Annotated in this window: 411 protein-coding genes, 8 tRNA genes, 17 pseudogenes and 1 riboswitch (1 of these 437 cut by a window edge); of the genes and pseudogenes, 223 read left to right on the top strand and 213 right to left on the bottom strand. The window is 70.1% G+C overall.

All coding sequences use genetic code 11. The features are described from left to right. Positions 1 to 228: 228 nt before the first annotated feature. Positions 229 to 765, top strand: a complete 537-nt coding sequence (locus ACIQM0_RS02740) for an HNH endonuclease (RefSeq protein WP_123471109.1) — start codon at positions 229 to 231, stop codon at positions 763 to 765. A gap of 136 nt (positions 766 to 901) precedes the next feature. Here the strand turns inward: ACIQM0_RS02740 and ACIQM0_RS02735 are convergent, their stop codons facing one another. After that, entirely contained in the window at positions 902 to 3901 is a 3000-nt protein-coding gene (locus tag ACIQM0_RS02735; RefSeq protein ID WP_401282806.1) for a beta-N-acetylglucosaminidase domain-containing protein, read from the bottom strand. A 310-nt stretch (positions 3902 to 4211) separates the two neighbouring features. On the opposite strand from ACIQM0_RS02735, the gene ACIQM0_RS02730 reads away from it, so the two are divergent. From ACIQM0_RS02730 to ACIQM0_RS02705, 6 genes and pseudogenes are all read left to right on the top strand, one after another. Then, complete coding sequence (locus tag ACIQM0_RS02730; protein WP_401282803.1) at positions 4212 to 4478, top strand: hypothetical protein; 267 nt, start codon at positions 4212 to 4214, stop codon at positions 4476 to 4478. Next, positions 4479 to 6703: pseudogene (gene malQ, locus ACIQM0_RS02725) on the top strand (4-alpha-glucanotransferase). A gap of 38 nt (positions 6704 to 6741) precedes the next feature. Beyond that, positions 6742 to 6954, top strand: coding sequence for a hypothetical protein (locus tag ACIQM0_RS02720; protein ID WP_363029758.1), 213 nt, complete (start codon positions 6742 to 6744; stop codon positions 6952 to 6954). A gap of 237 nt (positions 6955 to 7191) precedes the next feature. Then, entirely contained in the window at positions 7192 to 8112 is a 921-nt protein-coding gene (locus ACIQM0_RS02715) for a LysR substrate-binding domain-containing protein (protein ID WP_401282800.1), read from the top strand. A gap of 65 nt (positions 8113 to 8177) precedes the next feature. Continuing rightward, positions 8178 to 9338: an allantoicase gene (gene alc, locus ACIQM0_RS02710; protein ID WP_401282797.1), complete on the top strand. Its 1161-nt coding sequence runs from the start codon at positions 8178 to 8180 to the stop codon at positions 9336 to 9338. A gap of 89 nt (positions 9339 to 9427) precedes the next feature. Continuing rightward, the gene (locus ACIQM0_RS02705) at positions 9428 to 9889 is read left to right on the top strand and encodes a hypothetical protein (RefSeq protein WP_401282794.1); all 462 of its coding nucleotides are present in this window, start codon (positions 9428 to 9430) and stop codon (positions 9887 to 9889) included. A gap of 81 nt (positions 9890 to 9970) precedes the next feature. Here ACIQM0_RS02705 and pepN (ACIQM0_RS02700) read toward each other — a convergent pair whose 3' ends face one another. Further along, the gene (gene pepN, locus ACIQM0_RS02700; RefSeq protein WP_401282791.1) at positions 9971 to 12547 is read right to left on the bottom strand and encodes an aminopeptidase N; all 2577 of its coding nucleotides are present in this window, start codon (positions 12545 to 12547) and stop codon (positions 9971 to 9973) included. A gap of 113 nt (positions 12548 to 12660) precedes the next feature. Between pepN (ACIQM0_RS02700) and ACIQM0_RS02695 the strand changes: the two genes are divergently transcribed. Further along, the gene (locus ACIQM0_RS02695; RefSeq protein WP_401282788.1) at positions 12661 to 13164 is read left to right on the top strand and encodes a DUF1203 domain-containing protein; all 504 of its coding nucleotides are present in this window, start codon (positions 12661 to 12663) and stop codon (positions 13162 to 13164) included. Positions 13165 to 13236: 72 nt separating this feature from the next. Here ACIQM0_RS02695 and ACIQM0_RS02690 read toward each other — a convergent pair whose 3' ends face one another. Beyond that, positions 13237 to 14265, bottom strand: a complete 1029-nt coding sequence (locus ACIQM0_RS02690) for an aspartate-semialdehyde dehydrogenase (protein WP_401282785.1) — start codon at positions 14263 to 14265, stop codon at positions 13237 to 13239. 167 nt (positions 14266 to 14432) lie between these two features. On the opposite strand from ACIQM0_RS02690, the gene ACIQM0_RS02685 reads away from it, so the two are divergent. From ACIQM0_RS02685 to ACIQM0_RS02675, 3 genes are all read left to right on the top strand, one after another. After that, positions 14433 to 14951, top strand: coding sequence for an RNA polymerase sigma factor (locus ACIQM0_RS02685; protein ID WP_401283384.1), 519 nt, complete (start codon positions 14433 to 14435; stop codon positions 14949 to 14951). Between the two features lie 2 nt (positions 14952 to 14953). Beyond that, positions 14954 to 15583, top strand: a complete 630-nt coding sequence (locus tag ACIQM0_RS02680) for a hypothetical protein (RefSeq protein ID WP_401282782.1) — start codon at positions 14954 to 14956, stop codon at positions 15581 to 15583. 501 nt (positions 15584 to 16084) lie between these two features. Further along, the gene (locus ACIQM0_RS02675; protein WP_401282779.1) at positions 16085 to 16465 is read left to right on the top strand and encodes a hypothetical protein; all 381 of its coding nucleotides are present in this window, start codon (positions 16085 to 16087) and stop codon (positions 16463 to 16465) included. Positions 16466 to 16550: 85 nt separating this feature from the next. Here ACIQM0_RS02675 and ACIQM0_RS02670 read toward each other — a convergent pair whose 3' ends face one another. From ACIQM0_RS02670 to pepN (ACIQM0_RS02660), 3 genes are all read right to left on the bottom strand, one after another. Further along, positions 16551 to 19862: a S8 family serine peptidase gene (locus ACIQM0_RS02670; RefSeq protein WP_401282776.1), complete on the bottom strand. Its 3312-nt coding sequence runs from the start codon at positions 19860 to 19862 to the stop codon at positions 16551 to 16553. Between the two features lie 183 nt (positions 19863 to 20045). Next, positions 20046 to 21113: a hypothetical protein gene (locus tag ACIQM0_RS02665; protein ID WP_401282773.1), complete on the bottom strand. Its 1068-nt coding sequence runs from the start codon at positions 21111 to 21113 to the stop codon at positions 20046 to 20048. 235 nt (positions 21114 to 21348) lie between these two features. After that, positions 21349 to 23946 carry an aminopeptidase N gene (pepN, locus tag ACIQM0_RS02660; protein WP_401282771.1) on the bottom strand — a complete coding sequence of 866 codons (2598 nt, stop codon included), beginning with the start codon at positions 23944 to 23946 and terminating at the stop codon, positions 21349 to 21351. A gap of 134 nt (positions 23947 to 24080) precedes the next feature. On the opposite strand from pepN (ACIQM0_RS02660), the gene ACIQM0_RS02655 reads away from it, so the two are divergent. After that, entirely contained in the window at positions 24081 to 24731 is a 651-nt protein-coding gene (locus tag ACIQM0_RS02655; RefSeq protein ID WP_401282768.1) for a DsbA family protein, read from the top strand. A 67-nt stretch (positions 24732 to 24798) separates the two neighbouring features. Here the strand turns inward: ACIQM0_RS02655 and ACIQM0_RS02650 are convergent, their stop codons facing one another. Continuing rightward, positions 24799 to 25332: a DUF4240 domain-containing protein gene (locus ACIQM0_RS02650; RefSeq protein WP_401282765.1), complete on the bottom strand. Its 534-nt coding sequence runs from the start codon at positions 25330 to 25332 to the stop codon at positions 24799 to 24801. 59 nt (positions 25333 to 25391) lie between these two features. Here ACIQM0_RS02650 and ACIQM0_RS02645 point away from each other — a divergent pair, with 59 nt between their 5' ends. Together ACIQM0_RS02645 and ACIQM0_RS02640 are read left to right on the top strand one after the other, a co-directional pair. Beyond that, complete coding sequence (locus tag ACIQM0_RS02645; protein ID WP_401282762.1) at positions 25392 to 25850, top strand: GNAT family N-acetyltransferase; 459 nt, start codon at positions 25392 to 25394, stop codon at positions 25848 to 25850. A 116-nt stretch (positions 25851 to 25966) separates the two neighbouring features. Then, on the top strand, positions 25967 to 27430 hold the full coding sequence (locus ACIQM0_RS02640; protein ID WP_401282759.1) for a pyridoxal phosphate-dependent decarboxylase family protein: 1464 nt from the start codon (positions 25967 to 25969) through the stop codon (positions 27428 to 27430). A 36-nt stretch (positions 27431 to 27466) separates the two neighbouring features. Here the strand turns inward: ACIQM0_RS02640 and ACIQM0_RS02635 are convergent, their stop codons facing one another. Next, complete coding sequence (locus ACIQM0_RS02635) at positions 27467 to 28432, bottom strand: aldo/keto reductase (RefSeq protein WP_401282755.1); 966 nt, start codon at positions 28430 to 28432, stop codon at positions 27467 to 27469. Between the two features lie 132 nt (positions 28433 to 28564). Continuing rightward, on the bottom strand, positions 28565 to 29404 hold the full coding sequence (locus ACIQM0_RS02630; RefSeq protein ID WP_401282752.1) for an MOSC domain-containing protein: 840 nt from the start codon (positions 29402 to 29404) through the stop codon (positions 28565 to 28567). A 102-nt stretch (positions 29405 to 29506) separates the two neighbouring features. Between ACIQM0_RS02630 and ACIQM0_RS02625 the strand changes: the two genes are divergently transcribed. Continuing rightward, positions 29507 to 30175: an O-methyltransferase gene (locus ACIQM0_RS02625; protein ID WP_401282750.1), complete on the top strand. Its 669-nt coding sequence runs from the start codon at positions 29507 to 29509 to the stop codon at positions 30173 to 30175. Positions 30176 to 30309: 134 nt separating this feature from the next. Here ACIQM0_RS02625 and ACIQM0_RS02620 read toward each other — a convergent pair whose 3' ends face one another. Continuing rightward, positions 30310 to 30951, bottom strand: coding sequence for a superoxide dismutase (locus ACIQM0_RS02620; RefSeq protein WP_401282747.1), 642 nt, complete (start codon positions 30949 to 30951; stop codon positions 30310 to 30312). Positions 30952 to 31156: 205 nt separating this feature from the next. Further along, a complete protein-coding gene (locus tag ACIQM0_RS02615) occupies positions 31157 to 32590 on the bottom strand; it encodes an amino acid permease (RefSeq protein WP_401282744.1) in 1434 nt (477 codons plus the stop codon). 389 nt (positions 32591 to 32979) lie between these two features. On the opposite strand from ACIQM0_RS02615, the gene ACIQM0_RS02610 reads away from it, so the two are divergent. Beyond that, entirely contained in the window at positions 32980 to 33576 is a 597-nt protein-coding gene (locus tag ACIQM0_RS02610) for a biotin transporter BioY (RefSeq protein ID WP_385037854.1), read from the top strand. Here the strand turns inward: ACIQM0_RS02610 and ACIQM0_RS02605 are convergent. Both ACIQM0_RS02605 and ACIQM0_RS02600 read right to left on the bottom strand, forming a co-directional pair. Beyond that, positions 33557 to 34879 carry an FAD-binding oxidoreductase gene (locus ACIQM0_RS02605; protein ID WP_401282741.1) on the bottom strand — a complete coding sequence of 441 codons (1323 nt, stop codon included), beginning with the start codon at positions 34877 to 34879 and terminating at the stop codon, positions 33557 to 33559. The genes ACIQM0_RS02610 and ACIQM0_RS02605 overlap by 20 nt on opposite strands. A gap of 87 nt (positions 34880 to 34966) precedes the next feature. Beyond that, on the bottom strand, positions 34967 to 36427 hold the full coding sequence (locus ACIQM0_RS02600; protein ID WP_401282738.1) for an amino acid permease: 1461 nt from the start codon (positions 36425 to 36427) through the stop codon (positions 34967 to 34969). Between the two features lie 229 nt (positions 36428 to 36656). Between ACIQM0_RS02600 and ACIQM0_RS02595 the strand changes: the two genes are divergently transcribed. Together ACIQM0_RS02595 and ACIQM0_RS02590 are read left to right on the top strand one after the other, a co-directional pair. Next, positions 36657 to 37145 carry a ribose-5-phosphate isomerase gene (locus ACIQM0_RS02595; RefSeq protein ID WP_401282735.1) on the top strand — a complete coding sequence of 163 codons (489 nt, stop codon included), beginning with the start codon at positions 36657 to 36659 and terminating at the stop codon, positions 37143 to 37145. A gap of 81 nt (positions 37146 to 37226) precedes the next feature. Next, positions 37227 to 38036, top strand: a complete 810-nt coding sequence (locus ACIQM0_RS02590; protein WP_401282732.1) for an Fpg/Nei family DNA glycosylase — start codon at positions 37227 to 37229, stop codon at positions 38034 to 38036. A 65-nt stretch (positions 38037 to 38101) separates the two neighbouring features. On the opposite strand, the gene ACIQM0_RS02585 is transcribed toward ACIQM0_RS02590, so the two are convergent. Further along, positions 38102 to 39334, bottom strand: coding sequence for a GNAT family N-acetyltransferase (locus tag ACIQM0_RS02585; protein WP_401282730.1), 1233 nt, complete (start codon positions 39332 to 39334; stop codon positions 38102 to 38104). 106 nt (positions 39335 to 39440) lie between these two features. On the opposite strand from ACIQM0_RS02585, the gene ACIQM0_RS02580 reads away from it, so the two are divergent. Then, on the top strand, positions 39441 to 40586 hold the full coding sequence (locus ACIQM0_RS02580; RefSeq protein WP_401282727.1) for a PP2C family protein-serine/threonine phosphatase: 1146 nt from the start codon (positions 39441 to 39443) through the stop codon (positions 40584 to 40586). Positions 40587 to 40636: 50 nt separating this feature from the next. Here the strand turns inward: ACIQM0_RS02580 and ACIQM0_RS02575 are convergent, their stop codons facing one another. Further along, positions 40637 to 41800 (bottom strand): cation:proton antiporter, encoded by a 1164-nt coding sequence (locus ACIQM0_RS02575; protein ID WP_401282724.1) that lies wholly within the window; start codon positions 41798 to 41800, stop codon positions 40637 to 40639. Between the two features lie 307 nt (positions 41801 to 42107). On the opposite strand from ACIQM0_RS02575, the gene ACIQM0_RS02570 reads away from it, so the two are divergent. Genes ACIQM0_RS02570 through ACIQM0_RS02560 form a run of 3 tightly spaced genes read left to right on the top strand, consistent with a single transcriptional unit; the run spans position 42108 to position 45937 of the window. Continuing rightward, a complete protein-coding gene (locus ACIQM0_RS02570) occupies positions 42108 to 42962 on the top strand; it encodes an ABC transporter ATP-binding protein (protein ID WP_401282721.1) in 855 nt (284 codons plus the stop codon). Continuing rightward, positions 42962 to 45442, top strand: a complete 2481-nt coding sequence (locus tag ACIQM0_RS02565) for an FtsX-like permease family protein (RefSeq protein ID WP_401282718.1) — start codon at positions 42962 to 42964, stop codon at positions 45440 to 45442. Before ACIQM0_RS02570 ends, ACIQM0_RS02565 begins: the two co-directional genes overlap by 1 nt. 9 nt (positions 45443 to 45451) lie before the next feature. Beyond that, entirely contained in the window at positions 45452 to 45937 is a 486-nt protein-coding gene (locus tag ACIQM0_RS02560) for an HD domain-containing protein (protein WP_363030860.1), read from the top strand. Between the two features lie 48 nt (positions 45938 to 45985). On the opposite strand, the gene ACIQM0_RS02555 is transcribed toward ACIQM0_RS02560, so the two are convergent. Further along, positions 45986 to 47143 (bottom strand): acyltransferase family protein, encoded by a 1158-nt coding sequence (locus ACIQM0_RS02555; protein WP_401282714.1) that lies wholly within the window; start codon positions 47141 to 47143, stop codon positions 45986 to 45988. Positions 47144 to 47622: 479 nt separating this feature from the next. Between ACIQM0_RS02555 and ACIQM0_RS02550 the strand changes: the two genes are divergently transcribed. Beyond that, positions 47623 to 47817, top strand: a complete 195-nt coding sequence (locus ACIQM0_RS02550; protein ID WP_123471025.1) for a hypothetical protein — start codon at positions 47623 to 47625, stop codon at positions 47815 to 47817. A gap of 277 nt (positions 47818 to 48094) precedes the next feature. Here ACIQM0_RS02550 and ACIQM0_RS02545 read toward each other — a convergent pair whose 3' ends face one another. From ACIQM0_RS02545 to ACIQM0_RS02535, 3 genes are all read right to left on the bottom strand, one after another. After that, positions 48095 to 48247 carry a hypothetical protein gene (locus ACIQM0_RS02545; RefSeq protein ID WP_401282711.1) on the bottom strand — a complete coding sequence of 51 codons (153 nt, stop codon included), beginning with the start codon at positions 48245 to 48247 and terminating at the stop codon, positions 48095 to 48097. Between the two features lie 649 nt (positions 48248 to 48896). Next, positions 48897 to 49460: a GNAT family N-acetyltransferase gene (locus tag ACIQM0_RS02540; RefSeq protein ID WP_401282708.1), complete on the bottom strand. Its 564-nt coding sequence runs from the start codon at positions 49458 to 49460 to the stop codon at positions 48897 to 48899. Beyond that, positions 49457 to 50230, bottom strand: coding sequence for a GntR family transcriptional regulator (locus ACIQM0_RS02535; protein WP_401282705.1), 774 nt, complete (start codon positions 50228 to 50230; stop codon positions 49457 to 49459). The genes ACIQM0_RS02540 and ACIQM0_RS02535 overlap by 4 nt, the downstream gene beginning before the upstream one ends. Positions 50231 to 50524: 294 nt before the next feature. On the opposite strand from ACIQM0_RS02535, the gene ACIQM0_RS02530 reads away from it, so the two are divergent. Genes ACIQM0_RS02530 through ACIQM0_RS02515 form a run of 4 tightly spaced genes read left to right on the top strand, consistent with a single transcriptional unit; the run spans position 50525 to position 53515 of the window. Then, positions 50525 to 50737 (top strand): hypothetical protein, encoded by a 213-nt coding sequence (locus ACIQM0_RS02530; protein ID WP_401282702.1) that lies wholly within the window; start codon positions 50525 to 50527, stop codon positions 50735 to 50737. 26 nt (positions 50738 to 50763) lie between these two features. Next, positions 50764 to 52164, top strand: a complete 1401-nt coding sequence (repSA, locus tag ACIQM0_RS02525; protein WP_401282699.1) for a replication initiator protein RepSA — start codon at positions 50764 to 50766, stop codon at positions 52162 to 52164. Positions 52165 to 52166: 2 nt separating this feature from the next. Then, complete coding sequence (locus ACIQM0_RS02520; protein ID WP_401282696.1) at positions 52167 to 52376, top strand: excisionase family DNA-binding protein; 210 nt, start codon at positions 52167 to 52169, stop codon at positions 52374 to 52376. After that, a complete protein-coding gene (locus ACIQM0_RS02515; protein WP_401282693.1) occupies positions 52376 to 53515 on the top strand; it encodes a tyrosine-type recombinase/integrase in 1140 nt (379 codons plus the stop codon). Before ACIQM0_RS02520 ends, ACIQM0_RS02515 begins: the two co-directional genes overlap by 1 nt. 71 nt (positions 53516 to 53586) lie before the next feature. Here the strand turns inward: ACIQM0_RS02515 and ACIQM0_RS02510 are convergent. After that, positions 53587 to 53660, bottom strand: a tRNA-Gly gene (locus ACIQM0_RS02510). A 166-nt stretch (positions 53661 to 53826) separates the two neighbouring features. Here ACIQM0_RS02510 and ACIQM0_RS02505 point away from each other — a divergent pair. The 5 genes from ACIQM0_RS02505 (at position 53827) to clpX (ending at position 58621) form a co-directional block, all read left to right on the top strand. Continuing rightward, a tRNA-Pro gene (locus ACIQM0_RS02505) sits at positions 53827 to 53903 on the top strand. A gap of 150 nt (positions 53904 to 54053) precedes the next feature. After that, a complete protein-coding gene (tig, locus tag ACIQM0_RS02500) occupies positions 54054 to 55451 on the top strand; it encodes a trigger factor (protein ID WP_401282690.1) in 1398 nt (465 codons plus the stop codon). Positions 55452 to 55717: 266 nt separating this feature from the next. Continuing rightward, complete coding sequence (locus tag ACIQM0_RS02495) at positions 55718 to 56323, top strand: ATP-dependent Clp protease proteolytic subunit (RefSeq protein ID WP_362964028.1); 606 nt, start codon at positions 55718 to 55720, stop codon at positions 56321 to 56323. A gap of 158 nt (positions 56324 to 56481) precedes the next feature. Next, positions 56482 to 57165, top strand: a complete 684-nt coding sequence (locus tag ACIQM0_RS02490) for an ATP-dependent Clp protease proteolytic subunit (RefSeq protein ID WP_363030857.1) — start codon at positions 56482 to 56484, stop codon at positions 57163 to 57165. 157 nt (positions 57166 to 57322) lie between these two features. Further along, entirely contained in the window at positions 57323 to 58621 is a 1299-nt protein-coding gene (clpX, locus tag ACIQM0_RS02485) for an ATP-dependent Clp protease ATP-binding subunit ClpX (RefSeq protein ID WP_362963982.1), read from the top strand. 75 nt (positions 58622 to 58696) lie between these two features. Here the strand turns inward: clpX and ACIQM0_RS02480 are convergent, their stop codons facing one another. Further along, positions 58697 to 59674, bottom strand: coding sequence for a hypothetical protein (locus ACIQM0_RS02480; protein ID WP_401282686.1), 978 nt, complete (start codon positions 59672 to 59674; stop codon positions 58697 to 58699). Between the two features lie 140 nt (positions 59675 to 59814). Here ACIQM0_RS02480 and ACIQM0_RS02475 point away from each other — a divergent pair, with 140 nt between their 5' ends. From ACIQM0_RS02475 to obgE, 19 genes are all read left to right on the top strand, one after another. Beyond that, positions 59815 to 62436, top strand: coding sequence for a valine--tRNA ligase (locus ACIQM0_RS02475; protein ID WP_401282683.1), 2622 nt, complete (start codon positions 59815 to 59817; stop codon positions 62434 to 62436). Positions 62437 to 62551: 115 nt separating this feature from the next. Then, positions 62552 to 64075 carry a bifunctional folylpolyglutamate synthase/dihydrofolate synthase gene (locus ACIQM0_RS02470; protein ID WP_401282680.1) on the top strand — a complete coding sequence of 508 codons (1524 nt, stop codon included), beginning with the start codon at positions 62552 to 62554 and terminating at the stop codon, positions 64073 to 64075. A 5-nt stretch (positions 64076 to 64080) separates the two neighbouring features. Then, the gene (locus ACIQM0_RS02465) at positions 64081 to 64437 is read left to right on the top strand and encodes a DUF4233 domain-containing protein (protein ID WP_385038568.1); all 357 of its coding nucleotides are present in this window, start codon (positions 64081 to 64083) and stop codon (positions 64435 to 64437) included. A gap of 116 nt (positions 64438 to 64553) precedes the next feature. Then, entirely contained in the window at positions 64554 to 64967 is a 414-nt protein-coding gene (gene ndk, locus ACIQM0_RS02460) for a nucleoside-diphosphate kinase (RefSeq protein ID WP_363030852.1), read from the top strand. Between the two features lie 293 nt (positions 64968 to 65260). Further along, entirely contained in the window at positions 65261 to 66280 is a 1020-nt protein-coding gene (locus tag ACIQM0_RS02455; protein ID WP_024492993.1) for a rod shape-determining protein, read from the top strand. A gap of 99 nt (positions 66281 to 66379) precedes the next feature. After that, positions 66380 to 67426, top strand: coding sequence for a rod shape-determining protein MreC (mreC, locus tag ACIQM0_RS02450; protein WP_401282675.1), 1047 nt, complete (start codon positions 66380 to 66382; stop codon positions 67424 to 67426). Positions 67427 to 67437: 11 nt separating this feature from the next. Beyond that, the gene (mreD, locus tag ACIQM0_RS02445; RefSeq protein WP_363030850.1) at positions 67438 to 68103 is read left to right on the top strand and encodes a rod shape-determining protein MreD; all 666 of its coding nucleotides are present in this window, start codon (positions 67438 to 67440) and stop codon (positions 68101 to 68103) included. Positions 68104 to 68164: 61 nt separating this feature from the next. Next, positions 68165 to 70330 carry a penicillin-binding protein 2 gene (gene mrdA, locus ACIQM0_RS02440; protein ID WP_401282668.1) on the top strand — a complete coding sequence of 722 codons (2166 nt, stop codon included), beginning with the start codon at positions 68165 to 68167 and terminating at the stop codon, positions 70328 to 70330. Beyond that, positions 70330 to 71520, top strand: coding sequence for a rod shape-determining protein RodA (gene rodA / locus ACIQM0_RS02435; RefSeq protein ID WP_401282665.1), 1191 nt, complete (start codon positions 70330 to 70332; stop codon positions 71518 to 71520). The genes mrdA and rodA overlap by 1 nt, the downstream gene beginning before the upstream one ends. A gap of 185 nt (positions 71521 to 71705) precedes the next feature. Continuing rightward, positions 71706 to 73631 carry a TIGR03960 family B12-binding radical SAM protein gene (locus tag ACIQM0_RS02430; protein ID WP_401282662.1) on the top strand — a complete coding sequence of 642 codons (1926 nt, stop codon included), beginning with the start codon at positions 71706 to 71708 and terminating at the stop codon, positions 73629 to 73631. A gap of 120 nt (positions 73632 to 73751) precedes the next feature. Further along, positions 73752 to 74777, top strand: a complete 1026-nt coding sequence (locus tag ACIQM0_RS02425) for a hypothetical protein (RefSeq protein WP_401282659.1) — start codon at positions 73752 to 73754, stop codon at positions 74775 to 74777. Between the two features lie 124 nt (positions 74778 to 74901). After that, positions 74902 to 75684 (top strand): TIGR03936 family radical SAM-associated protein, encoded by a 783-nt coding sequence (locus ACIQM0_RS02420; RefSeq protein ID WP_401282656.1) that lies wholly within the window; start codon positions 74902 to 74904, stop codon positions 75682 to 75684. A gap of 232 nt (positions 75685 to 75916) precedes the next feature. After that, positions 75917 to 80041 carry an Rne/Rng family ribonuclease gene (locus ACIQM0_RS02415; protein ID WP_401282653.1) on the top strand — a complete coding sequence of 1375 codons (4125 nt, stop codon included), beginning with the start codon at positions 75917 to 75919 and terminating at the stop codon, positions 80039 to 80041. Positions 80042 to 80162: 121 nt separating this feature from the next. Continuing rightward, positions 80163 to 81053 carry a UTP--glucose-1-phosphate uridylyltransferase GalU gene (galU, locus tag ACIQM0_RS02410; protein ID WP_401282650.1) on the top strand — a complete coding sequence of 297 codons (891 nt, stop codon included), beginning with the start codon at positions 80163 to 80165 and terminating at the stop codon, positions 81051 to 81053. Positions 81054 to 81124: 71 nt separating this feature from the next. Continuing rightward, positions 81125 to 81877: a phosphocholine cytidylyltransferase family protein gene (locus ACIQM0_RS02405; RefSeq protein WP_363030842.1), complete on the top strand. Its 753-nt coding sequence runs from the start codon at positions 81125 to 81127 to the stop codon at positions 81875 to 81877. Beyond that, positions 81865 to 82926 (top strand): iron-containing alcohol dehydrogenase family protein, encoded by a 1062-nt coding sequence (locus ACIQM0_RS02400; RefSeq protein WP_363030841.1) that lies wholly within the window; start codon positions 81865 to 81867, stop codon positions 82924 to 82926. Before ACIQM0_RS02405 ends, ACIQM0_RS02400 begins: the two co-directional genes overlap by 13 nt. 198 nt (positions 82927 to 83124) lie before the next feature. Continuing rightward, positions 83125 to 83445 (top strand): 50S ribosomal protein L21, encoded by a 321-nt coding sequence (gene rplU, locus ACIQM0_RS02395; RefSeq protein WP_024494442.1) that lies wholly within the window; start codon positions 83125 to 83127, stop codon positions 83443 to 83445. A 14-nt stretch (positions 83446 to 83459) separates the two neighbouring features. Then, positions 83460 to 83717: a 50S ribosomal protein L27 gene (gene rpmA, locus ACIQM0_RS02390; RefSeq protein WP_018103204.1), complete on the top strand. Its 258-nt coding sequence runs from the start codon at positions 83460 to 83462 to the stop codon at positions 83715 to 83717. Between the two features lie 139 nt (positions 83718 to 83856). Next, positions 83857 to 85296 (top strand): GTPase ObgE, encoded by a 1440-nt coding sequence (obgE, locus tag ACIQM0_RS02385; protein WP_363030840.1) that lies wholly within the window; start codon positions 83857 to 83859, stop codon positions 85294 to 85296. Between the two features lie 86 nt (positions 85297 to 85382). Here the strand turns inward: obgE and ACIQM0_RS02380 are convergent, their stop codons facing one another. After that, positions 85383 to 87614 carry a CDP-glycerol glycerophosphotransferase family protein gene (locus tag ACIQM0_RS02380; RefSeq protein WP_401282644.1) on the bottom strand — a complete coding sequence of 744 codons (2232 nt, stop codon included), beginning with the start codon at positions 87612 to 87614 and terminating at the stop codon, positions 85383 to 85385. Positions 87615 to 87820: 206 nt separating this feature from the next. Between ACIQM0_RS02380 and galE the strand changes: the two genes are divergently transcribed. After that, the gene (gene galE / locus ACIQM0_RS02375) at positions 87821 to 88792 is read left to right on the top strand and encodes a UDP-glucose 4-epimerase GalE (protein ID WP_401282641.1); all 972 of its coding nucleotides are present in this window, start codon (positions 87821 to 87823) and stop codon (positions 88790 to 88792) included. 71 nt (positions 88793 to 88863) lie between these two features. On the opposite strand, the gene ACIQM0_RS02370 is transcribed toward galE, so the two are convergent. Next, entirely contained in the window at positions 88864 to 90936 is a 2073-nt protein-coding gene (locus tag ACIQM0_RS02370) for a hypothetical protein (RefSeq protein ID WP_401282638.1), read from the bottom strand. 518 nt (positions 90937 to 91454) lie between these two features. Between ACIQM0_RS02370 and ACIQM0_RS02365 the strand changes: the two genes are divergently transcribed. Genes ACIQM0_RS02365 through rfbD form a run of 3 tightly spaced genes read left to right on the top strand, consistent with a single transcriptional unit; the run spans position 91455 to position 94389 of the window. Then, entirely contained in the window at positions 91455 to 92525 is a 1071-nt protein-coding gene (locus ACIQM0_RS02365; protein WP_363031428.1) for a glucose-1-phosphate thymidylyltransferase, read from the top strand. Further along, a complete protein-coding gene (gene rfbB / locus ACIQM0_RS02360) occupies positions 92522 to 93508 on the top strand; it encodes a dTDP-glucose 4,6-dehydratase (protein ID WP_401282635.1) in 987 nt (328 codons plus the stop codon). The genes ACIQM0_RS02365 and rfbB overlap by 4 nt, the downstream gene beginning before the upstream one ends. A 32-nt stretch (positions 93509 to 93540) precedes the next feature. Then, positions 93541 to 94389: a dTDP-4-dehydrorhamnose reductase gene (gene rfbD / locus ACIQM0_RS02355; protein ID WP_401283382.1), complete on the top strand. Its 849-nt coding sequence runs from the start codon at positions 93541 to 93543 to the stop codon at positions 94387 to 94389. Here rfbD and ACIQM0_RS02350 read toward each other — a convergent pair whose 3' ends face one another. Then, positions 94390 to 95043: a dTDP-4-dehydrorhamnose 3,5-epimerase family protein gene (locus ACIQM0_RS02350; RefSeq protein WP_401282632.1), complete on the bottom strand. Its 654-nt coding sequence runs from the start codon at positions 95041 to 95043 to the stop codon at positions 94390 to 94392. 245 nt (positions 95044 to 95288) lie between these two features. Here ACIQM0_RS02350 and proB point away from each other — a divergent pair, with 245 nt between their 5' ends. The 5 genes from proB (at position 95289) to ACIQM0_RS02325 (ending at position 100525) form a co-directional block, all read left to right on the top strand. Then, the gene (gene proB / locus ACIQM0_RS02345) at positions 95289 to 96374 is read left to right on the top strand and encodes a glutamate 5-kinase (RefSeq protein WP_363031432.1); all 1086 of its coding nucleotides are present in this window, start codon (positions 95289 to 95291) and stop codon (positions 96372 to 96374) included. Between the two features lie 144 nt (positions 96375 to 96518). Beyond that, a complete protein-coding gene (locus ACIQM0_RS02340) occupies positions 96519 to 97019 on the top strand; it encodes a hypothetical protein (RefSeq protein WP_401282629.1) in 501 nt (166 codons plus the stop codon). A gap of 84 nt (positions 97020 to 97103) precedes the next feature. Continuing rightward, a complete protein-coding gene (locus tag ACIQM0_RS02335; protein WP_363031424.1) occupies positions 97104 to 98387 on the top strand; it encodes a glutamate-5-semialdehyde dehydrogenase in 1284 nt (427 codons plus the stop codon). Between the two features lie 65 nt (positions 98388 to 98452). Continuing rightward, the gene (locus tag ACIQM0_RS02330; protein ID WP_401282626.1) at positions 98453 to 99052 is read left to right on the top strand and encodes a hypothetical protein; all 600 of its coding nucleotides are present in this window, start codon (positions 98453 to 98455) and stop codon (positions 99050 to 99052) included. Between the two features lie 345 nt (positions 99053 to 99397). Beyond that, positions 99398 to 100525 carry a hypothetical protein gene (locus ACIQM0_RS02325; protein WP_401282624.1) on the top strand — a complete coding sequence of 376 codons (1128 nt, stop codon included), beginning with the start codon at positions 99398 to 99400 and terminating at the stop codon, positions 100523 to 100525. On the opposite strand, the gene ACIQM0_RS02320 is transcribed toward ACIQM0_RS02325, so the two are convergent. Further along, positions 100449 to 101585 (bottom strand): M48 family metallopeptidase, encoded by a 1137-nt coding sequence (locus ACIQM0_RS02320; protein WP_401282621.1) that lies wholly within the window; start codon positions 101583 to 101585, stop codon positions 100449 to 100451. The genes ACIQM0_RS02325 and ACIQM0_RS02320 overlap by 77 nt on opposite strands. A gap of 110 nt (positions 101586 to 101695) precedes the next feature. Here ACIQM0_RS02320 and ACIQM0_RS02315 point away from each other — a divergent pair, with 110 nt between their 5' ends. The 7 genes from ACIQM0_RS02315 (at position 101696) to ACIQM0_RS02285 (ending at position 106100) form a co-directional block, all read left to right on the top strand. Then, a complete protein-coding gene (locus tag ACIQM0_RS02315; RefSeq protein WP_401282618.1) occupies positions 101696 to 101848 on the top strand; it encodes a hypothetical protein in 153 nt (50 codons plus the stop codon). A gap of 84 nt (positions 101849 to 101932) precedes the next feature. Continuing rightward, the gene (locus ACIQM0_RS02310; RefSeq protein ID WP_363031420.1) at positions 101933 to 102097 is read left to right on the top strand and encodes a hypothetical protein; all 165 of its coding nucleotides are present in this window, start codon (positions 101933 to 101935) and stop codon (positions 102095 to 102097) included. Positions 102098 to 102135: 38 nt separating this feature from the next. Beyond that, positions 102136 to 102753: a nicotinate-nucleotide adenylyltransferase gene (nadD, locus tag ACIQM0_RS02305; RefSeq protein WP_363031419.1), complete on the top strand. Its 618-nt coding sequence runs from the start codon at positions 102136 to 102138 to the stop codon at positions 102751 to 102753. A 19-nt stretch (positions 102754 to 102772) separates the two neighbouring features. Continuing rightward, positions 102773 to 104575, top strand: coding sequence for an LCP family protein (locus ACIQM0_RS02300; protein WP_401282614.1), 1803 nt, complete (start codon positions 102773 to 102775; stop codon positions 104573 to 104575). A 242-nt stretch (positions 104576 to 104817) separates the two neighbouring features. Continuing rightward, positions 104818 to 105249, top strand: coding sequence for a ribosome silencing factor (gene rsfS, locus ACIQM0_RS02295; RefSeq protein WP_024494266.1), 432 nt, complete (start codon positions 104818 to 104820; stop codon positions 105247 to 105249). Beyond that, entirely contained in the window at positions 105246 to 105899 is a 654-nt protein-coding gene (locus tag ACIQM0_RS02290; protein WP_401283380.1) for a histidine phosphatase family protein, read from the top strand. The genes rsfS and ACIQM0_RS02290 overlap by 4 nt, the downstream gene beginning before the upstream one ends. A 128-nt stretch (positions 105900 to 106027) precedes the next feature. Next, positions 106028 to 106100, top strand: a tRNA-Ala gene (locus ACIQM0_RS02285). Between the two features lie 20 nt (positions 106101 to 106120). Here the strand turns inward: ACIQM0_RS02285 and ACIQM0_RS02280 are convergent. Then, positions 106121 to 106987, bottom strand: a complete 867-nt coding sequence (locus ACIQM0_RS02280) for a helix-turn-helix transcriptional regulator (protein WP_401283378.1) — start codon at positions 106985 to 106987, stop codon at positions 106121 to 106123. 310 nt (positions 106988 to 107297) lie between these two features. On the opposite strand from ACIQM0_RS02280, the gene ACIQM0_RS02275 reads away from it, so the two are divergent. The 8 genes from ACIQM0_RS02275 to ACIQM0_RS02240 all read left to right on the top strand — a co-directional run bounded on the left by ACIQM0_RS02275 (position 107298) and on the right by ACIQM0_RS02240 (position 118496). Next, positions 107298 to 108797, top strand: a complete 1500-nt coding sequence (locus ACIQM0_RS02275; RefSeq protein ID WP_401282610.1) for an MFS transporter — start codon at positions 107298 to 107300, stop codon at positions 108795 to 108797. A 235-nt stretch (positions 108798 to 109032) separates the two neighbouring features. Then, entirely contained in the window at positions 109033 to 109266 is a 234-nt protein-coding gene (locus ACIQM0_RS02270; RefSeq protein ID WP_362962580.1) for a hypothetical protein, read from the top strand. A 111-nt stretch (positions 109267 to 109377) separates the two neighbouring features. Next, positions 109378 to 109450, top strand: a tRNA-Ala gene (locus tag ACIQM0_RS02265). A gap of 320 nt (positions 109451 to 109770) precedes the next feature. After that, positions 109771 to 112644, top strand: coding sequence for a leucine--tRNA ligase (gene leuS / locus ACIQM0_RS02260; RefSeq protein ID WP_401282607.1), 2874 nt, complete (start codon positions 109771 to 109773; stop codon positions 112642 to 112644). 147 nt (positions 112645 to 112791) lie between these two features. Then, a complete protein-coding gene (locus tag ACIQM0_RS02255) occupies positions 112792 to 113544 on the top strand; it encodes a hypothetical protein (RefSeq protein ID WP_401282604.1) in 753 nt (250 codons plus the stop codon). Positions 113545 to 113715: 171 nt separating this feature from the next. After that, entirely contained in the window at positions 113716 to 114561 is an 846-nt protein-coding gene (locus tag ACIQM0_RS02250; RefSeq protein WP_401282602.1) for a DegV family protein, read from the top strand. Positions 114562 to 115065: 504 nt separating this feature from the next. Continuing rightward, positions 115066 to 115848: a helix-hairpin-helix domain-containing protein gene (locus ACIQM0_RS02245; protein WP_401282599.1), complete on the top strand. Its 783-nt coding sequence runs from the start codon at positions 115066 to 115068 to the stop codon at positions 115846 to 115848. After that, entirely contained in the window at positions 115845 to 118496 is a 2652-nt protein-coding gene (locus ACIQM0_RS02240; protein WP_401282596.1) for a ComEC/Rec2 family competence protein, read from the top strand. The genes ACIQM0_RS02245 and ACIQM0_RS02240 overlap by 4 nt, the downstream gene beginning before the upstream one ends. Before the next feature lie 194 nt (positions 118497 to 118690). On the opposite strand, the gene ACIQM0_RS02235 is transcribed toward ACIQM0_RS02240, so the two are convergent. Further along, entirely contained in the window at positions 118691 to 119146 is a 456-nt protein-coding gene (locus ACIQM0_RS02235) for a pyridoxamine 5'-phosphate oxidase family protein (RefSeq protein WP_401282593.1), read from the bottom strand. A 101-nt stretch (positions 119147 to 119247) separates the two neighbouring features. On the opposite strand from ACIQM0_RS02235, the gene ACIQM0_RS02230 reads away from it, so the two are divergent. Together ACIQM0_RS02230 and ACIQM0_RS02225 are read left to right on the top strand one after the other, a co-directional pair. After that, positions 119248 to 120084 carry an arylamine N-acetyltransferase gene (locus ACIQM0_RS02230; protein ID WP_401282590.1) on the top strand — a complete coding sequence of 279 codons (837 nt, stop codon included), beginning with the start codon at positions 119248 to 119250 and terminating at the stop codon, positions 120082 to 120084. Positions 120085 to 120289: 205 nt separating this feature from the next. Beyond that, on the top strand, positions 120290 to 121183 hold the full coding sequence (locus ACIQM0_RS02225; protein WP_401283376.1) for a YceI family protein: 894 nt from the start codon (positions 120290 to 120292) through the stop codon (positions 121181 to 121183). A 75-nt stretch (positions 121184 to 121258) separates the two neighbouring features. Here ACIQM0_RS02225 and ACIQM0_RS02220 read toward each other — a convergent pair whose 3' ends face one another. Beyond that, complete coding sequence (locus ACIQM0_RS02220; protein WP_401282587.1) at positions 121259 to 121504, bottom strand: hypothetical protein; 246 nt, start codon at positions 121502 to 121504, stop codon at positions 121259 to 121261. A 111-nt stretch (positions 121505 to 121615) separates the two neighbouring features. Between ACIQM0_RS02220 and holA the strand changes: the two genes are divergently transcribed. After that, positions 121616 to 122608, top strand: a complete 993-nt coding sequence (gene holA, locus ACIQM0_RS02215) for a DNA polymerase III subunit delta (RefSeq protein ID WP_401282584.1) — start codon at positions 121616 to 121618, stop codon at positions 122606 to 122608. A 486-nt stretch (positions 122609 to 123094) separates the two neighbouring features. Here the strand turns inward: holA and rpsT are convergent, their stop codons facing one another. After that, positions 123095 to 123361, bottom strand: coding sequence for a 30S ribosomal protein S20 (gene rpsT, locus ACIQM0_RS02210; protein WP_207319643.1), 267 nt, complete (start codon positions 123359 to 123361; stop codon positions 123095 to 123097). Between the two features lie 225 nt (positions 123362 to 123586). On the opposite strand from rpsT, the gene lepA reads away from it, so the two are divergent. The 4 genes from lepA (at position 123587) to hemW (ending at position 131058) form a co-directional block, all read left to right on the top strand. After that, positions 123587 to 125461, top strand: coding sequence for a translation elongation factor 4 (gene lepA, locus ACIQM0_RS02205; RefSeq protein ID WP_401282581.1), 1875 nt, complete (start codon positions 123587 to 123589; stop codon positions 125459 to 125461). A gap of 262 nt (positions 125462 to 125723) precedes the next feature. Then, a complete protein-coding gene (locus tag ACIQM0_RS02200) occupies positions 125724 to 127613 on the top strand; it encodes an AMP-dependent synthetase/ligase (RefSeq protein WP_401282578.1) in 1890 nt (629 codons plus the stop codon). A 235-nt stretch (positions 127614 to 127848) separates the two neighbouring features. Continuing rightward, positions 127849 to 129756, top strand: a complete 1908-nt coding sequence (locus ACIQM0_RS02195) for a SpoIIE family protein phosphatase (RefSeq protein WP_401283374.1) — start codon at positions 127849 to 127851, stop codon at positions 129754 to 129756. A 60-nt stretch (positions 129757 to 129816) separates the two neighbouring features. Beyond that, on the top strand, positions 129817 to 131058 hold the full coding sequence (gene hemW, locus ACIQM0_RS02190; protein WP_401282575.1) for a radical SAM family heme chaperone HemW: 1242 nt from the start codon (positions 129817 to 129819) through the stop codon (positions 131056 to 131058). An 18-nt stretch (positions 131059 to 131076) separates the two neighbouring features. Here hemW and ACIQM0_RS02185 read toward each other — a convergent pair whose 3' ends face one another. From ACIQM0_RS02185 to ACIQM0_RS02175, 3 genes are all read right to left on the bottom strand, one after another. Further along, the gene (locus ACIQM0_RS02185) at positions 131077 to 133941 is read right to left on the bottom strand and encodes a hypothetical protein (protein ID WP_401282572.1); all 2865 of its coding nucleotides are present in this window, start codon (positions 133939 to 133941) and stop codon (positions 131077 to 131079) included. A gap of 116 nt (positions 133942 to 134057) precedes the next feature. Next, the gene (locus ACIQM0_RS02180) at positions 134058 to 134876 is read right to left on the bottom strand and encodes a DUF3097 domain-containing protein (RefSeq protein ID WP_363030976.1); all 819 of its coding nucleotides are present in this window, start codon (positions 134874 to 134876) and stop codon (positions 134058 to 134060) included. A gap of 25 nt (positions 134877 to 134901) precedes the next feature. Next, positions 134902 to 135621: an MBL fold metallo-hydrolase gene (locus tag ACIQM0_RS02175; RefSeq protein ID WP_401282569.1), complete on the bottom strand. Its 720-nt coding sequence runs from the start codon at positions 135619 to 135621 to the stop codon at positions 134902 to 134904. A gap of 185 nt (positions 135622 to 135806) precedes the next feature. Here ACIQM0_RS02175 and hrcA point away from each other — a divergent pair, with 185 nt between their 5' ends. The 9 genes from hrcA (at position 135807) to ACIQM0_RS02130 (ending at position 146362) form a co-directional block, all read left to right on the top strand. After that, entirely contained in the window at positions 135807 to 136823 is a 1017-nt protein-coding gene (gene hrcA / locus ACIQM0_RS02170; RefSeq protein WP_401282566.1) for a heat-inducible transcriptional repressor HrcA, read from the top strand. After that, positions 136824 to 137960 carry a molecular chaperone DnaJ gene (gene dnaJ, locus ACIQM0_RS02165; RefSeq protein WP_363030978.1) on the top strand — a complete coding sequence of 379 codons (1137 nt, stop codon included), beginning with the start codon at positions 136824 to 136826 and terminating at the stop codon, positions 137958 to 137960. A 114-nt stretch (positions 137961 to 138074) separates the two neighbouring features. After that, positions 138075 to 139148, top strand: a complete 1074-nt coding sequence (locus ACIQM0_RS02160) for a nitronate monooxygenase (protein WP_401282563.1) — start codon at positions 138075 to 138077, stop codon at positions 139146 to 139148. After that, complete coding sequence (locus ACIQM0_RS02155; protein WP_401282560.1) at positions 139145 to 139891, top strand: 16S rRNA (uracil(1498)-N(3))-methyltransferase; 747 nt, start codon at positions 139145 to 139147, stop codon at positions 139889 to 139891. Before ACIQM0_RS02160 ends, ACIQM0_RS02155 begins: the two co-directional genes overlap by 4 nt. Positions 139892 to 140024: 133 nt before the next feature. Then, positions 140025 to 140522, top strand: a complete 498-nt coding sequence (locus ACIQM0_RS02150; protein ID WP_401282558.1) for a hypothetical protein — start codon at positions 140025 to 140027, stop codon at positions 140520 to 140522. Between the two features lie 105 nt (positions 140523 to 140627). Next, positions 140628 to 143888 carry a S41 family peptidase gene (locus tag ACIQM0_RS02145; protein ID WP_401282556.1) on the top strand — a complete coding sequence of 1087 codons (3261 nt, stop codon included), beginning with the start codon at positions 140628 to 140630 and terminating at the stop codon, positions 143886 to 143888. Positions 143889 to 144051: 163 nt separating this feature from the next. Then, positions 144052 to 144411, top strand: coding sequence for a histidine triad nucleotide-binding protein (locus ACIQM0_RS02140; RefSeq protein ID WP_401282553.1), 360 nt, complete (start codon positions 144052 to 144054; stop codon positions 144409 to 144411). Positions 144412 to 144426: 15 nt separating this feature from the next. After that, positions 144427 to 145335 (top strand): ribonuclease Z, encoded by a 909-nt coding sequence (locus ACIQM0_RS02135; protein WP_401282551.1) that lies wholly within the window; start codon positions 144427 to 144429, stop codon positions 145333 to 145335. A gap of 34 nt (positions 145336 to 145369) precedes the next feature. Then, entirely contained in the window at positions 145370 to 146362 is a 993-nt protein-coding gene (locus tag ACIQM0_RS02130) for an adenosine deaminase (protein WP_401282549.1), read from the top strand. Here ACIQM0_RS02130 and ACIQM0_RS02125 read toward each other — a convergent pair. Beyond that, complete coding sequence (locus ACIQM0_RS02125) at positions 146326 to 147675, bottom strand: MFS transporter (RefSeq protein ID WP_401282546.1); 1350 nt, start codon at positions 147673 to 147675, stop codon at positions 146326 to 146328. The genes ACIQM0_RS02130 and ACIQM0_RS02125 overlap by 37 nt on opposite strands. Positions 147676 to 148032: 357 nt before the next feature. On the opposite strand from ACIQM0_RS02125, the gene ACIQM0_RS02120 reads away from it, so the two are divergent. From ACIQM0_RS02120 to ACIQM0_RS02095, 6 genes are all read left to right on the top strand, one after another. Continuing rightward, on the top strand, positions 148033 to 149136 hold the full coding sequence (locus ACIQM0_RS02120; RefSeq protein ID WP_401282543.1) for a carbohydrate kinase family protein: 1104 nt from the start codon (positions 148033 to 148035) through the stop codon (positions 149134 to 149136). Positions 149137 to 149268: 132 nt separating this feature from the next. Further along, positions 149269 to 150318, top strand: coding sequence for a PhoH family protein (locus tag ACIQM0_RS02115; RefSeq protein WP_401282540.1), 1050 nt, complete (start codon positions 149269 to 149271; stop codon positions 150316 to 150318). A gap of 9 nt (positions 150319 to 150327) precedes the next feature. Beyond that, positions 150328 to 150825: an rRNA maturation RNase YbeY gene (ybeY, locus tag ACIQM0_RS02110; RefSeq protein ID WP_363030989.1), complete on the top strand. Its 498-nt coding sequence runs from the start codon at positions 150328 to 150330 to the stop codon at positions 150823 to 150825. After that, positions 150822 to 152114: a hemolysin family protein gene (locus ACIQM0_RS02105; RefSeq protein WP_385033775.1), complete on the top strand. Its 1293-nt coding sequence runs from the start codon at positions 150822 to 150824 to the stop codon at positions 152112 to 152114. The genes ybeY and ACIQM0_RS02105 overlap by 4 nt, the downstream gene beginning before the upstream one ends. After that, positions 152111 to 152464, top strand: a complete 354-nt coding sequence (locus ACIQM0_RS02100) for an MmcQ/YjbR family DNA-binding protein (RefSeq protein WP_401282536.1) — start codon at positions 152111 to 152113, stop codon at positions 152462 to 152464. Before ACIQM0_RS02105 ends, ACIQM0_RS02100 begins: the two co-directional genes overlap by 4 nt. 294 nt (positions 152465 to 152758) lie before the next feature. After that, positions 152759 to 153496, top strand: coding sequence for a dienelactone hydrolase family protein (locus ACIQM0_RS02095; RefSeq protein ID WP_401282534.1), 738 nt, complete (start codon positions 152759 to 152761; stop codon positions 153494 to 153496). Positions 153497 to 153898: 402 nt separating this feature from the next. Here the strand turns inward: ACIQM0_RS02095 and ACIQM0_RS02090 are convergent, their stop codons facing one another. The 12 genes from ACIQM0_RS02090 to ACIQM0_RS02035 form a co-directional block, all read right to left on the bottom strand. Continuing rightward, entirely contained in the window at positions 153899 to 154372 is a 474-nt protein-coding gene (locus ACIQM0_RS02090; protein ID WP_401282531.1) for a hypothetical protein, read from the bottom strand. Then, positions 154369 to 154944 carry a hypothetical protein gene (locus ACIQM0_RS02085; protein WP_401282528.1) on the bottom strand — a complete coding sequence of 192 codons (576 nt, stop codon included), beginning with the start codon at positions 154942 to 154944 and terminating at the stop codon, positions 154369 to 154371. The genes ACIQM0_RS02090 and ACIQM0_RS02085 overlap by 4 nt, the downstream gene beginning before the upstream one ends. Further along, complete coding sequence (locus ACIQM0_RS02080; RefSeq protein WP_401282526.1) at positions 154937 to 155515, bottom strand: hypothetical protein; 579 nt, start codon at positions 155513 to 155515, stop codon at positions 154937 to 154939. Before ACIQM0_RS02080 ends, ACIQM0_RS02085 begins: the two co-directional genes overlap by 8 nt. Beyond that, a complete protein-coding gene (locus ACIQM0_RS02075; RefSeq protein WP_401282523.1) occupies positions 155512 to 156192 on the bottom strand; it encodes a hypothetical protein in 681 nt (226 codons plus the stop codon). The genes ACIQM0_RS02080 and ACIQM0_RS02075 overlap by 4 nt, the downstream gene beginning before the upstream one ends. Continuing rightward, positions 156189 to 158603 carry a site-specific integrase gene (locus ACIQM0_RS02070; RefSeq protein WP_401282521.1) on the bottom strand — a complete coding sequence of 805 codons (2415 nt, stop codon included), beginning with the start codon at positions 158601 to 158603 and terminating at the stop codon, positions 156189 to 156191. Before ACIQM0_RS02070 ends, ACIQM0_RS02075 begins: the two co-directional genes overlap by 4 nt. Then, positions 158600 to 158941 (bottom strand): helix-turn-helix domain-containing protein, encoded by a 342-nt coding sequence (locus ACIQM0_RS02065; protein WP_401282518.1) that lies wholly within the window; start codon positions 158939 to 158941, stop codon positions 158600 to 158602. Before ACIQM0_RS02065 ends, ACIQM0_RS02070 begins: the two co-directional genes overlap by 4 nt. Further along, the gene (locus ACIQM0_RS02060) at positions 158941 to 160059 is read right to left on the bottom strand and encodes a tyrosine-type recombinase/integrase (protein WP_401282515.1); all 1119 of its coding nucleotides are present in this window, start codon (positions 160057 to 160059) and stop codon (positions 158941 to 158943) included. The genes ACIQM0_RS02065 and ACIQM0_RS02060 overlap by 1 nt, the downstream gene beginning before the upstream one ends. Before the next feature lie 67 nt (positions 160060 to 160126). Then, positions 160127 to 161683 (bottom strand): hypothetical protein, encoded by a 1557-nt coding sequence (locus ACIQM0_RS02055; protein WP_401282513.1) that lies wholly within the window; start codon positions 161681 to 161683, stop codon positions 160127 to 160129. A 547-nt stretch (positions 161684 to 162230) separates the two neighbouring features. Then, positions 162231 to 163820: a hypothetical protein gene (locus tag ACIQM0_RS02050; RefSeq protein WP_401282510.1), complete on the bottom strand. Its 1590-nt coding sequence runs from the start codon at positions 163818 to 163820 to the stop codon at positions 162231 to 162233. 53 nt (positions 163821 to 163873) lie between these two features. Further along, positions 163874 to 165346: a tyrosine-type recombinase/integrase gene (locus ACIQM0_RS02045; RefSeq protein WP_401282507.1), complete on the bottom strand. Its 1473-nt coding sequence runs from the start codon at positions 165344 to 165346 to the stop codon at positions 163874 to 163876. A 63-nt stretch (positions 165347 to 165409) separates the two neighbouring features. Continuing rightward, a complete protein-coding gene (locus tag ACIQM0_RS02040) occupies positions 165410 to 165787 on the bottom strand; it encodes an SgcJ/EcaC family oxidoreductase (RefSeq protein WP_401282504.1) in 378 nt (125 codons plus the stop codon). A gap of 78 nt (positions 165788 to 165865) precedes the next feature. Next, positions 165866 to 167275: an MFS transporter gene (locus ACIQM0_RS02035; protein ID WP_401282501.1), complete on the bottom strand. Its 1410-nt coding sequence runs from the start codon at positions 167273 to 167275 to the stop codon at positions 165866 to 165868. 101 nt (positions 167276 to 167376) lie between these two features. Between ACIQM0_RS02035 and ACIQM0_RS02030 the strand changes: the two genes are divergently transcribed. The 5 genes from ACIQM0_RS02030 (at position 167377) to era (ending at position 172343) form a co-directional block, all read left to right on the top strand. Continuing rightward, complete coding sequence (locus tag ACIQM0_RS02030) at positions 167377 to 168270, top strand: helix-turn-helix transcriptional regulator (RefSeq protein ID WP_401283372.1); 894 nt, start codon at positions 167377 to 167379, stop codon at positions 168268 to 168270. A 54-nt stretch (positions 168271 to 168324) separates the two neighbouring features. After that, positions 168325 to 168678 carry a cytidine deaminase gene (locus ACIQM0_RS02025; RefSeq protein ID WP_401282498.1) on the top strand — a complete coding sequence of 118 codons (354 nt, stop codon included), beginning with the start codon at positions 168325 to 168327 and terminating at the stop codon, positions 168676 to 168678. A 216-nt stretch (positions 168679 to 168894) separates the two neighbouring features. Next, positions 168895 to 170262 carry a beta-xylosidase gene (locus tag ACIQM0_RS02020; RefSeq protein WP_401282495.1) on the top strand — a complete coding sequence of 456 codons (1368 nt, stop codon included), beginning with the start codon at positions 168895 to 168897 and terminating at the stop codon, positions 170260 to 170262. 89 nt (positions 170263 to 170351) lie between these two features. Then, positions 170352 to 171305, top strand: coding sequence for a WxL protein peptidoglycan domain-containing protein (locus tag ACIQM0_RS02015; RefSeq protein WP_401283370.1), 954 nt, complete (start codon positions 170352 to 170354; stop codon positions 171303 to 171305). A gap of 63 nt (positions 171306 to 171368) precedes the next feature. Beyond that, positions 171369 to 172343 carry a GTPase Era gene (era, locus tag ACIQM0_RS02010; protein WP_352121480.1) on the top strand — a complete coding sequence of 325 codons (975 nt, stop codon included), beginning with the start codon at positions 171369 to 171371 and terminating at the stop codon, positions 172341 to 172343. Between the two features lie 161 nt (positions 172344 to 172504). Here the strand turns inward: era and ACIQM0_RS02005 are convergent, their stop codons facing one another. Then, entirely contained in the window at positions 172505 to 172771 is a 267-nt protein-coding gene (locus ACIQM0_RS02005; RefSeq protein WP_385040657.1) for a protealysin inhibitor emfourin, read from the bottom strand. 33 nt (positions 172772 to 172804) lie between these two features. After that, positions 172805 to 173881 (bottom strand): M4 family metallopeptidase, encoded by a 1077-nt coding sequence (locus ACIQM0_RS02000; protein WP_401282492.1) that lies wholly within the window; start codon positions 173879 to 173881, stop codon positions 172805 to 172807. Positions 173882 to 174209: 328 nt separating this feature from the next. On the opposite strand from ACIQM0_RS02000, the gene leuA reads away from it, so the two are divergent. The 5 genes and pseudogenes from leuA to ACIQM0_RS01975 all read left to right on the top strand — a co-directional run bounded on the left by leuA (position 174210) and on the right by ACIQM0_RS01975 (position 178760). Beyond that, positions 174210 to 176006, top strand: a complete 1797-nt coding sequence (leuA, locus tag ACIQM0_RS01995) for a 2-isopropylmalate synthase (RefSeq protein WP_401282489.1) — start codon at positions 174210 to 174212, stop codon at positions 176004 to 176006. A 213-nt stretch (positions 176007 to 176219) separates the two neighbouring features. Continuing rightward, positions 176220 to 176924: a TerB family tellurite resistance protein gene (locus tag ACIQM0_RS01990; RefSeq protein ID WP_401282486.1), complete on the top strand. Its 705-nt coding sequence runs from the start codon at positions 176220 to 176222 to the stop codon at positions 176922 to 176924. Between the two features lie 15 nt (positions 176925 to 176939). Further along, positions 176940 to 177080 (top strand): annotated as a pseudogene (locus ACIQM0_RS01985) (MMPL family transporter); the annotation flags it as partial. 80 nt (positions 177081 to 177160) lie between these two features. Further along, the gene (gene recO / locus ACIQM0_RS01980; RefSeq protein ID WP_363030826.1) at positions 177161 to 177907 is read left to right on the top strand and encodes a DNA repair protein RecO; all 747 of its coding nucleotides are present in this window, start codon (positions 177161 to 177163) and stop codon (positions 177905 to 177907) included. Positions 177908 to 177941: 34 nt separating this feature from the next. After that, positions 177942 to 178760: an isoprenyl transferase gene (locus ACIQM0_RS01975; protein ID WP_401282483.1), complete on the top strand. Its 819-nt coding sequence runs from the start codon at positions 177942 to 177944 to the stop codon at positions 178758 to 178760. A 40-nt stretch (positions 178761 to 178800) separates the two neighbouring features. Here ACIQM0_RS01975 and ACIQM0_RS01970 read toward each other — a convergent pair whose 3' ends face one another. From ACIQM0_RS01970 to ACIQM0_RS01955, 4 genes are all read right to left on the bottom strand, one after another. Then, entirely contained in the window at positions 178801 to 179235 is a 435-nt protein-coding gene (locus ACIQM0_RS01970; RefSeq protein ID WP_362962667.1) for a Fur family transcriptional regulator, read from the bottom strand. Between the two features lie 65 nt (positions 179236 to 179300). Further along, on the bottom strand, positions 179301 to 180194 hold the full coding sequence (locus ACIQM0_RS01965; RefSeq protein ID WP_385035842.1) for a metal ABC transporter permease: 894 nt from the start codon (positions 180192 to 180194) through the stop codon (positions 179301 to 179303). A 2-nt stretch (positions 180195 to 180196) separates the two neighbouring features. Next, a complete protein-coding gene (locus ACIQM0_RS01960; RefSeq protein ID WP_401283368.1) occupies positions 180197 to 180979 on the bottom strand; it encodes a metal ABC transporter ATP-binding protein in 783 nt (260 codons plus the stop codon). A gap of 80 nt (positions 180980 to 181059) precedes the next feature. After that, positions 181060 to 182013 (bottom strand): metal ABC transporter substrate-binding protein, encoded by a 954-nt coding sequence (locus ACIQM0_RS01955; RefSeq protein ID WP_401282478.1) that lies wholly within the window; start codon positions 182011 to 182013, stop codon positions 181060 to 181062. 208 nt (positions 182014 to 182221) lie between these two features. Between ACIQM0_RS01955 and ACIQM0_RS01950 the strand changes: the two genes are divergently transcribed. Next, positions 182222 to 183604, top strand: a complete 1383-nt coding sequence (locus ACIQM0_RS01950; protein ID WP_363030822.1) for a glycine--tRNA ligase — start codon at positions 182222 to 182224, stop codon at positions 183602 to 183604. 91 nt (positions 183605 to 183695) lie between these two features. Further along, entirely contained in the window at positions 183696 to 183902 is a 207-nt protein-coding gene (locus tag ACIQM0_RS01945) for a hypothetical protein (RefSeq protein WP_123470842.1), read from the top strand. Between the two features lie 78 nt (positions 183903 to 183980). On the opposite strand, the gene ACIQM0_RS01940 is transcribed toward ACIQM0_RS01945, so the two are convergent. Together ACIQM0_RS01940 and ACIQM0_RS01935 are read right to left on the bottom strand one after the other, a co-directional pair. Then, positions 183981 to 184565 carry a TetR/AcrR family transcriptional regulator gene (locus ACIQM0_RS01940; protein WP_401282474.1) on the bottom strand — a complete coding sequence of 195 codons (585 nt, stop codon included), beginning with the start codon at positions 184563 to 184565 and terminating at the stop codon, positions 183981 to 183983. Positions 184566 to 184711: 146 nt separating this feature from the next. After that, the gene (locus ACIQM0_RS01935) at positions 184712 to 185725 is read right to left on the bottom strand and encodes an aldo/keto reductase (RefSeq protein ID WP_401282471.1); all 1014 of its coding nucleotides are present in this window, start codon (positions 185723 to 185725) and stop codon (positions 184712 to 184714) included. A gap of 335 nt (positions 185726 to 186060) precedes the next feature. On the opposite strand from ACIQM0_RS01935, the gene ACIQM0_RS01930 reads away from it, so the two are divergent. Next, complete coding sequence (locus tag ACIQM0_RS01930) at positions 186061 to 186303, top strand: DUF6243 family protein (protein ID WP_401282468.1); 243 nt, start codon at positions 186061 to 186063, stop codon at positions 186301 to 186303. A gap of 137 nt (positions 186304 to 186440) precedes the next feature. Here ACIQM0_RS01930 and ACIQM0_RS01925 read toward each other — a convergent pair whose 3' ends face one another. Both ACIQM0_RS01925 and ACIQM0_RS01920 read right to left on the bottom strand, forming a co-directional pair. Further along, complete coding sequence (locus tag ACIQM0_RS01925; protein ID WP_401282465.1) at positions 186441 to 186668, bottom strand: hypothetical protein; 228 nt, start codon at positions 186666 to 186668, stop codon at positions 186441 to 186443. A gap of 78 nt (positions 186669 to 186746) precedes the next feature. Further along, complete coding sequence (locus tag ACIQM0_RS01920; protein WP_401282462.1) at positions 186747 to 188315, bottom strand: MFS transporter; 1569 nt, start codon at positions 188313 to 188315, stop codon at positions 186747 to 186749. Between the two features lie 88 nt (positions 188316 to 188403). On the opposite strand from ACIQM0_RS01920, the gene dusB reads away from it, so the two are divergent. Further along, on the top strand, positions 188404 to 189552 hold the full coding sequence (dusB, locus tag ACIQM0_RS01915; RefSeq protein ID WP_401282460.1) for a tRNA dihydrouridine synthase DusB: 1149 nt from the start codon (positions 188404 to 188406) through the stop codon (positions 189550 to 189552). Between the two features lie 69 nt (positions 189553 to 189621). Here the strand turns inward: dusB and ACIQM0_RS01910 are convergent. After that, positions 189622 to 190119, bottom strand: a pseudogene (locus ACIQM0_RS01910) (GntR family transcriptional regulator); the annotation flags it as partial. On the opposite strand from ACIQM0_RS01910, the pseudogene ACIQM0_RS01905 reads away from it, so the two are divergent. The 5 genes and pseudogenes from ACIQM0_RS01905 to ACIQM0_RS01885 form a co-directional block, all read left to right on the top strand. Beyond that, positions 190116 to 190388, top strand: a pseudogene (locus ACIQM0_RS01905) (ABC transporter permease); the annotation flags it as partial. The pseudogenes ACIQM0_RS01910 and ACIQM0_RS01905 sit on opposite strands and share 4 nt — an antisense overlap. Before the next feature lie 103 nt (positions 190389 to 190491). Then, entirely contained in the window at positions 190492 to 191274 is a 783-nt protein-coding gene (locus ACIQM0_RS01900) for an HAD family hydrolase (protein ID WP_401282457.1), read from the top strand. Positions 191275 to 191614: 340 nt separating this feature from the next. Beyond that, complete coding sequence (gene ppdK / locus ACIQM0_RS01895; protein WP_401282454.1) at positions 191615 to 194362, top strand: pyruvate, phosphate dikinase; 2748 nt, start codon at positions 191615 to 191617, stop codon at positions 194360 to 194362. Positions 194363 to 194814: 452 nt separating this feature from the next. Further along, complete coding sequence (locus ACIQM0_RS01890) at positions 194815 to 195834, top strand: ArsR/SmtB family transcription factor (protein WP_401282451.1); 1020 nt, start codon at positions 194815 to 194817, stop codon at positions 195832 to 195834. A 183-nt stretch (positions 195835 to 196017) separates the two neighbouring features. Further along, complete coding sequence (locus ACIQM0_RS01885; RefSeq protein WP_401282448.1) at positions 196018 to 196428, top strand: VOC family protein; 411 nt, start codon at positions 196018 to 196020, stop codon at positions 196426 to 196428. Positions 196429 to 196486: 58 nt separating this feature from the next. On the opposite strand, the gene ACIQM0_RS01880 is transcribed toward ACIQM0_RS01885, so the two are convergent. Then, positions 196487 to 197416 carry an oxidoreductase gene (locus ACIQM0_RS01880; protein ID WP_401282446.1) on the bottom strand — a complete coding sequence of 310 codons (930 nt, stop codon included), beginning with the start codon at positions 197414 to 197416 and terminating at the stop codon, positions 196487 to 196489. Between the two features lie 332 nt (positions 197417 to 197748). Between ACIQM0_RS01880 and ACIQM0_RS01875 the strand changes: the two genes are divergently transcribed. After that, a complete protein-coding gene (locus ACIQM0_RS01875; protein ID WP_401282443.1) occupies positions 197749 to 198537 on the top strand; it encodes a sulfite exporter TauE/SafE family protein in 789 nt (262 codons plus the stop codon). Positions 198538 to 198586: 49 nt separating this feature from the next. Here ACIQM0_RS01875 and ACIQM0_RS01870 read toward each other — a convergent pair whose 3' ends face one another. From ACIQM0_RS01870 to ACIQM0_RS01855, 4 genes are all read right to left on the bottom strand, one after another. Further along, positions 198587 to 199210 carry a class F sortase gene (locus ACIQM0_RS01870; RefSeq protein ID WP_401282440.1) on the bottom strand — a complete coding sequence of 208 codons (624 nt, stop codon included), beginning with the start codon at positions 199208 to 199210 and terminating at the stop codon, positions 198587 to 198589. A 100-nt stretch (positions 199211 to 199310) separates the two neighbouring features. Beyond that, positions 199311 to 200201 carry a hypothetical protein gene (locus ACIQM0_RS01865; protein ID WP_401282437.1) on the bottom strand — a complete coding sequence of 297 codons (891 nt, stop codon included), beginning with the start codon at positions 200199 to 200201 and terminating at the stop codon, positions 199311 to 199313. 557 nt (positions 200202 to 200758) lie between these two features. After that, the gene (locus tag ACIQM0_RS01860; protein ID WP_401283366.1) at positions 200759 to 201244 is read right to left on the bottom strand and encodes a DUF5990 family protein; all 486 of its coding nucleotides are present in this window, start codon (positions 201242 to 201244) and stop codon (positions 200759 to 200761) included. Between the two features lie 116 nt (positions 201245 to 201360). Beyond that, positions 201361 to 202161: an aminotransferase class IV gene (locus ACIQM0_RS01855; protein ID WP_401282434.1), complete on the bottom strand. Its 801-nt coding sequence runs from the start codon at positions 202159 to 202161 to the stop codon at positions 201361 to 201363. Positions 202162 to 202248: 87 nt separating this feature from the next. Between ACIQM0_RS01855 and ACIQM0_RS01850 the strand changes: the two genes are divergently transcribed. Together ACIQM0_RS01850 and cutA are read left to right on the top strand one after the other, a co-directional pair. Beyond that, the gene (locus ACIQM0_RS01850; protein ID WP_401282431.1) at positions 202249 to 202893 is read left to right on the top strand and encodes an NADPH-dependent FMN reductase; all 645 of its coding nucleotides are present in this window, start codon (positions 202249 to 202251) and stop codon (positions 202891 to 202893) included. A gap of 27 nt (positions 202894 to 202920) precedes the next feature. Next, positions 202921 to 203334 carry a divalent-cation tolerance protein CutA gene (gene cutA / locus ACIQM0_RS01845; RefSeq protein ID WP_401282428.1) on the top strand — a complete coding sequence of 138 codons (414 nt, stop codon included), beginning with the start codon at positions 202921 to 202923 and terminating at the stop codon, positions 203332 to 203334. A gap of 10 nt (positions 203335 to 203344) precedes the next feature. Here cutA and ACIQM0_RS01840 read toward each other — a convergent pair whose 3' ends face one another. Next, positions 203345 to 204079 (bottom strand): vancomycin high temperature exclusion protein, encoded by a 735-nt coding sequence (locus tag ACIQM0_RS01840; RefSeq protein ID WP_401282426.1) that lies wholly within the window; start codon positions 204077 to 204079, stop codon positions 203345 to 203347. 423 nt (positions 204080 to 204502) lie between these two features. Between ACIQM0_RS01840 and ACIQM0_RS01835 the strand changes: the two are divergent. The 5 genes and pseudogenes from ACIQM0_RS01835 to ACIQM0_RS01815 form a co-directional block, all read left to right on the top strand. Beyond that, positions 204503 to 204790: pseudogene (locus ACIQM0_RS01835) on the top strand (CbiX/SirB N-terminal domain-containing protein); the annotation flags it as partial. Between the two features lie 36 nt (positions 204791 to 204826). After that, the gene (locus ACIQM0_RS01830) at positions 204827 to 206137 is read left to right on the top strand and encodes a deoxyguanosinetriphosphate triphosphohydrolase (RefSeq protein ID WP_401282423.1); all 1311 of its coding nucleotides are present in this window, start codon (positions 204827 to 204829) and stop codon (positions 206135 to 206137) included. Between the two features lie 335 nt (positions 206138 to 206472). After that, a complete protein-coding gene (locus ACIQM0_RS01825) occupies positions 206473 to 207732 on the top strand; it encodes an NAD(P)/FAD-dependent oxidoreductase (protein ID WP_401282420.1) in 1260 nt (419 codons plus the stop codon). A 126-nt stretch (positions 207733 to 207858) separates the two neighbouring features. Then, the gene (dnaG, locus tag ACIQM0_RS01820; protein WP_401282418.1) at positions 207859 to 209778 is read left to right on the top strand and encodes a DNA primase; all 1920 of its coding nucleotides are present in this window, start codon (positions 207859 to 207861) and stop codon (positions 209776 to 209778) included. A gap of 193 nt (positions 209779 to 209971) precedes the next feature. Further along, positions 209972 to 211117, top strand: a complete 1146-nt coding sequence (locus ACIQM0_RS01815; protein WP_401282415.1) for an RNA polymerase sigma factor — start codon at positions 209972 to 209974, stop codon at positions 211115 to 211117. 61 nt (positions 211118 to 211178) lie between these two features. On the opposite strand, the gene ACIQM0_RS01810 is transcribed toward ACIQM0_RS01815, so the two are convergent. The 4 genes from ACIQM0_RS01810 to ACIQM0_RS01795 all read right to left on the bottom strand — a co-directional run bounded on the left by ACIQM0_RS01810 (position 211179) and on the right by ACIQM0_RS01795 (position 216868). Next, complete coding sequence (locus ACIQM0_RS01810; protein ID WP_401282412.1) at positions 211179 to 213110, bottom strand: ABC transporter ATP-binding protein; 1932 nt, start codon at positions 213108 to 213110, stop codon at positions 211179 to 211181. Further along, entirely contained in the window at positions 213110 to 214843 is a 1734-nt protein-coding gene (locus tag ACIQM0_RS01805; protein ID WP_401282409.1) for an ABC transporter ATP-binding protein, read from the bottom strand. The genes ACIQM0_RS01810 and ACIQM0_RS01805 overlap by 1 nt, the downstream gene beginning before the upstream one ends. A 212-nt stretch (positions 214844 to 215055) precedes the next feature. Continuing rightward, the gene (locus ACIQM0_RS01800) at positions 215056 to 216501 is read right to left on the bottom strand and encodes an FGGY family carbohydrate kinase (RefSeq protein WP_401282406.1); all 1446 of its coding nucleotides are present in this window, start codon (positions 216499 to 216501) and stop codon (positions 215056 to 215058) included. Positions 216502 to 216568: 67 nt separating this feature from the next. Further along, positions 216569 to 216868 carry a YtxH domain-containing protein gene (locus tag ACIQM0_RS01795; RefSeq protein WP_401283364.1) on the bottom strand — a complete coding sequence of 100 codons (300 nt, stop codon included), beginning with the start codon at positions 216866 to 216868 and terminating at the stop codon, positions 216569 to 216571. Positions 216869 to 217049: 181 nt separating this feature from the next. On the opposite strand from ACIQM0_RS01795, the gene ACIQM0_RS01790 reads away from it, so the two are divergent. From ACIQM0_RS01790 to ACIQM0_RS01770, 5 genes and pseudogenes are all read left to right on the top strand, one after another. Further along, positions 217050 to 217122, top strand: a tRNA-Asn gene (locus ACIQM0_RS01790). A gap of 5 nt (positions 217123 to 217127) precedes the next feature. After that, positions 217128 to 217200 (top strand) — tRNA-Asn (locus tag ACIQM0_RS01785). A gap of 246 nt (positions 217201 to 217446) precedes the next feature. Then, positions 217447 to 217523, top strand: a tRNA-Ile gene (locus tag ACIQM0_RS01780). A gap of 936 nt (positions 217524 to 218459) precedes the next feature. Then, a pseudogene (locus ACIQM0_RS01775) lies at positions 218460 to 218840 on the top strand (tyrosine-type recombinase/integrase); the annotation flags it as partial. A gap of 135 nt (positions 218841 to 218975) precedes the next feature. Then, positions 218976 to 219296: a hypothetical protein gene (locus tag ACIQM0_RS01770; protein WP_401282404.1), complete on the top strand. Its 321-nt coding sequence runs from the start codon at positions 218976 to 218978 to the stop codon at positions 219294 to 219296. Between the two features lie 29 nt (positions 219297 to 219325). Here the strand turns inward: ACIQM0_RS01770 and ACIQM0_RS01765 are convergent, their stop codons facing one another. From ACIQM0_RS01765 to ACIQM0_RS01745, 5 genes are all read right to left on the bottom strand, one after another. Continuing rightward, positions 219326 to 219871 carry a hypothetical protein gene (locus tag ACIQM0_RS01765; protein WP_401282402.1) on the bottom strand — a complete coding sequence of 182 codons (546 nt, stop codon included), beginning with the start codon at positions 219869 to 219871 and terminating at the stop codon, positions 219326 to 219328. Between the two features lie 95 nt (positions 219872 to 219966). Beyond that, complete coding sequence (locus tag ACIQM0_RS01760; RefSeq protein WP_401282399.1) at positions 219967 to 220362, bottom strand: hypothetical protein; 396 nt, start codon at positions 220360 to 220362, stop codon at positions 219967 to 219969. Between the two features lie 224 nt (positions 220363 to 220586). Beyond that, the gene (locus tag ACIQM0_RS01755; RefSeq protein ID WP_397812250.1) at positions 220587 to 221135 is read right to left on the bottom strand and encodes a GNAT family N-acetyltransferase; all 549 of its coding nucleotides are present in this window, start codon (positions 221133 to 221135) and stop codon (positions 220587 to 220589) included. 20 nt (positions 221136 to 221155) lie between these two features. Continuing rightward, a complete protein-coding gene (locus ACIQM0_RS01750; protein ID WP_401282395.1) occupies positions 221156 to 222151 on the bottom strand; it encodes a hypothetical protein in 996 nt (331 codons plus the stop codon). A gap of 780 nt (positions 222152 to 222931) precedes the next feature. After that, a complete protein-coding gene (locus tag ACIQM0_RS01745) occupies positions 222932 to 223231 on the bottom strand; it encodes a hypothetical protein (protein ID WP_365019806.1) in 300 nt (99 codons plus the stop codon). Between the two features lie 47 nt (positions 223232 to 223278). Between ACIQM0_RS01745 and ACIQM0_RS01740 the strand changes: the two genes are divergently transcribed. The 4 genes from ACIQM0_RS01740 to ACIQM0_RS01725 all read left to right on the top strand — a co-directional run bounded on the left by ACIQM0_RS01740 (position 223279) and on the right by ACIQM0_RS01725 (position 227043). Next, entirely contained in the window at positions 223279 to 223821 is a 543-nt protein-coding gene (locus tag ACIQM0_RS01740) for a hypothetical protein (RefSeq protein ID WP_351002220.1), read from the top strand. Positions 223822 to 223946: 125 nt separating this feature from the next. Continuing rightward, positions 223947 to 224453, top strand: a complete 507-nt coding sequence (locus ACIQM0_RS01735) for a hypothetical protein (RefSeq protein ID WP_351002222.1) — start codon at positions 223947 to 223949, stop codon at positions 224451 to 224453. Beyond that, a complete protein-coding gene (locus ACIQM0_RS01730; protein WP_365019804.1) occupies positions 224431 to 225177 on the top strand; it encodes a hypothetical protein in 747 nt (248 codons plus the stop codon). Before ACIQM0_RS01735 ends, ACIQM0_RS01730 begins: the two co-directional genes overlap by 23 nt. A 123-nt stretch (positions 225178 to 225300) precedes the next feature. After that, the gene (locus tag ACIQM0_RS01725; protein ID WP_401282390.1) at positions 225301 to 227043 is read left to right on the top strand and encodes a hypothetical protein; all 1743 of its coding nucleotides are present in this window, start codon (positions 225301 to 225303) and stop codon (positions 227041 to 227043) included. Here ACIQM0_RS01725 and ACIQM0_RS01720 read toward each other — a convergent pair. Beyond that, positions 227038 to 227466 (bottom strand): NUDIX hydrolase, encoded by a 429-nt coding sequence (locus ACIQM0_RS01720; protein WP_351002226.1) that lies wholly within the window; start codon positions 227464 to 227466, stop codon positions 227038 to 227040. The two genes, ACIQM0_RS01725 and ACIQM0_RS01720, sit on opposite strands and share 6 nt — an antisense overlap. Before the next feature lie 187 nt (positions 227467 to 227653). On the opposite strand from ACIQM0_RS01720, the gene ACIQM0_RS01715 reads away from it, so the two are divergent. The 5 genes from ACIQM0_RS01715 to ACIQM0_RS01695 all read left to right on the top strand — a co-directional run bounded on the left by ACIQM0_RS01715 (position 227654) and on the right by ACIQM0_RS01695 (position 231875). Beyond that, complete coding sequence (locus ACIQM0_RS01715) at positions 227654 to 228334, top strand: hypothetical protein (RefSeq protein ID WP_401282387.1); 681 nt, start codon at positions 227654 to 227656, stop codon at positions 228332 to 228334. A gap of 114 nt (positions 228335 to 228448) precedes the next feature. Further along, a complete protein-coding gene (locus ACIQM0_RS01710; RefSeq protein WP_401282384.1) occupies positions 228449 to 229228 on the top strand; it encodes a hypothetical protein in 780 nt (259 codons plus the stop codon). 72 nt (positions 229229 to 229300) lie between these two features. Beyond that, complete coding sequence (locus ACIQM0_RS01705) at positions 229301 to 230782, top strand: B12-binding domain-containing radical SAM protein (protein ID WP_401282381.1); 1482 nt, start codon at positions 229301 to 229303, stop codon at positions 230780 to 230782. Further along, positions 230782 to 231432: a dTMP kinase gene (gene tmk / locus ACIQM0_RS01700; protein WP_401283362.1), complete on the top strand. Its 651-nt coding sequence runs from the start codon at positions 230782 to 230784 to the stop codon at positions 231430 to 231432. Before ACIQM0_RS01705 ends, tmk begins: the two co-directional genes overlap by 1 nt. Next, positions 231429 to 231875, top strand: coding sequence for an NUDIX domain-containing protein (locus ACIQM0_RS01695; RefSeq protein ID WP_103759879.1), 447 nt, complete (start codon positions 231429 to 231431; stop codon positions 231873 to 231875). Before tmk ends, ACIQM0_RS01695 begins: the two co-directional genes overlap by 4 nt. A 650-nt stretch (positions 231876 to 232525) precedes the next feature. On the opposite strand, the gene ACIQM0_RS01690 is transcribed toward ACIQM0_RS01695, so the two are convergent. From ACIQM0_RS01690 to ACIQM0_RS01640, 11 genes are all read right to left on the bottom strand, one after another. Beyond that, a complete protein-coding gene (locus ACIQM0_RS01690; protein ID WP_401282378.1) occupies positions 232526 to 233029 on the bottom strand; it encodes a hypothetical protein in 504 nt (167 codons plus the stop codon). After that, positions 233026 to 234474 carry a type IV secretory system conjugative DNA transfer family protein gene (locus ACIQM0_RS01685; protein WP_401282375.1) on the bottom strand — a complete coding sequence of 483 codons (1449 nt, stop codon included), beginning with the start codon at positions 234472 to 234474 and terminating at the stop codon, positions 233026 to 233028. Before ACIQM0_RS01685 ends, ACIQM0_RS01690 begins: the two co-directional genes overlap by 4 nt. A gap of 39 nt (positions 234475 to 234513) precedes the next feature. After that, positions 234514 to 234777, bottom strand: a complete 264-nt coding sequence (locus ACIQM0_RS01680; RefSeq protein WP_401282373.1) for a hypothetical protein — start codon at positions 234775 to 234777, stop codon at positions 234514 to 234516. Then, positions 234777 to 235097, bottom strand: coding sequence for a DUF6238 family protein (locus tag ACIQM0_RS01675; protein ID WP_401282370.1), 321 nt, complete (start codon positions 235095 to 235097; stop codon positions 234777 to 234779). The genes ACIQM0_RS01680 and ACIQM0_RS01675 overlap by 1 nt, the downstream gene beginning before the upstream one ends. Positions 235098 to 235159: 62 nt before the next feature. Further along, positions 235160 to 236596, bottom strand: a complete 1437-nt coding sequence (locus ACIQM0_RS01670; RefSeq protein ID WP_401282367.1) for an ATP/GTP-binding protein — start codon at positions 236594 to 236596, stop codon at positions 235160 to 235162. After that, positions 236593 to 238119, bottom strand: a complete 1527-nt coding sequence (locus tag ACIQM0_RS01665; RefSeq protein WP_401282364.1) for an SCO6880 family protein — start codon at positions 238117 to 238119, stop codon at positions 236593 to 236595. The genes ACIQM0_RS01670 and ACIQM0_RS01665 overlap by 4 nt, the downstream gene beginning before the upstream one ends. Before the next feature lie 6 nt (positions 238120 to 238125). Further along, positions 238126 to 239757 carry a hypothetical protein gene (locus tag ACIQM0_RS01660; RefSeq protein WP_401282361.1) on the bottom strand — a complete coding sequence of 544 codons (1632 nt, stop codon included), beginning with the start codon at positions 239755 to 239757 and terminating at the stop codon, positions 238126 to 238128. After that, on the bottom strand, positions 239738 to 241048 hold the full coding sequence (locus ACIQM0_RS01655) for a hypothetical protein (RefSeq protein WP_401282358.1): 1311 nt from the start codon (positions 241046 to 241048) through the stop codon (positions 239738 to 239740). The genes ACIQM0_RS01660 and ACIQM0_RS01655 overlap by 20 nt, the downstream gene beginning before the upstream one ends. 3 nt (positions 241049 to 241051) lie before the next feature. Then, positions 241052 to 241390 (bottom strand): hypothetical protein, encoded by a 339-nt coding sequence (locus ACIQM0_RS01650; protein WP_007447287.1) that lies wholly within the window; start codon positions 241388 to 241390, stop codon positions 241052 to 241054. 50 nt (positions 241391 to 241440) lie between these two features. Then, positions 241441 to 242418: an NlpC/P60 family protein gene (locus ACIQM0_RS01645; RefSeq protein WP_401282355.1), complete on the bottom strand. Its 978-nt coding sequence runs from the start codon at positions 242416 to 242418 to the stop codon at positions 241441 to 241443. A 10-nt stretch (positions 242419 to 242428) separates the two neighbouring features. Continuing rightward, on the bottom strand, positions 242429 to 243037 hold the full coding sequence (locus tag ACIQM0_RS01640; protein WP_401282352.1) for a hypothetical protein: 609 nt from the start codon (positions 243035 to 243037) through the stop codon (positions 242429 to 242431). A gap of 733 nt (positions 243038 to 243770) precedes the next feature. Between ACIQM0_RS01640 and ACIQM0_RS01635 the strand changes: the two are divergent. From ACIQM0_RS01635 to ACIQM0_RS01625, 3 genes and pseudogenes are all read left to right on the top strand, one after another. Then, positions 243771 to 244731, top strand: a pseudogene (locus ACIQM0_RS01635) (replication initiator); the annotation flags it as partial. Next, positions 244731 to 244955: a helix-turn-helix domain-containing protein gene (locus ACIQM0_RS01630; RefSeq protein ID WP_401282349.1), complete on the top strand. Its 225-nt coding sequence runs from the start codon at positions 244731 to 244733 to the stop codon at positions 244953 to 244955. The pseudogene ACIQM0_RS01635 and the gene ACIQM0_RS01630, both read left to right, overlap by 1 nt. Then, complete coding sequence (locus tag ACIQM0_RS01625; protein WP_401282346.1) at positions 244955 to 246238, top strand: tyrosine-type recombinase/integrase; 1284 nt, start codon at positions 244955 to 244957, stop codon at positions 246236 to 246238. The genes ACIQM0_RS01630 and ACIQM0_RS01625 overlap by 1 nt, the downstream gene beginning before the upstream one ends. Before the next feature lie 202 nt (positions 246239 to 246440). Here ACIQM0_RS01625 and ACIQM0_RS01620 read toward each other — a convergent pair whose 3' ends face one another. The 7 genes from ACIQM0_RS01620 to ACIQM0_RS01590 all read right to left on the bottom strand — a co-directional run bounded on the left by ACIQM0_RS01620 (position 246441) and on the right by ACIQM0_RS01590 (position 261567). Further along, entirely contained in the window at positions 246441 to 246899 is a 459-nt protein-coding gene (locus ACIQM0_RS01620) for a hypothetical protein (protein WP_401282344.1), read from the bottom strand. 519 nt (positions 246900 to 247418) lie between these two features. Continuing rightward, positions 247419 to 247706 (bottom strand): hypothetical protein, encoded by a 288-nt coding sequence (locus ACIQM0_RS01615; RefSeq protein ID WP_401282341.1) that lies wholly within the window; start codon positions 247704 to 247706, stop codon positions 247419 to 247421. Continuing rightward, the gene (locus tag ACIQM0_RS01610; RefSeq protein ID WP_401282338.1) at positions 247699 to 248067 is read right to left on the bottom strand and encodes a hypothetical protein; all 369 of its coding nucleotides are present in this window, start codon (positions 248065 to 248067) and stop codon (positions 247699 to 247701) included. Before ACIQM0_RS01610 ends, ACIQM0_RS01615 begins: the two co-directional genes overlap by 8 nt. A gap of 128 nt (positions 248068 to 248195) precedes the next feature. Continuing rightward, complete coding sequence (locus ACIQM0_RS01605) at positions 248196 to 249443, bottom strand: helix-turn-helix domain-containing protein (RefSeq protein WP_401282335.1); 1248 nt, start codon at positions 249441 to 249443, stop codon at positions 248196 to 248198. A gap of 729 nt (positions 249444 to 250172) precedes the next feature. Continuing rightward, complete coding sequence (locus tag ACIQM0_RS01600) at positions 250173 to 250436, bottom strand: hypothetical protein (protein ID WP_401282332.1); 264 nt, start codon at positions 250434 to 250436, stop codon at positions 250173 to 250175. A gap of 76 nt (positions 250437 to 250512) precedes the next feature. Continuing rightward, the gene (locus ACIQM0_RS01595; RefSeq protein WP_401282329.1) at positions 250513 to 257343 is read right to left on the bottom strand and encodes a polymorphic toxin-type HINT domain-containing protein; all 6831 of its coding nucleotides are present in this window, start codon (positions 257341 to 257343) and stop codon (positions 250513 to 250515) included. 138 nt (positions 257344 to 257481) lie between these two features. Further along, positions 257482 to 261567, bottom strand: a complete 4086-nt coding sequence (locus ACIQM0_RS01590; protein ID WP_401282326.1) for a LamG-like jellyroll fold domain-containing protein — start codon at positions 261565 to 261567, stop codon at positions 257482 to 257484. A 440-nt stretch (positions 261568 to 262007) separates the two neighbouring features. Here ACIQM0_RS01590 and ACIQM0_RS01585 point away from each other — a divergent pair. Further along, positions 262008 to 262350: pseudogene (locus ACIQM0_RS01585) on the top strand (ISAzo13 family transposase); the annotation flags it as partial. 39 nt (positions 262351 to 262389) lie between these two features. Beyond that, positions 262390 to 263435: pseudogene (locus tag ACIQM0_RS01580) on the top strand (IS630 family transposase). Positions 263436 to 263452: 17 nt separating this feature from the next. On the opposite strand, the gene ACIQM0_RS01575 reads toward ACIQM0_RS01580, so the two are convergent. The 10 genes from ACIQM0_RS01575 to ACIQM0_RS01530 form a co-directional block, all read right to left on the bottom strand. Next, complete coding sequence (locus ACIQM0_RS01575) at positions 263453 to 263875, bottom strand: hypothetical protein (protein WP_401282323.1); 423 nt, start codon at positions 263873 to 263875, stop codon at positions 263453 to 263455. A 215-nt stretch (positions 263876 to 264090) separates the two neighbouring features. Next, entirely contained in the window at positions 264091 to 265209 is a 1119-nt protein-coding gene (locus ACIQM0_RS01570; protein ID WP_401282320.1) for a DUF2637 domain-containing protein, read from the bottom strand. Continuing rightward, positions 265209 to 265628 carry a DUF6195 family protein gene (locus tag ACIQM0_RS01565; protein WP_401282318.1) on the bottom strand — a complete coding sequence of 140 codons (420 nt, stop codon included), beginning with the start codon at positions 265626 to 265628 and terminating at the stop codon, positions 265209 to 265211. Before ACIQM0_RS01565 ends, ACIQM0_RS01570 begins: the two co-directional genes overlap by 1 nt. Then, a complete protein-coding gene (locus ACIQM0_RS01560; RefSeq protein WP_401282315.1) occupies positions 265625 to 265975 on the bottom strand; it encodes a DUF4326 domain-containing protein in 351 nt (116 codons plus the stop codon). Before ACIQM0_RS01560 ends, ACIQM0_RS01565 begins: the two co-directional genes overlap by 4 nt. Further along, entirely contained in the window at positions 265975 to 266703 is a 729-nt protein-coding gene (locus ACIQM0_RS01555) for an ATP-binding protein (RefSeq protein WP_401282312.1), read from the bottom strand. Before ACIQM0_RS01555 ends, ACIQM0_RS01560 begins: the two co-directional genes overlap by 1 nt. An 8-nt stretch (positions 266704 to 266711) precedes the next feature. Beyond that, positions 266712 to 267572: a hypothetical protein gene (locus ACIQM0_RS01550; RefSeq protein ID WP_401282310.1), complete on the bottom strand. Its 861-nt coding sequence runs from the start codon at positions 267570 to 267572 to the stop codon at positions 266712 to 266714. Further along, the gene (locus ACIQM0_RS01545) at positions 267572 to 267931 is read right to left on the bottom strand and encodes a hypothetical protein (protein ID WP_401282307.1); all 360 of its coding nucleotides are present in this window, start codon (positions 267929 to 267931) and stop codon (positions 267572 to 267574) included. Before ACIQM0_RS01545 ends, ACIQM0_RS01550 begins: the two co-directional genes overlap by 1 nt. A 62-nt stretch (positions 267932 to 267993) precedes the next feature. Beyond that, on the bottom strand, positions 267994 to 268575 hold the full coding sequence (locus ACIQM0_RS01540; protein WP_401282305.1) for a WhiB family transcriptional regulator: 582 nt from the start codon (positions 268573 to 268575) through the stop codon (positions 267994 to 267996). A gap of 57 nt (positions 268576 to 268632) precedes the next feature. Beyond that, positions 268633 to 269007, bottom strand: coding sequence for a hypothetical protein (locus tag ACIQM0_RS01535; protein ID WP_401282302.1), 375 nt, complete (start codon positions 269005 to 269007; stop codon positions 268633 to 268635). Next, entirely contained in the window at positions 269007 to 269321 is a 315-nt protein-coding gene (locus ACIQM0_RS01530; protein WP_401282299.1) for a transcriptional regulator, read from the bottom strand. The genes ACIQM0_RS01535 and ACIQM0_RS01530 overlap by 1 nt, the downstream gene beginning before the upstream one ends. Before the next feature lie 375 nt (positions 269322 to 269696). Here ACIQM0_RS01530 and ACIQM0_RS01525 point away from each other — a divergent pair, with 375 nt between their 5' ends. Together ACIQM0_RS01525 and ACIQM0_RS01520 are read left to right on the top strand one after the other, a co-directional pair. Then, positions 269697 to 270533: a helix-turn-helix transcriptional regulator gene (locus ACIQM0_RS01525; RefSeq protein ID WP_248585368.1), complete on the top strand. Its 837-nt coding sequence runs from the start codon at positions 269697 to 269699 to the stop codon at positions 270531 to 270533. A gap of 57 nt (positions 270534 to 270590) precedes the next feature. Then, complete coding sequence (locus ACIQM0_RS01520; protein ID WP_401282296.1) at positions 270591 to 270968, top strand: signal peptidase I; 378 nt, start codon at positions 270591 to 270593, stop codon at positions 270966 to 270968. Between the two features lie 28 nt (positions 270969 to 270996). Here ACIQM0_RS01520 and ACIQM0_RS01515 read toward each other — a convergent pair whose 3' ends face one another. The 5 genes from ACIQM0_RS01515 to ACIQM0_RS01495 form a co-directional block, all read right to left on the bottom strand. Next, positions 270997 to 271872: an IS5 family transposase gene (locus ACIQM0_RS01515; protein WP_401282293.1), complete on the bottom strand. Its 876-nt coding sequence runs from the start codon at positions 271870 to 271872 to the stop codon at positions 270997 to 270999. A gap of 89 nt (positions 271873 to 271961) precedes the next feature. Further along, positions 271962 to 272516, bottom strand: a complete 555-nt coding sequence (locus tag ACIQM0_RS01510) for a hypothetical protein (protein WP_401282290.1) — start codon at positions 272514 to 272516, stop codon at positions 271962 to 271964. Between the two features lie 120 nt (positions 272517 to 272636). After that, positions 272637 to 273824: an amidohydrolase family protein gene (locus ACIQM0_RS01505; protein ID WP_401283360.1), complete on the bottom strand. Its 1188-nt coding sequence runs from the start codon at positions 273822 to 273824 to the stop codon at positions 272637 to 272639. 23 nt (positions 273825 to 273847) lie between these two features. Next, positions 273848 to 274963: an MAB_1171c family putative transporter gene (locus ACIQM0_RS01500; RefSeq protein ID WP_401282287.1), complete on the bottom strand. Its 1116-nt coding sequence runs from the start codon at positions 274961 to 274963 to the stop codon at positions 273848 to 273850. Positions 274964 to 274966: 3 nt separating this feature from the next. After that, entirely contained in the window at positions 274967 to 275545 is a 579-nt protein-coding gene (locus tag ACIQM0_RS01495) for a hypothetical protein (protein WP_401282285.1), read from the bottom strand. 677 nt (positions 275546 to 276222) lie between these two features. Between ACIQM0_RS01495 and ACIQM0_RS01490 the strand changes: the two genes are divergently transcribed. Next, positions 276223 to 276660 (top strand): pyridoxamine 5'-phosphate oxidase family protein, encoded by a 438-nt coding sequence (locus ACIQM0_RS01490; protein ID WP_401282282.1) that lies wholly within the window; start codon positions 276223 to 276225, stop codon positions 276658 to 276660. A 512-nt stretch (positions 276661 to 277172) separates the two neighbouring features. Here the strand turns inward: ACIQM0_RS01490 and ACIQM0_RS01485 are convergent. Further along, positions 277173 to 278216 carry an IS4 family transposase gene (locus tag ACIQM0_RS01485; protein WP_401282279.1) on the bottom strand — a complete coding sequence of 348 codons (1044 nt, stop codon included), beginning with the start codon at positions 278214 to 278216 and terminating at the stop codon, positions 277173 to 277175. A 217-nt stretch (positions 278217 to 278433) separates the two neighbouring features. On the opposite strand from ACIQM0_RS01485, the gene ACIQM0_RS01480 reads away from it, so the two are divergent. Then, entirely contained in the window at positions 278434 to 279279 is an 846-nt protein-coding gene (locus ACIQM0_RS01480) for an IS5 family transposase (RefSeq protein WP_401282277.1), read from the top strand. Between the two features lies 1 nt (position 279280). Here ACIQM0_RS01480 and ACIQM0_RS01475 read toward each other — a convergent pair whose 3' ends face one another. Continuing rightward, complete coding sequence (locus ACIQM0_RS01475) at positions 279281 to 279421, bottom strand: DUF6791 domain-containing protein (RefSeq protein WP_401282275.1); 141 nt, start codon at positions 279419 to 279421, stop codon at positions 279281 to 279283. 575 nt (positions 279422 to 279996) lie between these two features. On the opposite strand from ACIQM0_RS01475, the gene ACIQM0_RS01470 reads away from it, so the two are divergent. From ACIQM0_RS01470 to ACIQM0_RS01460, 3 genes and pseudogenes are all read left to right on the top strand, one after another. Next, entirely contained in the window at positions 279997 to 281136 is a 1140-nt protein-coding gene (locus ACIQM0_RS01470; RefSeq protein ID WP_401282273.1) for a hypothetical protein, read from the top strand. A gap of 6 nt (positions 281137 to 281142) precedes the next feature. Then, complete coding sequence (locus ACIQM0_RS01465) at positions 281143 to 282780, top strand: ATP-binding protein (RefSeq protein ID WP_401282270.1); 1638 nt, start codon at positions 281143 to 281145, stop codon at positions 282778 to 282780. 44 nt (positions 282781 to 282824) lie between these two features. After that, positions 282825 to 283022 (top strand): annotated as a pseudogene (locus ACIQM0_RS01460) (helix-turn-helix domain-containing protein); the annotation flags it as partial. Between the two features lie 172 nt (positions 283023 to 283194). Here ACIQM0_RS01460 and ACIQM0_RS01455 read toward each other — a convergent pair. The 5 genes and pseudogenes from ACIQM0_RS01455 to ACIQM0_RS01435 all read right to left on the bottom strand — a co-directional run bounded on the left by ACIQM0_RS01455 (position 283195) and on the right by ACIQM0_RS01435 (position 287982). Beyond that, the gene (locus ACIQM0_RS01455; protein WP_401283426.1) at positions 283195 to 283464 is read right to left on the bottom strand and encodes a hypothetical protein; all 270 of its coding nucleotides are present in this window, start codon (positions 283462 to 283464) and stop codon (positions 283195 to 283197) included. An 864-nt stretch (positions 283465 to 284328) separates the two neighbouring features. Further along, positions 284329 to 284460 (bottom strand): annotated as a pseudogene (locus ACIQM0_RS01450) (IS30 family transposase); the annotation flags it as partial. Positions 284461 to 284581: 121 nt separating this feature from the next. Further along, on the bottom strand, positions 284582 to 286006 hold the full coding sequence (zwf, locus tag ACIQM0_RS01445) for a glucose-6-phosphate dehydrogenase (protein WP_401282267.1): 1425 nt from the start codon (positions 286004 to 286006) through the stop codon (positions 284582 to 284584). 58 nt (positions 286007 to 286064) lie between these two features. Further along, complete coding sequence (locus tag ACIQM0_RS01440; RefSeq protein WP_401282264.1) at positions 286065 to 287504, bottom strand: sugar porter family MFS transporter; 1440 nt, start codon at positions 287502 to 287504, stop codon at positions 286065 to 286067. A 61-nt stretch (positions 287505 to 287565) separates the two neighbouring features. Then, the gene (locus tag ACIQM0_RS01435; protein ID WP_401282261.1) at positions 287566 to 287982 is read right to left on the bottom strand and encodes an aldo/keto reductase; all 417 of its coding nucleotides are present in this window, start codon (positions 287980 to 287982) and stop codon (positions 287566 to 287568) included. A 266-nt stretch (positions 287983 to 288248) separates the two neighbouring features. Between ACIQM0_RS01435 and ACIQM0_RS01430 the strand changes: the two genes are divergently transcribed. From ACIQM0_RS01430 to ACIQM0_RS01420, 3 genes are all read left to right on the top strand, one after another. Further along, on the top strand, positions 288249 to 288620 hold the full coding sequence (locus ACIQM0_RS01430) for a DUF2255 family protein (RefSeq protein ID WP_401282258.1): 372 nt from the start codon (positions 288249 to 288251) through the stop codon (positions 288618 to 288620). A 510-nt stretch (positions 288621 to 289130) separates the two neighbouring features. Further along, positions 289131 to 290168 (top strand): alcohol dehydrogenase catalytic domain-containing protein, encoded by a 1038-nt coding sequence (locus tag ACIQM0_RS01425; RefSeq protein WP_401282255.1) that lies wholly within the window; start codon positions 289131 to 289133, stop codon positions 290166 to 290168. Next, a complete protein-coding gene (locus tag ACIQM0_RS01420) occupies positions 290165 to 290431 on the top strand; it encodes a hypothetical protein (protein ID WP_401282252.1) in 267 nt (88 codons plus the stop codon). The genes ACIQM0_RS01425 and ACIQM0_RS01420 overlap by 4 nt, the downstream gene beginning before the upstream one ends. Positions 290432 to 290518: 87 nt before the next feature. Here the strand turns inward: ACIQM0_RS01420 and ACIQM0_RS01415 are convergent, their stop codons facing one another. Next, the gene (locus tag ACIQM0_RS01415; RefSeq protein WP_401282249.1) at positions 290519 to 291730 is read right to left on the bottom strand and encodes a hypothetical protein; all 1212 of its coding nucleotides are present in this window, start codon (positions 291728 to 291730) and stop codon (positions 290519 to 290521) included. A gap of 826 nt (positions 291731 to 292556) precedes the next feature. Here ACIQM0_RS01415 and ACIQM0_RS01410 point away from each other — a divergent pair. The 9 genes and pseudogenes from ACIQM0_RS01410 to ACIQM0_RS01370 form a co-directional block, all read left to right on the top strand. Then, positions 292557 to 293009: pseudogene (locus tag ACIQM0_RS01410) on the top strand (TfuA-like protein); the annotation flags it as partial. Positions 293010 to 293445: 436 nt separating this feature from the next. Further along, complete coding sequence (locus ACIQM0_RS01405; RefSeq protein ID WP_401283424.1) at positions 293446 to 293760, top strand: hypothetical protein; 315 nt, start codon at positions 293446 to 293448, stop codon at positions 293758 to 293760. 1 nt (position 293761) lies between these two features. Next, positions 293762 to 294202, top strand: coding sequence for a GNAT family N-acetyltransferase (locus tag ACIQM0_RS01400; protein ID WP_401283422.1), 441 nt, complete (start codon positions 293762 to 293764; stop codon positions 294200 to 294202). Further along, a complete protein-coding gene (locus tag ACIQM0_RS01395; protein WP_401282246.1) occupies positions 294199 to 295323 on the top strand; it encodes an acyl-CoA dehydrogenase family protein in 1125 nt (374 codons plus the stop codon). The genes ACIQM0_RS01400 and ACIQM0_RS01395 overlap by 4 nt, the downstream gene beginning before the upstream one ends. Beyond that, positions 295323 to 295565, top strand: a complete 243-nt coding sequence (locus ACIQM0_RS01390; protein ID WP_401282243.1) for a phosphopantetheine-binding protein — start codon at positions 295323 to 295325, stop codon at positions 295563 to 295565. Before ACIQM0_RS01395 ends, ACIQM0_RS01390 begins: the two co-directional genes overlap by 1 nt. Further along, complete coding sequence (locus ACIQM0_RS01385; protein WP_401282240.1) at positions 295565 to 297124, top strand: amino acid adenylation domain-containing protein; 1560 nt, start codon at positions 295565 to 295567, stop codon at positions 297122 to 297124. Before ACIQM0_RS01390 ends, ACIQM0_RS01385 begins: the two co-directional genes overlap by 1 nt. Before the next feature lie 14 nt (positions 297125 to 297138). Further along, positions 297139 to 298416, top strand: a complete 1278-nt coding sequence (locus ACIQM0_RS01380; protein ID WP_401282237.1) for an MFS transporter — start codon at positions 297139 to 297141, stop codon at positions 298414 to 298416. A gap of 60 nt (positions 298417 to 298476) precedes the next feature. Beyond that, the gene (locus ACIQM0_RS01375; protein WP_401282234.1) at positions 298477 to 299370 is read left to right on the top strand and encodes a phytanoyl-CoA dioxygenase family protein; all 894 of its coding nucleotides are present in this window, start codon (positions 298477 to 298479) and stop codon (positions 299368 to 299370) included. A 495-nt stretch (positions 299371 to 299865) separates the two neighbouring features. Continuing rightward, positions 299866 to 301149 carry an MFS transporter gene (locus ACIQM0_RS01370; protein ID WP_401282231.1) on the top strand — a complete coding sequence of 428 codons (1284 nt, stop codon included), beginning with the start codon at positions 299866 to 299868 and terminating at the stop codon, positions 301147 to 301149. A gap of 57 nt (positions 301150 to 301206) precedes the next feature. On the opposite strand, the gene ACIQM0_RS01365 is transcribed toward ACIQM0_RS01370, so the two are convergent. From ACIQM0_RS01365 to ACIQM0_RS01355, 3 genes are read right to left on the bottom strand one after another with little or no spacing between them, the layout of a single operon-like run. After that, positions 301207 to 302004: a VOC family protein gene (locus ACIQM0_RS01365; RefSeq protein WP_401282228.1), complete on the bottom strand. Its 798-nt coding sequence runs from the start codon at positions 302002 to 302004 to the stop codon at positions 301207 to 301209. A gap of 41 nt (positions 302005 to 302045) precedes the next feature. Then, a complete protein-coding gene (locus tag ACIQM0_RS01360; protein ID WP_401282225.1) occupies positions 302046 to 303437 on the bottom strand; it encodes a carboxyl transferase domain-containing protein in 1392 nt (463 codons plus the stop codon). Further along, positions 303430 to 304908 carry an acyl-CoA synthetase gene (locus tag ACIQM0_RS01355; protein ID WP_401282222.1) on the bottom strand — a complete coding sequence of 493 codons (1479 nt, stop codon included), beginning with the start codon at positions 304906 to 304908 and terminating at the stop codon, positions 303430 to 303432. The genes ACIQM0_RS01360 and ACIQM0_RS01355 overlap by 8 nt, the downstream gene beginning before the upstream one ends. 85 nt (positions 304909 to 304993) lie before the next feature. Between ACIQM0_RS01355 and ACIQM0_RS01350 the strand changes: the two are divergent. Continuing rightward, positions 304994 to 306503: pseudogene (locus ACIQM0_RS01350) on the top strand (carbohydrate-binding protein); the annotation flags it as partial. Between the two features lie 27 nt (positions 306504 to 306530). On the opposite strand, the pseudogene ACIQM0_RS01345 reads toward ACIQM0_RS01350, so the two are convergent. Next, positions 306531 to 306935, bottom strand: a pseudogene (locus ACIQM0_RS01345) (hypothetical protein); the annotation flags it as partial. A 102-nt stretch (positions 306936 to 307037) separates the two neighbouring features. On the opposite strand from ACIQM0_RS01345, the gene ACIQM0_RS01340 reads away from it, so the two are divergent. After that, positions 307038 to 307469 (top strand): Lrp/AsnC family transcriptional regulator, encoded by a 432-nt coding sequence (locus ACIQM0_RS01340; RefSeq protein ID WP_401282219.1) that lies wholly within the window; start codon positions 307038 to 307040, stop codon positions 307467 to 307469. Here the strand turns inward: ACIQM0_RS01340 and ACIQM0_RS01335 are convergent. From ACIQM0_RS01335 to ACIQM0_RS01315, 5 genes are all read right to left on the bottom strand, one after another. Next, positions 307447 to 309030, bottom strand: coding sequence for a GAF domain-containing protein (locus ACIQM0_RS01335; protein ID WP_401282216.1), 1584 nt, complete (start codon positions 309028 to 309030; stop codon positions 307447 to 307449). The genes ACIQM0_RS01340 and ACIQM0_RS01335 overlap by 23 nt on opposite strands. 21 nt (positions 309031 to 309051) lie before the next feature. Beyond that, positions 309052 to 310089: a rod shape-determining protein gene (locus tag ACIQM0_RS01330; RefSeq protein WP_401282213.1), complete on the bottom strand. Its 1038-nt coding sequence runs from the start codon at positions 310087 to 310089 to the stop codon at positions 309052 to 309054. A gap of 148 nt (positions 310090 to 310237) precedes the next feature. Then, positions 310238 to 310804, bottom strand: a complete 567-nt coding sequence (locus ACIQM0_RS01325) for a hypothetical protein (RefSeq protein WP_401282210.1) — start codon at positions 310802 to 310804, stop codon at positions 310238 to 310240. A gap of 455 nt (positions 310805 to 311259) precedes the next feature. After that, positions 311260 to 311628, bottom strand: coding sequence for a hypothetical protein (locus ACIQM0_RS01320; RefSeq protein WP_401282207.1), 369 nt, complete (start codon positions 311626 to 311628; stop codon positions 311260 to 311262). Positions 311629 to 311698: 70 nt separating this feature from the next. Beyond that, positions 311699 to 312157, bottom strand: a complete 459-nt coding sequence (locus ACIQM0_RS01315) for a MarR family winged helix-turn-helix transcriptional regulator (RefSeq protein WP_401282205.1) — start codon at positions 312155 to 312157, stop codon at positions 311699 to 311701. Between the two features lie 144 nt (positions 312158 to 312301). Here ACIQM0_RS01315 and ACIQM0_RS01310 point away from each other — a divergent pair, with 144 nt between their 5' ends. The 3 genes from ACIQM0_RS01310 (at position 312302) to ACIQM0_RS01300 (ending at position 314854) form a co-directional block, all read left to right on the top strand. Beyond that, entirely contained in the window at positions 312302 to 313321 is a 1020-nt protein-coding gene (locus ACIQM0_RS01310) for an NADP-dependent oxidoreductase (RefSeq protein WP_401282202.1), read from the top strand. 90 nt (positions 313322 to 313411) lie between these two features. Beyond that, positions 313412 to 313840, top strand: coding sequence for an organic hydroperoxide resistance protein (locus ACIQM0_RS01305; RefSeq protein WP_401282199.1), 429 nt, complete (start codon positions 313412 to 313414; stop codon positions 313838 to 313840). 171 nt (positions 313841 to 314011) lie between these two features. Next, a complete protein-coding gene (locus ACIQM0_RS01300) occupies positions 314012 to 314854 on the top strand; it encodes an EI24 domain-containing protein (RefSeq protein WP_401282196.1) in 843 nt (280 codons plus the stop codon). A gap of 3 nt (positions 314855 to 314857) precedes the next feature. On the opposite strand, the gene ACIQM0_RS01295 is transcribed toward ACIQM0_RS01300, so the two are convergent. Beyond that, positions 314858 to 316801: a flavin monoamine oxidase family protein gene (locus ACIQM0_RS01295; protein ID WP_401282193.1), complete on the bottom strand. Its 1944-nt coding sequence runs from the start codon at positions 316799 to 316801 to the stop codon at positions 314858 to 314860. Between the two features lie 125 nt (positions 316802 to 316926). Next, the gene (locus tag ACIQM0_RS01290; protein WP_401283358.1) at positions 316927 to 317577 is read right to left on the bottom strand and encodes a TetR/AcrR family transcriptional regulator; all 651 of its coding nucleotides are present in this window, start codon (positions 317575 to 317577) and stop codon (positions 316927 to 316929) included. 161 nt (positions 317578 to 317738) lie between these two features. Here ACIQM0_RS01290 and ACIQM0_RS01285 point away from each other — a divergent pair, with 161 nt between their 5' ends. Then, positions 317739 to 320225 carry a beta-glucosidase gene (locus ACIQM0_RS01285; protein ID WP_401282191.1) on the top strand — a complete coding sequence of 829 codons (2487 nt, stop codon included), beginning with the start codon at positions 317739 to 317741 and terminating at the stop codon, positions 320223 to 320225. Between the two features lie 76 nt (positions 320226 to 320301). Here the strand turns inward: ACIQM0_RS01285 and ACIQM0_RS01280 are convergent, their stop codons facing one another. After that, positions 320302 to 321303, bottom strand: coding sequence for an aldose epimerase family protein (locus ACIQM0_RS01280; RefSeq protein ID WP_401282188.1), 1002 nt, complete (start codon positions 321301 to 321303; stop codon positions 320302 to 320304). Between the two features lie 27 nt (positions 321304 to 321330). Next, positions 321331 to 322242, bottom strand: a complete 912-nt coding sequence (locus ACIQM0_RS01275; protein WP_401282185.1) for an SGNH/GDSL hydrolase family protein — start codon at positions 322240 to 322242, stop codon at positions 321331 to 321333. A gap of 352 nt (positions 322243 to 322594) precedes the next feature. Between ACIQM0_RS01275 and ACIQM0_RS01270 the strand changes: the two genes are divergently transcribed. Continuing rightward, positions 322595 to 323089, top strand: coding sequence for a DUF3145 domain-containing protein (locus tag ACIQM0_RS01270; protein ID WP_401282182.1), 495 nt, complete (start codon positions 322595 to 322597; stop codon positions 323087 to 323089). Between the two features lie 141 nt (positions 323090 to 323230). On the opposite strand, the gene fabF is transcribed toward ACIQM0_RS01270, so the two are convergent. The 5 genes from fabF to ACIQM0_RS01245 form a co-directional block, all read right to left on the bottom strand. Then, positions 323231 to 324493: a beta-ketoacyl-ACP synthase II gene (fabF, locus tag ACIQM0_RS01265; protein ID WP_363030768.1), complete on the bottom strand. Its 1263-nt coding sequence runs from the start codon at positions 324491 to 324493 to the stop codon at positions 323231 to 323233. A 73-nt stretch (positions 324494 to 324566) separates the two neighbouring features. After that, complete coding sequence (locus ACIQM0_RS01260; protein WP_362958562.1) at positions 324567 to 324815, bottom strand: acyl carrier protein; 249 nt, start codon at positions 324813 to 324815, stop codon at positions 324567 to 324569. 64 nt (positions 324816 to 324879) lie between these two features. Beyond that, a complete protein-coding gene (locus ACIQM0_RS01255; RefSeq protein ID WP_401282179.1) occupies positions 324880 to 325881 on the bottom strand; it encodes a ketoacyl-ACP synthase III in 1002 nt (333 codons plus the stop codon). 13 nt (positions 325882 to 325894) lie between these two features. Beyond that, the gene (locus tag ACIQM0_RS01250; protein WP_401282176.1) at positions 325895 to 326809 is read right to left on the bottom strand and encodes an ACP S-malonyltransferase; all 915 of its coding nucleotides are present in this window, start codon (positions 326807 to 326809) and stop codon (positions 325895 to 325897) included. Between the two features lie 89 nt (positions 326810 to 326898). Further along, positions 326899 to 328098, bottom strand: a complete 1200-nt coding sequence (locus tag ACIQM0_RS01245) for a helix-turn-helix domain-containing protein (protein WP_363030765.1) — start codon at positions 328096 to 328098, stop codon at positions 326899 to 326901. A gap of 122 nt (positions 328099 to 328220) precedes the next feature. Here ACIQM0_RS01245 and ACIQM0_RS01240 point away from each other — a divergent pair, with 122 nt between their 5' ends. After that, entirely contained in the window at positions 328221 to 328883 is a 663-nt protein-coding gene (locus ACIQM0_RS01240; RefSeq protein ID WP_401282173.1) for a pirin family protein, read from the top strand. A gap of 54 nt (positions 328884 to 328937) precedes the next feature. Here the strand turns inward: ACIQM0_RS01240 and ACIQM0_RS01235 are convergent, their stop codons facing one another. Next, on the bottom strand, positions 328938 to 330023 hold the full coding sequence (locus tag ACIQM0_RS01235; protein ID WP_401282170.1) for an SUKH-4 family immunity protein: 1086 nt from the start codon (positions 330021 to 330023) through the stop codon (positions 328938 to 328940). A gap of 271 nt (positions 330024 to 330294) precedes the next feature. Beyond that, positions 330295 to 330885, bottom strand: a complete 591-nt coding sequence (locus ACIQM0_RS01230; RefSeq protein ID WP_401282167.1) for a GNAT family N-acetyltransferase — start codon at positions 330883 to 330885, stop codon at positions 330295 to 330297. 232 nt (positions 330886 to 331117) lie between these two features. Here ACIQM0_RS01230 and ACIQM0_RS01225 point away from each other — a divergent pair, with 232 nt between their 5' ends. Beyond that, positions 331118 to 333160 (top strand): alkaline phosphatase family protein, encoded by a 2043-nt coding sequence (locus ACIQM0_RS01225; protein WP_401282164.1) that lies wholly within the window; start codon positions 331118 to 331120, stop codon positions 333158 to 333160. Positions 333161 to 333229: 69 nt separating this feature from the next. Here ACIQM0_RS01225 and ACIQM0_RS01220 read toward each other — a convergent pair whose 3' ends face one another. Continuing rightward, positions 333230 to 333493 carry a DUF397 domain-containing protein gene (locus ACIQM0_RS01220; protein ID WP_401282161.1) on the bottom strand — a complete coding sequence of 88 codons (264 nt, stop codon included), beginning with the start codon at positions 333491 to 333493 and terminating at the stop codon, positions 333230 to 333232. Continuing rightward, positions 333453 to 334301 carry a helix-turn-helix transcriptional regulator gene (locus ACIQM0_RS01215; protein ID WP_401282158.1) on the bottom strand — a complete coding sequence of 283 codons (849 nt, stop codon included), beginning with the start codon at positions 334299 to 334301 and terminating at the stop codon, positions 333453 to 333455. The genes ACIQM0_RS01220 and ACIQM0_RS01215 overlap by 41 nt, the downstream gene beginning before the upstream one ends. Positions 334302 to 334399: 98 nt before the next feature. On the opposite strand from ACIQM0_RS01215, the gene ACIQM0_RS01210 reads away from it, so the two are divergent. Then, positions 334400 to 334879: an ATP-binding protein gene (locus ACIQM0_RS01210; RefSeq protein WP_401282155.1), complete on the top strand. Its 480-nt coding sequence runs from the start codon at positions 334400 to 334402 to the stop codon at positions 334877 to 334879. Here ACIQM0_RS01210 and ACIQM0_RS01205 read toward each other — a convergent pair. The 3 genes from ACIQM0_RS01205 to ACIQM0_RS01195 are packed head-to-tail and all read right to left on the bottom strand — an operon-like array spanning position 334845 to position 337098. Next, complete coding sequence (locus ACIQM0_RS01205; RefSeq protein WP_401282153.1) at positions 334845 to 335660, bottom strand: serine hydrolase domain-containing protein; 816 nt, start codon at positions 335658 to 335660, stop codon at positions 334845 to 334847. The genes ACIQM0_RS01210 and ACIQM0_RS01205 overlap by 35 nt on opposite strands. A 45-nt stretch (positions 335661 to 335705) precedes the next feature. Further along, positions 335706 to 336239, bottom strand: a complete 534-nt coding sequence (locus ACIQM0_RS01200; RefSeq protein ID WP_401283356.1) for a TetR/AcrR family transcriptional regulator — start codon at positions 336237 to 336239, stop codon at positions 335706 to 335708. Between the two features lie 22 nt (positions 336240 to 336261). Continuing rightward, the gene (locus tag ACIQM0_RS01195) at positions 336262 to 337098 is read right to left on the bottom strand and encodes an alpha/beta fold hydrolase (protein WP_401282150.1); all 837 of its coding nucleotides are present in this window, start codon (positions 337096 to 337098) and stop codon (positions 336262 to 336264) included. Between the two features lie 172 nt (positions 337099 to 337270). On the opposite strand from ACIQM0_RS01195, the gene ACIQM0_RS01190 reads away from it, so the two are divergent. Continuing rightward, positions 337271 to 337738 (top strand): MerR family transcriptional regulator, encoded by a 468-nt coding sequence (locus tag ACIQM0_RS01190; RefSeq protein ID WP_363030756.1) that lies wholly within the window; start codon positions 337271 to 337273, stop codon positions 337736 to 337738. Beyond that, positions 337738 to 338754 carry an aldo/keto reductase gene (locus tag ACIQM0_RS01185; RefSeq protein WP_401282147.1) on the top strand — a complete coding sequence of 339 codons (1017 nt, stop codon included), beginning with the start codon at positions 337738 to 337740 and terminating at the stop codon, positions 338752 to 338754. The genes ACIQM0_RS01190 and ACIQM0_RS01185 overlap by 1 nt, the downstream gene beginning before the upstream one ends. 66 nt (positions 338755 to 338820) lie before the next feature. Here ACIQM0_RS01185 and ACIQM0_RS01180 read toward each other — a convergent pair whose 3' ends face one another. Together ACIQM0_RS01180 and ACIQM0_RS01175 are read right to left on the bottom strand one after the other, a co-directional pair. After that, the gene (locus ACIQM0_RS01180) at positions 338821 to 340029 is read right to left on the bottom strand and encodes an esterase/lipase family protein (RefSeq protein WP_401282144.1); all 1209 of its coding nucleotides are present in this window, start codon (positions 340027 to 340029) and stop codon (positions 338821 to 338823) included. A gap of 155 nt (positions 340030 to 340184) precedes the next feature. Further along, positions 340185 to 340928 (bottom strand): annotated as a pseudogene (locus tag ACIQM0_RS01175) (acyltransferase); the annotation flags it as partial. Positions 340929 to 341201: 273 nt separating this feature from the next. Here ACIQM0_RS01175 and ACIQM0_RS01170 point away from each other — a divergent pair. The 4 genes from ACIQM0_RS01170 (at position 341202) to ACIQM0_RS01155 (ending at position 344337) form a co-directional block, all read left to right on the top strand. Further along, positions 341202 to 341786, top strand: a complete 585-nt coding sequence (locus tag ACIQM0_RS01170) for a TetR/AcrR family transcriptional regulator (protein WP_401282141.1) — start codon at positions 341202 to 341204, stop codon at positions 341784 to 341786. 79 nt (positions 341787 to 341865) lie between these two features. Then, positions 341866 to 343212 carry an MFS transporter gene (locus ACIQM0_RS01165; protein ID WP_401282138.1) on the top strand — a complete coding sequence of 449 codons (1347 nt, stop codon included), beginning with the start codon at positions 341866 to 341868 and terminating at the stop codon, positions 343210 to 343212. A gap of 25 nt (positions 343213 to 343237) precedes the next feature. After that, positions 343238 to 343996: an SDR family NAD(P)-dependent oxidoreductase gene (locus tag ACIQM0_RS01160; protein ID WP_401282135.1), complete on the top strand. Its 759-nt coding sequence runs from the start codon at positions 343238 to 343240 to the stop codon at positions 343994 to 343996. 158 nt (positions 343997 to 344154) lie between these two features. Then, on the top strand, positions 344155 to 344337 hold the full coding sequence (locus ACIQM0_RS01155) for a hypothetical protein (protein WP_401282132.1): 183 nt from the start codon (positions 344155 to 344157) through the stop codon (positions 344335 to 344337). Positions 344338 to 344347: 10 nt separating this feature from the next. Here ACIQM0_RS01155 and ACIQM0_RS01150 read toward each other — a convergent pair whose 3' ends face one another. The 3 genes and pseudogenes from ACIQM0_RS01150 to ACIQM0_RS01140 form a co-directional block, all read right to left on the bottom strand. Next, positions 344348 to 344926, bottom strand: a complete 579-nt coding sequence (locus ACIQM0_RS01150) for a hypothetical protein (RefSeq protein WP_401282129.1) — start codon at positions 344924 to 344926, stop codon at positions 344348 to 344350. A 497-nt stretch (positions 344927 to 345423) separates the two neighbouring features. Continuing rightward, positions 345424 to 345705: pseudogene (locus ACIQM0_RS01145) on the bottom strand (acyltransferase family protein); the annotation flags it as partial. 21 nt (positions 345706 to 345726) lie between these two features. Continuing rightward, positions 345727 to 346691 (bottom strand): annotated as a pseudogene (locus tag ACIQM0_RS01140) (alpha/beta hydrolase). Here ACIQM0_RS01140 and ACIQM0_RS01135 point away from each other — a divergent pair. Then, complete coding sequence (locus tag ACIQM0_RS01135) at positions 346609 to 346779, top strand: hypothetical protein (RefSeq protein ID WP_401283420.1); 171 nt, start codon at positions 346609 to 346611, stop codon at positions 346777 to 346779. The pseudogene ACIQM0_RS01140 and the gene ACIQM0_RS01135 sit on opposite strands and share 83 nt — an antisense overlap. Positions 346780 to 346961: 182 nt before the next feature. Here ACIQM0_RS01135 and ACIQM0_RS01130 read toward each other — a convergent pair whose 3' ends face one another. From ACIQM0_RS01130 to ACIQM0_RS01110, 5 genes are all read right to left on the bottom strand, one after another. Next, complete coding sequence (locus ACIQM0_RS01130; RefSeq protein WP_401282126.1) at positions 346962 to 347648, bottom strand: response regulator; 687 nt, start codon at positions 347646 to 347648, stop codon at positions 346962 to 346964. Beyond that, positions 347645 to 349027, bottom strand: a complete 1383-nt coding sequence (locus ACIQM0_RS01125) for a sensor histidine kinase (RefSeq protein WP_401282123.1) — start codon at positions 349025 to 349027, stop codon at positions 347645 to 347647. The genes ACIQM0_RS01130 and ACIQM0_RS01125 overlap by 4 nt, the downstream gene beginning before the upstream one ends. Before the next feature lie 99 nt (positions 349028 to 349126). Next, positions 349127 to 350086 carry a DUF4429 domain-containing protein gene (locus ACIQM0_RS01120; protein ID WP_401282120.1) on the bottom strand — a complete coding sequence of 320 codons (960 nt, stop codon included), beginning with the start codon at positions 350084 to 350086 and terminating at the stop codon, positions 349127 to 349129. Between the two features lie 85 nt (positions 350087 to 350171). Then, positions 350172 to 351383 (bottom strand): alpha/beta hydrolase, encoded by a 1212-nt coding sequence (locus ACIQM0_RS01115; protein WP_401282117.1) that lies wholly within the window; start codon positions 351381 to 351383, stop codon positions 350172 to 350174. Between the two features lie 135 nt (positions 351384 to 351518). Continuing rightward, on the bottom strand, positions 351519 to 352259 hold the full coding sequence (locus ACIQM0_RS01110) for a TetR/AcrR family transcriptional regulator (RefSeq protein WP_401282114.1): 741 nt from the start codon (positions 352257 to 352259) through the stop codon (positions 351519 to 351521). A 238-nt stretch (positions 352260 to 352497) separates the two neighbouring features. Here ACIQM0_RS01110 and ACIQM0_RS01105 point away from each other — a divergent pair, with 238 nt between their 5' ends. Further along, entirely contained in the window at positions 352498 to 353985 is a 1488-nt protein-coding gene (locus ACIQM0_RS01105; RefSeq protein ID WP_401283354.1) for an MFS transporter, read from the top strand. 179 nt (positions 353986 to 354164) lie between these two features. Next, complete coding sequence (locus tag ACIQM0_RS01100) at positions 354165 to 354527, top strand: peptidase inhibitor family I36 protein (RefSeq protein WP_401282112.1); 363 nt, start codon at positions 354165 to 354167, stop codon at positions 354525 to 354527. Positions 354528 to 354597: 70 nt separating this feature from the next. On the opposite strand, the gene aceE is transcribed toward ACIQM0_RS01100, so the two are convergent. Next, positions 354598 to 357339 (bottom strand): pyruvate dehydrogenase (acetyl-transferring), homodimeric type, encoded by a 2742-nt coding sequence (aceE, locus tag ACIQM0_RS01095; RefSeq protein WP_363030744.1) that lies wholly within the window; start codon positions 357337 to 357339, stop codon positions 354598 to 354600. Positions 357340 to 357869: 530 nt separating this feature from the next. On the opposite strand from aceE, the gene ACIQM0_RS01090 reads away from it, so the two are divergent. The 6 genes from ACIQM0_RS01090 (at position 357870) to ACIQM0_RS01065 (ending at position 362516) form a co-directional block, all read left to right on the top strand. Further along, positions 357870 to 358310, top strand: a complete 441-nt coding sequence (locus ACIQM0_RS01090; RefSeq protein WP_073735865.1) for a DUF3052 domain-containing protein — start codon at positions 357870 to 357872, stop codon at positions 358308 to 358310. Between the two features lie 196 nt (positions 358311 to 358506). Further along, positions 358507 to 358965: a peroxiredoxin gene (locus tag ACIQM0_RS01085; RefSeq protein ID WP_401282108.1), complete on the top strand. Its 459-nt coding sequence runs from the start codon at positions 358507 to 358509 to the stop codon at positions 358963 to 358965. Between the two features lie 150 nt (positions 358966 to 359115). Then, entirely contained in the window at positions 359116 to 359691 is a 576-nt protein-coding gene (locus tag ACIQM0_RS01080) for a TerD family protein (RefSeq protein WP_363030743.1), read from the top strand. Positions 359692 to 359812: 121 nt separating this feature from the next. Then, complete coding sequence (locus ACIQM0_RS01075) at positions 359813 to 360388, top strand: TerD family protein (RefSeq protein ID WP_363027201.1); 576 nt, start codon at positions 359813 to 359815, stop codon at positions 360386 to 360388. Positions 360389 to 360458: 70 nt separating this feature from the next. Further along, a complete protein-coding gene (locus ACIQM0_RS01070) occupies positions 360459 to 361613 on the top strand; it encodes a DUF475 domain-containing protein (protein ID WP_401282105.1) in 1155 nt (384 codons plus the stop codon). A 168-nt stretch (positions 361614 to 361781) separates the two neighbouring features. Then, positions 361782 to 362516 carry a Tellurium resistance gene (locus ACIQM0_RS01065; protein ID WP_401282102.1) on the top strand — a complete coding sequence of 245 codons (735 nt, stop codon included), beginning with the start codon at positions 361782 to 361784 and terminating at the stop codon, positions 362514 to 362516. A gap of 63 nt (positions 362517 to 362579) precedes the next feature. On the opposite strand, the gene ACIQM0_RS01060 is transcribed toward ACIQM0_RS01065, so the two are convergent. Next, positions 362580 to 363419: a TerD family protein gene (locus ACIQM0_RS01060; RefSeq protein ID WP_401282099.1), complete on the bottom strand. Its 840-nt coding sequence runs from the start codon at positions 363417 to 363419 to the stop codon at positions 362580 to 362582. 221 nt (positions 363420 to 363640) lie between these two features. Here ACIQM0_RS01060 and ACIQM0_RS01055 point away from each other — a divergent pair, with 221 nt between their 5' ends. The 4 genes from ACIQM0_RS01055 to ACIQM0_RS01040 all read left to right on the top strand — a co-directional run bounded on the left by ACIQM0_RS01055 (position 363641) and on the right by ACIQM0_RS01040 (position 369289). Further along, positions 363641 to 364804 carry an HpcH/HpaI aldolase/citrate lyase family protein gene (locus ACIQM0_RS01055; RefSeq protein WP_401282097.1) on the top strand — a complete coding sequence of 388 codons (1164 nt, stop codon included), beginning with the start codon at positions 363641 to 363643 and terminating at the stop codon, positions 364802 to 364804. A gap of 170 nt (positions 364805 to 364974) precedes the next feature. Further along, positions 364975 to 367635: a phosphoribosyltransferase gene (locus ACIQM0_RS01050; protein WP_401282094.1), complete on the top strand. Its 2661-nt coding sequence runs from the start codon at positions 364975 to 364977 to the stop codon at positions 367633 to 367635. Next, positions 367632 to 368489, top strand: a complete 858-nt coding sequence (locus ACIQM0_RS01045) for an HAD family hydrolase (protein WP_401282091.1) — start codon at positions 367632 to 367634, stop codon at positions 368487 to 368489. The genes ACIQM0_RS01050 and ACIQM0_RS01045 overlap by 4 nt, the downstream gene beginning before the upstream one ends. A gap of 140 nt (positions 368490 to 368629) precedes the next feature. After that, positions 368630 to 369289, top strand: coding sequence for an O-methyltransferase (locus tag ACIQM0_RS01040; protein WP_363027190.1), 660 nt, complete (start codon positions 368630 to 368632; stop codon positions 369287 to 369289). A 53-nt stretch (positions 369290 to 369342) separates the two neighbouring features. On the opposite strand, the gene ACIQM0_RS01035 is transcribed toward ACIQM0_RS01040, so the two are convergent. The 4 genes from ACIQM0_RS01035 to ACIQM0_RS01020 all read right to left on the bottom strand — a co-directional run bounded on the left by ACIQM0_RS01035 (position 369343) and on the right by ACIQM0_RS01020 (position 372719). Beyond that, positions 369343 to 369561, bottom strand: coding sequence for a zinc ribbon domain-containing protein (locus ACIQM0_RS01035; protein ID WP_306090845.1), 219 nt, complete (start codon positions 369559 to 369561; stop codon positions 369343 to 369345). 107 nt (positions 369562 to 369668) lie between these two features. Continuing rightward, positions 369669 to 370271, bottom strand: coding sequence for a DUF4383 domain-containing protein (locus ACIQM0_RS01030; protein ID WP_401282087.1), 603 nt, complete (start codon positions 370269 to 370271; stop codon positions 369669 to 369671). A gap of 184 nt (positions 370272 to 370455) precedes the next feature. Continuing rightward, complete coding sequence (locus ACIQM0_RS01025; protein ID WP_401282084.1) at positions 370456 to 371859, bottom strand: hypothetical protein; 1404 nt, start codon at positions 371857 to 371859, stop codon at positions 370456 to 370458. A 71-nt stretch (positions 371860 to 371930) separates the two neighbouring features. Beyond that, positions 371931 to 372719, bottom strand: coding sequence for a DUF4097 family beta strand repeat-containing protein (locus tag ACIQM0_RS01020; protein ID WP_401282081.1), 789 nt, complete (start codon positions 372717 to 372719; stop codon positions 371931 to 371933). Between the two features lie 237 nt (positions 372720 to 372956). On the opposite strand from ACIQM0_RS01020, the gene ACIQM0_RS01015 reads away from it, so the two are divergent. After that, a tRNA-Val gene (locus tag ACIQM0_RS01015) sits at positions 372957 to 373031 on the top strand. 68 nt (positions 373032 to 373099) lie between these two features. Here the strand turns inward: ACIQM0_RS01015 and ACIQM0_RS01010 are convergent. The 13 genes from ACIQM0_RS01010 to ACIQM0_RS00950 form a co-directional block, all read right to left on the bottom strand. After that, entirely contained in the window at positions 373100 to 374257 is a 1158-nt protein-coding gene (locus tag ACIQM0_RS01010; protein ID WP_401282078.1) for a tyrosine-type recombinase/integrase, read from the bottom strand. Beyond that, on the bottom strand, positions 374257 to 374445 hold the full coding sequence (locus ACIQM0_RS01005) for a helix-turn-helix domain-containing protein (protein WP_030075792.1): 189 nt from the start codon (positions 374443 to 374445) through the stop codon (positions 374257 to 374259). Before ACIQM0_RS01005 ends, ACIQM0_RS01010 begins: the two co-directional genes overlap by 1 nt. Then, positions 374442 to 375854: a replication initiator protein RepSA gene (repSA, locus tag ACIQM0_RS01000; RefSeq protein WP_401282075.1), complete on the bottom strand. Its 1413-nt coding sequence runs from the start codon at positions 375852 to 375854 to the stop codon at positions 374442 to 374444. Before repSA (ACIQM0_RS01000) ends, ACIQM0_RS01005 begins: the two co-directional genes overlap by 4 nt. Further along, positions 375851 to 376516: a DNA cytosine methyltransferase gene (locus ACIQM0_RS00995; RefSeq protein WP_401282072.1), complete on the bottom strand. Its 666-nt coding sequence runs from the start codon at positions 376514 to 376516 to the stop codon at positions 375851 to 375853. The genes repSA (ACIQM0_RS01000) and ACIQM0_RS00995 overlap by 4 nt, the downstream gene beginning before the upstream one ends. Then, positions 376513 to 376683 (bottom strand): hypothetical protein, encoded by a 171-nt coding sequence (locus tag ACIQM0_RS00990; protein WP_401282069.1) that lies wholly within the window; start codon positions 376681 to 376683, stop codon positions 376513 to 376515. The genes ACIQM0_RS00995 and ACIQM0_RS00990 overlap by 4 nt, the downstream gene beginning before the upstream one ends. Positions 376684 to 376688: 5 nt before the next feature. Beyond that, positions 376689 to 376871: a hypothetical protein gene (locus tag ACIQM0_RS00985; protein ID WP_401282066.1), complete on the bottom strand. Its 183-nt coding sequence runs from the start codon at positions 376869 to 376871 to the stop codon at positions 376689 to 376691. A 93-nt stretch (positions 376872 to 376964) separates the two neighbouring features. Continuing rightward, positions 376965 to 377300 (bottom strand): SpdD protein, encoded by a 336-nt coding sequence (locus tag ACIQM0_RS00980; RefSeq protein WP_401282063.1) that lies wholly within the window; start codon positions 377298 to 377300, stop codon positions 376965 to 376967. A 12-nt stretch (positions 377301 to 377312) separates the two neighbouring features. Further along, on the bottom strand, positions 377313 to 377501 hold the full coding sequence (locus tag ACIQM0_RS00975) for a mobile element transfer protein (protein WP_401282061.1): 189 nt from the start codon (positions 377499 to 377501) through the stop codon (positions 377313 to 377315). A gap of 2 nt (positions 377502 to 377503) precedes the next feature. Then, a complete protein-coding gene (locus ACIQM0_RS00970; protein WP_401282058.1) occupies positions 377504 to 377689 on the bottom strand; it encodes a hypothetical protein in 186 nt (61 codons plus the stop codon). Positions 377690 to 377708: 19 nt separating this feature from the next. Then, on the bottom strand, positions 377709 to 378362 hold the full coding sequence (locus ACIQM0_RS00965; RefSeq protein WP_401282056.1) for a DUF2637 domain-containing protein: 654 nt from the start codon (positions 378360 to 378362) through the stop codon (positions 377709 to 377711). A gap of 83 nt (positions 378363 to 378445) precedes the next feature. Then, positions 378446 to 378634 (bottom strand): hypothetical protein, encoded by a 189-nt coding sequence (locus ACIQM0_RS00960; RefSeq protein ID WP_401282053.1) that lies wholly within the window; start codon positions 378632 to 378634, stop codon positions 378446 to 378448. Positions 378635 to 378719: 85 nt separating this feature from the next. Continuing rightward, complete coding sequence (locus ACIQM0_RS00955; RefSeq protein ID WP_401282050.1) at positions 378720 to 380069, bottom strand: FtsK/SpoIIIE domain-containing protein; 1350 nt, start codon at positions 380067 to 380069, stop codon at positions 378720 to 378722. A gap of 2 nt (positions 380070 to 380071) precedes the next feature. After that, a complete protein-coding gene (locus tag ACIQM0_RS00950) occupies positions 380072 to 380401 on the bottom strand; it encodes a hypothetical protein (protein ID WP_037696826.1) in 330 nt (109 codons plus the stop codon). A 128-nt stretch (positions 380402 to 380529) separates the two neighbouring features. Here ACIQM0_RS00950 and ACIQM0_RS00945 point away from each other — a divergent pair, with 128 nt between their 5' ends. After that, positions 380530 to 381396, top strand: coding sequence for a GntR family transcriptional regulator (locus tag ACIQM0_RS00945; RefSeq protein ID WP_401282047.1), 867 nt, complete (start codon positions 380530 to 380532; stop codon positions 381394 to 381396). After that, positions 381386 to 382084 (top strand): HAD family hydrolase, encoded by a 699-nt coding sequence (locus ACIQM0_RS00940; RefSeq protein WP_401282044.1) that lies wholly within the window; start codon positions 381386 to 381388, stop codon positions 382082 to 382084. The genes ACIQM0_RS00945 and ACIQM0_RS00940 overlap by 11 nt, the downstream gene beginning before the upstream one ends. Before the next feature lie 481 nt (positions 382085 to 382565). On the opposite strand, the gene ACIQM0_RS00935 is transcribed toward ACIQM0_RS00940, so the two are convergent. Continuing rightward, positions 382566 to 383570 carry a hypothetical protein gene (locus tag ACIQM0_RS00935; RefSeq protein ID WP_401282042.1) on the bottom strand — a complete coding sequence of 335 codons (1005 nt, stop codon included), beginning with the start codon at positions 383568 to 383570 and terminating at the stop codon, positions 382566 to 382568. 298 nt (positions 383571 to 383868) lie between these two features. Between ACIQM0_RS00935 and ACIQM0_RS00930 the strand changes: the two genes are divergently transcribed. Beyond that, positions 383869 to 384933, top strand: a complete 1065-nt coding sequence (locus ACIQM0_RS00930; protein ID WP_401282039.1) for an HNH endonuclease — start codon at positions 383869 to 383871, stop codon at positions 384931 to 384933. Positions 384934 to 385529: 596 nt separating this feature from the next. On the opposite strand, the gene ACIQM0_RS00925 is transcribed toward ACIQM0_RS00930, so the two are convergent. Then, positions 385530 to 385691, bottom strand: coding sequence for a hypothetical protein (locus ACIQM0_RS00925; RefSeq protein ID WP_401282036.1), 162 nt, complete (start codon positions 385689 to 385691; stop codon positions 385530 to 385532). Then, complete coding sequence (locus tag ACIQM0_RS00920) at positions 385688 to 385927, bottom strand: hypothetical protein (protein ID WP_401282033.1); 240 nt, start codon at positions 385925 to 385927, stop codon at positions 385688 to 385690. The genes ACIQM0_RS00925 and ACIQM0_RS00920 overlap by 4 nt, the downstream gene beginning before the upstream one ends. Positions 385928 to 386369: 442 nt before the next feature. On the opposite strand from ACIQM0_RS00920, the gene ACIQM0_RS00915 reads away from it, so the two are divergent. From ACIQM0_RS00915 to ACIQM0_RS00900, 4 genes are all read left to right on the top strand, one after another. After that, the gene (locus ACIQM0_RS00915; RefSeq protein WP_401282030.1) at positions 386370 to 387614 is read left to right on the top strand and encodes a Twin-arginine translocation pathway signal; all 1245 of its coding nucleotides are present in this window, start codon (positions 386370 to 386372) and stop codon (positions 387612 to 387614) included. 2 nt (positions 387615 to 387616) lie between these two features. After that, positions 387617 to 387937 (top strand): 4a-hydroxytetrahydrobiopterin dehydratase, encoded by a 321-nt coding sequence (locus ACIQM0_RS00910; protein ID WP_401282027.1) that lies wholly within the window; start codon positions 387617 to 387619, stop codon positions 387935 to 387937. 570 nt (positions 387938 to 388507) lie between these two features. Further along, entirely contained in the window at positions 388508 to 389047 is a 540-nt protein-coding gene (locus ACIQM0_RS00905) for an ArsR/SmtB family transcription factor (RefSeq protein WP_401282024.1), read from the top strand. Beyond that, the gene (locus ACIQM0_RS00900) at positions 389044 to 390339 is read left to right on the top strand and encodes an MFS transporter (RefSeq protein WP_401282021.1); all 1296 of its coding nucleotides are present in this window, start codon (positions 389044 to 389046) and stop codon (positions 390337 to 390339) included. The genes ACIQM0_RS00905 and ACIQM0_RS00900 overlap by 4 nt, the downstream gene beginning before the upstream one ends. Positions 390340 to 390538: 199 nt before the next feature. Here ACIQM0_RS00900 and ACIQM0_RS00895 read toward each other — a convergent pair whose 3' ends face one another. Both ACIQM0_RS00895 and ACIQM0_RS00890 read right to left on the bottom strand, forming a co-directional pair. Further along, positions 390539 to 390949, bottom strand: a complete 411-nt coding sequence (locus ACIQM0_RS00895; protein WP_401282018.1) for a RidA family protein — start codon at positions 390947 to 390949, stop codon at positions 390539 to 390541. A gap of 614 nt (positions 390950 to 391563) precedes the next feature. Further along, a complete protein-coding gene (locus tag ACIQM0_RS00890) occupies positions 391564 to 392196 on the bottom strand; it encodes an HAD family hydrolase (RefSeq protein WP_401282015.1) in 633 nt (210 codons plus the stop codon). 201 nt (positions 392197 to 392397) lie between these two features. On the opposite strand from ACIQM0_RS00890, the gene ACIQM0_RS00885 reads away from it, so the two are divergent. From ACIQM0_RS00885 to ACIQM0_RS00875, 3 genes are all read left to right on the top strand, one after another. Then, a complete protein-coding gene (locus ACIQM0_RS00885; protein WP_401282012.1) occupies positions 392398 to 392763 on the top strand; it encodes a signal peptidase I in 366 nt (121 codons plus the stop codon). 304 nt (positions 392764 to 393067) lie between these two features. Next, a complete protein-coding gene (locus tag ACIQM0_RS00880; RefSeq protein WP_401282009.1) occupies positions 393068 to 393490 on the top strand; it encodes an SRPBCC family protein in 423 nt (140 codons plus the stop codon). A 202-nt stretch (positions 393491 to 393692) separates the two neighbouring features. Further along, positions 393693 to 393839 carry a hypothetical protein gene (locus ACIQM0_RS00875; protein WP_363027168.1) on the top strand — a complete coding sequence of 49 codons (147 nt, stop codon included), beginning with the start codon at positions 393693 to 393695 and terminating at the stop codon, positions 393837 to 393839. 118 nt (positions 393840 to 393957) lie between these two features. Here ACIQM0_RS00875 and ACIQM0_RS00870 read toward each other — a convergent pair whose 3' ends face one another. Continuing rightward, positions 393958 to 394635, bottom strand: a complete 678-nt coding sequence (locus ACIQM0_RS00870) for a phosphotransferase family protein (RefSeq protein ID WP_401282006.1) — start codon at positions 394633 to 394635, stop codon at positions 393958 to 393960. Positions 394636 to 394923: 288 nt separating this feature from the next. Here ACIQM0_RS00870 and ACIQM0_RS00865 point away from each other — a divergent pair, with 288 nt between their 5' ends. After that, on the top strand, positions 394924 to 396153 hold the full coding sequence (locus ACIQM0_RS00865) for an MFS transporter (protein WP_401282003.1): 1230 nt from the start codon (positions 394924 to 394926) through the stop codon (positions 396151 to 396153). A 183-nt stretch (positions 396154 to 396336) separates the two neighbouring features. Continuing rightward, on the top strand, positions 396337 to 397113 hold the full coding sequence (locus ACIQM0_RS00860) for a class I SAM-dependent methyltransferase (RefSeq protein WP_401282000.1): 777 nt from the start codon (positions 396337 to 396339) through the stop codon (positions 397111 to 397113). A 39-nt stretch (positions 397114 to 397152) separates the two neighbouring features. On the opposite strand, the gene ACIQM0_RS00855 is transcribed toward ACIQM0_RS00860, so the two are convergent. The 3 genes from ACIQM0_RS00855 to ACIQM0_RS00845 all read right to left on the bottom strand — a co-directional run bounded on the left by ACIQM0_RS00855 (position 397153) and on the right by ACIQM0_RS00845 (position 399823). Next, positions 397153 to 398052 (bottom strand): hypothetical protein, encoded by a 900-nt coding sequence (locus tag ACIQM0_RS00855; RefSeq protein ID WP_401281997.1) that lies wholly within the window; start codon positions 398050 to 398052, stop codon positions 397153 to 397155. Beyond that, positions 398049 to 398387 (bottom strand): PadR family transcriptional regulator, encoded by a 339-nt coding sequence (locus tag ACIQM0_RS00850; RefSeq protein WP_363027159.1) that lies wholly within the window; start codon positions 398385 to 398387, stop codon positions 398049 to 398051. Before ACIQM0_RS00850 ends, ACIQM0_RS00855 begins: the two co-directional genes overlap by 4 nt. Before the next feature lie 116 nt (positions 398388 to 398503). Then, positions 398504 to 399823, bottom strand: coding sequence for an MFS transporter (locus tag ACIQM0_RS00845; protein ID WP_401281994.1), 1320 nt, complete (start codon positions 399821 to 399823; stop codon positions 398504 to 398506). A 14-nt stretch (positions 399824 to 399837) separates the two neighbouring features. Between ACIQM0_RS00845 and ACIQM0_RS00840 the strand changes: the two genes are divergently transcribed. Beyond that, positions 399838 to 400320 carry a winged helix-turn-helix transcriptional regulator gene (locus ACIQM0_RS00840; protein ID WP_401283352.1) on the top strand — a complete coding sequence of 161 codons (483 nt, stop codon included), beginning with the start codon at positions 399838 to 399840 and terminating at the stop codon, positions 400318 to 400320. On the opposite strand, the gene ACIQM0_RS00835 is transcribed toward ACIQM0_RS00840, so the two are convergent. Further along, positions 400317 to 400877 carry a GNAT family N-acetyltransferase gene (locus tag ACIQM0_RS00835; protein ID WP_401281991.1) on the bottom strand — a complete coding sequence of 187 codons (561 nt, stop codon included), beginning with the start codon at positions 400875 to 400877 and terminating at the stop codon, positions 400317 to 400319. The genes ACIQM0_RS00840 and ACIQM0_RS00835 overlap by 4 nt on opposite strands. A 192-nt stretch (positions 400878 to 401069) precedes the next feature. Between ACIQM0_RS00835 and ACIQM0_RS00830 the strand changes: the two genes are divergently transcribed. Together ACIQM0_RS00830 and ACIQM0_RS00825 are read left to right on the top strand one after the other, a co-directional pair. Beyond that, on the top strand, positions 401070 to 401510 hold the full coding sequence (locus tag ACIQM0_RS00830; protein WP_401281988.1) for a hypothetical protein: 441 nt from the start codon (positions 401070 to 401072) through the stop codon (positions 401508 to 401510). 165 nt (positions 401511 to 401675) lie between these two features. Next, entirely contained in the window at positions 401676 to 401900 is a 225-nt protein-coding gene (locus ACIQM0_RS00825; protein ID WP_123470583.1) for a DUF2277 domain-containing protein, read from the top strand. On the opposite strand, the gene ACIQM0_RS00820 is transcribed toward ACIQM0_RS00825, so the two are convergent. From ACIQM0_RS00820 to ACIQM0_RS00805, 4 genes are all read right to left on the bottom strand, one after another. Then, positions 401887 to 402573: a DedA family protein gene (locus tag ACIQM0_RS00820; protein WP_401281985.1), complete on the bottom strand. Its 687-nt coding sequence runs from the start codon at positions 402571 to 402573 to the stop codon at positions 401887 to 401889. The genes ACIQM0_RS00825 and ACIQM0_RS00820 overlap by 14 nt on opposite strands. A 288-nt stretch (positions 402574 to 402861) precedes the next feature. Then, on the bottom strand, positions 402862 to 403329 hold the full coding sequence (locus ACIQM0_RS00815; RefSeq protein ID WP_401281982.1) for a DoxX family protein: 468 nt from the start codon (positions 403327 to 403329) through the stop codon (positions 402862 to 402864). Between the two features lie 82 nt (positions 403330 to 403411). Next, the gene (locus ACIQM0_RS00810) at positions 403412 to 405196 is read right to left on the bottom strand and encodes an alkaline phosphatase D family protein (protein WP_401281979.1); all 1785 of its coding nucleotides are present in this window, start codon (positions 405194 to 405196) and stop codon (positions 403412 to 403414) included. 140 nt (positions 405197 to 405336) lie between these two features. After that, positions 405337 to 405981, bottom strand: coding sequence for an HNH endonuclease family protein (locus tag ACIQM0_RS00805; RefSeq protein WP_401281976.1), 645 nt, complete (start codon positions 405979 to 405981; stop codon positions 405337 to 405339). A gap of 303 nt (positions 405982 to 406284) precedes the next feature. Between ACIQM0_RS00805 and ACIQM0_RS00800 the strand changes: the two genes are divergently transcribed. Then, positions 406285 to 407046: an ABC transporter permease gene (locus ACIQM0_RS00800; RefSeq protein WP_401281973.1), complete on the top strand. Its 762-nt coding sequence runs from the start codon at positions 406285 to 406287 to the stop codon at positions 407044 to 407046. On the opposite strand, the gene ACIQM0_RS00795 is transcribed toward ACIQM0_RS00800, so the two are convergent. Together ACIQM0_RS00795 and ACIQM0_RS00790 are read right to left on the bottom strand one after the other, a co-directional pair. Then, positions 407033 to 407695 (bottom strand): HAD-IA family hydrolase, encoded by a 663-nt coding sequence (locus ACIQM0_RS00795; RefSeq protein WP_401281971.1) that lies wholly within the window; start codon positions 407693 to 407695, stop codon positions 407033 to 407035. The genes ACIQM0_RS00800 and ACIQM0_RS00795 overlap by 14 nt on opposite strands. A 174-nt stretch (positions 407696 to 407869) precedes the next feature. Continuing rightward, the gene (locus tag ACIQM0_RS00790) at positions 407870 to 408952 is read right to left on the bottom strand and encodes a peptidoglycan-binding domain-containing protein (protein ID WP_401281968.1); all 1083 of its coding nucleotides are present in this window, start codon (positions 408950 to 408952) and stop codon (positions 407870 to 407872) included. A gap of 135 nt (positions 408953 to 409087) precedes the next feature. Here ACIQM0_RS00790 and ACIQM0_RS00785 point away from each other — a divergent pair, with 135 nt between their 5' ends. Then, positions 409088 to 411133 (top strand): DHA2 family efflux MFS transporter permease subunit, encoded by a 2046-nt coding sequence (locus ACIQM0_RS00785; RefSeq protein ID WP_401281965.1) that lies wholly within the window; start codon positions 409088 to 409090, stop codon positions 411131 to 411133. Between the two features lie 20 nt (positions 411134 to 411153). On the opposite strand, the gene ACIQM0_RS00780 is transcribed toward ACIQM0_RS00785, so the two are convergent. Then, complete coding sequence (locus ACIQM0_RS00780; protein ID WP_401281962.1) at positions 411154 to 411645, bottom strand: GNAT family N-acetyltransferase; 492 nt, start codon at positions 411643 to 411645, stop codon at positions 411154 to 411156. Between the two features lie 60 nt (positions 411646 to 411705). Between ACIQM0_RS00780 and ACIQM0_RS00775 the strand changes: the two genes are divergently transcribed. Further along, positions 411706 to 412806, top strand: coding sequence for a serpin family protein (locus ACIQM0_RS00775; RefSeq protein WP_401281960.1), 1101 nt, complete (start codon positions 411706 to 411708; stop codon positions 412804 to 412806). A 9-nt stretch (positions 412807 to 412815) separates the two neighbouring features. On the opposite strand, the gene ACIQM0_RS00770 is transcribed toward ACIQM0_RS00775, so the two are convergent. Beyond that, positions 412816 to 413907 carry a DUF2330 domain-containing protein gene (locus tag ACIQM0_RS00770; protein WP_401283350.1) on the bottom strand — a complete coding sequence of 364 codons (1092 nt, stop codon included), beginning with the start codon at positions 413905 to 413907 and terminating at the stop codon, positions 412816 to 412818. A gap of 274 nt (positions 413908 to 414181) precedes the next feature. On the opposite strand from ACIQM0_RS00770, the gene ACIQM0_RS00765 reads away from it, so the two are divergent. Beyond that, positions 414182 to 416314, top strand: coding sequence for a bifunctional glycosyltransferase 87/phosphatase PAP2 family protein (locus ACIQM0_RS00765; RefSeq protein WP_401281957.1), 2133 nt, complete (start codon positions 414182 to 414184; stop codon positions 416312 to 416314). Between the two features lie 23 nt (positions 416315 to 416337). Here ACIQM0_RS00765 and ACIQM0_RS00760 read toward each other — a convergent pair whose 3' ends face one another. After that, on the bottom strand, positions 416338 to 417309 hold the full coding sequence (locus ACIQM0_RS00760; protein WP_401281954.1) for an AEC family transporter: 972 nt from the start codon (positions 417307 to 417309) through the stop codon (positions 416338 to 416340). Positions 417310 to 417406: 97 nt separating this feature from the next. Then, the gene (locus ACIQM0_RS00755; protein WP_401281951.1) at positions 417407 to 418657 is read right to left on the bottom strand and encodes a cytochrome P450; all 1251 of its coding nucleotides are present in this window, start codon (positions 418655 to 418657) and stop codon (positions 417407 to 417409) included. Positions 418658 to 418960: 303 nt separating this feature from the next. Between ACIQM0_RS00755 and ACIQM0_RS00750 the strand changes: the two genes are divergently transcribed. Next, entirely contained in the window at positions 418961 to 420130 is a 1170-nt protein-coding gene (locus ACIQM0_RS00750) for a steroid 3-ketoacyl-CoA thiolase (protein WP_401281948.1), read from the top strand. A 7-nt stretch (positions 420131 to 420137) separates the two neighbouring features. Beyond that, the gene (locus tag ACIQM0_RS00745) at positions 420138 to 420296 is read left to right on the top strand and encodes a hypothetical protein (protein WP_401281945.1); all 159 of its coding nucleotides are present in this window, start codon (positions 420138 to 420140) and stop codon (positions 420294 to 420296) included. A 79-nt stretch (positions 420297 to 420375) separates the two neighbouring features. Here ACIQM0_RS00745 and ACIQM0_RS00740 read toward each other — a convergent pair whose 3' ends face one another. The 9 genes from ACIQM0_RS00740 to ACIQM0_RS00700 form a co-directional block, all read right to left on the bottom strand. Continuing rightward, positions 420376 to 420804: a transglycosylase SLT domain-containing protein gene (locus ACIQM0_RS00740; RefSeq protein WP_401281942.1), complete on the bottom strand. Its 429-nt coding sequence runs from the start codon at positions 420802 to 420804 to the stop codon at positions 420376 to 420378. 302 nt (positions 420805 to 421106) lie between these two features. Next, on the bottom strand, positions 421107 to 421934 hold the full coding sequence (locus tag ACIQM0_RS00735) for an ECF transporter S component (RefSeq protein ID WP_401281939.1): 828 nt from the start codon (positions 421932 to 421934) through the stop codon (positions 421107 to 421109). Further along, positions 421931 to 423655 carry an ABC transporter ATP-binding protein gene (locus tag ACIQM0_RS00730; RefSeq protein ID WP_401281936.1) on the bottom strand — a complete coding sequence of 575 codons (1725 nt, stop codon included), beginning with the start codon at positions 423653 to 423655 and terminating at the stop codon, positions 421931 to 421933. The genes ACIQM0_RS00735 and ACIQM0_RS00730 overlap by 4 nt, the downstream gene beginning before the upstream one ends. Then, complete coding sequence (locus ACIQM0_RS00725) at positions 423652 to 424845, bottom strand: energy-coupling factor transporter transmembrane component T (protein ID WP_401281933.1); 1194 nt, start codon at positions 424843 to 424845, stop codon at positions 423652 to 423654. The genes ACIQM0_RS00730 and ACIQM0_RS00725 overlap by 4 nt, the downstream gene beginning before the upstream one ends. Next, positions 424842 to 425534: an SCO2322 family protein gene (locus tag ACIQM0_RS00720; protein ID WP_401281930.1), complete on the bottom strand. Its 693-nt coding sequence runs from the start codon at positions 425532 to 425534 to the stop codon at positions 424842 to 424844. The genes ACIQM0_RS00725 and ACIQM0_RS00720 overlap by 4 nt, the downstream gene beginning before the upstream one ends. Then, entirely contained in the window at positions 425531 to 426793 is a 1263-nt protein-coding gene (locus ACIQM0_RS00715) for a prenyltransferase/squalene oxidase repeat-containing protein (protein WP_401281927.1), read from the bottom strand. The genes ACIQM0_RS00720 and ACIQM0_RS00715 overlap by 4 nt, the downstream gene beginning before the upstream one ends. A gap of 127 nt (positions 426794 to 426920) precedes the next feature. Beyond that, positions 426921 to 426996: riboswitch (cobalamin riboswitch) on the bottom strand. A 92-nt stretch (positions 426997 to 427088) separates the two neighbouring features. Beyond that, positions 427089 to 427673, bottom strand: a complete 585-nt coding sequence (locus ACIQM0_RS00710; protein ID WP_401281924.1) for a hypothetical protein — start codon at positions 427671 to 427673, stop codon at positions 427089 to 427091. Positions 427674 to 427782: 109 nt separating this feature from the next. After that, a complete protein-coding gene (locus tag ACIQM0_RS00705) occupies positions 427783 to 428823 on the bottom strand; it encodes an MBL fold metallo-hydrolase (RefSeq protein WP_401281921.1) in 1041 nt (346 codons plus the stop codon). Between the two features lie 199 nt (positions 428824 to 429022). After that, positions 429023 to 429343: a hypothetical protein gene (locus tag ACIQM0_RS00700; RefSeq protein ID WP_401281918.1), complete on the bottom strand. Its 321-nt coding sequence runs from the start codon at positions 429341 to 429343 to the stop codon at positions 429023 to 429025. Positions 429344 to 429797: 454 nt separating this feature from the next. On the opposite strand from ACIQM0_RS00700, the gene ACIQM0_RS00695 reads away from it, so the two are divergent. The 3 genes from ACIQM0_RS00695 to ACIQM0_RS00685 all read left to right on the top strand — a co-directional run bounded on the left by ACIQM0_RS00695 (position 429798) and on the right by ACIQM0_RS00685 (position 432486). Next, positions 429798 to 431261 (top strand): aldehyde dehydrogenase, encoded by a 1464-nt coding sequence (locus ACIQM0_RS00695; RefSeq protein WP_401281915.1) that lies wholly within the window; start codon positions 429798 to 429800, stop codon positions 431259 to 431261. Then, positions 431261 to 431494, top strand: coding sequence for a ferredoxin (locus ACIQM0_RS00690; protein ID WP_123526301.1), 234 nt, complete (start codon positions 431261 to 431263; stop codon positions 431492 to 431494). Before ACIQM0_RS00695 ends, ACIQM0_RS00690 begins: the two co-directional genes overlap by 1 nt. A 107-nt stretch (positions 431495 to 431601) precedes the next feature. Continuing rightward, on the top strand, positions 431602 to 432486 hold the full coding sequence (locus ACIQM0_RS00685) for a hypothetical protein (protein WP_401281913.1): 885 nt from the start codon (positions 431602 to 431604) through the stop codon (positions 432484 to 432486). An 11-nt stretch (positions 432487 to 432497) separates the two neighbouring features. Here the strand turns inward: ACIQM0_RS00685 and ACIQM0_RS00680 are convergent, their stop codons facing one another. The 4 genes from ACIQM0_RS00680 to ACIQM0_RS00665 all read right to left on the bottom strand — a co-directional run bounded on the left by ACIQM0_RS00680 (position 432498) and on the right by ACIQM0_RS00665 (position 437453). Next, the gene (locus ACIQM0_RS00680; protein WP_401283348.1) at positions 432498 to 433142 is read right to left on the bottom strand and encodes a response regulator; all 645 of its coding nucleotides are present in this window, start codon (positions 433140 to 433142) and stop codon (positions 432498 to 432500) included. A 56-nt stretch (positions 433143 to 433198) separates the two neighbouring features. Then, positions 433199 to 434536, bottom strand: coding sequence for a sensor domain-containing protein (locus ACIQM0_RS00675; protein ID WP_401281910.1), 1338 nt, complete (start codon positions 434534 to 434536; stop codon positions 433199 to 433201). 81 nt (positions 434537 to 434617) lie between these two features. After that, entirely contained in the window at positions 434618 to 436594 is a 1977-nt protein-coding gene (locus ACIQM0_RS00670; RefSeq protein WP_401281907.1) for a helix-turn-helix domain-containing protein, read from the bottom strand. 37 nt (positions 436595 to 436631) lie between these two features. Next, a complete protein-coding gene (locus ACIQM0_RS00665) occupies positions 436632 to 437453 on the bottom strand; it encodes a 3-hydroxybutyrate dehydrogenase (RefSeq protein WP_401281904.1) in 822 nt (273 codons plus the stop codon). Positions 437454 to 437709: 256 nt separating this feature from the next. On the opposite strand from ACIQM0_RS00665, the gene ACIQM0_RS00660 reads away from it, so the two are divergent. After that, on the top strand, positions 437710 to 439176 hold the full coding sequence (locus ACIQM0_RS00660; protein WP_401281901.1) for a PHB depolymerase family esterase: 1467 nt from the start codon (positions 437710 to 437712) through the stop codon (positions 439174 to 439176). Positions 439177 to 439229: 53 nt separating this feature from the next. Here ACIQM0_RS00660 and ACIQM0_RS00655 read toward each other — a convergent pair whose 3' ends face one another. From ACIQM0_RS00655 to ACIQM0_RS00625, 7 genes are all read right to left on the bottom strand, one after another. After that, positions 439230 to 440120, bottom strand: a complete 891-nt coding sequence (locus tag ACIQM0_RS00655; RefSeq protein ID WP_401281898.1) for an alpha/beta fold hydrolase — start codon at positions 440118 to 440120, stop codon at positions 439230 to 439232. Continuing rightward, entirely contained in the window at positions 440117 to 441259 is a 1143-nt protein-coding gene (locus tag ACIQM0_RS00650) for a branched-chain amino acid ABC transporter permease (protein ID WP_401281895.1), read from the bottom strand. Before ACIQM0_RS00650 ends, ACIQM0_RS00655 begins: the two co-directional genes overlap by 4 nt. Then, entirely contained in the window at positions 441256 to 442143 is an 888-nt protein-coding gene (locus tag ACIQM0_RS00645; RefSeq protein WP_401281892.1) for a branched-chain amino acid ABC transporter permease, read from the bottom strand. The genes ACIQM0_RS00650 and ACIQM0_RS00645 overlap by 4 nt, the downstream gene beginning before the upstream one ends. Further along, positions 442143 to 442889, bottom strand: coding sequence for an ABC transporter ATP-binding protein (locus ACIQM0_RS00640; protein ID WP_401281889.1), 747 nt, complete (start codon positions 442887 to 442889; stop codon positions 442143 to 442145). The genes ACIQM0_RS00645 and ACIQM0_RS00640 overlap by 1 nt, the downstream gene beginning before the upstream one ends. Beyond that, on the bottom strand, positions 442886 to 443677 hold the full coding sequence (locus tag ACIQM0_RS00635; RefSeq protein WP_401281887.1) for an ABC transporter ATP-binding protein: 792 nt from the start codon (positions 443675 to 443677) through the stop codon (positions 442886 to 442888). The genes ACIQM0_RS00640 and ACIQM0_RS00635 overlap by 4 nt, the downstream gene beginning before the upstream one ends. A 3-nt stretch (positions 443678 to 443680) precedes the next feature. Continuing rightward, positions 443681 to 444970 carry a substrate-binding domain-containing protein gene (locus tag ACIQM0_RS00630; protein ID WP_401281885.1) on the bottom strand — a complete coding sequence of 430 codons (1290 nt, stop codon included), beginning with the start codon at positions 444968 to 444970 and terminating at the stop codon, positions 443681 to 443683. Between the two features lie 153 nt (positions 444971 to 445123). Beyond that, a complete protein-coding gene (locus tag ACIQM0_RS00625; RefSeq protein WP_362958820.1) occupies positions 445124 to 445735 on the bottom strand; it encodes a TetR family transcriptional regulator in 612 nt (203 codons plus the stop codon). A gap of 230 nt (positions 445736 to 445965) precedes the next feature. On the opposite strand from ACIQM0_RS00625, the gene ACIQM0_RS00620 reads away from it, so the two are divergent. The 3 genes from ACIQM0_RS00620 to ACIQM0_RS00610 all read left to right on the top strand — a co-directional run bounded on the left by ACIQM0_RS00620 (position 445966) and on the right by ACIQM0_RS00610 (position 449219). After that, positions 445966 to 447306 (top strand): glycosyltransferase family 4 protein, encoded by a 1341-nt coding sequence (locus ACIQM0_RS00620; RefSeq protein ID WP_401281882.1) that lies wholly within the window; start codon positions 445966 to 445968, stop codon positions 447304 to 447306. 69 nt (positions 447307 to 447375) lie between these two features. Further along, positions 447376 to 448152 (top strand): class I SAM-dependent methyltransferase, encoded by a 777-nt coding sequence (locus ACIQM0_RS00615; RefSeq protein ID WP_401281879.1) that lies wholly within the window; start codon positions 447376 to 447378, stop codon positions 448150 to 448152. Then, positions 448149 to 449219, top strand: a complete 1071-nt coding sequence (locus tag ACIQM0_RS00610; RefSeq protein WP_401281876.1) for a prenyltransferase — start codon at positions 448149 to 448151, stop codon at positions 449217 to 449219. The genes ACIQM0_RS00615 and ACIQM0_RS00610 overlap by 4 nt, the downstream gene beginning before the upstream one ends. 18 nt (positions 449220 to 449237) lie before the next feature. On the opposite strand, the gene ACIQM0_RS00605 is transcribed toward ACIQM0_RS00610, so the two are convergent. Beyond that, positions 449238 to 449528: a hypothetical protein gene (locus ACIQM0_RS00605; protein WP_401281873.1), complete on the bottom strand. Its 291-nt coding sequence runs from the start codon at positions 449526 to 449528 to the stop codon at positions 449238 to 449240. Between the two features lie 140 nt (positions 449529 to 449668). Here ACIQM0_RS00605 and ACIQM0_RS00600 point away from each other — a divergent pair, with 140 nt between their 5' ends. The 3 genes from ACIQM0_RS00600 (at position 449669) to ACIQM0_RS00590 (ending at position 452147) form a co-directional block, all read left to right on the top strand. Next, a complete protein-coding gene (locus tag ACIQM0_RS00600) occupies positions 449669 to 450220 on the top strand; it encodes a hypothetical protein (protein ID WP_401281872.1) in 552 nt (183 codons plus the stop codon). A gap of 40 nt (positions 450221 to 450260) precedes the next feature. Further along, positions 450261 to 451040 carry a maleylpyruvate isomerase family mycothiol-dependent enzyme gene (locus ACIQM0_RS00595; RefSeq protein ID WP_401281869.1) on the top strand — a complete coding sequence of 260 codons (780 nt, stop codon included), beginning with the start codon at positions 450261 to 450263 and terminating at the stop codon, positions 451038 to 451040. A 96-nt stretch (positions 451041 to 451136) separates the two neighbouring features. Further along, on the top strand, positions 451137 to 452147 hold the full coding sequence (locus ACIQM0_RS00590) for a PHP domain-containing protein (RefSeq protein ID WP_401281867.1): 1011 nt from the start codon (positions 451137 to 451139) through the stop codon (positions 452145 to 452147). A gap of 183 nt (positions 452148 to 452330) precedes the next feature. On the opposite strand, the gene ACIQM0_RS00585 is transcribed toward ACIQM0_RS00590, so the two are convergent. The 5 genes from ACIQM0_RS00585 to ACIQM0_RS00565 all read right to left on the bottom strand — a co-directional run. After that, entirely contained in the window at positions 452331 to 453341 is a 1011-nt protein-coding gene (locus tag ACIQM0_RS00585) for an LLM class F420-dependent oxidoreductase (protein WP_401281864.1), read from the bottom strand. Between the two features lie 114 nt (positions 453342 to 453455). Beyond that, positions 453456 to 454268: a hypothetical protein gene (locus ACIQM0_RS00580; protein WP_401281862.1), complete on the bottom strand. Its 813-nt coding sequence runs from the start codon at positions 454266 to 454268 to the stop codon at positions 453456 to 453458. 220 nt (positions 454269 to 454488) lie between these two features. Next, complete coding sequence (locus tag ACIQM0_RS00575) at positions 454489 to 455433, bottom strand: N-acetylmuramoyl-L-alanine amidase (protein WP_401281859.1); 945 nt, start codon at positions 455431 to 455433, stop codon at positions 454489 to 454491. Between the two features lie 41 nt (positions 455434 to 455474). Beyond that, positions 455475 to 456119 carry a class I SAM-dependent methyltransferase gene (locus ACIQM0_RS00570; RefSeq protein WP_401281856.1) on the bottom strand — a complete coding sequence of 215 codons (645 nt, stop codon included), beginning with the start codon at positions 456117 to 456119 and terminating at the stop codon, positions 455475 to 455477. 201 nt (positions 456120 to 456320) lie between these two features. Further along, positions 456321 to 457250, bottom strand: the 3' portion of a protein-coding gene (locus ACIQM0_RS00565; protein WP_363027072.1) for a M20/M25/M40 family metallo-hydrolase. 399 nt of this gene lie beyond the right edge of the window; 930 of the gene's 1329 nt are visible here — the last part of the coding sequence; its start codon lies off the right edge, out of view; the stop codon is at positions 456321 to 456323.

The raw sequence follows: 457250 nt of genomic DNA, 5'->3' as shown, positions 1-457250 counted from the left end.
GCAGCCCCGCGTGTGGCCGATCGCACATCGGGCGCGGGGCCACGGCGGCAGGGTCCCCGAAGGGCCTGTTCCGGCCCGTTCCCGTCGTACGGACGGCACGGGCCGGAGGAAAATCCTCCCGGCCCGTTACCCGGACGTGGTGGCGCTTCGACCAGGCCAGAGGGGAGACTGAAATCAGATCGTCCCGGCGCGAGCCACGCGCCGCCGGCGTACAAGGAGGCATCAACCGTGCCGCATGTCCTGGTTCTCAATGCGTCGTACGAGCCGCTCGGCGTCGTACCGCTCCGCCGCGCGCTCGTCCTCGTCCTGGAGAACAAGGCCATCTGCCTCGAGGAGTCCGGCGCCTTCATGCACAGTGCCACCCGTGCCGTCCCGGCCCCCAGCGTCGTCCGCCTGAAGCGGTTCGTGCGCGTTCCCTACCGGGGCCCCGTCCCGCTGACCCGCCGGGCGCTCTTCGCCAGGGACGGCGGTCGCTGCATGTACTGCGGCGCCGCCGCGACCAGCGTCGACCACGTCATTCCGCGCAGCCGCGGCGGACAGCACGCCTGGGAGAACGTGGTGGCGGCCTGCCGCCGCTGCAACCACGTCAAGGCCGACCGGCACCTGCCCGAGCTCGGCTGGCGGCTCCACCAGCCGCCCGCCCCGCCGACCGGACTCGCCTGGCGGATCATCGGCACGGGCCACCGCGACCCGCGCTGGCTGCCCTATCTGCAACCGTTCGGAGCGGACGACGCGATGGCCCGGATCGATGGCATCTCCGCCTGAGCCCCCGGCGCCTCGCCGTTCGGGAGGGCGCCTTCGCGCACCACCGCGCGGCCCTACGTGAAGCGCGGCTCCGCGGGGTGCGCCATGCGCTCCCTCATTTCTGGGGGCCTACGGAAGCGGCGCCTGGCCGGTGTCGCTACTCCGCCACGGCGTACGCCTGGACCGACCAGAGCGAGTAGCCGTACTCGGTGGCCCGCCCGTCGCCCTGGACCCTGATGAACCGGGTGTCCTTCGCGTCCATCCGGACCGACTCATGTCCGCCCCTGCCCTCCCGGACGGTGGCCGCCGTGCGCCAGGTGCGGCCGTCCGCGGAGACCTGTACGCGGTAGCGGGAGGCGTACGCGTCCTGCCAGTCCAGCACCACCTGCCCGAGCCGGACCGGGGCGGGCAGTTCGGCCTGCCACCAGGCGCCGTCCTCGGCCGGTGAGGACCAGCGGGTCTCCGGGTCGCCGTCCGACGCGGCGGACGCGGGGAAGTCCGCCGTCTCGTCGCCCGACGAGGACGCGGCGGCCGTGCGCAGCAGATCGGGGCCCGCGGTGCGCGGGAAGGCCCGGACGGTGAGGGTGGTCTCCTCCGCGCCGAAGGAGAACGGCACCTCGTACTCGCCCGCCGGGGTGTCCGCGGGGACGGTGATCTCCACGGGCACGTCGGTACGGGAGCCGCGCTGGACGGTCGTCTCCTTGGGCACCCGCACCTTGATGCCCTTGGGGGCCTTCGCGGTGAGCGCGCCCCGCACCTCGGCCGGACGGCCGGCGGAGAGCCGGGCCTCGACCCGCTGCGGCTCGCCGCCGATCTCGGCGTCCGTCTCCCCGTGCGCGAGGTCGAGCCGGGCGGCGGGCTCGTCGCCGAACCACGGCACCAGTGAGCGCACCCGGGGCGCCGTTCCGGCGGACGGGGCCGCGCCCGCGAGCGGCGGGATGATCAGGGGCGGCGCACCGGTGACCGACGGGACGGCGGTCGGCCAGCTGATCCGGACCGCGTCGGCCCGCAGGCCCCGCCCTCCCGTCTGGGTCCAGCCGCTCGCGGACAGGGCGCCGAGGCTGTGCCAGCCCTCACCGGGGACATGGGCCTGGACCGTCGCGTCCGCCGCGGTGGCGCCGTCGCCCGGGACGGCCGTCGCGGTGACGGCCTCCAGCGGACGCGCCCGGTTCAGCCGCACCGTGTAGCTGCCCTGCGCCTCGGTCACCGTGCCGTTGTCGCGGTCCGTCCCGGTCCAGGTGTCGGCCTCCTTGCGCGCCCGGTCCAGGAACGGGCCGAGCACCCCCTTGCCGACCGTCGCGCCGCCCGCCTTCACGGCCCTGCGCACCGGCTCCAGGGCCAGCGACGCCTGCCAGGCGGCCGACCCGTCGCCGCGCGCCTGGGCCTGGAGCAGATCGACGGCCAGCTCACCCGCCCTGCCGTACCGGGACAACTGCTCGGTCCACGGGCGCACTTCGTCGTCGAGCCGCCCGTCCGCCAGTCCGGCCAGCCGCTGCGGGGTCTCGCGCATCACGGTGAACGCGGACCGCAGCCGGTCCGCCGCCTTGTCGCGCGCCGCGGCGTCCGTCCCCGCCCGGGACTTCCAGAACGAGTCGAGCAGCGGCCGCAGATACGCCGATTCGGCACCGCCCAGCACGGAGGCCGCGCTGTTGCCGGCCAGGGCGCGCAGCGCGTCCCGGCTGCCGGTGTCCCCGTCCGCGAGGTCGTCGATGGCCGCCTGCCAGGACTCCTGCGGCCGGTACCCCTTCGGGTTCCAGGCGAAGTCGGCGGCGGTGAACAGCGGGATCCGGGAGGCGGACGGCTGCTCCATCGCGTTGGCCAGCAGCGCCGCGGAACCGATGGCGACCGCCGGATCGCGGCCGGTGTACGGACCGAGGAAGATCCGGTCCTGCGCGTAGTCGTTGACCGGGTAGTTGTCCATCGTGACCAGCGGATGGCGGAACGTGGCGCGCGCACCGGCCAGCTCGCCGCCGGTGATGGTCCTCGGCACGACCCCGACGCCGGTCCAGGCGACCTGCACCCGGTCGTCGAGCTCCTTGGCGAGCGCCGTGCGGTAGGCGGTCGCCCCGTCCTGGTAGAACTCCGTCGGCATCATCGACAGCGGCTGCGCGCCCGGGTGGCGGTCCGCGAGGTGCTGGGCCACGCTGCTCACGACGCGGGCCTGCGCCCTGGCCGCCGCCTCCGGACCGTCACCGAAGGTGCCGGCGTCGGCCGAGCAGTGCCATTCGCTGTAGCTGACGTCCTGGAACTGCACCTGGAAGACCCGCACCCCCAGCGCCCACATCGCGTCGATCTTCTTCGTCAGCGCCTTCACGTCGCGGTCGGAGGACAGGCACATCGACTGGCCGGGTGCCACGGCCCAGCCGAGCGTCACGTGCTCCGCGGCGGCCCGCTCGGCCAGCGCGCGGAAGTCGGCGCGGCGCTCCGCGGGGTACGGATCGCGCCAGCGGGTCGTCCGGTAGGGGTCGTCGCCCGCCGCGTACAGATACCGGTTCTGCTTGGTGCGTCCCATGAAGCCGAGCTGGGAGAGCCGTTCCTCCTGCGTCCAGGGCTGCCCGTAGAACCCCTCGGTCATCCCGCGCACGCCGCTGGACGGCCAGTCCCGGACGGTGACCCCGGCGACGCTGCCGCCGCGGATCAGCTGACGCAGGGTCTGCACCGCGTGGAACAGCCCGTCGTCGCCGAGGCCGTCCACGGCGACGGTGTCCCGGCCCGCGACCGGGCCGGCCGCGATCCGGTAGCCGCCGGCCGGGAGATCGTCACGGTCGGGGGCGCGCAGCGTGCGCAGCGCGTCCAGGGCCCCGTCGCCGCCGAGCCGGATGACGGGCCCGCGGCCGGGCAGGGCTTCGTGGACGGTCCGCACTCCCGCGGCGCGCAGGACCTCACGGAGCGCGGTGACGGCGTACGGGTCGGCCTGCGCGTCGACGAGGAGGGTGACCTCGCCGGAGAGGGGGACCGGGGCGCCGGACGCCTTGATGCTCTGTGGCCGGGGCCACACGGTGGGCAGTGCGCCGTCGTCCGTGCGGTCGGGGGTGCTGGCGGCCGGGTTACCGGGTACCTGAGGGGCGGCGAGGGCGGCCGGGGCTCCCGCGGAGAGCAGCCCGCCGAGCACGGCCACGGCGACCGCTGCCGCCTGCTTCCTGCGCCTGAGCTGCATGCCCGTACTCCCTCGCTCCCACCGGTGGGCTCCGAGCCCACCACCCGCGCGCGAGAGTGTCAATGCGCGTGGTCGTTGTGGTGTAAATGCCCGATGTGGCGGATGGGGTGGAACGGGTGCGACTGACGTCGCGTCACGCGAAAGATGACGCCGAATGGCCTAAAGCAGCGGACGTCTTACGGGGAACCGGCCCCCGGGGAACGGATTGTGACCCAGAGCACGTTGAACTCGTTGTCATAACGTCTACGTCTGCGGACGCGTCCGCTGGGTAGGCCTGCTGTGTCCTGCTCTCGACGGCCAGGAGGCCACCATGCCCGCTGCCGCGCAGCTCCTGCTCTCCGCCCTGACCAAACCGGTGCCGGGGCCCGCCCCGATGATCAGCGCGTGCCCCGCGACCGCCCCCGGCCCGCTCACCAGCGAGGCGCCGCTGGCCGACGCCATACCCCTCACCAGTGAGCCCCCGCTCGCTGACGCCACGCCACTGACCAGCGAGCCCCCGCTCGCCGTTCTCGCCCCGCTGACCAGCGAGCCGGCCACCTCCGGCAGCGCTTGGGGCATGGAGTCCCCAGGAGTCTGAATGGGCTTGTCCCGGCTCGCCGCACTGCACGGCGTCGCCACCTCCTACTCCCCGTCCGCCGACGCCACGGTGTCCGTCCCCGACGGCACGGTCGTCGCGGTGCTCGCCGCGCTCGGTGTCGACGCCGCCACGCCGGAGGCGGTACGGGAGGCGCTCGCCGCCGCCGAGTCCGCGGCCGGCTCCCGGCTGCTCCCGCCCACCGTGGTCGTGTGGACCGGGGAGCCACTGCCCGCGGCCCTGACCGCGCTGCCGCCCGGCACGGAGCTGACCGTCCGGCCCGAGGAGGCCGGTTCACCGCCGCCGCCGATGCGAACCCCCGACGGGGATACGGATCCAGCCGTTTCCCGCCCAGCGGGCGGCTCGGTAACGGATGCAGCACCCGGCCGCGTGCCCGGCTCGGCGCCCGGTGCGGTGGACCCCGCGCCCGTGCCCGGCTGGTGGGCCGAACCCCCGCTCGGCGTGCACCGGCTGACCGTCCGGGCACCGGAGCGGCCGGCCGAGTCCTGCACGCTCGTCGTCGCCCCGGCCCGCGTCCCGCAGCCGCCTGCCCGCAGCCACGGCTTCCTCGTGCAGCTCTACTCGCTGCTCTCCGCCCGCTCCTGGGGCATGGGCGACCTCGGTGACCTCGCCGATCTCGCCTCCTGGTCCGGGCGGTGCCTCGGCGCCGGCTTCGTCCAGGTCAACCCGCTGCACGCGGCGGTCCTGGGCAGCCCCACCGACCCGTCGCCCTACCGTCCGTCCTCACGGCGCTTCCCCGACCCCGTGCACCTGCGCGTCGAGTCCGTCCCCGAGTACGGGCACGCGCCCGAGCGGACCGCACTCGACGACCTGCGCCGCAGGGCCGGAGAGCTCAGCGACGGAGTCCTGAACAAGGGCGCCCTCATCGACCGCGACGCCGTCTGGGAGCTCAAGCGGCAGGCCCTCGCCCTCCTCGTCGACGTCCCCCTCACGCCCGGCCGCCGCGCCGCCTACTGCGACTTCCTCGCGGAACAGGGACAGGCCCTGGAGGACCACGCCCTGTGGTGCGCCCTCGCGGAGGTGCACGGCTCCGACTGGCACACCTGGCCGGCGGGACTGCGCGACCCCCGCTCCCGGGAGACCGCCCGCGCCCGCGGCGAGCTGCTCGACCGGGTCGACTTCCACTGCCGGCTCGCCTGGCTGACCGACACTCAGCTCGCCGACGCCCAGCGGGCCGCCCGGGACGCCGGGATGGCCGTCGGGATCGTCCACGACCTCGCCGTCGGCGTGCACCCCGGCGGCGCCGACACCTGGGCCCAGCAGGACGCCTTCGCGCACGGCATGTCCGTCGGCGCGCCCCCGGACGCCTTCAACGCACGCGGCCAGGACTGGGGGCTGCCGCCCTGGCGCCCCGACGCCCTCGCCGCTTCCGGCTACGCCCCGTTCCGCGGTCTGCTGCGCGGGATCCTCGGCCGGGCCGGTGCCCTGCGCATCGACCACGTCATGGGCCTCTTCCGGCTCTGGTGGGTGCCGCAGGGGCGCCCGCCCACCGAGGGCACCTACGTCAGCCAGGACGCGGAGGCGATGCTCGCCGTCCTCGTCCTGGAGGCCCACCGCGCGGGCGCCGTCGTCATGGGAGAGGACCTCGGCACCGTCGAACCCGGCGTCCGCGAGGCACTCGCCCGCCGCGGCGTCCTCGGCACCTCCGTGCTCTGGTTCGAGCGGGACTGGTCGGGCACCGGCCGTCCGCTGGCCCCCGAGAAGTGGCGCGAGGACTGCCTGGCGACCGCCACCACCCACGATCTGCCCTCCACCGCGGCCCGGCTGACCGGCGACCATGTGACGCTGCGCCACCGCCTCGGCCTGCTGACCCGCCCGCTCGACCAGGAGCGCACCGAGGACGGCGCCGACACCGCGGAGTGGCTCGGCCTGCTCTCCCGGCTCGGCCTGCTCCCGGAGGGCGGCGGTGACGAGGAGGCGGCCGTCCGCGCCGTCCACCGCTTCCTGCTGCGCACCCCCGCCCGGATGGCCGGGGTCTGGCTGCCCGACACGATCGGCGACCGCCGCCCGCAGAACCTGCCGGGCACCTGGGAACCTGGGACGAGTACCCCAACTGGCGGCTGCCCATCGCCGACGCGGAGGGCCACCCGGTCACCCTGGAGGAGCTTGCCGCCTCACCTCGGCTGCACAGGCTGATGGAGGTCCTCCACCCCCGCCAGGAGCCCCCGGGGGCCCGTACGGCACCCCCGGGCGCGCGGCCCTCGTAGCCGTTCGCTACGTTTGCACCGTGGACAAGAAGAACGCTATGCGCGCCGGCGCGGTCGCCGCCGGAACGACGCTGATGATGCTGCTCATGACGTCCCCCGCGCTCGCGCTCACCCGCGACGACGGCGACGACCCCGGTCCGGGCCTGAGCGTGATCGACACGATCGGCCTGTTCGTCGTGGCCCCCCTGGTGCTGTTCGGGGTCATCGCCGGCCTGGTCATGGTCCTCGACAAGTCCAAGAAGCAGGCCTGACACCCGGCTGCGCGGCGCACAGGGCCGCGCAGCTCCCAGTCCGTCCCAGGGCGTCCCGATGTGCGCGAGTACATCGGGACGCCCTGTCTGCGTCGGTGCGTCGGCCCCCCCACCCATCGTTGACTTCTGCTTCAGGAAATCATCAGAAGTATTCGATGGACCTGAACGCTCTCCCGGCGTGACGCGACGGGTCCCCGGCGCCGCACTTCGCGCCCGGACGGCGGCTAATGTGCGGACATGACCGAGTGGGACATCAAGAAGCTCCGGATCCTGCGGGTGCTGAGCGAGCGCGGGACCGTCACGGCGACGGCCGAGGCGCTGCTGATGACCCCCTCCGCGGTGTCCCAGCAGCTGTCGAACCTGGGCCGGCAGCTCGGTGTGCCGCTGCTGGAGGCGCAGGGCAGGCGGGTCCGGCTCACCGACGCCGCCCACCTCGTACTCCGCCACGCGGAAGTGGTCTTCGCCCAGCTCGAACGCGCCGAGGCCGAGTTGACCGGCTATCTGCGCGGTGAGGCGGGGGAGGTGCGGGTCGGGGCGTTCTCGACCGCCGTGCCCGCCCTCGTCGTACCGGCGGTCCAACTGCTGCGCGCCGACGGCCGGCCGGGGCCCGAGGTGCGGGTGCGGGAGGCGGAGGCCGCGGAGGCGTACGAACTCCTCGCGGCCGGTGACGTCGACCTCGCGCTCTCGCTCGCCGCGCACGCCCCGACGGTGCGCGACACCCGGTTCGCCCTGCGGCCGCTGCTCGCCGACCCGCTCGACGTCGCCCTCCCCGTCGGGCACCGGCTCGCCGGCGCCCCCGGGCTCCGGCTGGCCGACCTCGCCGCGGAGCCCTGGATCTTCGGCGGTTCCGGACCGTGGTCGGAGATCACCACCGCCGCCTGCGAGGCCGCCGGGTTCGTCCCCGAGCAGGCCCACAGCGCCTCCGGATGGACCGCGATCCTGGCCATGGTGGAGGCCGGCATGGGCGTCGCGCTGATCCCCCGGATGGCGTCGGCGGAACGCCGCGAGGGTGTGGTCCTGCGGGTTCTCGACGCCGACCTGCCCCGGCGCCATGTCGTGGCGGCGGTGCGGCAGGGGGCCGAGGCGGGCCCGGCGGTGGCCCGGGTGCTGGCCGCGCTCAAGGAGGTCAGCGCCGTACGCGAGAAATCGTTCAGCTGAGCTGAACGAAATGTGCGAAAACTTTCGATGGACCTGATGGATGAGTCTGTACGACAGTGGGGCACATGACCTTCGACGCGAGCGAGACCCCCGCCCTGGACAACGACCCCCATGCCTACGACCCCCATGCCAACGACGCGGCCCCGTACGGCGGCGGCGACCCGTACGCCGACTACCGCACCACAGAGCTCCCCTTCACCGAACTGGTCGACCTCGCCGACCGGCGCCTCGGCGCGGGCGTGATCGCCGCCAACGACGAGTTCTTCGCCCAGCGCGAGAACCTCCTGCTCAGGGAGCGCGCGGTCTTCGACCCCGAGCACTTCGGCCACAAGGGCAAGATCATGGACGGCTGGGAGACCCGCCGCCGCCGCGGCGCGGACGCCGCCCATCCCTTCCCGGCCCCCGACGAGCACGACTGGGCGCTGATCCGCCTCGGTGCCCCCGGCATCATCCGCGGCCTCGTCGTCGACACCGCCCACTTCCGCGGCAACTACCCGCAGCGCGTCTCGGTCCAGGCCACCTCGGTCCAGGGCTCACCCGGCCCCGAGGCGCTCCTCGCCGACGACGTCACGTGGGACGAGATCGTCCCGCCGACCCCCGTACGCGGCCACGCCGCCAACGGCTTCGAGATCACCTGCGGCCGCCGCTACACCCACCTCCGCCTCTGCCAGCACCCCGACGGTGGCATCGCCCGCCTCCGCGTGCACGGCGAGGTCGTCCCGGACCCGTCCTGGCTCGCGGCACTCGGCACCTTCGACCTGATCTCGGTCCTGAACGGCGGCAGCTACGAGGACGCCTCCGACCGCTTCTACTCCTCGCCGACCCAGATCATCCTGCCCGGCACCTCCCGCAAGATGGACGACGGCTGGGAGAACCGCCGCCGCCGGGTCCGTGACACCAACGACTGGGTGCGCTTCCGGCTGCCCGCCCAGGGCGCGGTCCGCGCCATCGAGATCGACACGGCCTACCTCAAGGGGAACGCGGCCGGCTGGATCGCCCTCCAGGGCCGCGACGGCGAGACGGGCGAGTGGTTCGAGATCATCCCCCGCACCCGGCTCCAGCCCGACACCCTGCACCGCTTCCCGCTCCGCGCCCAGGCGGTGGTCACCCACGTCCGCCTCGACGCCTTCCCCGACGGCGGTGTGGCGCGGATGCGCCTGCACGGCTCGCTGACGGAGTCCGGCACGGCCGAACTGGCGGCCCGCTACGAGGCGTCGGGCGTCTAGCTCCGCCCGGCACCCCCGGGGACGGCCTCGGAGGACGGACTGGTCTGCCCACGATCGGTCCCGTTGCTTCGCTCCCGTGGGGATGGCAGATGGCAGAGCTCGTACTGTGCGCCGGACTGGATCCGGACGATCCGGACTCCGTGACGCCCGTTGTGATCGTCGCCGAGGGAAGGGCCGAGGAGGAGGACGCCGTCGCGCGGCTCGGACTGAACGGGTACGAGGGCGACGGCTGCCTCTACTTCGTACAGACGGACGGCTGGGCCGAGCGCCGGCTGGAGGGCGGGCTGCTGACCGTGGACATCGTCGCGTACCCCGTCGTGCTGAAGGGGCTGGACGCTGCCGCGGACCGGTTCCCCGAACGGTCGGCGGCCGACCCGGAGGCGCTGCGGCTCCTGCGCGTGAGCGCACAGGTCAGCCCCGGTACGTACGCACGGGCCACGGACATCACCGCCGTACTGACGGCACCCGCCGGGATACCGGCCGAACAGGCCGTGGCGGAAGCCCGGTCGGGCGGGAGCCTGCCGCTCATCCTGGCGCCGCGGCCGGAGTGACCCGGCACCCGGCCTGCACCGGGGCCCGAACGCGAAGGGGCGCCTCCCGAAGGAGGCGCCCCTCACGTGTCCGGCGGGCAGTTACGCGGTGGCCGCCGCCGCGTCGGCCGCGCGGGCCTTCAGCGCCCGCTCCACACCGGAACGGGACTCCGACATCAGCCGGCGCAGGGCCGCGCTCGGCTCGGCGGAGGCCAGCCAGGCGTCCGTGGCGTCCAGGGTCTCCTGCGAGACCTGGAACGACGGGTACAGACCGACGGCGATCTGCTGGGCCATCTCGTGGCTGCGCGAGCCCCAGACGTCCTTCACCGCGGTGAAGAACCTCTCCGCGTACGGTGCCAGCAGCTCGTGCTGGTCGGACTGCACGAAGCCGCTGATGACCGCCTCCTGGAGGGAGTTCGGCAGCTTGTCGGACTCGACGACCGAGGCCCACGCCTCCGCCTTCGCCTCCTCGGAGGGACGCGCCGCACGGGCGGACGCCGCGTGGCGCTCGCCCGCCGCCGTCCGGTCGCGCTCGTACTCGGCGGCGATCTCGTCCTCGTCGAGCAGCCCCGTCGCGGCCAGCCGCTGGACGAAGGCCCAGCGCAGCTCGGTGTCGACGGCCAGGCCCTCGATCGATTCGGTGCCGTCGAGCAGCGACTGGAGCAGATCGAGCTGCTGGGGGTTGCGGGCCGTGGCCGCGAAGGCACGGGCCCAGGCCAGCTGGTGGTCGCTGCCCGGCTCCGCCGCGCGCAGGTGCGCGAGCGTCGCCTCGGTCCACCGGGTCAGCCCCGCCTCGCGCCACTCCGGCGCCGCGTACATGTCGAGCGCCATCTTCGCCTGGCGGTGCAGCGACTGGACGACGCCGATGTCCGACTCCTTGCTGACACCGGACAGCACGAGCGACAGGTAGTCCCGGGTCGCCAGCTCGCCGTCCCGGGTCATGTCCCAGGCGGACGCCCAGCACAGGGCGCGCGGCAGCGACTCGGTGAAGTCGCCCAGGTGCTCGGTGACGACCCGCAGCGACTCCTCGTCGAGCCGGACCTTCGCGTACGAGAGGTCGTCGTCGTTGAGCAGGATCACGGCGGGACGGGCGGCGCCGGCCGGGAACGGCACGGTGGTGCGCTCGCCGTCGACGTCCAGCTCGATCCGGTCCGTCCGGACCAGCTTCCCGGCCTCGTCCAGGTCGTAGCACCCGATGGCGATCCGGTGAGGCCGCAGCGTCGGCTCGCCCTTCGCCCCCGCGGGCAGGGCGGGCGCCTCCTGGAGCACGGTGAACGAGGTGACACGGCCGTCGCCGTCCGTCTCGATCTCCGGGCGCAGGATGTTGATGCCGGCCGTCTCCAGCCACGCCGTGGACCAGGCCCGCAGATCGCGGCCGGAGGTCTTCTCCAGTGCGCCCAGCAGGTCGGAGAGCTGAGTGTTGCCGAAGGCGTGCGCCTTGAAGTACGCCTGGACGCCCTTGAAGAACTCGTCCTGGCCGACGTACGCCACCAGCTGCTTAAGGACCGAGGCGCCCTTGGCGTACGTGATGCCGTCGAAGTTGACCAGGACGTCGTCCAGGTCACGGATGTCGGCCATGATCGGGTGCGTCGAGGGCAGCTGGTCCTGGCGGTACGCCCAGGTCTTCATGGTGTTGGCGAAGGTGGTCCAGGAGTGCGGCCACGCGGAGCCCTCGGCGTACGCCAGGCAGGCGACCGAGGTGTAGGTGGCGAACGACTCGTTCAGCCACAGGTCGTTCCACCACTCCATGGTGACGAGGTCGCCGAACCACATGTGGGCCAGCTCGTGCAGGATCGTCTCGGCCCGCGTCTCGTACGCCGCGTCCGTCACCTTGGAGCGGAACACGTACTGGTCGCGGATGGTGACCGCGCCCGCGTTCTCCATCGCGCCCGCGTTGAACTCCGGGACGAACAGCTGGTCGTACTTGGCGAAGGGGTACGCGTAGTCGAACTTCTCCTGGAACCAGTCGAAGCCCATCCGGGTCACGTCGAAGATCGCGTCCGCGTCGAGGTACTCCGCGAGCGACGGGCGGCAGTAGATGCCCAGCGGGACGGACTGGCCGTCCTTCTCGTAGCTGCTGTGCACCGAGTGGTACGGGCCGGCGATCAGCGCGGTGATGTACGTGGAGACACGCGGCGTCGGCTCGAAGGACCAGACGTCGTCCCTGGGCTCCGGCGTCGGGGAGTTGGAGATCACGGTCCAGCCGGACGGGGCCTTCACGGTGAACCGGAACGTCGCCTTCAGGTCGGGCTGTTCGAAGCTCGCGAAGACCCGGCGCGCGTCCGGCACCTCGAACTGGGTGTAGAGGTACGCCTGCTGGTCGACCGGGTCGACGAACCGGTGCAGTCCCTCGCCCGTGTTGGTGTACGAGCAGTCGGCGACGACCCGCAGCTCGTTGGAGCCCGCCGCCAGGTGCGGCAGGGTGATCCGCGAATCGCGGAACACGGCCGCGACATCCAGGGCCTTACCGTTCAGCTCGACCTCGTGCACGGCCGGGGCGACCAGATCGATGAAGGTCTCCGCACCGGCTTCGGCGGAGTCGAAGCGCACGGTGGTGACGGACCTGTAGGTCCCGCCCTCCTGCGCTCCGGAGAGGTCGAGATCGATCTCGTACGCGTCCACGGTCAGCAGGCGCGCCCGCTCCTGTGCCTCTTCGCGGGTCAGATTCGTGCCAGGCACGCGGTCATCTCCTTGATATGTGATGTTTCCGGTCATCCTTCCACGTGACCCGCATCCAGGGCGATGTCCATTTTCCGCCGGACCGCGTCGGAGGGGCGGGCCATTCTCGTCATATGACCAGTTACGAGGCACGCGCGATCGACCCGGCCGCGCTCAAGGAACTCCGGGAGACCGACGACGCGGGACGCCCCTGCGTCCCGTACACCGCCACGGACGCGGGCAGCCCGCTGCGCTGCTGTCTGCGGGGCAACGAGGTGGGGGAGAGGATCGCCCTCGTCTCGTACGCGCCGCTGCGGCGCTGGGCGGCCGCCGGCCGGGCGGAGCCGGGGGCGTACGACGAGCAGGGCCCGGTCTTCGTCCACGCCGAGGAGTGCGCGGGGCCGGACGCCGGCCGCACCGGCTACCCGTTCTCACGGGCGGGGGCGCTGCGGACGGTGCGGCGCTACGACGGGGACGGGCACATCACCGGCGGTCGGCTGCTGGAGATCCCGGCGGACGAGGAGCGGGGCTTCGACGAGGCCTTCGCGGCGGCGTTCGCCGATCCTGAGGTGGCGTTGGTGCACGTCAGGGCGGTGGAGTACGGCTGCTGGCACTTCGAGGTACGCCGGGCGAATTGAAGCCCCTCCGGCGATTGGGGAGCGGGGGCCCGGGGCGGAGCCCCCGAACCCCCGCGGCGGGCCTGAACGCGGTCAGCCCGCGAGCTCCGCCGCGACCAGCTCCGCGATCTGCACCGCGTTCAGCGCGGCGCCCTTGCGCAGGTTGTCGTTGGAGACGAAGAGCGCGAGACCGTGCTCCACGGTCTCGTCGGCCCTGATCCGCCCGACGAACGACGCGTCCTGCCCGGCGGCCTGGAGCGGGGTGGGGATCTCGGAGAGCTCCACGCCCGGCGCGTCCTTCAGCAGCTCGTACGCGCGCTCCACGCCGATCGGACGCGCGAACCGGGCGTTGATCTGGAGGGAGTGGCCGGAGAAGACCGGGACCCGGACACAGGTGCCGGACACCTTCAGCTCCGGGATCTCCAGGATCTTGCGGGACTCGTTACGGAGCTTCTGCTCCTCGTCCGTCTCGAAGGACCCGTCGTCGACGATGGCACCGGCCAGCGGCAGCACGTTGAACGCGATGGGGCGCTTGTAGACGGCCGGCTCGGGGAAGTCGACCGCTCCGCCGTCGTGGGTCAGCTTGTCGGCGTCGGCGACGACCTTGGACGCCTGGCCGTGCAGCTCGGCGACACCGGCCACGCCGGAGCCGGACACCGCCTGGTACGTGGCGACGGTCAGCGTCTGGAGGCCGGCCTCGTCGTGCAGCGGGCGCAGCACGGGCATGGCGGCCATCGTGGTGCAGTTCGGGTTGGCGATGATGCCCTTGGGGCGGTTCGCGATCGCGTGCGGGTTGACCTCGGAGACGACCAGCGGGACCTCGGGGTCCTTGCGCCAGGCGGAGGAGTTGTCGATCACGACGGCGCCCTGGGCGGCGACCTTCTCGGCGAGCGCCTTCGATGTCGAGCCGCCGGCCGAGAAGAGCACGATGTCCAGGCCCGTGTAATCGGCCGTGGAGGCGTCCTCGACGGTGATGTCGGTGCCCTCGTAGGCGATCGTGGAGCCCGCGGAGCGCGCGGAGGCGAAGAGCCGCAGTTCGGCGACGGGGAACTTCCGCTCGGCCAGGATGCTGCGCATGACTGTGCCGACCTGACCGGTGGCGCCGACGATTCCGACCTTCACGGGGACTCCTTCAACGTACGAATGGCACGGTTGCCACTCCATGATGCGTATGTCCACGGCTTTCTTGTCCAATCCATTGTCCGGCAGGCGGACCGCCGGCCAGGAACGAACGTTCCGGGGTGCTCCCGCGTCAGAGGTGAAACACAGTGCAGGGGAGGCAGCGGGTGTTGAGAAGGAGAACGGCGGGTGCGGGCGTGGACCCACTTGGTCCGGCACAGGTGAGCCGGGTCCGCGCGGTGCTGTCGCTCGGCGGGGTTCCGGCGTCCGACCTGCAGGACGGTGTGCAGCAGGTGCGGCTGAGGCTGCTGGAGCGCACCGCGGGCGGCCTGGGCGCCCCGCGGGAGGTGGGGGCATGGGCCGCGGTCGTCGCCTCACGCCTGGCCGCGGACTGGCACCGGACGCGGAACCGGCAGGAGCGCATCGGGGCGAGGCTCGCCTCTCTGCTTCCGCCGGACCACGGCACCGAGGGGGGACAGGAGGCCCGGCTGGTGGCCCTGGCGGTCGCGGAGGGACTGGACTCGCTGCCCGACCGGCAGCGCCAGGTGCTGATCCTCCGCTTCTACGCGGATCTTTCCGTCCCCCAGATCGCCGCTGAGCTGGAAGTACCCGAAGGAACGGTCAAGAGCCGACTGCACGCGGCGGCGAAGTCGCTGCGCGAGCGACTTCACGTGAACGAGGTGGTGTGAAGGTGGATACGGAAGCGTCCGACGAACTGATGGCCGTACTCATGGGTGAGCCGTCCCCCGCGAGCGGTCCGGCGGCGGCTCGGCACGCGGCTGCCGCCCAGGACATGCGGGTACTCGGTGAGCACCTGCGGATGATCGGGGACCGACTGGCGATGGAGGCAGGCGGGGAGACCGTCCCCACTCCCGTCCGGTGGACCCGGGGCCGGAAGATCGCGTCGGCCGCGGGAGTGGTCCTCGCGGCCTGTCTGGCCGGGATCGCCCTGCAGTGGCAGATCGCCCATCCGTCGGCCGACAGTGATGCCAAGCTCACGAGGGAGGGCATCGTGGCCTGCTCGCTCGTGGTGGCGGAAGGCTCGGTGATCCGTACAGAACCCGCGGGGGAGAACGCGCGGGTGGTGCTGGAGGTCGACCGGTACCTGAAACCCGACGACGGGCCGAGGGAGACCGAGTTCACCGTCCCGAAGGGTGAGAGCGGAATGTTCGACCGGGGTACTGCGGTCGTGGTGGCTGTTTCAACCTTTCAGGGCGAGCCTCCTCTCTATTTCCTCGGTAAAGAACGGGCAGAGGCATGGGAATGGCTGACGGCGGCCCGCGAGGGATCCAGAGACCTTACGTGTGACGGACCCGGCTGACGACTGTTTCTGGTCGCTCTCTCCGAGAGCGAGGCCCTCGATAAAAATTCTTGTTGACCGATACACGTCACCACCCGCTGAATCAGCCCCGCGATATTCCGAGCACGGATGTGCTCGGCGCATAGGGTGGGGAGTTCTTCATGAGTGGAAGACGGATGACCGCTCCGGCCGTAGCGGGCGTCTACTCGGAAGTCGGTACGAGGTCTACGACGGTGCCTACGGGGATACGGGATGGCACGGCCGGACCGACTGCACCGGCTGGAACGCGCTGTGGACCTCGTGCGACGTCATCCGAGTGCGCCTGAACACGACGTATTCCAAGAGCGCGTCCCAGTGGCGCGGTCTCGGGTGCCACGAGTTCGGGCACACGGGGGATCTCGGACACCGTTCCGCGGGCGCCGACACCGACAACAACTCCTGCATGCGCGTGAGCATCTGGCCCACGCACTTCGATCAGCACGACCTGAACGCGATCAGGGCGGGGACCTGATGAGGAAGCCGATGAGCGGCGGCAGAGGGCGCGTGGCGGTGGTGGCGGCCACGGTCGTGGTGGCGGCGTGCGCGGTCACGGGATTCCTGGTCACCAGGGAATCCGAGGAGGAGAGGTTCAGGTCCTCGGCCGGTCACGCGGAGTTCTGTGAGACGGCTGCGCCTCTGGACTTCGGACGGACCGGCGAGCTCACCCCGCACACGCGGCACCACATCATCGAGGACCTGGAGGGGGCCGCCCCGGAGGGCGTCTCGGCCGGCTTCGGCCGGTTGCTCAGCTGGTACGACCACCCGGAGCCGGAGGCCGAGGAGGCGGCACGCGCGTCCAGCTACGCCGTGGGCGAGTTCATCGAGCGGGTCTGCGACATCAACATCGGAGGAATCCGCAGCTGATCCGGGCCATGAACGACGCAGGGCGGGTGCTCGGTCCGAGCACCCGCCCCGTGTCGTCACCGGGCCGTGGACCGGCCCGGTCGTGCTACGGCGCGACCTTCTCGATCACGACGCTGCCGGTGCCCGCGGCGGTGCCCCGTGCGTTCACCAGCTGGACCTCGCCGAAGAACTGCCGGCCCTCGGGGGCCGCCCCGGCGACCGCGACCTCGGCACCGACCTGCGCGGATGCGCCGGCGGCCAGGTTCACGGCCTTCGACTCGTCGACGGAGATCCTGCCGAGCGACGGCGAGTAGTACACGTCGCGGTAGTCGAACTGCGTGGTCCCGGCGGGGACGTCGTAGCCCTCGACGACCACCGTGTACGTGCCGGCCGCTGGCTTCACCAGACTGACCGACTCCTCGGAGCCGGCCGTGGTGGAGGAGCCCACCTGGGCGGCACCCTTGTAGACGTACAGGTCGAGGTCGGCGTTGGCGTCCGTGGTGGAGCCGATGGCGACGTCCAGCTTCTCGACGCCCTCACCGATGGTGACCTCCTGGGTGTACTCGCCACCCGTGGAGATCGACGGACGCTGGACATCGGCCGAGCCCAGCGAGCCGCCCTTGAGCTTGCCCGCCAGGTCACCCGCGTTGTTGGTGACCGTCCAGTCCACCGCGGCCGGGGTGCCGATCTTCGCCTCGGCGATGGTCTGTACCGCCGGGTCGAAGGTCGCGCCGAGCAGCGAGACATCCAGCTTGTACGGGTTGTCCAGCAGCGGCGACGTACGCCGGGCCTCGACCTCGATCTCCCAGACACCGGCCTGCGGGTCGGCGTACGAGCGCACGTCGGGGCGGCAGGTGTTGGCCGGGTTCTCGTAGTTCGGGTAGCAGAACGGCGTCCCGCTGTCCTCCACCGCGACCCCGTACGGGTGGATGGAGATGAAGCGGGTCTGGCTGCCCGAGCGCAGGGCGCTCATCGCGACCTCAAGGGTCTTGGCGCCCTCCGGCACGTTCACGAAGTACGACGTGGTGCTGTTGCGCTGCACCGAACCGGACGCCTTGAACGCGTAACCCGGCTTCACCAGGTCCTTGGCGACGACGACCGTGGTGAGGATCTGCTGGTCCACCCCGGAGGTCTTCGCGTCGTCGAGCTCGAGGATCGCGCTGTGCACGCCCGCGCTGCCCGGCTTCGCCTGGACCTTGACCGTCACCGGCTTGCCGAGCGGCAGTGAGACGTTCTTGTCGCCGGTCAGCTTGAAGGTGCCGTCGTTGTACTTCCACGACAGCTTGTGCTTGACGTTCTTGTCCGGGCCCGTGGTGCGGGTGACCGTGACGTCGTACGACTTCTTCTGGCCGGCCTTGAGGCCGCCCTCGCGGTCGTACAGACCGGTGCCGAAGCCCGGGGTCTTCAGCGCGAAGTCGATCGCGGTGTCGACCGGCGCCTTGACCGTGTACTCGTGCGCCGGGGCGCCCTTCTTCTGGATCTGCTTCCAGGCGGCGATGATGTCGATCAGACCGGCACCCTGGGCGTGCGCGGGCACTCCCTTGATCTGGGTGGCGGTGCTGGTCAGCGCCGTGCGCAGATCGGCCGGGGGCAGCTCGATGTGCTTCTGCTTCGCGGCGGACAGCAGCAGCGCCGTCGCGCCGGCGGCCTGCGGGGAGGCCATCGACGTGCCCTGGAGCATGGAGTAACCGGCCGGAAGCGAGTAGCCCGCCTCGGCGACCGGCGAACCGGGCAGCCAGGTCTGCGTCGAGTTGATCGACGCACCGGGCGCCGTCAGCGTCGGCGTGAAGCCGCCGTCCTCACGCGGACCGCGCGAGGAGAACGGCATCATGTCGTACTTCTTGGTGACGCCGGAGCCGTAGTTGGCGGCCCAGGTCTCCTTGGAGATGGACGCGCCGACCGAGATGACGTGGTCGGCCAGACCGGGGTCACCGATGGTGTTGACGCCCGGACCGTCGTTGCCGGCCGAGATGACCAGCTGGACGCCGTAGATGTCGATGAGCCGCTTGTACAGCTCCGCGCGGGCGTTGTTGCCGTCGTTCAGCGGCGGCAGGCCGCCGATCGACATGTTGACGACATCGACACCGCGGTTCACGACGAGGTCGATCATGCCCTCGGTCAGCGCGATGTTGGTGCAGCCGCCGGACCAGGTGCAGGCGCGCGAGGAGACGATCTTCGCGCCGGGCGCGGCACCGTTCATCTTGCCGCCGAACAGGCCGTTCGCGGCGGTGATGCCCGCGACGTGCGTGCCGTGCTCGGACTCGATGACACCGATGCTGACGTAGTCGGAGGTGTCCCCGGCGGCGTTGTACACGACGCTCTTACGGGTCTCGACGACGAACGGGATGCGCTCGACGACATCGGTGCGCGGGTCGTCCTTGCCGAAGTAGGAGACCTGGTGCTTCTCCTTGTACGGCTTCAGGACGGCGTCGTCGCTGAAGTCGGCGTTGTTGTTCAGGTCCACCCGGGTGCTGCCGGTGACCGGGTCGTACAGCACGGCCCACACGTCGGTGGTGTCACCGTCGCGGTTCAGGTCGCCCGCCATGTCGCCACCCTTGGTGGCGGCCTCGGCGAACAGGCTGATCCGGTACGAGCCCTTGGGCGCGGAGTAGGTGCGGCCCTTGTAGGTGAACGTCGGGCCGGACACGGCGTCCGTCATCCGCAGCCAGGTGCCGTCGCCGTCACTGACCGGGTCGGTGGCCGTCACCCAGTCGGTGACCTTGCGCTCGCCGGTGGTGGTCTTCTGCAGCGCGGGGTGACCGAGGTCCACACCCGCGTCCAGGACGCCGATGGTGATCCCGCGGCCGTCGGCCTTCGGGTGCTGCTTGACGAAGTCGACCGCACCCGTCTCGAACGACGGGTTGTACGGGTTCTTCGCCGGAGTCTTCTTGTTCGGGGCCGCGTAGCTGCCCGTCGACTTCGCCTTGGCCTTGGTGCCGGTCGCCCGGTCGGCCGCGGGGGTCGGGTCGTCCAGCATGATCTCCTGCTTGAGATCGATGCCGTGGACGGAGCTGAGCTTCGACGCCGCCTTGATGGTGGCCTCGGCGCTCGCGGTCGGCACGGTCACCCGTACGTACCCGAGCTTGTCGTACGCACGTCCCAGCACGGAGCCCTTGACGGCGTCCAGTTGCTTGGTGACCTGCTCGGTCGCACCGGGGGCGGTGGCGACCATCATCGTGATGTTCTTCTCGCCCTTGGCCCGCGCCTTGGCGAGCACGGCGGCGTCGGCGGTGCCGAGCTTGTCCGCCGTGGCGTTGCCCGCGGCGGCCTTGACGGGGGCGGTGGCCGGGTCGTCGGCGGCGAAGACGGGGGCGACACCGGTGGCGGCCAGTGCGGCCACCAGACCGGCGGCGGCCGCTACTCGGGCCGCGCGTCTCGCTCCGGGTATGTAACCGGGGGATTCGGAGGTCATCAGCATCCCTGTATGTGAAAGTGAAAGTCCGGAAATCGGTACCGGATGACCGCTCACCCTTTCGTAAATGACAGGGGTTTGTGGAGAGTTGTGGTGCGCAAGTTGTGAACATGGCGGACTTCCGCCACCGGTGCCGAAGTGCCACACGGGACGAAGCGGTGGTTACGTGGCGATCCCGCACCGCGAACCTCACCGGGGCAGGATCACCACGTGCGCGGCCGGCTCGCGGGCGGCCGCCGCCATCAGCGCCGTCCGCACCACGACCGCCTGCTGCTCCAGGGCGTCGCGCAGCTTCCTCGGGGAGAGGTGGACGACGGTGACCCCGAGCCGTTCCAGGTGCTCGCGCCGGGCGGCGTACCCGGCCCACTCCGCGTCGTGCTCCTCCTGCCGGCGGTCCTCGCCGATCCGGCCGTACCGCGGGGCCCTGGTGTCCAGTTCGAGGGCGACGGCCTCCTCGGGCCAGTAGGCGTCGACCCCGCCCAGATGCGGGCCGCCGGGCAGGCGCAGGTCCACGTTCCACAGCGGTTCCGGGAGCTCGTACCCCCGCACCAGGTCGTACAGCCGGCCCTCCGCCAGGGCCCGGCTCTCGGCGAGCAGCGACTCCACCGCGTTCACCACCTGGGGGCGGCCGAGGACCTTGGCCCGGTTCAGCTCACCCACCACGACGGCCGGTTCGCAGTGACCGTCGCGGACCGCCTCGGTGAGCAGCCGGCGCACGACGAAGGCGTCGGCGAGCCCGGCGACCGCATCCGCCAGCGCGCGGGCCACCGGGGCCACCGGCAGCCCGTCCAGCAGCTCGGGCTCCGGCAGCTCGGACGTCCGCACCAGGCGGACGTACCGGACCGACCGCAGCCGCCGGACCCGCGGCACCAGTACGTCGATCCGGTCCAGCGAGACGGCGGGCGGCGCCGCGGCGAACCCGTGCAGCGAGAGCGCGGCGAGCCCGGTGACCATCGCCTCGCCGTACGCGGGATCGCTGCCGTCGGTCCGCTCCGGCACGGCCCGCCGGCCGGAGACCGCCGGGCGTCCCGCGTGCAGCAGCGCGGACCGCAGCCGCTCCGGGCCGGTGAGCGGCCCCGGGTGCAGCACATAGACACCGGGCAGCGGCTGCTGCCACGGGCCACCGGCACGGCACTGCCCGGCGGCCTGTGCGGCGGAGACGCCGCGGTCCCTCAACTGGGCGGCGGACAGTACGCGTTGCCGCACATCGGCGGTGGTACGGAGGTGGCGGGGAGGGAGCGGGGTGTTCTGGGTCATGCTCCGGGGTATCCCGCGCGCCGCCGGGGCCGTAACCCCTGTTACAGGCCCGTCGACATTCCAGGACAACGCCGTCCAGAAGTACGGCCGTTCGACAGTCGAAAAGGCCCGTCCCGCCAGGGATTGCGAACCGTCCGCAGGGGCGCGCCCGCCCCCGCCGGGCGCCCCTCCCGCGCTCCCGCGACCCGTCCGGCGGCCGGGGCGCGAACCCCTCGCCGGACGGGCCGGGAAACCGTCAGGCCGTCGCGGCGTCGCACTCCTGCGCCCGCAGCCCGCGGGCGAGGTCGTCCCGGGCCTCCAGCACCAGCCGCCGCAGCGCGGGCGCCGCGTCCGCGTGCGCCGCCAGCCACGCGTCCGTCGCGTCCAGCGTCGAGGGATCATCCTGAAGCGCCGGGAACAGGCCCTTCACCACGGCCATCCCGATCTGGATCGACCGCTCGGCCCACACCCGCTCGATCACCTCGAAGTACCGGGCCGCGTAAGGCGCCAGCAGCTCTCGCTGCGACGGCTGCGCGAAGCCCGCGATGGTGGCCTCCACCAGCGCGTTGGACAGCGCGTCCGACTCCACGACACCCGCCCAGGCCTGCGCCTTGACCGCGGCCGACGGCCGCGAGGCCAGGCACCGCACCTGGTGGCGCTTGCCGGACGCCGTGTCGTCGCGGGCCAGCTCGGCACCGATCACCGACTCGTCGGCCGGCCCGTGCGAGGCCAGCGGGGAGAGGAACGCCCAGCGGAGCTCCTGGTCGACGTCGAGCCCGTCGATCCGGGCCGTCCCGCCGAGCAGCCCGGACAGCAGCTGGAAGTCCGTGTCCGACGCGGCGACCGCCGCGAAGAACCGGGCCCAGGCCAGCTGGTGCTCACTGCCCGGCACCGCGAGCCGCAGCTCGCGCAGCGCGCCCTCGGCCAGCGCCCGGCCGCCCTCCTCGCGCCACCCGGGCGCCGCGTAGTGCACCAGCGCGGTCCGGGTCCAGGCGTGCAGCATCTGCAGGACGCCGATGTCCGTCTCGCGGCCGGAGAAGTCCAGCACCAGCGAGATGAAGTCACGGGCCGGCATCAGGCCGTCCCGGGTCAGGTTCCACAGCGCCGACCAGCACAGCGCCCGCGCGAGCGGGTCCGTGATGTCACCGAGGTGCGAGCGGAGCGTGGTCAGCGACACCTCGTCGAAGCGGACCTTGCAGTACGTCAGGTCGTCGTCGTTGACGAGGATCAGCTCGGGCCGCTCGGCCCCGGCCAGCTCCCCGATCACGGTGCGCGGCCCCGCCACGTCGACCTCGGCCCGTGCGTAACGCACCAGGGCGCCGTCGGTGTCGCGCCGGTACAGACCGACCGCGACGCGGTGCGGGCGCAGCTCCGGGTGCGAGTCGGCCGCCTCCTGGAGGACGGCGAGCTCGGTGATCCGGTCCGCGGCGTCGTACGTCACCAGCGGGGTGAGCGAGTTGACGCCCGCGGTCTGCAGCCAGGAGCGCGACCAGCCGGTCATGTCCCGCCCGGACGTCTCGGCGAGCACCGACAGCAGGTCGCCCAGCTGGGTGTTGCCGTACGCGTGCTTCTTGAAGTAGCGCCGGGCGCCCTCCAGGAACGCGTCCCGTCCGACGTAGGCCACCAGCTGCTTGAGCACCGAGGCGCCCTTGGCGTAGGTGATGCCGTCGAAGTTCAGCTTGGCGTCCTCCAGGTCACGGATGTCGGCCGTGACCGGGTGGGTGGACGGCAGCTGGTCGGCGCGGTAGGCCCAGGCCTTGCGGTTGTTCGCGAAGGTGATCCAGCCGTCCTTGAACCGGGTCGACTCCACCATGGCGAAGACCCCCATGAAGTCGGCGAACGACTCCTTGAGCCACAGGTCGTCCCACCACTGCATGGTGACGAGGTCGCCGAACCACATGTGCGCCATCTCGTGCAGGATGACGTTGGCCCGGCCCTCGTACGCCGCCTGCGTCACCTTCCCGCGGAAGATGTACTCCTCGCGGAACGTGACACAGCCCGGGTTCTCCATCGCGCCGAGGTTGTACTCGGGCACGAACGCCTGGTCGTACTTCCCGAACGGGTACGGGTAGTCGAAGTTGTCGTGGAAGAAGTCCAGGCCCTGCTTGGTGATCAGGAAGACGTCGTCGGCGTCGAAGTGCCGGGCGAGCCCCTTGCGGCACAGCGCGCCGAGCGGGATCTCCAGCTTCGTGCCGTCGTCGAAGGTACGGGTGTAGGAGTCGGTCACGTAGTGGTACGGGCCGGCCACGACCGCCGTGATGTACGTGGAGATCGGCTTCGTCTCGGCGAACCGCCAGACCCCGCCCTCCCGCGACTCCTCGGCCCCGTTGCTCCAGACCGTCCACGCCTCCGGCGCCGTCACCCGAAAGCGGAAGGGGGCCTTGAGGTCGGGCTGCTCGAAGTTGGCGAAGACGCGCCGCGAGTCCGCCGGCTCGTACTGCGTGTAGAGGTAGACCTCGCCGTCCTCCGGGTCGACGAAGCGGTGCATCCCCTCGCCGGTCCGGCTGTACGCGCACCGCGCGTCCACCACCAGGACGTGGTCGCCCTCCGGCAGGTCCGTCAGCGCCACCCGGTTCCCGTCGAAGACGGCCGCCGGGTCCAGCGCCGTGCCGTTCAGCGTCACCGCGTCCACGGCCGGCGCGATCAGGTCGGCGAAGGTCGACGCACCGGCGCGCGCCGTGCGGAACCGGATCGTGGTCACCGAGCGGAATGTCCGCGGACCGGAGTCCGGTCCGCCGTCCCCGTCGGGCTCACCGACGGCGGACCGGACGTCGAGCTCGACGTCGTAACCGTCGACGGTCAGCAGCTCGGCCCGCTCGCGGGCCTCGTCGCGGGACAGGTTTTCACCTGGCACGAGCACACTCCTTTGTGTCACGTTCGAATACTTTGATCCTCCCATGCCGCTTCCCGCCCCGGCATGCGGGAATGGCCGGAGCGTCCCGCGGTGTTCTCGCGCACAGATGGAGATCGGTCCGCCTGAGGAGAGACATGTCTGAGAACAGCACGGCAACCCGCAAGATCCCCGCCGATTTCTGGTTCGACCCGCTCTGCCCCTGGGCCTGGATGACCTCCCGCTGGATGCTGGAGGTGGAGAAGGTCCGCGACGTCGAGGTCCGCTGGCACGTGATGAGCCTCGCGGTACTCAACGAGGACCGGATCGACGAACTGCCCGAGGAGTACCGCGACCTCCTGGAGAACAAGGCCTGGGGCCCGGTCCGCGTGGTGATCGCCGCCCAGCAGAAGCACGGCGACGACGTCGTCGGCCCCCTCTACACGGCGCTCGGCACCCGCTTCCACAACCAGGGCGAGGGCCCGACCCGCGAGGCGATCGTGGGCGCCCTGGAAGACGTCGGCCTGCCGGCCGAGCTCGCGGAGTACGCGGACTCCGACGCCTACGACGCCGAGCTGCGCGCCTCCCACAAGGAGGGCATCGACAAGGTCGGCCAGGACGTCGGCACCCCGGTCATCGCCGTGCCCGGCTCCGACGGCGAGCAGATCGCCTTCTTCGGCCCGGTCGTCACCCCCGCCCCGAAGGGCGAGGAGGCGGCGAAGCTGTGGGACGGCACGCTGCTGGTCGCGTCGATCCCCGGCTTCTACGAGATCAAGCGGACCCGGACGGCCGGGCCCGACTTCAGCTGATCCCCGGGGTGCGGGCACCGTGCGTCGCGGAGCCCGCACCCCGCAGTCCCACCCGTACGGCGTGTCCTCATCCGTACAGCGCGTCCAGCTTCGGCAGCCGCCCCGCCATCTCCTCCTCGTCGTCGAAGTCGAAGTCCCACTCCGGGTCCAGGGCGGGGAACTCGACGGTGAACGAGCCCGGGGGCAGCTCCTCGCCCGTCACCCGGCGGTACGCGGCCCACGCGACCCCGAGCATCCGCTCGCACTCCAGCTCCTCGTAATCGGCCGCGACCTCCTTCACCTCGGGCAGCTCCGCCAGCGTGTCCGGATCCGCGACCACCCGCTCGAACACGTCACGGCCCTGGCCGATCAGCCAGCCCCGGAAGTAGTCGAACCCGTCGTCGGAGCATCCGCCGTTTATCGTGTACGCCGCGGCCCAGAGCGGGGCCCGGTAGGAGGCGGCCATCAGACCCCACAGCAGTTGCTGAGCGGCGACGATGTCGTGCGCCGGCCGTTGGGCGAGCAGATCCGCGATCCGGTCGGCCACGGCCTCCGTGTCCGCCGGGTCCGTGACCAGGGCGCGGGCGTCGTCGATCAGCTTCCAGAAGTCCTTGGTGTCCATGGAGGTGAAGCATGCCGGAGGGGTCTGACAGCGCACCGGCCGAGCGAACGGAGAACCGTATGAGAGTCCGTCCCGGACGCCCGTCCGAAGCCGCGGAACTGACCGCGCTCGCCCTGCGCTCCAAGGCGCACTGGGGTTACGACGAGGCGTTCATCGCCGCCTGCCGCGACGAACTGACCATGGCCCCGGCCGACATCGGCCCCCGCCGGACCGCGGTCGCCGAGGAGGACGGCCGGGTCCTCGGCTTCACCACGCTGGAGGGGAAGCCGCCCGTCGGCGTGCTCGGCATGATGTTCGCCGAACCGGACGCGCTGGGGCGCGGCGTGGGCCGCCTGCTCTTCGGACACGTCGTCGAGGAGGCCGGGCGGATCGGCCTCGCACGCTTCACGATCGACGCCGATCCGAACGCGGAGGGGTTCTACCTCGGCATGGGCGCGGTCCGCATCGGAGTGACACCGTCCGGCTCGGTCCCGGGCCGCGAGCTGCCGCTGCTGGAGTTCACCCTCACGTCACGCTGAACCCTTGCCGCGGGCTCGAACCCTCCTTCATGATCGGCGGCATGGCAGCCGACGTCCGTACGGACGTGACTCCGGAACCGGACTGACCCCGCTCCACCTCCCAGGAAGAGCCCGCCATGCCGACCGATCCCGCACCCGCCGTCCCCGTCGCCGACGTACTCGCGGAACTCGGCGCCCTGCGCGGCGCCGACGCCCCCACCCGGGGCGGCCGGACCTTCGCCTACGTCTACGACGCGGGCCTGGAGGGCCTCGACGAGCTGGCGGCCGCCGCGTACTCGGCGTACGCGACCGTCAACGGCCTGGACCCCACGGTCTTCCCGAGCGTCGCCCGGCTGGAGAACGACGTGGTGGGCGCAGCGGCCGCGCTGCTGGGCGGGTCCGGCGCGCAGGGCACGTTCACCAGCGGCGGTACGGAGTCGATCCTGCTGGCGGTGAAGACCGCCCGCGACCACGCCAAGGCCGAACGCGGCGTGACCGAACCCCAGTTGCTCCTGCCCTCCACCGCCCACGCGGCCTTCCACAAGGCCGCCGCCTACCTGGGTCTGGAACCCGTCGTGGTGCCCGTGGACCGCTCGACGTACCGGGCCGACGCCGCCGCCGTGGCCGCCGCGATCACCCCGCGCACCGCCCTCGTGGTCGCCTCGGCACCCTCGTACGCCCACGGCGTGATCGACCCGGTCCCCGAGATCGCCGCGGCCGCCGCGGAACGGGGCGTCCTGTGCCATGTGGACGCCTGCATCGGCGGCTGGCTGCTGCCCCATCTGCGGCGCGCGGGACAGGAGATACCGCCGTTCGACCTCTCCGTCCCCGGCGTCACCTCGCTCTCCGTGGACCTGCACAAGTACGGCTACGCGGACAAGGGCGCCTCCGTGGTGCTCTACCGGGACGCCGGACTCCGCCGCCACCAGTACTTCGCCCACGCGGGCTGGCCCGGCTACCCGGTCGTCAACCCGACCGTCCAGGGCACCAAGTCGGCGGGGCTGCTGGCCCAGGCGTGGGCGGTGCTCCGGTACGTCGGCGAGGACGGCTACACCGCACTGGCCGCCCGGGTCGCCGAGGCGTCGGGCCGGCTGCTCGCGGGGCTGCGCGCGACGGCGGACGTACGGGTGCTCGGCGACCCCTCGGTGGGGCTCGTCGCCTTCACGGTCGTGGACGGGCCGGACGGCGAGCCCGGACTGAGCCTGCTGCTGCACCTCGCGGACGAGATGCGCGAGCGCGGCTGGTACCTCCAGCCGCAGCTCTCCTTCGACGGGCTGCCGCCCAACCTCCACCTCACCCTGACCCCGGCCACGGTCGGCCAGGTGGACGCCCTGCTCACCGACCTCCACGCGGCACTGCGCGCGGCCCGCGCCCTGCCCCCGGTCGAGGTGGACCCCGCCCTCGCCGGACTGGCCGCCGGGCTCGACCCGTCGAAGCTCGGCCCGGACGAGATCGAAGCGGTCCTGGCCTTCGCGGGCCTCACCGGCGACGGCGGCCTGCCCGCCCGGATGGCCCCGGTCCTGATCCTGCTGGACGCCCTGCCCGGCCCGCTGAAGGAACGGCTGCTCGCGGAGTTCGTGGGGTCGGTCTTCCGGATCTGACGGGCGGATCCGGAAGACCGGGCCCGGCCGGACGGCTCAGGCGTAGAAGTTCCGCTCCCACCGGTGCCCGGCCAGCACGCCGAGCTGGTCCGGGGTGAGCGGGTGCCCGTCGCTCAGCGCGGTGTTCCGCTCCACGTTGCGCACGCTGCGCATTCCGGGGATGACGGTGGAGACCGCGGGCGAACTCAGTACGAACCGCAGCGCGTGCTCCGCGACGGCGTCCGGCTCGATGCCCAGGTCCGCGACGATCGCCGCCACCCGCCGCTCGATCTGGGCCGGGCGGTCGTCACGGAAGTAGCGGTTGCGCCAGTCGCCCTCGGGGAACGTCGTGCCGGCGGTGATCCGGCCGGTCAGCCCGCCCTCGTCCAGGGCGACCCGGACGATGACCCCGACACCGTGCTCCTCGCAGGCCGGCAGCAGCTCGTCGGCCGGTGACTGGTCGAACACGTTGTAGATGACCTGGACGCTGTCCACCGCGCCGCTGCGGACCAGCGCGAGCGCGCTCTCGGGCCGGTGGTCGTTGACCGAGACCCCGAACAGGCGGATCTTCCCCTCCCGCTTCAGCTCGGCGACCGTCTCCAGCCAGTCCCCGCGCCCCACCCACTCGTCGTGCCAGACGTGGAACTGCAGCACGTCGAAGTGGTCCAGGCCGGAGGCGCGCAGACTGGTCTCCAGGCTCGTCCGGATGTACTCGCCCGGGAACGCCGCCGCCGGGTCCGTGCCGTCCGCCGGGGGCCAGACCCCGTTCTTCGGCGGCACCTTGGTCGCGACCAGTACGTCGTCACCGGTCCGCTCCCGCACGACCTGACCGACGATGCGCTCGCTCTCGCCGTAGCCGCGTGCCGTGTCGATGAAGTTCACGCCGAGGTCGACGGCCCGGTGGAGGGCGCGCACGGATTCGTCCTCCGTCGCGCCCACCCAGCTGGACTCGCCGATGCCCCACGCGCCGTAGCCGATCTCGGACACCCGCAGTCCACTGCGTCCCAGCTCGCGATAGCGCACGATCAACCTCCACGTCATCGTCCCTGGCCGGCGGCGCAGCAGGCTCCGCACCGGCAAATGACGTCGACGATAGGTGACGCGCGCGCCGGGGTCAGGTGGTTTTCGGCGCGCCGGCCGAAGGGACGGGTGCGCTCACCGGCCGACGAGGCCCTGGACCGTGACCGGATCGCCGACGCTCACCACGCCCTCGCGGACCACCGCGTTCTTCACGCCGAAACTGACCCGGTTCCCGTACTCCGCCTCGCGCCGGTACGTCGCCAGGGTCCTGACCGGTTCCGGACCCCTGCGGAGGCCGGTGAGCTGGTCGACGAGCGGGACGCTGCACCGCGTCGCCCGTACCGAGTGGGCGAGCTCGACGGAGCCCAGGGTCATCCGCCGCACCCGGTCCTCGAAGTGCGGTTCGTCCTTGCCGGTCAGGACGATGTTGGGGCGGAAGCGGTCCATCGGGACGGCGTCGGCGTCGCCCCGTGCGGCGATCCGGGCGTTCAGGTCGTCCAGGGAGGCCGTCGAGGTCACCAGCACCGCGTGCGCGTCCGCGAAGTTGACCTTGCCGGGGGTGTCGCCCCAGCCGTCCCGGTCGAAGCCGGGGGCGGCCCGCACCAGGCGGGACTTGGCTCCCAGCACGTCGGAGAACCATTCGGCGACCGTGTCCCCCTGGTCGATGGCCGCGCCGAGGGGGCGGTCGAACATGCTGACGTCGCGGCGCGGGCCGTCCGGGACGACGTCCAGGCGCAGGGGTTCGACGCCCTCGGCGGCGAGCGCCAGCACCGCCCCGGACCGCAGGATCCCGACCTTGATCGCGGCCATCGCGGGGTGCGTGCGCTGACTGCGGAAGGCGCCCTCTGCGGCGTCCACCACCATGAAGGTCCGGTCGTGTTCGAGGCCGGTCCCGATGACCCGCGCGGAGTCGGCGGAGGTCCCCGCGCAGCCCTTGACCGGGTAGTACACCAGCTCCCGCACGGTGATCGTCATGATGTCCTCTCCGGAAAACACACTGAGCCGCCATCATCCCATTCACCTCGCATGAGGTAAGTTCCTTTAAGGAACTTACCAGTGCCGAGAGGGGAACATGCCATGACGCAGGCGCGGTGGGCCGAGGTCGACGACTACTTCAACGCTCTGCTGCTGGGCCCGGACGAGGCTCTGGAAGCGGCCGTGGAGGCCAGTGACAGGGCCGGGCTGCCGGCGATCCAGGTCGCGGCCAACCAGGGGAAGCTGCTGCACCTGCTGGCCCGGCTCCAGGGGGCGCGCACAGTTCTGGAGATCGGCACCCTGGGCGGATACAGCACCATCTGGCTGGCCCGCGCGCTGCCCGCGGGCGGCAGGGTCGTCACGCTCGAAGCCGATCCGGAGTGCGCCGAGGTGGCGCGCCGGAACATCGAGCGCGCCGGCCTGGCGGATGTCGTGGAGATCCGGGTCGGCCCGGCCCTCGACACGCTGCCGGAGCTCGCGGAGCAGGGGTACGGGCCGTTCGACGTCGTCTTCATCGACGCCGACAAGCCGAGCAACCCCGACTACCTGGCCTGGTCGCTGAAGCTGACCCGGCCCGGCAGCCTGATCGTCGCCGACAACGTCGTACGCGACGGAGAGGTGGTCGACGCCGGGAGCCAGGACCCGAAGGTGCGGGGGGTGCGCCGGTTCACCGAACGCGTCGCGGCCGAGCCGACCCTGACCGCGACCGCTCTGCAGACCGTCGGCGGCAAGGGGTACGACGGGCTGCTGATGGCCCTGGTCACCGAGTAGGCGGCGCCGGCCCGGTGTGCGGGCATGGAAGGGCCCCCGCGAGTCATGTCCTCGCGGGGGCCCTTCGTTCATCCGCCTGCCCGGTGAAGGTTGAGAAGACGATCACGAGGCAGGACGTTCACGGCGCTCCTCGGTCAGGGGGCGAGCAGCAGTACGTTCGCGCGCTCCTTGGCGGCCGCGTACCGCTTCGCCACGTCCTGCCAGTTGACGACGCGCCACATCGCCTCGATGAAGTCGACCTTCTGGTTCTTGTACTGCAGGTAGAAGGCGTGCTCCCAGGCGTCGAAGACGAGGACCGGGACCGAGCCCTGGCCCACGTTGCCCTGGTGGTCGTAGACCTGCTCGACGATCAGCTTGCCGCTGACCGGCTCGTACGCGAGGACGCCCCAGCCGGAGCCCTGCGTGGTGGCCGCGGCCTTCGTCAGCTGGGACTTGAAGCCCGCGAAGGAGCCGAAGGACTCGGTGATCGCGTCCGCGAGGCCGCCGACACCGTCCGCGGCCAGCGGCTCGCCGCCGCCGTCACCGGTCATGTTGTGCCAGTAGATCGAGTGCAGGATGTGGCCGGAGAGGTGGAACGCGAGGTTTTTCTGGAGCCCGTTGACCGCTCCCCAGGCCTCCTTGTCGCGCGCCTCCTCCAGCTGCTCCAGGGTGTCGTTCGCGCCCTTCACGTACGCGGCGTGGTGCTTGTCGTGGTGGAGCTCGATGATCTGCGGATTGATGACCGGTTCGAGCGCCGCGTAGTCGTACGGGAGTTCCGGGAGCGTGTACGTGGCCATGGTTCGAACCCTCCAGCTGCTGTCCTGTTGTTATTGCAACCTATATGCAAGAGCAGGCTAACAGCAGCAGTGGCTGAGGGGAGGTCAGCCCTTCGGCGTAGGACCCGGGTCTCCCATGGACGATTCCGGCGCACGCTCCGGCATACGGAAAACACCGGGCGGGCCGGATCACTCCGGCCCGCCCGGCGTTTTCCGTATGCCGGGGTTACGCGTCCGTCGCTCCCGGGGGCGGCGTCGCGGAGCGCCGCTGCCGTAGGACGCCGATGGCGATCAGGACCGCCGTCAGCGCACCCGTCGCCAGCAGCTGGTCGCGGGTGTCGGGCTGGCGGAGCATCAGGAAGAAGATGCCGGCCATGCCCGCCAGGGCCACCACCGTCAGGCCCGGGAACAGCCACATCCGGACCACCAGCTTCTGCGGCTCCTCGCGCTCCAGCCGGGCGCGCAGGATCAGCTGGGAGACGGCGATGAAGATCCAGACGACCAGGATCACCGCGCCGGTCATGTTGAGCAGCCAGGGGAAGACGTCGTCCGGGCGCCAGTAGCTCAGCAGCACGCACAGGAAGCCGAACACCGACGAGACCAGGACCGCGCGGCGCGGCACGCCGGACGAGACCCTGCCGAGCCGCTTCGGGCCCTGGCCGCGGGCGACCAGGGAGCAGGCCATGCGCGAGGCGCCGTAGATGTTGGCGTTCATCGCGGAGAGCAGCGCCACCAGGATGACCACGTTCATGATCTCGGCGGCGCCGCTGATCCCGAGGTGGTCCAGGGCCGCGTAGAAGGGGCCGACCCCCACGACCTCCGGGTCGTCCCACGGGACCAGCGTGACGATGACCGCCATCGAGCCGACGTAGAAGAGCGCGATCCGCCACATCGCCGTCCGCACGGCCTTCGCGACACCCCGCACCGGGTTCTCGGACTCGGCCGCGGCGATGGTCACGGTCTCCAGACCGCCGTACGCGAAGACGGAGGCGAGCAGCCCGATGACCAGCCCCTCGGAGCCGTTCGGCATGAACCCGCCCTCGCCGCTGAGGTTGGCGGTGCCGGGGGCGTCCGTGTCCGGGAGGACGCCGAGGATCGCCAGCACGCCCAGCACCAGGAACAGTGTGATCGCGACGACCTTGAGCGCGGCGAACCAGAACTCGAACTCGCCGAACTTCGTCACAGAGGCCAGGTTCGCCCCCAGGAACACCACCATGAACAGCGCCACCCAGGCCCACTCCGGAGTTCCGGGCAGCCAGCCGGTGACGATCTTCGCCGCGCCGATCCCTTCGAGACCCACGGCGACACAGAGCAGCACCCAGAACGCCCAGCCCGCCGTGAACCCCGCCCACGGCCCGATCGCCCGCTCGGCGTGCACGGAGAAGGAGCCGGACGCCGGATTGGCCGCCGACATCTCGCCGAGCATCCGCATCACGAGCATGACCAGCAGCCCGGAGCAGGCGTACGCGATGACGATCGAGGGGCCGGCCGCCGCGATTCCCGCGCCGGAGCCGACGAACAGCCCGGCACCGATGACGCCGCCGAGGGCGATCATCGAGAGATGGCGCTGCTTGAGTCCGTGGGTGAGGGCCGAGTCGGTCCCGTGGTCGGAGGTGGTGGCCGGGGTGCCGGTGGGGGGAGGCACGGAGGTCCGAGGCATGGACGAACTCTGTTCGTTCGGTGAGGTGGGGGGACGTGTTCCAGTCTGGACGCGGGCACCGTTCAGGTGGAACGGATGTCCGCAATACGGGCACCATGCTCACACAAGGCACACACCCCGCTCCGTGGAGCGGGGCTCGGGCAACGGTCGGCCGTTTGGAGGGAGTCAACAGTCGACTCCCCACGCCCTTCCCGGTCCACGGGGAGTTGATCCACTCCCACCGCAGTGATGAGCATCACGTCCAGGGATGATTGTGTGCCGTACTTTGTGCGAATCCCACCAATCCCTCAACCACCCCTTTGTGGGCCGCTGATGGTGATCGGGCATGGCCCGTCGGATAGCGTCGGGCTCAGCCCTGTCCCCACCTGCCCTCACCTCGCGGAGTCCCGATGAGCATTGCTGCCGCCGCCCCCGTCCGCACCGGAGCGGTCCTCGCCGACCTGCTGCCCGCCGCCCGGCACCGTTATGCCGTGGACACCGCCCTGGTGCTCGGTGGCGCCGCGCTCACCGGCATAGCCGCCCAGATCGCCGTGCCGGTCCCCGGCTCCCCGGTCCCGGTCACCGGCCAGACCTTCGCCGCGCTCCTGGTCGGCACCGCGCTCGGCGCCCGCCGCGGCTTCCTCGCCCTCGCCGTGTACGCGCTCGTCGGTATGGCGGGCATGCCGTGGTTCTCGGCCGGCAGCTCCGGTCCGGGCGGTGCCTCGTTCGGCTACGTGCTCGGGATGCTGCTCGCCGCGACCGTGGTCGGCGGCCTCGCCCGCCGCGGCGGCGACCGCTCCGTGCTGCGCACGGCGGGCACCATGGTGCTCGGTTCCGCGCTCATCTACGCGGTCGGTGTGCCCTATCTGGCGCTGTCCACCGGGATGTCGGCGAGCGCCGCGATCGCGGCCGGCCTGACGCCGTTCCTCCTCGGCGACGCGCTCAAGGCGGCGCTCGCGATGGGCGCGCTGCCCGCGTCCTGGAAGCTCATCGGCCGTCGCGGCTGATGCCGTAACTCCCTCCGAAGAGGCTCGCCGGGTCGTACCGCGACACCAGACCGGCGAGCCTCTTCTGTGTCCTCGCGTCGTGGAAGCCCCCGGTGCGGTCCCCGCCGCCGAAGGAGAAGTTCAGCGAACGGCCCAGGGCGAGCGGCGCGACGGTGGCGCTCACCTCCTCGTACAGGGCCCGGACGGAGGCCACGTCCGTACCGTCGAGCGGTGACAGCAGCCGCAGCAGGAATCCGGCCTCGCGGAACGGCACCGCGTTCTCCGCCGCCGGGCCGGTGGCCGGCGCACCGCCCAGGTGGTTGAGCTGGACCACGGTCATCATCGGGGCCTTCCGGCCGGTCAGCTCCAGCACCCGCACCGCGCGTTCGGGGTCCAGCCCGCTCAGCATCAGCCCGTCCCCGTAGTACGCGTGCGGGAACGGCGGATCGTTGTGGATGGTGTGGCTGTCGGCGTACGGCATCTCCCGCAGCGAGTCCGCCGCTGCGGGCCCGATCTCCCGCAGCGGCGCGACGAGGCGTTCGCCCTCGGCCGCACTGCCGGTGTACGCGACGCGTACGGAGACGACGTAGCGGCCCCGCATCGCCTCCGGCATCTGCGGCGCGTCCGGGTACACGAGCGCGGAGAGCGACGACGTCAGCGTGTCGGGCACGGTCCGGGTCCACTCCAGAAAGCGCCGGAGCACCCGCGCACCGGCCTCCCCGTCCCCGTCGAAGGCGAGCGAACCGCCGTACAGCCGGGCCACCGGGACGAGGCCGGTCTCCAGCCCCGTCACCACGCCCAGCCGGTGCCCGCCGCCGCGCAGCCCCCAGAACAGCTCGGGCTCGTCCTCCGGGGTGACATGACGCAGCACCCCGTCGCCCGTCACCACGTCGAGCGAGCGCACATGGTCGGCGGCGTACCCGAACTCCCGGGCCAGGATGCCCAGCCCGCCGCCCAGCGTGTAGGAGACGGCGCCCACTCCGGGGGCGGAGCCGTTCAGCGGGGCGAGCCCGTGCGGCGCCGCCGCCTCGATCACCTGCCCCCAGGTGGTGCCCGCCCCGACGGTGGCGGTGCGACGCACCGGGTCGATCCGTACGGAGTCCATCCGGGCGGTACTGATCAGGACCCCGCCCTCGACGGCGCCCGGCAGCCCGTGCCCGGTGGCGTGGACGGCGACCCGGAGCCCGTCCGCGGCGGCGCGTGCCACGGCGTCACGTACGTCGTCGGGCCCGGCGGCCTCGACGACGAGGTCCGGGCGGATCGGGAAGCCGGTCTGGAAGCCGGCCGGGAAGTCGTTCCGGGATCCGGCGGGGTCGGCAGTCATGGGGGAGGCTCTCCAGTCGCTCGCTCGATGGGCTGACGAAGGAGAGCCTCCCCGGTATACCTGACAGGGGCCGTCAGGTATGGGTGATCAGTTGTCGACGCTCTCCGCCGGGGCCTCCGCGCGGCGCCGGCGCGCCTCACGCACCAGCGAGAAGGTCACCACCAGGACCGCGACCAGCAGCGAGAGCAGCACCTGCTCGCGTCCCGCGTCATCGGTCAGCATGTAGACCAGCACGAACGAGATCATCGCGATGGTCGCCCAGGTCAGGTACGGGAAGAGCCACATCCGTACGACCAGCTTCTCCGGCGACTCGCGCAGGATGATGCCGCGCATCCGCAGCTGGGTGAAGCAGATGACCAGCCAGACGAACAGGGCGACCGCGCCGGAGGAGTTCAGCAGGAACGCGAAGACGGTGTCCGGCCACTGGTAGTTGAAGAAGACGGCGACGAACCCGAAGACGACCGAGGACAGGATGGCCGCCTGCGGCACGCCCCGCTTGTTGGTCCGGGCGAACGCCTTCGGGGCGTCACCGCGGCCGCCGAGCGAGAAGGCCATCCGGGAGGCCGTGTAGAGGCCGGAGTTGAGGCAGGACAGCACGGCCGTCAGCACGATGACGTCCATCACCTGGCCGGCGTGCGGGATGCCGATCGAGTCGAGCGCGGCGACGTAGCTGCCCTTCTCCATGATCGAGGCGTCGTTCCACGGCAGCAGGGTCAGCACGACGAAGATCGAGCCCAGGTAGAAGACCGCGATCCGCCAGATCACGCTGTTGGTGGCCTTCTGGACGGCGCGCTGCGGGTTCTCCGACTCGCCGGCCGCCAGCGTCACGATCTCACTGCCCATGAAGGAGAAGACCACCATCAGCACCCCGGTGAGGATGGCGCCCGGCCCCTTGGGGAAGAAGCCGCCGGTGTCGGTGAGATGGGCCAGCCCCGAGCCGGCGTTGTCCGACCCAGGCAGCACGCCGAAGACGGCGAGCAGGCCGACGATCACGAAGGCGCCGATCGCCACCACCTTGATCCCGGCGAACCAGAACTCGAACTCGCCGTACGAACCGACCGAGACCAGGTTCGTCGCGGTCAGCACCAGCATCACGATCAGCGCCCAGGCCCACTGCGGGACACCCGGCACCCAGTTCTCCAGGATCTTGGCACCCGCCGTGGCCTCGACGGCGAGCACCACGACCCAGAAGAACCAGTAGAGCCAGCCGATCGAGAAACCGGCCCAGCGGCCCAGCGCCTGGTCGGCGTAGGCGGAGAAGGAGCCCGACGCCGGACGGGCGGCGGCCATCTCGCCGAGCATCCGCATCACGAAGACGACCATCAGGCCGACCAGCGCGTACGACAGCAGGATGGCCGGTCCGGCGGCGGCGATGCCCGCGCTCGAACCCACGAAGAGGCCCGCGCCGATCACACCGCCGATCGCGATCATCGAGAGGTGACGGTTCTTGAGACCGGCCTGGAGCCCGCCCTCGGGGCCCTTGCCGTCCGAGGGGTCCGGCCCCTCGGGCTGCTGGCCCGGTCCGGCCAGAGTCGTCTGCGACGTCATGGATCGAATCCTTACGTTTTCGGATCACTCGGTTGCGCGTCCGCCGCGGCACGGTGGTGAGCGGCGAGCGTTGCATTGAAGCCCGGCGAACCCTGAAAGCGGAACCCCTACATCCGCATCGTTGACACGATCATCGCTTCAGCGGCTTCGCGCACACGGGGTCCGCACATCAGGGCCACACCGCACCCCGTCGTCGGTTACCCGGCGAAGCTCGTGTCACACTCCTCCCATGCGCGTGTACCTCGGCTCCGACCATGCCGGTTTCGAACTCAAGAACCACCTCGTCGAGTGGCTCAAGGCCCAAGGCCACGAGGCCGTCGACTGTGGTCCCCACATCTACGACGCCCAGGACGACTATCCGCCGTTCTGCCTGCGTGCCGCCGAGAAGACGGCCGCGGACCCGGACAGCCTCGGGATCGTCATCGGCGGCTCCGGCAACGGCGAGCAGATGGCCGCGAACAAGGTCAAGGGCGTCCGCGCCGCACTCGCCTGGAGCGAGCAGACCGCCGCGCTGGGCCGCGAGCACAACGACGCCAACGTGATCTCCATCGGTGGCCGGATGCACACCGAGGAGGAGTGCACGAAGTTCGTCGAGATCTTCCTCACCACGCCGTACTCCGGCGAGGAGCGGCACAGCCGCCGCATCGCGATGCTCACGGCGTACGAGAACACCGGCGAGCTCCCCCCGGTCCCGGCCCACCACCCGCGGCAGGGCTGACCGGCTCACGACCTCCCGCTGTGCCGCCGGCGCCCCCGGCGGCACAGCCATGTCCGCACCCCACCGCCCAGGAGAGCCGCCGTGCCCGAGGGACACACGATCCACCGCCTCGCGGCGGACCACCGGGACAGGTTCGCCGGCCGGCCGGTGCGGGTGAGCAGCCCGCAGGGCAAGTTCTCCGACAGTGCCGCCCTGCTCGACGGCCGGGCGCTCGGCGAGGTGGACGCGCACGGCAAGCACCTCTTCCTCGGCTTCGAGGGAACCGGCTGGGTCCATATCCACCTCGGCCTGTTCGGCAAGCTCGGATTCGGTACGGCCCCGGCCCCGCCGCCCACCGACACGGTCCGGCTCCGCCTGCTGACCGACGAGCACCACGCGGATCTTCGCGGCCCCACCACCTGCGCCCTGATCACCGACGCGGAGAAGCAGGCGATACACGACCGCCTCGGCCCCGACCCACTGCGCGCCGACGAGGACGGCGAGCGCGCGTGGCTGCGGATCTCCCGGAGCCGGATCACCGTGGCCGCCCTGCTGCTGGACCAGAAGGTCGTCGCGGGCGTGGGCAACGTGTACCGCGCGGAGGTGCTCTTCCGGCACGGCATCGACCCGTACCGGCCCGGCAGGGACCTCACGCGCCGCGAGTGGGACGCGATCTGGGCGGACCTGGGCGAGCTGATGCGCGAGGGCGTACGCAACAACCGCATCGACACGGTCCGCCCCGCGCACCTGCCCGAGGCCATGGGACGCCCGCCGCGGGTGGACGACCACGGCGGCGAGGTGTACGTCTACCGGCGTGCCCGTCAGGCGTGCCACATCTGCGGCACGGAGATCCGCACGGCGGACCTGTCCGCCCGGAACCTCTTCTGGTGCCCGGGATGCCAGTCCCGCTGACCCATCAAGCCCGTCCGGCGATCGAGGACAAGGCCCGTCGCCGGACGGGACTTTGAGGACCCGGCCTAGAACCCCCGGGGCAGCCACGGCGCCACGTCGGACAGGAACGCCGACGACACCTCCGCCACCGCCCCCGCCCGCAACTCCCGTACCCGCCCGGCCAGGGCCAGCGACCCCAGCGACTCGCCGCCCAGGTACACCGTCCCCAACTCCCGTACCGACAGCTCCAGATCCGCCGCGTCATCCGTGCGCTTGCACGACGCGCCCCCCTTCGCGTCGGCCGTCAGCCGCCAACGCCCCGCGTTCCAGGGGCAGAACGCGTCCTCGACCTCGAACACCACGTCCACCGGCGCCCGGTAGCTCCGCGCCTCCAGCGCCGCGCCCACGTCCACCAGCCGCACATGGAGCGAATCGCGGATCCGGACCTCGCACCGCCGCACGTCCGACACCAGATGCAGCACCGCGTCGTCCACCGGCCGGTTCCGCGCCTCGACCGTCGACGTCAGGTCGATCCCGAAGAGGAACCGCCACAGCGCCGCGTACGCCGCCGGGTCCAGCGCCGCCAGATCGCTCACCGAGACCCGGCCCCTGGGTCCCGACATGGTCCAGTCCGGCTTGATGTAGTACGTCGTGTAACCCACCACCTCGCCGTCCCGCTCGGCCAGCAGGCACTGCAGCGCCGAACCGCCCTGCCGCGCACTCGCCGGATCGGTGAGCGACTTGCGCTCCCAGCCCGGACCGTGGGCCGGAGTGCCGGGCCGGCCCGCCACCAGGCGCGCGTACACGCTCTCGCAGGCCGCGACCGCCTCGTCCCCCTTCGCGTACCGCAGCCGGATCGCGTCCGTGCCCTCGGGGACGTGCAGCCGCACCCGGTCCGTGTCGATCTCCAGGGACATCTGGCGGGTCGCCGCCCCGTACCCGTACCGGCCGTAGATCACCGGCTCCGACGCCGTGAGCACGGCGATCGGCTCACCCAGTGCGCGTACGTCGTCGAGCTGGCGGCGCATCATCGAGGTCAGCAGCCCACGCCTGCGGTGGGTGGCCGCGACGCTCACCATCGTCACACCCGCGGCCGGCACCAGCGCCCCGCCGGGAACGGCCAGCCGGAAGCTGAACGCCCCTGCCGTGGCGACCACATCGCTGCCGTCCCAGATCCCGACCGAACGCTCGTACTCGGTCAGCGCCTCCTCCAGCTCGCGCTGCTCGGGCGACTCGGGGACTCCTCCGAAGGCGAGCTCCAGGCACTCGAACCATTCGTTCCATTCCGACGGCCGCAATACGCGGAGCTCTGTAGTCATATGCCATGACTACCAGGGGGGACGGCGGACGGGCGACCCGATTTCGAACGCATTGTCACAGGGGTCCCCCTGCACCGGAGGCCGTCGGGTGGATAAGGTCCCCGCAATGGCCCGACGCGCAGGAGCAGAGACCTACCCGGCCCGATTGAGGAAATCGGCGCACCGGGTACGCAGCACGCTGCGCAGATCCGGCGTCGACTACTTCCGCGGTGACGGCTCCGACTGGATCGCCCTGGCCGCCCTGCTGCTGGTCATCCCGGCCATCACCTGCGGCACCCTCCTGAACCCCGTGTGGTGCTCACCGACCGCCCTCGTCCTGCCGATCGTCGCGGGCGGCCTGGTGCTGCGGCCCGCCAGCCTGCTCGGCCTGTACGCGGCGGCCGCCGCCGCCCTGATCGTCGAGTCCATCTGGCTCGGCCCGTTCAAGGACGGCACGATCGGGGTCACCCCCGGAACCGTGCTGACGGTCGCGGCCTGCGGTTTCTTCGGGCTGGTGCTCGCCCAGTTCCGGGCCAGGGTCGGCGTGCCGTGGCGGCGCGGCGGCACCATGCTCTTCGACCTGCGCGAACGCATCCGGGTCCAGAGCGCGCTGCCCCGCCTCCCGCAGGGCTGGCACCGGGAGATGTCGCTGCGCCCGGCGGGCGGGCAGTCCTTCTCCGGTGACTTCGTCGTCGCGGCCCGCACCAACGGCGGCCGCACCCTGGAGGCCGTCCTCACCGACGTCTCCGGCAAGGGCATGGACGCGGGCTCCCGCGCCCTGCTGCTGTCCGGCGCGTTCGGCGGGCTGCTCGGGTCGCTGCCTCCGCACGGCTTCCTGCCCGCCGCCAACGGCTATCTGCTGCGCCAGGACTGGGACGAGGGCTTCGCGACGTCGATCCATCTGGTCCTGGACCTGGAATCGGGCGACTACGAACTCCTCTCGGCGGGCCATCCGCCCGCCCTCCAGCTCCACGCCGGCAGCGGCCGGTGGGAGGAGAAGGCCGCGGAGGGCCCCCTGCTCGGGGTGTACGACGGGGCGGAGTTCGACGCCGTGAAGGGCTCGCTGGCCCCCGGGGACGTACTGATGCTGTTCACCGACGGACTGGTGGAGACGTCCGAACGGGACATGGCGGAGGGCATCGACCGGCTGACCGGCGAGGCCGACCGCTATGTCTCGACGGGCTTCGAGGGCGCGGCCTGGCACCTCATCGAGGCGTGCGCCAAGGACGTCAACGACGACCGGGCGCTGCTGCTTCTCTCACGTAAATCCTGAACCGTACGCAACCGTCCTGAACCGGGCATACGTCAACGGCTTTCCGCCCATCACTGGATCGGGGCGAGTGTGCCGCCGCGTCCGCCCGGAAGGATCCGGGCCAGCCAGTGCGAGCGTCCGGCCACCAGGGGCGCCAGGACCGCGAGGACGAGTACGTATCCGGCGATGAACGGCGCCAGCCGCTCGTCGAGTCCCGCGCCCGCCGCCATGGTGGCGAGGATGAGCGCGAACTCGCCGCGCGCCACCAGGGTGGTGGAGATGTTCGCCGTGGCCTGCGGGCCGAACCCGTACAGCTTGGCGGTGGCTATCCCCGCGAGGACGTTCATGGCGAGCGTCACCGCGACGGCGGCCAGTACCGCCCACAGTACGACCGGCAGATCGCCGGGGTTGATGGAGAGACCGAAGGCGAAGAAGAAGATCGCGCCGAAGGCGTCGCGCAGCGGGTGGACCAGCTTGAGGATGCGCGGCCCCGAGGTGGTGCTGCCGAGCATCAGGCCCACCATGAAGGCGCCGATGGCGTCCGCGACCCCGAACCACTCCGAGATGCCGGCCACCAGGACCGCGGCACCGAGGAAGGAGATGACGAGCAGTTCGTCGTCCCGGGTGTTGATCAGCTTGCTGATGAGCCTGGTGCCGAACCGGGCGGCCAGGGCCAGCAAGAGCAGGAAGCCGAAGGCCTTGCCGCCGTCGACCGCCGCCGCCGCGAGGCTGTCGGCGCCCGAGAGGATCGGCTGGAGGGCGGCCAGGTACAGCGCGAGGAACACGTCCTCGACGACGATGATGCCCAGGATCGGCTTGGTCTCCGGATTGCCGATCCGCCCCAGGTCGACCAGGACCTTGGTGACGATGGCCGACGACGAGATGCCGAGCACCCCGGCGAGCACCAGCGCCTCCGACGTGCCCCAGCCCAGCGCGAAGCCGAATCCGAGCCCGGCGCCGACGTTCAGGACGAGATAGGCGCCCCCGGCGAGCGCCATCTTGCGCCCGCCCGCCTTGAGGTCGTCGAGGTGGAACTCCAGGCCGAGGTAGAAGAGCAGCAGCACCAGGCCGAGCGCGGAGAGCATCTCCAGGTCGTGCGGGTCGGCGACGAGGACGATGCCGGGGGTGTGCGGGCCGAGCAGGATTCCGGCCAGGATGAACAGGGGGATGGTCGGCAGTCCGATACGGCTGCCGACGCGGGCGAGAACGGCGGCGGCGAGGAAGGCGCCGCCCATCGCGATGAGCGTGTCTGCGTGTCCGATGAGCCCAGTCCTTCGTTTGGTCAAGATAGCGTCAAGAAATCGTCAGTAATTAGTTTACCGAATGATTGACGTTGCAAGTATCGCCGCCCCCGCGAGCCCACCGGAGAGCCCGCGGCTGCACCCTGATCGGCAGCCCCGGCGGGCGCTCCCGCAGGGCACCCCCGCGAGCACCCTGGGGTTTCCCCCACCCCCGATCCGCCAGCAGCCGCCATGGCCCCGGACCAGGGCCGATCCGTACGTTCGGGGTATCGATCACGGATGGCTACGGAAGGCGGACACCATGGGGCTTCGGCGCACCGGAAAAGGCGCGCGGGAGAGCGTGCGGACAGCGCGTGAGGCCCGGACGGCGCAAACCTACGGAGGGCCCGCCTCCGCGGTCCCGGCCGTCGAACTGCGCGGTGTCCGCAGGCAGTACGGCCGAGGCGGCTCCGCCGTCCACGCCCTGCGCGGCATCGACCTCACCCTGCCGCGCGGCAGCTTCACCGCCGTGATGGGCCCCTCCGGCTCCGGCAAGTCGACCTTCCTCCAGTGCGCGGCCGGACTCGACCGGCCCACCGCGGGATCGGTCGGCCTCGGCGGCACGGAGATCACCGGCATGAGCGAGAACAAGCTCACGGAACTCCGCCGGACCAGGCTCGGCTTCGTCTTCCAGGCGTTCAACCTGCTCCCGTCCCTCACGGTCGAGCAGAACGTCGTGCTGCCCATGCGCCTGGCCGGACAGCGCACCGGCTCCGCCCGCAGCCGCCGCGAGGCCGCCGAGATGCTCGACCGGGTCGGCCTCGGCGACAAGGGAAAGCGGCGCCCCGGCGAGCTCTCCGGCGGACAGCAGCAACGCGTCGCCGTCGCCCGAGCCCTGGTCACCCGGCCCGACGTGATCTTCGCCGACGAACCGACCGGCGCCCTCGACACCACCACCGCCGGCGAGATCCTCCACCTGCTCCGGCACGCGGTCGACACCCTCGGCGCGACCGTCGTGATGGTCACCCACGACCCGGCGGCCGCCGCCTACGCGGACAACGTGCTCTTCCTCGCCGACGGTGAGATCGCGGACAGCCTGCCCCGGGCCGGCGCCGACCGGATCGCCGCCCGGATGACCGCCCTGACCTCTCCCGCCCGTGCGAGGGCCGCCGCCTGATGTTCACGCCACACCTGCCGAACGGCCTCGCCCGCGCGGCCGTCCGCTTCAAACCCTCCTCGTTCGTGGGCACCTTCGTCGCCCTCCTGCTCGCCGCGGCCATCGTCTCCGCCTGCGGCATCCTGCTGGAGACCGGCCTGCGCGCGTCCGTACCGCCCGACCGCTACGCGAAGGCGCCGGTGATCGTCGCCGCCGACCAGCAGGCCCGTCTGACCGTCGGCAGCGGGGAGGACCGGCACGAGGAGGCCAGTGCGCTGCCGGACACCGCCCGGCTCTCCGCCGCACTGGTCGCGAAGGCCGCCGCCGCCCCCGGCGCCGCGGCCGCGATCGGTGACGTCGGCTACCCCGTGCACCAGGGCTCCGCCCCGCTCACCGCGCACGGCTGGGGCTCCACCGCCCTCACCGGCACCCGGCTCGCGTCCGGCCACGCACCGCGCACCGGCGAGGTCGTCGTCCCGGCCGGCGACCGGGCCAGGACCGGTGACCGCGTCACCCTGGACACCCCGGCGGGCGCGAAGGAGTTCCGGGTCTCCGGCACCACCGACACCGACGCCACCGTCTGGTTCACCGACCGCCAGGCCGTGGCGTTCTCCGGCCACCCCGGCCGGGTCGACGCCATCGCCGTACTCGCCGCCGACGGCACCGCCACGGACACCCTCGCCCGTCAGGTCACCGACGCCGTCGGCCACCCCTCCGGCATCAGGGTCAGCACCGGGAACGACCGCGGCGCGGTCGAGGACCCGGGCCTCGCGGAAGCCAGGGAACTCCTGACCGGACTCGGCGGCTCCTTCGGCGGAGTCGCCACGATGGTCGCCGTCTTCACCGCCGCCGGTACCGTCGCACTCTCCGTCGGCCAGCGCAGCCGCGAGTTCGCGCTGCTGCGCGCGATCGGCGCCACCCCGCGCCAACTGCGCCGCACCATCGCCACCGAGTCCCTGCTCGTCGCACCGCTCGCCGGGGCGATCGGCTGCCTGCCCGGAATCGCCCTGGCCTCCTGGTGGTTCGGGCAGCTCAAGGAGAAGGGCGCCGTCCCCGAGGCCGTGGCGCTGCGGGTCTCCTGGCTGCCGCTGACGATCGCCGTCGCCGCCACGATGCTCACCGCGCTGGCCGCCGGCTACACCGCCGCGCGCCGCCCGGCGAGGACGAAGCCGGGCCTCGCCCTCGCCCAGTCCGCCGTGGAACGCCCCCCGTTCGGCTGGATCCGTACGCCGCTGGGAATCGCCGCACTGGCCGGCGGCGGCGTGTTCGCGGGCGTCGCCGCCTCGCAGACCGGCGAGGACGCGGCCAACGCCGCACTCGGTGTCGTCATGCTCTTCATGCTCGCGGTCGGCCTGCTCGGCCCGCTCATCGCCCGGATCTGCGCCTCGGTCCTCGGACTCCCGCTGCGGGCCGGCGGCGCGTCGGCCTCACTGGCCGCGGCCAACTCCCGCGCCAACTCCCGGCGGATGGCCTCCGCGATCACGCCGATCGTCCTCGCGATGGCCTTCTCCTCGACCCTCGTCTTCATGCACACCAGCGAGGACCGGGCGATCGAGCACCAGCAGCGCGACGGCATCACCGCCGACCACATCGTCTCCGCGCCGGCCGGTCTCGCCTCCGACGCCACCGAGCGCGCCGCCGCGACCCCCGGCGTCTCCACCGCCGTCGGCCTGCTCCGCACCTCCGTCCTGGTGCCCGCCGGATCGGGCGGCGGCAGGTGGCTGGAGAACGCCCCCGCGCAGGGAGTCATCGGCTCCGGCCGTGAACTCGCCGAGGTCCAGGACCTCGACGTGCGCACGGGATCGCTCGACGCCCTCGCCCCCGGCACCGTCGCGATCGACACCACGCTCGCCGACTCGGTGGGGCTGCGCACCGGCGACCGCCTCGCGCTGCACCTGCCGGACGGCACAGAGGCGTCCCCGAGGATCGTCGCGGTCTACGGCCGGGGCCTGGGCACCGGACTCGTCACCCTGCCCGCCACCGATCTGCGGGGCCACGTCACCTCGCCGTACGCCTCCGACGTGCTCGTACGGGCCACCCCGGCGGGCGCGGAACGGCTCGCCGCACTCGGCACCGTCACCGACGCATCCGGCTACGCCACCGCGCAGAGCCGGGACCGCGAGCTGAACGCCTGGGCCAACACCGTCATGGCCGCGGTCCTCGGCGGATTCGCCGCGGTCGCGGCGGTCAACACGCTGGTGATGACCGTCCTGGACCGGCGCAGGGAACTGACCATGCTCCGGCTCGTCGGCTCCACCCGCCGCCAGGTCATGGGCATGATCCGCTGGGAGGCCCTGCTGGTCACCGTGGCCGGGGCCGCGCTCGGCACGGCCATCGCGCTGGCCACCCTCACCCCGATGATGCGGGGCCTGACCGGCGAATCCCCGTACATCCCTCCGGTGCTGTACGGATCGTTCCTGGCCGCGACCGTGGGCCTCGGCCTCACCGCCGCCCTCGTGCCGGCCCGCGCCGCCCTGAGCCGGGCCGCGGCCCGTCCGTAGAGTCGGCCCATGACAGCACCCCGCGCACAGCTGACCCTGGCCGAAGTCGAGCGCATCGCCCGCGAGGCCCACGCGGGCCAACGGGACAAGGCGGGCCGGCCGTACGCCGAACATCTCGCGGCCGTCGCGGAGGGCGTACGGGCCAGGGGCGGCAGCGACGACCAGATCGCCGCGGCCTGGCTGCACGACGCGGTCGAGGACGACGCGCTGTCGGCGCGGTGGCTGGCCGGGGCCGCGCTGCCGCAGCGGGTCAAGGACATGGTCCTCGCCGTCAGCAAGCGGGACGGCGAGGACCTGCCGGCGTACACCCGCCGCATCCTGGCGACCCCGGGCGCGCTGCTGATCAAGGAGGCCGATCTCGCGCACAACGCGGACCCGGCCCGCCTCGCGGTGCTGGAACCGGCCACCCGTACCCGGCTGGCCGAGAAGTATGCGCAGGTACGGAGCCTGCTCGGGATCACCGCACCGAAATCGCCCACCGAACAGCAGAATTGAGCCAACACGGCGAGGCCCGGCCCGAACCCGGGCCGGGCCTCGCCGGATTCAGATCTTGGCGGCGTCCCGTCGGAACGCCCAGTTCATGTCCGGCTCGGTCACACAGCGCATGACCCGCCGCACCGGAGGCGTGCACAGCAGGCTCACGCCGGCCGCGGCGGCCAGGGTGACGAGCACCAGACCGGTCGGCGAGACCAGCCAGTCGTAGCGGTCGAAGAGGCCCGCGTAGCTGGCGCCCTTCACCAGGAACCCGTGCAGCAGATAGCCGCAGATCGTCCCGGCGCCCAGCACCGTGAACCACATGTGGCGGCGCGGGACCAACGCCAGGAACCCGATGGTGAGCAGCGTCGCGCAGCCGAACAGCGCGAGGGTCATCACCGCGCCGGACCACCACGGGGCGTTCATGTCCTGGGCGCTGGAGTCCCGCAGGAACCAGCCCAGCTGCATCCGGGGCGCCGCCCAGTAGGCGAAGACGGCCGCGCCGGCGAAGAGCGGCAGGGTCAGCAGCTGCACCTCACGGCGCTTGACCATCCGGAAGTGCTCGGGCCTGAGCTGGAGCCCGAGCACGAAGAACGGCAGGAACTGCAGGACGCGCGGCAGGTCGAGGTCGTCGCCGATGCTGGGGGCGAACGAGGCGAGGACGGCGATCACGAGCGAGACCGCCAGCGGATGCCGCAGGTTCTGCCAGATCGGTGTGGTGAGCCGCCAGATGAACAGGGCGGCCAGGAACCAGGTGAGGTACCAGGGCTCCAGCAGGCTGATCGCCGCATCGGGCGAGTCGTTCGCGTACCGCCGGAACAGCGAGTACGCCGTCTCGAACACCACATACGGCACAGCGACCCCCGTGACCAGGCGCTTCACCTTGGCGGGGGTCATGCTGAACGAACGTGAGAAATAGCCGGAAATGATGATGAAGGCCGGCATGTGGAACGTGTACGTGACCATGTACAGCGCGCGGGCCGCCCGGCTTCCCTCCATGACCGGCACCCATGAGTGCGCCACCGCGACCAGCACGATGGCGAGGTACTTGGCGTTGTCGAAGTAGGCGTCACGTTTCTTCGCGGGTGCGTTCTGCGCGGGCCGTTCGGCCACCGCCACCGCGGAGGGGGAGTCCGGGGTCCGCGCGGGCGTTTGAGGTCTGGGCTCCGACTCCCGGGTCGCCGGGGGTAGCGGGGCCCTCTGGAATACGTTCGGAGCGTGGAACATCTCAAGCACCCTAGACGTCTCGATTGCATTTCGTAAAACCGCCATCGGATATCGCGTGTGCCCGATCGATCAAAAGTCAAACCTTCGATTTTTGACCGGTATGGGAGTGTTAATCCTCCTTAAATGGCGCATAACGGGCGGCAGTTGGGGAGGGTGAATTACGTCGCATTCGGCCCGGGGAATTCCATGTGAATAAAGTGTGTGGGTAAGGAAACGATCACCGTTGCAGATCATTCCCGGCCATCGTTCATTGCCACCCGCACCTCCCCGCGGCCGCCGTGCGGCTGCTGGGCCGGCGGCCCAGCCCGGCTGTCGGGCACCGGCGCGCGACCGGCGCAAGATGGCGCGATACCGACCGGTCCAAGCGTCACCTGGCAGCGACCACAGGGGAGTTGGTGGCACGATGGACGCCAGCGGAGGTGTGCGCGGACGCACACTTCCGGGCCGGCAAGGCGGACCGACCGAGGGTGTGATCAGTCGTGGCCATTTCACTGTCTGTGGTGCTTCTTTTGGCGATCATCCTGGTGGTCCTGATCCGAGGCGGCTCCATCAAAGCCGGACCCGCGATCGTCGCGGTGCTCTTCGGCTTCTTCCTGGCATCGACCGGCATGGCGCCGTCGATCCAGAAGTTCATGGACTCCATAGCGCAGAGCATCAATCAGATCAGCTTCTGACCGGGGGCCGCGGATGAGCAGTTGATCCGCGGCCGCTCCGTGCCCCGGGAACGCGGAAGGCCCGGTCCGGCAGTCATCCCAGAAGGATGTCGCCGGGCCGGGCCCGAGGCATGGAGCGGGCGACGGGAATCGAACCCGCGTAGCTAGTTTGGAAGACCTCGTATGCGGATGGGGTCTGACCTGTGCATACTCTGACCTGCGGTCGAGTCGGCAAGGTCCTGTCTGCTCCTGTGGTTCCCCGCTGCTTCCCCCTGTGTCGGGCACGCAGCGGGCACGCCTACAGCAGCTTGGTCATCAGCGGGGCAACGGCCGCAATCGCGCTGGCTAGTGAGGTGACCAGCTTGATGATGTCGCCGACGACTTGACGCCGGCTGGCCTTGTTCGTGGCGCAGGGGTTGATTCGAGACGTTCCTTGCGTGTAGCGTCCCACCCATAACCCATTGTGTAGACAATGGGTTATGGGTGACTGGCCTTCGGGGTTCATTCGGAGTCCTTGTCACTTGAAGCCGTGGGGCATTGAATCTCTTGCCGGAGATGCCGCACGGCTGCTTGTCGTTCAAGCAGGCTAAACATTAACGCACTTGGGTCCCGAGCGGCGGGCACTCCGGGATACGGTCGCGCGTTGGCGGTGCTGGACACACTTCAACCCACCACTCGCCCAGCTTCCATCCCGTCCGCCTTCGACCCACACACCGTGGAGCGGGCGTGGTTCAGGGCGTCAAGGTGGAGCGCGCCACTGTACGAACGACCTTGACGCCCTGGGCCGCGACTGCTCGGCTCTGCCTGGGTCGAAGGTGGTCGGGATGGGAGCCCACAACGCTCACCACGAATCCGCCGGCACCCGCGAACGGCGCCCCCACCATCCCGGAGTCTGAGCGCCCCCGCCGGAGGCATGTCTTTGGCCCGCGGATCGGTCTCGACTCATGCCCTTGGGCCTATCCACTGCGGGCGCGCGTCGGCGGCGGCAGCGACGAGCGGGCCGAAGGCAGGAGCGCGGGAGCGGCCAGAGCCGGGAAGCGCGCCCGGCGGAGCGGAGCGCAGCCGGGTGCCTTGATGAGGTAGAGAAACCTGTAACGGCATCAGGCTTGCACGGGCTCGGGTCTGGGCGTCTCGTCGGTGAATCCGTGGACCGCGGGGCGCGCGGAGCGCTGAGCTAGCCAACCGGAAACACGGGGCCCGCCGTTGATGGCGCCGCCTTCCAGAACAGTCCGAACGTGCTCGAAGTTCTGGCGGGTGTAGTAGCGCTGAAGTGCGACATTGCTCGTCCACGCGTCCAAGCGGAGCCATTTGGCCGAAGCCTGATAGGCCCGGTCGCCTGCCCAGTCGAGGATTCTTCCCCCGAGGTTCCTACCAGCGTAGTCACGGGAGACCGTCAGCTTGTTGACGAACAGGGACGGCTCCCTCAACTCCTCAGCTGACCACAGCCCTTCTTCCGCCTCGGGAGTGAGTGTGATCGTCGCTGCCGTTCGGCCCTCCTCACGCACCATGAACACCGTTCCGGCCTCGATGGTCGCCAGAAGACGATCCGCTGGGTATGGGCGACTCCATTGATCGCTTCCCAGCCTGCTGATCCAGGACGCTGCTTCTTCTCGAAACGCCAGGAGCTGATCCAGGTCTTCCGCGACGGCGGTGGCGATTTTCACTGAGGATCGTTCTCACTTCGGGCAGACAGGTCGCCGATCTCGTAGTTCATCCGGTTCAGGTCGCCCCGGAAGGTCGTGATCGTGCATCGAATGGGGCGCTCACTGGAGTAGCCGGTTCGCGTCCAGAGCAAGACGGGAACGCCCGCCCCAATCTCAAGCAGACGGGCCTCTTCCGGAGTGGGCATGCGGGTGGCGATCTCGTCGGCGTAGCCGATCTGCTCGATGCCAAGGCTTGCCAGGTAGCGGGTGGTTCCCTCTGCTATGTCTCCAGGTTCGGTCAGCCGGGGGCCCTTCTTGACTAGCCACTCGGGGTAGTGAGTGGCTTGGGTCGACCACGGGACGTCGTCTACGAATCGGTGGCAGAACCGAAGTACGGCTGTAGCTCCTGACTCGATGTCTAGCCTCTTCGCCACGTACTCGGGTGCGGTGGTCAGCTCAACCCGGAAGGTCTGGTGCGGCCGGCGCCCCGCGTTCGTCACATCTGTGGAGTAGGCGTCGCCGTTCTGCGGAAAGGTCAGGTTCTCAAAGCGGGAGGCATTCAGCTTGAACACCTCGTGCTTCCGCACCTCGTAGCCGAGCCCTTGGCTGGATGAGATCAGACCTTCGCTGACAAGCAGGCTCAACCCGGACCGAACAGTGTTCCGGGAGGCATCGAAGCGGGCTGACAGCTCACTTTCCGATGGGAGCCTTGCTCCTGGCGAGTAGGCCCCGCTGTCGATCTCGCGACGCAACGCGTCGGCCACTTGTCGATACTTCGGCTGCTTGCTCATTCCCCCATCATGACGCACTCGCGCAACTTGTTGGTACATGTGCGCCCAAGTCTCTTGACGTGACTCGCTCCAGCGGGCAGCATCAAGGCATCAGCTTGTACCAACAAGTTGAGCAAGCGGGCCAACTAGGTCTGTGAGCAAGTAACAGGGAGCGGCCACCTACCGCCAAGCAGTCAGCCGCTCCCAGACCCACGAAGGGGCCTCTTCATCATGCCTGCAACTCTCATTGCTCCGCAGTCTGCTTCCATCGGCGCGTTAGTCCGTGATGTGTGTCAGGACTGCTTCGGCACGGGTGTGGACACCGACGCGGACGGATCGATCACCGGGACGGCTGGGACGCTGGTCCTTTGCGGGTGCTCGGGCGGTCTTGAACTGCGGACCAACGTTGCGGTCTTCGGCGCCTGCGACGACTGTGACGGCACGGGCGTGGACGTGGACACGGACGGATCGCTGAGCGGAACGGTCGGGACCGTCGTCGTGTGCTGGTGCTCGGGTGGCCTCCAGTGACCCGATTCCCTGTCGCCCCTGCGGCCGTGGCGAACACCGCTGCGGCCGTGGGCACCGACCCGCTGACCCTGGCCGACCTGTTACGGGTGGCCAACGCCCCCGGCTTCGACCGGTGGCAGGAACAGGTACGCCGCACCGGTGGCTGCTCGGACCCGATCCACCTCGAAGGCATGACCACCACCCGCGATGCGAAGTCGGGGCAGGTGCTCTACTCCTACAGCACCCAGGGCGAACCCGGTGGACGGCTGCGAGTGGCCTGCGGGAACCGGCGTGCCTCCCGGTGCCCCTCCTGCGCCTGGACCTACGCCGGAGACACCTTCCACCTGATCCGTGCCGGACTCACCGGCGACACCAGCAAGGGCACCCCGGTCACGGTGCGCACGCACCCGAAGGTGTTCGCCACCCTCACCGCCCCCTCGTTCGGCCCGGTCCACAACCGGCCCACCAAGGGTGTCTGCCGCTGCGGCACTGACCACCCGGAGAGCTCCCCGCTCCTGGGCTCGGCGCTGAACCCGGCCACCTACGACTACGCCGGGGCGGTGCTGTGGAACAACCACGCCGGGGACCTCTGGCGCAGGTTCACCATCTACCTCCGCCGCGAGATCGCCCACCGCGCCGGACTCTCCCAGAAAGCCGCGGCCGACGCCTGCCGGGTCTCCTTCGGGAAGGTCGCCGAGTTCCAGAAGCGCGGCGCCGTCCACTTCCACGCGATCGTGCGTCTCGACGGCCCGGACGGGCCCGACACCGCCCCGCCGTCCTGGGCGGGCGTGGCCCTGCTGTCGGATGCGATCCAGGCGGCTGCTGCCCGCGTGAGCGTGCCCGTCCCGCCCTCGGGCGACCAACCGGCCCGGACCCTGCGATGGGGCGCCCAAGTGGACGTGCGGCCGATCGGCGCGGACAGCGCGAACGACGACCTGACCGAACAAGCCGTGGCCGCGTACGTCGCGAAGTACGCCACCAAGGCGGCCGAGACCACCGGAACCGTGGACCGCCGCGTCGGGGAGCTGGCCGAACTCGACAAGCTCACGGACCTGCCCGGCCATGCCCGGCGCCTGATCGAAGCGTGCTTCGACCTTGACGACGCCTACCCGGACCGCAGGCTCTGGCAGTGGGCCCACATGCTCGGCTTCCGCGGCCACTTCTCCACCAAGTCCCGCCGCTACTCGACCACCCTCGGCGCACTCCGCCAGGTCCGGGCCGACTTCCGCGCCCGACAGGAACGCCGCGAACGGGGCCTGCCCGACCCGGACGACTCCCCGGAGGGCTCCACACTCACCCTCGCCCACTGGGCCTACGCCGGACACGGCCACACCCCCGGCGAATCCTGGCTCGCCGCCAACATCCACCGCGACATCCAACACAACCGCGACACCGCCCGCGAAGCACGCACCGAACTCGAAGCACTCGACACAACGGGGGAGTGGTGAGCATGGAACGGCTGCTCAGTGTTGATCAGGTCGCCGAACTTCTCGGCACCACTGTCCGGTTCCCCCGGCGGCTTATTGAGGAACGCCGGATCACCTTCGTCAAGGTCGGCCGACACGTCCGCATCCCCGAGAGCGCCGTAGCGGCCTTCATCGCTGCCAACACTGTGGAGCCCGTGTTGGTGCGCCGGGCTGTCCTGAGGAGGGCTGCCTGATGGCGGGCAAGAAGCGTTCCTTCGGGCGGGTGCGGAAGCTGCCTTCCGGCCGCTATCAGGCTCGGTACCTCGGTGCCGATGGCATCGACCGGCCCGCGCCTGAGACCTTCCGGACCAAGCGGGATGCCGATGACTGGTTGGCGGAGCGGCAGGCGGAACTGCGGTCGGGCGACTGGTCTGACCCGGATGCGGGCCGGATCGACTTCGGTTTCTACGCGGCCACTTGGATCAGCGAGCGCGGCATTGGGGCCTCGACCGCCGACCTGTACCGCTCCCTGCTCCGCAATCACCTGGTCCCCACCTTCGGCAACGTCGCGGTAGCGGACATCACCTCGGCCATGGTCCGTGCCTGGCGGGTCGCCCGGCTGGAGAGCGGGACCGGCCCGTCAACGGTTGCGAAGTCGTACGCCCTCCTTCGGGCAGTGCTGATGACCGCAGTGGATGACCGGTTGATCCGGCGAAACCCCTGCCGGGTCAAGGGTGCCAGCACCGCACCGACCCCTGAGCGGCCCACAGCGACCGTTCAGGAGGTCTACGCGCTCGCGGAGGCCATTCAGCCTCGGTATCGCGCTCTTGTCCTCCTGGCGGCCTTCTCCGGACTTCGCTGGGGGGAGTTGGTCGGGCTCCGTCGTCGGGACTTGGACCTGTCGGCCGGCGCTTTGCGGGTGCGTCGGAATATCGCCGAACTCCACAACGGCACGCGTCTGGTGAAGGAGCCCAAGAGTGCTGCCGGGAAGCGCACCGTGGCGATCCCAGCGGTGATCCATGAGGAGCTGGCCACACATCTGACGGTCTATGCGGAGCCCGGTGCGGAGGGCCGCGTCTTCGTTGGCGCCAAGGGGGCGACGCCTCGGCGGAATCACTTCAACCGGCTGTGGCGCAAGGCGTGCGATCTCGCTGGGATCAAGGGGCTGCACTTCCATGATCTTCGCCATACGGGCAACACCCTGGCAGCGGCGACCGGTGCCAGCACGCGCGAGTTGATGACGAGAATGGGCCACAGTACGGCCCGTGCGGCGCTGATCTACCAGCACGCGACCGCCGAGCGAGAGCGGCTGATCGGCAATGCCGTGAGCGCGGCCGTTGAGCAGGCCCGGAAGCAAGATCCCGATCCGAACGGGCATGCAGCGGGCACGTAGGGCCGAATGAAGATCGGCAACGCACAAGGGCCAGGCTGGAGAATGACTCTCCGACCTGGCCCTTAAGCATCTGGAGCGGGCGACGGGAATCGAACCCGCGTAGCTAGTTTGGAAGACTAGTGCTCTACCATTGAGCTACGCCCGCATGCAACGCACCGCAGGTCACGGGGACCGCGGCACGAGAAGCATCGTAGCGGGTCGCGGGCGCTGTCCGCACACCCGATCGCCGCACCCGGTGTCGCGTTGCGCGACGCCGGAGCAAAAGCGGCTGATGTACCGCCGCTGTGCATGTACCCTACGTGTCGCACCGACGGGGTGTGGCGCAGCTTGGTAGCGCGTCCGCTTTGGGAGCGGAAGGTCGTCGGTTCGAATCCGGCCACCCCGACCACCGGCAGGCTCGCATTGTGGGAGTTCTACCCCTTGCCGTTACTATGCAAAATGCGTGCCCGTGTGTCTGATGTACCGGGCTCGGTCCGCGAAGCCGCCACGTGTGCGGTGGAGCAGAACCCCAAGAAGTCAGCCACAAGGAGACCGAACCGTGAAGAGCGCCGTGGAGACCCTGAACCCGACCCGGGTTCGGCTCAGCATTGAGGTGCCCTTCGAGGAGCTCAAGGACAGCCTCGACGCGGCGTACAAGAAGATCAACCAGCAGGTCACGGTGAAGGGGTTCCGCAAGGGCAAGATCCCCAACCGGGTCATCGACCAGCGGTTCGGCCGTGGTGCTGTGCTGGAGGAGGCCGTCAACGACGCGCTCCCGAAGTTCTACACCGAGGCCGTCAACGAGGGAGAGCTCAACGTCCTCGGACAGCCTGAGGTCGACATCACGGAGCTGAAGGACGGCGAACTGCTGGCCTTCACCGCCGAGGTTGACGTACGCCCCGAGATCGAGATCCCGGACTACTCCGGCATCGAGGTCACCGTCGACGCCCTCGAGGTCAGCGACGAGGACGTCGAGAAGGCCGTGGAGCAGCTCCGCGAGCGCTTCGCCTCGACCAACCCGGTCGAGCGCGCCGCCGCCGACGGCGACGTCGTGACGATCGACCTGACCGCCAAGGTCGAGGGCGAGGTCCTGGAGGACGGCGTGGCCGAGGGTGTCTCGTACACCATCGGTTCCGGCGAACTCCTCGAAGGCATCGACGACGCCGTCACCGGCCTGGAGGCGGGTGGCGAGACCACCTTCACCTCCGAGCTGAAGGGCGGCTCCGCCGAGGGCAAGGAGGCCGAGGTCACCGTCAAGGTCACCGCGGTCGCCGCCCGTGAGCTTCCCGAGCTGGACGACGAGTTCGCCCAGATGGCGAGCGAGTTCGACACGCTCGACGAGCTCAAGGCCGACAGCCGCAAGCGGCTGGAGAGCACCAAGCAGTACGACCAGGCCACCCAGGCCCAGGAGCGGGTCCTGGAGGAGCTGCTCAAGCTCGCCGAGGTCCCGATCCCCGAGAAGCTGCTCGCGGACGAGGTCCAGACCCGCAAGCACAACCTGGAGCACCACCAGCTCGGCCAGATGGGTCTCGACCTGGAGAAGTACCTGGAGATCCAGGGCAAGACCCTTGAGGAGTTCGAGGCGGAGACGTCCGAGCAGGCCGTCAAGGGCATCAAGACCCAGTTCATCCTTGACGAGCTCGTCAACAAGGAGAAGCTGAACGTCAACCAGGAGGAGCTCACCGAGCACCTCATGCGGCGCGCGCAGTCCTCCGGCATGAGCCCCGACCAGTTCGCCCAGGCCGTCGTCGAGGGTGGCCAGGTGCCGATGCTCGTCGGCGAGGTCGCCCGCGGCAAGGCGCTGGCCGTGGTCGTCGAGGCCGCCAAGGTCGTCGACACCAACGGTGAGGTCGTCGACCTGGAGGACGACGAGGACGTGGCGGAGGAGGCCACCGAGGCGGTCGAGTCCGCCGAGGGCACCACCGACGCCGTGGCCGAGGAGAAGACCGAGGCCTGAGCCCCGCTCTGATACCCGTACGACGGGCTCCGGACGCAACCGCGTCCGGAGCCCGTCGTCGTATCCGCCGGCGTCCCCCACAACCCGTGTGCGGACTGCGGAGCTTGCGCTCCCAGCGAACAGTTGCGGAAGCGGGATGGCGTTGTCCCACCTGCGCGTTAGGGTCCATGAATAGGAAGGGTCGGGGAGTCCCGGCCCACCCGGTACGAAGACGCTGAGACGGCCGGAGCCGTCAGAGACGAGCAGGTGGATACGTGACGAATCTGATGCCCTACGCCGCCGGAGAGCCGTCCCTCGGTGGAGGCCTCGGTGACCAGGTCTACAGCCGACTGCTCGGCGAGCGCATCATCTTCCTCGGTCAGCAGGTCGACGATGACATCGCCAACAAGATCACCGCGCAGCTGCTTCTCCTTGCCGCCGACCCGGACAAGGACATCTACCTCTACATCAACAGCCCCGGCGGTTCGGTGACGGCGGGCATGGCGGTCTACGACACCATGCAGTACATCCCGAACGACGTGGTCACCATCGGTATGGGCATGGCGGCCTCGATGGGCCAGTTCCTGCTCACCGGCGGCAGCGCCGGCAAGCGCTTCGCGCTCCCGAACACCGACATTCTCATGCACCAGGGTTCGGCCGGCATCGGCGGTACGGCCTCGGACATCAAGATCCAGGCCCAGTACCTGCTGCGCACCAAGCAGCGGATGGCGGAGATCACCGCCCGCCACTCCGGCCAGACCGTGGAGACGATCATCCGCGACGGCGACCGCGACCGCTGGTACACCGCGGAGGAGGCCAAGGACTACGGCCTCATCGACGAGATCATCACGATCGCGTCGGGCGTTCCGGGCGGCGGCGGCACCGGCGCCTGATCCGGTACCCACCGGACCGCGTCGCACCGCATCTCTCGTACGCCGAGACACCCAGGGCCTGCTCCGAGCCGGCCCGCGGCGTCGCGGCGCCCGGCACGCACGCTCCTTCTTCCACGGGCCGACTCAGAACAGGCCCTGGCCCACAGAACGCCACCAGGATGGTGAACACCCACATGAACAACTTCCCCGGCGCCTCCGCGAGCGGCCTCTACACCGGCCCGCAGGTGGACAACCGCTACATCGTGCCGCGCTTCGTGGAGCGCACCTCGCAGGGCGTGCGCGAGTACGACCCGTACGCGAAGCTCTTCGAGGAGCGCGTGATCTTCCTCGGGGTGCAGATCGACGACGCCTCCGCCAACGACGTCATGGCACAGCTGCTGTGCCTGGAGTCGATGGACCCGGACCGGGACATCTCGATCTACATCAACAGCCCCGGCGGCTCGTTCACCGCGCTCACCGCGATCTACGACACGATGCAGTTCGTGAAGCCGGACATCCAGACGGTCTGCATGGGCCAGGCGGCCTCCGCCGCGGCCGTGCTGCTCGCCGCGGGCACGCCGGGCAAGCGCCTGGCGCTGCCGAACGCGCGTATCCTGATCCACCAGCCGTCCTCGCAGACCGGCCGTGAGCAGCTCTCCGACCTGGAGATCGCGGCCAACGAGATCCTGCGGATGCGGAGTCAGCTGGAGGAGCTGCTGGCCAAGCACTCCACCACGCCGATCGAGAAGATCCGTGACGACATCGAGCGGGACAAGATCCTGACCGCCGATGACGCCCTGGCCTACGGCCTGGTCGACCAGATCGTCGCGACCCGCAAGACCGCGGCAGGAGCGGCCGCCTGACGTCGGCCTTTACCCCTTGGTACGGCAGGGTCACCCGGCCCCGGCCGTGTGAACCGTGCCAAGGGGGGCCCGAACGGGGGGCCAGGCAAGGTACCGTCGGATAGAGGCACCAGGAGCCGCTGAACCAGGCGTCTCCCAGGCGAAGGGGAAGCACCTCGTGGCACGCATCGGTGATGGCGGCGACCTGCTCAAGTGCTCGTTCTGCGGAAAGAGCCAGAAGCAGGTGAAGAAGCTCATTGCGGGACCCGGTGTGTACATCTGCGACGAGTGCATCGATCTCTGCAACGAGATCATCGAGGAGGAGCTCGCGGAGACCTCCGAGGTGCGGTGGGAGGAACTTCCCAAGCCGCGCGAGATCTACGAGTTCCTCGAGGGGTACGTCGTAGGGCAGGAGCCCGCGAAGAAGGCTCTCTCGGTCGCTGTGTACAACCACTACAAGCGGGTCCAGGCCGGGGAGAACGGCGGCGGTACGAGCCGTGACGACGCGATCGAGCTCGCCAAGTCGAACATCCTGCTGCTGGGCCCCACGGGCTCGGGCAAGACCCTCCTCGCGCAGACACTGGCCCGCATGCTCAACGTCCCGTTCGCCATCGCCGACGCGACGGCGCTGACGGAGGCCGGCTATGTCGGCGAGGACGTCGAGAACATCCTGCTGAAGCTGATCCAGGCCGCTGACTACGACGTCAAGAAGGCCGAGACCGGGATCATCTACATCGACGAGATCGACAAGGTCGCCCGCAAGAGCGAGAACCCGTCGATCACCCGCGATGTCTCCGGTGAGGGCGTCCAGCAGGCCCTGCTGAAGATCCTGGAGGGCACCACCGCCTCCGTACCGCCGCAGGGCGGCCGGAAGCACCCGCACCAGGAGTTCATCCAGATCGACACGACGAACGTGCTGTTCATCGTGGGCGGCGCGTTCTCCGGTCTCGAGAAGATCATCGAGTCCCGGGCCGGCGCGAAGGGCATCGGCTTCGGCGCCACGATCCGCTCCAAGCTGGAGATCCAGGCGAGCGACCAGTTCCAGGAGGTCATGCCGGAGGACCTGGTGAAGTTCGGGATGATCCCCGAGTTCATCGGCCGCCTCCCGGTCCTGACCTCGGTCCACAACCTGGACCGCGAGGCCCTGCTCCAGATCCTCATCGAGCCGCGCAACGCCCTGGTGAAGCAGTACCAGCGGCTGTTCGAACTCGACGGTGTGGAGCTGGACTTCGAGCGCGAGGCACTGGAGGCCATCGCCGACCAGGCGATCCTGCGCCAGACCGGTGCGCGTGGTCTGCGCGCGATCATGGAAGAGGTCCTCCAGTCGGTGATGTACGAGGTGCCGTCCCGCAAGGACGTCGCCCGGGTCGTCATCACCTCGGACGTGGTCCGCAACAACGTCAACCCGACCCTGGTCCCGCGCGAGCCGCGGACGATCGGGAAGAACGACGACGGCCGCCACGAGAAGTCCGCGTAGCGGTGGCGTAGAGACGTACGCGAAGGGGCGCCCGGCCAGGTCAACTGGCTGGGCGCCCCTTCGCGTTGACGCGAGTTACTTGACCTCGACGCGGACGTCGTTGCGCAGCTTTGCCGCGTTATCCGCGGCGGTCTCCAGTGAGATGCCCTTGCCCGCGAGCAGGGAGGCCGTGTCCATGCTGAGGACGTAGGCCACCGTGCTGTGGTCGCCCCAAATGCATGTGGGGATGGTCATGGACTTGCTGGCTCCACCGCTGGAATTTGTGACCTTGGCTTCCTGGCACTTCAGGACGCCGTTCTCGAACCCGGCCGGGGTGAAGGCCTTCGGGCTGCCGACAAGTTCGCCCTCCGACTTGTCTTCCCCCGCCCCCTCCTTCATCTTGGCGAACATGGCGTCGATGACCTTCTCGGGGTCATCGATGTCGCCGTAGACTCCGCTGAACTGAAGGATCTTCTGGCTTGCTGCCTCGCCAGAGGTGTACTGCGAGCTGACGTTCTTGGCATTCTTGACGCCCCAGCCCTCAGCCTCCTTGATGTCCTCGTCCGTCATCTTCTCTTCATCGGACTTGGCGGCTGACTTCTTGTACTCCCCGCCGAGTACCGTTGCCGGCGTCGTCAGCTTGTACGTCTTGCCGTCGTCCGCGACGGAGCCGCTGCCCCCGCCCGACGTCAGCGCGTACACCCCGCCGCCGATGACCACCAGCGCCACGATCACGCCGCCGATGATCAGGCCGGTCTTCTTCCTTTTCGGCTCGCCGGCCGGGGGGAACGGGGGCTGCTGGCCGTAGGCCGGCTGGCCGCCGTACGGGGGAGTGGGGGGCTGCTGTCCGTACGGGCCGGGCTGCTGGGCCTGCGGGTAGCCGTAGTCCGGCTGCGGGGGCTGCTGCTGCGGCGGGACGCCCTGGGGGGCCTGCTGCGGGTACCCGTAACCGGGCTGGCCCTGCGGCTGGCCCTGCGGCGGCGGGCCGCCGTAGGGGCCCGGCTGCTGTCCGTACGGTCCGGGCTGGCCCTGGGGCTGCTGTCCGTCGTACGGGCCCGGCTGGTTGAAGCTCATCTGCGGTTTCCCCTGTTCGTCATACTTACGCGTTCCGAACATCCTGACGGAAGGCCCGCGGGGGTGGGGCACCGGGAGCCACACCGTTACTCAACAAACCGGTTTCAGTGCATGACTGTGACGGCCCTAAACTGTGGGGCGTGACCGAGAAAGCAGCGCAGCAGCCAGCCAGCAACCCCGAACTGCCGACCCAGTACACGCCGGCCGAGGTAGAGGGGAAGCTGTACGAGCGCTGGGTGGAGCGCGGCTACTTCGAGGCCGACGAGCACAGCGAGAAGCCCCCGTACTCCATCGTCATCCCGCCGCCCAACGTCACCGGCTCCCTGCACCTCGGGCACGCCTTCGAGCACACGCTGATCGACGCGCTGGTCCGCCGCAAGCGGATGCAGGGCTTCGAGGCGCTGTACCAGCCCGGTATGGACCACGCCGGCATCGCCACCCAGAACGTCGTCGAGCGCGAGCTCGCCAAGGAGGGCAAGTCCCGCCACGACCTGGGCCGCGAGGCCTTCGTCGAGCGTGTCTGGCAGTGGAAGAACGAGTCGGGTGGCCAGATCTCCGGCCAGATGCGCCGCCTCGGCGAGGGCGTCGACTGGTCCCGTGAGCGGTTCACCATGGACGAGGGCCTGTCCAAGGCCGTCCAGACCGTCTTCAAGCGGATGTACGACGACGGGCTGATCTACCGCGCCGAGCGCATCATCAACTGGTGCCCGCGCTGTCTCACCGCGATCTCCGACATCGAGGTCGAGTACCAGGAGGACGACGGCGAGCTCGTCTCCATGACGTACGGGGAGGGCGACGAGACCATCGTCGTCGCCACCACCCGCGCCGAGACGATGCTCGGTGACACCGCCGTCGCCGTCCACCCCGACGACGAGCGCTACCGGCACCTGGTCGGCAAGCAGATCAAGCTGCCGCTGACCGACCGCACGATCCCGGTCGTCGCCGACCACCACGTCGACCCCGAGTTCGGCACCGGCGCCGTCAAGGTGACCCCGGCGCACGACCCGAACGACTTCGAGATCGGCAAGCGCCACGACCTGCCCTTCCTCACCGTCCTGGACGAGCGGGCCGTCATCACCGTCCCCGGCCCCTTCCAGGGCCTGGACCGGCTGGAGGCCCGCTCCGCGATCGTCGCCGCCCTGCGCGCCGAGGGCCGGATCGTGGCCGAGAAGCGTCCTTACGTCCACTCCGTCGGGCACTGCTCGCGCTGCAAGACCACCATCGAGCCGCGCCTCTCCCTCCAGTGGTGGGTCAAGGTCGAGCCGCTCGCCAAGGCGGCCGGTGACGCCGTCCGCGACGGCAAGGTCAAGATCCATCCGCAGGAGATGGAGAAGCGGTACTTCGACTGGGTCGACAACCTCCACGACTGGACGATCTCGCGCCAGCTCTGGTGGGGCCACCGCATCCCCGTCTGGTACGGCCCGAACGGCGAGGTCGTCTGCGTCGGACCGGACGACGAGGCGCCCACCGGCGAGGGCTGGACGCAGGACAGCGATGTCCTGGACACCTGGTTCTCCTCCGGCCTGTGGCCCTTCTCCACGCTCGGCTGGCCCGAACAGACCGACAGCCTCGCGAAGTTCTACCCGAACTCCGTCCTGGTCACCGGCTACGACATCCTCTTCTTCTGGGTCGCCCGGATGATGATGTTCGGCCTGTACGTCAACGACGGCGTCCCGCCGTTCGAGACGATCGTGCTGCACGGCATGGTCCGCGACGAGCACGGCAAGAAGATGTCGAAGTCCTTCGGGAACGTGGTCAACCCGCTGGACTGGATGGACAAGTACGGCTCCGACGCGCTCCGTTTCACCCTGGCGCGCGGCGCCAACCCCGGTGTCGACGTCCCGATCGGCGAGGAGTGGGTCCAGGGTTCCGCCAAGTTCTCCAACAAGATCTGGAACGCCACCCGCTTCGCCCTGATGAACGGCGCCACCATCGAGGGCGAGCTGCCGGCCGCCGACGAGATGTCGGTGACCGACCGCTGGATCCTGTCCCGGCTGGGCAGGACCGTCGCCGAAGTCGACGCGTACTACGACGACTTCCAGTTCTCCAAGCTCAGTGAGGCGCTCCGGCACTTCGCCTGGGACGAGGTCTTCGACTGGTACGTCGAGCTGTCCAAGACCACGTTCTTCGGCGGCGGCCGGCCGGCCGAGGTCTCGGGCCGGGTCCTGGGCGAGGTCCTCGACGTGATGCTGCGCCTCCTGCACCCGGTCGTCCCGTTCGTCACGGAGACGCTGTGGACCGCGCTCACCGGCCGCGAGTCCGTCGTCATCGCGGACTGGCCGCAGGACAGCGGCTTCCGGGACGACGCGGCCGAGAAGGAGATCGAGCTCGTCCAGCAGGTCGTCACCGAGGTCCGCCGCTTCCGCTCCGACCAGGGCCTCCAGCCCGGCCAGAAGGTCCCGGCCGAGCTGGACCTGACCGGTACGCCGCTCGCCGCGCACGAGGCGGCCATCCGCCAGCTGCTGCGCCTGCAGCCCGCCGGTGACGGCTTCCACGCCACCGCGTCGCTGCCGGTCGCGGGCGCCACGGTCGCGCTCGACCTGTCCGGCACGATCGACATCGAGGCCGAGCGCAAGCGCCTGACGAAGGACCTGGGCGCCGCCGAGAAGGAGAAGGCGCAGGCCAACGGCAAGCTGAACAACGAGGCGTTCCTCGGCAAGGCCCCGGACAACGTGGTCGACAAGATCCGTGGCCGGCTCGCCAAGGCCGAGACCGACATCGAGCGCATCACCAGCCAGCTGGCGGCCCTGCCGCAGGCCTGACCCGGCCCGCCGCCCGGAGCCCCCGTACCCCTCGGCCAAGGGGTACGGGGGCTCCGTCGTACCCCTGCCGCCGGGCGCTGCGCGCGATGTCGGTGCTCATCCGTAGACTGGTCCTGTGAGTGAGCCCCGCCCTTCCGACCGGCACGACGCGTCCGACTCCGACGAGACCTTCGCGGAGATCGTCGACGAAGCGACCCAGCGCGACCCCGACCTGGCGGTGATCGAGGCCGGGAGCCGGACGCTGCGCGCCGCCTCCGGGCGCCCCCAGGCCGACGAGGTCCCCGCCCGCCCCGCCGACCCGGAGGTGGACAGGGCCCTGCGCGCGGTGGAGCGCGAGCTCGCCGGGCGCTGGGGGGAGACCAAGCTGGAGCCGTCCGTGGCGCGCATCGCCGCGCTGATGGACGTCCTCGGCGACCCGCAGCGCGCGTACCCCTCCATCCACATCACCGGTACCAACGGCAAGACGAGCACGGCCCGCATGATCGAGGGCCTGCTCGGCGCGTTCGACCTGCGTACCGGCCGCTACACCTCGCCGCACGTCCAGTCGATCACCGAGCGGATCAGCCTGGACGGCGCCCCGATGGACGCCGAGCGGTTCGTCGAGGCGTACCAGGACATCAAGCCGTACATCGAGATGGTCGACGAGCAGCAGCCCTACCGGCTCTCCTTCTTCGAGGTGCTCACCGGCATGGCGTACGCGGCGTTCGCCGACGCGCCGGTCGATGTCGCCGTCGTCGAGGTCGGCATGGGCGGCAGCTGGGACGCGACCAACGTCATCGACTCCACGGTCGCGGTCGTCACCCCGATCTCCCTGGACCACACCGACCGGCTGGGCTCCACGCCCGGCGAGATCGCGGTGGAGAAGGCCGGGATCATCAAGCAGGGTGCGACGGTCATCCTGGCCCAGCAGCCGGTCGACGCGGCCCAGGTGATGCTGAAGAAGGCCGTCGCGGCCGACGCGACGGTGGCCCGTGAGGGCATGGAGTTCGGTGTCGTCTCCCGGGAGGTCGCGGTCGGCGGGCAGTTGCTGACGCTGCGCGGTCTCGGCGGCGAGTACGACAACATCTTCCTTCCGCTGTACGGCGCCCACCAGGCGCACAACGCCGTGGTGGCGCTCTGTGCCGTGGAGGCGTTCTTCGGGATCGGCGCCGAGCAGGCCGGATCGCTCGACGCCGACATCGTCCGCAAGGCCTTCGCCGCGGTCCTCTCGCCCGGCCGTCTCGAAGTCGTCCGCTCCAGCCCGACCGTCGTCCTGGACGCCGCCCACAACCCGGCCGGCGCCCGCGCCGCCTCCGAGGGGATCTCCGAGGCGTTCGGCTTCTCCCGGCTGATCGGTGTGGTCGGTGCCAGCGCCGACAAGGACGTCCGGGGGCTCCTGGATGCCTTCGAGCCGATCTTCGCCGAGGTCGTCATCACCCAGAACTCCAGCGGCCGCGCGATGGACGCGGACGCCCTGGCGACCGTCGCCGTCGAGGTCTTCGGCAACGAGCGGGTCCAGGTCGAACCCCGTCTCGACGACGCGCTGGAGGCGGCGATCACCCTCGCCGAGGAAGAGGACGAGTACGCGGGCGCCGGGGTACTGGTGACCGGATCCGTGATCACGGTCGGCGAGGCCCGGCTGCTGCTGGGAAGGAGCTGACCCACGTGCGTACGCTCTGTGCATCGACCCTGATCGGTGAGTTCTTCGTGATCGGCTTCGCCGGACTCGTCGCGATGAAGTCCGACGACCTGTCGTCCGCGACGGTGTGGACGGTCTGCGGCATCGGCATGCTGCTCTCCGTGCTGCTCTGCGGGGTGATCACCCGCCCCGGTGGCGTGCAGCTCGGCTGGGCGCTCCAGGTCGTGCTGGTCGCCAGTGGCTTCGTGGTGCCGACGATGTTCATCCTCGGTCTGGTCTTCGGTGGCCTGTGGTGGGCCTCGGTGCACTACGGCCGCAAGATCGACGAGGCGAAGGCCCGCTGGGCCGCGCAGGAGGCAGCACAGGCCCCCGCCGCGGGCTGACCCGGCGCGCGGCCCGTGCACGCCCCCTTGCCCGGCGGGCAAACCCGGCCGCCGGGCCGTCAGGGCACCCCTGTAATCTCGCTTCACCGCACCCGTATGCCTGCAAGGAGCCGCACATGACTCAGCGCACCCTCGTTCTTCTCAAGCCCGACGCCGTCCGTCGCGGTCTGGTCGGCGAGATCGTCGGCCGCATCGAGCGCAAGGCCGGCTGGAAGATCACCGCGCTGGAGCTGCGTACCCTCGACCGGGCGACGCTGGAGCAGCACTACGCCGAGCACGTCGGCCGCCCGTTCTACGAGCCGCTCGTCGAGTTCATGCTGTCCGGTCCGATCGTCGCACTGGTGGCCGAGGGCGAGCGGGTGATCGAGGGCGTCCGTGCCCTGGCCGGCCCCACCGACCCGATCGCCGCCGCGCCCGGATCGATCCGTGGCGACCTCGGCACGATCACCCGGGAGAACCTCATCCACGCCTCGGACTCCGAGGAGTCCGCAGAGCGAGAAATGAAGCTGTTCTTTCCGGGACTTTCCTGACCTCCGCTCCGCCAAACAGCGCTCATGACCTGGGGCGACCGAAGTAATTCGGTCGCCCTTCGGCATAGGGTCACCGATCGCGGGAACGCATCCCTCCGACGTAACGTCACCATGAGTGGGACGGCCACCCGTTCTGCTCAACAAGGCGAAGGACCCTCGCGCTGTGTCGGTGTATCCGGCACTACGATGGAAGCTTCCACGCCCGCAGCGCTCATCTCGCCTACCAAATCAAGCCATCACCGCTTTCGCTTGGGAAGGCCCGACGCATCCTCATGGGGAACAAGGGGAACTCAATGTCGTTCATCGGCCGTGACATGGCTATCGACCTCGGGACTGCCAACACGCTGGTGTACGTCAGGGGGCGCGGCATCGTTCTGAACGAGCCGTCCGTCGTGGCCATCAACACCAACACCGGCGGCATCCTGGCGGTCGGCGCCGAGGCCAAGAAGATGATCGGCCGTACACCGGGCAACATCGTTGCCGTACGGCCACTGAAGGACGGCGTGATCGCCGACTTCGAGATCACGGAGCGGATGCTCCGCTACTTCATCCTGAAGATCCACAAGCGCCGCTACCTGGCCCGCCCGCGGGTCGTCGTCTGCGTGCCCTCCGGCATCACGGGGGTCGAGCGACGCGCCGTCATCGAGGCGTCGACGCAGGCCGGCGCGCGCCAGGTGCACATCATCGAGGAGCCCATGGCGGCGGCCATCGGCTCGGGTCTGCCGGTCCACGAGGCCACCGGCAACATGGTCGTCGACATCGGTGGCGGCACCACCGAGGTCGCGGTCATCTCGCTCGGTGGCATCGTCACCGCCCAGTCGATCCGGGTCGCCGGTGACGAGCTGGACAACGCGATCATCCAGCACATCAAGAAGGAGTACTCGCTCCTCCTCGGTGAGCGCACCGCCGAACAGATCAAGATCACCATCGGCTCGGCGTTCGAGCTGGAGAAGGACGAGCACACCGAGATCCGTGGCCGCGACCTCGTCTCGGGCCTGCCCAAGACCGTGGTCATCTCCGCGACCGAGGTCCGCAAGGCGATCGAGGAGCCGGTCAACGCGATCGTCGACGCGGTCAAGACGACCCTCGACAAGTGCCCGCCGGAGCTCTCCGGCGATGTCATGGACCGGGGCATCGTCCTCACCGGCGGCGGCGCGCTGCTGCGCGGACTGGACGAGCGGCTCCGTCACGAGACGGGCATGCCGATCCACATCGCGGAGGACCCGCTGGACTCCGTCGCGCTCGGATCCGGCAAGTGCGTCGAGGAGTTCGAGGCGCTCCAGCAGGTGCTGGACGCCCAGCCCCGACGGTAGGAACTCACGCGAGCCTCCGCGCGGACGCTGCCGCTCCGCGCGGAGGATCGTTGATATACAGGCACGAACATTCTTACGAGGAAGGCACGGCCGCCGCACGTGAGGGACACACGAGAGAGCCGGCTGCTCCTGGTGCTGCTGATCGCCATCGCATTCGCACTGATCACGGTGGATATCCGCGGTGGGGAGGAGTCGCCGGTGGACGGCGCCCGGCAGGCCGCCTCCACGGTCTTCGGACCCGTTGAGAACGGCGTCGCGGCCGCCGTCGACCCGGTGGGCAACGCCATAGGGGCGGTGCGCGCCTCCGGGGCACGGCACGACAAGATCTCCGCACTGGAGCAGCAGAACGCCGCGCTGAAGGCCAAGCTCGGCAGCGACGACCAGAACCGCAGCCGGGTCCGCGAGCTCGACAAGATGCTGAAGAAGTCGGCCGCCGGACAGTACGGCATCAAGGCCGCCGAGGTCATCGCCATAGGAGCGGCCCAGGGCTTCTCCTGGACGGTCACCATCGACGCCGGCTCCAAGGACGGTCTCAAGCGCGACATGACCGTCCTCAACGGCGACGGACTCGTCGGCAGGGTCACCACCGTCGGCCCGGACACCGCGACGGTGCTCCTCGCCAACGACCCCGACTTCACCGTCGGCACCCGGATGGAGTCCACCGACGAACTCGGCTTCGCCACCGGCCAGGGCTCACGCCCGCTGGCCGTCCAGTTCCTGAACGGCAAGGCCAAGGTCAAGAAGGGCGACCGGCTCGTCACGTTCGGGTCCAGCAAGGACAAGCCGTTCGTGCCCGGGGTCCCGGTCGGCGAGGTCGTCCGCGTCGACCCGTCCGGCGGCGACCTGACCCGTACGGTCTACGTCCGTCCGTACGTCGGCTTCACCAAGCTCGACATCGTCGGCATCGTCGTCCAGGCCCCGCGCGAGGACCCCCGCGACATGGTCCTGCCGAAGAAGCCGGCCAAGCCCGCCAAGCCGAAGCCCACCCCGACCGTCACGGTCACCATCTCGCCCAACGGCGACATCGTGGACACCGGCGGCAAGGTCGTCGGGAACATCCACGAGAGCGCGGACCCCAGCGGCGGCCCGAGCCCCAGCGGGAACGCCACACCCAACGCCGACAACGCGGTAAACGAACAGAGGTAGAGCTGATCCCCATGCGCGTCAACCGGACTCTGCTCTCCATCGCCCTGGTCGTGATCGCACTCGTCGTCCAGGTCTCCGTACTCGCCCGGCTCCAGCTGCCCGGCGCGGTGCCCGATCTGCTCCTCATGGTCGTCGTCGGACTGGCCTTCGTCTACGGGCACGTCAGCGGCGCCCTCATCGGCTTCGGTGCGGGGCTGCTGGCGGACCTGGCACCGCCGGCGGACCACGCGGCCGGCCGGTACGCGCTGGTCCTCTGCGTCATCGGATACCTCGCCGGACTGGCCAAGCCGGAGAACGGCCAGCTCAAGTCGGCCTTCATGCCGATGGCCGTGGTCGTCGCGGCGGCGATCGGGTCGACCCTGCTGTACGCGGGTGTCGGCGCGCTCGTCGGCGACACGGCAGCCCGCCACGTGGGCCTGGGCAGCCTGCTGTTCACCGCGGCCGTCTACGACCTGCTTCTCGCCCCGTTCACCGTGCCCCTGATCATGGCGATGGCCAGACGCACGGTGAACGACCCGCTCACCGAGTCCTCCTCCGGCGGCAAGGACGCCACGGCGGGCTGGCTCGCGGCGGGCACCGGTCTGCGGATCGGCAGCCAGCGCGGCGGACTGCGCGTCAAGGCCGCCCGGAACCGGGCAGCACGCGCCGGACGGATCAAGGGAGTCAAGCGACTGTGAGCCCGCATTCCCCGGGGGCCGCCCACCGGGCCCCCTGCCCGACCACCACCGGGGGCGCCCCGTGACCAACATCCCCGAGACGGGCCGGACGCAGCGGGTGCAGATCCGCCTCGTCGTCATCCAGGTCCTCGTCTTCTCCCTGCTGCTCACCCTCGGCGGCCGCCTCTGGTACCTCCAGATCCGCAACGGCCAGGAGTACTCCGACGAGGCGAAGAACAACCACGTCCAGCAGGTCGTCCAGCCGGCCGCCCGCGGCTCCATCCTCGACGCCCGGGGCGTGCCCCTCGCCGACAACGAGACCCGGCTCGTCGTCTCCGCCAGCCGCACCGAGCTGCTGAAGACGGACGACGACGGCAAGGGCGTGCTGACCCGGCTCGCCGACGTGCTGGGCATGAAGCCCAAGGACGTCATCGACAAGGTCCGGCTCTGCGACGCGAAGACCCCGCAGCCCTGCTGGAACGGTTCGCCCTACCAGCCGATCCCGGTCACCGACGAGGCCACCACCCAGCAGGCCCTCCAGATCCGCGAACGCGCCGAGGACTTCCCCGGCATCACCGCGGAACCCACCGCCGTACGCCGCTACGCCGCACCCGGCAAGGCCAACAGCGCCCAGGTCCTCGGCTACCTCTCGCCCGTCACCGACGACGAGATCACCAAGGCCCAGGACACCGACTCGCCGTACCTGCGCTCCGACCAGGTCGGCCGGTCCGGCCTGGAGCGCACGTACGACAAGGAGCTGCGCGGCAAGGCGGGCGTCACCCGCTACGAGGTCGACAACCTCGGCCGGGTCATCGGCCAGGCGAAGAACGACAAGGCGGAGCCCGGCTCCAGCGTCGTCACCTCCATCGACGCCCGGGTCCAGGCCGTCGCCGAGTACGAGCTCAACCAGGCCATGAAGACGGCCCGCACCGAGTTCGACACCAACACCGGCGAGAACTACAAGGCCGACTCCGGTGCCGTCGTCGTCATGGAGGCCAAGACCGGCCGGGTCGTCTCGATGGCCTCGCTGCCCAACTACGACCCCAACGCCTGGGTCGGCGGCATCTCCGGCAAGGACTACGCCAAGCTCACCGGCAAGAACTCCAACTTCCCGCTGCTGAACCGGGCCATCCAGGGCCAGGCCGCCCCCGGCTCCATCTTCAAGGTCATCTCCTCGACCGCCGCGGTCAACGCCGGATACCCCTTCGACGGCAACTACCCCTGCCCGAGCTCGTACTCCATCGGCGGCCAGACCTTCAAGAACTTCGAGTCCCAGGGCTACGGCGACATCACCATCGGGCGCGCCCTCGAAGTCTCCTGCGACACCGTGTACTACGGCATCGCGCACAAGGAGTGGCAGAAGGACGGCGGCAACAGCCCCAAGAAGAAGCCCAACGACTGGTTCTACAAGACCGCCCACCAGTTCGGCCTGGGCAAGGAGACCGGCATCGACCTCCCCAACGAGGTCAGCGGCCGCGTCCCCGACCGCGAGTGGAAGAAGAACTTCGCCAAGGCCAACCACGACGCCTGGTGCAAGCAGGGCAAGAAGGACGGCACGTACGTCGAGAAGATCGCCTACGAGAACTGCCTCGAAGGCGACAAGATGCGTGCCGGTGACTCCGTCAACTACTCGATCGGCCAGGGCGACACCCTCGTCACCCCGATACAGATGGCGACGATCTACGCGGCCATCTCCAACGGCGGCACGCTCTACGACCCCACCGTCGGCAAGGCGATCGTCAGCGGCGACGGCAAGACCGTCCAGGCGATCAAGCCCAAGTCGCACGGCAAGCTGCCCTTCACCCAGAAGACGCGCAACGAGATCGACGGAGCCCTCGCGGGTGTCGCGACCCGCGGCTCCGCCGCCTGGCGCTTCGGCGGCTGGCCGCAGGACAAGATCCCGATGCACGCCAAGACGGGTACCGCAGAGGTCTACGGCAAGCAGACGACCTCATGGTTCGCCACGTACACCAAGGACTACACGGTCGTCATGACGATCTCCCAGGGCGGTACGGGCTCCGGCGCCTCCGGGCCCGCCGTGCGCAACATCTACAACGCGATCTACGGGCTCGACGCCACGGGCAAGCAGGACCTCAAGAAGGCCCTGCTGCCGACGCCGCAGAAGTCCCTGCCGAAGATCCAGCAGGACGGCACCATCGAGACCCCGAAGATCAAGCCGTACGACCCGGACGCGGGTAAGCCGCCGGCCGAGCAGACGCTCGCCGCGATCCTGGGGAGGCGCGACTGATGGCCGGTTTCTCCGTCCAGCGGTACGCCCCCGAGCGCTCGGCCTGGGGCCGGTTCACCGCCCGGGACTCGGTGGTCCGCCGGCTCGACTGGCCGCTGCTCGGCTCGGCCGTCGCGCTCTCCCTCATCGGCTCGATGCTGGTCTACTCGGCGACCAGGGGACGGGACTCGCTCACCCACGGCGACCCGTACTACTTCCTCTTCAGGCACGCCCTCAACACCGGCATCGGCTTCGCCCTGATGGTCGGCACGATCTGGCTCGGCCACCGCACCCTGCGCGGCGCGGTGCCGATCCTGTACGGCCTGTCCGTGCTCCTCGTGATGGCGGTCCTCACCCCGCTCGGCGCCACCGTCAACGGCGCCCACGCCTGGATCCTGCTGCCCGGCGGCTTCTCGCTCCAGCCCTCCGAGTTCACCAAGATCACGATCATCCTCGGCATGGCGATGCTGCTCGCCGCCCGGGTCGACGCGGGCGACCAGCCGCACCCCGACCACCGCACCGTCGCCAAGGCCCTCGGCCTGGCGGCGGTCCCGATGATCGTCGTCATGGGCATGCCGGACCTCGGTTCCGTGATGGTCATGGTCGTCATCGTGCTCGGTGTGCTGCTGGCCTCCGGGGCGTCGAACCGATGGATCTTCGGACTCCTCGGCGCGGGCACCGCGGGCGCCGTCGCCATCTGGCAGCTCGGGCTCCTCGACGACTACCAGATCGCCCGGTTCGCGGCCTTCGCCAACCCGGCGCTCGACCCGGCAGGCGTCGGCTACAACACCAACCAGGCCCGTATCGCGATCGGCTCCGGCGGCCTCTCCGGCACCGGCCTCTTCCAGGGCACCCAGACCACCGGCCAGTTCGTCCCCGAGCAGCAGACCGACTTCGTCTTCACCGTCGCGGGAGAGGAACTCGGCTTCCTCGGCGCCGGACTGATCCTCGTCCTGCTCGGCGTCATCCTGTGGCGCGCCTGCCGCATCGCCCGGGAGACCACCGAGCTGTACGGCACGATCGTCGCCGCCGGGATCATCGCCTGGTTCGCCTTCCAGGCCTTCGAGAACATCGGCATGACGCTCGGCATCATGCCGGTCGCCGGGCTGCCGCTGCCGTTCGTCTCCTACGGAGGGTCCTCGATGTTCGCCATCTGGGTCGCCATCGGACTGCTCCAGTCGATCAGGGTGCAACGGCCGATAACGGCCTGAGCCGTGCGGGTGCCCTTCCCGGAAAGCCTCGCTTGCCGGGAAGGGCACCGGATTCGACTCATGGCGGGCCCGGTACGCGGCGGAGGTCGCCCGCGCCGCGCCCCGGCGGAGATCCGGACGGCACGCGGAGGCTGAGCGTCGCGGTACGCTGGATGGTCATCCTTGCCGGCTCTCGAAAGTTCGCGATGTCTGTCGATTCGGTCTTCCCACAGCTCGAAGCTCTGCTCCCGCATGTGCAGAAGCCCATCCAGTACGTCGGCGGTGAGCTGAACTCCACCGTCAAGCCGTGGGACGAGTGCGACGTCCGCTGGGCCCTCATGTACCCGGACGCGTACGAAGTGGGGCTCCCCAACCAGGGCGTCATGATCCTCTACGAGGTGCTCAACGAGCGCCAGGGCGTCCTCGCCGAGCGCACCTACAGCGTCTGGCCGGACCTGGAGGAGCTGATGCGCGAGCACAAGGTGCCCCAGTTCACGGTGGACGGACACCGCCCGGTCAAGGCGTTCGACGTCTTCGGGCTGAGCTTCTCCACCGAGCTCGGCTACACCAACATGCTCACCGCCCTGGACCTGGCCGGCATCCCGCTGGCCGCCAAGGACCGCGGCCTCGACGACCCGATCGTGCTCGCGGGCGGCCACGCCGCGTTCAACCCCGAGCCGATCGCGGAGTTCATCGACTGCGCGGTCATCGGCGACGGCGAGCAGGCCGTCCTGGAGATCACCGAGATCGTCCGCGCCTGGAAGGCCGAGGGCCGCCCCGGCGGCCGCGAGGAGGTGCTCTTCCGGCTCGCGAGGACCGGCGGCGTCTACGTCCCCGGCTTCTACGACGTCGAGTACCTCCCGGACGGCCGCATCGGCCGGGTCGTGCCCAACAAGTCCGGCGTGCCGTGGCGGGTGTCCAAGCACACCGTGATGGACCTCGACGAGTGGCCCTACCCGAAGCAGCCGCTGGTCCCGCTCGCGGAGACCGTCCACGAGCGGATGTCCGTGGAGATCTTCCGCGGCTGCACCCGCGGCTGCCGCTTCTGCCAGGCCGGCATGATCACGCGCCCCGTGCGGGAGCGAAGCATCACCGGCATCGGCGAGATGGTGGAGAAGGGCCTCAAGGCGACCGGCTTCGAGGAGGTCGGTCTGCTCTCGCTCTCCTCCGCGGACCACTCCGAGATCGGCGACATCGCCAAGGGCCTCGCGGACCGCTACACGGACGACAAGATCGGGCTCTCGCTGCCCTCCACCCGCGTCGACGCGTTCAACGTGGACCTGGCCAACGAGCTGACCCGCAACGGCCGTCGCTCCGGTCTCACCTTCGCCCCCGAGGGCGGCTCCGAGCGGATGCGCAAGGTCATCAACAAGATGGTCTCGGAGGAGGACCTGATCCGGACCGTCTCCACCGCGTACGGCAACGGCTGGCGTCAGGTGAAGCTGTACTTCATGTGCGGTCTGCCCACCGAGACCGACGAGGACGTCCTGCAGATCGGTGACATGGCGGTCAACGTCATCGCCAAGGGCCGCGAGGTCTCCGGGCAGAACGACATCCGCTGCACCGTCTCCATCGGCGGCTTCGTGCCCAAGCCGCACACCCCGTTCCAGTGGGCCCCGCAGCTCGGCGTCGAGGAGACCGACGCCCGGCTGGCCAAGCTCCGGGACAAGATCCGCGGCGACAAGAAGTACGGCCGCTCGATCGGCTTCCGCTACCACGACGGCAAGCCCGGCATCGTCGAGGGCCTGCTCTCCCGCGGTGACCGCCGGGTCGGCTCCGTCATCCGCGCCGTCTACGAGGCCGGCGGCCGCTTCGACGGCTGGCGCGAGTACTTCAGCTACGACCTGTGGATGAAGAGCGCCGAGAAGACGCTGCCCGGCTTCGGCGTGGACGTCGACTGGTACACCACCCGGGAGCGGACGTACGAGGAGGTTCTGCCCTGGGACCACCTGGACTCCGGCCTCGACAAGGACTGGCTCTGGGAGGACTGGCAGGACTCGCTCGACGAGACCGAGGTCGAGGACTGCCGCTGGACCCCGTGCTTCGACTGCGGGGTGTGCCCGCAGCTGGACCTCGACATCCAGATCGGCCCGACGGGCAAGAAGCTCCTCCCGCTGACGGTCGTGAAGTGACGTCGTGAACGTCGTGAAGTGACGTCGTGAAGTGACACCGCCCGGCTCCGGCCGGGTGACAGCTCGATGACGATGGCCCGGCCGGGAAACCTCCGGCCGGGCCATCGCGTCATGCACCGCATGGACAACGCGAAGCACCAGGCGCCCGCGCGGTACGAGAGCGGTGACGGCTGTCTGACCACCCTCGTCAGGATTCCGGTGCGGATCGTGGTCCTCGTCCTGGTCCTGCCGGTCCGGATGGTGTGGGACGCCCTCGTCGCCTGCGCCCGCGCCGCCGACCGCACCGTGCTCCGGCCGCTCGGGCGGGCGCTCTCCTGGCTGTTCCAGGTCCTCGTGGTGGCCCCGGCCCGCCTGCTGTGGCAGTGGGTGCTGACCCCGGTGGGGCACGCGCTGCGGTGGGTGTACCTGACACTGCTCGCCCCCGCCGGGCGCGGAATCCGCACGGGGACCGGATGGCTGCTCAAGGTCGTCCTCGTGCTGCCGGTGGTGGGCGTGTGGCGGTACGTCCTGGTGCCGCTGGGGCCGGCCGCCGCCCGGCTGGCGCGGTGTCTGGTCGTCCTGCCGGCGGGGTGGACGTACCGGGAACTGCTCACCCCGCTGGGCCACGGCATCGCCGCCGGCCTCCGGGCACTGCGGGCCGGTCTCGACCTGCTCGTCCCGGTGCTTCTCGTCACTCCGCTCGCCTGGACGTACCGGCGGGTGCTGGCCCCCGTGGGCCGGGAGATCGCCGCCGCGATCGGCGTCGCCTGGCGGATCGCCGGATTCGTCTCACGGGCCGTCGGCCGGGTGCTGGCACGGCTGGCGTGGCGCCTGGTCGGGGCGCCGGTGTCCTGGGCCTACCGCACGGTGTTCACTCCGATGGGTCACCTCGTGCGCGACGCCGTCTGGGCGCCGGTGAGGCGGGCGGCCGTCGCGGCGGGCCTGACCGCCCTGGACGCGATGTGCACGGCCCGCGCAACCGTCCGGCAGGCCCGCCGCGACGCATGGCGGGCACTGGTCGGCGGGCCGCCCATGACCGAGCCCCGGGAACCGGGGAGCCCCCTTGCGCGTACCCTGGGTACTGCGCACCATGCAACGACTGTGCCCAGCGCGGCGTCCGAACCAGAGATCTCCCTGCCCGGCGAGCATTCCGTCCAGCAGGGGTGAGCCGGAACGGACACCCCGGGGCCACCCGTATTTCGAGGGCGGCGTGTCACCCGCGTCCGTCCCGCACCTAGGAGAAGAACCACTGGGCAAGCGACAGCCCGAAGGCCCGCCGCCCGCACCGGCAGTGCAGCGCATTCGTCTGCGCTACACCAAGCGCGGCCGCCTCCGGTTCACCAGTCACCGTGACTTCCAGCGTGCCTTCGAGCGGGCGCTGCGCCGCTCCCAGGTGCCCATGGCCTACTCGGCGGGCTTCACCCCGCACCCCAAGGTGTCCTACGCCAATGCCGCCCCCACCGGCACGGGCAGCGAGGCCGAGTTCCTGGAGATCGCCCTCACCGAGGCGCGTGACCCCGACGTCCTGCGCGAGCTGCTCGACAACTCGCTGCCGGACGGTCTCGACATCACGGACGCCGTGGAGGCCCGCACCTCGGGTCTCGCCGACCGGCTGACCGCCTCCATCTGGGAGATGCGGCTGGACGGGGTCTCCGTCGAGGAGGCGGAGAAGGCCGTGGCCGCCTTCAACGGGGCCGAGACCGTCGAGGTCCAGCGCCGTACGAAGAACGGCGTGCGCAGCTTCGACGCCCGGTCCGCCGTGGTGGACCTGCAGGCCCTTGATCAACAGTCTGATAGGCCCGGGGTCAAGGCCTGTGCGATACTGCGGCTGGTTGTTCGGCACGTGACACCTGCCGTACGACCTGACGACGTCCTGTCCGGTCTTCGCGTTGTGGCCGACCTGGCGCCGCCGGTCCCCGCAGCGGTGACCAGGCTGGCGCAGGGGCTCTTCGACGAGGAGTCCGGCACGGTGACCGACCCGCTCGCGCCTGACCGCGAGGCAGCCCCGGCCGCTCTACCCACGGCCACCGGGACCGCCGTCGCGACGGCGCCGGAAGGTGCAGGCACCGCGTAAGGCGGTCGTTGTAGCGCAGCCCTCGGACTCGGGAGCCACCTGGGCCGGGCCGCGCGCTGACCCATAAGACTTTCGCCAGGCCGTACGCAGACCGCGTACGGAACCGGCGAGCCAGACATTCAGCCCCCGTGCGGCGCCCGCGCCCCGGACGGCGGTACCGCGTACATCATGCGGACCGTGCCGGACCGGAATCAGGCGCGGCGCCCGGGAGCGCGACGGGAGAACCGCCCGCATGCTCGAGCCCACCGAACCCGGCACGACCGGGAACGCAGAAGACAGCAACACCCCCGGGGACAAGCTGCCGCCGCGCCGCAGGCGCCGCGCGGCGTCCCGCCCGGCCGGCCCCCCCTCGGGCGGCGCGCCGGCCATACCGGCCGTTGACGCCGGAGAGTCGGACCCCAGCACGGAGAACACCACCGAGGCCGAGGCGGCCCCGCCCGTCCGCGCGCGTCGTCGCGCGGTCCGCAAGGCGACTGCCCCGGCGGGTGCTCCGCAGGCCGCTGAGGCTGTGGAGATCGTTGAGGACACGGCGGTCGTGGAGAGCCCTGAGCCCGTAGCCGTAGAGCCTGCTGCCGAGGCCGTTGCCGAGGCGCCGCGTGCGCGTCGTCGGGCGTCGCGTAAGGCGACTGCCCCGGCGGGTGCTCCGCAGGCCGCTGAGGCTGTGGAGATCGTTGAGGACACGGCGGTCGTGGAGAGCCCTGAGCCCGTAGCCGTAGAGCCTGCTGCCGAGGCCGTTGCCGAGGCGCCGCGTGCGCGTCGTCGGGCGTCGCGTAAGGCGACTGCCCCGGCGGGTGCTCCGCAGGCCGCTGAGGCTGTGGAGATCGTTGAGGAAACCGCGGTCGTGGAGAGCCCCGAGCCCGTCGCGGTCGAGCCCGCCGCCGAGGCGCCGCGCGGCCGTGCCCGGCGCAGGGCTTCCGCCCCGGCCGGTGCCCCGCAGGCCACCCGGACCGAGCCCGCCGAGCCCGCAGCGGCAGCAGAGCCCGCGGAGGTCACCGAAGCGGCCGAGCCCGCCGAGCCCGTGGAGGCCCCGCGCGGCCGCCGCCGTGCGGTCCGCAAGGCCACCGCTCCGGCCGGCGCCCCGCAGGCCGCCGAGGAGCGCGGCGAGGTCCAGACCGGCGAGAGCCTGCCCGAGACCGCCGTCGAGGAGCTGGCCGCCGAGACCGCGGAGGTCGAGGAGGCCGCCCCGCGCGGCCGCCAGCGCCGCCGGGCCACCGCCGCGGCGGGCCGGCCCGAGTTCACCGGCAAGGTCGAGGAGCCCGCGCGCAGGAGCCGTGGCGCGGCGCGCCCCGCCGTCGCCGTGTTCCAGGCCCCGGTCTTCGCCGAGCCGATGTTCCAGACCCCGGAGACCGCCGCTGCCGCGGCCGCCGCCGCGGTCCCCGCCTCGCCGGACGAGGAGCCCGAGGACGAGATCGCGACGGCCGAGGAGCAGACCCCGGTCGCCGAGACGCCCGCCCCCGCAGAGGCCGCGCCGCAGGGTGGTTCGCGCCGCCGTCGCCGCCGTCGCGGTGAGGCAGCCGAGCCCGAGCCCGCCGCCGCACCCGCTCCGGCCGCCGCCCCGGTGGAGGAGCAGGCCGAGGAGGAGCACGAGCCGGAGAACGAGCAGGACGCCGAGCACGACGGCGAGGACACCGACGAGTACGGTGACCGGCCCTCGCGCCGCCGCCGTCGCGGTGGCCGTCGCCGCCGCCGCGGTGAGGCCGCCGACGACGAGGCCGGCGAGCAGCACAACGACGACGCCTCCGACCGCTCCGGCGACGAGCACGAGCACGAGCGCGCCCACGAGTCCGAGGACGAGGGCGACGACGACAGCGACAACGACGACGACTCCGGTGCCTCGGGATCGAGCAGCAGCCGGCGCCGCCGTCGCCGTCGCCGTCGCAGCGGTGACTCCTCTTCCGACGCCGAGAACGGCACGGACGACCCGGAGCGCACGGTCGTCAAGGTCCGCGAGCCCCGTAAGAAGGAAGCCGAGCGCGAGCCCGGCACCGGCTTCGACGAGGTCCAGTCCATCAAGGGCTCGACCCGTATGGAGGCCAAGAAGCAGCGCCGCCGCGAGGGCCGCGAGCAGGGCCGCCGCCGGGTCCCGATCATCACGGAGGCGGAGTTCCTCGCCCGCCGCGAGGCCGTCGAGCGCGTCATGGTCGTCCGCCAGAACGGCGAGCGCACCCAGATCGGTGTGCTCGAGGACAACGTGCTCGTCGAGCACTACGTCAACAAGGAGCAGGCCACCAGCTACGTCGGCAACGTCTACCTGGGCAAGGTCCAGAACGTCCTGCCGTCCATGGAGGCCGCGTTCGTCGACATCGGCAAGGGCCGCAACGCCGTCCTGTACGCCGGTGAGGTCAACTTCGAGGCGCTCGGGATGGCCCACGGGCCGCGCCGCATCGAGACCGCGCTCAAGTCCGGCCAGTCGGTCCTCGTCCAGGTGACGAAGGACCCGATCGGCCACAAGGGCGCCCGTCTCACCAGCCAGGTCTCGCTGCCCGGCCGCTACCTGGTCTACGTGCCCGAGGGCTCGATGACCGGGATCAGCCGCAAGCTGCCCGACACCGAGCGCGCCCGGCTCAAGACCATCCTCAAGAAGATCGTCCCCGAGGACGCGGGCGTCATCGTCCGCACCGCCGCCGAGGGTGCGAGCGAGGACGAGCTGCGCCGCGACGTCGAGCGGCTCCAGGGACAGTGGGAGGACATCCAGAAGAAGTCGAAGAACAGCGGCAGCTCCAACGCGCCGACGCTGCTCTACGGCGAGCCGGACATGACCGTCCGGGTCGTCCGCGACATCTTCAACGAGGACTTCTCCAAGGTCATCGTCAGCGGCAACGAGGCGTGGGACACCATCCACGGCTACGTCTCGCACGTGGCGCCCGACCTGACGGACCGGCTGTCGCGGTGGACCTCAGAGGTCGACATCTTCGCGACGTACCGGATCGACGAGCAGCTCATGAAGGCGCTGGACCGCAAGGTCTACCTGCCGAGCGGCGGCTCGCTGGTGATCGACAAGACCGAGGCGATGGTCGTCGTCGACGTCAACACCGGCAAGTTCACCGGCCAGGGCGGCAACCTGGAAGAGACCGTCACCAAGAACAACCTGGAGGCGGCCGAGGAGATCGTGCGCCAGCTGCGGCTGCGCGACCTCGGCGGCATCGTCGTCGTCGACTTCATCGACATGGTGCTGGAGTCCAACCGGGACCTGGTGCTGCGACGGCTCCTGGAGTGCCTGGGACGCGACCGTACGAAGCACCAGGTCGCCGAGGTCACCTCGCTGGGCCTGGTCCAGATGACCCGCAAGCGGGTCGGCCAGGGTCTGCTGGAGTCCTTCTCCGAGACCTGTGTCCACTGCAACGGGCGCGGCGTGATCGTGCACATGGAGCAGCCCACCTCGGTCGGTGGCGGCGGTGGCGGCAAGCGCGCCAAGAAGCGTGGCCGCGGCGGTTCCGGCCAGGACCACGAGCAGGACCACGACCACAGCCACGAGCACGACCACGAGCACGAGCAGGGCCACGACAACGAGGCCGAGACCGAGGCCGAGGTCGCGGCGGAGGTCGCCGCCCCGCTGGCGCTGCCCGAGCCGGAGTTCGTCGCGGACGAGGAGCTGTACAGCAGCCCGGCAGAGGCCGAGGCGGCCGCCGGCCGCGGCCGTGGCCGCCGCCGGGCGACGCGCAAGGCGTCGGCCCCGGCCGGTGCTCCGAAGTCGGCGTCCGCGCCGGCCCCGGTGGCCGAGCCGGTCGCGCAGCCGGAGCCCGTCGCGGAGCCCGCGCCGGAGCCGGCCGTCGAGACCCCGGTCGTGGAGACCCCGGTCGTGGAGACCCCGGTCGTCGAGGCGCCTGCCGCCGAGGCGCCCCAGGGCCGTACGCGCCGTCGTGCGACCCGCAAGGCGACCGCCCCGGCGGGTTCGCCCGCCCCGGCAGCGGCCGCTGAGGAGCCGGTCTCCGACGCCGACCCGGTCGCCGCGGAGGACCCGGTGGTCGAGGCCCCGCACGTGGAGGCCCCGGCCGAGGAGCCGGCCGCACCGCCGCGTGCCCGGCGCCGGGCGACCCGTAAGGCCACCGCGCCCGCGGGTTCCCCTGCCGGTACCGACGAGGCGGCGACCGTCGTGGTGACGGCTTCCGCCGAGTCCGCGCCCGAGCCCGCGTCCGACGCGGAGCCGGAGGCCGCACCGGCCAAGAAGGCGGCCCGCAAGACCGCCAAGAAGGCCACCGCCAAGAAGGCGGCCACCACGAAGACGGCGACCACGAAGACGGCCGCCAAGAAGACCGCCGCGAAGAAGACGACGGCCAAGAAGGCGGCGACGAAGAAGACGGTGGCCGCGGAGCAGCAGGCGCCGTCCTCCGTCACGGCATCGGCCGACGAGGCCTGACCGGCCCCGCACCGTGCGCCCGTACGCAGCCGGACCGGTTCCGTCACAGGAACCGGGTCGGCTGCGTACGGGCGCCCCCGTCGAACCGCACCCTTCCCCGTGGACACGGAAGTCTGAGCACATGCGCAAGATCCAGAAGGCCGTCATACCGGCCGCCGGGCTCGGTACCCGGTTCCTGCCGGCGACGAAGGCGACTCCCAAGGAGATGCTGCCGGTGGTCGACAAGCCCGCGATCCAGTACGTCGTGGAGGAGGCCGCCGCCGCGGGGCTGAGCGACGTGCTGATGATCACCGGGCGCAACAAGCGCGCCCTGGAGGACCACTTCGACCGGAACTACGAGCTGGAGTCGGCGCTGACCCGCAAGGGCGACGACGAGCGGCTGGTGCGGGTCCAGGAGTCCAGCGCCCTGGCGACCATGCACTACGTCCGCCAGGGCGACCCGCGGGGCCTCGGCCACGCGGTCCTGTGCGCCGAGCCCCATGTGGGCGACCAGCCGTTCGCGGTACTCCTCGGCGACGACCTGATCGACCCGCGCGACCCGCTGCTGTCCCGCATGGTGGAGATCCAGGAGCGCGAGGGCGGCAGTGTCGTCGCGCTCATGGAGGTCCCGCGCGAGCTGATCCACCAGTACGGCTGCGCCGCGGTGGAAGCCACCGCGGAGAGCGACGTCGTCCGGGTCACCGGCCTGGTCGAGAAGCCGGATCCGGCCGACGCGCCCAGCAGCCTCGCCGTCATCGGACGCTACGTCCTGGACCCCGCGGTCTTCGGCGTGCTGCGCGAGACCGAGCCGGGCCGGGGCGGCGAGATCCAGCTGACCGACGCACTCCAGCAACTTGCCGTCGACGAGAAGCTCGGCGGCCCGGTGCACGGCGTCGTCTTCCGCGGCCGCCGCTACGACACGGGTGACCGCGGCGACTACCTGCGGGCCATCGTCAGACTCGCCTGCGAGCGCGAGGACCTGGGCCCCGACTTCCGTACCTGGCTGCGCGGTTACGTAGCGACCGAGCTCTGAGAGGCTGTCGCAAGCCGTACGGCACCCGGACCCACCCGAGACACACGCACCAAGGACCAAGGAGAACCCTCATGATCGGCATGATTCTGGCGGCCGGCGCCGGCCGCCGTCTGCGCCCCTACACCGACACGCTTCCCAAGGCACTGGTGCCGGTCGGCCCGGAGGGGAACGAGGAGAGCCTGACCGTCGTCGACCTGACACTGGGCAACTTCGCCGAGGTCGGCCTGACCGAGGTCGCGATCATCGTGGGCTACCGCAAGGAGGCCCTGTACGAGCGCAAGGCGGCCCTTGAGGCGAAGTACGGCGTCACCCTCACGCTGATCGACAACGACAAGGCCGAGGAGTGGAACAACGCCTACTCCCTCTGGTGCGGCCGCGACGCCCTCAAGGACGGTGTGATCCTCGCCAACGGCGACACCGTGCACCCCGTCTCCGTCGAGAAGACGCTGCTGGCCGCCCGCGGTGACGGCAAGAAGATCATCCTCGCCCTCGACACGGTGAAGAAGCTCGCCGACGAGGAGATGAAGGTCGTCGCCGACCCCGAGAAGGGTGTTCAGCGCATCACCAAGCTGATGGACCCGGCCGAGGCCACCGGCGAGTACATCGGTGTCACCCTCATCGAGGGCGACGCGGCCGACGAGCTGGCCGACGCGCTGAGGACCACGTTCGAGCGCGACCCCGACCTGTACTACGAGGACGGCTACCAGGAGCTCGTCAACCGCGGCTTCAAGGTCGACGTGGAGCCCATCGGCGACATCAAGTGGGTGGAGATCGACAACCACGAGGACCTGGCCAAGGGCAGGACCATCGCGTGCCAGTACTGACCCGGCTGATACCGGCGCCGGTCGTCGTCGACATCCGGGCGGGCGCTCTGGCCGACCTGGCGAGTGTCCTCGCCGACCAGCGGATCTCCGGTTCGGGGAAGCTGGCGGTCGCGATCAGCGGGGGCTCGGGCCGGGCGCTGCGGGAGCGGCTGTCGGCGAGCCTGCCCGGTGCCTCCTGGTTCGAGGTCGGCGGCGGCACGCTGCACGACGCCGTCAAGCTGGCCGAGGACATGAAGTCCGGGCGGTACGACGCCGTGGTCGGCCTCGGCGGCGGCAAGATCATCGACTGTGCCAAGTTCGCCGCGGCGCGCGTCGGGCTGCCGCTGGTCGCCGTGGCGACGAACCTGTCCCACGACGGCCTGTGCTCACCGGTGGCCACTCTGGACAACGACTCGGGCCGCGGCTCGTACGGTGTCCCGAACCCGATCGCCGTCGTCATCGACCTCGACATCATCCGTGAGGCCCCGGTCCGCTACGTGCGGTCCGGGATCGGGGACGCGCTCTCGAACATCTCCGCGGTCGCGGACTGGGAGCTCGCCCACCGGGTCAACGGCGAGGACATCGACGGACTGGCCGCGGCCATGGCCCGGCAGGCCGGCGAGGCCGTGCTGCGCCACCCGGGGTCCCTGGACGAGGACCGTTTCCTCCAGGTGCTGGCGGAGGGGCTGGTGCTCACCGGCATCTCGATGTCGGTCGCGGGCGACAGCCGGCCCGCCTCCGGTGCCTGCCACGAGATCAACCACGCCTTCGACCTGCTCTTCCCCCAGCGGGCGGCCAGCCACGGCGAGCAGTGCGGTCTGGGCGCGGCGTTCGCGATGCACCTGCGGGGCGCCCACCAGGAGTCCGTTCGGATGGCCGGAACGCTGCGGCGCCACGGCCTTCCGGTCACCGCGCAGGAGATCGGGTTCAGCGTGGACGAGTTCGTCTCGGTGGTCGAGTTCGCCCCCCGGACCCGGCCGGGCCGGTACACGATCCTGGAACATCTGAACCTGTCCCCGGACGGGATCAGGGACGCCTACGCCGACTACGTCAGGGCGGTCGGGGCCTGAAACCGGGGCCCGGTTTGACCGGGGTGTCCGAGGCCCCGTAATCTTGACCGTCGGCGTTTGTTTCGCCACACCTCTGAGCAACTGACCTCCCGCTCGTACGGGAGAGGCCGCTCGTCCAATCCGGATCACCACGGGTCCTCGGACCCGTGTGAGCGGCTGGCCTCAGGGGTTTCCGCTTCGAGTGAGAGTGAGATCCGCGTGTACGCCATCGTGCGCAGCGGTGGTCGACAGCACAAGGTTGCTGTCGGCGACATCGTTGAGGTTGACAAGATTCCCACCGCCAGTGTTGGCGACACGGTAGAGCTCTCTACCCTGCTCGTTGTCGACGGCGACGCCGTGACCAGCGACCCGTGGGTGCTTGACGGCATCAAGGTCCAGGCCGAGATCGTGGACCACCACAAGGGCGCGAAGATCGACATCCTTCGCTACAAGAACAAGACCGGCTACCGCCGTCGCCAGGGTCACCGCCAGCAGTACACGGCGATCAAGGTCACCGGTATCCCCGCGGCTGCGAAGTAAGGGACTGAGGAGACATGGCACATAAGAAGGGCGCATCGTCCACTCGGAACGGGCGCGATTCCAATGCTCAGCGGCTCGGCGTGAAGCGCTTCGGCGGTCAGGCCGTCAACGCCGGTGAGATCCTGGTCCGCCAGCGCGGCACCCACTTCCACCCGGGCACGGGCGTCGGCCGTGGCGGCGACGACACGCTGTTCGCCCTCGCCGCCGGTGCGGTCGAGTTCGGCACGCACCGTGGCCGCAAGGTCGTGAACATCGTTCCGATCGCCGGCTGATTTACGGCGCTCGTCGAGCGGTTTGACGTGGAGGCGGACCTCACTTCCTTTGACGGGAAGTGGGTCCGCCTTTCGCGTGTTGCTCCTACAGGGGCACGAGCGAGACATTTCTGCACGTATGTAACTGGAGGTTCCAACCATGACCACCTTCGTGGACCGCGTCGAGCTGCATGCCGCCGCGGGTAACGGAGGCCACGGCTGCGCCTCCGTTCACCGTGAGAAGTTCAAGCCGCTCGGCGGCCCGGACGGCGGCAACGGCGGCCGTGGCGGCGATGTGACCCTGATTGTCGACCAGGCCGTCACCACGCTCCTCGACTATCACCACCACCCCCACCGCAAGGCCACCAACGGCCAGCCCGGCGCGGGCGACAACCGCACCGGCAAGGAGGGCCAGGACCTGGTCCTGCCCGTGCCGGACGGCACCGTCGTGCTCGACACGGACGGCAACGTGCTCGCCGACCTGGTCGGCCAGGGCACCATGTTCGTCGCCGGCCAGGGCGGCCGCGGCGGCCTCGGCAACGGCGCGCTGGCCTCCGCCCGGCGCAAGGCCCCCGGCTTCGCGCTGCTGGGCGAGCCCGGTGAGAGCCGGGACATCGTCCTGGAGCTGAAGACCGTCGCCGACGTCGCCCTCGTGGGCTACCCGAGCGCCGGCAAGTCCTCGCTGATCTCGGTCCTGTCGGCCGCCAAGCCGAAGATCGCCGACTACCCGTTCACGACCCTGGTCCCGAACCTGGGAGTCGTCACCGCGGGCAGCACCGTCTACACCATCGCCGACGTCCCGGGCCTCATCCCGGGCGCCAGCCAGGGCAAGGGCCTCGGCCTGGAGTTCCTGCGCCACGTCGAGCGCTGCTCGGTGCTCGTGCACGTACTGGACACGGCGACGCTGGAGTCCGACCGCGACCCGCTCTCCGACCTCGACATGATCGAGGAGGAGCTGAAGCTGTACGGCGGTCTGGAGGACCGGCCCCGCATCGTCGTCCTCAACAAGATCGACATCCCGGACGGCCTGGACCTGGCGGAGATGATCCGTCCGGACCTGGAGGCCCGCGGCTACCGCGTCTTCGAGGTCTCCGCCGTGGCCCGCACCGGGCTCAAGGAGCTCTCCTTCGCCCTGGCGGGTGTCATCGCGGAGGCGCGTGCCGCCAAGCCGGTGGAGGAGGCGACCCGTATCGTCATCCGGCCCAAGGCCGTGGACGACGCCGGTTTCACCGTGGTGCTCGAGGACGACGGCATCTACCGGGTGCGCGGCGAGAAGCCGGAGCGCTGGGTGCGCCAGACCGACTTCAACAACGACGAGGCCGTCGGCTACCTCGCGGACCGGCTGAACCGGCTCGGTGTCGAGGACGCCCTGCGCAAGGCCGGTGCCCGCGCGGGCGACGGGGTGGCCATCGGGGCCGAGGACAACGCCGTCGTCTTCGACTGGGAGCCGACCGTGACCGCCGGTGCGGAGATGCTCGGCCGCCGTGGTGAGGACCACCGGCTGGAGGAGCCGCGTCCGGCCGCGCAGCGCCGTCGCGACCGCGAGGACGAGCGCGACGACGTCAGCAAGGAGTACCAGGAGTTCGACCCGTTCGCGTGAGAACGGTCACCGGTCCCGGTTTCCCTTCGGGGGAGCCGGGACCGCGTGTTTTCCGGGGCGCCCGGTCGACGGGCGCCCCGGTTCCGTCAGGAGCGGCCGGCCCGTGCGAGCGCCTCTGCGGGGGAGGGTGCCGGGGTGCGCTCGGCGAGCGGAACGACCGGGAGCAGCGTCTCCTCGCCCAGGAACACCCGGCGCACGACGCGCTCCGCGGCGCGGCCGTCGTCGAAGTCGCAGAAGCGCTCCCGGAACGCCCTGCGCAGCCCCGCCGATTCCTCGCTCCGCCACTCCTGGGAGCCCAGCACCGAGACGAGCTGCTCCTGGCTGGTCGCCACGGCGCCCGGGGGCTCGGCCATCAGGTCGAAGTAGGTGCCGCGCACCACCCGGTAGGTGTTCCAGTCGTCGGCGTAGATCACGATCGGCCGGTCCAGGTTGGCGTAGTCGAACATCGCCGAGGAGTAGTCCGTGACGAGGGCGTCCGCCGCGAGGTAGAGCTGCTCGACGTTCCCGTGCGCGGAGACGTCGATGATCCGGCCGCTGGCCTGGAGATCGGCGAGCCGGCCCGTCGGCTTGTAGAAGTAGTGGCCGCGCACCAGCAGGGTGACGTCGGGGCCCAGCTCCTCGGCCAGCCTCGGCAGGTCGAGCCGCGGGGTGAAGGACTTCTGGTACTCGCGGTGGGTCGGCGCGTAGAGGAAGGCCGTCGAGCCGTCCGCCAGACCGAGGTCGTGCCGGGCCCGTGAGACGTCCGCCGCGGTGGCGTTGAGCAGGACGTCGTTGCGCGGGTATCCGGTCTCCAGCGAGGTGTACCGGCAGGGGTACACCCGCTCCCACACGGTGGTGGAGAAGCGGTTCGCGGACAGGCTGTAGTCCCAGCGGTCGCACCGGCTGAGCAGCTTCTCCATGTCCATGCTGGTGGACGCGGGGTAGTCGGCCTGGTCGAGCCCCATCGTCTTCAGCGGGGTGCCGTGGTGGGTCTGCAGATGGATCTGGCCCTCGCGCTTGACCACGGTGTCGCCGAAGTTCACGTTGTTCGTGAGGTACTTGGCGCGGGCCATCACCGACCAGTACTCGCGGGACCCGACCAGCACGGTCTCGACGCCCTTGGGCACCCGGTCGCGGTGCTCGGACCTGACCGCCCAGACCCGGCGCATCCCCGGGGCCAGCCGGCCCAGCTCCGCCTCGATGGCCGCGGGGCTGCAGGAGTAGCCGCGGCCCCAGTACGCGGAGAACACCGCGAGGTTCTCGTCCAGCGGCATGCGCAGCTGGGACTTGTAGAACATGCCCAGGGCGGCGCGCTTGGCCCGGCCCACGCGGGCCCGGCCGCCCAGCCTGGCCCGGTTGCGCACGTTGTTGACCCGGGTCACGCCGACCAGCGCGGAGTAGGAGTCGATCCCCAGCAGCGCGTATTTGTAGCCCCGGCCGCCCAGCGGCCGCTGGAAGTCCTCCGGAAGGCGGCTCCGGTAGTCCTTGGCCGCACGGTGGAAGAACTCGGCCCGCGCGTTCTGCGGAAGCCTGCCGGGCTTTTCCAGGACGGTCAGAAAGTGGTCGGCCATTTTCCTGAAGAGCGCCGGACGCCAGGAATCGAGTTCCGGCCGCGCGTCCAGATAGGCGAAAACGCGGTCGTACTGATCGAAGACATCGAAATGCTTGCGGCTGACCGTGCGGAGAATGTTCCCGCCCTCACGCCGCTGCCGGTACAGCACGCAGGAGCGGTCGAGCACGGCGATGCTCTGTGCCGAGATCAGCGAGGAGTACGTCCACGGCGCGTCCTCGTAATAACCGGGCGGGAACCGGAAGCCGTGCCGGGTGACGAAATCGCGGCGGTAGGCCTTGTTCCACACGATCTGCAGCAGGTCCAGCAACTGCGGCCGGTCGGCCAGCGTGAAGACGGCGGGACCGCTCTCGTCCAGCAGCTCCGCACGCTTGTTGCGCAGCAGCCGCCCGTCCCAGTAGGTACGGGTGTAGTCGTAGACCAGGACGTCGGGGTCGTCCGTCGTGTCGAGGCGCGCCGCGATGGCCGCCAGCGATCCCGGGGCCAGGGTGTCGTCGCTGTCGAGGAAGAGCAGATAGTCACCGGTCGCCTCGTCGATACCCGCGTTGCGCGCGCGTCCCAGCCCCACGTTCTCGGTGAGGTGGAGCACACGGACGCGGGCGTCGCGTTCCGCGTATGTGTCGAGGATCGCGCCGGAGCCGTCCGGCGAGCAGTCGTCGACACCGATGATCTCGAAGTCGGTGAAGTCCTGCTGGAGCACGGAGTCGAGACACTCCCCGATGTACCCCTGCACGTTGTACGCAGGCACGATGAGTGTCAGTCGAGGCATCGTCCACCAGTCCAGAGAGCTGTCCGAGGGTCTGTGCGAGGGGCGCGGTGCGCACCGCTGAACAGTGAGGCGACGTCCAGCACCCGGACAGCGTAATTGATTGCTGTCAGCCCCCTTTGAGGGGCAAGGCCCGATCCGCCGATCCGACTTTATGTGCACGTAGAGTGAAGCGGACGGGTAAGACCTCGCAGAGGGAGACGCACGACATGACCTGGATGGTTACGGGTGGGGCGGGATACATCGGTGCACACGTCGTGCGCGCGATGCTCGCGGGCGGTCAGCAGGTCGTCGTGTACGACGACCTGTCGACCGGGAGCGCCGACAAGGTGCCCGACGGGGTGCCCCTGGTGACCGGCAGCGTCCTCGACCGTCAGGCACTCGACGCGGCGATCCGCGAGCACGGTGTGACCGGTGTGGTGCACATCGCGGGCAAGAAGCAGGTGGGGGAGTCCGTCGAGCGCCCCCTGCACTACTACCGGGAGAACGTGACGGGGCTGGAGGTGCTGCTGGAGAGCATGGTCGACGCGGGTGTCGACCGGCTGGTGTTCTCCTCCTCCGCCGCCGTCTACGGCATGCCCGACGTCACCCTTGTCACCGAGGACACGCCCTGCGCGCCGATGAGCCCGTACGGCGAGACCAAGCTCGTCGGCGAGTGGCTGATCCACGCCGCCGCCCGCGCCCACGGCCTGCGCTGCGCCTCGCTCCGCTACTTCAACGTCGCCGGTGCGGCCTCGCCGGAGCTGGCCGACGCCGGGGTGTTCAACCTCATCCCGATGGTCTTCGAGCGCCTTGAGGCCGGCGAGGGCCCGCGGATCTTCGGCGACGACTACGCGACGCCGGACGGCACCTGCGTCCGCGACTACATCCACGTCGAGGACATCGCCTCCGCCCACCTCGCGGCCGCGCGCCGGCTCGACGACGCGGAGCGCGGCACGGATCTCACGCTCAACATCGGACGCGGTGAGGGCAGTTCCGTACGGGAGATGGTCGACCGGATCCTCAAGGTGACCGACAACGGGGACATCGCCCCCGAGGTGACCGCCCGCCGCGCCGGTGACCCGGCGCGCGTGGTCGCGGGCGCCGACCGGATCCGCGCGGAGCTGGGCTGGTCGGCCCGGTACGGCGTGGACGAGATGATCGACTCCGCCTGGCAGGGCTGGCGCCACCGCCACCCGTAGAGCCCGTACGGCAGAGGCCCGGCACCCAGGCTCCCTCGTGGAGCGGTGCCGGGCCTCTGCCGTGTCCGGGGCTATCCCTCGGGCGCGGGCTCCAGCTGTTCCTCGTCCGCCGCGACGGCCTCCTCCAGCGCTCCGCGCTGTGAGGGGATCGCCGGGAGCAGCCGGTTCGACATGCGTACGCGGTGCTCGTCCGCCACCTCGCACAGCCCGAGCGCCGCCTCGCCGAAGCGTACGTGGGACGGCGGGTCGGAGGGGCCGAGGAGGTGGAGCTTCAGACCGGCGCGGGCCGCGGCCAGCCCGTCGTCCGCGGGGTGGCGCACCGAGTCGAGGAGTGCGGCGACCCCGGCTCCGTCCGGCGTCAGGATCGTCGCCGCGCGGACCGTCGGGAACGCGTCGCGGAACAGCTCCTCCGGCAGGTCGCTGGTGTTCGCGACGGCGTACGGCTTCTCGCCCGCCAGGTAGTCCGTGACGACGCTCGACACATCGCTGATCAGCAGATCGGCCTCGTTGAAGCAGGAGTACAGCGCGGGCTGCGGGGCCGTGATGATCTGGTGCTCAGCCTCGGGGAGCGACGCCCAGTGGGCCGCCTCCCAGGCCGTGGTCGCCGCGGCGACGGCCTGGGCCCGGCCGGGCTCCGGTGTGCCCTGCACCAGCATGCGTTCCGCGTCGTCCGCGTCGTCCCGGAACGAGGCGGCGGTCAGCGCGTCCAGCTCCGCGGTCCGGCGGGCCAGCTCGGCAGCGGCCCGCGGACCGGGGCGCGGGCCCGTGCGGGCGCGGTTGGCCTCGTGGATCAGGGCCTGGACGCGTTCGTTGGCGGCGCCGGCCGCGGGGTCGACCGAGCCGGTCATCGGGTGCGGCTTGTAGAGCAGCCGGACGCCCGGGTCGGCGAGCAGGGCCCGGACGATGTTCTCGCCGGCCAGGAGCACCGAGGTGTTCCCCGGATTGCCGTCCCAGCCCTCCCACGTGGGGGCGTAGAGCACGGTCGTGTACGCACCGGTGGGCGGGCCCGCGTACGGGGTGATCGGGGCGAGCTGGGGGCGGCCGATCTCCACCACGTCGCGGTCCTCGATGCCGACGTCGGCCAGTGCGTAGCGTTCGCGCGCCGCCGGTCCGGCGACCCACACCTCGTCGTACGCCTTGGCGTACGGATTGCAGCTGGAGAGCTTGTCGCTCTCGCCGTGATTGACGAAGGCGTGCTTGATCGACGGTATCCGCAGGATCTGCGAGGTCTTGCCGGAGTTCGCGGGGTGGATCAGCAGCTTCAGGGCCGAGTGCTCCAGGCGGAGCAGCTGGGAGACCTTCGGGATGCACACGACGGGTATGTCCGTGGCGCCGATCCGCTGCATCATGAAGCGCTCGCGCAGCACGATCACCGGGCGGCCGTCGAGCCCGGCCAGGGCGTCGAGCCACATGTTGGCCTGGTACGCGGACGAGGCGCCGCCGGAGAAGTACATGCCGACGGTCGGCCGGTAGTCGGCCAGCCAGCCGTCGAACCAGTCCAGCACCTCCTCGGACGACGCGGGGCGGCGCCGCACCAGGGACCGCACCAGCGTTGCCAGCGAGACCGCGGCGAGCGCGACCGACAGAGCGATGCCCGCCGCGGCGTACTCCGGCTCGTCGTTGGCCGCCGTCACCAGCAGGCCCGCGGTCGCGGGCAGCCCGAACAGCAGCAGGCGCGGCCCGTGCCGGCGCATCAGCAGGGCCGGGAGCGCGGGGGTGATGCCCAGGGCGGAGGCGTCGATGTTGCGGGTGAGCAGCGGCAGCGTCCGTGCCGCGCGCACCCGGATCGCCGCCGCGTGACCGGCGAAGTGGAGCGCGTAGAAGAGGAGCAGGCCGAGGACGAGCGGGAGATAGATCGTTTCCCGGTGGTTCCCGCCCAGCCGGAGCAGCCCCACGATCAGCAGGAAGTCACAGGTCAGCCGGCGGACCATGACATCGGCCCTGACCTTGGCGAGCAGGGAGACCTGGCCGGGCCGCCATCGGTGCAGGGCTGCCTCTGCCAGCAGGTTGGCGGCCGTCGCCGTGATGAGCAGTACGAGGTGGGGAACAGCGGCCGCGGCGGCCTGGGCGGCGAAGGACGCGGCCAGTACGGCAACGGGGAGGGCCTTCGCGGCGTACCGCAGGAGCGGGGCGAGTGGTTGCACTGGGGGACTCCAAAGAGCGCGAGGCTCGCGTGCGCGGTCGGGCCGCGCCGCCGCGTCGGCGCGGCCGGGACCCGGTCCCGGACCGGCCGCCCGGTGGGCGTGGGTTCAGGGGCCCCACCATATGGAAGGCGGCCCGTCCGTTCATGAGATGAATGTGAAAGATTGGTGAGAATCACGGGTGTGGGCGCAACCAGGTTCCGAGTTGGTGAATTCGCAGAATCTGTTCCCGAAAGTGCGGAATGTGCCGCACCGGCCGCCGGTTCATCGCATCGGATCAGGGCAAACCGGTGTCTCCTCTATCAGTTCGAGGTGGCCGGCAGGTGTCTTCGTGCCGGGGGAACCGGGAGCGCGCCAAAAGGCGGCACGCGGTTACGGGCTGCCGTCGCTTTTCGTCCGGATGTGTCGGTAAACGGGCCGAGAGGGCTGTTTCACCGCAGATGGGACAGCGAATCTCAGTAAGGTCGCCCAATAGGTCGCAGCTGCGACAGGACCGCCATCTCATCGTGGGGGCACAAAAAGTGAAGGCTCTCGTACTTTCCGGTGGGGCAGGCACCCGGCTCCGTCCCATCACCCACACCTCGGCCAAACAGCTGGTCCCGGTGGCGAACAAACCGGTGCTGTTCTACGGCCTGGAGGCCATCGCGGAAGCGGGCATCACCGAGGTCGGCATCATCGTGGGCGACACCGAGGAGGAGATCCGCGCGGCGGTCGGGGACGGCTCCCGGTTCGGCATCGACGTCACCTACATCCCGCAGTCCGAGCCGCTCGGCCTCGCGCACGCGGTCCTGATCGCCCAGCGCTTCCTGGGCGACGAGGACTTCGTCATGTACCTCGGGGACAACTTCATCATCGGCGGGATCACCGGCCTGGTCGAGGCATTCCGGGCGGACCGGCCCGATGCCCAGATCCTGCTGACCCAGGTGCCCGACCCGACCTCGTTCGGCGTCGCGGAGCTCGACGGGGACGGCAGGGTGGTGGCCCTGGAGGAGAAGCCCAGGGAGCCCAAGAGCGACCTGGCGCTCGTCGGTGTCTACCTCTTCACCCGGGTCATCCACGAGGCGGTCCGCTCCATCCGCCCGTCCTGGCGCGGCGAACTGGAGATCACCCACGCCATCCAGTGGCTGATCGACCAGGAGCGCGACGTCCGCTCCACCATGATCCGCGGGTACTGGAAGGACACCGGTAACGTCACCGACATGCTGGAGGTCAACCGGACCGTTCTGGAGAGCATCGAACCGTCCACCGAGGGCGCCCACGTCGACGACGAGAGCGAGATCATCGGCCGGGTCCGGATCGAGCAGGGCGCCCGCGTCACCCGCAGCCGGATCGTCGGCCCCGCCATCATCGGCGCCCGCTCGGTGATCAGCGACGCCTACGTCGGACCGTTCACCTCGGTCGCCCAGGAGTGCCGGATCGAGGACAGCGAGATCGAGTACTCCATCGTCCTGCGCGGCGCCTCGATCGACGGCGTCCGCCGCGTGGAGGCCTCCCTCATCGGCCACGAGGTCGAGGTGACCCCCGCACCCCGGAGCCCCTCCGCCCACCGTCTCGTCCTCGGCGACCACAGCAAGGTGCAGATCTCCTCATGACCACCCACATCCTGGTGACCGGCGGTGCCGGATTCATCGGCTCGCACTACGTCCGTACGCTGCTGGGCCCGGACGGCCCCGGTGACGTCGCCGTCACCGTGCTCGACAAGCTCACCTACGCGGGCAACCCGGCCAACCTCGACGAGGTCCGCAACCACCCGGGCTTCTCGTTCGTGCGCGGCGACATCTGTGACACGGAGCTGGTCGGCCGTCTGATGGCCGGGCACGACCAAGTGGTGCACTTCGCCGCCGAATCCCATGTGGACCGCTCCATCGACGGCGGCGCCGCCTTCGTCCGCACCAACGTCGTGGGAACCCACACCCTCGTCCACGCCGCGCACCTGGCGGGCGTCCGGACCTTCGTGCACATCTCCACCGACGAGGTCTACGGATCGATCGACGAGGGCTCCTGGACCGAGCGCGAACCCCTCGCGCCCAACTCCCCGTACTCCGCCTCCAAGGCGTCGAGCGACCTGATCGCGCTCTCGTACCACCGCACCCACGGACTCGACGTGCGGGTGACCCGCTGCTCCAACAACTACGGGCACCACCACTTCCCCGAGAAGGTCATCCCGCTGTTCGTCACCCACCTCCTCCAGGGCCGGCCGGTCCCGCTGTACGGCGACGGCGCCCACGTCCGCGACTGGCTGCACATCGACGACCACGTCCAGGGCATCGAACTCGTCCGCACCCGGGGCCGGGCGGGCGAGGTCTACAACATCGGCGGCGGCACCGAGCTCTCCAACAAGGAACTCACCGGACTGCTGCTGGAGGCCTGCGGCGCCGACTGGGACGCCGACGTCACCTACGTCGAGGACCGCAAGGGCCACGACCGGCGCTACTCCGTGGACTGCGCCAAGATCCGCGACGAGCTCGGTTACGCACCGCGCAAGGACTTCCGCAAGGGCCTCGCCGAGACCGTGCGGTGGTACCGCGAGAACAGCGCCTGGTGGGAGCCCCTCAAGGAGAGGGCCGCACTGTGAACCCGGTCTGGCTGGTCACCGGGGCGGCCGGAATGCTGGCACAGGACCTGCTGGCGGCCCTCGCCCACGAGGACGTCACCGCCGTCGCGGCGGACCGCACGGCCCTGGACATCGCCGACCCGGCCCGCGTCCGGGAGGCCTTCGCCGCGCACCGCCCCGCGGTCGTCGTCAACTGCGCCGCCTGGACCGCCGTCGACGACGCGGAGAGCCAGGAGGACGCGGCCCTGCGGGTCAACGGCACCGGCCCCGCCGTCCTCGCCGCGGCCTGCCGCGAGCAGGGCACCGTCCTCCTCCACGTCTCCACCGACTACGTCTTCGCCGGGGACGGCGGCCTGCCCTACGGCGAGGACGCCCCCACCGGCCCGCGCACCGCCTACGGACGCACCAAGCTGGCGGGCGAACGCGCCGTCCTGGAGACCCTCCCCGACACCGGTTACGTGGTGCGCACCGCCTGGCTGTACGGGGCGGGCGGCGGCAACTTCGTCCGGACGATGATCAGGTTGGAGGGCGTCAAGGACACCCTCGACGTGGTGGACGACCAGCGCGGCCAGCCCACCTGGACCGTCGACCTGGCGGCACGGCTGGTCCGGCTCGGCCTGGCCGCGCTCGACGGCACCGCCCCGGCCGGCGTCTACCACGGCACCAGCGGCGGCGAGACGACCTGGTGCGGCTTCACCAGGGAGATCTTCCGGCTGCTGGGCGCCGACCCGGCACGGGTCCGCCCGGCCACCAGCGCGGCCTTCGTACGGCCCGCCCCCCGCCCGGCGTTCAGCGTGCTCGCGCAGCGGCGCTTCGCGGCGGCCGGGATCGAACCCATCCGGGACTGGCGCACGGCCCTGGGCGAGGCGTTCCCCGCCCTGCTCGCCGCGGAACGCCCCTGATCAGCGCCCGGCCCTGCTGAGCACCGGTTCGCCCGCCCGCATCGCGGCGGGCGGCGGACCGGCCGTCCGCAGCCGCGCGTAGTACGCCTCGCACTCCGCGTACGAGGGAAGCAGCCCCTGCTCCTCCGCCTCGGCCAGCGAAGGGGCCGCCGCGTCCTTCCCCGACAGCAGCGGGGCGATGCCCCGCGGCCAGTCGATGCCCAGCTCCGCGTCGAGCGGATCGATGCCGTGCTCACGCGTCGGCGCGTACCCCTGCGAGCAGAGGTACAGGACGCACGCGTCGTCCGTCAGCGCCATGAAGGCGTGGCCGAGCCCCTCGGCGAGATAGACCGCCCGATGGCCGCTGTCGTCGAGACGGACCCCCTCCCACCGCTTGTACGTGGGAGAGCCGGCCCGGATGTCCACGATCACGTCGAGCACCGCGCCGCGCACGCACTTCACGTACTTCGCCTGGCCCGGCGGCACGTCGGCGAAGTGGATCCCGCGCAGCGTGCCCAGGGCCGACGTGGAGAAGTTGGCCTGCGCGAGCCCCAGCGGGTGCCCCTGCGCCGCATCGAGATCCGAGGCCCTGAACCACTCGTGGAAGCTGCCGCGGCTGTCCGTGATGACCTCGGGCTCGTGCACCCAGGCCCCTGGAACGGAGAGCTGGCGCATGCGATCACGTCCTTCTTCCTGGAGATTCCCGCATTCCGTCGGCGGTGAAGCCGATATTCGCTGCAACGAGACGCGGAGCACTCCGGACACGCCGCGGCACGGATCCGGATGAACCGGGGTCCACGGGGCGGAACGCCCACGCGCCGATTCCGGCGCTCGCGTAGATTGCGGATTCCGATCGAGGCCGACCACGGGGGATACGCGTGTCAGGGGCAAGGCAGGGCGTCACGGAGGCCCGCAGGATCGTGGTCAAGGTCGGTTCCTCCTCCCTCACCACAGCCACCGGCGGCCTCGACGCGGACCGTGTCGACGCGCTCGTCGACGTGCTCGCCAAGGTGCGCAGCGGCGGTGAGCGGGAGGTCGTCCTGGTCTCCAGCGGTGCCATCGCGGCCGGACTCGCCCCGCTCGGACTGCACCGCAGGCCCAAGGACCTGGCCAGGCAGCAGGCCGCCGCCAGCGTCGGCCAGGGGCTGCTCGTCGCCCGCTACACCGCCTCCTTCGCCCGCTACGGCGTCCGCGTTGGCCAAGTGCTCCTCACCAGCAACGACACCAGCCGCCGCGCCCACTACCGCAACGCCTACCGCACCCTGGACCAGCTCCTGGACATGGGCGCGCTGCCGATCGTCAACGAGAACGACACCGTCGCCACCGACGAGATCCGGTTCGGCGACAACGACCGGCTCGCCGCGCTCGTCGCCCACCTGGTCCGCGCCGATCTGCTGATCCTCCTCTCGGACGTGGACGGCCTCTACGACGGCGACCCGAGCATCCCCGGCACCACCCGCATCGCCGAGATCACCGGCCCCGCCGACCTGGCCGGGGTCAGCATCGGCAGCGCGGGCAAGGCGGGCGTCGGAACCGGCGGCATGGTCACCAAGGTCGAGGCCGCCCGGATCGCCACCGCCGCCGGCATCCCGGTCGTGCTGACCTCGGCGAGCCACGCGGCGGACGCGCTGGCCGGCCGCGACACCGGTACGTACTTCCACCGCACCGGACGCCGCACCACGGACCGGCTGTTGTGGCTCGCCCACGCCTCCACCCCGCAGGGCTCGCTGACCCTGGACGACGGCGCCGTGCAGGCGGTCGTCGAGCGCCACAGCTCGCTGCTGCCGGCCGGGATCGCCGCGGTCGAGGGCGAGTTCGCCGCGGGCGACCCGGTGGAACTGCGCGATCTGCGCGGCCGGCCGGTGGCCCGCGGGCTCGTCAACTTCGACGCCAAGGAGATCCCGCAGCTCCTCGGCCGCTCCACCCGCGACCTGGCGCGCGAGCTGGGCCCCGCCTACGAGCGCGAGGTCGTACACAGGGACGATCTTGTCGTCCTGCACAGTTGACCGCCCCCTGAAACGGCTGAAAGTCCAGCCTCTGGGCAGAGACCTTCACGAAAACCGCCACACGCCGGGCCGCGGACTGGTCCACTTTGTAGCGGGGACACTGCGGGGTACACAGCACAGCAACACATTCACAGGAGGCCGCCGGTGAGACGAGCGCGCCCGGGGGCGCCGCCCCGAGGAACGGGTGGCCGCGCCCTGACCAGCGTCGGAGCAGGTACCGATTTCGACGGGAGGAGGTCCGCGGACCTCAGGGACGAGCGGCCGGCCGGGGCCGAACAGACGGCGGTGAGCCAGGAGCTGACCCAGTCGAAGCTGTGGCACATCACGCTCTGCGTCTCCGGCGGCGAGATTCCGCTGAAGGAGGTCAGACGCGGGCTCGAACAGCTCGCGCACGACCATCCCTTCCTGCTGACCAGCCGGTACGCCAACGACCACGCGGAGATCCGCTACTGGGAAGAGGCCCGCGATCTGCACGACGCGGCGGCGGTCGCCCTGCGGCTGTGGGGCGAGCACCGCTCCAGCGCCGGTCTGCCGCCGTGGGAGATCGTCGGTCTGGAGGTCATCGACCGCGAGACGTACCACCAGCGCATCGCCGAGGGCTACGGGCCGCCCCCGGCCGCCCCGGTCGGTGTGCACCCGTACTGACCCGGCGGCCGGGGGCGGCCGGCGACTGTCTCGCATCACGGGATACGTGACGGATGCCCGCAGTGTGCGCACTACTCTGCGGGCATGACCACGCTTTCGCCGTACGACAACATGTCCCCGGTCGCCCAGGCCGCCTACCGGGCACGCTCCGCGGCCGCCGACATCGCGCCGCTTCCCCGCGCGGCGAAGGACGACGCGCTGCTGGCGATCGCGGACGCGCTCGAAGTACGGACGAGCGACATCATCGCGGCCAACGCCGAGGACGTGGCGCGCGCCCGCGAGGCCGGGACCAGCGAGTCGGTCGTCGACCGGCTCACCCTGAACCCCGAGCGGATCCGCGCCATCGCCGCCGATGTCCGGGACGTGGCGGCGCTGCCCGACCCGGTCGGTGAGGTGGTGCGCGGCTCGACGCTCCCCAACGGCATCGATCTGCGCCAGGTCCGGGTACCGCTCGGCGTGGTCGGAATCATCTACGAGGCCCGGCCCAATGTGACGGTGGACGCCGCCGCCCTCTGCCTGAAGTCGGGCAACGCGGTCCTGCTGCGCGGTTCGTCCTCCGCCCACGCGTCCAACAAGGCGCTGGTCCGGGTCCTGCGTGACGCGGTCGGCGGCTCCGGCCTGCCGGCCGACGCGGTCCAGCTGGTGCCGGGCGAGAACCGCGACTCCGTACGGGAGCTCATGCGGGCCCGCGGCCTGGTCGACGTGCTCATCCCGCGCGGCGGCGCCTCCCTGATCCGCACCGTCGTCGAGGAATCCACCGTCCCGGTGATCGAGACCGGTACCGGCAACTGCCATGTGTACGTGGACGCGCAGACCGACCTCGACATGGCCGTCGCGATCCTGATCAACTCCAAGGCGCAGCGCCCCAGCGTCTGCAACGCGGCCGAGACGCTCCTGGTCCACAAGGACGTCGCCGACGCGTTCCTGCCGCGCGCCCTGGACGCCCTGGCCGAGGCCGGTGTGACCGTGCACGGCGACGAACGGGTCATGGAGCACGCCGAGGGGTCCAAGGCCACCGTGGTGGCGGCGACGCCGGAGGACTGGGAGACCGAGTACCTCTCGTACGACATCGCGGCCGCCGTCGTGGAGTCGCTGGACGCGGCCGTGGCGCACATCCGGCTCTGGTCGTCCGGCCACACCGAGGCGATCGTGACCACCTCGCAGGCGGCGGCCCGCCGTTTCACCCAGTTGGTGGATTCGACGACGGTGACCGTGAACGCCTCGACGCGTTTCACCGACGGCGGCCAGTTCGGCTTCGGCGCCGAGATCGGGATCTCCACGCAGAAGCTGCACGCCAGGGGCCCGATGGGGCTGCCGGAACTGACCTCCACGAAGTACATCGTGACCGGCGACGGACATGTGAGGTGAGCTCGGGATGCGCCGAATGTGCGGTCTCCCTGCCCAAAACGACCCTCCAGGGCTAGGCTGAAGCCGTGCCGGACGACGTGGGGGGCAGGCCGTTCCCGAACGGCTGGGAGCCCGACGACGACCGCGGGGGCGCGGACGAGGACTTCGCCTCCGTGGTGTTCGACGAGGACTTCGTACAGGCCGCCACCTTCCATGAGCCGACCGCCGTCGAGCGGCTGTCGGCGGCCGCGGAGGCGCGCGCCGACGCGGAGGCCTCCCGTGCCCGGTCCGGCGGCGGACCGCTGGACGACGACCTCTACGACGACGGCTACGGTCCGCGCGGCGGGTACGGCCGCGGGAGCGCCTACGACGACGGTCCCGGCGCCGACGGCGACGACTACGACGACGGCCCCTACGGGCGCCACGGCGGCGCCCTGCGCCCCTACCGGGGAGCCGCCCGCTGGCACCGGCCGGTGGCCTGGCTGCTCGCCCTGGTGATGGGCATCGGCATGGTCGCGCTGGCCTTCAGCGCCGTCTACCGCAACACCTCGGGCGACCGGCAGGACCAGGTCCCGCCGCCGGCCACCACCGGGGTGGACAGCGCCCCGGCGGCCTCCTCCGCGGTCCCGTCGGTCTCGGGCAGCTACCTCCGCCCGGTGGTCTCCGCGGCCCCGCGCACGCCCTGACGCGGACCCGTTCCCGTAGCCCCGTACCTCCGGATGCGCCCGGCTCTCCCTAGCCGGGCCGCCAGGGTCCGTCTGTGTCCGCTTGTGCCTGCCTGCGCCCGGCTGTGCCGGCCTGTGCTGACGTTTCCCGGCGGAGTTCGGGGGCAGTTCTCCGCCCGCCCCCGCGTTTACGTTCGTCGTAATCGACCTACTCTCAAGGTATGACCCCTCACCTGCTCGAAGAGGGGGCTCCTCACTTGCCCGGACATGCCCCCGCATGACGGGCAGGCCCTGCCCAGGCCGTCCGGCCGCGGCGGGGGCGCACCGCACCGGCCTCCGGTCGGTGACGTGGAGTCGGGAGACGTCATGGCAGACCACGGAGACCCGCCCGAAGGCCCGGCGGAGAACAATGCGAGCGGCGGCGAGGACGAGTACCGCTCGCTCGTCTTCGACGAGTCCTTCGTCCGGGCCGCCCGGCTTCAGGAGTTCTCCGCCCAGGAGCGCATGGGGGAGCACGCCCGTGCCGTACGGAGCCTGCCGAGCCGGACCCTGCGCACCGGCTCCCGGGCCGCGCTCGCCCTGGTCGTCCTGATAGCCCTCGCCTTCGGCACGGCCGTCTTCATGGGCTTCCGCCACCCCTACCAGGCCCCCGTCGGCAGGCGGGCCGAGCCGCTGCGGATGACCTTCGTCCCCCTGGCGCCGCGCGGCGCCGTACCCGCGGGCACACCGGCCGGTCTGTTCGCGAGCAGCCCCGCCGCCCTCTACCCGAAGGGCGGCGAAGGCATCAGTCCTCCGGTGGCCCGGCGGACGGACAACTTCTCGGTGAGCCAGGTGGTCGCCGCCCTGGCCACGGTCAAGAACTATCTGGTGGCCTCCTCGCTCGACCCCGACGTCCTCGGCGGCAACACGGTGCGGCCGGTGGAGTCACTGCTCGACCCGGACCAGATGGCCCAGTTCGAGCGGAGCATGAACGAGCCGTACGACGACGGGCAGCACGCCGCGACCGGCTGGCTCGTGCGCTTCGACCCGGCCCAGGTCGCCCCCGCCCCGGAGATCCGCGTCCGGGGCACGCTGCGGTACGCGGAAGTGGGCTCCGACGCGCTGGAGGTGGTGTCGGACCACACCTTCACCTACGCGCTCCGCCCGGCCGTCTCCGGCCCCCAACAGGCCGATGGCGCATCGCTTTTCACCGTGCGGCGGGAGCTGCGCTTCCGGCTCGACCGGGAGGATCTGCGGCTGGGCCGGCTGGAGGTACGGACCAGCTACGTCCAGGCCGGGCCGCAGTCCTGCACGGTCGACACCAGCGGTGCGCTGCGGCCGCTGCTCGCCGGCCGGCGAGCGGTCTCCCGGGGCCCGGCGGGCACCGACCCGTACGAGACGAGCCGGCCCGCCGCCGCGCTGTGCGGGACGCTGGAGGTCAGCTCCCTGCCGACCCGGGCTCCCGCGGCCCCTCAGGGTCCTCGGGGTTCCGGGGCTCCTGCGAGCCGTTCGTAGCGTCGCCCTTGCCGGTGCCCGCGCCGCCGCCCCCGCCGGTGAACTTGTCACGGAGCTTGCCGCCCAGATCGCCGGCGCCGCCCGCTATGTCGCCGACCAGCTTCATCAGCGGGTCCTTGCTGCCGCGCACCGAATCGGCGTAGTGCGAGGCGGATTCCCTGAAGGCGTCCGTGACCGAGGTGTCCTTGTCCTCGTCACGACGCGGGTAGTGGCCGTCCATGATCCGCTGGTAGTCGCGGGTCTCCGACCACTTCTTCAGCTCGGCCGCCCGGACCGTGGTGAACGGGTGCGAACGGGGCAGCACATTGAGGATCTTGAGCACGGAGTCGCGCAGGTCGCCGCCCTTCTCGTACTCGTCTGCCTGGGCGAGGAAGGCGTCCACGTTCATCTCGTGGAGGTGGTTGCCTCCGGCGATCTTCATGAGCCCGCGCATCGAGGCCTGCAGATCCTGGCCGACCAGCAGCCCGGCCCGGTCGGCGGACAGCTCCGACTTGCGGAACCACTCGCGCAGCGCCGTCACGATCGCCATGATCGCGACGTTGCCGAGCGGGATCCAGGCCACCTTCAGGGCGAGATTGGTGAGGAAGAGCAGGATGGTGCGGTACACGGCGTGACCGGAGAGGGCGTGTCCCACCTCGTGGCCGACGACCGCCCGCATCTCCTCCTCGTCGAGCAGCTCCACCAGGCCCGTCGTCACCACGATGATCGGCTCGTCGAGACCGATGCACATGGCGTTGGGCTGGGGGTCCTGGTTCACGTACATCGGCGGGACCTTCTCCAGGTCCAGGATGTAACAGGCGTCCCGCAGCATGCTGTTGAGATGGGTGAACTGGGCGTCACTCACCCGGACGGAGTCCGACAGGAAGAGCAGTCGCAGACTGCGCTCCGGCAGCAGGCCGCTCAGCGCCTTGAAGACGGTGTCGAAACCGCTCAGCTTCCGCAGGGCGACCAGGGCCGAGCGGTCCGCCGGGTGCTCGTACGCCCGGGACGAGATTCCCGGAAAACGCCTGCGCTGCCTGCTCGGCACGTTCTCGTGACTCTCGTGGCTGCTTTCGGTCATGAATGGGCCCCCTGTTCGTACGAGACGTCGCTCGCCCCCTGACAAATCCCAGCCTAGGTGCTGGCGCTACGGTGTGCGGGGGGCTGTGGATAACTGAGGAGACGCCCGACATGCCGCACACCGTTGCTCTGCTCGCCGCCGCATCCGAAGAGCAGGGACCGGGCAACACGCTCCGCATCGTGCTGCTCGTCTCGCTGGTCGGAGCCGCGCTGCTGGCCTGGTTCCTGCTGCGCGGATACCGCAACGACGACACCAACGACTGAGTCGGCGTGAGCGTGCCCGGGGCTCCCGCATACGATGTCCGCGACGTCTTCCCACCGACTCCCGATCGATAGGTCCTGCCGAAGATGAGCCTCACGAGCACCGCACACCAGCTGGTCACCGTCGCCGCCGAGGGCGCCGAGCACGGCGGCAACCACGAAAGCCTCAGCCCGTATCTCACCGGCGGCGGCGCGTTTGTCGCGCTTTTCCTCCTTCTGTGGATCACCACGCGCTTCAACCGCGACCGCTGAGGCCGAGGCGTACAGCTGTGCCAGTAGGCTCTGCACGCATGGGAGAGCAGGAAGTGCCTACCGGCCCCGGAAAGCGCCGAATCGGCGTGATGGGCGGGACGTTTGACCCGATTCATCATGGACACCTGGTGGCGGCCAGTGAAGTGGCCGCCCAGTTCCGCCTCGACGAGGTGGTCTTCGTCCCGACCGGGCAGCCGTGGCAGAAGAGCCACAAGCAGGTGTCCGCGGCCGAGGACCGGTATCTGATGACGGTCATCGCGACGGCGTCCAACCCGCAGTTCTCGGTCAGCCGCAGCGATATCGACCGCAACGGCCCCACGTACACGATCGACACCCTGCGGGACCTGCGCGCGGTCCACGGGGACGCGGACCTCTTCTTCATCACCGGCGCCGACGCGCTGTCCCAGATCCTCACCTGGCGGGATGCCGACGAGCTGTTCTCGCTGTCCCACTTCATCGGCGTGACGCGGCCGGGGCATGTGCTCACGGACGTCGGTCTGCCGGAGGGCGGTGTCTCTCTCGTGGAGGTTCCCGCGCTGGCGATCTCCTCCACGGACTGCCGTGGGAGGGTCGCCGAGGGCGATCCGGTCTGGTACCTGGTGCCGGACGGTGTGGTCCGCTACATCGACAAGCGCCAGCTTTACCGCGGCGAATGAGCCACGTAGAGGGGCACCGGTGAACGACCGACAGAATCCGTACGACCCGTACTACCAGCAGCCGCAGATCGTCGGCTACGACGAGTACGGGCAGCCGGTGTACCAGCAGCCCGGACAGCAGCAGTACGACCCGTACGGGCAACAGCAGCATCAGCAGGCGCAGCAACAGCAGACTCAGCAACACCCGGGGCAGCAGGCGCCCCAGACGGACCAGGGCTACGGCTACGACCCGTACGCCCAGCAGCAGCAGCAGCAGCAACAGCAGCAACAGCAACAGCAACAGCAACAGGGCCTGCCCCCGCAGCAGTACGACCCGTACGTCGCCCAGCAGCACCAGCCCCAGCAGCACCAGGCCCCGCAGCAGGGTTACGGCTACGACGGCTACGCCTACGACACCGGGCAGCAGCCGGCCGCGGTCGACACCACTCAGCAGTGGAACGTCCCGCAGCAGGCTCCGCCTCCCGCTCCCGCACCGGCTCCCGCCCCTGTCCCACCGCCGCGGGACCCCGCTCCGGCACCGGACGCGGAGCCGGAGGCAGCCGTCCCCGGGCAGCGCCGCGGCGACCGCGACTACGGTACCGAGCAGTTCTCCTTCATCGAGGAGCCCGACGAGGACTCCGAAGACGTCATCGACTGGCTCAAGTTCACCGAGAGCCGCAGCGAGCGCCGGGAGGAAGCACGGCGCCGCGGCCACAACCGGATGGTCGCGCTGATCGTCGTGGTGGCCCTGGTCGTGGTCGGCGGCGTGGGTTACCTGTGGTCCGCGGGCAAGCTCCCCGGTTTCTCCGCCTCGGAGAAGGAGGACACCGCGACGACCGGTCCGCAGCGGCGGGACGTCATCGTGGTCCACCTCCACAACACCAAGGGCGGCGGTACGTCCACGGCGCTGCTCGTCGACAACGTCACCACCAAGCAGGGAGCCACGGTCCTGCTCCCCAACTCCCTCGCCGTCTCCGACGAGGACGGCAACACGAGCACGCTCGGCAAGTCGGTCGAGGACGACGGCACCACCGGTACCCGGGAGTCCATCGATACGCTGCTCGGCACCGAGATCAGCGGCACCTGGCGGCTCGACACCCCGTACCTGGAGAACCTCGTCGACCTGGTCGGCAACATCGATGTCGACACCGACACCGATGTGCCCGATGCCAAGAAGGGGGCCTCGCCCCTGGTGAAGAAGGGCAAGGCGCAGACGCTCAGCGGCCCGATGGCCGTCGCGTACGCCACCTACCGCGGCCCCGACGAGGCCGAGGCCAAGCAGCTGACGCGGTTCGGTCAGGTCATGCGCGGAGTGCTGCGGAAGATCTCGGACGACCCGAAGGCCGCCACCGTCACCGTGCAGACGCTGGCCCAGATCCTCGACCCCTCGCTCCCCGAGAAGGACCTCGGCGTCTCCCTGGCCAAGCTCGCCGAGCACGCCAAGGTCGGTGACTACAAGACGGCACTGCTGCCGGTCCAGGAGGACGGCAGCCTCACCGACTCGGCCGCGGACAGCGTCGTCAAGGACATCCTGGGCGGCACGGTCAAGGCCCCGGCGGCGGACGCGGCGGTGCGGGTCGCCATCAGGAACGCCACCGGCAGCGAGCGCGGCACGGAGTCCGCCCGGATCAGGCTGGTCAATGGCGGCTACGCCTTCGTCAACGGCGGGAAGACCGGTGCCGTGGCCTCCTCCGAGATCCTCTACAAGGACGCCGCGGGCAAGGAGAAGGCGACCCAGGTCGCCAAGACCCTCGACCTGCCGACGAGCGCGGTGAAGAAGGGCACGCCGGCCGGGAACGCGGACGTGTCCGTCACCATCGGACAGGACTACAAGCTCGACTAGACAGGCCAGGCCGATGTGATCGGCCGGATCGGCTGTGGGGTGGCTGCGGGATGGTTCCGGAGCCGCCCCACAGCCGTTCCCGGGCCGGCCCGCAGGCCTTTCCGGCGCCGACCGCGGTGGTCCCGGGGCTGTCGCGGGCGGTGCCGGGCGGCCTCTGAACGATCTTCGGACAATGGCTGCGTGGGCTGTCGGCGGTCCGTGAGACCCTAGAGGTCGATCTGCCCGCCGACGAAAGCCTGCTTGTGACCGCCACGGACCGCTCCATCGAGCTCATCAACGCCGCCGCTCAGGCGGCCGCCGACCGGCTCGCGCACGACATCATTGCGTACGACGTCAGCGATGTGCTGTCGATCACGGACGCCTTCCTGCTGGCTTCGGCCCCCAACGACCGCCAGGTCAAGTCGATCGTCGACGAGATCGAGGAGCAGCTCCAGAAGGAGCTCGGCGTCAAGCCGGTCCGCCGCGAGGGTGACCGCGACGCCCGCTGGATCCTCCTCGACTACGTCGACATCGTCATCCACGTCCAGCACAGCGAGGAGCGCGTTTTCTACGCTCTGGAGCGCCTCTGGAAGGACTGCCCCGAGATCGCTCTGCCCGAGGATGCCGTGAAGACCCGCGGCAAGGCCGAGGAGCACGCACAGCTCACCGGTGGCACGGAAGGTGACCAGAGCTGAACGGCAGCCAAAGCGGCAGGGGCCGCAGGATCGTCCTCTGGCGACACGGCCAGACGGCGTGGAACCTGGAGCGCCGGTTCCAGGGCTCCACGGACATCGAGCTGACCGAGGCCGGCGTCGGACAGGCCCGTCGGGCCGCCCGGCTGCTCGCCTCGCTGAAGCCGGACGCGATCGTCGCCTCCGATCTGCGGAGGGCCGCGGCCACGGCCGCCGAGCTCGCCGCGATCACCGGTCTCGGCATCGAGCACGACCCCGGTCTGCGCGAGACGTACGCGGGCGCGTGGCAGGGCCTCACCCACGAGGAGATCGTGGGCCGGTTCGGCGATCAGTACGCGGCCTGGAAGCGCGGCGAGCCGGTGCGGCGCGGCGGCGGTGAGCTGGAGACCGAGGTCGCCGACCGGGCCGCTCCTGTCGTGCTCGCACACGCCGACAAGCTGCCCGACGAGGGCACGCTCGTCGTCGTCAGCCACGGGGGCACCATCCGGACCACCATCGGCCGGCTGCTGGGCCTGGAGTCACACCACTGGGAAGGGCTCGGCGGGCTGACCAACTGCTGTTGGTCGGTGCTGGGCGAGGGCGCGCGGGGCTGGCGTCTGCTGGAGCACAACGCGGGCACGCTGCCCGAACCGGTGCTCGGCGACGACGACTGACCGGGTGTCCGCACAGTGCCCGGACGGCGCCTGCGGGCGGCGTCGGCCTGATTTCACTTTCCGGCTGGTCACAGGCTAAAGTTCTTCTTGTTCGCAGCGCGGAAACGCAGGGAAACACAGCGGACAGCGGGGCTATAGCTCAGTTGGTAGAGCGCCTGCATGGCATGCAGGAGGTCAGGAGTTCAATTCTCCTTAGCTCCACAATCAAGATCCCGTCCCCGTCAGGGGGCGGGATCTTCTTGCTGGACCGGAGTGGAGTCGGGCCGTTGGGCCGGGGCGGTGCCGGAGCCTGCGGACGCCTCTCGCGGACACACTTCCCGGCGGGCGCGCAGCGCGGCCATCTGCTCCTCGCTCTCCCGGTCGGCCGGCGTGTAGGCGACGATCCGGCACTCCGGCAGCCCGTTGACGGAGAGCGACACCGATGTCATCCGTATCTCCGAGGACGCCGCGCAGTGCCGGAAGGTCTTCACCCGGGGGCCGGGCGGGGCGACGTCCCCGCTGCGCCACAGCCGGGCGAAGTACGGGCTGGCCGCGGACAGGTCCGCGACGAACGTCTCCCAGGCGGGCTCGCCCGTATGGCGTCCGTAGCCGCCCCGCAGGGTCGCCACCATGAGCGGCAGCTCCCGGGTGCGGTGAACGACCGGGCAGTCCTTCTCGGGCACCGTGAACAGCGCCCACAGGACATTGCGGATCCCGGTGGCCATCATTTCCGGCACTCCGAAGAGGTCCCGGTAGGCGGGGTTGGTGGCCAGTACGTCGTACCGCGTGTTGTAGACGACCGCCGGGCGCGGGTCGAGCGCGTCGATGATGCCCTGGACCTCCTGCCCGACCTCGATCGTGTCGCACTGCCTGCCCGGGATGTAGGCCACCTCGGCCAGGTGGTAGAGGTGCTCGCGCTCCGAAGGGTCCAGCCGGAGGGTGCGGGCCACCGCGTCCAGGACCTGCGCGGAGGCGTTGATCGGACGGCCCTGCTCCAGCCAGGTGTACCAGGTGACCCCGACGCCGGAGAGCTGGGCGACCTCCTCGCGGCGCAGGCCCGGGGTGCGGCGACGGAACCCCGGCGCCATGCCCACGTCGGCCGGTGTCACCCGGGCCCGGCGGCTGCGCAGGAAGTCGGCGAGCTCCGGCCGCCGGCCGTGCTGCGGCCCCCGCCTGTTCTGCCTCGCCCGTTCCCGAAGCACCGGTTCCTGAAGCACCGGTTCCTGAAGTAACTCTTCCTGCTGGGCCGCTTCCTGCCGGGCGGGTCGGCCCGGTCGCTCCTCTGTTACCCGATGTCGTGCCGTCACCGTCGTCACGCCCCCCATCGTCGGTGCTCCTCCCGGGTGCTGCCAGGTGCTGCCAGTACCAGCATCAGCGGGCTCTCGTTACCCGTATGCGGCTGGGACCAGCCTTGAGGGCATGACCACGACCCCAACTACGGCCACGGCCAAGACCTCAGAAGCAACTCCACGTTCCGCATCCAGTAAAACCCCCACCACCGACAATCGCCCGGGACGGCTGCTCGCCCTGGTGCTGGCGGCCCAGTTCATGGCGCTGCTCGACATCTTCATCGTCAATGTCGCCGCCCCGACGATCCGCACCGAACTCGGCGCTTCCGGAGCCGGGTTGCAGCTGGTGGTGGCCGGGTACACCATCTCCTACGCCGTCCTGCTCATCACCGGTGCCCGGCTCGGCAGCGTCTTCGGGCACGGCCGCGCCCATCTGGCGGGTCTCGCCGTCTTCACCGTCGCGTCGCTTGCCTGCGGACTCGCCACGGGCACCGGACAGTTGATCACCTTCAGGGTGATCCAGGGGATCGGCGCGGCGGTGATGATCCCGCAGGTCCTCAGCCTGATCCAGCAGCACTTCAGCGGCGAGGCCCGGGTTCGCGCGCTGGGCGCCTACGCGGCGGTCCTGGCCACCGGCGCCGCGGCCGGACAGGTGGTGGGCGGGGTGCTGGTCAGCGCGGATCTGTTCGGCACGGGCTGGCGCCCGGTCTTCCTGGTCAACGTGCCGATCGGGCTGGTTCTGCTGGTGCTAGGCGTCCGTGTGCTGCCGGGTGAGCCGCGTGCCGGGCGGGCCCGGCGCGCGGCACGGGACCGCGGGCTGGATCTGGCGGGGCTGCTGATGCTCGCGGCGGCCGTCGTCCTGTTCACCGTTCCGCTGGTGCTCGGAGAGGAGTTGGGCTGGCCGGCCTGGACCTGGATCTGCCTGCTCGCCTCCGCGGTGTTCTTCGCCGGGTTCGCGGCCTACGAGACACGGCTGGCCGCGCGAGGCGGTGCACCGCTCATCGCGCCCGGGGTGCTCCGCCTCCCCGGCATCGCGCGGGCGGCGCTGCGCATTCTCCTGGTGATGGGGACCAACGCCGGTTTCCTCTTCGTGATGACGCTGCACGTCCAGGGCGGCCTGGGGTACTCGGCGCTGCGCAGCGGGCTGATGTTCGTGCCGACCGCGGTGGCCTTCGGCGCGGTCGGGCTGACCTGGCGGCGCTGGCCTGCCGGGCTCCAGGGGGTCCTGGCCCCGGGCGGATTCGCGCTCGTGGCCGTCGGTTCGGCGGCCCTCGGCCACCTGATGCGCGACGGCGGCGACGGCGGTGCCTTGCTGTACGTGGTCTTCGTCGTCATCGGCGCGGGCATGGCGCTCGGCTTCAGCCCCACTCTTACGGGTGCCCTGGCGAACGTACGACCGGAGGACGCCGCCGATGCGAGCGGCGTCCTAGTGACCGTCACCCAGCTCGGCCAGCTCATCGGCGTCGCGGGGTTCGGCACGCTCTACCTCAACCGCCTTGATACGCCTGGGGTGCAGGGTTCGGGAGAGGCGCTGTGGGTATGCGCTCTCGCGCTGTCGGCGGCCGCCGTCACAGGTGTGCTGGTGGGTCTTGTGCGGCGTCGGCGGACGACGGGGTCTCGGCAGGGCTGACCCCCTTGCGGGGTCATGGCAGAATCGGACCGCCGGAGGGGGCGACGGACCGAACGGGAGGGAGTGCGCGATGCCTGCGAGTCGCCACGAGGTCCCGGACCTGCCCCCTGTTCACGAGGCCCGCGTCTGCGCCGGCCGCCCCGTCGGCAGTTCGCCCCCCACGGTCCGGACGCCCGGCGGGAACGGCGGAATCCTCCACTTGTGCACGGCCCGCGGCCGCAGCCGGAGCTGATCCATGGGCGCCCACAGGCGGAAGTGCGACTGGTGCGGCAGCGGTACGCCCATCGTCCGGGACATGGACCCGGTCAACCAGGACTACCAGTACTGGTGCGAGGAGTGCGCGCGGGCGCTGGTCATAAAGGGCGACCCGATCGAGACCTACCGGGAGCTGGAGGGCGAGCCGATCTACGGCCGTCTGCTGGAGGAGCACTGCACGCTCAAGCGCTTCTACTCCTTCGCCACCGCCTGACCGGGCCCCGCCGACGAGGCGGAATCGGGCAGACCGGAAACGATTTGGTGGACGGCCGGGGTGACCGGTAATGTTCTCGATGTCGCCGCGGGAGACCGGGCGGCGCGACACGGGGCTATAGCTCAGTTGGTAGAGCGCCTGCATGGCATGCAGGAGGTCAGGAGTTCAATTCTCCTTAGCTCCACAGTGAAGATCGAGCAGCGGGCCATCCGAATTCGGATGGCCCGCTGCTCGTCTGTGCAGCCGTGGTCGTGCGGTTCGCATCCCGATGTGTCCACGGATCGGCGGCGCCCGGATGGCGGCCGGGCCATTGCGGTACCCTGACGCCATGCGTGCCGTACGCCTTCTGCTTAGCGAGCCGCGCTGATCACTCCCGACCGGTGAGAATGCCTGGTCGGCATCGGCGCGGCGTCCCCTCCTGTGCGAGGGGATTTTTCGTTTCCGTAGACGCGTGTCCGTAGACGTGGGCGCCGGCAGATGACGATCGATGGAGCTTTGAGGATCATGAGCGAGACGAATTCCGCAGCCGACGTTGCTGCGCCGCACCGCTACACGGCAGCGATGGCCGCCGACATCGAGGCACGCTGGCAGGACTTCTGGGACGCCGAGGGCACCTACGAGGCACCCAATCCGACCGGCGACCTGGCGGACAATCCGGAGCTGGCCGCCAAGCCGAAGAAATTCATCATGGACATGTTCCCGTACCCCTCGGGTGCGGGCCTGCACGTCGGCCACCCGCTGGGCTACATCGCCACCGATGTCTTCGCCCGCCACCAGCGGATGACCGGCCACAACGTCCTGCACACCCTGGGCTTCGACGCCTTCGGCCTGCCCGCGGAGCAGTACGCCGTACAGACCGGTACGCACCCGCGGCTGTCCACCGAGTCCAATATCGAGAACATGACGGCGCAGCTGCGCCGGCTGGGCCTGGGCCACGACAAGCGCCGCTCGTTCGCCACCATCGAGTCCGAGTACTACAAGTGGACCCAGTGGATCTTCGTACAGATCTTCAACTCCTGGTACGACGCCGAGGCGGACCGCGCCCGGCCGATCACCGAGCTGGTCGCCCAGTTCGAGAGCGGTGAGCGCCCGACCCCGGACGGCCGCGACTGGAGCGCCCTGAGCGCGACCGAGCGTGCCGACGTGCTGAGCGGCCACCGCCTGGCCTACGCCTCCGACGCGCCGGTCAACTGGTCGCCGGGTCTGGGCACCGTGCTGGCCAATGAGGAGGTCACGGCCGACGGCCGCTCCGAGCGTGGCAACTTCCCCGTCTTCAAGGCCAAGCTGCGCCAGTGGAACATGCGCATCACCGCCTACGCCGACCGGCTGCTGAACGACCTGGACGGGCTGGACTGGCCCGAGGCCATCAAGCTGCAGCAGCGCAACTGGATCGGCCGCTCCGAGGGCGCGCGGGTCGACTTCCCGGTCGACGGCGCCGGCGACATCACCGTGTTCACCACCCGCCAGGACACCCTGTTCGGCGCCACCTACATGGTGCTGGCGCCCGAGCACGAGCTGGTCGAGCGGATCATTCCGGCCGCCTGGCCCGAGGGCACCCACCCGGTCTGGACCGGCGGACACGCCTCCCCGGCCGAGGCCGTCACGGCGTACCGCAAGCAGGCCGCCGCCAAGTCCGACGTGGAGCGGCAGGCCGAGGCCAAGGACAAGACCGGTGTCTTCACCGGCGCGTACGCGACCAACCCGGTGAGCGGCGAGCTGGTCCCCGTCTTCATCGCCGACTACGTGCTGATGGGCTACGGCACCGGCGCGATCATGGCCGTGCCGGCGCACGACGCGCGCGACTTCGCCTTCGCGCGCGCCTTCGAGCTGCCGATGCGCTGTGTCGTCGAGCCGTCGGACGACCGCGGCACGGACGCCTCGACGTGGGAGGACGCCTTCGCCTCGTACGAAGCGAAGCTGGTCAACTCCGCGAACGACGAGATCTCGCTGGACGGCCTGGGCGTCGTCGAGGCCAAGGCCCGCATCACCGACTGGCTGAAGGAGCACGGGGTCGGCGAGGGCACCGTCAACTTCCGGCTGCGCGACTGGCTGTTCAGCCGCCAGCGCTACTGGGGCGAGCCCTTCCCGATCGTGTACGACGAGGAGGGCATCGCCCACCCGCTGCCCGAGTCGATGCTGCCCCTGGAACTGCCGGAGGTCGACGACTACTCGCCGCGCACCTTCGACCCGGACGACGCCGACACCAAGCCCGAGACCCCGCTGTCCCGCAACGCCGACTGGGTCAACGTCACGCTGGACCTGGGTGACGGGTCCGGTCCGCGGAAGTACCGCCGCGAGACCAACACCATGCCCAACTGGGCGGGTTCCTGCTGGTACGAGCTGCGCTACCTGGACCCGAACAACGCCGACAAGCTGGTCGACCCGGCGATCGAGCAGTACTGGATGGGCCCGCGCGAGGGGCAGCCGACCGGTGGCGTCGACCTGTACGTGGGCGGCGCCGAGCACGCCGTACTGCACCTGCTGTACGCACGCTTCTGGTCCAAGGCCCTGCACGACCTGGGGCACATCTCCTCCGCCGAGCCGTTCCACAAGCTGTACAACCAGGGCATGATCCAGGCGTTCGTCTACCGGGACAGCCGCGGTATCGCGGTCCCGGCGGCCGAGGTCGAGGAGCGCGACGGGGCGTACTACTACGAGGGCGAGAAGGTCTCCCGAGTCCTGGGCAAGATGGGCAAGTCCCTGAAGAACGCCGTGACGCCCGACGAGATCTGCGGCGAGTACGGCGCCGACACCCTGCGTCTGTACGAGATGGCGATGGGCCCCCTGGATGTGTCGCGCCCCTGGGACACGCGCGCGGTCGTCGGCCAGTACCGGCTGCTGCAGCGTCTGTGGCGCAATGTCGTCGACGAGGAGAGCGGCGAGGTCACCGTCGTCGACACCGAGCCCGGCGAGGACACGCTGCGTGCCCTGCACAAGGCGATCGACGGTGTCGGCGGGGACATGGCGGCGATGCGCTTCAACACGGCCATCGCCAAGGTCACGGAGCTGAACAACCACCTGACCAAGGCGGGCGGCCCGCTGCCGCGCTCCGTCGCCGAGCCGCTGGTGCTGCTGGTGGCGCCGCTGGCGCCGCACATCGCCGAGGAGCTGTGGCGCCGGCTGGGCCACACCGAGTCGGTCGTGCACCAGGACTTCCCGGTGGCCGACCCGGCGTACGTCATCGACGAGACCGTGACCTGCGTGGTGCAGATCAAGGGCAAGGTCAGGGCGCGCCTGGAGATCTCCCCGTCCATCACGGACGCAGAGCTGGAGGCCCTGGCACTGGCCGACCCGGCCGTCGTCGCCGCGCTGGGCGGTTCGGGAATCCGCAAGGTGATCGTCCGGGCGCCGAAGCTGGTGAACATCGTTCCGGCCTAGGCATTCGCCTCCGGTATGACGGTGTGAGGGCTTTCCCCTACGGGCAGGTTGGGGGTTCCGATGGAACCCTCGGCCTGCCCGTTCCGTTTACGGTGGAGGGGCCGGTAAACACATGTCGGCACCCGTCACACCATCCGAGGGGCGCTCATGGAAGCCATGATCCTGATTCTGGGGTTGCTCGTCGTCGCGTTCGTGGCCCTGGGCATCTATGTGAGTGTCAAGGTCATCGGGGCGGCCAGCCGCGGGGTGGACCGTACGATCACGCAGGCGCGCCGGGCCGTGGAGGACACCACGCTGCGGGCGAAGAGCTACGGACAGATGGGCGTCGTCGGGGAGCTGGCGCAGCTGCGGCTCTCGCTGCGCATGTCCATGCGGGCCACGCAGGAGGCGCTGCAGACGGGCGTGGCGGAGGACGCCTCGCTCTCCGAGTCGCTGGGGCTGTTCCAGCGGCTGAGTGTGCACGGCCGTGAGCTGGACGACGAGCTGAGGCGGCTGGAGCGGGAGCCCGACAAGAAGACGGTGGCCTCGTTGCTGCCGGGGCTGAAGAAGCGCACCGAGGAGATCACACGCTCGGCTGAGTCGCTGCGCTGGGCCGCGCGCGACCGGGCCCGCCAGTTCGCCGACGACGATCTGGCGGCACTGAACGTACAGATCGACGTGGAGGCCGGTGCGCTGCGGCACTGGACGACGGAGGAGCCGGTGGCGGGGCAGCAGCCCGACCGCTCGGACGAGCGTGGCCCAGGGCCGGGGCAGGACCCGGCCGGAGCCCCCGGACCCGCCCAGCGGCAGGGAAACGGGCCGGAGGACGAGGGGATCGCGCAGGCCATCACGGCTGCGGACCCCCGGCAGCGGACCACGTATCCGTGGCAGAAGACGGCGCGGCCCGAGACCATGAACTGAAGATGTACCCGCCCCGTTCCCCGGCACACCTGCTGGGTGCCGGGGCCGCTCTGCGGACCTGGGCGTCGAGCGGGGCCGGGCATGGAAGGATGCGGATCGAAGCGACCGGAACTGATCATTCGGTCGGGGTCGGACTGCCGAGCCACCGCCCCGGAAGGTAACCTCCCGCTCATGTCCCGCCATGTCGCGATCGTCACCGATTCAACGGCCTACCTGCCGCCCGAGGCGATGGAACGGCACGGCATCACAGCGGTGCCGCTGACCGTCGTCCTCGGTGATCAGGCGCTGGAGGAGGGCACCGAGATCTCGGCCCGCTCCCTCGCGCTGGCGCTCCAGAAGCGCCGCCCCGTGACGACTTCCCGGCCCAGCCCCGAGGTGTTCGCCGCCACCTACCGTGCGGCCGCCGACGCCGGGGCGAGCGGCGTTGTCTCGCTACACCTGTCCGCGGAGTTCTCCGGCACGTACGACGCAGCCCTGCTCGCGGCGAAGGACGCGCCGGTGCCGGTGCGGGTACTGGACACCGGGATGGTCGCCATGGCCCTCGGCTTCTGTGCCCTGTCGGCGGCGGAGGCCGCGGACGCGGGGGGCAGCCTGGACGATGCGGTGGCGGCGGCGGAGAAGCGTGCGGCGGCCACGGCCACGTACTTCTACGTCGACACCCTGGACTACCTGCGACGCGGCGGCCGGATCGGCGCCGCACAGGCACTGCTCGGCTCGGCCCTCGCCGTGAAACCGCTCCTCCAGCTGGACGGCGGCCGGATCGAACTGCTGGAGAAGGTGCGGACGGCCTCGAAGGCCATCGCCCGGCTCGAGGAGATCGTCGCCGAGCGGGCGGGCAGTGGACGGGTGGACATCGCGGTGCATCACCTGGCGGCCCCGGAACGGGCCGAGCGACTGGCGGAGCGGCTGCGCGAGCGGGTCCCCGGACTGGTCGACCTGCATGTCAGCGAGGTGGGTGCGGTGATCGGCGCGCACACCGGTCCGGGGCTGCTGGGAGCAGTGGTCTCGCCGCGCTGACGTCACTGCCCGGAGTGGCGAAGTTATCCACAACGGGCAGGTTTTCCACCATAATTGGGCGGCCTCAGCGGGTTCCGGCGGAAGTGCCTAGCGTCGTGAGGCATGGCTTCCCGATCACATCGTGCAACCAGCGGACCCGGTGGCGGAACCGGCCGTACGGGCCGTACCGGCTCCCTCGGCGGACCCGGCAGCGGGCCCGGCCGCCTTCCCGCGTCGGACGGGCGCGCCCGGAGCGTGGCGGGCGCCGGACCCGGCCGCCGTCGCCACGCGCTGGACCGCGCCGCCACTGCCGCGGCCTCCCGCACCCGTGCCGATGCGCTCATGGCGGGCGGGTACGGGGGACGGGTGGCCCGGCAGGCGGTGGGCATCGCGCCGGGGCTGTCCCGGGCCGCGGGTCCGCCCCGAGTCGCTGATGCGTCCCGGGGTGCTGATTCGTCCCGAGCTGAGGTCCTGCCACCGGCGTCGGCCCTCGGGCCGACAGCGGCGGAAGCGGATGCGTCCACGGTGGAATCACCGTCCGGGCCGGTGGTGCGTGCGGAACCGGAAGGGTGGTGGGCGCGGGCAGTTCCCGCGCTGCGGGAGCGGCTGCCGATGTGGGTGCAGTTGAGATGCGGTCTGGAGCCGAAGGCCCTTGCCGCACTCGCCGTTGTCCTGGTCGCGGCGGCGGTCTTCGCCGCGATGCACTTCTGGTCCGCACGCCCCGAAGGCGTACGCGCCCCCGATCCCGTCAGCGAGGCCGGGCACGCCCCTGTCCCGCGGGCCGGCGCGGACCCGGTGGCCGACGGGGCCGCTGTGCCCCAGCCGTCCCCCGGGCCGCCGCCGGCCGCCGCAGGGGGGACGGCCGGGCAGATCGTGGTGGATGTGAGCGGGAAGGTGCGCCGGCCCGGGATTCACCGGCTGCCGTCCGGCGCGCGGGTCACCGACGCGCTGCGGGCGGCGGGAGGGGTCCGGCCCGGCGTGGATCTCGACGGCCTCAACCGGGCCCGGGTGCTCGTGGACGGGGAACAGATCCTGGTGGGCGCGCCGCCCGGCGCGGTTGCCACAGGCGGTACGGATGGGGGCGGCGCGGGTCCGACGGCCCCGGGTGGCACCACCGGACCGGTGAGCCTCAACAGCGCGACCGCAGAGCAGCTCGAAACCCTGCCCGGAGTGGGTCCCGTCCTCGCCCAGCACATTGTCGACTACCGCACCCAGCACGGTGGTTTCCGGTCCGTCGACGAACTCCGCGAGGTCACGGGGATCGGCGACCGCCGGTTCGCCGACCTTCAGCCACTGGTGCGACCGTGAGCGCCGGGGACGTCCACACGGAGTCCGGCCGGCGGCTCGGGGTCTCCGATCCGCGGCAGGAGGGTCCGCCCGATCTGCGACTGGTTCCCCCGGCCCTGGCCGCCTGGGCCGGTGCCGCGCTGGCCGTGGGCACGCCGGGCCGGTGGGTCGCGGTGGGAGTGGTGCTCTGTCTCGGCACGGCCATGGTCCTGCTGGCCGTGCCAGGAGCCCCACCGGCCCGTGCCGCACGCGCGGCTCCGGACGCCAACGGGGACAGTACAGACGGCGTACGACGGCGACCGCACACCACGGATGACGAACGGCGGCAACGGCACGTGGGAGGTCATGGACGGTGGCAACCGTACGTGGCAGGTGACAGACGGCGGCCGTACTCCACCGGTGACGGAAGGCTGCGCCTGCACACGACCGCCGCGGCGGCGGTGCTGCTCTGCGCGGCGGCCGGGGCGGCGTCGGCCGGACTGCACAGCGCCGACGCGCGGCAGGGGCCGGTCCCCGGGCTGGCCCGGCAGTTCGCGAGAATCGAGGCAGAGGTCACCCTCACCTCCGACGCCCGGCGGACCTTTCCCCGGGTACGCGGCGACCACAGCACACCCGTCTCCCTCCTCCTGGACGCCGAGATCACCCGGCTGACGAGGCCCGACGGCACGGCTGTCCGGCTGCGTACGCCGGTGCTGGTCATCGTCACACCCGGCGGCGCGGCGGAGCAGTGGCAGCGGCTGCTCCCCTCCACCCGCTTACGGATCGGAGGCCGGCTGGCTCCACCGCTGCACGGCGGGGAGCGGGCCGCCGCGGTTCTCCGCCCCGACGGCAAGGGCCCGCCCCGTGTCACCGGCCCGCCCACGTTTCTCCAGCGCACGGCGGGTGGGCTGCGCGTCGGGCTGCGCACGGCGAGCGAGGGGCTCGGCCCCGATGCGCGGGCGCTCCTTCCCGGACTGGTCGTCGGCGACACCACCAGGGTCACGCCGGAACTGCACGACGCGTTCCGGGCGACCGACCTCACCCATCTCATGGCCGTCTCGGGTGCCAACCTGGCGATCCTGCTCGTCCTGCTGATCGGACCACCGGGCAGTGCCCTGCGGTCCGAACGCCGAGGGCTGGCACCCGGACTGGGGCTCTCCTTGCGGATGACCGCCCTGGTGGGCGGCGGGCTCACACTCGCCTTCGTCCTCGTCTGCAGGCCCGAACCGAGTGTGCTGCGGGCCGCGGCCTGCGGCCTGATCACCCTGCTCGCCATCGGCACGGGGCGGCGCAGAACACTGATCCCCGCGCTGGCCGCCGCCGTACTGCTGCTGGTGCTCTACGACCCCTGGCTGGCGCGCAGTTACGGATTCGTCTTGTCGGTCCTGGCCACCGGCGCGCTCCTGACCATCGCCCCTCGGTGGAGCGCCGCGCTGCAACGGCGCCGGTTGCCGTTCCGGCTCGCCGAGGCACTGGCTGCCGCGGCAGCGGCTCAGGCGGTGTGCTCGCCCGTTGTGGTGCTGCTCGCCTCCCGGGTGAGCCTGGTCGCGATCCCGTGCAACCTGCTGGCCGAGCTCGCGGTGGCGCCGGCCACGATTCTCGGGTTCGCCACGCTGGCCCTGGCCCCGGTGGCCATGCCGGCGGCCGAACTGCTCGCCCGGGTGGCGGGGTGGCCGGCCGGGTGGATCGCCTCCGTGGCCCGGACCGGGGCGGCGCTGCCCGGTGCGGAGATCGACTGGCCCGACGGCCGGACGGGCGCACTCCTGCTGGCCGTGCTGACCGGGTTGGTGGTGCTGTTCGCCCGGCGCATCGGACGCCACCCCTGGGTCTGCTCGGCCGCGGCGCTGCTCCTGGTGCTCGCGGTGTTGCGCCCGGTTCCGCTGACCCGGGTGCTGACCGGATGGCCGCCGCCCGGCTGGGCGTTCGCGATGTGCGACGTGGGTCAGGGCGACGCCCTGGTGCTCGCGGCCGGGCCCGGCTCGGGTGTGGTCGTCGACGCAGGGCCGGACCCCCGCCCGGCCGACCAGTGCCTGCGCGACCTGGGGATCACGCGCGTTCCGTTGCTGGTGCTGACCCACTTTCACGCCGACCATGTCCGGGGTCTGCCCGGCGTACTGCGGGGCAGAGAGGTGGGCGCGATCCAGACGACGAGCCTGGACGAACCGCCGGAACAGGCCGCGTTCGTGGCGAGAACGGCCGCGGCGGCGCGTATCCCCGTGGTGCGGGCCGTACCCGGTGAGCGACGACGGATCGGCGCGCTCGACTGGCAGGTGCTGTGGCCGGTGGGCGGTGCGTCGGCGGGGCCGGCGGCCGGTCCCGTACCGCAGGAGCCGAACGATGCCAGCGTCACCCTGTTCGTACGGGCCGGCGGACTCACGCTGCTGCTCCCCGGCGACCTCGAACCTCCGTCCCAGCAGGGCCTGTTGCGTGACTACCCGGCGCTCCCGCGTGTGGATGTGCTCAAGGTCGCTCATCATGGCTCCGCGCATCAGGACGCCGCCCTGCTGCGGACCGCGCACCCGAGGTTCGCCCTGATCAGTGTGGGCCGGGACAACCCTTACGGGCATCCGGCCGCCCGTACCGTGGACGCGCTCAGGGCCGGGGGAGCGGTGGTGCTCCGCACCGACAGGGACGGTGCGATCACGGTGACGGGCACCGGGCCGGGACTGCGGGCGGTGGGCCGGTCGTGACCGAGTACTCAGTCCGGCCCAGGGCCTTCGGCCACCAGTTCACCGCGCGGTCGGCTCGGCCCAGGGCCTTCGGCCACCAGTTCACCGCACGGTCGGCTCGGCCAAGGGCCTTCGGCCACCAGCTCACTGTGTGGTCGGCTCGGCCAAGGGCCTTCGGCCATCAGGCAGCCGTCCAGGCAGGCCACTCAGGCCACTCAGGCCAGCCACCGGCCTTCGGCTATGAGCTCACGGCCGGACTGCTCGTTCGACTCCCGCCACGCCTTGAGGGCGGTCGGAGTGAAGCGCAGGTACACCCAGGAGGGGCGGCCCCGCAGGTCCCAGTTGAATTTGGCGGCGAAGGCGTCGCCCGACTCCGGGGCGAGGTCCGCCCCCTCGATCACCTCGGCCGTCGCCTCGACGAGGACCACGTCACGGGTGTGGCCCACGGCGATCCGGGCGTGCCCGGTCGGCGTCACGTTGACCGCGGTGGGGTTGGTGCGCCGGGTGGCCATCAGCAGCGTCCCCTGGTCCCACACGAACCACAGCGGCACCAAGGCCGGCACCCCGTCCGCCGAGGCGGTGGACACCCATGCGTCCTCGTCCTTCTCCAGGCGATCGAGTGCGTCCTGCTTGCGCTGCTCCCGGCTGCGGGCCGGCTCATGCGTCGTCATGTCCCGCACGCTAGTCAGCGCACCCGGCACCGCGCCTCAGCCGCCGGTCCTAGGACCACCGGCTCATGGCGGGCCGCAGGCCCCCGGGACAGACTGCCGGTATGGACCCGCACCTGCCGCACACCCTTGACTCCTACCTGGCACGCATCGGCGCCACCAGGCCCGGTCGCCCCGACGCGGCGGCACTGCGCGAGCTGCAACTGCGCCACCTCACCGCCGTGCCCTTCGAGAACCTCTCCGTCCATCTCGGCGAGGACATCGTGCTGGAGGAGCAGGCGCTTCTCGACAAGATCGTGGCGGGCCGCCGCGGCGGGTTCTGCTACGAACTCAACGGGGCCTTCGCCTGGTTGCTGCGGGAACTCGGCTTCGACGTCACGCTGCTCCAGGCCCGGGTCCACGGCGACGGCGGGAAGCTCGGCATTCCCTACGACCACTTGGCGCTCCGGGTGGGGACGGACGACGGCACCGGTCCGTGGCTCGCGGACGTCGGCTTCGGTGACCACGCGCAGCATCCGCTCGCACTCGACGACCGCACGGACCAGGAGGACCCGCGCGGCACCTTCCGGATCAGGCGGGCCCCCGCCACCGCCGAGGGCGGCGAGGACTACGGGGACGTCGAGGTGCTGCGGGACGGAGCGCCGCAGTTCCTGCTGGATCCCCGGCCCCGGGTGCTGGCGGACTTCCGGGCCGGCGCCTGGTACCACCGCACCTCACCCGACTCCGGCTTCACCCGGTCCACGGTCTGCTCCCGTTTCACGGCCACCGGCCGGATCACGCTCAGCGGCCGGAAGCTCGTCACGACGGCCGGGGGCGAGCGCCACGAGACACCGCTGGGGAGCGACGACGAGGTGCTCGCCGCCTACCGCGACCACTTCGGACTGCGCCTCGACCGGCTGCCCACCGTCCGCGGAGCCGGTGCGTCCACGTCGAACGGGTGACACACACAAGACGGGTGACACATACAAACGGAGCGAGCAATCCGGACCTTCGGTAACACCTCTACCCAAGCCCCGTCGAGATGCTCTGTTTGCCTCGAACGCCACAAGGGTGATCGAATGCATGCTCGTCAGCGGGCCGCTGCTCCGACTACGAAGTCCAGCCACCCGGCCCCAAGGTGAACGCGCCCCCGGGGAGTACGTGAAGATGTTCGGCCGCTGGCTGGGAAGCATAGGAAACAAGGGTGCGACGGGTGCCACGCACGGCAGCGCCCTGGCCGGAATCGCCGTACCGGAATCGGCCGGCGTCCTCAGCTGCCGGGTGCTCGACCCGTTCAACGAGGCCGTGCGGCAGGCCGAGTTCGTGGTCACGGACGTCTCGGGACGCAAGATCGTCTCTGGCGAGACGGACCCGTACGGCAATGTCCTCGCCACGGTCCCGGCGGGGGAGTACCGGCTCGCCGTCACGGCCGAGGGCTTCACCCCCTTCCACGGATCGGCCTCGATCACCGAGGGCGAGCACGCTGGTCCGGGCGACGTCACCCTTCAGGCGTCGGCGCCCCCGCAGCTGCCCGACCCGGGCGAGTGGGAGATCGAGCCGATGCACTCGCAGATCGGCTTCACGGCCCGGCACATCGGGATGGCCCGTATCCACGGCCGGTTCAACACGTTCGCGGGCGCGGTCCGGATCGCCGACCGCATGGAGAACTCGGCCATGCACGTGATCATCGACGCCGCCTCGATCGACACGAACGTCCGGATGCGCGACGACCACCTGCGCTCCGGCGACTTCCTCGACGTCGGCCGCTACCCGACGCTGGAGTTCTACAGCGACCGGTTCGTCCACCGAGGCGGCACCCGCTGGGGCGTGAGCGGCGCGCTCACCCTGCACGGCGTGAGCCGTACGGTCACGCTGGACACCCAGTACCTCGGCCTCGGCAACGGCCTGGAGGGCGAGACGCGGGCCGCCTGCCGGGCCACCACCGAACTGCACCGCGAGGACTTCACCCTCACCTGGCAGACCATGCTGGCCCGTGGGATAGCCGCCGTCGGCTCCAGCATCTCCATCGACATGGACATCCAGATCGTCCCGAAGGGCTGAGACCTTCCTGGAGGCCTTCCCGGAGGCCTTCCGAGAGCCCCTCTCGGGGGCCCGCGCCCGCCCGGGGGTGCCGCCCTACGGGGCCTCCAGCCACCCCTCGTACTCCGCGGCGAACACGTCGAGCGCCGCCGCGTCCAGTCGTCGGCCCGGGTCCTCCACGACCACCAGCCACTGGGCGTCCTCGGCGTCGTCCTCGCCGGCCAGCGCGTCGCGCACGAGTTGCGGCTCCTCGGTGACCCCGAACCGGTCGGACAGCTCGCTCGCCACCTCCTGCGCCGTGTCGCGGTCGGGCAGCACCAGTACATGTCTCACATCGCTCACGTGCCCATTCTCCGGTACGGGCAGCGGCGTCGGGGCAGCGGTGTCCGGTGGCGGTGTTCTGACAGCGGTGCCCGGACGGGTTGTCGGTGGCGCGTGGGATGCTGGACGGCGATGGCCACCAGAAGGAATTCCACCGACGACCCGCTCGCCCCGCTCACGCTCGCCGTGGGCCAGGAGGACCTGCTCCTGGACCGCGCCGTCCAGCAGGTGGTGGCGGCGGCCCGCGCCTCCGACGCCGACACGGATGTCCGCGACCTCACGTCCGACCAGGTCCAGCCGGGCACGCTTGCCGAGCTGACGAGCCCGTCGCTCTTCGCCGAGCGCAAGGTGGTGATCGTGCGCAACGCGCAGGATCTCTCCGCCGACACGGTCAAGGACGTCAAGAAGTACCTGGACGACCCGGTCGAGGAGATCACGCTCGTCCTGCTGCACGCGGGCGGCGCCAAGGGCAAGGGGCTGCTGGACGCGGCGCGCAAGGCGGGCGCGCGGGAGGTCGCCTGCCCGAAGACCACCAAGCCGGCGGAGCGGCTCTCCTTCGTACGCGGTGAGTTCCGGGTGCTGGGGCGCTCGGCGACGCCCGAGGCGTGCCAGTCGCTGGTCGATTCCATCGGCAGCGATCTGCGGGAGCTGGCGAGTGCGGTGTCGCAGCTCGTCGCGGACGTCGAGGGCACGATCGACGAGGCGGTCGTCGGGCGCTACTACACGGGGCGCGCGGAGGCATCGAGCTTCACGGTCGCCGACCGGGCGGTCGAGGGCCGGGCGGCGGAGGCGCTGGAGGCCCTGCGCTGGTCGCTGTCGACCGGAGTGGCGGCCGTCCTGATCACCAGCGCGCTCGCGCAGGGCGTGCGGGCGATCGGCAAGCTGTCCTCCGCGCGCGGGGGGCGGCCGGCGGATCTCGCCCGTGAGCTGGGGATGCCGCCCTGGAAGATCGACCGGGTGCGTCAGCAGATGCGTGGCTGGACGCCGGACGGGGTCGCGGTGGCGCTGCGGGCGGTCGCGGACGCGGACGCGGGGGTCAAGGGGGGCGGGGACGATCCGGCGTACGCGCTGGAGAAGGCCGTGGTCGCGGTGGCGCGGGCCGCGCGGGCGGGGCGGCAGCGGTGACTCTGGGCGAGGTGGCCCCGTAGACGCCGGGTGCGTCCGGTCGTCCTCCCGTCCGCGTAGTCCTCAAGCGCCGGACGGGCTTGAACCTGCGGTTCGTGGCGTCCTCAATCGCCGGACGGGCTTGATGTGGCCGGACCCGGTCGTGAAGTGCGTGCGCGCACCACGATGGCTCCTGGCGTGCGCGCGTGATGAAGGCCCTGCGCCGCCTTGGCGTGCTGCGCGCATAACGATGGCTCCTGCCGTGCGCGCGTGATGAAGGCCCTGCGTTGCCCCGGCGTCCGGCGCGCATGACGCAGGCCCCTGGCACGCGCGCATGACGAAGGCCCCTGTCGTCGCCCTGGGGAGGGCTACGGCCGGGGCCTTCGGTCTGTACTTGGTGCGCCGCACCCGCGTGGCGAACGCAGGTTCGGTGTGCGGCGCGGGTTGCCGGTCAGGAGCGGGAGAGAGGGCCCGCTGAGTCCGTTCCGGCGATCACATCGGGAATGCTCAGCCCTGGAGGGTGGCAACCTTGGTGGCCAGCGCCGACTTCTTGTTGGCGGCGGCGTTCTTGTGGATGACACCCTTCGAGACAGCCTTGTCGAGCGCACGGGAGGCGTCGCGGACGGCCAGGTTGGCCTTCTCTGCGTCTCCCGCAACGACGGCCTCGCGGGCCTTGCGGATTGCGGTCTTGAGCGACGACTTGACGGCCTTGTTGCGCAGGCGCGCCTTCTCGTTGGTCTTGTTCCGCTTGATCTGGGACTTGATGTTCGCCACGAAAGAGCCTTTTCAGGTTCGTTGGATCTTCGATGTGCGCCCTGTGGCCGGAAAGCCACGAGGCACAGCTGTCCACGGTAGCAGCCGCGCTCCGACCGGCCCAAACCGGTCTCCGCTCCGCAGGCGTGGGACGATGGGAGCTACGTACAGATCCGAGTACAGATCCGACCGACCCGACATCGACCCGAGACACGGCGTTCGGCGTCTCAAGAATCAGGACCCTGCGTGCCCGCGACTCCTCTCCACGTGCCCGAGCCGAGCCGTACCGACCCGGCGCTGATCCGCAATTTCTGCATCATCGCGCACATCGACCACGGCAAGTCGACCCTTGCCGACCGGATGCTCCAGCTGACGGGTGTGGTCGACCAGCGGCAGATGCGCGCTCAGTACCTCGACCGGATGGACATCGAGCGCGAGCGTGGCATCACCATCAAGTCCCAGGCGGTACGGCTGCCCTGGGCGCCCACCGCCGGCGAGGGCCAGGGCAGCACCCACGTCCTCAACATGATCGACACCCCGGGGCACGTCGACTTCACCTATGAGGTCTCCCGGTCGCTCGCGGCCTGTGAGGGCACGGTCCTGCTGGTCGACGCCGCGCAGGGCATCGAGGCCCAGACCCTCGCCAACCTCTACCTGGCAATGGAGAACGACCTCACCATCGTCCCGGTGCTCAACAAGATCGACCTGCCGGCCGCCCAGCCCGAGAAGTTCTCCGAGGAGCTGGCCAACCTCATCGGCTGCCAGCCCGAGGACGTGCTCAAGGTCTCCGCGAAGACCGGTGTCGGCGTGGACGCGCTGCTGAACCGCGTGGTCAGGGACGTCCCGGCGCCCGTCGGCAAGGCCGATGCCCCGGCCCGCGCGATGATCTTCGACTCGGTCTACGACTCCTACCGGGGCGTCGTGACGTACGTCCGTGTGGTCGACGGCTCACTGAACAAGCGCGAGCGCATCCGGATGATGTCCACCGGTGCCACCCACGAGCTGCTGGAGATCGGGGTCTCCTCCCCGGAGATGACCCCGTCCGACGGCATCGGCGTCGGCGAGGTCGGCTACATCATCACCGGGGTGAAGGACGTCCGGCAGTCCAAGGTCGGTGACACGATCACCTCCCTGAACAAGGGGGCGACCGAGGCGCTGGGCGGCTACAAGGACCCCAAGCCGATGGTGTTCTCGGGTCTGTACCCGCTGGACGGATCGGACTACCCGGACCTGCGCGAGGCCCTCGACAAGCTCCAGCTCAACGACGCCGCCCTGGTGTACGAGCCGGAGACCTCCGCGGCGCTGGGCTTCGGCTTCCGCGTCGGCTTCCTCGGCCTGCTCCACCTCGACGTGGTCCGGGAGCGGCTGGAGCGCGAGTTCGGCCTCGACCTCATCGCCACCGCGCCCAACGTGGTCTACCGGGTCGAGATGGAGGACGGCAGCGAGCACACCGTCACCAACCCGAGTGAATTCCCCGAGGGCAAGATCGACAAGGTGCACGAGCCGGTCGTCCGGGCCACGGTCCTGGCGCCCAGCGAGTTCATCGGCGCGATCATGGAGCTGTGCCAGCAGCGCCGCGGCACCCTCCTCGGCATGGACTACCTCTCCGAGGACCGGGTCGAGATCCGCTACACCCTGCCGCTCGCCGAGATCGTCTTCGACTTCTTCGACCAGCTGAAGTCCAAGACCCGCGGCTACGCCTCGCTCGACTACGAGCCCACCGGCGAGCAGTCCGCCGAGCTCGTCAAGGTCGACATCCTGCTGCACGGCGACAAGGTCGACGCGTTCTCCGCGGTGACGCACAAGGACAAGGCGTACGCGTACGGCGTCCGGCTCGTCGCCAAGCTGCAGAAGCTGATCCCGCGGCAGAACTTCGAGGTGCCGATCCAGGCGGCCATCGGCTCCCGGGTCATCGCCCGTGAGACCGTCCGCGCCATCCGCAAGGACGTCCTCGCCAAGTGCTACGGCGGTGACATCTCCCGTAAGCGGAAGCTGCTGGAGAAGCAGAAGGAAGGCAAGAAGCGGATGAAGATGGTCGGCAACGTGGAGGTGCCGCAGGACGCGTTCATCTCCGTGCTGTCGACGGACGAGTCCGCCGGGGAGAGCAAGGCCAAGAAGTAGTCCGTCCCCCGCATGCCGACCCTACTGATCGGTAGACCGCACGGGCCCCCGCATCGCAGAACGCTGCGCCGCGGGGGTCCGTTCGTTATGAAGCGGGGTTCGATTGCCCCTTACGCGGCGGACGCGGGCGCTCTACCCTGATCACGACTTCGTAGTTACTCGTGAGTTAAACAAGCAGGACCAAGCACACCAGACATACGCGGCGAGCACGCCGCGAACCAGCAGCCGGTCGTGAAGCACTGCCGTAGGCCCGGAGGATGTCGTGAGCGACACACAGACCATGATCGAGAACCGTCCGCCGTCCGTGGCGACCCTCTTCATCGACCGGGTGGCCGCCACCCCGGACGCGGAGGCCTACCGCTACCCCGTCCCCGCGGCCGGCGGCCAGGGTGCCGACGAATGGAAGTCGCTCAGCTGGGCGCAGGCCGCCGAGCGGGTGTACGCCATCGGAGCCGGGCTGATCTCGCTGGGGGTGCGGCCGGAGGAGCGCGTCGCGCTCGCCGCCAGTACCCGGGTCGAGTGGATCCTCGTCGACCTCGGCGTCATGTGCGCGGGCGCCGCGACCACCACGATCTACCCCTCGACCAACGCCGAGGAGTCGGCGTTCATCCTCTCCGACTCCGAGAGCCGGGTCCTGATCGCCGAGGACGCCGAACAGCTGGCCAAGGCCCGTGAGCGCCGCGCCGAGCTGCCGGAACTCACCCATGTCGTCGTCATCGACGCCGAGGGCGCCGGACCCGCGGAAGGCGACCCAGAGGGCTGGGTGCTCACGCTGGCCGACCTGGAGGCCCTGGGCACCGAGCACCTGGCGAAGAACCCGGCCGCGATCACCGAGCGGGTCGACGCCATCACCCCCGAGCAGCTCGCGACCCTCATCTACACCTCGGGCACCACCGGCCGCCCCAAGGGCGTACGGCTGCCGCACGACAACTGGTCGTACATGGCCAAGGCCACCGTCTCCACCGGGCTGATCACCAAGGACGACGTCCAGTACCTCTGGCTGCCGCTCGCGCACGTCTTCGGCAAGGTCCTCACCTCCGGCCAGATCGAGGTCGGACACGTCACCGCGGTCGACGGCCGGGTCGACAAGATCATCGAGAACCTGCCGGTCGTCCAGCCGACGTACATGGCCGCCGTTCCCCGTATCTTCGAGAAGGTCTACAACGGCGTCGCGGCCAAGGCCCGCGCCGGTGGTGCGGCCAAGTACAAGATCTTCCAGTGGGCGGCGGAGGTCGCCCGCGAGTACGCGAAGGTCTCCCAGGACAACTTCCGGCGCACCGGCACCGCCTCCGTGCCCTTCGCGCTCGGCGCCAAGCACAAGGTCGCCGACACCCTCGTCTTCGCGAAGATCCGCGAGGCCTTCGGTGGCCGGCTCCGCGCCTGTGTCTCCGGCTCCGCCGCCCTCGCACCCGACATCGGCTTCTTCTTCGCGGGCGCCGGGATCCACATCCTGGAGGGCTACGGCCTCACCGAGACCAGCGCCGCCTCCTTCGTCAACCCCGGCGAGGCGTACCGCACCGGCACGGTCGGCAAGCCGCTCCCCGGCACCGAGGTACGGATCGCGGACGACGGCGAGATCATGCTGCGCGGCCCCGGCCTGATGCAGGGCTACCAGGGGCTGCCGGAGAAGACCGCAGAGGTGCTGGAGGCCGACGGCTGGTTCCACACCGGCGACATCGGCGAACTGTCCGTGGACGGCTATCTGCGGATCACCGACCGCAAGAAGGACCTGATCAAGACGTCGGGCGGCAAGTACATCGCTCCGGCCGAGGTCGAGGGCCAGTTCAAGGCGGTCTGCCCGTTCGTCTCCAACATCCTGGTGCACGGCGCGGACCGTAACTTCTGCATCGCGCTGATCGCCCTCGACGAGCCGACCATCCTCGGCTGGGCCGCCGAGAACGGCCTGGAAGGCAAGTCGTACGCGGAGGTCGTGGCCGCCCCGCAGACCGTCGAGCTCATCGACGGCTATGTGAAGCGCCTCAACGAGGGGCTCCAGCGCTGGCAGACCGTCAAGAAGTTCCGGCTGCTCCCGCGCGACCTCGACATCGAGCACGGCGAGGTGACGCCCAGCCTCAAGCTGAAGCGGCCGGTCGTCGAGCGCGCCTACAAGAACCTGATCGAGGACATGTACGCGGGCTCCCGCGAGGCGTGACGCCGGCCCGCCGCCCGGCCCCGGCCGACCTGCCCCCGCGCTCCGGCGCGGGGGCAGGAACGTCCTTCCCGCGCCTGCTCCGCCGCCCGTTTCTCCCCTGACTTCTCCCCCCACTTCGGTAACTCGACGCGTATGGGCTGGGCCGATCTGTCACTCTGTCCCTGTCGTCAGCGGCGCAATTCGAGAACAGGCAGAGCGAGAACAGGTCAGGAGCCGCCCTGTGGGGTCCATTCCCTTGCAGCGGGACATCGTGCAGCGTCCCGGAACCAGTGCCGCGTCCACGGGCACCCAGCCCGTTGCCCGCACGAGCCTGCCCGGGAACCTGCTCGCGCCCGCCGCGGCCCGGCGGTTCGTCGCGGCCGCGCTCGCGGAGTGGAGCGGGCTCGGCCTGCCCGCGGCCGTGGGGTTCAGCGACCGGCTCTCCGACGACGCGGCGGTGATCGTCAGCGAACTGGTCACCAACGCCGTCGTGCACGCCGGGACCAACGTCGAACTGCTCTTCCGGCTGGAGGAGGCCACGGAGGACGAGGTGTCGGCGCTGGTACTGGAGGTCTCCGACCACCACCCGGCCCGCGCCGTGCGCAGCGACGGCAGCGAGAACGGCGCCGGACCCGACGGTGCGTCCGGCCTGGGAGAGCCCGCCGAGTACGGGCGCGGACTGGAACTCGTCGCCACCCTCGCCGAACGCTGGGGCATCACCTACCGCACCGGCCTCAAGACCGTCTGGGCCCGGCTCCCCGTCGACGACTGGAACCCCTTCGCCGACGCCCGCTCCGAGCCCGGCTTCCAGCACGGGCTGCGCGCGGCCGAACTCCTCGCCCCCACCGCCCGGCGCGCCCTGCGGGACGACGCGGACTGGGCCGGGCGCGGCGCGCTCTCCTTCCTCGCCGAGGCCTCCGACCTGTTGGCCGGACAGCTCGACGAGGACATCGTGGCCGCGCTCGCCGGACAGTTACTGGTACCCAGACTCGCCGACTGGTGCGCGATCTGGCTGGAGCCGGAGAGCGGCGGGCGTGCGGCCGTCCCGCGGCTCGCCAAGGTCTGGCACATCGACGAGACCCGCACGGACCCGTTGCGCGAGGTGCTGGAGGGAGACCCGCTGCGGCTCCCCGAGCGCGTCGGCACCGGACCCGTCTCGATCCCGTGGCCCGGCAGCGCGGAGGACGCCGAAGCGCCGGACGGGAGCGACGGCGTCGCCCTCGCGTACCGGATCACCTCGGGCGGCCGCACCCTCGGCGCCGTGCTCGTCGGCCGCGAGGGCATCGCCCGCGTCCCCGACGAGGTGACGGCCCTCATAGAGGACTTCGTACGGCGGGTCGGCCTCGCCGTGGGCGCGGCCCGCGCCTACACCCGGCAGGCCACCATCAGCCGCATCCTGCAGCGCGCACTGCTGCCCAGCAAGGTCGCCGACATACCGGGCGTCGCCAGCTCACTGGTGTACGAACCCAGCGACGACGGAGTGGTCGGGGGTGACTTCTACGACATCTTCCCGTGCCCGAACGACCGCTGGTGCTTCGTCCTCGGAGACGTCCAGGGCAGCGGCCCCGAGGCCGCCGTCGTCACCGGCCTCGCCCGCCCCTGGCTGCGGCTGCTGGCCCGCGAGGGCTTCCAGGTCGGCGAGGTCCTGGTCCGGCTCAACCGGCTGCTCCTCGACGACGCGATGGAGGCCGCGGAGGCGGCCGCGCTGATGGTCGCCGCCGCGGGCGGACAGCAGTCGGCGGAGAGCGGACCCCGGTTCCTCTCCCTGCTGTACGGGGAGCTCGTGCCGCTGCCCGACGGCGGCGCGCGCTGCACCCTGGCCAGCGCCGGCCACCCGCTGCCGCTGCTGCTGCGCCCCGACGGCACGGTGCGGATCGCCGCGGAACCGCAGCTGCTGCTCGGTGTCGTCGACGACGCCACGTACGAGAGCCAGAGCTTCGACCTGGCCCCCGGCGACAGCCTGCTGTGCGTCACCGACGGGGTGACCGAGCGGCGCTCCGGCCCGGTGATGTTCGACGACGACGACGGCCTGGCGCAGGCGCTGGCCGACTGCACCGGGCTGAGCGCCGAGGGGATCGCGGACCGGATCAACCAGGCGGTGCACGCCTTCGCGGAGCGCCCGCCGGACGACGACCTGGCGCTGCTGGTCCTCCAGGCCCTGTAGAGCCCGTGGGCCCGCGGCCGGAATCCGGGGTGGCGTCCGGTTGCCGGGCGGCGCGCGACAATGGACGGTATGCCTTCCGTACTGCCCGATGGTGAGCCCGTGCCCGACGACGGGGCGCTGCCCCGCCATGCCCTGGAAGGCGCCGCCGGCCGGCCGCTCGGCTTCTACCTGCATGTGCCGTACTGCGCGACCCGCTGCGGCTACTGCGACTTCAACACCTACACCGCGACCGAGCTGCGCGGCTCCGGGGGCGCACTGGCCTCCCGGGACAACTACGCCTCCCATCTGATCGGCGAGGTCCGCCAGGCCCGCAAGGTCCTCGGGGACGACCCGCGGCCGGTCCGTACGGTCTTCGTCGGCGGCGGTACGCCGACCCTGCTGGCCGCCGCCGACCTCGTTGCCATGCTGGCCGCGATCCGGGAGGAGTTCGGGCTCGCGGACGATGCGGAGATCACCACAGAGGCCAACCCGGAGTCGGTCGGCCCGGAATACCTGGCCGAGCTGCGCGAGGGCGGTTTCAACCGGATCTCCTTCGGGATGCAGAGTGCCCGGCAGCACGTACTGAAGATCCTCGACCGCACGCACACCCCCGGCCGGCCCGAGGCCTGTGTCGCGGAGGCGCGGGCGGCCGGCTTCGACCACGTCAACCTCGACCTGATCTACGGCACCCCGGGCGAGTCCGACGACGACTGGCGGGCCTCGCTGGACGCGGCGATCGGCGCCGGACCCGACCACGTGTCGGCGTACGCCCTGATCGTCGAGGAGGGCACCCAGCTGGCGCGCCGGATCAAGCGCGGCGAGATCCCGATGACGGACGACGACGCGCACGCCGACCGCTATCTGATCGCGGACGAGGCGATGGCCGCGGCGGGCTTCTCCTGGTACGAGGTGTCGAACTGGTCCCGGACGCCCGAGGGCCGCTGCCTGCACAACGAGCTGTACTGGCGCGGCGCCGACTGGTGGGGCGCCGGACCCGGCGCGCACAGCCACGTCGGCGGCGTGCGCTGGTGGAACGTGAAGCACCCGGGAGCGTACGCGCAGGCGCTGGCCGAGGGCCGCTCGCCGGGGGCGGGACGCGAGATCCTCTCCGCGGAGGACCGGCGCGTCGAGCGCATCCTGCTGGAGCTGCGGCTCTCCGACGGCTGCCCGCTGTCCCTGCTCGCCCCGGCGGGGCTCACGGCGGCACGGCGGGCCGTGGACGACGGTCTGCTGGAGTCCGGCCCGTTCGGCGACGGCAGGGCCGTGCTGACCCTGCGGGGGCGGCTGCTGGCCGACGCCGTGGTGCGCGACCTGGTGGACTGAGGACGGACCGCGGGCGGCTCACCCCACCGGGCAGCCGGCCGGGGTGATCCTGTGCGCGCCGGCCGGCCGGCCGCAGATGATCCTGCTGTGGATCCGGCCGTCCGGATACGTGATCTCGACGACGTCGAGACCGTGGCCGGACTGGGCCTCGTACGGGATGAACCCGCGGAACGTGATCGTGCCGGTGGGCATCGTCTGCAGGTGCACCGCGTACAGGTTCGCCCACGTCTCCGCGGCGCTGTTCACCTTGTCGCCGTGGCTGGCGGCGTCGTACAGGGCGTTCGTCGCGCTGTACGAGATGACCGACTGCCCGCTGGCGAACAGGCCGTCCTGATAGGGCTTGGAGGCCGGCAGCCGCGGCAGCTCGCCGCCCGCGGGCAGCAGGCCCTCCAGGGCCTGGTGCGACTCCGTGTAGAAGCCGTCGTTCCGGCCGCGGCCCATCGGGGCGAGCGCCGTGTGGTAGAGCGTGACGTCCGCGGCGAGATCCGTGCTGTCGTCGAAACGCGCCTTGGTCAGGTCGTCGCCGGTGAAGACCGTGATGGGTTTGTCCGCACACCCCTGGGCGAGCCGGCCCATCAGGTTGTTGACGTCCTCGACCCGCCCGGCGAAGTACAGGGCGTCCGGTGCCGGGTCCGCCTCGCAGATCTTCTGGACCGGCTTGTCGAGATCGGCGCTGTTACGGCGGCCGAGGCTGTACTCCGCCAGCGGGGACAGCTCGAACCCGGCCTTCTTCAGCATCGTCCGGCCCACCTTGCGCTGCTCCACCGTGTAGCGGTCCTTGTCGTTGTTGCCCAGCCTGCGCGAGAGCACGAGGGCCCGCGGGTGCGGGGACTTCCCGGCCACCTGTCGGGCCACCACGGCCAGCGCGTCCGCCTGCTCCTCGTCGGTCGCCGCGATACCGAAGTAGTTCGAGTAGTCCTTCGCCAGATAGCCGCCGGAGTTGGTCGTGTCCACCACCGGGAGACCGGCCTCCTGAAGCAGCTCGGTGGCCCGGGGACTGTCGGTGGTGTCACGCCCGAGCCCGACCACACCGACGACCGTGCGGTCCTTCCTGGCCACCTCGATGATCTTCTTCACCGCCGGTATCTGCTGGAGCATGTCCTGCCCGCCGTTGGCGGTCAGCACCTTGAGCCTGACTGAGTAGTGCAGCTTGTTGGTGCGGTGCTGGTACAGATACACACCCGTCAGCTCCTCCAGGGCCTTGCGGGTGCCCTCGGAGGACGTGGCGGTGAACGGGCCCGCGTAGATGACGGTGACGTAGTCGTCCCCGGGCATGATGGCGGCGTTCTCCTCCGCCACCGCCCGCTCGATCCGGTCGAAGGTGACGCCCTTGCCGGAGCCGCCCAGCGCCAGGGCGTTGCCCGACGCGAAACGCACCTGCGTGGTCGTCGACACGCCTATGCACTCCTTCGGCCCGCCGCCCGGACCCACGAGCTTCACCGAGTCCGTGTTCACGTCGGTGAGCGGACCGTGGCAGTACCGGTCCGCCAGCCGGCTGCTCACCAGGAAGGTCGCCAGCAGGGCGCCGACCAGGAGGCACGCCACGGTCGTCCGCGACATCACCCACCAGACCCACGTCCTGCGCACCCGCGTCGTGACCAGCTGCGCGTGCGCGTGCTCATGGGTCAGCTGCTCGGTCGAGAGCGGCAGCCGCAGCACCCAGGCGAGCGTGGCGGCGGCCGTCGGGGACTGGCCGATGCTGAGATGGCTGATCCAGTTGTCGTAACGGGCCCGCGCCGCGCCGGTGTGCGTGGGCAGCGGCTCTGCGGGCAGCGGCGGGGTGTGCCGCAGTATCTCGGCCGCCGGCAGCGAGGCCAGGAGCAGCAGCGGATCCACCTCGCTGCGCCGGGAACGGACGTTGTTGATCGCGTTGATCAGCTGGATGCCGCCGTTGCTCTGGCAGGCGCGGGGAAGGAACACCACCGGCGGCACGGTGCGCTTCCCGCGCCGCCAGTCCAGCGCGTGGGGGCGGTAGTTGTTCCGCAGGTCCTCCAGCAGCGCCTGGACCCGCAGCTCCAGGTGGAACTGGCGGGACTGCTCGTCGCCCGCCGCCGCGTCGGCCACCCGCCCGGCGACCACCGCGGCCCGGACCCGGATGACCCGCCACGACCCGCTGGGCGAGAACCGGGACCAGCCGTCGGACGGGTATCCGGTGCCGGCCGCGGCCAGCGAGGAGGTGGTGGCGAACCATCTGCTGGCCCGCCGCAGCCACAGCAGCGGCGGCGCCGACGTCGTCATCAGCCGGACGACCGCGAGGCCCAGCACCGCGCCCACGGCCACCAGCGTGGTGGGTACCCAGCCGATCTCGCCGAGCAGCACACCGAGCACCGCGATGACGACGGCCCCGAGGAACGTCTCCGGCCGCACCGACTCCCGGAACGCGCCCAGCCAGTTGCGCGGACCCCGTCGGCTGACCCGCCAGCGCAGCGTGCTCAGCTGCTCCAGGATCCGTTCGTCGCGGTCATCGGGTGAGCCGCCGTGGTCCGGCTCCCGGACCACGGCCGCGGTGGCCTGCTCGATGGCGCCGAGCAGCCGCGAGCGGGGAAAGACGAAGGGCTTGTACTGCGAGCTGCTCCGGGTCTCCCACGGCTTCTCGGTCAGCGTGCGGACCATGTCGAGGGCCGCCTCGTACGGCGTCTCGCCACGGCCGTCGAGCAGTTTCAGCGGCACGCGGCGCAGCTGGTTGGCGTGGTGGATCCGGCGCACGATCTGCTCGACCTTGGCGTCCACGGTGGGCGGGACGTCCGCTTCGGCGGCCTGGAGCACCACCAGCGGCATCACCGGCCGGTTGTCCCGGTACCTGTCGATGAGCTGCTGCACGAAGTGGAAGACGGCCGAGGCCGCCTCGTTGTCCGCACTGTCCCGCCATGTCTCGCGCGCCATCGCCCCGTGCCTTCCCTCGCGAAAAGAGCCAGGAACCACTCAATAACCGATGATGCGTGAGAGGCGCAGGCAATTGGAGGGATCAGCCCGGGATTGGCGGGAAGACCCGCGCGACATCAGGCGGGAAGCGTGACGAAATCAATCAATTCCTCGACCCGGCCCAGGAGTTCGGGCTCCAGGTCCCGGTAGGAGCGGACCGAGGACAGAATGCGCTGCCAGGCCGCGCCGGTGTTTTCCGGCCACCCCAGCGAACGGCACACGCCGGTCTTCCAGTCCTGGCCACGCGGCACCACCGGCCAGCCGCCGATTCCCACCGACGACGGCTTCACCGCCTCCCACACGTCGATGTACGGATGACCGACCACCAGGACGTTCCCGTCCGAGATCTGTGCCGCGATACGGGACTCCTTGGAACCCGGCACCAGATGGTCGACCAGCACACCGAGGCGCGCGTCCGGCCCCGGCGAGAACTCGCGCACGATCGCCGGCAGGTCGTCGATGCCCTCCAGGTACTCGACGACCACTCCCTCGATCCGGAGGTCGTCGCCCCAGACCCGCTCGACCAGCTCCGCGTCGTGCCGTCCCTCCACGTAGATCCGCCCGGCCCGCGCCACCCGCGCCCGCGCCCCGGGGACCGCCACCGAGCCGGAGGCCGTACGGGCGGGCCGGACGGGGCCACCGGCCGACGGCCGCACCAGCGTGACCACCCGGCCCTCCAGCAGGAAGCCCCGCGGCTCCATCGGGAAGACCCGGTGCTTGCCGAACCTGTCCTCCAGGGTCACCGTCGGCCCCGCGGCCGTCTTCTCGCAGCGGATCACCGCACCGCAGAAGCCGGTGGTGACCTCCTCCACGACCAGGTCGGGATCGGCGGGCACCTCGGGGGCGGGGGCGGACTTCTTCCACGGCGGGGTCAGGTCCGGCTGATAGCTGCGCATCGGACGACGATAGGACGGGACGGCCTCACGACACGCCGAAGGGCCCGGCCAACACGTCACGCTGCGCCCGGACGAACGCGGCGTCCACCACCGCTCCGTGCCCAGGCACGTACAGCGCGTCCTCACCGCCCAGCGCCAGCAGCCGGTCCAGCGCGGCCGGCCAGCGGGAGACGACCGCGTCCGGCCCCGCCTGCGGCTCACCGGACTCCTCGACCAGGTCGCCGCAGAGGACGACCGCGGGCGAGCCCGGCACCAGCACCGCCAGATCGTGGCCCGTGTGTCCCGGACCCACGTCGGCCAGCAGCACCTGGCGGCCGCCGAGGTCGACCGTCCACTCCCCGGACACCTGGTGGTGCGGGGCCACCAGCACGTCCACGGCCTCCGCCGCGTCCCGCTCCGACACCCCGTGCTCCACCGCGGAGCGGTGGAGGCCGTCGGCCCCGGCCCGCAGCAGATCCGTCAGACCGGCCGCCCCGTACACCCGGGCCCCGGCGAAGGCCGCCGTGCCCAGTACGTGGTCGAAGTGCGGATGACTCAGTGCGATATGTGTCACCCTCCGGCCGAGCAGCCGCTCGGCCCGGGTCCGCAGTTCGACTCCCTCCCGGAGCGTCGAACCGGTGTCGTAGAGCAGGGCCCCGTCCGCTCCGGCCACCAGTGCGACCGTCGCGTCCCAGCGGGGCAGCCGCCGCCGGCCCACACCGTCACCCAACCGCTCCCAGCCGAACTCTTCCCAAGCGACGTCCATACGGAGACGCTATCGGCAACGACCTGCGCGGTCTCGGGGTAGCGTGGCCGGTCGCCCTTGCTAGGGGCCCACCCCGTCGCCGTACACTGACCGGGGGATCGCTGGCACTCGAACGGACAGAGTGCCAGAGCACGTCCCGGGAACGACCCGAGATCGACCGAGGTAGACAGCTGGAGGTGTGCGCGATGCTCAGCGAACGCAGACTCGAAGTGCTGCGCGCCATCGTCCAGGACTATGTCGGCACCGAGGAGCCCGTCGGCTCCAAGGCGCTCACGGAGCGGCACAAGCTGGGGGTCTCCCCGGCCACCGTCCGCAACGACATGGCGGTGCTGGAGGACGAGGGCTTCATCGCCCAGCCCCACACCAGCGCGGGACGCATCCCTACGGACAAGGGCTACCGGCTCTTCGTCGACCGGCTCGCGGGCGTCAAGCCCCTGTCGTCGCCGGAGCGCAGGGCCATTCAGAATTTCCTCGACGGCGCGGTCGACCTCGACGATGTCGTGGGACGGACCGTACGGCTGCTCGCGCAGCTGACCCGGCAGGTCGCCGTCGTGCAGTACCCCTCGCTGACCCGCTCGACGGTGCGGCACGTGGAACTGCTCCTGCTCGCCCCCGCCCGGCTGATGCTCGTGCTGATCACGGACACCGGCCGGGTCGAACAGCGGCTGGTCGACTGCCAGACGCCGTTCGGTGAGACCTCTCTCGCCGATCTGCGGGCCCGGCTCAACAGCCGGGTGGTGGGACGCCGCTTCGCGGACGTCCCGCAACTGGTGCAGGACCTGCCGGAATCCTTCGAGAGCGAGGACCGGACGACCGTGTCCACCGTGCTCTCGATCCTGCTCGAAACCCTCGTCGAGGAGACGGAGGAGCGGCTGATGATCGGCGGCACCTCCAACCTCACCCGCTTCGGGCACGACTTCCCTGTGATGATCCGGCCGGTGCTGGAGGCATTGGAGGAGCAGGTCGTGCTGCTGAAGCTGCTCGGCGAGGCCAAGGACTCGGGCATGACCGTACGAATCGGGCACGAGAACGCCCATGAGGGCCTCAACTCCACGTCCGTCGTCGCGGTCGGCTACGGTTCGGGCGACGAGGCAGTCGCCAAACTCGGCGTGGTCGGACCGACCCGCATGGACTACCCCGGAACGATGGGAGCGGTACGCGCAGTGGCACGTTACGTCGGACAGATCCTGGCGGAGTCGTAAGTGGCCACGGACTACTACGCCGTACTCGGCGTGCGCCGCGACGCTTCTCAGGACGAGATCAAGAAGGCCTTCCGGAGGCTCGCACGCGAGCTGCACCCGGATGTGAACCCCGACCCGAAGACCCAGGAGCGGTTCAAGGAGATCAACGCCGCTTACGAGGTGCTGTCGGACGCCCAGAAGAAGCAGGTCTACGACCTCGGCGGCGACCCGCTGTCCGCCTCCGGCGGAGGAGGTGCGGGCGGCTTCGGACAGGGCGGCTTCGGCAACTTCTCCGACATCATGGACGCGTTCTTCGGCACGGCGTCGCAGCGCGGACCCCGTTCGCGCACCCGGCGCGGCCAGGACGCCATGATCCGGCTGGAGATCGACCTCTCGGAGGCGGCCTTCGGCACGACCAAGGACATCCAGGTCGACACGGCCGTCGTCTGTACGACCTGCAGCGGAGAGGGCGCCGCACCCGGCACCTCGGCCCAGACATGTGACATGTGCCGCGGCCGCGGCGAGGTCTCCCAGGTCACCCGGTCGTTCCTCGGCCAGGTCATGACCTCGCGGCCCTGCCCGCAGTGCCAGGGCTTCGGCACGGTCGTGCCGACCCCCTGCCCGGAGTGCGCCGGCGACGGCCGCATCCGCTCGCGGCGCACCCTCACCGTGAAGATCCCCGCGGGTGTCGACAACGGCACCCGCATCCAGCTCGCGGGCGAGGGCGAGGTCGGCCCCGGCGGAGGCCCGGCCGGCGATCTCTACGTCGAGATCCACGAGCTGCCGCACGCGGTGTTCCAGCGCCGCGGCGACGATCTGCACTGCACGGTCACCATCCCCATGACGGCGGCGGCCATCGGCACCAAGGTGCCGCTGGAGACGCTCGACGGCCTGGAGGAGGTCGACATCAGGCCGGGCACCCAGTCCGGCCAGTCCGTCCCGCTCCACGGGCGCGGCATCACCCACCTGCGGGGCGGGGGCCGCGGCGACCTGATCGTGCACGTCGAGGTGATGACCCCGACGAAGATGGACCCCGAACAGGAACGCCTCCTGCGGGAGCTGGCCGTACTGCGCGGCGAGGAGCGGCCCACCGGCCAGTTCCAGCCCGGTCAGCAGGGCCTGTTCTCGCGCCTGAAGGACGCGTTCAACGGGCGCTAGTCCCACGCGTCGACACCGTACGGGCCCGGGTTTCCGGGCCCGTACGGCATTGCGGACATAACGTGGCCACGGGGTGCGCATCACGGGACAGGAAGGACATGACACGATGCCGTCATGCCATCCGCGTTGACCGATCTCTGCCGGTATCCGATCGTGCAGGCCCCGATGGCGGGCGGAGTCTCCTGCCCGCAGCTCGTCGCCGCCGTGGCCGAGGCCGGCGGGCTCGGCTTCCTGGCCGCCGGGTACAAGACCGCGGACGGCATGTACAACGACATCAAGCAGGTCCGCGGACTGACCGGCCAGCCCTTCGGCGTCAACCTCTTCATGCCGCAGCCCAACCTCGCCGACCCGAGCGCCGTCGAGGTGTACCGGCACCAGCTCGCGGGCGAGGCCACCTGGTACGACACCCCGCTCGGTGAGACCGACTCCGGCGGCGACGACGGCTACGAGGCCAAGCTCGCCATCCTGCTGGAGGACCCGGTCCCGGTCGTCTCCTTCACCTTCGGCTGCCCGCCCCGCGACACCCTCGACGCGTTCGCCGCGGTGGGCACGTACACCGTTGTCACGGTCACCACGCCGGAGGAGGCCCAGGCCGCGCAGTGGGCGGGCGCCGACGCGGTCTGCGCCCAGGGCGTCGAGGCGGGCGGCCACCAGTCCACCCACCGCGACGACCCGCAGGCCGACGGCATCGGGACCGGGCTGCTCAGCCTGGTGGCCCAGGTCCGCGAGACGGTACAGATCCCGGTCATCGCCGCCGGCGGGCTCATGCGCGGCTCCCAGATCGCCGCGGTGCTCGCGGCGGGGGCCGATGCCGCGCAGCTCGGCACCGCCTTCCTGGTCTGCCCCGAGTCCGGCGCCCATCTGCTCCACAAGCAGGCCCTGACCAACCCGCTGTTCGTCCGCACCACCCTGACCCGGGCCTTCTCCGGGCGCCCGGCCCGCGGCCTGGTCAACCGCTTCGTGCGCGAGCACGGACCGTACGCCCCCGCCGCCTACCCGCAGGTCCACCAGCTGACCGCCCCGCTGCGCAAGGCGGCGGCCAAGGCCGGGGACGCACAGGGCATGGCGCTCTGGGCGGGCCAGGGGCACCGGATGGCACGCGAGCTGACGGCCGGCCGGCTCGTCGCACTGCTCGCCGAGGAACTCGACGCCGCACGGGCGGCAGTGAGCACAAGGAGCGCGCAGTGACGGCACCCGTCTTCGTCGTCGAACAGATGCCCACGGGCCCCGGGTTCGTCCTGGAAGGGCCGGAAGGGCGGCACGCCGTCTCGGTGAAACGCCTGCACGCCGGTGAGGACGTCGTCCTGACGGACGGCCGGGGCCACTGGGCACAGGGCGTGGTGACGGCCGCCGAGGGCAAGGACCGGCTGGTGCTCACCGGCCTGGAGCCCGTCCACGAGGAACCCCGCCCCGTCACCCGTATCACCGTCGTCCAGGCCCTGCCCAAGGGCGACCGCGGCGAGCTCGCCGTCGAGACGATGACGGAGACCGGCGTCGACGCGATCGTGCCGTGGCAGGCCGGGCGCTGCATCACCCAGTGGAAGGGCGACCGGGGCCTCAAGGCCCTGACGAAATGGCGCGGCACGGCCCGCGAGGCGGGCAAGCAGTCGCGCCGGGTGCGGTTCCCCGAGGTGGCGGACGTGATGACGACCAAGCAGGTCGCCGCGCTGCTGGCCACAGCCGACTTCGCGGCCGTCCTGCACGAGGACCGCGGCTACGCCAGCGAGCCGCTGGCCACCGTCGCCCTGCCGGAAGCGGGCGAGATCGTGCTGGTCGTCGGCCCGGAGGGCGGCGTCTCGCCCGACGAGCTGGCCGCGTTCGCCGCCGCCGGGGCCCGGACCTGCCGGCTCGGACGGACCGTACTGCGCACCTCGACGGCGGGCACCGCGGCAACGGCCCTGCTGCTGGGGCGCACCGGCCGCTGGTCATGAATCGGGCCGTTTCCCGCAATCTTGGCCGGTTCTGGCCGCAATCGGCCTACCGCACCGTCAGGAGCGGTGGCAAGCTGCCCGTATGGGGACATCAAGGGCATGGTGCAATCGCAGGATCCGTCGCTTTCCGGCCGTGATCTGCCTCGCGGGCGCGGTCGTCGCCGGACTCTCGGCCTGCGATCCGGTCAACGGCCTGAACTCCGCGTCCGTCGCGGTGACGACCGACCGGACCGCCACTCGCGCGCTGGAGCACGAAGGGGTGAACGTGCGGTGGCTGAGCTGCACGGCACGGACCGCCGGCGGGGGCGCGAGCGCCGCCTCCCGGACCGGTCCGTCCACCGCCGCCACCAGCCGGGTCGCCGACGTCACGTGCAACGGACGCAGCAAGGACGGCAAGGACATCAGCCTCGACGGCAAGGTCGACCGCGAGGTCAAGGGCCAGTGCGTCAGCGGTGACATGACCGCGAGGGCGGGCGGGAAGACCGTCTTCCGCGCCACGATGCTCGGCAACTGCGACGCCGCGCCTCCCACTTCCTCGCCGCCCCGGCTCCCGGCGGGCGGCAGCGGGGGAGGCGCCCGGCCGACCGCGACCGTCACGGTCACCGTGACCGCGTACCCCCAGGGCAAGTGAGGTCCGGGACGCCGCGGGCCGGGGCGGGACACCGCGGACACGGCCTACGTCGGACTCCGGCCAACCCCGTTTCCCTGGGCCCGGCCTCGGCCTAGGGTGATCGATGTGACGCAGCCTTCCTACCTCCGGTACCCCCATGTCCAGGGCGACCTGATCGCCTTCACCGCCGAGGACGACGTCTGGCTGGCACCGCTCGACGGCGGCCGAGCCTGGCGAGTCAGCGCAGACAACCGACCCGTCACCCAGCCGCGGATATCTCCCGACGGCACCCTCGTCGCCTGGACGTCAACCCGGGACGGGGTGCCCGAGGTGCACCTGGCCCCCGTCGACGGCGGCCCCTCCCGGCGGCTGACCTACTGGGGCGACGCGCAGACAGCCGTTCATGGCTGGACGCCCGAGGGCGACGTGCTGGTGCTCAGCACCCAGGGCCAGGTCTCGCTGCGCCGCACCTGGGCCCGCGCCGTACCGGTCGACGGAGGCCCCGCACGGACCCTCCCGTACGGGCCCGTCGGGTCCCTCGCGTACGGGCCCGGCGGACGGATCCTGCTGCTCTCGGCCACCATGGGGCGCGAGGCCGCCAAGTGGAAGCGCTACCGGGGCGGCACGGCCGGCAAGCTCTGGATCGCCACCGAGGAGACCCCCACGGACGGCTCCCCGCAGGAGTTCGTACGGGTCAACGAGGAGCTCGACGGCAACATCGAGTGCCCGATGTGGGTGGGCGAGCGCATCGCCTTCCTCTCCGACCACGAAGGCGTCGGAGCGCTCTACTCCGCCCTCCCCGACGGCACCGGTCTGCGCCGGCACACCGGCATCGAGGGCTTCTACGCCCGGCACGCCACCACCGACGGAACCCGGGTCACCTACGCCAGTGCCGGAGAGCTCTGGCTCCTCGACAGCCTGGACAGCGACGAGCCCCGCCGCCTCGGCATCCGGCTCGGCGGCCAGCGCGCCGACCTCCAGCCGCACCCCGTGCACGCCGGCAGCCGGCTGAGCGCCGCGTCCCCCGACCGCACCGGCCGCGGCAGCGCGATCGGGTCCCGCGGAGCCGTCCACTGGGTCACCCACCGCGAGGGCCCGGCCCGCGCACTCGCCGTCGAACCCGGCGTACGGGCCAGGCTGCCCCGCACCTTCCAGGCCGACGGCGACCAGCACGTCGTCTGGGTCACCGACGCCGAGGGCGACGACGCGCTGGAGTGCGCACCCGCCACCGGCACCTCGCCCGGCGCCACCCCGCACCGGCTCGCCGCGGGACGCATCGGGCGGGTCCTCGACCTGGCCCCCGCCCCCGACGGCAGCCGCTTCGCCGTCGCCGCCCACGACGGACGCGTCCTGATCGTCGAACGGGAGAGCGGCGAGGTCCACGAGGTGGACCGCGGCGAGCACGGCGACGCCTCCGGGCTCGTCTTCTCACCCGACTCCTCCTGGCTCGCCTGGTCGCACCCCGGCCCCGAACCGCTCAGCCAGCTCAAGCTCGCCCACCTCGCCGACCTGACGGTCGCCGAGGCCACCCCGCTGCGGTTCCGGGACTTCGCACCCGCCTTCACCGCCGACGGAAAGCACCTGGCCTTCCTCTCCGAGCGGGCCTTCGACCCGGTCTACGACGCACATGTCTTCGACCTGGCCTTCATCGGCGTCTGCCGGCCGCACCTGATGACGCTCGCCGCGACCACCCCCTCCCCGTTCGGGCCGCAGCTCCACGGCCGCCCGACCGAGCGGGAGAAGAGCGCCGAGGGCGACGACAACCCCACCGCCCTCCCGGTCACCCGCATCGACCTGGACGGCCTCGCCGACCGGATCGTGCCGCTGCCCGTCGAGGCCGCCAGCTACTCCTCGCTCCGGGCCGCGAAGGACGGGCTGCTCTGGCTGCGCCACCCGGTCACCGGAGTCCTCGGTACGAGCGGGGCCACGCCCGACGCCCGCCGCCCCGAGACCGTGCTGGAGCGGTACGACCTGGAGAAGCTGCGCTGCGAGGAACTCGCCTCCGACATCACCCGGTTCGCGGTCAGCGGCGACGGCAGGCGGCTGGTCCTGCACAGCCACGGCAAACTGCGCGTCGTACCGTCCGACAGCCGCGTGCCGGGGGGCCCGGACGACGACGACGGCGAGGGCAGCGTCACCGTCGACCTCTCCCGGATCCGCCGCACCCTGGACCCGGCCGCCGAATGGCGGCAGATGTACGACGAGGCCGGCCGCCTCATGCGGGACAACTTCTGGCACCCCGACATGGGCGGTGTCGACTGGGCCGGCGTTCTGGACCGCTACCGGCCGGTGCTGGAGCGCGTCGCCACCCACGACGACCTCATGGACCTGCTGTGGGAGGTACAGGGCGAACTCGGCACCTCCCACGCCTACGTACGGCCGTCCGGCGGATGGCACGACGACGCGGCCCGGCAGGGCCTGCTCGGCGCCGACATCTCCCGCGCCGACGACGGGAGCTGGCGCATCGACCGGATCCTGCCGTCGGAGACCTCCGACCCCGCGGCCCGCGCACCGCTCGCCGCACCGGGCGTCGCCGTCCGCACGGGGGACGCGATCGTGGCGGTCGACGGCCACCCCGTCGACCGCGTCACCGGCCCCGGACCGCTTCTCACCGGCTCGGCCGGCCACCCGGTCGAGCTGACCGTCTCCCCGGCCGACGGCGGCGACCCGCGCCATGTCGTCGTCGTCCCGATCGCCGACGAGGAGGCGCTGCGCTACCACGCGTGGGTCGCCGACCGGCGCGGCTACGTCCACGAGCACTCCGGCGGACGCCTCGGCTACGTCCACATCCCCGACATGGCCGGACCGGGCTGGGCCCAGATCCACCGCGACCTGCGCACCGAGGTCGCCCGCGAGGGGCTGGTGGTGGACGTACGGGAGAACCGCGGCGGCCACACCTCGCAGCTGATCGTGGAGAAGCTCGCCCGCCGCATCGTCGGCTGGGACCTGCCGCGCGGCAGCCGGCCCCAGAGCTACCCGGGCGACGCGCCCCGGGGGCCGGTCGTCGCCGTGGCGGACGAGTTCTCCGGTTCGGACGGCGACGTCGTGAACGCGGCGATCAAACTGCTGGGCATCGGCCCGGTGGTCGGCACCCGCACCTGGGGCGGCGTGGTGGGCATCGACAGCCGCTACCGGCTGGTGGACGGCACCCTGGTCACCCAGCCGAAGTACGCCTTCTGGCTGGAGGAGTACGGCTGGGGCGTCGAGAACCACGGCGTCGACCCGGACGTCGAGGTCGTCATGACGCCGCAGGACCGCGCCGCGGGGCGGGATCCGCAGCTGGACGAGGCGATCAGGATCGCGCTGGAGTCGCTGACCCGGACCCCGGCGAAGACGGCCCCGCCCCTGCCCGAGCCGCGGAACCAAGGCCCCTCCGCGGCACCGTGACCGGGGCTCCACCCCGGACCCCGCTCCTCGATCGCGACGAGGCCGAACATCCGAGCCGTCCGGCGGTCGAGGAGCGGGGGTACGGAGGAGCGCCCCCGAAAAGGCCCGCGCCCGTCCGGCTAGGCTGCCCCCGTAACGGATCGCCGAGACCGAGGAGTGCCCCATGGCAGGAGAACCGCAGCCCGACTGCCTGTTCTGCAAGATCGTCTCGGGTGACATCCCGGCCACCATCATCCGGGAGACCGACACCACCGTCGCCTTCCGCGACATCAACCCCCAGGCCCCCACCCACGTGCTCGTCATCCCGCGGCTCCACTACCCGGACGCCGCGTCCCTCGCCGCCGCCGAACCGCAGGTCCTCGCCGACATCCTGCGCGAGACCGGAGAGGTCGCCGCCGACGAGAAGATCGCCGCCACCGGCTACCGGGTCGTGTTCAACACCGGTGCCGGGGCCGGGCAGACCGTCTTCCACGCACACGCGCACGTCCTGGGCGGCCGCGGCCTCCAGTGGCCGCCCGGCTAGCGGCGGACCCACCCCGTGTCCGCACGTGAACTCGTCGTCCTCGGAACCGCCAGCCAGGTCCCGACCCGGCACCGCAACCACAACGGCTACCTGCTGCGCTGGGACGGCGAGGGCCTCCTCTTCGACCCCGGCGAGGGCACCCAGCGCCAGATGCTGCGGGCCGGCGTCGCCGCGCACGACATCAACCGGATCTGCGTCACGCACTTCCACGGCGACCACTCGCTCGGCCTGGCCGGGGTGATCCAGCGGATCAACCTCGACCAGGTCCCGCACCCCGTCACCGCGCACTACCCGGCGAGCGGGCAGCACTTCTTCGACCGGCTGCGGTACGCGACCGCCTACCGCGAGTCCGTCGAGCTGACCGAGGCCCCGGTCGCCGCCGACGGACCGCTGGCCACCACGGTCGCGTACACCCTCAGCGCCCACAAGCTCTCGCACCCCGTCGAGTCGTACGGCTACCGCCTCGTCGAACCCGACGGGCGCCGCATGCTGCCGGCCCGGCTCGCCGAGCACTCCATCGCCGGACCCGACATCGGCCGGATCCAGCGCGAGGGCTCCCTCGGCGGTGTCACGCTCGACGACGTCTCCGAGCGCAGGCGCGGACAGCGGTTCGCGTTCATCATGGACACCAGGCTCTGCGACGGCGTGCACGTGCTCGCCGAGGGATGCGACATGCTGGTCATCGAGTCGACCTTCCTCGACGAGGACGAGCGGCTGGCCACCGACCACGGCCACCTGACCGCCGGGCAGGCGGCCCGGGTGGCACGCGAAGCGGGCGTACGGCACCTCGTGCTCACCCACTTCTCGCAGCGCTACCCGGACCCGGAGGCCTTCGAGACCCAGGCACGGGCCGCCGGGTTCGAGGGCGAACTGACCGTCGCCCAGGACCTGATCCGCGTCCCCGTCCCCACCCGTCACCAGTAACCAACACCAGCACCACCTGCGTTAGCGAGAAACCGTGCACCTCCCCAAAGCCGAACTCCACCTCCACATCGAAGGAACCCTCGAACCCGAGCTGGCCTTCGCGCTCGCCGCACGCAACGGCGTGCACCTCCCGTACGCGGACACCGAGGCACTGCGCACCGCCTACCTCTTCGACGATCTGCAGACCTTCCTCGACCTGTACTACGCACTGATGGCGGTGCTGCGGACCGAGGACGACTTCGCCGACCTCGCCGACGCCTACCTCGCCCGCGCCGCCGCCCAGGGCGTACGGCACGCCGAGATCTTCTTCGACCCGCAGGCACACACCGCCCGGGGCGTTCCGATCGGCACCGTCGTCGAAGGACTCGGCCGGGCCCTGGAGCGCAGCGAGGAAACGCACGGAGTCTCCACCCAGCTGATCATGTGCTTCCTGCGCGACCGGTCAGCCGATTCGGCGCTGGAGACCCTGGAGGCCGCGAAGCCGTATCTGCACCGGATCAGCGCCGTCGGCCTGGACTCCGCCGAGGTCGGCCACCCGCCCGCCAAGTTCCGCGAGGTGTACGCGGCGGCCGAGGCGCTCGGACTGCGCAAGGTCGCGCACGCGGGCGAGGAGGGGCCGCCCGCGTACATCCGCGAGGCGCTCGACGTCCTCGGCGTGGAGCGCGTCGACCACGGGCTGCGCTGCATGGAGGACCCGGAACTGGTCCAGCGGCTGGTCGCAGAGCGGGTACCGCTCACCCTCTGCCCGCTGTCCAACGTACGGCTGCGGGCCATCGACACCCTGGAGGAGCACCCGCTGCGGGCCATGATGGACGCCGGGCTGCTCTGCACGGTGAACTCCGACGACCCCGCCTACTTCGGCGGGTACGTCGGGGACACCTTCCACGCCGTCCACGAGGCGCTCGGCCTGGAGCGCGAACAGCTGCGCACCCTGGCCCGCAACTCCTTCGAGGCGGCCTTCCTCGACCACGACGAGGAGCGCCGGGCGCGCTACCTGTCCGAGGTCGAGGCGTACGCGTTCGACTGAGCGGCCCCGCCGGCCGTCCGGAACGCGCTCCTCACCAGGCGCCTGCGGCGCAGCTCGGGCAGGTTGATCTCCATGACAGCCTGCTCGGGCGCGCCGAGCCTGGGCACGGCGCCGGGCACCGCGCCGGTGGTGACCGCGAGCAGGGCCGCCGGAGCACCGCCCCTGCGGCGTACCGATCCCGGCACCAGCGGGCGGCCACCGGTGTGCAGGGCGACGGCCGTCACCGGGACCGCGACCAGCAGGGTCGCGGCGCCCAGGATCAGCCCCATCACCGGGTAGCCGGATTCCTCGGACAGCACGCTGCCCAGCACCGGCCCGCAGGCCACGCCCATGGAGGAGGCCGATCCCGCGAGGACCGCCCAGCGGCCTCGTATGTCCAGTGACGCGGCCAGACCGATCAGATACGTCAGGACCACCGGGTAGAAGGTGTTCCATATGATCTCCCCGGTCGCGAACGAGCCGAGACCGCTCGCCGACGAGCTGACCACGATACCGACCGCGATGATCACGGTGCCGAGGCCGATCGGCACCGCGCGCCCGAGCCGGGCGCCCAGCATCCCGGCGCCCATCACACCGAGCAGGCCGGCGCCGAGCGCGGCGGCGAAGACCGCTCCCGTGGTGACCTCGGAGAGCCCCGCCTGAACCACGCCGATGCGGCTGCTGACACCCCACAGCGCGTTCTGCGCCATCGACCAGACGAGCATGCCGCCCGCCAGCACCAGACCGGAGCGGCGGTGCGGCAGCCGGCCGGCGGCGGGGACGGCGGGGCCGGCGGGCACCGGGGCGCCCAGCCGTGAGGTGGCGGGCCAGACGAGGAGCGCGACCAGGGCGACCGCGGCGAACGGCAGCCGGTGGCCGCCGCCCAGGTGGGGGATCGTCAGGTAGAGGAGGCCCGCGGCCGCGGAGACGCTGAGCAGCCCGAGCGACGAGGTCCGGTGCGGATCGCGCTGGGAGGCGATGCCCGCCGCGGCGACCGCGGTCGCCGTACCGGAGCCGAAGCCGCCGAGCATCACCCCCACGACCACCAGCGGTACGGAACCGGCCAGCGCCGCGCAGCCGTAGCCCAGCGCGGCCAGCACCAGCCCGATTCGCGCGGGCCGCTGCGGCCCGTACGTCTCGACGCGGCCCGCCAGGCAGAACCCGGCGGCCGCCGAACTCAGCAGCAGCGCACTGCCGACGAGGCCGGCCTGGGCGGCGCTGAGACCCAGATGGGCGGAGAGCCTCCCCACGATGGTGGGGAGCAGATATGAGGCGAGGTAACCGGCGGTGAACACGGCAACCAGCGGCCACGCGGCGCGAGGGCGCGAGGACATGGGCGTTCCTGAAGACATGCCAGAGGAGGCGGAGAAGACAGCGAGGGGTTGCGCGTCCAGCAAGAGGACGCGCCGAGGCACACATGAGAGAAATGCGGGAAATGCGATGAAGTCGACGCACTCGCCGGAAACTGGCCCCAACGGTGCTCGCGGGCCAATTTGTATCAAGTGCTTCCGGCCGGCCGAAAGTCGCCACGCTGTGATCTGAGCCACTTATATGTTTGCCACTTTAGTATGCGGGTAGCAGCGCATGTTTATGCAGGTCAGGCTCTGTGTGTACGGACTCGGCGCGGACCCCCCGGACGGGCGAGTGGATCGGGCACACTGGCCGGAACCGCCACGACCGGGGAGTGCAAGGTGAGCACTGGGATGCCAGGAATCGACCCACTGGACGGACTGCGCGCGCCGCAGGACCCGGACTGCGACGTCTTCCTCACCGGCACGGTCTTCCTCGACATCATCTTCACCGGCCTGGACAGCGCCCCCGTGCGCGGCACCGAGTCCTGGGCGCGCGGCATGGGCTCCAGCCCCGGCGGGGTCGCGAACATGGCCACGGCACTGGCCCGGCTCGGCCTGCACACCTCACTGGCCGCGGCCTTCGGCGACGACCACTACGGCGAGTACTGCTGGGACGCGCTGGAGCAGGGCGAGGGCATCGACCTCTCCATGTCGCACACCGTCCGCGGCTGGCACTCCCCGGTGACCGTCTCCATGGCGTACGAGGGCGAGCGGACGATGGTCTCGCACGGCCACGAGGCCCCGCCGCCCGCCGCTCCGGACCCGGCCGCCACCGCCTTCCCCCAGTGCCCGCCCCGGGCCCGCGCCGCCGTCGCCTCGCTCGTCCCGGGCCGCAGCGAGCCGTGGGTGGCCGCGGCGGCCCGCCGCGGCGCCATGGTCTTCGCCGACGTCGGCTGGGACGAGACCGGCCGCTGGGACCTGAACGGCCTGACCGACCTGGCGCACTGCCAGGCGTTCCTCCCCAACGCGGAGGAGGCCATGCGCTACACCCGCACCGACTGCCCCCGCGCCGCGGCGCACGCCCTCGCCGAACACGTACCGCTCGCCGTCGTCACCCTCGGCGCGGAAGGCGCCTACGCGGTCGACGCGGTCACCGGGACCGCCGCGGAGGTCCCCGCGATCGAGGTCGAGGCACTCGACCCGACCGGCGCGGGCGACGTCTTCGTCGCCGGCTTCGTCACCGGCACCCTGGCCAACTGGCCGCTCGCCGACCGGCTCGCCTTCGCCGGACTCACCGCCGCCCTCTCGGTCCAGGAGTTCGGCGGCTCGCTGTCGGCCCCCGGCTGGGCGGAGATCGCCGCCTGGTGGCAGCGGGTCCGCACCTGCGCCGACCAGGATCCGGCGGCGCTCCAGCGGTACGCGTTCCTCCAGGACCTGCTTCCGGCGGCGGCCCGCCACTGGCCGCTGCGCAGGGCCGTCCCGACCATCGGCTTCCGGCCCTGACCGGCCCGGCCGCTTCCGCCGGTGAAAACCTCTCGGCGTTGTCGGTGCGGAGTCGTAGGCTTGGTGGTCCAGAGGTTGTCGAGCAGCGAGAACCCTGCAACGGGAGGTATGTGCAGGCCCGAGGGCCGGCCCATGACTCAGACACCAACACAGCCGCAGGCGCGTGCCCACATCAGCATTCCGGCCGCACACCCCATGGTGATGCTCCTGGGATCGGGCGACTCGCTGCTGCGCGTGATCGAAGCGGCGTTCCCGGCAGCCGACATCCACGTCCGGGGCAACGAGATAAGCGCGACGGGGAACGTGGCGGAAATCGCCCTGATCCAGCGCCTGTTCGACGAGATGGTGCTGGTGCTCCGCACCGGTCAGCCGATGACGGAGGACGCTGTGGAACGTTCTATCGCGATGCTCAGGGCCAGTGACAACGGCCAGGCGGACGGCACGGAGACCCCGGCCGAGGTGCTCACCCAGAACATCCTGTCCAGCCGCGGCCGCACGATCCGCCCCAAGACGCTCAACCAGAAGCGGTACGTCGACGCGATCGACAAGCACACGATCGTCTTCGGCATCGGGCCCGCCGGCACCGGCAAGACCTACTTGGCCATGGCCAAGGCCGTCCAGGCGCTGCAGTCCAAGCAGGTCAGCCGGATCATCCTGACCCGCCCGGCGGTCGAGGCGGGCGAGCGGCTCGGCTTCCTGCCCGGCACGCTCTTCGACAAGATCGACCCGTATCTGCGCCCGCTCTACGACGCGTTGCACGACATGCTCGACCCGGACTCGATCCCGCGGCTGATGGCGGCGGGGACGATCGAGGTGGCGCCGCTGGCCTATATGCGTGGCCGTACGCTCAATGACGCCTTCATCATCCTCGACGAGGCGCAGAACACCAGCGCCGAGCAGATGAAGATGTTCCTGACCCGGCTGGGCTTCGACTCGCAGATCGTCGTCACCGGTGACGTCACCCAGGTCGACCTGCCGAACGGGACCAAGAGCGGTCTGCGCCAGGTGCAGGACATCCTGGAGGGCATCGACGACGTGCACTTCTCCCGGCTCACGTCCCAGGATGTCGTCCGGCACAAGCTGGTCGGCCGTATCGTCGACGCGTACGAGAAGTACGACAACCAAGTCGAACAGGACGGCCGGGCCGGCAAGGGCCAGGGCCGCCACAACGGGAAGCAGTAACAGCGCACCATGTCGATCGACGTCAACAACGAGTCCGGAACCGAGGTCGACGAGCAGGCGATCCTCGACATCGCCCGCTACGCACTCGCCCGGATGCGGATCCACGCGCTCTCCGAACTCTCGGTGATCGTGGTGGACACCGACGCCATGGAGCAGCTCCACATCCAGTGGATGGACCTGACGGGTCCGACGGACGTCATGTCCTTCCCGATGGACGAGCTGCGTCCGCCGGCCAAGGACGACGAGGAGCCCCCGCAGGGGCTCCTCGGTGACATCGTCCTGTGCCCGGAGGTGGCCAAGAAGCAGGGCGAGGACGCCGAGACGCAGCACTCCATGGACGAGGAGCTCCAGCTCCTCACCGTCCACGGGGTGCTGCACCTGCTCGGCTACGACCACGAGGAGCCGGACGAGAAGGCCGAGATGTTCGGCCTCCAGGCGGCGATCGTCGACGGCTGGCGCGGTGAGCGCGGGATGACCGGTCCGTCGCCCGCCCCCACCGTCTCGTGAGCCTGCCGCTCGTCTTCGGGGTCGTCGTCCTGGTCGTCGTCGGCTGGCTGGCGGCGTGTGCCGAGGCCGGTATCGCGCGCACGTCGAGCTTCCGGGCGGCCGAGGCGGTCCGCTCGGGCCGTCGCGGCAGCGACAAGCTGGAGCAGGTCGCGGCCGATCCGACGCGCTATCTCAACGTCGCCCTGCTGGTGCGGGTCGCCTGCGAGATGTCGGCCGGGGTGCTGGTCACGTACGTCTGCCTGAAGGAACTCCCGGAGACCTGGGAGGCGCTGGCCGTCGCCATGGGGGTGATGGTCCTCGTCTCCTACGTCGCCATCGGGGTCTCGCCGCGCACCATCGGCCGCCAGCACCCGCTGAACACGGCGACGGCGGCCTCGTACGTCCTGCTGCCGCTGGCCAGGATCATGGGCCCCGTCCCGCAGCTGCTGATCCTCATCGGCAACGCGCTGACGCCGGGCAAGGGGTTCCGCAAGGGGCCGTTCGCCAGTGAGGCCGAACTGCGGGCGATGGTCGACCTCGCCGAGCAGGAGTCGCTGATCGAGGACGAGGAGCGCCGCATGGTGCACTCCGTCTTCGAGCTCGGCGACACCCTCGTGCGCGAGGTGATGGTGCCGCGCACCGACCTGGTCTGCATCGAGCGCTACAAGACGATCCGGCAGGCGCTCACCCTCGCGCTGCGCTCCGGCTTCTCGCGGATCCCGGTCACCGGGGAGAACGAGGACGACATCGTCGGGATCGTCTATCTCAAGGACCTGGTCCGCAAGACGCACATCAACCGGGAGTCGGAGGCCGATCTGGTCTCCACGGCGATGCGCCCCGCCGCGTTCGTGCCCGACACGAAGAACGCCGGCGATCTGCTGCGCGAGATGCAGCAGGACCGCAGCCACGTCGCGGTCGTCATCGACGAGTACGGCGGCACGGCGGGCATCGTCACCATCGAGGACATCCTGGAGGAGATCGTCGGAGAGATCACCGACGAGTACGACCGGGAACTCCCGCCGGTCCAGGAGCTGGAGAACGGCTGCTTCCGCGTCACCGCGCGCCTCGACATCGGGGACCTCGGTGAGCTGTTCGGCCTCGACGAGTACGACGACGAGGACGTGGAGACGGTCGGCGGGCTGCTCGCCAAAGCGCTGGGCCGGGTCCCGATCGCCGGTGCCTCCTCGGAGGTCGAGCTCCCCGACGGGCGGCGGCTGCGGCTGACCGCGGAGTCCCCGGCGGGCCGCCGGAACAAGATCGTCACGGTGCTGGTGGAGCCGCTGGCTCCGCAGGAGGAGGCGGCGGCATGACACCGCAGCAGCTGAGGGCGTTCTGCCTGGGGTTCAACGCGAGCGCCGAGGAGTTTCCGTTCGGGCCGGAGGCGTCCGTCTTCAAGGTGCTCGGCAAGATGTTCGCGCTGAGCTCCCTGGACGGGCGGCCGCTGAAGGTGAACCTCAAGTGCGACCCCGACGAAGCGGTGCGGCTCCGGGAGGAGCACGAGGCCGTGGCGCCGGGGTGGCACATGAACAAGCGGCACTGGAACACCGTGACGGTGTCCGGTCTGCCGGACGCGAGAGTGCGTGAGCTGATCGAGGACAGTTATGACCTGGTCGTGGCGGGGTTGCCCCGGGCGGAGCGGCTGAAGCTCGACCGGCCGTAGCGGGTGACCGGCACGGTGCCGGTCACCCCCGTCGCCCCGCCGCGGAGCCAGTCGGGGTCTACGCGACCCTTACTTCGGTGTTCTGGCAGGCATGCGTTATGCAAGCAATACGCGTGTCCAATCCTGAGGTGTCTCACCTGAAGGGGTGTGACCGAGGGTCGCGCCAAAGGGGCAACGATAAGATCTTGAAGTCCTGAGCGCTCGGCCCCCGTACTTCAGAGGGACACGCGCACTGTTCTGCCAGCGGCATAACACCTGCCGGTCCGGGCTCGACGATCACTACAGTCCAGTCTCATGACGACGATTACGACGCGTCCGGTCGAGTACCCGGCGGACGGTTTGACGATGATCGGGCACCTCGCGCTCCCGGCCGGTGCCGACCGCCGGCCCGCGGTGCTGCTCGGACCAGAGGGCATAGGGCTCAGCGACGTCGAGCGCCGCAGGGCCGACGCTCTCGCCGAGCTGGGATATGTAGCCCTGGCCTTCGACCTTCACGGCGGGCGCTATCTGGGCGACCCCGAGGAAATGCTGGCCCGCTGCATGCCGCTGCTCGCCGACCCCGACCGGATGCGAGGCATCGGCCACGCGGCGCTCGACGTGTTGCGCACCGAACCGCGAACCGACCCCGACCGGATAGCCGCCGTCGGCTACGGCACCGGGGGCGCCATCGCGCTGGAACTCGGGCGCGACGGCGTCAACCTGCGCGCGATCGCGACAGTCAACGGGCTGATCACGGGCCGACCGGGCGAGGCGGCGCGCATTCGCTGCCCGGTATGGGCCGGGGTCGGGTCGGAAGACCCGATCATGGCGCCCGCCCAACGGGACGCGTTCACCGCAGAGATGCAGGCCGCGGGCGTCGACTGGCGCCTCGTGGTCTACGGCGGCGCCCTTCACGCCTTCCACCATCCACCGGTCGACCACATCGTGCGTCCCGGCGTCGGCTACCACCCACGGCACGCACAGCGAGCCTGGCGCGACGTCGTCGACCTGCTCGCCGAGTGTCTGCCCGTGACGGAAGATCTGCGGGCATGACGCAGGCAAACAGCCTGGCGCCAGGCCCCGTCCGCGTCGGGCACTCACAGTCCCCTCCCCTCAAGTCCCCATAGCAGAACCAACTTCGGGCGGATGATCGATCGCAGAGACGCGTTCGCAACTGCCGCAGTGAATACCGGATTTACTGCGACGGAGCCCCTGCCGTGATTCTCGCGACCGGCGGTGGTCCGTTCCGGCCGCCAGGGCGAGGTCTATGTATTTACTGCGGCCTCATTGTGCTGACCACGTGCGAGGTCGCACCAAGATCCCCTTGGCGCGTATCTCGGCTGGACCCCCTGAAGGGTGGGCTGCGGCGATCCCTGTCTGGCGTGTGTCCAAGCTGGTGCCGAGGGGTTTCCAGTACAGGGGAGGACGTAGGGCCGTGGCGCCTGCAGGGCAGATCTATCGCAACGGCCGTACGACACCGTCGGAGTGCTCGGCAAGCTGGGTGCGGAGCTTGTGTGCGTCGTCCACCAGCTCCTCATTGAGCAACGTCAGGACCTGGATCTGGTTAGCGTAGGTGGCCACGGTGTCCTTCAGCTCGCGGATCTCCGCCGCCCTGTCCGCACGGAGCGTGCGCATCTCCTTGCGAAGGCGGGTGACTTCGGTCTTGAGCTCGTCAACCTCCGGACGTTTGACCTCCGGGATGGCCAGGATTTCCTTCACGGCAGCCGCCACCGGCGAGCGGTAGTAGGAGGCTCGGGAGATGCCGGCCTCGGCGGCGATGTTCATCGCGGTGATCGACCCGTCGGTGATCTCCGGCTGGCCGTCCAGCAGTCGCTCGAAGGCCCTCATGATTTGCCGGTCGCGGTCGGTCAGGTCCGGGTTGTCGCGGGCCAGCCGGGCGAAGACGGTCTGAGTGGGCGGCGTGGTCATACGCGAGCACCGTCCTCGTCGTTGAGTTCCTCGATGGCGCCGTCCAGCATGGCGATGAACTCGCCGATGGCCGTCTGCTGGTGCGGCGGCAGGTGTTCGGTGTCCTTGAGCTCTTCGCCGGCCAAGTCGCGGCTCATGTGGTATCGGGGCAGGTGGATGGACGAGCGGCGCGAGTTCGGGCAGGTCAGGCACATGTTGAGCATGGGCAGGGGCCGTCCGACAGCTTTGGCGCGCTTGCCGCATACCGCGGTGTCGGTGTGGTGGAAGCAGTCGTTGAGGGCGCCGGGGTGCAGGGTGCGGGTCAGATGCCGCAGCATGGTCCGCAGCCGTTCCGGGCTCGCGACTACCCCGGGCAAGTCCCCGAGTTCCGCGCGGATGCGGTCGAATTCGGCTTCGACCCGCTTGACCGCGCCGCCCGCGGACCGGCCGCCCTCGTTCCAGTCGTGGTAGAGGTCCTCGACGTAGTCCAGCAGGGCGACGGCCTTGTCGGCGGCCACCTCGTCGGCGAACCCGGAAGCCGAGGTCCCTAATGGTGGAGTCGGGTATTGGAACTGTCCGAATGCCTCAGCCATTGCGGACCCAGGCGGTGAACTCGTCGGCGAGGCCAGCGGGGTTGGCAGCCTCGGTCCGGCGGGCGATTCCCTCGTAGTACTCCAGCTCGTGGAGGACCACCGGCACTCGTTCGCCGACAGCCCTTTCGATGACGCCGGTCTCGTGGAGGCTGCGGGCGAGCTGGCCGCATGCTTGGTTGAAGTGGGCCTCGATCAGCGCGGTGGTCGACCCGATGGCCGTCTGCCAGTCATCGTCCGCAGTGGGCTCGTCGTACCAAAGTCCGAGTCGGCTGATCCATTCGCGGCGTGTCATGGCTCCGATCGGGTCGCTGGCGAGGTCGCCGATCACGGTCTGTTGGTTCTGGATCCAGAAGGCGTAGTTCCAGCGGGCTTCTGCCTCGTCGGAGGCATGCTGGATGCTGTGTCGGAACTGGGTCTCCGTGTTGTAGCCGATGGTCAGGGTGGGCTGACGTGGGTCGTCGTCCTCGTTGTCGATGAAGAAGGAGACGACGTAGATGTCGCCGACCTCAGCGGCCGGGATGGATGCGAGGGCGTTCTCAGCGAGGCGCTGAAGGTGATCATGGAACGTCATGGGCGGCGGGTCCTGTCGGTCGGCTCATGAGTCCACTCGTCGCAGTACTCAATGTGGATCTCGCGCGCGTCGCCGAGAATGCCGTCGTTGGAGTGGAGCTCCGTGCAGAAGTACGGGTAGCTCGGGTGGACGGGGACGTAGTTGGGACCGTTTCGGGCAACGTCGAGGAAGTGCCGGGCGGTTTCTCTGAACACCTTCGCGCTGCCGGTCATAAACAAGGTCTCGGCGTGGAGATGCTGGTGGAACAGGTCCCGGTTCTCCCGGTAGTGCCGTGCTTCGTGGTCAATCATGGCTTCGCCTGTGTGTCCTGGGTCGGGCAGCGTCACGGTCTGCGGACGGCCCGGGCCGAGTCGCCCGCGCACCTCCTTCCAGTGTGAAGGCGCGAACTGGAGCGAGTGATGCAGCAGCACGAGGTCAAGCTGGCGCATGCCGTCTTCCGGCAGCTCGCGGGAGGGAGCCCGGTTGCCTCGCATCGGCAGGTGGACCAGTGAGCGCGGTGAAGAGGCAGCGAGTGTCCATAGACCGCCGATTCGCCGCGCGGCATCCTGATCGAGATAGGCGTCCAGGTGCCGATCGTGGTCGGCGAGCACGGCGTGTACCAATGGCTGGGCTGGTCGGATGACTTTGAACTCCACGGATCCGAGACGTGCTTGGTGGATGGTGATGGGTAGCTTCATTGGTTCTCCGGGACACGGCGGCTGACGTCTGCGGCGTAGGCGGCCCAGTCGCCGGCGGATGCCTTCTGCCACTGGACGGCGACTTGGATGTGGATGCCGAGCATGCGGGCCAGGATCGCTGCGGGGACTTCTTCGGCGAGGGCGAACAGGGCCGTTGACCGGGCCTGGCCTGGTTGGATTCCGACGGCGATTAGCCGTATGCCGAGCCGGTCGGCGCTGATGTGTTGGCCTGGGCGTTGACCTGGAAACAGCCAGGGCGTCTGGTCGGCGTGTCCGATCACTGTGTAGGGGCGGCGTGTTGCGATCAGGTCGAGGACCAACGCGGCGAGCGGTTCGGGCAGGACGGTCGGGGAGGTTCCCAGCTGGATCGAAACCCGGCCGTTCGCCTCTGCGACCTGGTCGACGGTGAGGCTGCTGATCGTGCTGAGGCGTTGGGCGTAGAAGAGCAGGAGTAGTCCGGCGACGCGGTCGGCTGTGGTCAGCGTTGCGTCGTGGAGGAGCCTGCGGGCGTCGTCCCATCGGCCTTCGGAGTTGTGGGGGCCGACCGGGCCCTGCCAGCGCTCGGCGCCGAAGGTCAGCCCCTTTGCCAGCCGGTTCTTGGTCGCCCAGCGGATGAAGTGGCCGGTCTGGTCCCGGTAGCTGAGGTTCTCGCCTGCTTTCCACTGGTCCAGATCAGGCTGGGTGCAGGTGGTGAGGGTCAGATCTCTGCTGGACAGCCAGTCCAGGAAGTTGACGGCGGCGGTGATGTGGCTGCGGACGTTGGCCATCTGCAGGTGGGTGGCGTGGCCGGCGCCGAGGCGGCCTCGTAGGCGTCGGAGGTGGTGCCAGACCGCGTAGCGGTGCAGCATCGCCCGTTCTTCGTGATCGTCACGGGATGCGACGGCCCGGGATGTCCAGCGTTCGAGTGTGACGAGGCGCTCGTCGCGTTTGGGCAGTATGCCTCCGGCGACGAGAACGGCCCGCAGATGGTCGAGGGTCTTGCCGGCCGCGAGCTCGTCGAGGATGTCGTGGGTCACCGCGCGTTGGTCGGCTGCGATCTCCTTCAGTAGCCGGGCGACGACCGGGCGCGACAGCCAGGCGACTGCGGTGACCGGCCGGTCGATGCCGATCAATGCGGCGTGCAGCGGGGCCAGTTCCTGGCGAACGGACCCGTCGGGTCCGGCGAACACCTCGTCCGCTCGTTGCGTGAGAGTGCAGCGGTGGCAGGGCCGGTGCGTGCTGGTCTGCCAGGTGGTTTTGCAGATCGGGCATCGACCCCAGAAATCGGGATCGGGGTTGAGGCACTTCGCGCACAGCGGCTCCTTGCGTGTGCCGCCGCGGATCGAGGCGATGGTGTGGCAACCGCAGCAGCGGGCCCACCAGGATTGACACCGGTCGCACCACGGTTCGCCGGTGGCGGCGGAGATCTCGCAGGGTGCCGATCGCCCGCAGATCCCACATGTCGCGGCGGTGCGAGGCCGGCAGTGCTCGCACCACGGGCCGTCCGGGGTGCGGGCCGCGACGCGTCGTCGGCGTCCGCAGCCACGGCAGTCTTCGAGGTTGATCGGATCGTTGCTGAGGCAGTTCGGACACAGTGGGCGGCCCTCGGCATCGCGGGTCGCGGGTTCGCGGACCGCTCCGCAACCAGCGCAGGGCACTGCCTGGTGGTGCGCGAAGCAGGTGCGGCAGACCCGTTGCCCGTCCAGCAGCTTGGACAGAGCCACCGTCCGACCGCAGCGTGGGCACGACGGTCGCGCGATGTTGCTCGCGCCCGCCGCGAGGAGTTCGTCGATGAAGCGGAGGACCGCCGGGGTGGGGGCGTCGCTGCCCGCGCCGGTCAGCAGGGAGGGCTGGTTCACGATCGCCCAGGCCAGTCGGCGCTGCCCGGCCGGGCGGACCGTCGCCCGGCCCAGTGCGGTCATGACGTCAGTCGCGTCGAAGCCCGGCGAGATGACGGTGACGGCTTCTGCCAGCAGCACCGTCGGGTCGCCCTGGTCGTCGGGACATTGATCGCAGCGAGGCTGGCCGTGACGGTCGCGGGTGGAAACTCGCCGCTGGTCTCCGCAGGCGGCGCAGGTCTGGGCTGTATCCCGGCAGGGCGAGCAGAGCAGGTATCCTCGCCGGCTGATCATGTAAGTCAGTGTTCGTCCGCATTCACCGCACCGTGGTGCGGCTATCGAGGTCGCGCCGGCAGCCCGCAGCCCTCGCAGGAGTTGTCCCACCGACCACGCGACCGGTGGCCGGCCGGTCGTCAGCACCTGCGGGCAGTCCGAGAGGAGCTGGGCCAGCCGGCGGCGTTTCGCGCGCCCGCCGGCGACATCGACGACGACCTGGTGGATCCGGACAGCGTCCAAACCGTGTTCGACCGTCGAGACCAGCCGCACGATCAGGCCGACCGGGTCCACCAGGGCCTCGTCGATGGTGTCGGTCACCGGTCCACCGGGGCGATCCTGGCTCGCTTGGGCCGCAGGTCGCCGATGCTCTCGGCGGCGGTGCCGCCCGCGGCGGCCTTCTTGGGCCTCTGCGCGGTGCCGGCTGCGGCGACGGGTTCGATTAGGTCGTCCATCGTGCAGTCCAGGATGTCCAGCAAGGCCATCAGGATCTTCAGACTCAGTCGCTCGGGGCGCTCGACGACGAGCCGGTAGACCTGGCTGGAGGACAGGTTGATGCCGCGTTGGGCCAGCGGCGGCAGCAGGTCGGTGGTGGAGAACATGCCGCGGTCCGCCATCAGGTGACGCAGGTGCCAGCGGTAGTCGAGCTTGGCGGCCATCATCGGTCCTTCCCGGTCGGCGCCTCGTCGAACGCCGGGTTGAGTGCGTTGCCCAGAGCAGTGTTCATGAAGTCGTCGCTGACGTGGGTGTATACGGCCGTCGAGCTGTCGCACTCGTGACCCACTTGCTGCTGTATAAAACGCCTATCAACACCGTTTTCGGTCAAATGCGTGACATATGAATGTCTGAGGGAATGGGGGACCAGAGCCTTGGGGAGCTTCAGGGCGTCGCGGTAGGTGACGAACCGGGCGTTGATCTCCGAGGGCTTGACCCGGCCGCCGCGTTCGGTCACCCACAGCGCCGGGTGGTCCTCGCAGCCGAAGCGCGGGCGGACGTTCTCCACGTAGTCCCGGGCCGCGTCCACCGCCCAGTCCATGACCGACAGCACGTTCCGGCGGCGCGGCGGCTGCCCCCGTTTCGCTTTGCCGTAGCGCACGTTGAGCGTTCCGTACCGGCCGAACTGACGAGCCTTCGGATTGCGGCCGAAGTCGACCAGGTCCAGCTTCGAGGTCTCCGTGCGCCGCAGCCCCCAGCCGTAGATGACCTTGAAGAGGGTGGCGTCGCGGTAGGCGGCGAGCGCCCCTTTGCGCGTGGACCGCACCGCGCGGTCGACTTGGTCGTCGGCGTAGTCGAGGAACCGCTGCAGTTCATCGCGGGTGAACGGCCGGGCCTCGGGGTCGCCCTCGTAGTCGTTGAGGTGGGCGATGGTGTTCCACTCGTGGCAGATTGCGACCGGGTGCGTGCCGAAGGCGTCCTCGCAGGCGGTCGCCCAGCCGTAGCGGCCGTCGATGAGGAACTCAGTGAACTGCCGTACCTCGCCCTGGTAGCTGCGGATCGTGGACGGCGCAAGGTGCCTCTCGCCGGTCAGCGACGCAGACCACTCGTCCATGTGACCTGGCAGCCACTGCCACGGATATTCGTTGGTGAACTCGTGGAAGCGCCGGATCAGCCTCTCGCGGCCGGTGATCGTGTCCTCCTTCAGGCCCCGGGACATCTGCTGGGCCCGCCATCCGCGCAGCATCGCCGCGACCATCGCGTCCTCCGGACGCAACTGGATCACCCCGGAGACCAGCTCCAGCTGAGCCGCTCCGGCCAGGGCCGCCGTTCGCTGTTGCACCACGCAGACCATCCCTTCTAGAGGGTAGATCCTGCATCAGATGGGACGGGCGTGGCAAACTGCCTGATCAGACGGCTAGTTCGTAGTAGCCTTCGAGAGCATCAGAGCGTCGCTGTGAGCTGGCGACCTGCGGCTTCTCGCCCGTCTGATGCAATTCCCGAGGGTTGGCGTATCCCTCGAAGATCACGTGGCTGGCGTGCTTGTACTGCCGGGTTCCGGCGACGACCCCGAAGGGCTGGTTGGCTATGTGCCAGGACAGCGTGCGACGGAACTGCCGTGTGTCAAACGACCAGGCCAGGGGGTCCTCGTCCGTTGCTTCGTCGTCCCCGTCGCTGTCGACATCGTCGACGAGTTCTGTGTCCAACTCCAGGTCCTCCGCCATCGGAAGCGGGATGTAGGGGCCCTCCGGCGTGCTGAACAGGAGGTTCAGGTGGTCGCGGAAGTTCTTGAGCCGGAGCGGCATCGTAGACAGGAGGACGTAGTCCGAACCCTGCCGATATCCGAACAAGTGCGTCGGGTCGTCGTTGATGAGCTTCAGCACCTCGACAGCTTCGTGGACGATGTCCAGAACCACCCAGTCGACCTCGTCACCGGAGAGCTTGCGGTTCTTGTAGACACGCCCGCGGATCTTGTACCGGGTTCTGCCGTCGGCTCCGACCTCGGCGAACGCGCAGTTGCGCCTCAGTTCCCGTACTTCCATGTCGCGCATACCCGACAGGTAGGCGATGACAATCCAGCAGGCGACGCGCAGTTGAAGGATCTCGGTGTTCATCGACGTTGCGCTCAACGAGGTTCGCCAGGGTTTGCCGGTCGCGGGCCAAAGTGCCCGGGTGGGAAGTCCACCTGGTTCCCAGCCCAGCTCGTTGCCGGCGGCCACGAGGAGGGGGCGTAGATGGTGGATGGACCGGGCTCCACTCAAGTGCTTGATCATTGCCAGGTTCGGAGCTTGGACTATCCCGTCGATGATCGGCGCGTCGGGCACGGTGTGATGACGCTCGATCGGGAGAGCCGGCAGGCCGCGGCCTTGCAGCCGCCGCTGGACGATGAACTGCTCGATCTTTCGCCGCGTCTGGCTGCCATCTCTGCCGAATGGCGCCGGCATGGGCTGAGCCTTCGTCGCTTCCTTCGAGCGGGCGAGCTCCTCGCGGGCCGCCAACAGGTCGTGGCTGGCGAACCGCACGTAGAACACGGCTGCGGCCAGGTAGGGCCGCATGATCTCCTCAGGGATACGCGGAGTGCTGTTCTCATGATCGCTCGTGGCTCCGGAGATCTGCCGGGCGGTTCGGTAGGGCCAGGGCCTGAGGGTGAGCCTGTCGTGGGACAGGTACGGGCCGAACTCGGCCAGTCGTTTGAGTACGTTGACCTGGTCCTCGACCCCGGCCGGAGTTGACGATCGCAGCAGTGGGAGCAGGGCCTCCAAGTGCTCGCGGCGCACATCCTGGAGTCTTTCCACGCCGACGGCCCGGAGATGCGTCCAGACGCGGGCCAGGGTCGTGAGCGCCTGGGGGAGGGAGGTGGGCTTCGCCGGGCGAAGCTGACTGCCTGGTGTCTCGCGCAGGAGCGCGAACGCGAACTCCTTTGCTGTGTGCCGCTGCAGGCCCTCTTCGAAGAGAAGGAAGTTCACCCGGGTGTGCCGTGAGGTCCGCGGGAGGAATTCGCGCAGGTCCCACACGTCGTCGGCGAACCGGGGGCCCCGGTTCGCCTTGCCCTTGGTGAACTTCTTCGGCAGTACGAAGTCGTCGGGTTGTGACTCGCAGCGATAACTGTCACCGGCCCTGCTTCTGACCTGGTGGTCGTGGCCGGGATCTCAGCGGCATCTGTCACCAGCTGCTCGCTCTACTTGTCACCAACGGCGCCCATTCCGAAAGGAATCGCTGGTCATCGAGTTGGTCCAGCCGTGGTGACAGATGCGGCTGCGAAGGGACGGATACCGCTGCGAGTCACACGGGTGCGGGGCCGGTCTGCACCGGGAGTGAGGTCTCGAACTTGAGAGTTTTGAGGGTCACTTGATCGCTTCCAAGAAGGAGGTGGGCAGGGCGAGCCGAGCGCCGCCGGCCTCTGCGATCGCGCGGGCGGTGGTGATCTGGCGTGCGCTGAACCGGTTCAAGACCCCGGTGGTAATGCGCTCGTACGCCAGGCCGAATCGGGCTTGCCACTCGGGGACCGAGAATTCACCGCTGACGCTCGATGGTGTCCAGAACAGACAGCACGGCCGGCAGATGTCGGGTGGTGAACACTGCGTTCGGGCACTCCAGACACACCCAGGGCGGGACCGGGCACGGTGCCCCCTTCTTCGCCGCATACGGTGAGGCGAAAAAGTCGGTGCACGAGGACAGCCACACATCCGTCGCGCCCGACAACGCGTCTTGCACGGCCTGAGGCGGCAGGGCCTCTCCCCCGTCGTCCAGCCGGCTGCCGTCGTCGCCCAGTACGACGGGGGGCGGCAGCGCGACTGCCAGCGCCTCCGCGAGTCCGGCCTCCACGGCGGAGTCATGGATCTCGTCGTGGGCGGGGATGTCTGCGTAGTGCCGGGCCGCGACCCCGGGTGAGTGCCCGCTGACGAAGTCAGGCAGGATCCCGCCCGCGCGAAGGTACTGCCGCGACTTGAACGTCTTGCGGATCCGGCGCAGGTCCAGCGAGACGCCACCACCGTCGTGGTCCTTCATCGCGTCGATCTTGTGCTCCGCCAGAAACGCCCTTCGGGGAACCGTGTCCACCGCGACAGTCCGGGTGAACCGGGGGGCCAGCAGACCCGTAGTCCCGGAGGGGAGCACCCACAGTTCCTCGGCTCCGATCATGTCCCGGGCCCGTTGGGTCAACCGCTGAGCAAGGCGGATCACGCCGCCCGGGGTGCGGAGGGTGCCGCCGTCGCGCACACGCAGCGACTTGTTCTGCTCGCCCGGGGAGCGGCGCTTCAGGTAGCTGATCGTGACGTAGCCGCGAGCCGGACTGACCAGGCAGACAGCCCGCAGTTCTCTGATGGCCTCCGGCTCCAGGCCCGTCTGGCAGGCCAGAAGGACCTGAAAGCGGACCATGTCCCTGGGCGTGAGGTACAGACGGGAGTTCAGCGCTGCCCTCCCGCCGTGCTCGGTGACTGCGCGGATTCCGCGGTGCTCCTGGGTGAGCGGGCCGCGGTTCGCCAAGTACCAGCAGATGTTCTCCAGCCGGTCCCATCCATGTACCTGCGGGTCACGGCCCTTCTCCGCGAGCCCCTCGCCTTCCAGGATCCGGTCGCGGACCGCGCCGACCCCGTCCAGAGCCGCGGCCTCCAACGCTTCGAACACCGGGAACGGGTAGGCGTTCAGCGGCGTGCTGGCGATGCTCTCCTCGGAAGTCCGCTTGGAGTTGATCCGATGGGCGAACTCCAGCTCGAACGTGCCGGGATGGGACTCATCGATCCTCCGGAGCAACCGCAGGAGCAGCAACAGTGCCGCCCTGGGGCCTCTGCTGTCCGCGGAATATCGGCTGGCCAGGGCCTGCTCGAAGCCGTCGAGTAGGCCCGGTTCCAGGTCATCCAGAGCCAGTTCTCCGTGCCCCTCCAAGGCGGCTGCGGTGAACGCGACGAATGCGCGGACCGTCTGGACGGCCTCCTGCAGCCGCGTTCGCTGCCGCACGCCACCTCTGGTGCCGAGTTCCTCGAGCAGGGCGCTGGCCAGTGGCCGGACCAGCCGAGGGTGGCCGAGATCGGACAGATCCACCACTTCGTCGGTGCCGAGCACCAGGACGGGCACGGAGAACACCACCGGCCCGATGCTCGGCACCGGATCCACCGTCGGCGGGGCCGTGGTCACCGAGAACCGAACGCGCTTCGGGCTCACAGGCCAGCCTCCGGCACCTCAATGCTGTCCAGCACCGCTGCCTGTTCGTCCCACTCGGCCAGGGCCGCGAGGACGATCTCCTGGGCCTCGTCGAGAACGTCCAGGTAGAGGTAGACCGTTCGCTCCTGGGTGTGCCCGAGCAGCAGCTGCAGCTTGCGCATCGGATCACCGATCAACATCCGCTTGATCTGGGCCAACGTGAAGCGGCGGTCCTCGGCCATTCCCATCGCCCGGATCGTCTGGCCCAGCAGCAGTCCCAACATGTGCACGGCGAACGTGTGCCGCAGGGTGTGCGGGTGCACGTCGAAGTCGAGGCCGAAGCTCGCGCACCGCTCATTCGCCCGCTGGAACGCGGACTGCCATGTAGAGCTTTTCAACGGTTGCCCGCCCTCGCCCAGCCACAACCACAGCGGCCCCAGCTCACGGCCGCGTGCATCCACCGACACCAGTCGTATTCGGTCCTCGTACCCGAGGCCCGCATAGGTCCAGGCTCGCTGACGGTCCTCAACCAGCAGCGCGTGCCGGCTCGAGCGCTGCACCCGGTGCCCGTTTTCCCAGATGTAGCCCCCGGCCTCGCGGGTGCGCTGGACCACTTCGTCGCGCTCGATCGCGAGGTAGTGGTGCAGATCGCGCACCACACGTCGGCGCGCGTAGACCGTGCGGGCCTTCTCCCGTTTCGTCGTCGACTTAGACAGGTGGAAGTCCCCTCGACCCCGGGCCAGTGGCGGAACTTCGGGAACCAGCAGGCACGACGCCTCCGTCAGGCGCATCCCGGTGCACACCAGCAAGTCAGCGAACAACGCGTTACGTTCGCCGTTGCGCCCGCGCCACTTCGGGTCGCGGCCGCCGTCCGGCAGAAAGCCGCGCAGCCCCACATCCCGCCACAGCAGGTAGTCCTCGTATGGAAGGAACCTGATCGGCCGGTCACTCTTGCCCGGCTCCGCCTCGGCGTTCACCCGCACCTGGACGGCACCGTGCGGAGTCATCACCACCTTGTCGACGTACCGGAACGGTTCTGCGGTCAGGAGTTCCGCGTCGAGCGACCACTGCAGCCACTTGTCAAGCGAAGCGACCATCCGATTCCAAGTGCCGTACTCGATCCGCTCGGCGGGGTCCGCTGCGAAGAGTCTGGCCTGCTTGAGAGCACGCAGATCCGCACCGTTCATCTCCCAGATCGTCTTGCCGCCCCGACCCTCGTGGAGAAAGCGGCACACGAGCGTCAAGTCCGAGCAGTACGCCTCTTGGCCGTTGGCTGAACGGACCCCCCAGCTCGGCAAGTCCCTGATCATGCGGTTCAGATGAACGTCGTAGGACCCGGCAGGCCCGAGGATGAATCGCTGCCCCTCCTCGACGCCAGCCCTGCGCAGAACCCCGGATACGTCCGTGCCGTCCATGACGGCGAGCCTTGCGACAGTGCGATGACTGGCGATCACTGCCTCGGCAGCCGTTTCTTCCACCGTGACGGACAACCCGAGCTCCTGACCTATGAGACACAGAGGAAGACCGCATAACCTCGCGATCTTTGAGACACCTCATAGTGCCGTCATAACGTGCAGCAGCCACCTCCCGTCATCCTGCTTCGTCATGACGTAGAGCGGAGCGCCTTCCGACTCGCCCTCCGGCGCGTGGTAGACCTGCCGGACCTTGACGGCCGCCACGTCGGGCCTCAGGAATCGCGTGTGCACGGCCTCGTACGTGATCTCGCCGTCCCAGTTGGCCGCCGGCAGCACGGCGCGGGTGAACTCGGCGATCTCGTCGAAGCCGATCAGGACCTTGCCGTGGCCGGTGGTCCAGATCGCTTCGGGGTGGAAGAGCGCGAGGAACCCCTCGACGTCCTTGGCGCGCTGGGTGTGCTCGACCGTGGTGACGACCTGCTCGATGGCCTTGATGTCCGCGCTTTCTGTGTTCATGCAGATCACTCTGATACCTCAAGTGGACTTGAGGTCAAGGCCCGGTTATCACTGCGCTGATCACCCCTGCTCCTCCTCCTACGAGGCCCGTCGCAGCCCCGCGGCCACCACACCGGCGGCGACGATCAGCAGGCCCGCGGCCACCGCGACCACGGTCCGTACGCCGTCGAACAGCGACACCTGGGTGGTCGCCACCACGCCGAGCAGCGGGATGCCGACCGTGAGCCCCACCTGCTGGGTCGTCGTGACGAGACCCGTCGCCAGGCCCTGCTCCTCGTTCGGCACACCCGAGGTGACCGTCAGGCCGTACGCGATGATCGCGCCCAGGTGGCACATGCTGGCCAGTGAGACCGCGACCGTGGCCAGCCAGATTCCCGAGTCCGCGCCGAGGCCCAGCAGCGCCGCGATGAACAGCCCCTGGCCCAGCAGGGAGACGGACAGGGTGCGCCGGGCGCCGATCCGGCCGATGACCTTCGGGGCGTACACGCCCGCCGCCACCGAGGCGATGCCCTGCACCCCGAAGACGAGCCCGGTCCCGAAGGCCGACAGGTCCAGGACCTCCTGCAGGTACAGGGTCAGGACGAAGACGACGGTGCTCATCATCGAGAAGGTGAGCAGCCCGCCCAGATTGCCGAAGGCCACCGTGCGGCGGCGCAGCATCGGCAGTGAGACCAGGGGGGCCGCCGCACGCGACTCGATGACCGCGAAGGCGACGAGCAGTGCGACTCCGACGGCCAGGGCGATCGGTACGTCCGCGCGCCCGAAGCCGTGCTCGGCCGCCGTGGAGAGGGCGTAGATCAGGGCGAGGAGCCCGCCGGTGACGGTTGCCGCACCCGGGACGTCGAGCCGCGGCCGGTCGGGCGTACGGGACTCGGTGAGCAGCGCGGGGGCCGTCGCGAGCACCGCCACGGCGGCCACCGTCAGCAGTCCCATCGTGGAGCGCCAGCCCAGGGTGTCGGTGAGGGTGCCCCCGGCCACCATGCCGACGGTGAAGCCGAGGGAGAGCAGGGTGCCGCTGATGCCGAGGGCCCGGTCGCGCAGCGGTCCCTCGGGGAAGGTGGTGGTGAGCAGGGACATCCCGGTCGGCACGATGGCCGCGGCGCCGAGTCCCTGGAGCGCCCGCCCGGTCAGGAACGCGGCCGGGCTCCAGGCGAGGGTGGCCAGCAGGGAGGCGGAGCCGAAGACGGCGAGTCCGGTGAGGAAGAGCCGGCGGCGGCCGTAGAGGTCGGCGATCCGGCCGAAGAGGAGCAGGAACCCGCCGGACGGCAGCGCGAACGCGGTGATCGCCCACTGCAGACCGGACCTGCTGAGGCCGAGGTCGTCACCGAGGACGGGCAGCGCCACGTTCAGTACGGAGAAGTCGAGCGACACCATGAACTGGGCGGCGCACAGGACGAGGAGGACCAGCCGGGCCCGGCCGGAGAGCCGGTCCGGGGCAGGGGGTGCGGGAAGGGTGACAGCTTCTTGAGCCGGGGGATGGATCGCCATGCCCATGAGCCTGCGGCCGCCGGAATATTCGTGGGGAGCGGGAACTTATCCTGTTGGCCGCACCACCAGGCAGGCGCGGGCAGGGACACCTGGGGGAGTACGTGGGCACACCGGCCCGGATCGCGGCGGACGCGGGCAAGGCGCATCGTCTCGGCGAACTGCGGGAGTTCCTGATGAGCCGGCGGGCGCGGGTCAGCCCGTCGGACGCGGGGCTCCCGGACGGCGGTGCCCGGCGCCGCACCCCGGGGCTGCGCCGCGAGGAGGTCGCCGTCCTCGCCGGGGTGGGCGTCTCCTGGTACCAGTGGCTGGAGCAGGGCCGGGACATCACCGTGTCCCCGCAGGTGCTGGACTCCGTCGCCCGGGTGCTGCGGCTCAGCAGCGCCGAACGCCGTCACCTCTACGTGCTCGCCGGGCTCAACCCGCCCGCCGCGCAGGTCGATCCGGCCCACACGGACATGTGCGACGGCCTGCAGCGGCTGCTGGACCGCTGGATGCCGTTCCCGGCGCACATCATGGACGCGTACTGGAACGTCATCCTCTACAACGACGCGGCCGCCACGGTGATGGGGATGGGGCCGGGCCGGACGCAGAACTGCGTGATCGACTTCTTCACCGACCCGGTCCACCGCGCCCGCCGCAAGGACTGGCCGGAGATCGCGGCACGGGTCGTCGCCGAGTTCCGGGCCGCCTGTTCCGAATGCCCCGACGACGAGGGGTTCCGGGCGATCGTGGCCGAGGCGCGGGAGCGCAGCCCCGAGTTCGCCGAGCTCTGGGAGCGGCGGGACATCGCGCCCGGCGGCCAGATGCGCAAGGAGCTGAACCACCCCGTGGTGGGCACGCTGGTCGTGGAGGCCACCCAGCTGCGCATCCCGGCCCGCCCTGACCTGGTGATCGTGCTGCACAACCCGTGGCCGGGCACCGGCACCGAGGAGAAGTTCCGCCTGCTGGCCTCGCCCGAGGGCCGCCGGGGCATGATGCGCCAGGTCCAGGGGTGAGACGGCCGGGCGCCCCGGTGCCGCGTCCGGCCGCGTTCTTCGTATGCTCGGCACATGACCGATAGCACCGACCTCGGCGCCGAGGACCGCAAGATCGTCACGCTGGCGCGCAGCGCCCGCGCCCGCAACGGTGTGCCGGAGGGCGCGGCCGTACGGGACGAGACCGGACGTACGTATGTGGCGGGCACGGTGCAGCTGGAGTCGCTGCGCCTCAGCGCGCTCCGGACGGCCGTCGCCATGGCCGTGGCGAGCGGCGCCACCTCGCTGGAGGCGGCCGCGGTCGTCTCCGAGGCCGGGACGCCGTCGGAGGAGGACCGTGCCGCGGTGCGGGACCTGGGAGGGGCGGACACCCCGGTGCTGCTCGCCGGGCCGGACGGGGTGCTGCGGCTCCGTGTGACGGCGGGCTGACCTCCGCAGGACCGGCACATCGTGTGCGAACGCCCCGCGTCCCACCGGCGCGGGGCGTTCGCACGCCATGTGCGGGAAGTGCGGATCTTGACAGCATCTGATGGCCCATCAGTCAGCGTGTTTCGATTCCATTGACTTCTTTTCGGCCGGAGTCATCAATGGCCCCCTGTCGGCGCGGAAGAGCCGCTGCGCCGCAATTCCGCAGGAGGGGGCTCCATGAGTCCAGCCATTCGAAGATCCGACAGTCCGGGGACGCGGCGCCGAAGCCGCCGCTGGGCCGCCGCGCTGGGTGTGGGCGCGCTCGTCGTCACGGGGGGAGGGCTGCTCGCCGGGCCCGCCCAGGCCATGGCGGCGGCCTCCGTGGCGGTGGACTTCCCGACCCACTGCATCCCGCCCGCGATCGCCGGGATCCCGCCGATCGACGGGACGACGTCGGCACAGATCAGCGTCGACAACGCGGCCCCGAAGGTCGGCGACACGGTCAAGGTGACGTACACCGTCGTCACGCCGGCCGCGAGCAACCCGGTCGATCTGGCGCTGCCCGCCGACATCATGACGCCGACCGGCAAGGTCACCGTCGCCGGTGCGCAGTCCACCGACATCACGGTGGCGGGCCCGAAGAAGAACGCCCCGGTGCCCGGCAAGGGCGCGTTCCCGTCGTTCTCCATGACCGGCTCGTTCACGGTCACCGCGCCCGGCGAGATCACCCTCTCGCCCGGCGACTACAACATCCACACCAGCTACATCATGGAGCTGGACACGCCCTGCACGGTCACCGATCCGCCCGCGCCCGTCTCCCAGACGATCATCGCGACGGACGGCGGCGGCCAGGTCAACGAGCGTGCCATCCAGCTCGGTACGGCCTCCGGCGCGGCCGGTGACCAGGTCACCGTGACCGGGTCGAAGTTCACCGCGGGCGCAGCCGTCACCCTCGCGGGCCGGGCCGGGGACACCCCGACCGGCGACACGGCGACGGCCACGGCGGACGGATCGGGCGCCTTCACCGGGCAGCTCACCGTCAACGACCCGGCGACCACCGGAATCGTCGCCTATGAGGGCGCCGCCTGGGATGCCGCCAAGGGTGCGGGCCCCCAGGCCTACACCGTCACCGGTGGCGGCGGGGAGACGCCTGACGGCAGCCAGAAGCTGACCTCGTCCGTCAAGGCGGGCACGCTCTCCATGACACAGGCCGGGGACTCCGTCGAACTGTCGGCGGTCGACTTCGGGAAGGGCGGCGCATCCACCGGCGCCCTGCGGACCGTGACGGTCAAGGACTTCCGCGGTGGCCCCGCGGGCTGGTCGCTGACCGGAAAGGTCACCGACTTCAAGGGTCCGGCCGGTGCCACCATCGGTGCCTCCGCGCTCGGCTGGAGCCCGGCCTGCACGGCGAAGGCCGGCAGCCCGAGCACTTGCGCTGCGGGTTCAGAGGGTTCGGTCGGCAGTGCGGGAGCCACCCTCGCCTCCACGCCGAACGCCGCCTTCACCGGCGGTGAGTTCACCGTCGACGCCGGGCTGTCACTGGACGTGCCGGCGTACTCCGCCACCGGCACCTACTCCGGAGTGCTCACACTCACCCTGACGTGAGCCGGTAAGCACCGATCAACCGGTGGGCCGGGCGCGCACCCGGCCGGTCCACCACCCCGCCCATGCGTGCACCCTGGGGGCCCGCCACCGTGCGCAAGCTGTCCGTCATCCTGTCGTCCCTGCTGTCCACAGCCCTGCTCCTGCTGGGCGCCCCCGCGGCCGACGCCGCCGACAACGGCAGCTGGTCGGTCTTTCCGGCCACCGCCGCCACCGGAACCCGGCCGTACTTCTACCTCTCGGCCGATCCCGGAGCCACCCTCACCGACAAGGTGACCGTCAAGAACAAGACCGGCGACCCGCTGACGTTCCGGCTGTACGCGGCCGACGCGTACAACACCGAACGCGACGGCGGATTCGCGGTCCGCGCGCAGAACGAGAAGCAGCGCTCCGTCGGCGCCTGGGCCAGGACCGACCGCGACCGGGTCACCGTGAAGCCGCACGGCTCGGTCACCGTGCCCGTCACGATCAAGGTCCCCGAGGACGCGGAACCGGGCGATCACCCCGGCGCCCTCGTCGCCCTGGACGAGCGCATCGACCCCGCCGACGCGGGCGCGGTGGCCGTCGGCATCCAGAAGGCGGTCGGCGCCCGCGTCTATCTGCGCGTCAACGGTCCGACGATGCCCGCGCTCTCCGTCGACGACGTCAGGATCGAGCACACCCAGCCGCTCGTCCCGGGCACCGGCACCTCCCGGGCCGTCATCTCGTACACGCTCCGCAACCGCGGCAACGTCACCCTCAGCCCGAAGGTCGCGCTCAAGGCCGAGGGCCTCTTCGGCCGCACCCTGCTCGCCCGCGACCTGAAACGGATCCCGTCCGAGCTGCTGCCCCGCCAGGAGGTCCGGCTCACCGAGGAGTGGAAGGGCGCGCCGCAGCTGGAGTGGGGCGAGGTCAAGCTGACGGCCCGCGCCCGCGACACCCGCGAGTCCGCCGCCGCCTCGTACTTCGCGCTGCCCTGGCTGGTCGCCGGGGTGCTGCTGGTGATCCTTGCCGGGGGCGCGGGGCTGTGGATACGGGCACGTCGGAGCCGTCGCCGCACGGCCTGAGAGGAGGGGCCCGGCGGCCCCGCCGGACGCCTTGGTGCGGCAGTGCCGCCGGGATCGGGGACAATGGGCGCCATGAGCGCTCGACCTAACCCAGAAGCTGCTGCGCAGCAGGCTGAGAACACCGCCCCGCACCGGGCCGGCTTCGCCTGCTTCGTGGGCCGTCCCAACGCGGGCAAGTCCACCCTTACGAACGCTCTGGTCGGCCAGAAGGTGGCGATCACGTCCAACCGGCCACAGACCACCCGGCACACGGTCCGCGGCATCGTGCACCGGCCGGACGCGCAGCTGATCCTGGTCGACACCCCCGGCCTCCACAAGCCGCGCACCCTGCTGGGCGAGCGTCTCAACGACGTCGTACGCACCACCTGGGCCGAGGTCGACGTCATCGGGTTCTGCCTGCCCGCCGACCAGAAGCTCGGCCCCGGTGACAAATACATCATCAAGGAACTCGCGGGCATCAAGAAGACGCCCAAGATCGCGATCATCACCAAGTCCGACCTGGTCGAGTCCAAGCAGCTCGCCGAACAGCTGCTGGCCGTCTCCCGCCTCGGCGAGGAGCTCGGCTTCGAGTGGGCGGAGATCATCCCGGTCTCGGCCGTCAAGGACGACCAGGTCGGCCTGCTGGCCGACCTGATCGCCCCGCTGCTCCCCGAGAGCCCGCCGCTCTACCCGGAGGGCGACCTCACCGACGAGCCCGAGATGGTCATGGTCGCGGAGCTGATCCGGGAGGCCGCGCTCGAAGGCGTACGCGACGAGCTGCCGCACTCCATCGCGGTCGTCGTCGAGGAGATGCTGCCGCGCGAGGACCGTCCGGCGGACAAGCCGCTGCTCGACATCCACGCCAACGTCTACATCGAGCGGCCCAGCCAGAAGGGCATCATCATCGGCCCGAAGGGCAAGCGGCTCAAGGACGTCGGCACCAAGTCGCGCAAGCACATCGAGGCGCTGCTCGGTACGCCGGTCTTCCTCGACCTGCACGTGAAGGTCGCCAAGGACTGGCAGCGGGACCCCAAGCAGCTGCGCAAGCTGGGGTTCTGAGCGGAGCCGCGACCCGGCGGCCGGAGGCCGACGCAGCCGTGCGAAGCCGCTGAGGCCCCCTGGGGCCGAGGGGTGCGAGGGGTGCGAGGGCGGCGGAGTGGGCCGGTCCCCAAGCAGCTGCGCAAGCTGGGGTTCTGACCCCCGTCACCGGTACGCCGGTCTCACGCGCCCTCCTTCAGGACGCGTGAGACCAGTGCGCGCTGGGCGTCGGTCAGCCGCGGGTCCGCGCAGTGCACGGTCCGGTCGCCGACCGTGATCCGGTAGCCGAAGCCGTCCGGAACACCGGCCGGCGGGGCGTCCCGGCCGGCGGTGAGCGCCGATTCGGCCAGGGTCTCCCATTCGCGGGCGTCGGCCCGCCCGGAGGTGTCGATCTCGCGGTGGCGTGCGATACCGGCGAAACCGCCGGTCCTGCTCACCTGGATCCGCATAAGGTGTCCTTCCTCGACGGGCGGGCCTGTTGGCTACGCGGTCGGTACGCCCACCTCCGACCAGGCCTTGAGGACCGCCTCCGCCTCGTCCCCCTCGCCGAAGCGGCTGCGTGCCGCCGCGACGGTCAGCCGGGCGAAGGCCGCGAAGTCCGCGTCCACCGCCAGTTCACCACCCGTGAGCACATCGAACCAGAGCTGTCCGGCCCGTTCCCAGGAACTGCCGCCGAGCGCGGTCGCCAGCAGATAGAACGCGCGGTTCGGGATGCCGGAGTTGAGGTGCACTCCGCCGTTGTCGTCGCCGGTGTGGATGTAGTCGTCCATCGACGCGGGCTGCGGGTCCTTGCCGAGCACGTCGTCGTCGTACGCGGTGCCGGGCGCCTTCATCGAGCGCAGCGCCACGCCCTGGACCCTGGGCGCCAGCAGGCCCGCGCCGATCAGCCAGTCGGCCTGCTCGGCGGTCTGGCCCAGCGAGTACTGCTTGACCAGGGAGCCGAACACGTCAGAGACGGACTCGTTGAGCGCGCCGGACTGGCCGTAGTAGCTCAGGTTGGCCGTGTACTGGGTGAGGCCGTGCGCCAGCTCGTGGGCGATGACGTCGATGGCGACGGTGAAGTCCAGGAAGATCTCCCCGTCCCCGTCGCCGAACACCATCTGCTCGCCGTCGAAGAAGGCGTTGTTGTACTTCTCGTCGTAGTGGACGGAGCCGATCAGCGGCAGTCCCTTGCCGTCGATCGAACGCCGCCCATAGGCCTTGAGCAGCAGTTCGAAGGTGGCTCCGAGGCCCGCGTAGGCGCGGTTGACGCTGGCGTCGCCCGTGGGGTCCTCGCCCTCGGCGCGGACCTTGGTGCCGGGCAGCCCGGTGCGGTGCCGGCAGTCGTACAGGGTGCGGTCGGGTTTGCCGGAACGGTCGTCCTCCGGTGCGGGGGCGACGCGTGGCGGGACGGGGGTCGTCACCTGGCGGCGGGTGCGCCGGGCGGCGTCGGCCTCCAGGGTGCGGCGGGCCGGGCCCGCCAGGACGGGATCGTCGGACTGCGACAGCTTGTCGAGGACGTGGGGCGGCACGATGGTGCAGAAGACGGGGTGGGACCCGTGCTGAGTTCGAGGCTGCATGCAATCGACTGTGGCACTGTGTGACCGCCGTGTCACTGGTTGCCACCAGGATTGATGAAATAGAGTGATCGGTCACTGTTCACCCGTTACCGGCACCCGGTCCCGCATACTGATACGGCACCCGCCTCTCGGGCGTTGCTCGGTTACTCTCTTCGCATCATGCGTTTCGGGCTGCTCCTTCTTAGCTGCCGCGGCGAGGGTCTGTAAGTCGTAGGCCGACCCCCCTCCCCGCGGAGTCTGGTGTTGCAGCGACACGGTCGGCCTCCCCCGAGCTCTTGAAGAGCAGGGGGGACCCCCTCCTTTGCCGGACTCCGAGGAGCCCCACGTCATGACCGCAGTGAATCCCGCTCAGGCCCCCGCCGACGACGCCGTCGGCCGTCCCACGCCGATCACCAACGCCACGGGGCTGCAGAAGCCGTCCGGGATGCCGATCGGCAAGTACGGCCACTACGAGGCGGTCGAGATCCCCGACCGCACCTGGCCGGACCAGCGCGTCACGGTCGCGCCCCGCTGGCTCTCCACGGACCTGCGCGACGGCAACCAGGCCCTGATCGACCCGATGTCGCCGGCCCGCAAGCGCGAGATGTTCGACCTGCTGGTGCGCATGGGCTACAAGGAGATCGAGGTCGGCTTCCCGTCCTCCGGCGAGACCGACTTCGCGTTCGTCCGCTCCATCATCGAAGAGGGCGCGATCCCCGAGGACGTGACGATCTCCGTCCTGACGCAGGCCCGCGAGGAGCTGATCGAGCGGACCGTCGAGTCGCTGGTCGGGGCCCACCGCGCCACCGTCCACCTGTACAACGCGACCGCCCCCACCTTCCGCCGCGTGGTCTTCCGCGGCTCCAGGGAGCAGGTCAAGCAGATCGCCGTGGACGGCACCCGGCTGGTCATGGAGTACGCCGAGAAGATTCTCGGCGAGGAGACGATCTTCGGCTACCAGTACAGCCCCGAGATCTTCACCGACACCGAGCTGGACTTCGCCCTGGAGGTCTGCGAGGCGGTGTGCGACGTCTGGCAGCCCGAGGAGGGCCGCGAGATCATCCTCAACCTGCCCGCCACCGTGGAGCGTTCGACGCCGTCCACGCACGCCGACCGCTTCGAGTGGATGTCGCGCAACCTGTCGCGCCGCGAGTTCGTCTGCCTGTCCGTCCACCCGCACAACGACCGCGGCACCGCCGTCGCCGCCGCCGAGCTGGCCCTGATGGCCGGGGCGGACCGGATCGAGGGCTGCCTGTTCGGCCAGGGCGAGCGCACCGGCAACGTCGACCTGGTGACGCTGGGCATGAACCTCTTCTCGCAGGGCGTCGACCCGCAGATCGACTTCTCGCAGATCGACGAGATCCGCCGCACCAGCGAGTACTGCAACCAGATGGAGGTCCACCCGCGCCACCCCTACGCGGGCGACCTGGTCTACACATCCTTCTCCGGCTCCCACCAGGACGCCATCAAGAAGGGCTTCGACGCCATGGAGGCCGACGCGGCCGCCCAGGGCAAGACGGTGGACGACCTCGAGTGGGCGGTGCCGTACCTGCCGATCGACCCGAAGGACGTCGGCCGCAGCTACGAGGCGGTCATCCGGGTCAACTCGCAGTCCGGCAAGGGCGGAATCGCGTATGTCCTGAAGAACGACCACAAGCTGGACCTGCCGCGCCGGATGCAGATCGAGTACTCCCGGATCATTCAGGCCAAGACCGACGCCGAGGGCGGCGAGGTCACGCCGGCGCAGATCTGGACGACGTTCCAGGACGAGTACCTGCCCAGCCCCGAGGACGCCGCGGCGCAGTGGGGGCGCGTGCAGATCCGCTCCGGCCAGACCACCACGGGCTCCGACGGCCGGGACACGATCACCGTGGACGCGACCGTGGACGGCGCGGACACCGTGCTCACCGGCACCGGCAACGGCCCGATCTCGGCGTTCTTCGATGCGCTGCAGGCCATCGGCATCGACGCCCGGCTGCTGGACTACACCGAGCACACGATGAGCGAGGGCGCGAGCGCGCAGGCCGCCTCGTACATCGAGTGCGCGATCGACGGAAAGGTCCTGTGGGGCATCGGCATCGACGCCAACACCACCCGGGCCTCGCTGAAGGCGGTCGTCTCGGCCGTCAACCGCGCCACCCGCTGATCCCCGTGCCCGAAAGGGCGTGAAGCAGGACGGTTCGTGACCCCGCCCACCCGCACCCGGGGGGCGGGGTTCGGCCATCTCCGGGCGGTTGTGACGAGCGAGGTGCTGACGTCCTCCGGCACATGTGGTTAACATCACGTCAACACGGCAATGTTGCCGTGCGGGTACCTCCCGTGTCCTCAGGGCCACGGGGGAGTTACGGAGGTGTGCGACGTGCGGTCAGCCTTGGGACAACACGCCATAAAGCTGCGTATCTGCGGCATCCGCACCATGTGGGACACCGTCGGTGACGGCGAGTTCTTCTGCACCGGCTGCGGAGGTGACCGCAACTACCGCCGCCTCAACGGACGCCGCCGGTTCGCCGTCCTCGGCGTGCCGCTGCTGCGGCGCGGCACCGTGGGCCCGGTCGTCGAATGCGCCGCGTGCCACGCCCACTTCGACACCGACACGCTCGACCACCCCACCACCACCCGGTTCTCCGCGATGCTCAAGGACGCCGTCCACACCGTGGCGCTCGGCGTCCTGGCGGCCGGCGGCACCACCTCCCGCACGGTCCTGGAGACCGCGGTCGCCACGGTGCGCGGCGCCGGGTTCGACGACTGCACGCAGGAGCAGCTCGCCACCGTCGTCGAGGTCCTCTCCGTCGACATCGGCCACGGCTCGGCGTTCGACCCGGCCGCCGAGGCCTGCGGCGCCGCCCTCGCCATCGAGCTCCACGAGGCGCTGGAGCCCCTCGCCCCGCACCTGGCCCCGGCCGGACGCGAGTCGATCCTGCTCCAGGGCGCCCGGATCGCACTTGCCGACGGCCCGTACAGCCAGGCCGAACGCGAGGTGCTGACCACGGTCGGCGGGGCGCTCCAGCTCTGCGCCGAGGACACCGCCCGGCTGCTCGCCGCGGCGGCGCGCACGCCCTCCTGAGCCGTTCCGCCGCGATGCCACCCGCCCGTCGTGGTCTCCTCGGTGACCCCCGCAGCGGGCCTCCTGTGCCTTCTGGCGGCCGATCTCACCGGTGGCCGCGGAATGGGACCCATCGCCGCCGTGGGCGTGCTGTGCGCGCTCCTGGCGATGCTGACGCCGTGGTGCTCCTCGGCCGCCGGGTGCTCCGGCTCCGGGGGCGGCCCCGGCGGGCCGGCCGCGTACCGGACAATGGAGCCATGAGCTTGTTCCGGGACGACGGCGTGGTGCTCCGCACGCAGAAGCTGGGCGAGGCCGACCGGATCATCACGATCCTGACCCGCGGCCACGGCCGGGTACGGGCCGTCGCACGCGGTGTGCGGCGCACGAAGTCGAAGTTCGGGGCCCGGCTGGAGCCGTTCTCCCACGTGGACGTGCAGTTCTTCGCACGCGGCAGCGAGCTGATCGGGCGCGGCCTGCCGCTCTGCACCCAGGGCGAGACGATCGCCCCCTACGGCAGCGGCATCGTCACCGACTACGGGCGCTACACCGCGGGCACCGCGATGCTGGAGACCGCCGAGCGCTTCACCGACCACGAGGGCGAGCCCGCGGTCCAGCAGTACCTGCTGCTGGTGGGCGGGCTGCGGACGCTGTCCCGCGGTGAGCACGAGCCGCACCTCATCCTCGACGCCTTCCTGCTGCGTTCCCTCGCCGTCAACGGCTACGCACCGAGCTTCGACGACTGCGCCCGGTGCGGAATGTCCGGACCGAACCGGTTCTTCTCCGTCGCGGCGGGCGGCGTCATATGCGGCGACTGCCGGGTACCCGGCAGCGTCGTACCCTCGGCGGAGGCCGTCACCCTGCTGAGCGCACTGCTCACCGGCGACTGGGAGACGGCGGACGCGTGCGAGGCGCGGCATGCCAGGGAGGGGAGCGGGCTGGTGTCCGCCTATCTGCACTGGCATCTGGAGCGCGGACTGCGCTCACTGCGGTACGTAGAGAAGTGACACAGGCAGTCAGGCAGAGGGAGCGAGACAGTTCATGGCAGTACGCGGGATTCTCGGCGGCCGTAACCGGCGCGACCACAAGACCCCGGAGCCGCACCCGTCCGGTGCCGTGCCCCCGAAGATCCCCGGTGAGCTCGTGCCCAAGCACGTCGCCGTGGTGATGGACGGCAACGGCCGCTGGGCCAAGGAGCGCGGTCTGCCGCGCACCGAGGGCCACAAGGTCGGCGAGGGCGTCGTCATGGACGTGCTCAAGGGCTGTATCGAGATGGGCGTCAAGAACCTCTCGCTGTACGCCTTCTCGACCGAGAACTGGAAGCGGTCCCCGGAGGAGGTGAAGTTCCTGATGAACTTCAACCGGGACGTCATCCGCCGCCGCCGTGACGAGATGGACGAGCTCGGCATCCGGATCCGCTGGGTCGGCCGCATGCCGAAGCTGTGGAAGTCCGTCGTCCAGGAGCTCCAGGTCGCCCAGGAGCAGACCGAGGACAACGACAAGATGACGCTGTACTTCTGCGTCAACTACGGCGGCCGGGCCGAGATCGCCGACGCCGCGCAGCGGATCGCGCAGGATGTCGCGGCCGGAAAGCTCGACCCGTCGAAGGTCAACGAGAAGACCTTCGCGAAGTACACCTACTACCCGGACATGCCGGACGTCGACCTCTTCGTCCGCCCGAGCGGCGAGCAGCGCACGTCCAACTACCTGATCTGGCAGAGCGCGTACGCCGAGATGGTCTTCCAGGACGTGCTGTGGCCGGACTTCGACCGCCGTGACCTGTGGCGGGCCTGTCTGGAATTCGCCCAGCGCGACCGGCGCTTCGGCGGTGCGGTGGAGGCCGCGGCCTCCGGCAGCTGAGCAGCGGGCCCGCGGAGGCATCGGCCCCCGCGGGCCCGGATCACTTCCCCGCGCTCGCGCACTCCGCGCAGGTACCGAAGACCTCCACCGTGTGCGCCACGTTCACGTAGCCGTGCTGCGCCGCGATCGTCTCCGCCCACTGCTCCACGGCCGGGCCCTCGACCTCGACGGCCTTGCCGCACATCCGGCACACCAGATGGTGGTGGTGGTCGCCGGTCGAGCACCGCCGGTAGACGGACTCACCCTCGGTGGTGCGCAGCACATCGACCTCGCCCGCGTCCGCGAGGGACTGCAGGGTGCGGTAGACCGTGGTCAGCCCGACCGAGTCGCCGCGGTGCTTGAGCACGTCGTGCAGCTCCTGCGCGCTGCGGAACTCGTCCACCTCGTCGAGCGCGGCGGCCACGGCCGTCCGCTGCCGGGTCGAGCGGCCTCGTACCGGTGCCGCGTTGGTTCCGCTGATCGGCGCCGTCGCCACAGGAGCCTCCTCGTGTCGCCCGTACGTTTGTCGGGCCATTGTGCCAGTCCTGCCCGGCCCCGGGGTCAGACGTGGACGTCGTCCGTGGCCCGGCGGGTGGCCGGTACCTCCAGAGTGCACCGTTGCGGGGCCGATTCGCTCCTGCGCGCGCGGCTTCTGGCCAGGGGAGCGGCGAGCAGGGTCAGTGCGACGAAGACGCCGATGGCCAGCAGCACGATCGTCGCGCCGGGCGGTACGTCCTGGTAGTACGAGGTCACGGTGCCGGCCAGGGTCACCGCCACCCCGATGACGACCGAGAGTACGAACGTCACCTTGAAGGACCGGGTGATCTGCTGCGCGGCGGCGACCGGGACCACCATCAGGGCACTGACCAGCAGCAGCCCGACGACCCGCATCGCGACGGTGACGGTGACGGCCGCGGTGACCGCGACCAGCAGGTTCAGCACCCGCACCGGCAGCCCGGTGACCCGGGCGAACTCCTCGTCCTGGCTGACCGCGAACAGCTGCCTGCGCAGCCCCACCGTCACCAGCAGCACGAAGGCCGCCAGCAGGCCGATCGCGGTGATGTCCTCGGAGGAGACCGTGGCGAGCGAGCCGAAGAGGTAGGAGGTGAGGTTGGCGTTGGAGCCGGTGTCGGAGAGGTTGATCAGCAGGACACCGCCCGCCATGCCGCCGTAGAAGAGCATCGCCAGCGCGATGTCGCCGCGGGTACGTCCGTACCAGCGGATCAGCTCCATGACGACGGCGCCCACGACGGCGACGGCGGTGGCCATCCAGACCGGGCTGGTGGAGAGCAGGAAGCCGAGGCCGACACCGGTCATCGCGATGTGGCCGATGCCGTCGCCCATCAGTGCCTGCCGGCGCTGCACCAGGTAGATGCCGACGGCGGGGGCGATGACGCCGACCAGCACGGCGGCGATCAGTGCCCGCTGCATGAAGGGAGGGGTGAGGAATTCCATGATCAGCTCAGCAGTCCCGTCCGGACGGGCTCGGAGGCCGCGTGGGGGTGTACGTGGTCGTGGCCGGGCAGGGCGTGCTGCCCGAGCGCCTTGGGGGGCGGTCCGTCGTGCATCACGCAGCCGTCGCGCAGGACGACCGCGCGGTCGATCAGCGGCTCCAGCGGGCCCAGCTCGTGCAGGACGAGCAGCACGGTGGTGCCGGCCGCGACCTGTTCGCGCAGGGTCGCGGCGAGGATCTCCTGGCTGGCCAGGTCGACGCCTGCCATCGGCTCGTCCATGATCAGCAGCTCGGGCTCCGCGGCGAGCGCGCGGGCGATCAGGACGCGCTGGTGCTGGCCGCCGGAGAGGGCGTTCACCGAGTCCTTGGCGCGGTCGGCGAGGCCGACGAGCTCGATGGCCCGGTCGACGGCGGCGCGGTCGGCCTTGCGGGGCAGGCCCAGCCGGGTCCGGGACAGCCGCCCGGAGGAGACGACCTCGCGGATGGTGGCCGGTACGCCGCCGGCCGCCGTGGTGCGCTGCGGTACGTAGCCCACCCGCGCCCAGTCGCGGAACCTGCGCAGCGGGGTGCCGAAGAGCTCGACGGCGCCGCCGGTGAGCGGGACCTGGCCGATGGCGGAGCGTACGGCGGTCGACTTGCCGGAGCCGTTGGCGCCGAGCAGTGCGACGACCTCGCCGCGGTGCACGGTCAGGTCGACGCCGCGCAGCACGGGGCGTGCTCCGAGGGTGGCCGTGGCGTCGCGCAGGACGATCACGGGTTCTGGGGTGGAGCTCGCGGGCTCGGGCATGAGCGCCTCCGGTGCTGCTGCGGGGTTCGGGCGGATCGGATCGGGCGGTTCGGCCGCGTCGCTCGTGTCGGTCGTGTCGCTCACTTCGCGCCGAGTGCCTTCTGCAGCGCGGCGAGGTTGGACTCCATGACCTCGATGTAGTCATCGCCCTCGGACTTGTCGGTAATTCCCTCCAGCGGGTCCAGGACGTCGGTCCGCAGGCCGGTGTCCCGGGCGACGGTCTTCGCGGTCTTGTCGCTGGCGAGCGTCTCGAAGAAGACGGTGGTGACCTTCTTCTTCTCCGCGATGGAGTGCAGGGCGCTGATCCGGGCGGGGCTGGGCTCGGCCTCGGGGTCGATGCCGGCGATGCCCTCCTGGGTGAGGCCGTAGCGCTCGGCCAGGTATCCGAAGGCGGAGTGGGTGGTGATGAAGGTCTTGGTGGCGGTCTTCCTCAGCCCCGTCTTGTACGCGGTGTCGAGCGCGCCGAGCTCCTTGACCAGGGTGGCGGTGTTCTTGCGGTAGTCCGCGGCGTGGTCCGGGTCGGTCTTCTCCAGGGACTTCCCGACCCCCTTGGCGACCTCGGCGTACTTCACCGGGTCCAGCCAGATGTGCGGGTCGGCGCCGGGCTCCTCGCCCTCGTGCTCGTGGCCGTGCTCCTCGCCGCCGGCCTCGGTGCCGTGGTCCTCCAGCGTGGTCAGCTTCGCGGCGTCGACGGTGTGCTCCGACTCGGAGAGCTTGATCGCGTCGTCCACGGCGGGCTGGATGCCCTTGAGGTAGAGGATGTAGTCGGCGTCGCTGAGCCCGCCGATCTGCCGGGGGCTGAGCTCCAGGTCGTGCGGCTCGACCCCGGGCTTGGTGAGGGTGGAGACGGAGACGTGGCCGCCGCCTATTCGCTCGGCCAGGAACTGCATCGGGTAGAACGACGCCACCACGTTCAGTTTGTCGCCGCTCCTGTGGTCGGCGGCGTCGGATGTCGAGCAGGCGGAGAGCACGGTGAGGCCGAGGACGACTGCTCCGGCGACGGCTGCGGTGGGTATGAGGCGGCGTTCGTTCATGACAGTCATTTTCAACAAAAGTGGAAACGATTGTCAACAAGGCTGATGAGATGCCTCCGGATGTGACTGACCCGATACCGATTTGATCGAAGGGGCGTGCCCGCCGGTAATCTGAGGCATCCGCGCACCCGTCTCCTGACCACCACCCCCCACTGAGGCGCTTCGCGCAGGCCCTGTCCAATTTCGTCGTCGTAATGAAGAGAGCACCGTGGCCGCCGACAAGATCGACTCCATCGTCAGCCTGAGCAAGCGCCGTGGCTTCGTTTTCCCCTCCAGTGAGATCTACGGTGGTCAGCGCGCCGCCTGGGACTACGGGCCGCTGGGCGTTGAGCTCAAGGAGAACCTCAAGCGCCAGTGGTGGCGCTACATGGTCACTTCGCGCGAGGACGTGGTCGGACTCGACTCGTCGGTCATCCTGGCCCCCGAGGTGTGGGTGGCCTCGGGCCACGTCGCCACGTTCTCCGACCCGCTGACCGAGTGCACCTCCTGCCACAAGCGCTACCGCGCGGACCACCTGGAGGAGGCGTACGAGGAGAAGCACGGCAAGCCGCCGGTCAACGGCCTCGCCGACCTCAACTGCCCCAACTGCGGCAACAAGGGCACCTTCACCGAGCCCAAGGAGTTCTCCGGCCTGCTCTCCACGCACCTCGGCCCGACCCAGGACTCCGGCTCGGTCGCCTACCTGCGCCCCGAGACCGCCCAGGGCATCTTCACCAACTTCGGCCAGGTGCAGCAGACCTCGCGCAAGAAGCCGCCGTTCGGCATCGCGCAGATGGGCAAGTCCTTCCGGAACGAGATCACTCCGGGCAACTTCATCTTCCGCACCCGCGAGTTCGAGCAGATGGAGATGGAGTTCTTCGTCAAGCCGGGCGAGGACGAGCAGTGGCAGGAGTACTGGATGGAGCAGCGCTGGAACTGGTACACCGGCCTGGGCCTCCGCGAGGAGAACATGCGCTGGTTCGAGCACCCGGCGGAGAAGCTCTCCCACTACTCCAAGCGCACCGCTGACATCGAGTACCGCTTCCGCTTCGGCGGCAGCGAGTGGGGCGAGCTGGAGGGCGTCGCCAACCGCACGGACTACGACCTGAAGGCACACTCCAAGGCCTCGGGCACCGACCTGTCCTTCTTCGACCAGGAGGCCGGCGAGCGCTGGACCCCCTACGTCATCGAGCCGGCGGCCGGTGTCGGCCGCTCGGTCCTGGCCTTCCTGCTGGACGCCTACATCGAGGACGAGGCGCCCAACGCCAAGGGCGTCATGGAGAAGCGCACCGTGATGCGCCTCGACCCGCGCCTGGCGCCGGTCAAGGTCGCGGTCCTGCCGCTGTCCCGCAACCCGCAGCTCTCGCCGAAGGCCAAGGGCCTCGCGGCCGACCTGCGGCAGAACTGGAACATCGAGTTCGACGACGCGGGGGCCATCGGCCGCCGTTACCGTCGTCAGGACGAGATCGGTACGCCGTTCTGCGTCACCGTCGACTTCGACACCCTCGACGACAACGCGGTGACGGTGCGCGAGCGCGACACGATGAAGCAGGAGCGCGTCTCGCTGGACCAGATCCAGGCGTACCTCGGCGCGCGGCTGCTCGGCTGCTGATCCGCCGCATCCGCTGCACGAGGCCCCCGGTTCCCCGAACGGAACCGGGGGCCTCGTGCACACTGGGCACAATCGTCCACAGGAGGCTCGGATGCCGTCCATGACCACGAGCAAGGTCAGCAGATGGGACCAGCACGGCCGTGAACACATAGTCCACGTGAGGAAGTCGGGGATGCAGCGGCAGTTGAGCTGCGACACCTGCGACTGGCGCAAGGGGGCGCAGTTCCTGCCCTGGCTCAAGGCCGAGGAACATCTCGCCGAGGCACACCAGGCGACGGTCGACCCCACGGCGACGTAGCCGACGGCCCAGTCGAGTCGACGTCGCAGCCGAGGTCACAGCCGAAGCCGCGGCCGAAACCACCGTCGACGCCCGCCCTCAGGCGCGCAGGCCGCGCAGCAGCAGGTCCGAGACGGCGGTGAACTCGGCGACGATGGCGGGTTTCCGCCACTCGGCGGCATACGCCGGGTCGTGGAACCGCGCCGTCGCGTCGAAGACCGCCTGCGCGGCCGCCGCGGGGTCGTCCACGGCGAACTGCCCGTCGGCCGCCCCTTCCTCGATCATCTCCCGCAGCTGGCCCACCAGTTCGCGGATGTGCTCCTCGACCACGGTGCTCTCGCCCGTCAGCACCTCATAGGTGGCGAACAGCTCCGGATCGTCACCCGCCTTGTGCCGCTTGGCCTCGAACAGCGCCTCCAGCCACTGCCGCAGCCTCTCCGGGGCCGGCTGGGCCGAGGCGTGCAGGATCTCGGTGAGCGCGAGCTCCGTGCGCGTCAGCCAGCGACCGGTCACGGCCTCGCGGAGGGCGGCCTTCGTGCGGAAGTGGCGGTACACGCTGCCGTGGCTGACGCCGAGCACCCGGGCCACGTCGACCACGGTCGCCTTGGCGGGGCCGTAGCGGCGCAGCACGTCCTCGGTGGCTTCGAGGATGCGCTCGGGAGTCAGCGGGTCGGGCGGCGTCATCGCGGGTGTGCTGCCTTTCGGGGGCGTCGAGCGGCTTCGGGCGGCTGCGGGCCGCTTCGGGCGGTGTTTCGGGACCGGCCGCCGGGCGGGGTCTCACGTGCGGCTTGCCGGCGGTGCCGCCGAACCCTGCTGACCGTACCCGGAGGTCAGCGCTCGCTGTCCAGGTGGGCCATCTGGCTGTCGGGGTAGCGGGCGCCCGCCGCCGCTCCGGCCGGGACCGCCTCCTCGATCGCGGCGAGGTCGGACGCGGTCAGCTCCACGTCCAGGGAGCCGAGGGCCTCGGCCAGCCGGTCACGCCTGCGGGCGCCGACCAGCGGCACGATGTCCTCCCCCTGGGCGAGGACCCAGGCGATGGCGATCTGCGCGACCGTGACGCCCTTCCGCTCCGCGATCTTGCGGAGCGCGTCGACCAGGTCGAGGTTGTGCTGGAGGTTCTCGTCCTGGAAGCGGGGGCTCATGGTCCGGAAGTCACCGGCGGTCAGCTCGCGGTCGCGGGCGAAGTGGCCGCTGATCAGCCCGCGGGAGAGCACCCCGTACGCCGTGACGCCGATGCCCAGCTCGCGGCAGACGGGCAGGATCTCCGCCTCGATGGACCGGGAGAGCAGCGAGTACTCGATCTGCAGATCGGAGATCGGGGCGACGGACGCTGCCCGCCGGATGTTCTCCGCGCCGACTTCGGAGAGGCCGATGTGGCGGACGTGTCCGGCCTCGACCAGCTCGGCGATGGCGCCGACGGTCTCCTCGATCGGGACGTCGGGGTCGAGGCGGGCGATCCGGTAGATGTCGATGTGGTCGAGGCCCAGCCGCTGGAGTGAGTAGGCCGCGAAGTTCTTGACCGCTGCCGGGCGGCCGTCGTAGCCGTTGAAGCCGCCCTCGACGGTCCGCAGCGCGCCGAACTTCACACTGGTCAGGGCCTGTTCCCGGGCGGCGGCGGGGGCGGTGCGCAGGGCCTCGTTGATCAGCAGCTCGTTGTGTCCCATGCCGTAGAAGTCGCCGGTGTCGAGCAGGTTGATACCGGCTTCGAGCGCGGCATGAATGGTGGCGACCGACTCGGCGCGGTCCGTCTCGCCGTACAGCGCGGACATCCCCATGCAGCCGAGGCCGAGCGCGGAGACCTGTGGGCCGGTGGAGCCGAGGGCGTGGGTGCGGAGGGCGGTCATGAGGAAACTCCCGGGTGGTGGAGGAGGGCGGAGGGGGAGAAGACGGAGGTGGCGTGGAGGGGGACAGGAGAGAAGGGCAGGGCGTTGTGCGCGCATATCGACCTTGGCATACGTGATGACAGATTTCAATATCTGTCAGCCCATGTTCCCTCTTCGGGGTGATCCGGCCGGGCGGAAATCCGGTGCTGCGCCCGCCCCGGGCGCGGTACCGTTCCGGCATGTCTTCGTTCTTCCAGATCTACGAGTGAGTGCGCGGCGGGTCCGACCACCCGCCGCCCACCGGATCGATCCAGGGTCGTTTCAGACCTCACTTTCACCACGAATGGGAGAACCCCGTGGCCAAGAGCCGTAACAACCTTCTCGGCGTCGGCGGACAGCGGAAGAAGCTGTCCCGCGCCGAGCAGCAGGGCGCAGGTCCCGAGCGCGACGCCGACCGGAAGACTGCGGCCGAGCAGAAGCAGGAGCTGCTGCGCAAGATGCGGGAGCGTGCCGGCCACCCCGCGCCCGCGGACGACGCCGCCGAGCAGGACGCCCCGGCGCAGGACGCCGCAGAGCAGGGCACCCCGGCGCAGAGCTGACGCTCGTTCGTGGGGGTCAGGTCGCATGACACGTACGACCGGTGGCCCGGCCGCATGACACGTGAGACCGGTGACCCGTTTGCACGACACGTATGACCGGTGGCCCGGAACACCTCAGGTGTGCCGGGCCACCGCCGTTACCGCTCGGGCGCTACGTTTCCTGGCCTGCTCCGGATGCGACGTGTTGAACCGGTGTACCTGGTGGCGAGGAACCAGTTCTCGATCCACTGCGGGTGGCCGTTGTTGATCATCATGCTCCGGCCGTGGAGGTCTTTCCGCTTGCGGCACAGGATCGTCGCGCCGCAGGTGATGTCCGCGGCGTAGTCCAGGGCGACGGCTTCCTGCGTGGACGGCGGCAGTGCCATCTCGCCCTCTTTGGTGGTCGTTTCTACTTCTGGTGCGGTTGTGCGGGGCGGACAGGGCACCGGTCTCGCCCCGACTGCCTACCTGACTGAGCGACCGCCCGTCCGGCCACCGGACGGACCGCGCCCCGTGCCCGTCGCCGAATCCGTACTCGTACCCGTCCCCGAATCCGCGGCCGAAGAGCCTCCCGCCGAAGGCCCGTGCGCCGTCGCGGCCCCCTCCAGGAGTTCCGCGGTCCGGCGCGCGGTACCCCGTGCCCAGCGCCCGCTGCTCAGCGCCCCGACCACCAGAACGCACACCCCGCAGCCGGTGATGATCCACCAGGCGGGCTTGCTCGCCGCCACGAAGCCGTCGGCCGGCCCGATGCCGCCCGAGGAGCCGGCGCCGGTCACCCCCGCCGCCAGCACCGCCCCGATCACGGCGACGCCCAGCGTCTGCCCGATCTGGCGGCTGGTCGAGGCGACCGCGGCGGCAACGCCCGCCTGGGACCGCGGCATACCGGAGACGGCGGTGTTGGTGATGGGCGCGTTCACCGAGCCGAAGCCCAGCCCGAACAGCACATAGCCGGTGAACATCAGCAGGTTGTCGGTCTCCGCGTCGAACAGCGCGAACATGAGCCCGCTCGCCGCCATCGCGACCCCCGCGACCAGGAGCGGGATACGTGGCCCCCGGCTGGCGACGATACGCCCCGAGATCGGTGGCAGGACACAGACCACCGCCGCCATCGGAAGCATGTACAGACCGGCGCCCAGTGCGCTCAGCCCCCGTACGTCCTGCAGGTAGAGCGTGTTGACGAAGAGGAAGCCGCCGAGCGCGGCGAAGGCGCTGACCGCGATGACGGTGGCCCCGCTGAACGGGGCGCTGTGGAAGAACCGCAGATCGATCAGCGGATCGGCGCGCCGGGGTTCGTACACCAGCAGGCCGGTCAGCGACGCCGCCGCGACCGCGGCGAACAGCAGGATCTCCGCGGAGGCCCACCCCTTCTGCGGCGCCTCGATGATCGCGTACGTCAGCGAGCCCAGCAGCGCGATCACCAGCAGCTGGCCCACCGGGTCGGGGCGGCGGGCCTTCGCGGCGCGCGACTCGGGGACGTACTTCCAGGTCAGCAGCAGTGCGGCGATACCGACCGGCAGATTGATCCAGAAGATCGACCGCCAGCCGACCGAATCGACCAGGCTGCCGCCGATCACCGGACCCGCGGCCATCGAGATACCGACGACACCGCCCCAGGCGCCGATCGCCCGCGCGCGTTCGCGCGGTTCGGTGAACGTATTGGTGATGATCGACATCGCGACCGGGGTGAGCATGGAGCCGCCGACGGCCTGCACCATCCGGAACACGATCAGTGTCTCCAGGCTGGGCGCGATCGAGCAGAGCGCCGAGCCCAGGGTGAACAGGACGAGCCCGGCCTTGAAGACCTTGCGCCGGCCGATCCGGTCGGCGGTGGAACCCGCGAGCATGAGAAGGGAGGCGAGGACGAGTGTGTACGCGTCGATCGTCCACTGCATCCCCGCGACGCTCGCGTGCAGGTCCTGGCGCATGGACGGGAGGGCGACGTTCAGGACGGTGCTGTCCAGGCTGACGATCAGCAGACTCATGCAGCAGATCGCCAGCACCAGCATCCGTCGCCGGTGGCTGAGCTCGGGCATGCATGGATAGTACGACTAACTAACGACCCCTGCCGCCGCTGCCACCGTGTACACCGGAGCAGTTCTCCGCGTACGCGACAATGGGGGAATGACCACGCTCGCCCCCTCGCCCCAGCTGCTCCGCATCGGCCCGCACACCGTGCAGCCGCCGGTGGTCCTCGCCCCCATGGCCGGCATCACCAACGCGCCCTTCCGCACGCTGTGCCGGGAGTTCTCCGGCGGCAAGGGGCTGTTCGTCAGCGAGATGATCACGACGCGGGCGCTGGTCGAACGCAACGAGAAGACCATGCAGCTCATCCGCTTCGACGCGAGTGAGACGCCGCGCTCCATCCAGCTGTACGGAGTGGACCCGGTCACGGTCGGCAAGGCCGTCCGCATGATCGTCGACGAGAACCTCGCCGACCACATCGACCTGAACTTCGGCTGCCCGGTCCCCAAGGTCACCCGCAAGGGCGGCGGCTCGGCGCTCCCGTACAAGCGGCCGCTGCTGCGCGCGATCCTCCACCAGGCCGTCTCCCACGCGGGCGATCTGCCGGTCACCATGAAGATGCGCAAGGGCATCGACGACGACCACCTCACCTACCTCGACGCCGGCCGGATCGCCGTGGAGGAGGGCGTCACGGCGATGGCCCTGCACGGCAGGACCGCTGCCCAGCACTACGGCGGCACCGCCGACTGGGACGCCATCGCCCGCCTCAAGGAGCACGTCCCGGAGATCCCCGTCCTCGGCAACGGCGACATCTGGTGCGCGGACGACGCCCTGCGGATGATGCGCGAGACCGGCTGCGACGGCGTGGTCGTGGGCCGCGGCTGCCTGGGCCGCCCCTGGCTCTTCGGTGACCTGGTGAGCGCCTTCGAAGGTACGGCGACGAGGCAGACGCCCTCCCTGCGCACCGTCGCGGACGTCATGCTGCGGCACGCGACGCTGCTCGGGGAGTGGATCGGCGACGAGAGCCGGGGCGTGATCGACTTCCGTAAGCACGTGGCCTGGTACCTCAAGGGCTTCGCGGTCGGCTCCGAGATGCGCAGGAACCTGGCGGTCACCTCCTCGCTGGAGGAGCTGGGCTCCCAGCTGAACGAACTGCGGCTGGACCAGCCGTGGCCGGACGGCGCCGACGGCCCGCGCGGACGCACCTCGGGCAACAACCGGGTGGTTCTCCCGGACGGCTGGCTGAAGGACCCCTACGACTGCTCCGGCGTCAGCGCCGACGCGGAACTGGACACCTCCGGCGGCTGAGGCGGTACGGAAAAGGCCCCGGCCCCCGGACTCATCCCCGGCCCCCGGACTCGGCCCCCGGCCCCCGCGTCAGCCCTTGACGTCCAGGCCCGCCCGCCGCTCCAGCGGGGCCGCGGCCGCGGAGTTCATCACGTTGAAGACCATGCTCCCCGCCCGGTAGCGGTCGTCCGTCCACTCGATGGCCCGGCCCGCCGCCGTGTACGTCAGGTGCCGCTGCCGCAGCAGCGGGCTGGCCCGGCGCACCCGCAGCAACCGGGCGTCCTCGCTGCCCGCCGCGACCGCGTCGATCAGGTGCTCGCCGTAGTGCGCGACGATGTCGGCGCGTTCCGCGATGCTGTTCATGATCGAGACGCAGTCCTCCGGCAGCGCCAGGACGGCCGGGGCCACCCAGTCCGCGTACACGGTCCGCTCGACCATCACCGGCTCCCCGTCGAGCCACCGCAGCCGCAGCACGTACAGCACGTCGCTGCCCGGTTCCGCGTCCAGGCGTTCGGCCTCCTCGGCGGTCGCGGTCCGCGTGGTGCGGGTCAGGATGCGGCTGGAGACCTCGCACCCCATCGCGCATGCTGCCGCTGGTCGTGCCGCCGATCGCCCTGGTCACGGGCATCACCACGGTGCTGCGCTGGGGGCCCGACCACTTCTCGCGCACCCCGCTCTACCAGACGTTCCTCGCGGTGCAGGACGAGTCGTTCCCGGTGGTATTGGTCCTCGCCTACACCGTGCTCGCGCTGCCGTTCGTGCACCGTTCGCTGGACGCCGGGCTGCGCGCGGTCGACGTACCCACGCTGGTGGAGGCGGCCCGCAACTGCGGGGCGAGCCGGACGCAGGTGATCCTGTGACCCCGGTCCACCGCCCGGTGCTCGTCGTGCCCGTACGGGGGACGACGGCACCGGCCGCGCCGGCAGCCGGGGCACCGGCGTCCGACGGCCGGGTGGACGCGTGAAGGCCCCCGCCGCCGTCCTCTTCGACATGGACGGCACCCTGGTCGACACCGAGGTGCTGTGGTGGGAGACGGTCCGCGAGGTCGCGGCCGGACTCGGCCACCGGCTGACCGACGCCGACGCGCCGGAGGTCGTCGGCCGGGCCGTCGCGGACACCGCCGCCCATCTGATCGCGGTGACCGGCGGGGCAGCCGGCGCACGGGACCGGACCGCGGAGCCGGACGGCAGCGCCGAGCCGGATCGCGGCGCCGAGCCGGATCGCGGCGCAGAGCCGGATCGTGGCGCCGCACTCGAACGGACCGCCGCCGAGCTGACCGGCTCCTTCTTCCGGAAGGTTGACGCGGGCGTGCCGCTGCGCCCGGGGGCCGCCGCGCTGCTGGCCTCGGTGGAAGCCGCCGGAGTGCCGTTCGCCCTGGTCAGCGCCTCACCGAGGAGCGTGGTGGACGCGGTGGTGGCAGGGTCGCTGGCCGGGGTGGGCTTCGCCTTCACGCTGTCCGCCGACGACACCGTACGGACCAAGCCGCATCCCGACCCGTACCGGGCGGCGGCGGAGCGGTTCGCGGCCGCGCCCTCGGCCTGTGTCGCGGTGGAGGACTCCCCGGACGGCACCGCGTCGGCCGACGCGGCGGGGTGCGCGGTGCTGGTGGTCCCGTCGTTGCTGCCCGTGGCCCCCGGGCGGGGGCGGACGTTCGCCCGTAGCCTGGAGGAAGTCGACCTCGGGGTGCTGAGCGACTGCCTGAGGCGTCCGGATCCTGAAACGCGGGGTCCGACATCAGCGTGATTCGCGCCACCTTTGATCGAGGGTGCGCTCAGGTGAGCGTATGAGTGGTGGCTGCACTTCTGGAAGACCTGGCACTCAGTGCCAGGTGGCAGTCTTCGGGAAGTGTACTCAAATGCGAAGAGGTCCGCTCATGTGAGTGTCGAGGCTCAAGAACTGGCCATGCCGCCTTCACGTTCTGAAGGAGAGGCCTCGGCTTGATCGCCGGAGAGATTCTTTGGATCTGCTGGCGGACAGGTGGTTACGGCAGCAAGACGGCCAGGTGGACGTACCCAGACACCTTCGATCTGGGTATGTTCCTCGCCGTCAGGGCAGCCACCGCGTCCTCGAGGAGTCGAGACCCGTGTCGGAAAACAGAGACCCCCACGTATCCACCCCGGAGTCCCGGGAGCCTGCGGGTCAGAAGTTCGTTTATGACTTCACCGAGGGCAACAAGGATCTGAAGGACCTGCTCGGCGGGAAGGGTGCCAACCTCGCCGAGATGACCAATCTCGGGCTCCCCGTCCCTCCGGGCTTCACCATCACCACCGAGGCGTGCAAGGTCTACCTCGGCAGCGGGGAGGAGCCGGCCGCGCTGCGCGACGAGGTGAGTGCGCACCTCGACGCCCTTGAGGCGCGGATGACCAAGAAGCTCGGCCAGTCCGACGACCCGCTGCTGGTCTCCGTCCGCTCCGGCGCCAAGTTCTCGATGCCCGGAATGATGGACACGGTCCTCAACATCGGCCTCTCCGACGCGTCCGTCGTCGGTCTCGCCACCCAGAGCGGTGACGAGCGGTTCGCGTGGGACTCCTACCGCCGGCTCATCCAGATGTTCGGCAAGACCGTCCTCGGCGTCGACGGCGACCTCTTCGAGGAGGCCCTGGAGGCCGCGAAGGAGGCCAAGGGCGTCAGCGTCGACGTCGATCTCGACGCGGCCGACCTGAAGAAGCTGGTCAAGCAGTTCAAGAAGATCGTCACGCGGGACGCCGGACGCGACTTCCCGCAGGACCCGCGCGAGCAGATGGACCTGGCCATAAAGGCCGTCTTCGACTCGTGGAACACCGACCGGGCCAAGCTCTACCGCCGCCAGGAGCGCATCCCCGGCGACCTCGGCACGGCCGTCAACATCTGCTCCATGGTCTTCGGCAACCTCGGCCCCGACTCCGGTACCGGCGTCGCCTTCACCCGCGACCCGGCCAGCGGACACCAGGGCGTCTACGGCGACTACCTGCAGAACGCGCAGGGCGAGGACGTCGTCGCCGGAATCCGCAACACCGTGGTACTCGCGGACCTGGAGTCCATCGACAAGAAGTCGTACGACCAGCTGATCACGATCATGGAGACGCTGGAGACCCACTACCGGGACCTCTGCGACATCGAGTTCACCATCGAGCGCGGCCGGCTGTGGATGCTCCAGACCCGGGTCGGCAAGCGCACCGCCGGCGCCGCCTTCCGGATCGCCACCCAGCTCGTCGACCAGGGCCTCATCGACGAGGCGGAGGCCCTCCAGCGGGTCAACGGCGCGCAGTTGGCGCAGCTGATGTTCCCGCGCTTCGACGACGACGCCGAGGTGCGGCTGCTCGGGCGCGGCATCGCGGCGTCCCCGGGCGCGGCGGTCGGCAAGGCCGTCTTCGACTCGTACACCGCGATCAAGTGGTCCCGTTCCGGCGAGAAGGTCATCTTGATCCGCCGCGAGACCAACCCGGACGACCTCGACGGCATGATCGCCGCCGAGGGCATTCTGACCTCGCGCGGCGGCAAGACCTCGCACGCCGCCGTCGTCGCCCGGGGCATGGGCAAGACCTGTGTCTGCGGTGCCGAGGAGATCGAGGTCGACACCAAGCGGCGCCGGCTGACGGCCGGGACCACGGTCGTGGAGGAGGGCGACCTCGTCTCCGTCGACGGATCGACCGGCAAGGTGTACCTCGGTGAGGTGCCCGTCGTACCGTCTCCGGTCGTCGAGTACTTCGAGGGCCGGATGCACGCGGGCGCCGACGACGCCGACGAACTGGTCGCCGCCGTGCACCGGATCATGGCGTACGCGGACCGGGTGCGCCGGCTGCGGGTGCGGGCCAACGCGGACAACGCAGAGGACGCCCTGCGGGCCCGTCGCTTCGGCGCCCAGGGCATCGGGCTGTGCCGCACCGAGCACATGTTCCTCGGTGAACGCCGCGAGATGGTCGAGAAGCTGATCCTGGCCGACACCGACCAGGAGCGCGAGACGGCGTTGGCCGCGCTGCTGCCGCTCCAGAAGGCCGACTTCATCGAGCTGTTCGAGGCGATGGACGGACTGCCCGTCACCGTGCGGCTGCTCGACCCGCCGCTGCACGAGTTCCTGCCGGACATCACGGAACTGTCGGTCCGGGTGGCGCTCGCCGAGTCCCGCAAGGACGCCAACGAGAACGACCTCCGCCTGCTTCAGGCCGTGCACAAGCTGCACGAGCAGAACCCCATGCTCGGCCTGCGCGGGGTCCGGCTCGGTCTTGTCATCCCCGGTCTGTTCGCCATGCAGGTACGGGCCATCGCCGAGGCCGCCGCCGAGCGCAAGAACGCCAAGGGCGACCCGCGCGCGGAGATCATGATCCCGCTCGTGGGCACGGTCCAGGAGCTGGAGATCGTCCGCGAGGAGGCGGACCGGGTCATCGCCGAGGTCCAGGCCGCCACCGGCACGGACCTCAGGCTGAAGATCGGCACGATGATCGAGCTGCCGCGTGCCGCGCTGACCGCAGGTCAGATCGCCGAGGCGGCGGAGTTCTTCTCCTTCGGCACCAACGACCTGACCCAGACGGTGTGGGGCTTCTCCCGCGACGACGTGGAGGCCTCGTTCTTCACCGCGTACCTGGAGAAGGGCATCTTCGGGGTGTCGCCGTTCGAGACGATCGACAGGGACGGCGTCGGTGCGCTGGTCCGCAGTGCCGTCGAGGCAGGCCGGGCCACCCGTCCCGACCTGAAGCTCGGCATCTGCGGCGAGCACGGCGGCGACCCGGAGTCGGTGCACTTCTTCCACGAGGTGGGCCTGGACTACGTCTCCTGTTCACCGTTCCGCATCCCGGTGGCCCGTCTGGAGGCGGGCCGGGCGGCGGCCGAGCCGCGCGGCAGCGACAGCCGCTGACGCGGCGGAAGTCACGGATACCGGGGCCGTCGCCGGCTCACCGGACCCTCACCGGGACGTATGCGGCGGCCGCGAGTGAGCGCTTTCCATGATTCCGGGCGCTCCATTGCTTCGTTTAATGCGCAAAGAGATGTGCCGGACCGGAACCGGGTGGTCCGGAGCGGACCGGGGTGCGGCCCATGGATCCCCATCCATGGGCCGCACCCGGCTTACCCCCGCCGGGTGCGGAGCCGCACCATTGCCAACCGCCGCCGAGCGAGCAAAACCCCCCACGGCCTTCACTCGCTCTTCCGGTGGCTCTGGAATCGCAACCCGACGTCGTACAGCCTTTCGGGTGACACCAGGGCGAGGCGAGACGTTTCACCTCTGGCCGAAACCCCGTGGTGACGTGGTGTGACGACTCGCATACTCTTACGCGGGGGTAATTGCAGGTGCAAGCAGGTGGGGGTTCGGTGCTGCGTATCCATATATCCGGATGGGACCTTTCCAGAGTGCGGATGGCCACCGGGCCGGACGCATTGTGGGAGACCATTCTCAGTCTTCATCGGCTGAGGGACCGGCGTGCTTCCACGGTGTTCGGGAAATGGCGCACGGAAACCCGTCCGCGGTTGAATGGTGAAGTACATCTGCTGTCCGCCGTGGTGCCGTCGCGCGGCTATTTCCCGGACTTCCTGACGCCTTCTCAGGAGGGTTCCGAACCACTGGATTTCACCACCGGAACCGAGGCCCTGCGCGACACCCCGCCCGAGCGGCTGCGCGCCGAACTGGCGATGCTGGGCACCGGGGGAGCAGCCGGCGGCCGCACCGCCACGGCCCGGCGGGCGGTCCGGCCGGTACGGCTGGACGCGCTGCGGGAAGGGCGCTCCGAGCCGCTGGGCCGGCTCATCGGGGCGCTGCGCGGCTACCACCGCGCCGCGGTCGAACCGTACTGGCCGCATATCCAGGCGGGCATCGAGGCCGACCGCGCGGTCCGGGGACGCGCGCTCCTGGACGGTGGCGCGGACGAGCTGCTCGCCTCGCTCCCGCCGGTGATCCGCTGGCGGGCGCCGGTGCTGGAGGCGGATTACCCGGTCGACCGCGAACTGCACCTGGACGGCCGCGGACTGCTCCTCCAGCCGTCGTTCTTCTGCCGCGGCGCCCCGGTCGTCCTCCGCGACCCGATGCTGCCGCCGGTGCTCGTCTATCCGGTCGGCCACACCGGCGCCCCGGTCTTCGCCGAACCGGGCCCCTGGCTCGGTCGGCTCCTCGGCCACACCCGCTCCACGGTGCTGCGGACCATCGGTGACGGCTGCACGACCAGCGAGCTCGCCCGCCGGGCCGGGGTCTCCCTCGCGTCGGCGAGCCAGCACGCCTGTGTGCTGCGGGAAGCGGGCCTGGTGCACACCCTGCGCCACGGCAGCTCGGTCCTGCACACGCTGACTCCGCTGGGCGGCTCGCTCCTGCGGGGCGGTGCGCCGCTCGCCGTGTCGTGATCCGTACGGGGCCCGCCGGACGTGGGAACGGCCGACGGGTTTTCCGTCCGGCACCGATGAGTTTCCGGCGGCCCCGGCGTCTACCTCTCGTATCGCGTTCGCAGAGAACGCACAGGATTCGCCCACCGAACGCACCCATCGCGTTCGCCCAGCGAATTCGCCCACTGAGAGAGCGAGACGGCCATGCCTCAGATGATCTTCGTGAACCTGCCGGTCAAGGACCTGGAGACGACCAAGGGCTTCTTCGGGAAGCTGGGGTTCTCCTTCAACCCGCAGTTCAGCGACGAGAACACCGCCTGTCTCGTCATCAGCGACACGATCTTCGCCATGCTGATGGCCGAGCCGCGCTTCAAGGACTTCACCAAGAAGGAGATCGCGGACGCCTCGAAGACCACCGAAGTGCTCCTGGCGCTGAGCGCGGAGAGCCGCGAGAAGGTGGACGAGCTGGCCGACGCGGCGCTCGCCGCCGGCGGCTCACCCGCCAACGAGCCCCAGGACCTCGGCTTCATGTACGGCCGGTCCTTCCAGGACCCGGACCACCACATCTGGGAGGTCATCTGGATGGACCCGGCCGCCGTGGACGGCCAGGGCTGAGCCCACCGGGGCGAGGGCCCCTCGTTTGACTCAGGCCGGGCTCGCGGGCCCCGGGGAATCAGACCCCGAGGCCCGCGAAGGTGACCCCGGTCAGCTGCTCCGACGCCACCCACAGCCGTTCGCTCGCCACATCGTTGAGCGTCCAGCCCGCCCGCCGGGACGGCGCCGGCGCACCGCGCCAGCCCAGCAGCCGCGGACCGGTGAACGAGTCAGGCCGCACGCCGGGCGCGGTGGCCGCGTACAGGCTGGGCAGGGCGCCCGCGGACGCGGGCTGGGCGATGATCCGGTTGCCGAACTCGATGACCCGCTCCGCCGCCCTGCGGTTCTCCATCCGGACGCCCGCCGTCGCCAGGTTGGTCGACGCGTAGCCCGGGTGCGCGGCGGCGGCCACCAGCCCGCTGCCGATGGCGGCGGTCCGCCGGGCCAGCTCGTGGACGAACAGCAGGTTGGCCGTCTTCGAGCGGCCGTAGGCGATCCAGCGGCGGTAGTTCCGCTCACTGTTGAGATCGCCCATGTCGATGTCGGACAGGGCGTGCAGAGCGCTGGACACGCTCACCACCCGCGCGCCCGGGGTGTCGAGCAGCTTCGGCAGCAGCAGCCCGGTGAGGGCGAAGTGCCCGAGGTGGTTGACGCCGAACTGGGTCTCGAAACCGTCGGCGGTCCTCCCGTACGGAAGGGCCATCACACCGGCGTTGTTGATCAGCAGATCGAGCCGGTCCGGGGTGTAGGCCGCGGCGAACTCCCGTACCGACGACAGATCGGCCAGATCCAGCGCGGCGAACTCCACGTCCGCGTCCGGCACCGCACCGCGGATGCGGGCCGCCGCCTCCTTGCCGCGCCGCTCGTCGCGGCAGGCGAGCAGTACCCGGGCACCGCGTCGGGCCAGCTCCCGTGCGGTGATCAGCCCGATACCGCTGTTGGCTCCCGTCACCACGGCCGTGCGGCCGCTCTGGTCGGGAAGGTCACTCGCGTACCGGCGCCGGTTCATGGATCAAGCGTACGACCGGACGGCCCCATGGCCGGAAACGTGCTGCTCGGTCCGCGCGGACCTCGAAGACCGCAACGGTGCCCCCGTCTTCGTCCGGGCAGGCACCCGTCGCCAGGTCGAAGCGCTGCTTCGGCAGGGGGAGACGATGAACGGCCGCCCTCCGAACAGCGTGCCGTACGGGTGGGCGTCCGGCGTCCCTGCCGCGGACCAGCCCTGCGGGACGAACGGGTAGGAGCCAGTGGCCCACGGCAGGCTCGGGGTTCGCTCAACTCTTCCGCCGGGGCGGCAGGACGGTTGGACGCGACACGTGCCGTTTCCTTAGGGTCGCGATCATGCCTGACATAACCCTGACCACCCTCGTCGTGCTGTGCCTCGCCGCGGGAGCGGCCGGCTGGATCGACGCGGTGGTCGGCGGCGGCGGACTGCTCCTGCTGCCCGCACTGCTGCTGGGGCTGCCGCACGTCCCCGCCGCGCACATCCTCGGCACCAACAAGGCCGTCGCCATCGTCGGCACGTCCGGCGCCGCCGTCGCCTACGCGCGCAAGGCGCCGGTGAAGGTCGGCACCGCGCTGCGGATCGGTCTCGCGGCGCTGGCCGGATCGATGACCGGTGCCTTCTTCGCCGCCGGGATCAGCAGCGAGGTCCTGCGCCCGGTGATCATGGTGGTGCTGCTGGCGGTCGCGGGGTTCGTCATGCTGCGGCCCCGGTTCGGCAGGGCGCCCGAGGACGGCACGGCACCCCGGGTCACCCGGGCCCGCACCGTCACCGCGATCGTCCTGGTGGGCGGCGGCATCGGCCTGTACGACGGGCTGTTCGGACCGGGGACCGGCACCTTCCTGGTGCTGGCGCTGACCGCGGTGCTCCACCTCGATCTGGTGACGGCCTCCGCCAACGCGAAGATCGTCAATGTCTGCACCAACGGCGGCGCGCTGGCGATGTTCGCGTACCAGGGCAACGTGATGTGGCAGCTCGCTGCTCTGATGGCGGTGTTCAATCTGGCGGGCGGCCTGGTCGGGGCGCGGATGGCGCTGAGCAGGGGCAGCGAGTTCGTCCGCGGGGTGCTGCTCGTCGTGGTGTTCTCGCTGGTCGCGAAGCTCGCCTTCGACCAGTGGAACGGGTGAGTGCGTCGGGCCTGTCCGCGAAGTCCCGCCAGGCGTCCGGGCGCTGACGTCAGCGCACTGAGGTGAGGTGTGCGTACGCCACCACGTTGCCCTCGTACCCCGTCGACTTGGAGAACCCGCCGCCACACGTGATCAGCCGCAGCGAGGCGTGTTCCGAGGACCCGTACACCCGCTTGTCGGGGAAGTCCTCGCTGTCGTAGACCTCGATGCCGTCGAGCGCGAAGACGGCGGTGCGGCCGTCCTGCCGGAGCACCTCGACGGTGCTGCCCTTCTTCAGCGTGCCCAGGTTGTAGAAGACGGACGGGCCCTGGGCGTTGTCGACATGGCCGGCGACGATCGCACTGCCCTTGGCGCCCGGTGGGGTGCCGTCCCTGTACCAGCCGACGATGTCGGTGTTCCCGGCCGGAGGCACGTCGAGGCTGCCGTCCGGCCCGAGCCCGAGCCGCATCATCGGGGCGTCCACCCGGATGCTGGGGATCCGGATGCGGACGGGGGCCGAGGGCCGCAGCGGTTCGGCGACCGGCGATCCCGGCAGCAGTTCCGGTCCGGCGGCGAAGGCCTCGGCGGAGGCCGGGCCCGGCGGGGTCAGCCGGGTGTCCGCGCCGTTCCGGATCAGCCAGACACCGGCCAGCGCCGCGACGACGAGCAGCCAGCCCTTGGCCTTCTGGGACACGGTCGTCCTCCGGGTGACGAAGAGGGATGTGCGGTCCCGTCCCGGTGGCGCTGGGCCACCGGGACGGAAACCAGGCGGTACGGAGAGGTGGAAGTCTCCGTCAGCTGTCGTCCTGCGTGCCGCTCGCCCGGCGACGCAGGAGCCAGGCTCCGCCGACGGCGGTCGCGGCGAGAACGCCGGCGCCCGCCGCGATCTGGGTGGTGTCCGGTCCGACGCTGCCGCCGACACCGGTCCTCACGTGCCCCGTGGGGGCGGTGGGTGCGGCCGAGGAACGGTGGCCGGAGGGGGTCTCCTGGTCCGACGAGCTGTCGTGCGCCGAGGAGTTCTCGCGCGCGGCGGAACTCTCGTGCCCGGACGGGCTCGGCCGCTCGCTGGAGGTGCCGCGGCCCGGGGACACCGGGGAGTCCGGCACGAGGGCGGAACCGGCGGCCTCGGCCTCGTCGAGCCCCGAGGAGCCGTAGTCCGACGCGTCGTCACCCGAGGCGTCGTAGGCCGAGGCATCGTCGGTGTCCGCGGGGGAGTCCCTCCCGGAGCCGTCCGGAGCCCTGTCCGTGCCGGCGGTGGCGGTGGCGTCCGTGCCGGCGGTGCCGGCCGGGTCCGCGCTGTCCTTGCCCGCGGTGCCGGCGGCCTTCACCTCGATCTCGCCGGTGGCCTCCTTGCCGTTCTCGCAGGCCACGTCGATGCTGTACGGGCCGGGCTCGACGTTGCCCGGCACCCGGAACGAACCGGCCAGCACCTCCTTGAGGGTGGCCGGTGCCAGCGCGAAGCGGGACGCCTCCAGGGAGCTCGCGTCACCGGTCGCGCCGGTGTCGCTCCCGCAGGCGGTGGTGTTCACGGTGACCGTGGTTCCCGGAGCCGCGCTCGCCGGGGTGATCTCCAGCGGGCCCAGTTCGTCCCCGTACGCCGACGGGGCGGCGGTGCAGAGGCCGAGCGCGGCGGCGGCGAGGGCCGCGGCAGCGGTGCCGGTCACGAGGCGAGCAGGACTGCGCATGGGGGGTTCCTCCGAGCAAGGGGCGCTGGCGGGTGTGTCCTGGCTCCGAGCTAACGGCCGGGGGGCCGCCCACGCCTGCTGACACCAAGTCAGCTGTCACCCGTTCGGACCGGCGCAGCCTCCTTGCCACGCGGAATGCGTGCAGGTCAGGGTGCTGGTGGTGGGGGACGGGTGGCACTCTGCGGGGGCCGGTGCCGATCGGGTGACGACGCCCGAGGCGGATGTGGCGCACGTCACACGCATGACCTTGTGGTCGGGGGGCACACGCATCACACCCCCCACGGGACGGCGTCCACTCGCCGCCTCCGGCCGTCGCCCTCATCGGACCCACCCCCCCTGGGCCCGATGAGGGCGGCTCCGCGTCCGCGGCACCGTTTCAGGAGACGGCAGGCCTTAGGGCCTGTATGGGGTTGTCCCGCGGCGTCACGGGGCTGGGCACGCACGCTCGCAGCGTTGCCGAAACGCCCTGGTAGCTCCGCTACAAGAGCGTTTCTGCGCCTTGCGACCGCACGCACCCAGCCCCGCTCCTCCTTCCGCGTGACAACCCCATACAGGCCCTAGTCCGGAGCGGCGGCGGACCACTCGACGACCGGCGGCCGGACCCGCGCGCAGAGTGGCTGGCCCTTGCCGTCGGAGAGCGGCAGCCGCGCCGTGAGGTGCCCGGAGTGTGCGGCCGCTTCGAGGACGTCCGCCCCGATGTCGGCGAACATCAGCTTGGCCCGCCGGAACATCGAGAAGAGGCCGTTCTCGTCGACCGTCCCCCATGACAGGTAGACGAAGCGCCCGCCGAGCCTGTCCTGCACGTACGGCCCGCTGATCTCGACACCGCCCGCACCGTCCGTGGAGGCGGAGGCGGCAACGACGGTGGCGGTGCAGTCCAGCGTCCAGGAGGCGGACGCGGCGTCACCCGGATGCGGCCCGAGGAGTTCGCCCGGCTGGTCCTTGCGCTGCACGCCCACGTGGATGTTCTCGTGGCCGGCGAAGTCGCCGCCGGGCCCGCAGGAGCGGCCGGGCAGGCGTGAGCCCTCGATGTGGATCTGCATGCGCGACTGCGGGCCTTCGGTGGGGATCTCCATGCGCTCCATGGTCCCCTCTCGGGGCCCCGCCCCCGACCGGCCGGGCCCGCCGAGACGCCTCCCGCCCACCGGGGCCGGAGGTCTCAGACGGTGTCCCAGGATGCCTTCCCGTAGGCCGCGTCCAGCCGCTCCATCAGCTCCGCGTCCACCGTGAACGCGGTGTCATCGATCCGCCGGACCGGTGCGATGCCCTGCGAGTTGGTGACGAACGCCGACCGGTAGGCCCTCAGCCCGTCCAGCGTCACCGGACTCCGCCGCGACCGGACCCCCGCGCCGGGGAACTCCTGTTCCAGCAGCGCCATGGTGGTACCGAGCAGCGCGGGCGCCTGTGGCCAGACGACCGAATCGCCGTCCCAGAAACCGATGTTGGTGAACGCCCCCTCGGTCACCGAGCCGTCCGGCAGGGTCAGCACCGCATCGTCGTAGCCCGCGCGGGAGGCGAGATTCCCGTAGTACGTCTGGCCGAACTCGCCGGGACGCTTGAGGTGCGGCACGGCGCGGGCATACGGGACGGACATCATGCTCCTCGGCTCCGTGGACATCCGCGCAGGGGCGCGCACCGTGACCATGACCGTCGTCCCGGTGGCGCCCGGCGGCAGGAATCCGTGCACCCGCACCGAGCCGTCGACGGCCCCCGCACCCTGGAGCGCGTGCCGGATCAGCTCGCGCACCCGCCCGCCGTCCAGCGGGAGTTCGAAGATCGCCCGGTTCGCGCTGTCCAGCCGGTCCAGGTGCAGCCCGAGGCCGCGCACCCGGCAACCCCTGACCTGCATGGCGGTGAAATGGCCGTAGTCGAAGAAGGCGGCCGTCCGCAGGTCGTCCTCGGTGGCCGGATGTCCGTCGAACTCGGCGTACGGGACCGGTGCGGCTGCTGGAGTCGTCATGCGTTCCACGGTATGCCGACACGCGCGGCGGGGGGTCGGATGCCCGGCGCTTGACCTCAACCATGGTTGAGGCGTGAGCCTCTTCGCATGGACCTCAACACCGCTGACTCCACAGCCACCGCCACAGCGACCATCTCCGCCACCTCGTCCGGCGAGGCCCCTCTGAAGGTCGCCGTCATTCTCGCCAGCAACCGCGAGGGCCGCTTCGCCCCCGTCGTCGCCGACTGGTTCCTCTCCCGCACCGACGGCCACCCCGCCGTCGTGACCGACCTGGTCGATGTCGCCGGACTCGACCTCCCGACCGTGCACTCGTACCGCCCCGCACCCGAGACGGCGGACCGGCTGGCCGAGGTCGCGGGCCGGCTGGCGGCGGCCGACGCCTTCGTCGTCATCACGCCCGAGTACAACCACTCCTACCCGGCCCCGCTCAAGAACCTCATCGACTGGCACCACGCCGAATGGCAGGCCAAACCCGTCGCCTTCGTCTCCTACGGCGGGGTCTCCGGCGGGCTGCGCGCCGTCGAGCACCTGCGCCAGGTCTTCGCCGAACTGCACGCCGTCTCGATCCGCGACACCGTCTCCTTCCACAACGCCGGCGCGCTCTTCGACGACGAGGGCAGGCACCGGGACCCCGCCGGTGCCGACGCCGCCGCGAAGTCGCTGCTCGACCAGCTGGTGTGGTGGGGCCGGGCGCTGCGGGACGCGAAGGAGGTACGGCCGTACGGTGGTTGACCGACGGCAGCGGCTCCGGCCCCCGCAATGGAGGAGGACCGCTGCCGGATCCGAGGACCCCGAAGAGGAGGCCGAAGGCGACCTTCGCCCGCATGGCTGACCGTGCTGACCACGACGGACAGCGAGGAGAAGGCCCGGCTGCCGGCGCAGGGCGTGGTGGAGGCGCGGCTCGCCGCCTGCGTACAGATCTCCGCGCCCGTCCTCGCGGTCTACCGGTGGCAGAACGCCATCGAGACCACGGAGGAGTGGCAGCTGCTCCTCAAGACGACGGCCGAGCGGTACGACGAACTGGAGGCCCGTCTCCAGGAGGCGCACGGCTACGACACCCCGGAGATCATCGCGATCCCGGTGGTACGGGGCAGCGCCGGCTACCTCGGCCGGGTGCCGGCGGAGACCGCACCGGCCACCTCGGGAGGGAGCCCGGGGCCCCGGCTCCCGTGAGGAGGCGCGCTCACCGTCCCTCCGCCGCGAGGGCCGATTCCACACCGGGCTCCCGGGGGCCCAGGAAGTGCGGGTCGGGCCTGAACAGCGCCTCCAGGGCCGCCTTCCCCGACGCGGCGAGCTCCCGCGTCCCGCCGTAGTACCAGGTCGCATCGTGTGTGGCGTCGACCCCGACGCCGTACACGTCGATCCCCGCCGCCCGGCACAGGGCGATCGCCCGCCGGATGTGGAAGCCCTGGGTCACCAGCACGGCCCGCTCCACCCCGAAGACCTTCCTGGCCCGCACGCACGAGTCCCAGGTGTCGAAGCCGGCGTAGTCGCTGACGATCCTGCTGTCCGGCACCCCGTGCTCGACCAGGAACGTGCGCATCGCGTCCGGCTCGTCGTACTCCACCCGGCTGTTGTCACCGGTCACCAGCACGACCTTCACCTTCTTCGCCCGGTACAGCTCGGCCGCCGCCCGCAGCCGGTTCGCGAGATACGGGGACGGCTTCCCGTCCCACAGCCCCGCACCGAACACCACGGCGACCTGCCGCGCGGGCACGTCCGCCGTCGTCCTGACCCGGGCGTCGGCCACCGAGTGCATCCAGGTGGCGGGTGCCAGGCCCAGCACACAGGCGACCATCACCCCCTGCACGGCCCGGCGCCGCCCCTGCCTGGTCCGTGGCAGCCGGGGCCGCAGCCGGGCCGCCGTTCTCCTCAGCCGGCCCCGGCCCACCCCTGCACCCCGCCGCTTCAGCCGCATGAGAGCCCCTCGTTCCTGTCTTTGCCCTGTGCCGTGCCGAACTGTCCCCCTATGGCTTGACGACAGGACGGCCCAAAGGGTTCTGCGTGATCGCCACCACCCGCCCGGATTCGCCGGCCGGAGCGCGGCCGCCGCCGTCCGACAGCGCCCGGGGCCGTGCGGTGGGGCCGCGGCAAACACCGGTGACCGGCCCGCAACGACGCGGCAACCTGCGCCCGGCACCATCGGTCCATGACGGAGCCGGCACCGGAACACCCTCAGGAGTCCCCGCCCCTCGACAGCACCGCCCAACTGCTGACCCGCATCACCGCACAGCTCGGGTCCCAGCTCAGCCTCGTCTCACCGAACGGAACCCGACGGCCCGTGCACCGCACCCGGCACCAGCCCGCACCCGGCGACACGAGCCCCCTGGCCCCCGCCCTCGTCGCCGTCGTTCCCGCCTACGCCTCCGCCGCGACGCCCACCGTACGGGCCGCCCTGCGCGCACTGGCCGCCCGCGGCCGCCGACGGGTCGCCGTCGCCTCGTACTTCACCGCCCCCGGACGCTTCGCCTCGGCCGTGGCCCAGGCCGCTCCGTGGATCGCCGCGGCCCCGCTCGGCGCGCACCCGGCGATGGCCCGGCTGCTGCTGCACCGCTACGACCAGGCGCGGACGACCGGTGTCCCGGCACACGAAAATCGGATGAACGTACATTTCCTGGCGTCCGCCTGAGCCCTCTTGTCAGCCCGGCCGATTAATGTCGACCCCATGGAAGGCACGCACCACACGCAGGAATCAGACACGGCTCCCTACGGCGCCGCCGACGCCGAGCGCTGGGACACCGAACCCGACAAACGGCCCGGCCGCACCGCCTTCCAGCGCGACCGCGCCCGCGTGCTCCACTCCGCCGCGCTGCGCCGGCTCGCCGGAAAGACCCAGGTGGTCACCCCCGGCACCCGCAGCTACGCCTGGGACGCCAGCCCCCGTACCCGCCTCACCCACTCCCTGGAATGCGCCCAGGTCGGCCGGGAGCTCGGCGCCGCGCTCGGCTGCGACCCCGACCTGGTCGAGACGGCCTGCCTCTCCCACGACATGGGCCACCCGCCCTTCGGCCACAACGGCGAGCAGGCGCTCAACGACTTCGCCTCGGACTGCGGCGGCTTCGAGGGGAACGCCCAGTCGCTGCGCCTGCTGACCCGGCTCGAACCGAAGCGGTTCGTCCCCGACCCCCGCACCGGCGAGCTGGTCAGCGTCGGACTCAACCTGACCCGCGCCGCGCTCGACGCCGCCACCAAGTACCCCTGGCCCCGGGGCGCGCACCCCACCGACCCCGGCTCGCCGAAGTTCGGGGTCTACGAGGACGACCTGCCGGTCTTCGACTGGTTCCGCGAGGGCGCCCCGCGGGACCGCAAGTGCTTCGAGGCCCAGGTGATGGACTGGTCCGACGACGTGGCGTACTCCGTCCACGACTTCGAGGACGGGCTGCACGCCGGGCACATCGACCCCAACTGCCTGGACGCCGAACCGGAGCGGCAGGAGATCTGGCAGGTCGCCATCGGACGGTACGTCCCGGCGGACACCGACCCCGAGGAGCTGTCCGAGGCCCTGGACCGGCTCATCGGCCAGGACTGGTGGCCGCACGGCTACGACGGCTCGGCCGTCGCCCAGGCCCGGCTGAAGGACGCCACGAGCCAGCTGATCGGCCGGTTCTGCCTCGCCGCGGAGAGCGGTACCCGCCTGGCGTACGGCACCGGCCGCCTCGGCAGGTACGGTGCCGAGCTCGTCGTGCCCCGCGAGGCGCGCAACGAATGCGCGTTGCTCAAGGCGGTCGCCGACCGCTACGTCATGCAGCGCGCCGAACAGGAGGCGATCCGCGCCGAGCAGCGGATCGTCATCGCCGAACTGGCCGCGGCGCTCACCGCCCGCGCGCCCGAGGGCCTTGAGCCGCAGCTGCGGGCGCTCTACGAGGCCGCGCCCGACGACCGGTCCCGCAAGCGCGTCCTGGTCGACCAGATCGCCGCCCTGACCGACGCGTCGGCCCGCACCCTGCACCACTCGCTCACCGCGCCCGGCCGATGACCCCGCACCGGACCCCTCCCACGCGGTTCCCGCTCCGGCGAAGACCGGCCCGGCCCGCACCGGAGGTCACCGCGTACGGGTCCCGCCCGCGCATGTCCCGCCGCGGCGGGGCGCGGCGGCGACGTCCGGCCATGTGACAGGTGGTGTGCTGGGTACGCGTACCGCGTCGCCCCGCCGCGTACCTGCCACCCTGGTCCCCGTGGTGCGGCACCGGTCCGCGGACCGGCCCATGACCACGGGGTGTGACCTGATCGGGTCACACCCTCTTTCGCCATCACGCTGCGTGCGGGACGCTCGCAGTTGGCGCCGCGCAGCAAGCACCGAGGAGGCATCAAGTGGTCGACGCACATCGGACGTTCGTCATTGTCGGCGGAGGACTGGCCGGAGCGAAGGCGGCGGAGACGCTCCGCTCCGCGGGTTTCAGCGGCCGGGTCATCCTCATCGGAGATGAGCGCGACCATCCCTACGAACGCCCGCCGCTCTCCAAGGCGTACCTGGCCGGAAAGGAGGAACGCGACAGCGTCTTCGTCCACGAGACGGCCTGGTACGCGGGTGCCGACATCGAGCTCCACCTCGGCCAGCCCGTCACCGTACTGAACCGCGACGCCCGCTCCGTGGAGCTCGGCGACGGCACCGTCATCCACTACGACAAGCTGCTGCTGGCCACCGGCGCGGAGCCGCACCGCCTCGACATCCCCGGCACCGGACTGGCGGGCGTCCACCACCTGCGCCGCCTCGCCCACTCCGACCGGCTGCGCAACGTCCTGGCCGCGCTCGGCCGCGACAACGGCCATCTGGTGATCGCCGGAGCCGGCTGGATCGGCCTGGAGGTCGCGGCGGCGGCCCGCGGATACGGCGCGGAGGTCACCGTCGTCGAACCGGAGGCGACCCCGCTGCACCGGGTCATCGGTCCCGAGCTCGGCCAGCTCTTCACCGATCTGCACAGTGACCACGGCGTCCGCTTCCACTTCGGCGGCCGGCTCACCGAGATCGTCGGCCAGGACGGCATGGTGCTCGCGGTCCGCACCGACGACGGCGAGGAGCACCCCGCCCACGACGTGCTCGCCGCGATCGGGGCCGCCCCCCGCTCCGCCCTCGCCGAGGCCGCGGGCCTCGACATCGCACCGCGCGCCCAGGGCGGCGGCATCGCCGTGGACGCCTCCCTGCGCACCAGCGACCCGCACATCTACGCCGCCGGTGACGTCGCCAACGTGGCCCATCCGCTGCTCGGCACCCGGCTGCGGGTGGAGCACTGGGCCAACGCGCTGAACGGCGGCCCGGCGGCGGCCCGCGCCATGCTCGGCCAGGACGTCTCCTACGACCGGGTGCCGTACTTCTTCTCCGACCAGTACGACCTCGGCCTGGAGTACTCGGGCTGGGCACCGCCCGGCAGCTACGACCAGGTGGTGATCCGCGGCGACGCGGGCAAGCGCGAGTTCATCGCCTTCTGGCTGAAGGACGGCAGGGTGCTCGCCGGGATGAACGTGAACGTGTGGGACGTCACCGACACCGTGCAGGAGCTGATCAAGGCCGGTCAGCCGGTCGACCCGGACGCGCTGGCCGATCCCTCCGTGCCGCTGGAATCACTGATCTGAGCGGTCCGGACCGCCCCGTGCCGGAGCCCGCCGGGCCCCGGCACGGGCGGACCCGGGCACCGCGGGCGGCCCGCGTCACACCCCGCCCGCGCCATGGCTGTCCCTGCCCACCCGTAGACTTCACCCGTGGCAGGCAGGATCAATGACGACGACGTGAAGGCGGTCCGGGACGCGGTCCCGATCGACGCCGTCGTTTCCGAGTACCTCCAGCTGCGCAACGCGGGCGGTGGGAACCTCAAGGGCCTGTGCCCCTTCCACGACGAGAAGTCCCCCTCCTTCCAGGTCAGTCCGAGCAAGGGTCTCTTCCACTGCTTCGGCTGCCAGGAAGGCGGCGACACGATCGCCTTCGTGATGAAGATCGACCACCTCCAGTTCTCCGAGGTGGTCGAGCGGCTCGCCGCCCAGGCCGGCATCACCCTGCGGTACGAGGAGGGCGGGTACAACCCCTCCCACCAGCGCGGTGAGCGGATCAGGCTGGTCGAGGCACACAAGGCGGCCGCCCAGTTCTACGTCGAGCAGCTGGACGGCCCCGAGGCGGAGATCGGCCGCAAGTTCCTCGCCGAGCGCGGCTTCGACCAGGCCGCGGCCACCCACTTCGGCGTCGGCTACAGCCCGGCCGGCTGGGACCACCTCACCCGCTATCTGCGCGGCAAGGGCTTCAGCGACAAGGAGCTGATCGCCTCCGGCATCTCCCAGGACGGCAGGCGCGGCCCCATCGACCGCTTCCGCGGCCGGCTGATGTGGCCGATCAGCGACACCGCGGGCGACATCGTCGGCTTCGGCGCCCGCAAACTGCGCGACGACGACAACGGCCCGAAGTACCTCAACACCCCCGAGACCGCGATCTACAAGAAGTCCCAGGTGCTGTACGGCATCGACCTGGCCAAGAAGGACATCGCGAAGGCCAGCCGGGCCGTCGTCGTCGAGGGCTACACCGACGTGATGGCCTGCCACCTCGCCGGGATCACCACCGCCATCGCCACCTGCGGCACCGCGTTCGGCGGCGACCACATCAAGATCCTGCGCCGGCTCCTCATGGACAACGGCAGCGCCCGGGTGATCTTCACCTTCGACGGTGACGCGGCAGGCCAGAAGGCCGCCCTGCGCGCCTTCGAGGACGACCAGAAGTTCGCCGCCGAGACCTACATCGCGATCGCCCCGGACAACATGGACCCGTGCGATCTGCGGCTCGCCAAGGGCGACGAGGCCGTCCGCGACCTGGTCGAACCCCGCACCCCGCTCTTCGAGTTCGCCCTCCGCCAGATCGTCGGCCGCTACGACCTGGAGACCCCGGCGGGCCGCGCCGCCGCGCTCGACGAGGCCGCCCCCGTCGTCGCCAAGATCAAGACGGGCAGCGTGCAGCGCGAGGTCGCCGTCCAGCTGGCCGGCTTCGTCGGCATCCTGGACCAGGAGTACGTCGTGCACCGGGTCAACCAGCTCGCCCAGTGGGCCCGCGGCCGGGGCGGCGACCAGCGAGGACCCACGCGCTCCTCCTCCCGCTCCGGCGCCCCGCACCAGCAGGCCCAGCCCTCCGCCTCGCCCTCAGGCCCCTCCGGACCCGCGCTCAACCTCCGCAGCCCGGCCCACCGCACCGAGCGCGAGCTCCTCAAGCTCGCCCTGCAGAAGCCCGCCCTGGTCTCCCCGGCCTTCGACGCCTACGGGACGGACGAGTTCACCGCCCCGCCCTACGCGGCCGTCCGCGAGTGCATCGCGGAGGTCGGCGGCGCCGAGCTGGGCGTCGCGGAGACCCGCGAATACCTCGTCCAGGTGCTCGACGCGACCCCCAACGAAACCGTGCGCAAGCTGGTCACCGAGCTGGCGGTCGAGGTCTTCCGCGGCAAGTCCATCGACGAGGCCTACGCGGGCGAGCAGCTCGTCCAGGTCCGGCTGCGCGCCGTCGACCGCCGGATCAACGACGTCCAGGGCAGCCTCGCCCGGCTCGGCAGCAATGTCGCCCCGGACCACCTGGCCGCCGCGCAGAACGAGGTCTGGGTCCTCCAGCAGTACGCCCAGTCCCTGCGCAGCAACGGAGCCGACGCGCTCTGAGGCCCCCGGGCCGCCCCCCGGTGACCGTCCGGTCACCGGGTGGACTCAGAAAGTCCCCGCACGCCCCTCGTGGCAGCTGTGTGTCGTACCCCACACTGGGTGGCGGTGCCTGAGTCATCGGAGCGCGGCCGGTCCACCGAACGGTGGTCCTCCATCCCCGCGGTCCGGCAGCGATCACCTGGAGGTCGCCCCCGTGCAGACCCGGACCGTGACCACAACCGAGCATGTCTCGGCGATCCCCGCGCAGCACCGGGCCGTACGTCATCCCGAGGCCGCGGCGGACCCGCCGCCGCACGTGCCCGAACCGCGGCAACGGCCCGGGGAGCCGCCGGACCCGCAGGACACCCCCGACCCGCCCGAGGCGGTCATGGAGGAGTCGGCGGAGCTGCCCGAACCCCCGGCGCGGCGCGGCCGGCCGGACACCGGCGGGCCCTCGTCCGATCTGTTCCGGCAGTATCTGCGGGAGATCGGCCGCATCCCGCTGCTCACCGCCGCCGACGAGGTGGAGCTCGCCCGCAGCGTCGAGGCCGGCCTGTTCGCCGAGGAGCGCCTCGCCCGCACCCCGGACCCCGACACCCGCCTCGCCGTCGATCTGGACCGCCTCGTCGTCATGGGCCGGATGGCCAAACGCCGCCTCATCGAGGCCAACCTGCGCCTGGTCGTCTCCGTGGCCAAACGCTACGTCGGCCGCGGACTGACCATGCTCGACCTGGTCCAGGAGGGAAACCTCGGACTGATCCGGGCGGTCGAGAAGTTCGACTACGCCCGCGGCTACAAGTTCTCGACGTACGCGACCTGGTGGATCCGCCAGGCCATGTCCCGCGCGCTGGCCGACCAGGCGCGGACCATACGGGTCCCGGTCCATGTCGTCGAACTGATCAACCGCGTCGTGCGGGTCCAGCGCCGGATGCTCCAGGAGCGCGGCTACGAGCCGACTCCCGAGGAGGTCGCCGCCCAGCTCGACCTGACCCCGGAGCGGGTGGGCGAGGTGCTGCGCCTCGCCCAGGAACCCGTGTCCCTGCACGCCCCGGTCGGTGAGGAGGACGACGTCTCCCTCGGCGATCTGATCGAGGACGGGGACGCCGCCTCCCCGGTCGAGTCCGCCGCCTTCCTGCTGCTGCGCGAACACCTGGAGGTGGTGCTCTCCACGCTCAACGAGCGCGAGCGCAAGGTGGTCCAGCTGCGGTACGGGCTGGCCGACGGGCGGCCCCGCACGCTGGAGGAGATCGGCCGGATCTTCGGCGTGACCCGTGAGCGCATCCGCCAGATCGAGTCCAAGACCCTCAGCAAACTGCGGGACCACGCCTTCGCCGACCAGCTCCGCGGCTACCTCGACTGAGTACGCGTATCCGCGCACGCGCCGGGGCAGCCGCGGAAACGGCGCCGTCAACAGAGGGTGGCTAGTCGACCTCTGCGACCGCCTGCGCGAACTGGGCCGCGTACAGCCGCGCGTACGCGCCCTGCGCCGCCAGCAGCTCGTCGTGCGTGCCCTGCTCGACGATCGAGCCGTTCTCCATCACCAGGATCACGTCGGCGTCCCGGATGGTGGAGAGCCGGTGTGCGATCACGAAGCTCGTACGACCGTGCGCCAGGCGCGCCATCGCCTTCTGGATCAGCACCTCGGTACGGGTGTCGACCGAGCTGGTCGCCTCGTCGAGCACCAGTATCACCGGGTCGGACAGGAACGCCCGCGCGATGGTGATCAGCTGCTTCTCGCCCGCGCTGACGCCGGTGCCCTCGTCGTCGATCACCGTGTCGTAGCCGTCCGGCAGGGTACGGATGAAGCGGTCGGCGTGGGCCGCCCGCGCCGCCTCCTCGACCTCCTCCCGGGTGACCTCGCCCGACGCGCCGTACGCGATGTTCTCCGCGATGGTGCCGCCGAACAGCCAGGTGTCCTGGAGGACCATGCCGATCCCGGACCGCAGGTCGTCGCGCGACATCGTCGCGACGTCCACCCCGTCCAGGGCGATCCGGCCGCCCGTCACCTCGTAGAACCGCATCAGCAGGTTGACCAGCGTCGTCTTGCCGGCGCCGGTCGGGCCGACGATCGCGACCGTGTGACCCGGTTCGACACTCAGCGACAGGTCCTCGATGAGCGGCTTCTCCGGGTCGTAGCGGAACGACACGTGCTCCAGCGAGACGCTGCCGCGCAGCTCCTGCGGGTGCGCGCCCTTGCCCGGTGCGGGATCGGCGTCCTGCTCCTCGGCGTCCAGCAGCTCGAAGATCCGCTCGGCGGAGGCCACCCCGGACTGCACCAGGTTCGCCATGGAGGCGACCTGGGTCAGCGGCATGGAGAACTGCCGCGAGTACTGGATGAAGGCCTGCACATCACCGATCGACAGCGAACCGGAGGCGACGCGCAGCCCGCCGATCACGGCGATCAGCACATAGTTCAGGTTCGACACGAACATCATCAGCGGCTGCATGATCCCGCTGTTGAACTGCGCCTTGAACCCGGCCTCGTACAGCGCGTCGTTCTGCTCGGCGAAGTCCCGCGCGGACTCGTCCTGCCGGCCGAAGACCTTCACCAGGGTGTGCCCGGTGTACATCTCCTCGATGTGGGCGTTGAGCTTGCCCGTCACCTTCCACTGCTGGACGAACTGCGGCTGCGAGCGCTTGCCCACCTTGGTCGCCACGACCACCGACAGCGGCACCGTCACCAGCGCGACGAGCGCCAGCAGCGGCGAGATCCAGAACATCATGATCAGCACACCGACGATGGTCAGCAGCGAGTTGATGAGCTGGCCCATCGTCTGCTGCATCGTCTGCGAGATGTTGTCTATGTCGTTCGTCGCCCGGCTGAGCACCTCGCCGCGCTTCTGCTGGTCGAAGTACGACAGCGGCAGCCGCGACAGCTTCGTCTGGATGTCCTCGCGCATCTGGAACACGACCCGGTTGATCACCCGGATCGACAGCCGCGTCGACACCAGCATCAGCAGCCCGGCACCGACGTACACGGCCAGCGCCGCCAGCAGCACCCGGCCGATCGCGTCGAAGTCCATGCCCTGCCCGGGGACGAAGTCCACCTTGGAGAGCATGTCGGCCAGGCCGCTGTTGGACCTGTGCAGGCCCTCGATGGCCTGCTCCTTGGTCGTCCCCGCCCGCATCTGCCGCCCGATGACCCCGGCGAACACCAGGTCGGTGGCCTTGCCGAGGATCTTCGGGCCGACCACGGAGAACGCCACGCTCAGCGCACCGGCCGCCAGCATCACGTACAGCGTGGCCCGCTCCGCGGCGAAGCGCTTCAGCAGCCGCTTCGTGGAGCCCTTGAAGTCCATGGACCGCTGGGTCGGTGCCCCGCCCGCCATCATGCGTCCGCCAGGCCCGGCCATTACGCGGCCTCCGCTTCCGTCAGCTGGGAGAGCACGATCTCCCGGTATGTTTCATTGCCGTCCATCAGCTCGTGATGACTGCCGGAGCCGACGACCCGGCCCTCGTCCATCACCAGGATCCGGTCGGCGTCGCGGATGGTGGACACCCGCTGCGCGACGATCACCACGGTCGCGGCGGCGGTCTCCCGCAGCAGTGCCGCGCGCAGCGCGGCGTCCGTGGCGTAGTCCAGCGCGGAGAACGAGTCGTCGAAGAGGTAGATCTCCGGCTGCTGGACCAGCGTCCGGGCGATCGACAGCCGCTGTCTCTGCCCGCCGGAGACATTGGTGCCGCCCTGCGCGATCGGTGCGTCGAGTCCGTGCTCCAGACCCTCGACGAACTCCTTGGCCTGCGCGACCTCCAGCGCGTGCCACAGCTCCTCGTCGGTCGCGTCCGGGTTCCCGTACCGCAGGTTGGTCGCGACCGTTCCGGAGAACAGGTACGGCTTCTGCGGGACCAGGCTCACGGTCTTCGCCAGCAGCGCCGGAGCCAGCGTCCGTACGTCCGTCCCGTCGACCAGCACCTGGCCGTCCGTCACGTCGAACAGCCGGGGCACGAGACCGAGCAGCGTCGACTTGCCGCTGCCCGTCGACCCGATGATCGCGGTCGTCTCGCCCGGCCGGGCCACCAGATCCACCGACCGCAGCACCGACGCCTCCGCGCCGGGGTAGCGGAAGTTCGCCCCCCGGACCTCCAGATGCCCGTGGGCACGCAGTTCGGTCACCGGATCGACCGGCGGCACCACGCTGGACTCGGTCTCCAGGACCTCCTGGATGCGCTCGGCACAGACCTCGGCGCGCGGCACCATCATGAACATGAAGGTGGCCATCATGACCGACATGACGATCTGCATCAGATAGGAGAGGAACGCGGTCAGCGCCCCGATCTGCATCCCGCCGCTGTCGATCCGGTGCGCGCCGAACCAGACGACGGCGATCGACGACACGTTCACGACCGTCATCACGGTCGGGAACATCAGTGCCATCAGCCGGCCGGTGGACAGTGCCACGTCCGTCAGCTCGGTGTTCGCGCCGCGGAACCGCTTCTCCTCGTAGCCGTCGCGGACGAAGGCGCGGATGACCCGGTTGCCGGTGATCTGCTCACGCAGCACCCGGTTCACCGTGTCGAGCCGCTCCTGCATCGTGCGGAACAGCGGACGCATCCGCTTCACGATCAGGCTCACCGCGATCCCGAGGACCGGCACCACCGCGAGGAGCACCGCGGACAGCGGGACGTCCTGGCCGAGCGCCATGATGATGCCGCCGACACACATGATCGGTGCCGAGACCATCAGCGTGAACGTCATCAGGACCAGCATCTGGACCTGCTGGACGTCATTGGTCGTACGGGTGATCAGTGACGGCGCGCCGAACCGGCCGAGCTCACGCGCGGAGAACGACTGGACCCGGTCGAAGACCGACGCCCGGACGTCTCGGCCCAGTGCGGACGCGGTACGGGCACCGATGTAGACGGCCCCGATGTTGCAGACCACCTGGGCGATGCTGACGACGATCATGGCGCCGCCGTACTGAAGGATGTAGCCCGTGTCCCCCTTGACGACACCGTTGTCGATGATGTCGGCGTTCAGGGTGGGCAGATAGAGGGCGGCGGAGGTCTGGAGCAGCTGGAAGACCACCAGCAGCGCGATCGGCTTCTTGTACGGACCGAGACAGGTCCGCAGGAGTTTTATGAGCACGCGTGTCTCTCGGAGTCGGCATAGGTCGGGAGTCGACCCATTTTCCGGCACCGCCCACCGGGACCGCGAACGTTTTTATTCAAGTCCAGGTCAAAAAAAAGACCGGGTCCATAATTCTTCCACCGAACTCCGCTCCGCCCCCCGGCGGTGTCACCGGAGATAGGCACCCCGGCGCGCGGCATGGAGCGCCCCGCGCATCAGCGCCCCGTACGTCAGCGCGCGGCGTCGAACGCCCCGGGGTGGATCTGGTCCCGCGTCGCCACGTACTGCTGGCGCACCGCCTGACCGACCGCCAACTCCTCGCCGGGATCCAGTACCTGCGCCGCGGCGTCCTGCCAGACCGGGGGAGTGCGCGGATCGAGCGTCCCCTGCGAGACCCCCAGCGCCCAGGCCGCCTGCCGGGCCGCACCCAGCGCTGCGTACTGGGCCGGCTCCGGCACGACCACCTGTGTCCCCAGCAGCATGGGCGCGAGCGCCCGCACGGCCGGCAGCTCGGCGGCGGCGCCCAGCAGGAACACCCGCCGCACCTCGACCCCGCGGCCGCGCAGCACGTCCAGTGCGTCGGCCAGCGAGCAGAGCATCCCCTCGAACGCGGCCCGCGCGAGGTGCTCCGGCTTCATCGACTCCCGCCGCAGCCCGCTCAACGTCCCCGCGGTGTGCGGCAGATGCGGGGTCCGCTCACCCTCCAGATACGGCAGGAGCACCAGCCCGGAGGCGCCCGGCGTCGACTTCAGCGCCAGCGCCGACAGCTCCTCCAGCCCCTCCACGTCCAGCATCTCGGCGGTGCCGCGCAGCGCGCGTACCGCGTTCGACGTGTGCACCACCGGCAGGTGCATCCCGGTGGCGTCCGCGAACGAGGTGATCATCCCGGTCGGATCGGCCAGCGCCTCGTGGTGCACCGCCATCACCGAGCCCGAGGCCCCCAGCGACACCACGGCATCGCCGACCCCGACCCCGAGGCCGAACGCCGCCGCCATCGTCTCGCCGGTACCCGCCGAGATCAGCAGCCCCTCGGGCGTCGTCCCGGCCGCCTCGCAGGGACCGAGCACCTCCGGCAGCGCCGCCCCCCGGCCGAGCGCCAGCTCCACCAGGTCCGGCCGGTAGGACTCACTGCCCGCCGACCAGTAGCCGGTCCCGGACGCGGCACCCCGGTCGGTCGTCCGCCGGGCCGGGCGGCCCAGCAGCTGCCACACCAGCCAGTCGTGCGGCTGGAGCACGGCGGCGACCCGCTGCGCCGTCTCAGGCTCGGTCCGCGCCAGCCAGCGCAGCTTCGCCACCGGCTGGGCGGACTGCGGCACCGCCCCGACCGCCTCGGCCCAGGCCTGCCGCCCGCCCAGCCCGTCGATCAGATCGGCCGCGGCGACCTGCGCCCGCTTGTCGTTGCCGAGCAGCGCGGGGCGCACGAGATTGCCCTGCCGGTCCAGCGGTACGAGCCCGTGCTGCTGCGCGGACACCCCGATGGCCTGCACGCCTTCGAGCAGCCCGCCGGTGGCCGCCTCACCGAGTGAGAGCAGCCACACCTGTGGATCGACCTCGGTGGCCTTCGCCTCCACCGGGTGTGCGGCGTACCCCTGGCGCAGTACGGCACCCGTGTCCGTATCGCAGACCACGATGTGCGTGAAGGCGGATGAACTGTCCAAGCCGGCGACTATGCCCATACACAGATTCTGCCGCACCGCCGGACCATTCCCGTACCGGCGGTGCGGCAGACCTGACGACGGGGCCTCAGGTGTTGGTCGTTCCCCAGTCGTCCTCGCCGTTCGCACCGCGCCCGCGCATCGACCGGACCCGGTCCGTGACGGACGCCGGCACCTTCTCGCCGACCTTGTCGCCCACCGCGTGGTACGCCTTCCCGGCGAACTCGCGGCCGCTCTGGGCGGCCGACTCGCAGGTGTTGCGCACGGCCGGGTTCTGGGCGAACTGGCGTGCGGACTTCTTCAGCTGTTCGTAGCGCTCGCGCCCGGCACGTGTGCCGAGTACGTAACCGAGGGCCACTCCGGCGATGAACGTGAGCCGGTACCGCATGGCTGCCACCCTTCCTTCACTCCGTGCGACGTGTGCTGCCCGCCTACCCGCGGACACCGGAGATCACCCCGGCCGATACCGATTGGCAAAGCACCCCCCTGCTTGCGCTAATGTATGTGTCGCAGCGAACGTCCGCCGCCCGGCAGCCGCCAGGCAGGTGTCGTTCGAGGCGACGCAGCAATCCCCTGTAGCTCAATTGGCAGAGCAGCCGGCTGTTAACCGGCAGGTTACTGGTTCGAGTCCAGTCGGGGGAGCGCGATCCCCTGTAGCTCAATTGGCAGAGCATTCGGCTGTTAACCGGAGGGTTACTGGTTCGAGTCCAGTCGGGGGAGCGGAACGGAAGAGGGCCCTGCGGGGTCCTTTTTCGCGTGCCCCGAACCGGCCCTCCGGCGGTCCGGTCCGGATGGTGCGCGTGGGGCCGGCGTGACTCTTTCGCGTCAACTTCACGTCGCCCGGAACCAGGCACGGAGCAGCGCAGTCTTCATGGTCACGAGTACCCGGGCATCCGGAGCGAGAGATCGTATGACCGGCTATGCTGCGGCAGACGGCGCGCACACATGTACGCGCCAGGCCGAAAAGGGGCGGTAGCTCAGCCGGTTAGAGCAGCGGACTCATAATCCGTCGGCCGTGGGTTCGAGTCCCACCCGCCCCACCACAGCAGAAACGTTGTGACCTGCAGGTTCACCCGATTGATGAGCCGTCGGGCAGGCGCGGTACCGCACGAGTACCGCACGGGGCCCTCGTACGCTTGTCTTCATGGCCTACATCAAGACAAAGACTCTGAGCTCCGGAGGGGCCTCGCACATCGTCTATTGGCGGGCCGGAGGCGGCCGCGCTGGCGCGTGGTGCAACGAGACCTTCGATGATCCCGACCCGGCGGAACGCTTTCGAGACTTGGTGAACGGTCACGGACAGCAATGGCCTCCGGGGTGGATCAAGGGCAAGGGCTTCGTCAAGCCTGACGAACCGGCGGTGCCTGATGCCGAGATGTTCGCCGTGTATGCACACGCCTACGTAGGTCTGCTCACCGATATATCGGACCACACGCGTACAAACTACACCAGATTCATCGATAACCACCTGATTCCGTGGTTCGCGGAGTTGTCGGTCTCCGACCGGGGCCCGCGGTTCACCCGCGCCCACATCAGTCAGTGGATCCTCGACCTGCAAGGTGGCAAGCCTGGTCCGCTGCATCCTGCCGGAACCGAACGCCGACCGTATGCCGCGAAGACGATCGCGAACCTGCACGGCCTGCTGTTCAGCATTCTCGAGTCGGCCGTGACCTCCGATCCGCCGCTGCGCGACTCGAATCCCTGCGCGCACACCCGGCTGCCCAAGGGAAACGACACGGAGGACGACGAGGTCTTCCTTGAACCCGACGAGTACGCCGTCCTTCGGCAGCATGTACGGGCGGACGCTCTGGACATCGTCGATGCTCTGGTGAGCACCGGGCTCCGCTGGGGCGAGATCACGGCGCTCCAGCCCCGCGACTTCACGCTGGTGGGGAAGAGGTCGACGCTCCGCGTGCAGCGGGCCTGGAAGAGGCGCGGCGAGGGCGGAACGTTCCTCGGCGGCCCCCAAGACGAAGAAGTCACGTCGCACCCTCGTGCTCACGCCAGAGCAGGTAAAGCTGTTCCAGAGGCGATGTCAGGGGAAGAAGCCGACCGACCTGATATTCACCGCCCCCGAAGGGGGAGCGTGGCACTCCGGCGTGTTCCACGCGCACCGCTGGAAGCCCGCCCTGGACGGGGCCAACTCCGCCGGCCTCACCAAGCGCCCGCGGATCCACGACCTTCGCCACACCCACGCTTCCTGGCTCATAGCCGGCAAGGTCCCGCTGCCCGTGATTCAGGCCCGCCTCGGCCACGAGTCGATCACGACGACGGTCGACCGGTACGGGCACCTGCTGGAGGCTTCGGACGACGAGGTCGTGGCTGCCGTTGAATGGGCGATGAGTGCTGCCGCAGTCTGATGTTCGTCCCCAGGCCTCGTGACCTTGGCGTGGGCGCCCGGGCGGTGGGAACTTGCCTCTGGGCCGCTACGACCGTCGTTGACCTGGGGCGCGATCAAGCAATGTCGGAAGGTCAGTGAGCACGAAGCCGTGCTCATGGAAGCGGACCTGCCGCAGGAGAACAAGACCGCACGCTTTCAGCGAGCCCAGAACAAGGACGAACAGGCAGCCAAGCAGCTACGGGCCGAAGCCGCCAAGGCGCGCAGCACGTCTAACGGCGCCGCCTACCGTGTAACCGAACTACGGGATGAGTTGTCAGCGCGGGCCGAAGGGAAGGTGTCGCCGTCGAGTGACGAGCCCCGTCGCCAGCATGGACGGGATGGCGTTTCTGCCTACCCCTGTGCCGGGCAAGGTGATGTGTATGTGCAGGAGGCGCACGATGGGCTGAACGAGCCATCCGTTGAGCCTCTCCCGTGAGGAGTTCGCCGCGTCCGCCATAGCCCATCTCACCGTTCCCCCTCCTGCCGTGACATCCTCGTTTGGTCTGCTACGAACGCGTCAATCTCTCGGGCCTTGAGGATGGCCGAGGAGGCTGCGGGCAGTGGCCGGTCGCGGACCGCCGCCCCTAGGCAGTCGAGGCCGTATCGACAAACCTCCGACGGCAACATCAGTGACCCGCCATGCACGCGGTAATCGGTCAGCTCGTAGATCATGTCCATGTAGCCGAGCACCTCTTCGATCCGCCCACGCAGCTCGTCATCGCGGAGGCGAAGAACGGCGGGCTCCATTTCTGCCGCGAGCCGACCCAGCTCCCTTTGCCATGCGTCCCACCCTTCGCGATCCTGCGGGAAGTCACGTGCCCGCTGCCTGATCACGTAGAGCTGAGTGATCGCGTCGTTCGCAGAGGCTTCGGACTTCTCCTCGAAACGGAGGTCTCGCGCTGCCTTCATCTGACGGTTCTGGGTTCCCACCGAGGCCCAGATCGACAGTCCACCACCGATCGTGGTGCCCACCAAGGTGCCTGCGAGGCCCACCCACACCGATCCGTCCATGGTGAGCATCATGCCGACGGGACCAGCCTGCGTGGGGCTGATCCCGTCAAGTGCTCCTGCGTCGGCTCACCGGTTGACCGACGCCATCACGCCGCTCATCCGAACGGATTGCCGCCTTGGGCTTGGACTCCAGCGGTAACCGCTGCCAGGTAGGCGGCGTAAGTCTCCCGCTGGTTCCACGTGAAGAGGACGGTCCGCGAGTTGTTCGCGATGGCCTTCTGAGCCTCGGCGGTCGCGATCCTGAGCTGTCCCCGGTCCTCCTCGGTGTCGAGCTGTACGTACCCGTTCACGAGACGGGTCGGCACCTTGGACTGGACCTTGATGACGTCGCCAAGGGGGATCACGGAGTCCTTGGCGCCGGACACCTTCCCCATGAGCTTGCGCTTGATATCGGCTCGATCCAGGTGGAGCGTCACGGTCGCGACGTACCCCTTGAAGACCTGCGCTTCGGGCTTGGGTGCAGGTGCACCCTTCGAGAGGTCGTATGCCATCGGATCAGTGTTGCGGCCTCGCCTGCAGAGCCGGGGGAGGTATGCCCGAAGCCCGCAGGCTACTCGCCGTTCAGCCGGTCCAGGAGCGGTCAGTTCTGGTGCCGGCCCACAACTCCGGGGGCGAGAAGTTCGGCGCCCGAAGCGCGACCACTTCGCGAGCGTGCCACTCCATGGCCGTGCGTCCAACACGGCGGCGCCAGCCGCTGACGATTCAAACTGAGTGGCTACGCAGTGGGCCAGTCGTCCTCGACGATCGCGTGCACCACCGAGTCGCGCCACTTTCCGGCTCTCTCGATGTGTTGCCGGATGATGCCCTCCTCCACCATGCCCGCCTTCGCCATGGTCCTTGCCGACGCCTCGTTCAGAGGCGATCGTGCTCCCCAAACGCGGTGGAGGTTCAGGTCCTCGAAGCCGAGCCCGAGGAGGAGGCGCACCGACTCAACGCCGTATCCGAATCCCCACACCTTGGAGTTCAGCGCGAAGCCGAAGGTGGCGCCGCGGGGCTGGTGAGGATCGGTGGCTATGCGGCCGAACCCGATCAGTTCGTCGCTGTGACTCTCGACGATCGCGAGGGCGTACTCACTACGGGGTGACGCACTGGCCGAGGCGACGGAGCGAGCAACGATCTGGCCTACCTGCGCTCGCGTCCGCGGCTCGAACGACATGTGCTTCGTCGTCTCGTGGTCTCCGTAGATCGCGAGAATCGCGTCTACGTCATCGATGGTGAGTTCGCGAAGTTCCAGGCGCTCGCTGGAACGGCTGATCGGGTACATGCAGGGACTGTATCCCGCGCCTACCGAGGCAGAGCAGGGCGAGACGGCTCATACATGCCGATCTCAGTGCGCAGGTCGCCTGCCAGCGCTGTCGCGCTCATCGAGTTGCGGCCGAGCGCACTCCTCACCCGCTCGGCGGACCTGACGATCCCGTTGTTCCTCATGCCCGGGGCCAGGTCGAGGACAGGCCGGATTGCCGCTGCCGCGCCGTCCAGGTCCTCGGCGTACAGCCGGACGAGAGCCAAGTTGCACTGCGAGCCGGCGAGATCGCCGAAGGCCCAGTGCGACTGCTCACGATCGCTGAAGCCGCGCACTGCCTCCTCCGCGCGCCCTGCGAGTTGGGCGTCGCCGTGACCGAGAAGCACCTCCGACTCGACTACGTAGTAGAGCTGCTTCAGCTCCGGGTAGGTGAGCAGGCCACCCAGCGCGTCCAGGTCATCGGGCACCACCAGTTCGCGAAGCGACTCCGCCCTCTGATTGGCTGCGCGTACGGCCCCTTCGTCGCCGAGGAGCGCCGCGGCGCGGGCCTCGAGTCCGGGGAGCCAGACGCTGACCGTTCCCCTCTGGTTGGGGGCGTAGGTCGCCCCCTGCCGTGCGTAGTGCAGGGCGTCGTCGGGCCGGCCCGCCCAGTAGGAGATGAGGGACTTGAGCCCGTCAACCACGGCCATCAGGCCCGTGTGCTCTGCCTCCTTCGCGCAGAACGCGGCGACGCGGGCCTGCTGCAGGGCGACCTTGGACTCGCCCATGTCATGGGAGCCCTTCGCCATCAGGAAGGTGAGCACCGTGGCCATGAAGTGCAGGTCCCTGAGCTGGGACGGGCGGGCTCGTCCACCTTCGAGGATCCGGAACGTGTCCTCCTGGGCGTTGGCCAGGTCCTCCCAGATCTCCGACAGAGAGATGCGGGGGTACAGCTCCACGATCCGGGCGACCTCGTCCTGGAGGAAGCCGAGAGCTTCGTCGCCGACCTGGTTGCGTTCCGCACCCAGGGCGAAATCCATTGCGCGTCGTGCTGCCATTACGCCCGTCCTTTTCATCTCGTGCACGGCCAAGCCGGGTTCGACCGGACCTTCTGCGCGTGACGTGCTGAACAGTGAGGGAAGCTCCGGCACCGTGCCAGCCTCAACTTCAGTCCACAGCTGGTCGATGCTGTAGCCCAGGAGGCGCACCAACACCCTCCGGGCCTCCCGCTGGGGTCTGCGGGTGCCGTAGTACCAGCCCTCGAAGGTCGCCTTCGCCGGGGCGAGAGTCGCGATGGCTGGGTTCCCTTCGAACTCCGCCAGCTCGCGCGCAGCCTTCTTGAAGTAGGGCAGAAACGCTGCGAGGTCGCGGAGCTCACGCTGGTCAAGCAGGTACCGGAGCAGCGTTGGCATGGTCTCCCTCATCTCCTACACGTTTTGCATGTCACTGGCGTCGACGGTAGAGCCTCGCCCCCAACAAGTTGCCCTGGAACCAACGTACTTATCGGCACCGAGGTAAGTCCGAGGAAAGTACGAGGTTCGGCGTCAACCTGCGTGCGCGTTCCGAGGGAGAGACGGGGCTAGGTCTGGAAGGTGAGCGTCGTCAGGCTCGTACTTGCCCTTGCTGACAGTGCCGGTACGAACCATTCGCGTAATCAGGGAGTCCCTGTGTCCATCGAGACCGCACGGCCGCCAGCGCACCCGGACGGTGCGGCGGATCACTGCTTACCGCTCGGCAGGCGGGCGACGCCTTCGTCGGATTCCTTGCCGGGCTCCCCAGTCGATCGCCAGTGGGGCAGGGTGTTTCAGCTCGAATCCAGTGCCGCGCAGCTGGCGCGTTTACACGCCCGGACCCGGCTGGCGATGCTCCGATGGCCGGGGAACCGTGAGTCCGCCACGCAGGTCGTCGGCATCCTCATCGGCAATGCCGTCACGCATGCCGATCCGGGCCCGCAGCATGACGAGCAGCTCCTGCGCCTCCGGCTCGCCGTCACGGAAGATCACGCCCTTCTGATCGATGTCGAAGACCCGATCCCCGAGTTCCGTCACTTTGAGCAAGCTCAGGCTGGCGAGATCGGCTGCGGCCTCTGGACCGTGCGCCGTCTCGGCGGTGCTCTTTCCTGGCACCTGCGCGAGCACGGTGGCAAGGCTGTCCGTGCACGCCTCATCCCGGGCCCGGTACAGCCGTGATTACCTCGACCGCGCCGCCGGCCCAGATCGCCGTCGAGATGATGCAGCACCTGGTCGAGTCCAGCGCACCGGCTCGCGAGCCGGCCGCCGACATGGCGGACCTCGCCGACGTGATCCGGACGCTCCTGGCGGTCGAGGCCAGACGCGATGCGCGCGTGCGTCTCGGCGGCAACCTGTTCGATGTCGTCATCACCAGCTTCAGCCCGCAGGCCAGCGAGGTCGTTTCGCGCATGGACGAGCAGCAGAACGGCTGTGGGCCGGTCATCGAGGACCCCGAGGCCGAGTGGCTGTACTGGCTGGTTCCGCCCGGTTCCTCCGCCCGTTGGGAGCCCCACGAGTACGCCGTATGCCTCGGTGCACCCCACACGATCACCCTGCCTTCCCTGAACCGCGCCGCGCCCCCGGGGCCGTACTGGCTCCGTCCGTCCGCGAGCGACCGCCTTGTGCCTGTCCAGCCCCTCCGGAACGCCCTCGACGCGTGCCGCCCCGAGCCAACACCGCACGCCGCCCTCGCGGCGCAACTCGGATTGACCCCCTGAACTCCGTGCTCGCCGACGCCGTCCCCCCGGACGTGGGCGAGCACGGCCCCCCCGCCCTGGTGCCGGTTCCCGAAACGGCTCCGACACCGGGGCCCACCCTGTGCAGAGCTGCACCGGAGGATGCTGTGCTGGAGATCGTCCCCGCCGACGAGATCGACGACGACTGGCCGTACTACGACCGCGAGGTACCGCGTCGACGGTTGAGTGCCGGCAGCAGACTCGCAGCCCTGCGACGCAGCTTCTTCGAGAGCGCCGTCTCCACGATCGCACCGCACCGTCCCATCAGGGTCTCCACGTACGTGCTGGCCGGGCCCGGCGTCGACGTCGATGCCGAGCACGCTCTCCTCGGTGAGTTCGCCGAGGGCCGGAACTGGCGTGTGCACCGCGAACGCTTCACCGACCAAACACCCGGCGGCCCGACGCCGACCGACATACGGCCCGAGTTCAACCGGGCCTGCCGCCACGCGGGAGCCGGCTTCGTGGACGGCATTCTGACGACCAGCCGCCAGGCCATGCCCACCGCCGACGACGCCTACGAGCGCTTCCTGCACTGGTTGCACGACCGGCGCGCCTTCATCGCCTACGGACAGCTGACACCCGGAAGGAACCGTGAACATGCCAGCAACGGCTGACGGCGTGCTTCTGGCCCGGGACCGGGTTCAGTACAACTGGAGCGGCCTGCACGTCCCGTTCATTGCCACGTGGAGCCATGAAACGGTCCTCCGCACCCAGATGATCCGCGCCTCCTACCGCGGGGTGTGGGGCATCAGTTACACCGACGAGCTGGAAGTCGCAGACCGGCGGCACGGTGCCCTGTGGGTGCGTCGAGCAGTCGCGCGCGGGAAGGGGACTCCAGCGCTCGCCGGTGTGCACCCGATGCGGCAACGCCAGGCGATGGCCCACCTGCTGTGCCAGGTCTGCGGCAACAGCACGTTTGACGAGCACTGGAAGTCCTGGGGCGAACGGCACCTGTTCCTCATGCGTGCTCTCAACCCTGGTCACGTCATATTGGATGGGGAAACGACAGACTCACCCCCCGTCTGTCTCCCGTGCGCACTTGAGTCCGTCGAAGCGTGCTCACATATCCGGCAGGGGTGGACCGCCGCGCTGGTCAAGGACGCGCGACCGTGGGGTGTAGCCGGTGTCCTGCACGATCCGTCAACGCTCGCACCGAAGCTCGGCCCCGGCAAACGGCTGATCGAGCGGCCGTTCGGCCACAAGGAATACGCGTGGATCAACGCCGCCCGCGAGCTTGTCCAGCTCGAAGGCGTGACCCCCGTCGACCTCCACAAGCTGGCTGCCGAGACGACGTCCGCAGGGTTCGAAATCGCAGACGCGAGCACGGACGCAGGCTGAGTAGCCCATGTTCCGGCGCGTGTGCCAACTAGCGGTGTTCCTGATCGCCGTTGTTCTCGTCGTCACCGCAGCCTCCATCAAGCCCATGTAGCTCTTGGCATTTTCGAGTCACCTGGAGAATGAATGCTCACAGCTGATCTCACGGTCCTTGCCAGGCGGGTGGCCGCGCTCTACGGACAGAACGAAGCTGAGAGCCTGGCGCACACGACGGCGCCAGTGCTGGCCCTGGGTACCTTCGAGCGCGTCGGGTCGAACTGGTTGTCCGACTCGTTGCGCGCAGAAATGCCCCAGCACAACGAACCGTTCCGTCAGCAGCTCAGCAGAAAGCACCCGACGTCCCCGCACAACCGCGTTCCGCTCGAACTGACGGGGGGCGCCTGGCTCGGTGAGCTGGAGCAGCACCACCTGGCCTGTGCACTGAGCGATCTCTATGGGCATCCGCGACACCTGGTCAAGGAGACGAACCTCTTCTTCTCCACGGACACCACGCTCACGCTCTTGCCGTACTCTCCCGTGCTGGTCCTCACTCGTGCTCCGGTCGGGGTGGCCTCCAGTTTTGCCCGCGGACGCCTCTGGAAGCGCTGGGGCTACGGCGAGCGGTACGCCCAGGTCGCAGTGACCGCACGCTCTGCGCGGTGGCGCGACGAGTTCGAACTGCTGCTGCCGCAGGACGACCCCGAGGAACCCGTCGCGCTGGGGCGTCTGATGGCTGTGAACGCGCTGCTGCTGGCCCGCGCCCTCAAGGGACGCGCCCACACCATCGTTTCGTACGAGCAGCACGTCACGGACCCCACGGGGACTCTGGGCCCAATCGCTGCCCTGCTGAACGTCGACCTGCCGGCCAAGGTGCAGCCGCGGCCCAGCAGCCCCATCGCCGCTGACTCCACATTTGCCACCAACAGGCACAAGAGCGAACTCATCGCCGGCCTGGACTGTCGTACAGCGGAACTGGTGAGCGAACACGCCAACGACACCCTTGGTCGCGCTGCGCAGACACTCGATCCGCAGGTCACCGCGACTGCTGCCGGATGGCTGGCCGGAGACGACCTGTACGAGTTGCACGAACCAGTCGCACGCCCGCGCCGGGCCGGGCGGCCAGCCGCAGCCGGGCAGAAGGTACCGCTGCTCGGCTACTGCCCGATGGCTGGTGTGTCCTGGCGGAACACGCTGGTCACCAACAGTGAAATGGCCGACCTCCTGACCATGCTGCACGTAGCCGGAATGCCGAATACCCAGTGCGGCACGAACCTCCTGCTGTGCCCGATGCCGCACGAACGTGGCGGCCGGTTGCACTTCGATGCCAAGGAGCGGCGATGGGGGGTGAGTCCTGGCTTCGAGGCGCACCCGGCGTACTGGGTCACGTGGGTGGGAGCAGCTGTCATGGCCGCATGGTCGGGGGCACGTCTGCCCACACGAGCAGAAGCGCTGGAAGCCAGTCTCGGAGCGCCGCCGGCGCGCAACTGCGACTACGCGATAGGGGACGCATCCTGTGTCGTCGAGCCAGGCCTCGGTGCCGGTCAGGTCCACCACCTGGTGGGGAACCTCCAGGTCTGGTGCAGCGACGGCCCCGCCCAGGGCGCGGAGCGTCCCGAGCAGCGCTTCCTGTTCGGTGCGGCATGGAACACCCCGGGCACCAGGGTGGCGATCCAGGCTGAGCGGTCGCGGTATCTGCTGGGCTCCTCGCGCGGCGTCGGTATCCGCCTTGTCCGCGACCCCGACACCACTCAGGCGACCGGGCTCGGCGCCTGGGAGCTGGCGCACCGCCTCAACGGCTGGATTGATGACCTCGCCGGTCCAGCCCGCTCACTGGGCGAACTGGACCGTCGTTTGGTCACCGCACTGACGGCGGCCGAGCCGAGCTCATAGGCCGATCGCGGACTTGGGGCCCATGTACGAGCCGGCCCCAGGAAAGTTCTCCTGACAGAGCTTCACGAACGTCTCGCTGAAACCCAAGCCGGGCAGGTCGTCGAGCTTGACGAACGCGACCTGCCGGATCGGGCGTGTATCCGCGCCCTCGGTGACGGCCCCGATCTGCCCGCCGATCCGCCGGGCCTCGAAGGTGACGTGAACGACATGAGCCTTGACGTTGTCGCACAGGTACAGCAAGCGCCCGACCTCGACCTCGACGCCGGTTTCCTCTCGCATCTCGCGAACCAGGGCCTCGGCCAGAGTCTCGCCGTTCTCGACCTTGCCTCCCGGCAGGCTCCACGACCGCTTGCTGTCCGTGTCCTGGTCGAGAAGCAGGAGCGCGCCGTCCTCGATGACGACGCCCGTCACACGTGTATGCATCCCCAGACCGTAGCGCCCACCCACTCAGCAAGGGGGAACACCGATGAATGAGCGGCCCACTGCGGTTGTCGTCGCAGCCGGAGGACTCGGCACCCGCGTAGCAGACTGGTCCCCGTTCCTGCCCAAGGAACTCCGCCCGGTCCAGGGGCGCCCCGGCCTACTTCACGTGCTCGAGGAGGCAGCCACGATGGGGGCTGATCGCGCCGTAGTTGTGCACCACCCCTACTACGCCCCGCTCATCGAATGGACCCGGCAGGTCCTCGCCCCCGGCGCCCAGGCCCGATACCGACAGCTCGCGCACCAGCCTGGCGGCCATCGCCCGCTGACCGACCTCATGCAGGTCGACTTCATTGCCCAGCACGGCCGCTACGCCGACATCACCTCCGCGCTGAACGGTGCCGAACACCTGAACACCGGGGACATCTGTCTGGCCTTCGCTGACAACGTCGACCCCAGCCACACAGCCCTCTCCGAACTCATGGCCACCGCGCCCCGGGGCGCCCCGGCAGTTCTCGCGGGACCGTTCACCCTGCAAGGTGCCAGCAGCCACGGGGTGATTATCTGCGCCGGCACAGGACCGGATCGCACCATGGCGGCGCTGGTCGAGAAGCCTGATCCAGTCCACGCTGCGCTACTGGTTGACGAGCATGGGCCAGACAGCCTTCGCCTGCTCCAGGGGCGCGCCCGGCTCACTCCCGAGCTACTGCGCTACCTGACCGCATCCGTACGGGACACGGCCTCGGAGCCGAAGCTGGCCCTCGCTCTCGCCGACTACGCCCGCCACCACGCGGTGGGTGTAGTCACCAATACCAAAACCATGATCGACCTCGGTATCCCTGACGCCGTCGAACTGACCCGTAGCGAGTAGGCCGGAGGCCCTGGCCCTAAGCGATACCGCTCGGCTTTCCGCAGCCGCGCACACCGATTGCGCGTGACGCGAGAGGCTACGGCGCAACAACCGCACAACACGAGGAGCACCACCATGACCGTCCTGACGACCGATCACCCCGCCTGGGTCGAGACCGAGGCCGGTGGCCGCGCGCGAGCCGTACGCTCCGCGACCGGCATCTGGGTCCTGTCGTGGGATCGAAACGGCCTGCACACGGTCTGTGTGGAAGGAACCGAGGACGTGAAGCCAAGGTTCGTTACCACTGATCCCGCGTGCCTTCCTGAGACCGTCGAAGCCAGCCTCAGGGTCGGCCTCGACGCGCTTGGCGTCTCCCAGCGCCTCGCCAACCCGTGGCTCTGGGATGCGATCACCACGGCGATTCTGCGCCAGGTGGTCCGCGCCGGGCAGGCCCGCAAGCTCTACCGGGCATGGTGCAAGGCCTACGGAACCGCCGTCGCCACCGCTCCCACACCCAAGGAAGTCCTCGCGCTGCAGGACGAGCAGTTCGAGACCATCGGAGCGAAGTTCCACCGCAGCGCGCTGCGAGCGGCCGCTGAGCACTACGAAAAGCACGCCGCCGACTGGCTCACTCTGAACGCGCAGGATCTCGCGGCCGCGCTCACCACTATTCCCCGAATCGGCCCGTGGACCGCAGCGGCAGCCGCAACGGACTTCACCGGCGACTTCAGCATCTACCCGCACGACGACCTCGCCGTGCGCACCTGGGCCGCGCAGATCGCGCCCACTCATGACTGGCCGGACAAGAAGGACAAGGCGTTCGGCCCGATGTGGACCGGCATGGCCGGCTCTGACCGCACTGCCCTGCACACCCTGACCCTTTCCACGCTCACCTGGGGCTCCCATGCCCGCTGAACTGGAGGATCGATGCAGCCGTTACCCCTTCTTTCCGGCGCTGACCCGACACGCGCCCTCGATGCCATCTTCGTGAACGCGCCGCTGCGCGACTACGGCCAGCGCGCCCGCACGAACGACTACACCCTGCCGGTGCTGGGCATGGCGTACATCGCCACGTACTCCCAGCGGGCCGGCTTCAACGTGGCGGTGCTCGACGCGGAGGCGCACGGGCTGGGCATCGTCGAGACCGCCGAACTCGTCAACGCGGCCCGGCCCCGGTGGGCGGCCATGAACCTGCTCGCCCCCACCTACGAGATGTCCGCACGCATCGCGGCCCACCTCGCCCCCGACATCGCCCTGATGGTCGGCGGACACCACGCCAAGGCCATGCCCGACCGCATCCTGGCCGACCCCCGCATGGCCAACCTACGGGCCCTCGTACTCGGCGAGGGGGAGCTTCGCGTCGCGGCGCTCCTGGAGGACGAGCAGCGCCGCCGTGAACTGCCCGGCGTGCTCTGGCGTGACCCGCTGCTCGGCACCCGGGCCGCCGGCATCCCGTCTGGGAAGCCGAACCCGCAGATACTCGGCCCGGACATCAACGCCCTGCCGTATGTGAACCGCGCCTTCCTCCCGCAGGACCCCTACCAGGCCGCGCCGACGGAGACGGACCGCCGCCTGGCCCGGAACCGCGGCACGGACCTGCTGAAGAACGCCGCCCGTACCGGCCATAGGGAGGCAAACATCGTCGGTAGCCGCGGCTGCCCGTACAACTGCACCTTCTGCGGCGCCGCGGTCAGCGCCAACCCGGACCTCAGCATCCGCGTGCGCTCTCCCGAGAACATCATCGGCGAGCTCGACCAGCTGCACGCCGAGTACGGCGTGACGGCCTTCCGCTTCGTCGACGACCTGTTCCTCGGCGCGGGCCGGGTTATCGACGAACAGATGGCCGCCTTCACCCAGAAACGGATCGGCGAGCGCTACGTGTGGGACGCCACCGGTCGAATCAATGTCCTGAACCGGCTCAGCGACAGCGAGCTCGACCGCTTGGTCCAGAACGGCCTGCGTGAAGTCGCTCTCGGCATCGAGTCCGGCAGCGACCGCATCCTCGAGGCCATGGACAAGCGGATCGACGCCGAGATGACCGAACGCGTCGCCCACCGCCTGGTCAAGCACGGCATCGGCGTGAAGGGCTACTTCATCCTCGGCTTCCCCGGCGAGTCCCACGATGACATCGAGGCGACTGTCCGCCACATCCGAAATCTCTGGGCCTTGGCCGACAACAGCCCGGGAGACATACGCGCCAGCGTGTTCGAGTTCCGGCCCTATCCCGGCACTCCCATCTGGACGACCCTCACAGACGCCGGCCATAGCCCTGACGCTCTGCTGGCCTACGGGGACGTCGACCTCACCAGCGACGGCGCCGACGAGACCATGCGCCAACGCGACGAGTTCAACTTCTCGGTGGACATTCAGTTCGGCGATGTCCCCCTGGCCCGGGTCCGCTCCACCCTCGCCACGCTCACCCGCGAGCAGCACCAGCGCAACCAGGCTACGGAAGGAGCTGCAGCGTGATGACGGGACACGGGGCGTTCATCACGGTCGACGGCCCCAGCGGGGTCGGAAAGTCCACCACTATTGCGGCGCTGCACGCCGAGCTGGCCGGCCAGGGCGTTCCCGTGCACCGGACCGTGGAGCCCACCACCAGTGAGCTCGGCAGCTTCATCAGCGCGCACTTCAGTCACATCCGGGGGCATGCCCTGGCCTGCCTGGTCGCGGCCGACCGGTACGAGCACGTCGAGCACGAGATCAGGCCCCGACTGGCTGCAGGCGACACCGTCATCACAGACCGGTATCTCGCCTCGACGCTCGTCATGCAGCAGCTCGACGGTGTACCGCTGAAGTTCCTGCTGGACCTGAACGCGAACGTACTGATGCCGGACCTGGCGGTCATCCTGACAGCGGGCCCTGGTCTCATTGCCGCACGGATTGCCGCGCGCGGCCCGCACAACCGATTCCACCGCGATCCGACCGCGCCCCGCCGCGAGGTCGTCCTCTACGAAGCGGCAGCCCAGACCCTGATGACGGCCAACGTGAAGGTGCTCGTGGTGAATACCGGCGAAGCCACCCCATCGGAGGTTGCGGCCACAATCGCCGACGCCGTGTCCGGTTCCTCGATAGCGTCGACGGGCTCACCGACGACGACAACATCCCAGGGACCATGACACCGGAACTACTCGCAGAACCCGTCATCGACACTCACGTCATCCTGCGCGCAGGCGACAAACTGCTGTTCTCCCAGCGCGGCGGACCCTACGGCTACGGCCGATGGCACATGCCCTCGGGCAAGCTCGACCAGGGCGAGCCCTTGCGCGTCGGGGCTGCCCGCGAACTGCAGGAGGAGACCGGCGTGACGGTCGACCCCGCGCACCTGCGGATGGTGCACGTCGTGCACCACCGGCAGAGCGCTGAAGTCGAAAGAATCGGCTTCTTCTTCGAAGCCACCCAGTGGAGCGGAGAGCCCGTTAACCGGGAACCAGAGAAGTGCCTCGGGCTGGAGTGGTTCAGCGTCCACGAACTGCCCGAGGACATCATCGAGTACCCGGAGAAGGGGCTCCTCGCCTACCTGGAAGGTGACGGAGCGCTCACCGAGCACGGGTGGGAGTAGCCGATGCTGGCCGGCTGAATCCGCCAGCGCGCCCCACGATCTTTGCCGCAGCCGAGAGTCCGCACTCACCAGCCTCGGGCCACGCACGCGACCAGTAAGGCCGGCGCCTGGCCCGGGGCCCGGTCGCCCATTCTTACCAACGACGAGAAGGAAGGAGCACGGGGCCCAGAACCCAGAGCCCAGGCGCTCGATGCAGCGGTGCAGGTATGACAGAACTGGCCCGTTGGGAGCCCGTGCTAGAACGCCGGATGGCTCGGAGGTAATCGTGGTGGTCTCAGCCCTTTCTAGGGCCGCCGCATCACCGTAGGTCGACCGAGGTTCTGCCAGTGCTCGGCCCGGCTCGGTCGCAGCAGATTCCCGAGCGGTGACATTCGTGAACACCTGCTCCGCGCGACCCAGGGTCAATCGCATCGTGCCGTAAGGCCCCACGGCATATCCGGTTCGGTGCCCGTGCAGGTGCAGTTCCTCCACTGCCTGAAGGCCGGCGTCGACTTCCGGCACGTCGTTCGGTGGGACGAGGGCGTGCAGGTCCTCTGCCCACTCCCAACCGAGATCACGAAGCACGGTCCGGGCTTCCTCCTGCTCCCAGCCGCTTCGCGCCACCAGCCCATGATGGGGGTCCGTCGAGAAGACCATGTTCGGGTCCGTCATCATCCGGCCATCTCCTCGACTCGTCCCGCAGATCCCGTCTCCTCGCCCGTGGCCGTGGGCCAGGCCGCGAGCTGGAAACGCGCCGGACGGTCGTCGTGCCTGCCGACGCGGCATTCGTCGCCTGCCTTGCCCAATGTCTTGTTCATGCGGGTGAGGAAGCGGTCGTACTGTTCGTGCCAGATCACGGACGAGCCCGCTTCCGTATACGCGTCTCCCCGGGCGAAGGCCAGGGCCGCGATCTCGTATGCCAGGCACTCGTGCTTCGCCCAGCACGGCGGGATGACGTCCTGCGGCTGCCAGGCGTACGTCCGGTTCAGCCAGCGGCACACGGAATCGAGCCACGCGGGCATGGGCTTGATCAGCTCTGCTGACAGGGCGCCGATGTCCCACGGGACGGGACCGTCGGCAGCCACGGACGCCTCCGTGCTCCGCTCCGCGATGTACTCCAGGATCAGTGGGGGCGGCTCGGGAAAGGGCCCGAAGCGGGTCAGGGTCTCGATCATGCGGCAGTCGCTCCTGCACGGCCGGCCCACGCCACCGCGTGGGCCTTGGCCTGGTTCCTCTTCTCGGTGGCCCGCCGGTTCCGCTCGGCTTCATTGGCGGCTCGAAGGTCACGGACGTGACCCTCGATCTCGGCCCAGGAATCCCAGGTCCACATGCCGTCGAGCCGGGTGACGATCGGCGGGAGGTTGTCCGCGAGGACCAGAGCGTGCCCCGCGGGCAGGCCCCTGATCTCGTCTCCTCGAAGGACGGGTTCGAGCGCCATGTGCGTGGCCGTCGAGTGGCCGCCGCGGTCCCCACCGGACGTGGTCTTCGTCGTGCGCTCTCGCTCGACCTGACCGCACAGGTCGGACATGTCCTTCAGGAAGTCGGGGTCCTTGTCCCCGGGCAGGACGACGACGTTGTTGGTGAAGGCCGCCAGCTCCTTGGCGGTGTCCTCGCCGAAGCGGGCACGCGCAGACGCCCACGCCTGGAGGCCGTAGACGACCGTGATGCCACGGCCCTGGCCGTCGGCGACGCGTTGGCGCAGGGAGGGGATCGGCGCAATGTTCGGCGCCTCGTCCAGGGCCGCGAGGAGAGCGGGGTCGAGCCGCCCGGCCGGGGAGGCGAGGGCGTGCCCTTCCGCGAGATCCAGAAGGTCTTCGGCTATCGCGGTGGTCAGCGGCGCGACGCTGTTCACCTCCGAGTCCTTGCCGAGGAGGTAGAGGGTGCCCCCGGCGTCGAGGAAAGCGCCGAAATCCGTGGGGTTCTCTCGGTCTCCCTGAAGGGCGTTGATCACCGACTGGTGCATGAAGGGTTCGAGAGCCGCGTCGAGGGTCGAAGCGGTGTTGCCGACGGTGCGGCTGTCGCCGGTGGTGGCCGTGCGGAGCATGTCCGCCCAGCCGGGGCCGGCGCCCGGATGAGCGTTGAGGATGCCGAGCGGTGCCGGGTCGGTCAGCTTGCGGGCCCACCGCAGCACCCAGTCGAGGGAGGCGCCGTCGAGAGCGGCGGCGTGGAAGATAGCAGCGAGGATCTTGGAAGCCTGCCCCTTGTAGAAGGCGCTGCCCTCGCTGGACTGTGCTGCGCCGTTGGGGGTGCGTGAGCCCGCGACGAACGCCTTCCCGCGCATCATCGCCACCTCTGTGTCGGCTGCGCCGTTGATCGGCGTCCACCGGAAGCGGGGGAGGCTGGGAGCGATGTTCTGCGGGTCGAAGACCGCGACGGGGCGGCCGTCCCGCTGCCTCGCGTCGAGGGTCAGTTCGACCAGATCCGGCTTGGTCGAGGTGGCCAGGACGGGCCCGGCCCAGTTGCGGACGAGCGGGGCGAAGAACCTCATCGTTTTTCCGCTGCCCATCGGGCCGATGACCCGGCATGCCTTGTCGGCGCGGGACCAGAGATCGACGCCCTTCGGGCGCTGCGAGGTGCCCAGCGAGTAGCCGAAATCGTGAGTATCGAGGGGGTTGTGCATGACGTACTCCGGAGCGAAGTGGGCGACGAGGAGAGAGGGTCAACGAGCGGCGGGGCGGTTCTTCGCGAAGCTCACCCCGGCTGCGCGGCTGGGGTGGCCGTCGTCGCTGGTGAGGGAGGGCCGGATCTCGGTGGCCTTCAAGACTGCTTTGGCCGACATCTGGCGCTTGAGCTGTGCCTTGCTCGCGAATCCGGCGTTGCGCCGTCCGCGGTTCAGCAGGAACCAGAGCGTCACCAGGGCCACCGCGCACACGGCCGTCACGGCGTACAGGGCCAGGGAGATCCCGCCGGGCATGATGTCCATTACTCGGCCCTCCGGGCGACGCGGGCCGCCAGGTAGCGCATCCGCCGGCCGCACAGCCGCGACATTGACGCATCGGGCCCGGCACAGCGCCTGGGCGCGGTGTGGAAGGCGCTGTGCAAATCCTCGGCGGCTCGCCAGATGTGGGCGCCGGCCGTACGTACGCGTCCTCCAGCGGCGGAGTAGTCGCCGTGATCCAGCACGAGGGCCAGTTCCTTCATACGCCGTGCGAGGTCGAGCGCTTCGGCGTGCAGCTGGTCGATCTCCTGCCGCACCGCGCGCTCGTCGGCGGGAAGCGTGGTGTGGTCAGTGGTCACGGTCATGGCGAGGGCTCGTTCCGAGTCTGCGTGGAAGGGGTCGGCGGTCGAGGGGCGGCGGTATCCGCTCATTCGGCGTCCGGGGAGGTGCTGGTCAGGTCGGTCATCGACCCGGAGGAGAAGCACAGGTGCTGCTCGGCCTCCACCAAGAGGTGCTGGACGCCGGGGTAGATCACCTCGCCGACCTTCCACAGCGCGATTCCGCGGCGCAGGCGCATGATGTGCTCGGCCGTCCAGGACGGCAGACCCAGCCGGGCCACCGTCGCTTCCGCCTCCGCCTTCTTCTGGCTGTAGATCACGATGGTGTCGGCCATCTTCAACGCCGCTTGGGTCTCTGGGCTGTCGTCAATGTCGGACAGGTGATGGACGATGAAGATGCAGCTCAGCCCGTATCCCCGCGCGAATTTCAGGAACTTCTCAAGCAACGAGGCGAGTTGGGGGGTTCCGAGGATGTGCCAGGCTTCCTCGCAGACGAGGATGCGCTTGCGCTGCGTGTAGCGGCGGCAGCCGGAGCCGGGGTTCGGCCCCAGCTCCCAGGCCCCGGAGTTCGCGTCGACCACGACGCGGTTGTGCTGCCCCGGCTCCGTCCCGCATTCGCACAGTGGGCGCAGCCAGACCTCTTCGAGGAAGACCGAGATGACGGCGACGAGGATGGTCATGGCGACGCCGCCGGACGGGACCTTGGTCAGGTCGAACACGATCATGTCGGCGTCGAGATCTACGCCCAGGCTGGTCGGGCCGTCGAGCATGCCCGTCAGGTCGCCGGTGTCGTCCTGTTCGCTGCCGCACAGCCGGTCCAGGACGTAGGACGCCTCCAGGCCGTCACCGAGAAGTTCGTCCCGCGTACGCTTCTTGGCCGTCGCGTCGGACTCCTCCGGGGACCGCAGCGCGGCGGAGACGTCGGCCAGGACCGGGGTGCGGCCGAGTTCTCCCGCCCGCTGGTGGGCCCTGCGGATCGCGATCCGCAGGGCAGAACCGGCGAACTCGTCCAGGGCCTTGCCGAGGCCGAGTTCAACGATGGTGCGCACCAGCTCGACTTGCCGCTTGCCCGCGATGGCCGGGTCCATCGGGTTGATGCACGAGGCGCCACGGCCGCCGCCGGGCGCGAACTTCACGGGGGCCTTGCCGGTCAGCGAGCGGCCGAGTGCGGCCCACTCGCCTTCTTCGCGCTCCTTCTGCTCCTTGGTGTCGAGGACGACGACCTGACGCCCGAGGCGGATCTGCCGGGCCGCGTATGTCTTGGTCAGGGCCGACTTGCCCCGGCCCGTGTCCCCCATGACGATCATGTTGCCGCCGGGCAGGCCGTCACCGAACGCCGAGAACGGGCAGTAGATGAACGCCTTGCCCGAGTACAGCTCCCGGCCGATGATCGCGCCCGCCGTGCCGAGGGTCGGCGGGGCGATCGGAAGGTACAGGGCCTGGCTGGTGGTCGTCTCGGTGTAGAGGGGACGGCGCACCGTCTCGTGCATCGGCGACAGCGGGGCAAGGTCGAGCAGGTCTGTCACTTGATGCCTCCGGCGAGGGGCAGGGTCGTGGCGAAGGCGCGGGCGTGTTCGAGGTCGAGCCATTCGATCCGCAGGTGCGCGTTGCGGGCACGGGAGGCGGTGGTGCGCTTGGTGCGCTCCAGCTCTTCGGCGCTGCGCGAGGAGATGGTGATGTAGCCGACGACGGCGGAGCCGGCCGCGCCGGAGGAGGCCAGGGTCATGCCGCGCGATCCGGTGGCGCTGGCGGCGATCTGGTCGCGCGGGTCGATGTTCTTGCCGCGCTTACGGTCGCGGTCGATCTCGGCCTGGTTGTTCGTGTCCTCCGCGAGCATTCGCTCCACGGCCTTGTCGTTGGGTTCGAGCTGCTGCGTGATCGAGATGGTGCGGATGACATCGGGCATCCCGATCAGCAGCGGCGAGAGAAAGTCGGGGCCGACAGGGGTCGTGGGCCATCCGACGACGGCGGCCGTGGCGTGGTACCAGCTGTCCGTGGAACCTGCCGCGCGAGTGGCGACGTGGGCGCCGTCGCGGACGTCGACGTTGCGGGGGAAGGCGTGCGCCTGTCGGAGGTCGGTGTCCCAAATGGCTTGGTCTGGGTCGTAGGAGTTGCGGATGAACGCGGTCATCCGTCCTTCGTCCAGGGGTGCGATCACGGAGAGGTCGGCGTCCTCCGCGCGGGACCACAGCTCATCCAGGTACGCGGCCATGGCGGCGGCGACTCCTTCGTCACCGGTACCGCGGGCGGCACCCTCGGCCGCCAGGTCGCGGGTGAACCGGGCGTGGATGGTGATGTAGTAGCGGTGCTCCTCAGCAGAAGTCGAAACGGCGTTGGCCAGTACGTCGTACGAGTCCTTCAGCCACTGCGGGGCGTCCGTCGTCGCGGCCGACTCGTCACGCTGCGCGATGTAGCGCTGGTGGGCGTAGGGGTCCGACTTCATCTGCCGGGCCAGGGCCTGGATGCGCTTCACCGGGTGTTCTTCGACGTTCCCGAAGGCGTCGAGGAGTTCGCCCCAGCGCTCCAGGGCCACGATCTGCTCACCGACTTCCTTGCCGCCGAGGCCGGGCGAGGCGATCTCCAGAGTGGCTGTGACGCACCCGGCCTCCGGCTGGAGGACCACCACGGCCTGCTGACCGCGGACCGTGACCGGCACCCACGTCATGCCCGTGGCGCCTTCCGGCTCCACAAGTGCGGCGTCCGGGGGCGTGCCGTTGGCACGCACGCCGGCCTCGACAGCCGGGGACACCCATACGCCGCCGGTACGGCGGAGCGCCTTGCGGTGGTAGCGGTTGATCCGCCACCAGCGGTAGAGGGTGCGCCGCTGGGACGTGCCCTTGGGCCGGTACGGGGCGTACACGATGACCAGGGCGAGCAGGATCGGCAGGACCAGGCACGTTGCGGCGATGGCCGTCACGCCGTTGAAGAGGTAGCCGAAGAGGATGCCGGTGACGGCGCCGCCGCCGAGGACGACCTGTTCGCCGAGGTCTCGGCGGCCGACCAGCCCTGTGGGGCGGTGCTTTCCGAACTGATACGTACGAGTCGACATGGAGGGTCACTGATCCTTGCTGGGGTTCGGTCGTCCGGGTGCCTGGCCGCCCGAGGGCCGCGACGGCGGCGGGGGCGTGACGGAGGGCCCGGTGCCCGAGGTGGTTCCTGATGCGGAGGAGGGGGAGGCGGGTGGTGTCGGGCCCGAGGTTCCCGTGCCGGTTGACGGCGGGGATGGCGACTGTGCTGTGCTCGGTGCCCCGTTGGCTTCCGGTGCGCGTCCGGCCGAGGCGTGGCCACCGGCCGAGGACCAGTCCGGAGAAGAGCTGACGACCGGGTCGGAGGTCGCTCCCTGGGGACGAGCGGCGTCCGGTGCACCGGACGTACCGGCGGCTTCGTCGCCGCCCTGCTGGCCTTCGGGCTGTTCGGGATTGCCGCCGCCTGCGGCGTCGGTGCCCTGCGCGCCCGGGGAACTGGCGGCCTTGTTCTTCGCCATGTCGACGCCGGCCTTGGCAACGGCGAGCCCGGCCGCGACCGGTCCGGCCACAGCAGTTCCGCCGCCCATCTTGGCGCCAGCGGTCTTGGCGCCAGCGGTCTTGGAGCCGCCGACCAAGGAGTCCTGGACACGAGCGCCCATCGCCCTGTTGGCGTGCTGGGCGGGGCCGTCGACCGCGGCGGCCGGGCCGGAGGACTGTGCACTCTTCCGGTCGTGGTGGAGGCTGGCCATCTCGTCGCCGAAGGCGGGCACCCACTTGTAGAGCGTGGCGGACGCGAAGACGGCAAGCAGGAGGATCAACGCGCCGACCAGGGTCTTGGAGACCGAGTCGGACATGCTCCCCGAGGTGTCGCTGAGGATCGCGCCGCCGAGGCCCAGCAGAGCGAACAAGATCGGCTTACTCAGGCCGATGGCGAAGATGGCCCCGAACCACTTCTTAGACTTGCCCCACAGGTCGCGGTCGACCAGCCCGGCGTTGACGATCGGCCCGAGCGCGACGGCCACGTAGATGGCCGCGCTGCGGATCAGGAGCTCGATCCACATCAGCAGGGCGCCGCACATCATGATGAGGTTGACGACCAGCAGCTGTCCCACGCCCTCGGTGGGGTTGGCTGCCATGACCTTGAGGATGTTCTCCAGGAAGGGCTTGAAATTCGATGTCGCGTACGGCTCGAAGATGGCCGTGACTTCGTCAATGGCCTTCATCAGCAGTGCGATTGCGCCCGGCGTCATGGCGTTGACCACGAACTGGAGGAGAAGGAAGCCGATCGCCTCGGACACGGCGGTGGTCAGGGCGACTCCGCGGACCGCCCGTTTGGCCACGGCGATCAACCAGAGAGCCACAGTGAGCAGGCTGGAGGCCGCGAAGATGATCGCGTACTGCTTCAGGAAGCCGGTGCTCGTCAGGTCGATCTTCGTGGTGTTCTGGATCAGCTCCAGCATCTTGCGCAAGAACCAGATGTTGGCCTCGGTCAGCTTCTGGAGCAGGAATCCCAACGGGTCCTTGACGAAGTCGATGGCCGCCTTCGCCTCGCAGACCATCGGTATGTAGCAAAAGGGGTTGGCCACCGCCGAGGGCACGAAAACGGACCCGATGATTACGTTGATCATGGCCACCGCCTGGAGACGGCGGCGCCAGCGGCCTGGGGTTCCCCGCTCGATGGTCAGCAGGCCGGGGGCGTCATCACGCAGTCGCAGGCGCATTGCTGGCACCTCCCACGTCCGCGAAGCTGTCGGCCGGGTCGGCTTCCTGCATGGCCGGCGGCGACGGAACGAGCGGTTCGGACGGCGTAACGGCCGTCGTCTTCCAGGTGCCGTCCTCCCAGACGAGGTCCACGGTCATTCGCAGGAAGGCGACCTGCGGGCGCTGCGTCTCGTCGTTCCCGGCGACGCCGCCCACGGACGCCGCCCACAACTCGATGCTCGCGGCCTGGTCGGAGTAGGAGATCGAGCGGGTGGCGAGCGCCGCGGTCCGCGTGATCAGCTCGCTGCCGTCGCCGGTCGTCCCGTCCGCGCCGACCCCGCGGTTCTCCATGACCAGGCGAGCTGTCGAGTCGGTCTCCTCGGTGACCGAGCGCAGCACGCTCGACGCGGCGGTAGCCGCCAGCATCCGGTGCCGCCAGTCCTCATGGGTGAAGAACCGGGGGTCGCCGTAGAGCATGGTGGCGCTGACGGCGGCGGTACGAGCGCCGTGCTCGTTATGTCCGTACGGTGCTGGGAATCCACTTCGGTCTTCGGCGCCGCTCAGCACGGGGTCTTCTGCAGCGGCCGGGACGTAGTCCGAGAAGTCGCCCGGTACGTTGGATGCCTGCCGCACGTCAATCGGAGCGACCAGTCCCGTCGAGGCCGAACTGTCCTTCAGCTTCCAGTCGTCGGACTCCCAGGTGAGGGTGACCGTCACCGACTGGAAGCCCGTCTTCGGTGTCGCGTGCCCGGCCGTGCTGCCGCGAACCGTCGTCGTCCACAGCCGCACCATCGCCCCGTGGGTGTCGAAGCCCAGGACATGCGCCGAGAGGACACCGGTACGCGCGACGGTCTTCTTGACGGAGACCTTGGAGGTGTCGCCCCGCAGGGAGCCGACCGCTTCCTCGGCAGCGTGGTCGGCCTTCTTCACCGCCGCATCAGCCGAGCCCTTGGCTGCCATAACTGCCACCGCACGGTGCCGCGCGTCCTTGTCCGTGAGGAACTGCGGGCTCCCGCTGACCGTCGTGTAGTTGGCCGCTGCCGCCTTGGCGCCGGATCGAGTGTGCGGGTAGCCGACCGGGACGCCGTGCAGCTCGCGCACGCCTTCGCCGTTCGCCTGCGGAGCCGAGTGGGCCGGTGCTGACGCGGAGGGAGCCGTGGCGGGAGGGGTGCCCGTCGACATGCTGACGACCACCCCGGCCGCGGTGACCACTGCCGCACCGCTGGCCGCGATGCCCCAGAGCTTGGCCGACGAGCGGCGCGCCCCGCTGGCCTTTGAAGAGGAAACGTTCCTCCGGGATCGTGAAGCCATGGGTCACACACCCATGCCGTACGTGATGGCGAAGATGGTGCCGAAGCTGGCCACGAGGAAGACGCAGGTCAGGCCGCCGACCATCATGCCCTTGCCGCGCGAGCTGTCCATCGTGGAGTGGCCCTCGCCGAACCACCCCTTCGACTTGCCGACACCGGCGAGGAAGGCACCGGCGCCGACGACGAGGACGACGGCGGCGATGACACCCAGGATGACCTTCGCCGTGCCGCCGAGCTTCCCGAAGGGTCCCCAGTCCGGCTTCACACCGGACACGACATCGGCTCCGGCGGCGAGGGTCGTGTGCAGGGAGGGATCGGCAGCGGCAGAAAGGAGGTTGTGCATGGTTCAGCCCCTTGGTGCTGTGAGGGATGGTTTGGGATATTTTGAGGTGATTAGTCGACGTGCCGCATCGCGATGATCTGCGGTTTCCAGTAGCTGAGCGGCTTGATCCGCACCTGAGCCCCGGTGTGCGGGGCGTCGATGACCTGGCCGTCGCCGATGTACATGCCGACGTGCTCAGGCCCGGCGCCGCCAGGGACGCTGAACAGCAGGTCGCCCGGGACGAGTTGGGAGACGGCCTTGACGGCGGTCCCCGCGTGGACCTGGTCGTATGTGGTTCGCGGCAGGTTCACCCCCGCCGCTGACCAGGCCATCTTGGTGAGCGAGGAGCAGTCGCAGCCGCCCACGCCCTCGTACGGCATGACACAACTGCCGCCCCACCGATACCAGGTGCCCAGAGCTGTCTTTGCGGCCGAGATCGCACGAGCAGCGCCCTTGCCGGCCGGGGCGCCAGGGCTGACGGCGTCGGCCCACTTCGAGGCCAGCGCACGGATGTTGCGTACGTAGTCGCGGGTCTCGGGGTACGGAGGGATGCCGCCGTACTTGATCACCGCGCCGCCGCCTGCGTTGTACGCGGCCAGCATGTTGTCCGTTGAGTCGCCCGGTACCTTCTTGGCCTCTTTGGCCAAGGTGCAGTCGTACGCGGCCTGTGCGGCGATGGCATCGGCAGGATTTCGGATGCCCTTGACCCCGTCGCCGTCGTCGTCCTTGCCGTGCTGTGCCCAGGTCCCCGGCATGAACTGAGCGATGCCGAGGGCGCCGACGGGTGAGGTCGCACCGGAGTTGAAGTTGCTCTCCGTGTACAGCTGAGCCGCCAGGAGGGAAGCTGTGACCTGCGGGCACTCGCCCGCGTGCTTGTTGATCAGCTCACGGACCCAGCCCGGTACAGGCGCGTCCGTCGTGATGCCGCCCCCAGGTCCGGCTTCCTGCGCGGAGGCGCTGTCGGCGCCTCCAAACGTGGTCAGCACGGCGACGCCGGTGATGAGCCCGGCCGTGACGAGTCCCAGACCAGCTTGTGTGCCCTTGTTCATCGCGGCCCCGTCACGCCCAGGGCAAGGCGGTGACGCGCCAGCCCTCGGTGGTGTGCTCCAGGCGGAGTGCGAGCTGTTCGTTACTGCTGCGCGCGTGGCCGGACTTCGGGGTGGTCGTGAGGGTGTAGCTCACGCGGACGAGGGCGGAGGAGGCCGTTGCCGCAGGCGCACCGTCGGGGATGACGGCGGACGTGATCTTGGCCGTCTGGTGTGCCTTCTCGGCCCGCAGGGCGGCCCATGCGGCGTCTTGGCTCGGTCGCTTCTGGGCGAGGACGCCCGCCAGTTCGCCCGAGGCGAGCCGGGCGGCCCGAGCGCCGGCATCCGCGTATGAGCTGTCGGCGCCGTCGCGGGCGTCGTGTTCTGCGTAGGCCGTTGCGAAGGCGCGCGCTGTCCGCTCAACGTCTGTCGGGAGGCGGGTTGCTGCCGGGGAGGCGGTGCTGCCGCTGTGCGACGGGGCGGTGTCGGGGATGCCCGCCGAGACCGAGGGCGGCTGCGTGGACGCGGTCGAGGCGGCGGATGTGCCGCTGTCCGAGCTGGAGCAGCCGGCCGACAGGAGAACCAGGGAACCAGCTACGCCTATTGCGGCTGATATATGTATGAAACGGGTGGATCGAGGCATGCGGGAACCACAACCTTGGTGCAAGAGATTTCGGAAGTGCGAGCGGCGCGGCCCCGCGGGGGCTGGGAGCCGCGCCGCTCCTTCGCAGGAAGAGGGGGATTCCTCCTGCGGGCTTTACCGGCGAATGCCGGAGAAATTGAGAAGCAGGCCGGAGCGTGTAGCTCTATCTGCCTGTCTCATCTGTCGAAGAGTTCGATCGTGTTTCGCGTCTGTGAGACGGTTGAGCTGCCGGGACGTCACTCATATCAAGGCCATCAGTCCCTTGCGTGATTCGAAGGAGATCCCAAACGGATCTCAAAGGCCAGAAAAGTCTTGTGGCGTTGGCCGTGCCTGAATCCTTGCAGGGGTTTGCGGACAACTCGAATCAACAAAAAAGCCGGAACTTAATTCCAGGAATTAAGTTCCGGCTTTCGGCGGAGCGGCTTACGGTCCTATAAATACCACGTCGTGAAGTAATGCGAGTGGTGAGTGCGTCGTCCTTCTGGATTTCGGTGGTGCGGCTTTGGCTCCGACCGGAGCCAGGACGGCACCGCTGAAATCCAGAAGGACAGTGGCCGTCTCGGGGCAGTGCTCTGTAATCGGACCCGTAATCCAGCCGCACTTCGTGATGTGACGACTGATGTGACGGGATGCTGGGTGGTGACGGGAGCGCGCCGAGCTCGCACACGGCAGCGGGATCTGGCGGATCGGTTGGCCAAACCGCTCCCGATTCCGGGAAGCGATCTTCAGCGGGTTGAACCCGGCGACGTACGACTACGCGGGCGCGGTCCTGTTCAACGCCCACGCCGGAGCCCTGTGGGCCCGCTTCACCACCTACCTGCGCCGCGAACTCGCCGCCGGGCTCGGCATGTCGCAGAAGACCGCTCATGCGGTCCTGCGGATCTCTTTCGCGAAGGTCGCCGAGTACCAGCAGCGCGGGCTGGTCCACTTCCACGCCGTCATTCGGCTCGACGGCCCGGACGGCAACAGCCAGTCCCCGCCGCCCTACGCCACCGTCGCCGTGCTCAGTGACGCCGTATGCACCGCCCACGCCCGAGTCCGTGTCACGGTCACCTCGGACGCGGTCGGAGAACGCGAACTCGCCTGGGGCAAGCAGCTCGACGTATCCGAGATCACGGCCTTCGGCACCGACGCCGAATTCACCGATCAGGCCGTGGCCGCCTACGTGGCCAAGTACGCCACCAAGTCCGCCGACGACTCCGGCACCCTCGACCGCGCCCTGTTCTGCCGCCCCTGCCACGGGCGCGGAACCACTCTCCTGCCCCACGGCACCCCGCTCCCCTGCGCCCGCCTGCGACGGTACCGGACAGGCTAGGCCACTGCCCCGCCTCGCCGTCGCCCGCCACGTCCGACAGATGATCCGCACCTGCTGGGAACTCGGCAGGCTGCCCGAGTTCGCCGAACTCAAGCTCTGGAAGTGGGCGCACATGCTCGGCTTCCGAGGCCACTTCTCCACCAAGTCCCGCAGCTACTCCACCACCCTCGGCGCGCTGCGCGACGCCCGCCGCACCTGGCGCACCGAACAGGCCCACGCCCACGCCGGCCTCCCCGAACCCGACCCGACGACCACGCTCGTCATCGGCCACTGGGACTACCTCGGCGCGGGCTACAGCCCCGGCGCGAGCCTCCTCGCCGCCTCCGTAAGGCACCGCAGGGAAATGGAACGGCAGTTCACGACCGAAGGGGGCAGCTGATGTCCACGCCTCCGCTCACCGCCCTCCACAAGCAGGCGGCACCGGCGCTGGACCTGCTCACGGTGCCCCAGGTTATGGCCCGCCTCCAGCTCGGCCGCTCCGCCGTCTACGACCTCCTCCGCACCGGCCAACTCGCCTCAATCACCCTCGGCCGCGCCCGCCGCATCCCCACCCACGCCCTCACCGACTTCATCCGCACCCGCCTCGAACAGGAAGCCGCCTGATGACCACACCCCGCGACGCCCCCGCTTCCCGCCGTGTCCGCGCCAACGGCGACGGATCCGTCTACCAGCGCAAGGACCGCCGTTGGGAAGCCGCCGGATACGTCCTTGCACCCGGCAACACCCGCCGCCGCGTCCGCGTCTACGGCACCACCCGCAAGGAAGCCCTGGCCAAGCTCACCGAGAAGATCGCCGCCAGCAACCGCGGCCTCCCCGCCCCCTCCGCGCAGGGCAGCCTGGCCGCGTACCTGACGTACTGGCTGGAGAACGTCGCCGTCCACCACCTCCGCGAGACCACCCACACCCGATACACCGCCTGCATCGACCGCTACCTCATCCCCGGTCTCGGCAAGAAGAAGCTCGCCAAGCTCACTGCCAAGGACGTCCGCACCTGGCTCAACGAACTCCGTACCACCTGCCAGTGCTGCGCACGCGGCATCGACGTCGGTCGCGATCAGCCCCGATGCTGCGCCACCGGAGCGTGCTGCTCCAAGCGTCTCTCCCCGCTGACGCTCGCGTACATCCATTCCGTCCTCAAGTCCGCCCTGGAGCAAGCCGTCCGAGAAGAGGAGATCCCCCGTAACGTGGCCCGAAACGTCCGCACTGGTACACCCCGCCCCCGCCGCTTCGAACCACTCACCGCCGACGAAGCCCACCAGTTTCTCGCCGCCGTCAAGGGCACCCGTCTGCACGCACTGTACGAACTCGCCCTCCACACTGGCCTACGCAAGGGTGAGCTCCTCGGCCTCCGCTGGGAAGACCTCGACCTCAACGCGGGCACCGCATCCATCCGCCGGACGCTGCAGCGCACCAACGCAGGCGGCCTCACCACGCTGCCCACCAAGACCCGGGCCTCCGAGCGTCGCATCGCACTCCCCGCCCGCTGCCTCCAGTCGCTGAAACACCACCGCGAACAGCAGCAGGAACAGAACACTGCGGGCGCCGAGTGGCAGCAGAGCGCGTACGTGTTCACCACCCCTCAGGGCAGACCGATCGACCCGACCAACCTCACCCGGACCTTCACCACGCTCCTCCGCAAGGCAGGCCTCCGCCGCATCCGCTTCCACGACCTTCGACACTCGACCGCGACCCTCCTGCTGGAACAGGGAGTCGAACTCGTCGTCATCAAGGAACTTCTCGGCCACGCCCACATCGGCGTCACCGCCACCGTTTATGCCCACGTAAGGCTCCGCCTCCAGCGAAACGCCATCGACCTCCTCGGCCACGCCCTCCGCGACTCCGCCGACCGCGACGACCCACCGCTCTGCGCAGTCCCCGTCCCCTGACGTTGCCGTCAACTACTGCCGTCAGACACCTCTGAGGCCCCATCAGTCACAACCGATGGGGCCTCAGAGGTGCGATTGGAAATTCATGCGGCTCGAATGGAGATCCCATTTTCGATAGGACCAGGCTGCCGGATTGCTCAGCAGGGGAATCTACCCGCCTCCAGCAATCTGGCAGTGAATCCTTTCCATCGCGATCAGCAAATCACGAAATGAAGGAACTATTGACACTCGACCAATAACTGCGAGCTGCCTGGACAATCGGATCATACTCGGCAGATGCCACGACGGCGACCAGCGTAGGGCCCATCAAAGATCCATCCTCGTCACCTCGCGCCACCACAACTACGTTCCCCTTGTATACGTATCCGTGGATCAACCAGTCGTCCAACGACTCGGCGATAGACAGGGTTGTGCGGTCGTGGAGCTCCTCCTCAGTCAGCAACGCCGAGAGTACGGCATCCCTGTCCGAGAACAAGAGACTAAGCCGATCGTCCTCCAGATGCGTCAGGTCACCCAGCCTGGCCATGGCTGTGCCCAGAATGCACGGTTCGGTGTCACCGATCAAATGACTGTCGATGATGAGCTGGAACCGGAACATTCCGCGGCCCTTCAAAGGGGCGACAAGAATTCCGAATCGACCGTCGTCGGTCAAGAACTTCACGTCTAGCCTCTCTTGACCTGAATGGGAACACGACTCATTGGAATCGGAACCGGAGTACCCGACTTCGTCACACCGCTGGTACTGCCACTCCAGTGCCACTTACCGTTGCCGTCATCGAAGTAACGGTAGTACTCGGCACTCTTGCCGGAACCGACCTTAGTCCACCTGGTGCCGTCGACGAGAACGCTCTTGCCGAATTGCTCCCCAGCGTCACCCGGCAGCACTGCCTTCTTCGGAACATACGGGTTCGGGCCACCCGTCGGATCATGGTGCCCCGGGTTCTCATACTCAGGGCATGTGCTGTTGTGAACGAGCACCGGCGTCTTACCCGCGAGTACATAGTACGTGTGCCACCCGGACCCTCTCTATCTGCGTATTCGCAGATCAGCGGCGGTTTCGGGTTCCGCTGGTGTCCGTGGTTGTGCGGGGAAATCCGTGGGTGTTGCCGTCGCTACTGCCGTCAGCGGCTCGGGCCGCACGGGTCGCGTTGCCGCTGCCGTGCTGTCGGCGCGGGGGACTCTACTGCCACGCGCCGGGCTCGGCGCGGACGAGGGCGCGGACAGCATGTTCGTACAGCTCGTGGCCGCTCTGGGCACAGTGTTCGGCGATCCAGCGGGTCAGCTCGTCCGAGGTGTGCAGCGTGCCTGACGTGGCACCGCAGTTGCGCTCTTCGCCGGTGACGCAGACCGCCTCGATGGTCGGCAGCGCCAGGGGGTCGGGGCCGGTGGTCACGTGGTACTCGCGGAAGCGGTAGCGCCCCCGAGCGGCATTGCGTACTGGTGCGCCTGCGTTCGGGGAGTCAGGCACCTTCGGTCGCCTCTTCGTGATCCGTGATGCGCTGTCCGCGTGAGTCCGCGACCCTGAGCGCGTCCGTCAGGGCTTCTGTCAACCGGCGGGCCAGCCAGCGGTATTCGGTCGCCGACAGGCTTTTCGCGCCGGGCGCCGTGGCGTCGCGGGCGTACTCCAGCAGTTCCTGGCCCATGCTGAGCTGTGCCGTCTCGATGCTGTCGGCGAGGGTGGAGAGGTAGCCCCGGCCGTCGGTGCTCAGGTAGCAGGGCTTCCCCTCCGGGCTGGTCCACGGCAGTAAGCGGGGACCTCCCCCGCCCGACGCGGCGTCGTACAGCTCTCTGCGACGCGTGCGGTTGGCATCGCTCCTGGGCTGGCTCACTGGGCACCCCCGGCCTGGGTCACTGATGGTGGACACACTGAACCGTAGGCACTGACTGATCGTCACCCCAGCCAGAAGTCATGGCAGTTCGCGACTCTTGGTTCACGAACTGCCACGCTGCGTGGCAGCTACCCGACTACGCCCAGGTAGTCGGCCATTTCGCGCATCTCTGTCGTGAGGGTGCGCTTGCGCTTGCCGAGGATTTCCTGCATGGTCTCGGCGGCCCCGTTCTGGTGCCGCAGCCATTGCGGGGCGGCTTCCCTGGCACGGGTCAACTCGTCCATGGCGGCGGACAGGTCGCCGGTCCGGGTGTGGGCGCGCGCCACATCGAGGGTGAAGCGGTTCCCGTCGTTGGTGCTGGGCCTGCCCAGACGCTTCCACGCCTTGGGCGACAACTCCTCCTGCTCGCCTGCCCTGCGCACCACCGCGCGGGCGTCGCCAATGACCAGGGAGTCTTCGAGTGCCTTGACCGCGACGGTGACCGGCCCGAAGACGGACCAGTGCCGGGAGACGTTGCGATGCGCTGTCCCAACCGCGGTTGCCGCGACCCGGGCGGCCTGACGGTACTCCTTCGCCTCGTCGGGACGGTTATTCCTCGCGGCTGCGGCGGCGGCCTCCATCGCCAGACCGCCCCACACCGCGTAGTGGTCCGACTCGGCCCCGGTGATCTTCGGCTCCACCGCGTCCATGCTCCGGGCGGCGACCTGTTCCGCCTCGTCCAACCTTCCCTGCCTCACCAGCAGCCAGCACATGCAGCCGACACCGGAGCCCGCCGCAAGCATGTCTCCGGCCTGACGCGCGTCCATGATGGCGCCGCGCACAGCGGCGTACGCGATGTCGTACTGCCGGACCTGGGTGAGGTAGGTGCCGGCCAGACGCAGCGCCTCGGCGCGGGCCAACAGGGCCTGCCGGTGCTCGTCCCCGCTGTCGTAGAAGGCGACAGCTTGTGCGGCATCACGCAGCAGGCCCGGTAGTTGAGCCGCGACGCTCTTGTAGCTGTCGGAGAAGTACAGCACCCGTGCGTCTTGCAGCGTCCGCCGGAAGGTGCGCAGGTTCGGTTCCTCGCCCACGGCTTCGGCTTCCTGGTCCACGAGCCCGACGGCTGGGGTGAGGGCGGCGCGGAGCTGAATCAGGTTGACGCGGTTGGGCTCCTCGCTCCGCCCGACGGGCTCCGGGGCATCGGACGCCATCAAGGCGGCGGTGGTCACCCCCAGCGCTCGGGCGAGCATGTGCAAGGTTTCCATGCGGAGAGTGCCGCCCTGCTCGGCCTTGCGTACGGTGCCCGGTGATACGCCTGCAGCGTGGGCCAGTTCCTCCTGGCTCATCCCCGCGCGGCGTCGGTACTTGCGGACGTTGTCGGCCAGCTCGGTCGTCATCAACTCACCACCTCCCATTCCACGGTACGCCCGGCCGGTACCTCAGCCGGGTGCGATCCGGCAGACGTCCACCCACGGGCGGTAGTTGACCATGTGCCGGTCCGGCACTCCGGCAGGATCGCGGCCTGAGTGGGAGGGGGTCCCTCGTCGGTCGGGCAGCTTTGCCGTGCCAGGGTTCCTCGGGGGCCGCCAAGGCTCACTTCGTGACGCGTGCGCTCGGCCTTGGCGGCCCCCGGGGGTTCCTGGTACGCCTCCGGTGACCGGGCGGCGAGGGACCCCCTCCCGCGACCCCCGAACCCCACACCACGACGAAGCCGCACCCGACCCACATGCCCCACCCCCTCGGAGGGAGGGCCGGGGTCTGGGGCGGAGCCCCTGGAAAGGTTCGTTGTGCTCACTGTTGCGCGCCCGGTCCGGCGGGGTCGTCGGCAAGCGGGGCGGAGACAGGAGCGGGCGGCGGCCCCGAGGGGCCGGGCGCGCGCGGGCCGCGCCAGCGGGCCGCCTTGAACCAGTAAAGAAACTCTGAACAGCTCACCCGCTGACCGAGCACGGACGGCCCCCGCCACCCCGGAACGTGCGTTTCAGTGTCGATGCCTTCGCTTTGGGCGGCGTCGGGCATGGCGCAGACGCTCGGTGCCATCGCGCGTGGGCGCCGCACCATGCTCGGCAAACAGTCCGCCGACGTTGCCGTCACCCATTGCCGTCAACGGCCTGCCAGACACAAGAAGATCAATCTTTCTCCACCCGCTCAAGAATGAGGTCGATTTCAGATTCGATCTCTTGATCCGCCGTTAGGTGAATATGAGAACCTTCATGAACACCTTGCTGAGCAAGGGTCAATAGGTGACGTGCCAGTGAAGTCAATCCGGCGCGATTCGCCTTGATGATCACCTCCGCCGATCTGACCGTCAATTCAATTTCAAAATCATCGTCCCAGACGAAGTGCAGTCCTTCGCCAACCCGGTATTCTGGAACATCGATCACACGATCCATCGCTACTATCACTTCCTGTGGCGACGCAGTGGGGAGCCGTCAAGGTCTCGTTCGACGGCCCCCCGGCCTGCAGGTTCTATTCGAGGTAGATGTGTCGATTTTCTACAACCATTGACTTGCCTGGCTTCCTTGGATTCGGCACCATTCGCTCAAAGTTCATGTGAGGACCACCGCCGTGCTGTCCTGTGATATCCGATTCACCCATCCTGGCAACGCGCGTGCCGTCCTTTGAGACGTATCGCCCACTGCCCTTCACGGGTTCGGAATAGCCGGGCCCAACCCACCTCTCCGCCGCGTCGAGAGCTTCATTCGTTGGCACTCGGGTTCCATCCACCGGATGACCGGCGTCATCGAATTTCCGGTAAGAGGTCCAGGGCCCGCAGTTTGAGTTGTGAACTAGGACCGGAGTCTCGCCCGCCAGCACATAGTACGTGTGCAAGTCGTCGATCGTTAGATTGTAAGTTCGCGCATGACTACCATAGGCGCGATTGTCAGCAACCCTGACGGTGGTACCCCCGGCCGTCAGCAGGGTCATCCCTTCCGTCAACTCGCCAGCAGGCACCCAACCTTTCGCGGACGGCGACCAGAACGGATGCTCATATGTTGCCGTGAGCTTCTTGTCGCCATCAGGCGTCGATACGACAAGTTCGTTGAACCACTTATCATTTTCAGTGACGATGGTACGCGTGACGCGTTCGGCCTTCGTCTCGCCCGTTTCCGGATCCGTAGCGAGTACCTTGTCACCGATTTTGATTTTATCTATGTCTTTTGTTGTGCCATCCGCCATGAGTACGCCCGTGCCGGCCAAAAAGCACTTGGTGCACCCACCACGCAGCCCTGCGCCACGCAACCCTGCGGCCAACACCAAAGCGAATCCAGGGTTCGAACAGATTGGGCATGTGTCGAGCGCAGGTATGTTGTCTACGTGCTGCCAGGATCCGTAGAACTTCCGGAATTCTGCACAACCGTCGACGAAGCTTTGGCTGCATCGCTCCCGAAGATAGAGTTCAACATTTAGCTCGTCGGAAAGCCCTGGGATGTAGGTGTCCCACCCCTTGGCCTGCTTGAGAAGGGTTGTAACGTCTCCCTTTTTTCCAACAAACAGCTTTACGGCTTCAGGTTCCGGGAAACCGTCTGGTGCCCCATCGCCAATATCCGTTATCGTTCCGCTGCTGTCGCCACTGTCCTGACCACAGGTGTAATAGCAGCCGTTCTCACCGGTGCCTCCGCGGACCTTTCCGACGTCTTTGCGCTGCTTGCCCGTGCGTTGCTCGCTGTGGCCAGTGCCGTCATCGAGATACAAGCCGGTGGGATCGGAGAAGGTGGCAGGGTTGTTGTTGCTGTAGGTGTAGCCGTTCATCTGCTGGGGATCGGCCACGTCCAGGACCGGGTCGACCGAGATGAAGCGGCCCAGGTCGGCGTCGTATTCGCGTGCGCCGAGGTGGGTGAGGCCGGTGGTCCTGGTGTCGTCGGTGCCGCCAACAAATCCCTTGGTGCCCGGCCAGGTTGTCGGTGGTGTTGTGCCTCGTTCTCCGCCGAAGGGGAGCGTGCGGCGCTGCGAGATGGCGAGGCTGGACGCCTGGATCGCCAGTTCACCGGTGCCGTGCTGGTCTGCGACGGTGAAGGCGAAAGTGCCGTCGTCGCTGCGGATGGCCATCTGGCCGCCGCCAAGGTCGAAGTAACGTGTGGCCTTTGCCTTGGTGGCGCCGGTGGGAAGGGTGACTTCCGTGTTCCCCAGGTACAGGGTGGTCTCGGTCGGGGTCCGGCCTATGAGCCGGTTGCCGGAGGCGTCGTAGAGGTAGTTGGTGGTCTTGCCGCTCTTGGTGACGCTTGCCAGGTGGCCCTCGGCGTCCCAGGTGAGCGACTGTCCCGGGCGGGTGACCGTGTTTCCGCTTGGGTCGTACGTGTAGGTGTCGGTGCTGGGGCCGGCGGGCCCGGTTGTCGTCCGGGAGGTCAGGCTGTGAGCCTGGGGCGAGCCAGGCGATGGGTAGGAGTAGGTCTCCTTGATGTCCTTTGCAGCGTCACCCGTTACATCGTGCCGGGTCTGTGTGGCACGGTTGCCGGCCTTGTCGTAGGTGAACGTCTGCCAGTACGGGGCGGGGCCCCCGACCGTCGAAGCCGCAGGTGCAGCCGCACAGGTCGTAGTCGGCTGTGCCCAGGCCTCGGTCAGTCGGCCGAGGTAGTCGTACGTGAAGCACTGGTTGTCTGTACCGGTCCGGGACGCGTCCGAGATCGAGCGGATGTCGCCCACCTCGTCGTAGTGGTACGTGGCGTAGCGGTCGGCTCCGGTTTGGTCCTGGCGGTCGACGCGGGAGGTGGCCAGGCGCTGGGTGCCCCACTCGTAGGAGTTGGTGACCTCTGTCTTCTTGCCGCCGGTGGTCAGGCTCATCTGGTACTGCAGCGGCTTGCCGGTCAGGCTGTAGCTGACGCTGGAGGTCATGCCCTCGCCGTAGACCGTCGCAGGGCGGAGTGTCGCGTTGTCGTAGGTGTAGTTGGCGGAACCGCCCGGCAGCGAGCCAGCCGCGGAGTAGCTCACGGTTGCGGTCAGCCCGGAGGGGTGGAACGTGGTCCCGGTCTGGTAGGTGCTCTGGAGAGCACCTTCGGCAGCGGGGATGACGACCGCGGTCCGGGTCGGGCGGTAGAGCTTGTCGTAGGCGGTGACCTTGGAGGTATATGCCTGGCTGTCCACGTATCGGGTGGACTCTGCGAGCTGTCCCTTGGCAAGTGCGACCGTGTCGTAGACCTGCTTGGTCCGCAGGGTTCCGGTGGCAGACTTCTCGCGCACCTCGGTCTGGCGACCGAGGTTGTCGTAGAGGTAAGCCAGTCCAGGAACGTCAGCGCGTGACCCCTTGGTGAACGTCACTTGGCCACGGTCGTCGTAGGTGGTGTTCGTGGTGCCCTGGTCGGGATCGGTCGCGGAGGTGTTGCGGCCGAGCTGGTCGTATGTGTACGTCCAGTGATTTCCGGCGGGGTCGGTGACCTTGTCCAGTTCGTTGCGCGGTGTGTAGTGGTAGGTGGTGCTGTCGTAGGCGGCATCGGCGGACCGAGTGTGGTGCTGACGCAGTTCCGTGGTGTTGCCGCGGGCGTCGCTCAGGGTCGTGGTGGCTGTGCCGCCGACCGGAGGGATGACCGTGGTGCGGTCGCCGCCGTAGATGGTCTTGGTTGTGTTGAGGACTTGGCCTTCACCGCTGTTGCCGGCTACCTGCTGGGTTTGCACAGCGCGGTTCAGTCCGTCGTACGTGGCACGGATCTGGGTCTCGACAGAGAGTGCGTCATTCGGTTTGAAGAGCTGGATGCTGGGCGCGTCCGTTATGTAGTACGGGGCGAACGTCCTGGTGGCGAGGCCGCGTTCGTCGTAGAAGGTGTCCGTGATGATGCTGCCGCTATCGGGCCCGGGTCCCTGGGTCTGGCGGCTTCGCAGGAATCCGTCGAACAGTTCGTAGGACGTGATCTGCCCGCCGGTGTTGTTCAGCGACTTGGATGCGACCGCGACCGGCTTGCCTTCATCGATCGTGTAGACGAACTCCTTGGTGGGAGTTTGACTGTTGCGGCGATCGGCAGCCCAGACCTTGGTTGTCCGTCCCAGCGCGTCGTACGCGTACTCGGTGACGTTGTTGTTCGTGTCGGTCTGCTTGGCGACAAGACCTCGGGCCGGATCGATGCTCGTGGTGCTTACCTGGGCCGTTGTGGCGTCGGACGCCTGGGCCGGGGGTGTGGTCACCTTCGTCTGGGTGGCGAATCCGGTGGCGGGCGTGTACTCGGTTGTGTTGGTGCGACCGTCTGTACGGGCGGTGCGGACAGGGGTGCCGTCGTCCGTGACCGTCACGTTGGCGGTCAGGTCCGTCGCGGTCAGCGGCCTGCCGTATATGTCGAAGGTCACCCCGGCTTCGAGGTAGGTCGCCTTCGTACCGTCATGGCTCTTCAGGGTGGCGGCGGCGGTCACATTTCCCTTCGTGGGGACGGCACCATAGGCGCCGCCGTCATAGACCGAGCGGACGTCGCTCAGGACGTCCTTCTTTCGATCGACGGTTGCGTCACAGGCTTTTGCGACCGTCTCCACGCGGGCCGGCATGCTGAGGATCGCGGCAGTCGCATCGCCCGCGTAGGTGGTACGCGTACATGTGTTGTCCGTCGAGGTCGAGTCGTCGCCGAAGTCGTCGGCCTCGATCACACGGCCCGCGTTAGTGTCGTGCTTGGTAGCCGTTGCGGTGGTGCGCCACTTGACGCCTGCGCCCGCGTCCAGCGACGTCCAGGTCTTGGCGCTGGAGATCCCGGTGAAGTTGGAGGTTACGGTGCCCCAGTCCCGGACCTTCTCCGCGGTCTGGTGGTACCAGGGGCGACTGATGGTCTTGCCGAGAACCTTGCCACCGGGCTTGTCGAAGGTCACCGTCTTGTAGCCGAAGCCTGAAACAGCTTCGTGGTCGGTGATGGCTTCGCCCTCGTCCGCATCAAGTGCGACGGAGACGGACTTGGTACCTCCAGCAGCGTTCTTGCGGTCGCCGTTCATACCACGCAGGAAGTAGCTGTCCTGCTGGGTCTTCATCTCACCGGCGCCACCCTGCCCACCGGTCCTGACCCTGACCTGGCCGTAGCCACGCCATTGGGACCAAGTCTTCTCCTTCTCCTTGGTCAGCCCGTCGTCATCGTCGTAATGCCAAGCAGCATCGCCGATGTAGTCGTATTGGGTGACTTGGTCAGGAGACTTCCCCGTACGGTCCGTCCTGGTCACCGAATGGGTGACGTACTTGTTGAACCACTGCAGATCCGCGTCATCGGTGCTGTCACCACCGATGTACTGCGGGAAGCACCTCGTCGTATTCGTCTCAGGAGTCGGCAGATCGCTCCAGTTGCACGTCGCCTCGGTGTAGTTGGCACCGACCTCGCCACCCGACTCATCGGAGATCGTGAAGAGGCGGTCCTTGACGAAGGGGGCGTAGCCGTCCCCGATCTTGTCGAGGCGGTTTTGAAGCTGTGTATAGGTGAACGTGGTCTTCGGTAGCGTGATGGCCGGCGTTGCCGATTCACCGGTGTGCTGGATGCTGTCCAGCAGAAGCTGGTAGTCGACATCCGCTGTGCCCCAGTGGTGTTCGAACTTCCAGGAGTCGACCTTGCCGTAGGTCCCGTCCGCCTTGAGTACCTGAGTTGTGATGCCGGTCAGCCGCTTGCGGGTCCAGAAAGACGGGGAAAGCCGTCCGTTGTCGCAGCTGGTGGTTGCCTTGCAGTTCAGGTCCCACGGTGTGTCGTACCAGTAGGCGGACTTGGAGTCGATCGTGTCGGACTCACAGCTCACACCCGTCTGGGGCAGGCACCGTTCCCGGTTGTCGAATGTCACCTGTGCCAGCGGCTTCGGGGTGTAGGTGTTGGTGTTCCTCATCCCGTAGTCAATGCGCTTGAGGTAGCCGCCACGGTCGTACTGTGTGTCGTCGTCGGCCTTGAGGTTACGGCCGTAGGAGTTCTTCTCCTTGCCGTAGTGGTAGGTCATGGTGTTGCCGTGGGTGTCGATGACCATATCGAGATTCCACCGCCAGCCCTGCTGGCACCAGGATTCCGCGAACGTCGCACCATGGCACTTCTCGCCGCTGTCGTTCCCGAAGACAGGGACCGTCCAGGCCGAGTCCGTGGTTGCCGCGCCTTCGGTCCAGCCCGTGGGCCGGTTGTAGCCGAAGTAGTACCGGGTTCCGTCCGGGGTGGTCACCCGCCAGTACTCACCGTCGTCATCACCATTGCCACGCTCGGTGCTGAAGAGACGAGCGATCTTCGTGCCGTTGTCATTCTTGAGCTTGAACGTGTTGGCACCGGCCTGTACCAGTTCGCCACTTGAGCCGTTGAACGAGATGTACGCGTTGTCGTATGCCCAGCACAGGTCGCCGGGCTTGCTGCCGTCGGCGTTCTTCACACCGTCATCCGCGCAGGGCTTGTAGCGGCGCTCGATGGAACCCGGCCACAGGTCGAACCCGTCACCGACCCAGGAGCCTTGGTTGTTCGTCCCTCCGGTACGCCCGTCGATGGCACCCGAAGAGTAGGAGAGGCCGACGCTCGGCTTCAGGCCACCGGGTACTTCGGGGGCCTGGAAGTCATAGGACCAATTGAAGTCACCCGAGTTGAGGCTGGTGCTCCACGTGGAGGAGGGCGAGAGAGAGGTGGCCTTGTAGTCGCCCTTGTCCCCCTCTGCTGCTGCCGTTGCCGCCAGGACCGTAGGCGCGTCGGCTTGAAGTTCGACGGCGCTGGCGGTCAGCGTCTCCTGAGCGGTGTCGTTAACGTCAGCGACCGGCTTCCCGTCGCGGCACTTTTCCATCTCGGGGGTTGTCAGCGCACAGGCCGGCAGTTCGACCAGGTGCATGCGGGACGCGTATGAGCCGCCGAAGGACTGAGCGAAGGAGGAGTAGTCGACGGAGACATCGACCGGTGCTTCGGCTTTGCCGGCGGAATCTGCGGCCTTCGGGGCGAGAGTGAAGAGCAATCCCTTCACCCCTGCACGCTTGGCGTGCTGGGAATCGAGTATTCGCGAAGTGACACCATTCAGAGCAAGCATCTCGCTCGCTCCGCTGCTCTTCGCCGCGCTCTTGCCCGCCGCACGCGCAATGCCGATCGGCTGCCCCTTGAGCGAGGCGAACCGATTTGCGCCCTTGGCGCCCTGAGCCGGAAGCGCTGTGGTGACCTCGGTAGGCTGCGGCAGCGTGAGGCGAGGGATAGCTGCCGGGACGCGCGATCCCTTGTGCTGCGCCCGCGGCTTGACCTTCGCATTCTTGCTACCCGCGACAGGCTTCTCCGATGCGGGCAGACCGGGCAGCCCTGCTGCCGCAGCCGCGACGGGGGCCGCCACCCCCTGCAGCAGGGACGCGATGAGGACGGTGGATAGCGCGAGTGACGTTCTGCGGAGCAACCGTGCCCCAGGAGTGGCCTTCATACGTGACGTGTCCATCACTGTCGGGCGCTTGACCACTCATGTGAGCCAAACGCAGAGAATGAAGCAAAGAAACGAAAGGAAATGCTCGTGTCGGGTGTGCGGACCCCTCGGCGGGTCCGCACACCCGACACGTATGGATCAGCTGCGGTTGCCGCTGGGGACCTCAGTGGGGATATCGAAGAAGGAACCGGCCAGCTGCTGGACCTGGCTGTCGTCCAGCGCCCCCTGGAACGCCCACACGTCGTCCACTGAACCGGCGAAGTAGGTGCCGGACGCATCGCCCTTGGCTCGACCGATCTGCAGTGACTTCGAAGCCTTGAAGCTGAGCGCGTCATCGGCCCAGGACGCGAGATCCTTGCAGGCGGGATCATCCGGCTGCTCGTCACCGTCCGCGTCACCGCAAGCGGCATCCTGGAGATGGCCGTTGACGTAGAGACGGATCTCCTTCGCGAACCCGTCGTAGACCACCGCGAGATGGTTCCAGGTGGCGACATCGTTGAACTCGGTGTTGCCCACCGTGGCCACCGTGACTCCCGTGGCCGCGTCCTTGTTGGGAAGGGACAGCTCCCATCGCCCCAGCCCCTGAGGATCTGCTGGATCGGGCTGGAAGCGGACTTCGAACGCGCTGCGGTTGGTGCCCTCGGCGCTCATGACCGCCATGTCGTGGTCGGGCGTGGCAGCCGCCCGGGCCCAGGCAGTCACGGTGAAGCTCGCACTCGTGTCAACCGGCATCGTCGAGGTCGTCGCGTAGGCGCCCACACCATCGAGGTCAAGACCGTTCATGTCGATCTGGCCCGGCCCCAACTGCGTATTCCCGTACAGGCTCATGGGACGGTGTTCCGGGGTGGCATCGGCTACGGTCGGAGGTGTGCCGCTGGTGGTCTCCTCGAACTGCCAGCGTCCCTTGATCACCGGACTCTGCCGGAACAACTGCTGCACTTCCTCGGCCGACACCGGTCGGTCATAGAGACGAACGTCGTCGATGGAGCCGGGGAAGTTGTTTCCGATACTGTCGCTGTAGCTGCCCGCTCCGATGAACATCGACTGGTCCGCGTTGAAGGCACCGTGGAGGACCGTTGTTCCCACAAGTGCACCGTTGACGTACAGAGTGAGCGTGTCGGCGACTGTGTCGTGCACTCCGACCAGGTGCGTCCACTCCCCCGTACGGGCTGTGCTGCCCTCCGGTTGAACTGCCCGGATGACACTGGCGTCCACCGTGTCCGACTCGTACTGGTTGAAGGCCCACCGGTTGAAGGACGAGGAGTAGTACAGCTCGAAGCCGGGCCGTTCATGCCCGGCCTGGGCGGCGATGATCGCCGCCTGGTTCGGCTTGGAGTCGAGCTTCGCCCACGCCGACACGGTGAAGCTGCGCTGGGTGTTGACGTGCGGGCCGCTCGTCCGCCCGACCCGTGCGTAGCCGTTGGCCGTACCGTCGAAGTGAGCCGCGGTGCCCGAGACACCGGAGACACCGGTGGTGACACCACCCTTGAAAACCGCCGGAAGGACTCCGGCGCGCCCCTTGATCACTGCGGTGTCAGTGGTTCCGTCATCTTCAACGGCATCGTCCATGGAGAAGGTCGTGCGGGCCGGCGAACCTGGATCGCCGACAACGGCGTGGGTGTGGAGCCGTGTCACCTCGGACGCCGTGACGCCCCGGTCGAACAGCTGGACGTCATCGATCGCGCCTGGGAAGAAGTTGTCGGTGAGCCCGCTGTAGGAGCCGGCACCGAGAATCAGCCCCCGGCGCGCGTTCCACGCGGAGGGCAGAGCCGTCTGCCCGACCATTTGGCCATCCACATACAACTCAATGCGCATAGCCGTCTCGTTGTAGAGGCCCACCAGGTGCGTCCACTTGCCGACCTGCACGCCTCCGGCAGCGGGCGCCATCACGCGGGTCAGGCCGGCACCCTCCGTGTCCGCAGCATATTGGTTGAACACCCACCGCCCGTACGAGGCGGAGTAGTACAGCTCGAACCCCGGGCTCTTGTTGCCCGGCTGAGCGGCGATGATCGCGGCCTTGGTCGGCAGCTGGGACAGCTTCACCCAAGCCGATACGGCGAAGCCGTGATCGGTGTCGAGCACCGGCACACCGGTCTCGGCGTAGTCGTCCACACCGTCGAACTCGATGGCCTCACCCTGCACGCCTGTCACTCCACGCGTCGGACCGCCGTGCAGGGCTGCGGTGCGCTCGGGTGTCGAACCGGCCGCCTGCGTCGCACCACTGCTCTCATCGAACTGCCAACTGGCTCGCTCAGGCTGCCCGGCACTCACCTTGAAGTAGTAGGTGAAGGGCGCACTGACATTTCCCGCCGCGTCCAGTGCCTGGGCCGTAACAGAGTTCAAGCCCACCTTCGGCGGCAGAATCTTGATCGACTTCGCGGCGCCGGCTGATGTCGTCAGGGTGTTCTTCGACGAAGGATCGGTGTTGATGCCGTACCAGTACTTGGTCACATCGGTCTTCGCGCCCTTGATCTGAAACGTCCCATACTTTCCTACGCCATCGAACCAAGGGTCGTTGTCTCCCATGCCATCCGTCGACCTCGGGTAGTCGGTGGATGTGATCGTGGGGGTGGCGGGAGCATCCGGGTCATAGGTGAAGTAGCAACCGGTCGCGCTGCCCGCATGGGACCAGGGTGAATACTGGGAACCGTCGTACGTGCGCACATACCAGTTGATCTCCTGATTCTTCGGCAGTACGGACGCCGGAAGAGAGATATGGAACTGATCGCCCGACGCCTTGTAGCTGGTCATGGCAGGCTTCCACCATGTGGTGTTGCCGTTGCCGTTGCCTCCCCAGCCCGCCTGGAACTGGACTGCGACCTTGTCGCCGTCGGGGTCCGTAACATTATTGGCGTAGATCTTGCCCAGGTCTCTCACGTGAGGCGGCGAAGCGTCGTATTTTTTGCAGGCGCCGCCGTACTCCATCTTCAGCTGCGACATCTTGACCTGGTTGGGCGGCAGGTTGTATTTCACCCGCAGGTGGGCCTTGTCCGAGAACCGCTTCCACGCGTTCCCGTCCGTCTCACTGCCGGCGCGCAGCCCGAAGGTCATCGTGGACCACTTGCCGTTCGCCGCCTCCTGCACGGCCGACTTCACGTCGAACTCCGCGTCCTTCGCCGCACAGCCGTCGTACCCGTACGCGAAGGACTGGGCCTTCAGCATCTTGATCCAGAAGCCCGAAGCGTTCTGGGAGTTCCAGGTCGTGGAGTTCGAGATGTCCTTGGTTCGCCACAGCTCGACACTCCGCGCAGAGCACGAGGCGGACCAGGTGTTCCGGACCACGAACTCCGCGGAGAGGATCGTCTTGCCCGCGAACTTCGAGGTGGGAATCCGGTAGAAGAGCCGCTTGGTGTCATACGGCGCGCAGTAACTCCAGTTGCAGTAACCCATGCCTGCTGTCGACTCGCCGTTGAACTTCCACTGCGGTGAGGACGCCCAGTACTTGGAAGCCATCGTCCACGCTGTGCGAAGTGGCGAGTCGAAGTGCGGATCGATGAAGACCGGATACGTGGTGTCTTCGCCGCGCAGAACGTCCGGGTCAGGTGTCAGCACCAGTTCGTCGCCGTCGGCGGGAATGTCCACGCCGACCTCGGCCAGCTTGCCCGACTCGGTGGCCGCCGGTTCGCCGTCCTCGGGGGACGCCACTGCGGCCGCTCGTGAGGTGACGCCTTCGGGCGGAGCGTCGGCAGCCGTGCTGGAATCCCACATCATCGGCGTCGGCGCTTCGAAGATCGTTCCTTTGGCGCCCTTGTCCACTGCCTGGAGGCCACCCTCATCAGTGCGGACAACATCCATGCCCTCGGCCGACAGCTTCAGACGAAGCTCGGACAGCTTGGGGTTCGCCGCCGCCTCGGCGGAGTTGACCACCAGGAGCTGTGTGTATCCGGTCTCCTGCGCCTCCATCCGCAGGTCGACGCCCGGCAGCACGTCCGGGTACGTCGCGGTCGCTCTGTCAAGGACCGGTTTCGGCAACGCATCCGGCCATGTCAGCGCAAGCTCACGGCCCGCTTTGGTCATCTGTACCAGCGGAGCACCGCCGCCACCGGAGAACTCAAGCCCCACGGCAGCCACCTTCGGAGCTACCGCGCCATCGGCATCGACGGCCAAGTCCGTGTCAATGGGCTTCCATTGCCCATCGACACGGGCACGGACAGGGCGGAGGTACTCGCGTGCTTCCAGGTTTCCGTCGGCCGTCGCGTAGACGTCACTGGACTCCCCGCGCATGGACGTCACCTCGACAGACCTGCCCGTATGCCGAGCCTCAGCGCGCGCAGCGGCAGCGCTCGCCTCACCCGTGGAGGAGTCGCTGCCTTCCTGAGTAACAGCACTTGCCTCGAACTTCGTTGCGGGAGCCGCCACGGCAACCGCCGGAGCAAGTGCGGCGACCACAGCCAGGCTCAAGGCCCCCGACAACAAACCGGCACCACCGCGCGTTCGTATGCGCGCCCACATATCCCCACCCCAGAGAAGTCACATTGTGAAAATTCCCTGAAGACGGGAACTGGGCAAAACCTTAGACAGGAAGGGCACAGGTCAACAGGAGGAAGAACCTTGGACTCAGGGGCCAAATCACCCATCTCACCCGTGTTCTGCATCACAGTTGTACTGAGGCATGTACATGTTCTAGGAAAGATTTGACCTACCAATTGCCAAGTGGCGTCTGACTACGAGGCAGCCAACACCTCGTCCGGGAAGGCCAGTTCCGCTACATCAACGAGCGGGCCAAAGACCACCAGGCCACCGGGGATCCGGTGGTCGGTGTCGACACGAAGAAGAAGGAACTCGTCGGCAACTACAAGAATGCCGGCGGTGAGTGGCACCGCGAGGGCCAACCGGTCCGGGTACGGACGCACTTCCCGGACCCGGAGCTGGGCAAGGCCATCCCGTACGGGATCCACGATGGCCGCGAACACCGGATGGGTCAGCGTCGGCACCAACCACGACACCGCCGCATTTGCCGTGGAGTCCATCCGCCGCTGGTGGAACAGCCAAGGACGCAGCGCCTATTGATCCGAAACGCTTTGGGTTCAGGCTCGTTGATGGTGTGTGAGTGATCTGGTGGGGGATGCGCGGACTTGGTCGCCGGACGCGCAGGAGGCTGTGCGGTTGCTGGCGGTGTCGGCGCTGGTGGAGGGCCGGGACCGGGTGGAGGTTGCCGCTCTGTTCAGGGTGTCGGTCAGGGCCGTGGACAACTGGTGGGCGAGGCGGCAGGCCGACGGGCGGGACGCGCTGCTGTCCCGGCCGCGGGGCCGGCGCGTGGGTGAGCATCAGGTTCTGTCCGAGGCCGAGCAGGCCGCCGTGCGGCAGGCTGTCCTCGATCACACGCCGTCCGGCCTGGGGCTTTCGGGCCAGCTGTGGACGCGGGGGCAGATAGGCCGGCTGATCTTCAAGCTGTACGGAGTCCGCTTCACCGATCCCGGGGTCGGCAAGTACCTCAAGCGCTGGGGACTGACCTTCCAGCGGCCCGACAAGCGGGCCGTCGAGCAGGATCCGGAAGCGGTCCGGACGTGGCACGAGGAGACCTTGCCGGCTATCCGGGCCCGGGCGAAGGCCGATGACGGCGAGATCCTGTTCGCCGACCAGGTCGGGATCCGCTCGGACCAGGTCACCGGCCGCACCTGGGGTATGAAGGGGGAGGAACCGGTGGTTCGCCGCACCGGGAACCGGTTCTCCGTGAACGCGATGTCCGCGATCAGCACCAAGGGCCGGATGCACTTCATGGTCTTCACGAGTCGTTCGACGCGACGGTCATGTGCCGCTTCCTTGCCCGCATCGTCGGTCACTTCGACCGGAAGGTCCACCTGATCGTCGACCGGCACTCGGCCCACCGCTCGAAGACCGTCCGAGCCTGGCTCGCCGACCACCAGGACGAGATCGAACTGCACTTCCTGCCCTCGTACTCACCCGAGCTCAACCCGGACGAGCTCGTCAACGCCGACCTCAAACGCAGCCTGACGCACACCCACCGGGCCAGGAACCGGACCGAACTCGCCGCCGAGACCCGCAGGTTCTTCCACCGCCTGCAACGCCAACCCCACGCCATCACCGGCTACTTCAAAGCCCCGCACGTCCGCTGCACCCTCGACGAGTGAACCCAATGAGTTTCTGATCAATATGCGGAGCTGTGGTGCAGGTGCTCGACCGCCACGCCGAGCCACGGGGCGGCTGGGCCGCTCAGGAGCAGGGGCGCGCACGTGCTGTACGAGAGCACGACGGCGGGCGGTTCATTGGCGACTCCGGTCAGGAGGACGTGGTCGAACGGCATCCACTCACGAGCCCCCACCGGGAGGAGCCGTACGCCAGCCGACGTGAGCACCACTCGGGCAGCGGTGTGATCGCGCCACTGCGGACGGGCGGCGTCCTCCGCTTCCTGACGCCGACGGGAGTCGAGACGACCGTTGCTCACCCACCGCCGGCCGAAGGTCGGGTGGTCCTCGAAGTAGCCACTCGCAGGGGTCGGGTAGTCGACCCCTGTCCCGTAGAAGCGGGCGGCGGAGCACGCCACGTCCGCGAAGGCGACCTCATCAACCACAAGGGCAAGACCATCCGCCTGGACTGGCACAAGACTGCCCCCGCCCTGGAGGTGAACCGCGAGGGCGGACGCTGCCTGTACGGCATCGGCACGGGCGGCGTCCTCAGCCCGGTCGCGTCGGCGAGACCACATCGTCGTTCCTTCCTGATCAAGCTGACCGGCCGGGGCCTGTACGGCGCGAGCCACACAGGCCCCGAGCCCGTCATGAGATGACATCACCAGAGGGCGCTGGAGGCAGCGGCGGGTGTCCTTGCCCCCTCGGCGTCCTCTTCCTTCAGCCGGGCCAGCAGCACACCAAGCCGGTCGTTGCTGATCGCCTGATGCTTGCGGACGGCGTCCCCTACAACCTCGCGACTGGTCCGTCCGGCTCGCTCGGCAGCCGATCGCGCAATCGGCAGCAGCTCGGCCAACCAGTCGTCATCTGCCTCCCGGTCCTGTGGGCATTCCGCGTCGTCCGGGACGGACGGCGTCTCTCCGTCCGCCGAGGTGCGGACCGCCGTGGGCGCGGAGGATTCCGTGTCCTCCGGAAGTGCTGTGGTCGGCGCGTGGCCCGTAGGTCCACCGTCCGGTCCGTCCGCGCTCTTGCCCTCCGCCTCTTCTTCGTCCGCTTCGGCGGACGGATGGGTTGCGGTGTTCTCCGTACGTTCTTCTTCTGCGGGCGGGGGCTCGGCTTTCCGCAGGTCAACTGCTGCTGCGGCGGCGTCCTGCGGCGCGGACGGACCGTTTGTCAACGGCAGTGGAGGCATCGGCGCCGGTGCTTCCAGCGGACGAGGGCGCTGCTGGACAGCGACGCGTTCGAGCGTCGGAGACGTCTCGCGGACCGGTCCGGGACCGGAGTCAGCCCCGTCCGGGACCGCCCGCTCCGCCGTCCGCGCCATCAAAATGTAGAGGTGGACCGATCCCGCCAGCGCGAGGGGCGCGAGCATCGACAGCACACCCACGACGCTGTCCGTGAGGTGCAGCGCGGACCGTCCGGCCTGCGGAGAATCGTTCAGCGTGATGGCGTGCAGAGCGTTCGCGCCGAGGCTCGCCCCGGTCGCCGCGAGGAACAAGAACCAGGCGTAGAGCCGCGCGGCGAACCGCTGGTGCCTAAGAAGCACGATCGCCCGCACGCCGTAGGCAATGAACCCGTCGATGAACACCGGGAACAGGTAGGACAAGGTCTCCCTGGCGTGGATCGCGAGGGCGATCTGACGCAGTGCGTCGTACGAGAAGGCGAAGCCGGCCGCGCCGAGCAGGATGATCGCACTGCGGTCCCAGGCCGTCATTCCGCGAAGGCTGTAGCTCTCCTGCCGTTCGGTTCCGGCCGCCATGTCTATGTGCGTGTGTGACATCAGTGGTTCCCCCCGTCGCGCGGGCTGATGTCCTGCCAGGCCGGGGTCTGCGAGAGGAGCTGTCCGAGCTGTTCCAACGAGGTGACCTCGTGCACGTGCTGACTTGGGCAGCTCACGGACGACACCCGCAGCGAGATTCGTTCTGTGCCGCCCTGATCGGTGTAGTACAGCTCCAGGTGCTGGCCCCCGGTCGTGTCGAGCGACGCGAAAGCTTGCAGGTGTTCTTCGAAGCTGAGAAGTCCCAGCACCTCCCAGTCGAGCGTGACTGCGGCGGCCCCCAGGAGGGTGCGTGCGTATTTGGACGCTGCGGTGATCGACCTCGGGCCCCAGGAGCGGAACGCGGCCTCCCGAGCGGTCTTACGCCGCTCCTCTGCGGTCGTGAGGTGCTTGGCCGCAGCGAACATGATCGGGTGACTCATCGGGGGCCTTCCAGAAGATCGGTGGTGCGAGGTGCGGTGCCGTCGCCGGGCTCATTGGCGAGGCGAAGGAGAACGTCCGCGTGGCACGGAGCGTCAAGGGGACATGTGCACATCAGGTCGAGCCCGCGCAGCGCTCGGGCGAAGCGAGCGGCGTAGTGGCGTCCGACCGGGCCCCGGAGCGTGGCGGTGAAGAGGTCTACCGACTCAGCAGCGTCCATCGGGGGACCGAGCGGGGACCGAGCCCCGACTGTGAACGGGTTGGCGTACCGGCTGCTCGGTCCGACGTATGCAGAGGCTGTGGAAAGCGTTGTGGCGTCGTGGAACGCGCCGCGAAGGCGGACGGGCATCACGCCGCCCTCCCGCCGCGGCGCCGGTCAGCGCCGATCATCGGCACAAGGGTCGTGACCATCTCGGCCAGACGGCTCGCCACGCGGGCCCCGACGAAGTCGGTCAGGTCAGGCCCGGTCTCATCGCGGGCGGGCAGGTTGGAGGTGATGATCGTCGGCAAGCAGTGGTTGTACCTGTAGTTGATCAGTCGGTACGTGACCTCCTCGGTCCATTCCGAGGTCTTCGCCGTACCGAGATCATCGAGGAGTAGATACTGAACCCTGCTGAGCCGTTGCAGCTCGTGTTCAGCGGCGCCCATGACCTGTGACGGGCGCAGGTTGCCGTACATGTCCGCAGAGTTCACGGCGATCAGCTCGAACCGGTCCGGCCCGCCGGCCGCGATCCTTCGCAAGGCCCCGTATGCCTGATGCGTCTTGCCCGTCCCCGTGAGGCCGGTGAGGAGCAGAGCGCCAGCCCCGGCGTTGTTCGTGAGTGCCCGGTCGGCCCAGCCGATGACCTCCGGCAGCGTGGCCTCCGCGTCACGGAACCGGGGAGGGGTGGCGCTCTGCCAGCGGCTCAGGGCGTAGTCGGCCCGAGCCCGAGAGTGCCACTCGCGATCTCCGGGGTTCTCTTCCGATGCTTCGTCGGCGGGGTCGGCATCCGGCACGGCCTGAAGTCCTTTCGCAGCGAGTATTCGTTCCATTGCGCGCATCGACCTGGCGCTGCCCGCGCGTTCCGGCTCAGCCATGATCAAAATCAGTTCTGGTAAGCGCTGGGGGCAGCGGTGTTCTGAAAGGGAACCCAGCCTCCGGACTGCCGACGCAACGGCACGACATTCCCCTGAGAGGCTGCTGCGGGGGGAGCGTGCGAGGGCAGATCCGCCCAGATGCGCAGCAGATAGCGGGCGGACTGTGGCGGGCGGTCGGCGTTCCATCGCCGCGCCACCATCTCGACCAGCCGTTCATTTCCCCAAAGTGCTGCGAGAGCTGTTACCCGATCCCATTCCGATTCGGTCAGTCGCCAACCAACGAGCATTCCGGCGCCTGTTATGGCTGTTACCAGGTCTTTGGCACCGTCAGGAACCGTCACCGAGCCTTGCTCGCCAGCGTTGTTCTCTCGGCGCGACCTCGGCAGGCTAGCTTGCTCTTTGGTGGTGGTAATACTCCCGTAGGGAGTATTACCACCACGTACGCGCGAGGAAGAAACTTCCGAATCTGCGTGCCGAAACTTCCCACTTCCGACTTCGCCAGCGAGGTTCTGGGAAGGAACTTCCTGGTCCTTCTCTCCCACTTCTGGCCCGCCAGGGCGGGGAGTAGGAAGATCCTTCACCGTGCTGGCGGCTTCCTCGGCGGTCCCGCTACACAGCAATATGGAGTAGGAATTCGGGTTGGAGGCGCCCCCTCCGCGTTCGCGGCTCAGTTCTCCGAGCTTTGCCAGCTCTCCGAGACATTTCGTTATCGAACGAGGCGTAAGGCGGGTAACAGCGGATATCTCATCAAGGGTTAGCGTCGCCTTGCCGTCGTCGTCCGCCTCGCGGGCCAGCGCCAGCATGACGAGGCGCGAGCCCCTGCACGACTTCGAGTGTGACCAGACCAGTTCGGTCGCTATGGCGCTCATCAGTGGTCACCGTCGCCTATGGCTATGCGACGGCTGAGGGAAAGACCGAAAGACTGGTCGTCCTCCGGGACGTAGCCGTTCTGATATGGCTCCGGGGTGAGATAGAGCGTTTCGGTGGGGAGATAGAAATCGTGGGCGCGACGCCAGTCGGCAGCCTTTCCGAAACCGCGCCTGACCATGCGCGCAACTTCCTCTTCGGTCCTGCGGTCGATAAGTATGCGGTAAAAGTCCGATTCGAAGAGGTGGGTAACAGGCCGGCGCACGGGGTAGACCCGCACGAGCACTGCCGTAGGTGCAATTTCTCGAATCTCGGCACCGATAGTCCTGCGCCGAAATCCGGAAAGGTTGTTCTGAAGCATGGGGGAAACTCCCGTAAACGCAGGGTCCGCCGTGCGGAAGAATCGTTTCCTCGGGGGCGGCGTCAGGCGGCGACGACGTGGAGCGGGGGCGTACCCCGCCCGGCCTGCGACTTTCGATAGCGACGGGCGAGTTTCAGCAGATACTCGTGCGTCACGCCAAGCCCGCGGGCGACGGCAGCAGCGTCCAGTGCTGGATCAGTGGCGAAGCGCGCAATCACGGCGTCCCGGGCGGGCTTGGTCAAGGCTGCGGTGCAACCTCGAAGCGCGCCTTCTACTGCTTTCTCGATGTCCCGGTCTTGCCATGCACGCCGCAGCTCTGCACGCTCGGAAGCCAGAAGACCGCCCCGGATTCCGTATTCGTCGTCATCCTTCAGGGACTCCACCAGGCAACGGGCAGCGACGGCCACCGGGCATGACGCGCACAGATTGCGAGGACGGTTGAGGGAGATTCCCAGCTTGGCTTTCACGGTGTCGGGTTCTTCCCTGGGGCCGTCTGCGAGAGGGACGAAGATATTGATGTCCTGGTTAGCGCATCGGGCGTATTCAGCCCAGTGCTTACCAGGAGCCCTCTTCGACTCTTCTATGAGGGGCAGCCAATTTCCCCGGTGCGCAGCCTCGATGAGGCCGGATATGTCAGTGCTCATTTGTTTCTCGCGATGTTCGCAGCGCCGCGAAGTATTGAAATCGGGCGCGAGGGGAGATCAGGAACGCTTACGAGAGCGCTTGGAAGGCTGAAGTGCCATCAGTACCGACTCGTCATCCCTCTGGGTCTTTTCGCCAGGGCCGACGAAATGCATATCGGAAATCGCGTGGAGGTCATCCTCCGTGAACTGCACGAACTTGCCGAACTTCCGGTGAGGGAGCGTGGATATACGCTCGCGGAGCCACTTTTCCGGAATGTTCAGCCGTTCGGCGGCTTCGCTGTACCCGATGTGCAGACGCTTATCGCGGGAGTCAGTAGCTTGGCTGCCCAACAAGGCGTCCAGGCCGCCGGCCTGAGCCAGGAGGCCGACCACGGTCGCGAGTCCCTGCAAGTCCACGGCCGGACCCGCGTTCGCCGGTGCCACGGCCGCCATCACGCTTCCAGCCCGCGCAGTTCCGCGGTCCGCAGGTCGAAGGCGTGCCCGCCGGAGGCCGCCCATCCGGCTTGGGGGAATGAGCGGATGATCCACCGGGCGATGGTGACCGCCTTCGCCCGAGGGACACGAAGGGTCCGTCCACTGGCGTTCACGGCGGTCAGCCCGAGGTGGGGCCACAGGGTCCGAGGCCCCTGAAGGCGCACCTGTACGACGGCGACTTCCGGCAGCATGGACGACAGTTGCGCCGCCAGACGTTCGGTCGGGCCCGAAGGGATCTCCACCTTCGGGTTGCAGTCCGTAGTGGGGGACATGCGACACTCCTTTATGTGGTACGCCGCTCCGTCGTGCCGTGCGAAAGGACACGGAGTGGCCGTGCGAGTGATCAGCGCCCCTGTTGAGGGCCACGGATCACGAGCTGTCTGGCGTCCGAGAGGTGCGAACTCTCGGGCGCCGATGGCGTTTTGAGGGGAGGGGCCGCGCCCGAGTGCTGCGCGGAATCCCCTCTTCACTGAGTCGGTCCACGATGGGAACCGCAGGTGGGCGAAGGCCGAGAGGGGTGCGAACCCCCTCGTTTTTCGCTAAGATGAAGCTATCTTGGTTCGCATCAAAAGTCAACAGTCCGAGGTTTCCTCGGTTCACCCAAAAGACGAGGTCCGATGCCAGCTCGCCGTTTCGACAGAGAACGTGTGCGCGCGGTACGTCGAGCCGCCGATGTCTCGCAGGCCGACGTCGCGTCCGCCCTCGGTGCTGCGGACTCGACCGTGGCGGGATGGGAGTCGGGAGCGACGACGCCCGATCAAGAGAAGCTGCCTGCTCTGGCCAGGGTGCTGAACCGGGATCTGGACGACCTGTTCCCGCGCGACGGCTTGCCCGACCTGATTGACCTGCGATGCGACGCCGGCCTGTACCGATACGAGACACGGACGGTCATCGGTACCAAGAGCGACGGGCCGGTGGCTGGAGCCGAAGGGGGTGTCCGCCGCCTCAAGGACCGGTACGTACCTCTCCTGGCGGCTGCATACGGGGTGACCGAGGACGAGCTGAAGCGCGCCCAGGACCGGTCTTTCGGAGAGGCTGACGAGGAGACCGCCGAGGCCGAGAAGGTGCCGGAGACGCTGGCTGAGAAGATCGCTCTCTTGCTGGAACGCTCCTACCCGGGCCGAACCGCTCCGGGTGATCAGGAGATCGCGGACTCGGTGAACGCCTACGCGGGCTCCCAGGTCACCTCAGCCGAGGACATCGAGGCCCTGCGGACGGGCGGAGATGACGCACCGGTGCCCGTGGTCCTCGAAGGTCTGGCCAAGTTCTTCGACGTCTCGAAGCTGTACTTCGAGCCGAACGAGTCCGTCGCCCGGCAGGTCTACGAAGGACTCCGCATCATGTCTGCTGCCAAGCAGGGCAAGGTGGGCCGTGTCCGGGCCCGCGGGATGGGCGACGAGGGCCTGCCGGCCGATGTCCTCTCGATCCTGAACGACCTCGCCAGCGAGCTGGACAAGAAGGCCGGTCCCAGCACCAACAACTAGGCCGTGTATCGAAAGTGCTGACTGCGAGTACAAGAGCGGCTGCTAGCGTTCGGGCACGTGAATGACAGCGTGTATGTGGGCAATGCGGGCAAGGATGCGGCACTGGACCGAGGATGGCTTCTGGGGCATTTCAAGGACGTTGGCGACCCGCGCCACAGCGAGGCCCTGGAGATCAAATGGGGCGTGCACCCCCGCGCCGATGAGCGGTCGCAGTGGGTGAGGGGCGAGAAACGCACGGCTCTCCTGGTTCTCATCAGCGGCCGGTTCCGCGTCGAACTGCCCGGCCGCAGCGTTCTACTGGAGGAGCAGGGTGATTACGTCGTGTGGGGGTGCGGAGTCGATCACTCATGGTTCGCGGAGGAAGAGTCGGTGGTACTGACTGTTCGATGGCCGTCCGTGCCCGGCTATGCAGCGCCGGAGAAGGACCAGGCGTAACTGCGGACCTGACACGAACGGGCGATGTTCACAGCCACTCGTTGATGGCCGCGACGAGGACGGTCGCCTCATAGCGGACCGCGAGTTTGTCGTATCGCGTGGCGACAGCGCGGTGCCTCTTGAGGCGGTTAATTCCGCACTCGACCGCGTGGCGCTCGCGGTAGTCGACCGGGTCGAAATGTGGCGGCCGGCCACCGCGGGAGCCGAGCTTCTGGCGGTTGCGCGCCTGGTCCGCCTTGTCCGGGATGGTGCAGCGGATCCCCCGGCGACGCAGGTATGCGCGGTTCTTGCGGGAGGCGTACGCCTTGTCAGCCCGCACGCGATCGGGACGGACGCGCGGCCGGCCCGGCCCGAGGCGGGGCACGCGGACTTTCTCCAGCACGGGTTCGAACTGTGGCGAGTCCCCGCGCTGACCTGCCGTTACCACGATCGACATGGGCTTCTGGCCCTGCTCGACGGCCAGGTGCAGCTTGGTGGTGAACCCACCGCGCGAGCGCCCCAGTCCATGATCAAGGGGTTCGGTGAAGACACCGCCCGGCGGTTCCTTTTGCAGGTCACCCTGCCTCCGGGCCCCGGCGGCATGCTGATGGGCACGGCACACCGTGGAATCGACGCTCAGGTCCCACACGATCGCACCCTTTTCATCGGCCAGGGACTGGAGTCGGCTGAAGACCCTGTGCCAGGTGCCGTTCCGCTGCCATCGGCGGAACAGGTCATAGATCCGGCCCCACGGCCCGTACTCGGCGGGCACGTCTCGCCACGGAACGCCCGTTCGGACCCGGAACCGTATGCCGTCGATCAGCTGCCGCCGGGACCAGATGACAGGTCGCCCCGCCTTCGCACCCTTGGGCAGCAACGGCTCCAACACCACCCACTGTTCGTCCGTGAGATCTCCCCGCCCCATGAACCGCGATCATTCATCGCCCAAGATCGACTTTCGATACACGGCCTAGTGCCGCATCAGGCGGCGTTCGCCCTGGACTCTGGTGATCGTCAGGGCGTATGGATGAGCGGGATCAACTGCACGCCGAGCTGATGTTCTGGCTCACCGTGCGGGACACCGTCCGGGCCGAGGAACAGGTAGAAGTACTGCGTCGTCAGCGGCCTCGACGTCGAGGTCCCGCCCGCAGTGGAGCCGCTCAGGGCCCCAGCAGAGTAAAAGTGCGGCAGCCACTTGGGGCCCACGATCGCTTCCACCCAGGCCCGCGCCTCCCCCGGGTCAACTGCCTGGCGAGTGCCGAGCTGCTTGTGCCGTGCGGTGACCGACAGTGTCAGCACAGCCCCTTCCCGGCCAGGACGGTCCAGGAGTACGGCCTGGTCGATGATGTCCCCGACGATGGTGAGGACAGCATGCCGGTCGGTCACCGAGCGCACCGGTCCGAAGCGGTGCGGCACCGTCTTTCCCTCCGCCCGCAACTGCTCCAGCACGTCTTTGGGCAGTACAGAGGCCAGGCCGCTATCAGCCGGCTCCGTAGAGAACAGGTTCCGGCGAAAGCGCCGCAGCTCTTCCTCCTGCTTACGCAATACAGTACGAATATCCACAGACATGCCGCCTACGGTACAAGCCGCCCTAATACACATCGAATCACCGGTTGTGTCTGAAGCGGTACTGGTGCCCTGTTCCCCGGACCCGCGGGGGTCAGGAAACAGGGCACCAGGGTGAGGTTCTTACTGTCCCGTGCTGTTCGGTTCGTGGCGCAGACCGGAGGCGAACACGGTTTGGACTCCGCTCAGTGCGGAGAGATCCGCGAGCGGGTCACCGTCCACCAGGAGGAGATCCGCTCGGTAGCCGGGAGCGACCTTCCCTGTGATCTCGCCCAGGCCCAGGGCAGCAGCCGCTTGCGACGTCGCCATGTCGATGATCGAGGCGTTCGACAGCCCCAGGTGCGAGTAGAACGACAGGGCCTGAGCAAGCCCGTCGAAGCCGGCACGCTGCACGCCTGCATCTGTCCCCGCGATCAGGCGGACTCCGGCGTCGGCCATCTGCCGCACCAGGTCGAACATCGCGTTGGCGCGCTCCTCGCCGAAGAAGCGCGGGAGCATCTGCCAGTGCGGGCTTACAGCCGGGCAGACGGTGATGTCCTTCGCGATGATCTGCTGAACCACGTCGGGCCGGAAGTCCAGGCCATCGCTCGACATCCACGTGCAGTGCTCGATGGTGTCGACGCCGGCCTCTACGGCTGAGGCGATGCCGTCGGCACCGTGCGCGTGGGCCGCGACAGGAACGCCCGCTTTGTGGGCTTCCTCCACCAGGGCGGCCAGTTCCTCCGCCGTGAACTGCGACTGGTGGCTCCTGGGGCCGTCCTTCGTGAGACCGCCGCCGGTGACCATCGCCTTGATGACGCCTGCCCCGGCCGCGAGGTTGCGCCGTACGAGCTCGCGGATCTCGGTCTCGCCGGAGACTTCGCCGCCGAGGAAGTGGCAGTGCCCGCCCACGGTGGTGGCCGGGGTGCCTGCGGAGACGATCCTCGGTCCTGGTGTACGCCGATTGCTGATTTCCACAGCCAGACGAAGCGCCAGTCCGCCGCGGTCGCCGAGGTCGCGGACGGTGGTAACGCCACTGCGCAGGAGCTGTTCGCTGCGCCGCCGCATGTCCTCGAACAGGGCTTCATCCGTCGAGCCCTGGAGGGTGGACACCGGGTCAGGCCCGCCATCGAAGGCCAGGTGAACGTGAGCGTCGATGAGCCCCGGCAGCACGGTTCCGCCGAACTCGAATCGAGGCACGTCGGCCCCGGCCCGCTCTTCGATTTCCTTGCGCGGCCCGACGGCAGAGATCGAGTCGCCCTCGATGAGAACGGCACCGTCTTCCAGGTAGGTCCCCGAGTCGACGAGCACTCGTCCACCGGTAATCAGCATCGTGACTCCTTGATCTTGCGAGGTCATGCGGCTGCGCGCAGTTCGTCGGATACCGCAATCAGTTGTTTCACATCCGACTCGCGGTCGCTCCCCAGCGCCATTGCGAGCGGGACCGCGCGGCGGGGCGCGGGGACCCCCTTCTCGATCCGAGCGGAGGCCCGGCGGAGCCGGGCGGCGAGCTCGGCGGAGTCGATGTTGAGGACTGTGCTGTCGTCACCCTCGTCCAGCAGGTACGGGCTGATGTCCACCAGGCCGTCGCGGCACTCCACGATGCGGCGGTGGTAGCGCCGGTGCACGCCACGGGCCCGCCATCGGTCCAGTGCAGCAGAGGATGCCGGTCTCAGCACGTTGTCCGGATACGCCTCCGCCAACAACTCCCACAGAGGCGAGAGGCGACGGTGATCACGCCGGTGTTGCAGCCAGAGTCGTAGGGAGGAGATTCGCGCTCGGGCTCCGGAGTAGGTGACACCCGCGGCGAACAGCAGGATTGATGCGACCAAGAGGAAGGCCACGGCCGCCATAAGGAGATGTGGCACGTCCACGTCTGCTGAGCGAACCGCGACGATGACGGCTCGAATCGCGCACGCTACGGCCATCGCTCCCAGACCGATGGCGGTCATCCAGAGCCCGGTGGAGTGCGGGCGTCGGGACATGCGGGCGTATCGGCGAGTCCACCGAAACGCCATGCCGAGGGCATACATGAGGTAGAGGCCAGCGCCGCCGTAGAAGAAGGCGATCTGGGGAATCGTCATGTCGGCTGTGCTGAAGCTGCCGGCAAAGACCTCGTGCGGCACCGACAGCGCAGCCACGGTGATCGCGACTGCGACGACCCCGATGAGCACGGCTTCCCTGCGTGCCCGCCGACGCCCCGCTTCTTCGTCAGCGGCGGAGTAGAGGTAGAAGCACATGAGGAAGTAGACCGTCAGGAGCAACAGGACGTTCTGGATCAGCTTCGCCGTCCCGTGGCCGGCGACGGTGTCGACTCCGGACGCGCCGCCCGGCATCGCTACGGGGTACGAGAGCGCAGCGCAGAACAGGCAGAGGGTGACCGAGCGAAGAGGTGCGTCATGCGGGCTTCGCTTCCACTGGTAGAGCTTCCAGACCAGTGCGGCCAGGAGCCCCAAGAGCAGGAGTTCCACGAGTTACAGCCATCCTCGCCGGTCGCCGAGAGCCGCCTCGACCCGGCGCAGGGCGGGATCATCAGCCGGAGGAGTGGAGTTTGCGAGCAGGGCCGACCACTCCAGGATGATCGTGGCCACGAGTTCGACGGAGCACTCCTCGCCGTCGTCATACGAGCAACGCTGGGCAACGCGCTTGACCGCCTCGGTCCCGAAGACCGGCAGCAGGGTGGCCCACCCCTCCACATCGACGGCCGCCGCGTCCTCATCAGGGGCTGCATCGGGCGTGTCTGTCTCCACCCCGCAGGCGGAGTCCTCGGCTGCCTTCTCGTTCTCCGCGACGAGGATGTGTCCGACCTCGTGCAGGATGATCCCGTCCTGGTGCAGGTCGGTCGTCTCCTGCTGGTACAGGATCACGTCGTAGGTGTCGTACTCCGCCCACATGCCCGAGGGGCCGGGCTTGGGCAGCGGAGCTGCACGCAGAAACAGAGGGCGTCTGCGCCGTCGGCTCAGCTTCTCGCAGAGGTCGTGAACGTCGAGCGGGGGAGTGACCCCGAGATCTTGCAGCTCACGCCGAATCAGCCGCTGCAGATCCTTCTCCACCGTTCGGGCCGTGGCTGTACGCCAGCGTCCAAGGCGTCGACGGTTGGCTCGGTCTTGAGCGGGAACCTTGGGCTCCGCCGCGTCTCGGCCACTCTTATCCGACCACACTGAGTAATCCCTCCAACCGGCTGTGATGGCTCCCCGAGCCGGGCGACACCGCGCCCATGTCGATGACGTCCGGTTCCCGGCGCCGGAAACGACCGCAGTCGGCTGCACCTGCGCCCCGACTGACCCCCCTCGCAGAGGGAGGGATGCTAGAAATCCAGGGCTCGCCGTCTGCTCGGATGTCACGTACGCGAACGCGCCCTGACGCCCCGGGCGGGGCTGCCCCGCGGAGCTCTCGGGAACCTCGTTGGACAGTACGTGAAGCATCCGACAAGACATGGCCTAAAAGTCATGATCGATTCGTGTAGGTGGCAGGTAATTTCAACCAGTCAAAGCGACCTAAAACAACCTTGTTGAATCTCGTACGGAGCTTTGAGCTGCTGTTTTAAGGTCTGGCGTGAACGGATCAACTTTCGCGAGTTGATAGATGACTCCGTTATTAACCTGAGACTTTCGATGAGTCTGACGCTCTCGTAAACGCCCGCGAAGTGGACAAAATGGCAGATCGGAAGGGGTGTGGTGACGGTCACGCTGGGGCAGTTCGGGCAACTGTGGCGTTTACGCTTTCAGTCATGTCGAACGCGATATCCGCCCAGTCGGACAGCTACCTGGAGTTCTGGAGCGAGTACCACCTGTGCACGCTGACCACGCTGCGGCCCAACGGGCGACCGCATGTTGTGCCAGTCGGTGTGACGGTGGAAGCCGCCGCTGGCGTGGCCCGAATTATCACCCGCAAATCGAGTCGTAAAGTGGTCAACATTCTCGCGAGTGGAGGCGAAGCCCGCGTAGCCGTGTGCCAGGTCGACGGCGGCCGGTGGGCCACGCTCGAAGGGGTCGCGGAGGTGTGCACCGACGAGGCTGTGGTCGAAGACGCGGTGGCCCGTTACGGAAAGCGATACGGTCGCACGCCGGCCCCGGACCCCGAGCGGGTGGTCATCCTGATTTCGGTCGAACGGGCACTGGGTCAGACCTTGGGCGTCCGACCCCAGGCAGCCCAGACCGCTGCGTAGCGTCAAGCGCCCCGCGGGATCGCTGTGGGCGTAGGCACCGAAGATGCGATGTCACTTGTCCGCTCGCGCTACCCGCTGGGCGTCTCACGAGGCGTTGGGGTTCGCTTGGTGCGCAGCCCCCACACCATCGAGGCCGCCCGGGCTTGGAGCTTGGGAGCTGGTGCGCCTGCTCAATCAGCGGGTCGATGCAGTCGACGAGTCCGCCCAGACCACGCCAGGCGGGCTCGACCGGTTGCTGCTCAGTCCGCTGGGCTTATGGGTCGATCGCGACCTTCGGCCGCATGTATGAACCCATGCCTGGGAACGGCTTAGCCTCAATACCGGTAACTTAGTGCTTTGGTGTGCGTTTGACTCGTTTTGGTTTGGTGGCGCCAACGAGTTTGATGGTCGCGGTGGTTGGGCGGTCTGCAGTTCGGTGGGCGGCGCGTTTGAGGGGCCAGCCGGCGACTTTGCGTTTGATGACGCGAGGATTGGTCCGGCGGCGTCGTGGTGGCAGGAGACGTTCGAGGAGTTCAGTGTGGGTGGCTTTGACCGCGCGAGCGAGTCTGCCGGGGGGAAAATGCCGCCTGGTTGGTGACCTGGCGGCGCACGACGCGCAGTGAGCGGGTGAAGGAGATCCTGTCGGGGTCCTGGTTGGCTTGTTGTGCGGCTTGGTGCATCAGATGTCGGATGGCGTGGTGGACGAGCAAGAAGCCGTAGAGTTCCTGCTCGGCTCCGTCAGGGTGTTGCGAACGCAGTACCAGGTGCGGCCCGCCGAGATGGGTCTTGATTTCGTCGAGGGTGGACTCGAACTCCCATCGCTGGGCGTAGAGGGCGGCCAGTTCCGCGGCTGGGGCCTTGTCCGGGTCGAGGATTGTGGTGATGAGCCGGTAGACGCCCTCGTGCCCGGCGATGGAGTACTCCACCGCGCGGACCGGCACCCCGCGGCGGGTGTGGTGGATGTCGCTGCGGTCGAAGATCTCGGTGAGGTAGGAGCCGTCTGACAACTGCTCGACCACCGGCAGCACGAGGTCCTTGCGGACTCGCCACAGCAGGTCCGCCCCAGTGGCCGCGGCGTTGAGCCACAGGTCCACGCCGTAGAAACCGCGGTCGGCCAGCAGTAGCATCCCCGGCCGCAGGGACACCAGTACCGCCCGGGCCAGAGTCTGCTCTCCAGCGCGCAGAGCTCCGACCGCAGCCTCGAAGATGGCGTGGGTGCCACATTCGACCAGGCCGACCATGCGCAACTGCGGGTAGCCGAGGTTCTGTTCACCCCGACCGGAACGCGGCGGGCGGCCGAACGCCTCCACGTTCGCCTTCGTGTCGGGCAGGTCGAACGTGGTGCCGTCGATCGCGGTCAGCCGCCAGCCGCGGTAGAAGGCGCCCTGAGTGCCCGCCGTGGCAACCGGACGGCACACCCGCACAATCAGCTGCCGCAGCGGTGCCACCCCCAACCGGGACCTGGCCTTCCAGATCGCCGCCGTACTCGGCACCACCCACGACGCACGCCAACACCGCGCACCCTGCAAACCCGCGGTCAGCAGCCGGGCGACCTCCGCAGAGGACGTTCGTGTCATTTATGTGATGGTTTGCGCCGGTTCTGTCGCGCCAGGATTAGCCGCATACTGGCAGAACGGGCGATTTGCGGCAGCAGCTTCGGTAGGCATGACCTTACGTTTCGCCCCGGTTCCAGCCAGTAGCTCCTGTCCGGTTCGAAGAACCTACTGAGAGCGGCTTTTGCCTCGCTCGATCGAGCGATATGCCCGGGTAGAGACCTTGTGCATGAGTATCCCCATGACTTCTTCGCAGCCGCGCCTGCCATACCTGAGTGACCTCTCCGATGCCCGCTGGGCGTTGATGGAACCGACCTTGACAGCCTGGCGGGCCGAGCGCCAGAAGACCTCGCTCAACCTCGGCGGCAAGGTCACTGACCTGCGGGAAGTCATGAACGCGATCCTCTTCCTCAATCGGACCGGCGTCCCGTGGCGCTACCTTCCGCACGACTTCCCGCCTCACACCACCGTGTTCGGCTACTTCAGCGCCTGGAGTGCCGACGGCACCATCGAGAATCTCGGCGTCCACCTGCACAGGATGGTCCGTGAACAGGCAGGACGCACCGCCGAACCCACCGCCTGCGTGATCGACGCCCAGAGCGTCAAGACCGCCTCCAGCGTCCCTATCGACACCCAGGGAACCGATGCCGGCAAGAAGATCGTGGGCCGCAAACGCAGCATCGTTGTCGACACTCTCGGCCTGTTACTGCTGGTCATCGTGACCGCCGCCAGCGTCTCGGACAACGAGGCCGGCAAACAGCTCCTCACCCAGCTCGCCGCGGACTACCCCACGATCACCAAGGCGTGGGTCGACACCGGCTACAAGACCAAGGCCATCGAGCATGGTGCCGCCCTCGGCATCGACGTCGACGTGGTCCCACGAAACGAGCAGGTCAAAGGCTTCTCCGTGGTACCGAGGCGCTGGGTTGTCGAGCGAAGTTTCGGGTGGATCATGATGCACCGCCGCCTCGCCCGCGACTACGAGACCAAACCAGCACACTCCGAAAGCATGATCCGCATCGCGATGATCTCGAACCTTGCGAAGCGAGTAACCGGCGAAACGCCCATAACCTGGCACAACCCATGAACTATCCGGTTTTCAACCGGAACGTCCTCTCAGTGACGTAAGGGATCCGGACGATGATGTGACCGGCCTGGACGACGACGTGGTAGCCGTCGTCGAGGAGGCGCGAGAGGTCGGGGTCACGAGCGAGAAGTGCGGTAGACATCGAAGACCATCTCCTTCTTCACTCGGACGTCGTGGCCAGCGGGGCACGAGAACCAGCCCAAGGTCGAGGCCGCGTTCGCTCGTGGACATTAAACGACGAGCGAAGAGTCGGCTGTTTGAGGAGGAGTGGCCTTTGTTTGGGCCGATGACAACCAATCTTGTCATCCTGTCTGACGGTGGTTGCCGTGGTTCGGTCTGCACCCCTGAGGCTTGTTGCGCAGGAACTGACACCTCGTCCGGCTCGCCCGCGAACCTCGACGCGGGAGTGCCCCTGACCAGGTATCGAGCGGTCGACATTGGGTCGCTGCCAGCCACCGCCGGGCCGCGCCTGACGCCACACACGGCCCGCAGGACGACGGCCATGCGAGATCGAAGGCAGCGTGGTGCCACAAGGCCCCCGTGCGGCGCTTCTGTTGCAGAGTGACTCTCAGGGGGCCCCGCAATTCCCTCAAGTCCCTCTCAGTCCGCCACAAGTAGAGATAAGATCGTTCATCTTCTGATCAACTCGCCTCATGTCGCATTTGTGATCATGAAAATCGTTGACCGCACCCAGAAGCACGGAGACACCGCCACCACATGATCGCGATCGATGAATCTCGGGACGGTGGCCACCACGCCCTCAAGGGATTCGTGTTTCAGTTCGATTCATCCCTTCTGAGGATCTACGAGAACCCAAGTGCCGATGTCCAAATTGAAGGAATTCAGGATCTAAGCGTCGACGAGTATTACATCCAAATCAAACATCGGACTAGGAATTTCTCCCTTTCCTTAATTAAAGATGCAGTAAATCAGATGATAAAGCAATATTCGCTTGATCGATCGCGACGGTTTCTGCTCTACGGATATTTTTTGGATACCGTTCCCGGGGATGAACGATGGCTAGAACTAGAGGAGCTTAGGAAACTCAGTAAAGAGTACTCCGACGAGTACTCCGAAGATCTTTTGATGGAATTCTCGAAGAACTTCCATATTCAATTCTCCGCCAACTACCAGTCTCAATTTGGGCACGTTCTCGATACTCTCATGCAAGCTTATCATCTATCCACGAAAGTTGAGGCGCTCAAATATCACGCGATCATCCATCGGTTCCTCGTGGACCTAGTCCTTAACAATCCTTCGGGGCGCCGCGTAGTCTCAACAAATATTTTGGACGACGTGGTAAAGGAAGCGCAATCGACACTATTTCTTTCCGCGTATCAGAGGATCTATGGAAACGCGAAATATGTGCGCCTGCTCCGAGAGGAATTTAGACAACGGCGCATCAACGTCCCGAAGCGAGAGCGATTGATCATTGTCCAAAGTGGAAAGAATTCCAACCTGCATGACCTGGTGGACATTGCGCTACACGTCAAAAGCAGGTATCACCGGAAATCTGACTCGGTCCCCGCGTATCTAATATTTCGCGGAACGGACAGAATGCCTATCCTGAAGAAGATGATCCTGGACTCAGGAGTCCTGATTTTCGACGGTACACATTTTGATGGCGACAAACAGCAACTCGGAAACCTCCTTAATCCTAATGGGATGCGCAGGGTGGAACTGAAAGTCACGGGAGAGGAGAACCTTCACGGTCTACTACAACAGGTTGGTTTCTCCGACGTCTACGACTTCTTCCTTGATATTCCGGCGGTTACGCCTAAAACTGGAGCCTACGGCTGCCGGATTCATAGCTGGTACGTAGAAAAACCATCCGACGTTGCTCAAATCTTGAGGTAGGAAATCGTGCCTGGTGCCGAAGTGGTCGCCGTATTCCCAAACCGCATTAAAATCGCCGTTAGCGATATTTCAGACCTGAAGGGGCAAGAACCCGTAGAAGTCGGCTCATACCTCAGGGTTTATGACGGCAATGAATCATCAATCATTGCCGTCATCGAGAATTACTCGATTGAGATTCGCGGAAGCGAAACCGAGGATGAAGAGCGCAAAAAAGTCTACATGATCGAAGCTGTTCCTCTTGGGTATATCGGCGCGGATGGAAAATTCAAACGCGGGGGTGGGGGAATCACCATTCCGCCGAAGGACGTGGTGGTAGCCAGCCATCTAGAGATTCAGAGTATCTACGATGCACTGGGCAGCGACATCCGAAGGTTTCACTTTGCACAGCTATCTCAAGATCCTGCGGTGAAAGTTCCCGTTGATGGCGATAAGTTCTTTAATCGCCATATTGCCATCGTTGGATCAACTGGCTCGGGAAAATCTCACGCCATGGCGAGAATTATCCAATCCGCAACTGAGATCAGGGATCCCAGCCGTGATTCCTATTCCCTAAACAACTCCCATATCGTTATCTTCGACATCCACTCAGAATATCTTTCGGCCTTCCCTGAGGCCAACTATCTAAATGTTGAAAGCCTTTCCCTTCCCTATTGGCTTCTGAATTCAGAAGAGCTTCAATCGCTCTTCATTGAAACCGTAGAAGAGCAATCTCAAAACCAGATCGCCATCTTGAAGCGCGGGATTACCGAAAATCGAAAGGAGCACTTCTCTGGGCCGGATGAGCGGCGAGACATTATTCACTATGACTCTCCTCTCTATTTTGACCTCGGTGGGGTCATTGATTTTATCCGCGCCAAAAACGAGGAAATGATTCCAGGGGCTACCGGCAAGCTCGTGAATGGCTCCCTAAAGGGTAAGTTCGAGAATTTCCTCACGCGCCTGGAAAATAAGTATACGGATCGCAGGCTTGACTTTTTACTAGGTGATCAGACGAGGAACATGACCCTAGAAGGCGTGTTGAGGCAATTTATTGGGTACGACGAGGATCGGAAATCCAACGTCACAATCATCGATTTGAGCGGTGTGCCATTTGAGGTACTAAGTATCAGCGTCTCTTTGATTTCACGGCTCCTCTTCGACTACGCGTACTACTACAAGAAAGCTCACGCTGAGGGCAAGAGCGAAACTCCCCTCCTCGTTGTTTACGAAGAGGCCCACAAATATGTCCCGAAGAGTGAGCTCTCCAAATACAGCGCCTCACGTTCCGCCATCGAAAGAATCGCGAAAGAGGGAAGGAAGTACGGCATCACGGCAGCCATCGTAAGCCAGCGACCCGCCGAAATCTCCGAGACTATTTTCTCGCAGTGCAGCAACTTTTTGGCTATGCGTCTCACAAATCCCGAAGATCAGCGTTATGTTCGCAGATTGATTCCAGATTCATTGGGTCCTCTTACCGACTCATTGCCCATGCTTCAGTCAGGCGAGGCCTTGCTCCTGGGAGATGCCGCGGTGATGCCTTCAATCATCAAATTGAAACAGGCAAACCCGGCGCCTTCCTCTAACGACATCTGCTACATGCAGGAGTGGATTCGACCGTGGCACGACGTTCTCTTCGAGCCCCTTTTGAAGGATTGGCAGAAATAGCTATTGATCCGAAACGCTCGTGATTCGCGGTCGTTGAGCTGGGTGTGAGTGATCTGGTGTGGGACGCGCGGCACTTGTCGCCGGCGGCGCAGGAGGTTCTGCGGTTGCGGGCGGCGGCCGCGCTGGTGGCGGGCCGGGACCGTGAGGACGTTGCGTCGGTGTTCGGGGTGTCGCTGAGGGCCGTGAACAACTGGTGGGCGAAGTGGCAGACCGGAGGCCGGGAGGCATTGCTCGCCCGGACGAAGGGCCGTCCGGTGGGAGTTCATCAGGTGCTGGGCGAGGCGGAGCAGGCCGCGGTGCGTCAGGCGGTGCTCGATCACCGTCTGTGTGATGCGGGACTGGTCGGCCACCGCCAGCAGGGGTGCTTACGGATGAACCACCACAGCGCTGTCGTCTCGCTGTCCTTCACCTTGTTCAGGAACGGGACGAGATGGGCGGCAGTGATCTGCTCGGCCGCGGCCCAGTCGGTAACTCGACGTAGAACTGAGCCCACTCGGTGCGCCGGTCCTGGCGGCGCAGGGCTTCGGTGCCAGCCTGGGTGAAGACGTGGACTGCGTCGATGAGGGCCGTGGGATGCATACCGATCCGGCCTGCGGCGTTGTCGATGAGTTCACCGGCGAGTACGGCCCGGACCGCCCGGCTCACCTCGTCGCTCGGGGGGAGGGATGTGGTTGTCAGGACCATGCGCCTGTGGGGATCATTCCGCGATCACCTGTTCCGGGCGGAGGGAGAGTGCGTCGGTACCGGAGGGGCCGTCGACCCCGCGTCTGTGTGGACCGTCCAACGACGTTCGGCGAACCGTTACTGGTAGTGATGTTGGACGGCCGTCGATGCGATGTCTGAGTATCTCGGGCCGGACTGCCGACCGCAGGCGGGGCCTCTGCTCAGTACTGTTGAGTGGTGCGTGATCGGATGACTTGGATGCGTCCGCATGGGGCCCTCGTGTCGGTGCAGCGAACGCTGCACCGGATCCGCTGGAGCCGGATCGAGGGGGACTCAGCGGGATGGAAACAGGGCGATATATCCGTTTCTCTGAGAAAACCGCAGGTGAGACGCCTCACCGTTTTGGGTTCGAGTCCCACCCGCCCCACCACAGCAGAAACGTTGTGACCAGTGGGAACGCCGGTTTCACGGTAGCGCAGGTGTCGCGTTCGCCACACAGACGCCACACCGAAGCCCCGTGCGATTTCTCCCTGGCTTCGATCAAGACTGATTTCCGGCTGTCCGGAGATCCCTCGCACACCATCGTCTGGTGGATCCCGAACAGGGGACTGGTGCTGCTGGACCTTCGATGACGAGGATCAGACGAAACGTTTCCGCGACCTGGTCAACGGTCACGGACGGCAATGGCCGCCGGGGTGGGTCAAGGGGAAGGGGTTCGTCGAGGCGGACGAGCCGCCGATGCCGGACTCGGGGGAACCCGCCCATCGTCGCTCGACCGGGTGTTCTTCGACGTTCCCGAAGGCGTCGAGACGCAGGTCGGGCCGCCGACCATCATGCCCTTGCCGCGCGAGCTGTCCATCGCGGAGTGGCCCTCACCGAACCACCCCTTCGACTTGCCGACACCGCGACGGCCTCCAGGGCCGTGGACGACCACCGGGAGAGAGTGGTGCCCTCCGGGAAGTACTGACGCGGCAGTCCGTTCGTGTTCTCGTTCGTCGGTCGCTTCCCCTGTCCGTGTGAAAGATGACGCACTCGACGTGGCCGCCACGGGTGGCGATCGCCCTTTGCGGCGCGGAACTGACTGTCTTCCGTGGGTCTGCTGCGTCAATCGCCGCTTATGGCCGGGGAGTTGCGGTGGTCATGGTGCAGGTGACCGGGTGCTGCTGTCCGTGGCGTCCTGCTCCAGGGGGTGCCACTTGCCGTCGGTGGTCAGGGCGGTGGCCTCTGTGGGGCCCCAGCTTCCGGGGGTGTAGGTGAGCGGGGGCCCGGGTGGGGTCAGGAGGCGGCCGATGATGCGCCAGCACTCCTCGACCATGTCCATGCGGGTGAAACGACGTGGGTCGCCGGTGATCGAATCGGCCAGGATGTGCTCGTAGGCGCCGATGTCCGTGCCGGTGAGGTGGGTGAAGTCGGCGGTCGCGGCGACGTCGTCGACGGTAGTGGTGCTTCCGTGCTGGGCGAGCAGGTCGAAGGTGACACCCGTGCTCGGGCTGATGCGGAAGCGTACGAGGTTGCCGCGGACCTCCTGGGCGTAGGCGGTGTGGAAGTAGCCGGGGATCGGCCGGTCGAGTTCGGCGACGATCTCGATGGCGGTGGTGGCCAGGGCCTTGCCCGCGCGGATGACGAAGGGGACGCCGGACCAGCGTTCGTTGTCGACCCAGGTGCGCAGTGCCACGTACGTCTCGGTGGTGGAGTCCGCCTCGACGCCCGGCACGTCGAGGTAGCCGGTGTACTGGCCGCGGACACAGTCGTCGGGGCGGACGGTGCGGGTGGCGCGCAGGGCGCGGTCGCGTTCGTCGAGGATGTCGGTGGCCGAGCCGGTGCGGGGTGCGTCCATGACGAGGTAGGCGAACATCTGCAGGAGGTGGTTCTGCACGACGTCGCGCAGGCAGCCGGTGGCGTCGTAGAAGCCGCCGCGGCCGGCCACGTCGAAGTCCTCGGCCATGGTGATCTGGACGCCACGCACATGGCGGCGGCTCAGGAGGTCCGTGAGCATGGTGTTGGCGTACCGGAAGGTGAGCAGGTTCTCCACGGCGTCCTTGCCGAGGAAGTGGTCGACGCGGCGCAGCTGTTCCTCGGAGAAGTACTGCGTCAGCTCGGCCTGCAGGGCGCGAGCGGAGTCGAGGTCGTGACCGAAGGGCTTCTCCACGATCAGGCGGGCATTGTCGGCGAGCCCGGCCGCGGCCAGGCGCTGGGCGATCGTGACGTACGTGGACGGGGGGACGGCCACATAGTGGGCGAGGCGGCCGTGGCCGCGGACCTTGGTGGCCAGGGCGTCGAAGGTGGCCTGGTCGCCGTAGTCGATGCGGGTGTAGTCGAGCAGGCCGGTGAGCTTTGTGAACATGACTTCGTCGATGGGGAGTTGGGCGGCCAACAGTGCGTCGCGGGCGTGCTGGTGGAGCTTGGTGCGGCTCCAGTCCTTGCGGCCGATGCCGATGACGGGGGTGTCGAGGGCACCCCGGGCGGTGAGGTTGTACAGGGCGGGCAGCAGCATCTTCTTGGCGAGGTCGCCGGTGATGCCGAACAGGGTGAGGGCGTCGGCGCGTTCAGGGATGGTGGTCATGGTGTCGCGTCCTTTCGGGGCACCCGGCGCTGCCCGCCCGGCGTCGGTGTGTGTGGCCTCAGGCGGACTTCTTCGGCCGGCTGTGACCGAAGCGGGACTGCAGGGCCGCCTCGATCTGTTCGGGGCTCCGGTCGCGGGTCTCGGGGAGGTAGCGGCTGACGAAGAAGAACGCGAGTACGCAGATCCCCGCGAAGATCCAGAACGTCTCCCCTTCCCCGAGGGCGTTCGCCAGCGGGAGGAAGGCAAGGCTGACGATGAAGTTGGACATCCAGTTGACAGCTGTCGACGCGCTCGACCCCTTGGCGCGGACGGTCGGCGGGAAGATTTCACCGATCAGCGTCCAGAACACCGGGCCGAGACCGCCCGCGTAGGCCGCGATGTAGACGACCATGCACAGCAGCATGAGCACCGAGCTCGTGTCGAGTACGAATGCCAGGCCCAGCATGAAGACCGAGATCGCCATGAGTCCCAGTGAGGCAAGGATCAGGATGCGGCGGCCCGCCCGGTCGACCAGCCGGATCGCGACCAGCGTCATGGCCAGGTTGATCACGCCGATGACCACCGAGTAGAAGATGGAGTTCGAGGCGGTGAGGCCGGTCTCCTCGATGATGGTCGGCGCGTAATAGATGATGGTGTTGATACCGCCGAACTGCTGTACGGCGGCGAGGGTGAGTCCCATGATGAGGGCGGGCCGCACATCGGGGGCGAGGAGCTTGGTGCTCCCGTCGGATGTCCCGGCGGCCGCTTCCCGCTTCGCGCGCTCCTCGGCGAGCTGCTGACGGGCCTGGGTGAGCAGCGAGTGTGCGGTGGTCTCGTCGGTCGCGGAGGTGAGGCGCCTGCGGGCTTCGTCCTCCTTGCCGTGGCTGATGAGCCACTGCGGTGACTCGGGCAGGAACCACAGGGTGGCCACGATCATGAGCCCGGCAGGAACCGCACCCACGGAGAACATGCCCCGCCAGCTCTCGATGCCGGAGAAGGCGAGGTTGACCAGGTAGGCGACCAGGATTCCGGTCGTGATCATGAGCTGGTTCATCGTGAGCAGGCGCCCGCGGATGCTCGGCGGGGAGATCTCCGCCAGGTACACCGGTACGGTCGCCGACGCGGCTCCGACCGCGAGGCCGAGGACCACCCGGCCCACCATGAGTAGGGGATAGCCGTTCGCCGCCGCGACGAGGGCGGTGCCGACGAGGAACACCGCGCCGATCCCGCCGAGGGCCTTGCGGCGGCCGATGCTGTCGGCCAGCCGGCCGCCCGACATGGCGCCGATCATCGCGCCGATGAGCAGCACGCTGACCACGCTGCCCTGCTCGAAGGAGTTCAGGTCGAAGTCCTTCTTGACGTAGAGGAGGGCGCCTGAGACGACTCCGGTGTCGAAACCGAAGAGGAAACCGCCCAAGGCGATCGCGGCCGCCCAGCGGGTGATCTTCCGCCGTCCCTTCGGGGAGACCTCGAGCGGTGGTCCTTGAGGGCCCGGTTCCTTGGAGAACCCTGCAGGCATGTCTTTCCCTCATTCCTGGAGGTCCCGGCTGACGTCGCCACTCTTCAGTAGGTATAGACGCTTATATCGGGTAATTCTGGCGTCGCGTGCGGTCGAGCGTGCTGCGCCGGACCGCACTCGGGTGACGCGGGTCCGGGGTACAGGGCAGGCGGTGAGGAGGAGGGGGCAGGTCGAGCTGGTCCATACCGCGCTTGCCCGCGCTCTTGTCGAAGGAGTGCGGCGTGGTGTCGTAGCCGTAGTCGCTGATCCAGATCTTCGTCCGGACGAACACCTCCTCGCGGGCGACACCGGAGCGTCGGATGCCCTCGCGGACCTCGCGCTCGTTGCCGTACGCGGCGGCGGTGTCGACGTTGCGGTAACCGGCCCGCGGCGCTTCGGCGACCGCGTCGGTCGTCACGCCGGGCGGGGTCCGGAAGACACCGAATCCGAGGGCGGGCAGGTCGACGCCGTTGTTCGAAGTGATCGTGTGGTGAGTCATCCCGCGACCGTAGGCGCGCGAAATGGCTGCGGGAGAGTCATCGAGTTTCCACACGCCTGGCCTCCCCCGGACGGCGGGTACCCGCCCTGGGACTGCCGGGACATCCGCCCGCACGGTCTGCTGCATGCTGCGCTCCACCGACGAGAACTTCCGGCACAACCTGCGTATCGTCGACGAGGTGAAAGCCGCCGCGGCCGAAGTCGTGGCGGCCGAAGCCGGTGCCCGGCCGATGCTCGAACGCAGAAGAGCAGAAGGAAGGTACAGACATGACGACCTGGGACGGCCCGGCCCTGGACAAGATCAGTGCCGCCGAAGAACTGGACCTGCGGTCGGAGCGGAGCGACGGCACGCTGCGCGCCCCGGTGACCATGTGGGTGGTCCGGGCCGGCGACCGTGTGTACGTCCGGTCGGTCAAAGGCACCAACGGCCCCTGGTACCGGGGGGCACAGACCCGCCACCGAGGGCGCATCGACGCGGGCGGCGTGCAGCAGGACGTGACCTTCCGCGAGGCCGACCCCGGCGAGTACGCGAGCGTGGACGCCGCCTACCGGGAGAAGTACGGGCGCTACACCGACATCGTCGAGCACGTCCTGACCGAGCAGGCCCGCTCCTCCACACTCCGTCTCGAACCGCGCTGAACCCGTCTCGGGCCGTGCTGAATCCAACTCGGGTGCGTGACCCCGCGACCGAGGACATCGCCGAGGGCTGCCGGGCGATGGACGACCGCGATGGACATGGTCGGCGAGCTGACCACGCGGAGTGACGACTACGCACGTCGCTGGGCCCGGCACGACGTGAAGTTCCACCGCGCCTGGGTGAAGAACTCCACCACCCGCTCGTCGGCGACCTCGCGCTCCCCTACGAGGCGATGGAACTGCCGTCCGACCCCGGATTGCGCCTGAACTTCTACGCCCCGGAACTCGGACTCCCGGGAGCGGGAAGCGCTCGGCCTCCTGGCAGCTGGGCCGGCACGGGCACCACCGTCCCCGCGGCGAACGACTGAACCACCACACGAGCGAGGAGAACCGTTCCATCCGCTCCCTGGACGCGGGCGTCAGCGTCGTCGACACCGCCGACGTCCGGCGAGGAGCTCGTCGGCAAGGTCCGGCTCACACAGCACCCCAGCGGTAACGAAAGGCAAGACTCCTATGCGTGCCACCTTCATGTACGGCCCCGGCGACGTCCGAGTCGAGAACATCCCCGACCCGCAGATCGTCGATCCCACGGACGCGATCGTCCGGATCACCCTCGCCTGTGTCTGCGGCTCCGACCTGCACCCTTACCACTCGATGGAGAAGACCGACGAGGGTGCGCCGATGGGACACGAGTTCCTCGGCGTCGTCGAGGAGACCGGCTCCGAGGTCCGCGGCCTCAAGCGCGGTGACTTCGTGGTCTCCCCGTTCGCGTTCGCCGACAACACCTGCCCGATCTGCCGCGACGGCTTCCACACCGCCTGCCCGCACGGCGGCTGGTACGGCGTCGGGGGCGTCGGGGGCGCGCAGGCCGAGGCCATTCGCGTACCTCAGGCCGAGGGCACCCTGGTCAAGATCCCCGCCGACGTGGACACGGCGCTGCTGCCCTCGCTGCTGGCGCTGAGCGACGTGTACCTCACCGGCTACCACGCCGCTCACATGGGACGAGTCGAGCCCGGCAAGACCGTGACCGTGATCGGTGACGGTGCGGTGGGCCTGTCCGCCGTGCTGGCCTCGCGCCGCATGGGTGCGGAGAAGATCATCCTCATGGGGCGGCACACCTCCCGCACCGACCTCGGCAAGGAGTGGGGTGCCACCGACGTCGTGGCCGAGCGCGGCGAGGAGGGCATTGCCAAGGTGATGGACCTGACCGGCGGTGCGGGCTCCCACGTCGTCCTGGAGGCCGTCGGCCTGATGCCCGCCTACGAGCAGGCGTACGGCGTCGTGCGCCCCGGCGGGATCATCTCCCGCGTCGGCGTCCCCCAGTACGAAGAAGCACCGGTCGGCTTCGGGTCGCTGTTCGGGAAGAACGCCCAGTTGGCCGGCGGTCCCGCCCCGGTCCGCGCCTACCTGGAGCCCGCGATCGAGGACGTGCTCGCCGGACGCATCGACCCGGGCCGGGTGTTCGACGCCGAGGTCTCCCTGGACCGGGTCGCCGATGCCTACAAGGCCATGGACGACCGCAGCAACCTCAAGGTCGTGGTGCGCCCGTGACCGCCCGCAAGCCCAACGCCGCGGCCGGCGCCGCGCACGAGCGGCTCTTCCCCGGCCACGTCTCCAACGAGGTGCTCACCGACCGCGGTGTCGAGCTGCCCCTGGAGGGCCGGTCCACCACCGGTCCGGACACCCGAATGGAGCAGGGACTGGCGGTGCATTGGATGTGGAGCATGTTGCCCTTGACGGCTGCCAGGCGTGTGTTGGCGTCGTGGTCGTGCCCGCGGTCGGCGACGAGCGAGTCTGATGTGCGCTGTGGCTGACTCCGCACGCACCACCAACACCGGAGTCTGACGCGAACATCTCCATCAAGCCCGGGGCCGGGCCATCTCGTTGTGCCGGCCTTCGTTTCAGCCGAGGTAGTGCTGGTCCAGGCTCTTCGGCGCGATGGCGGGATGGGCGAGGACGTGCGGCCGGGGAGAGGGGTGGCAGGGAGGAGCGCCGGCGGCGGGCACGAGTTCACGCACAGCGGGATCGGCCGTCATCAGCGTCGGGCTGAAGGAGACGTGGTACTTCCGCGCCGCGGCATCGAGGCGGTAGACCACGCCCTCGTGGACGACGCTCTCCGGGCGTGTGGCGAGGTAGACGAATCCGGGGTCGATCTCGCGCAGCAGCGGCTTGGGTACGCGAGCGGGCAGGGTGAGCGTGTAGTACCGCGGCCACTTCGCCAGCCGGTGCCTTTCCAGCCAGGAGCGTCCGAACGGCCGGAGGCTGGTGAACATGGCAAAGCTCCACTCGAGCTTGACCCCGGTCACGACCAACAGGAAGTTCACCACGAACGCGAAGGCGAACAGCCAGTGCGTGAGCTCACTTCGCTGAGGGACAGGTGCCGCCGCACCTCGGGAAAGCGACAACGCGACTGCGCCCATCGCGCCGTAGACAGCGCCCTCCCACCAGTCCTTGGCCAGCCATCGGCCGGAGCGGCGGCCGGCGGCGGACCTTCCCAGGAGCAGCGCGACCACTCCCACGAGGAGCGCAGCGCACCCGACAGACCTCAGGTCGCCGGAGACCTCGATGCGGCCGGACGAGGAGAACGCGGTCACCCACAGGGCCATGGCGACCACGGAGAACGGGAAGTTGCCCGACACTCCGAAAGCCAGATGCATCAGGATCGCGAGCCAGAGGCTCCAGCGGTCGCCGCCGGGGACCAACAGCAGTGCACCGACAGCGAACTCGAAGAGGACCACCGCGAACGGTACGGTCCTCAGGATCCTGGGGCGCAGCGGCCAGCCGAGCAGCCTGAGGTAGTGAGCGGTGACCACCCTGCTCGCACTCCGCTCGGTCAGCAGGTGTTCGTCACTGACCTTCAGCAGCGCCGCGGTCAGGTAGACGCCCACCAGCAGGTCGTGCGCGACCACCGCGTGCAGACCGGGAGAAGCGCACGAAATGGCGGCTATTGCCACTGTCCCGAGCCATGAATGGTTCGAAAGGCGCCGGTTGGTCGCGAGTACCCAGCAGGCGACGAGAGCGAACGGGATGAACAGGGTTTCCGGGGAGTGCATGAACAAAGCCGTCAGGACGGCCAGGGGCAGAGCCGCCGCTTGGCCGAAAATGGCCGCCATGCGCGGGAGCCTGATCGCGAAGACTGGCGCGTAGTGATGCCCAACGCCAGAGAGTCCGTATTCCCAGTATCTATTGATCTGATGGAATAGGAGGGACGCTGCGAGGAGCGCGACAGGCGTGACCTGGAAATTCATGCAGCCCCCAGCGGTCGATGAGCATGCAGAAGTGAAGGGCATTTCGGACGCCGGTCGATTGCACGTCCCCAAAGGGCGCGCATGCGTCGAAATGACTCTGCGTCCGGCGCGTGCTTCAAAATCTTGCACGCACTTCAGGGGCTCGTCAAGGTCCTGCCAGCGTCCTCGGTGACCTGCCGTGTCGGCTGCTGTTCACATTGCCAACAGCTGGCGGTACTGCTCTGAACAGGTGCTTTGTGGTGATCTTGGCCGTCTCGGGGCGTCAGGTTCACCACGGGATGGCAAATTCCAGGCCAAGGGATTCCGCTGTCGCGGCCATGGCACTCCGGCGGAGACTAAATATTGGCAATGTGCTGGTCTTTTATTCGGGCGCACGATAAAGCGTGCGTTCGGGGCGTTGCGGGAGAGGTGATCCGGAGAAACCTTCTAGACGGGGAACGGGGGGTTCGTGTAGCTTGCACTCAGTGCCAATATGGCGCTGATATTTCCCTCTGTTGGCGAAGGGAGAACAGCATGGCCGAGGTCGTGGCAGACATCAGCGAGGTTGAAGAGCTCACCGGTGAGGACTTCGAAGGCCTGTTCGCCGGCACTCCGCTCATCATCACGGACAGCGAAGTCAAGGACTGACGCGCAGAACCACGATGTTCTGGCGGCTGGACTGAATGTGTAGTCCTGTTCGTGCGCTGCTGAAATGGGGAAGGGCATGACGGTTCATGTGTTCGTCGGGCCGTCGTGCCCTGAGCCTCTCATACTCAAGAAATATCCAGGATTCTCCGTGCGCGGTCCTGTCGGGCACGGAGATCTCTTCTCCCGGGACATCTCCTCGGGAGACGTGGTCGTTGTCGTGGACGGGCTTTACCAGCATCGTCTGGCGCTGCGCCACAAAGAGATCCTCGACGCCCTGTCGCGCAACATCACGGTCCTCGGCGCGTCCAGCATCGGTGCGCTCCGCGCGGCGGAGCTCCATCCGTTCGGCATGATCGGCGTCGGCCGGGTCTACCACTGGTACCGCGGTGGAGTCTTCCACGGAGACGACGCCGTGAGCGTGGCTCACGGCGAGACCGGTCCGCTGGCCGGTATCAACATCCCGCTGGTGAACCTCTACAGCGCCATCCTGGCCGCACTGGACGCCGGCGCCCTCCGGAGGGACGACGGGCAGGGCCTGAAGGCGCGTTGGGAGCAGGAGTACTACCCGCTGCGCACCTCGGAGCGGGTTCTCCTTCTGGCCGAGGAGGCGGGTGCGAGCGCGTTCGCCGACTGGTATCGCGAACGGATTCGCCATGCGCCCGACGTGTTCGACCAGAAACAGGCCGATCCGCTGGAGGCCTTCGCGCTCGCCGACCAGCTCCACGCGCTGCCCCTCGCGGAGCGTCCCGCAGCCGGAGGCACTGGCCAGGACTGGCGTACCGAATTCCACCGGCGCTGGCGCAACAGGTTCGCGACGGCTCCCGACCTTCACCACCGGCTCGCATATCAGCAGATCTTCGATGCTGGTTTCCCCGATGTCTGGTGGGACTACCTTGACAAATCCTCAGGTTCGTCACTTATCGGGACTCCGGACGGATTTCGAGGGCGGGTGCATGAAGACAGCACAGGATCAGGCCGAGGAGTACGCAGTGTCCGACGTGACGGTCATCCTCTCGACCCCGCTTGCCAGGTTCGCCGGCGGCGAGACCAAGTTCACTGTGCCCGCCGGCACCTTCCAAGAGGTGATCGGGGAAGTGTACGAACGCCATCCGGCGCTGCGTGTGCGTGTGGCGGACGGCGCTGGTGCGCTGCTCCCCTTCGTGAGCGTCTATGTCGGCGAGGACAACATTCGCGATCTTGGCTCATTCGATGTCGAGGTGGCGCCGAGCAGCACCGTGATGATCATGTCGGCGGTGGCTGGTGGCTAGCGTGGAACCGCTGCGGACGATCCGAGAAGCGACCGCTGCCGATGCGAGAGCCATTCGTGAGCTCTACGGGACAGGCGGCGTCGAGGAGTTCAGTGAGCGGCTGACCGATCGCCACGGGGCGCCCGGCACCACACACTACGTCGCCGAATCCGATCAACAGGTCGTGGCGGCGTTCGCACTCACATCACTTGGCCGGCTCCGGCCGGGGGGCAACCCCCGGCTGATGCTTCACGAAATCAAGCTCCGGCCGAACTCCCGGGGTTCCGGGGTCGTCGAGGACATCTTCGGCTGGCTGGCCACAGCACTCGCCGTAGGTACCGGGACCGAGCTGCTGGCCCTGGCCCCTCTTGGCCAACGCCCCTCCAGCTTCGCTCGGTTCGGTCTCTCCGAGTCGCACCAGGCCTTCAAGTGGTCGGTTCAGGAAGGAGGCGCACGGACATGACGGAGTACACGGCGTCCGTACGAGGTGCCGAGTTCGCCCACTGGCTGTCCAGCCTGCGAGGCTGGGCCCGCAAGAGCCCGGACCAGGCCACCGCATGGAGTGAAGGAGCTGCTCAGGGACTGCTGTCCCTGGCCGTTCCCGAATCCGCAGGCGGCTCCGGCGCCGGCTACGAGGCTGCCTGTCTCGCCCTGGAGGCGGTCGCCGAGGAGAGCGGACTGAGTGGCCTGGCCTTCTCCACGGCCGCCCAGATGTGGGCGTGCCAGGATCCGATCCTCGAGTTCGGCAGCCCTGCGCAGCACGCCGGATATCTGACACCACTCCTGACCGGAGCGGCGGTCGGCGCCTTCGCGGCAACCGAGTACGACTCGGGTTCGGATCTGCTCTCCTTGAAGACCCGAGCCGAGCAGGGTGGCGACGGCCGGTGGCGGCTGAACGGCTCCAAGACCTTCATCACCAACGGACCGATCGCCGATGTTTTCCTGATCCTCGCCCGTACCGCTGAGGGCAGCGCCCTTTCCGGTCTCACGGCCTTCCTCGTCCCCCGGGACACTCCGGGTCTACAGGTCGGCACGGTCATCGACAAGACCGGTCTGGAGGGTGCAGAACTCGGTTCCCTGCTCCTGGACGACTGCGCCGTCGAGAACGCGGACCTGCTGGGCGGCGCCGGCAGTGGATTTGCCGTGCTGATGCACGCGATGCGGTACGAGCGGGCCTTCATCCTCGCTCCCGCGTTGGGTCTCATGGCCAGGGCGCTGCGCCAGGCGCTCGACCACACGCGCTCCCGCAGCCAGTTCGGGCAGCCTCTCAGCTCGTACGACACGATCCGGCAGCGCCTGGTCCGGATGCACCTGAGTCTGACCAGCGCACGGGAGTTGCTGTACACCACGGCGCGGGCGGCCGATGCGAACTCCCTCGACCACCGCCGGTCATCCCTGACGAAACTGCACGTAAGCACCGAGTTCAACCGGTTCTGCCAGGAACTCCCCGATCTCTACGGCGGCTACGCGCTGCTGCCGGAGACGGGGGCGCTCGCGCTGATGGCCGACGCGGTGGCAAGCCGGTACTACTCCGGGACATCCGACATGCAGATGAAAATTATTGCTGAAGGGCTGGGTTTGTGATGGCCGAAGACTCCGTGCTCCGGGCTGTAGTCGCCGCAGTCCGGGAGACAGCGCCGGGAGCCGAGATATCCGACGACATCCCACTCATCGCCCGCCGGATCGTCGACTCCCTGTCACTGCTGAGCCTGGTCGCGCTGTTGGAGAAGGAGTTTTCCGTCACCATCCGGGACTCGGAGATTCTTCCCGCGAACTTCGAGACCCCGCTCGCGATCTGCGGTTTCCTGAAGACCAAGGGCTGCTGATGGCCTCCGGACGTTCTCTCGCGGACGATCTGCGGACAACCGCAGCACACCACGGCGACCGCACCGCAGTCATCGACGGGGCGACCACATTCACCTACGCCGAGCTGGACGGCATGGCGGAACGTGTCGCCCAGGCGCTCCGGTCTCTGGGCGTCAGTCCCGGAGACTGTGTCGTCTGGCACGGAGCGAAGTCCTGCCTTGCCGTGGCAGCCGTCCACGGCATCCTCCGCTCGGAGGCCGGCTACGTGCCGGTCGATCCCGACGGGCCGATTGCCCGCGCCGATCTCATAGCCGGGCGCAGCCGTCCCAGGGTGCTGCTCGCCGACACCGACACCCGCGACCAATGGCTCGCCGTCGCCCCCGAGCTCTCCTGGCGACCGCTGCTCGACGGCTCCGACGCGGACGCCGCACTGTGGTGCGCGATTCCCAAGGACCCACCGCGGGAACCCCTGGCAGACCTCGCGTACGTCCTCCACACCTCTGGCAGCACCGGTCTCCCCAAGGGCGTCGTGCACACCCACGCCAGTGCCTCGGCGTTCGTCGACTGGGCGGTCCGGGAACTCGGACTCACGCAGGACGACGTCATCATCAACTCCGCGCCGCTCCATTTCGATCCCACCACGCTCCATCTTTTCGGAGCTGCCCGAGTGGGCGCTGCCGTCGCCCTGATGCCTGCCGCGGCGGGCCCCTTCCCCGCTGCCTACGTGGACTTCTGCCGTCAGGCCGGCGGCACCGTCTGGTACGCCGTCACCTCGACGCCGGCCTGGCTGACACACCGGGGCAAGGACCATCTGCCGGGACTCAAGTCCCAGCGAGCGGCCGTGGTCGGGGGTGAGATCCTCCAGCCGGGCGATGTGAACACCTTGCTCGCGGCCCTCCCCGGCGTTCGGCTGCTCAACGTGTACGGACCGACCGAGAGCAATGTCTGCACGTTCCACGAGATCGACGGCCCCCAGCCCGCCGACGCGGTGATCCCCATAGGACGGGCGTTGCCCGGAGCCGAGATCGCCGTGGTGGACGAGAACCTCGCGCCGGTGGAACGCGGCAGACCCGGACAACTGCTGGTCCGCGGATCCATGCTGATGGAGGGGTACCTCGACCCCGAGCAGACTGCTCGGGCCTTCGTCCGCACGGCCGACCAGCGACCGTGGTATGCCACCGGGGATCTGGTTCAGGAGAACGCGGCGGGCGAGCTCCAGTTCATCGGACGCGATGACTCCCAGGTCAAGTCGCGCGGCTTCCGGGTCGAGCTCGGCGAGATCGAACGGCAGCTTCAGGGGCTCGAAAGCGTCCATGAATGCGTGGCCGTGGCGGTGCCCGACGCGGTCTTCTCCAACCTGATCACCGCCTTCGTGACCGCCGACCCCATCGACGAGGTAAAGGCGCTGCCGGATCTGCTGCGCTCCCGGCTGCCGCACTACATGGTCCCGCAACGCATCATCCTGGTCGCGGACCAGCTCCCCAAGAACTCCAACGGCAAGGTCGACCGGAAGGCGCTGGCGGAGCTGGCCGCACATCCGGCGCTGGGCGAAACCCCCGGCCTGCTCGTCATCCACTGACGGAAGGCAGAACTGTGACGCTTCCCTCCGCCCCCGCGGACGACGACACCACTGAGGTCCTCAAGGTCCCGGACTTCCGGCGGCTCTGGGCTGCCAACGGTTTCCGCTACGCCGCCTCCGAGGTCGCCGGGTTCGCGTTGCCGATCACGGCCCTGCTTCTGCTGCACGCCCCCCCGCTGGCGATGAGCCTGATCTTCGCCTGCAGCCGGGCCGGATTCCTGACGATAGGGCTTCCGGCCGGCGTCTGGATCGACCGGTGGCGGAAGAAGCCCGTGCTGATCTGGGCCGACGTCGTCTACATGGTCGCTTTCGGCAGCGTCCCCGTCGCCTACTTCCTGGATGTTCTCACCGTTGCGCAACTGGTCGTGGTAGCGCTGGTGGTCAGCCTGGCCGGTGTCTTCTTCGACGTGGCACACAGCAGCGTGCTGCCGTACGTACTGCCCAGGCGGCGGGTGGCGGACGGCAACGCACGGCTGCAAACCTCCGAGACCACGATCCAGGCGATCTCTCCCAGTGTCGCCGGTGTCCTGACGCAGAGCATCGCCGCTCCCGTCCTCTACTGCTTTGCCGCGCTCTTTCATCTGACTTCGGTCCTGACGCTGTGCCGCATCCATCCGCAAGGGGACGACACCAGGGCGGAAGCCAGAACCGAGAAGAGGTTCCGCCGCGAGATCACGGACGGCGTACGAGTCCTCCTGCGGCAGCCCCTCCTGCGCCTGCTGCTCAATCAGGCCGCTCTGAACAACATCGGTGCGGGCATTATCCTGGCGATGCTGCCGGTCTTCCTCCTCGACGAGATCGGCATTTCACCCTGGATGTTCGGCCTGTTGTCAACGCTCGGCGCTCTGGCCGGGCTCGCCACCTCGCTGGTGGCTCCCAGGCTGCGCCGTCGCTTCGGCGAGATCCGGATGACGTTGATCTTTTCCGCACTGGCCCCGTTTGCCGTTGTGGCGGCACCGGTCGGTGGCATCTTCCGAAGCGCCGCGGTGCCGCTGGTCGCTCTTGCGGAGATCCTCATCGGCATCGCCATCGTGGGCCGCTCGGTGTCCACGGCGGGGTTGCGCGCCCGGGTGACGCCCAACGAGTACATGGGCCGGGTCACCGCGGCGTACAGCGTCGTGGTGCAGGGCGCCACCCCCTTGGGGGCACTCGCGGGCGGGGCGATCGCCGGCCACTGGTCCACCAGTACCGCCTTGTGGGTGGGAGGGGCGGCCATGGCTACTCCGCTGGTCCTGTTGTTGCTCTCCCCTCTTCGCCGGTTCCGCACACTCCCCGCCGAATGGGAGGTCTGATTCCAGGCGCCCACAAGCCACCTCGCGAGTCGAAACACCACAGTTCACCTGGAGGCGCACATGTCCGTACTGGAGCAGGCCGCTGCCGCATACGAAGAGCACGGCTTCGCCATTATTCGCAACGTGATCCCCGAGGGCCTGCTCAACGAGGCACGAGCGCACGTCGCATGGCTTACCGCCAAATACCCTGAGCTGCGCCCCGAGCACTTCCACCATCCTCTGATCCGCAATGACGCATTCTGGGTCCGTCTCATATCGGACCCGCGGCTCGTCGACGTCGCCGAGTACTTTCTCGGCCCCGACCTCGCCTGCTTCACGGCTCACTACATCTGCAAACCGCCGTACGACGGCCAGCCGGTGCTCTGGCACCAGGACGGCGCCTACTGGAAACTGGCGCCGATGAATGCCCTGACGGTATGGCTGGCCGTGGACGAGAGCACCGCTGAGAACGGCTGCCTGCGCATGATCCCCGGTAGCCACAGGCTCCCCCTGTACCAACCGAATCTGCGCACGGATCGCCCCAACATGCTCTTCTCGGAGGCCGACGGTGGGCTGGTGCGGGACTGGGCCGCCGAGCGGGGCGTCGTTGACATCGAGCTGAACCCCGGAGACGTCTCGATCCACCACCCGCACCTGCTGCACTGCTCGGAGGCGAACACATCCCCGAAGCGACGCTGTGGGCTCGACATCGGGTACATCAACACCGCCACCCGTATCGAGAGCCAGGGGCTCTACTTGGACCCCGTACTGGTGCGCGGTGTACCCGTCGAAGGTGTGAACACCTATCGGTCCTTGCCGCGCTACGTGCCCAGCGAGACCATTCCGTTCGTCGGTGACGAAGCCTGGAACAGCCGGCCTGGCGTCACCGCGGAGGGCGTCCCCGCCGGTGAGGCTCCGCTCGCCACGACTGAGCGCATGATCGAGCGCCTGCAGGAAGGCACGGTGGCCCGGTAGGCAGCCCAGGCGTTGATCCTTGGTGCTTTGGCTCTGGTTCGCTCTTGCGAGACGGGCGGTGCGGCGCGCGGTGCACCGCCGCGCGCGCCACCGGGGGACCGGGGGAGCGCCGAGCTCAAGTACGTGATCCTCCGGGCGAGCGGAGGTCGGAAACCCGGCGGGCCCGCGTTGTTGGCGAAGTCGATCTCGTCGATCTTCGTGCCGGTGATGCTGCCCAGCCGCACCCGGATCGCGCCGCTCACACCGGCGGGCACCGACATGGACAGTCGCACCGGCGCCGGCGTTCTGCTACCAGGGCAGCCGTGATCCTGGCCGTCAAGCCTGTAAGCGAAGGAAACCCCGTGTGTCGCGCCCTGCTGTCGCTCGCCTGCGCGAGCTGTTCCCGCCGCCCGGCTCCGGTGGCGACCCGGTGGACCGAGAGCAGATCGAGCGGACGACGGGCCTGGCGTTCTTCTGCGTGCACGGGGCCGCCGGGACCGGTCGATACCATCCTTCGTGACCGAATCCCTGACCGAATCGACGGGCGAGGCAGATGAGCCCGCCCTCCGCTCCCGCATATTCGCCGACCTGACCCCGCTGCGGACCTCACCCGACTACCGGCGGCTCTGGTTCGGGAACACGGTCTCCTGGGTGGGGCAGGGGATGACCGCGCTCGCCGTCTCGCTCCAGGTGTACGACCTCACCGGGTCCGCCTTCTCCGTCGGGCTGATCGGATTCTGCTCGCTCGTGCCCCTGGTCGTCTTCGGGCTGTACGGCGGTGCCATCGCCGATACCGTCGACCGGCGGAAGCTGGGACTGGCCAGTGCCTTCGGGTCGTTCGTCCTCTCCGTCGGGCTGGTGGTGATCACCGTCGCCGGGGTGGAACGGGTGGGGCCGCTGTACGCGGTCGTCGCGCTCCAGGCCGTCTGCTTCGCGCTCAACTCACCGGCCCGCAGTTCGATGATCGCCCGACTCCTGCCTGCCGAACAGCTGCCCGCCGCCAACGCGCTGAACTCCATGACCAGCACCACGGGCACGCTCGTCGGGCCGATGCTCGGCGGGCTCATCGTCGGCTGGTGGGGATACCGGGCCGCGTACGGCATCGACGCCGTCACCTTCACCGCCTCGCTGTACGCGATGTGGCGGCTGCCCTCGATGCTGCCGGACCGGGTGGAGGGCGCCGGGAAGCGGGCGTCCGTCATGGACGGGCTGCGGTTCCTGGGCACCAGGCCCAACCTGCGGATGACGTTCTTCACCGACATGTGCGCCATGGTGCTGGCCAGCCCCCGCGCACTGTTCCCCGTCGTGGCCGTCGTCTGGTACGGGGGCGACGCGAAGACCACCGGGCTGCTGGTCGCGGCCCCGGCCATGGGCGCGCTGCTGGGCGGGGTGTTCTCCGGCTGGCTGGGGAAGATCCGGCGGCACGGGCTCGCCGTGCTCCTCGCGGTCGCGGGCTGGGGCACCGCCATCGCGGTGTTCGGGCTGACCCGGCAGCTCTGGCTCGGGCTGATCTTCCTGGCGCTCGCGGGGGCGGCCGACACCACCTCGATGGTCTTCCGCAACACCATGCTCCAGGCCGCCGTGCCGGACGAGATGCGCGGGCGGCTCCAGGGCGTGTTCATCGTCGTCGTCGCGGGTGGCCCACGGCTCGGCGACTTCCTCGCCGGATCGGTCGCCGATCTCGTCTCGCCCGGCGTGGCCGTGACCGGGGGAGGGATCGCGTGCGTCGTCGCCGTGGCAGTGCTGGCCCTGCGGTGGCCCCGGTTCGCGCGGTACGACGCACGCGACCCCGAGGCTTAGGGACACGGTCCAGGGCCCACGTTCGGACCCCGCGCCCGTACCGGGGCCGTGGTTCCGTCAGGCGACGTCCGCGAGCTTCGGCATCTCGCCGCCGGTCGTCGTGCCGTCGATCAGCGAGAACGGTGCGCCCTGCGGGTCGGTGAGGGCCGCGAACCGGCCGAACGGGATGGTCAGCGGGCCGAACCGGAGCTGGGCCCCGAGCGCCTCGGCCTTCTTCACGGCCGCGTCGCAGTCCGCGACGGTGAAGTACACGTTCATGTACGGCGGCACCTCCGGAGGGAAGTCCTCCGTCATCTTCATCCGGCCGAGCACCGGGTCCGCGCCCAGGTCGTAGAGCGCGAAGTCGACCGCGTCGTCCTCCATGCGCTTCAGCCCGTACCCGAAGACCGCGCGGAAGAAGGGGTCCGCCTTCTCCGGCTCCCGGGTGAAGACCTCGCCCCAGCTGTAGGCGCCGGGCACATCGCGCGCGCCGAACCCCTCGTGGCTGCCCGACTGCCAGACCCCGAACGCGGTTCCGCCCGGGTCGCGGGCCAGCACCATCGTGCCGAACTCGCCGACCCGCATGGGCTGCACCAGCACCTCGCCGCCGTGCTCGCGGATCTTCGCGGCGGTGGCGGCGGCGTCCGGCGAGGCGAGATAGAGAGTCCAGGCGGCCGGCACCTCGTGGCCGGGGACGGGCGGCATCAGCGCGGCGACCGCCTTGCCGTCCACGTACGCCTGGGTGTAGTTGCCGAACTCGGGCAGCGAGTCGCCGTACGTCCAGCCCAGCAGCTCACCGTAGAAGCGTTTCGCAGCCGCGATGTCACCGAACGTCGCGTCGGCCCAGCACGGAGTGCCCTCTGGTTCTGCGGCCATGACCCGGCCTCTTCTCTTCACTCGAAGATTCACCCCCTTTATTACGCTATCGACCCATCGCTTCCCGTGCGCGCCGAACCCGCCCCGGCGCCCTGCGGGCCCGGCCGCACGACGGAGCGGGCGACTCCCAGGTCCACCAGGTCCTGCGGACGCAGCCGCAGCTGGTCCGCCGTGGCGTGCACCTGGTCCGCGGAGCGCTTCAGGATCGCCGCCGCGAGCTCCGGGGCGATGACCGAGAAGTAACTGTCGGCGGTGACATGGGTGTTGTCCGGTGCGGCCAGGGCCAGCGCGCCGCCCGAACCGCCCTCCCCGATCACCAGGGTCGTGACGGGGACCCGGGCGGCCGCGATCGCCGCGAAGGCGTCGGCGATGGCCGCGCCCGCGCCGGCGCGCTCCGCCTCGGCGTCGTTGGCCGCGCCCGGGGTGTCGACCAGGGTGAGGACCGGGACGCCGAGCCGGTCGGCCAGCCTGATCACCCGGGCCGCGGTGCGGTAGCCCGCCGGGCGGGTCGCGGTGCCGCACTGGGCGACGTACGCGACGGGCCGCCCCTCCCGCAGCCCGAACCCGCAGAGCAGCCCGGGGTCCGTGCCCCCGCAGCGGTCCCCGTGGAGCGGGAGCCGTATCCCGAAGTAGGCCTCCAGGTACGCCTCGGCGCGCGGCCGCGACGCGGACCGGGCCCGGACCACGGCGTCCCAGCCGGTGCGCGGGAGCCCGGTCGCGGAGAGCGCGTCCGGCACCGGCGCGGGTTCCGGCACGGAGTCACGGTGGGCGAGCGCCCGCAGCCAGTGGCCCAGGACGGCGGCCAGTTCCTCCGGCGGGACGATCGCGTCGATCTGGCCGGCCGCCAGCTGGCCCTCCGCGGTGTACGCCAGGGGGTCGGCGCCGGGCGGCCGCACCCGGGATCCGGCGAACCCGACCTGGGCCCCCGGCAGCGCCAGGATCACATCGGCGCCCGCGCCCAGGGTCGCCCAGCCGCCCCCGGTCGTCGGGTCGCGCAGGACCGCGAGCTGCGCCGGACCGGCCGCCCGCAGCCGCGCCGACGCACGGGCCACCCGGTGCAGCTGGGTGAGCGCGATCATGCCCTCCTGCATCCGGCTGCCGCCCGTGGCGATCAGCGAGACCAGGGGGAGCCGCCGGGTCACGGCCTCCTCGTACGCGGCCTCCAGCCGGTCCCCGGTGCGCTGCCCGAGCGAGCCGCCGAGGAAGCCGAACTCGAACGAGACCAGGACGCAGCGGCGGCCGCCGAGGGTGGCGAGGCCGTGCACGACGGACTCCCGCTCACCGGTGCGGGCGGTGGCCCGTGCCCGGGAGTCCGCGTATCCCGACCAGCCGAGGGGGCCGTCGGCCTCTGTGTCCTCGCGCGGGGCGGTCGACTCGGTGAAGTCGCCGGTGACGGCGGCGACCGCCGCACGGGCCGACAGCCGGTCAGCCATGGAGCGACCGCTTCATGATTTTGCCGAGGTCGTTGCGCGGCAGCGCGTCCAGGTAGCGGACGGTGCGCGGCCGCTTGTGCGGGGAGAGCTGGGCCGCGACGTGACCGGCGAGCTCGTCGGCCGAGGGCGGGGAGGCGGGGTCGGCCGGCACCACCCAGGCGACGATCCGTTCGCCCAGGTCCGGGTCGGGTTCGCCGGTGACGGCGGCCTCGCGGACACCCGGGTGCTCCAGGAGGGCGTTCTCGATCTCACCGGCGCCGATCTTGTAGCCGCCGCTCTTGATCAGGTCGGTGGCCTTGCGGCCGACGATCCGTACGTACCCGTCGGGGTCGAGGGTGGCCATGTCCCCGGTGCGGAACCAGCCGTCGGCGGTGAGGGCCGCGGCCGTCGCGTCGGGGCGGTTGAGGTAGCCGGTGAACAGGTTCGGGCCGCGCACCTGGATCTCACCGATGGACGCGGGGTCCGCGAGCGCGCTGCCGTCCTCCTCGACCAGGCGGAGTTCGACGCCGCGCAGCGGGGCGCCGACGGTGCCGGGGCGCGGTTCGCCGTCGGCCCGCACGCCCGTGTTCATGAGCGTCTCCGTCATGCCGTACCGCTCGATGACCCGGCGGCCGGTCGCCGCCGCGATCCGCTCGTGGTCGTGGACCGGCAGTGCGGCCGATCCGGAGACCAGCAGCCGGGCGCCCGCCAGAGCCTTCGCGAGCCCGTCGGACGCGCCGGGGACCGCAAGCGCTTCCGCGAGCCGGTGGTACATCGTCGGCACGCCGAACAGCATCGTGCCGCCCGACTCCAGCTCCCGGGCCACCCCCTCGGTGGAGAAGCGGCCGAGATGGCGTACCGAACCGCCTCGCCGCAGCGGACCCAGGATGCCGAGGATCAGTCCGTGCACATGGAACAGCGGCAGCGCGTGGACGAGGACGTCGTCGCCGGTCCACTGCCAGGCGTCCTCCAGCGCGTCCAGGGTGGCGGCGACGGCCCGGCGCGGCAGCACCGCGCCCTTGGGCGGGCCGGTGGTGCCGGAGGTGTACACGATCAGGGCCGGGGCCTCGGGGGAGGGCTCGACGAAGGACGAGGTGTTCTCGTGCTTCGCGGCCGGCGGCTCGGGGGCCGTGTCCGTGTCCACGTCGACCCGGGTCAACGCGGCCAGCGCGGGCGGCAGTACGTCACCGGCCGCGGCCAGCACCGTCGAGGGCGCGCTGTCCGCGACGATGTGGGCGAGCTCCCGCTCACCCGTCTTCGGGTTGAGCGGTACGGCGGGCACCCCCGCCCGCAGCGCGGCGACCACCGCGACCACGGTCTCCGGGGCCGGGGCGGCCCAGACCGCGACCCGGCCGGCACCGACGATCCGGGCCGCCAGCGCATCCGCCGCGGCGGCCAACTGTGCGTAGGTCAGGGACTGTTCGCCGAAGCGGACGGCTTCGCGGGCGGCCGCCGGACCGGCGGGATCCTGGAGTGCAGGCAAGAGTGGCATCACTCTGCGAACCCTAGACAGGCGAAGCGCTTCCGTCCCCGGAACGTGTCCCGAACCGGCGCCGGATGGCTGTACGAGGCATTCGAACGGCTGCTCCGGCACCATCGACGTCCCCGTCGACGGTGAGCACGACAGCGCCGCCAACATCTACGGGGTCTTCGACGCCGAGTACACCGACGCCGGCGGACTCACCACCCACAGTGCCCACATCCTCCAGCCCCGGCACCGGCAGGCCGAGCACTTCGCGGCCCAGTCCGGCATCGAGGCCGCCCAGCACGGGACGGCCGAGGGCGGCACCACCGTCGGCTTCACCGACAACGGCGACTGGATCTCCTTCGAGCCGTACGCCCTGGCCAACGCCACCGGCCTCTCGGCCCGGGTCTCCTCCGCCGGTCCCGGCGGCACGCTGGAGGTGCGCGCGGGTTCCCCCACCGGCACCCTGCTCTCCACCCTGACCGTCGCACCCACCGGCGGCTGGGAGACCTTCACCGATGTCTCGGCGGACGTGAGCAACGCACCCGCGGGCTCGACCGAACTCTTCCTCGTCTTCAAGGGCCCCACGGGCCAGGGGGGACATCGACGGCTTCACCCTGGCCAAGGAGCGGAACACCAAGGCGACGGGCTCCTCCAACGTCCACCTCTTCTACTACCCCTGGTACGGCACCCCGGAGACGAACGGCAGCTGGCGCCACTGGGAGCAGGGCGGCCACACCCCGCCGGACGACATCGGCGCCGACCTCTACCCGAAGCTCGGCCCGTACGACTCCGGTGACGCCGCCGGGGCCGTCGAGCAGCACATGAAGTGGATCGAGCAGTCGGGCGCCGGAGTCATCGTCTACAGCTGGTGGGGACAGGGCGGTTACGAGGACACCCTCGCCCCGAAGGTCCTGGAGGCCGCCGCCCGGCACGGGATCGAGGTCGCCTGGCACATCGAGCCGTACAGCGGCAGGACCGCGGCCTCCGTGGTCGACGACATCGCCTACCTGAACGACGAGTACGGCGACAGCCCGGCCTACTACCGGGACGCCGAGCACGGCAACCGCCCGGCGTTCTACGTCTTCGAGAGCCTGAGGATCCAGGACTGGTCGGCCCTGGACGCGGTGAGCGACAGCGCCATCGTCCTCGCCCAGACCACCGACACCACCAAGGCCGCGCACTTCGGCGGGATCTACACCTACGACGGCATCGCCGGTGCCACCGCCCCCGGCTGGAAGCAGGCGGGGGAGTACGCCGAGGCCAACGGCCTGGTCTGGGCGCCCTCGGTGGCCCCCGGATACATCGACGACCGGGCCGTGCCCGGCAACACCACACCCACCCTGGGCCGGGAGGACGGCGCCTCCTACGACCTGGAGTGGAGCAACGCCCTCGACCCGGCCATCGGCGGATCGCCCACCTGGGTCTCCGTCACCTCCTTCAACGAATGGCACGAGGGCAGCCCGATCGAACCCGCGTCGAGCACCCCGCCCGCCGGACACGGCTACCAGACGTACGAAGGGGCGTACGGAAAGACGGGGGCCGCCGCCGAGACGGCCTACCTCGACCGGACGGCGTACTGGGCGGCCAGGTTCGAGCAGCAGCGCACGGCCGCTCGCTGATCAGGTCCACGACGAACGGCAGCGTCCCGGCGGGGACGCTGCCGTTCGTGCCAGGGCTAAGACACTGCCGCTCGCGGTACCGGGACCGGCCGCCATGATCAGCAGGGCGATCGTGCCGCCGGGCATCAGCTTCCGGTCAAAGGCCTGCACGATCGCCATCAGGGCGGCCACGCCGAGCGCCGCCGACGAGACCGGCGCCGGGTGCGTCCGGTCGGAGAGCCGGCCGCCGATCGGCCGGAAGACCACGGTGACCAGCGGGATACCGATCGCGAACGGCGTATCGCCCAGGCCCAGCAGGAAGCCCTCGGGCGGCATAGCGCCGTAGGGGTCCCTCGCCGGGATCAGCAGCGGCACCGGCACGGCGACCAGCAGCGACTGCTGGAACGCACTCAGCCCGACCCGGTCCTTGTAGTCCCCGGACAGGGGCGTGAGCCCGGCCCCGGCCCGTCGGCCTGCTCCATCCGTGAGCCGGGCGACAGGCACCCGCGGGCGCCTGAGAAGTCGCTGTTGCCCGAAAGCTGAGACAATCGCGGTATGGACCGTCTGGACAGGGAAATCCTCGGCGTTCTCCAGGAGGACGCCCGGATCTCGTACCGCGATCTGGGTGCCCGGGTCGGGCTCAGCGCCAACGCCGCGTCCGACCGGGTGGGGCGGCTGCGCCGGGACGGCGTCATCCGCGGCTTCACCGTGATCGTCGATCCCGCCGCCGGCACCCGGACCGGCCTCGTCGTCTTCATCGACGTGACCCTGCGGATGGACACCACCAACGAGGTCTTCGAGCGGGCGGTGCTGACGCTGCCCGGCATCACCGAAGTGGTGCACGTGACGGGCGGGCACGACTATCTCGTACGCGCCACAGCCGCCGACACCGCCTCGCTGGACGCCCTGCTGCGCAGACTCAGGCGGGACGCGGGCGTGGCCCACTCCAACACCAGGGTCGCGCTCAGAGCGGCGCCTGCCAGCTGACGGCCGGCGGCCGCGAACCGTCCCGTTCGCGCCCGTCGTCGCCGACCGTCAGCCGGACCGCGGCCCGGCCGTCGGGCAGCGTGGCCGTCACATCGACCTCCACCTCGATCTCCGACACCCCGGCCCGCCGGTGCGCGGCCGCCAGGGCCCCGCGCAGCGCGGTGAGCAGCTGCCCGCCCACCGGCTCCCGCACGAGGGCGTCCACCGCCCCGGTGAAGTGCACCGACGGCTGGAAACCGAGCACCGCGGCCGCGCCCCGGGTCTCCCGCAGCACCTGGCCGCGGAAGGTGGTGGGGGCCTCCGCGGGCGGCTGCTGGAGGGCGAAGATGGTCGTCCGCACCTCCTGGATCGTGGAGTCCAGCTCGTCCACGGCCCTGCCGAGCAGCTCGTCCGTCTCCCCGGTGCCGGCCCGGCGGCGGGTCGACTCCAGCATCATCTCGGTGGCGAACAGCCGCTGGACGACGAGATCGTGCAGGTCGCGGGCGATCCGGTCCCGGTCCTCGTACACCGCGAGCTGCTCGCGGTCGTGCTGGGCGTCCGCGAGGACCAGCGCGAGCGCGGCCTGCGAGGCGAACTGCGAGGCCAGCAGCCGGTCCACGGCCGTGTACGGGCGGGCGCCGCGCCGCCGGGGCAGGGCGAGGGTGCCGATGAGCCGCCCGCCGCTCTGCAACGGCAGCATCATGCTGGGGCCGAACCGGGACCGTACGTGGGTGGTCATCCGGGGATCGGTCGCCGAGTCCTCCAGGAAGACCGGCTCCCCGCCCAGCAGCTGGACCAGGACCGGGGCATCGGGCGCGATGGTGGTGCCCACCAGGCTGCCCGGGTCGTCGAGCGTGGACGCGGCGACGATCTCCATCCCGCCCTCCTCGGTCGGCTGGAGGATCACCCCGGCCGCCGCGTCGCTGAGGATCCTGGCCCGTTCCGCCACGGTCATCAGGGCGTCGGCCGCGTTCTCCCCGGTCAGCAGGGTGTTGGTGACCGCGGCGGCGCCCTCGATCCAGCGTTCGCGCTGCCGGGCCGTCTCGTACGTCCGGGCGTTGCCGATCGCGACGCCGGCCTGCGAGGCGAGGACCCGCAGGAGGGCCGCGTCGGTGTCGGTGAAGTACGCGGTGGTCTTCTCGGTGAGGTAGATGTTCCCGAAGACCTCGTCGTGCACCCGGATCGGGGCGCCGAGGAACGAGTGCATCGTGGGGTGGTTGGGCGGCACCCCGGTGGCTCGCGGGTCGGTGGTGAGGTCGTCGGAGCGCAGCGGCCGCGACTCGTCGATGAGCGCGCCGAGCAGGCCCGAGTGGCTGTCCGGGAAGTCGCCGATGGCCTCCCGTTCGGCGTCGCTCAGTCCGGAGACGAACAGTTCGCGGATGCTGCCGCGCTCGGGGTCCAGCACGCCCAGGGCGCCGTAGCGGGCCTCGGTGAGTGCGGTGGCGGTGTCGACGATCTGCTGGAGGGTGGCCCGCAGTTCGAGGTCGCTGCCGACGCTCAGCACCGCTTCCAGGAGCATCGGCAGCCGGGGTGTCTGCGGGATTCCCCTGCGGGGTGCCGCGTCGCGTGGTTCGTCGGTCATCCGCCGTACGACCCGCGGCACTCAGCAGGAGAGCGGGTCGAGGACCATCGGGCGGATCTTGCCGTCCAGCATGGCGCCGAGCCCCAGTACGGAGCAGACGTCGGGCCGCTCGGCGATCTGCACCGGCATCCCGGTCGCCTCGCGCAGCATCTGGTCAAGGCCGGGCAGCAGCGCGCTGCCGCCGACCATCATGATCCCGCAGTCGGCGAGATCGGCCACCAGATCGGGCGGGCAGTCCCGCAGCACCTTGCCGAGGCCGTCCAGGACCGCGGTCAGCGGGCGGTGGATCGCCTGCCGCACGGCCTCGGTGTCGACCTGCACGGAGCGGGCCAGTCCGGTGGCCACGTCCCGGCCGTGGATCTCGGTCACGGCGGGGCCGTGCGGGGTGAGGCCGTTGCCGCTGAGCGCCAGCTGCAGGGGGCGCACGGACTGGCTGGGCAGCATCAGCTCGTGGTACTGGCGCAGGTGCTGGATCACCGCGTGGTCGATCGCGTCGCCGCCGATCGGGATGCGTACGGCGGTCACGATCGAGCCGAGCGAGAGCACCGCGATCTGGGTGGTCGCCGCCCCGCACACCATGATCATGGTGGCGGTCGGCTGCTCGACCGGCAGTCCGCAGCCGACGGCCGCCGCGATCAGGGTGTCGACCAGCTCGACCCGGCGGGCGCCGAGGCCGACCAGGGTCTCGACGGCGGCGCGCTGGGCGAGCGGATCGCTGTCGTGCGGGGTGCAGGCGGCGGCGCGCAGCCGCGGCTTGCGGCGCAGTTGCCGGCGGAGCTTCTCGCCGAGCAGCTGGCGCAGCATCCGCTGGGCCATCTCGATGTCCACGACGGTCCCGCCGGAGACCGGGCGGACCACCCGGATGTAGTCGGGGGTGCGGCCCGTCATCTGTTCGGCGAGCGCGCCGACGGCGATGAGTGATCCGGTACGGGTGTTCACGGCCGCGGCGCTCGGCTCGTCGACGACGAGTCCGAGCCCCTTGACGTAGACCCGGGTCCGGGCGGCCCCGAGGTCGACGGCGACATGGCAACGGCGCAACTGATCGAGGCTGACGGTCACGGCGGGTCTCCCGAGAGCGCAGATGGGGGTACCGACGGGCAGCCGGCTCTCTCCGTATCGTGCGCCGGTGGGGGGCGTTGTGCGCGCTGGGATGCGCCGTAGGGGGTACGGAGCTGACGGCTCGTCGGCGGCGGGCCGCGCGGTTCGGTCAGCGGGGGAGGAGCCGTTGGAACAGCCCCCAGGTGAACTCGGCGACGTACGGTTCGCCGGTGACCGGGGCGGTGATCGCGAGCGCCCAGCGGGTCGGCGCGCTGCCCTCCATCGGGCGGGCCGGTGCGAAGGCCCGCGCCACCTCGTCCACGGTGCACGACCAGGGGAGCAGATCCTCGACCGTGTGCAGGGCGGGGGCGGCCGCGCCGGGGGCCCGCACCAGCCACTCGTTCCACACGGCCCCGCCCGGTCCGGTCATCACCTCGAACCGGAGATCCGGCCAGAGCGGCACCGGCCACAGCAGGGCGTCGCACTCCAGATCACCGACCGTGCGGCGCAGGGACGACTCGGGTTCGCCGAGCACGGACCGGTAGCGGCGCAACGACCCGCGCCCCCTCGGCGCCCGCAGCATGGCCTGCCAGCGGCGGTTGGCCTCGCGCATCTCGGCGAGCGTGGCGCTCAGTTCGTGCCGGGCGTCCTCGACGAGGCCGGGCTGGTGGTCGGCCATCCGGCGCAACAGGACAAGCTGGAACTCGCGGGGGCCGAAAGGCGTGGCAGCGGTCATGGAATCAACGCTTCCACACAGGATCCTCACCTGAGCCGCTTTCTCCGTGGTCGGACGGGCATTTGATCTGCGGGCGCCATGGATTACTGCCACCCCTGTCAGCGGCATCTCAACGGCGCCCTGGCCTGTGCCGGATGCGGAACCCCCGCGGAGGCGCTGAGCCACTACGCCGTGCCCGCGTCCCTCCGCCACGAACCGGACGCGCGGGACGAGGAGGCCGCCCCGTCCCGCCCCGGCGACCGGCGCCGCCGGGAGCGCGAGGCTGCCCGGACGGAGCGCGCCGCCGCCCCGGCAGGGCACGGCGGGCACGGTTCGCGTCGGCCGCGCCGGGGCCGCCGGGCCCGCAGCCGTCGTGGCCGCGCGGTGCTGCCGGCGCTGCTCGGGGTGGTCCTCGCCGCCGGGGCGCTGAGCCTGGCCGAGCCGGCGGCCGAGCCGGACGGCGACGGCGCCTCGGACTACGTACGCGAATCGACGTCCGTCACGGCCGCGCCCGCCCCGCAGTCCACGGCGAGCGGGACGGCCGCGCCGCCCGGCCCGGTGCGGACGCCCGCGGGCAGCCCCTCGGTGGTCCCGGCCACCGACGCGCGCCCCTCCGGCGCCGCCGGTACGGGCGCCCCGCGTCCCGAAGGCGCCGCCTCGGCCCCGGCGGCGACCAGGGAGGTGTCCGTCCCGCCGTCCGGGGTGCCCGCCGTCCCGTCCGCCGTCCCGTCCGCCGATCCGTCCGCCGTCCCGTCGGAGCCGGAGGACGGCACGGGCGGCGGTGCGGGCGACGAGCCGTCGCGGCCCCCGGCTCCCGAGCAGCCCGCTCCGACGCCGACGCCCACGCCGACCCCACTCCGGAGCCGACGCCCTCTGACCCGGGCGGCTGCTGGTTCCTGTGGTTCTGCTGAGGTTCTAGAGACCTTCGGGAGCCGGGTCCTGGGCAGGCGGTTCCATGCCCAGCATCCGGCGCAGGAGATCCCGCAGGACCGCGCGGTCCGTGTCGGAGAGGCCCGCCAGCGGCTCGCGGGCGAAGTCGAGCGATTCGCGCAGTTGCCGCGCCGTTCGGGTGCCTTTCTCGGTCGGCGCGGCCAGCTTCACCCGCCGGTCTGCCGGGTCGGGGCGACGCTCCACCAGGCCGCGCACCTCCAGCCGGTCGACGATGCCGGTCACGTTCGACGGCTCGCACTTGAGCTTCTGCGCGATCCTGCGCATCGGCATCGGCTCCAGGGAGAGGAGCCCGAGGACCCGTGCCTGCGCACCGGTGAGGCTGTGTGCGGCGGCGGCCTCCTCGTACTCCTCGTAGTAACGCGCCACGACGGCGCCGATGAGCTCGACGACTTCGAGGGTCAGTGGGTCTGTACGAGTGGCCATGGCGCCCAGGATAGCCGGTTACTTGACAACATGAAATATCCAGGCGCATGGTTGTTTCACATGGTGAAGCTTTTCCGCTCCGGTCGAACGGCTTCCCGCACCGCACGAGACACACCCCCGAGACATCGAGGAGACACCGAACCCATGTCAGCAGCACTTCCCACGTCCAGCCGTGAATGGCACCTCGTAGCCCGCCCGCACGGCTGGCCGAAGGCCGAGGATTTCGCGCTGCGTGAGGTACCGGTCACCGCTCCCGCCGAGGGCCGGATCCTCGTCCGCAACCTGCACTTCTCGGTCGACCCGTACATGCGCGGCCGGATGAACGACGTGAAGTCGTACACCCCGCCGTTCAAGCTGGACCACCCCATGGAGGGCGGCGCGGTCGGCGAGGTCATCGCGTCCGGCGCCGAGGGGTTCGCGGTCGGCGACCACGTCCTGCACGGCCTCGGCTGGCGCGAGTACGCCGAGGTCCCGGCCGGGAACGCCGTGAAGGTCGACGCCTCCCTCGCCCCGCTCTCCGCCTACCTCGGCGTGCTCGGCATGACCGGGCTCACCGCCTACGCGGGCCTCTTCGAGGTCGCCTCCTTCAAGGAGGGCGACGCGGTCTTCGTCTCCGGCGCGGCCGGCGCGGTCGGCAGCCAGGTCGGCCAGCTGGCGAGGATCAAGGGCGCCTCACGCGTCATCGGCTCCGCGGGCTCCGCCGAGAAGGTCAAGCTGCTCGTCGAGGAGTACGGCTTCGACGCCGCCTTCAACTACAAGGACGGCCCCGTCGCGGAGCAGCTGCGCAAGGCCGCTCCCGACGGCATCGACGTCTACTTCGACAACGTCGGCGGCGAGCACCTCGAAGCCGCGATCTCCTCGTTCAACGTGCACGGCCGCGCGACCATCTGCGGCATGATCGCGCAGTACAACGCGACCGAGCCGACCCCCGGGCCGCGCAACCTCGCCCTCGTCATCGGCAAGCGGCTGCGCCTTCAGGGCATGCTCGTCGCGGATCACACCGACCTCCAGGGCCAGTTCGTCCAGGACGTGGCCGGCTGGCTGGCCTCGGGCGACCTGAAGTACCGCGAGACCGTCGTCGACGGCATCGAGAACGGCTTCGACGCCTTCCTCGGGCTGCTCCGCGGCGAGAACACCGGAAAGATGATCGTTTCCCTCGGCTGACACGGCCGCAGGGGCACCCGTTAGGCTCATTCCAGGCCGTCGCGATCGTGGGCGCGAGTCGCGGCGCATCAGCAGGAGGATTGACACGTCATGACCATTCAGGACATCGCCGTCGCGTACACCGCTGTCGCCACCGCCGAGAACGGCCGTGACGGCCGGGTCTCCTCGGACGACGGCAAGCTCGACGTGGTCGTCAACCCGCCGAAGGAGATGGGCGGAAGCGGCGCGGGCACCAACCCGGAGCAGCTCTTCGCGGCCGGCTACAGCGCCTGCTTCCAGGGCGCGCTGGGCGTCGTGGCCCGCCAGGAGAAGGCCGACATCTCCGGCTCCACGGTGACCGCCGCGGTCGGCATCGGCAAGACCGAGGCCGGTGGCTTCGGCCTGGAGGTCGCGATCACGGCGACCATCCCGAACGTCGACAAGGCGACCGCGCGGGCGCTCATCGAGAAGGCCCACCAGGTGTGCCCGTACTCGAACGCGACGCGCGGCAACATCAAGGTCGAGCTGTCGGTCGCCTGACCCAGCCGTACCGCCCGCACCACCCGTACCGCGTACAGCGCTCGTACGGAGCCGAGGGCCGCATCCCGTCCGGGGTGCGGCCCTCGGTTCTGTCCAGCCGGTGTCGCCGGCCGGCTCGACAGAAGGCGTACACCCGGTAGGCGGCGGCGGCCTCACCGATACGCTGACGCCATGCGTGATCTAGGGGCGGGCTTCGGCTATTTGATCAACGGGCAGCGCTGGGTCGCCCGCCATGGGCGGTGGTTGGGCATCGGCCTGATCCCCGGCGTCATCACCCTGGTGGTCTACGCGGGCGCGCTCGTCGGCCTCGGCTACGGGGCCGACGACCTGGCGGCCTGGGCCACGCCCTTCGCCGACGACTGGTCCTCGCCCTGGCTGGGGCTGCTCCGCACCACCCTGACCGTGCTGGTCTTCGCCTTCGGGCTGTTCCTGGCGGTGATCACGTTCACCGCCGTGACGCTGCTGGTCGGGCAGCCCTTCTACGAGTCGCTCTCCGAGGAGGTCGACCGGGCCGAGGGCGGCGAGGTGCCCGAGTCGGGGCTGCCGCTCTGGCGGGAACTGTGGATCTCCGCCCGGGACAGCGTGCGCATCCTGGTCCGGGTCGCCCTGTACGCCGTGCTGCTCTTCGCCCTCGGATTCGTCCCGGTCGCCGGCCAGACCGTCGTCCCGCTGATCGGCTTCTGCGTCACCGGCTACTTCCTCGCCGAGGAACTCACCGCCGTCGCGCTCCAGCGCCGCGGCATGGTGCTCAAGGACCGGCTGGTCCTGCTGCGCGGCCGCCGGCTGCTGATCCTCGGCTTCGGCGTGCCGCTGGGCCTCGCCTTCCTGGTCCCGTTCGTCGCCGTGTTCCTGATGCCGGGGGCCGTCGCCGGTGCGACGCTGCTGGCGCGCGAACTGGTGGGACAGGACGACGGGGCGGACGACGCGGACGACGCGGACGACGGGGCGGCGAACGGCGGGGAGGGCGAGGGAGCCACCCTGCCGCCCGCCCCGCCGCACACCGCCGCCGGCTGAGCGTCAGCTCGTGTGCACCTCCAGCGCGGTGCGGACCGCCGACTCCAGCGCCCCTTCGATCCAGGCGGGCTTGACCGAGGTGTGGCAGCCCGCGAAGTGCAGCGGGCCCTCGGCCGAGCGCACGTCGGCGAGCAGTTCGGTGTGCTGGCCGGGCAGCAGCACGGACGCCTCCCCGTACGCGTACGGGTCGCGCATCCACGACTGGGTGGCACCGGCCCCCGTGTAGAAGACCTCGACGCGCTGCCCGTACACGTCCTGCACCCCGGCCAGGGCGTGCGGGTAGCGCTCGTCGTCGTCCAGGGAGTCCCACTTCAGGGCGTCGTCGGCCCAGCTGTACGAGGCGAGGAGGACCCCGCCCTTGCTCGTGCCGACCGGGTGGGAGGGCTGGTACATGAACCGGTTGGCGTTGTCGGTGACCGAGCCGCCGCCGATGACGTGCGCCGCCTCCGGCTGGTTGCGGGCGGTCGCGCGGTACGCCGCGTAGTGCACGCGCTGGTTGGGCGGCAGGTGGCCGGACGGTACGGAGGGGTGCACGCCCAGCAGTGAACCGTCGGCCGGTGCCTTGCCGAGCCGGTACGCGTCGTACAGACCGGGCCGGATGCGGTTCAGCTCTGCCTTCCAGTCCTTCTCCTCGAACTCCCACCAGCGGCGGCTGAATTCGAGGAGCACCTTGGTGGCCGTGTCGTAGTGGATCTCGGTGATCGCGCGCCGCTTGCCGTACGAGAGCGCGGGGGTGACCGGGATGTGGCGCAGTCCGGAGAACGGCACGGTGACGATCGCCCGGTCACCGGTGAACGTCTCCCGCACGACCTTGCCGTCGCGGCCCTCCGACACCGTCTCGACCCGGACGCCGTCGGCCCCGTGGCTGATCCTGGCGGCCCGGCGGTCCAGCCGCACCAGGTCCTTGACCCGTGCGTACATCGCGTCGGCCAGCGTCGCGGTGCCGTCGGGCAGTTCGTAGAACGCGGTGTCCGGGCTGATCAGGGAGGCCCCGATGAAGCTGTGCACAAAGGCGAGATGGAGCCGCGAGGTGAGGTTCTCCACGGTGCCGATGAGGTCGATGGTGCGCTCGTCGAGCTTGGCCGCCTCGGTCAGGAAGCGGAACATCGACCAGTGGCCGTAGCGCTGGATGACCCGGGCCCAGCCCTTGACGAGCTCCGAGCCCTCCTTGCCCTCGAACTCCGCGCGCACGGGGGCGAAGGCCTCGCGCACGATGGCCGAGGCCGTCTTGTCCTCGAACTCGGCGGGGACCCCGAAGGAACGGTTCACCGCCTGCGGCTTCTTCGCGTAGTCCGCCTTGCGGACCCGGACGCCGTTGACGTGGATCCAGGTGTGGTTGGCGGGCCGGCCGGCCTCGTCGACGTCCACGAGGTAGAAGCGGCGGCGCTTCAGCTCGAAGCTGTCCATGAGTCCGGTGACGAGCGGGTGGCTGTCGGGGATCCGCATCGCCCCTGCCTCGGCGTACTGCTTCGGGTCGGCGAACGGCGACTTCGCGTTCTCGTGCCCGCCCGTGCGGAAGGTCTTGATGCGGCCGCCGACCCGGTTGCCGTTGGCCTCGATCACGGTGACGGTGTGCCCGGCCTCGCGGAGCAGGTGGGCCGCGGTGAGCCCGGCCGGGCCCGCGCCGATGATCAGCACCTTCTTGGGGGCCTTGCGGCTGCGGGGCAGTCCCTTGGAGAGGAGGACGTCGCGGTAGCGCGGCACCAGCGGCTCGTCCTGCTCGTCGCGCACGAGGATGGCGCGGGCGACGCCCAGACAGGCGTTCCAGTCGGAACCGGGGGCCGCCGGTACGGGGGCGGCGGGCGCGGGTGCGGCGGGGGAGCCGGGCGCGGCGGCGGCCGGGGTCACGGCGGTAGCGGCGAGGGCGGTGGCGCCTGCGGCGGCACCGGCGATCATGCTGCGCCTGGAGGGCAGGCCGGAGTTCGGTCCGGCGGGCTTGGAAATCATTCGGCCCACCTTGGGGGGCGCGAAACGGGCGCACGTGCACTTACGCGCGTAGACCGCCCGAAAGTGACCCGGAAATCACCCGGAGGTGAGGCTGGACGATCTTGTCGCGCCGGTGTTGCCGCAGCTCATGTCGTTCGGCTCATGTCATTCGGCGGGGGCTCGCGGTCCGTGTCCGAGGCGTCCGTGGTCTCCGGCCCCGCGGCCTGTGCGGTGTCGGGCCGCAGCAGCCGGAGGAAGTCCTGGAAGGCGGCGGGCATGTCCACCGCGTCCGGGTCCAGCAGCCACTGGTACTGCAGCCCGTCCATCGTCGCGACCAGGAGCGGCGCGGCGCGCTCCGGCGTGAGCCCGCCCGGCAGCCGCTCACCGAACTCGGCGCGCAGCATCGCCGCCATGCTCGCCCGGACCTGGGTGTAGCGGTGGGTGAAGAACTCCCGCGCCGGGTGTTCCTCCGTGACGCTCTCGCCGAGCAGCGCGGAGAAGGTCTGGACGACGCCGGGGCGCATCGCGTTGTACTCGACGAGGGAGCCGAGCAGTTCGGTCCGCCAGCCGCCGTCGCTGCGGGGCCCGCCGCCGGTGTCCCACTGGTCGCGCTCCTCCAGGACGGCGACGAGCATCGCCTCCTTGGTGGGGAAGTAGTGCAGCAGCCCCTGCTGGCTCAGGCCGACCCGCTCCGCGACCGCGCCCAGGGTGGCGCCCCGGTAGCCGCGTTCCGCGATCACCTCCAGGGTGGCGCGGAGAATGTCCGCCCGCCGCTCCACGCTCCTGGCCCGCACCATCGCCCGGCCCCTTCCCGCCCTCTTCCGGTCCACTTCCGATCCTCTTCCAGGACCGTACGCCATGCCTGTATGTTACGTATGGATAACGAACCCTACCGCTCTACCGGGCAGGGGTCACTATGGAGACATCCGGCAGAGGATCTCGACGAGGAGGCACGGCCGTGGCAGACGCGACCACACCCACGCACCCCGAGGCGGCCCGCGAGGCCGCCGCGGAAACGGCCCTGGCCGCGCTCGGGCTCGATGACAAGGCCCGGCTGCTGGCCGGGCAGGACATGTGGTCGCTGCCCGCGCTCCCCGCCGTCGGGCTGCGGTCCCTGGTCATGTCGGACGGGCCGATCGGGGTGCGCGGCGTCAGCTGGAGCGCCGACGACCCCTCCGTCGCGCTGCCCTCGCCCACCGCCCTCGCCGCGACCTGGGACCCCGCCCTGGCCCGCCGCGCCGGACACCTCCTCGCGCAGGAGGCCCGCCGCAAGGGGGTCCACGTACTGCTCGCGCCGACCGTGAACCTGCACCGGTCCCCGCTGGGCGGGCGGCACTTCGAGGCGTACAGCGAGGACCCGTACCTCACCGGGGAGATCGGCACCGGCTACGTGCGCGGGGTGCAGGAGGGCGGGGTCGGCACGACCGTCAAGCACTTCGTCGCCAACGACGCCGAGACCGACCGCTTCACCGTCGACAACATCGTCGGCCCCCGCGCCCTGCGCGAGCTCTACCTCGCGCCCTTCGAGCGGATCGTCACCAACGCCCACCCGTGGGGCATCATGGCCGCCTACAACCAGGTCAACGGCTCCACCATGACCGAGCACCGCTACCTCCAGAACGAGGTGCTGCGCGGCGAGTGGGGATTCGACGGCTTCATCGTCTCCGACTGGCTGGCCGCCCGCTCCACCGTCGCGGCCGTCAACGGCGGGCTCGACGTCGCGATGCCCGGCCCGAGGACGGTGTACGGGGCGGCGCTCGCCGCCGCGGTGCGGGCCGGTGAGGTCGAGGAGTCCGTCCTCGACGCGGCGGCGCGCAACGTACTGCGGCTCGCCGCCCGCGTCGGCGTGCTGGACGGCGCCCCGCCCGTGGTCGCGGAGGCCGACCGCCCGGCCGCCGTCGACGGGGACGCGCTGGCCCGGGAGATCGCCCGCCGCTCGTTCGTCCTGCTGCGCAACGAGCGCGGCGTGCTCCCCGTCGACCCGTCCGCAGTCCGGCGGATCGCGCTCAGCGGCGCCCTGGCCCGCGACGCCCGGGTGCTCGGCGGCGGCTCCGCGCAGGTCTTCCCGCACCACATCGTCTCCCCGCTCGACGGCCTGCTCGCGGCGCTCCCCGAGGATGTGCTCGACTACCGGACGGGCGCCGACCCGAACGACGAACTCGCGCCGGCGGACAAGGGGTTCACCCTCAAGGCGGTCTGCCGCGACGCGGCGGGAACGGTCATCGGATCGGCCCCGCTGCACACCGGCGCCGTCCAGTGGATCGGCGCCGACCTGCCCGCGGGCGTGACCCACGAGACGCTGCACAGCGTCGAGATCACCGGCACCTTCACCCCGCGCGACAGCGGCGAGCACGTCTTCGGCACCCGCGGCACCGGAGCACTGACCCTCACCGTCGCCGGCACGGCGCTCTACGACGAGGTGCACCGCGTCAGCGGCTCCGCCGACCCGGGCGAGGCGTTCTTCGGCAGCCCCCAGGAGCGCGGCCGGGTCACGCTCACCGCGGGCGAACCCGTCGAGGTCTCCCTCCGGCAGCTCCCCGAGACCCTCGGCGCCGACTCCCCGATCCCCGGCGTCTCGTTCTCCCTCTGCCACCTCGGCCCGCGCCGCGACCCCGGCGAGCTGATCGCGGAGGCCGTCGAGGCCGCCCGCGCCGCGGACACCGCGATCGTCGTCGTCGGCACCACCGAACGCGTCGAGTCCGAGGGCTTCGACCGCACCGGACTGCGGCTCCCCGGCCACCAGGACGACCTGGTCCGGGCCGTCGCCGCCGCCAACCCGAACACCGTCGTGGTCGTCAACTCCGGCTCCCCGGTGGAGCTTCCGTGGCGCGAGGACGTCGCCGCGGTGCTGCTCAGCTGGTTCCCCGGGCAGGAGGGCGGCGCGGCGCTCGCCGACGTCCTGCTCGGCGCCGCGGAACCGGGCGGCCGGCTGCCCACCACCTGGCCCGCCGTCCTCGCCGACGCACCCGTCGCGGCCACCACCCCCACCGACGGCGCACTCCACTACGACGAGGGCGTCTTCATCGGCTACCGGGCCTGGGAGAAGGCCGGTACGGCACCGGCGTACCCCTTCGGCCACGGACTCGGCTACACCAGCTGGACGTACGAGGCCCTCACCGTCACCGAGGACGCCGCGACCGTCCGCGTCACCAACACCGGCACCCGGCCGGGCGCCGAGACCGTGCAGCTCTACGTGGCCCCGCGGGCCGACACCGTCGAACGCCCGGCCCGCGTCCTCGCCGGCTTCGGCCGCGTCGAGGCGGCCCCCGGACAGAGCGTCGAGGTGACGCTGCCGCTGGAGCGGCGCGCGTACGAGATCTGGGACGAGACGGCGTACGGCTGGACCGTCGTGCCCGGTACGTACGAGGTGCAGGCGGCCCACTCGCTCGGTGACGTACGGCTGACGGCGCCCGTCGAGATCAAGCCCGTCGAGATCACGGCGTAACCCGCGCCCCAGGTACGGAAGAGCCCCGGAGCGGTCCCTGACCCCGCTCCGGGGCTCTTCCCCGTACCGCCCGTCCTCAGCGCGGCGCCGGGAACCCGTACACCGTCGTCGACACGTACTCCTCGCCCGGCCGCAGCACCGTGCTCGGGAACTCCGGCCGGTTCGGGGAGTCGGGGAAGTGCTGGGTCTCCAGCGCGATCCCGGCGCACGGCCCGAACGGCTCCCCGTCGAAGTGGTCCGCCGTGTAGAGCTGGAGACCGGGCTCCGTGGTCGTGACGGTCAGCACGCGCCCCGACACCTCGTCGTACAGCTCGGCCACCGGACCCGCCACGCCCTCGTCCAGCACGTAGTTGTGGTCGTACCCCGCGGCCACCGGCCGCGGCTCCCGGAAGTCGAACCGGGTCCCGTCCACCGGCCGGAACTCACCCGTCGGCAGCGACTCGGCGTCGGCCGGAGTGATCCGCCCGGCCGCGATCCGCAGCCGCTGGCCGAGCGCGCTGCCGCTGTCGGCGCCCGCCAGGTTCCAGTACGTGTGGTTCGTCAGGTTCAGCACGGTCGGCGCGTCCGTCGTCGCCCGGTACGTGATCCGCAGCGCCCCGCCCTCGTCCAGCGTGTACGCCACCGCGACCTCGAGACGCCCCGGGAAGCCCTCCTCGCCGTCCGCGGAGACCAGGGACAGCTCCAGCCCGTCCGCGATCTCCCGGGCGTCCCACACGCGCTTGTCGAAGCCGCGGGCCCCGCCGTGCACGTGGTTGCGCCCCTCGTTGCGCGTCAGATGGCGGGTCCGTCCGTCGAGCTCGAAGGCCGCGCCGCCGATCCGGTTCGCGTACCGCCCGACCAGGGCGCCGAAATAGGGCCCGGTGTACTTCTGGTACGAGGCGAGGTCCGGCAGCCCGAGCGCCACACCGGTCCGCGCGCCGTCGCGGTCCGGCACCTCGACCGACTGCACGACGCCGCCGTACGTCAGCACACGTACCCGCGTGCTGTCCCGCTCCAGCGTCCAGCGGTGCACGGCCGTGCCGTCCCCGAGCGTGCCGAAGTCTTCCGCGCGCAGCGCCGTTCTCGAACCCGTGTCCATGATCACGAACTCTAGACCGGCCGGGGCTCACGCGGGGGGCCGGGCCGCCGTGACATTGCGGTACGCGATCTCGGCCAGCCGGGCCTGCCCGTTGCGCCCCGGGTGGAACCAGTCCCACTGGCTGAGCTGCTTGCCGGTGAACCGGTAGTCGAAGACCGCCCCGCCGTCGTAACGGCAGCGCGCGTCCTTCGCGCACACCTCGCGCAGCACCTCGTTGTACGCCACCACGCGCTCCTGCACCGCGGAGCGCCGTGTCACCGCGGCGGCGCTCATGTCGTCCGCGTCGGACAGCATCGACTTGCAGATCCCCAGCTTCCAGATCTGCTTGCCCAGCTGGTTGCCGCGCCCCGTCGACCAGAGCCGCTTCAGGTCCGGCACGCTCGACACGTACACCTGCGTCTTCGGCGCGGCGCCGCGCAACTGCCGCATCGAGGCCTCGAACGACGCACGGAAATCGGCCACCGGTGTCATGATCCGCACCGAGTCCCGGCAGGCGTCGTTGGCGCCGATCATCACCGTGACCAGATCGGGGTCCTCCTTCGCGGCCAGCGCCATCTGCTCCGGCAACTGGGCGATCCTGGCCCCCGTCTCCGCGTGGTTCCAGCTGCGGTCCGCCGCGCCGGAGGCGCCGAGCAGCCGCACCGCGAGGCTGTTCACCCTGCTGTCGGAGCCGGTCGACCAGGAGACCTCGGGGCAGTCCGCCAGCACCGAGCAGGCGTCGAACCCGCGGGTGATGGAGTCCCCGACCGCCGCGATCGATTTCGGGCTGCGGTCCCAGAGCGGGGCCGCCGCCGGGGAGGGGTGTCCGGCCGCCGCGCCCTTCGTCGTGCTGTCCGACCCGGAGTCACAGCCGGCCAGTACGGCCGTGCCGAGACACGACAACGCCGCCAGCGCGGCCAGTGCGGTGCGCGAGCGGTGCCGTACGGCGCGATCCGGCATTCCCTGGTCCCCTCCTGTCCATGCCCCCGGCAAACCCTCGTGGCACCGGTCGGCGGGCCCGCCCGCCGCGCCGGGTGAACGCGGCGCGAATCCTGGGCCCAGGACCGACGGTACGTCACCCCTCGGACGCCGCCGCACGGTAGCTTTTCCCCGTCGAACCAGTGGCTCCTTGAGCCGTCCGGCTCCACTCGGGTGGCTTCCGAACATCACATCACGTCACATACTGTCCCTTTTCCGGATATTAACGCCCGATGCTGTTTACTGATGACAACCTCGGGAAGCGGCCGGAAAGAGACGTTACGGGCGCGAGGCCGCTGGGGAAGGCGAACCTCGTCCCACACTGGAGGTCCCGGTGACGACACGTGGAGTTCTGTACGTTCACTCCGCACCGCGCGCGCTCTGCCCACATGTCGAATGGGCGGTGGCGGGTGTCCTCGGTGTGCGAGTCCAGCTCGACTGGATCAGACAGCCGGCCGCGCCCGGCACCTGGCGGTCCGAGTTCTCCTGGCAGGCCAGGCCGGGCACGGCCTCGAAGCTCGCCTCCGCGCTGCGCGGCTGGGATCTGCTGCGCTTCGAGGTGACGGCGGAGCCGTCGCCCACCGCGGAGGGCGAGCGCTACAGCTCCACGCCGGAGCTGGGCATCTTCCACGCGGTCACCGGCATGCACGGCGACATCCTGGTCCCCGAGGACCGGCTGCGGGCCGCGCTGGCGCGCTCTGTGCGCGGGGAGTCGGACCTCGAGGCGGAGATCGCCCAGCTCCTGGGCAAGCCGTGGGACGACGAACTGGAGCCCTTCCGCCACGCGGGCGAGGGCGCCCCGGTCCGCTGGCTCCACCAGGTGGTCTGACCCGGACCCCCGCGCCTCAGGCCCCTCCGGCGATTGAGGAGCGGGGGTCCGGGGGCGGAGCCCCCGAACAGCCCGCGCCACGGATGAAGCCCGCCTCCCCATGTGAGGGAAGCGGGCTTCACACGTACGGCGAGAAGAAGATCACACGCTACGGAACGCCAGCACCACGTTGTGCCCGCCGAACCCGAACGAGTTGTTGATCGCCGCGATCGACCCCTCCGGCAACGGCCGCGGAGCGTCCCGCACGATGTCCGCCTCGACCGCGTCGTCGAGGTTCTCGATGTTGATGGTCGGCGGAGCCAGCCGGTGGTGCAGCGCCAGGACCGTCGCGACGGTCTCGATGCCGCCCGCGCCACCGAGCAGGTGCCCCGTCATCGACTTCGTCGCGGAGATCGCGACATGGTCCAGGTCGTCGCCCAGGATCTTGCGCAGCGCCCTCAGCTCCGCGACGTCGCCCTGCGGCGTGGACGTCGCGTGCGCGTTCAGGTGCACGACCTCGGACGGCTTCAGGTCCGTCTGGTCCAGCAGGTTCTGCATCGCCGCGGCGATACCGCGCCCGGTCGGCTCGGGCTGCGCGATGTGGTGGGCGTCAGCGGACAGCCCCTGGCCCAGCACCTCGGCGTAGACCCGGGCGCCACGCGAGGCGGCGTGCTCCGCGGACTCCAGGACGACGACACCGGCGCCCTCGCCGAGGACGAAGCCATCACGGGCGGTGTCGTACGGACGCGAGGCCTTCTCGGGCTCGTCGTTGCTCTTGGACATCGCCATCATGTTGGCGAACGCGGCGATCGGCAGCGGGTGGATGGCCGCTTCCGTGCCACCGGCGAGGACCACATCGGCGCGGCCGGTGCGGATCATCTCGACGGCGTACCCGATCGCCTCCGCGCCCGACGCGCAGGCGGAGACCGGGGTGTGGACGCCCGCCTGGGCGTTCACCTCGATACCGACGTTGGCGGCCGGACCGTTGGGCATGAGCATGGGCACGGTGTGCGGGGAGACGCGGCGTACGCCCTTCTCCTTGAGCACGTCGTACTGGTCGAGCAGGGTGATCACGCCGCCGATACCGGAGGCGATGACCGAGCCCAGCCGCTCGGGCTGGATCTTGGCGTCCTCACCGGCCTTGCCGGTGAAACCCGCGTCCGCCCACGCCTCACGGGCCGCGATCAGCGCGAACTGCGCCGAGCGGTCCAGCTTGCGGGCGAGCGGGCGGGGCAGGACGTCGCCCGGGTCGACGGCCGCGAGGGCCGCGATCCGGACGGGCAGTTCGGCGAAACGTTCGCCCACGAGAGGCTTGACGCCGGAACGGCCGGCCATCAGACCTTCCCAGGTCGATGCGGAATCGCCACCCAGCGGAGTGGTTGCGCCGATACCGGTGACGACCACGGTGCGATTGGTCGAGTTCACTGGAAAATCTTCTCCACGTGTAGAGGGTCGTGAATCAGCGGCGCCACCGCCGGGTGGCGACACACGAACTGGATCAGGCCTGGTGCTTGAGGATGTAGTCAGCGGCGTCGCCGACCGTCTTGAGGTTCTTGACGTCCTCGTCCGGGATCTTGACCTCGAAGCGCTCCTCGGCGGCGACGACGACCTCGACCATGGACAGCGAGTCGACGTCCAGGTCGTCGGTGAAGGACTTGTCCAGCTGGACGTCCTCGACCGGGATACCGGCGATCTCATTGACGATCTCGGCGAGACCTTCGAGGATCTCTTCCTGCGTGGCGGCCATGTTGGCGCTCCTTCGGTGTATATCTGCTGGGTTCGGGTGTCCGGGCCGAAAAGACCCGGTGTGCCTAGGGGAGGGTAACGACCGTCGCGGCGTAGACGAGACCCGCCCCGAAGCCGATGACGAGCGCGGTGTCGCCGCTCTTCGCCTGACCGGTCGCCAGAAGCCGCTCCATAGCGAGCGGAATCGAGGCGGCGGAGGTGTTGCCGGTGGTCTCCACGTCACGGGCGACCGTGACGTGCTCCGGCAGCTTCAGGGTCTTCACCATCGAGTCGATGATCCGCATGTTTGCCTGGTGCGGAATGAAGACGTCCAGGTCTTCCGGGGCGATCCCGGCCGCGTCCAGCGCCTGCTGGGCGACCTTCGCCATCTCGAAGACGGCCCAGCGGAAGACCGCCTGGCCCTCCTGCGTGATGGCCGGGAACTTCTCCGGACGCTCGGCGTGGAAGGTGTCCCACGCCACGGTCTGCTTGATCGTGTCGGACTTGTCGCCCTCGGAGCCCCACACCGTGGGGCCGATGGCGGGCACCGCGGACGGGCCGACGATGACGGCACCTGCGCCGTCGCCGAACAGGAAGGCCGTCGCGCGGTCGCTCAGGTCGGTGAGGTCGCTCAGCCGCTCCACGCCGATCACGAGCACGTACTCCGCGGAGCCCTCGACGATCATGCCCTTGGCGAGCGTCAGACCGTAGCCGAAGCCCGCGCAGCCGGCCGAGATGTCGAAGGCGGCGGGCTTGCCCGCGCCGACCTTGTGGGCGATCTCGGTGGCGATGGCCGGGGTCTGCTTGAAGTGCGACACGGTGGAGACGATGACCGCGCCGATCTGCGACGGGGTGATCCCGGCATCGGCGATGGCCTTGCCGGACGCCTCGACGGACATCGCGGCCACGGTCTCCTCCTCGGAGGCCCAGTGGCGGGTGGCGATGCCGGACCGTGAGCGGATCCACTCGTCGGACGAGTCGATCGTTTCGAGGATCACCTCGTTCGGCACGACCCGGGTGGGGCGGTAGCCGCCGACACCCATGATCCGTGCGTACGGGGCGCCCTGGCTGGGCTTGATCTTCGACATGCTCTCGGGCTCCTTAGGCGCCCGCGTGCTCAGCGATGAGCGCGCGGGCCGCGTCGAGGTCGTCGGGGGTCTTGAGCGCGAGGGTCTGCACGCCGGGCAGCGCACGCTTGGCGAGGCCGGTGAGCGTGCCGCCGGGGCAGACCTCGATCAGTGCCGTGACGCCCAGTTCCTTGAAGGTCTCCATGCACAGGTCCCAGCGGACCGGGTTGGCGACCTGGCCGACCAGGCGGGAGATGACCTCCGCGCCGGTGGCGACGGCCTGCCCGTCGGCGTTCGAGACATATGTCACGGCCGGGTCGGAGACCTCCAGGGTCTCCGCGGCCTCGCGGAGCCGCTCGACCGCGGGAGCCATGTGGTGCGTGTGGAACGCGCCGGCGACCTTCAGGGGCACCACGCGGCGCACACCCTCGGGCTTGTCCTCGGCGAGCGCGGCGATCTGGGCGGCGGTGCCGGCGGCGACGATCTGACCGGCCCCGTTGACGTTCGCCGGGGTCAGGCCGAGCTTCTCCAGGTGCGCGATGGTGACCTCGGGGTCCCCGCCGAGCAGTGCCGCCATGCCGGTCTCCGTGACCGCCGCGGCCTCGGCCATGCCGAGCCCCCGGGTACGTACGAGACGGAGAGCGGCCTCGTCGCCGATGACTCCGGCGAACACGGCTGCGGTGATTTCACCAACGCTGTGACCTGCGACGGCGTTCGGTGAGGCGTCGAGTGCGGCAGCGGACAGCAGACCGGCGGCGACCAGCAGCGGCTGAGCCACCGCGGTGTCGCGGATCTCGTCCGCGTCGGCCTCTGTGCCGTAGTGGGCAAGGTCGAGCCCGATGGCGTCGGACCAGGCCGCGATGCGGTCGGTGGCACCGGGGAGGTCGAGCCAGGGAGTCAGGAAGCCGGGCGTCTGAGCGCCTTGGCCGGGAGCGACGAGTACGAGCACCCTCACACTCTCTCTTGTGAACGGTCCGGAACACCCGTGGGGACAGGGACGAAGAACCGTATGGGGAATTGTTGAAGTCCGACAAAAGTCTAGGACTGGAGATCTCTGTCGGCCAGACGCCCCAGGATGAGGGCGATCCGCAGCGTGAACGCCGAGCGGACATCCGAGGGCGACCAGCCGGTGACGTCTGTCACACGTCGGAGCCGGTAGCGCACGGTGTTGGGGTGGACGAAGAGCATCCTGGCGGCCCCTTCGAGGCTGCTCGCCTGTTCCAGATACACACTCAGCGTCTCCAGGAGGGCAGAACCCGCTTCTTCGAGCGGTCTGTAGATCTCCTCTACCAACTGGTCCCGCGCGGCCGGGTCTCCGGCCATCGCGCGCTCCGGCAGCAGATCGTCCGCGAGCACCGGCCGGGGGGCGTCCTGCCAGGCGCCGCACGCCTTGAGCCCGGCGGCCGCCGCCTGCGCGGACCGGGTGGCCGCCAGCAGGTCGGGCACCACGGGACCGGCGACGACCGGCCCTGCCGCGTACGGCCCGATCAGCGCCTTGGCGACCTGGAGCGGATTGTCGCTGCCGCCCGCGATGACGACGAGGCGGTTGCCGAGCACCCCGGTCAGCACCTGGAGCTTGGCGTGCCGGGCGGCCCGCCTGATCGCCTCCACGGTCAGTTCGCTGTCGCCGTCGGGAGCCGTCCCGAGCAGCACGCAGACGTGTTCGGGGGAGTTCCAGCCGAGAGCGGCGGCCCGGGACACGGCGCCCTCGTCGGCCTCCCCGGACAGCACCGCGTTCACCACGAGCGATTCGAGCCGGGCGTCCCAGGCGCCCCGCGCCTCCGCGGCCTGGGCGTACACCTGGGCGGTCGCGAACGCGATCTCCCGCGCGTAGACGAGCAGCGCCTCGCGCAGCACCGACTCGTCGCCGGGCGCGGCGACTTCGTCGATCGCGGCCTCCATGACCTCGATCGTCGTACGCACCATCTCGACGGTCTGCCGCAGCGTGATCGCCCGGGTCAGCTCGCGTGGAGCCGTACCGAAGACATCGGTCGAGATGGCCTGCGGGGTCTCCGGATGCCGGAACCACTCGGTGAACGCGGCGATACCGGCCTGGGCGACCAGGCCGATCCAGGACCGGTTCTCCGGTGGCATGGCCCGGTACCACGGCAGTGACTCGTCCATGCGGGCGATGGCGTTCGCGGCCAGCCGTCCGGAGGACTGTTCCAGCCGCTTCAGGGTCGCGGCATGGAGATGGGCGTCGTTCGCGGCGGACTGCTCAGGATCGGGTCGGGGCACGGACACAAGACTGCCCTATCCGGACGGCTGCCCGGAGGGGTGGGGCGGTCCGTGGGTCGTACCGCCGGGTAGTGGCCGGTGACCGGGGCCCCGGCCCGGCGGTGCGGGCTACCGTGGGGCGGGTGATTTCCGTACGTCGCTCGGGCGACCGCTTCAGGGGCGGGGACGAGGCGGCCGGCATCGAGTCCCGGCACTCCTTCTCCTTCGGCACCTTCTACGACCCGGACAACCTCCGCTTCGGCCCGGTCCTGGCCTGCAACGAGGAACGCCTCGCGCCCGGCGCGGGCTTCGACGAGCACCCGCACAGCCACACGGAGATCGTGACGTGGGTGGTGGAGGGGGAGCTGACCCACCGCGACTCCACCGGCCACGCCACGGTGGTCCGCGCCGGGGACGTCCAGCACCTGAGCGCGGCGGGCGGCGTCCGGCACGTCGAACGCAACGACGGGGACGCCCCGCTGACGTTCCTTCAGATGTGGCTCGCACCCCTGGAGCCGGGCGGCGAGCCCTCGTACACGACGGTCCCCGGCATCGCGGACTCCACCCCGTACGCCCTCCCGGAGGCGGGCGCGATGCTCCATGTGCGCCGGCTGGGGGAGGGCGAGCGCACGGCGGTGCCGGACGCGCCACGGGTGTACGCGCACGTGGTGCGGGGCGGGGCGCTGCTCGGTGACGAGGAACTGGCGGCGGGCGACGCGGTCAGGATCACCGGGGAATCGGGTCTTGAGCTGGTCGCGGTGGGGGCGGCGGCGGAAGTGCTGGTGTGGGAGTTCAGCGCCGCCTGAAGGACGGCCGAGGGCGCGGTGTCGCGATCGGCCCGACCACCGCGCGCGGACCGTTCATGCGAGCGCGATGCCGTTGACTCCGTCGAAGAGCAGATTCGGCCAGTAGCCCCAGGGCTCGGCCCACGCCACCGGGTCGATCCCGCCCAGCACGTCCCTGATGATCGTCTCCCAGACGCCGTCCATCCCGAGTCCGAGCCGCTTGCCCTCCGCCCCCGCGTGGGCCACCGCCCACATGGTGAAGGCGAGGGTGGAGAGGTCCGTGTTGCACGGGGTCAACTCGGCCTCGTACGGGTCCCACATCAGGACCAGACCCGTGCGACCGTCCACCACCAGGTCGATGTCCTCCAAGACGTACCCCAGCACGATCAGGTGCTCGGCGTCCGGTGGCGGACCGGGAAGGTCCTCATCGTCCTCGATCCGGTGTGCGGTGATCTCGGTGAGGGTCGGCAGCCGTTCCTCAGGGCCGGACATCTCCAGGTAGGCCCAGGCGTCGATGACCCCGGTCTCGCGGAGGAACCGCCTCGTCGGGCCGTGCACCAGCGCGTCGGGCAGCGACTCGTCCGGAAACCCCCAGTACTGGCCTTCGTAGTAGAGATCGAGCATCTCCCCCGTGACGCGTACGGCGAGCCCGTCCCCGGGGACGGCCGCGCGGCGCAGCTGCCACATCACGTACGCCGTCGTCCAGAAGGAGCCGCTCCTGGGGAGTTCCGGCTCGGTCTCCGCCAGCAGTTCCACCAGTTCGTCGGCGGTGTGCCGCGGTTCCCGGTCGTTCCGCAGGTTCTCGGCCAGGTGGGCGTCGCGGACCAGCGCGGACACGTCGACGCTCATCGGGTCCGGCTGACCTCCGCCGCTGTCTCTTTGGCTGGAGTACACGTGGCCGGTTTCGGGGTCGAGCAGGACCTGGCCGTGGTCGCCATAGGTGCCGATGCGGTGGAGTGCGGGCCAGGTGGTATCCGGCCCGCCCGGCTCGAACCGGATCAGGGCGGCAGTCCGGGGCAGCCCGATCTCGGCCAGGAAGCGCCGGGTGAGGTCATGTGTGATCCCCGGTGGCGTGTGGCGTTCCACTTCCGGGAACCAGTGGTTCATCTGGTCCGGCGTCACGTTGAAACGCAGCGTGGCGCGGTCCGTCGGTCCAGCCACGGCGCGGCCCCCTGTCATCCGGTCGTGCGACTCGTGCGAGACGCGTGAGGGTGCGGCGCGGGTCGCGCGATGCACGCGGCTCACGCGGTGCGGTCCGGGCCTTCGGCGAGGAGTGACGGCGCAGGCCCGGACGGTCCGCCGTCGCACAGGCTGTCGCCCGTCGGGCAGGCTAGCGTCACGCGCGGGTGTTCGTCGACTCGGCCTCGGCGCAGGCGACTTCGCACCATGGGCAGAGGCGAGGACACCGGGACCGACGCGGCCGTGCCGGTGTTTACCGCCCGGTCTCCCGACGCCACATCGACCACATCGGCGGCCCGGACCGGAACGCCATCTCCTCGTGGACGGCGAAGCCGTGCCGCTCGTAGAACGTCAGATTGCGGCGGTTGCTCGACTCCAGGAACACCGGCCGCCCGTCCGCGTCCGCCTGCGCCAGCAGCCCGCCCAGCACCTGCGAGCCGCGCCCCGTGCCGCGTGCGTCGGCGTGGGTGCCGATGTACTCGACGTACCAGTGCGCGGGGTCGGCCGGATGGCGGTGTTCCAGCGCGAGCAGCCGCAGTCCGGTCCTGGGCAGCTGGGCCCGCCCGGCGCGCAGCAGCGTGCCCGCGTTGCGGAGCAGGTAGCTCGCCGGGAGCTTCCAGTGTCCGGGCTCCGCCCACACCGCCGCCACCGTGCGGTCCGGGTCGGTCCACACCCGCCCCGCCGGGACCTGCTGGGCGAGGTGCGCGGTGAACAGGAGCCGCAGCCGCCGGTCCCGGTCGTGCGGCATCAGCCAGGACCAGACGGGGTCCTCGGCGTAGGCGCTGGCGAGTACGGCGGCGAGCGCCGGGACGTCGGAGGCGGCGGCGCGCACTATGTCGGTCATGGCCGGGGAGAGTATCGGCCATTCGTGATCGCCGACTACCCGGATGGCCGGGCCTGTTGGCATGTTGGCCCCGGGGGAGGCCCCCACCCGGTGGAACGGCGAGAGATCATCTGCCGGTGTCCCAGGAGTACGGCCACGGTTCGCCCGCCGTTCGCCCCGGCGGCCTAGTTTTCGCAGGCACGCGCCGACGTTCGTCCCTGAACCACTCTCCCCCGAACAGAGGTTCCCCCTGATGAATCCCCTCACCGAGAACACCGTGAGACCCGCCCAGGAATTCCGCATCAACCGGCGCCGGATGCTCCAGACGGCCGCTGTCGCCCTCGGTGCGATGGCTGTCGGCCCGGTGGCCGAAGCGGTCGGCGGGGCGGAGGCCAGTGCCGCCGAATACCACCTGCCCAAGGGCTTCAACGGTGACATCTCCGACCTGAGGCACGTGGTGATCCTGATGCAGGAGAACCGCTCCTTCGACCACTACCTCGGGCAGCTGCGCGGTGTGCGCGGGCACCACGACAAGCAGGTCCTGAGGTTCCAGGACGGCACCGACGTCTTCCAGCAGCGCGACGCCACCGGCGCCGTCGTGACGCCCGCCGCGTCCACCGCCACCTGGAGCGACAACCACAACTTCTACGGCGCCAACGGCGGGCGGTGGGACACCTGGGTGAAGGACAAGGGCGACCACTGCATGTGGTACTACACACCCGACTACATGCCGTGGATGTACTCGCTCGCCTCCCAGTACACCGTCTGCGACATGAACTTCTGTTCGCTGCACGGGCCGACCATCCCGAACCGCTACTACCTGATGACCGGTGCGGCGGGCGGCGAGACCAGCAACGCCAGGCAGAACGACTACAGCCGCAGCTGGACCACCGTCCCCGAGCAGCTCCAGCAGGCCGGCATCGACTGGCGGGTCTACTCCGACAACAGCGGCAACGGTGTCCGGGGCAGCCTCCAGAGCGGCTACGTCGGCGAGTACGGCTGCAACGTCACCAACAGCTTCGCCGCCTTCGACCCCCGCACGGCGGACCCGTCCGAACTCGAACCGGGCACCGGCAAGATCTGGAAGGCCAACTCCTTCGTCTACGAGGGCGCCACCACGCCCAACGACGACTCGGAGGCGAACCTCGACGCCGTGCTCCGCGACCTGATCGACGCCTGCGAGCCGGGGGCCGAGCACCCGCTGCCCGAGGTCTCCTGGGTCGTGATGCCCGCCGCGTGGAGCGAGCACCCGGGCTTCGACACGGTGCACGGCGAGCGCTACATGAACAAGGTCCTCAAGACGCTCCAGAGCAACGAGGACATCTGGAACCACACCCTGGTGATCATCACCTACGACGAGAACGACGGAAAGTTCGACCACGTCCTGCCCCCGCGCCCCGAGGCGGGCACACCCGGTGAGTACTCCGGCACCACTCCGTACGGGTTCGGCCCCCGCGTGCCGATGCTGCTGGTCTCGCCGTGGACACGGGGCGGCTACGTCGCGTCGGAGGTGTTCGACCACACCTCGACGGTGAAGTTCCTGGAGACCTGGGCCTCCCACCTCGGCAAGCCGTTCACCTGCCCGAACATCACCGAATGGCGCCGCTCCATCGCCGGTGACCTGACCAGCGCGATCGACTTCGCGCACCCGCGGCCGGGCCCGGTCGTCATCGCCGACCCGGTCACCGGGACCCCGCCGAAGCCGTCCCGGGACCGGATGAAGCCGCGCGGCCTCTCCTTCCACCCGCACGCCACCGTCACCGAGAACCGCTCCACCGGCACGGTGACCGCGTCCATGACGCTGGCCGGCGGTCCGGCGGACAAGGCGGTGAGCCTCCAGGTCTTCCCCGACCGGTACCTCGCCTTCGACAACACCCCGTACACGGTGACGGCCGCGACCCCCCGTTCGTACACCTGGGACACGGCGAAGACCGACGGCAACTACGCCTTCTCCGTCTACGGGCCCGACGGCTTCCTCCGCTCCTTCGCCGGACAGCTGACCCCCGAGCACGAGAGCACGAAGCACATCGGCGTTCCGCGCGTCGAGGCGGAGCTGGTCAGGGGCAGGCGCGCCGTGGTCAGGCTGCGGCTGCACAACGACGGCAGACAACCCGTCCGCTACACCCTGACGGCCAACGACTACGTCGGCGGCACCCGTAAGTACACCGTCCCCGGCGGCCACTCCACCGTCGTGCACTGGCCCACCGAGGACGGCTACTACGACGTGGTCCTCACCGCCGCCAACACCGGCACCGGCTGGACCCAGCGGTACGCCGGCCGGGTGTCGACGGTCTGAGCGGACAGCAGGGGCCCGGGGCGACCACTGGCCGTCCCGAGCCCCTGCGTCGTACGCGCTTCTGAGGCCTCAGAGCCCGGCCACGAAGCCGCGCCAGGCGTCGGCCCCGATGACGAGGACGGGCCCGGCCGGGTTCTTGCTGTCGCGGACGGGCACGGAGGCGGCGCAGCCGTCGGCCACCTCGACGCACTCGCCGCCAGAGCTTCCGCTGTACGACGACTTACGCCAGGCGGCGCCGCCGGCCACGGTGCACTCGACGCAGTCGCCGCCAGAGCTTCCGCTGTAGCTGGACTTACGCCACTGCGTGCTCTTCAGGTCGGGGCCGGTCTCCATAACGCTCCTTCATCACGCGGGCGATCAGAGCCGCCGACTCCTCGACGGAGAGGGCGGCAGCCTGCAAATGAGCGTATCGGAGCGAGGCTTCCCTGACCATGTCGGGACTGGCCGTCATATGGCCGGAGATGATGTCCTCGGTATAGACGATGTCCGGGTCGTCATCGAAGCGCAGAAGGTTGAACGACCCTTCGAGGCTTGCGTGTTCGCCTGCGACGAAGGGCAGCACCTGAATGCGCATCCACCGGTTGTTGGTGAAATCCAACAGGCGGGCCAGTTGCGCGCGCATGACGTCATGGCCGCCGATCAGCCGGTGCAGCACGGCCTCGTCCAGGACGGCCCAGGCCAGCGGCGGCCGGTCGCGTTCCAGGATGCGCTGGCGCTCCATCCGAGCGGCCAGCACGCTCTCCAGATCGTCCGGCATACCCGTCGCCAGCACCGCCCGCGCGTAGTCCTCCGTCTGCAACAGCCCGTAGACCAACTGCGCCTGGTACGTGGAGATGTACGCGGCGCGGGCCTCCATGTCGGCGTACGGCTGGAACCAGGTCGGCAGTTGGCTGCGCAGGACCAGGCCCATCAGCCGGGAGAACACCCCGCCCGTTCCGAGGGCGGCGTCCACGCGCTCCGAGAAGTCGCGGGTGGGGATCTTCTTCGTCGTCTCGATCTGGCCGATCAGCGAGCCCGTGCAGAAGATGATCTCGCCCAACTGGTGCTGTTTCAGGCCGTGGGCCTCGCGCTGGCGGCGTAGTTCCCAGCCGTAGTAGTCCAGGGGGGACGCGCTGGGGTCGAGTGACTGGATGTTGGCCACGGCGGGGGACCTCCGGTGTGCAGGCGCGATGCGCAACGCCTCGCGGCGTTCGGTTCCGTAGGTAGCCGAGCGTAGTCACTTGCTCGCAGGATGGTGACATGAATCACGTAATTTCCCCCCGGGGTGAGTCCGAAGAGCCTGTGTACCGGGCCGACTTCGCCATGGGTGAGCACTCGGCCCGGCACCTGCGGCGCATTCTGCGGCTCTACCTCAACGGGTGGGGGCTTGCGGGAGTGGCCGATGCCGCCGAGCTCGCGTTCACGGAACTGATCGCCAACGTCGTGCGGCATGTGCCCGGTCGCCGCTGCCAGACGTTCATCTTCCGGCTCCCGGACGGCGAGGGCGTCCGCGTCGAGGTGGCGGACGGCTGCCCGAAGGTGCCTCGCGTCGTCGAGGGCGGTGTGCTCGACGAGGGCGGGCGCGGGCTGGTCCTGGTGGATGCCGTCACGGACAAGTGGGGCGTGGAGGTGCGCCGCGACGGCGGCGGCAAGACGGTGTGGTTCGAGTGCCTGGCCGCCGCGTCGGGGATCGGGCCCGGCCCGGTTACGCCGCCAGCTCGGCCAGGACCGCGTCCGTGAACGGCGTCCAGACCTCGGCGGCCCAGGGGCCGAAGGCGCGGTCGGTGAGCGCCACGCAGGCCGCGCCGGCGACCGGGTCGATCCACAGGAACGTGCCGGACTGGCCGAAGTGCCCGAAGGTCGCGGGGGAGGACGTCGCGCCGGTCCAGTGCGGGGACTTGGAGTCCCGGATCTCGAAGCCGAGGCCCCAGTCGTTGGGGTTCTGGTGGCCGTAGCCGGGCAGGACGCCCTTCAGCCCGGGGTGGACGACGCTCTGCGCCTCCAGCACCGTGCGCGGGTCGAGGAGGCGCGGGGCCTGGACCTCGGCCGCGAACCGCACCAGGTCGTCGACGGTGGAGACGCCGTCGCGGGCCGGTGAGCCGTCCATCGTGGTCGCGGTCATCCCGAGCGGCTCCAGGACCGCCTGGCGGAGGTACTCCGGGAACGGGATGCCGCTCGCCTTGGCGATGTGGTCGCCGAGCACCTCGAAGCCCGCGTTGGAGTACAGCCGCCGGGTGCCGGGCGGGGCCGTCACCCGGTGCTCGTCGAAGGCGAGGCCGCTGGTGTGGGCGAGCAGGTGCCGGACCGTGGAACCCTCGGGCCCGGCCGGCTCGTCGAGCTCGACCGCGCCCTCCTCGTACGCCACCAGCGCCGCGTAGGCGGCGAGCGGCTTGGTGACGGAGGCGAGCGGGAAGCGGTGCGCGGTCGGACCGTGCCTGCCGACGACGGTGCCGTCCGCTCGTACGACGGCTGCTGCCGCGGTGGGGACGGGCCAGTTCTCGATCATCGCCAGGCTCTGCATACGTACGAGGTTAATGCCCGTCACGGCGTGGCCCTTCCGGCGTGTTCACATCGCGCGCAGGCCCCGGTCGGCGAAGGTGATCAGCCACTCGAAGCTCTCGTCGACGTCGGTGCTCCACTGGAAGCCGTTGGCCGCCTGCAGTGTGGCGAAGCCGTGGCAGAGGCTGCGGAGCATGCGCAGGGCGTGGTCCACGTCGGGCTCCCCGATGTCGTAGCCGTGCAGGATCGCCCTGAAGGCGTCGAGCGACCGCCGGCCCGCGGTGGCCAGCGGGTCGTCCGGGCCGGACGGTTCCACGCCGATCGTCGCGGCGTACCGGCCGGGGTGCTCCAGGACGAAGGCCCGGAAGGCGCGCGCCGCGGCCGCCAGGGCGTCGCGGCCCGCGTACCCCTGGACCGCGCTGCCGACGGCGTCGGCGGTCTCGCTCAACGCCAGGGCCGCGATGCGCCGGACGAGGTCGTCCTGACCGCCCACGTGCTTGTACAGGGACGGGGTGCGCACGCCCACCCGCTCGGCCAGCAGGGCCATCGTCAGGTGGGAGAGGCCCACCTCGTCGGCGAGGGCGGCACCGGCGGTGACCACGGCCGCCGGGTCCAGGCCCGCCCTAGGCACGGGCGGCCGCCGACCGGACGAAGGCGAGCACGAGCGAGACCACCTGGTCGGGGAACTGGTCGTGCGGGTAGTGCCCGGCGCCCTCGATCATCTCCAGCTTGCCGAGGCCGGACGGCAGGGCGTCGACGACCGCCGCACCCTCGGCGTGCGGATCGGCCCAGTCGGGGTCGAGCGTGCCCATCACGACCAGGACCGGGCAGCGGACGTTGCCGAGCTGTGCACCGGCGTCGGTCGGGGCGCCACGGCCCATGCCCTGCAGCGCCTTCATCCGGCCCGGCTCGCGCAGCAGGGAGTCGATGCGGCCGAGCCGCTCGGTCCAGTCGGCCGGCTTCACACCGGGGTAGGCCACGTCGAGGTAGGAGCGCCAGAGCCGCAGACTGCCGAACATGTTCGCGCCGAGCAGCCGCAGCATGCCCCGCCGGAAGCGCTTCACGCGCAGGTCACCGAGGCGGACCGACTGCTTGCGGGTGAACGGTGCCAGCTCGACGACCGCGGTGATCAGGGCGGGCTCCCGTGCCGCGGCGATGGTGGCGGCGCCACCGGAGATCGAATGGCCGACGAGCACGGCGGGGCCGCCCAGGTGGCGGATCAGGGCGAGCAGGTCGCCCGCGAGGGCGGTGCGGCTCCAGTCGGGCCAGTCGGTGCTGGACTCGCCGCAGCCGCGCAGATCGACCGCGGCGACCCGGTGGCCCGCGGCCACCAGCGGGGGGATCGCGGCACGGTACGCGGCGCGGCTGTCGCCCATGCCGTGCGCGAGAACGATCAGCGGACCGGACCCCGCCACCTCGTATGCGAGCGTGCCGCCGTCGACGGCGAGGTACTCGGTCATGGCATCCTCCGTACATCCCTCATGGCTAATGCTCTTAGCTAAAAGCTATCTTCGTTAGCTTTGGTCGTCAAGCGGCCGGCTCCGCGGATTCCCGGGCCCTGCCCGGCGCCGACCGAAAAAGGATCCCGGTGACGCTTGCTTCGAGTGCACTCCAAGGTTCTAGCGTGGAGGCATGACGGTGATGGAGACCACTTCGGCTTCGACGAGGACCGATATCTGCGCATCGGCCCCCAAGGCGCATCCGCGCCCCGAGGGGCAGGACCAGTACACGATCAGCGAGGTGGTCGCCTTCACCGGGCTCACCGCGCACACGCTGCGCTGGTACGAGCGGATCGGGCTGATGCCGCACGTCGACCGTTCGCACACCGGTCAGCGCCGCTTCACCAACCGCGACCTGGACTGGCTGGCCTTCGTCGGCAAGCTGCGGCTGACCGGGATGCCGGTCGCCCACATGGTCCGCTACGCGGAGCTGCTGCGCGAGGGCGACGACACCTTCGAGGAACGCCAGGAACTGCTGGAGGCGACCCGCCGCGACGTGAGGACGCGGATCGCGGAGCTCCACGACACCCTGGCCGTCCTCGACCACAAGATCGACTTCTACGCGAGCGCCCGACGGGCGCCGGAGAGGCCCAGTACCTGATGACTGACAACAAGATCGCCACCGTGGAGCTCGGCGAGGGTGGCCCCCGGATCGGCGTCCAGGGCCTCGGCTGCATGGGCATGAGCGAGTTCTACGGGGACACCGACCAAGTCTCCGCACGCGAGACGCTGGAGACGGCCCTCGCCGCGGGCGTCACGCTCTTCGACACCGCGGACGTCTACGGCAGCGGCGCCAACGAGACGTTCATCGCGCCGTTCGTCGGTGCGCACCGGGACGAGATCACCCTCGCCACGAAGTTCGCCATCGTGCGCCGGGACGACGACCCGCACTACCGGGGCATCCGGAACGACCCCGCGTACATCCGGCAGGCCGTCGAGAACAGCCTGCGCCGGCTGAACACCGATGTCATCGACCTCTACTACATGCACCGCCGCGACCCCGCCGTGCCGCTGGCCGAGTCCGTCGGCGCGATGGCAGAGCTGGTGCGGCAGGGCAAGGTCAAGCAGCTCGGGCTGAGCGAGGTGACCGGTGCGGAGCTGCGCGAGGCGCACGCCGTGCACCCGATCGCCGCCCTCCAGTCCGAGTGGTCGCTCTTCAGCCGCGACGTCGAGCTCAGCGCGGCGCCCGCCGCCGCGGAGCTCGGAGTGACCCTCGTGCCGTACTCGCCGCTCGGCCGGGGCTTCCTGACCGGGGCGTTCGCGGACGCCGGCAAGGACCTGGCGAAGAACGACTTCCGGCAGTTCCAGCCCCGCTTCACCGGCGACAACGCGAAGACGAACGCCGCGCTGCTGGAGCCGGTCCACAAGATCGCCGCCGCCCACGGGGCGACCGCCGCGCAGGTGGCGCTGGCCTGGGTGCACCAGCGCGCCCAGGTGCACGGCCTGACCGTGGTGCCGATCCCGGGCACCCGCAGGAGCAGCCGCCTGCTGGAGAACCTCGGCGCCACCCGGATCACCCTGACGCCCGAGGAGCTCGCCCTGCTGGAGCCGATCGCCGGCCAGGTCGCGGGGGACCGCTACCCCGACATGAGCTCGACCTCGACCGCACGCGAGTAGCCCGGTGCGCCTGCCCGGTGCGCCCGCCCGCGTGGCGGACGCACCGGGCAGCCGTGTGCGGCGGGATCAGTCGGGCAGCCGCTCCAGGAGCCAGGTGCACAGCTCTTCGGTCATGACCGTGTGCCCGGTCGTCGTGGACGAGCAGAGGAACTCGTCCACCTCGCTCTCCTCCACTTCGAGTTTGTCGATGTTCACGTACAGGTCGTCCTGCTTCTCGACGTCACGGATCGCGACCGCGCTGACCGAGGGGACGAAGCACACGCTCTCGTGCCGGAGGTCCACCTTGGCGCCGGCCTTCTTCATGGCGTCGGCAAGGATCTTGTACGTGTGCAGGGTTCCGCCCGGCGCACCGTCCACCTCCGGGAAGCCGTTGGTGGTGATGGTCCGCTCGGCCTTGGGGAACCTGCGGTTCAGCTGGGCGGACGTCACGCCGTTGCCCTCGGCCTGGGTGTAGAAGGTGGTGCCCGGGTAGATCCGGTCGATCTTCAGCGCGATGTCGCCGGGCGTCACCTCCGGCAGGCCGACCCCGTCGGCACGGCCGTTGGCCACGGCCAGCGTCCTCGGGATCCGCGGCCAGCCGCCGACCTGCTCCAGGGCGGCCAGGAACTCCGTGCGCTCCGGGGCGACTTCGATCTTGCCGCTGTTCGGGTCGTAGTGCCGCCACAGCATCTGGCGCGCGGCCGGGCTGTCCATCTGCTTCGCGAAGGCGTTGGCGAACGGGATGAAGTAGGAGAACGCCTGCACCCCGACCGGGATGGACGCTCCCCGGTGCGGGCTGTCGTAGGAGAAGTACAGCGCGGTCCGGTGGTCCACGTGCTGCGCCTCAAGCTTGGCGAGCGCGTAGCGGGTGACGATGCCGCCCATGCTGAAACCGCCGACGACCAGCGGGGCGTCGCCCGTCTGCTCGGCGACGGCCCGCAGGATGGCGGCCGTGGCCGCCTCCGCGTTGTCCAGGATCGACGCGCTGCGCTCGTCGAAGCCGAGGAGGATGACGTCCCTGCCGCGTCGGCGCAGCTCGCTGACGAACGCGAAGTCGCCGCCCTCCAGCCCCTGGTAGAGCGTGTCGAGCTTGCTCCGGCCGAGACTGAACCCGTCGGCCATGATCACGGGCCGGACGAGACCGCCGTTGTTGCCCTCCCCGGGGAACACCCAGGCGAAGCCGTTCGGCAGGGTCCATTCGGCGTGCTCGGGGACCTCGACGGGCTCGGCGGTTTCGGCGGTCAGGTGACCGTCGAGGGAGAACGAACCGACGTCGGGCTCGGTCGTGTCGGACATGACTGCACTCCTCGAAGGAAGGGGCGGGACTGCGTCATCATGGGGGGCGATTCGGGCGGGATGCCCTTCTCGGATGCATGGTTCACCTCATGTGGTGGATCATGGACGGGAGAGGTTTGGGCGCCCCGCACCGCGCGATCCAGCACCGCCCGCCCTCACGCCAACCCCAGCGCGAACACCGCGAACCCCGCCGCGAGCACCCCCGCCAGCGCCCGCCGCGCGTTCGCGGCCCGCGTCCCCGCCTGCCACGGCGCCTCGAACCTCCGCGCGTACCGCGCGATCAGCACCAGCAGCCCCGCGAACACCGGCATCCACGCGACCCGCGCCAGGACCCGGCCGACCGTGTCCGGACCGGTCGTCAGCCCCGGCACCGCCCCGGCGAACGACGCCGGTACCGCGGCCGCCAGCATCGCCGTCTGGTGCCAGCAAAGGATCGTCATCGCCGACAGGTTGATCACGACGACCGGCGCCCACACCAGCGGCCTGCGCAGCAGCCGTCCGATACGGTCGCGCAGCAGGATCGCCGCACCGCTCTGCGCGGCGGCCAGCGCGAGGACCGGCAACGACGGCGGATGCGAGTTGGTGCGCGCCTCGCCCGGCACCCCGACCGTCGACGCCGGGTAGTGGAAGAACAGCAGCAGCGCGGCGAACAGCACACCGCCACCGACGAGCAGCGCGGCGGCGCCCCGCTTCCCGACCCGGCCCATGCCCCAGGACACGCCGAGCTGGTACGCGAAGAGCCAGCCCGGCAGGATGTTCAGCAGACTCAGCCAGGACGGCATGGCGTCGGCCATCGGCCCGTAGCGCAGCAGGTCGACCACCGCGACCGCGCCGAGCAGCGGTGCCGCGGCCCAGCCGCCGCATCTCCTCGCCATGCGCACGCAGTACGGGGTCAGCGCGGGACCACCGTGCAGGGGATCGGCCGAGATATGGCCGAAAGGGATAGCAAGGCCTCTTGATGGCTGTTCGTTAGGGGATCCCCGACCGGACAGTCGCGATCTTGGAACTGTGCGATGGGCGACCTGCGGTGACGGTGTCTCAGAACTCTTCTCCGTCTCCCGGTCGACGGTGTGCCGGGTCCTGGAGCGCGGGGGAAGTCGGGAGCCTCAAGTGCCTTGCCGCCGCACCCAGTTATTTGACCGAACGTTCTAGATGCGCCTATGGTCTTCGACGTGGCCAGGACCAAGGAATTCGATCCGGACGCTGTGCTGCAATCGGCCCTCGAGCTGTTCTGGCGGCGCGGCTACGAAGCGACATCAGTGGCGGACCTCGTTGAGCGCCTCGGCATCGGCCGCGCCAGCATCTACGCGACCTTCGGCAGCAAGCATGAGCTGTATCTGAAGGCCATGGACCGGTACGCCGAGATGCGCGACCCGCTTCTCCTGGCCGAGCTGTCTCAGCCGGGCCCCGCACTGCCTGCGGTGCGGGCGGTGGTGCGCCGCTTCGCCGCGGAAGCCGCCTCCCCGGAAGGGCGGCTGAACGGCTGCTTCGTCACCAATACCGCGGCCGAGCTGGCCCCGCACGACCCTGCGGCGGCCCGCCGGGTCGAGATCAGCTGGGAGCACGTCGAAACCCCACTGCACTCCGCGCTCGTACGGGCCCAGGCCCAGGGCGAGCTTCCCGAGGACCGCGATCCGCGCGCGCTGGCCCGCATGCTGCTCGTCCTGCTGCAGGGCGTACGGATCGTCGGCAAGGCGTCGAACGATCCCGCCCGGGTGCGGGACGCGGCCGAGCAGGCGCTGGCCCTGCTGGACTGAATCACACTCACCGGAGCCACCGGGCTCCCTTCCGCGCGCCCGAATAATGAACCGATCGGTCAAATATCAGGGGGAAGACATGACCGCTACAGGCGCGGCCCGCGTCGCCACCATGCGGCAGCGATGCGCCTTCGCCCTCCTCGGCAGCGTCCAGACCACGCTGATCTTCACGCTCGCCGCGATCGCTGTACCGCTGCCCCGCATCGGGCGCGAATTCGACCTGGAGCGCGCCGACTTGATCCTGCTTAGCGCCGCCTACGGACTGACCTTCGCCGGGCTGGTGCTCTTCGGCGGACGCCTCGCCGACCGCTACGGCGGGCGGCGCGCCCTCACCTCGGGCCTTGTCCTCTTCGCCGCCGCCTCGGCCGCCGCCCCGCTCGCCCCCGGCATCGGGGCACTGCTCGCGGCGCGCTTCGCACAGGGAGCAGGCGCGGCTCTCGTCGCGCCGGCCGCCATGGCCGTGCTGCGCGCCGTCTTCCCCTCCCCCGCCGCGTACGGCAGGGCGATGGCCACCTGGGGCGGGCTCTCGGTACTCGGCGCGACCGCGGGCAATCTGCTCTCCGGCGTCATCTCAGCGCTGCTTTCCTGGCGTTGGACCTTCGCCGTACCACTCGTGGTGGCAATCGCAGCCCTCGCCCTCACGCCCCGGCTGCTGCCGGACACCGCACCGAACCGGGGCAGGACTCTCGACCTGCCGGGTGCTCTGCTCGCCACCGCCGGGATCACCCTCGCCGGTTACGGGCTCGTCGTCACCGACGCCCGCCCCTGGTCGTCGGCTGGCGTGCTCGTGCCGCTGCTTGGCGGGACCGCGCTGCTGGCCGCGTTCTGGTACGCCGAGGGCAGCGCCTGCGACCCGCTGCTGCCGCCCCGCTTCCTGCTCGACCGGCGGCGGGCCCTCGCCCTCACGGCCATCGCACTGAGCGCCTGCGGGACCGCGATGACCTTCGTGGTTCTCTCACTCCACCTCCAGCAGGCGCGCGACTGGTCACAGTTGCAGACCTCGGCCGCCTTCGTGCCGTTCGCCATCGCGCTGATCGCCTCGGGCCGGGCGGCAGGACCGCTCATCGGCCGGTACGGGGCCGGAGCCGTCACGGCCGCCGGGCTGGGCACGGGCGCGGCCGGGCTCGTCCTGCTCGCGTTCACTGGGCTCGATGCGCACACCTGGTACGCGTATGGACTGCTGCCGGGCCTTGTGCTGCTGCCGGCCGGCACCGCGGCCTCCTTCGCGGGAGCCGCCGTGCTCGCCACCGAAGGTGTACCGCAGCAGCAGACCGGGCTCGCGGGTGGCGTGCTGAACACTGCGATGGAATTCGGCCCGACCGTCCTCTTCGCTGTCCTGCTCACGCTCGGCAGCGACGCCTCGTCCCTGGCCGCGACGGGGGCCGCCCTCGCCGTCGTGGCCCTCCTGAACCACCGCACCAAGTAATCCATCACTCAAAGGAGTCACCGAAATGAACCGCTTCACCGGCAAGACCGTCCTCGTCACCGGCGCAGGCTCCGGCCTCGGCCGCGCGATCGCGCTCGCCTTCGCCGCCGAGGGCGCATCCGTAGTCGCCGCGGGCCGCACCGCGGCCTTCCTGGACGAGACGGTCGGTCTCATCGAGGCCACCAGCGGCACGGCCACCGCCGTCACCGCCGATGTCACCGACTCCGGCCAGCTCCAGAACCTGGTACGCGCGAGCGTTACCCGCTTCGGTGGACTGGACATCGCGGTCAACAACGCCGGGATACTCCGCGGCACCGTAGCCGTCGGAGAGGTGAGCGAGGAGGACTGGGACGCGGTGCTGCGGACCAATGTCACCGGCGTCTGGCTGGCCATGAAGCACGAGATCGCCCACATGAAGGAGAACGGTGGCGGCGCCATCGTCAACATCTCCTCCAACCTGGGCGCACACCTGCGGATCCCGAACGCCGCCGCGTACATCACCTCCAAGGCAGCGGTCTCCGCGCTGACCCGCGCCGCCGCTCTCGACCACATCCACCAGGGCATCCGCATCAACGCGGTCAGCCCCGGCGCCTCCGCCGCTCCCATGTCGCTGAGGCCCGGCGAGACCGAGGCCGACCGTGCTGAACGGGTGAAGACAGAAAACCCGCTCGGCCGGGTCGCGGAGGCCGAAGAAGTGGCGGCCGCGGTGCTCTACCTCGCCTCGCCCGCGGCCGGCGCGGTAGTAGGCACCGACCTGGTCATCGACAGTGGATCCTCGGCCTGACGGCTCGTAGGCTTCGGCGACACCCTTCCCCAGCAAGGAACTCCGCCACGACGGGCTGAACGCGAGCCACATCCCGACCAGAGCGGCCGCACTGCGGTGCCGCCGACGCCAACAGCGGCATCTGCGGAGTACACGAACTGGCCCGTCGTGGCCCCCGAATGGTCCTCGCCTGCCGCAGCGAGGCCCGTGGCAAGGAAGCCGAGGCACGGTTGAAGGGCGGAATCCCGGAGGTCTCCAAGGCGCACTTCGTGCCTCTCGACCTCACCGCACGGACCTGCGTACCGGACTTCGGCGGCCTTGATGCTGCCGGACACTCGACGACGGTCACGGTCCATGACTGACACGGGGCATTCATGCCGCGGTCGGCTCGGGCTCCTCCGCGTCGAAGTCGACCTCCAGGTGCGGGTCGAACGCGTCAGGGCGCACGGTCAGCTCGGTGGTGCCGTGATGGGCGTCCACCGCCTCGATGTCGGCGAACTCCTCCGCGAACGAACCGGGGGCCAGCACCGCCTTCTGCGCCATCGCCAGAGCGACGGCCCGCTGGGCGGCCAGTGCCCGCGCCGCCTTGCGGCGGGCCTTCTTCCCCGCCGGGAACGCCGCCGGGGCCCCGTCCGGGCCGCGCGGGACAAGGTCGGCGGGGTCGATCCGCTCCAGCACCGTGCGGTAGGTGCCGATCATCCGCTCCACCAGCGCCTGCTGCTGCTTGCGGATCTCCTCCAGCTCGTCCTTCGCGTTCTTCAGCTTGGCGGCCACCCGCCGGCAGAACATCTCCGCCAGGTCGTCCCGGGCCCGTCGGCGGGCCGTGTGCACCAGGCAGACCAGCAGCGCGGTGCGCTTGCCCCTCTCGTAGTCCCGCAGCTCCGCCGCGTCCAAAGCGCCGGCCTCGGCGGCGAAGCCGGCGATCTTCCCGGGGCGATGCCCGCCAGCCACGCGTCAGTGTCCCCGAGCCCGTCCACCCACTGAAGCTGCCTGTGCTGTTCCTTCAGATGGCTCCAGCTCGGCCGCTTCGCGGGCTTCTTCAGCCGGTTCAGCCCGCCCACATCCAGCATCCCCTGGAGGCAGGCCCGGTCCTGAAGGGGCATCCGGGACCTGACGGCGTGGAAGATGTCCTCGTTCACCTCCCGGCGGATGCGGGCAGCCATCTCGTCCAGCGTGCGGAACGCCGGCAGCTCACAGGTGGCCCGGACCAACTCCTCCAGCCCCACGTTGATCAGGTCCGGCGGGTGGGCCCGCCCCGCACGTGCTCCACCACTGCCTCGGGGACCTCGTCCGCCTTCGGGAAGTAGCCCAGCTTCTGGTAGCACTTCAGCGCCGAGCCAGGGCGAGCAGATGTTCATCCGACCGGGTCCGCTCCCGCACCCTCGATCACTTCTGGGCGGGACCGTATCAGGATGATCACCAGCCGATACGACAGCCCTGGAGAACCTCCGTACACACCGACCGCGCAGCCAGGCCCCGGTCGTGGACTTCCTCCGGCGGTACGAGAGCACCGAGGCGTACCCGCTGACCAGGAAGAACACGCCCAGCATCTGGAGCACCCAGCTGAACGGGGCGAGGCCCCCGAAGGCCGAGAGCGGGCTCGCGTGGCGCGGGGCGCCGCCGTCGTCGAGGCGGAACCCGCCGAGCAGCCAGTGCCCGGTCGGCACGGCGAGCAGGGCGAGGGCGCGCAGCCCGTCGACGGCACGGTCACGGTGGGCGGGTGTCGACGCGGTCGGCCAGGGTGTGCGGGCTCATCGCGCATCCCCTTCCGCGTACGTGCCGTCCGCGATGGCGGCGAAGGCACGCAGGGACTCGGTGCCGGGGGCGAAGTAGCCGGTGTGCCCGTGGGCGTCGTCGGCGGGCACCCGGCGGGCGCCGAACGCGGGGGAGGCCGGGTCGGCGCCGTGGCCCAGCCCGGCGAACTCGACGTTCGGCACGTGGTCGATCCAGTCGCCGGGGTCCTTGGCGGCCCAGACCCGGGCATCGGTGCGCAGGGCGCGGACGTTGTCGGCGCGCATCCCCGGCGATCCGAGGACGACCAGGTCCGTGGCGCGCAGCCGGGGTGCGGCGAGTCCGCAGACGACGGAGCCGTAGCTGTGGCAGAACACGGCGGGCGTGGGCACACCGTCGGCGGCCAGCCCGTCGTCGAACCGGGTCAGCCGGTCGGCCCCGGCCTCCGCGAGCGAGCCCGTCGCCGCGTCCACGCCGACGCCGACGGGGGTGGTGTATCCGGCCCAGGCGATCACGGCGCTGCCCCGGCCGGTCTGCGCGTAGAGGGACTTGGCCATGCCGGCCGGGGTGCCGTACACATCGGTGCGGCGGTCGAAGGTCCCGGCGTCGATGTCCGAACCCGGCACCACGACGGACACGTGCCGCGCGGCCCTCAAGTCACCGAACACCTCAGCCACTTGGCCCCGGCCGCGCGGGTCGAACGCGAGGATCTGCCGCGGCGGGTCCGCGGCGAGTCCGGCGTACCGGGGATCGTGACTCGCCTTCAGCGCAAGGGCGTTGGCCCGGTAGCGCAGCTCGACCGGTGCGCCGTCGAGGTTCCCGACGACGAGCGGATGCCGCGTGACCAGCGTCTGTTGGTCCTCGCCGGACAACCCCGGAAGAATCGGCTCACTTCGAAGGGCGTGTCCCGCTCCGGATCGGGCAGCTCGCGCCCCAGCACGTGGTCCGCCCGCCAGGCGGCGGTGCCGGGCGGCGGCCCGGTCAACGCCTGCTGGGCGTTCCCCGAGGCCCAGCCGGCCGTCCCGGCCACCACGGTGGTCGCCAGTGCGACCGCGACCAAGGTCCTTGCGTAACGGCGCATGTGACCGTGACCCTCCCTCTCCGGCCGAGCCGGATCCCGTCACGTCGTTCGGCGTGACGGGGAGGAAGGTAGGAAGACGGTGGGTGCGCGGGCGTCACCCCCGGGGGCCAACCGCGGGGTGATACCGGGGTAGGGGGTGTACGGGGTTCAGCTCGCCGGGTCCGTCGACGGGCCTCAGGGGCTCTCGCCCGGGACCACCACACCCGCCTCGTACGCGAAGATCACCGCCTGCGCCCTGTCCCGCAGGTCCAGCTTCGCCAGCACCCGCCCGATGTGCGTCTTCACCGTCTGTTCGGCCAGCACCAGCCGCCCCGCGATCTCCTGGTTCGACAGCCCCCGGGCGATCAGCTCCAGCACCTCCGTCTCGCGCGGAGTCAGCCCGTTCAGCCGCAGCGCCGCCCCGCCGCGCGCCGCGCCGGACGGGCCCTGGCGGGCGAAGTCCGCGATCAGGCGCCGGGTCACGGACGGGGCCAGCAGCGCGTCGCCCGCCGCCAACACCCGTACCGCCGAGATCAGATCCGCCGGTGGCGCGTCCTTCAGCAGGAAGCCGGACGCCCCGGCGCGCAGCGCCTCGTACACGTAGTCGTCCACGTCGAACGTGGTCAGCATCAGCACCTTCGGCACGTGCGCCACGCCCACCGGCGGGTTCAGCAGCTCACGCGCCGCCGCCAGGCCGTCCATCTCGGGCATCCGGACATCCATCAGCACCACGTCCGGATGGACCCGGCGGCTGACGTCGATGGCCTGGCGCCCGTCCGGCGCCTCACCGACCACGTCGATGTCGGCCTGGGCCGCGAGCAGCGCCGCGAACCCCGCCCGCACCATGGCCTGGTCGTCGACGATGATCACACGGATGGTCACGGGTCCTCCGGACGCGGGGGCGGGGAAGTGGGCGCGGAAGCGTCACCGGCGGAGCCCGGCGGTGCGGCCGGGGGCAGCGGCAGGCGCGCGGCCACCCGGAAGCCCCCGTCCGGCAGCGGCCCGGTGTCGAGCGTGCCGCCGGTCAACCGTACGCGTTCACGCATCCCGACCAGACCGTGTCCCGTCCCCGTCGTCTCCAGCGGCGCGAGCGACGAACCCGTGCGCTCCGGCGGGCCGTTGACGACCAGAACCGTCAGATGCGCACCGTCGGAGCTGACCGACACCCGGGTCCGGGCCCCCGGCGCGTGCCGGACCACGTTGGCCAGGGCCTCCTGCACGATCCGGTACGCCGACAGGTCGACCGTCTGCGGCAGGCCCGTCAGCGAGGCGGGCAGCGACAGCTCGGCCGGGAGCCCCGCCCGCACCGTCGCCTCCACCAGCTGCTGCAGCCGGTCGAGCCCCGGCTGCGGCGTCCGCTCGGCCTCCGTGCCCTCGCTGCGCAGCACCATCAGCAGCCGCCGCATCTCCCCGAGGGACTCCCGCGCACTCGCGGCGATCGAGTCGAACTCCTCGCGGACCTCGTCCGGGAGATCGCCCAGCCGGTACGGGGCGGAGTCCGCCTGGACCGTGATCACCGACATGTGGTGCGCGACCACGTCGTGCAGCTCGCGGGCGATCCTGGTGCGCTCCTCCAGCAGCGTGCGCTGCGCCCGCTCGGCCTCGCTGATGGTCTCCTGCTCGGCCAGCCGGCGCTGGGCGACGCCTCGTTCCCGCACCGCCGCGCCGATCACCAGCACCACGGCGCCGAGGATGACCAGCAGCAGCGCGCTGCCGTTGCTGCGCTCGGGCCGGAGCAGATGCAGGAAGAGACCCGCCGCGCCCGTCGCCAGCCAGACGGAGACCAGCGTCCGCCGGGTCTCGCGCAGGGCCAGCGCGAGCAGCAGGAAGAGGTAGCCGATCAGGACGGGCGGCGTCCACGGCCAGATGCCGTACTCCTCGACCGGGTGCCCGAGCATCACGAACGCGCCCAGGACGTCGGCCGGGAAGATGATCCACCAGGCCTGCAGCGGCCGGTGCGCCAGCATCAGCAGCGGTGCGGCCTGCGCGACGCCCAGCGCGCCCGCCACCCCGCCGGCCAGGCCGTACTGGTCGCGCAGGACCGCGATCGTGACCGGGACGAAGACCGCCGCGAGAGCGAGCACGACGACGTACGGCATGAGCCGCTGCCACCGTTTCGGGGCGTCGGCCAGGAGCGGGGTCGGGGGATGGGAGGGGTGGGAGAGTCCGTGGGCGATCTCGCGCAGATTGCGGCGGGCGGCGCTCAGCAGACCGTCCGTCGTCGTCGGCGGGGACGACGGGGGCGGGGAGGAAGTGGCCATGGCCTGCTCAGGGTAGGCAGCGGAGCCGCCCCCGGGCGTCATACCGGGGTTCCGGTTGTGCGTGCGTGCCCCGTACCGGGGTATCACCCCGGACAGGCCCTACAGCTCGGCGAGCAGCTGGGCCTTCTTCGCGCTGAACTCGTCGTCCGTCACCAGACCCGCCTGGTGCAGCTCGCCGAGGTGGTGGATCCGCTCCGCGATGTCCGCCGGGTCGCGCCGCCCGGCGGACGTCAGGGCCGTGGCCGCTGCGGGCGAGGACTGCTTCCTGCGGACGGACTCCAGTACGGCCGCGGCGAACGGCAGCGACTCGTGCACCGGACCGTAGCCGAGGCCGAAGATCACCGCGGCGGGGTCCTCGTCGGCCCGGGTGGGCCGGCCGGCCGCCGCCTGCACGCTCTGGGCGGTGCCCGTGCACAGGGCCGCGCCCGGACCGCCGCCGAGGCCGCCGCCCTCGGCCGAAGCCGGGACCGTGCCCTCCAGCCCTCTCGGCACCAGCCGCAGATAGCCCTCGAAGGCCTCGGGCGAGCGCCACTCGACGCCGCTCAGCTCGGTGACCGGGAACGTCTGGTCGCCCGCCTTCCACTTCTCCGAGGAGGCACCCGTCCAGAACCACCGGAACGAGATCCGGTCCCCGTCGAAGCTGGCCCGGCCGTCGTACGCCTTGAAGCGCATCGGTGCCTCGGGGGCCGCGACCAGGAAGCGTTCGGCGGGTTCACCGGCGTCGGGGCCCAGCCGGGCCCGCAGCTCGTCCGCGTAGTACTCGGCGAGCGTCTCGCGCTCGGCGGGGAGCACGAGGCGGTACGGATCGCAGCCGTCCTTGAGCTGTCCGGCCGCGGCCTCCAGCAGAGGATCGGCACCGGGTCTCGGGACGGCACGCAGCACCACCGTGCCCCGCTTGCCCGGGGTCAGCGTCACCGACGACAGCGCCGCGTGCGGGACGCGGCGTTCACGGAGGCTCTGGAAGAGCCTCGGCGTGCGGATACCCCGTTCGAAGCGGATGAGCACGGAGTCGGTGTCGAACTCCCAGGTGGCTTGAATTCCGGCCAGCACATCACCCATACGCCTCATCGTATGCGGCACTTGCCCGCACGTCCCCCCTTGGAGTCGACCGCAATCCGTGAGGGGTCACGGCTCTCTACGCGCGTCAGACCGTCTCGTCGCCGGAAATTCGTTCGTGGCAGGCGGCGTCGGCCTGCGCACAGGTCACCGAACCGTAGGTGCCCACACCGATCGCGGCGAAGTTGCCCAGACTCTCGGTACCCGGCTCGAAATAGCCGCTGTGGCCGACCGCGTCGCCCGCGGCGGCGATCCGCGCGCCGAAGGCCGGATCCACCGGATCGGCCCCGTGGCCGAGCCCGGCGACCTCCAGGTTCGGTACGTCCGCGATCCAGTCGTCGCGGTCCCGCATCGCCCACACGTTGGCCCGTGTGTGCAGCTGGCCGGCGTTGTCGACCCGCATGCCCGGACTGCCCGCGACCGCGATGTCGGTCACCCGGGCGGGCAGTTCCCGCGCGGCCACGCCGCACAGGACGGAGCCGTAGCTGTGGCAGAACAGCGAGACGGGTGCGAGGCCGGGGAGCGCGTCGACGAGCGCGTCGAGCCGGACCGCCCCGCGCTGGGCGAGATTCCCGAGGACGGCGTCCATGCCGATCCCCACGGGCGCGGTGTAGTCGGCCCAGGCGATCACGGCGGTCCGTACGCCGGGGCGGGCGGACCGCTCGGCCGCGTACAGGGACTTGGCCATGCCGACGGGCGCGGCGTTGGTCTTGGACCCCGTCCGCTCCAGCGTCAGCAGATTGGTGTCGACGCCCGGTACGACCACCGAGACCCGCTCGGCACGGTCGAGATCACCGAAGACCTCGGCGGCGTGGCCCCGGCCGGACGGGTCGAACGCGAGGAAGTGCCGGCCGTCGGCGAGCATCGACCGGAAGCGGTCCGCCCGGCGGACCGCCTCGGCGCGGCCGGCGGGGGAGAGCCTGCTGTCGTGCACCCGTTGCTGTTCGGCCGCGCTCGCCTGGACGAGCGCGAGCCGGTTGGCCCGGTAGCGCAGGGTGACCGGCGCGCCGTTCAGATTCCCCACCACCAGCGGGTACTTGTCCGCCAGCCGGATCCGCTGCGCGGCCGTGAGCGTGGCGAAGAAGTGCGCCAGCCCGGACGGCCGGGCATCGGCCGGGGGAAGGGCGCGGCCCGCTATCGATCCCCTGGCCCAGGAGGCGAGTGCGACCGTGCGTGGCTCGTCGGAGCGTTGATGACGCACGGCGGTCCAGCCAGTGGTCGCCAGCATCACGAACACAACCGCGAGGGCGAGCAGAGTGCGCCACGCGGTGAGCGTCGGGGAGGAATCGAAGGAAGTCACTTGGGCCCACATTAGGAGACGCGCGCCGGAGGCCGTGAAGCGGGTGACCGACATCACCCGACTGTGGGGAATGGAACGCCTCTTCCCTCACCCTCCGTACGGACCTCCCGTACGCTCCGCCGAGCCCCGCGCCCCTCAGCCGGCGCATCCCGGAGGCGTGGCCCGCGTGTTGTGACCTTGGCCATACGCCGGGTCCGAGACGTGCGGCACATGGCCCCGTGCGGGCGTGTGCCAGTCCTCGGCGAGGGCCGGCCCCAACTGGTCGAGATACACCTCGGTCAGCGTCCGCAGCGAGTCCATGCTGGTCTCCCGCCCGTGCCCCCACAGCTGGCCGGTCACCCGCATCACCCCGGAGAACGCGGCGACCGCGACCCTCGGCCGCGGATCCAGCGTCACGTCCAGACCCTCGCGCTCGGCGATCAGCAGGGCGATCTGGTTCTCCAGCTCACTGCTGCGCCGCAGGTGGGCGGCGAGCAGCGAGGGCGTCGATTCGATCATTTGGTACGTACGCATGTGGAGTTCGACCGGGATGAGGGCCTCGATGGCCTCCCCGATACTGTTCCAGGCACACAGCACCGCGCGGCGCATGGCCTCGAACGGGGCCTCCGACGCGGGCCGTTGGCGCAGTTCGGTGATGAAGCGCGACTCCACCATCTCCTGGACGGCGAAGGCGGCCGACTCCTTGCCGGCGAAGTAGCGGAAGAAGGTGCGCTGGGAGACCTCCACCGCGTCGACGATCTCGTCGACGGTGGTCTCCTCGTACCCCTGGGTGGTGAAAAGATCGAGGGCGGCATGGAGCAGCGCGTCCCTGGTGCGTCGCTTCTTGCGCTCGCGCAGCCCGGTCGGATACTCGGCGGCTCGTTGCCCGTCGGTCACTGAGCTGGTCCTCTTTTCCTGCTTTGTCCAGCTCAGCGTACCTGTGAGCTACGTGACAGTTACCGACTTGTGAAATGGTTTGTCAACTGTCAGTGACTGACACTAATCTCCGGGTATGACTAGTCAGACCACCGTCGAAAAGGCACCGCGGGAGCCCCGGGATGTCCCTGTTCCCGCACCTGCCAAGGGGCTGCGCGGCCACCCCTGGCTGACGCTCTTCTCCGTGGCCATCGGCGTGATGATGGTTGCGCTCGACGGCACGATCGTCGCGATCGCCAACCCCGCGATCCAGAAGGACCTGGGCGCCTCGCTCGCCGATGTCCAGTGGATCACCAACGGCTACATGCTCGCCCTCGCGGTCTCCCTGATCACCGCGGGCAAGCTCGGTGACCGGTTCGGCCACCGCCAGACCTTCCTGATAGGCGTCGTGGGCTTCGCCGCGGCGTCCGGGGCCATCGGCCTCTCCAGCAGCGTCGTCCTCGTGATCACCTTCCGGGTGCTCCAGGGCCTCTTCGGCGCGCTGCTGATGCCGGCCGCGCTCGGCCTGCTCCGCGCCACCTTCCCGGCCGAGAAGCTGAACATGGCGATCGGCATCTGGGGCATGGTGATCGGCGCCTCGACCGCCGGTGGCCCGATCCTGGGCGGCGTGCTCGTCGAGCACGTCAGCTGGCAGTCCGTCTTCTTCATCAACGTGCCGGTCGGCGTGATCGCGCTCGTGCTGGGCGTGCTGATCCTCAAGGACCACCGCGCCGAGAACGCGCCGCGCTCCTTCGACATCGCCGGCATCGTGCTGCTCTCCTCGGCGATGTTCTGCCTGATCTGGGCGCTCATCAAGGGCTCGGAGTGGGGCTGGGGCGACCTCAAGACGGTCGGCTTCCTGATCGCCGCCGTCGCCCTGTTCGTCGGGTTCGCCCTCGTCCAGCAGCGCGTCAAGGAGCCGCTGATCCCGCTGGCGATGTTCCGCTCCGTGCCGCTCTCCGCCGGTACGGTCCTGATGGTGCTGATGGCCTTCGCCTTCATGGGCGGCCTGTTCTTCGTCACCTTCTATCTCCAGAACGTGCACGGCATGAAGGCCGTCGACGCCGGTCTGCACCTGCTGCCGCTGACCGCGATGATGATCGTCGCCTCGCCGCTGGCGGGCCTCCTGATCACCAAGTTCGGCCCTCGGGTCCCGCTGGTCGGCGGCATGGTCTGCACCGCGGTCGCGTGCTTCGGCATGTCGCAGCTGACCGTCGGCACCGGCACCGTCACCATGTCGATCTGGTTCGCCCTGCTCGGCCTCGGCCTCGCACCGGTCATGGTCGGCGCCACCGAGGTCATCGTGGGCAACGCCCCGATGGAGCTCTCGGGTGTCGCGGGAGGCCTCCAGCAGGCCGCCATGCAGGTCGGCGGCAGCCTCGGTACGGCCGTCCTCGGCGCCATCATGGCCGCCCGGGTCGATGCCGAGCTCGCCGACAACTGGAAGGACGCGCAGCTGCCCCCGCTGGCCGGGGAGCAGCTGGACCAGGCGTCCCAGGCCGTCAAGGTCGGTATTCCGCCGGTCGCCCCGGGCACACCGCCCGAGGTCGCCGGCAAGATCGTGAACGTCGCCCATGACACGTTCGTGTCCGGCATGAGCACGGCGTTCATGGTCGCGGGCATCGTCGCGGTGATCGCGGCCCTGGTCGCCACCCTGACCAAGCGCGGCGAGAACGCCGAAGCGGGCGCGGGCGCCGGACACATCTGATCCGACCGACCGCCCCGACGCCGGGAGGCGTCAACACAGCGCGCACGACAGCCCCGCCGGAACGTTCCGGCGGGGCTGTCGCCTATCAGGGTGGTACCGCCCCCGGCCCCTTCCCGATCCGTCGCCCCGCAGCTCAGGGTGGGTGCGGAAGATCCACATCACCACGGGGGTTCATTCACATGCGTACAACCGTCGTCGCCGCCGTCCTGGCCGCCGCCGCCCTGATCCCGCAGGCGGTGGCCCAGGCCGCGCCCGTCCGGCTCGGCACCTGCGGGGCCGGTCAGCTCTGCCTCTGGGCGAAACCGGGATTCACCGGTGCCCGCCAGGTCCACGAGCTGTCCACCATCGACATCGACAGCTGCGTGCCGCTGCCGGCGGGTTCCGCCGTCCAGGCGCTCGCCAACCGCACCGGCCGCCCGGTCACGACCTACCAGTCGGCCGAGTGCGCGGAGACCGGCGAGTTCGAGACCTACCCGGGCGGCGGTACCTGGGTGCCGCAGTCCCCGTACCAGGTCCGCGCCTTCAAGGTCTGGGAGAACTGACCGTATACAGAAAACGCCGCGGGGCGGCGGGACCCCGAGGTCCCACCGCCCCGCGTCCGTGCCCCGACCGCTACGCGTCGCCGCCCGCGGCCCCCGGATCGGCCGCGGCCACATCCAGCAGGTCGTAGCGGTCGACCGCCGTCTTCAGCGCGGAACGGTCGATCTTCCCCTCCTTCGCGAGCTCGGTGAGCACCGCCAGGACGATCGACTGCGCGTCGATGTGGAAGAACCGGCGCGCCGCGCCCCGCGTGTCCGCGAAGCCGAACCCGTCCGCGCCCAGCGACTGGTACGCACCGGGCACCCAGCGCGCGATCTGGTCCGGTACGGACCGCATCCAGTCCGAGACCGCCACGAACGGCCCCTGGGCACCGGAGAGCTTGCGCGTCACGTACGGGACGCGCTGCTCCTCCTCCGGGTGCAGCAGGTTGTACCGCTCCACGTCCACGGCCTCGCGCCGCAGCTCGTTCCAGGAGGTCGCGGACCAGACGTCCGCCTTCACGTTCCACTCGTCGGCGAGGATGCGCTGTGCCTCTGCCGCCCAGGGGACCGCCACACCGGACGCCATGATCTGGGCGGGGATCTCGCCCTTCTCGCCGCTGCTGTAGCGGTACACGCCCTTCAGGATGCCCTCGACGTCCACGTCGGCGGGCTCGGCCGGGTGCTGGATCGGCTCGTTGTAGACCGTGAGGTAGTAGAAGACGTCCTCGTTCTCCTCGGGCGTCCCCCCGTACATCCGGCGCAGACCGTCCTTGACGATGTGCCCGATCTCGTACCCGAACGCCGGGTCGTACGCGACACAGGCCGGGTTGGTCGAGGCGAGCAGCTGCGAGTGGCCGTCCGCGTGCTGGAGCCCCTCACCGGTCAGCGTCGTACGGCCGGCGGTGGCGCCCAGCACGAAGCCGCGCGCGAGCTGGTCGGCCATCTGCCAGAACTGGTCGCCGGTCCGCTGGAAACCGAACATCGAGTAGAAGACGTACACCGGGATCAACGGCTCGCCGTGCGTGGCGTAGGCCGAACCGGCGGCGATCAGCGAGGCGGTACAGCCCGCCTCCGAGATGCCGTCGTGCAGCATCTGGCCGGTCGGCGACTCCTTGTACGCGAGCAGCAGATCGCGGTCCACCGACTCGTACTGCTGACCCAGCGGGTTGTAGATCTTCGCGCTCGGGAAGAACGCGTCCATACCGAAGGTCCGGTACTCGTCGGGCGCGATCAGCACGAAACGCTTGCCGATCTCCTTGTCCCGCATGAGGTCCTTCAGGACACGGACGAACGCCATGGTGGTGGCGATCGACTGCTGACCCGAACCCTTCTTCGCACTCGCGTACGCCTTGTCGTCGGGCAGCGGCAGCGGCTTCGCCCGCACCACACGGGTCGGGACGTAACCGCCCAGACCCTTGCGGCGGTCGTGCATGTACTGGATCTCGTCCGAGTCGCGGCCCGGGTGGTAGTACGGCGGGTTCCCGTCCTCCAGCCGGCTGTCCGCGATCGGGATGTGCAGCCGGTCCCGGAAGCGCTTGAGGTCCTCGGCCGTGAGCTTCTTCATCTGGTGGGTCGCGTTGCGGCCCTCGAAGTTCGGCCCCAGCGTCCAGCCCTTGACCGTCTGCGCCAGGATCACCGTCGGCTGGCCCTTGTGGGCCTTGGCCGCCGCGTACGCCGCGTAGACCTTGCGGTGGTCGTGACCGCCGCGGCCCAGGTGCAGGATCTGCTGGTCGGACATGTCCTTGACCATGTCCCGCAGCCGGGCGTCGTCACCGAAGAAGTGTTCACGGATGTACGCGCCCGTCTCGGTGGCGTACGTCTGGAACTGGCCGTCCGGCGTGGTGTTCAGCTTGTTGACCAGGATGCCCGTGCGGTCCTGCGCCAGCAGCGGGTCCCAGGAGCGGTCCCAGACCAGCTTGATGACGTTCCAGCCGGCCCCGCGGAACTGCGACTCCAGCTCCTGGATGATCTTGCCGTTGCCGCGCACCGGGCCGTCGAGGCGCTGGAGGTTGCAGTTGACGACGAAGGTCAGGTTGTCCAGGCCCTCGCGGGCGGCGATGGAGAGCTGGCCGAGCGACTCCGGCTCGTCCATCTCGCCGTCGCCGAGATACGCCCAGACATGCGACTCGGAGGTGTCGGCGATGCCGCGCGCCTCCATGTAGCGGTTCATCCGCGCCTGGTAGATCGCGCCCAGCGGGCCGAGACCCATCGAGACCGTCGGGAACTCCCAGAAGTCCGGCATCAGCCGCGGGTGCGGGTAGCTGGACAGTCCGTTCGGCGCCTTCGACTTCTCCTGGCGGAAGCCGTCGAGCTGCGCCTCGCTCAGCCGGTCCAGCAGGAACGCGCGGGCGTAGATCCCGGGTGAGGCGTGGCCCTGGAAGAAGATCTGGTCGCCGCCCAGGCCGTCGTCCTTGCCGCGGAAGAAGTGGTTGAAACCCACGTCGTACAGCGAGGCGGAGGACGCGAACGTGGCGATGTGACCGCCCACGCCGATCCCCGGACGCTGCGCCCGCGACACCATCACGGCCGCGTTCCAGCGCGTCGCGTTGAGGACCTTGCGCTCGACCTCCTCGTCGCCGGGGAAGAACGGCTCGTCCTTCGTGGCGATGGTGTTCACGTAGTCCGTGCTACGCATCTCCGGCACGGCGACACGCTTCTCGCGTGCCCGCTCGATGAGCCGGAGCATGAGGTAGCGGGCCCGCTCGCGGCCCCGCTCGTCGACGGCGGCGTCGAGGGAGTCGAGCCATTCCTGGGTCTCTTCGGGATCGAAATCCGGGACCTGACTCGGAAGGCCGCCAATGATGATCGGGTTGCGATCGGATCCGGAAGCCACGCTGTTCCTTCGCTGTTCGGTGCTGCGCTACGGGGCCTGGGTGAGGGAGTCACGCCCCCGGGATGTGTACACGTACGCCGCCCCATCGTGTACCCGCGAGCGCGCAAACGTCATCTCTACCGAGAGGTAACCAGAGGCTGCCGCGCCGCCGGGTCCCGAAGGTCCGGATGGGCCGCGCCGGAGCGGGTACCGGGGAGGCAGGACGCGCCGGGAGGGCGGATCGGGCAGGATGGGTCGGGCGAAACCGCAACCATACGCCCAAGGCGTCCAAGTGTTCCCAAACACTGCTCGACTCCGAATGCCGGACCGAAACGGCATAAGCTGTTCAAGGACGTAAAGGGTGTGGACGGTAGCGCGGGCTCCGGCAAGGGGCCGCCGACAGTGCGGCGACGTGGCACGAAACGTCACCGTTTAGGCGGTCTCGTGCGCTGGGTACTTGCGCGATCCGCCGCTCCCGTGTGGACTACGGCCAACGCCCCGCGTACGCGCGTGGCTGCAGCATTTTCCGAAACATGATCAGGAGGCAACCCGTGAGCGCGACCGCGGACCACGCGGAGGAGCGGACCAACCCGGCAGCACGCCTGGGGTTCGAGCCCGGACAAGTGGTCCAGGAGATCGGCTACGACGACGACGTCGAGCTGGAGCTCCGTGAGGGCATTGAGGCCACTATCGGCCAGGATCTCGTCGATGAGGACTACGACGACGTCGCAGACGTCGTCCTGCTCTGGTTCCGCGACGAGGACGGCGACCTTACGGACGCGCTGGTGGATGCCATTGGTCTGCTCGAGGAGGGCGGCACGGTCTGGCTGATGACGCCGAAGACCGGCCGTGACGGATACGTCGAGCCGAGCGACATCAACGAGGCTGCCCAGACAGCCGGTCTCGCCCAGACCAAGAGCATCAGTGCGGGCAAGGACTGGACGGGCAGCCGTCTGGCCACGCCGAAGGTGGCGGCCAAACCCAGGCGCTGAACCGCATTCCGCCACTGAAGGCCCCCGACGGCAGCACGCCGCCCGGGGGCCTTCGTACATCCTCTGGCGGCCCCTGGCACGCGGGAGAACCGCGAGATGGGCTTCTGTGGGTGCTGCACGGCCGCCAGAGGCCTCTGCGTAGGGTGGGAGCCACCCGGACAGCCCAGCCCGGCGACGTAGCGAAGGGACGCGTTTCATGGCGATCGAGGTCGGCACCAAGGCCCCGGATTTCGAGCTGAAGGACAATCACGGCCGGACCGTGAAGCTCTCCGAATTTCGCGGCGCCAAGAACGTGGTGCTGCTGTTCTACCCGTTCGCTTTCACCGGCGTCTGCACGGGCGAGCTCTGTGCCCTGCGCGACGAGCTGCCCACGTTCGAGAACGACGACACGCAGCTGCTCGCCGTCTCCAACGACTCCATCCACACCCTGCGCGTCTTCGCCGAGCAGGAGGGCCTCGAGTACCCGCTGCTCTCGGACTTCTGGCCGCACGGTGAGACCTCGCGGGCGTACGGCGTCTTCGACGAGGAGAAGGGCTGCGCGGTGCGCGGCACCTTCATCATCGACAAGGAGGGCGTGGTGCGCTGGACCGTCGTGAACGGGCTGCCCGACGCGCGCGACCTCAACGACTACGTCAAGGCGCTCGGCTCGCTCTGATCCGAGATCCGGTGGATCTCCGCGCGACCCCCGGCCAAAAGCCTGTTTTGGCCGGGAACCGGTCACTAGGATCCACTCGTTGATCCGATGCCAACGCAACGTGGAGGCGCCGGCACCGGCCGGCCCCCAATGAAACCAATGGGAGGACTCGTGGGAGTCAGCCTCAGCAAGGGCGGCAACGTCTCGCTGACCAAGGCCGCGCCCAACCTGACCGCGGTCATCGTGGGTCTGGGCTGGGACGCTCGTACCACCACCGGTGGTGACTTCGACCTCGACGCCAGCGCCCTGCTGACGAACGCCGAGGGCAAGGTCGGCAACGACGGCAATTTCGTCTTCTTCAACAACCTCAAGAGCCCCGACGGCTCCGTCGAACACACCGGTGACAACCTCACCGGTGAGGGCGAGGGCGACGACGAGATCATCAAGGTCAACCTGGCCGGTGTCCCGGCCGACGTCGACAAGATCGTCTTCCCGGTCTCGATCTACGAGGCCGAGTCGCGCCAGCAGAGCTTCGGCCAGGTGCGCAACGCGTACATCCGCGTGGTCAACCAGGCCGACAACAGCGAGCTCGCGCGCTACGACCTGAGCGAGGACGCCTCGACGGAGACCGCCATGGTCTTCGGCGAGCTGTACCGCAACGGTGCGGAGTGGAAGTTCCGCGCCATCGGTCAGGGCTACGCCTCGGGTCTGCGCGGCATCGCGCAGGACTTCGGCGTCAACGTCTAGACAGCCGATCCGGGGGGCGCGCCTCCCGGGCAGGCAGCAGCACGTCCCGTCCGGCGCCGCACTCCGTGCGGCGCCGGACGCGCTCGACAGACGGTTCATTCACTCGGGGAGGACACACACCATGGGCGTCACACTCGCCAAGGGAGGCAACGTCTCCCTCTCCAAGGCCGCACCCGATCTCACCCAGGTGCTGATCGGGCTCGGCTGGGACGCACGAGCCACCACGGGGGCCGACTTCGACCTCGACGCCAGCGCGCTGCTGTGCCAGTCGGGACGGGTGCTCGGCGACGAATGGTTCGTGTTCTACAACAACCTCACGAGTCCCGACGGCTCCGTGGAGCACACCGGTGACAACCTCACGGGTGAGGGCGAGGGCGACGACGAGTCGGTCATCGTGAACCTCACGGAGGTGCCGGCCGGCTGCGACAAGATCGTATTTCCGGTCTCGATTCATGACGCGGACAATCGCGGGCAGACATTCGGGCAGGTCAGCAATGCGTTCATCCGGGTGGTGAACCAGGCCGACGGCCAGGAACTCGCGCGTTACGACCTGAGCGAGGACGCCTCGACGGAGACCGCGATGATCTTCGGTGAGCTCTACCGTTATGGCGGCGAGTGGAAGTTCCGTGCAGTGGGGCAGGGGTACGCGTCAGGACTGCGCGGCATCGCTCTAGACTTCGGGGTCAACGTTTCGTAAAGCCGCGCTCGGCGCGGGGGAGCCCCGTACTCACCGGGGGAGACCCGTTAAATAACTGATGGGGTAGCCAGTGCTTCTGAAAACCTTCGGCTGGTCGTTCGCGATTACCGCGATCGGCCTGGTCGCAGCGTGGTTCTACGGGGGGTGGGAGGCCTTCGGAGTCGTGGCGATCCTCTCCGTCCTGGAGATCTCGCTGTCCTTCGACAACGCGGTGGTCAACGCCGGAATCCTGAAGAAGATGAGTGCCTTCTGGCAGAAGATCTTCCTCACGGTCGGTGTGCTCATCGCGGTCTTCGGTATGCGACTGGTGTTCCCCGTCGTGATCGTGGCCATCACTGCCAAGCTGGGCCCGATCGAGGCTGTTGATCTTTCCTTCAACGACCCGGACCGCTACAAGGAACTGGTCACGGACGCCCACCCGGCGATCGCTTCCTTCGGTGGGATGTTCCTGCTGATGATCTTCCTCGACTTCATTTTCGAGGACCGTGACATCCAGTGGCTGCGCTGGATCGAGCGCCCGCTCGCCAAGCTCGGCAAGGTCGACATGCTGTCGGTCTGCATCGCGCTGATCGTCCTGCTGGTCTCGGCCCTGACGTTCGCGGCCAACGCGCATCAGCACGGCGGCGGACACGCGGACAAGGCGGAGACGGTCATGCTCGCGGGTATCGCGGGTCTGATCACCTACCTCATCGTCGGCGGACTCTCCGGCTACTTCGAGAACAAACTCGAAGAGGAGGAGGAACGCGAGCACGAGGAGGAGGAGCAGGCCAAGCAGACCGGCAAGAAACTCTCCGCGGTCGCACTCTCCGGCAAGGCCGCGTTCTTCATGTTCCTCTACCTGGAAGTGCTCGACGCGTCCTTCTCGTTCGACGGCGTGATCGGCGCCTTCGCCATCACCAACGAGATCGTGCTGATGGCGCTGGGCCTCGGTATCGGTGCCATGTACGTCCGTTCGCTCACGGTCTACCTGGTCCGCCAGGGCACCCTGGACGACTACGTCTACCTGGAGCACGGCGCGCACTATGCGATCGGCGCGCTGGCTGTCATCCTGCTCGTCACGATCCAGTACCAGATCAACGAGATCATCACCGGTCTCGTCGGCGTCATCCTGATCGCCTGGTCGTTCTGGTCGTCGGTCCGGCGCAACAAGGCCCTGGAGGCCGAAGGCGGCGGGAAGGGCGGCGGGGACGGCGGTTCCCCGTCGGAAGTGTCCGCCGGGGTGTGACCCGGTAGGGAATGAGGAACGCTCTCTGCGGGGCGGCTCGTACGGTAAAGGTCCTCGGGAACACCCGGACCCGGCCCGGAGCCGCCCCGCAGCGGTGCGTGCGTCGTGTGTGCCTCATGCGACGGGTGCGGGGCCGATATGCGGGGCCGATATGTGTGGGGGTTGGGGATGGCGTTCTGGGACAACCTGTGGCCGAAGCGGGAAGCGCAGTTCGAGTCGGGCAGCGCGGCCACCAATTCCATCGTGCTCTCCAAGCGGCACGCCACGGTCTCGCTGACCAAACAGGGCGCGCTGACGGGCAACCTCCGGGTCAACCTCTCCTGGCGGATGCGCACCTCCGACATCGAGGGCCGGTCGTCGCAGAGCGGCCGGCTGCTGCGGCCGTTCAAGCTCTTCAAGCCCGACGTGGTCCAGGCGCACACCCAGGGCGTGGTCAACGTCGACCTGGACCTGGGCTGCATGTACGAGCTGGCGGACGGCACCAAGGGCGTCGTACAGCCGCTGGGCAACCTGCTCGGCGATCTGAACGGGCCGCCCTACATAAGGCTCAGCGGGGACGACCGCTTCGGGGCGCCGTCCGGCGAGACGCTCTACGTCAACCTCGACCAGCGCGACCAGATCAAGCGGCTGCTGTGCTTCGTCTACATCTACGACCAGACGCCGGCCTTCGACCGCACGCACGCCAAGATCACGCTCTACCCGGGCAACGGGCCGCGCATCGAGATCGAGCTGGACGAACGGGCCCCGGAGGCCCGCTCGTGCGCCGTGTTCACGGTGGAGAACGTCAAGGGCGAACTGATCGTGCGGCGCGAGGTGAAGTTCGTGTACGGCTTCCAGTCGGAGCTGGACCGGCTGTACGGCTACGGGATGCAGTGGGGACGCGGCTACAAGTCCCGCGCGTAGCGGGTCCGGATGCGCCGGAGCGGACGCGGTGGGCCGGATGCGCGGTGGGCCGGACGCGGTGGGTCAGGGGCGTATGAACTGCGGCCCCTGCGGCGGCAGGACGAAATTCGGGTCCGGCGCGTACGCGGCCGCCGCCGCGGGCTGCGGATAGCCGTAGGCGGGCTGCGCGGAGGCCGGCTGGGGGTAGCCGTAGGCGGGCTGCGGCGCCGGTGCGGGGGGCGGGGCCACGGCGGGCTGCGGATAGCCGTACGCGGGCTGCTGGTGCTGCACCGTGATCTGCGAGTCGGGCCCGGGAGCCGGTGCGGGCGGGAACGCCGGCGCGGGCGGCAGTGGCGCCGGGTCGGGCTCGGCCGCGGCCTCCGCCTCGTCGACCGAGATGCCGAACGCGGTCGCGAGTCCGACGAGACCGGTCGGGTAGCCCTGCCCCACGGCCCGGAACTTCCAGCTGTCCCCGCGCCGGTACAGCTCGCCGCAGATGATCGCGGTTTCCTCGCCGGTCTCCGGCCGTACCTCGAACACGGCGAGCGGTTCGCCGCCCGCCGCGGCCGCGTCGAAGAGCATGATGCACAGGTCGTGCACGTGCTCGAAGGCGGCTCCGTCGGAGGACGCGGCGATGACCACCTGGTCGACCGAGGGGTCGAGCGCGTTCAGATCGGCCTCGATGGTGTCCGTCAGCCCCTCGGCCAGGCTCCGCTTCGGCAGTCGCCGCACCAGGCCGGAGGGATGACGGGGCTGGTTGTAGAAGACGAAGTCCTCGTCCGAGCGCACGCGGCCGCCGGAGCCGAGCAGCAGGGCCGAGGCGTCCACGTCCGGAACCCCGGCCCCCGGGGTCCAGCGCAGCACGGCCCGTACGGCCATGGCGTCGAGTGGGACGTTCGAACCTTTCACCATCGCGTGCGTCATGGCGGTCATCCTGCCTGCTGGCTGCCCCGCGGACAACGCTGGGGGTCGCGAGCCGTGTCGTGGCGGAGGGCCGGAGGTGCCGCGTCAGTACCCCTCGGAACCGTCGCTAAATGGACGAGTTACCCGGAATTCATGCGCCCAGGGAACTGCCGACACCCGTCCGTACGTACTATTACCGGCCACACGTTGTCCGATCGAGCAGGTAGCGCGGGGGGATTTAGATGCGTCATTTCGGGCATATTGCGCCCACTGTCAGAGACGACCTGTTCTTCCAGCAGCCGTGCGACTTCGACGCCGACGCACCGGCCCGAGTCCTCTCGGCCGCTCTGGGAGCCACCCTCTACAGCCCCGCCACCCGGCCGGCACTCGCCGACGACGTCATCAAGCAGGCCGGCCGGGGCGTCGTCTCCATGGTGCTGTGCTTGGAGGATTCGATCGACGACTCCGAGGTGGCGGGCGCCGAGGAGAACCTGGTCGGACAGTTCGCCCAACTCGATGCGCGCGGCGGCGAGCTCCCGCTGCTCTTCATCCGGGTCCGGGAACCGCACCAGATCACGGACCTGGTGCGCCGGCTCGGCGATTCCGCCCGGTTGTTGTCCGGTTTTGTACTTCCGAAGTTCACGCAGGAGCGCGGCGTGCCCTTCATGGAGGCGCTCACGAAGGCCGAGAGCGACGGCGGCCGACGGCTCTTCGCCATGCCCGTACTGGAATCGCCCGAGCTGCTCCATCTGGAGACCCGGCAGGAGGTCCTCCAGAAGATCGCCACCACCGTCGACGCGTACCGGGACCGCGTCCTCGCGCTGCGGCTCGGCGTCACCGACTTCTGCTCGGCGTACGGACTGCGCAGGCCGCCCGATATGACGGCGTACGACGTCCGGATCGTCGGGGACGTCATCGCCGACGTGGTCAACGTGCTGGGCCGGGCCGACGGCACCGGCTTCACGATCACCGGACCGGTGTGGGAGTACTTCCGACTCCAGGAGCGCATGTTCAAGCCACAGCTGCGCCGCAGCCCCTTCCTGGAGGGCCGGGCCGAAGAACTGCGCACCGCGCTGATCGAGCACGACCTGGACGGCCTGCTGCGGGAGATCGAGCTCGACCGGGCCAACGGCCTGCTCGGCAAGACCTGCATCCACCCCTCGCACGTCGCGCCCGTGCACGCGCTGTCGGTGGTCAGTCACGAGGAGTTCAGCGACGCCCAGGACATCCTGCGGCCGGAGAGCGGCGGCGGTGGCGTGCTGCGTTCCTCGTACACGAACAAGATGAACGAAGTGAAGCCGCACCGGGCCTGGGCCGAGCGGACCCTCCAGCGCGCCGAGGTCTTCGGGGTGGCGCGGGAAGACGTCGGCTTCGTGGAACTGCTGGCCGCGAGCCTCGCGGAATGAGCCCGTTCGGGTGAGGCTGGAGCGGTGACGGTGTTCCGGTCGCGCTGCTTCTGCGGCGGTGCTCCGGCGCGGTGCTCTGGTGGCGCTGCTCCGGCGACGGTGTCCGGACGGGCGTGACCCCGAGTGCGACCCGATGAGCGGGCGCACAGCTGAGGAAAGAGACGGCGAACGTGGTGTGGTCGGGTAGCTGGGTCGCGGAGCGGCTGGACGTCGAGCTCGTGGGCGACGGCGAGCTGCGGGAACTGCTGGGCCTCGCCCTGCGGCGCAACCCCAAGCGAGCGCATCTGCTCGTGTCCCACGTGCTCGGCAAGCATGTGCCGCAGTACCCCTCGGTCGTCTACGGCGCCGGATTCGAGCTCGGCCGCCGGGTGCGGGAGCTGCTCGGGGAGGCCGCGACGCGGCGTGCGGTCGTGCTCGGCTACGCGGAGACGGCCACCGGCCTCGGCCACGCGGTCGCCGACGGGCTCGACGCCGCACCGTACCTCCACTCGACGCGCCGCCCCGTGGAGGGCGTGGCGCGTGCGGGCGGCTTCGAGGAGTCGCACTCGCACGCCACCTCGCACCTGCTCCTGCCGGAGGACCCGGACCTGCTGGCGGGAGACGCCGGGGACGCGGCCGACGCGGGGGAGACGGGTGGCGTCGGGGAGACGCACACGTCCGACGCGGTGCTGGTGCTGGTCGATGACGAGTTCTCCACCGGCAACACCGTCCTCAACACCATCCGCGCCCTGCACGAGCGCTACCCCCGGAACCGCTACGTGATCGTGGCCCTGGTCGACATGCGCTCGCCGGACGACCGCGGCCGGCTGGCCGAGTTCGCGGCGGAGATCGGCGCCCGGATCGACCTGGTGGCGAGGAACTCGGGCACGGTCCGCCTCCCGGACGGCGTCCTGGAGAAGGGGCAGGCGCTGGTCGCGGCGGAGGAGGCGGCGCAGGAGGCGCAGGCGACAACTGTCGGTGTCGGCCCCCACCCCCACCCCCACCCCCACGCCCGTCCCTGCACCCGGGTGGAGCTGGGGTGGCCCGTCGGCGTGCCCGACGGTGGCAGGCACGGCTTCACCCCCGCGCACCGCGACCGGCTGGAGGCGGCACTCCCCGCCATGGCGGACCGCATCGTCGCGGCGCTGGGCCAGGGGGCACGGGGAGAGGGCACAGCGCTGCCGGACGGGCCGCTGGACGACGGGACACTGCCCGACGGGGCGCTGGACGACAGGGCGCGCCGCGTGCTGGTCCTCGGCTTCGAGGAGCTGATGTACGCACCCCTGCGCCTGGCCACCGCCCTGGAGGACCGCATCGGCGCCGAGGTCCGCTACTCCACCACGACCCGCTCCCCGGTCCTCGCGGTGGACGACCCGGGCTACGCGATACGCACCCGGCTGGTCTTCCCGGCCCACGATGACCCGGCGGACGGCCCCGGTGACCGGTACGCGTACAACGTCGCGGGCGCCGGCTTCGACGCCATTGTGGCCGTCGTCGACTCCACCGCGGACACACCCGAACTGCACGCCCCCGACGGACTGCTGGCGCGGCTCGCCCCGCACACCGCCCAGGTCCTGCTCGCGGTCGTGCCCTCGTACATACCGCCGGCCACGACCCCGGACACGACACCGGCGGCGGCCGTCCGGCCCGAGGCCTCCGTCGCCGCCCCCGAACGCCAGGAAGAATCCCGCATGCTGCCCGAGCCCCTCCGCGGCCCCGCCTTCTCCTCCTACGCGCCGGACGAGGTCGGCTGGCTGCTCCAGGACCTCTCGGACACCGAGCTGGAGGCGCCCACCGAGGAGCGCGAGGAGGCGATACAGAGCGGTGGCGCGCACTACGCCGAGTCGCTGCCCGTCGAGTACCAGCCGTCCGAGCAGTACCAGGACCTGTTCAGGGCGGCGCTGGACCTGTCGGCCGCCCGTATCGCCCGCGCCGTCGGCGCCGTCACCGAGACCGTCCTCGCCGAGCGCGGCCCCCGCCCCGTTCTGGTCTCGCTGGCCCGCGCCGGCACCCCCGTCGGCGTACTGATGCGCCGCTGGGCCCGCCACCGGCACGGCGTCGACCTGCCGCACTACGCCGTCTCGATCGTGCGCGGCCGCGGCATCGACGCCAACGCCCTGCGCTGGCTGGCCGCCCACCACAACCCGGCCGACGTCGTGTTCGTCGACGGCTGGACGGGGAAGGGCGCCATCACCCGCGAACTGGCCGCCGCCGTCGCCGAGTTCGAGGACTCCGACGGAACGGAGGGCTTCAACCCGGAGATCGCGGTCCTGGCCGACCCCGGCGGCTGCGTCCGTACGTACGGCACGCGCGAGGACTTCCTGATCCCCTCGGCCTGCCTCAACTCCACGGTGTCCGGCCTGATTTCCCGGACGGTCCTGCGTTCCGACCTGGTCGGTCCGGAGGACTTCCACGGCGCGAAGTTCTACCGCGAGCTCGCCGGATCGGATGTCTCCGGCCACTTCCTCGACACCGTCGCCGAGCGCTTCGGCGAGGTCACGGACGCGGTCGACGCCGACGTCAAGGAGCTGCTCGCCGCCGACCGCGCGCCCACCTGGGAGGGCTGGGCCGCGGTGGAACGCATCAGCGAGGAGTACGGCATCCACGACGTGAACCTGGTCAAGCCGGGCGTCGGAGAGACGACCCGGGTCCTGCTGCGCCGGGTCCCGTGGAAGATCCTCGCGAAGCGCGGCGCCGGAGCGGACCTGGAACACATCAGGCTGCTAGCGCGGCAGCGCGGCGTACCGGTCGAGGAGGTCGACGCACTCCCGTACACCTGCGTCGGGCTGATCCACCCCAAGTACACGCGCGGGGCGACCGGTGCGGACGGCAAGGCGGTGGAGTCCAAGTGACGTTCCAAGCGGCCTCTCCGGCCTCTCCGGCCACGCCGGTCACGCTGGTGGCCAGTGACCTCGACCGCACCCTGATCTACTCGGCGGCCGCCCTCCAGCTCCCGATGCCGGACGCGCAGGCGCCCCGGCTGCTCTGCGTCGAGGTGTACGACCACAAGCCGCTCTCGTACGTCACGGAGACGGCCGCCGCGCTCCTCGTCGAACTGGCCCGCTCCACCGTCTTCGTGCCGGCCACCACCCGTACCCGCGAGCAGTACCACCGCATCCATCTCCCGGGACCCGCGGCCCGGTTCGCGATCTGCGCCAACGGCGGACACATCCTCGTGGACGGCGAGTCCGACCCGGACTGGCAGCGGACGGTGACCCGCAGGCTGGCCGACGAGTGCGCCTCGCTCGCCGAGGTCCGCGCCCACCTCGTATCCGCCGCCGACCCCGCCTGGCTGCTCAAGGAGCGGGTCGCGGAGGACCTCTTCGCCTACCTCGTCGTCGACCGGGCACTGCTGCCCCCGGACTGGAGGCAGGAGCTGGCCGAGTGGGCGGAGCCGCGCGGCTGGACCGTCTCGCTCCAGGGCCGCAAGATCTACGCCGTCCCGCGTCCGCTCACCAAGAGCGCAGCGATGCACGAGGTCGCCCGTCGCACGGGCGCCACGCTCACGCTCGCCGCCGGTGACTCCCTCCTGGACGCAGATCTGCTGCTCGCCGCCGACCACGGCTGGCGTCCCGGCCACGGCGAACTCGCCGACGCGCAGTGGAGCGCCCCGCACGTGGTGGCGACCGCCGAGCGGGGCGTGGCCGCGGGCGAGGAGATCCTGCGGAGCCTCCTCCGCACGTCGGGCCTGCACCAGGCCGCCTGACGGAACGGGGCCGGCGCGCGGAGGGGCCGCGTCGCCCGGCGCGCCGCCGCATCCGCTCGAACCGGCGGTGTCCGGCGGCTACAGTCGCCGCGTTCTCGCCTGCCGGGGGAGAACGCGGCCGACGACCAGGGAGTTGTGCGATGACCAAGGGAAACGAAACCAAGATCACGGACGAGCTGTACGCGTACATGCTGGCGCACAACCCGCCGCTGGACGCGGTGCAGCGCGAGCTCGTCGAGACCACGTACGCCCGTCTCCCCGACCACGCGGGCATGCAGTCGGCCGAGGAACAGGGCCCGCTGCTGGCCTTCCTCGTCCGGCTGACCGGAGCCCGTCACATCGTGGAGGTCGGGACCTTCACCGGCTTCTCCGCCCTGTCGATGGCCCAGGCCCTGCCCGCCGACGGACGGCTGATCGCCTGCGACGTCTCCGAGGAGTGGACGGCATACGGCCGCGAGGCCTGGGAGAAGGCGGGCGTCGCCGACCGGATCGACCTGCGGATCGCCCCCGCCCTCGACACCCTCCGGGCGATGCCGACCGAACCGCACATCGACTTCGCCTACCTCGACGCGGACAAGGGCAACTACATCCCGTACTGGGAGGAACTGGTGCCCCGGATGCGCCAGGGCGGCGTCATCACCACGGACAACGTGCTGTTCCACGGCCGCGTGACCGACGCGCACGCGACCGGTGGAGCGGCGGCCATCAAGGAGTTCAACGACCACGTGTCCGCCGACCCGCGGATGGACAGCGTGCTGCTCACGGTGTCGGACGGCCTGACGCTGTCGCGCAAGCGGTAGCGACGGCACGCAGCCGCGGTGTCGCCGGGGCGCGGGGTGCGGCCCGGGAGGGGTCAGCCGCAGCAGCCTCCACCGCAGCAACCGCCACCGCCGCCACCGCCTGACGGAGCGGGCGCGGAACCGGCCGCGCCACCGACGGCGACGGCGGAGAGAAGCTTCACGGTGTCCTCGTGCCCGGCAGGGCAGGAGGCGGGGGCTGAGGACTCGGCCATCGGGCGGCTGAGTTCGAACGTGTCTCCGCAGGAGCGGCAGCGGTACTCGTAACGAGGCATGCCCCCAGGCTATCCGCCAGGACCGCATCACAGTCAGAGGCAGAGAGAGGAGAGACGGGGCAGAGGCAGAGGCAGGGGGAGAGGCAGGGACCTGCGGGAGGGCGGCCCTACACCTGCCGTCCTTCGGACGGCGGGACGACGACGGGCATCTCCTCGACCTGCCTGCGCCGCCCGAGCCGTGCCTCCTCCGCGGCTTCCTCGGGATGCCGGGTCCGCCAGTACGGGTTGTCGTGGGGGAGCCCGCCGCTGACGCGGCCGTACATGCCGAACATCATCAGCAGCAGCCCGACGACGAAGCTGAACAGCACGTTCTGGATCTGGAAGGCGAGGAAGTTCATCCCGGTGTCCAGCAGCGCGAGGTTCACGAAGCCGCTGAGGATGAACACGATGCCGATGACCATGTTGAGGGTCGAGGCGACGTTGCCGCCGATCACCATCCCGATGAACAGCAGCAGCCCGACGCAGATGGACAGCACACTGAGCGCGCCGTTGGTGCTGAGACCCGCGACGGTGTCACCGCCGGTGTCGAAGAAGCCGATCTTGTCGATCAGCCCGAGAATGCCGAAGGCGAGCAGCACCAGACCCATCAGCCCGGCCCCCACCTGGTAGACACGGCTGAGCCGGTGATCGACGGGCAGATGCTGATCGAGCCGGGTGGCCCTGCGGTGAGCCGCGGGCCGTCGGGCGGGACGCAGTACGTGGGTGGCCATGAACGCGCCTCCTTCAGGCAGGTACCACCAGGATCGCTCGGCGACGGGCGCGGCGCACGCCGACGCCCACCGCACCGGCGTCCGCGGTGGAGGGCACGCATACCGACACGGGCGGCCCGGCGCAGCAGCCGACCGGGCGCTGTCCCTCGTCGGCGCGGCCCGGCGCGACCCGGCGGGGGACGGCTCAGGTGCCGGCCCCGCGCTCCTCGCGGATCTCGGAGACCACGCGCGCGGCGGTCTGCCGTACGCCCTCCGTCACGGTCAGGAAGTGCCAGTAGTCGGGATGGCGCCCCTCAAGACCGGTGACGGCCTGGTCGAGCCGGGCCACCGCGTCGTCCAGCGGACGGGCGTGGCGCGGCTCGGGGGTGTTGCGCCCGGCCATGGCCAGCCGCTGGGCGTCCCGGATCGCGAAACGGGTCCGCTGGATCTCCTGCTGCGGGTCCTTGGCCACCTCGTTCAGCCGGTGCAGCCGGTCACCGGCTGCGGACACCGCCTCGTCCGTGGCGTTGAGCAGGGCCCGTACCGTGCTCAGCCGGGAGGTCGCATCGGCCCAGCGCTGCTCGCTGCGCGCCTTCGCGGCCTCCTTCAGCTTCTCCTCGGCCTGGCGGACATTGACCGCGGCCTGCTCCGGAACGGGCTGGAGGTCCTGCCAGCAGGCGGCAGAGAACCGTCGCCGCAGCTCGCTGAGCACGGGCTCGACGGACGCGGACCGGGTCGTCAGCGCCTGGGCGCGGGTATGCAGCGTCACCAGCCGGCGATCGATCTCGGCGGCCCGCTCGGGCAACTGGGCCGCCTCGGCCCGTACGGCCTCGGCATCGCGCAACACCTGATCGGCACGCTGGAGGGTCTCGGCCACGCCGTGCCGGCCTGCGCCCTGGTTGAGCTTGGTCAGCTCGGGGGCGAGGGCGGCGAGCCGCGCGGCGAGATCGTCCGCTCGCAATCCGGACTCCCGCACCGCGTCGAGAGCATTGCTCGCGGACAGGAGCGCCTGTCGCGCCCGCTCCACAGCGGGCGCGAGCCGCGCGAGCTGGGTCTCCGCGCTGCCGAGCAGCGGCCCGAGACCGGCCGCGAACCGGTCCAGCTCGCCCTTGACCCGTACGAGATCGTTCTTGGCGGAGGACAGCTGGGCCTTGGCCTGTGTGGCGATCGACGGTTCGAGGTCGTCGCGGTCCAGATCGTGCGCGTCGACGGCGGTGATGTAGGCGCTGCTGGCCGCATCGATGCTTCGCCCCAGCGCGGCGAAGTCATCGACGGCCTTGCGCGCGGCGGGGGAACTGTCGACCGCGGTGATCGTCTCGATCGAGATCCGCAGATCGCGCTGGGCCGTGTCCAGCTCGTAGAAGGCCTCGGCGGCGGCATCCTTCGCGGCCTGCGCCTCGGCCCGCTGACCCTCGCCACGCCCGCCGAACCAGCGCCGCGTGCCGCCGCCGGCGAAGGCCGCCGAGAGCGCGCCCGCGAGCAGTGGCACCGGCAGCAGCATCAACACGACGACATCACGGACACCGTGGACACCGTGGGCGTCTTTGACGTCTCTGACGGCGGAACTCGCGCCCGCTCTCGCCTGCGGCTTCGCGTGTGTCGCCGTCACATCCCTCTCCCGTGCCGATTCGCCCTGCCCGGTACATTCTCCCACCTGGTAAGGACGAACACACGGCCCGGTTAGTTCGCGCTTCGCACCGTGACTTCGCCGTTGTTGCTGCGGGCCTTCACGACATGGGTGCTGTCGTCGCTGCGCGGCACCTTCACCGATGTGTTCCCGTTGTCGGCCCTGGCGCTCACCGCGTACGAGGCGCCGCCGCTCGGCAGCTCGATGGTGACCTTGCCGTTGTCACTGACCGTGTCCACCAACGTCGGCACGGCAGTGAACCCCAGCCGCACCTGCCCGTTGTCCGATTCGGCCTGCACGGACGAGCCGGAGATCCCCTCGGCGACGATGCCACCGTTGTCGCTGTTCAGCTTCAGCGGCCCGCTGGAGTCGCGCACGGTCACCTTGCCGTTGTCGGAGCGCAGGTCGAGCGGGGTGTCGAACCCCGACGCCACGACCTGCCCGTTGTCCCCGCGCACGGTGACCGCCACCCCGCGGGGCACCTTCACCTGATGCCTGGAGGAACAGTCACTGATCAAGGCATCGCACTTCACCTTCAGCGTCAGCGTGCCGTCCTCCATCCCCCAGCGCGGGTCGGGCCCGCTCCCGAACACCACCCACCCGTCGACCTGCCGGGTCACCTCGACCTTCTTCACATCGGCCGGCACGAGTTCCAGCGTCGTATTGGCCGCATCGATGGTCAGCGTCTTCCCACTGAACGCGAACGCCTTGTGTTCGGCCGTTGCGTCGTCGGTGTCCGAACTGCCGCAGCCGGTGAGCACAAGAGCGGCAACCACCGCTCCGCCGGACGCGATGAGTGTGCGGGCGCGGGCGTGGGTGCGGGCGCTGGTACGGAGTGCCACAGTGATCGTTCCCCCAGGTCGTGCGACGGCCGGTTCGCCGCTCAGCGTTCCGGCTCACGGTAGGGGCGCGCCTGCACCCGGGGGAATCAGGACGGCTACCGTATGCGGGGTGGGGATATCCCCCGCCTCCCGCACCCCCTCGACGGCCCCACGCCACCTCGTCCCACCCGGACCGCTGCCGTCGGCAACCGTTTGTGACCAGGGGGCGTAGTCCATGTACGCTGTTGCCTCATCCACGGGTGCGTAGCTCAGGGGTAGAGCGCTGCTCTTACAAAGCAGATGTCGGCAGTTCGAAACTGCCCGCGCCCACCAGTGCGAAGGCCCCCAACCGATCATGGTTGGGGGCCTTTGACATCTACTTCTGACATCAACGGGCGCGGTCATCCACGGTCGGGACGCTGCCGCTTCAGCATGCGGTCGAGGTGACTCACGGCCTCCCGCTGAGTGTCCTGGACGACGTGGGCATAGATGTTCATCGTGACCGCGATCTGACTGTGCCCGAGGATCTCCATGACGACGCGAGGCGGGACGCCGGCGGCGGTCAGCAGCGTTGCGCAGCCGTGCCGGGCATCGTGCAGCCGGATCACTCGGAGCCCGGCAGTTCCGGCGACCCGGGTGAACGAGCGATACAGGTTGCGCGGCTCGATCGGCCGGCCGGTGCGGGTGGTGAAGACGTATCCGGTCTCCTCCCACTTGTCGCCGGCAGCTTCCCGAAGCGCAGCCTGCCGCAAACGTTCCCAGCGGAGCGGAGCAACGCAGAGCGCGGGGAGGGGGAGCGTCTGCTTCCTACGACGGCCCTTGGGATCGTCCTCGTACGCCTCACCGCGCACACGCTGTCGCTGGGTGCGAACCCGGATCTCCCGCTTGTCGAGGTCCACGTTTTCCCACCGAAGGCCGACGATCTCACCGCGGCGGAAGCCGAGCGCGATGGCGAGGACGAAGGCAGCGTAGAGCGGGTCCTTTCGGGCTGCGGTGAGGAAGGACAGGGTCTCGTCGAGCGACCACGGTGATAGGTCCCGTGCCGCGGCCGAGGGGGGTTCCACCAGCGTGGCCACGTTCCGCATGACGAGCTCTTCCCGGCAGGCGGCCGTCAGAGCGGTACGAAGGACACGGTGGGACTCCTTCGCGGTCGCTGCGGTGCTCTGCTGTTCCAGGCGGACGAGGAAGCGCCGGACGTCGGCGACGCTCAGAGATTCGAGGCGCTTGGACCCGAGCATGGGCACGAGGTAGAGCCGGATGTGCGTCTCGTACTTGGCGTACGTCGTGCGCTTGCGGCGCGGCTTGATGATGTTGTCCAGCCAGTAGGGCAGCCACTCGGAGAGCTTGGCCGACCGCGTGGGCACGGGTACGCCCTGGTCCACCTTGGCGAGCAGGTCGCGGCGCTTGGCGTCGCACTCGGTCCAGGTCTTGCCGTAGGCGAACTTGCGGGCGCGGGTGCCGTCTGGCTGGAGCACGTAGACCGCAGCCTGGAAGCGGCCATCCTTGCGCTTGGTGATGGTGCCCGCGCCATTCGGGTTGCGCTTGCGCTGAGTGGCCATCAGGCGGCCTCCTCGATCTCGTTGACGATGAAGTCCCGTACGGCGTCGGCGGGGATGCGGCGGGACCGGCCGATGGTGATCGACGTCAGTCGGCGCGAGCGGATCAGGTCGTAGACGGTGGAGCGTCCGAGCTTGAGCCGCGCCATGACCTCGGGCACGGTGAGCAGTTCGGCGGTGGCGGTGGTCATGCGTCGGCCCCTTCCAGAGCGAGTTGGTCCATGAGTTCGGCGCGTGCTTCGCGGGCGGTGTCGCGGTTGTGTTGGATGTCGCGGTGGATGTTGGCGGCGAGCCAGGATTCGCCGGGGGTGTGGCCGTGGCCGGCGTAGGTCCAGTGCGCGAGCGTGAGGGTGGTCGCCTCGGGATGGTCGTCCGGGTCAGGCAGGCCGAGCGCGGTGCGTTGCTGGGCCGCGCGGTAGTCGGCGCGTACCTGGCGGAGGGCTCCGAGGGTGGTGGAGTAGCGGCGGGATTTGGTGGAGAAGTGGCCGCGGAAGCCGAGCATGTGGGCCCAGTCGCGGAGCTTGCGGTCGGGGTAGGCGTGGTGGAGATCGAGGCACGCTTCGATCAGTCGCCGCGGGTGTTCGGGGACGTCGAGGAGGATCAGCGCTTCCTTGTTGCCGATCCGGTGGTCGACGGTGCCGGTCGTCTCGGCTGCTTTGGTGGCGTATTTGGCGACGTAGGAGGCCACGGCTTGCTCGGTGAGGTCTTCGCCGTTCCCGAACGCGCCGATGGGCTGAACGTCCAGTTGCGTGCCCCAGCGCAGCACCCAAGCCGTGGGGAACCCGGCTTCCTCGTTCGGGGGCACGACAACTTCCACGCGGGCCGCCGCGGCGCGGATGGCGTCGTCGAGCAGGTCGAGGGTGGCCCAGGTCGGGGGTGGTGAGTCCGGGCCGTCGGGTCCGTCGAAGCGGATCACGGCGTGGAAGTGGACCGCGCCGCGCTTTTGGTACTCGGCGACTTTCCCGAAGGAGAGCCGGGACTGTTCGCGGGCTGCTTTTTGGGTGAGGCCGACACGCTTGGCGATTTCGCGGCGGAGGTAGATCGTGAAGTAGCGCCACAGGTCGGAGGCGTGGTTGTTCCACAGCACGGCCCCGGCGTAGTCGTACCGGTCCGGGTCGAGCGGGGTGCCGAGTTCGGGGGCGTTGTCGGGGTGGTGGGTGCCGCAGCGGCAGGCGCGGTTCCCGGGCCGGTTGTGGACGGGACCGAACGACGGGGCGGTGAGCGTGGCGAAGACGCGGGGGTGGTCGCGGATGGTGTGTGGGGTGCCTTTGGCCGGGTCGCCGGTGAGGCCGGCGCGGATGAGGTGGTAGGTGTCGCCGGCGTAGGTCCAGGCGCAGGCGGGGCAGCGGGAGGCGCGGCGGTTGCCGCAGGCGATGCGTAACCGGCCGCCGGGCTCGGTGTCGGTCGTGTAGTGGTGCAGCAGGGTGCCGGTGGCCCGGTCGGTGGTCTTGGTCGCTCCGGTGAGGTGGATGGGCTGTGCGCATCCTCCGGTGCGGCGGATTTGCTCGTTCCAGCGGTCGAAGCCGGTGGACCCGGCCACCCTCAGCACGTCGGCGAGGGTGGCCGGGTCCAGGCCCGCCGTGGTGGCGGTGTCAGTCACGCAGCCACCCCCAGCCGGGAGACCAGGAGGGCGGCGGCGATGTGCTGGGTGTAGGCCGGGGGGATGCATTCGCGGATGCCGTCCCGGTTCATCCAGGAGACGTCCATGTCGGTGCGTGCTTCGGCGACGCCGGAGAAGTTGCCGACGTAGTGGGCGAAGTGCCCGGCGGCGCGGGGGCGGCCCATCTTGGTCAGCGGTGCCCAGTGCGCGGGGTGCAGGGGCGGGGCGAAGGTGAAGCCGCCGCCGGTCTCGAAGAGCCGGTGGCGGTAGGTCCGCATCCCGAACGCAGCAGCACACAAAGTCACCGGGTCACGCAGCTCCCGGGCGGCTTCTTCGACGTTCTCGATGACCCAGGGGCGGCCGGTTGCTTCGAGGGCGGCCCGGGTGGGGGCGATCAGGTCGGGGTGTTCGCGGTGCTGGATCTTCTGGGCGCGGCTGTAGCGCTGGCACGGCGGGGACGCGTGGATGAAGTCGAACTCGGCTCCGTGCTCGCGGACGTAATCGATCGCGTTGGCCTGGATGAAGCGGAAGGGGTAGCGGGGCTGCGGGGCGGAGTCGATGCCGGTGACGTCGAATCCGGCGCGGTGGTAGCCCATGCCGGCGCCGCCCTGGCAGCAGAAGAGGTCGAGAACCCGGGGGCGGGTGTTCAGGGTGATCGTCACCGGTCGTTCTCCTTCGGCTGGTGGTTGTCAATCCAGTCCTCGGCGCACACCTTGTGGACGGGCTTGCCGCGGTCCGAGCGCAGCGGGGTGGGCTTGTCGCAGAGCACGCACGGCTTGTCGCCGGTGGGGTCGAAGTGCTTCTTGTCGCTCCAGTCCAGGAAGGCCATGGGGATCACACCCCGGCACGGGCGTAGGCGCGGGCGGGGGCGGTGTGGCCGGTGCCGTTGCAGGGGTGGCAGGTCGCGGTGACGGTCTCGCGGTGGCCGTCGGGGGTGGTCTGGCCGGTGGTGATGGCGACGGTGGGGAAGCCGTCGCAGTGGGCACAGATCGGCCGGGGCAGGGTGTTCTCGGGCATGATGGGATCTCCCTTTCGGGTCTGCGTGATCTGGAAGGTGGGAAGGCGCCCGGGGCGGCGGAAGTTTGGCGACCGATGCCGCCCCGGGGGCTGTTAGCGCTGGGCGTTGTGGCTGTTGAGCAAGGAACGCAGGACGACCGCGCAGATCGCGACGGATGCGGCGGTGATCGCGACCGCGAGGAGCATCGAGACCAGGACCGCACCCACGACCAGGACCACGGCCGTGCCGCCAGCGACAGCAACGGCGAGGGTTCCCGGGGTGAGCTGTACCGCGGACCGGGTCACCGGGGCCGGTGCAGGGGTCACCGGGGTGGCCGGGGTGTGGTGGCAGTCGCAGGCCGGCGGGTGCACGAGCCCGGTGAGCGGCGGGACGAGGGACGTTGCCGCGGTGGGCGGGGTGTCCGGGTGCGGGTATTTCGGGGTGAACATGTCTTGCTCCTTTCAGGCGTTGCAGCGGTGGGTACGGGCGGCGAGTTCGGCGGCGGGACGGCCGTGGTAGTCGGCGGAGAAGTTGCAGCCGGGGGCGGTGCACGCGGCGGTGTGCTTGGTCCGGCCCCGCCCGTCGTAGTGGGTGCCGACCCGCACGGGGCCGATGCGGATCACGTTGGTGAAGCGGTTCGGGCGCGGCATGGTCAGCTCTCCTGGCGGAGGCTGTTGCCGGGGAACTCGTTGCGGATGCGGTCCGCTTCGGCCGGGTCCGTGGTGCGGTCGGCCGCTTCCTCGGCGAGCAGTCGGGCGAGGGTCGGGCGGCCGGCGTCGGCCATCTCCCGGGCGGCGGCGATGTAGTCGGCGGGGCGGTTGAAGTTGAACAGGGTCATGCGCTGGGTTCCTTTCTGGTCAGGCGAGTTGGGCAGTGATGGCGTCGGCGAGCGGGGCAGGGACACCGAGGCGGGCGCGCAGGGTCTCGGTGGTGATCCGGGTGCCGGTCGTGGCGTGGTGGGTGTCGGCGACCTTCCGGGCGTGATCGAGTAGCGCCGGAGGAACAGCAACCACCTCGGCAGACGGGGCCGGTGCGGGCGGGAGTTCGGGCGCCGGTTCGGGAGCGCGCTCGACCGTGACGGCCGGGACCGGGTCGGGAACCGGAGCGGCCAGCGGTGCGGCGACTGACTCTGTCTCAGCGTCGGCCGGAGCGGCGGGGGTGTGGGCGAGGAGTGTTCCGCCGAGGAAGGCGAGGGCGGGCCAGCCCGCGACGAGGATGCGGAGCCAGGGCGGGACGTCGCCGAGGTCGAGCATCCCGGCGGTCGCGATGTTCGCGCCCAGGGACGCGGTCAGGGCGATGACGAACCAGACCCAGGCCGGACGGTTGTCGGCGTGGGTGCGCATCCGGCGCCAGGCGGCAACCAGCAGCAGGTCCACGCTGATCGGGTAGGCCCAGGCTTTCCAGCCATCCTGTCCGGCCGCTTCTGCAAGGTCATGCAGGTGCGAGAACGACAGCGCACCGGCGATCACGGCCTGGACCAGAACGGCATCCAAGCGGATGGTTCGGAACATCGGGGTTCACCTCCAATCTGTGGTGGAGCCGGGGCCGGGCGGGATATGGGGTTCACCGCCCAGCACCCGGAGCGGAAAGGGGGTCAGGCGTCCGGGTCGTTGCCGGAGCCGAAGCAGTTGAGGCACAGGCCGTCCTGCTGGCCGACCGGGCGGCGCTTGCGACCGACACGGACCGTGGTCGGGACGTTCCCGGTCCCACCACACGGCTTGCAGGGCGCCGGCTCAACCGCGGGCAGGGGCGGGGGCTTGGTGGTCCGTTTCGTGGTGGCCATGGCGGTGGTTCCTTTCGGTTCCGGGCATGGGCGGGGTAGGGACCTGGCACGAGACGGTCACGCCAACCGGGGGAAGTACGGGGTGTTACGAGGTGACCGGGGCCGGCTTGGCCAGCGGCGCAGCCGGGGCCGGGGTGGTGCGGACGACCGGGCGGAACGGGGCCAGTGCCTCGATGTCCGGGGTCATGTGCGCGTACTCGCGGCAGATCGCGACCGCTTCAGCAGCGGTCATTTCGGGGGTGCGGATGCGGGACCAGCCCCCGGAGGAGTCGCCGGCCACCGCGACACCGGGACGGTCCGGCGCGATCGTGGTCACGGCGAACACCGCATCCGGAGCGATGTCGCCCAGGCCCATATCGGCGGTCTGCTTGTCGTTGACGCGGTGCACCACACGGCCGGTGAGCTGGGCACGGAGCATCGTTGCGCCCTTGCCGAGTTCGGAGCCGAAGCGCTGCCCGCAGACCTCCAGATAGATGCCGACCGCACGGGCCATCTGCGCGAGCCTGACCAGGTGCATCACCATCTGATCGCGGCGTTCCTCGTCCTTCTTCGCGGCGGTCAGGAACAGCTCAGCCACCTCGTCGACGAGGACGACCAACGGCACCGGCCGCACCTTCACCGGCAGGTCCCACAGGTCGGATACGCCGTGGGCGCTCAGGATATCGAAGCGCTCTTCCATCTCCCGCACGAGGACTTCCAGCAGGCTGGAAGCTTCATCCGGGGTGGTCGCCAGCGCGGAAAGCCGGGGTGCGTAGCCCCGCTGTTCCACACCGCGCTTGCAGTCGATCCCCACCAGCCCAACCGGGAGTTTCGCCAGTCCGGCGATCAGATTGCGCTGATACATCGACTTGCCCGACTGATTCGCACCCAGGGTCAGGCCGTGCGGGATCTTCTTGTAGTCCCGGACGAACGCCGTCCCGTCCTCCCGCAACGCCACCGGCACCACCATCGGACCGGACAGTTTGCGGGGCAGCCGGCGCGGCATCTTCACCCGGCGCAGCACGTCGTACCCGGTCATGCGGAGTTCGACGAAGCCGGGCTTGACCTCCACCACGTGCACGGAGTGGACGCCCCAGGCATGCCGCAACCGTTCCGAGGCCGCAGCCACGTCCGCAGGCTCCAGGCCGGCCGGAAGGCGGAGTATCGCCCGCATCCCGGTCGAGGAGGCGCGGACCCGGCGGACACTCGGGGGAACCGGCTGCACGTCTTGGCGACGGGCCACGTTGCGGACCATGAACGCCCGCAACCTGGACGGCTGAACCGTCAGCCCACACACATCCATCGTCGAGCGATACGTAGCTGCGAACCGGACCCGGGCGACCGGCAGGCCGACCAGCGACCAGAACACGCGGGGTGCGCGAGCCTTCGCGTAACCGAGGCCACCGGCAGCCGATAAGGCCCCAGCCGCTTCGATCATCATGGTCAGGTCCGGCATGGTCAGGCACCCGCCGTGATCGCTACCGCGCGGAAGCTGATCCCGTGCCGGGTCTGCCCGTTGAAGGTGTTCTCCCAGTCCCGCGCCTTGAGCCCGATCACCGTGACCGGCGTACCCGGAACCAGGCTCTCCGGGACACCCGTGCTCGGCACGGTCACCTGGTAGAGGTTGCCCTCCCCGTCGTCCGAGATCAGCAGGCCCACGGTCGCGAGCGGGGCACCGGTCTCCCGGTCCATCGCGATCTCGCCGGTCTGCTTGCTCACGAGCTTCGGAGTCGGAGGCGTCGCGACGAACACGACAGCGGTCGAAACATCGATCTTGAACGACGGCATTTGAACTCCCAGATGTGACTGGCTTGGCTAGCCTTGATGGCTACGTGACTAACGTACGCAGCATGGCTAGCCATGTCAACACCTGACTGTCCTGACTGACATCGGCAGTCAGCCGCTACATTGAGTGCATGACGTTTGCCCCCGAGCCACTCGACCCCGACGACGACCGACCGCCCTACGAGCAGGTAGCGAGCAGCCTTGGGGCAGCTATCCGAACGCGCAGGATCGGCCCGGGGGAAAAGCTGCCGTCCCACAAGGCCCTGACGGAGATGTACGGCTTCGCCCGAGCCACCATTCAGCGCGCATTGAGGGACCTCGAAGATGAGGGTTTGGTGGTGTCGCGCAAGGGAAGCGGCGTGTTCGTTCGCAACCGGACGGAACGGCCGGCGGGGCTACGGCCCTACGTCGAGCAGGCGTTCTCCAGCAGCGCGGTAACGATCGACTTTGCTGGTTTCTCCAGCGAGACGCTGCATGGCGCACTGCAAGAGCCGATGGACAAGATCCGAGTCGGCAGGCTGACTCCAACGAGCATCACGGTTCGCATACTCGTCCCTGACATGACTGTCCCGCAGGCCGCCCCGGTCCGCCGCGAAGACTGCGGTGATGACGAGCGTCTGCGCGCCCGGATGCACGACATCATGGTCGGTTACGCCCGCAGTATCCGTGACTCCATGTCCGAGCTCAGCCACCTGGGCTTGGTGCCGGAAACACGCGTTGAGGTGCGAGTCCACAGCGGGACGCAGTTCTTCAAGCTGTACGTGGTCAATCAAGAAGACGCGTTCTTCGGCTACTACCCGATCAAGCCCAACAAGGTCGTGGCCCAAGGTGAGGCCATCGAGATTTTCGACCTGGTCGGGAAGGATACCGTCCTCTTCCACCACTCCGTCAACGACAACGAGTCATCCAGCGGGACGCAGCAGGTAGAGCAGGCCCGCATGTGGTTCGACAGTGTGTGGGAGACCATCGCAAGGGGGTACGACCTTGATGGACACTGACAGGCTGAGCGTAGCGTTCGCGGACACCACGGCAGTGCTGTTCGATTTCGACGGGCCGATCTGTGACGTGTTCGCCGGTCTCCCTGCGGGACGAGTGGCGCGAGACTTGGCCGAACTCGCAGCCAGGCGTGAGCCAACGCTCAGCGGGAAGCTGTCCGGTATCGATGACCCGATTGAGGTCCTACGCCTCACTCACGAAGCCGACAACGGCATCGGGTTGGAGGTCGAGCGGGCTCTCACCGCGGCCGAGGTTGAAGCGGTAGGAGTGGCGGGGGATCCGACGCCGGGGGCAGTTGCTGCGCTGGAGGCCGTTCGGGATTCGGGGCGAAAGATCGCGGTGGTGAGTAACAATTCCGCCGAGTGCGTCCAGGCGTTTCTAGATAGGCATGGCCTGACAGCGCACGTACTTGAGGTGATCGGGCGCCCCGGAGCTCAGCCGGAGCTCATGAAACCGAACCCGCATCCGCTCATCACGGCGGCTGAACTTCTCGGAGTCGACGTCACTCTGTGCGCCTTGATCGGCGACTCATTGACGGACATCCAGGCCGCTCACGCAGTCGGGAGCACGGCCATCGGCTACGCCAACAAGGTTCGCAAGCACCAGGCTTTCGCCCAAGCACGGGCCGAAGCGATCACCGATTCCATGCAGGCTATCGCCGACGCGATCCGCCCCCAGCCGAGTACCTGACAGCCCGACACACACGGGAGTTGTTACAGGTTTCTCTACCTCATCAAGGCCCCCGGCTGCGCTCCGCTCCGCCGGGCGCGCTTCCCGGCTCTGGCCGCTCCCGCGCTCCTGCCTTCGGCCCGCTCGTCGCTGCCGCCGCCGACGCGCGCCCGCAGTGGATAGGCCGAACGGCATGAGTCGAGACCGATCCGCGGGCCAAAGACATGCCTCCGGCGGGGGCGCTCAGACTCCGGGATGGGAGGGGCGCCGTTCGCGGGTGCCGGCGGATTCGTGGTGAGCGTTGTGGGGCTCCCATCCCGACCACCTTCGACCCAGGCAGAGCCGAGCAGTCGCGGCCCAGGGCGTCAAGGTCGTTCGTACAGTGGCGCGCTCCACCTTGACGCCCTGAACCACGCCCGCTCCACGGTGTGTGGGTCGAAGGCGGACGGGATGGGAGCCAGGGCGAGTGGTGGGTAGAGGGAGCCGTGGGCGTGCAGGCCGTCTATTCACCTCTCCGCTTCCGTAGTACTTCTATATCATCCACGAAGTCAAACATGTTTTTGCGTATGGCCGGGTTGTGGAGCTCGTACATCGCCCCATGCTCGAAGCTTGGATCCACCTCTTCGGATCTCAGCCGTAGACCAAGGTGTCGAACATCCAGGTCAAACCCGACTAGATTAAGATCCCGTGAATAGACCTCGGCCAATGGTTTGGCGGTGGCGTGAGGGAAAGTCTTTTTGAGTTGCACGTTATATTTTGGCTGAAAATACTTAATCAAGCAGCCCTCTAGGACGTCAACGAGAATCCCCTCGGTGAGTTGACTGCTTGTTCCTTGCTTCAGATGCTGGTCGTCCTCCAGGTCGGCGGCGTCACCCTTTTCTCCTGATGGAACGATTGAAGTGTAGTTAGTTTGCCTGTCACTCCCTAGCAGGATTATCCAGCACTCTCGATCGGGCGGCAGTTCAGCGAGTACTCTTTGGAGAGTGCTGTGCGCTTGTAGTCGCTTTATTGCTCCACGCTCGCCGTCGGCGCCGTAGGCTTTACCGACATAGGTCACGGTTAGGTCTAGGAACTGGGCGTCGACCGGAAGTCTCTGGGTGTCAGAGGTTGATTGCGCCATGGCCCATTGTAGAAAGTAACTCGCATTGCCGCGCGAAATCTGCTTTCCATTAGAATCCAGTATGCGGATAATGTTATGTGGCCATGTCGACTGAACGGACGCGCCACCGGAGAGGTGAGGCTGTCGCCAGCGACAGTCCACGATGGCATCTTCTGAATTCTCGTAGCTGATGAAGCGCCCCTCCAGTACGTCATCTGCCACCTTCATGCTGTTAGGATCGATTACGGTCATCGGGCGGTGTCCGATGAGGTACAAGTGGCATTTATCTGCATACTCGATAATGTCGCGGTCGAAATTCTCCTCTCGCAATGCTCGTGGCTCAAGCAGGATAGATCTCGTGATCTCCGCGACAACGCCAAACTCGGTGATTCTCCGGCGTGCTTCCATGGTTGTAGCGTGCCACGCATGTCGGCTCGACTGTGCTCAACTGTGAAAGTAACTCTCATAGATGGCCGAAAATTGTTATATGGGCGAAAAGTTGCTTATGGGCGCTTCCTTCGGTCGTGGTGTCGACCGTCAGGGGGTGTAGTCAATCTCGTGTACCTATTCTTTAGTGGTCTTGCCTTGACATGCCGTTCTGGTGGCGGAGGTCCCGTGAGCGCGTACGCAAAGGGTGTCCGAGGCTGCGATGTTCGCCCGGTAGGCACCGAGAGGCGCTGTCAGCGTCCCGCCCTACGCTTCTACTATGCATAGAGGAGCGATCACGCGAGCGTCCGTACTGAAGGCGCTTGTGGAGCACGACGAGTTGGGGCGTCAAGCCTTCCTGGCGAGGTACGGCTTCGGGGAAGCCCGGTCCTACGTCCTGGTCCACGACGGGCAGGAGTACGACTCCAAGGCCGTCGCCGGGGTGGCCCACAAGTGGGATCAGGGGCGGGCCCTCGCGCCGGACGAGTTCAGCGGCGGCAAGGATCACGCTGCGGCGTGGCTTAAGCGGTTGGGCTTCCAGGTCAAGGCCATCAAGAATCCGGACTGGGCTCGCGACGAGATCATCCTTGCGTGTCAGCTGGTGATGGAGAACGGTTGGAAGGGGCTGGACGCCGGCGATGGCCGAGTGGTGGAGCTGTCGGCCCTGCTCCAATTGCTTCCCATCCACGCCGAGGCGGACCGCAACGAGAAGTTCCGCAACTCCAATGGGGTCGCTCGTAAGACGTTCGACATTGCCACTCGGCACCCGGAGTACCAGGGGAAGCCCACCAACGGTGGTGCGCTGGATGTCGCTGTGTTGCGCGAGTTCCTTGCCCGGCCGCAGGAGATGACCGAGGCCGCGAGGCTGATCCGGCAGGGTATCGCGACCGGAGACTTGCAGTCCTTCGCGCCTACTGAGGACGAGGAGTTCGGTGACGACTTCAGCGCGCCTGAAGGGCGGCTGCTCATGCGCTGGCACAGGGCGCGCGAACGGGACAGGGGCTTGCGCAAGAAGAAGATCGCTTCTGTTCTTCAGCGTGGCGGCCAGCTCGCTTGTGAGGCTTGCGGCTTCGACTTCGAGAAGGTCTACGGGGACCGCGGTTCCGGGTACATCGAGTGCCATCATGTCCTTCCGCTCCACGTGGCTGGAGAAAGCCGAACCAAGCTCAGTGATCTCGCCCTCATCTGCGCCAACTGTCACCGCATGATCCACCGGCAGGCGCCATGGCCGACTCCCGAGGAGCTGCGAGCCTCGATCGAGCAGAAGCATGTAAACGACAGGCGTGCCGCCGCGGCTTTGTCCCGACCGCGCAGGCCGGCTGACGAGCAGATGCCGAGCTCGTGAGCTGACATCTACTCCTGACATCAACATCGGTGTACAACGGCAGCCCTGGAGGCCCCTGGACGGCAACCACGGACGAGGCCGCCAGAGTGCGTAGGCCGCTCCGGTCGAACTTACAAAGCAGATGTCGGCAGTTCGAAACTGCCCGCGCCCACAGTAGGAAACCGCAGGTGAGAACCTGAATCGGCCTCCTGATCCACATGGATCGGGGGGCCGTTTCCATGATCGGTGCCACATGGATGCCACATCCCCATCAGAGTGAGCACGCTCATCACTCGATATGCACCGTAGAGTGCCGCCCATGGGAGGGGCTGGTGTGTCTCCCCATACGCGCCTGAGACGCGCCTCCCGCATTCTGTGGTGTCCCGGCGGGGAGGCCGGGCCCACGGAGCGAGACCCCCACGGCACAGCTCGGTGGGGGTCTTTTGCGGCCCACGTTAAACCGCCCGGCGGGGCGGGGCGCCTTGGCCGAAGCCTGACGCCTGACGACCGAATCCGACGGGGACGCGTGCGTCGGTCGGCCGCTGGGGTGCCGTATCTGAACGGCTGCTGTGGTGCCCGCACCCCGGCCGCCGCCGGCCACGGGTACGGGCAGGAGATCAGCGAGCAGGGCGGTCCGGGTACGACTGTGGGTGCGCCCGCGACCTGGTGCACGGCTCCTTGTGGATGTAGACCGTGGCCCCAGGGCCGGTGGCCGCGTGGATGTCGATCGGCTCGGCGTCGACCGGACGCATCAGCTGGTCGCACCGGTCGCAGATCACGCGGGCTCCTTCGGTGCGGCGGCGAGGCGGCAGCGCGCGACCTCTTCGTACTCGGTGTGCCCGCTGAGCCCAGCGTGCTTCAACGCCCAGAGGTCCGGGCCGATGTGTGAGCGGCTGGGCTCGGACGCCTCGGCGCAGTCGGGTTCGAGGCAGCGGATCACGATGGTGGTCTGCGGCGCCTCGCCACGGGGAGCGCCGATCGTCCACTCCACGAACCGCATCACCGAGCGGGTCATCGGCGGGCCTTTCGCCATGCGCGGCCCAGGAGTGCGGCTGTGGGGCAGGGTGCTCCGGCACGGCAGGCAGCGCAGTGGGTGGTGTGCCCGAGGAACACGCGGTACGCGGCGTCAGTGCCCTCGGGGCGGTGACGCGGGCACTCGCAGTCCGGGAACGCGGCCGTGGGGTCCCCGGTCGCGACCGGCACCACCTCAGCCTCCGGGCGCAAAACGCGGATCGTCGTGCCTGCCCGGTTCACCTCGTACACCTTGAGTGTCATCACGGGTATGCCCCTGCCGTCGCCATTTGAGGGGGCATCCAGTCAGTTCGCTGTACGCGCCCACGGTCACACCTCGATGATGTGCGTGCACGGTGAGCAGAGAATAGGTCGCCCGGTGGCCACGCGTGGCCACGTAGCGGCCATGGCCGGAAGCGCAGACGATGACACCTCAGACTGGGCACGTGAGCCGTAACGACGCGCTGCGGGCCGCACGGCTCAGAGCCGGATGGCGGACCATCGAAGCTGCCGCGGGGGCCCTCACCGATCACGGACAACAACTTCTGGACGACCGTCAGTTCACCGTGTCCGCCCGGACATGGCGCCGGTGGGAAGGTGACCGCCCGGGATGGCCAGCCGAGGAGACCGCGATCGTCCTACACGACGTCCTCGGGCGGTGGCCGGAAGACCTGGGTTTCACCACACCGCCGGGCTGGATCCGGCCCGAGCACCATGAAGAGGCACAGGTGCACCGCCAAGCGTTCGTCTCCGTTACTGCCGCCGCCCTCGTCGCCGGACCAGTCGCACCACAGCACGTCGATCCGGCGCTCATCGAGTATTTCCAGCAGCAGTTGGAGGGGCATTACCGGGCGGACATGTTCCTCGGCCCGCACGACCTGATCGGCACCGTGTCCGCGCAGTACCAGCTCATCGACAAACTCGTGCGTTCAGCGAGAGGGGAGACGCGCCGCGGTCTCCTCCGGGTCGGTGCGGCCTACGCTGCGCTCGTCGGCTGGCTGTACCAGGACGCGGGCGACATGGACGGGGCCGCCTTCTGGCGGGGGATGACGCAGGAGATCGCCATGCGGTCCCGCGACCCGCACCTCATCGGCTACTCCCTGGTGAATCAGGCGCAGGTGCGGACCGACCTCGGTGACGGACATGCGGTCGTTGATCTGTGTGAGGCCGCCCTTGATGATGCCGACCACCTCGTGCCGAAGGTGCGGATCATGGCTTTGCAGCAGCAGGCCCACGGTGCCAGCCTCATCGGCGAGCGCACCATGGTCGACCAGCTCATCGACCAGGCCGACCGGCTGCTTCCCCGCGTGGACGACAACCTCCCGTGGGGGAACGCGTGCCGGCGGACACCCGGCTACCTCGAAGTGCAGCGCGCGACCTGCTACGGCAGGCTCGGCCTGGGCGTGGAAGCCGGGGTGCTGTGGACGCAGGTGCTGGCCATCGTGCCGGAGACGGCGCGTCGGGACCGTGGGGTGTACATGGCTCGGCAGGCGACAGCGGCCGCGGCCGCGCGTGAGCCTGATCAGGCGGTGGAGATCGCGCGAACGGTGGCGACGATCGCGGCAGAGACCCGCTCGGCGAGGATGCGGCGGGAGCTGGTCACCCTGGAGCGGGCGATGCGTCCGTGGCAGGATGCCCCGGTCGGCCGGGATCTTGCTGAGATTCTGGAGCCTGTGACCGTGGGGAGCTGAACGTGGCCAAGGGACCGGTACCGCTGACGGACAGCGCAATCGAGGGGCGGCTGTTGGAGCTGCGCGGCTGGTCGCGGGTAGGCGATGAGATCACGCGATCGTTCGGCATCCGGTATCACGGCGGTGTCGCGATGATCGTGCACGTGGCCGATGTGGAGCGGCTCATCGGGCACCACGCGGACATTGACCTGCGGTGGGACCGGGTGCGGTTCGGGATCACCACGCACGACGCTGGCCACAAGCTGACCGCCGCCGACTTTGACCTGGCCGCGCGCATTGACCAGATCGCCGCAGCCCACGGGGCCGAGCCAGTGACCGAGTGACGCCGCCGGGAACACAGAGAAGCGCCCCCGCCGCCGGCCGAAGCCGGGACTGGGGCGTTCTGGTTCAGGCTCCGGTGCGCATGTGCTCGCGGACCAGCTCGTGGATGTCGCCGGGCTCGGGCGGGGCACCGGCACGCTTCATGCGGTAGATCAACCGGTCCACGGTCCACGCGTACGCCCGCTGCAACCGGACATCCGACGCGACCCGGCCCGGATCTCGCCGTTCTCCCGGTCGACCCGCTCGGCCGTCTCCCGGGGAATCGACAAGCGAGCGGTGCGCTCGGCGCGGCGCCGCTTGCATGTGGGCGATCGCGTCATAAGTCGCAATGGGCGGGCCGCCACAAACCCTTGCCGTCTCCGGTTCTCACACCCCCATCCGTAGAAGCGTGAGTCGCCATCAACGACGCTCGTATTGACCTTGGTTGGCATGTCGGGGCGGGTGGACGGGTGTCGTACACCAGCCCTGGGCGGCCATGCAGGAGTGAAGGTGACCCGCGCCGGACAGCGGATTTCGGACGGTCGTGCGAAACCTGCTTGCTCAATGGTCAAGGATCGTTGACCATTGAGTGCATGTCTGCCGATGATCTTCCCGAGACGATTCATGTCACCACCGACGAGCAGTTGCGCGCCGTCTCCAATCTCACGCGTCACCGGATCATGGCCGTGCTCCGCTTCGAGCCGGCGACGATCACGCAGATCGCCGGACGGGTGGGCCTCGCGAAAGGGAGTTCCAGCTATCACGTGCGGCTGCTCGAGCGGGCCGGCCTGGTGAAGGTGGTGCGGACGCGGAAGGTGCGAGGCGTCACCGAGCGGTACTACGCGATGGCCGCGCGGGCGATCGTGCTGCCGGATCCGGGGGCGGGTGGGCCGGATGTGCTGATGCGGCATGCGGTGGCGGACCTGGAGGCGGCGCCGGTGGATGGCGAGCGGTACGTACGGATGGCGCATCTGCGGCTCACCGAGGCGCAGTTCGCGGAGCTGGGGGAGCGGATGGAGGCGCTGGCGGACGAGTACCGGGAGGTGTCCGATCCGTCGCTGCCGGACGTGTCGCTCGCCTTCGCGCTGTTCCGCCCGGCGCCGGGCGAGCGGGTCGAGGGGGACGCCAAGTGACTGCGAATGTGGGGAAGTTGCCGGCCGGGTTCGGGCGGCTGTGGACCGCGCAGACGGTGTCCTCGCTCGGCGACGGGGTGACGCATGCCGCGCTGCCGCTGCTGGCGCTGACGTTGACGCGGGATCCGATGGCGCTCGCCGTCGTCACGGCCGCCGGAACGCTGCCGTGGCTGCTCTTCGGGGTGCTCGGGGGTGCGCTGGTGGACCGTTGGGACCGCCGGCGCACGATGTGGGTCGCGGACGCGGCACGTGCGGCGCTGCTCGCGATACCGGCGGCGGCCGCCGCGCTCGACGTGCTGAGCATTCCGCTGCTCGCGGCCGTCGCCTTCCTGCTCGGCCTCGGCGGACTCTTCTTCGACACCGCCGCCACGGCCTATCTGCCGCATCTGCTCGGCCGCGACCCCGTGCTCCTGGAGCGCGCCAACTCCCGTCTGCGCGGCGCCCAGACCGCCGCGTCCGGCTTCGCGGGGCCGCCCGCGGGCAGTGCGCTGCTCGCGCTCGGGCGGGCGGTTCCGCTGCTCGCGGACGCGGTGTCGTTCGCGCTCTCCGCCGTGCTCGTACGGTCGCTGCCCGCCGCGCCGCGGCCCGCGCCGGAGGCACGCGAGTCGCTGCTTCGGCAGGCGCGGGCCGGGGCCTCGTACGTCTTCCGGGACCGGTTGCTGCTCGGGCTCGCGCTCCGTCCGGCGGTCGGGAACGTGGCCTTCCTCGCCGTGGAGACCGTACTCGCCCTCTTCGCGCACGACCGTCTCGGCATCGACACCTTCGGCTTCGGCCTGCTCCTCACAGCGGAGGCCACCGGCGGCCTGCTCGGCGCGGGCATCGCCTCCTTCCTCGGCCGACGGCTCGGCACCGGCACCGCGCTGACCTGTACGGCCGCGGTCGAGGGGCTTGCCATCCTGGGGCTAGCCGCCGCCCCGAATCCGTACGTGGCCGGGCTCGCGCTCGCCGTCTGCGGTGCGGGCATGGGCGCGACGATGGTGCTCGGGCCCTCCCTCCGGCAGGCGATCGTCCCGGCCCACCTGATGGGCCGGGTCGCCTCCACCTCCCGCATGCTCGCCATGTGCGCCGCCCCGTTCGGCGCCTTCCTCGGCGGCTGGCTGGCCACCACGTACGACATCCGCACCCCGCTCTACGCCGCCGCCGGCCTCCTCCTCGCCATGACCGCCGTCACGGCGAGCATGACCGGCAACCGTCGGGTCGAGGCGGCGCTGCGTGGCGCGGCCGCGGTCGGCGGGCCGGGCCACCCGGAGGCCGCGGAGCCTGTTCGGGAGGGTGCGCCCGAACAGTTGTGACGCTTCCCCGAACAGTGGTGACGCTTCGGCGAACGCTTCCCTCCGGGCGGCGTCAGGCAGCCGACTCATCCCTCCCGCCGCGCACGCGTCGTGGTCATGTGCACCTTGTGACCGGGCGGAGGTCGCCTCGGTGTCCTGCGCATACCTGGCATGGCCCCCGGGTTCGAGACGGCTGTTCGGGGGCGGGCGGCGAGCCGCCTCAGTCGGGCAGCGCCACGGTGAGATCCACCTCGACGAGTTGTCCGGTAAAGCCCAACTGGGCAACGCCCAGGAGCGTGCTGGCAGTTGTGAAGGCCTGGCCGATGGAGGACTCGGTGAGCTGCTGCCACACGGCTCCCAGATCGTCCCTGTCATCACTCCGCACGTAGATCACTGACCGCACCACATGTCGGGGCTGAGCGCTCACAGCCGCGAGTGCGGCGAACGCGTTCGCCGCGACCTGGGCGACCTGTTTCTCAAGAGAGCCGGAACCGACGAGGTCGCCGTTTCCATCAAGCGGACACTGCCCTGCGAGGTAGGCGGTCCGGCCGGACTCCACCACGGTGACGTGGTGGTAGCCAGGTGTTGGGTGCAACTGCTCGGGGTTGATGCGGGTGATCTTCTCAGTCATGCCTGCGAGTCTGGCCAACGTGCTGCCGGCACGCACCGCAATTTCGTCCACCATGCGGGGTAGCAGCGGTCGCGCTCCTGGTCGCCGCGGTCGGTCTGCTGTTCGCCGCTCTGCGCGAGGGCCCGCAGGCGGTGGAGGGGGAAGCCTGAGACGCTTCTGCGAGCACGGATGCCCCGGGTGGCAGGGCCGGCCTTCGGACTGTGGGCTTCGCTTCCCTTGTCGCCGGAGACCGTAGGGCACGTCTCCGGGAGGAGTGGGCCGCAGCCCTTGCCGCCGACCCCGGGAACGGCACCGTCCTCTCTTCGTGCCGCAGGATGCGTTACGCCCTCGGCTTCCTCTGGGCGGCGCTCCGGATGCGGATCAGTGATCTTGCTGCTCCACTGTGCGCGCCGGTGGACTGGCGGCTGTCGGTGGAGTCAGGTAAGTACGCATTCGTGCGAACAGGACGGTGGCCGAGGCTAGAAGAGGCGGGGTGCTCGGGGTTTTCTCCCGGAGCCAGGTGCCCCGGATCGCTCGATCTTGTCGGGGTTCCAACACGGTGATCCGGAAGGACGTAACGGCGCTCTCGCCGTGTTGTCTCACCTGGCATGGCCCAGCGAGTGCTCACGGCGGTCTCAGCTCTCCAGCATGAAGCCCAACGGCCCACGGAGGTCGGCCGGTCCGCGGTAGTGCACGCCGCGCATCCCGAGCCCGACCGCAGCCTCGACGTTCTCAAGCCGGTCATCCACGAAAAGGCACCGGCTCATGTCGACACCCGCTTGCGCGGCCGCGATCTCGTAGATCTTCGGGTCCGGCTTGGCCACCCCCACCCGCGCACTGCTGATGACGTGGTCGGCGAAATCCGACAGACCCAGCGAGGCCAGGTCGTCCTCCAGTTCTACGGTCGCATTGGTCACCAGCACCAAGGGCACGTGTGCCCGCACCTGACGGAGCATGGCCACCACCACTTCGTCGGCCCAGAACGGAGCCTTGGCCAGTGCGGCACCCAGCTCGTGCGCTTGCGCCTCTGGAACCTGGCCTGCGAGGCCGATGGCGATGGACTCCACCCACTGCCGCTTGGTGATCGTCCCGAGGAGCAGTGGCAGGTCTGTCTCCGGCGCGAACGCCACTTTCTCGGTTGTGCCCTCTGTCAGTCCCGCACCACGCTCCAGGATTGACAGTTGCGTCGTGTCGTAGAAGCGGATCACATTGTCGAGGTCGCACAGCACCGCGTCGAAGGGCCTACTAGTGATCTTGGTAGTCGTCACTGCCCTTGGATAGCACAGCGTTCACCGCGGTCTCACGTGACCTCGTCCCCGGCCTGCGAGCTCGCGACACCCCATGTGGTGGAGATCGGGGCTGCATGAGCCGAGACAGCCGGAGGATAAAGGACAAGCTGGGGCCTGTTGCGAAAGTGCTGGTCAAGCTTCTGGGAGTGACGGAGCGGGCGGCTGCTAGCGTCCCGATTCATGAACGACAGTGTGTACGTGGGTCATGCGGGCGAAGACGCGGCACTGGACCGGGGATGGTTGCTCGGGCACTTCAAGGACGCCGCGGATCCTCGCCACAGCGAGGCGGTAGAGGTCAAATGGGGCGTTCACCCGCGTGGCGACGAACGAATGCAGTGGGTGAGGGGAGAGGAGCGCACTGCTCTCCTGGTGCTTATCAGCGGTCGCTTCCATGTCCAACTTCCTGGCCGCAGTGTTCTTTTGTCGGCGCAGGGTGATTACGTCGTCTGGGGGCACGGAGTCGACCACTCCTGGTTCGCGGAAGAGGAATCGGTAGTGCTCACGGTTCGGTGGCCATCCGTACCTGGATACTCCGTGACGCCATAGGCAGGAAAGGGGCGGTTGCCGGCCTGATCGCGAAGGTGGAGGGCGTAGCCGTTCGTTGGATCGACCGCCCAAGCGCGTGGTATTCGGTTTGAGTAGGTCTGAAACGCCCTTTGGTCGCTGAGAGAGGATTCGTGCCAGAATTCCGCGAACTCACTGCTTGAGGTCACGCGCGCGTTCTGCGAATGAGTGTGCGGTGTCACCTTTCGAGGCCCAGGGATGCGCTTGGTTCATGGCCGTGGTCGCGCTGGTTTCGTGTCCGACTCCTTCAAGAATTCCGAAGCGGGCGCCGGTTACTGTCGGCCTCATGAACAGCACCGGTAAAGAGTCTCGTCATGTCAACATCCACATTGCCAGCCCGGTCGAGGAGGTCTATTCCTACGCCTCCGATCCTGCGAATCTTCCGGAATGGGCTCTGGGTTTGGGTGGCTCCATCGAGAATGTCGATGGCCAATGGGTCGCTGAATCCTCATCTATGGGGCGGGTTGTGGTCACGTTCTCGCCCGAGAACGATTTGGGCGTGCTCGACCACGACGTCACGTTGCCCTCCGGAGAGACCGTCCATAACCCGGTCCGGGTGATTGCTGACGGCGCGGGAAGTGACGTGGTGTTCACTCTTCGTCGACGGCCAGGGATGAGCGACTCCGACTTCCGGCGCGACGCCGACATGGTTGCCGCCGACCTGGCGCGGCTCAAGGCGCTGACGGAGCCGGGCCAGGGCCCCCGCTGAATGGTCCGCCGGGCTGGTCCGACGGGTCGGTCCGAGGCGCTCAACCGAGCGGCCGATCGGGCTGTGGGAGTCGGAACAGCCCAGGTAGGGGCACACTGGGCGTATGGCCCTACCTAGAACGCACCATTGCTCGGCCTGCGTGGACGGTGCCACGCCGGACTCAGTCCTTCACGAAGACCTTGTTGTCGGAGCACCGCTGTCCATGGAAGATCTCACCGACGCGCAGCGCCTCGACCGGTTCGCCCATAAATACGCGCACGACGGCTGCCAGGTCAGAGAGGTACAGCGGGTCTCCCACGACAACCTGAGCGGTTACGCCTGGTGCGTGCGCTTCGTCGAGAGCGCCTGACGGCTCTCGACGGGCCCGGCACAGCCGGATAGCCCGGGAAGCTGCGCGCGAGAGGGCCCCTGGGGCCCGGCGGTCCGCTGGGTGGAGCAGAAGCCTGCTTCGCCCGGGGGCGGACGTCTCAGCGCAGTGCTGACGTGAGCGCGGCGCGGTGGGCGGTCGTGAAGGCGTGTTCGCGGTGTGACCAGGCGATTCGCTCGGCGATCTGGTCCTCCCTGGCCATCCGGGCTGCCGACGCGCCGCGGTGCGCGCGCCACCAGTCGGCGTTGCGGGCTCGGCGGTCGACGATTGCGTCGAGGAGGCTGCCTCGGGCCCGGCCCGGGAGTCCGTAGGCGTCGACGGGGACTCGTACCTGGTCCGCCTGCTCGTCGGCGGACGGAGCCCCGGGCCTGGAGGTGATGCACCAGGTCCAGGCCATGTAGCCGAGGTCTTCGAGCGGGTCGCCCGGAGCAGCGGTGTCGAAGTCGATGAAGGCCACGGGGCGGCCCTCGCGGAACACGGTGTTGTCGGGTCCGGGATCGTGGTGGCAGACCACCGGATGCGCTCCGGCGAGGGCGCTGCCTCGGGTGGCGTCGTGCAGGTCCCGTACCAGGGATCCGGCCGCGGCCACTTGCCGATGGGTCCACCGCTGGAATCGGGACGGCAGCCAGCCGGGGAGGTAGCTCAGGACGTCACGGCCCGCCGCGTCGTCGCCGAGATGGCGCGGTGCGCCGGTGAAGCCCTGCCTGTTCAGGGGTTCGAGCAGGTCGGCGGTGAACGGTGAGGACGGGCCGGCGGGGCGCCGGACCGTGTTGCCCACCCGTACGACGCCCTGAGTGACACGGCCACCGGACAGCGGTACTTCGCCTCCCGCAGGTTCCGTGTCTTCTGCATCTCCCCCACCTCCCGCGCCTCCTACGCCTCCCGCGCCTCCTACGCCTCCCGCGCCTCCTACGCCTCCCGCGCCTCCTACGCCTTCCGCGCCTCCTACGCCTCCGCGTTCTCCACGCCTTTGACCTCCTGCTCGTCTTTCGCTGGGCCATTCTGTCGATACGCCGCTCCGTCGCTCTCCCGGCGGCGGGTCGCGGTGCCACCCGGCAGGAGGGCCATGACCACCACCGCCCGACAGGAGCAGGGGGCGCGTGCCGCGTCCCCGCTGCGGTTACCGGCCTTTCGCCGGTTCCTGCTCGCCCATCTCGTGTCCGCGACGGGTTCGGCGATGGCGCCCGTGGCGCTCGCGTTCGCCGTGATCGACCAGGGCGGGGGCGCGCGGTCGCTCGGGATCGTGCTCGCCGCGAACACCGTGCCGACCCTGGTCTTCCTCCTCCTGGGCGGCGTGCTGGCGGACCGGATGTCGCGTAGCCGGATCCTCTTCCTCGGGAATCTCGGTGCCGGGCTGGCACAGGCCGCAGTCGGCGTTCTGGTGGCGACAGGTGCGGCGACGACACTCGCGATCAGCGTCTGCGCCTGCTTCTCCGGGGTGTGGGCCGCCTTCGTCGCGCCCGCCGCCCAGGGGATCGCGACTCGGCTCGTGGCGAAAGAACAACTGCAACAGGCCAACGCGCTGGTCCGGGTACCCGGGAACGCCGTCAAGGTCATCGGGCCGGTCGCCGGCGGATTCGTCGTGGCGTTCGCGGGTCCCGCCTGGGCGCTCGGGTGGGACGCGGGTACGTTCGTGGCCGCCGCCCTCCTCCTGCTCGGGCTCCGGCTCGTCGGCTCCGTCCCCACCGGGCGCGGGGTCGTGGGCGATCTCCGTGCGGGCTGGGCCGGGTTCCGCTCGCGGAGCTGGTTGTGGACCTACACCGTCGCCGGAACCGCGGTCGTGGCGGCCTGGCTGGCCGGGTACCAGTTGCTCGGGCCCCTCGTGGCGGCCGACAGCTATGCGGGTGCCCGTTCGTGGGGGCTGGTACAGGGCGCCTTCGCCGCCGGACTGCTCGCGGGCACGTTCCTCTGCCTGGTCTGGAAGCCGCGACGGCTGATGCTGGTCTGCGTGGTGACCAGCGCGGGAATCATGCTTCCCCTGGCCGCGCTGGGGCTGGAGCTGCCCCTCGCCTGCGTGCTCATGGCCGCCGCGCTCGCCGGTATCGGGCTGGACGTCGCGATCGTCTCCTGGTCCACGGTCATGCAACAGAAGCTACGTGACGAGGAGTTGGGGCGCCTCGGTGCGTTCAACGCCGTGGGTGAACGCCTCGCCGTCCCGATCGCTTACCTGCTGGTGGCGGTGGCCTCGAAGCGCTGGACCAGTCAGCACCTCCTGTTGGTGTGCGCGGGAATCATCCTCGCCGCCACCCTGGCCAATGTGTGCGTACGTGATGTGTACCGGATCAACCGGGCGTGAATCGCCGGTGAGGGGAGGCCTGTGTCCGGCTTCCGGCTGCGCGACTCCCTGCATACCCCGCTGGTTTGTATATGTCGGTGACCGACCTATAGTTGCCCCCGTGAAGCTCCGCCCCCGGGGTCAGGCGAAGCTGCGGCTCACCCCGGGGGCGGCGCGCAGCCCCGCAACGGAGATGGAGTAGTCATGGCCAGCAAGAAGAACCTCGTCGTCAACCGTGAATCTCTCGTCCACAAGGCCCGATACGCCGCGAGCCGTCCGGACCGCATAGCCCCGTACCTGAAGCGGGCCGCTCGTGACCGCTGGCTGGCCTTCAAGCACCCCGACCACGTGAACTACTACCGGGCCGTGATGGCCTCGGACACCCGTCGCAACCCCGAGGCCGCCGTCGGCAGTCAGACGCACGAGCGCTGGCTGGCACTGGGGCAGATGCAGTTCGACTACCTCCTGGGGCACGGGCTCGCCCCCGGGGCCCGGATGCTCGACATCGGCTGCGGCAACCTCCGTGCGGGCTGGCGCTTCATCGACCACCTCGAAGCCGGCCACTACTACGGCATCGACATCTCGCCCGACATCCTGATCGCCGCGAAGCAGACGCTGACGGCGCAGGGGCTTCAGGCCAAGGTCCCGCATCTGACCATCACCAAGGACCTGACGCTGGACTTCCTGCCCGACGCGTACTTCGACGTCGTCCACGCCCACAGCGTGTTCTCGCACTCGCCGATCGAGATCATCGACGAATGCCTCGCCCACGTCGGCCGGGTACTGGCCCCCGGCGGCCACTTCGACTTCACCTTCGACCGCACCACCGGCGCCGAACACCAGGTCCTGCGCGAGGACTTCTACTACCGGACCCAGACCCTCGTCGACCTCGCCGCCCGGCACGGACTGGCCGCGCGGTTCATGGAGGACTGGGAGGAGCTCGGCCACGGCCAGTCCAAGATCCGGGTCAGCGCCGGATGATGTGACCAGCCCCCGGCCCCAGCCCGGCCCCCGGCAGCCTCAGCGCGTACCCGCCGTGCCGGAGTCCCTGTCGCGCATCCGCCGCAGGCGCAGGACCACGGCCGCGCCGGCGAGCAGGACGGCGACCGGAAGCAGCATGTCCCGGTCCACCACCCCGGCGCAGTACCCCATGGCGACGAAGGGCGCGCAGGCCAGGGCGAATTGGCCGGTGGTACGGATGCCGGCCGGCGCCCGGCGGCCCGTCAGGGCCAGGGCGGCGACCATCGGGGCGCCGAGGCGCCACAGGATGATGGACCCCAGCCCGTGTGCGTCGGCCATGGCGAGGACGACCACGGAGAGCGGTGCCCAGATCGCCAGCGCCACGATCCCCGCCGTACTCCGGATCCGGCCGGGCGGGCGCAGGTCCGGCGGGCAGATCAGCGGGACGACGGCCGCGACCATGGGCGTCAGCAGGTATGCCGTGAACTCCAGGGGCATGGACGCACCGGCCGGCAGGAGGACCGCGAGCAGGACCACGGCCGTGGCCAGCCCACCCGCGAACGCGCACCGCGCACCGGCCACGAAGCGCCCGCCCAGCGCGACGACCGCCCCGATGAGGGCCAGCAGGTTGCAGCCGCCCAGGACATAGCTGAGCGGAACCAGGAAGTCCGGGTTGCCGCTGACGGTCCGGTCGCCGATCACCGAGACGAGCTCGAAGGCGGCGTACGCGGCCGTGGCCGCCAGCGCGAAGGGGGCCACGGCCGCGAAGAGGCGTCCGCCGCGCTGGGTGGACCCCAGGCCCAGGCGGAGACGGAGCGCGTGCGCCGCGATGTCGCAGGCTTCCCGGAACCGGGCGATCCTGCCTGCCCCTTCGGTCGCCTCGCGGTAGGCCTCGGCTATCTCGTCCCCGAAGGCGCGCCGGAAGCCGGCCGGGTACAGCCGCAGCAGCGGGGCGCTCATGCGGTGGCCGGCTTCCCCGCGACGCCCAGGCGCCGGGTGGCCTCACGCGCGGTGGCGGCGATCCTCCGCACCTCGGCGGCCAGACCCTCCCGGCCGGCCGGGGTGAGGGTGTAGGTGCGGCGCAGCCGGCTGTCCACGACCTCCTCCGCGTGCACCTCGATCAGCCCCTCGTTCAGGAGGCGCTCCAGGCCTCCGTACAGCGTGCCGGTCCGCATCGTGACCCGCCCGCCCGAGATCTTCTCGACCTCACGCGCGATGGCGTAGCCGTGGCGGGGCTCGTCCGCGAGCGCGGTCAGGAGGAGCAGGGTCGGTTCCTGCATCGCACGATCACTCATGCCCGCATGATAAGTCACTCACCGGCATATACCGGAAGAGGGAAGGATCGGCCCGGTACTGCTGTTCTGCCTGGTCGGGTCGGCCACGTGCCGTCCGGTCCATCCGGTTCACCCCTCTAGCCGGCTGCCGGTGGGTGCTCGTCCGGGAGCGTCCTGCCCAGGCGGGCCAGCGGGGACAGGGCCATGAACAGGGGGGACAGTGCCATGGCGGCGGCGGTGAGGAGCAGGCTCGTACGCAGCCCCCACTGAACGGTCAGAAGGCCGCCCAGCAAGGAGCCGAGCGGCGTCAGGCCCATGCCGGCGAAGTTGATCGTCGCCACGACCCGGCCCTGGATCCGGAGGGGCGTGACGGCCTGCCGTACGGCCATCGTCGTGACGTTGACCAGCTGACTGAACGTACCGAAAAGGAAGTTGATCCCCATGAGCGCCGGAAGTGTCACGGCAGGGGAGCCGTGCAGCGCCGGTACGCAGAGCATCACACCGTCGGCCAGCACCGCCGAAGCCACCAGCACCGGGCCGAACCCGAATCTCCCCGGCAGTCGCGCCGCCAGCAGCGAGCCCACGACCGCGCCGGGACCTGTCGCCGCGAGCGCCAGGCCGACGGCCGTGCCCGGCAGATGAAGCCCGCGGGGGAGGTAGAGCAGATAGACGGTCATCAGAGCGGCGAAGGAGAACTGATAGAGCGCCGATGCCAGGCCCACGGCCCGCAGAGAGCTGTTGCCGGCGACGAAGCGGAGTCCTTCGTGGATCTGCCGCCAGATGCGGACAGGTCCTTCGGGGTGCACCGGGAGCGGTTCGCGTGCGCGGATCCGGCAGATCGATACGGACGACACCACGAAGAAGAACGCGCCGGCGAAGGTGGCGAGCGGTGCCGAGAACAGCGACACCAGCGTGCCGCCGAGCGCGGGGCCGCCGATCTGCGCCGCTGACCTGCTGCCCTCCAGCGCGCTGTTGCCCCGCGCCAACTGGCCGCGTGCCACCAGCCGTACGAGCGAGGCCTGGTACGCCACGTCGAAGAACACACTCAGTACGCCGACGAGGAGAGCGGCCACGAGCAGTGCGGGCAGTCCGAGGACGCCGAGCAGGTAGGCGGCGGGCACCGCTGCCATGGCGAGCGCCCGGCCGCAGTCCGCCAGGACCATCACAGTACGGGAGCGCCTGCGGTCCACCCAGGCGCCGACGAAGAGCGAGAGCAGCAGGATCGGCGCCTGCTCCACCGCGCGCAGGGCGCCGAGTTGACCGGCTCCCGCGTCGAGCGACACCACGGCGACGAGCGGCAGGACCACCTGGCCGGCCTGCGCCCCGAACTGGGAGGCGGTCTGCCCCACCCACAGCCGGCGGAAGTCGGCATCCCGCCACAGGCTCGGCGGAGTCGGGCGGAAAGGAGGGGCGGAATGGGGCTTGTCGGAGGTTCTGTCCGGAGACGCGGGCTGCATGGGGACCCCTTGAGCTGCGGAAATCCGGCTGCCCGATCAACCTGACCGTCGAGCTGCTGGGCGACCGGTGGAGCCTGGTCGTGCTGAGGGACGTCATGTTCGGTGGCTACCGGCACTTCCGTGAACTGCTCGCGCATTCGGTCGAGGGCATCGCGTCGAACATCCTGGCCGCCCGGCTGTCGAAGCTCGTGGGCGCCGGTCTGCTCACCCGGCACGACGACCCGAGTCACCGGCAGAAGATCGAGTACCGGCTCACCGAGGCATCGATCCAGCTCGTTCCGCTCATGACGCGGCTGGGCGACTGGGGCTCCCGATGGCTCCCGACCACACCCGAGCTGCCGATCCGTGCCCAGCTCCTCGCCCGCGGCGGCCCCGAAATGGGGGAGAGGTTCATGGACGAGCTCCGCGCCCTGCACCTCGAAGACCGTCCGCAGCGGGCCGACGGCGTCCTCGCCGAGCTCACCCTGGCCTACGAACGCATCGTCTCCGAAAGCTAGTTGGTGCCGGACACCGGTGAGCGGGTCACGGCAGGGTTCGTCCGTCCGTCCTGTCCGGCCGACGGGGTTCCGTCGAGGTCCCGGGCCATCTGCGTACACATCGTCTCGTAACGGCGAACCGAGCCGTCCGGGGCCAACTCGTCCCAGGAATCGGGCTGTCGGCCGTACGCCACGTACCCCAGGCGCTCGTACAGCGCGCGGGCACGCGGGTTGTCGTCCTCCACGTCGAGTTCGGCCCGCAACAGGCCGCGGGAGGCGATCCGGCGTTCGGCGGCGGCGATCAGGAACGTGCCGATCCCGCAGGACTGGAGCGCGGGGTGGACCGCCAGCTGCCACAGCCTGCCCGCGCCCTCCCGGACGCCGTAGTCGACCCCGCCGATCGCCACCGGGACGCCCGACGGCGGACACACCGCCAGGTAGTCCACCTCGCCGCGCCGGGCCCGCGCCAGCTGCCCCGCGATGTTCTCCACATGGAGCGTCGAGCCCGACCAACCGCAGGACTCCAGATCGCCGGGAACCAGATCGCGGGCCGAGAGCCTCAGTACGACGTCGGTCATCGTCACCACCTCCGACCGGACAGGATTCCTTCCGGAGAGGTCCCTGCCAAGCGGATTTCCCGGGGCGGGACGGGCGCCGGGCGCCCCCGGTTCAGGGCCGCCCTCACCCGTTCGGCTGCGCCCGAGTGGCCGCCTCCGTACGTGCCCACCAGGGTCGGTCTGACGTGCAGTTCCACCGGCCGAGGAGTTCCCATGGCACAGTCAGCGCCCACACCGGGTACGTCTCACTCGCACACCGCCGATCCGGGGGGCGTCAACCCCTGGGCGGCCGGCGGGGCCATGTTCGCCGGGGTCCTGCTCATGGTCGACGGTGTTCTGGGGGCCATCAAGGGCATCGCCGGAATCGCGTCCAACACGGTCTACGCCCGGATCAACGACTACGTCTTTAAGTTCAATGTGACGGCCTGGGGCTGGATCCACCTGGCTCTCGGCATCCTCCTCGTCGTGATCGGCTGGGGAATCCTCAGGGGCTTCGGCTGGGCCCGCGGGATCGGTGTGGCGCTCGCGGCGCTCAACATGATCGCGAACTTCATGTGGCTGCCCTACCAGCCGATCTGGGCCGTGGTCTCCCTCGCCATCGACACCTTCGTGATCTGGGCCCTGTGCACGGATCGCTCGAAGTCGCTCATCTGAGAGCGGCTCCTGAAGGTTCACGGGAATGACGTCGGTGTGCGGGGCCTGAGTGCGTGACCGGCCCGCACGCCGGCGACTCCTGGCGTGCCCCGACCCGACCAGGCCTCCCGCATGCTGCGGGCCGCTGCCCGGGACGTTGTCAGTGGGGCGGTCCACACTTGAGACATGTGCCGCAGTATCAAGACCCTCCGCCCGCCCGTCCTCCCCGAAGAGGCCACCGAGGAGGACATCCGCGCCGCCGCCCTGCAGTTCGTGCGCAAGGTGTCCGGCTTCCGTGCGCCGGCCGCGCACAACAGGGAAGTCTTCGACCGTGCCGTCGACGAGATCGCCGCGTCGACCGCCAGGCTGCTGGACGGTCTGGAAGTGCGGGGAGGTGTCAGGACGCCGTAGGGACCGAGGCCGGGGCGACGCTGGCGGCGGCCGCGGCGGCCGCCGCCGCGGCGGGGCGCCGCATCAGCAGTGCGGCGAACGCGCCCGCGACGAACAGCGCAAGGACCGAGACCGCCGTGCCCAGCCAGCTCGCGCCGAGCCACTGGGCGCCGAAGTAGCCGAGGCCCACGCTGTAACCGGCCCAGGCCACACCCGCCACCGCGGACCACGGCAGGAATTCCTTCACCTTGCGGTGCGAGGCGCCCGCACCCAGTGAGACGACCGAGCGTCCGGCCGGGGCGAAGCGGGCGATGACGACGAGCGCGCCGCCGCCGCGGCTCAGCGCGGCGCCGAGGCGTTCCTGCGCGGAGGTGAGGCGGCGCGAGCGGGCGATGGCGCGGTCCAGGCGTGCGCCACCGCGCCAGGCCAGCCGGTACGCGACGAGGTCGCCGAGCACCGAGGCGCTGGCCGCACAGAGGATCAGGGCCAGGAGCGAGGGGACCTCGGTGACGTGACGGGCGGCGCCCGCGGCGTCGGCGGCCACCGTGGTGGTGCCCGCGGCGGCGGCCGTGGCCGCCGTGATCACGAGGACACCGCTGGGCAGTACGGGGAGGAAGACGTCCAGAAGCACCGAGAGGGCGACCACAACGTAGATCCATGGGCTGCCGGTCAGCGCACCCACACTCTCAAGCACTTCTACTCCCCGTTTCAGTGACGACGCCGCGACGTCGCAAGGGGAGCGGCAGGAGCGGCAGGGCCAGCTGTACAGCGTACGCCTGCCGTTCACCTGGAGATCCATATATATGCGTGATGTTGGGCACCTCACGGGTGTGTCACATGAGCCTTGTGTGTCACTCGTGTGTGCCTCGGGGATGGGTCGGGGAAGCGGTGCCTCGGGGGTACGCCGGGAAGCGGCATTCCCGGCGTACCCCCGAGATGGCGTGGTGGGCCCGGCCGGCGCGGACCCGGTGGTTCGTACGGGTCAGGCGGCTATCGGGGCGGCCGGTTCAGCCGGTTCGGGCGCGCGCTCCTCGGTGCGCTGTGCGGCGGAGCGGGACGTGAACAGCCGGTCCAGGGCCAGGGCGCCGGGACCGGTGAAGACGAGCAGCAGGAACACCCAGCTGTAGACGGCCGAGGGCTCGCCGCCGTTCTGGAGCGGGAGGAGCGCCCCGGGCTGGTGGACCTTGAAGTACGCGTACGCCATGGAGCCGGACGAGATCAGGGCGGCGATGCGGGTGCCGAGGCCCAGTACCACGAGGCTGCCGCCGACGAGCTGGATGACCGCCGCGTACCAGCCCGGCCAGGTGCCGGCGGGTATCGATCCGCCGCCCATGGCGCCGCCCAGGACACCGAAGATCGAGGCGGCACCGTGGCAGGCGAAGAGCAGGCCTACGACGATTCGGAAGAGCGCGAGGGCGTAGGGCTGGGCCCGGTTCAGGCGTGTGTACATGGGGGGAGGCTCCTTCGGTCTAGTGGGGACGTGAACCGACTGAGCGCTACAGGTTAGGCAAACCTCACCAATACTTGCAAGTTCAACGTTTAGTTGACTGGCTGAAAGTAGACGGCCCGTCATGGGTCAACGAGCGATCGAATACCGTCTGGAGCTGGGCCCCTGTCCTCCTTGACTTGGCCTGAACCAATGACAGCGCAGCTTTCCGGCCATGCAGCGTGAGTGTCATCAGCTGATTGCCGAACCACGGCCCGTCCGTCTTGTCCCACCGGACCGGGGGTGTACCAGTGCGCCCGTGCCGCGCCAGCAGCCGGCCGAGCCGCCGCCCGGCCCGGCTCCAGCCGAAACGGAAGGCGGCCTTGAGCGGGCCGGGGATCGAGTTGTGCACGGGAGAGCAGGTCAGTTGCAGAACGCGGGCATCCGGCGCCCCGCCGGGGACCCCGGCCGGCCAGATGGGCTCCGCGATGTACGCATGGTGCACATCGCCCGACAGCACGCATACCGTCGCCGGTGCGTCCGGGCCGCTGCCCACCTCCCGGATCAGCTCCGTCAGCTGCCCGAACGAATCGGGGAACGCGGCCCAATGCTCCAGGTCGGAGCGCTGCCGGAGGTACTCGCCGACGCGCGCCCAGCGGCCGTCCGGCCCGCCCCGCTCGCCCCGGCACAGCGCGGCGCTCCACTGCTCCCCGTCGTGTACCAGTGGCGGCAGCAGCCACGGGAGCGAGGTGCCGATCAGGAGATGGTCGAAAGAACCGGGCCCGGACAGCGCCTCCTCGCGCAGCCAGCGCGCCTCCTGCGGGTGGAGCATCGCCCGCCGCTGTTCGTCGAGCACCCGGGCCGCGCGGCTGTCCACCATGAGCAGCCGTACTCGGCCGAAAACGCGTCGGTAGCTCCAGCGGGTACCGGTGGGGTCCGCGTCGGCCCCGGCCGCGAACCGGCGTACCTGTTCGGTGCCGTCCGGGGTCGCGTGCACGGCCGCGTAGAGCGGGTCCGCCGCCAGTTCGGCGGGGGAGAGATTGCCCAGGTGCTGATAGACCCAGTACGACATCAGTCCGCTGACGATCCGCTCGTGCCACCAGGGCGTGGAGCGGATCTCGGTGAGCCAGGCGGCGCTGGTGTTCCAGTCGTCGATGACGTCGTGATCGTCGAAGATCATGCAGCTGGGGACCGTCGAGAGCAGCCAGCGCACCTCGGGGTCGCGCCACGACTCGTCGTACAGGCAGGTGTACTCGTCGTAGTCCGCGACCTCCGCCCCCGGCGGCTCGTCCAGATCGCGCCGTGCCGCGAGCCTGCGCCGGGTCGCCTGCGAGGTCTCGTCCGCGTACACCTGGTCGCCCAGGAGCAGCAGGACGTCGGGGCGTACGGCGTCGGGGTCGGCGGCGAGCCGGGCGGCGAGGGTGTCCAGGGCGTCCGGCCCGACGGGGTCGGACCGGACGGACGCGTGTCCGCCGGCGGGGGGAGCCGCCCAGCGGCAGGAGCCGAACGCGATCCGGACCGTCCCCGGCCCGCCGGCCTCGCCGTTCCCCTCCTCCCTTTCCTCGCGGCCCTCGCCGCCCTTGTCGCCGCCGGTGGGTATCGGCGGGGTGGTGATCGTGCTCGCCGGGAAGCGGTGGTTCTCGGGTGGCCACACCCGGTGCTCGTCGAGCAGGACCTCGTACGCCGTGGTGGAGCCGGGGGTCAGACCGGTCACCACCACCAGGGCGTAGTGGTGCCCGGCGACCGCGAAGGTCCGGGACGAGCCCGAGGCTCCGTCCGCGCACCGGATCACGGCCGTGCACGGCCGGTCCGCCTCGACCCAGACGGTCGCGGTGGAGGCGGTCTCCCAGTCGACGTACCGCAGCAGTGGTCCCAGGCGCAGCCCGGCCATGTGGTGCTCCTCGCATCGTTCCGTACGGACGGTGCCGTACGCGTTGTTCGTACGGCGGCTTCGTACCGTACGGAACGACGGGGGAGGGCGGGGCGGTTCCGGGGCGGCGGTCAGCGGGACGGCCGCCGTTCAGTGATCGTTCAGCAGCCGTTGAGTACGGTCTGCAGTGCGGTCTTCTCGGCCGAGTCGACCGTCAGGTCGTAGTAGTGCTTCACGTGCACCCAGGCGCGCGCGTACGTGCACTGGTACGCGGTGCGCGACGGGAGCCACTTCGCCGGGTCCTTGTCGCCCTTGGACTGGTTGACGTTGTCGGTGACCGCGATGAGCTGGGGCCGCGTCAGGTCGTTGGCGTACGCCTGCCGTTGGGCGGTGGTCCAGCTCGATGCGCCGGACCGCCAGGCCTCGGCGAGCGGGACCATGTGGTCGATGTCCAGATCGGATGCGGCGGTCCAGGTGGCCCCGTCGTACTCCGAGTACCAACTGCCGCTCACGGCGGCGCAGCTGGAGTCCTGCGTGACGTTCGTGCCGTCCCGCTCCAGCACCACCTCGCGGGTGTTGCAGGCGCCCGACTGGGTGATCCAGTGCGGGAACTTGTCCCTGCTGTATCCGCTCGACGAGCCCTCCGCCTGCACGGTCAGCTGGCCCAGATAGGTGCGGGCGGTGGACGCGGCCACCGGGGTGGGCATGGCGGCCTGGGCGCCGGGAGCGTTGAGCAGCGCGGTTGTTGCGGCGAGGGCGGCTGATGCGGCGAGGACGGCGATGCGACGCGCGTAGACACCTGACATGCGAACTCCCTTGATGTGGGGGGACCTTGGGCGGGTCGTGCGAAACGGCCCGGCCATCGTGGCGGCGCGAGGTTTCCGTGGGGTGGGCGCCAGGTAACAGAGTGGCGACATGGGCACGTCACATCAAGGGGTCTGACGAAGAGGGTCGGTGTGCGGGGGCGTGCGCATGGGTGTGCGCGGGCGTACGGAACTGATGAGGCGGCAGTTCCACGCTCGGGAAAGGGGGCCGGATCCGGTCGCGGCCTGCGACGGGATTTCCGGTCGCGGAGCAGGACCGGCCGCGGGCCGTCCTAGGGTGGCCGCGTGCTGCTACCGGTCACCATCACACTCGGGGCCGTCCTCGCGCTGCTGCTCGCGGCGGCCGCGGGCATCGCCGCTCTCGCCTCGCTCGGCCGGTCGCGCCAGATCGTCCTGGCGGGGCTGCGGGCGGCGGTCCAGCTCGCCGCGGTCTCCTCGCTCATCGGCTGGGTGGTCCATGCCTCCGCGCCGACCTTCGCGTTCATCGCGTTGATGTTCGGCGTGGCGGTGTGGACCGCGGGTCACCGTGTCACCGACAACCGCACCTGGCGGTGGGTGGCCGTGCCGATCGGGGCGGGGGTCGTGCCGGTGGTCGCGGTGCTGCTGCTCACCGGGCTGGTGCCGGTCCGGGGCATCGCGCTGATCCCGGTGACCGGCATCCTCATCGGGGGCGCCCTGACCGCGACCGTGCTCGGCGGGCGGCGGGCGCTCGACGAACTCGCGACCCGGCACGGGGAGGTGGAGGCGGCGATGGCGCTCGGCTTCTCGGACCGCGACGCGCGGCTGGAGATCGCCAGGCCCGCGGCGTCCGACGCGCTGCTGCCGGGGCTCGACCAGACGCGGACGGTGGGGCTCGTCACGCTGCCCGGCGCTTTCGTCGGCATGCTGCTGGGCGGCGCCTCACCGGTACAGGCGGGCGCCGTACAGCTGTTCGTGCTGGTGGCGCTGATGGCCGTACAGGCGGCGGCCGTCGCGACCGTACTGGAACTGGTGGCGCGGGGCCGGCTCCGCCGTAACGGGGAAGGGGCCTCGGCTATCGGGCGCTGATGTGCAGCAGGACCGAGCCGTCGGCCGCCGACTCCACCCGGATCCGGGTCAGGTCCTCGACGTGCGCGTCCGGGGAGAGCGACGCGGCTCGCGGGCCCACGCCCACGACGCGCATCCCCGCCGCCCGGCCCGCCGCGATACCCGCCTCCGAGTCCTCGAAGACGACGCAGTCCGCCGGATCGAAGCCCAGCCCCGCGGCGCCCTTGAGGAAGCCCTCCGGGTCCGGCTTGCTGGCGCCCACGCTCTCCGCGGTGACCCGGAGTTCGGGCATCCGCAGTCCGGCCGCGGTCATCCGGGCGCGGGCCAGGGCCCGGTCGGCCGAGGTGACCAGGGCGTGCGGGAGCGCGGCGATCGCGTCCATGAAGGCGCCGGCGCCGCCGATCGGGACGACGCCGTCGGTGTCGGCGGTCTCCTCGGCGAGCATCACCCGGTTGTCCGCGTGGTTCTGTTCCATCGGACGGTCCGGGAGGAGCACCGCCATGGTGGCGTACCCCTGGCGGCCGTGGACCACCTTGAGCGCGGCCTCCGGGTCCAGGCCCTGCCGCAGCGCCCAGCGCCGCCAGCAGCGCTCCACGACGGCGTCGGAGTTCACCAGGGTCCCGTCCATGTCGAGCAGGAGGGCGCGGGCGGTGAGAACGGTGGCCGGCATGGGCGGGCTCCAGGGCGGGGGTGACGGCGCGGGGCCACGTGAGACCCCGGAAAGAGATCAAGCGGCCCCCGCCCGCCGGTCAGGGAGTGCGTTTGGGGGCCACTTTGTTCCATCACGATACAAAAACCTGTCCGGGAAAGCCAATCCCTGGCCGGAGCAGGTGTGTCCCGCGGGTCAGTGGCGTCCGCGGCCCGTCGTGATCGCCTCCAGCGCCCGCCGGGTGTGCGGTCCGTAGACACCGTCGTCGTCGCCCTTGATGTACATGTACGTCTGGTAGCGGTGCACGGCGTCCTCGACGCGGTCCGTGTAGTCGGCGTCGGCGGGGCTCATGAACAGCCCGATCTCCTGGAGCCGGCGCTGCAGCTCGGCCACCTCCGGGCCGTGGTCGCCGCGCCGCAGCGTGGAACCGTCCTGCGGCGGGGCGACCGGGGCCACCGGCTTCTCCTGACCCTCGGCGTCCGCCGTGGCCGTCGGGGAGGACGCGGCGGACGGGCCGGAGGGCCCGGCGGACGCGGAACGGGACGCCGAGGCGCTCGCCGACGGCGACGCGGTCGCGGACGCGGACGCGCTCGCGGAGGCCGACGGTGACACCGAGGCCGGCCGGGACGGTGACGCGGAGGCGGACGCCGTCGTGGAGGCCGAGGGCGCGGCGCTCTCCTCGGGGAGGCTGGTCACCGTGGAGGGCAGGACCGGATCCAGGGTGGTGTCCCCGCCGCCGTCCCCGTTGAACAGCCCGCCCACGAAGGCCGCCGTGCCGACCACCGCGACGACGGCCGCCCCCACGGCCAGCGCGGCGAAGGGCCCGCGGCGGCGCGGCTGCACGGGGTCGGGGCCGGTCATCAGGACCGGGACGACCGGCTGGTCGTCCCGTGAGCCCGGACCGGCGGCGGCCGGCAGCGGGGCCGGTCCCGCCGGGTCCAGGAACAGCGGCATCGTGGTGGCCGCGTCCCCCGCATGGCCGTCCGTCACCTCGCCCGTCGGCCCGTCCCCGCCGACCGCCGTCTCCTCGCCCCCCAGCGTCACGTACGGCCGGATGCGCAGCGGGTCGAAGTCCTCCGCGGCCGCGAACTCGGCCGACCGTCCGGCGTGGTGCTCCTCGACGATGCGGTGCTGTTCCGCGGCCCGCTGATCCTCGGTGACGCGCTGGTGTCCGGCGGGCTCGCGCTGCCCGGCGCCGTGCCGAGCCGCGCAGCCGCAGCCCGGACCGGCACCGGGTCTGCCGTCCGTACCGCACTCCGGGCATATATGTCCGGTCATTGTGGGTCCCCTCCCCTTGAACTGCCTGCGATTATCCAGCCCGCCGCCGGGAAGCCCAATCATCCGGCCCCTCGGCAGGCCATAACGGTGCAGAACAGACAGGATGGGGGAGTAGCGGATCCGAGGAGATGTTTCATGGCCCAGCAGTTGAGCCCTCCGGCCCCGGCCCCCGGCGAGAACCGCTCCACGCGGTCGGTCCTGGTGGCGATCGGCGCGCTGCTTCTCGGCATGCTGCTCGCCGCACTCGACCAGACCATCGTCTCCACCGCACTGCCGACCATCGTCAGTGACCTCGGCGGTCTGGATCATCTGTCGTGGGTGGTCACGGCCTATCTGCTGGCATCGACCGCCGCGACCCCGCTGTGGGGCAAGCTCGGCGACCAGTACGGGCGCAAGCGGCTCTTCCAGATCGCCATCGTCATCTTCCTGATCGGCTCCGCGCTCTGCGGCATCGCCCAGAACATGCCGCAGCTGATCGGCTTCCGCGCCCTCCAGGGGCTCGGCGGCGGCGGCCTGATCGTGCTGTCGATGGCGATCGTCGGCGATATCGTCCCGCCGCGCGAACGAGGCAAGTACCAGGGCCTGTTCGGAGCGGTGTTCGGCGCGACGAGCGTGCTCGGGCCGCTCCTCGGCGGCTTCTTCACCGAACAGCTCAGCTGGCGCTGGGTCTTCTACATCAACCTCCCCATCGGCGTCGTCGCCCTCGCCGTGATCGCCGCCGTGCTGCACATCCCGGTCCGCCGCACGAAGCACACCATCGACTACCTGGGCACCTTCCTCATCGCCTCGGTCGCCACCTGCCTGGTCCTGGTCGCCTCGCTCGGCGGCACCACCTGGGCCTGGGGCTCGACGCAGATCATCGGCCTCGCCGCGGTCAGCGTGCTGCTGCTGATCGCCTTCGTGTACGTGGAGCGGCGCGCCGCCGAACCCGTACTGCCGCTGAAGCTGTTCCGGATCAGGACCTTCACCCTCGTCGCCGTGATCAGCTTCGTCATCGGCTTCGCGATGTTCGGCGCGATGACCTATCTGCCGACCTTCCTCCAGGTGGTGCACGGCATCACGCCGACGATGTCCGGCGTCCACATGCTCCCGATGGTGTTCGGCCTGCTCATCACCTCGACCGGGTCCGGCCAGATCGTCAGCCGTACGGGCCGCTGGAAGATCTTCCCGATCCTCGGCACCGGCATCACGGCGATCGGCCTGCTGCTCCTGCACCGGCTCACCGAGAACAGCAGCACGCTGGAGATGAGCGTCTGCTTCTTCGTCTTCGGTGCCGGACTCGGTCTGGTGATGCAGGTCCTCGTCCTGATCGTGCAGAACGCCGTGAGCTACCAGGACCTCGGCGTCGCCACCTCGGGGGCGACCTTCTTCCGTTCCATCGGCGCCTCGTTCGGTGTCGCCATCTTCGGCACCATCTTCACCAACCGGCTCACCGACAAGCTCGGCGCGGCGCTCTCCGGCCGGGCGCTGCCGCCCGGGATCAGCGCGAACGGACTGGCCTCCGACCCGCGCTCCGTCAGCCGGCTGCCGCCCTCACTCCGGCAGCCGGTGCTCAGCGCGTACTCGACGTCGATCACCGATGTGTTCCTGTACGCGGCCCCCGTCGTCCTGATCGCCTTCGTCTTCGCCTGGCTGCTCAAGGAGGACAAGCTGCGCGGCTCTGTGACCGCACCCGACCCCAGCGAGACCCTGGCGTCGAACCCGGTCCAGCGGTCCTCCTACGACGAATGCGCCCGCGCCCTCTCGGTCCTCGCCACCCGGGAGGGACGCCGCGAGGTCTACGTGAAGATCACCGAGAAGGCCGGGCTCGACCTGCTGCCCGCCGCGAGCTGGATGCTGCTGCGCATCAAACGGCACGGCACCGTCGAGCCCGCCCGGCTCGCCGAGATCGCCCCGGTGCCGCTGCGGGTGATCAGCGAGGCGGGCCGGCAGCTGGAGGAACTCGGGCTGGCCCGCCGGGTGGGCGTGCAGCTGGTGCTCACCGAGCCCGGCGCGGAGGCCGTGGTGAAGCTCTCGCACGCCCGCGAGGAGTCCCTGGCGGAGCTGCTGGGTGACTGGTGGGGTCCGGACCGGCCGACCGACCTGGTCGCCCTGGTGACGGAGCTGACGGCCGAGACGAGCGGATCGAGCAGGGAACGGCCGCACAGCCCGGAGCCGAAGCGGGACCACCACGCCCCCTGACGCTCCCGCCGGCGGGAGCGTCACCCGGTGGTGCCGAGCTCCTTGGCGAACCAGTGCTCGGCGTACTGGTTGCGGCGGTGGAACGCCGGGACCTCCCGGTAGCCGTGCTTCGCGTACAGCCCGCGCGCCTCGACCAGGTCGTTACGGGTGTCGAGGCGGAGCGTCCGTACGCCGAGGTCCCGCGCCCGGCCCTCGACCGCCGCGAGCAGCAGCCCGCCGCCGCCCGTGCCGCGCACCTCGGGACGTACGAACACCCGGGTCAGCTCCGCGACCCCCGCGTCCGTCACGACCAGCCCGGCGCAGGCCGCCGCCCGCCCGTCGAACCGGCCGACGACGAACTCACCGGTGGGCGGAACGAGCCGTTCGGCGCCGTCGTCCGTGAGCCCCTCCTCGATCTCCTCGACCGTCGCGGGCCGCCCCCAGTAGCGGCTCGCGACCTCGTCGTAGTAGTCCCGGCGCAGCAGGGCGGCGTCGGGGGAGTCGAAGCGTTCGGGGGTCACGGTCCACGTCATTGGTTCATTCTGACTTCCGCACAGCTGTGCGGAGAAACGAATTGCTCGCAGGGGGCACCGGTGACGCAGGAGACGGGTTCGACGACGAGGGCCGTGGCGGTCCAGCGGCTCGGCGAGAGGTGGATACGGGAGCTGGCCGGGCCGGGCGGCGGGAGCTTCGTGTGCTCGCCGGCCGGGCTCTGGCTGGCCCTGGCCACGGTCGCGGCAGGAGCCCGCGGGGAGACCGCCGACGAGCTGCGGGCGGTGCTGGGGGTGGCGGAGCGGCAGGCCGCCGACGCGGTGACGGCCGGGGCGCGCGAGCTGGCGGCCACCGACGCGCTGGGGGTGGCGACCCGGGTGTGGACCCGGGTACCGGTCTACCGGAACTACCGGGAGGCGCTGGCGGACATCGGGTTCGGGCCGATGGACGCCAGCGGGGTCGACGCGTGGGTGCGGGAGGCCACCGGCGGTCTGATCGAGCGGCTGCCGCTGGACATCAGTGACGAGATGCTGCTGGTGCTCGTCAACGTGCTGGCACTGAAGGCGCGCTGGGACGAGCCGTTCGACCCCGGGGAGACCTGGGACCGGCCGTTCACCGACGCGGCCGGAGTGAGCCGTGCGGTCCCGACCATGTCCGCCACACGTGGGGCGTGGGACGGCTGGACGGTGCGCGGCACCCACGTCGTCGAGCTGCGCTGCCGCACCGAGCGCCCCGGCGGCGCCCCGGCGCGGGTCCGGCTGGTGCTGGGGGCGCCGGGCGCGGGAGCGGCGGACGTACTGCCCGCGGCCTGGGCGCCGCAGGCGCTGCGCACCCCGCTGGACGCGGACGTCCTGAGTATCGCCGTCCCGCGATTCACCTTGCGTACGAACGTTCAGGTCACCGAACAGCTGGCGGCCCTGGGCATCCGGGTCTCGACGAGCGCGGCCGCCGACTTCGGCTGGATGTCGCCCGAGCCGCTCATGATCTCCCAGGTGGTGCAGGAGGCCGTGGTGAAGGTCGCGGAGGAAGGCGTGCAGGCCGCCGCCGTGACCGTCATCGCCGCACCCGGGGGCATGGCGCCCGTGCGGCAGCGCTTCCTGCACATCGCCTTCGACCGCCCGTTCGGGATCGTGGTCCTGGACGGCAGCGGCGAGGTCCCGCTCTTCACGGGCTGGCAGGCGGACACCCCGGTGGAGGGCTGACCCCCGAGCTCACCGCAGGGGCGGCGGCACGGTGACCGACGGCGGCGGTGCGACCGGTCGCCGCCGCCGGGCCCGTACCACCAGCAGCAGCGCCGCGACCGCCGCCACCCCGGCACCGAGCAGCGACAGCACCCAGGCCGGGACGGGCCCCGCGGTCAGCAGCTCGTCGCGGTAGTACGTGGTCCGGTACGGGGTGTCGGAGGCCGCCGCCCGCAGCTCGTGGTCCCCGTCGATCAGCTCCGGCCGCGGGAACGCCTGGTCGATCGCCGTGACGAACACCGGCTTCCCGCCCGTCAGCGCCCCCAGGGCCGGGTACGCACGCCTCTCCTGCCCGGCGCCGACCCGCCCCGCGTAGGTCACCTCGGGCGGCGCGCCGCCGATCGCGCCGCGCGGCTCCGTCCGGTTCGCCGCCAGCACGTACAGCCCCAGCGACTGCGGCGTCGTGGCGAGCCGGGACAGCCGCATCGGGTAGACCGGCCCGTCGCCGGCGAAACGCAGCCGCAGCGGGTCGAGCCGGCCGAGCAGCGGGCCGCCCGGCTCCTGAGGGGCGAGACGGATCGCCACGTACTCCCACTTCTGGTCGACGTAGGGCCGGAGCGCCGTCGACAGCCGGTCCGGCAGCTCGAAGCCGTTCTCCGTCAGCCGGCCCTCCAGGGCCGCCGGGTCGGTCGCGGTCAGCCGGGCCACGTCGAACGGCCCGAGCCGCTCCCGGCCGACCACCCCGACGGGCGCGGCCGCCGAGGGGGCCGCACCGGAGCCGGACGCCCGGTCCGAACCGCCGAACGGCCAGTCCTTCGCGCGTGGCCAGAAGTAGCGCCGCGTCTCGTGGACCGGCGCGGTGAGGGTGACGAGCTCGGAGAAGACCGCGGCGTCGCCCAGCTCGACCGAGGCCCGGTGCGGCACGGGCATGATCCACGCCGCCGCCGGGGCGTTCCCGCGGACGGTGAGCCGCATCACGATCTGCTCGGTGCCGCCGGACCAGCTGACCACGGAGGTCTCCCGCTCGACCGTGACCCGACTGTTCCGGTCCACCACCATCGCCCCGCAGCCACAGGCGTACGCCGGTGCGATCAGCGAGCCGAGCTGGAGCGGCACCAGCATCATGAGCAGCGAGAGCGCGCGCACCGCCCACGCACGCGATCCGGCCCGTATCCCTTGCCCCGTTTGATCCGTCCCGGTCCACCCCATGTCCCGGCTCCTCCCCCGTCGGCCCTGGTCACGGGCTCAGACGTGGGCGCTGCCCGGCCGGTTCCGGCCGTCCGGTCCCGGCCCGATCGAACCTCCGGGCATTCTTTCGGACAAAAGCCGGATGACAGTCAGGCGAAGAGGGGGTTGATTGTGTCTACCTCATAGCGCAATGCGAAGGTTTCACAGCATGCCCGAATCGAGGGCCGGCACAAGACGGCGGGAGGGTCGGCGCAGCGTGGCGAATGCGGAGCACAGTGTGCGCGGAGATGCGACGGCAGGGACGAGGACCGGGGCGGCCCGGGTGGTTCTCTGGCTGGTTGTGGCCGCGTTGGCCGTCCGGCAGATGGCGGTGGTGCTGCGGCAGCCGCCTGGCGAACGGCTCACTGATCTGGAGACCTGGATCGGTGAGAACGGTGTGCTTCATGTGACGGGCTCGCTGTACGACACCGACCGGTTCACCGGCACCCCCTTCGCCGGGCTGGTGCTGAAGCCGCTCACCCGGACCGCGGAGCAGAGCCTCGGCGTCGCCTGGACCTTCGGTTCGCTGCTGCTGGTCGCCGCGCTCGGCGTCATCGCGGCACGGGCCCTGCCCGGCCCGGTCAACCGGCGTACGGCCCTGTTCGCGGCGCCCGTCGCGATCACCCTGCTGATGCTCTCGCTGCCGGTCCGCAACGCCCTCTACCTGGGCCAGACCAGCATCCTGCCGGTCCTCCTGGTACTCGTCGGCTGCTTCGTGGTCCGCGGGGAACGCGCCTCGGGCGTCCTGATCGGCATCGCGGCCGCGCTCCAGCCGACCGTGCTGCTGTTCGCCGCGCTGCTCTGGCTGACCGGGAGACGCCGGGCGGCGGTGACCGGTGTCTCCGCGTTCGCCGCCTGCACGGCACTGGCCTGGGCGGCGATGCCGCACGACTCGTGGACGTACTGGGTGCACCACGTCGCCGGGGCCGGACTCGGCGACCACGCGGACAGCCTCGCCAACCAGTCCCTGCACGGCGCACTGCTCCGGTTCGGGCTGGAGGGCCCGCTGGAGATCGCGCTCTTCGTGGTGCTGGCCGCGGCCGTCTGCTTCGTCGGACTGCGCCGCGCCGCACGGTACGCCCGCGACGGTCAGCTGCTGCTCGCCGTGGCCGTGACCGGCTGTGTCGCCGTCGCCGTCTCGCCGACGGCCTGGCAGCACCAGCTGCTGTGGGTGCTGCTCGCGGTCGTCGGCCGGGTCGGCACACGCGCCTCGGACCGGCTGGTGTGGCCGGCCGTCGTGGTCCTCGTGATCACGCTGCCCGGCAAGATGCTGCTGCCGAACATCGAGGCGGTGTTCCCGGTACGCGACAACGTGCTGCTGATCGCCGCGCTCGCGGCCGCGTGCCTCGCCCCGTTCCTGCCGCGCACCTCGCCGCGCTGGCAGCAGCCCGTCCCCACGGACTACGCGGCCCCGGTCCCCGCCCGCTGGAGCCGGGTGCCGCTGCTGCCGTTCTGGCGGCGGGTGCTCAGCCGGCCCAACCTGCTGCTGGAACTCCTGCTGATCAGGGTCGTCTACTCCGCGTACCAGCAGGTCAGGCTGGCCGCGACGGCCGGCCGTGCCACCGCCGAGCACCACGGACGGCAGATCCACGCGGTCGAGCAGTGGCTGCACATCGACATGGAGCACTGGGCCAACCACGCGGTCGTCAAGGTCGGCTGGCTGCGGGACTTCTTCGACTACTACTACTCGACGTTCCACTTCATCGTGCCGCTGACGATCCTCGGTGTGCTGTACGCACGCCGCCCCGCGGACTACCGCTGGGTGCGCAGCTCCATCGGCTTCGCCACGCTCCTGGCCCTGGTCGGGTTCTGGCTCTACCCGCTGGCGCCGCCGCGGCTGATGCCGGGGCTCGGGTTCATCGACACGGTCCACGGTGTCCAGGACTTCGCGAAGCCCGACTACGGCACGCTGACGGGAGTCACCAACCAGTACGCCGCGATGCCCTCGCTGCACTTCGGCTGGTCGCTGTGGTGCGGAGTGGTGATCGTGATGCTCGCGCCGAAGGTCTGGATGAAGCTGCTGGGCGTGCTGCACCCGCTGTTCACGGTCTCCGCGATCATCGCGACGGGCAACCACTGGGTGCTCGACGCGGTGGGCGGCGCGGCGGTGGTCGCACTCGGCTTCGGACTGACCTACGTGCTGTCCGGACCGCGCAGGCTCCAGGAGCCGGTGGTGAAGGGGGCGAAGGCCGGACCGCCGCCGCTCAAGCAGCCCCCGGTGGCCGGGCGGCCACCGGGCGGGACGCCGGTGCCGGAACCCGTGCCGACGGTGGAGGGCGAAGCGGTGGCCGGCAAGCCGTAGCCACCGCCCGCCACCCGAACGGCTCAGCGGGCCGGTCCCAGCGCCCAGGCGGCGAAGGACAGCGTGCCCATCGACACCACCGTGGAGGCCACCACGGAATTGCGGGCGAGGCCGGTGTCCAGGCCGTACTCACCGGCGTAGACGAAGGCGTTCTGCGCCGTCGGGAGCGCCGAGCAGAGCACCACGGCCAGCACCTGGTGGTCCGGCAGGCCCAGGAGCGGACCGGCGACGAGGAAGGCGACCAGGGGCTGCGCCAGTGTCTTCAGCGCGACCGCGGTCCCGACCTCCGCCCGGCCCGCGACGCGTCCGGTCCCGCCGGCCGGGCCGCCGTGCAGGGACAGGCCCAGGGTGACCAGGGCCGTCGGCACGGCCGCGGCGCCCAGCAGGTCGCAGGAGTGGGTGAGGGCGGCCGGCAGCCGCGGCCCGGTGGCGGAGACGGCGACTCCGAGCAGCGAGGCCATGATGACCGGATTGCGCACCGGCATGGTCAGTATCCGCCGCAGCCCGCCGCCGGGGCGCCCGCCGCCGGGTCCGCCGGCCGCCCGGGTCCCCGAGTCCAGCAGGGTCAGGATCACCGGTGAGACCAGCAGCACCTGGAACAGGATGACCTGCGCGACGAACGAGGCGTCGCCGAGCACCTGCACCGCCACCGGGATGCCCAGGTTGGCGGAGTTGACGTAGCCGGACGCCATGCCGCTGATCGCCCCGTCGGCCCTCCCGCGGCCGAAGAACCGCCGGGCCACCACGTATCCCGGAGCGGACACCAGCGCCGTGGCCGCCGCGAACGCCACCACCGACAGATGGGCGAAGTCGGCCGGCCGGGACCCCGACACCATGCCGAACAGGGCGGCGGGCATGGCGACATGGAAGACGAACCGGCCGAGCACCGCCTCTGCCTGCGTCCCCAGGAGGCCACTGCGGCCGACGGCGTATCCGGCAGCGGTCAGCATCCAGATCGGCGCGAAGGCGGAGAGCAGGGCGTGCATGTCGGCCATGATCCCGCCACGCCCGTCCGTCCCTCGCGCAAGGGTGCGGACGGGCGTACCGGAACCGGCCGAACAGGTCCCGCCCGGCGTCGCGTTCCGGCCGGCCTCAGCCGCTCGTGGTGCTCACCTGGAGCTGCTTGATGCCGTTGAGCCAGGCCGACCGGAGCCGCCGCGGATCGCTGACCAGCCGCAGGTCCGGCAGCACGTCCGCGATGGCGTTGAAGATCAGGTCGATCTCCATCACGGCAAGGGACTTGCCGAGGCAGAAGTGCGGGCCGCCGCCGCCGAAGCCGAGGTGCGGATTGGGATCGCGGGTGATGTCGAACTTCTCCGGGCTCTCGAAGACCTCGGGGTCGTTATTGGCCGAGGAGTAGAACAGCCCGACCCGGTCGCCCTTCTTGATCTGCTGACCGCCCAGTTCGAGATCCTGGGTGGCGGTCCGCTGGAAGGAGACCACGGGCGTCGCCCAGCGGACGATCTCCTCGGCGGTGGTCTCCGGCCGCTCGCGCTTGTAGAGCTCCCACTGCTCGGGATGGGTGAGGAAGGCGTGCATGCCGTGGCTGATGGCGTTGCGGGTGGTCTCGTTGCCGGCCACGGCGAGCAGGATGACGAAGAAGCCGAACTCGTCGGACAGCAGGTTGCCCTCGCCCTCGGCGGCGACCAGCTGGGAGACGATGTCCTTGGCCGGGCACTCCTTGCGCGCCGCCGCGAGGTTCATCGAGTACGAGACGAGCTCCATGGCCGCCTCGGCACCGATCTCCTCGGTGATCGCGTACTCCGGATCGTCGTACGAGGCCATCTTGTTGGACCAGTCGAAGATCCTGGTCCGGTCCTCCTGCGGTACACCGATCAGCTCGGCAATGGCCTGAAGCGGCAGTTCGACGGCGATGTTGTTGACGAAGTCGAACGAGCCGTCGTCGTCGGCGCCGGCCAGCGCCGTCTCGACGATCGAGCGCGCCCGGCTGCGCAGCGCCTGTTCCAGGGAGCGGACGGCGCGGGGGGTGAAGCCGCGCTGGACGATCTGGCGGACCCGGGTGTGCTCGGGCGGGTCCATGTTCAGCATGATCAGCTTCTGGACGTCGATCTGGTCGCGGCTGATCGTCTCGTTGAAGCGGATCACCGCGGTGTTGGTGTTCGACGAGAACAACTCGGGACGGGTCGACACGTACTTGACGTCCGCGTGCCGGGTGACGACCCAGTAGCCCGCGTCGTCGAAGCCGGAGATGCCGGCGGGCTGGGTGCACCACCAGACCGGCGCGGTCTCGCGCATCCGGGCGAACTCCGGGTGCGGTATGCGGGATTGGAGCAGGTCGGGATCGGTGAAGTCGAACCCTTCGGGCAGATGGGGGCAGGGCATCGGCAACTCCAGGTCGGTCCGAGAGCCGCCCGAGCGATGTCTGACGGCCCATCAGAAGTTGCCCGAAAGGTAGTAACGAGTTCTACAACTGACAAGAGGCGTGGCCGGATCTGTTGCGCGAGGCATCGGCGAACCCGGCCGGATTGCGGTGGGTCCTGCCTGTGAAGCGTGGGCAAGGTGCGTGCAAGCCCCTTGCGTACCGGGGGTAATCCTCATAAGACTGCACACAGAACTAGAACGCGTACTAGTTCCTTCCGTGGGCGCCGGGACGCCTCTGCGGAAGTGCGAGGAGAGGACGAGCTCATGGCCGCGGAACCCGTCATCGTCGAAGCCGTACGCACTCCCATCGGCAGGCGCGGAGGCGCGCTCGCCAATCTGCACCCCGCCTATCTGCTGGGTGAGACCTACCGTGAACTTCTCGGCCGGACCGGCATCCAGGCCGACTGCGTCGAACAGATCGTCGGCGGCACCGTCACCCACGCCGGCGAACAGTCCATGAACCCCGCGCGCAACGCCTGGCTCACCGTGGGGCTTCCGTACGAGACCGCCGCGACGACCGTGGACTGCCAGTGCGGCTCCTCGCAGCAGGCCTCCCACATGGTCGCCAACATGATCACGGCCGGAGTGATCGACGTCGGCATCAGCTGCGGGGTCGAGGCGATGTCGCGGGTACCGCTCGGCAGCGGCTCCAAGCACGGGCCGGGCAAGCCGTGGCCCGACGAGTGGAACGTCGACCTGCCCAACCAGTTCGAGGCCGCCGAGCGCATCGCCCGCAAGCGCGGTCTCACCCGCGCGGACGTCGACTCGTTCGGTCTCCTCTCGCAGGAGCGGGCGGCCGCCGCCTGGGCCGAGGAGCGCTTCAAACGGGAGACGTACGCGGTCCAGGTGCCCACCACGGAGGCGGAGCAGTCCGCCGGGCAGGGCATGTGGCGGCTGGTCGACCGCGACGAGGGGCTGCGCGACACCACGACGGAGGGGCTCGCCGGGCTCAAGCCGGTGATGCCCACCGCCATCCACACCGCGGGCAACTCCTCGCAGATATCCGACGGCGCCTGCGCGATCATGTGGGCGTCCAAGCGCATGGCGCGGGCACTCAAGCTCAAGCCGCGGGCCCGGATCGTGGCCCAGGCGCTGGTCGGCTCCGACCCGCACTTCCACCTCGACGGCCCCGTGGACGCCACCCGCGCGGTGCTCGGCAAGGCCGGGATGTCGCTCAAGGACATCGACATCGTGGAGATCAACGAGGCGTTCGCGTCGGTCGTGCTGAGCTGGGCCCAGGTCTTCGAACAGGATCTGGAGAAGGTCAACGTCAACGGCGGCGCCATCGCGCTCGGCCACCCCGTCGGCGCCACCGGGGCCCGGCTGATCACCACCGCCCTGCACGAACTGGAGCGCAGGGACAAGGAGTTCGCCCTGATCACCATGTGCGCGGGCGGGGCGCTCGCCACCGGAACGATCATCCAGCGGCTGTAGGAGCGGTGTGGGGGACGCCCCCGTCCGATGGTGCGCGGCCGACCTGGCGGAGCGGGGTGTCCGGGCGCCGGTGATCGACCAGGGGTCGACCAACCACAACGAGACGTTCCTGAAGTCGGGTCCGCGGATCGTGCGCTGGTTCGACGCCGCGGCGGCGCGGCGCTGAGTCAGCGCGCGGACGCCGACAACCCCGACCGCGTCGCGGTCGGGGTTGTCGGTCACTGCCGGTGGGAGTCCGGGCCGGCTCAGTACCAGCTGTTGGACTGCCAGAACGTCCAGGCGCCGCACGGGCTGCCGTAGCGGGAGTTCATGTAGTCCATGCCCCACTTGATCTGGGTGCTGGGGTTGGTCTTCCAGTCGGAGCCGGCGGACGCCATCTTGGAGCCGGGCAGGGCCTGGACCAGGCCGTAGGCGCCGGAGGAGGCGTTGGTGGCGCTCGGGTTCCAGCCGCTCTCGTGGCTGACGATGTTGCTGAAGCACTGGAACTGCGCCTCGTCACCGATCAGCTGCCGGGCCGTGTCCTGCGCACTGCCGCCGGCGGCGGCCGGTGCGGCCGTGGCGGAGGTCGCGCCCACGGCCACACCGCCGACGCTGAGGAGCACGGCGGCGCCGGCCATGACGGTCTTGCGACGGGCGTTGCGGGGCTTGGCGAGAAGGGTGCTGGCGAACGACACAGAGAACCTAACGTCGGGAACGGGTGAGTCGCCCGCCGGTCCGAATCCTGCCTGGCCCGGTGCTCGTTGACCGCTGTCCGTTCCGGTGGACGCTGCGGTGCTCGGCGACATCTCAAGTGTTAGCGGCGCTTTTCGACCACCGCAATGACCCCCGGTACGACCCCGCTTCGCACCCAGGACCCAAGGTCCCGAACCGCACCAAAACGCTTCATAGCAGGTCGGAGGGGATGGAACGGGGGCCCGCGTACCGTCCCCGCCGCTCCTATGGCGCGTAGTACAGGACCAAGGTCCTGTGGGTGCCCTCACTCCTCCGGGACGTCGAATGTGACCTGGGCCTCGAAGGCGGCGCGGCGGGTGGCCCTGCGCAGCGCCTTCAGCAGCGCCGCCCCGACGGTCAGCGTCAGTACGACGGTGAGCACGGCCCGGCCCAGGTCCCAGCCCAGCGAGGTGGCCGTGCAGTACGCGAGGAAGCGCACCAGGTTCTCGGACAGCGGGTCACCGGGATGGAAGGAGATACCCGAACCGAGGCCCGGCACGATCGTCCACCCGTACAGGTTCATGACCGTCCCGTACGCGAACGCCGCCACCGCCCCGTACACCGCCAGCATCAGCAGCTCGGCGCGCCCGCGCAGCCGGTCCGGTGCCGGCAGCAGGCCCGCCCCCATCGTGAACCAGCCCATCGACAGCATCTGGAAGGGCATCCACGGGCCCACCCCGCCGGTCAGCAGCGCGGACGCGAACATCGTCACCGAGCCGAGCACGAAGCCGAAGCCGGGCCCCAGCACCCGTCCGCTCAGCACCATCAGGAAGAACATCGGCTCAAGGCCCGCCGTGCCCGCTCCCAGCGGCCGCAGTGCCGCGCCGACCGCGGCCAGCACCCCCAGCATCGCCACCGCCTTCGCGTCGAGCCCGGCGTCCGCGATCATCGCGACCACCACCCCGACCAGCAGCGGCAGCAGTGCGGCGAACAGCCACGGCGCGTCCCGCGAGTGCGCGAGACCCGAGTCGGCCCCGGCCAGCAGCGGCCAGCCGAACGCGACCACACCGATCGCGCTGATCAGCACCAGCGCGGCGACGGCCCGCGGCCCGAGCCGCACCGGCCGCGCCCCGCGCCCGGTGATGCCGCTCATGCGGCGCCCCCCAGCGCCACGCGCACCTGCGTCACGGTCAGCCATTCCTGCGGGGCCAGGATCTTGGCGATCTGCGGGGCGAACCCCGGGGACGACACCACGACCTCCGGGGTCGGCCCGTCCGCCACCACCTCCCCGTCCGCGAGGATCACCACCCGGTGCGCCAGCTCGGCGGCCAGCTCCACATCGTGGGTGGCCAGCACGATCGCGTGGCCCTCGGCCGCCAGTGCGCGCAGCACCCCGACGAGCCGGGCCTTCGCCGCGTAGTCCAGGCCCCGGGTCGGCTCGTCCAGGAGCAGCAGCGGGGGCCGGGCGGTGAGCACGAGGGCGAGCGCCAGGGCGAGCCGCTGCCCCTCGGAGAGATCACGGGGGTGGGTGTCGTCCGGTACGCCGGGCAGCAGCTCCGACACCAGGGCCCGGCAGCTGCCCGGCGCGGCGCCCGCGTCGGTGTCCGCCGCCGCGCACTCGGCCGCGACCGTGTCCGCGTACAGCAGATCGCGCGGTTCCTGCGGTACGAGGCCGACCCGGCGCACCATCTCGCGCGGCGGGGTCCGGTGCGGGGTCCGGCCGCCGACCAGGACGCTGCCGGAGGTCGGCTCGACCATGCCGACGAGGGCGGCGAGCAGGGTGGACTTGCCCGCGCCGTTGCGTCCCATCAGGGCGACGGTCTCGCCGGGCGCGACGGTGAGCGTCACCAGGCGCAGCGCCTCGACCCGGCCGCGCCGCACCCCGAGGCGCTCGATCCGGGTGGTGGCGTCGGTGACGGGCCCGGGTGCGGCGCTCTCCCGCGGTCCCCGGCCGAACAGTCTGGCCAGGGCGCCCCGGCGCGCGGTGGGGCGGGGCGCGGCGGTCACCTCGGCCGGCGGCGTCGGCCCGGCCGCACCACCGACCGGTCCCGGCTCCACGCCGGCCAGCCGCTCCCGCATCCCCGAGGCCCGCCGCCGGGCGTCCCGCACCGAGAGCGGCAGCGGGTCCCAGCCCGCCAGCCGCCCGAGCGCCACGACCGGCGGATGCACCTCCGACACCGCCATGACCTCGGCGGGCGCGCCCATCACCGGGGCGGCGCCCGGCGCGGGCAGCAGGACGACCTGGTCGGCGTACTGCACGACGCGCTCCAGCCGGTGCTCGGCCATCAGGACCGTCGTCCCGAGGTCGTGGACGAGCCGCTGGAGCACCGCGAGGACCTCCTCGGCAGCCGCCGGGTCCAGCGCGGACGTCGGCTCGTCCAGCACCAGCACCCGGGGGTGCGGGGTGAGGACGGAGCCGATCGCGACCCGCTGCTGCTGGCCGCCGGAGAGCGTGGCGATCGGCCGGTCGCGCAGCCCGGCGAGGCCCAGCAGATCGAGGGTCTCCTCGACCCGCCGCCGCATCACGTCCGGGGCCAGCCCCAGCGACTCCATGCCGTACGCGAGCTCGTCCTCGACCGTGTCGGTCACGAAGTGGGAGAGCGGGTCCTGACCCACCGTGCCGACCAGATCGGCCAGCTCGCGGGGCTTGTGCGTGCGGGTGTCGCGCCCGCCGACGGTGACCCGTCCGGTCAGCCGGCCCCCGGTGAAGTGCGGTACCAGGCCCGACACGGCACCCAGCAAAGTCGACTTGCCGACCCCCGAAGGGCCGACGAGCAGCACCAGCTCACCTTCCGGAACGGTCAGGTCGACCCCCGACAGGGTGGGGCGCTCCGCGCCCTCGTACCGCACAGAAACATCGTCGAACCGGATCACACCTGCTCCTCGAAGCCTGTGGGGGAAGGCGGGACGGGCGCGACCAGCGCGGGCAGCAGACCGATCAGCACCGCGGCGGCGGGCCACAACGGCAGCACCGGCGCGGTCAGCGGTACGACGCCGGGGTGCAGCGCCGCCGGATCCGCGCCGCCCGCCCAGATCATCGCGGCCGCCACCGCGGCACCGGAGCCCGCGACCAGCCAGGCCCGCACACCCCACCGGTCGGGCCGGTAGCGGGTCCGTACCGAACGCGCCCCGCCCAGGCGCAGCCCGGCCATCGCCGCGACCAGCCCGGCGATCAGCAGCGGCAGCCCGTACACCGCGCCCTGCGCCGCCAGCAGCCCGTACGTACCGGCGCAGACACCGAGCAGCCCGCCGAGGGTGAGGACGTTCGTGGTGTGCCGGACTGCGGCCGGTACCCGCGCGGTACGCCCGTAGCCGCGCGCGTCCATCGAGGCCGCCACCGCGACCGACCGCTCCAGTGCCCCCTCCAGGACCGGCAGCCCGATCTGGAGGACGGCACCGACCCCGCCGGTCGGCCGGCCGCGCAGCCGCCGGGCGGTGCGCAGCCGCACCACGTCGGCGACCATGTTCGGCGCGAACGTCATCGCGACGACGACGGCCACCCCCGCCTCGTACAGCGCACCGGGCAGCGACTTCAGCAGCCGGGCCGGGTTGGCGAGGGAGTTCGCCGCGCCGACGCAGATCAGCAGGGTGGCCAGCTTCGCCCCGTCGTACAGCGCGAAGAGCAGCTGCTCGGCGGTGACCCGGCCGCCGATCCTGACGCCCTTCGCCCAGTCCGGCAGCGGCACCTCGGGCAGCGTGAACACCACGTGCGTGCCGGGGATCGGCGAGCCGAGGAAGACCGAGAAGAGCAGCCGCACCCCGATGACGAACAGCCCGATCTTGATGAACGCCCCGTAGGACCGGGCCCACGGCGCGTCCGTCCGGCGCGCGGCCACCACATACCCCGCCACGCCCACCAGCAGGCCGAGCAGCAGCGGGTTGGTCGTCCGGGACGCGGCGGTGGCGAGCCCCAGCGCCCACAGCCACCACGCCCCGGCGGGCAGCGCGTTGCTCCGGGTCGCGGCGGGCGCGCGCCAGGCGGGGACCGGGGAGCGGCCGGACGCCGCACGGCCCGCGGTGCCGGTCACCGGGTCCTCCCCGATGCGGGCCGTCGGGCCGCTCATCCGCGGCGGCGGCGGGCCTGCGCGACTGCGGCGATGCCGAGCAGAAGGACCGCGCCGACCCCGAAGAGCACCCCGGCGGACGGCCCGCCGCCGCCCGAACCGTCACTGCTGCCGGCGGCGGCGGACGCGGAGGTGGGCGTCGACGCGTCCGCCGTGGCCCGCGGACTGCTGTTCCCGTTCCCGGAGACCTGCTCACCGCACCCGGTGACCGGATAGCCGGAGATCGCGCAGAGCAGCGCGTCGCTTCCGTAACGCAGCGGCTTCGCGACCGACGCGAGCGCCACCGCGCTGCTCGCGTCCTTCGGGACCTGAGCGCACGCGGTGCGCGGCGGCGGCGGGGTCTCTCCGGCCGGAGCGTCGGCGGCGGTGCCTGAGTCGATGACGAGCGCGACGCGCTTGGTGCCGCTCTGGGCGGGGGTGCCCGCGCAGATCTCCGAGAAGTCGGGTGAGCGGCGCGGCTTCGTCGCGTCCTGGGAGTCGGCGCTCACGGCGAACCGGAAGCCCTGCACCGCGCCGTCGTCCGGCCGGACCAGGGACGGCCCCTGGGTGGCGTACGCCCACCCGCTGCCGGAACCCTCCCAGAAGGACCAGTAGCGGTAACCCGCCGCCTGGGCCGTGCCCGTGCCGAGCACGGCCAGGACGGTGCCCAGGACCACCAGCAGCGCGGTGGCCCTTCCACGTCTGCTCACAGCTGCTGGTTCTTCCGGCGGCCGCTGATCAGGAATCCGGCGCCCGCGCCGACGGCGAGCCCGATTCCGACGAACCACCAGACACCGCCGATCCCGTCCCCGTCGCCGCTGTCCTTCTTCTCCTCGTCCTTGGTGGCGCTGGCCGTCGGCTTCTTCACGGCGGCGGGTGCGGGCCCGGTCGCGTTCAGCTGTGCGACGAGGTCGGCGCCGCCGAAGTCGTGCACGTCGGCGCCGGCCGCGTGGGCGGCCATGACCAGCTGGGCGTAGGCGGCGGGGCCGCTCTGCTCGGCCCAGCCCGCGGAGTTCTTCGCCAGCCACTCGACGGACGCGGCGGCCTTGTCCTTGTGCCCGGCGGCGGACAGGGCGACGACCGCGTCGGCGGTGTTGCCGAAGTCGGGCTGCGGGGCGCTGTCCTCGGCCCCCGGCATCGGCGGCTGGTCGAGGTGACCGGTCTTCGCGAGGGCCCCGGCCAGGTAGGAGGCGCCGTTCTGGGCGGCCTGCTCCGGCTCCAGCGCGGCGCCCTTGTGGCAGCTGGGGTCCTTGACCGCGGCGTTGTCGCCGACGAGGAGCCCCTTGCCGAGCGAGCCGAGCACGCCCGCCGCGGTGGCGTCCCCGTTGGCGACGAGCTTGCCGGCCTTGTCGGGCTGGTAGGCGAACGCGCCGCCGTCCTTGCCGCCGCAGGGGATGGCGAAGGTGAGCAGGGCGGCGTACGGGGTCCTGCCGCCGTCCGTCGTCACGTCGCCGAGCTTCTGCCCGGCGCGGGCGAGGGCGCCGATCACGATCGAGGTGGAGTTCGCGTCACTGGCCCCGCCGGCGTTGTACCCCCAGCCGCCGTCGTCGTTCTGCACGGACTTCAGCCAGTGGACCCCGTTGGCGACGAGGTCCTTGTGCCCGCCGACCTCGTGCAGCGCCTGCACGGCGGCCGCCGTCGCATTCGTGTCGATCACGGTCTTCGCGTCGCACGGCACGGAGGGGTCGGGGCGGTACGCGGGGAACGCGCCGCTGTCGCACTGCTGCCCGACCAGCCAGTCCACCGCCTTCGCGGCGGGCGTGACGCCCACGGCCCGCTGCGAGACGAAGGCCAGCGACTGCCGCCACACCCCGTCGTACGTGGGGTCCGTCGTGCCGTACAGCCCCGAGGGCAGCGCCGCGGACGGCGAGGGGGAGGGGGACGGTGCGGCGACCGCGGCCGGGGCTGCGGCCGCACAGAGCACGGTGGCGGTGGCGGCGAGCGCGGCTGCGCTGCGGCGTACGGTCATGGCGGGCGGGGCCTCTCCTGGGGGAAACCGGGCACAGGCACACACAGGCACCAGGCTCCGGCTCCGTATACCTCGACGGTGCCGGCCACCGGGGTCCCGATGGCACGAGCCGGTCACGACACGGACAGGGCATTCCGGCTGGCCGCCGGAGAGGCGGCATACACGGTTGCGGGCCAGCGCCGGATTCGCACCGGCTTCCCCCTGAACGGGCATGATGACGACTCGCACACTCTACCGGGCGGGTACCGGGAGAGCCCGGGGCGGCCGGTTCGAGGCCGGGGAACCGCGCCGGTTCTCAGTGGCCGGCGGGCGGCTCGAAACAACCCGTCTCCGGGTAGGGTCCGTTGACCGAAACCTGGTAGTTGGTCTTCTGGGTGAACGCGGTGACGCAGGCGTCGCGACGGACGCGCAGGCCCACCCGCGCGCCCTCGGGAGTGACCTCCCGGCCGTTCTCGAAGCGCGCGGCCATCGCCTCGACCCGCAGGGTCCCGCCGGGCGACTTCCCGGTGGCGTTGGCACGCCCCACCTCGTAACCCAGCTCGACCAGCGCGGAGCGGACCGACTCCGGGTCCCAGACCTTCCGCTGCCACAGCCGCTTGAGCACCGGCTCGATGCGGTCGGCCTCCCGGCGGGCGTCCCTGGTGCTCGCGGCGGACATCTCGCCCGCGATCCGGAAACCGTTGTTCTCACGGTAGTGAGGGGCCCCGTCGCCGGCCCCCGGCTCGACATAGGGAGACCGCGAGGGGGGACTCGGGGTGCTCGTGCCCCGCTCGCCCGTGGCCCCGCCGCTCCCGCTTCCGCCGGTCGCGCCTGCCGTCGCGTGCTCCGTGCCGCAGCCGCCGAGCGTCAGGGCCGCGAGGACCACCAGAGCCGCCGCCACGGAACCCCTGCCGCGCGGTCCGGCCCCGCACCGTCCGGACGCACCCCTTCCCATGATCCCCTCCCGCACTTCCGTGAAGAGTCGCCGGCTCCCTGCGGTGGCCGGCGCGTCACACCGCCACGAAGGTCACCGGCTCGCTTCCCGTGACCGCCTCCGCGCGCCCCAGTTTCACCAGTCGGCGCAGATGCGCCTCGGCCTCGGAGACGGCGATGTTCCGTGATCCGTAAGGGATCTGCTCCCAGGGGCGGTTCCACTCCATCCGCTCGGCGAGCTGCCAGGGCGTGAGCGGTTCGGCCAGCAGGGACAGGAGGCCGGTGAGGCGTTCCTCGTGGTGGTCGAGGAGTTCCCGCACCCGGCCCGCCGCGTCCGGGAACGCGTGCTGGTGGGCGGGCAGCACCTCCGCGACGCCCAGCCGGCCGATCCGTTCCAGCGAGGCGAGGTAGTCCCCGAGCGGGTCGGTCTCGGTCGCGCTGTCCGGGTCCTCGTAGAGGCCGACGTGCGGGCTGATGCCGGGGAGCAGGTGGTCGCCGGAGAAGAGGCGGCCGCGGCCGGGCAGGTTGGCCGGGTGGTCCTCCTCCAGGTGGAGGCAGACATGGCCCGGGGTGTGGCCCGGGGTCCAGATCGCGCGCAGCTCGCGGCCGGCCAGGTCGAGGAGTTCGCCGGGCACGATCTCGCGGTCCGGGAGGGCGGCGCGCAGACCGGGCAGGGTGCGCATCCGGCCGCCCTTCTCGCGGGCGGCCAGGAGCGGGGCGATGTGGTCCTCGGGCGCGCCGACCGTGGCCAGCTTCGTCGCGAGGTACGACAGCCAGGTGCCCGGTTCTGACTCCCGGGTGCGGCGGACGATCGCCGTGTCGGCGGCGTGCATCGCGATCCAGGCCCCGGAGGCCTCGCGCACCTGGCCGGAGAGGCCGTGGTGGTCGGGGTGGTGGTGGGTGATGACGACGCCGTGGATATCGGCGATGTCCACGCCGACGGTCGTGAGCCCGGCCGTCAGGGTGTCCCAGGCCTCCGGGTCGTCCCAGCCCGTGTCGATCAGGACCGGCCCCCGGCCGGTGTCCAGGACATGGACCAGGGTGTGGCCCAACGGGTTGTCCGGGATGGGGACTTTGATGCTGTGGACGCCTCCACCGTGGTTCATCACCTGCGTCATGGACTCCCCATCTCTCCGCGGTCTCGGCGGCGTGCGGGGTACGGCCACGACGCGCCGCGTCCACTGTAACGAGAACTTGTTCCAGTGGTAGCCCCGAGCACCTGTCCGTTCGGTGCGGGGCGCCGCCCGACGGGTCCCTGGCCGCGTCCGCGAAGTCCCGTCGTACGCCCGGGGCGCCCGACGGGACTTGGCGCACTTCCTAGTCGGCGAGGTCCGTCCAGGCGTTCACGACGTACGACGCGCCCCACGGGTTGGCGGCGACCGAAGCCTGCCCGACCGGGGCCCAGTTACCGAGGATGACGCGCTGCGGAAGTCTGGGGTCCAGCGGGTTGAGCACCGCGTGGATCCGGTGCTGACCGGTACCGCTGGTGCAGAGGCTGGAGAGGCTGCTCCCCGACGAGATCGTGCAGTTGCCGGGCGCAGCCTGGGCGGCGGGCGCCGCGGCCAGCATGATGCCCGCCGCGGCGGCGGCCACGGCCACGGCGGCACCGCGCTTCTTGGACAGGGGCTTCGCGAACATGGGTGACTCCTTCATCCGATGACGATGCGTGAGCGGGAAGAGGGACATGTGCGGGTGGAGCGTCGAGCGGACCGGTCCGGCTTCGATGGACGGGGTCCCGTGGGGTGCCACGGACGCCGGCGGACACCGAGGCGTCGACAAGAGTGGCGAAAGCGGGTGATTACCTGCTTGATCGCCAGTCAAATCCTGCCCAGGCGCGCGGATTCTGGCAAGAGTGTGGCCAGATTTGGTACAGACCAATTGCCGTCCCGTCGGAGGCGTTTGACGTGGGACGGCGCCGAGGCGTCCGGCATGCCGCCCCGGTGCGTGTGGCCCATCCGTGGACTCCTGGAACTGGAACTGGTATCAGTTCTGACATGGAGTCAGATGTGGACCGGGAACAGAGCCCCGGAACGCAGGACTCGGAACCAGTCAACGAGTCGGGTCACATGCCGCGTCGCGGGAGGCAGCAGCCATGAGCGAGCTTGTCGAACACGGAAAACTGTTCATCGGCGGGGAGTTGGTCGATCCGCTCGGGCGGGAAGTCATCGAGGTCATCTCCCCGCACACCGAGCAGGTCATCGGCCGGGTGCCGCACGCCGCCGAGGGGGATGTGGACCGGGCCGTCGCCGCCGCCCGGCGGGCGTTCGACGAGGGGCCCTGGCCCCGGATGACGCTGGACGAACGGATCGCCGTCGTCACCCGGATCAAGGACGCGTTCGCCGTCCGGTACGAGGAGATCGCCCGGGTCATCAGCTCGGAGAACGGCACCCCGTACAGCTCCAGCGTCATGGTGCAGGCCCTCGCCGCGATGATGGTGTGGGACGCGGCGATCACCGTCGCCCGCACCTTCCCGTACGAGGAGCGCCGGGACGGGGCGCTGGGGCCGCTGCTCGTGCGGCGGGAGCCCGTCGGGGTGGTCGCGGCCGTCGTGCCGTGGAACGTGCCGCAGTTCACCGCCGCCGCCAAACTCGCGCCCGCGCTGCTCGCCGGGTGCTCGGCCGTCCTGAAGGTGTCGCCCGAATCGCCGCTCGACGCCTACATCCTGGCCGAGATCGTCGCAGAGGCCGGGCTGCCGGAGGGCGTGCTGTCGATCCTGCCGGCCGACCGCGAGGTCAGTGAGTACCTGGTCGGGCACCCCGGCGTCGACAAGGTCTCGTTCACCGGGTCCGTCGCCGCCGGACGGCGCGTCATGGAGGTCGCCTCGCGCAACCTCACCCGCGTCACCCTGGAGCTCGGCGGGAAGTCCGCCGCCGTGATCCTCCCCGACGCCGATCTGGACGCCGCCGTCGCGGGCATCGTGCCCTTCGCCTGGATGATCAACGGGCAGGCCTGTGTGGCCCAGACCCGGATCCTCGTGCCGCGTTCCCGCTACGAGGAGATGGCCGAGGCGTTCGCCGCCGCCGCCGGTGCGCTGAAGGTCGGCGACCCGCTCGACCCGGCCACCGAACTCGGCCCGCTCGTCGCGCGGCGTCAGCAGCAGCGCTCCCTCGACTACATCCGGATCGGGCAGGAGGAGGGCGCCAAGATCCTCACCGGCGGCGGCCGTCCGGCCTCGCAGGAACGCGGCTGGTACGTCGAGCCGACGCTCTTCGGCGACGTCGACAACTCCATGCGCATCGCCCGCGAGGAGATCTTCGGCCCGGTCATCTGCCTGCTGCCGTACGGCGACGAGGACGAGGCCGTCAAGATCGCCAACGACTCCGAGTACGGGCTCAGCGGCAGCGTCTGGACCGCCGACACCGAGCGCGGCATCGACATCGCCCGCCGGGTCAGGACCGGCACGTACAGCGTGAACACCTTCAGCCTCGACATGCTCGGGCCGTTCGGCGGCTACAAGAACTCCGGTCTGGGAAGGGAGTTCGGGCCCGAGGGGTACGGGGAGTACTTCGAGCACAAGATGATCCACCTGCCCGCCGGGTACGGGGGAGGGGCCTGATGGGTGACCGGTGGAGCGTCGAGGTCGACCGCGGGGTGTGCATCGGGTCGGGGATGTGCGTGAACCACGCACCGGACGGCTTCCGGCTGGACTCCGCCCGGCAGTCGCATCCCGTCGACCCGGAGACCGACGCCAACGAGCGGGTGCTCGCCGCGGCCGAGGGGTGCCCGGTCGAGGCGATCACGGTCGCCCTGGCCGACTCGGGGGAAGTGGTGTTCCCTCCGGAGGACTGAGAGCCGTTCCGCGAACCCCGTGGCCGTTCGGGGTGTGGCCTGCCACACCCCGAACGGGTGGCGGACCGCAGTGACCGGATGGGTGCCGGTGCGACATCGTCACCGGCATGCCCACCACCTCGCGGTCCACCCGCACGCCCGGAACCTCCTCCGGAGCCGCCGCTGTCCCCGCTCGCGCCGTCACCGCGCTCGCCGCCCTCGCCGTGGCCCTCGTCCTCGCCTTCGTCCTCGCCCCCGGCCCGGTGGCGGGGAGCATGCCGGGCGGCGGCTACGGCGATCGGCGCGGCCTCGACGCCCGTCTCTCCGCGTCGTTCGTCGACTACTGGAGATCCGGCGAGCGCGGCTTTCCCCCTGCTCTGCGGGGCGTCGTCGACTACTGGTCCCGCTACCACGTGGTCAAGGCCGTGGTCGCCGCGGTCCTGCTGGCCGTGCTCATCGCGCTCGGCGCGCTGCTCTGGAAGGCGTTCCTGCGGGGCGGCGCGCTCGCGGCGGGAAGCAGGGCCGCTCTCGCTTCCGCCGGGGTGGTCGTCACGGCTCTCGCGCTGTTCTCCCTGGCGCTGGTCGTGGCCAACATCCAGGGTGCGGTGGCGCCCTTCTCCTCGCTGATGCCGATGCTGCCGGTCCGCGCGTCCCACGGAGAACTCGCCGACGTGCTCGACCGGATCAGGCGGCAACTGGCCGGCTACCCGGACGCCGGTGGGGCGACCCCGCCTCCCCTCAGGGTGATGGTCAGCGACTTCGGCCGCTACCACGCGGTGGTGGCCGTGGCCGCGACGCTGGTGGCCCTCGCCCTCGCCGCCCTCGGCGCGCTGGCGTGGCGGAGGTCCGCGGGAACAGCGGCGTCCGACCGGCGGACCAGGCGCGTCCTCAGGTCGGCCGGTCTTCTCTCGGCCCTGTCGGCGGCGGCCGTCCTCGTGATCGCCGCGGCGAACACGGCCACCACGGCCGACCCCGCGCCGGCGCTCCTGGCCTTCTTCGAGGGCGGCTGGTGAGGGGCCCCGCCTCAGGCGTCGAGGTGGGCGAGGACGGCGAGCACCCGGCGGTGCCGCGTGTCGTCGGGCGGCAGGCCGAGCTTCGCGAAGACGTTGCCGATGTGCTTCTCCACCGCGCTGTTCGAGAGCGCCATGCGCCGTGCGAGGGCCGTGTTGGAATGGCCCTCGGCCATCAGCGCGAGCAACTGCCGTTCACGCGCGGTCAGTTTCTCCAGTGGGTCGCCCCGCCGCTGCCTGGCCAGCAACTGCGCGACGACCTGCGGGTCGAGCACCGTGGCGCCACGGGCGACCCGGACCAGGGCGTCCAGGAACTCCTCGACCCTGGCGACCCGGTCCTTCAGCAGATAGCCGACCGCGCCGGAACCGTCCGCGAGCAGATCGGTGGCGTACGACACCTCCACGTACTGGCTGAGCACCAGCACGGGGGTGCCCGGCAGCCGGCCGCGGGCGGTGGCCGCCGCCCGCAGACCCTCGTCCGTATGCGTCGGCGGCATCCGCACGTCGACGACCGACACGTCCGGGCGGTGCGTGAGTACCGCCTCGACGAGGGCGGGGCCGTCACCGACCGCCGCCACCACCTGGTGACCGTCCTCGGAGAGCAGCCGGACCAGCCCCTCGCGCAGCAGCACCGAGTCATCGGCGACGACGATCCGCAGCGGCTCCCGGACCACCGGGCCCCCTGCCGCCGCACCCGGCGCTGTTCCCTCCCCGGTCAGCGGCATGGCAGCTCCGCCGTGACCGTCGTCGGGCCGTCCGCCGGGCTGTCGACCCGCAGCCGCCCGCCGACCGCCCGCGCCCGGTCGGCCAGGCCCCGCAGCCCGTGTCCCTCGGCCGGAACGGCCCCGCCCACCCCGTCGTCCGTCACCCAGACCCGCAGGATTCCCCCGGTGTGACGCATCCCGACCGTGCACCGGCGGGCGTGGCTGTGCTTGGCCGCGTTCGTCAGCGCCTCGGCGACCACGAAGTACGCGGCCGTCTCGACGCCGGGCTCCGGCCGACGGCTCAGGGGTGCGGCGTCGAGCTCGGCGGGCACGACGCTGCGCGCGGCCAGGGCCCGCAGCGCCTCCCGCAGCCCCCGGTCGGTGAGGACCGGCGGGGCGATGCCCCGCGACAGGGCCCGCAGTTCGTCCAGCGCCTCCTGCGTCCGCAGGACCGCGTCGGCGAGCGCGGCCCTGACCAGTTCCGGCTTCCGGTCGAAGTGGTGCTGGGCGCGGCCCAGTTCCATCGCCAGCCGGACCAGCTGCTGCTGGGGCCCGTCGTGGATGTCGCGCTCCAGCCGGCGCAGCGCGGCCGTCTCCGCCGTCACCGCCGCGACGGCCTGCGCGCGGGCGGTGTCGCGCTCCTGCTCCAGCCCGCTGATCCTGCGGTGCAGCGCGGACATGTTGGACAGGAGCGCCTGCCCGAGCCCCGCCTGGGCGGCGACGCACACCCGCGTCACCAGCGGCAGGGTCGACAGCAGCAGCACACCGACCGAGAGGGCGAACGCGACCCGCCCGGACGGTGACGTCAGCCCCAGGCTCAGTGCGACATGGGAGCGGTCGCTGCCCGCGTACAGGGTCATGGGCCGCAGCGAGCCGGGCGCGACCTCGTTGCGCAGGGGGTAGGTGACGGTCGCGACCCCCACGAACCACCACAGCGCCGTCACCACCGAGGTGACCAGGACGACGGGGAGCACCAGCACCGCGTGCGCCAGGTCGAGCCACAGCTCCGGGTCGGCCGCGCCGTCCGGCTCCTTCGCCCTCGGCCGCCGGCCCGCGCCGCCCGTCCTGCCGGTCCCGGAGCGCACCGCGCCGATCCGCCGCCACTCCAGATCGCCGGGCCACCGCGCCAGTGCCAGGGCGCGGGCCGTGACGGGCGAGCCGTTCGGCACCAGCGAACCGGCCGTTCCGGCGCACAGGCCCCCGGCCACCAGCGGCAGACCGGCGGCGGCGCTCAGCGGTGCGGTGAGGAGGTACAGGGATTCCACGAGCGTGCGACGCCCGACGCGGACGACGGGCCCGGCACCCGGCCGCCACCGGCCCGCGGCCACGGAGGGCAACGACTCAGCCATGCCGTCAGCATAATCGCGCTCCCCGGCGGCGCTCCGGCCCGGCAGGGAGCAGGACGGACGGAACACCGGGCGGCCGCGCCGTCAGCGTTCCGGGACACCCGACAGCAGGTGCAGGCGCAGCGCCAGTTGCAGTTCCAGGGCGCGGTCCGGCTCGTTCCAGTCCCGTCCCAGCAGCACCTGGATCCGGTCCAGCCGCTGCACCACGGTGTTGACGTGCACGTGCAGCTCGTCCTTGGCCCGGATCAGGCTGCCGCCCGCGCCGAAGTACGCGCCGAGCGTCCGCACCAGGTGGGTGCCGCGCTGGGCGTCGTACTCCAGCAGCGGCCCCAGCGTCGCCGACACGAAGCCGTCGACGTCCTGCCCGTTGCCCAGCACCACGCCCAGGAAGCCCAGTTCGTCCACGCACGCGCCCTCGCCGGTACGCCCCAGCACCCGCATCGCCCGCAGGCAGCGCGCCGCCTCCGCGTACGCGGCGGCCAGCTCCCGCGGGCCCCGGGCCGGGCCCGCGGCGGCGACGCTGACCGGGGTCTGCGCCAGCTGGCCGAGCTGGGCCGCCGCCGAGCGGGCCACGGTCCCGGCCGCCGGGCCGGAGCCGTCCGCCTCGATCAACAGCACCACCCCGCCCGCGTGTTCGGCGCTCACGCCATGGATGTCCCCGCCGAACAGATAGCGCATCGCGGCCGGGGCCAGCCGCTCCCGCGCGCCGGTCTCCGCGACCAGCAGCAGATGCGGGCGGTCCAGGTCGATGCCCAGCCGGCGGCCGCGCTCCGCGAGGCCCGCCGGGTCGCGGCCGCTGTCCGTCAGCAGGTCGGCGATCAGTTCGCCGCGGATGCGGTTCTCCGTCTCTGCCACCGTGCGCCGCAGCAGCAGAAGGAGCCCGGTGACCACCGCCGACCGCTCGAACAGCCGCCGGTCGGAGTCGTCCAGCCGCCGGCTCCGGTGCAGCACCAGACCGGCGAGCAGCTCCTGCCCGGCGAGCACCGCGCAGACCACCCTCCCGTCGCGGTGCACGGCGCGGGCTCCCGTACGGGACTCCTCCGCTGCCTCCGCGAGCCAGCCGGCGTCCATGCTGTCCGCGGCGAAGCCCGTACCGTCCGGGCGGACCGCCGCCAGCGGGCGCCCGCCCGGGTCGTGGATGGTCAGCGGGGAGTCGAGCAGTCCGGCGACGGCCGCAGCCACGTCCTTGACGTCCCGGCCGCGCAGCACCAGGTCCGTCAGCCGGTCGTGCGACTCCTCGGCCCGCCGCATGGCCGCCGAGTGGGCCCGCACCGAGGCGTTGGCCTCGGCCAGCTCGGCGTTCGCCGCCGCCAGTTCGGCGAGGGCCGAGGTGGTGTCGGCCAGGGCGCGGGCGGTGTCGATGGCGATGGCGGCATGGGCGGCCAGCGAACACAGCAGGGCGACCTCGTCGGGGCTGAAGACCCGGGGCGCCCGGTCCGCCGCGAAGAGGACGCCGATCACCTTTCCCGTGCCCCCGCGGCTGGAGCCGAGCAGCAGCGGCACGCCCAGAATGGCGACCAGGCCCTCGTCCAGGACCCCGGCATTGATGTTGTGGGTGTGGCGGAAGCGCTCGTCGGTGCGGTAGTCGGGGGTCGCGTACGGGCTCGCCGTCTGCGCCACGAGACCGCCGAGGCCCTCGCCGAGTTCGAGGCGCAGCCGCTGGAAGAGCAGCGACACCGATCCGTCGGTCACCCGCATGTAGGTGTCGCCCGCCTCCTCGTCCGGGAGCGTGAGGTAGGCCGTGTCCGTCCCCAGCAGCATCCTGGCCCGCCGCACGATCGCCTTCAGCACGTCGTCCAGATCGCGGGAGGCCGCCAGGTCGCCCGCCGTGTCGAAGAGCGCGGTGAGCTGGAGTTCGCGGCGCCGGTGCTGGCGCAGGGCGCCCCTGATCCGCAGCGCGGTCGCGGTGGCCCGCTCCACCTCGGCCAGCTCGCCCTGCGCCGCCCCGTCGGCCCGCGCCGTCGACAGGACCGCGCCCAGCGCCTCCGCGGGGGCGTCGTCGGCCAGCAGGTCGAAGAGGTGCCGGAGGTGGGGTGCGGCGGAGGGGGACGGTTCAGACATGGCGGCCAGCGTTCGTAGACGGGGGGCGGTGAGGGGGTCAGTTGGCGGTCCAGCCGCCGTCCATGGAGAGCGAGGTGCCGGTGATGTGGCCGGTACGCGGACCGCACAGCCACAGGACGGCCTCGGCGACGTCCGCCGGTTCGATCAGCCGCTTGATCGCGCTGCGCTCCAGCATCACCCGCCCCACCACCTCCTCCTCGGAGATGCCGTGGGTACGGGCCTGGTCGGCGATCTGGTTCTGGACCAGCGGAGTGCGTACGTAACCGGGGCTGACGCAGTTGCTCGTCACCCCGTGCTCCGCCGCTTCGAGCGCCACCACCTTGCTCAGCCCCTCCAGTGCGTGCTTGGCCGTCACATAGGCCGACTTGTACGGGCTCGCGCGCAGCCCGTGCACCGACGAGATGTTGACCACGCGACCCCAGCCGCGTTCGTACATGCCCGGCAGGGTCCGGCGCAAGATGCGGAACGGGGTCTCCACCATGACGCGCTGGATCAGCGCGAAGCGCTCCGGCGGGAACGTGTGGACGGGGGCGACGTGCTGGAGCCCCGCGTTGTTGACCACCACGTCCGCGTGGGCCGGCAGCGTGTCGACGACCCCGGGGTCGGACAGGTCCACCACCCAGGCCGTCCCGCCGATCTCCCCGGCCAGGCTCCTGGCGGCCTCACCGGCCTTGTCCACGACGTGCACATGGGCGCCGGCCGCCGCCAGCGCCTGTGCGCAGGCCCGCCCGATCCCGCTCGCCGCACCGGTCACCAGCGCGGTCCGCCCGGCCAGGAACGGTGCTGCGGGCACCTGCGTCGGTCCGCCGCCCGGGGAGGGGGCGGGGGGCTCGTGATCGGGTCTGCGGGAAGTCTCCATGGCCGTCACCGTAGGTACGCGGCGGCCCGTGTCACACGGGGCCGGTGCACACACCCTCCCGCCCCGGCATGGTGGCGGCGTACATGGTGCGGTGCCCCGCCGGGCGGCCCCGCCGCACGGCCGGCGGCCCGCACAAGGGACCCGCCGCACACACCCCGCACCCGCGGATGTCCGCCTGCCACATGGGCGTACGGCGCCGCTGCTCATAGGTTCCGGCAGCAGCCAGTACCCGCACGTACCGACCAGGGAGGCACCCGTGCGCCCACCGATCCTGAGACGCCTGTTCCGCCGCGTCGCGTCCACGGCCGTCCTCGGCCTGCTCGCGGCCACACTGACCACCACCCCCGCCGCTGCCGCCGGGGGCCTCCAGCAGGTCACCGGCTTCGGCTCCAACCCCGGCAACCTCCAGATGTACGAGTACACCCCCGCCGGCCTCCCCGCGAACGCGCCCCTGGTCGTCGCCCTGCACGGCTGCGCCCAGACGGCCGACGCGTACTACACCAACTCCGGCTGGCCGAAGTTCGCCGACCAGTGGGGCTTCGACGTCGTCTTCCCGCAGACCACGTCCGCGAACAACGCGCTCTCCTGCTTCGGCTGGTTCGACGCGTCCGAGGACAGCCGGGGCAAGGGCGAGGCCGCGTCGATCGTGCAGATGGTGGAGCACGCGAAGCAGAGCCGCGGCTCCGACGGCCAACGGGTGTACGTCACCGGGCTCTCGGCGGGCGGCGGCATGACCGCGGACCTGCTCGCCGCCTACCCGGACGTGTTCGCGGGCGGCGCGGTGGCCTCGGGGCTGCCCGCGCAGTGCGCGACGAGCCAGGCGGCCGCGTCGGCCTGCCAGACGGGCCCGCAGAAGCTCACCCCCGCGCAGTGGGGCGACAAGGTCCGCGGCGCCTATCCCGGATACGGCGGCCCGTGGCCCCGGGTGGCGATCTGGCAGGGCACCGCCGACTACACCGTCTACCCGGCCAACGCCACGGCCCTGCGTGACCAGTGGACGGACGTCTGGGGCATCGGCCAGGCCCCGTCGTCCACCGACACCCTCCCCGGCAACACCGCACGCGCCGTCTACAACGACTCCGCCGGCCGGCCGGCCGTGGAGACGTACACCGTCTCGGGCATGGGCCACGGCCTTCCGGTGGGCCCGGGTACGGGCGCCGAGCAGTGCGGAACGGCGGCCGCGTACTTCCTGAACACGATCTGCTCGACGTACTACACGGGCGTCTTCTGGGGCCTCGACGGCGGCGGCACCCCCGGCGGTGGCGGCGACGGCCGGCTGCCGGCCCCGGCGGGCGTGACGGTCACGGGCGTCACCGACACCACCGCGGCCCTGTCCTGGAGCGCGGTCGAGGGCGCCGCCTCGTACGCGGTGTTCCGCAACGGTACGAAGGTCGCGGCCCCGGCCGGCACGGCGTACACGGACACCGGCCTGACCGCCGGTACCACCTACCGCTACACGGTGGCGGCGGTCGACGGATCGGGGACGGCCGGCACCACGTCCGCCCAGGTGAGCGCGGTCACGACGGGCGGCGCGACCGCCCGGTGCTTCACCGCCACCAACTACGCGCACGTGGCGGCGGGCAGGGCCCGCACCACGGGCGGGTACGTCTACGCCAAGGGCTCGGAGGCGAACATGGGCCTCTACAACGTCTTCGTCACCCACACCCTCAAGGAGTCACCGGCGGGGTACTTCGTGATCGCGGACAGCGGCTGCACCGGCTGATCCGGAACGGCGGACGGGGCCCGGCGGTTCCACCGGGCCCCGTCCGCCGGACGTCAGCCGCCCTGCCGCGCGTACGCCACCAGGCGGTCGGCGATCTCCCGCCCGCCCCGGTCACCCGTGAGCACCGTGTAGTGGTTCACGTCCCGCACCGCCACCGGCGTCAGCCGGGTCCCGGCCAGGTCCGCAGCCGCCAGCCGCCTCTCGTCGTACAGGCCCTGCTCCTCGTCCATCAGGCCGCGCGCCGCCCACAGCAGCGTCGCCTCGACGGGCAGTTTCCGTACCGCGGAGAGCACCTCCGCGTCGAAGAGGCCGATGCCGTCCGTGCGGACCGCCTCGATCCGGCACGTCGAGCGCAGGGCCGGTTCGGCGCCCGTCAGATCGCGCTGGATGTAGGCGTCCACCTCGTCCGACCAGGCGCCCGCGAACGCCGGGTGCGCCTGCCAGAAGGCGCGGTAGGCGGCCCGGTCCGCGAAGGTCATCGACAGCCGGTCCATCGCCGGGCCGATCACCGCCGTCATCAGCTCGTCCGGCGACAGGTGCACGGGCGCCGGGAAGCCGATGCCGCCGTCGACGAGCAGCAGCGGCCCGAAGCGCTCCGGGTGCCGTACCGCGGCGAACGCCGCCACGAACGCGCCCATGGAGTGGCCCGCCAGCACCACCCGGTCCTGGCCCAGCGACTCGGTCAGGGCGGCGACGTCGTCCGCGTGGGCGGCGACGCCGTACGGGCCGGGAAGCCCCGAACTCCCCGCCCTGCCGCGCAGATCCGGGGCGACCAGGGTGACGCGGCCGGCCAGCAGCCGGGCCACCGGGCCCCAGGAGAGCGCGTTGGCCGTGATGCCGTGCAGCGCCACCACCACCGGCGCGGCCGGATCGCCGGCCGGCCAGCGCACGGCCGCCAACTCGCCCCCGGCGACAGGAACCTTGATCTCTTCGTACGGAATCACGGGTTTCCGTTCTCCTTCCGGGGCGGGATCTCCTGTGCGGGCCCGCTTCGGCGCGACGCGGCCAGTCTGGACGGCAGCCGGGCCAGTCCGCCCGGCAGCAGATGTACCACGGCCACGAACAGCACGCCCAGCAGGAACAGCGGCTGGGAGAGCGGGACGCGGAGCACCGCAGGGAGGCCGGCGACCGCGCCCGAGCCGGCCAGGTCGCCGAGCCGGTGGTCGGCCCAGGTGTAGAGGATGCCGCCGACCATCGGGCCCCAGCGGGTCCCCGAGCCGCCCAGCACCACCATCACCAGCAGCGACAGCGTGAAGTCGGACGTGGTCGTCTGCGGGGTGGAACCACCGGTCAGCAGCAGGTGCACGATGCCGCCGAGAGCGGCGAGCGCGCCCGCGAGGACGAAGGCCGTCAGCTTGAATCCGTACGGTTTCAGCCCCAGCACCTCCACCCGGCGCTCGTTCTCCTTGATGCCCTCCCAGACGCGTCCCGTGGGGGAGCGGACCGCCCGGTGGACGACGGTCAGGGTGAGGACGAGGTAGGCCAGTGCGATCCAGTAGAGGTTCGCGGTGTTGTCGATGCCGACGAGCCAGGAGGGCAGCAGATCCGCCGGCGCCGCCCGGCCCTCCTCGCCGCCGGTGACGCCACCGGGGTTGCGGGCGACCAGGATCGAGCCCGCCTGGGCGAACGCCAGCGTCACCATGGAGAAGCCGATGCCGGTGACGCGCAAGCTCACGGAGCCCAGGACCAGGGCCAGGGCGATCCCGAAGCAGAGCCCGAGGACGGCGGCGGCCGCGAAGGGGAGCCCCGCCTCCAGCAGGAACACGTTGGTGGCGTAGCTGCCCGCCGCGAAGTACAGGGCGTGCCCGAAGGAGAGCAGCCCCGTGCGGCCGAGCAGCAGGTCGTAGCCGGTGGCCAGGGCGCCGAACAGCAGGCAGGTGGCGATGAGTTGCAGGCTGCCCGCACTGCCCAGCGGGCCGTCCAGCAGCCCCGGCACGGGCAGCGCGCTGTAGGGCGCCACGGCCAGGACCAGCAGGACGGCGGCGGGCCACCGGTGCAGCAGTCGCCGGGACCGGCCGGGAGGCGCCGGTGCGGCCCTGGGGCTGCCGTCGGTGCGGTCGTGTGTCTCGGTGGCGGTGCTCACGCGAGCCTCCCCGTCAGTCCGCGCGGGCGGATCAGCAGCAGCGCGGCGAGCAGGACGACGACCGCCAGATCGCCGAGACCCGCCGCGGTGTAGTAGTTGGCGAACTGCTGGACCAGGCCGATGACCACGGACGCCACGGCGGCGCCGGTCACCGAACCCATGCCGCCGGTGACCACGACGACGAACGCGAAGATCAGCAGCGAGGTGCCCTGGCGGGGGTCGACCGAGCCGAAGTACAGCCCGCCGAGCGCCCCGCCGAGGGCGGCCGCGCACCCGCCGATCGCGAAGACGAGGGTGAACGCCCTGCGGACGTCGATGCCGAGCGCGGTGACCATCGCCCGGTCCTCGACCCCCGCCCGTACGACGAGGCCGTGCCGGGTCCGGCCGAGGAAGAGCCGCAGCGCCACCAGGACCACGACCGCCGCCGCCACCAGGACGAGCCGGTTGACCGGGACCTGCGCGCCCAGCAGCCCGAAGGTGCCGGACAGCGCCTCCGGGCCGGGGAAGGTCCGGGCGTCAGAGCCCCAGATCCCCGACAGCAGCGCGGGCACCGCGAGCCCCACCCCGACCGTGGCGAGCACCTGCTCGCGCGGCCGGGTGTAGAGCGGGCGGACGACGGCGAGTTCGAGGAGCACGGCGGCGGCGGCGCCCACCGCCGTGCCGAACAGCACCGCGAGGACGAAGCCGGCCCCGCCGGGTCCCGCGCCGGGCAGATGGCCCGACGCCGCCCACCAGGTGCCGTACGCGCCGACGGACAGCAGCGCCCCGTGCGCGAAGTTGAGCACGTCCATCAGGCCGAAGATCAGCGAGAGTCCGGACGCGATGAGGAAGTAGAGGGCTCCCAGACCGAGTCCGGTCATGGTGAGCAGCACGAGGGTGGACATCAGGAATCCGCCTCCACGGAGAGTGCTTCCGCGGCCGGCCCGTGCCCCACACCGAGCAGTCGGCGGGCCGCCTCCGCGTCGCCGAGCAGCGCTGCGGCCGGGCCGCGGTGGGCGGTCCGGCCGTCGGCCAGGACCACGCAGTGCTCGGCGAGCCGGCGTACGACGGCGAGGTTCTGCTCCACGAGCAGCACCGGCACCGCCTCGGCGGCCCGCTCCAGCACCTGCGCCACCTCGGTGACCACCTTCGGGGCCAGGCCCTTGGTGGGCTCGTCCGCGATGATCAGCCGGTTGGCGTTGAGCAGGGTGCGGCCGATGGCGACCATCTGCTGCTGCCCGCCGGAGAGCGTTCCGGCCAACTGCCGTGCCCGTCGCTTGAGTTCGGGGAAGAGTTCATGCACCAGGGAGTAGTCGGGGCCGCCCGCGCCGCGCCGTTCGGCCAGGCGCAGGTTCTCCGCCACGGTCAGCCCGGCGAAGACGCCCCGGTCCTCGGGGGCGTATCCCACACCCCGCCGGACCACGGCGTGGGTGGGCAGGGCCACGGTCTCCTCGCCGTCCAGCAGCACACTGCCGCTGCGCGGGACGAGGCCCAGGATGCCCCGTACGGTCGTGGTCTTCCCGGCGCCGTTGCGCCCCAGCAGCGCGGTCACGCCGTGGGCGGCGACGTCCAGGTCGACGCCGTGCAGGATGTGCCGACCGCCGATCAGGACCCGCAGGTCCCGTACGGCGAGCAGGGTCCGCTCGCTCACAACCCCTCCCCGAGGTAGGCCTGTTGCACGGTCGGATCGGCGGTGACGGCCTGCGGGGTGTCCAGGGCCAGCAGCCGGCCGTGATGCATCACCGCGAGCCGGTCGGCCAGGCCCAGGAGCACGTCCATGTGGTGCTCGACCATGAGGACGGTGCGCCCCTCGTCCCGGTGCAGGGTGCGGATCAGCTCGGTCAGCGCCGGGACCTCCTCCGCGCTCACCCCGGCCATCGGCTCGTCGAGCAGCATCAGCCGGGGCTCGCCCACCAGCAGCACGGCCAGCTCCAGCTTCCGCTTCTCGCCGTGCGACAGCTCGGACGCCGTCGCCCCGGCCCGGTGGCCGAGACCGGTGCGCTCCAGTACGCCCGCCACCTCCGCGGTGTACGGGTCGGCGCGCCGCCAGAGCCGGTACGAGCCGCCCCGGGCGGCCTGCGCCGCCAGCCGGACGTGGTCGGCCACGGTCATGGCGGGCCAGAGGCTGGACGTCTGGAACGTGCGGCCGATCCCGCGCCGGGCCCGCACGTGCGCGGGCCGGCCGGTGATGTCGGAGCCGTCCAGCGTGACCGTGCCGGCGGTCGGCATGACCGTCCCGCTGATGAGGTTGAACAGGGAAGTCTTTCCCGCCCCGTTGGGGCCGATGAAGGCGAGGAACTCGCCCTCGCGGACGCCGAGCGTGATGTCCTGGAGGATGGTCGCGCCACCGATGCTCCAGCCGAGTCCGTCCAGCCGGAGCACGGGGGCCGCGACCTCCGCCCGGCCGTCCCGGCGCCCGAGGGTGTGCGGTGCGGTCATGGTTCAGCCCGCCGAGGGCTTCACGGGCGGCGCCACGGCGTCCATCGGCTCGGTGTCCAGCAGCTCCGGTTTCGCGGCGGCGCCCTTGCCGGTCAGCCGGGCCACGAACATCGGCTGCACCAGGGCGTGGTCCTCGGCCCGGACCCGCGTCCTGCCCTTCACCCCGTCGAAGGTCCAGCCCTCCAGGGCCTTCACCATCGCGGCCGGGTCCGTGGCGCTGCCCTCGGCCACGGCGTGCACGATCATCTGGGCCGCGGTGAAGCCGTCCGGGGTGAACAGGTCGGGGGTGCCGCCCGCCTTCGTCACCGAGCCGAGCATGGCCTTCTCCGCGGCGCTGCCGCCGCCCGCGCCGGGGAAGTAGTGGGCGAGGAACGACACCTTGGCCCCGGCCGTCCCGAAGACCGGGTACGAGGCCGTCCCGGCGAGCCCGGTGACGACCTTGGCCGCGCCCAGCACGCCCTGCTGGTCCAGCGCGGTCCACAGCGCCGGTGCGGTGGAACCGGCCCAGGCCACGAAGACCAGATCCGGCCCGCCCGCCTTCACCTGCCGGGCGAACGGCGTCAGGTCCGTCGCGCTGGGCGGCGCCAGTACGGAGCCCACCTTCGCGCCCTTCGCGCCGAGCACCGCCTTCACCGCGGCCACGTTCGCCTGGCCGAACGTGGAGTCCTGGGCCAGCACCGTGACCTTCTTGCCCTTGGCGTCGCCGAGCATCGCCCCCGCCGTGAGGATGTCCTGGTAGGACTGGCGGCCCGAGCGGAAGGTGTAGCCGTTGATCCCGGTCACCGCGTCGGTGGCGGCCGGCCCGTTGATGAACAGCACCTTGTTCTGGGCGGCGAGCGGCGCCATCTGCAGGGCGACGCCGGAGTCGGTGGTGCCGGCCAGCACCTTGTAGCCCTTGCCGATCAGGTTCTTCGCCGCGGAGACCGCCTTGCCGGGGTCGCCCGCGTCGTCCTGCTCGGTGACCTCGATGCGGTGGCCGGCGACCTTGCCGGTGCCCCGGGTGGCGTAGTCCAGGCCCGCCATGAAGCCGTCCCGGTACTGCTTGCCGTAGTCCGCGAGCAGCCCGGTCCTGGAGTAGACCAGGCCGACCTTCACGGCCGAGCCGCTGCCGGACTTCCCGGCCCCGGAGTCGGCGCTGCCCGCCTTGCCGGCGGCGCTGCACCCGGTCAGCAGCAGACCGGCGGCGGCCAGTACGGCGATGGCGGACAGGGCGGTGGGCCGGGCGGTGCGGGCGGCTCCGCCGGCTCCAACGGTTCTGTTCGTCCTGCTGGCCCTGCTGGATCTGCGACGCATGGTGACCGGCTCCTCGGCGAGTTCCTGTGATGTCGCCGAACCGTATGAACACCGTGCCGTCGTCGATATGGTGCAGGGCACCTCACCTGACGGGGGACCCATGTGGGTGCCGTACATGGGCAGGACCCCGACCGGGGCGGGGTCCCGCGGGAGTCAGCGGACCGGGCCCTCGGCCGTCAGGTCGATCAGCCGGCACACCGTCTCGATGTCTATCTTCACCTGGGCGATCGACGCCCGGCCGGACAGCCAGGTGATGAGCGCGGAGTGCCAGGTGTGCTCGATCACCCGGACGGCCGAGAGCTGCTCCGGCGTCGGGTGCTCAAGTCCCATCGAGTCCAGGATGATCGCCGTCGTGAGGCGCGAGACGGTGTCCACCTCGGGGCTCACGCTGCGGTCCGCGAACGTCAGCGCGCGCACCATCGCGTCCGCCAGGTGCGGTTCGCGCTGGAGCGCCCGGAACGCCCTCATCAGGGTGTCGGCGACCCGGTCCGCCGCGTCCGCCCCGGCCGGCGGACGTTTGCGCAGGGTGCCGTGCATGTGCTGGAGCTGGTCCTGCATGGTGGCGACCAGCAGATGGACCTTGGACGGGAAGTAGCGGTACAGGGTGCCCAGGGCGACTCCGGCGGCCTCCGCCACCTCACGCATCTGGACGGCCTCGAAACCGCCTCTGCTGGCGAGCTGCGCGCTGGCGTGCAGGATGCGGCGGCGGCGGGCCTCCTGGCGTTCCGTCAGGGGCGGCGATGCCGGTCTGGCTTCCGCTGTCATGTGTCCCATCCCCGTGGCTTCTGACCGCGACCGCGAGGACGCGGCGGCCGGTCCGGCGGCGCACAGCATGCCAGGGTGTGTGTCGTGGCGCGAATCACCTGATCCGGCCGTTGCACCGACGCTACCTGCCGGTAGATTCGTAGCTCATTGAACGATCCGGTCTATAACTTGTTCTAGATTAGCGTGAGCGGTTACGCTCCGGCGAACACGCAGTGAGAAGGGGGCCGAGTGTGACCGCTGAGGCCATAGAGTCGGGCCCCCGTGCGGGCGTCGGTACGTCGGACACGGAGACAGGGCCCGAGGGCGACCGGCCGTTGCGCATCGCGCTCCTCACCTACAAGGGCAACCCCTTCTGCGGCGGCCAGGGCGTCTACGTGCGTCACCTCGCCCGCGAGCTCGCCCGACTCGGCCACAGCGTCGAGGTCATCGGCGCCCAGCCCTACCCCGTGCTCGACGAGGGCGTCCCGCTCACCGAGCTGCCCAGCCTGGACCTCTACCGGCATCCCGATCCGTTCCGCACGCCGAAGCGCGGCGAGTACCGGGACTGGATCGACGCCGCGGAGGTCGCCACCATGTGGACCGGCGGCTTCCCTGAACCGCTCACCTTCAGCCTGCGGGCCCGGCGCCATCTCGCCGCCCGGCGCGGCGAGTTCGACGTCATCCACGACAACCAGACACTCGGCTACGGGCTCCTCGGCGACCTCGGCGCGCCCCTCGTCACCACGATCCACCACCCCATCACCGTCGACCGGCGACTCGACCTGGACGCCGCCCCGACCCGCCGCCGCCGCGCCTCCGTACGCCGCTGGTACGCCTTCACACGTATGCAGAAGCGGGTCGCGCGCCGGCTGCCGTCCGTGCTCACCGTCTCCGGCTCCTCCAAGCAGGAGATCGTCGAGCACCTCGGGGTGAGCGCCGGCCGCGTCCACGTCGTGCACATCGGCGCCGACACGGACCTGTGGTCGCCCGACCCCGCCGTCGAGGAGGTCGAGGGCCGGATCGTCACCACCTCCAGCGCCGACGTACCGCTCAAGGGCCTCGTCCACCTCGTCGAGGCGCTCGCCGTACTCCGTACCGAGAACCCCGCGGCGCACCTCGTGGTCGTCGGCCGGCGGGCCGAGGACGGGCCGGTCGCGCAGGCCATAGAGCGGCACGGGCTCGGGGACGCCGTCGAGTTCGTCAAGGGCATCAGCGACGCCGAACTCGTCGACCTGGTGCGCGGCGCCCAGATCGCCTGCGTCCCCTCGCTGTACGAGGGCTTCTCGCTGCCCGCCGCCGAGGCCATGGCCACCGGCACCCCGCTCGTCGCCACCACCGGCGGTGCGATCCCCGAGGTCGCGGGACCGGACGGCGAGACCTGTCTCGCGGTGCCGCCCGCCGACGCCGGGGCCCTGGCCGACGCGCTCGGCCGGCTGCTCGGTGACGCCGCGCTGCGCGAGCGGCTCGGGGCGGCGGGCCGCGCACGGGTCCTCGCCCGGTTCACCTGGAAGCAGGCGGCGATCGGTACCGCCGCCCGCTACCGGGAGGCCATCGCCGCCCGCGCCGCCACCGGACCCGACGGCCGTCGGTGACACCGCCCCACCCCTGACGTCTCCGCTCTCCCGCCCCCTTCGAACCCCCGACCGCGAAAGCAGGCATTCGTGCTGACCGTGGACTTCACCCGCTTCCCGCTCGCCGCAGGCGACCGAGTGCTCGACCTGGGCTGCGGCGCCGGACGCCACGCCTTCGAGTGCTACCGGCGCGGCGCCCAGGTGGTGGCTCTCGACCGGAACGGTGAGGAGATCCGCGAGGTCGCGAAGTGGTTCGCCGCGATGAAGGAGGCAGGGGAGGCCCCGGAGGGCGCGACCGCCACCGCGATGGAGGGCGACGCGCTCAACCTGCCGTTCCCCGACGAGTCCTTCGACGTCGTGATCATCTCCGAGGTGATGGAGCACATCCCCGACGACAAGGGCGTGCTCGCCGAGATGGTCCGGGTGCTCAGGCCCGGCGGCCGGATCGCGGTCACGGTGCCGCGCTACGGCCCCGAGAAGGTCTGCTGGACACTCTCCGACGCCTACCACGAGGTCGAGGGCGGCCACATCCGCATCTACAAGGCGCAGGAGCTCCTCGGCCGGATGCGCGGCGCCGGCCTCAAGCCGTACGGCACCCACCACGCGCACGCGCTGCACTCGCCGTACTGGTGGCTCAAGTGCGCGTTCGGCGTCGACAACGACAAGGCGCTGCCGGTGCGGGCGTACCACAAGCTGCTGGTCTGGGACATCATGAAGAAGCCAATGGCCACCCGGGTCGCCGAGCAACTGCTCAACCCCGTCGTCGGCAAGAGCTTCGTCGCCTACGCGACCAAGCCGCACCTGCCCGCCGTCCCGGCCACCGACACCCCGGCGAAGGCCGACGACTCCGCCAAGGCCGAGGCGTGACACTTCCCGAGCGGACCGAACACCTTGTGCTGCCCGGAGTGCTCACCGCCGGGCAGGCGACCGAGACCGTCGCCGCGCTGCTCGCCGTGCAGTGCGAGAACGGCGCGCTGCCCTGGTTCCGCGGGCACCACCTCGACCCGTGGGACCACACGGAGGCCGCCATGGCCCTGGACGCCGCCGGCGAGCACGACGCCGCCGCACGCGCCTACGAGTGGCTGGCCCGCAACCAGAACGGCGACGGCTCCTGGTACGCCGCCTACCACGACGGCGACCCGCGGCAGCCGACCGACCGCGCTCAGGAGACCAACTTCTGCGCGTACGTGGCCGTCGGCGTCTGGCACCACTACCTGGCCACCGGCGACGACGCGTTCGTCGACCGGATGTGGCCCACCGTCTTCGCCGCCGTCGAGTTCGTGCTGCGGCTCCAGCAGCCCGGCGGCCAGATCGGCTGGAAGCGGGAGGCCGACGGCACCCCGGTCCAGGACGCGCTGCTGACCGGCTCCTCCTCCGTCCACCAGGCGCTGCGCTGCGCGCTGGCCATCGCGGAACGCCGCGAGGAGCCCCAGCCCGACTGGGAGCTGGCCACCGGTGCACTCGCCCACGCGATCCGCAGCCATCCGGAACGCTTCCTGGACAAGAGCCACTACTCGATGGACTGGTACTACCCGGTCCTCGGCGGCGCGCTCGACGGACCGGCGGCCACCAAGCGGATCGCGGAGGGGTGGGACCGCTTCGTCGTCCCGGACCTGGGGGTGCGCTGTGTGCTGCCCAACCCGTGGGTGACGGGCGGCGAGAGCTGCGAACTGGCCCTGGCGCTCTGGGTGATGGGCGAGTCCGACCGGGCCCTGGAGGTCCTGCAGTCCATCCAGCACCTGCGTGCAGAGGACGGGATGTACTGGACGGGGTACGTCTTCGAGGGCGACCGGGCGTTCTGGCCGGAGGAGCGCACGGCCTGGACCGCCGGTTCGCTGCTGCTGGCGGTGGCCGCGCTCGGTGGGGACGAGGCGACCACCGCGGTCTTCAGCGGGGAAAGGCTGCCGAAGGGGCTGGAGCCGGACTGCTGCTGACGTCCCGCCCCGGCTTCCTCAGCGTCGGATCCGGCCGGCCACCGCGTGCCCGATGAATAGGTACACGACCGCTGCGAGGCCGTATCCGGCGACGACATTGGCCCACGTCTTGTCGAACGTGAACAGGTCGTAGGACCAGCCTGCGAGCCAGCGTGCCGTGTGCCGCACGAACTCGACCAGGTCATTGCCGCGGTGGGCATCGAGCAGGTACATCAGGATCCACAGGATGATGATGAAAGCCATGATGTCGGCCACGACGGCTATGACGCGTGCTGCGGTGCTGCTTCCGTTGCCTCTTGAGTACGCCATGGACACCGGATTGCCAGTTTCCGCCGGGTGAAACCCGGACGGCGTACCCGGGTGGCGGACCGTCCGGGCCGGGGCAAGCCTGGCGGGGGAGCGCCGAGCCCGGCGCCCCGTCGTGACGTGCCCGGTCAGGGAGGCCCGCCGTGCCCCGTTCCGTACCGCTCCGCCGCCTGGTCGTGGCGCTGCTGCTGTCCTGCACCGTGCTGGTGGGTGCCACCGCGTGCGGCGGTGACGGCGACAGCTCCGCGAGCAGCTCCGCGTCGCCCACCGGTACGTCCTCGGCCCAGGCGCAGAAGTTCGCCAAGACCCGTTTCGTCACCAACGCGGGGCTGGCCGCGGGCGCCACGTACCAGTGGATCGTCAAGCCGTACCGCGCCGGCAAGTTCAAGAAGGGCGCCGACGGCCGGACCTTCGCGCTCGTCAAGGCCGGACTCGCGGGCGGCTTCGCCTACAACCGGCTCAAGGCCGCCTCCGACAACGCCAAGGGCGACCCGCTCCTCTCGAAGGCCGTCGCCCCGCTGACCGCGGGCATCACCTCCCTCAAGGGCCTCGCCGGCAAGCTCGGCAAGGGCGAGGCGGGCGACGGCGACATCGGCGCCTTCGAGAGCGTCATCAGCGGCATCAAGGACGCCGGGAAGAGCGCGGGCGCCGAGGTGAAGGACAAGGTGCCGTCGACCTCGCAGCTCGGCGGATAACCCGTGGGGGCGCGGCTCCGCCCCCGATCAGGGTGCGGCAATGAGCCTTCTTTCCCATGAGCGATACTGCGACGAAATCGTCCTGAGGACGCAGGAGTTGAGGGCTACCGTGAGCGGCGCGGACCTCGACGCGACCGTACCGACCTGCCCCGAGTGGACCCTGCGCGACCTCGCCGTCCACGTCGGCGGCGCCCACCGCTGGATCGGTGAGATCGTGCGCACCCGGGCCACCGAGGTGGTGCCGGACGAGAAGGTGCCGCACTTCACCCCCGACGGCGACGACCCCGCCGTGCTGGACGCCTGGCTGGCGGAGGGGGCGGAGCTGACCGCCGGGGCGCTGCGGGAGGCGGGACCCGGGCTGAAGGTGTGGTCCTGGTTCCGGGACCACAGCACCGGGTTCTGGGCCCGCCGCATGGTGATCGAGACCGTCGTCCACCAGGCGGACGCGGCCCTGACCGCGAAGGTGCCCTATGCGATGGCGGCCGACCTGGCCGCGGACACCATCGACGAATGGCTGGAGATCGTCGCGTTCGTCCAGGCCGCCGGGGACGACCCGCAGGCGGCGGAGCTGCGCGGCGCGGGACGCTCCATCCATCTGCACGCCACCGACGCCCCCGGCGCCGAATGGCTGATCGAGTTCGGCGAGGACGGCTTCACCTGGCGCCGCGCGCACGAGAGGGCGACCGTGGCGCTGCGCGGGCCGCTCACCGATCTGATGCTGGTCTTCAACCGCCGCCTCGCCCCGGACAGCGACCGGGTGGAGATCCTGGGAGACGCGGCGCTGCTGGACTTCTGGCTGGCGCGGTCGTCCTTCGGCTGACGGGCGGGGGCCGCGACGGCTGCGGCCGGTGTGCGGGGCGGGCGCCGCTGGGCCAAGCTGGAACGGCAGCCCGTCCCGTCCGGCGAGGAGGTGGCGATGGACCCGGTCCGGGCCCTGGAGCGGATCGCCTTCCTGCTGGAGCGCGGCAGGGGCGACACCTACCGCGTCCAGGCCTTCCGCACGGCCGCCCGCACCGTCGCCGCGATGGGCGAGGGCGAGGCCGTCCAGCGGGTGACGGACGGCTCGCTGGAGCGGGTCAGGGGTATCGGCCCCCGGACCGCGCAGGTCGTCCGCGAGGCCGTGGCCGGAGAGGTGCCCGCGTATCTGGAGCGGCTGGAGACCGAGGCCGAGGAGGGCGGGCCGCTCGCCGAGGGCGGTGAACGGCTGCTCGCGCTGCTGCGCGGCGACTGCCACCTGCACTCCGACTGGTCGGACGGCGGCAGCCCGATCGAGGAGATGGGCCGTACGGCCGCCGGGCTCGGCCACGACTGGGCGGTGCTCACCGACCACTCGCCCCGGCTGACCGTGGCCAACGGACTCTCGCCCCGGCGGCTGCGCCGACAGCTGGCCGAGATCGCCGAACTCAACGAGCGCTGGGCCCCGTTCAGACTGCTGACGGGCATCGAGTGCGACATCAACCTCGACGGCTCCCTCGACCAGGAGGACGAGCTGCTGGCACAACTGGACCTGGTGGTCGTCTCCGTCCACTCCAAACTGCGGATGGACCCCGGCCCGATGACCCGGCGGCTCCTCGCGGCCGTCCGCCATCCGCGGGCGAACGTCCTCGGGCACTGCACCGGCCGGCTGATCACCGGCCGGGGCCGTCCGGAGTCCCGGTTCGACGCGGACGAGGTCTTCGCCGCCTGCGCGGAGGCGGGCACGGCCGTGGAGATCAACAGCAGACCCGAGCGGCTGGACCCGCCCCGGCGGCTGCTGCGCCGGGCCGTCGAGGCGGGCACGCTCTTCGCCGTCGACACCGACGCGCACGCGCCCGGACAGCTGGACTGGCAGATTCACGGCTGCGCCCGCGCCGAGGAGTGCGGGGTCCCGGCAGAACGCGTCGTCACGACGTGGACGGCCGACGAGCTGACGGCCTGGACGAGCTAGGGCCTGTATGGGGTTGTCACGCGGAAGGAGGAGCGGGGCTGGGTGCGTGCGATCGCAAGGCGCGGAAACGCTCTTGTAGCGGAGCTACCAGGGCGTTTCGGCAACGCTGCGAGCGTGCGTGCCCAGCCCCGTGACGCCGCGTGACAACCCCATACAGGCCCTCGGGGCGGCTTCCCGCGGGCGCTACTGGTTGAGCTCCGCCAGCACCCGCAGGGTGTGCGGGTCGGGGGCCGTCACCAGGAGGTCGGTGACCGGGCCCTTGCGCCACAACTCCAGGCGTTCCGCGATCCGTTCACGGGGGCCGACCAGTGAGATCTCATCGGCGAACGCGTCCGGCACGGCGAGGACGGCCTCCTCCTTGCGCCCCTCCAGGAAGAGCCGCTGAATCCGCCGGGCCTCCTCGCCGAACCCCATCCGCGCCATCAGGTCCGCGTGGAAGTTGCGGGCGGCGGCGCCCATGCCGCCGATGTAGAAGCCGAGCATCGCCTTCACCGGCAGCAGTCCCTCCGCGACGTCGTCGCAGACCTGCGCACGGGCCATCGGCGCGATCATGAACCCTTCGCGGAGGCCGGTGAGCGAGGCCTCGTACACGTCGGTGCGCAGCGGCGACCAGTACAGGGGCAGCCAGCCGTCCGCGATCCGGGTGGTCTGCGCGATGTTCTTCGGCCCCTCCGCACCGAGCAGCACCGGGAGGTCCGCCCGCAGCGGATGGGTGATCGCCTTCAGCGGTTTGCCGAGCCCGGTGGCATCCGGACCGTTGTACGGGTGCGAGTGGAACCGGCCGTCCAGCTCAACAGGCGCCTCGCGACTGAGTACTTGGCGCACCACATCGACGTACTCGCGGGTCGCGGTCAACGGGCTTCGGGGGAACGGCCGCCCGTACCAGCCCTCGACGACCTGTGGACCGGAGAGCCCGAGGCCCAGCATCATCCGGCCGCCGGAGAGGTGATCGAGCGTCAGGGCGTGCATGGCGGTTGCGGTCGGGGTGCGCGCCGCCATCTGCGCGATGCCGGTGCCCAGCCGGATACGGGAGGTGTGGGCGGCGATCCAGGTCAGCGGGGTGAAGGCGTCCGAACCCCAGGCCTCGGCCGTCCATACCGACGCGTAGCCCAGGTCCTCCGCCTCTCGGGCGAGGTCCAGATGGGCCGGGTTCGGGCCGCGGCCCCAGTATCCGAGAGCGAGTCCGAGCCGCATTCCGCCGCCTCCCAAGAATTCTGACGATGCATCAGATATAGCCGGAGGGTACGACAGCGGCCCCCCGCCCGGAAGGGGCGGGGGGCCGCTGTCGGTTGTCCGTGCGCCGCGTCGTCAGCCGCGCTGGATGCCCGTGGTGTCCTGGAGCACGCCACGACGGCCGTCCTGCGTCTGGGCGATGAGGCCCGGACCGCGCTGCTCGACCGCCAGGTACCAGGTCCCCGGGGCCAGTTCGGCGATCGGGGACGGCGAACCGTCCTCGCCGTACAGCGGACGGGCCACCGGAACCGCGAACCAGAACGGGGTGAACTCACCGGCCGGCGCACCGCCGGCCGCCGGGGCCTGCTGGGCCGGCGCACCGGTCTGCTGCGGCTCGGGCTGACCGGGCTGACCGGGCTGGCCGGGCTGCTGGGCGCCGTACGGCTGCGGCTGGCCCGGCTGCTGACCACCGAAGGACGGCTGCTGCGCGCCCGGGTAGCCGTAACCCTGGCCGGGCTGCGGCTGGCCACCGTACGGCGGGTGCACGGCCTGCGGCTTCGGGGCGCCCATGAGCGGGGCCTTCAGCGCGGGAAGCAGCGGGGAGGCGACCGCACCGGCGGCCAGCACCAGCGCGGCGATCATGCCGAGGATCAGACCGGCACCTGCGTCGATCTGGCCGAGGTCGATGATCGTCCAGAACAGGTTCCACGCGGTGAACACCGTGGCGGCCACGCCGAACTGGGCGAGATCCAGACCGGCGACCTTGCGCGGCTGCGGCTGAGCGCGGGAGAGCACGATCAGCGCGGCGCCGGCCACTCCGACCATGTAGACACCGATCGCGTTGCCCAGCGAATCCCAGGAGTTCGGCGCGTCAATGCTGGAGTTCCCATAGGAGAAGTAGTCGAGGAAAGAGGCGATGAACAGCACGACCGCTGCTCCGATCACCACGCCATCGCCTCGAGTGAGGGAGCGGATATTCACGTGAAGGTCCTTAGTCGGTCGTCTCGTCGGGGCGGTCGTCGCTGCCACCGGTACGGCGGGCACGGCGCGAAGCTCGGGGGCGGCTCCCCATCGTACGGATGAATCTATCGTCTGCCCGGTCGGGTGGTGCCCCCCGTCCGGACGTTGGGCGGGCATCCTCCCGAATTCATCGCAGAACCACCTCTTACTACCCGTTGAGGTAGCTGCTGATGCCGTCGGCGATCCCCTGTGCCGCCTTCTGGCGCCAGCTCGCACTGCTGAGCAGGGCCGCGTCCTTCGGATCACGCATATTGCCGCATTCGATGAACACTTTGGGCACGGTAGACAAATTAAGTCCGCCGAGATCCTTGCGGGTGTCCAGTCCGGTATTGCCGCCGATGTAATTGGAAGGCGCACTTCCGGTAGCGCGGACGAAGAGTCCGGCGATACGCGTACCGAGATCGCGCGACGGGCCGACGATCTCCGAGGTGTCCGCGTCGCCGCCGCGCACCGGACCGGGAAGGATCACGTGGAAACCCCGGTTGCCGGCCGCCGATCCGTCCGCGTGGACCGAGACGACCGCATCGGCCCCGGCCTTGTTGCCGATCCGGGCCCGTTCGTCGACACACGGGCCGAACGGCCGGTCGTCGTCGTACGTCAGCACCACCTTCGCACCCTGCGCCCGCAGCAGTGTGCGCATCCGGTGCGCCACGTCGAGGGTGAACTCGGCTTCCGCGTAACCGGAGTTGGTGGAGGTGCCGGTGGTGTCGCACTCCTTGTGCGTGGTGCCGATGTCCACCTGACGGCCGATCTCGGCGGTGTGCAGGTGGTTGCGCGGATTGTGCCCGGGGTCGATGACGACCGTCTTCCCCGACAGGGGCCCGGACGGGGCGTCCGGCGCGGACGCCGACGGGGAGGGCGACCGCGCCACGGAGGGACTGCTGTGCACCGGTGACGGGGAGGCCGGGGCCGGTGAGGAGGCCGTCGCGGGGGCCGGTGCGGCGGCCGTGGTGCCGGCCGGGCCGGGCCGGGCCTGCGCGGTGTCGCCGCCGCCGCCGCAGCCGGTGGCGCCCAGGCACAGCACGGTCAGCGTCGCGGCGGCGAACAGGGCCGGGCGGCGCGGGGTGGGGGGAACGCTCTCGTCGTCACGCACCCGGCGATGCTATCCGGGAGCCCGCCCGGCGTCCGGAGGCCTCAGATGCCGGGCCCGGTGCGCCGCAGGACGCGCAGCGAGTCGGTCACCGAGATCTCGGTGAACGCCCCGGAGGCCAGCGCCCGCAGATAGATCCGGTACGGGGCCTGGCCGCCGTGCGCCGGGTCGGGGAACACGTCGTGGATCGCCAGCAGCCCGCCCTCGGCGACATGCGGCGCCCAGCCCTCGTAGTCGCCGTTCGCGTGCTCGTCGGTGTGACCGCCGTCGATGAAGACCAGGCCGAGCGGCCCGCCCCAGACGGCCGCGACCTGCGGGGAGCGCCCCACGAGCGCCACCACGTGCTCCTCCAGACCGGCCGCGTGCAGCGTCCGGCGGAAGGTGGGCAGCGTGTCCATCCGGCCGACCTCCGGGTCCACCACGGTCGGATCGTGGTACTCCCAGCCGGGCTGCTGCTCCTCGCTGCCCCGGTGGTGGTCGACGGTGAGGGCCGTCGCCCCGGCGGCACGGGCGGCGTCGGCGAGCAGGAGGGTGGAGCGCCCGCAGTACGTGCCCACCTCCAGCAGCGGCAGCCCGAGCGCGGCGGCCTCGGCCGCGGCCGCGTACAGCGCCAGCCCCTCCACCACCGGCATGAAGCCCTTGGCGGCCTGGAACGCGGCAAGAATCTCCGGCTGGGGCTCGGCGGCCACGGGGTTCCTCCTGGTGCGGGATACGGGGACGGGGCGTTTCGACGGCGCCCCATCGTGCCGCACGTCCGGGCCGGGGGTGCGCGCGGGGGTGTGTCCGGGCCCGCGGGGGAATGCCTGCGCCCCCGCCGAGAGTGTCGGCGGGGGCGCAGGTGGGGTGAGCCCGGGTCGGGGCGGGCCCCTGGTGGAGCTGTGACGCGGTGGTCAGCAGCTCTGCCAGAGTCGGGTCATGACGCGGACGCCGAAGCGCAGTCCCTCCAGCGGGACGCGCTCGTCCACGCCGTGGAACAGGCGGCCGTAGTCCAGGTCGTGCGGGAGCTTCAGGCCCTTGAAGCCGAAGCAGCGGATGCCCAGGTGGGTGAAGGCCTTGGCGTCCGTACCGCCGGGGTTGCAGTACGGCACGGGGTGGCCGTCCGGGTCCTCGGCGCGCACCGCGTCGCACATGGCGTCGACGAGCGGGCCGTCGAAGGTGGTCTCCATCGCGATGTCGTGGTTGACCCACTCGCGGCTGACCGAGGGGAGCAGCAGCCTGTCGATCGTGTCGATCAGCTCCTGCTCGTGGCCGGGCAGGAAGCGGCCGTCGACGCGGGCGGTGGCCTTTCCGGGGATGACGTTGGTCTGGTAACCGGCGTTGAACATGGTGGGGTTCGCCGAGTTGCGGAGGACCACCTGCATGAAGTCGGAGACCGGGCCCAGCTTGGCGAGGCTGCCCTCGATGTCGTCCTCGTCGAACTCCACGCCGTAGAGGCGGGCGGCCTCTTCGAGCAGCGCGCGGACCGGCTCGATCAGCCGGATCGGGAAGGTCTCGCGGCCGATCCGGGTCAGCGACTCGGCGAGGTCGGTGACCGCGTTCTCGTCGTTGGGCGAGGAGCCGTGGCCGGCCCGGCCGGTCGCGGTGAGCTCCATCCAGGCCATGCCGCGCTGGGCGTTCTCGATCGGGTAGAGGCGCCGGGTGTCGTCGAGGGCGAAGGAGAACCCGCCGCCCTCGCCGATCGCCTCCGTGACCCCGGCGAACAGCTCCGGGCGGTGCTCGACGAGCCAGTGGGCGCCGAACTTGCCGCCCGCCTCCTCGTCGGCGAGGAAGGCCAGGACCAGGTCGCGCGAGGGCCGGGTGCCGGTGCGGGCGAAGTGCCG

Origin of the sequence: Streptomyces sp. NPDC091387 (assembly GCF_044756945.1) — a bacterium.
Taxonomy (GTDB): domain Bacteria; phylum Actinomycetota; class Actinomycetes; order Streptomycetales; family Streptomycetaceae; genus Streptomyces.
Note: the sequence above shows the minus strand (reverse complement) of the source record. Positions and strands in the feature narration are given on the sequence as shown.

Bases quoted from the DNA above. Each gene is read 5' to 3' on its own strand.
- ACIQM0_RS01100 (WP_401282112.1), top strand. From the start codon at position 354,165: ATGCGTACAACCGTCGTCGCCGCCGTCCTGGCCGCCGCCGCCCTGATC.
- ACIQM0_RS01710 (WP_401282384.1), top strand. From the start codon at position 228,449: ATGACCGTCCTGACGACCGATCACCCCGCCTGGGTCGAGACCGAGGCC.
- ACIQM0_RS02035 (WP_401282501.1), bottom strand. From the start codon at position 167,275: ATGGCGATCCATCCCCCGGCTCAAGAAGCTGTCACCCTTCCCGCACCC.
- ACIQM0_RS01640 (WP_401282352.1), bottom strand. From the start codon at position 243,037: ATGCCTCGATCCACCCGTTTCATACATATATCAGCCGCAATAGGCGTA.
- ACIQM0_RS00920 (WP_401282033.1), bottom strand. From the start codon at position 385,927: ATGACCCGCTCGGTGATGCGGTTCGTGGAGTGGACGATCGGCGCTCCC.
- ACIQM0_RS01355 (WP_401282222.1), bottom strand. From the start codon at position 304,908: ATGCCACTCTTGCCTGCACTCCAGGATCCCGCCGGTCCGGCGGCCGCC.
- ACIQM0_RS01605 (WP_401282335.1), bottom strand. From the start codon at position 249,443: ATGACGACCGAGCTGGCCGACAACGTCCGCAAGTACCGACGCCGCGCG.
- ACIQM0_RS02735 (WP_401282806.1), bottom strand. From the start codon at position 3,901: ATGCAGCTCAGGCGCAGGAAGCAGGCGGCAGCGGTCGCCGTGGCCGTG.
- ACIQM0_RS00990 (WP_401282069.1), bottom strand. From the start codon at position 376,683: ATGGCCTTCCTGGACTGGAGCGACAAGAAGCACTTCGACCCCACCGGC.
- ACIQM0_RS02235 (WP_401282593.1), bottom strand. From the start codon at position 119,146: ATGACGACGCATGAGCCGGCCCGCAGCCGGGAGCAGCGCAAGCAGGAC.
- ACIQM0_RS00845 (WP_401281994.1), bottom strand. From the start codon at position 399,823: ATGCAGCCCGCGTCTCCGGACAGAACCTCCGACAAGCCCCATTCCGCC.
- ACIQM0_RS02095 (WP_401282534.1), top strand. From the start codon at position 152,759: ATGACGACGATTACGACGCGTCCGGTCGAGTACCCGGCGGACGGTTTG.
- ACIQM0_RS00750 (WP_401281948.1), top strand. From the start codon at position 418,961: ATGGCCGCGGAACCCGTCATCGTCGAAGCCGTACGCACTCCCATCGGC.
- ACIQM0_RS02555 (WP_401282714.1), bottom strand. From the start codon at position 47,143: ATGTTCCACGCTCCGAACGTATTCCAGAGGGCCCCGCTACCCCCGGCG.
- ACIQM0_RS01550 (WP_401282310.1), bottom strand. From the start codon at position 267,572: ATGAGCGCCATAGCGACCGAACTGGTCTGGTCACACTCGAAGTCGTGC.
- ACIQM0_RS02335 (WP_363031424.1), top strand. From the start codon at position 97,104: ATGACCACGCTTTCGCCGTACGACAACATGTCCCCGGTCGCCCAGGCC.
- ACIQM0_RS02720 (WP_363029758.1), top strand. From the start codon at position 6,742: ATGCGCGCCGGCGCGGTCGCCGCCGGAACGACGCTGATGATGCTGCTC.
- ACIQM0_RS02655 (WP_401282768.1), top strand. From the start codon at position 24,081: ATGTCTGAGAACAGCACGGCAACCCGCAAGATCCCCGCCGATTTCTGG.
- ACIQM0_RS01485 (WP_401282279.1), bottom strand. From the start codon at position 278,216: ATGACACGAACGTCCTCTGCGGAGGTCGCCCGGCTGCTGACCGCGGGT.
- ACIQM0_RS01060 (WP_401282099.1), bottom strand. From the start codon at position 363,419: ATGACGCACGCGATGGTGAAAGGTTCGAACGTCCCACTCGACGCCATG.
- ACIQM0_RS02605 (WP_401282741.1), bottom strand. From the start codon at position 34,879: ATGACTGCCGACCCCGCCGGATCCCGGAACGACTTCCCGGCCGGCTTC.
- ACIQM0_RS02620 (WP_401282747.1), bottom strand. From the start codon at position 30,951: ATGGCCACGTACACGCTCCCGGAACTCCCGTACGACTACGCGGCGCTC.
- ACIQM0_RS00605 (WP_401281873.1), bottom strand. From the start codon at position 449,528: ATGGCGTACTCAAGAGGCAACGGAAGCAGCACCGCAGCACGCGTCATA.
- ACIQM0_RS02615 (WP_401282744.1), bottom strand. From the start codon at position 32,590: ATGCCTCGGACCTCCGTGCCTCCCCCCACCGGCACCCCGGCCACCACC.
- ACIQM0_RS02040 (WP_401282504.1), bottom strand. From the start codon at position 165,787: ATGAACACAGAAAGCGCGGACATCAAGGCCATCGAGCAGGTCGTCACC.
- ACIQM0_RS00885 (WP_401282012.1), top strand. From the start codon at position 392,398: ATGAACGACAGTGTGTACGTGGGTCATGCGGGCGAAGACGCGGCACTG.
- ACIQM0_RS01185 (WP_401282147.1), top strand. From the start codon at position 337,738: ATGACTGACAACAAGATCGCCACCGTGGAGCTCGGCGAGGGTGGCCCC.
- ACIQM0_RS00765 (WP_401281957.1), top strand. From the start codon at position 414,182: ATGCCCGAATCGAGGGCCGGCACAAGACGGCGGGAGGGTCGGCGCAGC.
- ACIQM0_RS01540 (WP_401282305.1), bottom strand. From the start codon at position 268,575: ATGAGCACTGACATATCCGGCCTCATCGAGGCTGCGCACCGGGGAAAT.
- ACIQM0_RS02595 (WP_401282735.1), top strand. From the start codon at position 36,657: ATGCGCGTGTACCTCGGCTCCGACCATGCCGGTTTCGAACTCAAGAAC.
- ACIQM0_RS00695 (WP_401281915.1), top strand. From the start codon at position 429,798: ATGAGCGAGCTTGTCGAACACGGAAAACTGTTCATCGGCGGGGAGTTG.
- ACIQM0_RS01105 (WP_401283354.1), top strand. From the start codon at position 352,498: ATGATGGTTGCGCTCGACGGCACGATCGTCGCGATCGCCAACCCCGCG.
- ACIQM0_RS01875 (WP_401282443.1), top strand. From the start codon at position 197,749: ATGCCTGACATAACCCTGACCACCCTCGTCGTGCTGTGCCTCGCCGCG.
- ACIQM0_RS00685 (WP_401281913.1), top strand. From the start codon at position 431,602: ATGCCCACCACCTCGCGGTCCACCCGCACGCCCGGAACCTCCTCCGGA.
- ACIQM0_RS01940 (WP_401282474.1), bottom strand. From the start codon at position 184,565: ATGACGCCGCCCGACCCGCTGACTCCCGAGCGCATCCTCGAAGCCACC.
- ACIQM0_RS01055 (WP_401282097.1), top strand. From the start codon at position 363,641: ATGCGTCATTTCGGGCATATTGCGCCCACTGTCAGAGACGACCTGTTC.
- ACIQM0_RS01830 (WP_401282423.1), top strand. From the start codon at position 204,827: ATGGAAGGCACGCACCACACGCAGGAATCAGACACGGCTCCCTACGGC.
- ACIQM0_RS00670 (WP_401281907.1), bottom strand. From the start codon at position 436,594: ATGTCTGAACCGTCCCCCTCCGCCGCACCCCACCTCCGGCACCTCTTC.
- ACIQM0_RS02575 (WP_401282724.1), bottom strand. From the start codon at position 41,800: ATGGGCGGCGCCTTCCTCGCCGCCGCCGTTCTCGCCCGCGTCGGCAGC.
- ACIQM0_RS02640 (WP_401282759.1), top strand. From the start codon at position 25,967: ATGCCGACCGATCCCGCACCCGCCGTCCCCGTCGCCGACGTACTCGCG.
- ACIQM0_RS01600 (WP_401282332.1), bottom strand. From the start codon at position 250,436: ATGGATCGTGTGATCGATGTTCCAGAATACCGGGTTGGCGAAGGACTG.
- ACIQM0_RS01795 (WP_401283364.1), bottom strand. From the start codon at position 216,868: ATGCGGTACCGGCTCACGTTCATCGCCGGAGTGGCCCTCGGTTACGTA.
- ACIQM0_RS00830 (WP_401281988.1), top strand. From the start codon at position 401,070: ATGGCACAGTCAGCGCCCACACCGGGTACGTCTCACTCGCACACCGCC.
- ACIQM0_RS02585 (WP_401282730.1), bottom strand. From the start codon at position 39,334: ATGACTACAGAGCTCCGCGTATTGCGGCCGTCGGAATGGAACGAATGG.
- ACIQM0_RS01325 (WP_401282210.1), bottom strand. From the start codon at position 310,804: ATGACCGCTGCCACGCCTTTCGGCCCCCGCGAGTTCCAGCTTGTCCTG.
- ACIQM0_RS02230 (WP_401282590.1), top strand. From the start codon at position 119,248: ATGGACCCGCACCTGCCGCACACCCTTGACTCCTACCTGGCACGCATC.
- ACIQM0_RS02275 (WP_401282610.1), top strand. From the start codon at position 107,298: ATGACCACGACCCCAACTACGGCCACGGCCAAGACCTCAGAAGCAACT.
- ACIQM0_RS02350 (WP_401282632.1), bottom strand. From the start codon at position 95,043: ATGCGCCAGCTCTCCGTTCCAGGGGCCTGGGTGCACGAGCCCGAGGTC.
- ACIQM0_RS02270 (WP_362962580.1), top strand. From the start codon at position 109,033: ATGGGCGCCCACAGGCGGAAGTGCGACTGGTGCGGCAGCGGTACGCCC.
- ACIQM0_RS02325 (WP_401282624.1), top strand. From the start codon at position 99,398: ATGGCAGACCACGGAGACCCGCCCGAAGGCCCGGCGGAGAACAATGCG.
- ACIQM0_RS01570 (WP_401282320.1), bottom strand. From the start codon at position 265,209: ATGTCACACACGCACATAGACATGGCGGCCGGAACCGAACGGCAGGAG.
- ACIQM0_RS02315 (WP_401282618.1), top strand. From the start codon at position 101,696: ATGCCGCACACCGTTGCTCTGCTCGCCGCCGCATCCGAAGAGCAGGGA.
- holA (WP_401282584.1), top strand. From the start codon at position 121,616: ATGGCCACCAGAAGGAATTCCACCGACGACCCGCTCGCCCCGCTCACG.
- ACIQM0_RS00855 (WP_401281997.1), bottom strand. From the start codon at position 398,052: ATGAGCGCCCCGCTGCTGCGGCTGTACCCGGCCGGCTTCCGGCGCGCC.
- ACIQM0_RS00950 (WP_037696826.1), bottom strand. From the start codon at position 380,401: ATGCCGTCGTTCAAGATCGATGTTTCGACCGCTGTCGTGTTCGTCGCG.
- ACIQM0_RS02090 (WP_401282531.1), bottom strand. From the start codon at position 154,372: ATGACCACGCCGCCCACTCAGACCGTCTTCGCCCGGCTGGCCCGCGAC.
- ACIQM0_RS01035 (WP_306090845.1), bottom strand. From the start codon at position 369,561: ATGCCTCGTTACGAGTACCGCTGCCGCTCCTGCGGAGACACGTTCGAA.
- ACIQM0_RS00635 (WP_401281887.1), bottom strand. From the start codon at position 443,677: ATGACCGCACCGCACACCCTCGGGCGCCGGGACGGCCGGGCGGAGGTC.
- ACIQM0_RS00940 (WP_401282044.1), top strand. From the start codon at position 381,386: ATGGACACTGACAGGCTGAGCGTAGCGTTCGCGGACACCACGGCAGTG.
- nadD (WP_363031419.1), top strand. From the start codon at position 102,136: ATGGGAGAGCAGGAAGTGCCTACCGGCCCCGGAAAGCGCCGAATCGGC.
- ACIQM0_RS01590 (WP_401282326.1), bottom strand. From the start codon at position 261,567: ATGCGCGGGGAGTCCAGTGACGTCTACGCGACGGCCGACGGAAACCTG.
- ACIQM0_RS01085 (WP_401282108.1), top strand. From the start codon at position 358,507: ATGGCGATCGAGGTCGGCACCAAGGCCCCGGATTTCGAGCTGAAGGAC.
- hemW (WP_401282575.1), top strand. From the start codon at position 129,817: ATGGACGGTATGCCTTCCGTACTGCCCGATGGTGAGCCCGTGCCCGAC.
- ACIQM0_RS00675 (WP_401281910.1), bottom strand. From the start codon at position 434,536: ATGGCTGAGTCGTTGCCCTCCGTGGCCGCGGGCCGGTGGCGGCCGGGT.
- ACIQM0_RS01335 (WP_401282216.1), bottom strand. From the start codon at position 309,030: ATGACCGACGAACCACGCGACGCGGCACCCCGCAGGGGAATCCCGCAG.
- ACIQM0_RS01935 (WP_401282471.1), bottom strand. From the start codon at position 185,725: ATGACCGCCCTCCGCACCCACGCCCTCGGCTCCACCGGCCCACAGGTC.
- ACIQM0_RS01440 (WP_401282264.1), bottom strand. From the start codon at position 287,504: ATGCCTGCAGGGTTCTCCAAGGAACCGGGCCCTCAAGGACCACCGCTC.
- ACIQM0_RS01435 (WP_401282261.1), bottom strand. From the start codon at position 287,982: ATGACTCACCACACGATCACTTCGAACAACGGCGTCGACCTGCCCGCC.
- ACIQM0_RS00825 (WP_123470583.1), top strand. From the start codon at position 401,676: ATGTGCCGCAGTATCAAGACCCTCCGCCCGCCCGTCCTCCCCGAAGAG.
- ACIQM0_RS01365 (WP_401282228.1), bottom strand. From the start codon at position 302,004: ATGGCCGCAGAACCAGAGGGCACTCCGTGCTGGGCCGACGCGACGTTC.
- ACIQM0_RS00705 (WP_401281921.1), bottom strand. From the start codon at position 428,823: ATGACGCAGGTGATGAACCACGGTGGAGGCGTCCACAGCATCAAAGTC.
- ACIQM0_RS00690 (WP_123526301.1), top strand. From the start codon at position 431,261: ATGGGTGACCGGTGGAGCGTCGAGGTCGACCGCGGGGTGTGCATCGGG.
- ACIQM0_RS01310 (WP_401282202.1), top strand. From the start codon at position 312,302: ATGTCAGCAGCACTTCCCACGTCCAGCCGTGAATGGCACCTCGTAGCC.
- ACIQM0_RS00770 (WP_401283350.1), bottom strand. From the start codon at position 413,907: ATGCTGGTGCCGCTCCAGCTCGGCTCGCTGATCGCACCGGCGTACGCC.
- galE (WP_401282641.1), top strand. From the start codon at position 87,821: ATGACCTGGATGGTTACGGGTGGGGCGGGATACATCGGTGCACACGTC.
- ACIQM0_RS00590 (WP_401281867.1), top strand. From the start codon at position 451,137: ATGGACCCGGTCCGGGCCCTGGAGCGGATCGCCTTCCTGCTGGAGCGC.
- ACIQM0_RS01220 (WP_401282161.1), bottom strand. From the start codon at position 333,493: ATGGAGACCGGCCCCGACCTGAAGAGCACGCAGTGGCGTAAGTCCAGC.
- ACIQM0_RS00645 (WP_401281892.1), bottom strand. From the start codon at position 442,143: ATGTCCACCCTCGTGCTGCTCACCATGACCGGACTCGGTCTGGGAGCC.
- ACIQM0_RS01750 (WP_401282395.1), bottom strand. From the start codon at position 222,151: ATGGCAGCACGACGCGCAATGGATTTCGCCCTGGGTGCGGAACGCAAC.
- ACIQM0_RS01650 (WP_007447287.1), bottom strand. From the start codon at position 241,390: ATGCACAACCTCCTTTCTGCCGCTGCCGATCCCTCCCTGCACACGACC.
- ACIQM0_RS02250 (WP_401282602.1), top strand. From the start codon at position 113,716: ATGTCCCGCCATGTCGCGATCGTCACCGATTCAACGGCCTACCTGCCG.
- ACIQM0_RS00865 (WP_401282003.1), top strand. From the start codon at position 394,924: ATGACCACCACCGCCCGACAGGAGCAGGGGGCGCGTGCCGCGTCCCCG.
- ACIQM0_RS01155 (WP_401282132.1), top strand. From the start codon at position 344,155: ATGGTCCTCGCCTGCCGCAGCGAGGCCCGTGGCAAGGAAGCCGAGGCA.
- ACIQM0_RS01010 (WP_401282078.1), bottom strand. From the start codon at position 374,257: ATGGCCACTCAGCGCAAGCGCAACCCGAATGGCGCGGGCACCATCACC.
- ACIQM0_RS02025 (WP_401282498.1), top strand. From the start codon at position 168,325: ATGACCGATAGCACCGACCTCGGCGCCGAGGACCGCAAGATCGTCACG.
- ACIQM0_RS01455 (WP_401283426.1), bottom strand. From the start codon at position 283,464: ATGGTCCTGACAACCACATCCCTCCCCCCGAGCGACGAGGTGAGCCGG.
- ACIQM0_RS00725 (WP_401281933.1), bottom strand. From the start codon at position 424,845: ATGAGCGGCCCGACGGCCCGCATCGGGGAGGACCCGGTGACCGGCACC.
- ACIQM0_RS01885 (WP_401282448.1), top strand. From the start codon at position 196,018: ATGCCTCAGATGATCTTCGTGAACCTGCCGGTCAAGGACCTGGAGACG.
- ACIQM0_RS01255 (WP_401282179.1), bottom strand. From the start codon at position 325,881: ATGTCGAAGATCAAGCCCAGCCAGGGCGCCCCGTACGCACGGATCATG.
- ACIQM0_RS00790 (WP_401281968.1), bottom strand. From the start codon at position 408,952: ATGACCGGACATATATGCCCGGAGTGCGGTACGGACGGCAGACCCGGT.
- ACIQM0_RS01725 (WP_401282390.1), top strand. From the start codon at position 225,301: ATGCTCACAGCTGATCTCACGGTCCTTGCCAGGCGGGTGGCCGCGCTC.
- ACIQM0_RS02310 (WP_363031420.1), top strand. From the start codon at position 101,933: ATGAGCCTCACGAGCACCGCACACCAGCTGGTCACCGTCGCCGCCGAG.
- ACIQM0_RS01920 (WP_401282462.1), bottom strand. From the start codon at position 188,315: ATGCCCGAGCTCAGCCACCGGCGACGGATGCTGGTGCTGGCGATCTGC.
- ACIQM0_RS00905 (WP_401282024.1), top strand. From the start codon at position 388,508: ATGTCTGCCGATGATCTTCCCGAGACGATTCATGTCACCACCGACGAG.
- cutA (WP_401282428.1), top strand. From the start codon at position 202,921: ATGGAGGAGGACCGCTGCCGGATCCGAGGACCCCGAAGAGGAGGCCGA.
- ACIQM0_RS01305 (WP_401282199.1), top strand. From the start codon at position 313,412: ATGACCATTCAGGACATCGCCGTCGCGTACACCGCTGTCGCCACCGCC.
- ACIQM0_RS02520 (WP_401282696.1), top strand. From the start codon at position 52,167: ATGGAACGGCTGCTCAGTGTTGATCAGGTCGCCGAACTTCTCGGCACC.
- ACIQM0_RS01715 (WP_401282387.1), top strand. From the start codon at position 227,654: ATGGGGGCTGATCGCGCCGTAGTTGTGCACCACCCCTACTACGCCCCG.
- ACIQM0_RS01665 (WP_401282364.1), bottom strand. From the start codon at position 238,119: ATGTCGACTCGTACGTATCAGTTCGGAAAGCACCGCCCCACAGGGCTG.
- ACIQM0_RS02225 (WP_401283376.1), top strand. From the start codon at position 120,290: ATGTTCGGCCGCTGGCTGGGAAGCATAGGAAACAAGGGTGCGACGGGT.
- ACIQM0_RS01230 (WP_401282167.1), bottom strand. From the start codon at position 330,885: ATGACCGACATAGTGCGCGCCGCCGCCTCCGACGTCCCGGCGCTCGCC.
- ACIQM0_RS01810 (WP_401282412.1), bottom strand. From the start codon at position 213,110: ATGGCCGGGCCTGGCGGACGCATGATGGCGGGCGGGGCACCGACCCAG.
- ACIQM0_RS02180 (WP_363030976.1), bottom strand. From the start codon at position 134,876: ATGCGCAGCTATCAGCCGGACCTGACCCCGCCGTGGAAGAAGTCCGCC.
- ACIQM0_RS02675 (WP_401282779.1), top strand. From the start codon at position 16,085: ATGAGCGGCGGCAGAGGGCGCGTGGCGGTGGTGGCGGCCACGGTCGTG.
- ACIQM0_RS01275 (WP_401282185.1), bottom strand. From the start codon at position 322,242: ATGCCGGATCGCGCCGTACGGCACCGCTCGCGCACCGCACTGGCCGCG.
- ACIQM0_RS01505 (WP_401283360.1), bottom strand. From the start codon at position 273,824: ATGCTGATTACCGGTGGACGAGTGCTCGTCGACTCGGGGACCTACCTG.
- ACIQM0_RS02565 (WP_401282718.1), top strand. From the start codon at position 42,962: ATGTTCACGCCACACCTGCCGAACGGCCTCGCCCGCGCGGCCGTCCGC.
- ACIQM0_RS01515 (WP_401282293.1), bottom strand. From the start codon at position 271,872: ATGGGGCGGGGAGATCTCACGGACGAACAGTGGGTGGTGTTGGAGCCG.
- ACIQM0_RS02380 (WP_401282644.1), bottom strand. From the start codon at position 87,614: ATGCCTCGACTGACACTCATCGTGCCTGCGTACAACGTGCAGGGGTAC.
- ACIQM0_RS00875 (WP_363027168.1), top strand. From the start codon at position 393,693: ATGGAAGATCTCACCGACGCGCAGCGCCTCGACCGGTTCGCCCATAAA.
- ACIQM0_RS01030 (WP_401282087.1), bottom strand. From the start codon at position 370,271: ATGGCCACCCACGTACTGCGTCCCGCCCGACGGCCCGCGGCTCACCGC.
- ACIQM0_RS02715 (WP_401282800.1), top strand. From the start codon at position 7,192: ATGACCGAGTGGGACATCAAGAAGCTCCGGATCCTGCGGGTGCTGAGC.
- ACIQM0_RS00665 (WP_401281904.1), bottom strand. From the start codon at position 437,453: ATGGAGACTTCCCGCAGACCCGATCACGAGCCCCCCGCCCCCTCCCCG.
- ACIQM0_RS01865 (WP_401282437.1), bottom strand. From the start codon at position 200,201: ATGCGCAGTCCTGCTCGCCTCGTGACCGGCACCGCTGCCGCGGCCCTC.
- ACIQM0_RS02020 (WP_401282495.1), top strand. From the start codon at position 168,895: ATGAGTCCAGCCATTCGAAGATCCGACAGTCCGGGGACGCGGCGCCGA.
- ACIQM0_RS00780 (WP_401281962.1), bottom strand. From the start codon at position 411,645: ATGACGTGGACCGTGACCCCCGAACGCTTCGACTCCCCCGACGCCGCC.
- ACIQM0_RS02730 (WP_401282803.1), top strand. From the start codon at position 4,212: ATGCCCGCTGCCGCGCAGCTCCTGCTCTCCGCCCTGACCAAACCGGTG.
- ACIQM0_RS02495 (WP_362964028.1), top strand. From the start codon at position 55,718: ATGCCCTACGCCGCCGGAGAGCCGTCCCTCGGTGGAGGCCTCGGTGAC.
- ACIQM0_RS01800 (WP_401282406.1), bottom strand. From the start codon at position 216,501: ATGGGCATAGTCGCCGGCTTGGACAGTTCATCCGCCTTCACGCACATC.
- ACIQM0_RS02480 (WP_401282686.1), bottom strand. From the start codon at position 59,674: ATGAGCTTCAACCAGCCGGGCCCGTACGACGGACAGCAGCCCCAGGGC.
- ACIQM0_RS02560 (WP_363030860.1), top strand. From the start codon at position 45,452: ATGACAGCACCCCGCGCACAGCTGACCCTGGCCGAAGTCGAGCGCATC.
- ACIQM0_RS01165 (WP_401282138.1), top strand. From the start codon at position 341,866: ATGACCGCTACAGGCGCGGCCCGCGTCGCCACCATGCGGCAGCGATGC.
- ACIQM0_RS02175 (WP_401282569.1), bottom strand. From the start codon at position 135,621: ATGGACGTCGCTTGGGAAGAGTTCGGCTGGGAGCGGTTGGGTGACGGT.
- ACIQM0_RS01655 (WP_401282358.1), bottom strand. From the start codon at position 241,048: ATGGCTTCACGATCCCGGAGGAACGTTTCCTCTTCAAAGGCCAGCGGG.
- ACIQM0_RS00785 (WP_401281965.1), top strand. From the start codon at position 409,088: ATGGCCCAGCAGTTGAGCCCTCCGGCCCCGGCCCCCGGCGAGAACCGC.
- ACIQM0_RS01360 (WP_401282225.1), bottom strand. From the start codon at position 303,437: ATGGCTGACCGGCTGTCGGCCCGTGCGGCGGTCGCCGCCGTCACCGGC.
- ACIQM0_RS01695 (WP_103759879.1), top strand. From the start codon at position 231,429: ATGACACCGGAACTACTCGCAGAACCCGTCATCGACACTCACGTCATC.
- ACIQM0_RS01880 (WP_401282446.1), bottom strand. From the start codon at position 197,416: ATGAACCGGCGCCGGTACGCGAGTGACCTTCCCGACCAGAGCGGCCGC.
- ACIQM0_RS01425 (WP_401282255.1), top strand. From the start codon at position 289,131: ATGCGTGCCACCTTCATGTACGGCCCCGGCGACGTCCGAGTCGAGAAC.
- ACIQM0_RS02425 (WP_401282659.1), top strand. From the start codon at position 73,752: ATGGACAACGCGAAGCACCAGGCGCCCGCGCGGTACGAGAGCGGTGAC.
- ACIQM0_RS01040 (WP_363027190.1), top strand. From the start codon at position 368,630: ATGACCAAGGGAAACGAAACCAAGATCACGGACGAGCTGTACGCGTAC.
- ACIQM0_RS01675 (WP_401282370.1), bottom strand. From the start codon at position 235,097: ATGACCGTGACCACTGACCACACCACGCTTCCCGCCGACGAGCGCGCG.
- ACIQM0_RS02490 (WP_363030857.1), top strand. From the start codon at position 56,482: ATGGTGAACACCCACATGAACAACTTCCCCGGCGCCTCCGCGAGCGGC.
- ACIQM0_RS01375 (WP_401282234.1), top strand. From the start codon at position 298,477: ATGTCCGTACTGGAGCAGGCCGCTGCCGCATACGAAGAGCACGGCTTC.
- ACIQM0_RS00815 (WP_401281982.1), bottom strand. From the start codon at position 403,329: ATGTACACACGCCTGAACCGGGCCCAGCCCTACGCCCTCGCGCTCTTC.
- ACIQM0_RS01295 (WP_401282193.1), bottom strand. From the start codon at position 316,801: ATGATTTCCAAGCCCGCCGGACCGAACTCCGGCCTGCCCTCCAGGCGC.
- ACIQM0_RS02515 (WP_401282693.1), top strand. From the start codon at position 52,376: ATGGCGGGCAAGAAGCGTTCCTTCGGGCGGGTGCGGAAGCTGCCTTCC.
- ACIQM0_RS01430 (WP_401282258.1), top strand. From the start codon at position 288,249: ATGACGACCTGGGACGGCCCGGCCCTGGACAAGATCAGTGCCGCCGAA.
- ACIQM0_RS02600 (WP_401282738.1), bottom strand. From the start codon at position 36,427: ATGACGTCGCAGACGACTCTGGCCGGACCGGGCCAGCAGCCCGAGGGG.
- ACIQM0_RS00630 (WP_401281885.1), bottom strand. From the start codon at position 444,970: ATGCGTCGCAGATCCAGCAGGGCCAGCAGGACGAACAGAACCGTTGGA.
- ACIQM0_RS00595 (WP_401281869.1), top strand. From the start codon at position 450,261: ATGAGCCTTCTTTCCCATGAGCGATACTGCGACGAAATCGTCCTGAGG.
- ACIQM0_RS00880 (WP_401282009.1), top strand. From the start codon at position 393,068: ATGAACAGCACCGGTAAAGAGTCTCGTCATGTCAACATCCACATTGCC.
- ACIQM0_RS01850 (WP_401282431.1), top strand. From the start codon at position 202,249: ATGGACCTCAACACCGCTGACTCCACAGCCACCGCCACAGCGACCATC.
- obgE (WP_363030840.1), top strand. From the start codon at position 83,857: ATGACCACCTTCGTGGACCGCGTCGAGCTGCATGCCGCCGCGGGTAAC.
- ACIQM0_RS02405 (WP_363030842.1), top strand. From the start codon at position 81,125: ATGATCGGCATGATTCTGGCGGCCGGCGCCGGCCGCCGTCTGCGCCCC.
- ACIQM0_RS01945 (WP_123470842.1), top strand. From the start codon at position 183,696: ATGCCGTCCATGACCACGAGCAAGGTCAGCAGATGGGACCAGCACGGC.
- galU (WP_401282650.1), top strand. From the start codon at position 80,163: ATGCGCAAGATCCAGAAGGCCGTCATACCGGCCGCCGGGCTCGGTACC.
- ACIQM0_RS00860 (WP_401282000.1), top strand. From the start codon at position 396,337: ATGGCCAGCAAGAAGAACCTCGTCGTCAACCGTGAATCTCTCGTCCAC.
- ACIQM0_RS01625 (WP_401282346.1), top strand. From the start codon at position 244,955: ATGACCACACCCCGCGACGCCCCCGCTTCCCGCCGTGTCCGCGCCAAC.
- ACIQM0_RS02085 (WP_401282528.1), bottom strand. From the start codon at position 154,944: ATGGCTGAGGCATTCGGACAGTTCCAATACCCGACTCCACCATTAGGG.
- ACIQM0_RS01300 (WP_401282196.1), top strand. From the start codon at position 314,012: ATGCGTGATCTAGGGGCGGGCTTCGGCTATTTGATCAACGGGCAGCGC.
- ACIQM0_RS02695 (WP_401282788.1), top strand. From the start codon at position 12,661: ATGACCAGTTACGAGGCACGCGCGATCGACCCGGCCGCGCTCAAGGAA.
- ACIQM0_RS01565 (WP_401282318.1), bottom strand. From the start codon at position 265,628: ATGAGTCACCCGATCATGTTCGCTGCGGCCAAGCACCTCACGACCGCA.
- ACIQM0_RS01925 (WP_401282465.1), bottom strand. From the start codon at position 186,668: ATGGCACTGCCGCCGTCCACGCAGGAAGCCGTCGCCCTGGACTACGCC.
- ybeY (WP_363030989.1), top strand. From the start codon at position 150,328: ATGTCGATCGACGTCAACAACGAGTCCGGAACCGAGGTCGACGAGCAG.
- ACIQM0_RS01225 (WP_401282164.1), top strand. From the start codon at position 331,118: ATGAATCCCCTCACCGAGAACACCGTGAGACCCGCCCAGGAATTCCGC.
- ACIQM0_RS00715 (WP_401281927.1), bottom strand. From the start codon at position 426,793: ATGACCGTACGCCGCAGCGCAGCCGCGCTCGCCGCCACCGCCACCGTG.
- ACIQM0_RS00850 (WP_363027159.1), bottom strand. From the start codon at position 398,387: ATGAGTGATCGTGCGATGCAGGAACCGACCCTGCTCCTCCTGACCGCG.
- ACIQM0_RS00980 (WP_401282063.1), bottom strand. From the start codon at position 377,300: ATGTTCACCCCGAAATACCCGCACCCGGACACCCCGCCCACCGCGGCA.
- ACIQM0_RS01960 (WP_401283368.1), bottom strand. From the start codon at position 180,979: ATGCCCGAGCCCGCGAGCTCCACCCCAGAACCCGTGATCGTCCTGCGC.
- ACIQM0_RS01685 (WP_401282375.1), bottom strand. From the start codon at position 234,474: ATGCACAACCCCCTCGATACTCACGATTTCGGCTACTCGCTGGGCACC.
- ACIQM0_RS01160 (WP_401282135.1), top strand. From the start codon at position 343,238: ATGAACCGCTTCACCGGCAAGACCGTCCTCGTCACCGGCGCAGGCTCC.
- ACIQM0_RS00835 (WP_401281991.1), bottom strand. From the start codon at position 400,877: ATGACCGACGTCGTACTGAGGCTCTCGGCCCGCGATCTGGTTCCCGGC.
- ACIQM0_RS00805 (WP_401281976.1), bottom strand. From the start codon at position 405,981: ATGTCAGGTGTCTACGCGCGTCGCATCGCCGTCCTCGCCGCATCAGCC.
- ACIQM0_RS01965 (WP_385035842.1), bottom strand. From the start codon at position 180,194: ATGGAATTCCTCACCCCTCCCTTCATGCAGCGGGCACTGATCGCCGCC.
- ACIQM0_RS02670 (WP_401282776.1), bottom strand. From the start codon at position 19,862: ATGCTGATGACCTCCGAATCCCCCGGTTACATACCCGGAGCGAGACGC.
- ACIQM0_RS01955 (WP_401282478.1), bottom strand. From the start codon at position 182,013: ATGAACGAACGCCGCCTCATACCCACCGCAGCCGTCGCCGGAGCAGTC.
- ACIQM0_RS02535 (WP_401282705.1), bottom strand. From the start codon at position 50,230: ATGAGCAAGCAGCCGAAGTATCGACAAGTGGCCGACGCGTTGCGTCGC.
- ACIQM0_RS00760 (WP_401281954.1), bottom strand. From the start codon at position 417,309: ATGGCCGACATGCACGCCCTGCTCTCCGCCTTCGCGCCGATCTGGATG.
- ACIQM0_RS01765 (WP_401282402.1), bottom strand. From the start codon at position 219,871: ATGGACGGATCGGTGTGGGTGGGCCTCGCAGGCACCTTGGTGGGCACC.
- ACIQM0_RS01555 (WP_401282312.1), bottom strand. From the start codon at position 266,703: ATGGCTGAGCCGGAACGCGCGGGCAGCGCCAGGTCGATGCGCGCAATG.
- ACIQM0_RS01660 (WP_401282361.1), bottom strand. From the start codon at position 239,757: ATGCGCCTGCGACTGCGTGATGACGCCCCCGGCCTGCTGACCATCGAG.
- ACIQM0_RS02000 (WP_401282492.1), bottom strand. From the start codon at position 173,881: ATGCAGCCTCGAACTCAGCACGGGTCCCACCCCGTCTTCTGCACCATC.
- leuS (WP_401282607.1), top strand. From the start codon at position 109,771: ATGAGCGAGACGAATTCCGCAGCCGACGTTGCTGCGCCGCACCGCTAC.
- ACIQM0_RS02625 (WP_401282750.1), top strand. From the start codon at position 29,507: ATGACGCAGGCGCGGTGGGCCGAGGTCGACGACTACTTCAACGCTCTG.
- ACIQM0_RS01210 (WP_401282155.1), top strand. From the start codon at position 334,400: ATGAATCACGTAATTTCCCCCCGGGGTGAGTCCGAAGAGCCTGTGTAC.
- ndk (WP_363030852.1), top strand. From the start codon at position 64,554: ATGACTCAGCGCACCCTCGTTCTTCTCAAGCCCGACGCCGTCCGTCGC.
- ACIQM0_RS02580 (WP_401282727.1), top strand. From the start codon at position 39,441: ATGGCCCGACGCGCAGGAGCAGAGACCTACCCGGCCCGATTGAGGAAA.
- ACIQM0_RS00975 (WP_401282061.1), bottom strand. From the start codon at position 377,501: ATGCCGCGCCCGAACCGCTTCACCAACGTGATCCGCATCGGCCCCGTG.
- ACIQM0_RS01760 (WP_401282399.1), bottom strand. From the start codon at position 220,362: ATGGCATACGACCTCTCGAAGGGTGCACCTGCACCCAAGCCCGAAGCG.
- ACIQM0_RS00895 (WP_401282018.1), bottom strand. From the start codon at position 390,949: ATGACTGAGAAGATCACCCGCATCAACCCCGAGCAGTTGCACCCAACA.
- recO (WP_363030826.1), top strand. From the start codon at position 177,161: ATGAGCTTGTTCCGGGACGACGGCGTGGTGCTCCGCACGCAGAAGCTG.
- ACIQM0_RS01560 (WP_401282315.1), bottom strand. From the start codon at position 265,975: ATGCCCGTCCGCCTTCGCGGCGCGTTCCACGACGCCACAACGCTTTCC.
- ACIQM0_RS01530 (WP_401282299.1), bottom strand. From the start codon at position 269,321: ATGTCCCCCACTACGGACTGCAACCCGAAGGTGGAGATCCCTTCGGGC.
- ACIQM0_RS01290 (WP_401283358.1), bottom strand. From the start codon at position 317,577: ATGGTGCGGGCCAGGAGCGTGGAGCGGCGGGCGGACATTCTCCGCGCC.
- leuA (WP_401282489.1), top strand. From the start codon at position 174,210: ATGACCGCAGTGAATCCCGCTCAGGCCCCCGCCGACGACGCCGTCGGC.
- ACIQM0_RS01415 (WP_401282249.1), bottom strand. From the start codon at position 291,730: ATGGCGGCCATTTTCGGCCAAGCGGCGGCTCTGCCCCTGGCCGTCCTG.
- ACIQM0_RS01595 (WP_401282329.1), bottom strand. From the start codon at position 257,343: ATGAAGGCCACTCCTGGGGCACGGTTGCTCCGCAGAACGTCACTCGCG.
- ACIQM0_RS02065 (WP_401282518.1), bottom strand. From the start codon at position 158,941: ATGGCCGCCAAGCTCGACTACCGCTGGCACCTGCGTCACCTGATGGCG.
- ACIQM0_RS01475 (WP_401282275.1), bottom strand. From the start codon at position 279,421: ATGTCTACCGCACTTCTCGCTCGTGACCCCGACCTCTCGCGCCTCCTC.
- ACIQM0_RS01125 (WP_401282123.1), bottom strand. From the start codon at position 349,027: ATGGCCACTTCCTCCCCGCCCCCGTCGTCCCCGCCGACGACGACGGAC.
- ACIQM0_RS02665 (WP_401282773.1), bottom strand. From the start codon at position 21,113: ATGACCCAGAACACCCCGCTCCCTCCCCGCCACCTCCGTACCACCGCC.
- ACIQM0_RS01065 (WP_401282102.1), top strand. From the start codon at position 361,782: ATGGCGTTCTGGGACAACCTGTGGCCGAAGCGGGAAGCGCAGTTCGAG.
- ACIQM0_RS00985 (WP_401282066.1), bottom strand. From the start codon at position 376,871: ATGCCCGAGAACACCCTGCCCCGGCCGATCTGTGCCCACTGCGACGGC.
- ACIQM0_RS01480 (WP_401282277.1), top strand. From the start codon at position 278,434: ATGACTTCTTCGCAGCCGCGCCTGCCATACCTGAGTGACCTCTCCGAT.
- ACIQM0_RS01755 (WP_397812250.1), bottom strand. From the start codon at position 221,135: ATGTACCCGATCAGCCGTTCCAGCGAGCGCCTGGAACTTCGCGAACTC.
- ACIQM0_RS00795 (WP_401281971.1), bottom strand. From the start codon at position 407,695: ATGCCGGCCACCGTTCTCACCGCCCGCGCCCTCCTGCTCGACATGGAC.
- ACIQM0_RS02185 (WP_401282572.1), bottom strand. From the start codon at position 133,941: ATGGCGCGCGAGACATGGCGGGACAGTGCGGACAACGAGGCGGCCTCG.
- ACIQM0_RS02075 (WP_401282523.1), bottom strand. From the start codon at position 156,192: ATGAAGCTACCCATCACCATCCACCAAGCACGTCTCGGATCCGTGGAG.
- hrcA (WP_401282566.1), top strand. From the start codon at position 135,807: ATGCTCAGCGAACGCAGACTCGAAGTGCTGCGCGCCATCGTCCAGGAC.
- rfbD (WP_401283382.1), top strand. From the start codon at position 93,541: ATGCTGGCACAGGACCTGCTGGCGGCCCTCGCCCACGAGGACGTCACC.
- ACIQM0_RS02415 (WP_401282653.1), top strand. From the start codon at position 75,917: ATGCTCGAGCCCACCGAACCCGGCACGACCGGGAACGCAGAAGACAGC.
- ACIQM0_RS00585 (WP_401281864.1), bottom strand. From the start codon at position 453,341: ATGCGGCTCGGACTCGCTCTCGGATACTGGGGCCGCGGCCCGAACCCG.
- ACIQM0_RS01840 (WP_401282426.1), bottom strand. From the start codon at position 204,079: ATGCGGCTGAAGCGGCGGGGTGCAGGGGTGGGCCGGGGCCGGCTGAGG.
- ACIQM0_RS00735 (WP_401281939.1), bottom strand. From the start codon at position 421,934: ATGAGCGGCATCACCGGGCGCGGGGCGCGGCCGGTGCGGCTCGGGCCG.
- ACIQM0_RS01545 (WP_401282307.1), bottom strand. From the start codon at position 267,931: ATGCTTCAGAACAACCTTTCCGGATTTCGGCGCAGGACTATCGGTGCC.
- ACIQM0_RS02455 (WP_024492993.1), top strand. From the start codon at position 65,261: ATGTCGTTCATCGGCCGTGACATGGCTATCGACCTCGGGACTGCCAAC.
- rodA (WP_401282665.1), top strand. From the start codon at position 70,330: ATGGCCGGTTTCTCCGTCCAGCGGTACGCCCCCGAGCGCTCGGCCTGG.
- rpmA (WP_018103204.1), top strand. From the start codon at position 83,460: ATGGCACATAAGAAGGGCGCATCGTCCACTCGGAACGGGCGCGATTCC.
- ACIQM0_RS01490 (WP_401282282.1), top strand. From the start codon at position 276,223: ATGTCGAACGCGATATCCGCCCAGTCGGACAGCTACCTGGAGTTCTGG.
- ACIQM0_RS01405 (WP_401283424.1), top strand. From the start codon at position 293,446: ATGAAGACAGCACAGGATCAGGCCGAGGAGTACGCAGTGTCCGACGTG.
- ACIQM0_RS02100 (WP_401282536.1), top strand. From the start codon at position 152,111: ATGACACCGCAGCAGCTGAGGGCGTTCTGCCTGGGGTTCAACGCGAGC.
- ACIQM0_RS01390 (WP_401282243.1), top strand. From the start codon at position 295,323: ATGGCCGAAGACTCCGTGCTCCGGGCTGTAGTCGCCGCAGTCCGGGAG.
- ACIQM0_RS00970 (WP_401282058.1), bottom strand. From the start codon at position 377,689: ATGACCCTGTTCAACTTCAACCGCCCCGCCGACTACATCGCCGCCGCC.
- ACIQM0_RS01860 (WP_401283366.1), bottom strand. From the start codon at position 201,244: ATGCAGATCCACATCGAGGGCTCACGCCTGCCCGGCCGCTCCTGCGGG.
- rfbB (WP_401282635.1), top strand. From the start codon at position 92,522: ATGACCACCCACATCCTGGTGACCGGCGGTGCCGGATTCATCGGCTCG.
- ACIQM0_RS01720 (WP_351002226.1), bottom strand. From the start codon at position 227,466: ATGCATACACGTGTGACGGGCGTCGTCATCGAGGACGGCGCGCTCCTG.
- ACIQM0_RS01075 (WP_363027201.1), top strand. From the start codon at position 359,813: ATGGGCGTCACACTCGCCAAGGGAGGCAACGTCTCCCTCTCCAAGGCC.
- ACIQM0_RS02650 (WP_401282765.1), bottom strand. From the start codon at position 25,332: ATGGACACCAAGGACTTCTGGAAGCTGATCGACGACGCCCGCGCCCTG.
- ACIQM0_RS01315 (WP_401282205.1), bottom strand. From the start codon at position 312,157: ATGGCCACTCGTACAGACCCACTGACCCTCGAAGTCGTCGAGCTCATC.
- ACIQM0_RS02630 (WP_401282752.1), bottom strand. From the start codon at position 29,404: ATGACGATCACCGTGCGGGAGCTGGTGTACTACCCGGTCAAGGGCTGC.
- ACIQM0_RS00955 (WP_401282050.1), bottom strand. From the start codon at position 380,069: ATGCCGGACCTGACCATGATGATCGAAGCGGCTGGGGCCTTATCGGCT.
- ACIQM0_RS00930 (WP_401282039.1), top strand. From the start codon at position 383,869: ATGCATAGAGGAGCGATCACGCGAGCGTCCGTACTGAAGGCGCTTGTG.
- ACIQM0_RS01280 (WP_401282188.1), bottom strand. From the start codon at position 321,303: ATGGACACGGGTTCGAGAACGGCGCTGCGCGCGGAAGACTTCGGCACG.
- ACIQM0_RS01645 (WP_401282355.1), bottom strand. From the start codon at position 242,418: ATGAACAAGGGCACACAAGCTGGTCTGGGACTCGTCACGGCCGGGCTC.
- ACIQM0_RS02570 (WP_401282721.1), top strand. From the start codon at position 42,108: ATGGGGCTTCGGCGCACCGGAAAAGGCGCGCGGGAGAGCGTGCGGACA.
- ACIQM0_RS02160 (WP_401282563.1), top strand. From the start codon at position 138,075: ATGCCATCCGCGTTGACCGATCTCTGCCGGTATCCGATCGTGCAGGCC.
- ACIQM0_RS00625 (WP_362958820.1), bottom strand. From the start codon at position 445,735: ATGACAGCGGAAGCCAGACCGGCATCGCCGCCCCTGACGGAACGCCAG.
- ACIQM0_RS00960 (WP_401282053.1), bottom strand. From the start codon at position 378,634: ATGGCCACCACGAAACGGACCACCAAGCCCCCGCCCCTGCCCGCGGTT.
- alc (WP_401282797.1), top strand. From the start codon at position 8,178: ATGACCTTCGACGCGAGCGAGACCCCCGCCCTGGACAACGACCCCCAT.
- ACIQM0_RS01690 (WP_401282378.1), bottom strand. From the start codon at position 233,029: ATGATCGAGACCCTGACCCGCTTCGGGCCCTTTCCCGAGCCGCCCCCA.
- ACIQM0_RS01535 (WP_401282302.1), bottom strand. From the start codon at position 269,007: ATGGCGGCCGTGGCACCGGCGAACGCGGGTCCGGCCGTGGACTTGCAG.
- ACIQM0_RS01120 (WP_401282120.1), bottom strand. From the start codon at position 350,086: ATGGGTGATGTGCTGGCCGGAATTCAAGCCACCTGGGAGTTCGACACC.
- ACIQM0_RS02140 (WP_401282553.1), top strand. From the start codon at position 144,052: ATGGCAGGAGAACCGCAGCCCGACTGCCTGTTCTGCAAGATCGTCTCG.
- ACIQM0_RS01680 (WP_401282373.1), bottom strand. From the start codon at position 234,777: ATGGACATCATGCCCGGCGGGATCTCCCTGGCCCTGTACGCCGTGACG.
- ACIQM0_RS00755 (WP_401281951.1), bottom strand. From the start codon at position 418,657: ATGCCCTGCCCCCATCTGCCCGAAGGGTTCGACTTCACCGATCCCGAC.
- ACIQM0_RS01260 (WP_362958562.1), bottom strand. From the start codon at position 324,815: ATGGCCGCCACGCAGGAAGAGATCCTCGAAGGTCTCGCCGAGATCGTC.
- ACIQM0_RS01395 (WP_401282246.1), top strand. From the start codon at position 294,199: ATGACGGAGTACACGGCGTCCGTACGAGGTGCCGAGTTCGCCCACTGG.
- ACIQM0_RS01470 (WP_401282273.1), top strand. From the start codon at position 279,997: ATGATCGCGATCGATGAATCTCGGGACGGTGGCCACCACGCCCTCAAG.
- ACIQM0_RS01510 (WP_401282290.1), bottom strand. From the start codon at position 272,516: ATGTCTGTGGATATTCGTACTGTATTGCGTAAGCAGGAGGAAGAGCTG.
- ACIQM0_RS01195 (WP_401282150.1), bottom strand. From the start codon at position 337,098: ATGACCGAGTACCTCGCCGTCGACGGCGGCACGCTCGCATACGAGGTG.
- ACIQM0_RS02430 (WP_401282662.1), top strand. From the start codon at position 71,706: ATGTCTGTCGATTCGGTCTTCCCACAGCTCGAAGCTCTGCTCCCGCAT.
- ACIQM0_RS02705 (WP_401282794.1), top strand. From the start codon at position 9,428: ATGGCAGAGCTCGTACTGTGCGCCGGACTGGATCCGGACGATCCGGAC.
- mreD (WP_363030850.1), top strand. From the start codon at position 67,438: ATGCGCGTCAACCGGACTCTGCTCTCCATCGCCCTGGTCGTGATCGCA.
- ACIQM0_RS00945 (WP_401282047.1), top strand. From the start codon at position 380,530: ATGACGTTTGCCCCCGAGCCACTCGACCCCGACGACGACCGACCGCCC.
- ACIQM0_RS02645 (WP_401282762.1), top strand. From the start codon at position 25,392: ATGAGAGTCCGTCCCGGACGCCCGTCCGAAGCCGCGGAACTGACCGCG.
- ACIQM0_RS01855 (WP_401282434.1), bottom strand. From the start codon at position 202,161: ATGACGACTCCAGCAGCCGCACCGGTCCCGTACGCCGAGTTCGACGGA.
- zwf (WP_401282267.1), bottom strand. From the start codon at position 286,006: ATGACCACCATCCCTGAACGCGCCGACGCCCTCACCCTGTTCGGCATC.
- ACIQM0_RS02255 (WP_401282604.1), top strand. From the start codon at position 112,792: ATGGAAGCCATGATCCTGATTCTGGGGTTGCTCGTCGTCGCGTTCGTG.
- ACIQM0_RS01205 (WP_401282153.1), bottom strand. From the start codon at position 335,660: ATGCAGAGCCTGGCGATGATCGAGAACTGGCCCGTCCCCACCGCGGCA.
- ACIQM0_RS01005 (WP_030075792.1), bottom strand. From the start codon at position 374,445: ATGACCACCGCCACCGCCGAACTGCTCACCGTGCCCGAGGTCATGGCG.
- ACIQM0_RS01975 (WP_401282483.1), top strand. From the start codon at position 177,942: ATGGCAGTACGCGGGATTCTCGGCGGCCGTAACCGGCGCGACCACAAG.
- ACIQM0_RS02125 (WP_401282546.1), bottom strand. From the start codon at position 147,675: ATGTCCTCGCGCCCTCGCGCCGCGTGGCCGCTGGTTGCCGTGTTCACC.
- ACIQM0_RS02320 (WP_401282621.1), bottom strand. From the start codon at position 101,585: ATGACCGAAAGCAGCCACGAGAGTCACGAGAACGTGCCGAGCAGGCAG.
- ACIQM0_RS01190 (WP_363030756.1), top strand. From the start codon at position 337,271: ATGACGGTGATGGAGACCACTTCGGCTTCGACGAGGACCGATATCTGC.
- ACIQM0_RS01630 (WP_401282349.1), top strand. From the start codon at position 244,731: ATGTCCACGCCTCCGCTCACCGCCCTCCACAAGCAGGCGGCACCGGCG.
- ACIQM0_RS00810 (WP_401281979.1), bottom strand. From the start codon at position 405,196: ATGGCCGGGCTGCGCCTGGGACCACTGCTGCGGTACGTCGACTGGGAG.
- ACIQM0_RS02610 (WP_385037854.1), top strand. From the start codon at position 32,980: ATGAGCATTGCTGCCGCCGCCCCCGTCCGCACCGGAGCGGTCCTCGCC.
- era (WP_352121480.1), top strand. From the start codon at position 171,369: ATGGGCGCCATGAGCGCTCGACCTAACCCAGAAGCTGCTGCGCAGCAG.
- ACIQM0_RS02005 (WP_385040657.1), bottom strand. From the start codon at position 172,771: ATGCGGATCCAGGTGAGCAGGACCGGCGGTTTCGCCGGTATCGCACGC.
- ACIQM0_RS02080 (WP_401282526.1), bottom strand. From the start codon at position 155,515: ATGACGTTCCATGATCACCTTCAGCGCCTCGCTGAGAACGCCCTCGCA.
- ACIQM0_RS00935 (WP_401282042.1), bottom strand. From the start codon at position 383,570: ATGGAAGCACGCCGGAGAATCACCGAGTTTGGCGTTGTCGCGGAGATC.
- ACIQM0_RS01385 (WP_401282240.1), top strand. From the start codon at position 295,565: ATGGCCTCCGGACGTTCTCTCGCGGACGATCTGCGGACAACCGCAGCA.
- ACIQM0_RS01770 (WP_401282404.1), top strand. From the start codon at position 218,976: ATGGAAGCGGACCTGCCGCAGGAGAACAAGACCGCACGCTTTCAGCGA.
- ACIQM0_RS00965 (WP_401282056.1), bottom strand. From the start codon at position 378,362: ATGTTCCGAACCATCCGCTTGGATGCCGTTCTGGTCCAGGCCGTGATC.
- ACIQM0_RS01340 (WP_401282219.1), top strand. From the start codon at position 307,038: ATGGACCGTCTGGACAGGGAAATCCTCGGCGTTCTCCAGGAGGACGCC.
- dusB (WP_401282460.1), top strand. From the start codon at position 188,404: ATGACCACGCTCGCCCCCTCGCCCCAGCTGCTCCGCATCGGCCCGCAC.
- ACIQM0_RS00700 (WP_401281918.1), bottom strand. From the start codon at position 429,343: ATGTTCGCGAAGCCCCTGTCCAAGAAGCGCGGTGCCGCCGTGGCCGTG.
- ACIQM0_RS01180 (WP_401282144.1), bottom strand. From the start codon at position 340,029: ATGTCCGACACGACCGAGCCCGACGTCGGTTCGTTCTCCCTCGACGGT.
- ACIQM0_RS02115 (WP_401282540.1), top strand. From the start codon at position 149,269: ATGACTCAGACACCAACACAGCCGCAGGCGCGTGCCCACATCAGCATT.
- tmk (WP_401283362.1), top strand. From the start codon at position 230,782: ATGACGGGACACGGGGCGTTCATCACGGTCGACGGCCCCAGCGGGGTC.